General features: G+C 73.8%; 409 protein-coding genes, 9 tRNA genes and 3 pseudogenes (2 of these 421 only partly in view). 220 read left to right on the top strand and 201 right to left on the bottom strand.

Annotation, left to right across the window (positions count from 1 at the left end; translation table 11 throughout):
- Positions 1–561, bottom strand: partial view of an aldo/keto reductase gene (locus ACGFZL_RS02920; RefSeq protein ID WP_393688607.1) — the 5' portion only. The gene continues 321 nt to the left of window position 1, outside the view; 561 of the gene's 882 nt are visible here — the first part of the coding sequence; the start codon lies at positions 559–561; the stop codon falls past the left edge of the window.
- A gap of 12 nt (positions 562–573) precedes the next feature.
- Positions 574–1,527 carry an NAD-dependent epimerase/dehydratase family protein gene (locus ACGFZL_RS02915; RefSeq protein WP_393688605.1) on the bottom strand — a complete coding sequence of 318 codons (954 nt, stop codon included), beginning with the start codon at positions 1,525–1,527 and terminating at the stop codon, positions 574–576.
- A 90-nt stretch (positions 1,528–1,617) separates the two neighbouring features.
- On the opposite strand from ACGFZL_RS02915, the gene ACGFZL_RS02910 reads away from it, so the two are divergent.
- Positions 1,618–2,559 carry a LysR family transcriptional regulator gene (locus tag ACGFZL_RS02910; protein WP_393688603.1) on the top strand — a complete coding sequence of 314 codons (942 nt, stop codon included), beginning with the start codon at positions 1,618–1,620 and terminating at the stop codon, positions 2,557–2,559.
- Here ACGFZL_RS02910 and ACGFZL_RS02905 read toward each other — a convergent pair.
- Positions 2,516–2,707: a MerR family transcriptional regulator gene (locus ACGFZL_RS02905; protein WP_355165774.1), complete on the bottom strand. Its 192-nt coding sequence runs from the start codon at positions 2,705–2,707 to the stop codon at positions 2,516–2,518. The genes ACGFZL_RS02910 and ACGFZL_RS02905 overlap by 44 nt on opposite strands.
- Before the next feature lie 643 nt (positions 2,708–3,350).
- On the opposite strand from ACGFZL_RS02905, the gene mmsA (ACGFZL_RS02900) reads away from it, so the two are divergent.
- From mmsA (ACGFZL_RS02900) to ACGFZL_RS02880, 5 genes are all read left to right on the top strand, one after another.
- Positions 3,351–4,853: a CoA-acylating methylmalonate-semialdehyde dehydrogenase gene (gene mmsA / locus ACGFZL_RS02900; protein WP_393688600.1), complete on the top strand. Its 1,503-nt coding sequence runs from the start codon at positions 3,351–3,353 to the stop codon at positions 4,851–4,853.
- A gap of 311 nt (positions 4,854–5,164) precedes the next feature.
- A complete protein-coding gene (locus tag ACGFZL_RS02895; protein ID WP_355165778.1) occupies positions 5,165–6,577 on the top strand; it encodes an APC family permease in 1,413 nt (470 codons plus the stop codon).
- A gap of 78 nt (positions 6,578–6,655) precedes the next feature.
- Positions 6,656–9,316 (top strand): alpha/beta fold hydrolase, encoded by a 2,661-nt coding sequence (locus tag ACGFZL_RS02890; RefSeq protein ID WP_393688598.1) that lies wholly within the window; start codon positions 6,656–6,658, stop codon positions 9,314–9,316.
- Entirely contained in the window at positions 9,316–10,188 is an 873-nt protein-coding gene (locus tag ACGFZL_RS02885) for an ABC transporter permease (RefSeq protein ID WP_355165782.1), read from the top strand. Before ACGFZL_RS02890 ends, ACGFZL_RS02885 begins: the two co-directional genes overlap by 1 nt.
- A 110-nt stretch (positions 10,189–10,298) precedes the next feature.
- A complete protein-coding gene (locus ACGFZL_RS02880; RefSeq protein ID WP_393688595.1) occupies positions 10,299–12,227 on the top strand; it encodes an AMP-dependent synthetase/ligase in 1,929 nt (642 codons plus the stop codon).
- Positions 12,228–12,296: 69 nt separating this feature from the next.
- Here ACGFZL_RS02880 and rdlB read toward each other — a convergent pair whose 3' ends face one another.
- Positions 12,297–12,689, bottom strand: a complete 393-nt coding sequence (gene rdlB, locus ACGFZL_RS02875; RefSeq protein WP_393688593.1) for a rodlin RdlB — start codon at positions 12,687–12,689, stop codon at positions 12,297–12,299.
- Positions 12,690–12,950: 261 nt separating this feature from the next.
- On the opposite strand from rdlB, the gene rdlA reads away from it, so the two are divergent.
- From rdlA to ACGFZL_RS02860, 3 genes are all read left to right on the top strand, one after another.
- Positions 12,951–13,346: a rodlin RdlA gene (rdlA, locus tag ACGFZL_RS02870; protein ID WP_393688591.1), complete on the top strand. Its 396-nt coding sequence runs from the start codon at positions 12,951–12,953 to the stop codon at positions 13,344–13,346.
- A gap of 197 nt (positions 13,347–13,543) precedes the next feature.
- Positions 13,544–13,771 (top strand): chaplin ChpD, encoded by a 228-nt coding sequence (gene chpD / locus ACGFZL_RS02865; protein ID WP_393688589.1) that lies wholly within the window; start codon positions 13,544–13,546, stop codon positions 13,769–13,771.
- A gap of 118 nt (positions 13,772–13,889) precedes the next feature.
- Positions 13,890–14,573 (top strand): chaplin, encoded by a 684-nt coding sequence (locus ACGFZL_RS02860; protein WP_393688587.1) that lies wholly within the window; start codon positions 13,890–13,892, stop codon positions 14,571–14,573.
- Positions 14,574–14,640: 67 nt separating this feature from the next.
- Here ACGFZL_RS02860 and ACGFZL_RS02855 read toward each other — a convergent pair whose 3' ends face one another.
- Positions 14,641–15,906: an ATP-grasp domain-containing protein gene (locus ACGFZL_RS02855; RefSeq protein WP_393688585.1), complete on the bottom strand. Its 1,266-nt coding sequence runs from the start codon at positions 15,904–15,906 to the stop codon at positions 14,641–14,643.
- Positions 15,907–16,049: 143 nt separating this feature from the next.
- Between ACGFZL_RS02855 and ACGFZL_RS02850 the strand changes: the two genes are divergently transcribed.
- Entirely contained in the window at positions 16,050–17,357 is a 1,308-nt protein-coding gene (locus ACGFZL_RS02850) for a glycoside hydrolase family 26 protein (RefSeq protein WP_393688583.1), read from the top strand.
- Positions 17,358–17,382: 25 nt separating this feature from the next.
- Here the strand turns inward: ACGFZL_RS02850 and ACGFZL_RS02845 are convergent, their stop codons facing one another.
- From ACGFZL_RS02845 to ACGFZL_RS02810, 8 genes are read right to left on the bottom strand one after another with little or no spacing between them, the layout of a single operon-like run.
- Complete coding sequence (locus tag ACGFZL_RS02845; protein ID WP_355165796.1) at positions 17,383–18,492, bottom strand: GNAT family N-acetyltransferase; 1,110 nt, start codon at positions 18,490–18,492, stop codon at positions 17,383–17,385.
- Positions 18,489–19,196 (bottom strand): lipopolysaccharide biosynthesis protein, encoded by a 708-nt coding sequence (locus ACGFZL_RS02840; protein WP_393688580.1) that lies wholly within the window; start codon positions 19,194–19,196, stop codon positions 18,489–18,491. The genes ACGFZL_RS02845 and ACGFZL_RS02840 overlap by 4 nt, the downstream gene beginning before the upstream one ends.
- The gene (locus ACGFZL_RS02835; protein WP_393688578.1) at positions 19,193–20,347 is read right to left on the bottom strand and encodes a glycosyltransferase; all 1,155 of its coding nucleotides are present in this window, start codon (positions 20,345–20,347) and stop codon (positions 19,193–19,195) included. Before ACGFZL_RS02835 ends, ACGFZL_RS02840 begins: the two co-directional genes overlap by 4 nt.
- Position 20,348: 1 nt before the next feature.
- Positions 20,349–21,038, bottom strand: coding sequence for a polysaccharide deacetylase family protein (locus ACGFZL_RS02830; protein WP_393688677.1), 690 nt, complete (start codon positions 21,036–21,038; stop codon positions 20,349–20,351).
- Positions 21,019–22,992 (bottom strand): murein biosynthesis integral membrane protein MurJ, encoded by a 1,974-nt coding sequence (gene murJ, locus ACGFZL_RS02825; RefSeq protein WP_393688576.1) that lies wholly within the window; start codon positions 22,990–22,992, stop codon positions 21,019–21,021. The genes ACGFZL_RS02830 and murJ overlap by 20 nt, the downstream gene beginning before the upstream one ends.
- A gap of 2 nt (positions 22,993–22,994) precedes the next feature.
- Positions 22,995–24,320 (bottom strand): O-antigen ligase family protein, encoded by a 1,326-nt coding sequence (locus ACGFZL_RS02820; protein ID WP_393688574.1) that lies wholly within the window; start codon positions 24,318–24,320, stop codon positions 22,995–22,997.
- 4 nt (positions 24,321–24,324) lie between these two features.
- The gene (locus ACGFZL_RS02815) at positions 24,325–25,758 is read right to left on the bottom strand and encodes an exopolysaccharide biosynthesis polyprenyl glycosylphosphotransferase (protein WP_393688572.1); all 1,434 of its coding nucleotides are present in this window, start codon (positions 25,756–25,758) and stop codon (positions 24,325–24,327) included.
- Positions 25,755–27,032 (bottom strand): glycosyltransferase, encoded by a 1,278-nt coding sequence (locus tag ACGFZL_RS02810; RefSeq protein ID WP_393688570.1) that lies wholly within the window; start codon positions 27,030–27,032, stop codon positions 25,755–25,757. The genes ACGFZL_RS02815 and ACGFZL_RS02810 overlap by 4 nt, the downstream gene beginning before the upstream one ends.
- Positions 27,033–27,411: 379 nt before the next feature.
- Here ACGFZL_RS02810 and chpG point away from each other — a divergent pair, with 379 nt between their 5' ends.
- The 6 genes from chpG to ACGFZL_RS02780 all read left to right on the top strand — a co-directional run bounded on the left by chpG (position 27,412) and on the right by ACGFZL_RS02780 (position 30,874).
- Entirely contained in the window at positions 27,412–27,651 is a 240-nt protein-coding gene (chpG, locus tag ACGFZL_RS02805; RefSeq protein ID WP_031046059.1) for a chaplin ChpG, read from the top strand.
- A gap of 160 nt (positions 27,652–27,811) precedes the next feature.
- A complete protein-coding gene (locus ACGFZL_RS02800) occupies positions 27,812–28,573 on the top strand; it encodes a hypothetical protein (protein WP_393688568.1) in 762 nt (253 codons plus the stop codon).
- A 181-nt stretch (positions 28,574–28,754) separates the two neighbouring features.
- Positions 28,755–29,045: a hypothetical protein gene (locus ACGFZL_RS02795; protein WP_355165810.1), complete on the top strand. Its 291-nt coding sequence runs from the start codon at positions 28,755–28,757 to the stop codon at positions 29,043–29,045.
- Positions 29,046–29,104: 59 nt separating this feature from the next.
- Positions 29,105–29,611: a hypothetical protein gene (locus ACGFZL_RS02790; RefSeq protein WP_393688675.1), complete on the top strand. Its 507-nt coding sequence runs from the start codon at positions 29,105–29,107 to the stop codon at positions 29,609–29,611.
- Between the two features lie 44 nt (positions 29,612–29,655).
- Complete coding sequence (locus tag ACGFZL_RS02785; protein WP_393688673.1) at positions 29,656–30,024, top strand: tyrosinase cofactor; 369 nt, start codon at positions 29,656–29,658, stop codon at positions 30,022–30,024.
- On the top strand, positions 30,008–30,874 hold the full coding sequence (locus ACGFZL_RS02780) for a tyrosinase family protein (RefSeq protein ID WP_393688566.1): 867 nt from the start codon (positions 30,008–30,010) through the stop codon (positions 30,872–30,874). Before ACGFZL_RS02785 ends, ACGFZL_RS02780 begins: the two co-directional genes overlap by 17 nt.
- A gap of 99 nt (positions 30,875–30,973) precedes the next feature.
- On the opposite strand, the gene ACGFZL_RS02775 is transcribed toward ACGFZL_RS02780, so the two are convergent.
- Positions 30,974–31,249 carry a chaplin gene (locus ACGFZL_RS02775; RefSeq protein WP_355165814.1) on the bottom strand — a complete coding sequence of 92 codons (276 nt, stop codon included), beginning with the start codon at positions 31,247–31,249 and terminating at the stop codon, positions 30,974–30,976.
- A gap of 173 nt (positions 31,250–31,422) precedes the next feature.
- On the opposite strand from ACGFZL_RS02775, the gene ACGFZL_RS02770 reads away from it, so the two are divergent.
- Complete coding sequence (locus ACGFZL_RS02770; protein WP_393688563.1) at positions 31,423–32,016, top strand: DUF2087 domain-containing protein; 594 nt, start codon at positions 31,423–31,425, stop codon at positions 32,014–32,016.
- 18 nt (positions 32,017–32,034) lie between these two features.
- Here the strand turns inward: ACGFZL_RS02770 and ACGFZL_RS02765 are convergent, their stop codons facing one another.
- From ACGFZL_RS02765 to ACGFZL_RS02705, 13 genes are all read right to left on the bottom strand, one after another.
- The gene (locus ACGFZL_RS02765) at positions 32,035–32,478 is read right to left on the bottom strand and encodes a MarR family transcriptional regulator (protein WP_393688561.1); all 444 of its coding nucleotides are present in this window, start codon (positions 32,476–32,478) and stop codon (positions 32,035–32,037) included.
- Entirely contained in the window at positions 32,475–32,975 is a 501-nt protein-coding gene (locus tag ACGFZL_RS02760) for a MarR family winged helix-turn-helix transcriptional regulator (RefSeq protein WP_393688559.1), read from the bottom strand. Before ACGFZL_RS02760 ends, ACGFZL_RS02765 begins: the two co-directional genes overlap by 4 nt.
- Before the next feature lie 154 nt (positions 32,976–33,129).
- Entirely contained in the window at positions 33,130–34,542 is a 1,413-nt protein-coding gene (locus ACGFZL_RS02755; protein WP_393688557.1) for a DUF6177 family protein, read from the bottom strand.
- Entirely contained in the window at positions 34,539–38,540 is a 4,002-nt protein-coding gene (eccCa, locus tag ACGFZL_RS02750) for a type VII secretion protein EccCa (RefSeq protein WP_393688555.1), read from the bottom strand. The genes ACGFZL_RS02755 and eccCa overlap by 4 nt, the downstream gene beginning before the upstream one ends.
- Positions 38,537–39,730, bottom strand: a complete 1,194-nt coding sequence (locus ACGFZL_RS02745; protein ID WP_393688553.1) for a type VII secretion protein — start codon at positions 39,728–39,730, stop codon at positions 38,537–38,539. The genes eccCa and ACGFZL_RS02745 overlap by 4 nt, the downstream gene beginning before the upstream one ends.
- A 10-nt stretch (positions 39,731–39,740) precedes the next feature.
- Positions 39,741–41,093, bottom strand: coding sequence for a type VII secretion integral membrane protein EccD (gene eccD, locus ACGFZL_RS02740; protein WP_393688551.1), 1,353 nt, complete (start codon positions 41,091–41,093; stop codon positions 39,741–39,743).
- 31 nt (positions 41,094–41,124) lie between these two features.
- Positions 41,125–41,406, bottom strand: a complete 282-nt coding sequence (locus ACGFZL_RS02735) for a hypothetical protein (RefSeq protein ID WP_393688549.1) — start codon at positions 41,404–41,406, stop codon at positions 41,125–41,127.
- A 157-nt stretch (positions 41,407–41,563) separates the two neighbouring features.
- Positions 41,564–42,355 (bottom strand): hypothetical protein, encoded by a 792-nt coding sequence (locus ACGFZL_RS02730; RefSeq protein WP_393688547.1) that lies wholly within the window; start codon positions 42,353–42,355, stop codon positions 41,564–41,566.
- Positions 42,352–45,339 (bottom strand): hypothetical protein, encoded by a 2,988-nt coding sequence (locus tag ACGFZL_RS02725; protein ID WP_393688545.1) that lies wholly within the window; start codon positions 45,337–45,339, stop codon positions 42,352–42,354. The genes ACGFZL_RS02730 and ACGFZL_RS02725 overlap by 4 nt, the downstream gene beginning before the upstream one ends.
- Before the next feature lie 2 nt (positions 45,340–45,341).
- Positions 45,342–45,740, bottom strand: a complete 399-nt coding sequence (locus tag ACGFZL_RS02720; RefSeq protein WP_355165836.1) for a DUF6507 family protein — start codon at positions 45,738–45,740, stop codon at positions 45,342–45,344.
- 33 nt (positions 45,741–45,773) lie between these two features.
- On the bottom strand, positions 45,774–46,082 hold the full coding sequence (locus tag ACGFZL_RS02715) for a pore-forming ESAT-6 family protein (RefSeq protein ID WP_355165838.1): 309 nt from the start codon (positions 46,080–46,082) through the stop codon (positions 45,774–45,776).
- Positions 46,083–46,106: 24 nt separating this feature from the next.
- Positions 46,107–46,436 (bottom strand): hypothetical protein, encoded by a 330-nt coding sequence (locus ACGFZL_RS02710; protein WP_393688542.1) that lies wholly within the window; start codon positions 46,434–46,436, stop codon positions 46,107–46,109.
- 340 nt (positions 46,437–46,776) lie between these two features.
- Positions 46,777–46,849, bottom strand: a tRNA-Arg gene (locus ACGFZL_RS02705).
- 247 nt (positions 46,850–47,096) lie between these two features.
- On the opposite strand from ACGFZL_RS02705, the gene ACGFZL_RS02700 reads away from it, so the two are divergent.
- The 7 genes from ACGFZL_RS02700 to ACGFZL_RS02670 all read left to right on the top strand — a co-directional run bounded on the left by ACGFZL_RS02700 (position 47,097) and on the right by ACGFZL_RS02670 (position 56,273).
- The gene (locus ACGFZL_RS02700) at positions 47,097–48,749 is read left to right on the top strand and encodes a dynamin family protein (RefSeq protein ID WP_393688540.1); all 1,653 of its coding nucleotides are present in this window, start codon (positions 47,097–47,099) and stop codon (positions 48,747–48,749) included.
- Between the two features lie 3 nt (positions 48,750–48,752).
- Positions 48,753–50,720: a GTPase gene (locus ACGFZL_RS02695; protein WP_393688537.1), complete on the top strand. Its 1,968-nt coding sequence runs from the start codon at positions 48,753–48,755 to the stop codon at positions 50,718–50,720.
- 180 nt (positions 50,721–50,900) lie between these two features.
- Positions 50,901–51,353, top strand: a complete 453-nt coding sequence (locus tag ACGFZL_RS02690; protein WP_393688535.1) for a single-stranded DNA-binding protein — start codon at positions 50,901–50,903, stop codon at positions 51,351–51,353.
- A gap of 186 nt (positions 51,354–51,539) precedes the next feature.
- Positions 51,540–52,985, top strand: a complete 1,446-nt coding sequence (locus tag ACGFZL_RS02685) for a TQXA domain-containing protein (protein WP_393688533.1) — start codon at positions 51,540–51,542, stop codon at positions 52,983–52,985.
- Positions 52,986–53,485: 500 nt separating this feature from the next.
- Positions 53,486–55,150 carry an energy-dependent translational throttle protein EttA gene (gene ettA, locus ACGFZL_RS02680; RefSeq protein ID WP_355165880.1) on the top strand — a complete coding sequence of 555 codons (1,665 nt, stop codon included), beginning with the start codon at positions 53,486–53,488 and terminating at the stop codon, positions 55,148–55,150.
- Between the two features lie 2 nt (positions 55,151–55,152).
- Positions 55,153–55,584, top strand: a complete 432-nt coding sequence (locus ACGFZL_RS02675) for an acyl-CoA thioesterase (RefSeq protein WP_393688531.1) — start codon at positions 55,153–55,155, stop codon at positions 55,582–55,584.
- Positions 55,581–56,273 (top strand): hypothetical protein, encoded by a 693-nt coding sequence (locus tag ACGFZL_RS02670; RefSeq protein ID WP_393688529.1) that lies wholly within the window; start codon positions 55,581–55,583, stop codon positions 56,271–56,273. The genes ACGFZL_RS02675 and ACGFZL_RS02670 overlap by 4 nt, the downstream gene beginning before the upstream one ends.
- Positions 56,274–56,320: 47 nt before the next feature.
- Here ACGFZL_RS02670 and ACGFZL_RS02665 read toward each other — a convergent pair whose 3' ends face one another.
- Together ACGFZL_RS02665 and ACGFZL_RS02660 are read right to left on the bottom strand one after the other, a co-directional pair.
- Positions 56,321–56,734 (bottom strand): globin, encoded by a 414-nt coding sequence (locus tag ACGFZL_RS02665; protein WP_393688527.1) that lies wholly within the window; start codon positions 56,732–56,734, stop codon positions 56,321–56,323.
- 22 nt (positions 56,735–56,756) lie between these two features.
- Positions 56,757–57,656: a LysR family transcriptional regulator gene (locus ACGFZL_RS02660; RefSeq protein WP_393688525.1), complete on the bottom strand. Its 900-nt coding sequence runs from the start codon at positions 57,654–57,656 to the stop codon at positions 56,757–56,759.
- A gap of 95 nt (positions 57,657–57,751) precedes the next feature.
- Between ACGFZL_RS02660 and ACGFZL_RS02655 the strand changes: the two genes are divergently transcribed.
- The 3 genes from ACGFZL_RS02655 to ACGFZL_RS02645 are packed head-to-tail and all read left to right on the top strand — an operon-like array spanning position 57,752 to position 60,024.
- Positions 57,752–58,165 carry a RidA family protein gene (locus ACGFZL_RS02655; protein ID WP_393688523.1) on the top strand — a complete coding sequence of 138 codons (414 nt, stop codon included), beginning with the start codon at positions 57,752–57,754 and terminating at the stop codon, positions 58,163–58,165.
- Positions 58,162–59,001: an NAD(P)-dependent oxidoreductase gene (locus tag ACGFZL_RS02650; protein ID WP_393688521.1), complete on the top strand. Its 840-nt coding sequence runs from the start codon at positions 58,162–58,164 to the stop codon at positions 58,999–59,001. Before ACGFZL_RS02655 ends, ACGFZL_RS02650 begins: the two co-directional genes overlap by 4 nt.
- 30 nt (positions 59,002–59,031) lie before the next feature.
- Positions 59,032–60,024 (top strand): methyltransferase domain-containing protein, encoded by a 993-nt coding sequence (locus ACGFZL_RS02645; RefSeq protein ID WP_393688519.1) that lies wholly within the window; start codon positions 59,032–59,034, stop codon positions 60,022–60,024.
- On the opposite strand, the gene ACGFZL_RS02640 is transcribed toward ACGFZL_RS02645, so the two are convergent.
- From ACGFZL_RS02640 to ACGFZL_RS02605, 8 genes are all read right to left on the bottom strand, one after another.
- On the bottom strand, positions 60,005–62,290 hold the full coding sequence (locus ACGFZL_RS02640; RefSeq protein ID WP_393688517.1) for an FHA domain-containing protein: 2,286 nt from the start codon (positions 62,288–62,290) through the stop codon (positions 60,005–60,007). The two genes, ACGFZL_RS02645 and ACGFZL_RS02640, sit on opposite strands and share 20 nt — an antisense overlap.
- 28 nt (positions 62,291–62,318) lie before the next feature.
- Complete coding sequence (locus ACGFZL_RS02635) at positions 62,319–63,665, bottom strand: VWA domain-containing protein (RefSeq protein ID WP_393688515.1); 1,347 nt, start codon at positions 63,663–63,665, stop codon at positions 62,319–62,321.
- A 98-nt stretch (positions 63,666–63,763) separates the two neighbouring features.
- Complete coding sequence (locus tag ACGFZL_RS02630; protein WP_393688513.1) at positions 63,764–65,053, bottom strand: PP2C family serine/threonine-protein phosphatase; 1,290 nt, start codon at positions 65,051–65,053, stop codon at positions 63,764–63,766.
- Positions 65,054–65,056: 3 nt separating this feature from the next.
- Positions 65,057–67,684, bottom strand: coding sequence for a tetratricopeptide repeat protein (locus ACGFZL_RS02625; protein ID WP_393688511.1), 2,628 nt, complete (start codon positions 67,682–67,684; stop codon positions 65,057–65,059).
- Positions 67,685–67,703: 19 nt separating this feature from the next.
- Positions 67,704–68,984 (bottom strand): hypothetical protein, encoded by a 1,281-nt coding sequence (locus ACGFZL_RS02620; protein WP_355165904.1) that lies wholly within the window; start codon positions 68,982–68,984, stop codon positions 67,704–67,706.
- Between the two features lie 68 nt (positions 68,985–69,052).
- On the bottom strand, positions 69,053–70,096 hold the full coding sequence (locus ACGFZL_RS02615) for a glutamate ABC transporter substrate-binding protein (RefSeq protein ID WP_393688671.1): 1,044 nt from the start codon (positions 70,094–70,096) through the stop codon (positions 69,053–69,055).
- Positions 70,097–70,167: 71 nt separating this feature from the next.
- Positions 70,168–71,586 carry a hypothetical protein gene (locus ACGFZL_RS02610; RefSeq protein WP_393688509.1) on the bottom strand — a complete coding sequence of 473 codons (1,419 nt, stop codon included), beginning with the start codon at positions 71,584–71,586 and terminating at the stop codon, positions 70,168–70,170.
- Between the two features lie 574 nt (positions 71,587–72,160).
- Positions 72,161–73,270: a mechanosensitive ion channel family protein gene (locus tag ACGFZL_RS02605; protein WP_393688507.1), complete on the bottom strand. Its 1,110-nt coding sequence runs from the start codon at positions 73,268–73,270 to the stop codon at positions 72,161–72,163.
- Between the two features lie 316 nt (positions 73,271–73,586).
- Between ACGFZL_RS02605 and ACGFZL_RS02600 the strand changes: the two genes are divergently transcribed.
- From ACGFZL_RS02600 to ACGFZL_RS02585, 4 genes are all read left to right on the top strand, one after another.
- Positions 73,587–74,123, top strand: coding sequence for an HNH endonuclease (locus tag ACGFZL_RS02600; RefSeq protein WP_393688505.1), 537 nt, complete (start codon positions 73,587–73,589; stop codon positions 74,121–74,123).
- A gap of 137 nt (positions 74,124–74,260) precedes the next feature.
- Positions 74,261–74,569 (top strand): hypothetical protein, encoded by a 309-nt coding sequence (locus ACGFZL_RS02595; RefSeq protein ID WP_393688503.1) that lies wholly within the window; start codon positions 74,261–74,263, stop codon positions 74,567–74,569.
- 7 nt (positions 74,570–74,576) lie between these two features.
- On the top strand, positions 74,577–76,685 hold the full coding sequence (malQ, locus tag ACGFZL_RS02590; RefSeq protein WP_355165912.1) for a 4-alpha-glucanotransferase: 2,109 nt from the start codon (positions 74,577–74,579) through the stop codon (positions 76,683–76,685).
- A gap of 72 nt (positions 76,686–76,757) precedes the next feature.
- The gene (locus ACGFZL_RS02585; protein ID WP_355165914.1) at positions 76,758–77,039 is read left to right on the top strand and encodes a hypothetical protein; all 282 of its coding nucleotides are present in this window, start codon (positions 76,758–76,760) and stop codon (positions 77,037–77,039) included.
- Positions 77,040–77,122: 83 nt separating this feature from the next.
- Here ACGFZL_RS02585 and ACGFZL_RS02580 read toward each other — a convergent pair whose 3' ends face one another.
- Positions 77,123–77,698: a TetR family transcriptional regulator gene (locus ACGFZL_RS02580; RefSeq protein ID WP_393688500.1), complete on the bottom strand. Its 576-nt coding sequence runs from the start codon at positions 77,696–77,698 to the stop codon at positions 77,123–77,125.
- 102 nt (positions 77,699–77,800) lie between these two features.
- On the opposite strand from ACGFZL_RS02580, the gene ACGFZL_RS02575 reads away from it, so the two are divergent.
- Positions 77,801–79,348, top strand: a complete 1,548-nt coding sequence (locus ACGFZL_RS02575) for an FAD-dependent monooxygenase (protein ID WP_393688498.1) — start codon at positions 77,801–77,803, stop codon at positions 79,346–79,348.
- A 13-nt stretch (positions 79,349–79,361) separates the two neighbouring features.
- On the opposite strand, the gene ACGFZL_RS02570 is transcribed toward ACGFZL_RS02575, so the two are convergent.
- Positions 79,362–79,910, bottom strand: coding sequence for a MarR family winged helix-turn-helix transcriptional regulator (locus tag ACGFZL_RS02570; protein ID WP_393688496.1), 549 nt, complete (start codon positions 79,908–79,910; stop codon positions 79,362–79,364).
- A gap of 128 nt (positions 79,911–80,038) precedes the next feature.
- Between ACGFZL_RS02570 and ACGFZL_RS02565 the strand changes: the two genes are divergently transcribed.
- From ACGFZL_RS02565 to ACGFZL_RS02555, 3 genes are read left to right on the top strand one after another with little or no spacing between them, the layout of a single operon-like run.
- Positions 80,039–81,001 carry an EamA family transporter gene (locus ACGFZL_RS02565; protein ID WP_393688669.1) on the top strand — a complete coding sequence of 321 codons (963 nt, stop codon included), beginning with the start codon at positions 80,039–80,041 and terminating at the stop codon, positions 80,999–81,001.
- Between the two features lie 44 nt (positions 81,002–81,045).
- A complete protein-coding gene (locus tag ACGFZL_RS02560) occupies positions 81,046–82,002 on the top strand; it encodes a DMT family transporter (RefSeq protein ID WP_393688494.1) in 957 nt (318 codons plus the stop codon).
- Positions 82,003–82,012: 10 nt separating this feature from the next.
- Complete coding sequence (locus ACGFZL_RS02555; RefSeq protein WP_393688492.1) at positions 82,013–82,975, top strand: LysR family transcriptional regulator; 963 nt, start codon at positions 82,013–82,015, stop codon at positions 82,973–82,975.
- Here the strand turns inward: ACGFZL_RS02555 and ACGFZL_RS02550 are convergent.
- Positions 82,929–83,657 (bottom strand): SDR family oxidoreductase, encoded by a 729-nt coding sequence (locus ACGFZL_RS02550; protein WP_393688490.1) that lies wholly within the window; start codon positions 83,655–83,657, stop codon positions 82,929–82,931. The genes ACGFZL_RS02555 and ACGFZL_RS02550 overlap by 47 nt on opposite strands.
- 75 nt (positions 83,658–83,732) lie before the next feature.
- On the opposite strand from ACGFZL_RS02550, the gene ACGFZL_RS02545 reads away from it, so the two are divergent.
- Positions 83,733–84,110 carry a MerR family transcriptional regulator gene (locus ACGFZL_RS02545; protein WP_355165924.1) on the top strand — a complete coding sequence of 126 codons (378 nt, stop codon included), beginning with the start codon at positions 83,733–83,735 and terminating at the stop codon, positions 84,108–84,110.
- A gap of 13 nt (positions 84,111–84,123) precedes the next feature.
- On the opposite strand, the gene ACGFZL_RS02540 is transcribed toward ACGFZL_RS02545, so the two are convergent.
- From ACGFZL_RS02540 to pepN (ACGFZL_RS02530), 3 genes are all read right to left on the bottom strand, one after another.
- Positions 84,124–84,966: a phosphotransferase gene (locus tag ACGFZL_RS02540; RefSeq protein ID WP_393688487.1), complete on the bottom strand. Its 843-nt coding sequence runs from the start codon at positions 84,964–84,966 to the stop codon at positions 84,124–84,126.
- 193 nt (positions 84,967–85,159) lie between these two features.
- Positions 85,160–85,441 (bottom strand): SHOCT domain-containing protein, encoded by a 282-nt coding sequence (locus ACGFZL_RS02535; RefSeq protein ID WP_393688485.1) that lies wholly within the window; start codon positions 85,439–85,441, stop codon positions 85,160–85,162.
- A gap of 83 nt (positions 85,442–85,524) precedes the next feature.
- The gene (gene pepN / locus ACGFZL_RS02530) at positions 85,525–88,104 is read right to left on the bottom strand and encodes an aminopeptidase N (RefSeq protein ID WP_393688483.1); all 2,580 of its coding nucleotides are present in this window, start codon (positions 88,102–88,104) and stop codon (positions 85,525–85,527) included.
- A 113-nt stretch (positions 88,105–88,217) separates the two neighbouring features.
- Here pepN (ACGFZL_RS02530) and ACGFZL_RS02525 point away from each other — a divergent pair, with 113 nt between their 5' ends.
- Complete coding sequence (locus ACGFZL_RS02525; RefSeq protein ID WP_393688481.1) at positions 88,218–88,700, top strand: DUF1203 domain-containing protein; 483 nt, start codon at positions 88,218–88,220, stop codon at positions 88,698–88,700.
- Here the strand turns inward: ACGFZL_RS02525 and ACGFZL_RS02520 are convergent.
- A complete protein-coding gene (locus tag ACGFZL_RS02520; RefSeq protein ID WP_393688479.1) occupies positions 88,682–89,095 on the bottom strand; it encodes a winged helix-turn-helix transcriptional regulator in 414 nt (137 codons plus the stop codon). The genes ACGFZL_RS02525 and ACGFZL_RS02520 overlap by 19 nt on opposite strands.
- A 49-nt stretch (positions 89,096–89,144) precedes the next feature.
- Here ACGFZL_RS02520 and ACGFZL_RS02515 point away from each other — a divergent pair, with 49 nt between their 5' ends.
- A complete protein-coding gene (locus tag ACGFZL_RS02515; RefSeq protein WP_393688477.1) occupies positions 89,145–89,378 on the top strand; it encodes a DoxX family protein in 234 nt (77 codons plus the stop codon).
- Between the two features lie 28 nt (positions 89,379–89,406).
- Here the strand turns inward: ACGFZL_RS02515 and ACGFZL_RS02510 are convergent, their stop codons facing one another.
- The 5 genes from ACGFZL_RS02510 to pepN (ACGFZL_RS02490) form a co-directional block, all read right to left on the bottom strand.
- Positions 89,407–90,429 (bottom strand): aspartate-semialdehyde dehydrogenase, encoded by a 1,023-nt coding sequence (locus ACGFZL_RS02510; protein WP_393688475.1) that lies wholly within the window; start codon positions 90,427–90,429, stop codon positions 89,407–89,409.
- A 339-nt stretch (positions 90,430–90,768) separates the two neighbouring features.
- Positions 90,769–92,874, bottom strand: coding sequence for a TerD family protein (locus ACGFZL_RS02505; RefSeq protein WP_393688473.1), 2,106 nt, complete (start codon positions 92,872–92,874; stop codon positions 90,769–90,771).
- Positions 92,875–93,228: 354 nt separating this feature from the next.
- Positions 93,229–96,522 (bottom strand): S8 family serine peptidase, encoded by a 3,294-nt coding sequence (locus tag ACGFZL_RS02500; RefSeq protein WP_393688471.1) that lies wholly within the window; start codon positions 96,520–96,522, stop codon positions 93,229–93,231.
- Between the two features lie 300 nt (positions 96,523–96,822).
- Entirely contained in the window at positions 96,823–97,809 is a 987-nt protein-coding gene (locus tag ACGFZL_RS02495) for a hypothetical protein (protein ID WP_393688469.1), read from the bottom strand.
- Positions 97,810–98,074: 265 nt separating this feature from the next.
- Entirely contained in the window at positions 98,075–100,681 is a 2,607-nt protein-coding gene (gene pepN, locus ACGFZL_RS02490) for an aminopeptidase N (RefSeq protein WP_393688467.1), read from the bottom strand.
- Positions 100,682–100,845: 164 nt separating this feature from the next.
- Between pepN (ACGFZL_RS02490) and ACGFZL_RS02485 the strand changes: the two genes are divergently transcribed.
- Both ACGFZL_RS02485 and ACGFZL_RS02480 read left to right on the top strand, forming a co-directional pair.
- On the top strand, positions 100,846–101,484 hold the full coding sequence (locus ACGFZL_RS02485) for a DsbA family protein (RefSeq protein WP_393688465.1): 639 nt from the start codon (positions 100,846–100,848) through the stop codon (positions 101,482–101,484).
- Positions 101,485–101,667: 183 nt separating this feature from the next.
- Positions 101,668–102,456: an SAM-dependent methyltransferase gene (locus tag ACGFZL_RS02480; RefSeq protein ID WP_393688463.1), complete on the top strand. Its 789-nt coding sequence runs from the start codon at positions 101,668–101,670 to the stop codon at positions 102,454–102,456.
- Between the two features lie 124 nt (positions 102,457–102,580).
- Here the strand turns inward: ACGFZL_RS02480 and ACGFZL_RS02475 are convergent, their stop codons facing one another.
- From ACGFZL_RS02475 to ACGFZL_RS02460, 4 genes and pseudogenes are all read right to left on the bottom strand, one after another.
- Positions 102,581–103,222, bottom strand: a complete 642-nt coding sequence (locus ACGFZL_RS02475; protein ID WP_355165949.1) for a superoxide dismutase — start codon at positions 103,220–103,222, stop codon at positions 102,581–102,583.
- 97 nt (positions 103,223–103,319) lie between these two features.
- Entirely contained in the window at positions 103,320–103,736 is a 417-nt protein-coding gene (locus ACGFZL_RS02470) for a VOC family protein (RefSeq protein ID WP_393688460.1), read from the bottom strand.
- A gap of 115 nt (positions 103,737–103,851) precedes the next feature.
- Positions 103,852–105,282, bottom strand: a complete 1,431-nt coding sequence (locus ACGFZL_RS02465) for an amino acid permease (protein WP_393688458.1) — start codon at positions 105,280–105,282, stop codon at positions 103,852–103,854.
- A 233-nt stretch (positions 105,283–105,515) separates the two neighbouring features.
- Positions 105,516–105,641: pseudogene (locus tag ACGFZL_RS02460) on the bottom strand (sugar kinase); the annotation flags it as partial.
- 397 nt (positions 105,642–106,038) lie between these two features.
- Between ACGFZL_RS02460 and ACGFZL_RS02455 the strand changes: the two are divergent.
- Positions 106,039–106,620, top strand: a complete 582-nt coding sequence (locus ACGFZL_RS02455) for a biotin transporter BioY (protein WP_393688456.1) — start codon at positions 106,039–106,041, stop codon at positions 106,618–106,620.
- Positions 106,621–106,688: 68 nt separating this feature from the next.
- Here the strand turns inward: ACGFZL_RS02455 and ACGFZL_RS02450 are convergent, their stop codons facing one another.
- A complete protein-coding gene (locus ACGFZL_RS02450; RefSeq protein WP_355165957.1) occupies positions 106,689–108,119 on the bottom strand; it encodes an amino acid permease in 1,431 nt (476 codons plus the stop codon).
- A gap of 207 nt (positions 108,120–108,326) precedes the next feature.
- On the opposite strand from ACGFZL_RS02450, the gene ACGFZL_RS02445 reads away from it, so the two are divergent.
- The 4 genes from ACGFZL_RS02445 to ACGFZL_RS02430 all read left to right on the top strand — a co-directional run bounded on the left by ACGFZL_RS02445 (position 108,327) and on the right by ACGFZL_RS02430 (position 111,504).
- Entirely contained in the window at positions 108,327–108,818 is a 492-nt protein-coding gene (locus ACGFZL_RS02445) for a ribose-5-phosphate isomerase (RefSeq protein WP_355165959.1), read from the top strand.
- Between the two features lie 66 nt (positions 108,819–108,884).
- A complete protein-coding gene (locus ACGFZL_RS02440; protein WP_393688453.1) occupies positions 108,885–109,694 on the top strand; it encodes an Fpg/Nei family DNA glycosylase in 810 nt (269 codons plus the stop codon).
- 161 nt (positions 109,695–109,855) lie between these two features.
- Positions 109,856–111,049 (top strand): PP2C family protein-serine/threonine phosphatase, encoded by a 1,194-nt coding sequence (locus ACGFZL_RS02435; RefSeq protein WP_355167145.1) that lies wholly within the window; start codon positions 109,856–109,858, stop codon positions 111,047–111,049.
- Positions 111,050–111,051: 2 nt separating this feature from the next.
- Positions 111,052–111,504, top strand: a complete 453-nt coding sequence (locus ACGFZL_RS02430) for an HD domain-containing protein (protein WP_393688666.1) — start codon at positions 111,052–111,054, stop codon at positions 111,502–111,504.
- Here the strand turns inward: ACGFZL_RS02430 and ACGFZL_RS02425 are convergent.
- Positions 111,501–112,607, bottom strand: a complete 1,107-nt coding sequence (locus ACGFZL_RS02425; protein WP_393688451.1) for an acyltransferase family protein — start codon at positions 112,605–112,607, stop codon at positions 111,501–111,503. The two genes, ACGFZL_RS02430 and ACGFZL_RS02425, sit on opposite strands and share 4 nt — an antisense overlap.
- A gap of 282 nt (positions 112,608–112,889) precedes the next feature.
- On the opposite strand from ACGFZL_RS02425, the gene ACGFZL_RS02420 reads away from it, so the two are divergent.
- Positions 112,890–113,084 (top strand): hypothetical protein, encoded by a 195-nt coding sequence (locus ACGFZL_RS02420; RefSeq protein ID WP_393688449.1) that lies wholly within the window; start codon positions 112,890–112,892, stop codon positions 113,082–113,084.
- A 14-nt stretch (positions 113,085–113,098) separates the two neighbouring features.
- Positions 113,099–113,743 carry a LysE family translocator gene (locus ACGFZL_RS02415; RefSeq protein WP_393688447.1) on the top strand — a complete coding sequence of 215 codons (645 nt, stop codon included), beginning with the start codon at positions 113,099–113,101 and terminating at the stop codon, positions 113,741–113,743.
- A 70-nt stretch (positions 113,744–113,813) separates the two neighbouring features.
- Here the strand turns inward: ACGFZL_RS02415 and ACGFZL_RS02410 are convergent.
- A tRNA-Gly gene (locus tag ACGFZL_RS02410) sits at positions 113,814–113,887 on the bottom strand.
- 117 nt (positions 113,888–114,004) lie between these two features.
- On the opposite strand from ACGFZL_RS02410, the gene ACGFZL_RS02405 reads away from it, so the two are divergent.
- From ACGFZL_RS02405 to clpX, 5 genes are all read left to right on the top strand, one after another.
- Positions 114,005–114,081 (top strand) — tRNA-Pro (locus ACGFZL_RS02405).
- Positions 114,082–114,265: 184 nt separating this feature from the next.
- Positions 114,266–115,645, top strand: coding sequence for a trigger factor (tig, locus tag ACGFZL_RS02400; protein WP_393688445.1), 1,380 nt, complete (start codon positions 114,266–114,268; stop codon positions 115,643–115,645).
- Between the two features lie 301 nt (positions 115,646–115,946).
- On the top strand, positions 115,947–116,552 hold the full coding sequence (locus ACGFZL_RS02395) for an ATP-dependent Clp protease proteolytic subunit (protein WP_393688664.1): 606 nt from the start codon (positions 115,947–115,949) through the stop codon (positions 116,550–116,552).
- Between the two features lie 60 nt (positions 116,553–116,612).
- Positions 116,613–117,281 (top strand): ATP-dependent Clp protease proteolytic subunit, encoded by a 669-nt coding sequence (locus ACGFZL_RS02390; protein WP_393688443.1) that lies wholly within the window; start codon positions 116,613–116,615, stop codon positions 117,279–117,281.
- A 179-nt stretch (positions 117,282–117,460) separates the two neighbouring features.
- The gene (gene clpX / locus ACGFZL_RS02385; RefSeq protein ID WP_355165973.1) at positions 117,461–118,747 is read left to right on the top strand and encodes an ATP-dependent Clp protease ATP-binding subunit ClpX; all 1,287 of its coding nucleotides are present in this window, start codon (positions 117,461–117,463) and stop codon (positions 118,745–118,747) included.
- A gap of 70 nt (positions 118,748–118,817) precedes the next feature.
- Here the strand turns inward: clpX and ACGFZL_RS02380 are convergent, their stop codons facing one another.
- On the bottom strand, positions 118,818–119,741 hold the full coding sequence (locus ACGFZL_RS02380; RefSeq protein ID WP_393688441.1) for a hypothetical protein: 924 nt from the start codon (positions 119,739–119,741) through the stop codon (positions 118,818–118,820).
- Positions 119,742–119,877: 136 nt separating this feature from the next.
- On the opposite strand from ACGFZL_RS02380, the gene ACGFZL_RS02375 reads away from it, so the two are divergent.
- Complete coding sequence (locus ACGFZL_RS02375) at positions 119,878–122,502, top strand: valine--tRNA ligase (protein WP_393688439.1); 2,625 nt, start codon at positions 119,878–119,880, stop codon at positions 122,500–122,502.
- A 60-nt stretch (positions 122,503–122,562) separates the two neighbouring features.
- Here ACGFZL_RS02375 and ACGFZL_RS02370 read toward each other — a convergent pair whose 3' ends face one another.
- The 7 genes from ACGFZL_RS02370 to ACGFZL_RS02340 are packed head-to-tail and all read right to left on the bottom strand — an operon-like array spanning position 122,563 to position 129,030.
- Positions 122,563–123,144: an AAA family ATPase gene (locus tag ACGFZL_RS02370; protein ID WP_393688437.1), complete on the bottom strand. Its 582-nt coding sequence runs from the start codon at positions 123,142–123,144 to the stop codon at positions 122,563–122,565.
- 41 nt (positions 123,145–123,185) lie between these two features.
- Positions 123,186–123,890 carry a class I SAM-dependent methyltransferase gene (locus ACGFZL_RS02365; protein WP_393688435.1) on the bottom strand — a complete coding sequence of 235 codons (705 nt, stop codon included), beginning with the start codon at positions 123,888–123,890 and terminating at the stop codon, positions 123,186–123,188.
- Complete coding sequence (locus tag ACGFZL_RS02360; RefSeq protein ID WP_393688433.1) at positions 123,877–124,836, bottom strand: glycosyltransferase family 2 protein; 960 nt, start codon at positions 124,834–124,836, stop codon at positions 123,877–123,879. The genes ACGFZL_RS02365 and ACGFZL_RS02360 overlap by 14 nt, the downstream gene beginning before the upstream one ends.
- Positions 124,833–126,029, bottom strand: a complete 1,197-nt coding sequence (locus ACGFZL_RS02355) for an arylsulfotransferase family protein (RefSeq protein ID WP_393688431.1) — start codon at positions 126,027–126,029, stop codon at positions 124,833–124,835. The genes ACGFZL_RS02360 and ACGFZL_RS02355 overlap by 4 nt, the downstream gene beginning before the upstream one ends.
- Positions 126,030–126,085: 56 nt before the next feature.
- Positions 126,086–126,847 (bottom strand): creatininase family protein, encoded by a 762-nt coding sequence (locus ACGFZL_RS02350; protein ID WP_393688429.1) that lies wholly within the window; start codon positions 126,845–126,847, stop codon positions 126,086–126,088.
- A gap of 37 nt (positions 126,848–126,884) precedes the next feature.
- Positions 126,885–127,838: a hypothetical protein gene (locus ACGFZL_RS02345; protein ID WP_393688427.1), complete on the bottom strand. Its 954-nt coding sequence runs from the start codon at positions 127,836–127,838 to the stop codon at positions 126,885–126,887.
- 13 nt (positions 127,839–127,851) lie between these two features.
- Complete coding sequence (locus ACGFZL_RS02340) at positions 127,852–129,030, bottom strand: radical SAM/SPASM domain-containing protein (protein ID WP_393688425.1); 1,179 nt, start codon at positions 129,028–129,030, stop codon at positions 127,852–127,854.
- A 282-nt stretch (positions 129,031–129,312) separates the two neighbouring features.
- On the opposite strand from ACGFZL_RS02340, the gene ACGFZL_RS02335 reads away from it, so the two are divergent.
- The 9 genes from ACGFZL_RS02335 (at position 129,313) to rodA (ending at position 139,642) form a co-directional block, all read left to right on the top strand.
- Positions 129,313–130,635 carry an XRE family transcriptional regulator gene (locus tag ACGFZL_RS02335; RefSeq protein ID WP_393688423.1) on the top strand — a complete coding sequence of 441 codons (1,323 nt, stop codon included), beginning with the start codon at positions 129,313–129,315 and terminating at the stop codon, positions 130,633–130,635.
- An 89-nt stretch (positions 130,636–130,724) separates the two neighbouring features.
- Entirely contained in the window at positions 130,725–132,245 is a 1,521-nt protein-coding gene (locus tag ACGFZL_RS02330) for a folylpolyglutamate synthase/dihydrofolate synthase family protein (RefSeq protein WP_355165979.1), read from the top strand.
- Positions 132,246–132,251: 6 nt separating this feature from the next.
- A complete protein-coding gene (locus ACGFZL_RS02325) occupies positions 132,252–132,617 on the top strand; it encodes a DUF4233 domain-containing protein (RefSeq protein ID WP_355165981.1) in 366 nt (121 codons plus the stop codon).
- Positions 132,618–132,686: 69 nt separating this feature from the next.
- On the top strand, positions 132,687–133,100 hold the full coding sequence (ndk, locus tag ACGFZL_RS02320; RefSeq protein ID WP_355165983.1) for a nucleoside-diphosphate kinase: 414 nt from the start codon (positions 132,687–132,689) through the stop codon (positions 133,098–133,100).
- 225 nt (positions 133,101–133,325) lie between these two features.
- A complete protein-coding gene (locus ACGFZL_RS02315; RefSeq protein WP_355165985.1) occupies positions 133,326–134,345 on the top strand; it encodes a rod shape-determining protein in 1,020 nt (339 codons plus the stop codon).
- A 143-nt stretch (positions 134,346–134,488) separates the two neighbouring features.
- The gene (gene mreC / locus ACGFZL_RS02310) at positions 134,489–135,445 is read left to right on the top strand and encodes a rod shape-determining protein MreC (RefSeq protein WP_393688419.1); all 957 of its coding nucleotides are present in this window, start codon (positions 134,489–134,491) and stop codon (positions 135,443–135,445) included.
- 15 nt (positions 135,446–135,460) lie between these two features.
- Entirely contained in the window at positions 135,461–136,132 is a 672-nt protein-coding gene (gene mreD / locus ACGFZL_RS02305) for a rod shape-determining protein MreD (RefSeq protein ID WP_355165989.1), read from the top strand.
- 52 nt (positions 136,133–136,184) lie between these two features.
- A complete protein-coding gene (mrdA, locus tag ACGFZL_RS02300; RefSeq protein WP_393688417.1) occupies positions 136,185–138,446 on the top strand; it encodes a penicillin-binding protein 2 in 2,262 nt (753 codons plus the stop codon).
- On the top strand, positions 138,443–139,642 hold the full coding sequence (gene rodA / locus ACGFZL_RS02295; RefSeq protein WP_393688415.1) for a rod shape-determining protein RodA: 1,200 nt from the start codon (positions 138,443–138,445) through the stop codon (positions 139,640–139,642). The genes mrdA and rodA overlap by 4 nt, the downstream gene beginning before the upstream one ends.
- Before the next feature lie 193 nt (positions 139,643–139,835).
- On the opposite strand, the gene ACGFZL_RS02290 is transcribed toward rodA, so the two are convergent.
- Positions 139,836–140,324: a DUF3592 domain-containing protein gene (locus tag ACGFZL_RS02290; RefSeq protein WP_393688413.1), complete on the bottom strand. Its 489-nt coding sequence runs from the start codon at positions 140,322–140,324 to the stop codon at positions 139,836–139,838.
- Positions 140,325–140,355: 31 nt separating this feature from the next.
- Here ACGFZL_RS02290 and ACGFZL_RS02285 point away from each other — a divergent pair, with 31 nt between their 5' ends.
- From ACGFZL_RS02285 to ACGFZL_RS02270, 4 genes are read left to right on the top strand one after another with little or no spacing between them, the layout of a single operon-like run.
- Positions 140,356–141,180 carry an alpha/beta fold hydrolase gene (locus tag ACGFZL_RS02285; RefSeq protein ID WP_393688411.1) on the top strand — a complete coding sequence of 275 codons (825 nt, stop codon included), beginning with the start codon at positions 140,356–140,358 and terminating at the stop codon, positions 141,178–141,180.
- 18 nt (positions 141,181–141,198) lie between these two features.
- The gene (locus ACGFZL_RS02280; protein ID WP_393688409.1) at positions 141,199–142,353 is read left to right on the top strand and encodes an epoxide hydrolase family protein; all 1,155 of its coding nucleotides are present in this window, start codon (positions 141,199–141,201) and stop codon (positions 142,351–142,353) included.
- 41 nt (positions 142,354–142,394) lie between these two features.
- Entirely contained in the window at positions 142,395–144,347 is a 1,953-nt protein-coding gene (locus ACGFZL_RS02275) for a TIGR03960 family B12-binding radical SAM protein (protein ID WP_393688407.1), read from the top strand.
- Between the two features lie 56 nt (positions 144,348–144,403).
- Positions 144,404–144,556 (top strand): hypothetical protein, encoded by a 153-nt coding sequence (locus ACGFZL_RS02270; RefSeq protein ID WP_393688405.1) that lies wholly within the window; start codon positions 144,404–144,406, stop codon positions 144,554–144,556.
- Between the two features lie 165 nt (positions 144,557–144,721).
- Here ACGFZL_RS02270 and ACGFZL_RS02265 read toward each other — a convergent pair whose 3' ends face one another.
- Positions 144,722–146,575, bottom strand: a complete 1,854-nt coding sequence (locus ACGFZL_RS02265) for a recombinase family protein (RefSeq protein ID WP_393688403.1) — start codon at positions 146,573–146,575, stop codon at positions 144,722–144,724.
- A gap of 283 nt (positions 146,576–146,858) precedes the next feature.
- On the opposite strand from ACGFZL_RS02265, the gene ACGFZL_RS02260 reads away from it, so the two are divergent.
- Positions 146,859–147,647: a class I SAM-dependent methyltransferase gene (locus ACGFZL_RS02260; RefSeq protein ID WP_393688401.1), complete on the top strand. Its 789-nt coding sequence runs from the start codon at positions 146,859–146,861 to the stop codon at positions 147,645–147,647.
- A 101-nt stretch (positions 147,648–147,748) separates the two neighbouring features.
- Here ACGFZL_RS02260 and ACGFZL_RS02255 read toward each other — a convergent pair whose 3' ends face one another.
- On the bottom strand, positions 147,749–148,855 hold the full coding sequence (locus tag ACGFZL_RS02255) for a hypothetical protein (protein ID WP_393688399.1): 1,107 nt from the start codon (positions 148,853–148,855) through the stop codon (positions 147,749–147,751).
- Positions 148,856–149,007: 152 nt separating this feature from the next.
- Between ACGFZL_RS02255 and ACGFZL_RS02250 the strand changes: the two genes are divergently transcribed.
- Positions 149,008–149,523 (top strand): hypothetical protein, encoded by a 516-nt coding sequence (locus tag ACGFZL_RS02250; protein WP_393688397.1) that lies wholly within the window; start codon positions 149,008–149,010, stop codon positions 149,521–149,523.
- Between the two features lie 123 nt (positions 149,524–149,646).
- Here the strand turns inward: ACGFZL_RS02250 and ACGFZL_RS02245 are convergent, their stop codons facing one another.
- Entirely contained in the window at positions 149,647–150,195 is a 549-nt protein-coding gene (locus ACGFZL_RS02245; RefSeq protein ID WP_393688395.1) for a hypothetical protein, read from the bottom strand.
- An 87-nt stretch (positions 150,196–150,282) separates the two neighbouring features.
- Between ACGFZL_RS02245 and ACGFZL_RS02240 the strand changes: the two genes are divergently transcribed.
- The 6 genes from ACGFZL_RS02240 (at position 150,283) to obgE (ending at position 158,907) form a co-directional block, all read left to right on the top strand.
- Positions 150,283–151,332: a hypothetical protein gene (locus tag ACGFZL_RS02240; protein WP_393688393.1), complete on the top strand. Its 1,050-nt coding sequence runs from the start codon at positions 150,283–150,285 to the stop codon at positions 151,330–151,332.
- Between the two features lie 48 nt (positions 151,333–151,380).
- Entirely contained in the window at positions 151,381–152,157 is a 777-nt protein-coding gene (locus ACGFZL_RS02235; protein WP_393688391.1) for a TIGR03936 family radical SAM-associated protein, read from the top strand.
- 269 nt (positions 152,158–152,426) lie between these two features.
- The gene (locus ACGFZL_RS02230; RefSeq protein WP_393688389.1) at positions 152,427–156,506 is read left to right on the top strand and encodes a ribonuclease E/G; all 4,080 of its coding nucleotides are present in this window, start codon (positions 152,427–152,429) and stop codon (positions 156,504–156,506) included.
- Between the two features lie 229 nt (positions 156,507–156,735).
- Positions 156,736–157,056, top strand: coding sequence for a 50S ribosomal protein L21 (rplU, locus tag ACGFZL_RS02225; RefSeq protein WP_161163858.1), 321 nt, complete (start codon positions 156,736–156,738; stop codon positions 157,054–157,056).
- A gap of 14 nt (positions 157,057–157,070) precedes the next feature.
- Entirely contained in the window at positions 157,071–157,325 is a 255-nt protein-coding gene (gene rpmA, locus ACGFZL_RS02220) for a 50S ribosomal protein L27 (protein ID WP_355166017.1), read from the top strand.
- 136 nt (positions 157,326–157,461) lie between these two features.
- Positions 157,462–158,907: a GTPase ObgE gene (gene obgE, locus ACGFZL_RS02215; protein ID WP_355166019.1), complete on the top strand. Its 1,446-nt coding sequence runs from the start codon at positions 157,462–157,464 to the stop codon at positions 158,905–158,907.
- Between the two features lie 25 nt (positions 158,908–158,932).
- Here the strand turns inward: obgE and ACGFZL_RS02210 are convergent, their stop codons facing one another.
- The 9 genes from ACGFZL_RS02210 to rfbB form a co-directional block, all read right to left on the bottom strand.
- Entirely contained in the window at positions 158,933–160,480 is a 1,548-nt protein-coding gene (locus ACGFZL_RS02210; protein ID WP_393688385.1) for a hypothetical protein, read from the bottom strand.
- Complete coding sequence (locus ACGFZL_RS02205; protein ID WP_393688383.1) at positions 160,477–164,052, bottom strand: CDP-glycerol glycerophosphotransferase family protein; 3,576 nt, start codon at positions 164,050–164,052, stop codon at positions 160,477–160,479. The genes ACGFZL_RS02210 and ACGFZL_RS02205 overlap by 4 nt, the downstream gene beginning before the upstream one ends.
- A 64-nt stretch (positions 164,053–164,116) precedes the next feature.
- Positions 164,117–166,357: a CDP-glycerol glycerophosphotransferase family protein gene (locus ACGFZL_RS02200; protein ID WP_393688381.1), complete on the bottom strand. Its 2,241-nt coding sequence runs from the start codon at positions 166,355–166,357 to the stop codon at positions 164,117–164,119.
- Between the two features lie 85 nt (positions 166,358–166,442).
- Positions 166,443–167,339 (bottom strand): glycosyltransferase family 2 protein, encoded by an 897-nt coding sequence (locus tag ACGFZL_RS02195; RefSeq protein ID WP_393688379.1) that lies wholly within the window; start codon positions 167,337–167,339, stop codon positions 166,443–166,445.
- 6 nt (positions 167,340–167,345) lie between these two features.
- Positions 167,346–168,080, bottom strand: coding sequence for a glycosyltransferase family 2 protein (locus ACGFZL_RS02190; protein WP_393688377.1), 735 nt, complete (start codon positions 168,078–168,080; stop codon positions 167,346–167,348).
- A complete protein-coding gene (locus ACGFZL_RS02185) occupies positions 168,077–168,472 on the bottom strand; it encodes a DUF2304 domain-containing protein (RefSeq protein ID WP_393688375.1) in 396 nt (131 codons plus the stop codon). The genes ACGFZL_RS02190 and ACGFZL_RS02185 overlap by 4 nt, the downstream gene beginning before the upstream one ends.
- Positions 168,473–168,520: 48 nt before the next feature.
- Entirely contained in the window at positions 168,521–169,789 is a 1,269-nt protein-coding gene (locus tag ACGFZL_RS02180; RefSeq protein ID WP_393688373.1) for a lipopolysaccharide biosynthesis protein, read from the bottom strand.
- Positions 169,786–170,661, bottom strand: coding sequence for a dTDP-4-dehydrorhamnose reductase (gene rfbD / locus ACGFZL_RS02175; RefSeq protein ID WP_393688371.1), 876 nt, complete (start codon positions 170,659–170,661; stop codon positions 169,786–169,788). The genes ACGFZL_RS02180 and rfbD overlap by 4 nt, the downstream gene beginning before the upstream one ends.
- Positions 170,658–171,647, bottom strand: coding sequence for a dTDP-glucose 4,6-dehydratase (gene rfbB, locus ACGFZL_RS02170; RefSeq protein ID WP_393688369.1), 990 nt, complete (start codon positions 171,645–171,647; stop codon positions 170,658–170,660). Before rfbB ends, rfbD begins: the two co-directional genes overlap by 4 nt.
- Positions 171,648–171,694: 47 nt before the next feature.
- Between rfbB and rfbA the strand changes: the two genes are divergently transcribed.
- Both rfbA and rfbC read left to right on the top strand, forming a co-directional pair.
- Positions 171,695–172,564, top strand: coding sequence for a glucose-1-phosphate thymidylyltransferase RfbA (gene rfbA, locus ACGFZL_RS02165; protein WP_393688367.1), 870 nt, complete (start codon positions 171,695–171,697; stop codon positions 172,562–172,564).
- A 31-nt stretch (positions 172,565–172,595) separates the two neighbouring features.
- Positions 172,596–173,201 carry a dTDP-4-dehydrorhamnose 3,5-epimerase gene (gene rfbC, locus ACGFZL_RS02160; protein WP_355166041.1) on the top strand — a complete coding sequence of 202 codons (606 nt, stop codon included), beginning with the start codon at positions 172,596–172,598 and terminating at the stop codon, positions 173,199–173,201.
- Here the strand turns inward: rfbC and ACGFZL_RS02155 are convergent.
- Positions 173,153–175,225 carry a hypothetical protein gene (locus ACGFZL_RS02155; protein ID WP_393688662.1) on the bottom strand — a complete coding sequence of 691 codons (2,073 nt, stop codon included), beginning with the start codon at positions 175,223–175,225 and terminating at the stop codon, positions 173,153–173,155. The genes rfbC and ACGFZL_RS02155 overlap by 49 nt on opposite strands.
- Before the next feature lie 279 nt (positions 175,226–175,504).
- Between ACGFZL_RS02155 and proB the strand changes: the two genes are divergently transcribed.
- From proB to ACGFZL_RS02130, 5 genes are all read left to right on the top strand, one after another.
- Positions 175,505–176,608 carry a glutamate 5-kinase gene (gene proB / locus ACGFZL_RS02150; RefSeq protein ID WP_355167154.1) on the top strand — a complete coding sequence of 368 codons (1,104 nt, stop codon included), beginning with the start codon at positions 175,505–175,507 and terminating at the stop codon, positions 176,606–176,608.
- 157 nt (positions 176,609–176,765) lie between these two features.
- Positions 176,766–177,281: a hypothetical protein gene (locus ACGFZL_RS02145; RefSeq protein WP_393688365.1), complete on the top strand. Its 516-nt coding sequence runs from the start codon at positions 176,766–176,768 to the stop codon at positions 177,279–177,281.
- A gap of 84 nt (positions 177,282–177,365) precedes the next feature.
- Entirely contained in the window at positions 177,366–178,652 is a 1,287-nt protein-coding gene (locus ACGFZL_RS02140; RefSeq protein ID WP_355166045.1) for a glutamate-5-semialdehyde dehydrogenase, read from the top strand.
- Between the two features lie 93 nt (positions 178,653–178,745).
- On the top strand, positions 178,746–179,315 hold the full coding sequence (locus ACGFZL_RS02135) for a hypothetical protein (protein WP_355166047.1): 570 nt from the start codon (positions 178,746–178,748) through the stop codon (positions 179,313–179,315).
- Between the two features lie 96 nt (positions 179,316–179,411).
- Entirely contained in the window at positions 179,412–180,479 is a 1,068-nt protein-coding gene (locus tag ACGFZL_RS02130; RefSeq protein ID WP_393688362.1) for a hypothetical protein, read from the top strand.
- Here ACGFZL_RS02130 and ACGFZL_RS02125 read toward each other — a convergent pair.
- Positions 180,476–181,546 (bottom strand): M48 family metallopeptidase, encoded by a 1,071-nt coding sequence (locus ACGFZL_RS02125; RefSeq protein WP_393688659.1) that lies wholly within the window; start codon positions 181,544–181,546, stop codon positions 180,476–180,478. The genes ACGFZL_RS02130 and ACGFZL_RS02125 overlap by 4 nt on opposite strands.
- A gap of 137 nt (positions 181,547–181,683) precedes the next feature.
- Between ACGFZL_RS02125 and ACGFZL_RS02120 the strand changes: the two genes are divergently transcribed.
- The 10 genes from ACGFZL_RS02120 (at position 181,684) to ACGFZL_RS02075 (ending at position 186,597) form a co-directional block, all read left to right on the top strand.
- On the top strand, positions 181,684–181,845 hold the full coding sequence (locus tag ACGFZL_RS02120; protein ID WP_393688360.1) for a hypothetical protein: 162 nt from the start codon (positions 181,684–181,686) through the stop codon (positions 181,843–181,845).
- A 110-nt stretch (positions 181,846–181,955) separates the two neighbouring features.
- Entirely contained in the window at positions 181,956–182,123 is a 168-nt protein-coding gene (locus ACGFZL_RS02115; RefSeq protein WP_355166055.1) for a hypothetical protein, read from the top strand.
- A gap of 61 nt (positions 182,124–182,184) precedes the next feature.
- Positions 182,185–182,832, top strand: coding sequence for a nicotinate-nucleotide adenylyltransferase (gene nadD / locus ACGFZL_RS02110; RefSeq protein WP_355166057.1), 648 nt, complete (start codon positions 182,185–182,187; stop codon positions 182,830–182,832).
- 16 nt (positions 182,833–182,848) lie between these two features.
- Positions 182,849–184,561, top strand: a complete 1,713-nt coding sequence (locus ACGFZL_RS02105) for an LCP family protein (protein WP_393688357.1) — start codon at positions 182,849–182,851, stop codon at positions 184,559–184,561.
- Between the two features lie 81 nt (positions 184,562–184,642).
- A complete protein-coding gene (gene rsfS, locus ACGFZL_RS02100) occupies positions 184,643–185,086 on the top strand; it encodes a ribosome silencing factor (RefSeq protein WP_355166061.1) in 444 nt (147 codons plus the stop codon).
- A complete protein-coding gene (locus ACGFZL_RS02095; RefSeq protein ID WP_393688355.1) occupies positions 185,083–185,754 on the top strand; it encodes a histidine phosphatase family protein in 672 nt (223 codons plus the stop codon). Before rsfS ends, ACGFZL_RS02095 begins: the two co-directional genes overlap by 4 nt.
- Before the next feature lie 100 nt (positions 185,755–185,854).
- A tRNA-Ala gene (locus ACGFZL_RS02090) sits at positions 185,855–185,927 on the top strand.
- A gap of 105 nt (positions 185,928–186,032) precedes the next feature.
- Positions 186,033–186,218, top strand: a complete 186-nt coding sequence (locus ACGFZL_RS02085) for a hypothetical protein (protein ID WP_355166065.1) — start codon at positions 186,033–186,035, stop codon at positions 186,216–186,218.
- A gap of 3 nt (positions 186,219–186,221) precedes the next feature.
- Positions 186,222–186,455, top strand: coding sequence for a hypothetical protein (locus ACGFZL_RS02080; RefSeq protein ID WP_355166067.1), 234 nt, complete (start codon positions 186,222–186,224; stop codon positions 186,453–186,455).
- Positions 186,456–186,524: 69 nt separating this feature from the next.
- Positions 186,525–186,597, top strand: a tRNA-Ala gene (locus tag ACGFZL_RS02075).
- A gap of 44 nt (positions 186,598–186,641) precedes the next feature.
- On the opposite strand, the gene ACGFZL_RS02070 is transcribed toward ACGFZL_RS02075, so the two are convergent.
- Complete coding sequence (locus ACGFZL_RS02070; protein ID WP_355166069.1) at positions 186,642–188,243, bottom strand: NADH-ubiquinone oxidoreductase-F iron-sulfur binding region domain-containing protein; 1,602 nt, start codon at positions 188,241–188,243, stop codon at positions 186,642–186,644.
- The gene (locus ACGFZL_RS02065) at positions 188,240–189,367 is read right to left on the bottom strand and encodes a cytochrome b/b6 domain-containing protein (RefSeq protein ID WP_393688352.1); all 1,128 of its coding nucleotides are present in this window, start codon (positions 189,365–189,367) and stop codon (positions 188,240–188,242) included. The genes ACGFZL_RS02070 and ACGFZL_RS02065 overlap by 4 nt, the downstream gene beginning before the upstream one ends.
- Positions 189,368–189,748: 381 nt before the next feature.
- On the opposite strand from ACGFZL_RS02065, the gene leuS reads away from it, so the two are divergent.
- The 6 genes from leuS to ACGFZL_RS02035 all read left to right on the top strand — a co-directional run bounded on the left by leuS (position 189,749) and on the right by ACGFZL_RS02035 (position 198,471).
- Positions 189,749–192,637 carry a leucine--tRNA ligase gene (leuS, locus tag ACGFZL_RS02060; protein WP_393688351.1) on the top strand — a complete coding sequence of 963 codons (2,889 nt, stop codon included), beginning with the start codon at positions 189,749–189,751 and terminating at the stop codon, positions 192,635–192,637.
- A 144-nt stretch (positions 192,638–192,781) separates the two neighbouring features.
- On the top strand, positions 192,782–193,597 hold the full coding sequence (locus ACGFZL_RS02055) for a hypothetical protein (RefSeq protein ID WP_355166075.1): 816 nt from the start codon (positions 192,782–192,784) through the stop codon (positions 193,595–193,597).
- A 57-nt stretch (positions 193,598–193,654) separates the two neighbouring features.
- The gene (locus tag ACGFZL_RS02050) at positions 193,655–194,500 is read left to right on the top strand and encodes a DegV family protein (protein WP_355166077.1); all 846 of its coding nucleotides are present in this window, start codon (positions 193,655–193,657) and stop codon (positions 194,498–194,500) included.
- A complete protein-coding gene (locus ACGFZL_RS02045) occupies positions 194,497–194,949 on the top strand; it encodes a WYL domain-containing protein (protein WP_393688348.1) in 453 nt (150 codons plus the stop codon). Before ACGFZL_RS02050 ends, ACGFZL_RS02045 begins: the two co-directional genes overlap by 4 nt.
- A 43-nt stretch (positions 194,950–194,992) precedes the next feature.
- The gene (locus ACGFZL_RS02040; protein WP_393688346.1) at positions 194,993–195,937 is read left to right on the top strand and encodes a helix-hairpin-helix domain-containing protein; all 945 of its coding nucleotides are present in this window, start codon (positions 194,993–194,995) and stop codon (positions 195,935–195,937) included.
- On the top strand, positions 195,934–198,471 hold the full coding sequence (locus ACGFZL_RS02035) for a ComEC/Rec2 family competence protein (protein ID WP_393688344.1): 2,538 nt from the start codon (positions 195,934–195,936) through the stop codon (positions 198,469–198,471). The genes ACGFZL_RS02040 and ACGFZL_RS02035 overlap by 4 nt, the downstream gene beginning before the upstream one ends.
- Positions 198,472–198,528: 57 nt before the next feature.
- Here ACGFZL_RS02035 and ACGFZL_RS02030 read toward each other — a convergent pair whose 3' ends face one another.
- Both ACGFZL_RS02030 and ACGFZL_RS02025 read right to left on the bottom strand, forming a co-directional pair.
- A complete protein-coding gene (locus ACGFZL_RS02030) occupies positions 198,529–199,089 on the bottom strand; it encodes a hypothetical protein (RefSeq protein WP_393688342.1) in 561 nt (186 codons plus the stop codon).
- Positions 199,090–199,294: 205 nt separating this feature from the next.
- Positions 199,295–200,848, bottom strand: coding sequence for a sulfatase (locus tag ACGFZL_RS02025; protein WP_393688340.1), 1,554 nt, complete (start codon positions 200,846–200,848; stop codon positions 199,295–199,297).
- 159 nt (positions 200,849–201,007) lie between these two features.
- Here ACGFZL_RS02025 and ACGFZL_RS02020 point away from each other — a divergent pair, with 159 nt between their 5' ends.
- Positions 201,008–201,829, top strand: a complete 822-nt coding sequence (locus ACGFZL_RS02020; RefSeq protein ID WP_393688338.1) for an arylamine N-acetyltransferase — start codon at positions 201,008–201,010, stop codon at positions 201,827–201,829.
- A complete protein-coding gene (locus ACGFZL_RS02015) occupies positions 201,822–202,067 on the top strand; it encodes a hypothetical protein (protein ID WP_355166091.1) in 246 nt (81 codons plus the stop codon). The genes ACGFZL_RS02020 and ACGFZL_RS02015 overlap by 8 nt, the downstream gene beginning before the upstream one ends.
- 21 nt (positions 202,068–202,088) lie before the next feature.
- On the opposite strand, the gene ACGFZL_RS02010 is transcribed toward ACGFZL_RS02015, so the two are convergent.
- Positions 202,089–203,483, bottom strand: a complete 1,395-nt coding sequence (locus tag ACGFZL_RS02010; protein WP_393688336.1) for a DHA2 family efflux MFS transporter permease subunit — start codon at positions 203,481–203,483, stop codon at positions 202,089–202,091.
- Positions 203,484–203,593: 110 nt separating this feature from the next.
- Here ACGFZL_RS02010 and ACGFZL_RS02005 point away from each other — a divergent pair, with 110 nt between their 5' ends.
- The 3 genes from ACGFZL_RS02005 (at position 203,594) to ACGFZL_RS01995 (ending at position 205,790) form a co-directional block, all read left to right on the top strand.
- The gene (locus ACGFZL_RS02005) at positions 203,594–204,163 is read left to right on the top strand and encodes a TetR/AcrR family transcriptional regulator (RefSeq protein ID WP_393688334.1); all 570 of its coding nucleotides are present in this window, start codon (positions 203,594–203,596) and stop codon (positions 204,161–204,163) included.
- Positions 204,164–204,240: 77 nt separating this feature from the next.
- Positions 204,241–205,233 carry a DNA polymerase III subunit delta gene (gene holA, locus ACGFZL_RS02000; RefSeq protein WP_355166097.1) on the top strand — a complete coding sequence of 331 codons (993 nt, stop codon included), beginning with the start codon at positions 204,241–204,243 and terminating at the stop codon, positions 205,231–205,233.
- Between the two features lie 44 nt (positions 205,234–205,277).
- On the top strand, positions 205,278–205,790 hold the full coding sequence (locus tag ACGFZL_RS01995; RefSeq protein ID WP_393688331.1) for a hypothetical protein: 513 nt from the start codon (positions 205,278–205,280) through the stop codon (positions 205,788–205,790).
- 242 nt (positions 205,791–206,032) lie between these two features.
- Here ACGFZL_RS01995 and rpsT read toward each other — a convergent pair whose 3' ends face one another.
- On the bottom strand, positions 206,033–206,299 hold the full coding sequence (rpsT, locus tag ACGFZL_RS01990; protein WP_355166101.1) for a 30S ribosomal protein S20: 267 nt from the start codon (positions 206,297–206,299) through the stop codon (positions 206,033–206,035).
- A 275-nt stretch (positions 206,300–206,574) separates the two neighbouring features.
- On the opposite strand from rpsT, the gene lepA reads away from it, so the two are divergent.
- From lepA to ACGFZL_RS01960, 5 genes are all read left to right on the top strand, one after another.
- Positions 206,575–208,449, top strand: a complete 1,875-nt coding sequence (lepA, locus tag ACGFZL_RS01985) for a translation elongation factor 4 (RefSeq protein WP_355166103.1) — start codon at positions 206,575–206,577, stop codon at positions 208,447–208,449.
- A 246-nt stretch (positions 208,450–208,695) separates the two neighbouring features.
- Positions 208,696–210,573, top strand: a complete 1,878-nt coding sequence (locus ACGFZL_RS01980) for an AMP-dependent synthetase/ligase (protein WP_393688328.1) — start codon at positions 208,696–208,698, stop codon at positions 210,571–210,573.
- A 176-nt stretch (positions 210,574–210,749) separates the two neighbouring features.
- A complete protein-coding gene (locus ACGFZL_RS01970) occupies positions 210,750–213,470 on the top strand; it encodes a SpoIIE family protein phosphatase (protein WP_407078444.1) in 2,721 nt (906 codons plus the stop codon).
- 44 nt (positions 213,471–213,514) lie between these two features.
- Positions 213,515–214,747, top strand: a complete 1,233-nt coding sequence (hemW, locus tag ACGFZL_RS01965) for a radical SAM family heme chaperone HemW (protein ID WP_393688326.1) — start codon at positions 213,515–213,517, stop codon at positions 214,745–214,747.
- A 100-nt stretch (positions 214,748–214,847) separates the two neighbouring features.
- Positions 214,848–215,426 (top strand): Uma2 family endonuclease, encoded by a 579-nt coding sequence (locus ACGFZL_RS01960; RefSeq protein WP_393688324.1) that lies wholly within the window; start codon positions 214,848–214,850, stop codon positions 215,424–215,426.
- Here ACGFZL_RS01960 and ACGFZL_RS01955 read toward each other — a convergent pair.
- Positions 215,404–216,213, bottom strand: a complete 810-nt coding sequence (locus ACGFZL_RS01955; protein WP_393688322.1) for a DUF3097 domain-containing protein — start codon at positions 216,211–216,213, stop codon at positions 215,404–215,406. The two genes, ACGFZL_RS01960 and ACGFZL_RS01955, sit on opposite strands and share 23 nt — an antisense overlap.
- A gap of 34 nt (positions 216,214–216,247) precedes the next feature.
- On the bottom strand, positions 216,248–216,973 hold the full coding sequence (locus tag ACGFZL_RS01950) for an MBL fold metallo-hydrolase (protein WP_393688319.1): 726 nt from the start codon (positions 216,971–216,973) through the stop codon (positions 216,248–216,250).
- A 134-nt stretch (positions 216,974–217,107) separates the two neighbouring features.
- On the opposite strand from ACGFZL_RS01950, the gene hrcA reads away from it, so the two are divergent.
- The 9 genes from hrcA to ACGFZL_RS01905 all read left to right on the top strand — a co-directional run bounded on the left by hrcA (position 217,108) and on the right by ACGFZL_RS01905 (position 227,458).
- The gene (hrcA, locus tag ACGFZL_RS01945) at positions 217,108–218,124 is read left to right on the top strand and encodes a heat-inducible transcriptional repressor HrcA (RefSeq protein WP_393688317.1); all 1,017 of its coding nucleotides are present in this window, start codon (positions 217,108–217,110) and stop codon (positions 218,122–218,124) included.
- The gene (gene dnaJ / locus ACGFZL_RS01940) at positions 218,125–219,261 is read left to right on the top strand and encodes a molecular chaperone DnaJ (protein ID WP_355166117.1); all 1,137 of its coding nucleotides are present in this window, start codon (positions 218,125–218,127) and stop codon (positions 219,259–219,261) included.
- A gap of 125 nt (positions 219,262–219,386) precedes the next feature.
- Positions 219,387–220,469: a nitronate monooxygenase gene (locus ACGFZL_RS01935; protein WP_393688315.1), complete on the top strand. Its 1,083-nt coding sequence runs from the start codon at positions 219,387–219,389 to the stop codon at positions 220,467–220,469.
- The gene (locus ACGFZL_RS01930; protein ID WP_393688313.1) at positions 220,466–221,215 is read left to right on the top strand and encodes a 16S rRNA (uracil(1498)-N(3))-methyltransferase; all 750 of its coding nucleotides are present in this window, start codon (positions 220,466–220,468) and stop codon (positions 221,213–221,215) included. Before ACGFZL_RS01935 ends, ACGFZL_RS01930 begins: the two co-directional genes overlap by 4 nt.
- Positions 221,216–221,288: 73 nt before the next feature.
- Positions 221,289–221,822 carry a hypothetical protein gene (locus tag ACGFZL_RS01925; RefSeq protein WP_393688311.1) on the top strand — a complete coding sequence of 178 codons (534 nt, stop codon included), beginning with the start codon at positions 221,289–221,291 and terminating at the stop codon, positions 221,820–221,822.
- Between the two features lie 74 nt (positions 221,823–221,896).
- Positions 221,897–225,112: a S41 family peptidase gene (locus ACGFZL_RS01920; protein ID WP_393688309.1), complete on the top strand. Its 3,216-nt coding sequence runs from the start codon at positions 221,897–221,899 to the stop codon at positions 225,110–225,112.
- Between the two features lie 54 nt (positions 225,113–225,166).
- Positions 225,167–225,532, top strand: a complete 366-nt coding sequence (locus ACGFZL_RS01915) for a histidine triad nucleotide-binding protein (RefSeq protein WP_393688307.1) — start codon at positions 225,167–225,169, stop codon at positions 225,530–225,532.
- 10 nt (positions 225,533–225,542) lie between these two features.
- On the top strand, positions 225,543–226,448 hold the full coding sequence (locus tag ACGFZL_RS01910) for a ribonuclease Z (protein ID WP_393688305.1): 906 nt from the start codon (positions 225,543–225,545) through the stop codon (positions 226,446–226,448).
- Between the two features lie 20 nt (positions 226,449–226,468).
- Positions 226,469–227,458 (top strand): adenosine deaminase, encoded by a 990-nt coding sequence (locus ACGFZL_RS01905; RefSeq protein ID WP_393688303.1) that lies wholly within the window; start codon positions 226,469–226,471, stop codon positions 227,456–227,458.
- Positions 227,459–227,684: 226 nt separating this feature from the next.
- Here the strand turns inward: ACGFZL_RS01905 and ACGFZL_RS01900 are convergent, their stop codons facing one another.
- On the bottom strand, positions 227,685–229,022 hold the full coding sequence (locus tag ACGFZL_RS01900) for an MFS transporter (protein WP_393688301.1): 1,338 nt from the start codon (positions 229,020–229,022) through the stop codon (positions 227,685–227,687).
- Between the two features lie 233 nt (positions 229,023–229,255).
- Between ACGFZL_RS01900 and ACGFZL_RS01895 the strand changes: the two genes are divergently transcribed.
- Together ACGFZL_RS01895 and ACGFZL_RS01890 are read left to right on the top strand one after the other, a co-directional pair.
- Positions 229,256–230,560, top strand: coding sequence for a glucarate dehydratase family protein (locus ACGFZL_RS01895; protein ID WP_393688299.1), 1,305 nt, complete (start codon positions 229,256–229,258; stop codon positions 230,558–230,560).
- An 82-nt stretch (positions 230,561–230,642) separates the two neighbouring features.
- Positions 230,643–231,821 carry a carbohydrate kinase family protein gene (locus ACGFZL_RS01890; RefSeq protein WP_393688297.1) on the top strand — a complete coding sequence of 393 codons (1,179 nt, stop codon included), beginning with the start codon at positions 230,643–230,645 and terminating at the stop codon, positions 231,819–231,821.
- A gap of 21 nt (positions 231,822–231,842) precedes the next feature.
- Here ACGFZL_RS01890 and era read toward each other — a convergent pair whose 3' ends face one another.
- From era to ACGFZL_RS01870, 4 genes are all read right to left on the bottom strand, one after another.
- The gene (gene era / locus ACGFZL_RS01885) at positions 231,843–232,796 is read right to left on the bottom strand and encodes a GTPase Era (protein WP_355166139.1); all 954 of its coding nucleotides are present in this window, start codon (positions 232,794–232,796) and stop codon (positions 231,843–231,845) included.
- A gap of 79 nt (positions 232,797–232,875) precedes the next feature.
- Positions 232,876–233,349 (bottom strand): hypothetical protein, encoded by a 474-nt coding sequence (locus ACGFZL_RS01880; protein ID WP_393688295.1) that lies wholly within the window; start codon positions 233,347–233,349, stop codon positions 232,876–232,878.
- A 38-nt stretch (positions 233,350–233,387) separates the two neighbouring features.
- On the bottom strand, positions 233,388–233,741 hold the full coding sequence (locus ACGFZL_RS01875) for a cytidine deaminase (protein WP_393688293.1): 354 nt from the start codon (positions 233,739–233,741) through the stop codon (positions 233,388–233,390).
- 31 nt (positions 233,742–233,772) lie between these two features.
- Positions 233,773–234,660, bottom strand: coding sequence for a helix-turn-helix transcriptional regulator (locus tag ACGFZL_RS01870; RefSeq protein ID WP_393688291.1), 888 nt, complete (start codon positions 234,658–234,660; stop codon positions 233,773–233,775).
- A 153-nt stretch (positions 234,661–234,813) separates the two neighbouring features.
- Here ACGFZL_RS01870 and ACGFZL_RS01865 point away from each other — a divergent pair, with 153 nt between their 5' ends.
- Complete coding sequence (locus ACGFZL_RS01865; protein WP_393688289.1) at positions 234,814–236,247, top strand: MFS transporter; 1,434 nt, start codon at positions 234,814–234,816, stop codon at positions 236,245–236,247.
- A gap of 65 nt (positions 236,248–236,312) precedes the next feature.
- On the opposite strand, the gene ACGFZL_RS01860 is transcribed toward ACGFZL_RS01865, so the two are convergent.
- The 10 genes from ACGFZL_RS01860 to ACGFZL_RS01815 all read right to left on the bottom strand — a co-directional run bounded on the left by ACGFZL_RS01860 (position 236,313) and on the right by ACGFZL_RS01815 (position 246,320).
- Positions 236,313–237,008, bottom strand: coding sequence for a hypothetical protein (locus ACGFZL_RS01860; protein ID WP_393688287.1), 696 nt, complete (start codon positions 237,006–237,008; stop codon positions 236,313–236,315).
- Positions 237,005–239,878, bottom strand: a complete 2,874-nt coding sequence (locus ACGFZL_RS01855) for a TIR domain-containing protein (RefSeq protein ID WP_393688285.1) — start codon at positions 239,876–239,878, stop codon at positions 237,005–237,007. The genes ACGFZL_RS01860 and ACGFZL_RS01855 overlap by 4 nt, the downstream gene beginning before the upstream one ends.
- Positions 239,879–239,963: 85 nt before the next feature.
- A complete protein-coding gene (locus ACGFZL_RS01850; protein WP_393688283.1) occupies positions 239,964–240,323 on the bottom strand; it encodes an MmcQ/YjbR family DNA-binding protein in 360 nt (119 codons plus the stop codon).
- The gene (locus ACGFZL_RS01845) at positions 240,320–240,604 is read right to left on the bottom strand and encodes a hypothetical protein (RefSeq protein WP_355166155.1); all 285 of its coding nucleotides are present in this window, start codon (positions 240,602–240,604) and stop codon (positions 240,320–240,322) included. Before ACGFZL_RS01845 ends, ACGFZL_RS01850 begins: the two co-directional genes overlap by 4 nt.
- Positions 240,601–241,911, bottom strand: coding sequence for a hemolysin family protein (locus tag ACGFZL_RS01840; protein WP_393688280.1), 1,311 nt, complete (start codon positions 241,909–241,911; stop codon positions 240,601–240,603). Before ACGFZL_RS01840 ends, ACGFZL_RS01845 begins: the two co-directional genes overlap by 4 nt.
- Positions 241,908–242,405: an rRNA maturation RNase YbeY gene (gene ybeY, locus ACGFZL_RS01835; protein WP_393688278.1), complete on the bottom strand. Its 498-nt coding sequence runs from the start codon at positions 242,403–242,405 to the stop codon at positions 241,908–241,910. The genes ACGFZL_RS01840 and ybeY overlap by 4 nt, the downstream gene beginning before the upstream one ends.
- Positions 242,406–242,417: 12 nt before the next feature.
- Positions 242,418–243,440 carry a PhoH family protein gene (locus ACGFZL_RS01830; protein WP_393688276.1) on the bottom strand — a complete coding sequence of 341 codons (1,023 nt, stop codon included), beginning with the start codon at positions 243,438–243,440 and terminating at the stop codon, positions 242,418–242,420.
- A 116-nt stretch (positions 243,441–243,556) separates the two neighbouring features.
- A complete protein-coding gene (locus tag ACGFZL_RS01825) occupies positions 243,557–244,897 on the bottom strand; it encodes a GH1 family beta-glucosidase (protein ID WP_393688274.1) in 1,341 nt (446 codons plus the stop codon).
- 58 nt (positions 244,898–244,955) lie between these two features.
- Positions 244,956–245,228, bottom strand: a complete 273-nt coding sequence (locus tag ACGFZL_RS01820) for a protealysin inhibitor emfourin (protein ID WP_393688271.1) — start codon at positions 245,226–245,228, stop codon at positions 244,956–244,958.
- Positions 245,229–245,249: 21 nt separating this feature from the next.
- Positions 245,250–246,320, bottom strand: coding sequence for a M4 family metallopeptidase (locus ACGFZL_RS01815; protein WP_393688269.1), 1,071 nt, complete (start codon positions 246,318–246,320; stop codon positions 245,250–245,252).
- Between the two features lie 346 nt (positions 246,321–246,666).
- Here ACGFZL_RS01815 and leuA point away from each other — a divergent pair, with 346 nt between their 5' ends.
- Positions 246,667–248,388, top strand: coding sequence for a 2-isopropylmalate synthase (leuA, locus tag ACGFZL_RS01810; protein WP_355166170.1), 1,722 nt, complete (start codon positions 246,667–246,669; stop codon positions 248,386–248,388).
- Positions 248,389–248,573: 185 nt separating this feature from the next.
- Positions 248,574–249,269, top strand: coding sequence for a TerB family tellurite resistance protein (locus ACGFZL_RS01805; protein WP_393688267.1), 696 nt, complete (start codon positions 248,574–248,576; stop codon positions 249,267–249,269).
- Positions 249,270–249,452: 183 nt separating this feature from the next.
- On the opposite strand, the gene ACGFZL_RS01800 is transcribed toward ACGFZL_RS01805, so the two are convergent.
- Positions 249,453–250,007: a GNAT family N-acetyltransferase gene (locus tag ACGFZL_RS01800; protein WP_393688265.1), complete on the bottom strand. Its 555-nt coding sequence runs from the start codon at positions 250,005–250,007 to the stop codon at positions 249,453–249,455.
- Positions 250,008–250,336: 329 nt separating this feature from the next.
- On the opposite strand from ACGFZL_RS01800, the gene ACGFZL_RS01795 reads away from it, so the two are divergent.
- The 10 genes from ACGFZL_RS01795 to ACGFZL_RS01750 all read left to right on the top strand — a co-directional run bounded on the left by ACGFZL_RS01795 (position 250,337) and on the right by ACGFZL_RS01750 (position 260,475).
- Positions 250,337–251,098 carry an SCO2525 family SAM-dependent methyltransferase gene (locus tag ACGFZL_RS01795; RefSeq protein ID WP_393688263.1) on the top strand — a complete coding sequence of 254 codons (762 nt, stop codon included), beginning with the start codon at positions 250,337–250,339 and terminating at the stop codon, positions 251,096–251,098.
- Positions 251,099–251,153: 55 nt separating this feature from the next.
- Positions 251,154–252,995 (top strand): SCO2524 family protein, encoded by a 1,842-nt coding sequence (locus ACGFZL_RS01790; protein ID WP_393688261.1) that lies wholly within the window; start codon positions 251,154–251,156, stop codon positions 252,993–252,995.
- A gap of 2 nt (positions 252,996–252,997) precedes the next feature.
- Positions 252,998–253,915: an SCO2523 family variant P-loop protein gene (locus tag ACGFZL_RS01785; RefSeq protein ID WP_355167156.1), complete on the top strand. Its 918-nt coding sequence runs from the start codon at positions 252,998–253,000 to the stop codon at positions 253,913–253,915.
- A complete protein-coding gene (locus ACGFZL_RS01780; RefSeq protein ID WP_393688259.1) occupies positions 253,912–254,877 on the top strand; it encodes an SCO2522 family protein in 966 nt (321 codons plus the stop codon). The genes ACGFZL_RS01785 and ACGFZL_RS01780 overlap by 4 nt, the downstream gene beginning before the upstream one ends.
- Position 254,878: 1 nt before the next feature.
- Positions 254,879–255,865, top strand: a complete 987-nt coding sequence (locus ACGFZL_RS01775; RefSeq protein ID WP_393688257.1) for an SCO2521 family protein — start codon at positions 254,879–254,881, stop codon at positions 255,863–255,865.
- A 75-nt stretch (positions 255,866–255,940) separates the two neighbouring features.
- Positions 255,941–257,065, top strand: a complete 1,125-nt coding sequence (locus tag ACGFZL_RS01770; protein ID WP_393688255.1) for a hypothetical protein — start codon at positions 255,941–255,943, stop codon at positions 257,063–257,065.
- A 90-nt stretch (positions 257,066–257,155) separates the two neighbouring features.
- The gene (locus ACGFZL_RS01765) at positions 257,156–258,340 is read left to right on the top strand and encodes an abortive phage infection protein (protein ID WP_393688253.1); all 1,185 of its coding nucleotides are present in this window, start codon (positions 257,156–257,158) and stop codon (positions 258,338–258,340) included.
- Positions 258,288–259,037 carry a DNA repair protein RecO gene (gene recO / locus ACGFZL_RS01760; protein ID WP_393688251.1) on the top strand — a complete coding sequence of 250 codons (750 nt, stop codon included), beginning with the start codon at positions 258,288–258,290 and terminating at the stop codon, positions 259,035–259,037. Before ACGFZL_RS01765 ends, recO begins: the two co-directional genes overlap by 53 nt.
- A gap of 25 nt (positions 259,038–259,062) precedes the next feature.
- Positions 259,063–259,896 (top strand): isoprenyl transferase, encoded by an 834-nt coding sequence (locus ACGFZL_RS01755; RefSeq protein ID WP_355166190.1) that lies wholly within the window; start codon positions 259,063–259,065, stop codon positions 259,894–259,896.
- Positions 259,897–259,941: 45 nt separating this feature from the next.
- Positions 259,942–260,475, top strand: coding sequence for a YcxB family protein (locus tag ACGFZL_RS01750; protein WP_393688248.1), 534 nt, complete (start codon positions 259,942–259,944; stop codon positions 260,473–260,475).
- A 31-nt stretch (positions 260,476–260,506) separates the two neighbouring features.
- Here the strand turns inward: ACGFZL_RS01750 and ACGFZL_RS01745 are convergent, their stop codons facing one another.
- From ACGFZL_RS01745 to ACGFZL_RS01730, 4 genes are all read right to left on the bottom strand, one after another.
- Positions 260,507–260,923 (bottom strand): Fur family transcriptional regulator, encoded by a 417-nt coding sequence (locus ACGFZL_RS01745; RefSeq protein ID WP_393688246.1) that lies wholly within the window; start codon positions 260,921–260,923, stop codon positions 260,507–260,509.
- A gap of 64 nt (positions 260,924–260,987) precedes the next feature.
- Positions 260,988–261,890 (bottom strand): metal ABC transporter permease, encoded by a 903-nt coding sequence (locus tag ACGFZL_RS01740; RefSeq protein WP_393688244.1) that lies wholly within the window; start codon positions 261,888–261,890, stop codon positions 260,988–260,990.
- An 11-nt stretch (positions 261,891–261,901) separates the two neighbouring features.
- Positions 261,902–262,669, bottom strand: a complete 768-nt coding sequence (locus ACGFZL_RS01735; RefSeq protein WP_355166198.1) for a metal ABC transporter ATP-binding protein — start codon at positions 262,667–262,669, stop codon at positions 261,902–261,904.
- Between the two features lie 29 nt (positions 262,670–262,698).
- Positions 262,699–263,652 (bottom strand): zinc ABC transporter substrate-binding protein, encoded by a 954-nt coding sequence (locus ACGFZL_RS01730; protein WP_393688243.1) that lies wholly within the window; start codon positions 263,650–263,652, stop codon positions 262,699–262,701.
- Positions 263,653–263,824: 172 nt separating this feature from the next.
- Between ACGFZL_RS01730 and ACGFZL_RS01725 the strand changes: the two genes are divergently transcribed.
- Positions 263,825–265,207 carry a glycine--tRNA ligase gene (locus tag ACGFZL_RS01725; protein WP_393688241.1) on the top strand — a complete coding sequence of 461 codons (1,383 nt, stop codon included), beginning with the start codon at positions 263,825–263,827 and terminating at the stop codon, positions 265,205–265,207.
- Between the two features lie 88 nt (positions 265,208–265,295).
- Positions 265,296–265,481: a hypothetical protein gene (locus ACGFZL_RS01720; RefSeq protein ID WP_393688239.1), complete on the top strand. Its 186-nt coding sequence runs from the start codon at positions 265,296–265,298 to the stop codon at positions 265,479–265,481.
- On the opposite strand, the gene ACGFZL_RS01715 is transcribed toward ACGFZL_RS01720, so the two are convergent.
- The gene (locus ACGFZL_RS01715) at positions 265,459–266,502 is read right to left on the bottom strand and encodes a chitinase (RefSeq protein ID WP_393688237.1); all 1,044 of its coding nucleotides are present in this window, start codon (positions 266,500–266,502) and stop codon (positions 265,459–265,461) included. The two genes, ACGFZL_RS01720 and ACGFZL_RS01715, sit on opposite strands and share 23 nt — an antisense overlap.
- Before the next feature lie 152 nt (positions 266,503–266,654).
- Here ACGFZL_RS01715 and ACGFZL_RS01710 point away from each other — a divergent pair, with 152 nt between their 5' ends.
- From ACGFZL_RS01710 to ACGFZL_RS01700, 3 genes are all read left to right on the top strand, one after another.
- On the top strand, positions 266,655–267,653 hold the full coding sequence (locus ACGFZL_RS01710; RefSeq protein WP_355167158.1) for an aldo/keto reductase: 999 nt from the start codon (positions 266,655–266,657) through the stop codon (positions 267,651–267,653).
- Positions 267,654–267,677: 24 nt separating this feature from the next.
- The gene (locus tag ACGFZL_RS01705; RefSeq protein ID WP_393688235.1) at positions 267,678–268,274 is read left to right on the top strand and encodes a TetR family transcriptional regulator; all 597 of its coding nucleotides are present in this window, start codon (positions 267,678–267,680) and stop codon (positions 268,272–268,274) included.
- A 142-nt stretch (positions 268,275–268,416) separates the two neighbouring features.
- Positions 268,417–268,983, top strand: a complete 567-nt coding sequence (locus ACGFZL_RS01700; RefSeq protein ID WP_393688233.1) for a hypothetical protein — start codon at positions 268,417–268,419, stop codon at positions 268,981–268,983.
- Here the strand turns inward: ACGFZL_RS01700 and ACGFZL_RS01695 are convergent.
- Together ACGFZL_RS01695 and ACGFZL_RS01690 are read right to left on the bottom strand one after the other, a co-directional pair.
- Positions 268,892–270,067: a serine hydrolase domain-containing protein gene (locus ACGFZL_RS01695; protein ID WP_393688231.1), complete on the bottom strand. Its 1,176-nt coding sequence runs from the start codon at positions 270,065–270,067 to the stop codon at positions 268,892–268,894. The genes ACGFZL_RS01700 and ACGFZL_RS01695 overlap by 92 nt on opposite strands.
- Before the next feature lie 140 nt (positions 270,068–270,207).
- Entirely contained in the window at positions 270,208–271,644 is a 1,437-nt protein-coding gene (locus ACGFZL_RS01690; protein ID WP_393688229.1) for an MFS transporter, read from the bottom strand.
- A 101-nt stretch (positions 271,645–271,745) separates the two neighbouring features.
- Here ACGFZL_RS01690 and ACGFZL_RS01685 point away from each other — a divergent pair, with 101 nt between their 5' ends.
- The 4 genes from ACGFZL_RS01685 to ACGFZL_RS01670 all read left to right on the top strand — a co-directional run bounded on the left by ACGFZL_RS01685 (position 271,746) and on the right by ACGFZL_RS01670 (position 279,231).
- Positions 271,746–272,636 (top strand): helix-turn-helix transcriptional regulator, encoded by an 891-nt coding sequence (locus tag ACGFZL_RS01685; protein ID WP_393688227.1) that lies wholly within the window; start codon positions 271,746–271,748, stop codon positions 272,634–272,636.
- A gap of 107 nt (positions 272,637–272,743) precedes the next feature.
- Positions 272,744–273,523 carry a hypothetical protein gene (locus ACGFZL_RS01680; protein ID WP_393688225.1) on the top strand — a complete coding sequence of 260 codons (780 nt, stop codon included), beginning with the start codon at positions 272,744–272,746 and terminating at the stop codon, positions 273,521–273,523.
- 10 nt (positions 273,524–273,533) lie between these two features.
- Positions 273,534–278,402, top strand: coding sequence for an HAD-IC family P-type ATPase (locus ACGFZL_RS01675; RefSeq protein ID WP_393688223.1), 4,869 nt, complete (start codon positions 273,534–273,536; stop codon positions 278,400–278,402).
- A gap of 115 nt (positions 278,403–278,517) precedes the next feature.
- Positions 278,518–279,231, top strand: coding sequence for a Type 1 glutamine amidotransferase-like domain-containing protein (locus tag ACGFZL_RS01670; RefSeq protein ID WP_393688221.1), 714 nt, complete (start codon positions 278,518–278,520; stop codon positions 279,229–279,231).
- Positions 279,232–279,419: 188 nt separating this feature from the next.
- Here ACGFZL_RS01670 and ACGFZL_RS01665 read toward each other — a convergent pair whose 3' ends face one another.
- On the bottom strand, positions 279,420–279,785 hold the full coding sequence (locus ACGFZL_RS01665) for a hypothetical protein (RefSeq protein WP_393688219.1): 366 nt from the start codon (positions 279,783–279,785) through the stop codon (positions 279,420–279,422).
- Positions 279,786–279,928: 143 nt separating this feature from the next.
- Between ACGFZL_RS01665 and ACGFZL_RS01660 the strand changes: the two genes are divergently transcribed.
- Positions 279,929–280,204 carry a hypothetical protein gene (locus ACGFZL_RS01660; RefSeq protein WP_393688217.1) on the top strand — a complete coding sequence of 92 codons (276 nt, stop codon included), beginning with the start codon at positions 279,929–279,931 and terminating at the stop codon, positions 280,202–280,204.
- 57 nt (positions 280,205–280,261) lie between these two features.
- Here ACGFZL_RS01660 and ACGFZL_RS01655 read toward each other — a convergent pair whose 3' ends face one another.
- Positions 280,262–281,272 (bottom strand): hypothetical protein, encoded by a 1,011-nt coding sequence (locus ACGFZL_RS01655; protein WP_393688655.1) that lies wholly within the window; start codon positions 281,270–281,272, stop codon positions 280,262–280,264.
- A 145-nt stretch (positions 281,273–281,417) separates the two neighbouring features.
- Between ACGFZL_RS01655 and ACGFZL_RS01650 the strand changes: the two genes are divergently transcribed.
- Entirely contained in the window at positions 281,418–282,074 is a 657-nt protein-coding gene (locus tag ACGFZL_RS01650) for a TetR/AcrR family transcriptional regulator (RefSeq protein WP_393688215.1), read from the top strand.
- Positions 282,075–282,242: 168 nt separating this feature from the next.
- Here ACGFZL_RS01650 and ACGFZL_RS01645 read toward each other — a convergent pair whose 3' ends face one another.
- Positions 282,243–283,688 carry an MFS transporter gene (locus tag ACGFZL_RS01645; RefSeq protein ID WP_393688213.1) on the bottom strand — a complete coding sequence of 482 codons (1,446 nt, stop codon included), beginning with the start codon at positions 283,686–283,688 and terminating at the stop codon, positions 282,243–282,245.
- A 129-nt stretch (positions 283,689–283,817) separates the two neighbouring features.
- Between ACGFZL_RS01645 and dusB the strand changes: the two genes are divergently transcribed.
- Positions 283,818–284,960, top strand: a complete 1,143-nt coding sequence (dusB, locus tag ACGFZL_RS01640; RefSeq protein ID WP_393688211.1) for a tRNA dihydrouridine synthase DusB — start codon at positions 283,818–283,820, stop codon at positions 284,958–284,960.
- A gap of 1 nt (position 284,961) precedes the next feature.
- On the opposite strand, the gene ACGFZL_RS01635 is transcribed toward dusB, so the two are convergent.
- Entirely contained in the window at positions 284,962–286,641 is a 1,680-nt protein-coding gene (locus ACGFZL_RS01635) for a CDP-alcohol phosphatidyltransferase (protein ID WP_393688209.1), read from the bottom strand.
- 494 nt (positions 286,642–287,135) lie between these two features.
- Here ACGFZL_RS01635 and ppdK point away from each other — a divergent pair, with 494 nt between their 5' ends.
- Together ppdK and ACGFZL_RS01625 are read left to right on the top strand one after the other, a co-directional pair.
- On the top strand, positions 287,136–289,856 hold the full coding sequence (ppdK, locus tag ACGFZL_RS01630) for a pyruvate, phosphate dikinase (RefSeq protein WP_355166231.1): 2,721 nt from the start codon (positions 287,136–287,138) through the stop codon (positions 289,854–289,856).
- 193 nt (positions 289,857–290,049) lie between these two features.
- Positions 290,050–291,279 carry an acyltransferase family protein gene (locus tag ACGFZL_RS01625; RefSeq protein ID WP_393688207.1) on the top strand — a complete coding sequence of 410 codons (1,230 nt, stop codon included), beginning with the start codon at positions 290,050–290,052 and terminating at the stop codon, positions 291,277–291,279.
- A gap of 22 nt (positions 291,280–291,301) precedes the next feature.
- Here the strand turns inward: ACGFZL_RS01625 and ACGFZL_RS01620 are convergent, their stop codons facing one another.
- The 5 genes from ACGFZL_RS01620 to ACGFZL_RS01600 form a co-directional block, all read right to left on the bottom strand.
- On the bottom strand, positions 291,302–292,066 hold the full coding sequence (locus ACGFZL_RS01620) for an SDR family NAD(P)-dependent oxidoreductase (RefSeq protein ID WP_393688205.1): 765 nt from the start codon (positions 292,064–292,066) through the stop codon (positions 291,302–291,304).
- A 93-nt stretch (positions 292,067–292,159) separates the two neighbouring features.
- Complete coding sequence (locus ACGFZL_RS01615) at positions 292,160–292,744, bottom strand: TetR/AcrR family transcriptional regulator (RefSeq protein ID WP_393688203.1); 585 nt, start codon at positions 292,742–292,744, stop codon at positions 292,160–292,162.
- A gap of 29 nt (positions 292,745–292,773) precedes the next feature.
- Entirely contained in the window at positions 292,774–293,139 is a 366-nt protein-coding gene (gene nirD, locus ACGFZL_RS01610) for a nitrite reductase small subunit NirD (RefSeq protein ID WP_393688201.1), read from the bottom strand.
- Entirely contained in the window at positions 293,136–295,730 is a 2,595-nt protein-coding gene (gene nirB / locus ACGFZL_RS01605; RefSeq protein WP_393688199.1) for a nitrite reductase large subunit NirB, read from the bottom strand. The genes nirD and nirB overlap by 4 nt, the downstream gene beginning before the upstream one ends.
- The gene (locus ACGFZL_RS01600) at positions 295,730–297,025 is read right to left on the bottom strand and encodes an NAD(P)/FAD-dependent oxidoreductase (protein ID WP_393688197.1); all 1,296 of its coding nucleotides are present in this window, start codon (positions 297,023–297,025) and stop codon (positions 295,730–295,732) included. Before ACGFZL_RS01600 ends, nirB begins: the two co-directional genes overlap by 1 nt.
- Positions 297,026–297,193: 168 nt before the next feature.
- Here ACGFZL_RS01600 and ACGFZL_RS01595 point away from each other — a divergent pair, with 168 nt between their 5' ends.
- The gene (locus ACGFZL_RS01595; protein WP_355166245.1) at positions 297,194–297,976 is read left to right on the top strand and encodes a TSUP family transporter; all 783 of its coding nucleotides are present in this window, start codon (positions 297,194–297,196) and stop codon (positions 297,974–297,976) included.
- A gap of 21 nt (positions 297,977–297,997) precedes the next feature.
- On the opposite strand, the gene ACGFZL_RS01590 is transcribed toward ACGFZL_RS01595, so the two are convergent.
- Both ACGFZL_RS01590 and ACGFZL_RS01585 read right to left on the bottom strand, forming a co-directional pair.
- A complete protein-coding gene (locus ACGFZL_RS01590; RefSeq protein ID WP_393688195.1) occupies positions 297,998–298,513 on the bottom strand; it encodes a hypothetical protein in 516 nt (171 codons plus the stop codon).
- Positions 298,514–298,613: 100 nt separating this feature from the next.
- Positions 298,614–299,189: a chloramphenicol phosphotransferase CPT family protein gene (locus ACGFZL_RS01585; protein ID WP_393688193.1), complete on the bottom strand. Its 576-nt coding sequence runs from the start codon at positions 299,187–299,189 to the stop codon at positions 298,614–298,616.
- A gap of 121 nt (positions 299,190–299,310) precedes the next feature.
- On the opposite strand from ACGFZL_RS01585, the gene hemC reads away from it, so the two are divergent.
- Positions 299,311–300,243, top strand: coding sequence for a hydroxymethylbilane synthase (gene hemC / locus ACGFZL_RS01580; protein WP_393688191.1), 933 nt, complete (start codon positions 299,311–299,313; stop codon positions 300,241–300,243).
- A gap of 4 nt (positions 300,244–300,247) precedes the next feature.
- Here hemC and ACGFZL_RS01575 read toward each other — a convergent pair whose 3' ends face one another.
- From ACGFZL_RS01575 to ACGFZL_RS01560, 4 genes are all read right to left on the bottom strand, one after another.
- Positions 300,248–300,469 carry a helix-turn-helix domain-containing protein gene (locus ACGFZL_RS01575; RefSeq protein ID WP_393688189.1) on the bottom strand — a complete coding sequence of 74 codons (222 nt, stop codon included), beginning with the start codon at positions 300,467–300,469 and terminating at the stop codon, positions 300,248–300,250.
- The gene (locus ACGFZL_RS01570) at positions 300,469–300,927 is read right to left on the bottom strand and encodes a DUF2975 domain-containing protein (protein ID WP_393688187.1); all 459 of its coding nucleotides are present in this window, start codon (positions 300,925–300,927) and stop codon (positions 300,469–300,471) included. Before ACGFZL_RS01570 ends, ACGFZL_RS01575 begins: the two co-directional genes overlap by 1 nt.
- 18 nt (positions 300,928–300,945) lie before the next feature.
- Complete coding sequence (locus ACGFZL_RS01565; protein ID WP_393688185.1) at positions 300,946–301,581, bottom strand: class F sortase; 636 nt, start codon at positions 301,579–301,581, stop codon at positions 300,946–300,948.
- Positions 301,582–301,703: 122 nt separating this feature from the next.
- On the bottom strand, positions 301,704–302,237 hold the full coding sequence (locus ACGFZL_RS01560; RefSeq protein ID WP_355166257.1) for a hypothetical protein: 534 nt from the start codon (positions 302,235–302,237) through the stop codon (positions 301,704–301,706).
- Positions 302,238–302,540: 303 nt separating this feature from the next.
- On the opposite strand from ACGFZL_RS01560, the gene ACGFZL_RS01555 reads away from it, so the two are divergent.
- Both ACGFZL_RS01555 and ACGFZL_RS01550 read left to right on the top strand, forming a co-directional pair.
- The gene (locus ACGFZL_RS01555) at positions 302,541–303,125 is read left to right on the top strand and encodes an NADPH-dependent FMN reductase (protein WP_393688183.1); all 585 of its coding nucleotides are present in this window, start codon (positions 302,541–302,543) and stop codon (positions 303,123–303,125) included.
- 162 nt (positions 303,126–303,287) lie between these two features.
- Positions 303,288–303,704: a gamma-glutamylcyclotransferase family protein gene (locus tag ACGFZL_RS01550; protein ID WP_393688181.1), complete on the top strand. Its 417-nt coding sequence runs from the start codon at positions 303,288–303,290 to the stop codon at positions 303,702–303,704.
- On the opposite strand, the gene ACGFZL_RS01545 is transcribed toward ACGFZL_RS01550, so the two are convergent.
- Both ACGFZL_RS01545 and ACGFZL_RS01540 read right to left on the bottom strand, forming a co-directional pair.
- Positions 303,701–305,800 carry a molybdopterin oxidoreductase family protein gene (locus tag ACGFZL_RS01545; protein WP_393688179.1) on the bottom strand — a complete coding sequence of 700 codons (2,100 nt, stop codon included), beginning with the start codon at positions 305,798–305,800 and terminating at the stop codon, positions 303,701–303,703. The genes ACGFZL_RS01550 and ACGFZL_RS01545 overlap by 4 nt on opposite strands.
- A 110-nt stretch (positions 305,801–305,910) precedes the next feature.
- The gene (locus tag ACGFZL_RS01540; RefSeq protein WP_393688177.1) at positions 305,911–306,576 is read right to left on the bottom strand and encodes a vancomycin high temperature exclusion protein; all 666 of its coding nucleotides are present in this window, start codon (positions 306,574–306,576) and stop codon (positions 305,911–305,913) included.
- 119 nt (positions 306,577–306,695) lie between these two features.
- Between ACGFZL_RS01540 and ACGFZL_RS01535 the strand changes: the two genes are divergently transcribed.
- The 5 genes from ACGFZL_RS01535 to ACGFZL_RS01515 all read left to right on the top strand — a co-directional run bounded on the left by ACGFZL_RS01535 (position 306,696) and on the right by ACGFZL_RS01515 (position 313,352).
- Positions 306,696–307,439, top strand: coding sequence for a sirohydrochlorin chelatase (locus ACGFZL_RS01535; RefSeq protein ID WP_393688175.1), 744 nt, complete (start codon positions 306,696–306,698; stop codon positions 307,437–307,439).
- A 35-nt stretch (positions 307,440–307,474) separates the two neighbouring features.
- Positions 307,475–308,767, top strand: a complete 1,293-nt coding sequence (locus ACGFZL_RS01530; RefSeq protein WP_393688173.1) for a deoxyguanosinetriphosphate triphosphohydrolase — start codon at positions 307,475–307,477, stop codon at positions 308,765–308,767.
- A 162-nt stretch (positions 308,768–308,929) separates the two neighbouring features.
- Entirely contained in the window at positions 308,930–310,195 is a 1,266-nt protein-coding gene (locus tag ACGFZL_RS01525; protein ID WP_393688171.1) for an NAD(P)/FAD-dependent oxidoreductase, read from the top strand.
- Positions 310,196–310,225: 30 nt separating this feature from the next.
- Positions 310,226–312,133 (top strand): DNA primase, encoded by a 1,908-nt coding sequence (dnaG, locus tag ACGFZL_RS01520; protein WP_393688169.1) that lies wholly within the window; start codon positions 310,226–310,228, stop codon positions 312,131–312,133.
- 85 nt (positions 312,134–312,218) lie between these two features.
- Positions 312,219–313,352 carry an RNA polymerase sigma factor gene (locus ACGFZL_RS01515; protein ID WP_393688167.1) on the top strand — a complete coding sequence of 378 codons (1,134 nt, stop codon included), beginning with the start codon at positions 312,219–312,221 and terminating at the stop codon, positions 313,350–313,352.
- Between the two features lie 69 nt (positions 313,353–313,421).
- Here the strand turns inward: ACGFZL_RS01515 and ACGFZL_RS01510 are convergent, their stop codons facing one another.
- The 4 genes from ACGFZL_RS01510 to ACGFZL_RS01495 all read right to left on the bottom strand — a co-directional run bounded on the left by ACGFZL_RS01510 (position 313,422) and on the right by ACGFZL_RS01495 (position 319,102).
- The gene (locus ACGFZL_RS01510; RefSeq protein WP_393688165.1) at positions 313,422–315,359 is read right to left on the bottom strand and encodes an ABC transporter ATP-binding protein; all 1,938 of its coding nucleotides are present in this window, start codon (positions 315,357–315,359) and stop codon (positions 313,422–313,424) included.
- Positions 315,359–317,092, bottom strand: a complete 1,734-nt coding sequence (locus ACGFZL_RS01505) for an ABC transporter ATP-binding protein (protein WP_393688163.1) — start codon at positions 317,090–317,092, stop codon at positions 315,359–315,361. Before ACGFZL_RS01505 ends, ACGFZL_RS01510 begins: the two co-directional genes overlap by 1 nt.
- Before the next feature lie 192 nt (positions 317,093–317,284).
- A complete protein-coding gene (locus ACGFZL_RS01500; RefSeq protein WP_393688161.1) occupies positions 317,285–318,739 on the bottom strand; it encodes an FGGY-family carbohydrate kinase in 1,455 nt (484 codons plus the stop codon).
- Between the two features lie 57 nt (positions 318,740–318,796).
- Positions 318,797–319,102: a YtxH domain-containing protein gene (locus ACGFZL_RS01495; RefSeq protein WP_355166283.1), complete on the bottom strand. Its 306-nt coding sequence runs from the start codon at positions 319,100–319,102 to the stop codon at positions 318,797–318,799.
- A 144-nt stretch (positions 319,103–319,246) separates the two neighbouring features.
- On the opposite strand from ACGFZL_RS01495, the gene ACGFZL_RS01490 reads away from it, so the two are divergent.
- From ACGFZL_RS01490 to ACGFZL_RS01480, 3 genes are all read left to right on the top strand, one after another.
- Positions 319,247–319,319, top strand: a tRNA-Asn gene (locus ACGFZL_RS01490).
- Positions 319,320–319,324: 5 nt separating this feature from the next.
- Positions 319,325–319,397: transfer RNA gene (locus ACGFZL_RS01485), tRNA-Asn, on the top strand.
- A 186-nt stretch (positions 319,398–319,583) separates the two neighbouring features.
- Positions 319,584–319,660: transfer RNA gene (locus ACGFZL_RS01480), tRNA-Ile, on the top strand.
- 93 nt (positions 319,661–319,753) lie between these two features.
- On the opposite strand, the gene ACGFZL_RS01475 is transcribed toward ACGFZL_RS01480, so the two are convergent.
- Together ACGFZL_RS01475 and ACGFZL_RS01470 are read right to left on the bottom strand one after the other, a co-directional pair.
- Positions 319,754–320,221, bottom strand: coding sequence for an NUDIX domain-containing protein (locus ACGFZL_RS01475; protein ID WP_393688158.1), 468 nt, complete (start codon positions 320,219–320,221; stop codon positions 319,754–319,756).
- On the bottom strand, positions 320,208–320,960 hold the full coding sequence (locus ACGFZL_RS01470; RefSeq protein WP_393688156.1) for an XRE family transcriptional regulator: 753 nt from the start codon (positions 320,958–320,960) through the stop codon (positions 320,208–320,210). The genes ACGFZL_RS01475 and ACGFZL_RS01470 overlap by 14 nt, the downstream gene beginning before the upstream one ends.
- Before the next feature lie 269 nt (positions 320,961–321,229).
- On the opposite strand from ACGFZL_RS01470, the gene ACGFZL_RS01465 reads away from it, so the two are divergent.
- The 3 genes from ACGFZL_RS01465 (at position 321,230) to ACGFZL_RS01455 (ending at position 323,721) form a co-directional block, all read left to right on the top strand.
- A complete protein-coding gene (locus tag ACGFZL_RS01465) occupies positions 321,230–321,883 on the top strand; it encodes a class I SAM-dependent methyltransferase (RefSeq protein ID WP_393688154.1) in 654 nt (217 codons plus the stop codon).
- A 406-nt stretch (positions 321,884–322,289) separates the two neighbouring features.
- The gene (locus ACGFZL_RS01460) at positions 322,290–322,877 is read left to right on the top strand and encodes a hypothetical protein (RefSeq protein ID WP_393688152.1); all 588 of its coding nucleotides are present in this window, start codon (positions 322,290–322,292) and stop codon (positions 322,875–322,877) included.
- A 73-nt stretch (positions 322,878–322,950) separates the two neighbouring features.
- Positions 322,951–323,721: a hypothetical protein gene (locus tag ACGFZL_RS01455; protein ID WP_393688150.1), complete on the top strand. Its 771-nt coding sequence runs from the start codon at positions 322,951–322,953 to the stop codon at positions 323,719–323,721.
- Between the two features lie 86 nt (positions 323,722–323,807).
- Here the strand turns inward: ACGFZL_RS01455 and ACGFZL_RS01450 are convergent, their stop codons facing one another.
- The gene (locus ACGFZL_RS01450; protein WP_393688148.1) at positions 323,808–324,611 is read right to left on the bottom strand and encodes an SAM-dependent methyltransferase; all 804 of its coding nucleotides are present in this window, start codon (positions 324,609–324,611) and stop codon (positions 323,808–323,810) included.
- A 186-nt stretch (positions 324,612–324,797) separates the two neighbouring features.
- Between ACGFZL_RS01450 and ACGFZL_RS01445 the strand changes: the two genes are divergently transcribed.
- Together ACGFZL_RS01445 and ACGFZL_RS01440 are read left to right on the top strand one after the other, a co-directional pair.
- Positions 324,798–325,502 carry a tRNA-dependent cyclodipeptide synthase gene (locus ACGFZL_RS01445; protein ID WP_393688146.1) on the top strand — a complete coding sequence of 235 codons (705 nt, stop codon included), beginning with the start codon at positions 324,798–324,800 and terminating at the stop codon, positions 325,500–325,502.
- Complete coding sequence (locus tag ACGFZL_RS01440; RefSeq protein WP_393688144.1) at positions 325,499–326,695, top strand: cytochrome P450; 1,197 nt, start codon at positions 325,499–325,501, stop codon at positions 326,693–326,695. The genes ACGFZL_RS01445 and ACGFZL_RS01440 overlap by 4 nt, the downstream gene beginning before the upstream one ends.
- Positions 326,696–326,765: 70 nt before the next feature.
- Here ACGFZL_RS01440 and ACGFZL_RS01435 read toward each other — a convergent pair whose 3' ends face one another.
- Genes ACGFZL_RS01435 through ACGFZL_RS01410 form a run of 6 tightly spaced genes read right to left on the bottom strand, consistent with a single transcriptional unit; the run spans position 326,766 to position 334,205 of the window.
- Positions 326,766–327,959: an amidohydrolase family protein gene (locus ACGFZL_RS01435; protein ID WP_393688142.1), complete on the bottom strand. Its 1,194-nt coding sequence runs from the start codon at positions 327,957–327,959 to the stop codon at positions 326,766–326,768.
- Between the two features lie 37 nt (positions 327,960–327,996).
- Positions 327,997–329,100: an amidohydrolase family protein gene (locus tag ACGFZL_RS01430; RefSeq protein ID WP_393688140.1), complete on the bottom strand. Its 1,104-nt coding sequence runs from the start codon at positions 329,098–329,100 to the stop codon at positions 327,997–327,999.
- A 12-nt stretch (positions 329,101–329,112) separates the two neighbouring features.
- The gene (locus ACGFZL_RS01425) at positions 329,113–330,726 is read right to left on the bottom strand and encodes an FAD-dependent monooxygenase (RefSeq protein ID WP_393688138.1); all 1,614 of its coding nucleotides are present in this window, start codon (positions 330,724–330,726) and stop codon (positions 329,113–329,115) included.
- On the bottom strand, positions 330,726–331,697 hold the full coding sequence (locus tag ACGFZL_RS01420; RefSeq protein ID WP_393688136.1) for an alpha/beta hydrolase: 972 nt from the start codon (positions 331,695–331,697) through the stop codon (positions 330,726–330,728). Before ACGFZL_RS01420 ends, ACGFZL_RS01425 begins: the two co-directional genes overlap by 1 nt.
- A gap of 52 nt (positions 331,698–331,749) precedes the next feature.
- Complete coding sequence (locus ACGFZL_RS01415; protein ID WP_393688134.1) at positions 331,750–333,210, bottom strand: aldehyde dehydrogenase family protein; 1,461 nt, start codon at positions 333,208–333,210, stop codon at positions 331,750–331,752.
- A 35-nt stretch (positions 333,211–333,245) separates the two neighbouring features.
- Entirely contained in the window at positions 333,246–334,205 is a 960-nt protein-coding gene (locus ACGFZL_RS01410) for an amidohydrolase family protein (protein ID WP_393688133.1), read from the bottom strand.
- A gap of 130 nt (positions 334,206–334,335) precedes the next feature.
- On the opposite strand from ACGFZL_RS01410, the gene ACGFZL_RS01405 reads away from it, so the two are divergent.
- Both ACGFZL_RS01405 and ACGFZL_RS01400 read left to right on the top strand, forming a co-directional pair.
- Positions 334,336–335,895, top strand: a complete 1,560-nt coding sequence (locus ACGFZL_RS01405) for a bifunctional 3-(3-hydroxy-phenyl)propionate/3-hydroxycinnamic acid hydroxylase (protein ID WP_393688132.1) — start codon at positions 334,336–334,338, stop codon at positions 335,893–335,895.
- Positions 335,896–335,922: 27 nt separating this feature from the next.
- Entirely contained in the window at positions 335,923–336,744 is an 822-nt protein-coding gene (locus tag ACGFZL_RS01400) for an IclR family transcriptional regulator (protein WP_393688130.1), read from the top strand.
- 13 nt (positions 336,745–336,757) lie between these two features.
- Here ACGFZL_RS01400 and ACGFZL_RS01395 read toward each other — a convergent pair whose 3' ends face one another.
- Positions 336,758–338,086 carry a helix-turn-helix domain-containing protein gene (locus tag ACGFZL_RS01395; protein ID WP_393688128.1) on the bottom strand — a complete coding sequence of 443 codons (1,329 nt, stop codon included), beginning with the start codon at positions 338,084–338,086 and terminating at the stop codon, positions 336,758–336,760.
- A gap of 206 nt (positions 338,087–338,292) precedes the next feature.
- Between ACGFZL_RS01395 and ACGFZL_RS01390 the strand changes: the two genes are divergently transcribed.
- The 4 genes from ACGFZL_RS01390 (at position 338,293) to ACGFZL_RS01375 (ending at position 341,032) form a co-directional block, all read left to right on the top strand.
- The gene (locus ACGFZL_RS01390; RefSeq protein WP_393688126.1) at positions 338,293–338,925 is read left to right on the top strand and encodes a hypothetical protein; all 633 of its coding nucleotides are present in this window, start codon (positions 338,293–338,295) and stop codon (positions 338,923–338,925) included.
- 84 nt (positions 338,926–339,009) lie between these two features.
- The gene (locus tag ACGFZL_RS01385) at positions 339,010–339,471 is read left to right on the top strand and encodes a hypothetical protein (RefSeq protein WP_393688124.1); all 462 of its coding nucleotides are present in this window, start codon (positions 339,010–339,012) and stop codon (positions 339,469–339,471) included.
- A 75-nt stretch (positions 339,472–339,546) separates the two neighbouring features.
- Positions 339,547–339,978, top strand: coding sequence for a DUF4397 domain-containing protein (locus ACGFZL_RS01380; protein WP_393688122.1), 432 nt, complete (start codon positions 339,547–339,549; stop codon positions 339,976–339,978).
- A 52-nt stretch (positions 339,979–340,030) separates the two neighbouring features.
- Complete coding sequence (locus ACGFZL_RS01375; RefSeq protein WP_393688120.1) at positions 340,031–341,032, top strand: NAD-dependent epimerase/dehydratase family protein; 1,002 nt, start codon at positions 340,031–340,033, stop codon at positions 341,030–341,032.
- A 64-nt stretch (positions 341,033–341,096) separates the two neighbouring features.
- On the opposite strand, the gene ACGFZL_RS01370 is transcribed toward ACGFZL_RS01375, so the two are convergent.
- Complete coding sequence (locus ACGFZL_RS01370) at positions 341,097–342,209, bottom strand: HAMP domain-containing sensor histidine kinase (RefSeq protein WP_355166409.1); 1,113 nt, start codon at positions 342,207–342,209, stop codon at positions 341,097–341,099.
- The gene (locus ACGFZL_RS01365; RefSeq protein WP_393688117.1) at positions 342,202–342,936 is read right to left on the bottom strand and encodes a response regulator; all 735 of its coding nucleotides are present in this window, start codon (positions 342,934–342,936) and stop codon (positions 342,202–342,204) included. The genes ACGFZL_RS01370 and ACGFZL_RS01365 overlap by 8 nt, the downstream gene beginning before the upstream one ends.
- A gap of 114 nt (positions 342,937–343,050) precedes the next feature.
- Between ACGFZL_RS01365 and ACGFZL_RS01360 the strand changes: the two genes are divergently transcribed.
- The 3 genes from ACGFZL_RS01360 to ACGFZL_RS01350 are packed head-to-tail and all read left to right on the top strand — an operon-like array spanning position 343,051 to position 345,199.
- Positions 343,051–343,779: a glycosyltransferase family 2 protein gene (locus tag ACGFZL_RS01360; RefSeq protein WP_393688115.1), complete on the top strand. Its 729-nt coding sequence runs from the start codon at positions 343,051–343,053 to the stop codon at positions 343,777–343,779.
- Complete coding sequence (locus ACGFZL_RS01355; RefSeq protein ID WP_393688113.1) at positions 343,776–344,414, top strand: DUF2064 domain-containing protein; 639 nt, start codon at positions 343,776–343,778, stop codon at positions 344,412–344,414. The genes ACGFZL_RS01360 and ACGFZL_RS01355 overlap by 4 nt, the downstream gene beginning before the upstream one ends.
- A complete protein-coding gene (locus tag ACGFZL_RS01350; protein WP_355166417.1) occupies positions 344,411–345,199 on the top strand; it encodes a methyltransferase domain-containing protein in 789 nt (262 codons plus the stop codon). The genes ACGFZL_RS01355 and ACGFZL_RS01350 overlap by 4 nt, the downstream gene beginning before the upstream one ends.
- 334 nt (positions 345,200–345,533) lie before the next feature.
- Here the strand turns inward: ACGFZL_RS01350 and ACGFZL_RS01345 are convergent, their stop codons facing one another.
- Positions 345,534–346,808 carry a molybdopterin-dependent oxidoreductase gene (locus tag ACGFZL_RS01345; RefSeq protein WP_393688110.1) on the bottom strand — a complete coding sequence of 425 codons (1,275 nt, stop codon included), beginning with the start codon at positions 346,806–346,808 and terminating at the stop codon, positions 345,534–345,536.
- 116 nt (positions 346,809–346,924) lie between these two features.
- On the opposite strand from ACGFZL_RS01345, the gene ACGFZL_RS01340 reads away from it, so the two are divergent.
- Together ACGFZL_RS01340 and ACGFZL_RS01335 are read left to right on the top strand one after the other, a co-directional pair.
- The gene (locus tag ACGFZL_RS01340; RefSeq protein ID WP_393688653.1) at positions 346,925–348,322 is read left to right on the top strand and encodes a hypothetical protein; all 1,398 of its coding nucleotides are present in this window, start codon (positions 346,925–346,927) and stop codon (positions 348,320–348,322) included.
- A gap of 529 nt (positions 348,323–348,851) precedes the next feature.
- A complete protein-coding gene (locus ACGFZL_RS01335) occupies positions 348,852–350,261 on the top strand; it encodes a sulfatase (RefSeq protein ID WP_393688108.1) in 1,410 nt (469 codons plus the stop codon).
- A gap of 9 nt (positions 350,262–350,270) precedes the next feature.
- On the opposite strand, the gene ACGFZL_RS01330 is transcribed toward ACGFZL_RS01335, so the two are convergent.
- The gene (locus ACGFZL_RS01330; protein ID WP_393688106.1) at positions 350,271–351,314 is read right to left on the bottom strand and encodes an NAD(P)-dependent alcohol dehydrogenase; all 1,044 of its coding nucleotides are present in this window, start codon (positions 351,312–351,314) and stop codon (positions 350,271–350,273) included.
- A 97-nt stretch (positions 351,315–351,411) separates the two neighbouring features.
- Between ACGFZL_RS01330 and ACGFZL_RS01325 the strand changes: the two genes are divergently transcribed.
- Together ACGFZL_RS01325 and ACGFZL_RS01320 are read left to right on the top strand one after the other, a co-directional pair.
- Positions 351,412–351,999 (top strand): TetR family transcriptional regulator, encoded by a 588-nt coding sequence (locus ACGFZL_RS01325; protein ID WP_393688104.1) that lies wholly within the window; start codon positions 351,412–351,414, stop codon positions 351,997–351,999.
- 155 nt (positions 352,000–352,154) lie between these two features.
- Positions 352,155–353,438, top strand: a complete 1,284-nt coding sequence (locus tag ACGFZL_RS01320; protein ID WP_393688102.1) for a hypothetical protein — start codon at positions 352,155–352,157, stop codon at positions 353,436–353,438.
- Positions 353,439–353,461: 23 nt separating this feature from the next.
- Here the strand turns inward: ACGFZL_RS01320 and ACGFZL_RS01315 are convergent, their stop codons facing one another.
- From ACGFZL_RS01315 to ACGFZL_RS01305, 3 genes are all read right to left on the bottom strand, one after another.
- Positions 353,462–354,784, bottom strand: a complete 1,323-nt coding sequence (locus tag ACGFZL_RS01315; RefSeq protein ID WP_393688100.1) for a cation:proton antiporter — start codon at positions 354,782–354,784, stop codon at positions 353,462–353,464.
- Between the two features lie 99 nt (positions 354,785–354,883).
- Positions 354,884–355,378, bottom strand: a complete 495-nt coding sequence (locus ACGFZL_RS01310) for an excalibur calcium-binding domain-containing protein (protein ID WP_393688098.1) — start codon at positions 355,376–355,378, stop codon at positions 354,884–354,886.
- An 84-nt stretch (positions 355,379–355,462) separates the two neighbouring features.
- On the bottom strand, positions 355,463–356,674 hold the full coding sequence (locus tag ACGFZL_RS01305; RefSeq protein WP_393688096.1) for an MFS transporter: 1,212 nt from the start codon (positions 356,672–356,674) through the stop codon (positions 355,463–355,465).
- 94 nt (positions 356,675–356,768) lie between these two features.
- On the opposite strand from ACGFZL_RS01305, the gene ACGFZL_RS01300 reads away from it, so the two are divergent.
- Positions 356,769–357,647, top strand: coding sequence for a PhzF family phenazine biosynthesis protein (locus tag ACGFZL_RS01300; protein ID WP_393688094.1), 879 nt, complete (start codon positions 356,769–356,771; stop codon positions 357,645–357,647).
- A 90-nt stretch (positions 357,648–357,737) separates the two neighbouring features.
- Here ACGFZL_RS01300 and ACGFZL_RS01295 read toward each other — a convergent pair whose 3' ends face one another.
- Positions 357,738–358,688, bottom strand: coding sequence for a TauD/TfdA dioxygenase family protein (locus ACGFZL_RS01295; RefSeq protein WP_393688092.1), 951 nt, complete (start codon positions 358,686–358,688; stop codon positions 357,738–357,740).
- A gap of 335 nt (positions 358,689–359,023) precedes the next feature.
- On the opposite strand from ACGFZL_RS01295, the gene ACGFZL_RS01290 reads away from it, so the two are divergent.
- The 8 genes from ACGFZL_RS01290 (at position 359,024) to ACGFZL_RS01255 (ending at position 369,212) form a co-directional block, all read left to right on the top strand.
- Positions 359,024–360,253, top strand: coding sequence for an ROK family protein (locus ACGFZL_RS01290; protein WP_393688090.1), 1,230 nt, complete (start codon positions 359,024–359,026; stop codon positions 360,251–360,253).
- Positions 360,254–360,316: 63 nt separating this feature from the next.
- Complete coding sequence (locus tag ACGFZL_RS01285) at positions 360,317–360,400, top strand: putative leader peptide (RefSeq protein WP_355167164.1); 84 nt, start codon at positions 360,317–360,319, stop codon at positions 360,398–360,400.
- 279 nt (positions 360,401–360,679) lie between these two features.
- Positions 360,680–362,287, top strand: a complete 1,608-nt coding sequence (locus tag ACGFZL_RS01280; RefSeq protein WP_393688088.1) for an ABC transporter substrate-binding protein — start codon at positions 360,680–360,682, stop codon at positions 362,285–362,287.
- 1 nt (position 362,288) lies between these two features.
- Positions 362,289–363,233, top strand: a complete 945-nt coding sequence (locus tag ACGFZL_RS01275) for an ABC transporter permease (protein WP_393688086.1) — start codon at positions 362,289–362,291, stop codon at positions 363,231–363,233.
- Between the two features lie 3 nt (positions 363,234–363,236).
- Positions 363,237–364,088, top strand: a complete 852-nt coding sequence (locus ACGFZL_RS01270; RefSeq protein ID WP_393688084.1) for an ABC transporter permease — start codon at positions 363,237–363,239, stop codon at positions 364,086–364,088.
- Positions 364,085–365,959, top strand: coding sequence for a dipeptide ABC transporter ATP-binding protein (locus ACGFZL_RS01265; RefSeq protein WP_393688082.1), 1,875 nt, complete (start codon positions 364,085–364,087; stop codon positions 365,957–365,959). Before ACGFZL_RS01270 ends, ACGFZL_RS01265 begins: the two co-directional genes overlap by 4 nt.
- On the top strand, positions 365,956–366,897 hold the full coding sequence (locus ACGFZL_RS01260) for a formylglycine-generating enzyme family protein (protein WP_393688080.1): 942 nt from the start codon (positions 365,956–365,958) through the stop codon (positions 366,895–366,897). Before ACGFZL_RS01265 ends, ACGFZL_RS01260 begins: the two co-directional genes overlap by 4 nt.
- Positions 366,894–369,212 carry an arylsulfatase gene (locus ACGFZL_RS01255; protein ID WP_393688078.1) on the top strand — a complete coding sequence of 773 codons (2,319 nt, stop codon included), beginning with the start codon at positions 366,894–366,896 and terminating at the stop codon, positions 369,210–369,212. Before ACGFZL_RS01260 ends, ACGFZL_RS01255 begins: the two co-directional genes overlap by 4 nt.
- A gap of 132 nt (positions 369,213–369,344) precedes the next feature.
- Here the strand turns inward: ACGFZL_RS01255 and ACGFZL_RS01250 are convergent, their stop codons facing one another.
- Entirely contained in the window at positions 369,345–369,998 is a 654-nt protein-coding gene (locus tag ACGFZL_RS01250; protein ID WP_393688076.1) for a class F sortase, read from the bottom strand.
- Between the two features lie 98 nt (positions 369,999–370,096).
- Entirely contained in the window at positions 370,097–370,537 is a 441-nt protein-coding gene (locus tag ACGFZL_RS01245; protein WP_393688074.1) for a hypothetical protein, read from the bottom strand.
- A 461-nt stretch (positions 370,538–370,998) separates the two neighbouring features.
- Between ACGFZL_RS01245 and ACGFZL_RS01240 the strand changes: the two genes are divergently transcribed.
- Together ACGFZL_RS01240 and ACGFZL_RS01235 are read left to right on the top strand one after the other, a co-directional pair.
- On the top strand, positions 370,999–372,279 hold the full coding sequence (locus ACGFZL_RS01240) for a M64 family metallopeptidase (RefSeq protein WP_393688072.1): 1,281 nt from the start codon (positions 370,999–371,001) through the stop codon (positions 372,277–372,279).
- A 19-nt stretch (positions 372,280–372,298) separates the two neighbouring features.
- A pseudogene (locus tag ACGFZL_RS01235) lies at positions 372,299–372,409 on the top strand (2-phosphosulfolactate phosphatase); the annotation flags it as partial.
- 42 nt (positions 372,410–372,451) lie between these two features.
- Here the strand turns inward: ACGFZL_RS01235 and crcB (ACGFZL_RS01230) are convergent.
- The 4 genes from crcB (ACGFZL_RS01230) to ACGFZL_RS01215 all read right to left on the bottom strand — a co-directional run bounded on the left by crcB (ACGFZL_RS01230) (position 372,452) and on the right by ACGFZL_RS01215 (position 374,357).
- A complete protein-coding gene (gene crcB / locus ACGFZL_RS01230) occupies positions 372,452–372,826 on the bottom strand; it encodes a fluoride efflux transporter CrcB (protein WP_393688070.1) in 375 nt (124 codons plus the stop codon).
- A complete protein-coding gene (locus ACGFZL_RS01225; protein ID WP_355166461.1) occupies positions 372,823–373,176 on the bottom strand; it encodes a DUF190 domain-containing protein in 354 nt (117 codons plus the stop codon). The genes crcB (ACGFZL_RS01230) and ACGFZL_RS01225 overlap by 4 nt, the downstream gene beginning before the upstream one ends.
- Positions 373,173–373,658, bottom strand: a complete 486-nt coding sequence (gene crcB / locus ACGFZL_RS01220; protein WP_393688650.1) for a fluoride efflux transporter CrcB — start codon at positions 373,656–373,658, stop codon at positions 373,173–373,175. Before crcB (ACGFZL_RS01220) ends, ACGFZL_RS01225 begins: the two co-directional genes overlap by 4 nt.
- Before the next feature lie 186 nt (positions 373,659–373,844).
- The gene (locus tag ACGFZL_RS01215) at positions 373,845–374,357 is read right to left on the bottom strand and encodes a GNAT family N-acetyltransferase (protein WP_393688067.1); all 513 of its coding nucleotides are present in this window, start codon (positions 374,355–374,357) and stop codon (positions 373,845–373,847) included.
- 72 nt (positions 374,358–374,429) lie between these two features.
- Between ACGFZL_RS01215 and ACGFZL_RS01210 the strand changes: the two genes are divergently transcribed.
- The gene (locus tag ACGFZL_RS01210) at positions 374,430–374,642 is read left to right on the top strand and encodes a hypothetical protein (RefSeq protein ID WP_393688065.1); all 213 of its coding nucleotides are present in this window, start codon (positions 374,430–374,432) and stop codon (positions 374,640–374,642) included.
- A 5-nt stretch (positions 374,643–374,647) separates the two neighbouring features.
- On the opposite strand, the gene ACGFZL_RS01205 is transcribed toward ACGFZL_RS01210, so the two are convergent.
- The 4 genes from ACGFZL_RS01205 to ACGFZL_RS01190 form a co-directional block, all read right to left on the bottom strand.
- Positions 374,648–374,782 (bottom strand): hypothetical protein, encoded by a 135-nt coding sequence (locus ACGFZL_RS01205; RefSeq protein ID WP_393688063.1) that lies wholly within the window; start codon positions 374,780–374,782, stop codon positions 374,648–374,650.
- Positions 374,783–374,838: 56 nt separating this feature from the next.
- Positions 374,839–374,991, bottom strand: a complete 153-nt coding sequence (locus tag ACGFZL_RS01200) for a hypothetical protein (RefSeq protein ID WP_355166471.1) — start codon at positions 374,989–374,991, stop codon at positions 374,839–374,841.
- Positions 374,992–375,083: 92 nt separating this feature from the next.
- A complete protein-coding gene (locus ACGFZL_RS01195; RefSeq protein WP_393688060.1) occupies positions 375,084–376,547 on the bottom strand; it encodes a GAF domain-containing protein in 1,464 nt (487 codons plus the stop codon).
- A 58-nt stretch (positions 376,548–376,605) separates the two neighbouring features.
- Positions 376,606–377,643 carry a rod shape-determining protein gene (locus ACGFZL_RS01190; protein WP_393688058.1) on the bottom strand — a complete coding sequence of 346 codons (1,038 nt, stop codon included), beginning with the start codon at positions 377,641–377,643 and terminating at the stop codon, positions 376,606–376,608.
- Positions 377,644–377,928: 285 nt separating this feature from the next.
- Between ACGFZL_RS01190 and ACGFZL_RS01185 the strand changes: the two genes are divergently transcribed.
- The gene (locus ACGFZL_RS01185) at positions 377,929–381,618 is read left to right on the top strand and encodes a S8 family serine peptidase (protein ID WP_393688055.1); all 3,690 of its coding nucleotides are present in this window, start codon (positions 377,929–377,931) and stop codon (positions 381,616–381,618) included.
- Positions 381,619–381,634: 16 nt separating this feature from the next.
- On the opposite strand, the gene ACGFZL_RS01180 is transcribed toward ACGFZL_RS01185, so the two are convergent.
- Both ACGFZL_RS01180 and ACGFZL_RS01175 read right to left on the bottom strand, forming a co-directional pair.
- Positions 381,635–383,092, bottom strand: coding sequence for an acyl-CoA synthetase (locus ACGFZL_RS01180; RefSeq protein WP_393688053.1), 1,458 nt, complete (start codon positions 383,090–383,092; stop codon positions 381,635–381,637).
- A gap of 48 nt (positions 383,093–383,140) precedes the next feature.
- The gene (locus ACGFZL_RS01175) at positions 383,141–383,722 is read right to left on the bottom strand and encodes a hypothetical protein (RefSeq protein WP_393688051.1); all 582 of its coding nucleotides are present in this window, start codon (positions 383,720–383,722) and stop codon (positions 383,141–383,143) included.
- 131 nt (positions 383,723–383,853) lie between these two features.
- Here ACGFZL_RS01175 and ACGFZL_RS01170 point away from each other — a divergent pair, with 131 nt between their 5' ends.
- Together ACGFZL_RS01170 and ACGFZL_RS01165 are read left to right on the top strand one after the other, a co-directional pair.
- The gene (locus tag ACGFZL_RS01170; RefSeq protein ID WP_393688049.1) at positions 383,854–384,627 is read left to right on the top strand and encodes an IclR family transcriptional regulator; all 774 of its coding nucleotides are present in this window, start codon (positions 383,854–383,856) and stop codon (positions 384,625–384,627) included.
- Positions 384,624–385,484 carry an SMP-30/gluconolactonase/LRE family protein gene (locus ACGFZL_RS01165; protein WP_393688047.1) on the top strand — a complete coding sequence of 287 codons (861 nt, stop codon included), beginning with the start codon at positions 384,624–384,626 and terminating at the stop codon, positions 385,482–385,484. Before ACGFZL_RS01170 ends, ACGFZL_RS01165 begins: the two co-directional genes overlap by 4 nt.
- Positions 385,485–385,503: 19 nt before the next feature.
- Here the strand turns inward: ACGFZL_RS01165 and ACGFZL_RS01160 are convergent, their stop codons facing one another.
- The 12 genes from ACGFZL_RS01160 to ACGFZL_RS01105 form a co-directional block, all read right to left on the bottom strand.
- On the bottom strand, positions 385,504–386,928 hold the full coding sequence (locus tag ACGFZL_RS01160; RefSeq protein WP_393688045.1) for an NAD(P)/FAD-dependent oxidoreductase: 1,425 nt from the start codon (positions 386,926–386,928) through the stop codon (positions 385,504–385,506).
- A gap of 147 nt (positions 386,929–387,075) precedes the next feature.
- Positions 387,076–388,212 (bottom strand): MAB_1171c family putative transporter, encoded by a 1,137-nt coding sequence (locus ACGFZL_RS01155; protein ID WP_355166489.1) that lies wholly within the window; start codon positions 388,210–388,212, stop codon positions 387,076–387,078.
- Between the two features lie 25 nt (positions 388,213–388,237).
- Positions 388,238–389,395 carry an MAB_1171c family putative transporter gene (locus ACGFZL_RS01150; RefSeq protein WP_393688042.1) on the bottom strand — a complete coding sequence of 386 codons (1,158 nt, stop codon included), beginning with the start codon at positions 389,393–389,395 and terminating at the stop codon, positions 388,238–388,240.
- A gap of 8 nt (positions 389,396–389,403) precedes the next feature.
- Positions 389,404–389,916 carry a toxin gene (locus ACGFZL_RS01145; RefSeq protein ID WP_393688040.1) on the bottom strand — a complete coding sequence of 171 codons (513 nt, stop codon included), beginning with the start codon at positions 389,914–389,916 and terminating at the stop codon, positions 389,404–389,406.
- A gap of 39 nt (positions 389,917–389,955) precedes the next feature.
- A complete protein-coding gene (locus ACGFZL_RS01140; protein ID WP_393688038.1) occupies positions 389,956–392,574 on the bottom strand; it encodes a beta-galactosidase in 2,619 nt (872 codons plus the stop codon).
- 275 nt (positions 392,575–392,849) lie between these two features.
- Positions 392,850–394,121, bottom strand: a complete 1,272-nt coding sequence (locus ACGFZL_RS01135) for a pyridoxal phosphate-dependent aminotransferase (RefSeq protein ID WP_393688036.1) — start codon at positions 394,119–394,121, stop codon at positions 392,850–392,852.
- A 104-nt stretch (positions 394,122–394,225) separates the two neighbouring features.
- Complete coding sequence (gene mmsB, locus ACGFZL_RS01130) at positions 394,226–395,479, bottom strand: multiple monosaccharide ABC transporter permease (protein WP_355166499.1); 1,254 nt, start codon at positions 395,477–395,479, stop codon at positions 394,226–394,228.
- Positions 395,476–397,026, bottom strand: a complete 1,551-nt coding sequence (gene mmsA / locus ACGFZL_RS01125; RefSeq protein WP_393688034.1) for a multiple monosaccharide ABC transporter ATP-binding protein — start codon at positions 397,024–397,026, stop codon at positions 395,476–395,478. The genes mmsB and mmsA (ACGFZL_RS01125) overlap by 4 nt, the downstream gene beginning before the upstream one ends.
- A gap of 32 nt (positions 397,027–397,058) precedes the next feature.
- Complete coding sequence (chvE, locus tag ACGFZL_RS01120) at positions 397,059–398,171, bottom strand: multiple monosaccharide ABC transporter substrate-binding protein (protein WP_355166503.1); 1,113 nt, start codon at positions 398,169–398,171, stop codon at positions 397,059–397,061.
- A 115-nt stretch (positions 398,172–398,286) separates the two neighbouring features.
- Complete coding sequence (locus ACGFZL_RS01115; protein WP_393688032.1) at positions 398,287–399,258, bottom strand: hypothetical protein; 972 nt, start codon at positions 399,256–399,258, stop codon at positions 398,287–398,289.
- Positions 399,259–399,331: 73 nt separating this feature from the next.
- Positions 399,332–400,339, bottom strand: a complete 1,008-nt coding sequence (locus tag ACGFZL_RS01110; RefSeq protein ID WP_393688030.1) for a zinc-binding dehydrogenase — start codon at positions 400,337–400,339, stop codon at positions 399,332–399,334.
- Positions 400,336–401,502: a mandelate racemase/muconate lactonizing enzyme family protein gene (locus ACGFZL_RS01105; RefSeq protein ID WP_393688028.1), complete on the bottom strand. Its 1,167-nt coding sequence runs from the start codon at positions 401,500–401,502 to the stop codon at positions 400,336–400,338. Before ACGFZL_RS01105 ends, ACGFZL_RS01110 begins: the two co-directional genes overlap by 4 nt.
- A gap of 204 nt (positions 401,503–401,706) precedes the next feature.
- On the opposite strand from ACGFZL_RS01105, the gene ACGFZL_RS01100 reads away from it, so the two are divergent.
- Positions 401,707–402,363: a hypothetical protein gene (locus tag ACGFZL_RS01100; RefSeq protein ID WP_393688026.1), complete on the top strand. Its 657-nt coding sequence runs from the start codon at positions 401,707–401,709 to the stop codon at positions 402,361–402,363.
- Positions 402,364–402,370: 7 nt separating this feature from the next.
- Here the strand turns inward: ACGFZL_RS01100 and ACGFZL_RS01095 are convergent, their stop codons facing one another.
- Entirely contained in the window at positions 402,371–403,069 is a 699-nt protein-coding gene (locus tag ACGFZL_RS01095; protein ID WP_393688024.1) for a TetR/AcrR family transcriptional regulator, read from the bottom strand.
- Between the two features lie 53 nt (positions 403,070–403,122).
- Here ACGFZL_RS01095 and ACGFZL_RS01090 point away from each other — a divergent pair, with 53 nt between their 5' ends.
- A complete protein-coding gene (locus ACGFZL_RS01090) occupies positions 403,123–404,244 on the top strand; it encodes an FAD-dependent oxidoreductase (protein WP_393688022.1) in 1,122 nt (373 codons plus the stop codon).
- A gap of 9 nt (positions 404,245–404,253) precedes the next feature.
- On the opposite strand, the gene ACGFZL_RS01085 is transcribed toward ACGFZL_RS01090, so the two are convergent.
- Positions 404,254–404,706: a MarR family winged helix-turn-helix transcriptional regulator gene (locus tag ACGFZL_RS01085; protein ID WP_393688020.1), complete on the bottom strand. Its 453-nt coding sequence runs from the start codon at positions 404,704–404,706 to the stop codon at positions 404,254–404,256.
- Positions 404,707–404,805: 99 nt separating this feature from the next.
- Here ACGFZL_RS01085 and ACGFZL_RS01080 point away from each other — a divergent pair, with 99 nt between their 5' ends.
- The 3 genes from ACGFZL_RS01080 (at position 404,806) to ACGFZL_RS01070 (ending at position 407,202) form a co-directional block, all read left to right on the top strand.
- Positions 404,806–405,810 carry an NADP-dependent oxidoreductase gene (locus ACGFZL_RS01080; protein ID WP_393688018.1) on the top strand — a complete coding sequence of 335 codons (1,005 nt, stop codon included), beginning with the start codon at positions 404,806–404,808 and terminating at the stop codon, positions 405,808–405,810.
- Positions 405,811–405,921: 111 nt separating this feature from the next.
- Complete coding sequence (locus ACGFZL_RS01075) at positions 405,922–406,341, top strand: organic hydroperoxide resistance protein (protein ID WP_393688016.1); 420 nt, start codon at positions 405,922–405,924, stop codon at positions 406,339–406,341.
- Positions 406,342–406,404: 63 nt separating this feature from the next.
- Positions 406,405–407,202, top strand: coding sequence for an EI24 domain-containing protein (locus ACGFZL_RS01070; protein ID WP_393688014.1), 798 nt, complete (start codon positions 406,405–406,407; stop codon positions 407,200–407,202).
- On the opposite strand, the pseudogene ACGFZL_RS01065 reads toward ACGFZL_RS01070, so the two are convergent.
- A pseudogene (locus ACGFZL_RS01065) lies at positions 407,199–407,790 on the bottom strand (TetR/AcrR family transcriptional regulator). The gene ACGFZL_RS01070 and the pseudogene ACGFZL_RS01065 sit on opposite strands and share 4 nt — an antisense overlap.
- Before the next feature lie 64 nt (positions 407,791–407,854).
- Between ACGFZL_RS01065 and ACGFZL_RS01060 the strand changes: the two are divergent.
- A complete protein-coding gene (locus tag ACGFZL_RS01060) occupies positions 407,855–410,347 on the top strand; it encodes a glycoside hydrolase family 3 protein (RefSeq protein ID WP_393688012.1) in 2,493 nt (830 codons plus the stop codon).
- Between the two features lie 298 nt (positions 410,348–410,645).
- Here the strand turns inward: ACGFZL_RS01060 and ACGFZL_RS01055 are convergent, their stop codons facing one another.
- A complete protein-coding gene (locus tag ACGFZL_RS01055) occupies positions 410,646–411,623 on the bottom strand; it encodes an aldose epimerase family protein (protein ID WP_393688010.1) in 978 nt (325 codons plus the stop codon).
- A gap of 40 nt (positions 411,624–411,663) precedes the next feature.
- Positions 411,664–412,554: an SGNH/GDSL hydrolase family protein gene (locus ACGFZL_RS01050; RefSeq protein ID WP_393688008.1), complete on the bottom strand. Its 891-nt coding sequence runs from the start codon at positions 412,552–412,554 to the stop codon at positions 411,664–411,666.
- 262 nt (positions 412,555–412,816) lie between these two features.
- Between ACGFZL_RS01050 and ACGFZL_RS01045 the strand changes: the two genes are divergently transcribed.
- Positions 412,817–413,311: a DUF3145 domain-containing protein gene (locus ACGFZL_RS01045; protein ID WP_393688006.1), complete on the top strand. Its 495-nt coding sequence runs from the start codon at positions 412,817–412,819 to the stop codon at positions 413,309–413,311.
- A gap of 68 nt (positions 413,312–413,379) precedes the next feature.
- Here ACGFZL_RS01045 and fabF read toward each other — a convergent pair whose 3' ends face one another.
- From fabF to fasR, 5 genes are all read right to left on the bottom strand, one after another.
- Positions 413,380–414,651, bottom strand: a complete 1,272-nt coding sequence (gene fabF / locus ACGFZL_RS01040; protein ID WP_355166535.1) for a beta-ketoacyl-ACP synthase II — start codon at positions 414,649–414,651, stop codon at positions 413,380–413,382.
- Positions 414,652–414,737: 86 nt separating this feature from the next.
- Entirely contained in the window at positions 414,738–414,989 is a 252-nt protein-coding gene (locus ACGFZL_RS01035; RefSeq protein ID WP_355166537.1) for an acyl carrier protein, read from the bottom strand.
- 83 nt (positions 414,990–415,072) lie between these two features.
- A complete protein-coding gene (locus ACGFZL_RS01030) occupies positions 415,073–416,104 on the bottom strand; it encodes a ketoacyl-ACP synthase III (RefSeq protein WP_393688003.1) in 1,032 nt (343 codons plus the stop codon).
- A 16-nt stretch (positions 416,105–416,120) separates the two neighbouring features.
- Positions 416,121–417,068: an ACP S-malonyltransferase gene (locus ACGFZL_RS01025; RefSeq protein ID WP_393688001.1), complete on the bottom strand. Its 948-nt coding sequence runs from the start codon at positions 417,066–417,068 to the stop codon at positions 416,121–416,123.
- A gap of 89 nt (positions 417,069–417,157) precedes the next feature.
- Complete coding sequence (gene fasR, locus ACGFZL_RS01020; RefSeq protein WP_355166541.1) at positions 417,158–418,363, bottom strand: fatty acid biosynthesis transcriptional regulator FasR; 1,206 nt, start codon at positions 418,361–418,363, stop codon at positions 417,158–417,160.
- Positions 418,364–418,425: 62 nt separating this feature from the next.
- Between fasR and ACGFZL_RS01015 the strand changes: the two genes are divergently transcribed.
- A complete protein-coding gene (locus ACGFZL_RS01015; protein ID WP_393688648.1) occupies positions 418,426–419,076 on the top strand; it encodes a pirin family protein in 651 nt (216 codons plus the stop codon).
- A gap of 208 nt (positions 419,077–419,284) precedes the next feature.
- Here ACGFZL_RS01015 and ACGFZL_RS01010 read toward each other — a convergent pair whose 3' ends face one another.
- Complete coding sequence (locus ACGFZL_RS01010; RefSeq protein ID WP_393687998.1) at positions 419,285–420,100, bottom strand: serine hydrolase domain-containing protein; 816 nt, start codon at positions 420,098–420,100, stop codon at positions 419,285–419,287.
- Positions 420,101–420,145: 45 nt separating this feature from the next.
- Here ACGFZL_RS01010 and ACGFZL_RS01005 point away from each other — a divergent pair, with 45 nt between their 5' ends.
- The gene (locus ACGFZL_RS01005; protein WP_393687996.1) at positions 420,146–420,688 is read left to right on the top strand and encodes an MOSC domain-containing protein; all 543 of its coding nucleotides are present in this window, start codon (positions 420,146–420,148) and stop codon (positions 420,686–420,688) included.
- Between the two features lie 5 nt (positions 420,689–420,693).
- Here the strand turns inward: ACGFZL_RS01005 and ACGFZL_RS01000 are convergent, their stop codons facing one another.
- Entirely contained in the window at positions 420,694–421,164 is a 471-nt protein-coding gene (locus tag ACGFZL_RS01000) for a GNAT family N-acetyltransferase (protein ID WP_355166546.1), read from the bottom strand.
- Between the two features lie 86 nt (positions 421,165–421,250).
- On the opposite strand from ACGFZL_RS01000, the gene ACGFZL_RS00995 reads away from it, so the two are divergent.
- Positions 421,251–421,736 carry a MerR family transcriptional regulator gene (locus ACGFZL_RS00995; protein WP_393687993.1) on the top strand — a complete coding sequence of 162 codons (486 nt, stop codon included), beginning with the start codon at positions 421,251–421,253 and terminating at the stop codon, positions 421,734–421,736.
- Complete coding sequence (locus tag ACGFZL_RS00990) at positions 421,733–422,749, top strand: aldo/keto reductase (RefSeq protein WP_393687991.1); 1,017 nt, start codon at positions 421,733–421,735, stop codon at positions 422,747–422,749. Before ACGFZL_RS00995 ends, ACGFZL_RS00990 begins: the two co-directional genes overlap by 4 nt.
- Before the next feature lie 3 nt (positions 422,750–422,752).
- Here the strand turns inward: ACGFZL_RS00990 and ACGFZL_RS00985 are convergent, their stop codons facing one another.
- Both ACGFZL_RS00985 and ACGFZL_RS00980 read right to left on the bottom strand, forming a co-directional pair.
- Positions 422,753–423,607 (bottom strand): DUF4429 domain-containing protein, encoded by an 855-nt coding sequence (locus tag ACGFZL_RS00985; RefSeq protein ID WP_355166552.1) that lies wholly within the window; start codon positions 423,605–423,607, stop codon positions 422,753–422,755.
- A 75-nt stretch (positions 423,608–423,682) separates the two neighbouring features.
- Complete coding sequence (locus tag ACGFZL_RS00980; protein ID WP_355166554.1) at positions 423,683–424,891, bottom strand: alpha/beta hydrolase; 1,209 nt, start codon at positions 424,889–424,891, stop codon at positions 423,683–423,685.
- Positions 424,892–425,071: 180 nt separating this feature from the next.
- Here ACGFZL_RS00980 and ACGFZL_RS00975 point away from each other — a divergent pair, with 180 nt between their 5' ends.
- Together ACGFZL_RS00975 and ACGFZL_RS00970 are read left to right on the top strand one after the other, a co-directional pair.
- Positions 425,072–426,688: an MFS transporter gene (locus ACGFZL_RS00975; protein WP_355166556.1), complete on the top strand. Its 1,617-nt coding sequence runs from the start codon at positions 425,072–425,074 to the stop codon at positions 426,686–426,688.
- Between the two features lie 82 nt (positions 426,689–426,770).
- A complete protein-coding gene (locus ACGFZL_RS00970) occupies positions 426,771–427,076 on the top strand; it encodes a small hydrophobic protein (protein ID WP_355166558.1) in 306 nt (101 codons plus the stop codon).
- On the opposite strand, the gene ACGFZL_RS00965 is transcribed toward ACGFZL_RS00970, so the two are convergent.
- Together ACGFZL_RS00965 and aceE are read right to left on the bottom strand one after the other, a co-directional pair.
- Positions 427,061–427,900: a potassium channel family protein gene (locus ACGFZL_RS00965; RefSeq protein WP_393687987.1), complete on the bottom strand. Its 840-nt coding sequence runs from the start codon at positions 427,898–427,900 to the stop codon at positions 427,061–427,063. The genes ACGFZL_RS00970 and ACGFZL_RS00965 overlap by 16 nt on opposite strands.
- A 35-nt stretch (positions 427,901–427,935) precedes the next feature.
- Positions 427,936–430,683 (bottom strand): pyruvate dehydrogenase (acetyl-transferring), homodimeric type, encoded by a 2,748-nt coding sequence (gene aceE / locus ACGFZL_RS00960; RefSeq protein ID WP_355166562.1) that lies wholly within the window; start codon positions 430,681–430,683, stop codon positions 427,936–427,938.
- A gap of 359 nt (positions 430,684–431,042) precedes the next feature.
- On the opposite strand from aceE, the gene ACGFZL_RS00955 reads away from it, so the two are divergent.
- The 6 genes from ACGFZL_RS00955 (at position 431,043) to ACGFZL_RS00930 (ending at position 435,495) form a co-directional block, all read left to right on the top strand.
- Positions 431,043–431,480 carry a DUF3052 domain-containing protein gene (locus ACGFZL_RS00955; protein WP_355166564.1) on the top strand — a complete coding sequence of 146 codons (438 nt, stop codon included), beginning with the start codon at positions 431,043–431,045 and terminating at the stop codon, positions 431,478–431,480.
- 115 nt (positions 431,481–431,595) lie between these two features.
- Positions 431,596–432,054 carry a peroxiredoxin gene (locus ACGFZL_RS00950; protein ID WP_355166566.1) on the top strand — a complete coding sequence of 153 codons (459 nt, stop codon included), beginning with the start codon at positions 431,596–431,598 and terminating at the stop codon, positions 432,052–432,054.
- Between the two features lie 125 nt (positions 432,055–432,179).
- Positions 432,180–432,755, top strand: coding sequence for a calcium homeostasis/redox stress adaptation protein (locus tag ACGFZL_RS00945; RefSeq protein WP_355166568.1), 576 nt, complete (start codon positions 432,180–432,182; stop codon positions 432,753–432,755).
- Positions 432,756–432,883: 128 nt separating this feature from the next.
- Positions 432,884–433,459, top strand: a complete 576-nt coding sequence (locus tag ACGFZL_RS00940; RefSeq protein ID WP_393687984.1) for a TerD family protein — start codon at positions 432,884–432,886, stop codon at positions 433,457–433,459.
- Positions 433,460–433,506: 47 nt separating this feature from the next.
- Positions 433,507–434,649, top strand: coding sequence for a DUF475 domain-containing protein (locus ACGFZL_RS00935; RefSeq protein WP_355166572.1), 1,143 nt, complete (start codon positions 433,507–433,509; stop codon positions 434,647–434,649).
- Between the two features lie 105 nt (positions 434,650–434,754).
- Positions 434,755–435,495 (top strand): Tellurium resistance, encoded by a 741-nt coding sequence (locus ACGFZL_RS00930; RefSeq protein WP_355166574.1) that lies wholly within the window; start codon positions 434,755–434,757, stop codon positions 435,493–435,495.
- 11 nt (positions 435,496–435,506) lie between these two features.
- On the opposite strand, the gene ACGFZL_RS00925 is transcribed toward ACGFZL_RS00930, so the two are convergent.
- Positions 435,507–436,325, bottom strand: coding sequence for a TerD family protein (locus ACGFZL_RS00925; RefSeq protein WP_393687981.1), 819 nt, complete (start codon positions 436,323–436,325; stop codon positions 435,507–435,509).
- Between the two features lie 185 nt (positions 436,326–436,510).
- On the opposite strand from ACGFZL_RS00925, the gene ACGFZL_RS00920 reads away from it, so the two are divergent.
- The 3 genes from ACGFZL_RS00920 to ACGFZL_RS00910 are packed head-to-tail and all read left to right on the top strand — an operon-like array spanning position 436,511 to position 441,047.
- A complete protein-coding gene (locus ACGFZL_RS00920; protein WP_393687979.1) occupies positions 436,511–437,677 on the top strand; it encodes an HpcH/HpaI aldolase/citrate lyase family protein in 1,167 nt (388 codons plus the stop codon).
- A gap of 41 nt (positions 437,678–437,718) precedes the next feature.
- Entirely contained in the window at positions 437,719–440,229 is a 2,511-nt protein-coding gene (locus ACGFZL_RS00915; RefSeq protein WP_393687977.1) for a phosphoribosyltransferase, read from the top strand.
- A 5-nt stretch (positions 440,230–440,234) separates the two neighbouring features.
- Entirely contained in the window at positions 440,235–441,047 is an 813-nt protein-coding gene (locus ACGFZL_RS00910; protein ID WP_393688646.1) for an HAD family hydrolase, read from the top strand.
- Here the strand turns inward: ACGFZL_RS00910 and ACGFZL_RS00905 are convergent.
- The 4 genes from ACGFZL_RS00905 to ACGFZL_RS00890 form a co-directional block, all read right to left on the bottom strand.
- Entirely contained in the window at positions 440,965–441,654 is a 690-nt protein-coding gene (locus tag ACGFZL_RS00905) for a DedA family protein (RefSeq protein ID WP_393687975.1), read from the bottom strand. The two genes, ACGFZL_RS00910 and ACGFZL_RS00905, sit on opposite strands and share 83 nt — an antisense overlap.
- Before the next feature lie 57 nt (positions 441,655–441,711).
- Positions 441,712–441,930 carry a zinc ribbon domain-containing protein gene (locus tag ACGFZL_RS00900; RefSeq protein ID WP_393687973.1) on the bottom strand — a complete coding sequence of 73 codons (219 nt, stop codon included), beginning with the start codon at positions 441,928–441,930 and terminating at the stop codon, positions 441,712–441,714.
- A gap of 38 nt (positions 441,931–441,968) precedes the next feature.
- Positions 441,969–443,363, bottom strand: coding sequence for a hypothetical protein (locus tag ACGFZL_RS00895; protein ID WP_393687971.1), 1,395 nt, complete (start codon positions 443,361–443,363; stop codon positions 441,969–441,971).
- A 71-nt stretch (positions 443,364–443,434) separates the two neighbouring features.
- Positions 443,435–444,211 (bottom strand): DUF4097 family beta strand repeat-containing protein, encoded by a 777-nt coding sequence (locus ACGFZL_RS00890; RefSeq protein WP_393687969.1) that lies wholly within the window; start codon positions 444,209–444,211, stop codon positions 443,435–443,437.
- Between the two features lie 149 nt (positions 444,212–444,360).
- Between ACGFZL_RS00890 and ACGFZL_RS00885 the strand changes: the two genes are divergently transcribed.
- Positions 444,361–444,432 (top strand) — tRNA-Val (locus ACGFZL_RS00885).
- 157 nt (positions 444,433–444,589) lie between these two features.
- Here the strand turns inward: ACGFZL_RS00885 and ACGFZL_RS00880 are convergent.
- On the bottom strand, positions 444,590–445,792 hold the full coding sequence (locus ACGFZL_RS00880; protein ID WP_393687967.1) for a helix-turn-helix domain-containing protein: 1,203 nt from the start codon (positions 445,790–445,792) through the stop codon (positions 444,590–444,592).
- Between the two features lie 81 nt (positions 445,793–445,873).
- On the opposite strand from ACGFZL_RS00880, the gene ACGFZL_RS00875 reads away from it, so the two are divergent.
- The 3 genes from ACGFZL_RS00875 (at position 445,874) to ACGFZL_RS00865 (ending at position 447,718) form a co-directional block, all read left to right on the top strand.
- Positions 445,874–446,542, top strand: a complete 669-nt coding sequence (locus ACGFZL_RS00875; protein ID WP_393688644.1) for an HAD family hydrolase — start codon at positions 445,874–445,876, stop codon at positions 446,540–446,542.
- 77 nt (positions 446,543–446,619) lie between these two features.
- Positions 446,620–447,033: a DUF6153 family protein gene (locus ACGFZL_RS00870; protein ID WP_393687965.1), complete on the top strand. Its 414-nt coding sequence runs from the start codon at positions 446,620–446,622 to the stop codon at positions 447,031–447,033.
- A 58-nt stretch (positions 447,034–447,091) separates the two neighbouring features.
- Positions 447,092–447,718 carry a DUF305 domain-containing protein gene (locus ACGFZL_RS00865; RefSeq protein ID WP_393687963.1) on the top strand — a complete coding sequence of 209 codons (627 nt, stop codon included), beginning with the start codon at positions 447,092–447,094 and terminating at the stop codon, positions 447,716–447,718.
- A 12-nt stretch (positions 447,719–447,730) separates the two neighbouring features.
- Here the strand turns inward: ACGFZL_RS00865 and ACGFZL_RS00860 are convergent, their stop codons facing one another.
- Complete coding sequence (locus ACGFZL_RS00860; protein WP_393687961.1) at positions 447,731–448,060, bottom strand: hypothetical protein; 330 nt, start codon at positions 448,058–448,060, stop codon at positions 447,731–447,733.
- 392 nt (positions 448,061–448,452) lie between these two features.
- On the opposite strand from ACGFZL_RS00860, the gene ACGFZL_RS00855 reads away from it, so the two are divergent.
- Both ACGFZL_RS00855 and ACGFZL_RS00850 read left to right on the top strand, forming a co-directional pair.
- The gene (locus ACGFZL_RS00855; protein WP_393687959.1) at positions 448,453–448,626 is read left to right on the top strand and encodes a hypothetical protein; all 174 of its coding nucleotides are present in this window, start codon (positions 448,453–448,455) and stop codon (positions 448,624–448,626) included.
- A 24-nt stretch (positions 448,627–448,650) separates the two neighbouring features.
- Complete coding sequence (locus ACGFZL_RS00850) at positions 448,651–448,860, top strand: hypothetical protein (RefSeq protein ID WP_393687957.1); 210 nt, start codon at positions 448,651–448,653, stop codon at positions 448,858–448,860.
- A 41-nt stretch (positions 448,861–448,901) separates the two neighbouring features.
- On the opposite strand, the gene ACGFZL_RS00845 is transcribed toward ACGFZL_RS00850, so the two are convergent.
- Positions 448,902–450,098 carry a PP2C family protein-serine/threonine phosphatase gene (locus tag ACGFZL_RS00845; protein ID WP_393687955.1) on the bottom strand — a complete coding sequence of 399 codons (1,197 nt, stop codon included), beginning with the start codon at positions 450,096–450,098 and terminating at the stop codon, positions 448,902–448,904.
- Positions 450,099–450,213: 115 nt separating this feature from the next.
- Between ACGFZL_RS00845 and ACGFZL_RS00840 the strand changes: the two genes are divergently transcribed.
- Entirely contained in the window at positions 450,214–450,741 is a 528-nt protein-coding gene (locus ACGFZL_RS00840) for a GNAT family N-acetyltransferase (RefSeq protein WP_393687953.1), read from the top strand.
- Positions 450,742–450,745: 4 nt separating this feature from the next.
- Complete coding sequence (locus ACGFZL_RS00835; RefSeq protein WP_355166603.1) at positions 450,746–450,976, top strand: DUF2277 domain-containing protein; 231 nt, start codon at positions 450,746–450,748, stop codon at positions 450,974–450,976.
- A gap of 15 nt (positions 450,977–450,991) precedes the next feature.
- On the opposite strand, the gene ACGFZL_RS00830 is transcribed toward ACGFZL_RS00835, so the two are convergent.
- From ACGFZL_RS00830 to ACGFZL_RS00815, 4 genes are all read right to left on the bottom strand, one after another.
- The gene (locus ACGFZL_RS00830) at positions 450,992–451,657 is read right to left on the bottom strand and encodes a DedA family protein (RefSeq protein ID WP_393687950.1); all 666 of its coding nucleotides are present in this window, start codon (positions 451,655–451,657) and stop codon (positions 450,992–450,994) included.
- A 57-nt stretch (positions 451,658–451,714) separates the two neighbouring features.
- On the bottom strand, positions 451,715–452,170 hold the full coding sequence (locus ACGFZL_RS00825) for a DoxX family protein (protein WP_393687948.1): 456 nt from the start codon (positions 452,168–452,170) through the stop codon (positions 451,715–451,717).
- A gap of 171 nt (positions 452,171–452,341) precedes the next feature.
- On the bottom strand, positions 452,342–454,030 hold the full coding sequence (locus tag ACGFZL_RS00820) for an alkaline phosphatase D family protein (RefSeq protein ID WP_393687946.1): 1,689 nt from the start codon (positions 454,028–454,030) through the stop codon (positions 452,342–452,344).
- Between the two features lie 57 nt (positions 454,031–454,087).
- Positions 454,088–454,428: the 3' portion of an HNH endonuclease family protein gene (locus ACGFZL_RS00815; RefSeq protein ID WP_355166611.1), read on the bottom strand. Its footprint extends 304 nt past the window's final position; only the last 341 of its 645 coding nucleotides appear in the window; its start codon lies beyond the right edge, outside the window; the stop codon is at positions 454,088–454,090.

Below are 454,428 nucleotides of genomic sequence, written 5' to 3'. Positions count from 1 at the left end.
GACCGCGGGGGAGTACCGGTTCTGCACGGAGACCAGGCCGGCCCCGAGGATCGCGCGGGCCTCGCGGATCTGGCCGGTGGTGACGTTGGAGAGGCCGGCGGCCCGGATCGTGCCCGCGTCGAGCAGCTCCCGCAGCGTCCCGACGGACTCCGCCCACGGCACCTCCGGGTCCGGTTTGTGCAGCTGGTAGAGGCCGAGCGCGCTCACACCCAGCCGCTTCACGGAGGCTTCGGCCGCCCGCTTGAGGTGCTCCGGGGTGCCGGTGACGGTCCAGCTGCCGTCGCCGGGCCGGCCGCGGCCGCCCTTGGTGGCGACCAGGACGTGCGAGGTGTCGCCGCTGTACCGGGCCAGGGCGCGGGCGACGAGCAGCTCGTTGTGGCCCCGCTCGTCCGCGTGCCAGTGGTAGCTGTCGGCGGTGTCGATGAGCGTGACCCCGGCGTCCAGTGCGGCGTGGACGGTGGCGAGCGCCCGCGCCTCGTCGGGGCGGTGCTCGATGGACAGCGGCATGGCGCCGAGACCGACGGCGCTCACGGGGCGGCCGGCGAGGGTGCGGTGACGCATGGGATCCCCTTCTCAGCTCGCGGCGGTGCGCGTCGCGGCCACGGCCTCCGCCACCGCGCCCGGCAGCCAGTCGGACGTACGGGAGAGGGCGAAGCCCAGCTGCCGCGCGCGGGCGTTGCTCATCGGGTAGGAGCGGTCGAAGGAGTACGGCGAGGCGGGCTCGCCCGGCGCGACCTCCCGGAAGCGGGGCGCGCGGCCCACCTCCGCCGCGACCGCCGCCACCAGCTCCCGCACGTCGAGCGGCCCGTCGGAGCAGGCGTTGAGCGGGCCTTCCACGTCGCTCTCGGCCGCCGCCCAGGACAGCAACCGGGCCAGCTCCTCGTGGTGGACGAAGACGGTGGGCCGCGGTGCCGCGTGCACGGCGATCTCCGCGCCGGCCCGCACCCGCTCGACGTAGTGGGCCAGCCGGCCGGTGAAGTCCCGGGCCCCGCCGCCGAGCACGTGCGCGCCGCGTACGGCGGCGAAGGCGAAGGCGCCGTGCCGCGCGAGGACCGCCTCGGCCTGGCGCTTGCCCTCGGCGTAGTGGGCCTCCAGGTACCCGGCGTCGTGCCAGGGCAGGCCGGCGCGCACCGGCCAGGCGGCCGGGTCCACCGCCTCCTCGGACACGAGGGCGCCGGGCGCTGCCTCGGACAGGGCGGCGGATGGCGGGGCGCTCCCCGGGTCGTAGACCTCGATGGTGGACGTCATGACGTAGCGCCGGGTGCGCCCGGTGAAGGCGCGGGCGGCGGTCGCGGCCTGCACCGGGGTGTAGCAGACCTGGTCGACGACCGTGTCGAAGGCGCGGGAGCCGAGCGCGGCGGTGAGGGCCGCCTCGTCGTCGCGATCGGCGACGAGGTGCCCGACCCCCGGGGGCGGCGCGGCCGAGCCGCGGTTGAGGACGGTGACCCGGTGCCCGGCGTCCCGCAGCCGCCGCACCAGGGACTCGCCGAAGTACCGGCTGCCGCCGATGACGCAGATCCTTTGCATGACCTCATCCTTGAGGCCCCGGGACTTCAGCAGAAGTGCCCGCCTCATGGATGCGTGTTAAGGAGAACTGTTGACCGTCAGGGAGAACCGATGATCGACGTGCAGCGGCTCCGGGTGCTGCGGGCGGTGGCGGACCACGGCAGCTTCAACCGGGCGGCCGCCGCCCTGCGCCTGACCCCCTCGGCCGTGTCCCAGCAGGTCGCCGCCCTCGAACGCAGCCTCGGCGCCCCGGTGGTGGCCCGCAGCACGCGCGGGGTCACCCTCACCCAGGCCGGGCTGATCATGGTCGGGGCCGCCGAGTCGGTGGCGGCGGAGCTGGCGCACGCCCGGCGGCAGGTCGACCGGCTCGGCACCGGCCGCGGCCGGCTCACCGTGGCCACCTTCACCAGCGGCGGCCGGCTCCTGCTGCCCGGCGCCCTGGCCCGCTTCACCGCCGCCCATCCCGGCACCGTCGTGCACGTCCGCGAGTGCGAGCCCGAGACCGCCCTGCCGCTGGTCCGCCGGGGCGACGCCGACCTCGCGCTCGCCTACCACTTCGACGGCCCGCTGCCCGGCCGGCCCGGCAGCCCGGACGCCGGCCTGGCCTGGACCCCGCTGCTGGCCGACCCGCTGCACGTCGTCCTGCCCCGCGCCCATCCGCTGGCCGGCCGGGAGGCGCTGGACATCGCCGAGCTGGCGGCCGAGCCGTGGGTGCTCGGCTGCACGAAGACCGAGTCCTACCTGCGCCGGCACGCCGAACGCGTCGGCTTCACGCCCGAGGTGCGGGGCACCACGACCGACTACTTCTTCGCGCGCTCGCTGGTCGCCGCCGGGCTCGGCGTCTCCCTGATCCCGTCCATCGCGCTGACGCCCGAGGAGCCGGCGGTGCGGGTCGTCCCGCTCGTCCCGCCGGCGCCGGCCCGGCACCTGGGCGTGGCCAGGATCGGGCGCCGCGCGGACGCCGACACGGAGACGCTGGTCGGTGCCCTGCGGGAGGAGGCGGCACGGGTCAGCGGTTCCGGTTGCGCGGGCGGGACGCCACCCACGCCCTGATCGTGTCGGCGTACCAGTACGGCTTGCCGTTCTCCACGTGGTCCGGCGGCGGCAGCAGGCCGTGCTTGCGGTAGGAGCGGACGGTGTCCGGCTGGACGCGGATGTGGGCCGCGATGTCCTTGTAGGACCAGAGCCGACGGTCGGTCACGAGTCGCACCTCCCCGCGCGCGCCGCGGTCGCGGCCGGGGACGGCCGCCGGGGGGTGCCGGGCGCTGCGCTGGCGATCACCAAGCCTGTGCCGGGTGAACGACGCGGCGCCGGGCCCGCAGGTGGTTCGTTCCCGCGTGTGACGGAAGACCCGCGTACGCGAGACATGTGTGACGGGAAGGGGGCCTTTGTGACACAGGTGCCGCAAAGGCGTACGCCGGTGCACCGGCGCGGCGCGTTGACGCCCGGCCGTTCTCGGGCCGGCGTCCGCCACCGGAGGGCATCTCATCCGAATGTCCGGACAAAGCATTGACACCTCGGTCCGGGCCCCGCTAGAAACCGGAGAGGAACCCCTCCGCGCGGGAGGCCGCTCCGCCCTGGCAGGAGCGGGGTCGCGGGCGTCGACTCCCCGCCCGTCCGGCCCCCCGCCGGAGGCCCCGCCCGGCCGGCCGGCGCCGACCCCCTCACCTGTCTACGCGGACGCCCAAACCGCAGACACAGTGTCGGGCGCGTGCGCGGCGCCCGGCTGGTGGGATGGGCATGAGGCCGTGAGCGCGACCGACCCGTCGCCGCCCCACGGTCCCTGAGCTGCACGAACGGCACGTCTCGACCCGTCGCCGCCACTTGTGAAGGAGTTCTCGGTCATGACGAAGATCGTCAACCACTGGATCGGCGGCAAGACCGCCGAAGGCGCCTCGGGCACGTACGGACCGGTGACCGACCCGGCGACCGGCGAGGTCACCACCAAGGTCGCCTTCGCCTCCGTCGAGGAGGTGGACGCCGCCGTCGCCGCCGCCCAGGAGGCGTTCGCGACCTGGGGCCAGTCCTCGCTGGCCCAGCGCACCACCATCCTGTTCCGCTTCCGCGCCCTGCTGGACGCGCACCGCGACGAGATCGCCGCGCTGATCACCGCCGAGCACGGCAAGGTGCACTCCGACGCGCTCGGCGAGGTCGCCCGCGGCCTGGAGATCGTCGACCTGGCCTGCGGCATCAACGTCCAGCTCAAGGGCGAGCTGTCCACCCAGGTCGCCAGCCGCGTCGACGTGGCCTCGATCCGCCAGCCGCTCGGCGTGGTCGCCGGCATCACGCCGTTCAACTTCCCGGCGATGGTCCCGATGTGGATGTTCCCGCTGGCCATCGCCACCGGCAACACCTTCGTGCTCAAGCCCAGCGAGAAGGACCCCTCGGCGTCCATGCGCATCGCCGAGCTGCTCACCGAGGCCGGGCTGCCCGACGGCGTCTTCAACGTCCTGCACGGCGACAAGGTGGCCGTGGACCGGCTCCTGGAGCACCCCGACGTCAAGGCGGTCTCCTTCGTCGGCTCCACCCCCATCGCCCGCCACATCCACACCACCGCCTCCGCCAACGGCAAGCGCGTGCAGGCCCTGGGCGGCGCCAAGAACCACATGCTGGTCCTCCCGGACGCCGACCTGGACGCGGCGGCCGACGCGGCCGTCTCCGCCGCCTACGGCTCCGCGGGCGAGCGCTGCATGGCCATCTCCGCGGTCGTCGCCGTCGGCTCCATCGGCGACGAGCTGGTGGACAAGATCCGCGAGCGCGCCGAGAAGATCAAGATCGGCCCCGGCAACGATCCGACCAGCGAGATGGGCCCGCTGATCACCAAGGTCCACCGCGACAAGGTCGCCTCCTACGTGGAGGGCGCCGCCGCCGAGGGCGCCGAGGTCGTGCTCGACGGCACCGGCTTCACCGTCGACGGCTTCGAGGACGGCCACTGGATCGGCCTTTCGCTGCTCGACCGCGTGCCGACCAGCGCGAAGGCGTACCAGGACGAGATCTTCGGCCCGGTCCTGTGCGTGCTGCGCGCCGAGACCTACGAGGAGGGCCTGGCCCTCATCAACGCCTCCCCCTTCGGCAACGGCACCGCCATCTTCACCCGGGACGGCGGCGCGGCCCGCCGCTTCCAGCTGGAGGTCGAGGCCGGCATGGTCGGCGTCAACGTGCCGATCCCGGTCCCCGTCGGCTACCACTCCTTCGGCGGCTGGAAGGACTCGCTCTTCGGCGACCACCACATCTACGGCAACGACGGCACGCACTTCTACACCCGCGGCAAGGTCGTCACCACCCGCTGGCCCGACCCGTCCGACGCCCCGGCCGGCGTCGACCTGGGCTTCCCGCGCAACCACTGAGCGTCACCGCTCGTCTTCCCTCCGAGGGCCGTCCGCAACGCGGACGGCCCTCTTTCTTCGTCTCCCGCCCTGCGGTTACCGCAGTCCGGAACGGTGCGTCAGTCATGGCCCAGTTGTGCCTTGATGGCCCCTAGAACCCTTTCGAGACGACGAATTCCGAAGGCGGCGACCCATTGACGCCACGGTTTCGGCGGTGTTCGATGCAGCGCAACCGGGAGCGGACAACGCGAGAACACGACATGGACCGCCGGAGGCGATAGCGCTCCCGATCGTCACCCTCAGTCGCACGAGTCGATCGGATCCCTTGCCGCATGACCGACACGCTCCGCCCCGCCGACCCGACCCTCGACCCGGCCTCGGCCGCGGGCACCGCCACCCCGAGGGCCCTCAAGCGCTCCATCGGCGTCGTCGGCGGCACCCTGCTCACCCTCTCGTGCGTCACTCCCGCCTCGACCCTCTTCGTGGTCGTCCCCGACCTGTTCGGCTCGCTCGGCACCGCCACCGCGCTCACCATCGCCATCGGCTCGCTGCTCTGCATCGCCGTGGCGTTCTGCTACTCGGAGCTGGGCACCCTCATCCCCAGCGCGGGCGGCGAGTACGCCATGGTCTCCACCCTCGCGGGACGCCTCGCCGGCTGGCTGGTCTTCGTCCTTTCGCTCCTTGTCGTCATGATCGTGCCGCCGGTCATCGCGATGGGCACCGCCGACTACCTCGCCCCGGTCATCCACCTCGACCCGTCGATCGCCGGCGCCGGCGTGATGCTGCTCGCCACCCTGGCAGGACTGCTCGACCTGCGCGCCAACGCCTGGATCACCGGCGTCTTCCTGGTCCTGGAGGTCATCGCGGCCGGCGTCGTCGCGGTGCTCGGCTTCTCCCACGGCGAGCGCGGCCTCGGCAGCCTCACCTCCATGCAGGTGGCCGGCGCCGACGGCCACGCCGACACGGTGACCGGCATGCTGGTCATCTCCGGCCTCGCGATCGCCCTCTTCATCACGCAGGGCTTCTCCACCGCCGTCTACCTCTCCGAGGAGCTGGAGAACCCGCGCCGCAACGTCGCCCGCACGGTGCTGGCCACCCTTGCCATCTCCTCGGTCGTCATCCTGGTCCCGGTCGCCGCCATCACCGTCGGCGCGCCCGACCTCGCCGCCCTCACCGGCGGCGACATCAGCACCATGGTCACCGCCTGGTCCAACTCCGCGGTCGGCACCTTCGTCAGCCTCTGCGTGGCCCTGGCGATCATCAACGCCGGCATCGTGATGGTCATCCAGAACTCGCGCGTCCTGTTCGCCTCCGCCCGCGACAAGGCGTGGCCCGAGCCGGTCAACGCCCTGTTCTCCAAGCTCGGCCGGTTCGGCTCACCGTGGGTGTCCACGCTCGCCGTCGGCGTCCCCGGCGCGCTGCTCTGCTTCGTCAACCTGGACACCCTGTACGGCGTCACCGGCGTCTCGGTCACCGGCATGTACCTGCTGGTCGCCGTCGCCGCGCTGCTCTGCCGCCGGGGTGACCACCGGCACGCGTCGGCGTGGCGGATGCCCCTGTGGCCGGTCGTCCCGGCCGTCCTGATCGCGGTCCTGGCCTACATCCTGACCCAGCAGGAGACCTCGTACCTGCTGTGGACCGGCGGCATCACGGCCGCCGCCACCCTCTACTGGGCGCTGTACCTGCGCCCGCACCGCGACACCCGCTGGCTGGTCTCCCTCCCGGAGGACACGCGGGAGCGGTAGGGGATACCGCCCTCGCAGTACGACGCCCTCGGCCCGGGGGCCGACCCGGATGTCCGACCCGGCCCGTACCGTTGACGCATGGATCTTCGACTGCCCCGAGTGCGCGGCCCGCTGCGGCGGCCGAGGCGGCTGCTCGCCGCCGCGGCCGCCGTCGCCGTGCTCGCGGGCGCCGGGACGTGGACGGTGGCCGCAGCCTCCGACGACCCGCCCACCGTGCACCGTGCCGACCGGGAGCTGGCGGTGGGCGGCGGAGTGCGCCTGGACACCTCGTACTTCACGGCCGGCCCCGGCGACGAACGGCGCCCCGCCGTCCTGCTCGCGCACGGCTTCGGCGGCAGCAAGGCCGACACCCGCGAGCAGGCCGAGAGTCTCGCCCGGGACGGATACGCGGTGCTGACCTGGTCGGCGCGCGGCTTCGGCCGCTCCACCGGCCGCATCGGGCTCAACGACACCAAGGGCGAGGTCGCCGACGTCTCCAAGCTGATCGACTGGCTGGCCCGGCAGCCCCAGGTCCGCCTCGACAAGGCCGGCGACCCGCGCGTCGGCATCGCCGGCGGCTCCTACGGCGGCGCGGTCGCCCTCCTCGCCGCCGGGCACGACACGCGCGTGGACGCCATCGCCCCGGCGATCACGTACTGGAACCTGGCGGACGCCCTCTTCCCGAACGGCGTCTTCAAGAAGCTCTGGGCCGGCGTCTTCGTCGAGACCGGCGGCGGCTGCGCCCGCTTCGAGCCGGCCCTGTGCCGGATGTACCAGCGGGTCGCCCAGGCCGGCGCGCCCGACGCGGACGCGATCAAGATCCTCAAGGAGCGCAGCCCCGAGGCCGTAGGCGACCGCATCCGGGTGCCCACCCTGCTCACCCAGGGCCAGACCGACTCGCTCTTCCCGCTCGGCCAGGCCGACGCCGCCGCGAGGGCTATCCGCGCCAACGGCGCCCCGGTGGACGTCGACTGGATCTCCGGCGGCCATGACGGCGGCGACCGGGAGACCGGGCGCGTCGAGTCCCGGGTGCGCGGCTGGTTCGATCGGTACCTGAAGGGCGACAAGGGCGCGGACACCGGCCCCGCCTTCCGCGTCACCCGCACCGGAGGCGTCGACTCCACCGACGGCCGGGCCCAGTTGCGCGGCGCGAGCGCCGACCGCTACCCGGGGCTGACCGGGGGCGTCCGCCCGGTGCCCCTGCGCGGACCCGAGCAGCGCTTCGAGAACCCGGCCGGCGGCAACCCGCCCGCCGTCTCGGCCATCCCCGGCATCGGCGGCGCGGGCGGCGGCCTCTCCCAGCTGTCCTCCCTCGGCGTCGGCGTCTCCCTGGACCTCCCGGGGCAGCACGCCACCTTCGACTCCGCCCCGCTCACCCAGGACCTGCGCGTCACCGGCTCCCCGCAGGCCACCGTCCACGTCCGCTCCAGCAGCGCGGACGCCGTCCTCTTCGGCAAGGTCTACGACGTCGGCCCCGGCGGCGCGAGGCCCGTGCTGCCCGGCCAACTGGTCGCGCCGGTGCGCGTCCAGGGCACCAAGGCCGGCAAGGACGTCACCCTCACCCTCCCGGCGATCGACCACGAGGTGCAGAAGGGCCACCGGCTGCGCCTGGTCCTGGCCTCCACCGACCTCGGCTACGCCTCCCCGGCCGCCCCGGCGACGTACACCGTCTCCCTCAAGGGCGACCTGAGCGTCCCCACCGCGCCCGGCGTGCACACCGCCGCCGCCCCGCTGCCGTCCTGGGTGTGGTGGCTGCCGCTGGCCGGCGCCGTCGCCGCCCTCGCCCTGCTCGCCACCGGCCGCCGCCGCACGAACGCCCCCGCGCCCGACCCGGCCGCCGCCGACGTGCCGCTGCGCATCACCGGCCTGAGCAAGCGCTACGCCCGCTCCGCCGACCGGTACGCGGTCCGCGAGCTGTCCTTCACCGTCGAGAAGGGCCAGGTCCTCGGCCTGCTCGGGCCGAACGGCGCCGGCAAGACGACGACCCTGCGCATGCTGATGGGCCTGATCACCCCGGACGAGGGCGAGATCCGCGTCTTCGGCCACGCCATCCGCCCCGGCGCCGCGGTGCTCTCCCGCGTCGGCGCCTTCGTGGAGGGCGCCGGCTTCCTGCCGCACCTGTCGGGGCGGGAGAACCTGGAGCTGTACTGGAAGGCCACCGGCCGCCCGCCCGAGGACGCCCACCTGGAGGAGGCGCTGGAGATCGCCGGCCTCGGCGACGCGCTCGCCCGCGCCGTGCGCACGTACTCCCAGGGCATGCGCCAGCGCCTGGCCATCGCCCAGGCCATGCTCGGCCTGCCCGACCTGCTGATCCTGGACGAGCCGACCAACGGCCTCGACCCGCCGCAGATCCGCGAGATGCGCGAGGTGATGATCCGCTACGCCGCCGCCGGGCGCACGGTGATCGTCTCCAGCCACCTGCTCGCCGAGGTCGAGCAGTCCTGCACCCACCTGGTCGTCATGGACCGGGGCAGGCTCGTCCAGGCCGGCCCGGTCGCCGAGATCGTCGGCTCCGGGGACACCCTCCTGGTCGGCACCGACGCGCCCGTGGAGGAGCCGGTGGTCGAGAAGGTGGCCGCGCTGCCCGACGTCGCCTCGGTGGTGCGCACCGACGACGGGCTCCTGGTCCGGCTCGGCGCCGGCGGCACCGCGCCCCGCCTCGTCGCCGACCTGGTCCGCCTGGACGTGCCGGTGGCCTCGGTCGGCCCGCACCGCCGCCTGGAGGACGCCTTCCTGACCCTGATCGGAGGTTCCGCGTGATGAGCACCCTCAGCGAGCCGGCCGCCGCCCCCGAGACCGCCGCCGGCTACCGGGCGGGCCGCACCCTGCCGCTGCGCGTGGAGCTGGTCCGCCAGCTCAAGCGCCGCCGCACCCTGGTCATGGGCGCGATCCTCGCCGTGCTGCCCTTCGTGCTGCTGATCGCCTTCGCCGTCGGCGGCGACCCGGACGCCGCCGACGGCCGGGTCACCCTGATGGACACGGCGACCTCCTCGGGCGCCAACTTCGCCGCCGTCAGCCTCTTCGTCTCGGCCGGCTTCCTGCTGGTCGTGCCGGTCGCCCTGTTCTGCGGGGACACCGTCGCCTCCGAGGCGAGCTGGTCCTCGCTGCGCTACCTCCTCGCCGCCCCGGTGCCGCGCGCCCGGCTGCTCGCCGCCAAGCTGGGCGTCGGCCTGCTGCTGAGCCTGGCCGCCATGGTGCTGCTGCCGCTGGTGGCGCTCGCGGTGGGCACGGTCGCCTACGGGTGGGGCCCGCTGGCGGTGCCGACCGGAGGTGCGCTGCCGGCGGGGACGGCGGCCGGGCGCCTGGTCGTGGTGGTGGCGTACGTCTTCGTCTCCCAGCTGGTCACCGCCGCCCTCGCGTTCTGGCTCTCCACCCGCACCGACGCCCCCCTGGGCGCGGTCGGCGGCGCGGTCGGGCTGACCATCGTCGGCAACGTCCTCGACGCGGTGACGGCCCTCGGCCACTGGCGGGACTTCCTGCCCGCGCACTGGCAGTTCGCCTGGGCGGACGCGGTCCAGCCGCACGTGGAGTGGTCCGGCATGCTCCAGGGCGCCGCCGTCTCGGTCTCCTACGCGCTGGTGCTGTTCGCGCTGGCCTTCCGCGGCTTCTCCCGCAAGGACATCGTGTCCTGAGGCCCACGGACGAAGGTCCGACCCATTGACTTCCTTACTCCACCGTAAGTTTACTCCCGGGTAAGTAGCGGGCGCGGCACACGAGTCCGCACCGCGACCCGGGAGCCGTCATGGGCGTACGCAAGGACCTGAAACGGGCGAGGCGGCGCGGCACCCTCGCCGACCGCACCCGCACCGAGACCGTCCGGGACGCCGACGGCACGGTCCGCGAGGCCCGCACCGCGCCCCTCGTCCCCCGCCCCGCCACCGGCAGCGCCGCCGACCTGCCCTTCACCAACGCCGCCGAGGCCCCGGACACCGTCGCCCTGCGCCGCGCGACGGCGGACGGCGGCTGGCGCCCGGTCACCTCGGCGGCCTTCGCCGCCGAGGTCACGGCCGCCGCCAAGGGGCTGATCGCCCTCGGGGTCGAGCCCGGCGGCCGGGTCGCCGTGATGTCCCGCACCCGCTACGAATGGACGGTCCTGGACTTCGCGATCTGGGCGGCCGGCGGCCAGACCGTCCCCGTCTACGCCACCTCCTCCGCCGAGCAGGTCGAGTGGATCGTCCGCGACTCCGGCGCCCGGCACGTCCTCACCGAGACCGCCGCCAACACCGCCACCGTCCGCGAGGCCACCGCCGCCCACCCCGAGCCCCCCGCCGTCCTGGAACTGGACGCCGGCGCCCTCGCCGACCTCACCGCGCTCGGCCGCGAGGTGCCCGACGAGGAGGTCACGAAGCGCCGCGCCGCCCTCACCCCGGACACGGTGGCGACCCTCTGCTACACCTCCGGCACCACCGGCCGCCCCAAGGGCTGCGTCCTCACCCACGCCAACCTGCACGCCGAGGCCGCCAACACCGTCGAGCTGCTGCACCCGATCTTCCGCGAGGTCACCGGCGAGACCGCCTCGACCCTGCTCTTCCTGCCCCTCGCCCACATCCTCGGCCGCACCCTCCAGCTCGCCTGCCTGCTGGCCCGCATCGAGATCGGCCACTGCCCGGGCATCAAGCCCGCCGAACTCCGCCCCGCGCTGAAGTCCTTCCGCCCGACCTTCCTGGTCGGCGTCCCCTACCTCTTCGAGAAGATCCACGACACCGGCCGCGCCACCGCCGAGAAGATCGGCCGCGGCGCCTCCTTCGAGCGCGCCCACCGCCTCGCCGTCCGCTTCGCCGCCGCCCACCTGGACCGCTTCCTCGGCCGCGGCAAGGGCCCGGGGCCCGCCCTGTGGGCCGGCTGGGCGCTGTACGACCTGCTGGTCTACCGCCGGGTCCGCGCCGAGCTGGGCGGCCGGCTGCGCTACGCCATCAGCGGCGGCTCCCCGCTCGACCGCGACCTGAACCTCTTCTTCTACGCGGCCGGCGTCGTCGTCTACGAGGGCTACGGCCTGACCGAGACCAGCGCCGCCGCCACCATCGTCCCCCCGCTCGGCCTGCGCCCCGGCACGGTCGGCCCGCCGGTCCCGGGCGCGGCGGTGCGCATCGCGGCCGACGGCGAGGTCCTGGTCAGCGGCGGCATCGTCTTCGGTTCGTACTGGAACAACCCCGAGGCCACCGCCGCCGCCCTCACCGACGGCTGGTTCGCCACCGGCGACCTCGGCTCCCTCGACGCCGACGGCTACCTCACCATCACCGGCCGCAAGAAGGACCTCCTGGTCACCTCCGGCGGCAAGAACGTCTCCCCGGCCGTCCTGGAGGACCGCCTGCGCAGCCGCCCGCCGGTCGGCCAGTGCCTCGTCGTCGGCGACAACCGCCCCTACGTCGCCGCCCTGATCACCCTCGACCCGGACGCCGTCGCCCACTGGCTGGCCGTGCGCGGGCTGCCCGCCGACACCCCGCTGCCCGAGCTGACCGGCGACGAACGGCTGCGCGCCGACGTCCAGCGGGCCGTGGACCACGCCAACGCGGCCGTCTCCCGCGCCGAGTCGATCCGCGCCTTCCGCCTCGTCGAGGGCGAGTTCACCGAGGAGAACGGGCTGCTGACGCCCTCCCTGAAGGTGCGGCGGCACGCGGCGGTGGCGGCGTACGCGGAGGAGATCGAGGCGCTGTACACGACGGGCCGCTGACGCCGGGGCCCCGGCATGCGGAAGGGGCGGGCCGCCGGTGTACCGGCGACCCGCCCCTCGGCGCGGGTGTCAGCTCTCGCCGTTGGCGGAGAGGATCGACACGTCCTCCAGCAGGTGCGCCAGCGCGCCGTCGCGCTTGGCCTGCGTGGAGTTCTCGGTGCACTGCTGGTTCAGGTCGTCCGAGAGGACGTTGAGGTCCTGGACCGGGACGAGACCGATGACGCTCACCGGAATGTCGCTCACCGCGATGCAGGGCTTGTTGAAGGAGCCCTGGATGAGCGCCATCTGCGGGCTCATGTTCCCGCTGGTCGCCGAGTTGCCGAAGTACTGCGCCGCCCCGTTGCCGTTGGCGGTGACGGGGCCGCTGTCGTCGCCGATCGCCATGGCCTGCGGGGCCGCGACGGCCGAGGCGCCGATGACGGAGGCGGTGATAGCCGCGTAGGCGACAACCTTCTTGATCACTGGCCAGTCCTTTCTGAGGAAACCCCGGCCATCCGGAGCGCTCTGGTCAACTCCGTGAGAGCGGTCGGGTTTCTCCCGTTCACTCCTCCGGCGTACACCGGTAAATATGCCTGGTTTGGCGCTCGGCCCGGAGTTCCGGGGATTCCGGCGTCCTCCCGTGATCCCGTGCGGGCCAACCGGGTGAACGCCCGCAACCAATCCCTCCGCACCGGGTTGATGAGGCCGTAGGACAGTGCGTCGCTACGAGGAAAGGAACGCGAAGTGCTCAAGAAGGCAATGGTCGCCGCGGCGGCCGCCGCATCTGTGATCGGCATGTCGGCGGCAGCGGCTCCCCAGGCTCTTGCCATCGGGGACGACAACGGGCCGGCCGTGGCCAACGGCAACGGTGCCTCCTCATCGTTCGGCAACTCGGCCACCAAGGGCGACATGAGCCCGCAGCTGTCCCTGGTCGAGGGCACGCTGAACAAGCCGTGCGTCGGCCTCGAGGACGTCAACGTCGCCGTCGTCAACCTGGTCCCGGTCCAGGACGTCAACGTCCTGGCGGACGACCTGAACCAGCAGTGCGACGACAACTCCACCCAGGCCAAGCGGGACGGCGCCGTGTCGCACGTCCTGGAGGACCTGTCGGTGCTGTCGGCGAACGGCGAGGGTCGCTGACCCATCCCGTCCGGCCGGGGTGGCTCGCTGACTTCCCCGCGGGCCGCCCGGCCGTACGCGCAGGTATGTCCGCCGGGTGAGAGCGGAAAGTGAGACATTCGAGTGAATTTCACCGTGCCCCACGTTCCGTAGTTTCTTCGGCCGTCAATTCCTCGTTTGCAGGCTGTAGGTCAGTGACCACAGAGAAGGGAAATCTTATGAAGAAGAGCGCTGCTGTCGTCGCGGGCGCGATCATGGCCCTGGGCATGGCTGCCCCGGCCTTCGCCGACGCGGGTGCCGAGGGTGCCGCTGTCGGTTCCCCGGGCGTCCTGTCCGGCAACGTCGTGCAGATCCCCGTCCACGTTCCCGTCAACGTGTGCGGCAACACCATCGACGTGATCGGTCTGCTGAACCCGGCGTTCGGCAACAAGTGCGAGAACGACTGACCTCGTTCCGCACCAGCCGTCCGGCTGTGTCAGGGCCGGCCTTGGCCAACTCGCTTGGTCCAGGGCCGGCTCTTCCCCTTTCGAGCAGCCGTCTCTCTCGAGCAGGAAGACCACCAGAGTGCGACAGACCCTGAGCAGGGGAATGTTCGCGGCCGCCGCCGCGACGAGTGTGCTGTCCCTGTGCGGCAGTCCGGCCCTCGCCGACTCCTTTGCGGACGGCGCCGCCACGAACGCGCCCAGCGCGGTGCCCGACGCCGCCCTCCACGACGCTCAAGGTCACGGCCACGGCCGCGGCGACCAGGGCGTCGAGGACGGGCTCGACGGCACCTCCGACCTGTCCACCGGCGCCGTCGCGGACGGCGCCGCCGTCGGCTCGCCCGGGGTCGGCTCCGGCAACACGGCGCAGGTCCCGGTCGAGGTGCCGCTGAACCTGTGCGGCAACACGGTCGACGTCGTCGCCGCGCTCAACCCCGCCTTCGGCAACTCCTGCGCCCGCCAGGACCCGCCCGGCGGCGGCTACGGCGAGGACGACACGCCGCCTCCCACGACGCCGCCCCCCGCCACGCCGCCGCCGACCACGCCCCCGGGCGAGGAGACCCCGCCCCCGCCCACGGACGACGAGACCCCACCGCCGCCCACCGGCGAGGAGACCCCGCCGCCCCCCGGCGTCGAGCACCCGCCCGTCATGGCCGAGACCGGCGCCGGCACCAACACCCTGGGTGCCGCGGCGGCCGGCCTGGCCCTGATCGCGGGCGGCTCGATCCTCTACCGCAGGGGAAAGGCCGCAGCCGTCCGTCCCTGACGGCCCGCACCCCCAGCACCGCCGACGCCCCCGGCCTTCCGGCCGGGGGCGTCGTGCTGTCCGGCCCTCAGTGGATGCCGGCCCGTTCGTCGTCCTGGGTGGGGGCGGTGGCCTGGCGGACCACGCGGGCGGGGCCGGCGGCGGCCGGGGCGGGGGAGCGGCGGGCGCGGTCGCGGAGGCGGCCGGCCGCGTGCCGGGACCACAGGCGCCACAGGGCGCGGCCCGGGGCCCGGTCGTCGCGGGCGTGCCAGGCCAGTTCCCGGCCGCCGGGGGCCGGGCCGAGGGCGCTGAAGGGGGCGTAGTTCTCCACGACGAAGGTCCGCCCGGGCCGCGCCGCCCCGTCCACGGGGAGCGGGCGGCCGGTCAGGTCCAGGTGCAGGGCGCGGACCACGTCGAGGCCGGCCGTGTCGGTGAACAGGCGGAACTGGGCGCCGGGGCGGGGGTTGAAGTCCAGCAGGTGGTAGTCGCCGGTCGTGCCGCAGCGCCGGAAGTCCAGGTCGAAGATGCCCCGGTAGCCCAGCTCCGCGGTGATCCGCTCGGCGAGCGTGCGCACCCGCGGGTTGGGGGTCCAGCGGCCCACCGCCGTCAGTCCGGCGCCGCGCGGCCGGGACCGGGTCTTGCGGCCGGGGCCGCCGGCCCGCACCGCGCCCGCCCGGTCGGCGTAGCCGTGGAAGAACCAGTCGCGGTCGGGGCCCGGCGGCAGGAACGCCTGGAGCAGCAGCCGGCTGCCCGCCTCCTCGGCCCGCAGGTACAGCTCCCGCGCCTCCTGCGCCGAACGCAGCACGACGGTGCTGCGCAGCCCGCTGCCCGCCGGCAACCGCCAGGGCCGGCTCCACTTGGCCACCACCGGCAGCCCGAGGCGCCACGCGGCCCGCGCGGCCTCACCGGGCCCGTCCGGGACCAGCGTCTCGGGGTGCGGCACCTCCAACGCCCGGCACAGCGCCGCCAGTTCCGCCTTGTCCGCGACCTGCTCGGCCAGCGCGTCCGGCATGTCGGGCAGCAGGTAGGCCGGCGCCAGTTCCGCCCGCAGCCGCGCCGCCGCGAGCGCGCAGGCGTCGTCCATCGGGATGAGTACGGCGGGGCGCCCCACCCGCGCGGCGACGCGGCGCAGCACGGCCGCGACCTCGTCGGCGGACGCGCCGGGCGGCGGCGGGCTGTGCGGGGCGCTCACGTAACGGGAGGCGCCCACCGGGCTGTCCGCGCACTCGGCGACCACGTGCACCTCCACCCCCGCCCGGCCGAGCGAGCGCACCGCGCCCAGCGTGCCGTGGTGAAAGGGGTTCCGGTCGGTCCGCAGCAGGACGGCGGGGACGCGGGTGTCGAACAGCGACACGGTTTCTTCCTTCTGTTTCGTCACAGGTCACCGGTGCGGGCGATCGACGCACTCGAAAGCCGTAACCGAGCTGGCGTGATGGCTACTCATATGACTGGCTGTCATTTACGGACAAGGCGTCAGGAAGCGGGAGAGGTGTCGGCATGACCCCACAGCAGCCACGGACCCGGGCCAGACGGCTGGCATGCGCCGCGGCGGCGGTCGCCGTGTCGGCCGCCTTGGCCGCGGCCGGCCCCGGCTTCGCCGCCGACGAGCCCCCGGCGCCCACCCCGACACCGACGCCCGCCGCGACAGCGACACCATCCGCGGCAGCGACACCGTCCGCGACCGCCACACCCGCCCCGACACCGACGCCCGCCGCGAAGCCCGCCCCCGCCTTCGGCGCGTACCTCGACTACGGCCCGCGCGGCGTGGCCCGCATGGCCGAGCTGAGCCACTGGCTCGGCGACGCCGAACTGCGGGTCGGCCACACCTATCTGCCCGGCGACCGCTGGAGCAACATCGAGGGCGCCCCCGGCTTCCTCGACGTCTGGGCGGACTGGCGGACCCGCCGGGCCGACCGGATGCTCGTCCTCAACGTGCCGATGATGGAGCGCAACGAGGCGGGCGTCGACGACGACGACGTGCGCGCGCTGCTGCGCCGGGGCGCGGCCGGCGAGTTCGACCGCCACTACCGGGCGCTGGCCGAGCGGCTCGTCTCGCTGAAGGTGCCGGACACGGTCCTGGTGCTCGGCTGGGAGATGAACGGCACCACCTACACCCACCGCTGCGGCCCCGACCCCGAGGCGTGGAAGGCGTACTGGAACCGGATCGTCACCACCATGCGCGCGGTCCCGGGGCAGAAGTTCCGCTTCGACTTCGCGCCCAGCCGCGGCCGGGACGCCGTGCCCTGGACGGCCTGCTACCCCGGTGACGACACCGTCGACATCATCGGCATGGACTCCTACGACCAGCCGCGCGGCATGGCCTTCGAGGAGCAGGTGAAGGAGCCGTACGGACTCCAGGCGCACGTCGACTTCGCCAAGGCGCACGGCAAGCCGATCTCGTACCCGGAGTGGGGCCTGTTCCGCAACGGCGACAACGCGGCCTACATGCGCTCCATGCTGGCCTGGATGGACCAGCACGCGCCGCTGTACAACACGCTCACGGACTACTGCCCGCACGGCGTGTGGCAGTGCGACGACAACCCGCGCTCCACGGCCGTCTACCGCTCGGTGCTCTTCGGCCGCACCGATCAGACCCCGGCGCCGACCCCGACCCCGACCCCGACTCCGACCCCGGAGCCGAGCGGGTCCGCCCAGCCGACCGCGCCGCCCACGCCGGCGCCCACCGAGCCGGCCGTTCCGAAGCTCCCCGAGGAGTGCACGCCGCTGGACCTCGGCACGTGGGTCGAGAACGTGCTCGGCGGCAAGCTCTGCATGCGCCTCGGCTGGCACACGCGCGGCCTGTAGCCGCCCCCGGTGGCGGCGGGCCGGCTCAGCTCCCGCCGCCACCGTCGCGCTCCCTCCGCTCCGCGCGGCGGCGCAGCAGCTCCTTGCCGCCCCGCCGCGCCCGCGCGTCGCACAGCGCCGCCGCGAGCAGCGGGGCGGTGTGCCGCCGGGCCAGCAGCAGCCGCTGGTTGGCCACCGGTTCGGGGCGCCAGTGCCGCTTGTACGGCTCGTTGCCGCGCAGTAGGCTCAGCGTGCCGCGCCCCTCGGCGTGCCCGGCGCAGGCGTCGAGGAGCATCACCGCCACGTCCGCCTTCAGCTCCCGCAGCCGGGGGTGGGCGCCGTACAGATAGCCGCCGGCCAGCCGCTCGGCAAGGAAGGTCACGTCCACGGCGACCACCTCGTCGGCCGCGCGGAACTCGGTGACCACCGCGTCCCCGGAGCCCACCAGTGCCCGCACCGACCGCGTCAGGTGCTCCCCGAACCGGGGCCGCAGGTGCTCGCCGGTCACCTTGCGGTCCTGCCACTGCCGCCGGTGCAGGTCGAGCAGGTGCCGAAGCGCCGCGTCGGTCTCCTCCGGCAGCACCGCCCGGCTCTTGACGCCCAGCGTGTCCAGGCGGCGCAGCTTGGCCCGCACCCGCTGCTGGGCCTTGGCCGACGGCAGCCGCGCGGTCAGCTCGGCCAGCGGCAGCGCGGGCAGCTCCAGGCAGAGCGAGTCCGCGAGGCGGCGCCGGGGGCCGGGCCAGCTCGCGTAGACCCGCTCGGCGGCGGCGCCGGGCCGCACCTCGCGCAGGTCGACCAGCGCGGTGCGGGCCGCCCGGGACAGGCCCGCGGTGAGCGCGGCCACCGCGTCAGCGCCGCGCGAGTCGTCCAGGAGGACGTCCCCGTAGTCGGAGATCGCGCCGCCCAGCGGGACCAGTGCCGGCACCGGGCGCCGCACGCGCATCAGCGGTGCGGCGCCGACGAGTTCGCCGCCGGCGCGGGCCAGCAGCACGCGGAGCGCGCCCCGGCCGCCGTAGGAGAGCCACCAGGAGTGCAGCCAGGCGTGGCTCTGGAACGGCGTCGCGGTGGCGCAGCTCCGGTACAGGCGCTGCCAGTCGGGGGCCAGCGCGGCGAACTCGGCCTCCTCGGTGACCAGTTCCGTGCTGAACGGCGTCACGGGCGGTGGCGTCCGTCGGCGGCGCGGCCGGGGCCCGGCACCGGGGCGCCCGGATGGCCTGGTTCCCGGTCGGACCGGCGCGGCCGGACCAGGAGCGCGAGGCCGCCGAGCAGCCCGCCCGCGCTCGCGCCGACCAGACCGGTCACCCCGGCCGACGGCGAGGACGCCTCGGTGGGCGGCACGGCCCGGGCGAACTGCCGCAGCTCGACGTGGGTGTCCTTCTCGGCCGTCGCCGCGTGCCGGGTCAGCGCCCGGGAGACCGCGTTGGCCATGTCGGCGGCCCGGTCGGGGCGGTCGGAGACGGCCGACACGGACACCATCGGGGCGTCCGGCGAGGTGGCCGCCGTGACGCTGTCCCGCAGCGTCGACACCGGCACGCCCGCCCACACCTGGGCGTCCCCGAGCACCGCGAGCTGCGTGGCGACCCGGCCGTACGCCTGCGCGAAGCCCAGCGCGGACGCCGGTTCCGCCTTGGTGCCGGGGACGGCGACGACGTAGCTGGTGGCGGTGTACTGCGGGGTGCTGAGCAGCCCGTACGCGCCGCCGAGCACGCCGCCGGCCAGGACGCCGGCCGCCAGCGGCGTCCAGGGCGGCAGGGCGCGCAGGCGGCGCAGCGCGCCGGGGCGCCGGCGGGGGCGTGGGGCGGTGCGCGGGGGGCGGGCGGCGGCCTCGGCGGGCGCGGGCTCGGTCAGGTGCTCGGTCATGCGGTGCGGACTCCCTCGGGGGCCGGGGACGACGACGGGTGCGCGAGGACGCGGGCGTACACGTCCATCAGGCGGGCGGCGCTGCGGGTGACGCAGTAGTGGCGGGCGGCCTCGGGGGCGGTGCGGGGCCCGGGGCCGGCTCGCCGGGTCTCGGCGAGGGCGTGCGCGAACTCCCGTGCGTCACAGCGGACTTTGCGGGCGTCGGGTGCGGCCTCAGGGGGCAGGTCCTCGACAGCCGGGCAGGAGGCGTAGCGCACCGGGAGCCCGGCGGCCAGCGCCTCCAGGGCCGCCAGGCCGAAGGCCTCCTCCGGGGAGGGCGAGGCCAGCACGTCCATCGCGGCGAGCAGGGAGGGCAGGTCGGGGCCTTCCGTGCCGTCCGGGGCCGCGGGGCGTTCGCCGGTGAGCAGCACGCGGCCCGCGACCCCGGCCGCCTCGGCGGCGCGGCGCAGGGCCGGTTCCTCGGGGCCGCCGCCGACCAGCAGCAGCCGGCAGTCGCCGGGCAGCAGGGCCAGGGCGTCCACCAGTACGTCGAAGCGCTTGCCCGGGGCCAGCCGGCCGACGCCGCCGACCACGTAGGCGTCCTCGGGCAGGCCGAGCAGGCGCCGGGTCGCCGCGCGGCGCTCCGGGTCGAAGCGGAGGCGGGCCAGGTCGATGCCGTTCGGGACGACCTCGACGCGGGGCGCGGGCACGCCCCAGCGGTGCAGCCGGCCGGCGACGGTGGGGGAGACGGCGACCGTGGCGCGGCCGAGGCGCTCGCCGGCCAGGTACAGGGCGCGCACCCCGCCGGTGAGGGGGCGGCCCTCCATCTGGCTGTCGCCCAGGGAGTGTTCGGTGGCGACCACGGCCCGGACGCCGGCGAGGCGGGCGGCGAGCCGGCCGTAGAGGCAGGCGCGGTACAGGTGGGTGTGGACCAGGTCGTAGCCCCCGGCCCGGACGAGCCGCACCAGCCTCGGCAGCGCGGCCAGGTCGCGGTTGCCGGCCATGCCGAGGTGCGTGACCCGCACCCCGTCCGCCCGCAGTCCGGCGGCCACCGGTCCCGGGTTGGTCAGCGTCACCACATCGCACTCGACCGGCAAGTGCCGCAGCAGCAGCCGCAGTTGCTGCTCCGCGCCGCCCACGCCGAGGCCGGTGATGATGTGCAGGGCCCGCACCTCAGACCCCCGCGACGGGCCGCCGGCGCAGCCGGTGCAGCCGCGTCTTCAGCAGCAGGCGGACGCCCGTGTCGCCCTGCCCGACGTGTACGCGGGGCAGCGCGTGCGGGCCGGTCAGCGGGCCGGGGTCGATGCCGCAGCCGTAGGCGTACCCGGCGGCCCGCACCGCGTCCACCGCGCGCCGGTCCAGGGTGCCGTACGGGTAGCAGAAGCCGGCCGGCGCGGTGCCGGTCAGCTCGGCGAGCAGGTCGCGGCTGGCGGCGGTCTCGGCGTGCAGGGTGGCGTCGTCGGCCCCGGTCAGATCGACGTGGGTCAGGCCGTGCGAGCCGATCTCCACGCCCTCGGCGGCGGCCTCTCGGATGCCCTCGGCGGTCAGCAGGGGCTTGCGGGGGCCCAGCGGGTCCCAGGCGTTGACGCCGCCCAGCCGGCCGGGCAGCACGAACAGCGTGGCGCCGCAGCCCCAGCGGCGCAGGGCGGGCAGCGCGTGCTCGGTGAAGTCGGCGTACCCGTCGTCGAAGGTCAGCCCGACCAGGCCGCGGCCCTCGCCGCGGGCCCTCGCCGCGAGCAGCTCGGCCACGGACACCCCGCGCAGCCCGCGCCGGCGCAGCCAGCGCAGCTGGGCCTCGAGGCGGGCCGGGGTGACGGTGACGCGGTACGGGTCGTCGGTGACGTCACCGACGGAGTGGTACATCGCCACCCACGGGACGGTCGTCGCCGGGCGGGCGGTGGTCCGGGCGGGTGCGGTGAGCGTCCCCTTCGGGCCCCTGGACCTCTCGGGCCCTTCGGGAACGGACGCGGACGGGGAGGCGGATGCCGATGCGGCCATGCGGGAGCCTTCGTGAGATGCGGGGGTGCCGGACGAGGGAGCGGGCCGCGCGCAGGGCGGGGGCGACGCCCGCGACCCCCAGGACGAGGCCGGTGAGCGTGAAGACGGCGGCGACCGTGGCGATGCCGGTGACCAGGCCGAGCAGGGGGGAGCCGGTGGCCGCGCCGGTGCGGTCGGCGGCGAGCGCGCCCAGTGCCGTCGCGCAGGCCGCGGCCGGTACCGCCCTGGCCAGCCCGGCCAGTACGCGCCGGACGCGGACGGGGACGCTGCGCGGGCCCATCCCGGCCAGGAGCAGGGCGGCGGTCAGGGTGATGCCGGCGGCATTGGCGGCGGCGATGCCGGTCACGCCCCACGGGCCGACGGCCGCGGCGCCGACGGCGGCCGTGGCGGCGATGCCGACGGCCATCGCGCCCAGCGGGTACCAACTGGGCCTGCTGGCCGAGAAGTAGCAGCGGGACAGGGCGCCCACCACGGTCTGGCCGAGCAGTCCGAGGGCGTACACGCGCATGACGCCGGCGGTGGCGGCCGTGTCGGCGGCGGTGAAGGCGCCGCGCTGGAAGAGGAGTTGGACGAGCTGGGGGGCGCAGGCGATGACGACGGCCGCGCCGAGCAGGACGACGCAGGCGGCCACCGTCACGTCCCGCTCGACCCGTTGCCGGGCCCGCTCGGTGTCCCCGTCGGCCATCGCGCGCGCGACCACCGGGAAGGTGACCGTGCACAGTATCAGCGACAGGGTCATCGGGAGCTGCGCCACCTTCTGCGCGTAGTTGAGGTGCGAGATGGCGCCGGCGGGCAGGCCCGAGGCGAGGAAGCGCTCGATGAGCACCTGGGACTGTCGGCACAGGGCGAAGAGGAGGACGGTGGCGAAGAGGGCGAGGGCGAGGGGTTGTGCGGTCGCCTCGGTGGGCGTGCTCGTCGGCTCGGTGTCCTTGCGCCGCAACTGCCGCAGCAGCGAGGGGGCTTGAGCCGCCACCATCAGGCAGCCGCCCGCCGCGACGCCCAGGGCCGCCGAACGGACCCCCCACCGGCCGCCCAGCAGGAGCATCGCGGTGATGATGGCGGTGTTGTAGGCGACGTAGATCGCGGCGGGCGCCAGGTAGCGGCGGTGGGCGCGCAGGGCGGCGCTGCAGTAGCCGGCCAGGCCGAAGCTGACCGCCGAGGTCGCGGTGAGGCGCGTGCAGTCCACCGCGAGGGCCTGGTCGGGCAGGCCGGGCGCCAGCAGCCGGACCAGCGCGGGCGCGGTGAGCACGACCAGGGCGCCGACGGCGGCGAAGGCGGGCAGCAGCCGGGGCAGGGTCGTGCCGACCAGGGCGCGGACCGGGTCGCCGGGGGCGCCCTGCGCGCGGCGGGCCAGCGCGAGACTGAACATCGGGACCAGCGCGAAGGCGAGGCCGTCCTCGATGAGCAGCGTCGCCGCGAACTCCGGCACCGTCCAGGCCACCAGGAAGGCGTCCGTCTCCCCGCCGGCCCCGAACAGCCGGGCCAGCGCCTGGTCCCGGGCCAGACCGAGCACCGACCCGGCGACGGAGAGGACGGCGGTGATCAGGGCGGCGCGGGCGAGGAAGCGGCGGGAGGAGGGGTCGGGGGTGGCGGGGGCGGCGGAGGTGCCGGGGGCAGCGGGGGTGGCGTCCGGCGGGGTGGTGCGGGCCGGGGGGACGGCGGGGGCTGAGGGGGCGGCGGGGGCCGCGTCGGCGTTCCGGGGGCCTGTCTCGGCGGTTCCCGTGCCGGGGCCCGCGTGGGCCGGCGCCGCGACGGGCGGCGCGTCCTGGCCCGCCGCCGGGCCCGCCGCCCGCGTCCCTTCGGCAGAAGTCGGGTTCACGCTCACGGACCCTGCACCTCCCGCGCGGCAGCGCCGAGCGCCCACCACGCCGCGATGCCCAGGCACACCGCCGTCAGCACCGTCGACGGGCCGCCGATGTCGGCGTAGGCGAAGTCGGTGAGCTGCCAGGTCAGCAGGCCCAGGGCGGCGAGGCCGCAGTCGAGGACGGCGGGGTCGGTGCGCCGGGCGGTGGCCAGGCGGCGCAGGCCCAGGGTCAGCAGCGCCAGCCAGCTCCCCGCCAGCGCCGTCAGGCCGATGAGGCCCTGCTCGGCCAGGACCAGGAGGTACATGTTGTGCGGGGAGAGCAGGGGTTGCCGGACGTAGCCCGCGCCGGCGCCGTCGGTCTCGCTGCCCGAGGACAGCGCCAGCGACGCGTGCGAGTCGCGGTGGTCCGGGAAGCCCTTGAGGCCGACGCCGGTCAGCGGGTGCTCGCGCCACATGCCCGACGCCGCCGCCCACATCGAGTACCGGTCGATGACCGACTGGTCGGGCGCGTCCGCGACCTGCGTGATGCTGCCCAGGCGCTCCTGGAGCATCGCCGAGCCGAGTCCGAGGCCGCCGACCAGCACCACGGCCGCCGCGAGCACCGCCGCCCCGACGGTGAGCGCCCGCCGCCACCCGGCGAGCACCAGCTGGGCCACGAGGGCCACCGCGGTGGCGATCCAGGCGCCCCGGCTGAAGGACACCGCGAGCGGCACCAGCAGGGCGACGGCGCAGCCGGCGGCGGCCACCCGCTGCCGGACCGGCGCCCGCCCGAGGGCCAGACCGGCCGCGCAGACCAGCCCCAGGGACACCACCGTCGCCATCCCCATCACGTCCTGCGCCCCGAAGGTGCCGACCGCCCGGATCCGCTCGCCCTGGTAGGAGGCGCCGGTCCCGGTGAGGAACTGGTGCGTGCCGAGCGCCCCCTGCCACAGCGCGAGCCCGACGAGGGACCAGGCCAGCAGCCGTACGTCGTCCCGCCCCCGGACGAGCAGCAGCACGGCGCACGGGACGAGCACGAACACCTGGAGGTAGCGGCCGAGTCCGGCGAGTCCCGCGCCCGGCGAGGCCGCCCCGGCCGCGGCGACGGCCAGCCCGACGACCGGCAGGCCGAGCACCACCGCCGTGGTCGCCGACAGCGGCCGGTGCCGGTCGCGGACCAGGCGCAGGGCGCAGTACAGCACGACGAGCGCGGACACCGCGTCGGCCGGGTGCGCGCCCTGCGCGCCGCCGTCGGCGGACGGCGCGACCGGCAGCGCGAGCAGCGCGACGACGGCGACGAAGCCGGCCACCGGCGGCAGCCGCCGTACCCGGGCCGCCGACCACAGCGGCAGTGCCTGGCTCACCCGGTCAGCTCCCCGTCGGACGCAGCAGCGCGGCGGCCGTGCGCAGCAGGATGCAGACGTCCTGCCACAGCGACCAGTCGTCGATGTACGCGTTGTCGAAGCGGGCCCGGTCCTCGATGGAGGTGTCCCCGCGCAGCCCGTTGATCTGGGCGAGCCCGGTGATCCCGGCGGGCACCCGGTGGCGGGCCGCGTAACCGGGGTAGGCGCTGCTGAACTGGGCCACGAAGTACGGGCGTTCGGGGCGTGGGCCGACCAGGCTCATGTCGCCGCGGAAGACGTTCCAGAGCTGGAGCAGCTCGTCCACGGAGGTGCGGCGCAGGAAGCGGCAGAACCACGGCATCCGGCGCTCGTCCGCCACGCTCCACCGGGTCGCCGACTCGCGCTCGTCCACCGGGCGGTACGTGCGGAACTTCAGCAGCGTGAAGGGCCGGCCGTCCTTGCCGATCCGCTCCTGCCGGAACACCACGCCCGGCCCCTCGCTGACCCGCAGCGCCAGCGCGCAGGCCGCGAGCACCGGGCTGAGCAGCAGCAGGAGTACGCCGGACACGGCCACGTCAAGGGCCCGCTTGCCCGCGCTGCCCGGCCGCCGCGCCCCCGGCTCCAGGCGCCGGCAGGCGAACCCGGCGAGCCGGTCACGGCCCGCGTGCGAGGGGGCGTCCGCGTCGACCTCCCAGACCGCGCACCCCGACTCGGCCAGCGCCCGCAGCAGGGGGCCCTGCTGGGTGCGTACCGACGGGTGGACGGCGAGGACCACCCGCACGCCGTTCTGCACGACCGCCCGCTGCACCTCCTCGCCGGTGGTCAGCACCGGCAGCCCGGCCGCGCCGTCCGGCTCGCCGGCCACGACACCCACCGGCCGCACCCCGCTGCGCGGATGCCGCAGCACCGCCGACGCCACCCGCTGCGCGGTCGCGGCCGGGCCGACGACGAGCGCCGGGTGCGGGTGGTCGAGCAGCGCCCTGCGCCGCTGGTGGTGAGCGAGGCCCCGGGCCGCGCAGCCCGTCGCCGCGTGCAGCAGGAAGCCGAGCAGCAGGGTGCGGGCGGACAGCGCGTGCGGCGGGGCGTACGCGGCCACCAGCGCCGCCAGCGCCAGCCAGATCACGGCGACCCGGGCGCACACGGCGGGCAGTTCGTCCAGGACGCCGGGCAGCCGCCGGGGCGGGCGGAACGGGCGCAGCAGCAGCGCGGCGCTGACCAGCAGGGCGGCTAGCAGCGGCTGGTGCGGGGTGCCGGCCAGGGCGAGGGTGCCCGGCAGGGCCGCCGTGCCGTCCGCGACGAGCAGGGGCAGTGCGGGCAGCGGCCCCGGGGCCGGGCGCCGGGCGGGGAACCGGTAGCCCGGGGTGGCGGTGCGCGGCGGCAGCACCGAGACGGCCGGGGACGACGACCCGGCGTCCCGGGGCTGTCCGGCGGGGACGGGGACGGTGCTTTCCGCGGTCACTGGTGGCTGCACTTCCTGTACTCGGCGGGCACGAAGGAGTGCGCGGCGGGCCGCGCGTCGGGGAGGGCGGCGGTGGTGTCGGGGGTCGCCTCGGAGGTCGCTGCGGGGATCGCTTCGGGGGTGCGCCCGTACGGCAGGTCGGGTTGGTGCGGGTCCTCGCGCAGCACCGCCCGGTACACCGCCGCGACCGCCGCCGCCGTGTGCCGTACGTCGTGCACGGCCCGCACGTGGGCCCGGCCCGCGCGGCCCAGCGACCCGCGCAGGGGGGTGTCGGCCAGCAGGGCGGTGAGGGCGGCGGCCAGGGCGGGCGGGTCCTCCGGCGGGACGAGGCAGTGCGGGGCGAGGGCGGCCGGGAGGCTCTCGCGGGCGCCGTCCACGTCGGTGACCAGCACCGGTCGCCCGCAGGCCATCGCCTCCAGCGGTGCCAGTGCCATGCCCTCCCAGCGCGAGGGCAGGACGACCACGTCGGCGGCCCGGTACCAGGGCACGGGGTCGGCGACCGCGCCGGTGAAGCGGACGGACGCGGGGGCGCGGACCGTGAGGCGGGGGCGGTCGGGGCCGTCGCCGACCAGGGCGAGGCGGGCTCCCGGGACGCGGGCGCGCACGGTGTCCCAGGCGTCGAGCAGCACGTCCTGGCCCTTCTGGCGGCAGAGCCGGCCGACGCAGACCACGAGGGGGCCGTCGGCTTCCTGGCCGGGGGCCTCTTCGGGGAGGTGCCGGTCCGGGTCGGGGGCGTACCGGTCCGGGTCGATGCCGTTCGGGACGACCGACCACCGCCCGCCGATTCCGGCCCGCTCCCCGCGCAGCCGCTCCGCCTCGCTCACGCACACCGTGCGCGCCGTCCAGCGCGCCGCCCACCGCTCCCAGCGCAGCGCGCCCGCCGCCGCGGCGCCGCCGACCGCCTCGAACGACCAGGCGTGCGGCTGGAACACGGTCGGGATCCGGCCCCGTACGGCGAGCCGCCCCGCCAGGCCGGCCTTCGCGCTGTGCGCGTGCACCAGGTCGGGGCGCACCTCGCCGACCACCCGCGCGAGCCGCCGCGCCTCCGCCGCCACCGCCGGCCCCGGCGCGCGGGTCGCCGGCCAGTGCCGCACGTCCGCGCCCAGCGAGCGCAGCCCGGCGGCCAGCGGGCCGTCCGGACAGGCGACCGAGACCCGCAGCCCGGCGGCGAGCTGAGCCCGCGCCAGATCCGCCACCACCCGGGCCACCCCGCCGTCCACCGGCTGGGTGACGTGCAGGACCCGCGGTGGGGGGCCGGTCGGTGACAGCTGCATGCGCGTTTCCTCGCTCACGGAAGATGCTCAGACGGGCGGGAACGCGTCTGATCCCCGGGGCGCCGGCCGCGACGCGGCGCCCGCCGGCGCACGCCGCGTCGTGCTGGGCAACGAGCCAGGGGGCCGGCTGGTCACCGCCGAGGCCGCACTCCCTTACGACTGGCTGCTCCACGTGGCTGCGTGGGACGGCGGGGACGGTGTGGGACTCTAGCCGTCATCGGGGCGAAAGGGGCAAAACATGGAATGTGTGTCGGGACGGTGAACACCCGTCCGGCGCGAGATCACCCCTTTGGCGGCACAACCCGCCTGCGCGCAGCGCGTTGACACTGCGCCGGGCAGCCGCCCGGATGTTTGTGTCAACCCCAAGGAGCACCTCTCCATGTCGCGTATTGCGAAGGGCCTGGCCCTGACCTCCGTCGCCGCCGCCGCGGTGGCGGGCACCGCCGGTGTCGCCGCTGCCGACAGCGGCGCGCAGGCCGCCGCCGCCCACTCCCCGGGCGTCCTGTCCGGCAACGTCCTCCAGGTCCCGGTCCACATCCCGGTGAACGTCTGCGGCAACACCATCGACGTCATCGGCCTGCTGAACCCGGCCTTCGGCAACGAGTGCGAGAACGACTGACCTCGGCTCGCATCCCCGCACCGGCCGTCCGCACCGCGGTTCCTCCGCGAACAGGGCGGCCGGTCCGCGTTCGCGCCCGGACGGCGGTGAGCGGTTGCGACGCGCCACGGGCCCTTCCACGGTGGGCAGAGGATCCGCGCACCACCGAAAGGAACCCCCCATGCGTCTGCCCGCCCGTCTGCCCGCACGGCGAATCGCCGCCACCGCGCTCTGCGCCGGACTGCTGACCGGCGTCACCGGTCCGGCGGCCATGGCGGCCGACGGCGCGGCGTCCCGGCACGGCACCCCGGCGGCCACCGCCCAGGCGCCCGCCTCCGACGAGGACGACCTGCTGGGTCAGCTCGGCGACCCGGCCGGCCTCGGCGACCTGCTCGCCCCGGTCACCGACATGCTCGACGCCGTCCTCCAGGCCGACGGTGGCGCCCTCACCGACGAGCAGGCGGACCAGCTCGCCGACGCCGTGCAGGAGGCTCTCGCGCAGGCCGGCGCCACGGGCGCGGACCAGGCCGCGGCCGAGACCCCGGCCCCGGCGACCGACCTCGCCCCCGCCGCCGACCCGGCCCCCGCCGCGGCGACCGACCCGGACGCGGACGCGGTGAACGCCCCCGCCGCCGACCCGGCCGCGACCCCCGCCGCGCCCTCCGCCCCCGCCTCGACCCCCGCCCCCGCCGACCAGCCCGCCGTGGCCGCGCCGGACGCCGACGGGCCTGTCACCCTGCCGGCGCCCGTGGAGACGGCCACCGCCGACCCGGCCGCCGACGCGCTCGCCGCCCTGCAGAAGCAGGTCGACGCCCTGGTCGCCGCCACCACCTCCGGCTCCGCCGACCAGGTGGGCCCGGCCGTCCAGGACGTCATGAACGGCGTCGTCGCCGTCGTCTCCGCCACCCTGGCCGGCAACGGCACGCCGGCGGACGCTTCCTGAGGCCCGTTTCCAGGCCGCCGCGCCGCCCCCCTGGGGGCGGACGCGGCGGCCTCTCGCGTTCCGTGAATCTCATATGCCTTCGGATCTCATATGTCTTCTGGTGGCGGGGTTTCCGCCACCGGCGCAGATCGTTAGGCACGGCGCACGAATCGCCGAAGAGTCGCCGACGAAGAGGAACACGATGAAGTCCCTGAAGGCCGCCGCTGTCGTTGCCGGATCCCTGGTCGCCGCCGGCGCCGCCGCGCCCGCGTTCGCCTACGACACCGCCGACCTCACGCCCACCAGCCTCAACGGCGCGTTCAACTCCCTCACCAGGGGCCCCATCGACGTGATGCCGATCAAGCACCAGGGGGACCAGTCGAACGTGCTGGACACCGAGAACAAGGACTCCGTCCTGCACTCGGTCAAGGGCGCGACGAGCGACCTGAACTCCGGCAACGGCCTCCTCGGCGGCCTCCCCCTCGGCGGCTGACCCGCACCCCCGACCCCCACCTCGAAGGGACCGTGTCCGCCATGAAGCCGCTGAAGCCGCTGAAGCCGATCACCAGAGGAACCCTCGCCGCCGTCGTCACCGGCATCGCCGCCGCCGTGGGCGCCACCGCGACCCCGGCCGCCGCCGTCCCCGTGCCCGTCCCGCTGGGCGGTGCCGAGACCGCGCTCGGCATGGAGCTGCCCGAGGTGGCCGGCGAGCTGCCCGTGCCGGTGCCGGGCGCCCCCGACGGCCCGCGGTACGTGGCGGGCCGGCTGCTGCCCGACCGCACGCTGCCCCAACTGCCGGTCGACGGCGGGCTGCCCGGCGCCGACGTGCGTCAGCCGCTGCCGCGCGTCCTCGGCGACCAGTTCGACCACGCCGCGCTCGACGCCCCCGCCACCGAGGTGCGGACCCTGGCGCCCGGCCTCTCCCTGGACGCCCCGCTCAGCGCCCCCGACCCCGACGGCTTCGGCCTGCCGACCACCCGGCTGCCCGAGGCGGCCGTCCTGACCCCGCTCGTGCAGACGGTGCCGACAGCCGACCTCGGGGTCGGACCGGGGCTGTAGCCGTGGCGGCAGACGTTTCCCCGGGCGGGACCCGGCGGCAGCTGATGCGGGGCCTGCTGGCCCCGGCCGCCGCCGTGGCCCTGGCCCCGCTGGTCGCCGCGTCCCGGTCCGCCGCGCACCCCGAGCCGGACGCCGGCGTCTTCGACGAGACGTACGGGGGCCGCCGCATCCAGGGCCTCAGGTCGGCCGCCGGCCCCTGGCAGGTCACCGTGGACGGCCGCCCGCTGCACCTGATGCGCCGCGCCGACGGCACCTGGCTGACGATGGTCGACCACTACCGGCCGTATCCCACCCCCCTGGCCGCGGCCCGGGGCGCCGTGGACGAGCTGGGTCCGGGCACGCACCTGCGCGACCTGCGGGCCGACGGCGGCCACGACCACACGGGGGGCGGCCGGCATGGCGTACACGCGTAAGGACGTCGCCACCCTCACCCGCGACGAGAAGCGGCGCTTCGTCGCGGCGCTGCTCGAGGTCAAGCGGCGCGGCGAGTACGACGAGTTCGTGCGCACGCACATCGAGTACTACGTCCCCGACGGCGAGGACGGCCTGCGCACCGCCCACATGGCGCCGTCCTTCCTGCCTTGGCACCGCCGCTTCCTCCTCGACCTGGAGGCGGCCCTGCGCCGCGTCGACGCGTCGGTGACCCTGCCGTACTGGGACTGGACGAAGCGCCGCTCCGCCACCGGCGGCCCCTGGACCGCCGACCTGCTCGGCGGCACCGGGCGGCGCGCCGACCACCGCGTGACGACCGGGCCGTTCGCCTACGCCGAGGGGAACTGGCGCCTCAAGGTGAACGTCACGGACACCAAGTTCCTCACCCGGGACCTCGGGCGGCCCGACGCCCCCATCGAACTGCCGGTCGCGAGCGACGTGGAGTGGGCGCTGCGGGACGCGTCGTACGACACCGCGCCCTACGACTCCACGGTCCGCACCGGCTTCCGCAACAAGCTGGAGGGCTGGGGCACCGGGCGCGGCAGCGTCTCGTGGCGCAACCACAACCGGGTGCACCGCTGGGTCGGCGGCGCGATGGTCGGCGCGGCCTCCGTCAACGACCCGGTGTTCTGGCTGCACCACGCCTTCGTCGACCTGCTCTGGACCCGCTGGCAGGCGAGGCACCGCGGCGCCCGCTACCTGCCCGCGCAGCCGCCGGGTCGGGGCGACGCCCAGCGCGGCCGGGTCGTGGCCCGGCACGAGCCGCTGCCGCCGTGGGACGTCACGCCGGACGAGCTGGAGGACGTCAGCCGGATCTACCGCTACGCCTGATCTCCTCTGACGCGTAGAGAGCCTGGCGCGTGAAGAGCCCGACGCGTGAAAAGCCCCGGCGGGCTGCCCGCCGGGGCTCTTCACGGTCGTACGGGGGGCTCAGCTGCCGTAGCCGTAGCCGCCGTCCTCGTCGTGGCCGTCGTTGGAGCAGGCGTTGCCGAAGGCCGGGTTGAGCAGGCCGATCACATTGATGGTGTTGCCGCACAGGTTGACCGGCACGTTGAGCGGGACCTGGACGACGTTGCCGGACGCGACACCGGGCGAGCCGACGGCCGCGCCCTCGGCGCCCGCGTCCGCCATGGCCAGACCGGTGCCGCTGAGGACCACGGCACCGGCGCCGAGCGCGACGCCGGCGACCTTCGCGATGCGAGACATCACGTTCTCCTTATGAACTCGGGGAGCGCGGCGGCAGGACACGCCGTCGCACTGCCGGTTCAACGGGCCGGGTGGAAGCGGGTAACGGGGGGAGGGGCGTGATCACCCATTCTGAACAGGCCACCGCGAAAACCGGTGCGCCGCGGGCGGGGGGTTCCACTAGCCTGCCCGGCATGTCTGACGCCGACCGACCCGTCCCGCCCTCCGCCGCCGACCTGCTGGGCCTCTTCGCCGAGGAGAGCCGGGCGCGCGCGTTCGCCGCCGTGGCCCTGGGCGCGTCCGACGCCGCCGAGGTCGCCGCGGCGGCCGGCCTCTCCGCGCGGGACGCGGCGAGCGCGCTGGAACGGCTGCGGCGGCACGGGGTGGTGGCGCCCGGCGACGACGGCGCGCTCACCGTGGCCTACGACCGCTTCCGCGAGCCCCTGCGCACGCCCCGCCCCGCTCCCGACACCCAGGACGACCCGGCGACCGGCGACGACGCCGCCGACCTGATCGTGCGGACCTTCGTCCGGGACGGCCGGCTGGTGCGGCTGCCGGCGCGGTGGACCCGCAAGAAGGTCGTCCTGCGCCACATCGCCGACCGGACCTTCGAGCCCGGCGTGGACTACCCGGAGCGCACGGTCGACGCCAAGCTGCGCGGCTGGTGCGAGGACGGCGACGTCGACCATGTGACGCTCCGGCGCCACCTGGTGGACCTGGGCCACCTGCGCCGGAGCGACGGGATCTACCGGCGTCCGGTCGAGTCGGGTCGGTCGGAGACGGCCTGAGACCGCCGAGGGCCGGCGTCAGGCCGCCAGCAGCCGCAGCTCCGCCTCGGCGCGCTCGGTGACCAGGGCGAGGACGCGGCCGGCCGCCGCCAGGTCCGCGGCGGGAATGCCGTCCCAGACGCGGGCGGCGTGGGGAGCGACCTCCGCGCCGACGGCGGCGAGCAGTTCGCGCCCGGCGTCCGTGGGACGCAGGTGCGGCCCGTCGGCGACGAGCAGCCGCTCGGCCACCAGCCGGTCGAGGTCGGCGCGGACGGCGTCCGGGCCGGACTTGAGGGCGCCCCGGGCCCGGGTGGCCAACTCGTCCGGCGTCAGTGGGGCTTCGGCGGTGACGGCGACGCGGAGGGCGACCTGCCGCTCGAAGGTGAGGCCGTGCGCGGCCAGGAAGTGCTCCAGGAGACCGCGGGCGGCGTAGTGGGCGAGACCGAGCGCGCGGGCGTCGGCGACGGGTGCGGTGGTGGTCATGGTGGTGTCCCCTTGCTGTTCTCGTGGTCCGACGGGGTGAGGGGTACATCGAGAGGTACGTCGAGCAGGGTCGTCAGCTCGTGGGTGAAGGCGCGGGTGCGTTCGGCGCCGAGGCCGCCGAGCGGTTCGAGGAGCCGCTCCAGCAGCTCCTGCACCACCCCGATGGCCCGACGCGTGACGGCCTGCCCCTCCTCGGTCAGCGCGAGTTGCACGGCACGCGGGTCGCGGGGGTCGCGGGCGCGCTCGACCAGCCCGGCGGCCTCCAGGGCACGCGCCAGCTTGGAGACGTACAGCGCCTCCAGGCCGGTGTGGTCGGCGAGCCGCCGCTGACTGGGCCGCTCCCCGGTGCGCTGCATGCCGTACAGGGACGCGACCAGCGAGTACTGCGCGTGGGTGAGACCCGAGGGGGCCAGCGCACGGTCGACCGCGACACGCCATCTGTTGGCGAGCCGCCACACCAGGAAGCCGGGGGTGGGGCCCGGGGAACCCTTGCTCATGGCAAAAACAGTACATGGCTATGGTAGCCATGGCTACTATAAATCTGGTTCAGTGTCGTCACCGGGGCCGGTCCTGTTCGGGGATGGGGAGTTCGGGGGCGTCGGGGAAGAACTTCCGGGACGAGGCGTACATGCCGTACCAGCCGGGTTCACGTCAGGCCCCGCCCACCCGGCTTCCCAGGTGTGCCGCGAGGTGGCTCAAGGTGGTCCATGCCGCGGTGTCGGTGCCGTCGCCGAGCGGGTAGTGGAGGGACGGGGCGTCGGGTGTGCCGAGCTGTGCCGGTCTGATCGCGAGCGGGGGGCGGCGGGCGTGGGTGAGACCTGCCTCGCGTACGTCCCGGGGTCCGAGTGTGAAGGCCACCGGTACGGGTGGGGGACCGAGGCGGGCGGGCAGGGTGAGGTCGGCGCGGGCCGCGCGGAGTGTGGTCAGCATGGTCGTCAGGCCGTGCGCGTCGACGAGTTCGGCGGCCAGCGGCTCGATCGCCTTCAGCGGGGCCTGCTCTCCCGCCGCGTAGCCGATCGCGAGCGTGACGTCCTCGGCCACGCCTGCCGCGGTGCGGGTGGTGCGGTGGGTGGCGATGGCCGGGCGGGCGGGGATGCCGATGGCGAGGGTGTGGGTGGGGGCCGGGGCGCGGTCGCGGGCCAGGGTGGTCAACTGGCGAGGCGACCAGGGGAGGTTGACGGGTTCGGCGGTGCCCCAGCCGGCGGGGTCGGTGCCGGTGAGGTGGCGCCAGGCGGTTTGCAGGGAGGTGCCGAGCAGCAGGTCCGCGTCGGGGGCGTGGAGCGTGCGGAACGCCACGGTCAGCTGGTGCTCGCCGGTGGGTGCGGCCGTTGCCGTGAAGGCGTCGGCGACCCTGCCGTCGCCGGCGGGGGCGAAGGTGCCGTTGCGCCAGACGAGTACGGCTCCGGACAGGCCGTCGTAGTAGCCGCCGGCCGGGTCCTGGACGACCCAGCGGTTGGGTGCCCCGCCCAGTGCCACGCGCAGGGGGAGGGTGAGGCGGACATGGGGCGGGGTGACGAGGTGCAGGGCCCGGTCGGCCGCCGTGGTGATGCGCAGGATGTCGGCCAGCCAGGTGGTGAGGCCCAGCACCGGGCGGTCGGCGAGGACGACCGCCGTGGAGTCGGTCAGGACGTCGACGACGGGCAGGGCCCCGGGCGAGGCGGCTATCGCCTCGTGGTCCTGCGCCGCGTCCACCACCGCCGTGCTGCCGGGCTCCCGGCGCGGCCACAGGGTGCCGCCGAGCAGCGTCGTCAGGCGCCCGCCGACCGACGCGGCCAGGGCCTCGGCCCCGGGGCCGGCGGTGGAGGCGCGTATCTCGGTCCACCAGTACGACGTCCCGGCCGGGCTGAGGTCGGGGCCGAGGAGCCGTTCGGCCTCGCCCGCCGTGTGGATGAGGAGCGGGGCCTCGATGGAGACCAGGGGACGGCCGTCCGCGGTGCACAGGTGGACGACCGCGTCGTCGTCGGTGGTGGTCAGGGTCAGGTCGGGGCCGCCCGCGTGCAGGGCCGCGAGGAGGGCCGCCGCGTCGGGTGCCTTCGGGGTGAGGGCGATGAAGTCCTGGGTCACCGCGGCGCCTCCTCGGCCGCGGGGTCGGCCGTGAGGGCGGTCTGCACGAGCTGGTGGCGGCGGCCTCGGCGGACCAGGGTGCCGCGCCCCGGCGGCTGGGCGGAGGCGTACAGGCCGGGCAGGAGCTGGCCCTCGCTGCGGTCGCCGGTCATCACGAGGGAGGCGGCGCCGGACTCGCGCAGGGCGGTGAGGAACGGCTCGTACAGCGCGCGGGAGGAGCCGGCGACGCGGCGGGCGACCACGAAGTGCAGGCCGATGTCCTGGGCCGAGGAGACATAGGGCAGGAACGGGTCCAAGGGCCGCTGGCCGGCGGTGGTGAGGATGTCGTGGTCGTCGACGAGGATCACGATGCGCGGGCCGGTGAAGGAGGGCTCCTCGCCGAGGGCGTCCGGGTCGGCCGTCTCGGGCAGGCGCTTGTCCAGCTCGGCCGCGATGCCGGTGGCCAGCGCGCCCGCGAGCTTGGCGTTGTGGGCGTAACCGCCGCGGTAGGGCTCGGGGATCACTCCGCGCAGACCGCGGCGCGGGTCGAAGATGCCGAAGACCAGCTCGTCCGCGCTGTGCCGGGCCACCAGGGAACGGGAGATGTGCGCCAGGAGGTTGGTCTTGCCGCACTCGTTGTCGCCCAGGACGAGCAGGTGCTGGTCGGCGCCGAACAGGTCGAGGAGGGCGGGGGCGAGGCCGTCCTGGTCGATGCCGATCGGCACCGTCCGGGGCTCCGCCTGGGGCGAGGGCAGCCGCTGCGCGGGGAGGCGGGTGGGCAACACCCGTACGGGCGGCGCCGGTTCACCGTGCCAGGTGGCGCGCAGGACGCGGGCGCCGTCGGCCAGGGCCGCTCCGAGATCCTCGGCGGTGGCCCGGGCGTCGACACGGGGCAGCGCCGCGTGGGCGAAGAGCTTGCCGGGCGTGAGGGCCCGGCCGGGGGTGTCGGCGGCGAGGGTCTCGGAGAGCCTGCGGTCGATGGTGGAGTCGGCCGGGTCGTTGAGGCGCAGCTCGACCCGGCTGCCGAACATGGACTGGGTGGCGATGCGGACGTCGTTCCAGCGGAGCATGCCGGCGACGAGGTGGATGCCGTAGCCGCCGCCGCGCTTGAGGAGGTCGGCCACGTCGTCGTCGAGGTGGGCGAACTCCTCGCGGAGAGCGCCGAATCCGTCGATGAGCAGGATCACGTCGGTGGCGCCGAGCCGCGGCAGCTCGCCCCGTGCGCGCAGGGCGCGGAGCTGGTCGACGGAGTCGATGCCCCGTTCGCGGAAGACCTCCTCGCGTGCGGTGAGCATCGCGCGGACCTCGGCGACGGTGCGGGCCGCGCGTTCGTGGTCGGCGCGGGTGGCGATGCCGCCGACGTGGGGGAGGTCGGCCAGGGCGGACAGGCCGCCGCCGGCCAGGTCGAGGCCGTAGAGGGCGACGTCGTGCGGGGTGTGGGTGAGGGCGAGGGACAGGGCGAGTGTGCGCAGCAGGGTGGTCTTGCCCGACTGGGGGCCGCCGATGACGGCGGTGTGCCCGCCGGCCGTGTCGAGATCGTGGATCCAGGGGCCCTGCCACTGCCGCGCCGGATCGTCCAGGACGCCGAGCGGCACCCGCAACGGGCCTTCCGCCACGCCGAGTCGCAGGCCGTCGGCCGTGGCGTGCACCGGGCCCGCGGCCTCGTCGAGCGAGAGCGCCCGCGGCAGGGGCGGCAGCCAGATGCGGCGCACCGGGTCGGCGGCCGTGGTGAGTTGGCCGACCGTGGTGGACAGCGCGGTCGGCCCGCTCTCGCGGACGGCCGGGGCCGCCTCGTCCGCGACGGCGGCCCCCGTGGTGGTGGGGGAGTTGTAGGCCGGGTAGGGCCAGGCGAGCGGCTCGTCGTCGGCCGGGCCGCCGTCCGGCGCGGGGCCGCGGTAAGCGCCGGAGACGTAACCCGCCTTGAACCGGGTGTAGGTGGAGGTGTCGACCTTGAGGTAGCCGAAGCCGGGCAGCGGCGGCAGGTGGAACGCGTCCGTGGTGTCCAGGACCGTACGGGACTCGTCGGCGGAGAAGGTGCGCAGCCCGAGCCGGTAGGACAGGTACGTCTCCAGGCCCTTGAGCCGGCCGCCCTCGATGCGCTGGCTGGACAGCAGCAGGTGCACGCCGATCGAGCGGCCGATCCGGCCGATGGACAGGAACAGGTCGATGAAGTCCGGCTTGGCGGTGATCAGTTCGCCGAACTCGTCGATGACGACGAAGAGGTGGGGGAGGGGTTCGAGGTCGGGGCGCTCGCCGTCGCGCAGGGCGCGGTAGTGGCCGATGTCGGCGATGTCGCCCGCGTCCTTGAGCACCTGCTGGCGGCGGGTGATCTCCCCGGCGAGCGAGGTGTGGACGCGTTCGACGAGTCCGGCCTGGTTCTCCAGGTTGGTGATGACCCCGGCGACGTGCGGCAGGGCGGTGAACGGCGCGAAGGTGGCGCCGCCCTTGTAGTCGACCAGCACCATCGCCAGGTCCTCCGGCGGGTGCGTGGTGACCAGGGCGAGGACGAGGGTGCGCAGCAGTTCGCTCTTGCCGGAGCCGGTCGCGCCGACGCACAGCCCGTGCGGGCCCATGCCGAACTCGGCGGACTCCTTCAGGTCGAGCAGCACCGGCCGGTGGCGGTCGTCCACACCGATCGGCACGCGCAGGAAGTCGCGCTCGCCGCGCGGCGCCCACAGGCGGGGCAGGTCGAGCGCGGCCAGGTCCTCGACGCCCAGGAGGTGGGGGAAGTCGACCGGGCCCGAGACGGGGCTGCCCTCGGTGGCGGACTCGGCGGACAGCCGCAGCGGCGCCAGTTCCCTGGCCAGCCCCTCGGCGCCGGCGAGCGGCACGTCGTCGGCGACGCCGTCGGTCCGTACGGCCTGCTCCCCGCGCAGGTCCTCCACGGTCACCCGGTCGCCGTCCACGGTGACGCGTACGGAGACGTGGTCGGGCTCCTGGATCCGCTCGGCCAGCAGGTGCAGCACGGTGACGCCCATGGCGTCCAGGGAGACGGCGGTGTCGGGGCGCGGCAGGTCGACGGCGTCGGCGCCGTACGCGTCGCTGACCACCAGGAGCCGGTCGGTGAGCCGCAGGGCCCGGTCGTCGGCGAGTCCGCGGCGGACCTCGGCGGCGTAGGAGGCGCGCCGCTTGAGGTCGGTGCCGATCACCTGGGCGAGCTGGGCGAGGTCGGGCGCGACGCGGCGCGCGGCCACCGGGCCGTCCTGCGCCTGCGGCTCCAGCACGTGGGGCAGCCACTTGGCCCACTCCCACGCCTCGATCCGGTCGCCGGGCACCGCGAGGGCGATCGCCACGTCGTCCGGGGCGTGCGTCACGGACGTCTGCACCAGCAGGGCGCGGGCGACGCGCAGCACCCCGTCGCGGTCGCCGACGACGCTGACGTTCCCGGCCCGGTCCAGCGGCACGGGCAGCGGATGGGCGGCGGCGGTCGCGAACCGGGCCTGGAGCGCACGGGCCTCGTTCAGCATGAACGGGTCGGGCGGGGTGAGCACGCCGGAAGTGGTGTTCTGCCCGACGGCCAGCTCCTGGACGGGAACGTCACCGACGCCTACGCGGACCTGGAGGAAGTCGGCGTCGGTGCGCCGCCGCTCCCACAGCCGGGCCGGATCGCGCAGGAGGTCGAACAGGGCGGCCGGGGCGGGGTGCAGGAGGCGGGCGGCTTGGCGGCGGGCGCGCTCCGTCTCGTTCAACTCCGCGCGTAGGGTCTCCAGATACTCCAGATAGCGCTCGCGCTGCACGCGCCGCTGGCGCTGGGCCTTGCCGCGCTGGGACAGGAACAGGGCGACCGCGCCGAGCAGCGCGATGACCAGGACCACGGCCCCGAGCCCGGCGAACTGGCTGGAGCGGATCACGGTCATCATCACCACCGAGCCGGCCACACCGGCCATCGGCAGCAGCGCGGTGGCGGGGCTGCCCGTCTTGCCCTCGGGCAGGTTCGGCGGCGGCTCGATGGTGCGGGCCTCGACCGGAGGCAGGGGGCGGGTGGTGCGGGCCGGGCGGTGGACGTGGCGTCGGGTCACCGGACGCGCACCGCCCGCGCCATGGCGGCGGCGGCCAGTTCGGTGGCCGCACGGCGGGTGCTCTCGCCGAGCCGGTCGGTGTGGATCGGGCCGCCGCCGGCCAGATGCCGGTCGTAGGGCAGCGGCACCACGGTGACGCCGGTCTCGCGCAGGTGCGCCATGGCCGCCTTCAGCTCCAGGATCGGGTCGTCGCTGGTCGTGGTGAGCGCCACGACCGTGGAGGCGAGCGCCGCGTGCGGGAGCCGGCCCAGCCAGTCGAGGACGGTGCGGGTCCCGCCGACGCCCTCGGCGGTCCGCGGGGCGACCACGACCCGGGCGTGGCAGGTGTCCATCGCCGTACGCGCCACCTCGCCGGGCAGCGACTCGCAGTCCACCACCGAGACCGCGAAGTAGCGGCGCAGGGCGAGCGTGACCTTGCGGTAGCCGGTGATGTCCAGCGGGGCGCTCAACCGCCCGTTGCCCGCGGGCAGCAGCCAGCCGCCGTCCGCGGTGGGCACCAGGTAGCCGGTGACGTCGGTCAGCCGCATCGACGGGGTGAGGATCCGCGCGAGGTCGGTGCACGACCAGCGCACCGACTGCGCGCCCAGGCGCACCGGCAGGGTCCCAAGCGCGGAGTCCGCCTCCAGCGCCAGCACCGGGTCGTGCCGGTAGTGGTTCAGGGTGCGGGCCAGCAGGGCCGCGGTGGTGGTCTTGCCGACCCCGCCGCGGATCGACGTCACCGCGATCACCCGGCCGGTGGTCACCGGCTGTTGCAGCGCCTGGGCGAGGCGGGTCTCCTCGGCGACGTCGTGCGCCGCGGAGGAGGCCAGCTTGCGGAGGGAGCGGGCGGTGCGGCGGGCCACCGAGTCGCCGTGCTGGGGGGCGCCGAGGGCCAGGGCGAGGCGGGGGTCGAGGGTGGGGGCGGATTCGGGGGTGGGCGCGGATTCGGGGGCTGGGGTAGGGGAGACGGCCGTACGGGAGACGTCCGTACGGGAAGGGGCCGTACTGGTGGAGCCCGTACGGGACGGGTCCGTACGCTGCTCAGCGGCCGAGGCGGCGGTGCGGGGCCTGCCCGGGTGCGGGCGCTCCTCGTCCGGCCGACGCACCGGCAGCGGTTGCCGAGGACCGGTCGGCGCCGCCTGCCTCTCCTCGTCCTCGGGCGCGTGCAGATCGCGCAGTACGTCGTCCTGCCAGCGGCCGGAACTCGTCATGACCCTCACCTCACGCGAAGGTGTCGAGCAGCCGCCCGTACACCCCGAACACCCCGAGCACCAGCGGGAACAGGGCGATCACCCCGACCGACTCCAGTACGTCACCGACCTTGCGCAGCCGGACCCGCACATGCTCGGCGGGCTCCACGGCCAGCACTCCCAGCGCGACCAGGGCCAGCAGCACCAGCACGCCCAGCGGCCCCGCCGCACCGCCGTGCTCCAGCCACAGCCAGGCCAGCCGCACCGTCACCGCGCCCGACGCGGCCAGCAGGGCCACGATCTCCACCGTCAGCGGGTAGGCGCGGGCCCGCAGCGCCAGTACGAGCGCGACGACCACGGCCGACCACACCGTCCACGTGGACACCGACCGCACCACCAGCACCCCGGCCACGGCGCCGGACAGGGCCATGACCGCGGTCGCGAGCGCCATGCCCCGGTGGGTCGCGGCCAGCGCGGTCGCCACCTGGAACCGGCTCACCGAGGCGCCCGCCGAACGCCGGTCGTCGAGACCGGACAGCCCCGAGCCCATCAGCGCGAGCCGCGGCAGCACTCCGAGCAGGACCACGGACACGACTGCGAGGAGCGCCCCCGTACGCGCGGAGTCCACCGGTGCGGTTCCGCCGGACTGCGTGGCGAGCGCGGCCTCCCAGCACACCCCGGCGCCGGTCAGCGCGACCGCCCCGACCAGCGCGCCGCGCCCCATCGGCGAGAGCCAGCCCAGCAGCGACAACGCCACCACCAGCACCCCGGCCACGGCCGCCAAGCGCACCGCGCCGGACCACTCCTGGGCGTCCGCGAGCGACCACGCCCCCTGCACGCCGACGACGGCACCCGAGACGATCAACGCCGCCGCGAGGCCCTTGTGCCCGCCCCGCCCCAGCAGCGCCCCCGCCACCGCGGCCAGCGCCCCGGCCACCAGCAGCGCGGCACCGGCCCCCTGCGCCTCGAACCCGGCCCGCGCCAGCACGGAGCAGGCCAGCGCCCACCCCACGCACGCGCCGGCCGCCACGACCCGCCGCGCCCGCGCGTCCCAGCGCCAGGCCCGTACGTTCGGGTCGTCGGCCGCCTCGTCGCTCACGTCGTGCACGACCGGAGCGGACGGCGCGTCCTCGACGCGCACCAGCCGCAGCACCGCGCCGTCGGGCACGCCGGCGGACTCGAGCGTCGCGTCCGGCTCCAGCACACTGCCGTCGGCGGTCACCAGGTGACGGCTCTGCGGTCGCTCACCCACCCGGTCCCCGAGCAGCCGCATCACCTCGGGAAGCAGCAGGCCCACCAGCTCCCGGGACGGCAACACCAGGTCCACCCGCCGCCGTTCACCGACCAGGGTCACCCGGGTCAGCGCCGTGGCGGCACGGCTCACAGTCTCCTGGGATATCACGCGCTCGAACTTATCATCGGGTCGAATCCGCGCTCGGTGACGATACGGAAGGCGTCGACGCGGGCACCGATGTCCCGTACCCGGTCTTCCCGATCACCCGATGCGAAATGAACGACCACCCCACGCACCCGGCACACAGGACGGCCGCGATCACCACCCCGGCGAATGCCTTCCCCAACCGCTCGTCCACCGTGCGCCGCTGACGCCGCGCCCCGAACAACACGGCATCCCGCAGCCGCCGCCGACGCACCGCCACCGACTCCAGAAGCTGACTGTCGTAATCCTGGGCCGCCATCAGGTCTTCTTTCGACGCGATCGGATTGGAGGAGAAGGCGAGGGAGACTTACTCGAAGACGTGACCCATAGCCTCGAACTCGCCCACCCACTCGCGGTCGAGGAGGCGCCTCGAACCCCCTCTGGCCTGTCGAGCCCTGGATCTCCCCAACTGGAGGTCATTGCGCGGATTTCGTGCCCTGAAGTCTGGCGAAAATCGTGTCGATGTGGTGCGCCGCCTCGATTTCGGAGATCTCGGTGTGGTCCACGTCGTTGTGTCCCAGCTCGTACAGGCGCAGATATTCGGTCGGCTCCCAGCGGAGGTTACGCGTAAAAGCTTCATCGTATGAAGTGTCGTCGCGACCGACGAGGCGACGGCGCAGAATACCCGACGGGCGCTCGCGTGGGTATCCTTCCCGAATCTTTGCGAAGTAGGTGATGCGGCCTTCGGCGCCAGAGTCCAATGCGTCCAAAGTGGCGCCTGAAGTAACGTTGAAGGGCTCGGCTCCAAGAGATGCCTCGGCATCCCACACAGGAAGGCTTACGCCATTGAGATCAATCAACTGCTCCACCGAGAAACCGCCCCCGCGCTCATACATACGCAGGAGTGGGGCGTAAGGATCCGGGAGCTCGGGCAGGTCGACGCACCCCAGGTCACGCAGGGCCGCGAGATGGACTGCGCCACGCAGAGTGCGCTTCACGGAGCCGGGATTCACCATTGAGTCAAGCAGCGACTCAATGGCCTCACGAATCTCGGCATCAAAAGGGGCGGCTGAATCGATGCTTTCGGTGATGTCGAAGAAAGGCCACCTGTCGGGTACGCCGTACAGGCGAGTCCACTGAGCGGCGCGGCGGAGATACTCGCGCATCAACAGCGCGCGTGACCGCGAGTGATCAAACGCTGCGCCCCAGTCGTCCCAGTCGATGGCGCGGATGCGGTCGAGCACTGTAAGCGCTGAGTCTTCGGTCACTTGAGTTCTATGCCCTTCGCGCGCAACTCCTGGAACGCAGCTTTCACCACGTCATGGATGTTTGACAAGTTATCAGCCAGCGGCACGGAGGGCGGAGTCAGCCCCCAACCTCTTGACCAGTGAAGGAACCCGCCTCGGGTGGCGTTCGGAGCGAGTTCGTGTGCGCCCGCATCACGTAGATCACGGGGGAAGTCGCGCTGGTACCCCGTGGGAACGCCGTTGTCGATGGTGGGTGAGTACAAGTGGTCATGGGCATGGGCATATGGAAGGCCAGCCTTCATGAACTGACTCTCCATGTACTCATGAGCCATGAGGTGGCTGAACTCCCGGAGCTCGGCTTCCGACAACGTGCCGTTGCGCGCACCGACCCACAAATCGGCAACGTCATCGCGAGGCTCGAAGAGACCGCGACCTACCTTGCCAGGGCCAAGGGGAACATCGTGCTGGGCGCGAAAGAGATGCGACTTGACCTCGCGCAGGACGGGCTCGCCGATGCCGGTGTTCCGACTGACTTCCGGGAGGTCGACCCTGTTAGGCGTGGCTCGGATTTGCTCATACATTCGGCCCGCATACTCTGAGGGTTCAGTAACCCATTGAGCACCGCCGGCGTGCGGCCCGGCACCACTGTTCGGTGGGCCGGCGTGGTCGGCTGCGTCATCGAGTAGGTCAGGAGCATGCGCGTGAGGGCTCAGGTGAACCTCGCTCGCGCCGTGCGGGACCGGAAACTTACCGAAGAGGTCGTGCTGTTCGGCTCTTATGGTCTTGAGGTTCTCTGCAGAAACGCCGGGAAGGCGCTCTTTTTCATAGAGAATGTGGCCGTCCATCTTGGCCGTGAAGCTTTCCGGTGTATGGAACTGCACTTCAAAGATTCGGCCGCTGGCCGGATCCCGCCAAGTGGAATTGATTCCCTTGTAGCCGTTGGACTCCCAGGTGTTCTTGAACGTGACGTTCTCGAACCCGCGTGCTTGGAGCGTGTCAACAGCCTGTTGAACCCCGCGCGTGTATCCGCTGCTCGGTATTTCCACTGTGTATCGTACAGAGTCTTTGACTCCGGTCAGTGCGTCCTCAGCTCGCAAATCAAAATCGTCGAGCAACTCCGTCGCCAATTTGCGCTTGAGCGATTCCTCGCCCTTGAGTCGGTACTCGAGGCCGATCAGGCGTCCGTCGTCGACGCGATGTGTGATCTGCTGCAGCGTGTCCGTGATGCGCGGCTCGGCCGCCGCTGACTCCCGGAGGAAACCCTCCGCGGCGTGGTTCGCCTCCGGAGACAGGTGCAGTCCGCCCTCGCCTGTCCAGGAGCCGTCCGGAAGATTACCCCGCGGTCTCTCTGGATAGCTGCCGGAGGGGGGCAGTTCATGGCTGCCGGTGGGAGGCATACCGCCGTCTTCGCCCGTGGATCCGGCGCCAGGGTGATCCGTGGGGTGCCCAGCCGCGGTGGCAGCATCGTGGCCTGCGGCGTCAGCGCCGGGGAGGCCTCCCTCCTGACCGGTCGCATGGCCCTGTGCAGGAGCCTCGTGGCCGGCGGGGGGCTCATGTGTGAGACCGCCCGGCGTGTCCCCCGGCAGGTGCGTTGCCACGCCTCTGGGTGTATGGCCAGCGCCACCCACCAATTGAGGCGCGTGCCCAGGATTCTGGGCCGCGTCGATCCGTGCCCGGTCCGCCGCCGAGACCTCGCCGGGTGCCTGGTCGGCGTGTTGGTGGAGGGTGCCGTCGGGGTTGAGGAGGTGGCCTTCGTCGGTGAGGTAGACGACCTTGCCGGTGGCGTTGTCGAGGTAGGGGATCGCCGTGTCCGGGATGGCCGGGGAGCGGGTGGCGTCGGCCTGGCGGAGGAGGTCCAGGGTGGCGCCCGTTCTGAGGTTCTTCAGGGTGGTGAAGGTGTCGCCGATCTTGAGGTAGGCGAGTTTGCCGGCCTTGCCGACATACGTCATCGGGTCGACGATCCTGCCGACCTTGCCCGCCACCGACAGGGTGCGCGCGACCGCGCCGGCCTTGCCCGCGCCGGAGGCGGCGCTGCCGGTACCGCCGGTGAAGATGGCGGTGACCGCGTTGAAGGTGACCTGGCCGGCCGCGCGGGAGGGGTTGGTCTTCCAGGTGTCCCAGGCGACCAGGGCCTTGCCGGTCTCCTTCATCGTGGTGCGCGACTCGCGCAGCCAGGAGGGCAGCTTGTCCTCGGGCATCTGCCAGTAGACGTCGCCGACGACGGGGATCGCGCTGATGGCCAGGCCGGTGCCGAGCTGGGCCAGGTGCTTCCACGCCTGCCCGGCCGCGTCCCAGCCGTCGGTGCCGACCAGGGTGCCCAGCCCTTTGACGGTGCCCCATACGCCGTCGACGATGAAGCCGTCCCAGACGTAGGACTTGATCTGGTGCCCCAGCCAGGCCAGGCCCTCGTACTCGCGCTCGGCCGACGAGCCCCACGGGGTCTCCTCGGCGTGGTCGAGGTCGTCGGCCTTGAAGCCGTACATGTTCGTGCCGTGGCTGCCGTCGTCGGTGGTCAGCGCGGTGCCGCCGATCAACGCCATGATCTTGTTGTAGGCGGTGCGCTCCGCGCTCTGGAACGCGGCGACGGTGTGGTTGACGTCGTGCCACAAGTCGTTGTTGTGATCGACCTTGTCCTGGTCGGTGCGCCAGTCGTCGTCACCGGCAACGGAGTCGACGAACGCGGTCGCGTCCGCCTTCAGGGTCTCCAGCCTCGTCACCAGCGGCTGCACCTCGGTGCTGTAGTCCGACAGCGCGGTGGAGACCTTCTCCAGGTCCCCGGCGAACGCGTCCGACTTGGTCTGCACCGGCAGCGTCGTGGCGAACAACTGCTCCGCCTCCGGAGCCTCGTAGCACGCGGACAGGCCCTGGAACTCGGTGTGCACGTCCGAGCCCGCCGTGCGGAACTCACCCGCGTGCGTGGTCAGGTTGGCGGCGTCGGTGTCCAGCGTGGCCAGATCGCCGATGAAGTGCGGAATGCCCGACGGATCGATCAGCTTCTCGCCCACCGCTACCGCCCCCGCGCGTCCTGGCCGGCCCCGTCCGCGCCCGGCATGTCGATCTTCGGCTCCTTCGACGCCTCCGCCTGCGCGTTGGCCGCCTGCTCACGCGAGCCCTGCACATACGCCGTCGTCGCGTCGGCCGCCCCGTTCAGCGACTTCTCCGTGCGCCGGGCGATGTAGACCAGGTCCTTCGACCAGTGCTGCGCGAACTGCGCCAGCGCCGAGCCGACCAGCCCCGCCGTACTGCTGTAAGGGCCGTACTGGCTGGTCAGCGTGCCCGCGGCCGAGGACGCGGACTCCAGGTCCTTCTGCATCGCCCCGCCGGCCTTCGACATGCCCTGCGCAGCTGTCCCCGACTTCGACAGCACCCCCGACACCCCGGCCGCATCGATGTCCCACCCCGTCACACCACACCCCACATCCCCGTACCGGCCGGTGTGTCAGCCGATGTTGTCGACGGCCGCCTTCGCCCGGGCCAGCGTGGCCTGCGCCGTGTGGTCGTTCTTCTCCAGCGTCGTGCGCACCAGCTGGATGATGTTGCGCACCTCGTTCGCGGCGTGGTTCCAGCGGACTTCCTTGCCGTGGTACTCGTCCGAGACCCCGTCGGCCTGATAGTCCGCCATCGCCGTCTTCACCGCCCGGTCGCGCTCGCCCAGCACACTCTCCAGCCGGCCGATGATCCCCTGCAGCCCGCCCTGCACCTCACCCGAGGCACCCGTGTCGTACGAACGCCGGTCCTGCGTCGCCATGATGATCAAACCCCCGGTCGATGGTCAGCCGCTGAAACGTGCCGCGTCGAAGTTCGCGACACCCATGTTCTGCCGCGCGTTGTCGGACTGCTCCTGGTCACCCGTCCCGAACGCCGTGTCCATACCCGACTGACCGCCCAGGATCGAGGTCAGCGAACCGTTCAACGCCGCGGTGATCTCATCCGCGTGCAACTTGAACGAGTCGAACATCGCTTTCCCCTCACCGTTGAACTTCCCCTCCAACGGCTCCGCGGCGGCGATCAACTGCTGGATCAGCGTCCCCAGATCCTCACTCGACCCGCCAGTGGCCTTGGTCAGCGACGCCAGCGTCGTCGACCCCATGTCGAACTTCATCGCTCCCCCATCACCACGCGCCCCACAATTCCTCGAACATCCTCTCCCATACCCCGTTGCACCGGCAACGCGCTGTGGAAACAGGGGCAAGGATCAGGCCAATCGAGGGGTTGAGGGAGGGGCTCGGGCGGCGTTGGAGTGCCGGATTCCCGGCTCCGCCGCGCGGTGCGCCGCAGCGGCAGGAGTGTTTGAAAATGCAACGGGTCGGTGCGGGATGCCTCGGTCGCAGGTGTGCGGGGGTGTCATGCGTACCGGACTCGGCGCGCGCCCGGCCCGGGCGAGGCCACAAGGGAGGCGGCCGGGGGCCGGGAGGGGGGCTCTGGCCGGCCATGTGCCGCGGCGCCCCCGGCAGGACTCGAACCTGCGGCCAAGCGCTTAGAAGGCGCCTGCTCTATCCACTGAGCTACGGGGGCCTGGGTGTGACGGTGCCGGGGACAAGGATAGGGCTCCCGCCCCCGTGCCCCTGTTGGCTCGCCGCTGCCTCGCCTCCGTGGCTCGATGTGGAGGTTCGGTGAAGCGGTCCTGATAATCGCAGGCAGGTACGAATCGTGCAGCGCTTTTGGCCTCTGGCGCACCGGGTGTTGTGCACTCGTTATGCCTGCGCCGCGCAGACATGCCCATATGCTTCAGAATGCCCCCGAAATTGGGCATTCTTCCCATGTGGTGACCTTGGACGTACGGCCTCAGCTGCTCGACGCACTCTCCGCGCTGCGCGACCGCGTCGCGGCCGCACGCTTCCCCCTGCCGCTGCCGGGAGCCCCGCGCGCGCGTGCCAACCGTGACGAGCTGCTCGCCCAGCTCGACGACTACCTGGTGCCCCGGCTGCGCGATCCCGAGGCGCCGCTGCTCACCGTCGTGGGCGGCTCCACCGGCGCCGGCAAGTCCACCTTGGTGAACTCCCTGGTGGGGCGGCGGATCAGCGAGGCGGGTGTGCTGCGGCCCACCACCCGGACGCCGGTGCTGGTGTGCCACCCGGAGGACCATCACTGGTTCAGCGGCATGCGGGTGCTGCCCGACCTCACGCGCGTGTGGGTGCCCCACCAGGAGCCCGGCGACGATCTGCTGCTGCCCGGCGAGGACCCCGCGCGTGTGCTGCGCCTGGAGACCGCCGACAGCCTCCCGCCCGGACTCGCCCTCCTGGACGCGCCCGACATCGACGCCCTCATCGCCGACAACCGCAAACTGGCCGCCGAGCTGATCTGCGCCGCCGACATCTGGATCATGGTCACCACCGCCGCCCGCTACGCCGACGCCGTCCCGTGGCACCTGCTGCGCACCGCCAAGGAGTACGACGCCACGCTGGTCACCGTCCTCGACCGGGTGCCCCACCAGGTGGTGTCCGAGGTGTCCCGGCAGTACGCGGCCCTGCTCACCAAGGCAGGCCTCGGCGAGGTCCCCCGGTTCACCGTGCCCGAGCTGCCCGAGTCCGCCTGGGGCGGCGGGCTGCTGCCGGCCAGCGCCGTGGCGCCGCTGCGCTCCTGGCTCGTGCACCGCGCCGAGGACCTCGGCGCCCGGCACGACGCCATGGCCCGCACGGCGTACGGGATCCTCGACTCCCTGAAGTCCCGCATGCCCGAGCTGGCCGGCGCCACCGCCGCTCAGTACGCCGCGGCGCTGCGCCTGACGGCCGCCGTCGAGGGCGCCTACGACGGGGAGCACGCACGCGTGAGCGGGCGCCTCGACGCGGGCGCGGTGCTCGCCGGCGACGCGCTCAAGCGGTGGCGGGCCTTCCCTCTCGACTGCACCCCGGACGAACTGCTCGACTCGCTGGTGGAGAGCCTGAGCGCGCTGCTGCTGTGCTCGGTCACCGCCGCCGACGAGCGCGTCCATGAGGCGTGGCGGCGCGAACCGGCGGCCGCGCTGCCGGAGCTGACGGCACGTGGCGGACACGCCGGAAACACCGAGAGTGCCGGAAACACCGAGAGCGCCGGGAGCACTGAAAGCGCCGAGCACCGCATCGGCATGGCCGTGCGGCGGTGGCGGCGCGAGCTGGAGGAGTACGCCGAGGAGGAGGTCCGCGAGCTGGACCGGAGCCTGGCGCCCGACCCCCAGGTGGTCGCGGCCCTCGTCGCCACGGTGCTGCTCGGTGGCCGGCGGGCGCGCAGCGCGGGGGAGGGGCTCGCCGAGCGGATCGGGGCCCGCGGCGCGCTGCGGCTGCGCGAACGGGGCGGGCGGCTGCTCACCGCGCACGTGGACCGGGTGCTCGACGCCGAACGCGAGCGCCGGCTCGCACCGCTGGACGGGCTGGACGTCCAGCCCGAACCGCAGGCGGAGCTGATCGCCGCGCTGTCCGTACTACAGAAGGAGAGGTGACCGGTGACCGCCGTCACGGACCAGGACCCCGCCGAAGGGGCGAGCCCCCAGCGGGCGGGTGTGGACGACGCCGGTGGCACGGAGGCGGCGGCCGTCGAGCGCGCCGGCTCCGGGCCGGAGGGGCCGCCGGAGGAGGCGGCGGGGATGCGCAAGGGCATCAAGAGCCTCAGGGACCTCAAGGGTGCCAAGGAGGTGTCCCGGGAGGGTCGGGTACGGGCCAGGGACGCCGACGAACCGCCCCCCGGCGTCCAGGAGGCGGAGGACCCCTGGGGCGACGGGCTGATCGCGCGGCGGGTGGACGAGACCGCCGGGTCCGAGCACCGTGCCGAGCGGTACGCCGTCGCGACGGGCCGGCCCGCCAACCCCGCGGCGGCCCTGATGCCGCTGGCCTACGACGGCCCGCTCCGGGCCCGACTGGACGCGCTGCGCGAGCTGGTCGGCCTCTCCCGCACCCGCTTGGACGGCGGGACGCTGGCCGAGGCAGGCCGGGTCCTGGACGAGGCCGCCGCCCGGCGCAGGCTCTCCGGGCAGCACACCGTCGTCGCGATCGCGGGGGCGACCGGCAGCGGTAAGTCGCAGCTGTTCAACACGCTGGCCGGGGTGACCATCTCCGAGACGGGCGTCCGCCGGCCGACCACCGCGGCGCCCATCGCGTGCAGCTGGAGCGACGGCGCGGCCAGCCTCCTGGACCGGCTCGGCATCCCGGGCCGGCTCCGGCGGCGCCCCGTCCAGCCCCCCGACTCCGACTCGGAGCTGCGCGGGCTCGTCCTGATCGACCTGCCCGACCACGACTCGGCGGCCGTGCAGCACCGCGAGCAGGTGGACCGCATCCTGGCGCTCGTGGACGCCGTCATCTGGGTGGTCGACCCGGAGAAGTACGCCGACGCCGTCCTGCACGAGCGCTACCTGCGGCCGATGGCCGGCCACGCGGAGGTCACCTTCGTCGTCCTCAACCAGGTCGACCGGCTGCCCGGCGAGGCCGCCGAGCAGGTCCTGGACGACCTGCGGCGGCTCCTGGACGAGGACGGCATCGCGCTCGGCGAGTACGGCGAGCCGGGCGCGACGGTCCTCGCGCTGTCCGCGCTGAGCGGGGACGGAGTCGGCGAACTGCGCGAGTGTCTCGGCCAGTTCGTCGCCGAACGGCAGGCGCCGGCCCGCCGGATCGCGGCCGACGTGGACGCCGCCGCCTGGCGGCTGCGGTCGGTGTACGTCACCGGGCGGCGCACCGGGCTCAGCGAGGAGGCGCGCGAGGAGTTCGCCGACCGGCTCGCCGACGCGGTGGGTGCGGTCGCGGCGGGCGAGGCGGCCGAACGCGCCTGGCTGCGCAACGCCAACCGGGCCTGCGGCACGCCCTGGCTGCGGCTGTGGCGCTGGTACCACGAGCGGCGTGAGCCGAGCACCGGCCGGCTGCCCGCGCGCGGCCAGGCCGACGAGGAGGCGACGGCACGCCAGCGGGTGGAGCAGGCGGTGCGCACGGTGTCCGACCGGGCCTCGGCCGGGTTGCCGGCGCCGTGGGCGCAGGCGATGCGGGAGGCCGCCCTGCGCGGCGCGGCGGGGCTGCCGGAGGCGCTGGACGAGCTGGCCGAGCGGACCGGGGTGGAGCCCGGGCGTCCGCCGCGCCCGGGGTGGTGGCCGGTGGCGGTCCTCGCGCAGGCGGCGATGACGCTGCTCCAGATCGTCGGCGGGCTGTGGCTGCTCGGCCAGATCATCGGTTTCCTGCCGCCCGACCTGGGCGTGCCGGTGCTGCTGATGCTGTCGGGCATCGTCGGCGGCCCGCTCATCGAGTGGGGCTGCCGGATGGCGGCGCGGGGGCCGGCCCGGCGGTACGGGCAGGAGGCGGAACGCGGACTGCGGGAGGCGGCGGCGGGGTGCGGACGGGCCCGGGTCCTTGATCCGCTGGCGGCGGAGCTGTTGCGGTACCGGGAGGTGCGGGAGCAGTACGGGCGGGTCACGGGGGTGGGGGTGCGGTAGGACCGGGCGGGCGCGCTCGTCACTCGTGTGGGTGGCGGGGATATCCACAGGCCGGGGGGCGGTCCACAGGGCCCAGCGGGCTCGGCCGGATCACGGCACTCTGGCTGTGCGGCGGGCGATCACGGTCGCCGCACAGCCGTACGGGACCGACCCGTACGCGGGAGGGACAGGGGACCCGTGATGAACGAGACGATGATCTGCGCCGTCGGCAACGTGGCCACGCAGCCGGTCTTCCGGGAGCTGGCGAACGGCGCGTCGGCGCGCTTCCGGCTGGCGGCCACCGCGCGCTACTGGGACCGCGAGAAGAACACCTGGACGGACGGGCACACCAGCTTCTTCACGGTGTGGGCCAACCGCCAGCTCGCCCGGAACGCGGCGGCCTCGCTCGCGGTCGGCGAACCGGTGATCGTGCAGGGCCGGTTGAAGGTGCGCACGGACGTGCGCGAGGGACAGAGCTGGACGTCGGCGGACATCGACGCGGTCGCCATCGGACACGATCTGTCCCGGGGCACTGCGGCGTTCCGCCGCGTCAACAGGGCGGATACGGCAGGGGAATCGGCGTCACCACCGCAGCCGGAGCCCGACTGGGAGACCCCGGCGTCCGAGGCCGCGGAGCCGGCGCCGGTGGCCTGAACGGGGGCCGGTTGAGGCCGATTTGTCGATAAGCCCAGCTCACAGCCGCGTCCGGCGATAACGATTCCGATTCGGATCACCGTTCGGACCACCCTCACCGGGAAGCCCGGCGGGACACATCCTTAGGATGCCGAACGAGCCTTGTGGGGCTGCTGATGGCTGTTGAGGGCCTTCCGATAGCTGCTGATGGGGAGTTTGGTCTTGTCGACGCTCGCTGTGCCGTCCCTTCCCGGCCGGAAGGCGGTACGTCTCGCCGCCGGGGCGCTGGCCTCCGCCCTGCTGGCCGCCGGTGTGCTGGCCGGCGCCGGGCCGGCCGCCGCCGAGGGATCGGCACCGGGCCACGGCGGCGCGACGGCGACGATAGGCGGCCTCAAGACGTACGGCGCCGCGGTCATACACGACAAGGCCGGTGACAGGTCCGGCGACAAGTCGGGCGACCAGAAGGTGTCGGCCGGCCTGTTCGAGATGTCCGTCGAGGGCGGCGGCACGCTCCAGACGTACTGCGTCGACATCCAGAACCCCACGCAGAAGGATGCCAAGTACCACGAGACGCCGTGGAGCGGGACCTCGCTCGGCGCCAACAAGGACGCCGGCCGCATCCGCTGGATCCTCCAGAACTCCTACCCCCAGGTCAACGATCTGGCCGCGCTCGCGAAGAAGGCGGGCGTACGGGGCGGACTCACCGAGCGGGAGGCCGCGGCCGGCACCCAGGTGGCCATCTGGCGCTACTCCGACGGCGCGGACGTCGAGGCCGTCGGCGCGCGCGCCGAGCGCCTCGCGGACTACCTGGAGAAGCACGCCCGCGACCTGCCCGAGCCGACCCCGTCCCTGACCCTCGACCCGCCCGCGGTCTCGGGCCGCGCAGGTGGCCGCCTCGGTCCGGTCACCGTCCGCACCAACGCCCGCGGCGCGACGGTGGCGCCGCCGGCGGACGCCGCGAGCGGGGTGCGGGTCGTCGACGCCAAGGGCAAGCCGGTCACGTCGGTCACCTCCGGCGCCCGGCTCTTCCTCGACGTACCGGCCGGGGCGACGGCCGGCGCCGCCGAGCTGTCCGTCCAGGCGTCGACCACCGTGCCCGTCGGCCGCGCCTTCGCCTCCGACAGCCGCAGCCAGACCCAGATCCTGGCCGGCTCCAGCGAGTCGACGGTCGCGGCGGCGACCCACGCGACGTGGGCGGCCGGCGGCCCGATACCGGCACTGTCGGCGACGGAGGACTGCGCGAAGTCCGGCCTGGACGTGAAGGCGACGAACAAGGGCGACCGCCCCTTCACCTTCGACCTCCTCTCCATTACCTACACCGTCGCCCCGGGTGCCACCCGCACCGTCACCGTCCCCCTCCCCGAGGACCAGCCCTACGACTTCACCCTGCACGGCCCCACCGGCCTGGAACAGCGCTTCACCGGCGTCCTGGACTGCCGCACCCAGGCGAACACCCCGCCCGACGAGCCCGTCCACACCCTCGGCGGCCCGCCGCAGAAGGCGGTCATCGACACCACCCCCGCCCCCGACCTCGCCGAGACCGGCACCCCCGACGTCACCCCGTGGATAGGCGGCTCGGCCATCGCCCTGGTGGCGATGGGCGGCACGATCCTGATCGTCCTCCGCCGGCGGACGGACCCGCACGGAAGCTGACCCCTACGCCGCTCCCTCCACGGCCCGGGCCACGGCTTCCGGCGTCTATGACCCGCGCGGCCAGCGCCCCGAAAAAGAGGAGGTGGGCGGTGGGGTGCAGCCCCGTGGTGTCGTACGGGCCTTTGCTCCGGAACTTGCCACCGACGGTGACCCTCATCCCCAGCATGATCCGCCCCCACGGAATCAGCTCACCTCCCGATCCGGGCGCGCACTGCGACAGCCCGTCCTTCCGGAACTCCACCCAGTGCCCGCCTTTACCGGCGTCCCCCACCACCCATCGACCGCCGGACAGCTCCAACGGCCTCCTGGAGGTCCTTGGTCGGGCCCGGGGTGGGCGGTGGCGACCCCGAGGTGGTCCATGGCGCCGATCTCGTCGTCGACCTAGACGAAGGGCCAGGTCAGGCGGTCCGGGGGCGACGCGTTTCCGCGCAGGGGTGGCGGTGCGGCAAGATGGGGTGTATCTGACCACTGCCTGATTTCAAGCTGCCGGACGGTTTCTCTTGGCTGAGTTCATTTACACCATGCGCAAGGCGCGCAAGGCGCACGGCGACAAGGTGATCCTCGATGACGTCACCCTGAACTTCCTGCCCGGCGCGAAGATCGGTGTGGTCGGCCCGAACGGGGCCGGCAAGTCCACCGTGCTGAAGATCATGGCGGGCCTGGAGCAGCCGTCGAACGGGGACGCGTACCTGTCGCCGGGCTACACCGTCGGGATCCTGCTGCAGGAGCCGCCGCTCAGCGAGGACAAGACGGTCCTGGAGAACGTCCAGGAGGGTGTCGCCGAGGTCAAGGGCAAGCTGGACCGGTTCAACGAGATCGCCGAGCTGATGGCGACCGACTACTCCGACGCGCTCCTCGAGGAGATGGGCAAGCTCCAGGAGGACCTGGACCACTCCAACGCGTGGGACCTCGACGCGCAGCTGGAGCAGGCCATGGACGCGCTCGGGTGCCCGCCCGGGGACTGGCCGGTCAGCAACCTCTCCGGTGGTGAGAAGCGCCGCGTCGCGCTCTGCAAGCTGCTGCTCGAGGCCCCCGACCTGCTGCTGCTCGACGAGCCCACCAACCACCTGGACGCCGAGTCGGTGAACTGGCTGGAGCAGCACCTCGCCAAGTACGAGGGCACCGTCGTCGCGGTCACCCACGACCGGTACTTCCTGGACAACGTGGCCGGCTGGATCTGCGAGGTCGACCGCGGCCGGCTGCACGGCTACGAGGGCAACTACTCCAAGTACCTGGAGACCAAGGCCGCCCGCCTCAAGGTCGAGGGCGCCAAGGACGCCAAGCGGCAGAAGCGCCTCAAGGACGAGCTGGAGTGGGTCCGCTCCAACGCCAAGGGCCGCCAGGCCAAGTCCAAGGCCCGCCTCGCCCGGTACGAGGAGATGGCCGCCGAGGCCGACAAGATGCGGAAGCTGGACTTCGAGGAGATCCAGATCCCGCCGGGCCCCCGCCTGGGCAACGTCGTCGTCGAGGTCAGCAAGCTCAGCAAGGCGTTCGGCGAGAAGGTGCTGATCGAGGATCTCTCGTTCACGCTGCCGCGGAACGGGATCGTCGGCATCATCGGGCCCAACGGCGCCGGCAAGACCACCCTCTTCAAGATGATCCAGGGACTCGAGAAGCCGGACTCCGGCGACATCAAGGTCGGCGACACCGTCAAGATCTCCTACGTCGACCAGACCCGCGCCAACATCGACCCCAAGAAGACGCTGTGGGCCGTCGTCTCGGACGAGCTGGACTACATCAACGTCGGCCAGGTCGAGATGCCGAGCCGGGCCTACGTGTCCGCGTTCGGCTTCAAGGGCCCGGACCAGCAGAAGCCGGCCGGCGTGCTCTCCGGCGGTGAGCGCAACCGGCTGAACCTCGCCCTCACCCTCAAGCAGGGCGGCAACCTGCTGCTCCTCGACGAGCCCACCAACGACCTCGACGTCGAGACCCTCAGCAGCCTGGAGAACGCCCTCCTCGAGTTCCCCGGCTGCGCCGTGGTCGTCTCCCACGACCGGTGGTTCCTCGACAGGGTCGCCACCCACATCCTCGCCTACGAGGGCGACTCCAAGTGGTTCTGGTTCGAGGGCAACTTCGAGTCGTACGAGAAGAACAAGATCGAGCGGCTCGGCCCGGACGCCGCGCGCCCGCACCGCGCCTCCCACAAGAAGCTGACCCGGGGCTGATCTTGCGGCACCTCTACCGCTGCCCGCTGCGCTGGGCGGACATGGACGCGTACGGCCACGTCAACAACGTGGTCTTCCTCCGCTACCTGGAGGAGGCCCGTATCGACTTCCTGTTCCGCCCGGACAAGGAGTTCCAGCAGGGGTCGGTGGTGGCGCGCCACGAGATCGACTACAAGCGGCAGCTCGTCCACCGGCACACGCCCGTGGACATCGAGCTGTGGGTCACCGAGATCCGCGCCGCCTCCTTCACCCTCACCTACGAGGTGAAGGACGGCGAGCAGGTCTACGTGCGCGCCTCGACGGTGATCGTGCCGTTCGACTTCGCGGCGCAGCGGCCCCGCCGGATCACCGCGGAGGAGCGGGAGTTCCTCCAGGAGTACACGGACGTCCCCGGTGAGCCCGCGGGCTCCGCGGAGAAGGCCGTCGCCGCATGACGGTGCTCCACCTGGCCGACGAGGGGGAGGCCGCCGACCTGGCGGCCTTCCTCTCCCGGCTGCTGCACTACGACCGTTCCGCGGCGGTGCGGCTCCAGGCGGCCGGCACCGCGCTCGCCGTCTTCGGCCGGCCGCCGTCCTTCGAGGTCCTCGCGGTCCGCGCGGTGCGGCTGGCCAAACCGTACGAGGACGGCCTCGACGCCACCCTGGACGCGACCGTGTCCGCGGGTGAGCTGCTCGAGTCGGTGGACGAACGGGCCGCCACCGCCGGCGTCCCCGGCGCGGTGACCGGGCCCCCGTGGGCCGGGGTGCTGCCCCCGCGCGGCGGCTGGCGGCCCGAGCCGGGTCTGCCCGCGCCGGACGCCCTGCACGCCCTTGTCGCGGCGGCCGTGGCCGAGTTCCGGGCCCGGACCGGGGAGCTGGCGCCCGAGGAGCGCACCCGTGCCGTGCTGGACCGGATCGGCCGGGACATCTGGTCCCGGACGGTCGGGGAGACCGGGCTGCCGGTGCGCGCCGTGCACGCCGCGCAGTCGCTCGGCTTCCTGCGGCCGGCCGCCGCCGGAAGCCCCGCCGAGGGCCGGCCCCGCCTGGTGTCCAGCGGCACCTGGCTGCGGCTGCGCACGCCGTACGGCTCCGTCGCGCTGCGGCGCGCGGGCGCCGCCGGCGGGCTCGGCCTCAGCGTCCGCTGAGCCCCGTCAAACGGAGCGCCCGCCCGCCCCCGGCCGGTCGCCGGGGCTCACCCCTGGGTGTTGATCATGGAGGCGGCGGCGTACGTCAGATACCGCCACAGCGTCTCCTCGTGCTCCGCGGACAGGCCCAGCTCGTCCACGGCGACCCGCATGTGCTTCAGCCACGCGTCGTGCGCGGCCCGGTCGACGGCGAAGGGCGCGTGGCGCATCCGCAGCCGGGGGTGGCCGCGGTTGTCGCTGTACGTCGTCGGGCCGCCCCAGTACTGCATGAGGAACAGCGCGAAGCGCTCCTCGGCCGGGCCGAGGTCCTCCTCGGGGTACATCGGCCGCAGGACCGGGTCCTCGGCCACCCCCTGGTAGAAGCGGTGGACGAGCCGGCGGAAGGTCTCCTCCCCGCCGACCTGCTCGTAGAAGGTCTGCTCCTGAAGCGTGCCGCGCCGGATCTCATTCACGCCCTCCATGCTCTCAGACCGCCGCGCGTGCTCATCGGGCCTCACCGCTCGGGGCCCCCGCGGCCAGGGCCGCGACGAAGTCCTCCACCGGGGTCGGCGGCCCGTCCCGGCGGTGCCGGGTCGCGGCGTACACCCGGCGGAGCGGCGGCTCGGTCAGCGGACGGACGGCCAGGTCGGGGCGGAGCGCCGGGACGAGCAGCCGGGGGGCCAGCGCCACGCCGTGGCCGGCCGCGACGAACGCCTGCTTGCCGAGCCAGCTCCCGCACTCGATGTCGATCCGCGGGGTGAAGCCCGCCCGGGCGCAGGCCAGGGCGAGCACGGAGGCGGCGCCCGCGTGGTCCTCCACCCAGCTCTCCCCGCTCAGCTCGGCCAGCGCCAGCCGGTCCCGGGCGGCCAGCGGGTGCGCCGCAGGCAGCACGCACACCAACGGGTCGTCCAGCAGGTGGGTGAGGGCGAGGTCGGCGCGGGCGGGGATGCCGGGCGGGTAGTCGGTGACGACGGCGGCGTCCAGCTCCCCGTCGAGGAGCTGGGGGAGCAGCGCGGCGGTGAGGCCCTCGGCGAAGGTGACGCGCGCGTGCGGTGCTCCGTCCCGGAAGAGGCCGAGGGCGCGGGGCACCAGGGTCGCGGCGGCGCTGGGGACCGCCCCGACCCGCAGCCGGAGCACCGGGCCGTCCGTCGCGGCGGCCACGTCCCGCTCGGCCTGCTCCGCGCGCCGCAGGATCACCGCGGCGTGCCCGAGCAGGGTCTCGCCGGCCGGGGTGAGCCGGACCCCGCGGGCGTGCCGCTCAAGCAGCGGCGCCCCGAACCGGGCCTCCAGCGCGGCGATCTGCCGGGAGACCGCGGACTGGGTGTAGCCGAGCACCTGGGCGGCGGCGCTGATCGAGCCCTGACGGTGCACCTCGCGGAAGGAGCGCAGGGCGGTGACGTCCATGGCGGTCAGCCTACGTCGCCGATATGCGCTGACCGCATGGCAGCTCTGCGATGTATGCGCTGGTGGTCTGGGTGCCGCGCGGTCAGCATGGCGGCATGAACGCCACCCACCTCACCCTCCACACCGCCCCGGACGGGGTCGCCCCCGGCACCGGCTACACGCACGTCGTCACCGGCGCCGGCCGGCTGGTCGCCGTCTCCGGCCAGGTCGCTCTGGACGCGGACGGCGACCTCGTCGGGGCCGGTGACCCCGCCGCGCAGGCCCGGCAGGTCTTCGAGAACCTGCGCCGCTGCCTGGCCGCCGCCGGAGCCGCCTTCACCGACGTCGTCAAGCTCACCTACTACGTCACCGACACCGCCCACCTCCCCGCGATCCGGGCCGCGCGCGACGCCCGCGTGGACGTCACCCGCCCGCCCGCCAGCACCGCCGTGCAGGTGGCCGCGCTCTTCCGGCCCGACCTGCTCCTGGAGGTCGAGGCGTGGGCGCTGGTCGGCGGGGAGGCGCGATGAGGGTGGCGGTGTGCGGCCTGGGCCGGATGGGCGCCGCCTTCGCGGCGGCGCTGGCGGCGCGGGGGCACGCGGTGACGGCGTGGAACCGGACACCCCGGGAGGCCCGGGGCGACCTGACCGGCGTCCGGCTGGCCGGCAACCCCGCCGAGGCCGCGCGGGACGCCGAGGCGGTCGTCGTCGCGGTCTTCGACGGCCCGGCCGCCGCGTCGGTGCTGCTCGGTCCGGACGGGATCGCCGCCGGGGCCGCCCCCGGCACGCTGGTCGTCAACGCGACCACCCTCGCCCCGGAGGAGTCGCGCGTCCTCGCGGCGGAGGCGGTCGCCGCCGGGCTGCGGTACCTGGAGGCGCCGGTACTCGGCTCGGTGCCGGCCGTCCGGGCGGGCACGCTGCGGGTGCTGACCGGCGGCGCCGAGCAGGACGCGCGGGAGGCCGAACCCGTCCTGCGGGCCTGGACGCACGCCGGCAGCCGCCGCCACACGGGGCCGGTCGGCAGCGCCACCGCCCTCAAGCTGGTCGCCAACCTCGGCCTCGGGCTCGCGGTGGCCGCGCTGCACGACTCGGTCCGCCTCGGTGAGGCACTCGGACTGGCCCGCGCGGACGTGCTGGACGCGCTGGAGGGCGGGGCGTTCGGGGGCCTGGTCGCCCGCAAGCGGTCGCGGCTGAGGGAGGACGCCTACGGCGAGGCGGACTTCACCGTCGCCGCCCTGGCGAAGGACCTGGCGCTGGCCACGGCCGCGTACTCCTCGGCCCTCGGGGACGCGGCCACCGGGCTCCTCACCCGGGCCGCCCGCACCGACGGCTCCCTGGACGTCGCCGCGCTGGGCCGCAGCGGTTGAGGCGGGGGACCGGGGCCGTACCGTGGAGGCATGGGCGGGTACGAGGACGTCGCGGACCTCGCCGCCGCCGCGCGGGCGGAGCTGGTCCGGGAGATCGAGCTGAGCGGCGCGTGGGCGGCCGACCCGGTGTGGCGGGAGTCCTTCCGGGCGGTGCCGCGCCACCTGTTCGTGCCGTACTACTACGTCGGCGTCGTCGGCGGCTACGAGCGCCGCTGGGGCGAGCAACCCGACCCCGCCGCCCGCGCCCGCTGGGTGCGCGGGGCGTACGCCGACGCCCCGCTGGCCACCCGGCTGCGCGACGGGGAGCTGCTCTCCTCCAGCAGCCAGCCCTCGCTGATGGCGATGATGCTGGTCGAGCTGGGTGTCGCGGACGGCGACCGGGTCCTGGAGATCGGCGCCGGCACCGGCTACAACGCCGCCCTGCTCGCGCACCGGCTCGGCGACGACGGCCTGGTCACCACGGTCGACCTGGACCCGGAGATCACCGAGTCCGCCGCCCGGCACCTGGCCGCCGCCGGGTACCGTCCGGTGGTCGTCACCGGTGACGGGGCGCGCGGGGTGCCCGAGCGCGCCCCCTTCGACCGGATCATCGCGACCTGCGCGCTGCCGGAGGTGCCGCGCGCCTGGCTCGCCCAGTGCCGGCCGGGCGGCCGGATCCTGACGCCGCTCGCCACCGGCCTGGCCGTCCTCACCGTCCGCGACGCCGGGCACGCGGAGGGGCGGTTCCTGCACACGCCGGCGTACTTCGTGCCGCTGCGGGGCGGGGGGCGCGGCACGCCGGAGCTGCCGGGCCTCGGCGGGGTGCCGCGCCGGGCCCGGGAGAACGACCTCTTCCGCTTCCTGCTGACCCTCTCCCAGGGCACCCTCGACCCCCAGGAGGCGTACGCCCTCTGGCAACGCGAGTCCGCCCCGCCCCGCGAGCGCTACGGCGTCACGGTGCGGGGCGAACGGGCCTGGGCGTGGCTGGACGACCCGGAGGGGCCGTACGCGTGGGCGTTTCCGGCTAACTCCGGCGGACCGTGATCGTCGTCCAGGCGCCGACGTGCACCCGGTCGCCGTCCTGGAGCGGGACCGGTACGAAGGGCTGGATCGGCTCCTCGCCTCCGTTGACCGTCGTGCCGTTGGTCGAGTTCTGGTCCACGACCGCCCAGCCGCCGTCCGGCTGCTCCACCAGCATGGCGTGCTGGTGCGAGACGCCCGGGTCCTCCGGCGGCACCGCCAGGTCGATGTCCGGGGTGTCGCCGGTGGAGTGCCGCCGCCGGCCGATGGTGATCTGGCCGCCGGTCAGCGTGCGCTGCTGCTCGGGCGAGTACGCCGGCAGGTTCAGACCCGCGGCCTCCGGGCCCGACCGGTGCATCATCGCCATGAAGTACTCGCGGTCGGGGCCGATCGTCGCCGTCCAGGTGGCGGGCTGCTGGGCCTGCGGCGGGAAGCCGTAGCCACCGCCGGGGGCCTGGGTGCCGCCGGGCTGGGGGTAGCCGTAGCCGCCGGCCGGGGGCGGCGGGGCCTGCGTACCGCCGGGCTGCGGGTAGCCGTAACCGCCCGCCGGACCGCCGGGGTCGGCGGACGACGGCGGGGAGATCACCCAGTCGTCGTCACCGCCCCCGAAGCCGCCCGGCTGCCGGCCGGTCTCCTGGGGGAACCCGGGCGGGGCCGACGCCCCGGCCGACTGCCGGTACCCCTGTGGACCGGGCGGCGGCGGCACGGGATCGCCCCCGAAGGAGGGCGGCGCCGGCGGACCGGAGGGCCCGCCGAACCCGCGCGGGTCACCGGGACCGGAGGGGCCGTTCGGACCGCCGGGGCCACCAGGGCCCCCGGGGCCGGCGAAGTTGTCCGGGCGGCCGGGGCCACCGGGTCCGCCGAAGCCGTCCGGTCCGCCGGGTCCGCCGGGTCCGCCGAAGCCTCCCGGGCCGCCGGGGCCCGAGGGACCGTTGGGGCCGCCGGCGCCGGACGGGCCACCAGGCCCACCTGGACCGTTCAGGCCACTCGGAGCGGCGGGCCCGCCGGGACCGCCGTAGCCACCCTGCCCGCCGGGGCCGGAGGGGCCGTTGGGGCTACCGGGCCCGGACGGGCCACCAGGCCCACCAGGGCCGCCGAAGCCGCCTGAGCCACCAGGGCGCCCGGAGTCGTCGAAGCCGCCAGGCCCACCGGTCCCGCCAGGTCGACCGGAACCGTCGAAGCCACCGGGGCCACCGGGGTCGGCAGGTCTGCCCGGACCACCGGGCCTACCGAAGTCGCCTTGCCCACCAGGTCCGGAGAAGGTGTCAGGGCCGCCCGTGCCCGACGGACCACCGGGGCCGCCGAAGCCGCCCGGGCCGCCAGGAGCGGAGGTGCCGCCAGGACCACCGGGGCCGGGGAAGCCACCCCGCCCGCCGGGTCCCGAGGGCCCGTTGGGACCGCCGGGCCCGTCGCCGCCGCCGAAGCCACCCGGGCCGCCGAAGTTGCCCGGCCCGCCGGGGCCGGGACCGCCGTGAGTGCCCGGTCCACCAGGGCCTGACGGGGCACCGGGACCGGAGCCACCGGGCCCGCCCGGACCACCGGGACCGCCGAAACCGCCCGGTCCCGAGGGCCCGTCGGGGCCACCCGGTCCGCCGGGTCCGCCGAAGGCGCCGGGTCCGCCAGGACCACCGCGCCCACCCGGCCCCGAGGGCCCGTTGGGACCGCCAGGGCCACCCGGTCCGCTGGATCCACCGAAGGCACCGGGGCCGCCGGGCGCACCAGGACCACCCGGGCCGCCGGGCCCACCGAAGGCACCCTGACCACCAGGCCCACCGGCCGCGCCAGGAGCCCCCGGACCGCCGGAGCCACCGGGACCGCCGGGACCCGCAGAACCCCTCGGCCCGCCGGGGCCACCCGGGCCCCCAGGTCCGCCGAAGCCCCCCGGCCCACCGCCGCCAGGCCCCGCGCCCTGCGGGTCGCCGAACGGCGGGATCGGTTCCGCGGGCCGGTTGACCTGGGACGGGCGGGAGCCCTGGTACTCGTACGTGTCACCCTGCGGGAACCGCGGCGCCGGCGGGCGCGGTGCGGCCGGGGTGTACGACGTCGCCGTGTTGGTCAGGAAGTTCCACCGGCACTCCTCGCAGAACGGCGCACCGCCCTCGCGGGGCGTGCGGCACTGCGGGCAGAGCTGGGGCTCGCCGGCGGGGCCGCCCGGCGGCGGGAAGCCGTAGCCGCCGCCCGGGGCCGGCGGGGGCGGCGGAGGAGGAGGCACGGCACCGGCCATGCGGTGACCGCAGACCTCGCACCAGTCGTCGGAACCCGACTGGTGTCCGTTCGGGCAGGTCGGCATGTCGGAGCTTCCCCCTCTTGCGGAAGTGTCACTTCTTCACACGAACGGTCTTGGTGGACCGGGTTTCGAGAGTCATCTCGTCCGCCTCCGCGACCTTCGCCTTCAGTCGCACAGTACCTTCCGCCGCGTCGACCACGTCCACCACCTTCGCAAGCAGTTTCGCAGTATCCGCGTTCCCCGAAGCGCCCGCGAGTTGCACCGCCCGGCCCAGTTTGGCCGTCGCTCCGTCGAAATCGCCCGCTTTGCGGAGGTCGAGCCCCTGCTGGATGACCTGCGCCAGTTCGGCCTGCCCGGTGTAGTGGGCGACCTGGGGGTTGATGGAGGTGGAGGCGACCATGTCGTCGGTCCAGACCGCCTTCACCAGGCCCGAGGGCCCCAGATTGCGCGTGCCGCCGTCGGGCTCGGGCACGACGAGCGTGACCCGGGCCGCCAGCATCTCCCGCCCCAGGTCAGCGGCCGGGACCTGCACGCACACGTGGTAGTCGCGGGACTCGTCGCCCCAGGACCCGGTCGGGTAGTCCCCGGCACGCGGGCCCGCCTCGGTGCGCCGGCCGGTCAGCTCCTCGACGGTCGGCGCGACCTGCTTGACGAACTTCACCGTGGTGCCCACCGGAGTCCACAGCCGCAGCGCGACGTCCGCGACCTCCTTGCCCATGGCCGTCTCCATCATCCGCGTGAAGTCCGCGGCCAGCCCCAAGGGGTCGGCGACGATGTCGGCGGTGCCGAGCAGAGCGGAGGCGATCCCTGTGACCTCTTTCACCTCCCAGTCGGTGCCCACGCCCCGGGCGTCGCAGGTGAACCGGCCGGCGCAGGAGTCGAGCGCCGCCGTCAGCTCCTCCGCCGACTCGTGCTCGTTGCGGCCGTCGGTGAGCAGGATGCCGTGCCGGATGGCGACGTCCGCGCTGGACAGCAGCCGGTCGGCGAGGCGCAGCCAGGTGCCGATCGCCGTGCCGCCGCCCGCGCTCAGCCGGCGCAGCGCCTGCTTGGCCTGCTCCCGGGTGGTGGCGTCGGCGACCGCGAGCCGCCCGTCGCCCGGGTAGACCTCCTTGGCCACATGGGTGCCGGCGATCACCGCGAAGCGCACGCCGTCGCGCAGGGTGTCGACGGCGGCGGCCGTCGCGTCCCGGGCGTTGCGCATCTTGGTGGGCGGGTAGTCCATCGAGCCCGAGCAGTCGACCATCAGCGCCACCGCCGCGGACGGCGCCCGCCCGGCGGTGTACAGGTGGGGCGCGGTGACCGCGCTCCCCAGGGTGCCGCCGCCGGTCGCGGTGACCGTCACGATGGCGTTCACCTCGCGCCCGCCCTCCGGCAGGTACTCGTTCTGGTAGACGTCCACCGAGAACTGCGGCACGTTCGGCTTCGAGAAATTGGCCATGCCGGATCGCATCCCCCTCCACGACCCCACCGCGGTGGGGGTACGGCTGCTGTGCCGGACCGCCCCCGCGGTCCGCGACGCCTCAGGACATCGACGCCTCAGGCCGATCCTGCCCCCTGCGGCGCCGCCGGGAACGGCAGGAGCGCCACTGTTACGTTGTCGTGGCCCCCGCCGTCCAGCGCGTGGCCGACCAGGACCTGGGCGCCGTGCAGCGGACGCGCGGCGGCGTCCTCGGGGACGACGGCGGCCATCTCGGCCGCGGACTCGGCGTAGTTCCAGAGGCCGTCGGTGCAGACCACGACCACGCCGGGGCGGTCCGGCTTGAACGAGGCGGTGTGCGGCTCCAGTTCGTACGCGTCGGCGCCGAGCCAGCCGGTGATCGCGTGGGCGCGCTCGTCGGCGTACGCCTCAGCCTCGCCCATCAGCCCGGCGGCGACCATCTGCGCGGCCCAGGAGTCGTCCTCGGTCAGCCGGGCCGGGGGAGCGGCGCGGTCCAGCGGCACCCAGTAGACCCGGCTGTCGCCGACCCAGCCGACGACCAGCAGGTCCCCGGTGACCACGGCGCTCACCAGCGTGCAGGCCGGGGCGTTCTGGTGGGCGGCGTGCTCGCGGGCGGTGGCCGGCTCCTCGGCCAGCGCGTTGACGGCCTGCGCGGCGGCGACGATCGCCTCGTGCATGGCCTGCTGCGGGTGCGTGCCGCGCGGCAGGGCCGCGAGCAGCGTGGCGCCGGCCGCGCGGGACGCGGCGAGCGAGGCGTCGTCGGGGCGGGTCGCGGAGGACACGCCGTCGCAGACGACGGCCAGCGTGACGGGGGCGCCGTCGGGCAGCGCGGTGCAGGCGACGGAGAAGGCGTCCTCGTTGCGGTGGTGGCGCAGCCCGCGGTCGCTGATCGCGGCGACCGGGCCCACCTCCCGCTCCATGTGGTCGCGTTCGCGGGGCTGGGCGTGCCCGCAGTTCTCGCAGTAGCCGTCGTCGTCGACCCGGCCGGCCCGGCAGGCCACGCACACCGGGCCGTCCGAGGCGGGCTCCTGCGACACCGGTGCCTGGCGCGGGTCGGGTGCCTGGAGGGCGTAGTCCCCGGCCTGCGGCGCCCGGTCGAAGCGCACACCCGAGTCCGCGGCCTCCCGCGGCGCGGCGGGCAGCGGCGAGCCGCCCGAGTCCGTGCCCGGCACCTCGGCCGGCGTGTGCGCCGGGACGGGACGGCCGGCGCCGTCGGAGTCACGGGCCGCCGGCCAGTCCACCCCCTCCTCCTGCCGCGGAGGAGCCGGCGCGGCGGTCACGGCCGACAGGTCGTACCCGCACGCGCCGCAGAAGCGGTCGCCCGACTCGAGGGGCTCCGCGCAGCTCGGGCACTGGGACACGGCTGCCTGCTGGGGCATCTGCGACATCAACTACACCCACGTTCGGGGGCGGTAACGATTGGCACGTTCCACCAGGTCGATCCTCTCCTCGCCGCCCCGCGCGAGGCGGGCCAGCGTGCGGTACGAACGCTCCAGGCCGAGGCGCAGGTCGCGTTCGTCCAGGCCGCTGCCGAGCAGCGTCCGTCCTCCGGCGGCGGGAGGGACGGAACCCCGGCCCCCGGAGAGTACCCAGTCCAGGGCGCACCCGAGGACCTCGGCCGACAACTGCTCCCGGCGCGCCGGATCAAGGCCGTACCCGTCGAGCGCCTCGACCTGCCGCGAGGCGGCCGTCAGGTCCTCCAGGAAGGCCAGGTCACCGGCGGCGGCGGTGCGCTGCCGCAGCCGCGCCCGTACGGCGGCCACCCGGGCGGCCGTGCAGTGCACCGACGCCTCCGGCACCGACTCGAGCGTGCGTACGGCACCCGCCCGGTCCCCACCCGCCAGCTGCACCCGGGCGAGCCCGAACGCGGCGCTGACATGGCTCGGGTCGGCCGACCACACCAGCCGGTAGTACTCGCCGGCGTTGTCGAGCTGGCCGAGCACCTCCGCGCACAGCCCGAGCGCCAGCTTGGGCGCGATCTCGCCCGGGAAGGCGTCGTAGACGGCGTCGAAGGCGAGGGCCGCGCCCTCGTGGTCGCCGGTCACCAGGGCGGCCAGGCCCCGGTACCAGACCACCCGCCAGTCCTCGGGCCGCTCGGCCTCCAGACGGCCGAGGGCCTCCAACGCGCCCGCCGCGTCGCCCAGTTCGAGCCGCGCCCGGAACTGCCGCAGCCGCGTCTCCGCCGACGGCACCGGCGCGGCGTCCAGGGCGGCGAGCAGCTCACCCGGCGCGGAGGCCACCAGGCCCGCGAGGAACCCGGCGTTGGGGTCGGCCGGGTCGACCCGGGGCACGGGCAGCGCGAGGGCGCCGGCCGGCGCGTCGGCGGCCTTGACCAGGCCCAGGCCCCCGCCCGCCAGGACACCCCCGGCGAAGGCGGCACCCGGCCCGGGCGCGACGCCCCCGGTCACCGCGCCGCCGGGCGGCAGGGCGACGGGAGCGGGACCGCCCGGCGCCACGGCCTGTGCCGGCACCGGAACCCCCCGCCGGCCCCGGCGCACCGCGCGCACCCCGAGCCGGGAGACCTCCCCGTCGAGCCGCGGGAACAGCTCCGTGTCCGTGACCCGCACCTCCGGGCCGAACAGCGTGGACAGCGCGGGCCTGGCCCGCCCTGTCTGCAGCGAGACCACCTCGCGCAGCACGCCGGTCAGCTGCTCCGCCATCTCCTGCGCGGAGCCGAACCGGCGGTCCGGGTCGGGGTCGGTGGCCCGGACGAGGAGCCGGTAGAAGGACTCGTACTGCCGGAACACCTCTATGGTGTCCGGGTCGGGCAGCGAGTCGGCGTAGACGGTGGTGTAGCCCTGGAAGTCGAAGGTGAGCACGGCAAGGGTGCGGCCGACCGTGTACAGGTCGGAGGCGACCGACGGGCCGGCCTCGGCGACCTCGGGCGCCTGGTAGCCCACCGTGCCGTAGATGGCCGACTCCTCGTCGTCCATCCGCCGCACCGCGCCCATGTCGATGAGCTTGAGCTGGTCCTCGGTCTGGATGGCGTTGTCGACCTTGAAGTCGCAGTACAGCAGCTTGCGGCTGTGCAGGTGCCCGAGCGCCTCCAGGGCCTCGATGCCGTAGGCGCACGCCTGCTCCACCGGCAGCGGGTCGCGCCGGCCCTCCCGGGTGCGGCGGGCGTTGGCGATCTCCTTCAGGGACTTGCCGCCGACGTACTCCATGACGATGTAGCCGTCCAGGGAGCCGGTGCGCCGGTCCAGGTGCTCCACGAAGTTGTAGATCCGCACGATGCCCGCGTGCTCGATCTCCGCCAGGAAGCGCCGCTCGGAGATGGCCGCCGCCATCGCGTCCTGGTCGCCGGTGTCGAGCAGCCCCTTGAGGACCACCCAGCGCCCGGAGACCGGCCGGTCTATGGCGAGGTAGATCCAGCCGAGCCCGCCGTGCGCCAGGCAGCCCACCACCTCGTACTGCCCGTACACCACGTCCCCGGCCTTCAGCTTCGGCACGAAGGAGTACGGGTGGCCGCACTTGGTGCAGAAGCCCTCCGTGCGGCCCGGCCGCTCCCCGCGCGCCCGGCCGACCGGCGCCCCGCAGTCCGAGCGGGAGCAGAACCGCTTGCGCTCGGGCACCTCGGGGTTGTCCAGGACCATCGCGCGCGGGTCGGGGCGCGGGATCGCCGGCACCTCGACCAGGCCGGCCCCGAGCCGCCCGCGCGCCGAGGCGCCGGCCGACGTGCCCGAGCTGCGCACCGACACCGAGCGGCTGGTGGCGCGCCCCGACACCGAGCGCGACAGCCGGCCCGACACCGAGCGCCGGGACTTCGACGACTGCGAGGACGTACGCGAACTGCGCCCCGAGCGGGCGCTGGTGCCGCTGCCGCCGGAGCCGTGCGAACCCCGTGATCCGCGCGAGCCCCGCCCGCCGCGGGTGACCCCGGTCGGCTCCGAGCCCACCGCGCCCGACTGCGACACGACCGGCGCCAGGCCGCAGGTGTCGCAGTACAGCTCCCCGCCGCCCATGTCCTCGTACGTGCCGTCGCAGCCGGGACGCTGGCACGTCCGCTCCGCCTCGCTCATGCCGCTTCCCCGTCCTCGTTCACGCCCCCGGCCCCCTCCGGTCCGCCGGACCGCCGGGTCCGGAGCCGAGCAGGTCGGCCGCCGCGTGCTGGTAGCGCAGCACCGCCTGCTCCGCGACGCGCAGGTCGCAGGGGGCGCTCCACAGCATGCGGCGGGCCTTCTCGTACTTCTCGGTCAGCTCCGGGTCCTCCGCGTACCCGAGCCGGGCCACCTTCGCCTTGTACGCGTCGAGCCGGCCGCGCAGCTCGGCGCGGACCGCGAGCGGCGCGGTGACCGCGCTCAGCGACTCGCGGGCCCGCAGCAGCTCGTCCTCGGCCTTCTCCTCCAGCGACTCCAGGAGCGGCGAGAGCCGGTGCCACTGGGCGTGCCTGCGGTACTCGGCGGCGGCCGCGAGCTGCTCCTGGAGCGCGGTCGGCGGGCCGCTGACCTTCGGCACCTCCGTCGCGGCGATCTTCGCGAGCACCTCGCCGCGCGCCGTGCGGGCCTCGGCCAGGGTGCGGTCGGCGCGCGAGAGCACGTCGCGGAGGCGCACGATGCGCTGCTCGGCGTCCTGGCGCACCGCGAGGACCGCGTCGATCTCGCGCCGCACCTCCTCCAGGGCCCGCGCCTCCCGGTCGTAGACGGCGGTGTCGGGCCGGCCTCCGCCCGGCGCCGAACTGCCCTCCGCGGGCAGCCAGAAGGCCAGCGGGTCGGAGACCACCCGCTCGCGCAGCTCGGTCAGGGACCGGGTGATGCCCTCCAGGTCGTCGCCGGAAGGGTGCTCGCCGGGGCGGACGCCCACGGAGTGCGCGAGGCGCCGGGTGCGGTGCAGTTCGGCGGCGAGCAGGTCTATCCGGGCGGGCAGCGCCGACCAGACCGCGTCGGCGGCGACCACCATGTCGAGCGAGCCGGCGTACAGCTCGTTCATCCGCTCCACCAGCGCCGCCAGCGAGTACGTCTCGCTGAGCCGGCCGCCCTCGCCGGGCAGGGTGACCGCCTCGCCGCGCAGCAGCTCGGTCAGCTCGGCCAGGTCCTCGCGGCTGGACCAGCGGCGCCGGGACCGGATCTCCCGGGCCGAGCGGAGCGCGTCCGCGTAGGCGTCGAAGCAGGTCCACAGCTGCGTGATCGACGCCTCGGTGACGCCCCAGCGTCCGGCGGTGACACCGGTCAGCTCGGCGCCTTCGAGGAGCCGGCGGCCCGCGTGGTCCTGGAGGGCGAGCAGCGAGGTCTCGATGGCCTCGTGCTCCGCGCCGAGCCGCGCCAGCGCACGGTCCACCTCGTCCCGGTCAAGGACCGGCCCGGCGGGTCCCGGGTCGCCCATCGATCACCTCTCGCGTCAGCGGACTTCGGTCAACTCGTGCGGTGTACTTGTGCGGTGTACTCGTGCGGTCAGCTCTTGCGCAGGTACTCCGGGGCCGGTGGGCGCGACGGCGCGGCGTCCGCGCCCAGGGTGGCGGACAGCCAGCGGTCGTACGACGCCTGCCAGCCGTCGGAGCGGTCGGCGCGGTACGCCACCAGGATCTTGTTGACCCGGCGGACCAGGTCGCCGGCGTCCTTCTTCATCGCGACGCCGTAGTACTCGGTGGTGAAGGGGTCGCCCTTCAGCTGCACCGTGGGGTCCTGCGCGGCCTGGCTGGCGGCCAGCGCGCCGTCGGTGACCACCGCGTCCACCTCCCCGAGCTGGAGCCGCACCAGGCAGTCCAGCTGGTTGGGCACGGTGGTGCGCAGGTCGGTGGTGGCGGGCAGCTTGCCGTCCGCGCGGTCCTGCTCCAGGGTGCTGAAGGCGGTGGAGCCGGTGGCCGTGCAGATCCGGCGTCCGGCGAGGGTGCCGTCGTACCCCGTGACCGGGGAGTCCTTCGGCGCCAGCACCTGCTGCCCGGTGCGGAAGTAGGGCGCGGAGAAGGCGACGTCGGCGAGCCGGTCGCAGTTGATGGTCATGGTGCGCACCACCATGTCGACCCGGCCGTCCTGGACGGCCGGGATGCGCTGGTCGGTGGGGATCGCCTTGAACTGCACGGCGTCCGGGTCGCCGAGGAGGTCGTCGGCGATCCGGTGCACCAGGTCGATGTCGAAGCCCTCCAGCTCGGCGGCGCCGGCGCTGTTGGGGTCGCGGTAGCCCCAGCGGTAGCTGTTCTGGTCGACGCCGACGACCAGCTTGCGCTTCTCGCCCTGGCGGGCGCGGATCGCCTCGATGGTGGGCCCGTTGCCGGCGGAGGGAGCCAGGGTCTGCTTCTCCGGGTCCCGGCACTCCTCGTCGGCGCGGACCTGGCTGCCGTGCGCGAGCGCGGTCCCCGCCGTGGCGGCGCCGTCCGCGCCGTGCGACCGGAGCGCCGGCAGGAGCAGGGCGAACAGCACCGCGAGCGCGCAGGCGACCGCCATCGCGCCGACCCCGCCCCAGCCGCGCAGGCCGGCCCGGGGCCCCCGGGCCCGCATCCGCACGCCTCGTCCCGCCACGGCGGTTCCTTCCCGTCCCGACTCCCGCGCTCTGGGCGCCTGTTGCCCGCTCACCGGTACTCCGACAGCCGGCGGCCGACGCCGAGCAGCGCGGCGGCGGCGCCGAGGACGGCGAGGACGGCGGCGCCCGCCGGCAGGCCGTCCATCGCGTCCTTGCCGTCGCCCGCCGCCTGCTCGAACTCGGCCTCTTCATGCTTCAGGGCGGTGGCCAGGGAGGCGTCGACGTTGTCGAAGCACTCCTCGGTGGCGCCCTTGCCGCCGATCACCATCTGCAGCGCCTGCTGGTAGTTGCCGTTCTCGTCCTGCGCACGGGCGGAGGTGTGGCGCCTCTTCCACTCCGCCATGCCGTCCCCGGCCTTCGCGACCGGCGCCCGCCCGGCGTCGTCGTCGGCGAGTTCCCGCGCCTGGGCGAGTCCGGCGTTGAGGGCCCCCATGTTCTTCCCGAAGTCGAAGTCGTAGGCGTCGTACGTCTCTTCGCCCACCTTCTTCGTCTCCGCGCCGCGGGCCACCAGGGTGAGGTTCTCGTTGCCGCGGGCCTTGAGGGAGGCGATACGGGCCTCGTGCAGCGCGTTCAGGGAGCGTACGCCGTGGTCGTAGGAGTCGCCCAGCCCGGAGCGCGCGAGGGTGTGGCCGACGACGAGCCAGAGCAGTACGACGAGGGTGGCGGCGCTCGCGCCGACCAGGCCGTGGTTGAGGACGCGGTGGGTGCGCCGGTAGGTGCGGACCTGCGCCCAGCCGAGGGCGGCGAGCGCGAGGAGGCCGAGGACGAGGGCGGCCCAGGGGTAGGGCTCGGCGTCGCCGTAGTCGTCGTCGAGGCGCCGGTTCTCCCGCTGGTACAGGTCCTCGGCGGCCGGGAGCATCTCCTGCTGCATCTTCTCGTTGGCGTAGCGCAGGTAGGCGCCGCCGACCGGGAAGCCCTGGCGGTTGTAGGTGCGGGCGCGCTCGATGAGGCCCTTGTACTCCGGGAGCAGCCGGGACAGTTCGGTCACGGTCGCCTGGGACGGCGAGTCCGGGTCGGAGTTGGCGGCGGCGGTCACCAGCCCCTCGGCGGCGGTGCGGATCCCCTTCTCGTACCGCGTCCGCGACGCCTCCGTCTCCTGCCCGCCGGCCAGGAACCCGCTGGAGGCGGCGGTGTTGGCGTCGGCGAGGGAGCGGTAGATGTCGGCGGCGTCGGAGCTGAGGGGCTGGCTGCGGGTCAGCACGTCGTCGGCCGCGGCGGCGCGTTCGCTCATCTGCCAGGCGGTGACGGCGCCGAACGCGACGACGAGGAGGGCGAGCAGGGCGCCGATGACGCGCAGTCGGCCGGGTTCGGTGGTGGCGGCGGCCCGCAGCCGGTCGACGCCCTCGGCGAAGGCGGTGCGGCGGTGTTGGGCGGGGGGTGGTGCCGGTTCGCGCTGCTCGCCCGTGCGCTGGGCGGGCAGCGTCGTCGGCGGCGCCGGCGCCGTGCCGCTCCTCGGCGGTTGAGCCACTGCCGACCTCCCCCTGGTCATCCGTCGCGCCCAGTATCCCTGCCGGAGCCCACGCCCGCACCGCCCTTGCCCGATCTTGATCCACCCCTGCCCATGAACACGTCCCGCGGGGCGGGCCGGTTCCCTTCCGGCGAGGGGGCGGGTGCACGCACCCAAGGGGTACGGGGCGGTGTCGATCACAACTGGCGTGACTGCACGCCCTCGGGGGCGCGGGGCGGTGTCGCTGACAACTGGCGTGACTGCACGCCCTCAGGGGCGCGGGGCGGTGTCGATGACAGTTGGCGTGACTGCACGCCCTTAGGGGCGCGGGGAACTGCGCGACCAGCCACGACGCGCCCGCACCCGGCATCATGGCGCAACCCGGCACTACGGGGGGCGTGGCGCAGCCCGGCGCTGCGGGGTGCCGCTGCGCCCACCCGTGCCGCCCCAGCGGCACGACTGCCCGCAGCTACGCGGGAGGGGTGGGCGGGTGCGGCGCGGCTGCCCGCAGCTAGGCGGGCGGGGCTGCAACACGCCTCAGGGGCGCGGGGAACTGCGCGGTCGGCCACGACGGGCCGTCGGTCGAGTGCGGGCCCTACTTCGTCGTGCTCGGCCCCGTGGCCGGCGGTAGCAGGGGCGAGGCCGCCACCGACTGGGGAGACGCGCTGTTCGCGTACGCGGACGGCGCCGCCACCCCCGCCGCCGGGTCGGGGGCCGGCGTCTCGTCGAGCGGGATCGTCGCACCCCCGACGATCGGGATGTCCGCCGCGACGAACGCCCGCTTGATCCGCCACCGCAGCTCCCGCTCCACGGTCAGCGACTTCCCCGGCATCGTCTTCGCCGAGACCCGCACCACCATCGAGTCGAGCAGCACCGAATCCAGCCCGAGCACCTCGATCGGACCCCACAGCATCTCGTTCCACGGCTCTTCCTTGCTGAGCCGCTCGGAGACCGCGTCCAGCGTCTCCTTCACCTTGTCCAGGTCCTCGTCCGCCCGCACGGTCACGTCCACCCCGGCCGTCGACCAGCCCTGCGAGAGGTTCCCGATCCGCTTGACCTCGCCGTTGCGGACGTACCAGATCTCCCCGCTGTCCCCGCGCAGCTTCGTCACCCGCAGCCCGACCTCGATGACCTCGCCCGAGGCCACCCCCGCGTCGATGCTGTCCCCGACCCCGTACTGGTCCTCCAGGATCATGAACACCCCGGACAGGAAGTCGGTGACCAGGTTCCGGGCCCCGAAGCCGATCGCCACGCCCGCCACCCCCGCGGACGCCAGCAGCGGGGCGAGGTTGATCTGGAAGGTGCCCAGCACCATCAGGGCCCCGGTCCCGAGGATCAGGAAGCTGGCCACCGACCGCAGCACGGACCCGATGGCCTGCGAACGCTGCCGCCGGCGCTCCGCGTTGACGAGCAGCCCGCCCAGCGCCGTGCCGTCCACGGCCCCGCCGGTACGGCTCATCCGGTCGATCAGCTTGGTGATCGCCCGCCGCACCAGCACCCGCAGCACCGCCGCTATGAGCAGGATCAGCACCACGCGCAGCCCGATGGCCAGCCACGTCGACCAGTTCTGCTCCACCCAGCTCGCCGCGTTGGTCGCGTGCTCCTGGGCGTCCTGGAGCGAGGGCACCGCGGGACCCGTCGGGGACGGCGACGGCGACGGCACGGGACCGGCGGACGCGGGTGCGGCGGCGGACGGGGACGACACGGCGGATACCTCCAGGTGCGGCGGCCCGTCCCCACGCGCGGCGCGACGGCCGGGGGGTCACGGGACGCGGGCGTCGCCGGACGGGCGGAACCACCACACTAACGGGGCACCCGCACCCGATCGGCGCGAACGCCGCGCCCGGGCCCCCGCCACCCGCGCCGCGACTGGTCAGCGTCGGGCACGGGCGGCCGATGTGGTCGAAAACACTCCCGGCCCGTTACGCGGACATGGTGGCGCTTCCTCGGGCCATGAGGGGAGACTGAGGACGGATCGTCCCGGCGCGAGCCACGCGCCGCCGGCGTACAAGGAGGCCTCCGTGCCGCATGTCCTGGTCCTCAACGCGTCGTACGAGCCGCTCGGCGTCGTACCGCTCCGCCGCGCGCTGGTCCTCGTCCTCGAGAACAAGGCCGTCTGCCTCGAGGAGACCGGTGCCCTACTGCACAGCGCGACCGTCACCGTGCCCGCACCCAGCGTGGTCCGGCTCAAGCGATTCGTGCGGGTGCCGTACCGCGGCCCCGTCCCCCTGACCCGGCGGGCGCTCTTCGCCCGCGACGGCGGCCGCTGCATGTACTGCGGCGGGGTCGCCACCAGCGTCGACCACGTCGTGCCGCGCAGCCGCGGCGGCCAGCACGTCTGGGACAACGTGGTCGCCTCCTGCCGCCGCTGCAACCACGTCAAGGCCGACCGCCACCTCGGCGAGATCGGCTGGCGCCTGCGCCACAAGCCGGCCCCGCCCACCGGCCTCGCCTGGCGGATCATCGGCACCGGCCACCGCGACCCGCGGTGGCTGCCCTACCTCCAGCCGTACGGCGCCCAGGACGCGCTGGAGCGGATCGACGGGGTGTCGGCCTGACCGCCGCGCCGGCCGGCGCCCGGTGTGAACAGGGCCACGTAATCCCGCCCGACGCGTCTGTCCGCGCGCCGACTGGGTAGGGCTGCCGTGACGCGTCGAGCGCGCGTCGCCCGCACGCCCTACCGAAGGAGGCACCCGTGGCCATGACGGCACCCCTGCTGCTGCCCGCCCAGTCCAAACGTCCGGCGGACCCGTCCGGACCCCGGGCGGCGGTGTCCGCCGTACCCGAGACCCCGCACTACATCGTCTTCAAGGCCGGCGGCGCGACCGCCGAGGCCCCGCTCACCAGCGAGCCGCCGCTGCCCGACACCGAGCCGCTGACCAGCGAGTCCCCGTTCGCCGACGCCGTGCCGCTGACCAGCGAGTCCTCGCCCGAGCTGACGGCCGACGTGCCCGAGCAGGGCGGCCCCTCCTTCGCCGTACCCGACCCGGAACCGACGAGGTAGGTCGTAGATGACCGCAGCCCGGCCGGCCGAGCCGCCCACCGAGGCACTGCCCGAGGACCTGACCCGGCTCGCCGCCCTGCACGGCGTCGCCACCGCCTACCGCCCCTCCCCGGACCGGCAGGTCCCCGCCTCGGCCACCGCCGTGGTCCGCGCCCTGGCCGCCCTCGGCGTCGACGCGGGCGACCCGGAGGCCGTACGGAGCGCCCTGGCCGCCCGCGAGGCCGAGCTGCGCGCCCGTCTGCTGCCGCCCACGGTCGTCCAGTGGAGCGGCGGCGACCCGCCGGCCGCCCTGGCCGCGCTGCCCGTCGGCACCCGGCTGACGATCGAGACCGAGCAGGGCGAGACCCGGTCCGCCCCCGAAGGCCTCCCGCCCGGCGTGCACCGGCTCACCGCCACCGCGCCCGACGGCCGCGCCGCCGAGGCCCACCTCGTGGTCGCCCCGCGCCGGCTGCCCACCCCCGCCGCCCGCTCCTACGGCCTCCTCGTCCAGCTCTACTCCCTGCTCTCCCGCCGCTCCTGGGGCATGGGCGACCTCGGCGACCTCGGTGAGCTGGCCGACTGGGCGGGCCGCACGCTCGGCGCCGGGTTCGTGCAGGTCAACCCGTTGCACGCGGCCGTGCCCGGCACCCCGACCGACCCCTCCCCGTACCGCCCCTCCTCGCGCCGCTTCCCCGACCCCGTGCACCTGCGGATCGAGGACGTGCCCGAGTACGCCTACACCCAGGACCGCGAGCGCCTCGCGCCCCTCCTGGAGCGGGGCGCGCGGCTGCGCGCCGACGTCCTGGAGCGGGACGCGCTGATCGACCGGGACGCCGTCTGGGAGGCCAAGCGCGCGGCCCTGGAGGTGCTGCACGAACTGCCCCTCCAGCCCGGCCGCGCCGCCGCCTACCGCGACTACCTCGCCGAGCAGGGCGCCCCCCTCACCGACCACGCCACCTGGTGCGCGCTCGCCGAGGTGCACGGCTCCGACTGGCGGCTGTGGCCCGAGGGCCTGCGCGACCCCCGCTCCGCCGAGACCGCCCGGGCCCGCGCCGAGCTGGCCGCGCGGATCGACTTCCACGCCCGGCTCGCCTGGCTCACCGACACCCAGCTCGCCGCCGCCCAGCGCGCCGCGCGCGCCGCCGGCATGCCGGTCGGCCTGGTGCACGACCTCGCGGTGGGCGTGCACCCGCAGGGCGCCGACGCCTGGGCGCAGCAGGAGTACTTCGCCGCCGGCATCTCGGTGGGCGCGCCCCCCGACGCCTTCAACGCCCTCGGCCAGGACTGGGGCCTGCCGCCCTGGCGCCCGGACCGCCTCGCCGAGTCGGGGTACGCGCCCTTCCGGCGGCTGCTGCGCGCCCTCTTCCACTACGCCGGGGCGCTGCGCATCGACCACGTCATGGGCCTGTTCCGGCTCTGGTGGGTCCCCGAGGGCCATCCGCCCACCGAGGGCACCTACGTCCACTACGACGCCGACGCGATGCTCGCGGTCCTCGTCCTGGAGGCGTCCCGGGCCGGCGCCCTGGTGATCGGCGAGGACCTCGGCACCGTCGAGCCCGGCGTGCGCGAGGCGCTGCGCGAGCGCGGGGTGCTCGGCACCTCGGTGCTGTGGTTCGAACGGGACTGGACCGGCGACGGCGCCCCGCTGCCGCCCGAGCGCTGGCGCGCCGACTGCCTGGCCACCGCCACCACCCACGACCTGCCCTCCACCGCGGCCCGCCTCACCGGCGAGCACGTCACCCTGCGGGACAGCCTCGGGCTGCTCACCCGCCCGCTGGACGTCGAGCGGGCGGAGGCGGCGGCGGACACGAAGGAGTGGCTGGCGTTCCTGGACCGCCTCGGCCTGCTCGCGGCACCGGACCACCCCGCCGGCACCGCCGAGCAGGCGGAGGAGGCCGAGATCCAGGCCGTCCACCGCTTCCTGCTGCGCACCCCCGCCCGGCTGACCGGCATCTGGCTCCCCGACACCGTCGGCGACCGCCGCCCGCAGAACCTCCCCGGCACCTGGGACCAGTACCCGAACTGGCGCCTGCCCATCGCCGACGCCCGGGGCCGGCCCGTCACCCTGGAGGAGCTGGCCGCCGCACCCCGGGTGCGGGCCCTGATCGACGCCGTGCGCACCGGCCCGCCGGCCTGACCGGCGCCCGCCCGGGGTCCCGTACGGCACCCCGGGCGCGCGCCCGCTCCGGGCGTTCGCTAACTTGGCACCGTGGACAAGAAGAACGCCCTGCGCGCCGGCGCCCTGGCAGCCGGTACGACGCTGATGATGCTGCTCATGACGTCCCCGGCGCTCGCGCTGACCCGCGACGACGGCGACGACCCCGGCACGGGCCTGAGCGTCGTCCAGACGCTGGGCCTCTACGTCCTCATCCCGCTCGCCGCCTTCGCGGCCATCGCGGGCCTGGTCCTGGTCCTGGACCGCTCCCAGGAGAAGCACCGGGTGACCTCCCGCAACGTGAACGTCAAGCCCGAGGCCGACGCCAAGGTCTGACGGCACCTCCGCCCAGCGCTCCACCCGAGGGCGCCGGCTCCCGCACCCGTACGGTGCGGGAGCCGGCGCCCTCGTCGTGTTTCTCAGGGGTGTGGCGCGGTGAGGTAGCGCTGGAGCGTGGGTGCGAGCCAGGCCACGATCTCCTCGCGGGGGAGCGACACGGCCGGTGGGAAGCCGATGACGTACCGGGTGAGCGCCAGCCCCAGGAGCTGGGTGGCGGCGAGCGCCGCCCGGGTGGCGGACTGCTCCGGATCGGGGCACACCTGCCGGGCGATCGGCAGCAGTTGGTCGCGGAAGACGCCCCGCATCCGCTCGGCCCCGGCCTGGCCGGTGACCCCGACCCGGAGCAGGGCCGTCAGCGCCTCGTTCCCCTCCCACAGGGAGAGGAAGTGCGTCACCACGGCCCGCCCGATGTCGTCGCGCGGCAGGGCGGAGAGGTCGGGCAGCGCCAGGTCCACGGCGACGGCCGCCGCGAAGAGGCCCTCCTTCGAGCCGAAGTACCGCATCACCATCGACGGGTCGATGGCGGCGTCCCGGGCGACGGCGCGGATGGTGGCGCGGTCGTACCCGTCGGCGGCGAACCGCTCGCGGGCGGCGCGGAGGATCGCGGCGCGGGTGGCGTCGGAGCGGCGGGGGCCGTCCTGGTGTCGTGCTGGCATGCCTACAAGTGTAGGCCAACACCCGTTGACTCCGTGCGCGGGCGCGCTCTACTCTGACAACGGACGTTGGCAAACAACCGTTGGCATCGCCAGGAGGCCATGATGAGCGCCACCAAGAACGCCACCCCCGCTCCCGTGATCGTCGTCGGCTCCGGCCCCACCGGCCTCCTCCTGGCCGGCGATCTCGCCGCCGCGGGCGTCCCGGTCACCGTGGTCGAGAAGCGCCCGCACCGCATCAGCAACCTCTCCCGCGCCTTCGTCCTGCACGCCCGCGCCCTGGAGCAGCTCGACGCGCGCGGCCTGGCCGACGGCCTGGAGGAGGTCGGCCGCCCCCTGGACCGCCTCCGCCTCTTCGGCCGGCTCACGCTGGACCTCGGCGGACTGCCCTCGCGCTTCCCGCACGTCCTCGTCATCCCGCAGTACGAGGTCGAGAAGGCGCTGGAGCGGCGCGCGGTCGACGCCGGGGTGGTCTTCCGCCACGAGACCGAGGTGACCGGCCTGACCCAGGACGCGGACGGGGTGACCGTCGACGTCCGCGGCGCCGACGGGGCCCCGGAGTCGCTGCGGGCCTCGTACGTCGTCGGCGCGGACGGGATGTGCAGCGTCGTCCGCGGGGCGATCGGCCTGCCGTTCCCCGGCCGCTCCGTCATCCGCTCGGTCGTCCTCGCCGACGTACGCCTCGCCGAGGAGCCGGAGACGCTGCTCACGGTCAACGCCGCGGGGGACGCGTTCGCCTTCCTGGCACCCTTCGGCGACGGCTACCACCGGGTGATCGGCTGGCACCAGGACCGGGACGTCCCCGACACCGCGCCCCTGGACCTGGAGGAGGTCAAGGAGATCACCCGCCGCGCCCTGGGCCGCGACTTCGGCATGCACGACGCCCGCTGGATGTCCCGCTTCCACAGCGACGAGCGCCAGGCGCCCGCCTACCGCGTGGGGCGGGTCTTCCTCGCCGGCGACGCCGCCCACGTGCACACCCCGGCCGGCGGCCAGGGCATGAACACCGGCCTCCAGGACGCGGCCAACCTCGGCTGGAAGCTGGCCGCCGTCCTGCACGGCACGGCCGACGCCGGCCTCCTCGACAGCTACCAGGCCGAGCGGCACCCGGTCGGCAGGTCGGTGCTGCGCAGCAGCGGCGGCATCGTGCGGCTCGCGATGGCGCGGCGCCCCTGGACGCTGGCGCTGCGGGCGGTGGCCACCACGCTCCTCAGCCACGTCGGCCCCGCCCGGCGGCGGGCGGTCGGCCAGGTCACCGGCGTCGGCTACCGCTACCCCGCGCCCCGGGGCAGCCACCGGCTGACCGGCACCCGCGTGCCCGACGTGGCCTTCGCGGACGGCGGCCGGCTCTACGAGGCGCTGCGCGGCGGCCGGTTCGTGCTGGTCACGCCGCGGCCCGCGGGCGAGGCGCCGGCCGGGACGCCGGCCGCGTCGGACGGTCCGGACCGCCTGGCCCGGCGGTACTGGGCGGACGGGCGGCGGACGACCGTGCTGGTCCGGCCCGACGGGTACGTCGCCTGGGCGGCGGACGGCGCGGAGGCGGGGACCGTCCGGGAGGCGATCGCGGCACACGTGGGCGGCACGGGGGCCGACCGGGCGGACCGGGCCGACGAGACCGACCGGACCGACGAGGCCGACCGGGCTGCCCTCTGAACCGAGGCCCGCGCTAGGGGGCGCCCTGCTCGCGCCCCGTCCCGGCGAGCAGCTCGCGCAGCAGCCCGGCCAGGGCCTCCGCGCGGTCGCGGTCGAGCGAGGACAGCGCCGCCGTCTGCTCGGCGAGCCCCGCGCCGACCGCCTCGTCGATCAGCTCGCGCCCCCGGTCGGTGAGGGTGACCTGGAGGCCCCGGCGGTCGTGCGGGTCGGGGGAGCGGCGCAGCAGTCCGGCCCGCTCCAGCTTGTCCAGGCGGCCGGTCATGCCGCCGGTGGTGAGCATCAGCGTGCCCGAGAGCTGCCGGGGGGAGAGGGTGTACGGCTCCCCGGCCCGGCGCAGGGTGGCCAGTACGTCGAACTCGCCGCGTGAGACGCCGTAGCGCGCGTACGCCCGCTCCATCCGGTCGCCCATGGCCCGCGAGAGCCGGAAGATCCGGCCGAAGACCTCCATGGCGGCGGTGTCGAGGTCGGGCCGGACCGCGGCCCACTGGCCGATGATCGCGTCGACCGGGTCGGCCGGGGCCGGGGCGGGGGCGGGCGGGCTCGCTGCGGGGCGCTCAGTCATGGCACGAGTATCGGCCGGGCATCGGTCGGCCGCAAGAAAGTAGCTTGACGGCATCTTGCTTAGCGCTAAGCTACTCACAAGCGAGCCACTCCGCTCGCGCCGACCCCGGAAGGGTGCCGACCATGGCCATGGCCACCAACCGCCCCGCCCTCATCGCCCTGACCGCCCTCGCCCCGGTCTCCTGGGGCACGACCTACGCGGTCACCACCGAGTTCCTCCCGCCCGACCGCCCGCTGTTCACCGGCCTGATGCGGGCACTGCCCGCCGGGCTGGTGCTGCTGGCGATGGCGCGGGTGCTGCCGCGCGGCGCGTGGTGGTGGAAGGCGACGGTGCTCGGCGCGCTGAACATCGGCGCCTTCTTCCCCCTCCTCTTCCTCGCCGCGTACCGCCTGCCCGGCGGCATGGCGGCGGTGTTCGGCTCGGTCGGCCCGCTCCTGGTCGTCGGCCTCTCGGCGCTGCTGCTGGGCCGGCGGCCTGCGGCCCGGTCGGTGCTCACCGGCGTCGTCGCCGCCTTCGGCGTCAGCCTGGTCGTGCTGAAGGCGGCCGGGGCGCTGGACGCGCTCGGCGTCGTCGCGGCCTTCGCCTCCACCGCGTCGATGTCCGCCGGGGTCGTGCTCACCAAGCACTGGGGACGTCCCGAGGGCGTCGGCCCGCTGGCCCTGACCGGCTGGCAGCTCACCGCCGGCGGCCTGCTCATCGCCCCGCTCGCCCTGCTGGTCGAGGGCGCGCCGCCCGCGCTCGACGCCCCGGCGATCGGCGGCTACCTCTACCTGGCACTGGCCAACACGGCGGTGGCGTACTGGCTCTGGTTCCGCGGCATCGGCCGCCTCTCCGCCACCCAGGTCACCTTCCTCGGCCCGCTCTCGCCGCTGACGGCGGCCGTGGTCGGCTGGGCGGCGCTCGGCGAGGCGCTGACGCCGGTGCAGGTGGCGGGGATGGCGCTGGCGTTCGGGGCGACGGTGGCGGGGCAGCTCGGGGTGGCGCCCCGGCGGCCCGCTCCGGCTGTTCTGCCGATCGCATCGTTCAGCTCTGCTGAACAAACTGATCGAAAGGTTTCGATGGACCTGACGGAAGCGGCGGTGCGACGGTAGGCGCGGGCCCGACCCACGGGCCCGCCTCCGCCGAAAGGACCTCAGTGCCCGCAGCCGCCGACGGCCACTCCACGACGCGCCCCACCACCCGCACGAGCCCGGTCCCAAGGGCGACGACGAGGCCGACGGCCCCCGTCGCCCTCGGCATCGGGCTCGCCATCCTCGCCACCCTCGTGTGGTCCGGCAGCTTCGTCACCTCCCGCGCCCTCGGCGACAGCGTCCCGCCGGTGCAGCACGCGTTCTGGCGCTGGGTGATCGCCCTCGCGGTGGTCACCCCCTTCGGCGCCCGCCCGGCCTGGCGGCAACGGGCGCTGGTCCGCCACCACCTCCCGTACGTCCTGCTGGCCTCCCTCCTCGGCGTCACCGTCTACAACACCCTGGTCAACCAGGCCGGGGTCACCACCCCCGCCGCCAACATGGGCATGATCATGGCGGCGTCGCCGGTCCTGATGGCGCTCTACGAGCGGGCGTCCGGCGTCCGGCTCGGCGCCCGCCGGGTCACCGGCCTGCTGACGGCCTGCGCGGGCGTGGTGCTGCTGGTGGGGCTGGTCGGCGGGGGAGCGTCCTTCTCCTCCGGCGACCTGTGGATGATCGCGGCGGCCTGCTCCTTCGGCTCGTACAGCGCGCTGCTGCGCCGCCGTCCCGAGGGCCTGGAGGGGGTGTCCTTCCTCTTCACGACCTTCCTCCTCGGCACGGTGCTGCTGCTCCCCGTCCAGCTGGTCAGTCTCGGCGCCCAGGGCGGCTTCACCCCGACCCCCGGCACGGTCCTGCCTCTCCTCTACGTCGGCATCGCGTCGTCCGCCGTGGCCTTCTTCGCCTGGAACAAGGCGATAGGGCTGATCGGCCCGAGCCGCGCGGGCGTCGTCTACTACCTCCAGCCGGTCTGCGTCGCCCTGCTCTCCTGGACCCTGCTCGGCGAGCCGACGGGCTGGGCGCAGGCCGGGTGCATGGCGCTGATCCTGGGCGGGGTCGTGCTGGGCGCGGGTGCAGGCCGCGGTTAGGTTGGCCGGCATGGCCGACTGGGACATCCGCAAGCTGCACATCCTGCGCACGCTGCGGGAGCGGGGCACGGTGACGGCGACGGCCGAGGCGCTGCGCATGACACCGTCGGCGGTCTCCCAGCAGCTGACGAACCTCTCCCGCCAACTGGGCGTGGAGCTGCTGGCCGCCCAGGGCAGAGGGGTCCGCCTCACCGACGCGGCCCGGCTGGTCCTGCGGCACGCGGAGGCGGTCTTCGAGCAGCTGGAACGGGCGGACGCGGAGCTGGCGGCCTACGCCCGGGGCGAGGCCGGCGAGGTCCGGGTCGCCGCCTTCTCCACCGCCGTACCCGCCCTGGTCGTCCCGGCCATACGCACCCTGCGGGCGTCCCACCCCCAGGTCACCGTGCGCGTCCGCGAGACGGAGGCGGCCGAGGCGTACGACCTCCTGGCGGCCGGCGAGGCCGACCTGGCCCTCTCCCTGGCCGCCGAGGCCCCCACGGCGACGGACCCCCGCTTCACCCGCGTCCCGCTGCTGGCCGACCCCCTGGACGTCGCCCTCCCCCCTGCCCACCCCCTGGCGTCCGCCCCGACCCTGCACCTCACCGACCTGGCCGCCGAACCCTGGATCTTCGGCGGCAGCGACCCCTGGTCCGACATCACCCGCCGCGCCTGCGAGGCGGCCGGCTTCACCCCCGACCAGGCCCACAGCGCGGCCGGCTGGACGGCGATCCTGTCGATGGTGGCGGCGGGCCTGGGCGTCGCCCTGATCCCCCGCATGGCGGCGCCCCACCACGAGGGCGTGACCCTGCGCGAACTCCCCGCCGCACAACGCCCGGTACGCCACGTCGTCGCGGCGCTGCGCAGGGGCTCGGAGGAGGCGCCCGCGCTGGGGCGGTTCCTGGGGGTGCTGCGGGGGGTGGTGCTCGGGGCGGGGGCGGGCGGGGCCCTCAGGCCGCCGTCAGCGACGCCAGGGCGCGGTCCATCGCGGCGTTGAACTCCTCCGGCGCCAGCGGCAGCCGGGACTTGACGTCCCGACTCCACTGGTCGGCGAGGACCTCGGCCGAGCCCGCCTCGACCCCGTCGAGCGCCGCGTCGGCCAGGTCCGACGGCGTGATCTTGTCCACGGGCCAGCCCGCGGCCATGTCGGTGTCGGCCAGGCCGAGATGCACCGCCGTCACGAGTGTGCCCTGCTCGGCGAGGTCCAGGCGGACGCCGTTGGTCATGGCCCAGGCGGCGGCCTTGGCCAGGTGGTAGGCGCCCGCGCCCCGGCCCGGGAACCAGGACATGGCGGAGAGGACGTTGACGATGGCACCCCCGCCGTTCCCGGCGAGGGCCGGCGCGAACGCCCTGACCATCCCCAGGTGGCCGAAGAGATTGGTCTCCAGTTCCTGCCGTACCGCGTCCAGCGAACCCGTCACCAGGTCGGTCCCCGTCTGGATCCCGGCGTTGTTGACCAGCAGCGAGACGTCCGGTGCGGCCTCGGCCGCGGCCCGCACGGACACGGGATCGGTGATGTCGAGGGGGAGCACCTCGACGCCGGGCAGGTCCACGGTCTCCGGCCGTCGGGCGGTCGCGTAGACCTTGCGGGCGCCCCGTTCGAGCAGGCGCTGGGCGAAGGCGCGGCCCAGGCCGCGGTTGGCTCCGGTGACGAGGGCGACCGAGTTGTCGATATCCATGCCCGGTACGCTAAAACCTGACGTCAACGTCAGGGGCAAGCGCCGGTCGTCCCGGCCGGAGTGAGAGGGATCACCATGGCCGTCGCAGAGGCCGGGGCCGAGCGGCTGATCCGCATCGGCGAGGTGGCACGGGGTGCCGGCGTCTCGGTGCGCGCCGTGCGCTACTACGAGCAGCAGGGGCTGCTCGTCGCGGAGCGCAGCCCGTCCGGCCAGCGCCTCTACCGGCAGGACGCCGTCGCCCTGGTCCGCTTCTTCCAGCAGATGTTCGCCGCCGGGCTGACCAGCCGGAGGATCGCGGAACTGCTCCCGTGCTGGGACTCCGGGCACACCGACGCCGAGCAGCGAGCCATGCTGCACGCCGAGCGCGACCGCATCCAGGCCAAGGCCGACGTCCTGCGCGCCGCCCTGGACCGCCTCGACGAGATCATCGCCGTCACGGACGCGCACCCGTAGGCGCGGCCCCTGTTCATGGCCGGCGCCCCCCGGCCCGCCCCGGCGCGGCGGCGAGCGCCGACCGGACCAGGCGGAGCCCCTCCACCCTCCAGCGCTCCCGGTCGGGCAGCCGGTCGTCGCGACGCCAGCGCCAGGCCGAGAACAGGGCCCAGTTGAGGGCGCGGCACCGTTGCAGCAGCGCGTGGTCGATGCCCGGGTAGTGCGCGGCCACCTCCTCCGGCGCATGAGCGAGGTCGAACTCGACCGGTCCGCGGCAGCAGGTGGGCAGGTCGGTGAGGAGCGGCCCGCCTGCCGTGTGGAGGAGGTTGCCCGGATGCGGCTCCCCGTGCAGCAGCTGCTCGGCGCCTCCCACCGGGCCGCGCATGCCGCCGAGCACGTCGAGGAGCAGCCGCCGGTCGGGCGCGGCCAGCTCCGGCGACCGCTTCACCTCCCTGGACGCCGCGGCGACCCGGTCGGTGAAGTGCGGGGCGTCGAGTGCGATGCGGCGCAGGGCGGTGTGGTGCCGCCGCAGTACGTCCGCGTAGTCGGCCGGCGCGACCTCCGCCGCCACCGACTCGTAGTGGACCCAGAGCGAGACGCCGAAGCCGTCCCGCCGGTACATACGTGCCTCGACTCGACCGTCCAGCACGGCCACCGGAGCGCCGACCTCGGCGAGACGCCGAGCGACCTCCACCTCGAACCCGGCGTCGGCGAGCTGCCCCGGCGGCGACACCCGGGCCACGACGTCGCAGGGGAGGAGCCGCAGCACGACCCGATCCGAGTCGTGGAGGACGACCACCTCATCGACCCGCAGCCCCAGCCCCGACACGGTGCTCCGCCCCGCGGCGACCGCACGACGAAGCTGCGACGACTCCATGTCCTGGTATCCCTCCGGGTCAGGGGCGCAAGGTGACGCCGAACCGGGTCCCCATCCGCCGCAGCTCCCACAGCGAGACGGCGGTCACCGGCGGCGGGCCTGACGGACCGCCGGGTGGTGGACCGTAGGGGCACCACCCCAACCCCCGTGCCCGCCCGCCCCGTTGCCGCCAGGCAGCGCCCGCCGAGCACCTCTACAGGCTGTCCAGGATCCTCGCCCGCCGGTCCCGGTGCTCCTCGTCCGTGATCGCGTCGGCCGCCCGCAACTCGTCCAGCGTCCGCAGCCGCGACGCGACGTCCCGCGCCGAGCCCGCGTCCGGGGCATCGGCCGGCGGCTCGCCCGTCCGCGCGACGCGCTGCCGCAACTGGTCGGCCAGGGCCTTGCCCTGGTCCTTCGGCACCTGCCGGATCTCGGCCCGGTTGCCCGAGGTGAACACCGTCAGCGTGCCCATCAGCATCCCGGCCGTCCACTGCACCGAGCTGATCCGGCCAGGCGGTCGGAACGAACTCCAGGGGGCGCCCCGCGCGAGGGCGCCCCCTGGTGGATCGTCGGACGGTGTTACGCCGTCGCGTCCGCCGACTGCGCCCGCAGCGCCCGTTCGATGCCCGCGCGGGACTCCGAGACCAGGCGGCGCAGGGCCGCGTTCGGGGAGGACGAGGTGAGCCAGGTGTCCGTCTGGGAGAGGGTCTGCTCCGAGACCTGGATCGCCGGGTAGAGGCCGACCGCGATCTGCTGGGCCATCTCGTGGGAGCGGGAGTTCCAGACCGACTGGAGAGCCTCGAAGTAGCGCTCCGTGTACGGCGCCAGCAGCTCGCGCTGGTCGGTCTGGACGAAGCCGGCGATGACCGCCTCCTGCACGGCGTTCGGCAGCTTGTCGGACTCCACGACCGACGCCCACGCCTCCGCCTTGGCGGACTCCGTCGGGCGGGCGGCGCGGGCCGTGGCGGCGTGGCGCTCGCCGGCGGCCGTGCGGTCGCGCTCGTACTCGGCGTCGATCTCCGCGCCCCCGAACCGGCCGACCGCCGCGAGGCGCTGCACGAAGGCCCAGCGCAGCTCCGTGTCGACGGCCAGGCCCTCGATGGTCTGCGCGCCGTCGAGCAGGGCCTCCAGGAGGTCCAGCTGCTCCGGCGTGCGGGCCGTCGCCGCGAAGGCGCGGGCCCAGGCCAGCTGGTGGTCGCTGCCGGCCGGGGAGGAGCGCAGGTGGGCCAGGGTGGCCTCGGTCCAGCGGGTGAGGAGGGTCTCGCGGGCGTTCGGGTCGGCGTACTGGTCGATGGCCAGCTTCACCTGCCGGTGCAGCGACTGCACCACGCCGATGTCGGACTCCTTGCCGATGCCCGAGAGGACCAGGGAGAGGTAGTCCCGGGTGGGCAGTTCGGCGTCGCGGGTCATGTCCCACGCCGACGCCCAGCACAGGGCGCGGGGGAGCGAGGCGGTGAAGTCGCCGAGGTGGTCGGTGACGACCGCCAGGGACTGCTCGTCCAGGCGGACCTTCGCGTAGGAGAGGTCGTCGTCGTTGAGGAGGACGACCGCCGGGCGGGCCTTGCCGACCAGCTGCGGGACCTCCGTGTACGGGCCGTCCACGTCCAGCTCCACGCGCTCGCCGCGCACCAGCTTGCCCGACTCGTCCAGGTCGTAGCCGCCGATCGCGATGCGGTGCGGGCGCAGCGTCGGCTCGCCCTTCGCGCCCGGCGGGAGGGCCGGGGCCTCCTGGCGGATGGCGAAGGAGGTGATCACGCCGTCGGGGGAGGTCTCGATCTCGGGGCGGAGGACGTTGATGCCCGCCGTCTCCAGCCACGCCTTCGACCAGGACTTCAGGTCCCGGCCCGAGGTCTCCTCCAGCGCGCCGAGCAGGTCGGACAGGCGGGTGTTGCCGAACGCGTGCCGCTTGAAGTACGCCTGCACGCCCCGGAAGAACTCGTCCTCACCGACGTACGCGACGAGCTGCTTCAGCACCGACGCGCCCTTGGCGTACGTGATGCCGTCGAAGTTGACCAGCACGTCGTCCAGGTCGCTGATGTCGGCCATGATCGGGTGCGTGGAGGGGAGCTGGTCCTGGCGGTAGGCCCAGGTCTTCATGGAGTTGGCGAAGGTCGTCCAGGAGTGCGGCCAGCGCGACTCCGGCGCGTCCGCCTGGCAGGCGGCCTCCGCGTACGTGGCGAACGACTCGTTCAGCCACAGGTCGTTCCACCACTCCATGGTGACCAGGTCGCCGAACCACATGTGCGCCAGCTCGTGCAGGATCGTCGCCGCCCGCACCTCGTACGCCGCGTCCGTCACCTTGGAGCGGAAGACGTACTGGTCGCGGATGGTCACCGCGCCCGCGTTCTCCATCGCGCCCGCGTTGAACTCCGGCACGAAGAGCTGGTCGTACTTGGCGAACGGGTAGGCGTAGTCGAACTTCTCCTGGAACCAGGAGAAGCCCTGCCGGGTGACCTCGAAGATCGCGTCGGAGTCGAGGTGCTCGGCGAGCGAGGGGCGGCAGTAGATGCCCAGCGGCACCGCCTGGCCGTCCTTCTCGTACACGCTGTGCACCGAGTGGTACGGGCCGACGATCAGCGCCGTGACGTACGTCGAGATGCGCGGGGTCGGCTCGAAGGTCCAGACGTCGTCCTGCGGTTCGGGCGTCGGCGAGTTGGAGATGACCGTCCAGCCCTCGGGGGCCCGCACGGTGAACTGGAACGTCGCCTTCAGGTCCGGCTGCTCGAAGCTCGCGAAGACCCGCCGGGCGTCCGGCACCTCGAACTGGGTGTACAGGTACGCCTGGTCGTCCACCGGGTCGACGAACCGGTGCAGGCCCTCGCCGGTGTTGGTGTAGGCGCAGTCGGCGGCGACCCGCAGGATGTTGCGGCCCGGGAGCAGCCCGGGCAGGGCGATGCGGGAGTCCTGGAAGACCTCGGCGGGGTCCAGGGCGTCGCCGTTCAGCGTCACCTCGTGGACGGCCGGGGCGACCAGGTCGATGAACGAGTCGCCGCCGGTGTCCGCGACGTCCTCCGCGACATCGAAGCGCACCGTGGTCACGGACCGGTAGGTGCCGCCCTCCTGCGCGCCGGTAAGGTCGAGATCGATCTCGTACGAGTCGACGCTCAGCAGCTGCGCCCGCTGCCGCGCCTCTTCGCGAGTCAGGTTTGTGCCAGGCACGCGGTCATCTCCTCGTGGTGTATCGGATCACGCCATCCTTCCACGGGACCCGCACGCAACGCGATGTCCGATTCCCGCCGGTGCGCACCCCTGCCGGGCGGGAGGCTCGACCCATGACAACCACGATCACGCACACCGCGCTCCCCATCGCGCCCGCCGTCCTCGACGAACTGCGCCGCACCGACGACGCCGGCCGCCCGATGGCGCCCTTCACCGACGCCGAGGGCGGCGACCCGCTGCGCTGCTGCCTGCGCCGCAGCCGCGCCGGAGAACGGGTCGCCCTGGTCTCGTACGCCCCGCTGCGCCGGTGGGCCGCCGAGACCGGGGCCGAGCCGGGCGCCTACGACGAGCAGGGCGCCGTCTTCATCCACGCCGAGCCGTGCGCGGGACCGGAGGACCACGAGCTGCCCTTCACCAACGCCCACCGCGTCCTGCGGCGCTACTCCGCGGCCGGCCGCATCCTCGGCGGCGCGCTGGTCGACGGCCCGGACGGCTTCGCGCCGGCCCTGGCGGACGCGTTCGCGGATCCGGCGGTGGCGCTGGTCCACGTCCGGGCCGTCGAGTACGGCTGCTTCCTCTACGAGGTGCGCCGCTGATCCACCACGGCAGCCGCGGCCCCGTCGTAGGCCGCCCTGCTCGACTGGATGTCGCCGTTGTGCTCGACGGCCCACCCCGCGAGGGCCAGGGCGGGGGCGATCAGGCTGCGGCCCAGGCCGGTGAGGGCGTACTCCACCCGCGGGGGGACCTCGGCGTAGGCGGTGCGGGAGGCCAGGCCGTCGCGTTCGAGGTGGCGCAGGGTGAGGGTCAGCATGCGCTGGGAGACGCCGGGGATGCGGCGCCGCAGCTCGGAGAAGCGCAGCGGCCCGTCCTCCAGCGTGGCCACCACGAGCAGCGTCCACTTGTCGCAGATCCGGTCGAGGACGGCGCGGACCGTCCGGCCGCCGTCGCCGCGGATCATGCAGGCGTGCTGGTACTTCGAGTGCTCCGACATGTCGGCTCCCGCTCCCCGGTCACATCCGTGTGCCTTCCCCCTGGCCCTGGTGAAGGCCGTCGGGCTCCTGGAGGTGCTCGGGGCGCTCGGTCTGGTGCTGCCGCCGCTGACCGGCGTCGCCGTCGGTCTGGCGGTGGCCGCGGCGGTCGGGCTCGTGCTGCTCCAGGTGGGCGCCATGGCGCTGCACCTGTCCCGGGGCGAGGTCGAGGAGACCGGCCTCAACGTCGTGCTGCTGGTGCTCGCGGCGGTGGCGGCATGGCTGGGGGCGGCGGCCACGCTCTGACCACCGCCCCCGTCCGTGCCCGGACGTGTCAGCCGCGGTCGCGCAGCTCCGCCGCCACCAGCTCCGCGATCTGCACCGCGTTCAGGGCCGCGCCCTTGCGCAGGTTGTCGTTGGAGACGAACAGGGCGAGGCCGTTCTCCACCGTCTCGTCGCGGCGGATGCGGCCGACGAAGGACGGGTCCTGGCCGGCGGCCTGGAGCGGGGTCGGCACCTCGGCGATGGCCACGCCGGGGGCGCCGGCCAGCAGCTCCTTGGCGCGCTCGACGGTGATCGGGCGGGTGAAACGGGCGTTGACCTGGAGGGAGTGGCCGGTGAAGACCGGCACGCGCACGCAGGTGCCGGAGACCTTCAGCTCCGGGATCTCCAGGATCTTGCGGGACTCGTGGCGGAGCTTCTGCTCCTCGTCCGTCTCGTGCAGGCCGTCGTCCACGATCGAGCCGGCCAGCGGCAGCACGTTGTACGCGATCGGCGCGACGTACTTCTCCGGCTCGGGGAAGTTCGCCGCCGAGCCGTCGTGGGTCAGCTTCGGCGCGTCCTCGCCGACCTTCCTGACCTGCTCGTACAGCTCGTCCACGCCGGCCAGGCCGGAGCCGGACACCGCCTGGTACGTGGCGACGACCAGCGCTTCCAGGCCCGCCTCGGCGTGCAGCGGGCGGAGCACCGGCATCGCGGCCATCGTGGTGCAGTTCGGGTTGGCGATGATGCCCTTGGGGCGGTCGGTGATGGCGTGCGGGTTCACTTCGGAGACCACCAGGGGCACCTCCGGGTCGCGGCGCCAGGCCGAGGAGTTGTCGATCACGACGGGGCCCTGGGCGGCGACCTTCTCGGCCAGCGCCTTGGAGGTGGCGCCGCCGGCGGAGAAGAGCACGATGTCCAGGCCGGAGTAGTCGGCGCTCTCCGCGTCCTCGACCGTCACCCCGTCCAGGTCCCGGCCCGCCGAACGGGCGGAGGCGAACAGGCGCAGCTCGGTGACGGGGAAGTTCCGCTCCGTGAGGATCCTGCGCATGACCGTGCCGACCTGACCGGTGGCTCCGACGATTCCGACCCTCACGGTGACTCCTTCGCGTGGCGTGCGTGTACCCGGCCGGGTGCGGCTGGGGGGCTTCCCTGCTCTTCAAGGCTCTTCCCTGCACGTCCATCATGCGCGGCACCCGGGCCGGTATGTCCAATCCATTGCCCGATGGACGGACGATCACTCCTGGTCAGGGCCGGTCCGGGGGCGCCGGGGGCCGGTCCGTCCGGCGCGCAGGATCGCGTGCGCGGGGCGGTGCGGACCGCAAGATGCGGTGATCCGGCGGCCGGGTGACGGGGGTTCGTGCCGTGCGCGGAGGCCGGCGGGCGGCTCGCCGGCTCCGCTCCCCGCCGGGCCCGGTGTGACACGAGACACCCCTCAGGGCCGCGGTTCCAGCGTCCAGCGGCCCGAGGTGCGGATCTGGACCCAGCCGGACGGGACGCGCTGGAGACCGGCGGCCGTGCTGATCCGGCGCACCGGCTCCAAACGCTCGTCCAGCTCCCACAGCACCGGCAGGCTGAGTTGGCCCAGCGCCTCGTGGCGGACCATCACCTCCGCCTCGGGACCCGCGTGGCGGACGACGCCGTAGCCCTGCCCCTCCACCGGTCCGGGGCCCAGCACCGGCGCGCCGGCCGGGTCGGCCGGCTCCAGGCGCCAGCCGGTGGTGTCCGAGGTCTGCACCAGGACGTGGCAGTACCCGGCGGGGGAGACCCAGACCGGGCCGGTGACCGGGCGCCGCCGGGTGGTCTCGCCGGAGATCCGCAGCTGGCCGTCGGCCTGGAGGGTGCGGACGGACAGGTTCTGGTCGTCGGAGGTGGTGCGGCCGAGGCGGAGCAGCGCGGGCGGGCCCGCGTAGCGGAAGACCGCGCTGCCCCGCCCCTCCACCGGGCCGGCCAGCGGCGGCGCCTGCTCGATCGGCAGCAGGCGCAGGCTCCACCCGCCCACGTCCTGCAGCTTCAGCCGCACCCGCGCCTCGCCCCTGCGGAACAGCACCGTGCGGCCGTGCCGCCCGTCGCTGGTGCCGCGCAGGAGATCCTCCTCGTCGTCGTACTCGTCGAGGAGGCTCACGCGGTGGCCCCAGAGGTCGTCCTGCGTCTCGAAGGCGTACTCCAGCAGGGCGGGCCGGCCCGGGGTGGGGTTGACCAGGGTGACGGTCTTCGGGCCGCGGCCGGTGTGGGCGCCGTCCGCCCGGACCGACGGCTCGTCGTGGACGGGCAGGGGGCGCGCGGTGAGCCGCCACGGGCCGTCGCCCTCGACGGCGAGGAGCAGCGGACCGTCGGAGAGGGGCACGGTGTTGCGCAGCCGGTCGACCTCGTTGACCAGCAGGTCGTAGTCGTCCAGGTCGTGCAGCCGCCCCGCCTCCAGGGCCTTGACGGCGAAGTAGCCCTCGCCGTTCTCGTCGCCCGCGAACTCCACGTCCAGGTCGGCCGCGGTCCCGGTGTAGGAGACCACTTCGGGGCCGTAGCCCTCCAGCGGGGCGGTGCCCAGGCGGCGGACCACGGACAGGGGCTGCACGAGGACCGTCCAGTCCTCGTCGGCCTCCACGCGCAGCCGCAGCGGTCGGCCCTGCGGGAGCTGCACCAGGGCGCGCCCGCGGAAGTCGCGCAGGGTGGTGTTGAAGACCAGCTCGTCGTTCTTGTTGCGCCTGTCGAGGGTGTGGACGCCGAAGTAGCCGTCGCCCTGGTGCCACGCCTCCACGACCACCGGGCCCGGGGGCAGCGGCGCGTCCACGCTGACGACTCCGGCACCGCGGCCGCTCTGGGTGTACGGCCGGAACTCGGAGCCGAAGGAGACGGGCGGGGCGTCCTGCGGCGGGGCGACCATGGCGGCCGGCGCCGGCGGGGCGGCGGAGGGCATCGCCGGAACAGTCGGCGCGTGCACCGGCGGGGCAACCGCCACGGGTGCCGCCGGAGCAGCCGCCACGGGTGCCGCCGGAGCAGCCGCCACGGGTGCCGCCGGCTGCTCCACGGCTATCCCGAAGTCCGTCGCAAGCCCGGCAAGCCCCGACGCGTACCCCTGCCCCACCGCCCGGAACTTCCACGCCCCGTCCCGCCGGTAGAACTCGCCCAGCACGAACGCCGTCTCGCTGGAGGCGTCGTCCACCGCGTAGTGCGCCACCACCGCGCCCTCCAGGGTGAGCACCTGGGCGTACAACTCGGCCACCTGCCCGAAGACCCCGCCGTCGCAGGAGGCGGCGATCAGCACCCGCTGCACGCCGGGCTCCACCCGGGGCAGGTCCACCTCCAGCCACTCCGCGAGCTGCCCGCCCCCGTCGGCGGTCCCGGCGTGCCGCACCGCGCCCGAGGGGTGCGCGGGCTGGTTGTAGAAGACGAGGTCCGCGTCGCCGCGCACCTTTCCCGCGGCGTCGAGCAGCAGCGCGGAGGCGTCCACGGCCGGCCCGCCGGGAACGTGCCGCCGACACACCACGACCCGCAGCGGAGCTGCCGGGACAGGAGTGTTGGCACCTTTGCCGATGTACGTCATGCGGCACATGGTGACAGCGGGGCGGCGGTGAAGTCGACGGGAGGCGGGCACTCCGGATGATCACCGGCGGTCGCCGAACGTTTCAAGCCCGCCCGCCCCGAGACGGCGGACCTCCGCTTCGTCCTGGCCGACACCACCGCACGCCTCGCGACGGGCGACCGCGCCCTGGTCGGCATCCCGCGCTCCTCCGACACCGCGGACACGGTCGTCACCGGCGCCGGGGACATCGCCGCCGAACGCGCGCGCGTCACCGCGGCCCTGGCCGACTCCCGCGACCTCGCCTGCGGGTGACGGACACGCGAAGGGGCGGGCACCCCGCAAGGCGCCCGCCCCCTGAGACCCGTACCGGAGGGACTACGGCACGACCTTCTCGATCCGCACGCTGCCGAGGCCCGCGACCGTGCCGCGGCTGTTCACCAGCGACACCTGGCCGAAGAACTCACGGCCGGCCGGCGCGGCGGCCAGCGCCGTCACGCTGCCCGAGACGGTCGCCGAGGCGCCCGTGGCGAGCTTGACGGCCGAGCCGTCCACCGAGACCGCACCGAGCGAGGGCGCGAAGAACACGTCCCGGTAGTCGTACGCGGTGGACCCGGAGGGCACCGCGTAGCCGGCCACCTCGATCGTGTACGTGCCCGCCGCCGGGGAGGGCACCGAGACGGCCTCCTCCGAGTCGCCGTCGGCGGACTGGCCGACCACGGCGCCGGCCGCGTTGTAGACGGTGAGGTCCAGGTCGGCCGCCGCGTCGGAGACGTTGCCGATGGCGATGTCCAGCGCGGTGGCCCCCGCCGGCACGTCGACGGTGGTCCGCTGGAGCGCACCCTCGGCGATGGTCGGCCGCGCGTTCAGCGCCGAGCCGAGCGGTCCGCCGACCAGCTTGCCGTCGATCGGCGCGAAGCGGTTGGTCACCTTCCAGGAGGCGGAGACCGGCGTGCCGACCTTCGCCTCGGGGACGGTCACGACCGCCGGGTCGAAGTCCGCGCCGAAGACGGAGACGTCCAGCTTGTACGGGTTGTCGAGCAGCGGCGAGGTGCGCCGCGACTCGACCTCGATCTCCCAGACGCCGGGCTGCGGGTCGGCGTACGAGCGCACGTCGGGCTTGCAGCCGTTGCCGTCGAGGTAGTTGTTGTAGCAGTACGGCGTGGAGGTGTCCTCCACCGGGACGCCGTAGGGGTGGATGGCGATGAAGCGGGTCTGGCTCTTCTCCGCCAGGCCGCCGATCGCCACCTCCAGGGACTTCGCGCCCTCGGGGACGGTCACGAAGTAGGACTTGGTGCTGTTGCGCTGCACCGTGTCCCGCTCGGAGACGCTGTACTTCAGCGGCGCGGAGACCACGACCGTGGCCATGACCAGCTGGTCGGTGCCGACCGTGGCCGGGTCGTCGACCTCGAGCACCGCGCTCTTCAGGCCCGCCGACGTCGGCGCGGCCTGCACCTTGACGGTCACCGGCTGGTTCAGCGGCAGCTTCACCACGTCGTCGCCGACGATCTTGAAGGTGTGGCCCGCGTTGTTCTCGAACCACAGGGTGTGCCGCACCGGCGTGGCCGGGCCGGTGGTCCGGGTGATCGTGACGTCGTACGTCTTCTTCTGCCCGGCCTTCAGGCCGCCCTCGCGGTCGTAGAGGCCGGTGCCGAAGCCCGGCGTCGCGAGGAACTGGTCGATCGCGGTGTCGACCGGCGCCTTGACCGTGTACTCGTGCGCGGTGGCGCCCTTGCGGATCGACTTCCAGGCGTCGGGGATGTTGATCAGGCCCGCGCCCTGCTCGTACGCCTGGGTGCCGGCGATGTGGTCGGCGGTGGAGGTCAGCGCGGTGCGCAGGACCGCCGGGGTCAGCGTGCGGCCCTCGCGCTTGGCGGCGGAGAGCAGCAGCGCCGAGGCGCCGGCCGCCTGCGGGGAGGCCATCGAGGTGCCCTGGAGCATCGAGTAGCCGGCCGGCAGCGAGTAGCCCGCCTCCGGGACCGGGGAGCCCGGCAGCCAGGTCTGGGTGGTGTTGATGGCCGCGCCCGGCGCGGTCAGCGTCGGCTGGAAGCCGCCGTCCTCACGCGGGCCGCGCGAGGAGAAGGGCATCATCTGGTACTTCTTCTCCACCGCGGAGCCGTAGTTGGCGGCCCAGGTCTGCTTGGAGATGGACGCGCCGACCGAGATCACCTTGTCGGCCAGGCCCGGGTCGCCGATGGTGTTGGCGCCGGGGCCGGAGTTGCCCGCGGAGATCACCAGCTGGACGCCGTAGGTGTCGATGAGGCGGGTGTAGAGCGCGGCGCGCGCGTTGTTGCCGTCGTTCAGCGCCGGCAGGCCGCCGATGGACATGTTGACGATGTCCACGCCGCGGTTGACCACGAGGTCGATCATGCCCTCGGTCAGCGCCACGTTGGTGCAGCCGCCTGACCAGGTGCAGGCCCGCGAGGAGACGATCTTCGCGCCCGGCGCCGCGCCGTTCATCTTCCCGCCGAACAGCCCGTTGGCGGAGGTGATGCCGGCCACGTGGGTGCCGTGCTCGGACTCGATGACGCCGATGTTGACGAAGTCGGCCTTGGCACCGGAGGAGTTGACGACGACGTCCTTGCGGATCTCGACCACGAACGGCTGGCGCTCGACCACGTCGGTCGCCGGGTTGTCCGTGCCGAAGTACCCGACCTGGAAGCCGTCCTTGTACGGCTTCATCGGGGTGTCGTCGCCGAAGTCGAAGTTGTTGTTCAGGTCGACCCGGACCGTGCCGGCCGCCTTGTCGTACAGCACGCCCCAGGAGTCGGTGGTGTCGCCGTCCCGGTTGGCGTCGCCGGCCGCGTCGCCGCCCTTGGTGTACGACTCCAGGAAGGCGCTCACCTGGTAGGAGCCGGCCGGCGCCTTCCAGGTCTTCCCGCCGTAGGTGAAGGTGGGGCCGCTGACCGAGGTGGTCATCGGGCGCCAGGTCTGGTCGCCGTCGACGATCGGGTCGGTGGCGGTGACCCAGTCGACGATCTTGCGCTCGCCGGTGGTGGTCTTCTGCAGCGCCGGGTGGCCGAGGTCCACGCCGGAGTCGAGGATGCCGATGGTGACGCCCCGGCCGTCCGCCGTCGGGTTCTTCTTCACGAAGTCCACGGCACCCGTCTCGAAGGACGGGTTGTACGGGTTCTCGGCGGGGGTGTTCCTGCCCGGCGCCGGGTAGGCCCTGGCGACCTTGCCCTTCGGGGCGCCCTTCGCCGCGTCCGCGCCCGGCGTCGGGTCGTCCAGCGGGATCTCGTCACGCAGGTCGATGCCCTGCACGGAGGAGAGCTTCACGGCGGCGGCGATGGCCGCGTCCGCCTTGCCGGTGGGGACGGTGGCGCGGACGTAGCCGAGCTTGTCGTACGTGCGGCCGACGGTGCCGCCGTCGACCGCGTCCAGCTTCTGCGCGACCTGCTCGGTCTGCCCGGGCGCGGTGGCGACCATCATCGTGACGTTCTTCGCGCCGTCCGCCTTGGCCTCGGCGAGCCGGTCGGCGTCGTCCGAACCGAGCTTGTCGGGCGCGGACTTGACGACCGGGCCCGCGGGGGCCGTCGCCGGTCCGTCGGCCGCGAGGGCCAGGGGTATCGGCGCGACCGCGCAGAGCGCGGTGACGAGGCCCGCGGCCACGGCGATGCGGGCCGCGCGTCTGGCGCCCGGTATCGGTTCGCGCTGGGGGGTGAGGGTCATCGGCATCCCTTGTTGGTAAAGGAACCTGCGTGAACGACCGGGGCCGATCGGCTCCGGCCGCGACGGTCCGGAATGCGATCCCGGACGACCGCTCAGCTTTGTGCACCGGATCGCTCTTTGAGGAGGGTTGTCCGGGACGCGGGGGTGCCATGGCGTACTTCCGCCATACGCCATCGGGAACGTAATGCGCGGTACATGACATACCGGTGCCGCCGTGCGCGTGAGGAGGGGCCGCGGGCTCCCGTGCCCCGCGGCCCCTCCTCTCCCCTCCTGATGGCGCCGGTCGCGCCCGGTCCGTCACTACCGGGGCAGCACCACCACGTACGCGGCGGGTTCCCGGTCCACCGCCGCCGCCAACGCGGTCCGCACCACCGTCGCCTGCTGCTCCGGGTGCTCCCGCAGGCTGCGCGGGGTCAGGTGGACGACCGTGATGCCGAGGCGCTCCAAGTGCTCGCGCTTGCGCGCCTGTTCCGCCCACAGCGCGTCGTCCGCGCGGCGCCGGTCGCGGGTGTCGAGGTCCACCGCGACCGCCTGCTCGGGCCAGTAGGCGTCCAGGCCGCCCAGGTGCGGGCCGCCCGGCAGGCGCAGGTCGACGTTCCAGACGGGCTCCGGCAGCCCGTGCTCGCGCACCATCCGGTACAGGTGCCCCTCGGCGAGCGAACGGCCCTCCGCCGCCAGGGAGTCCACCGCGTCGACCACGTGCGGCCGGCCGAGCAGCCGGGCCCGGCTCAGCTCCCGCACCACCGCCGCCGCCTCGCAGTGCCCGCCGCGCACCGCCTCGGTGAGCAGCCGCCGGACCGCGACCGCGTCGGTCAGCCGGCCCACCGCGTCGGCCAGCGCCCGCGCCACCGGCGCCACCGGCACCCCGCCCGCCTCCTCGGCGGTGGGCAGCGCGGCCGAGCGCACGATCCGCGCCCAGCCCGCCGAGCGCAGCCGGCGCGCCCCGCGCGGCACCAGCACATCCAGGGTCTCCAGGAAGGCCGGCGGGGGCGCGGCGGGGAAGCCGTGCAGCGCCAGCGCCGCCAGGCCGGTGACCATCGCACCGGGGCCCGCGTGGAGCAGCGCCGCGCGCAGCCGCTCCTCGCCGGTCGGCGGGCCGGGGTGCAGCAGGACGACGTCCGGCAGGAGCAGCTGCCAGGACCCGCCGGGCCGGCACCGCTCCCGCGCCTCGGCGGCGGTGACGCCGTGCGCCGCCAGCTGGGCGTGGGTCAGCAGTCGGCGACCGCCGGCGGCGAGGTCGGCGAGGTCGGCGAGGGGGCGGGGGGAAAGCGGGGTCTCGTGGGTCATGACCAGGAGCTTCCCGGGAGTGATCCACCCGCTAACCGCTGTGACAAGAACGGCATCGAATCCGGACAAGCCCGCCCTAAAGGACGGGTGTTCGGATGCCGAGAACCCCTGGTCCGAACGGGTGCGGCCAGGGGTTACGGCTGCGGTTATCGGAATTCCGTAACGATGACGGAGCGCCGAATCATTGGCCATAGATCAGGCGTCATTGGCCAGGGATCAGGAATCGTTGGCCAGGGGCCAGGAATCGTTGGCCAGAGATCGCGAATCATCGGCCGGAGATCGGGCCTCCGGGCCACTCGGCCGCCGCCGCGTCCCGGGCCTGCCCGCGCAGCGCCCGCGCCAGGTCGTCCCGCGCCTCCAGGACGAGGCGGCGCAGCGCGGGCGCCGCGTCCTCGTGGGCGGTCAGCCACGCGTCGGCCGCCGCGAGGGTCTCCTCGGAGTCCGCCAGGGCCGGGAAGAGGCCCCGCACCACGTCCATCCCGATCTGGATCGACCGCTCGGCCCACACCCGCTCGATCGCCGCGAAGTACTTCTCCGCGTACGGCGCGATCAGCTCGCGCTGCGCGGGCTGCGCGAAGCCGGCGATGGTCGCCTCCGCCAGGGCGTTGGACAGCGCGTCGGACTCCACGACCTGCGCCCACGCCTGCGCCTTGACGGCCGCCGAGGGGCGGGCGGCCAGGCAGCGCACCTGGTGCCGCTTGCCGGAGGCGGTGTCGTCGCGGGACAGCTCGGCGGCGAGGTCGCCCTCGCCGGCCCGGCCGTGCGCGGTCAGCGGCGCCAGGAACGCCCAGCGCAGCTCCTGGTCCACCGTCAGGCCCTCGACCTGCTCGGTGCCGTCGAGCAGCCCGCGCAGCAGCGCCAGCTCCGCCTCCCCGGCGGCGACCGAGGCGAGGAACCGGGCCCAGGCCAGCTGGTGCTCGCTGCCCGGCGCCGCCGCCCGCAGCTCGCGCAGCGCGCCCTCGGCGAGCAGCCGCCCGCCGGTCTCCCGCCAGTCGGCGGCGACGTAGTGCGTCAGCGCCGAGTCCGCCCAGGCGTGCAGCATCTGCAGGACGCCGATGTCGGACTCCCGACCGGCGAAGCGCAGCACCAGGCCGATGAACTCCCGGGCGGGCAGCAGCGCGTCCCGCGTCAGGTTCCACAGCGCCGACCAGCACAGGGCCCGGGCCAGCGGGTCGGTGAGGTCGCCGAGGGCGGCGCGCAGCGTGGCGAGGGAGGTCTCGTCGAAGCGGGTCTTGCAGTAGGTCAGGTCGTCGTCGTTGACCAGCACAAGGTCGGGCGCCTCGGCGCCGGCCAGCTTCCCGGCGACGGTGCGCGGCCCGGCCACGTCCAGCTCCTCGGCGGCGTACCGCTCCAGGGCCCCGCCCTGGTCACGCCGGTAGAGGCCGACCCGCACCCGGTGCGGGCGCAGCTCGGGGTGCGACTCGGCGGCCTCCTGCACCACGGCCAGCTCGTCGATCCGGCCCTCGGCGTCGAGGAGCACCTGCGGGGTGAGGGAGTTGACGCCGGCCGTCTGGAGCCAGGAGCGCGCCCAGCCGGCCATGTCCCGGCCGCTGGTCTCCGCCAGGACCGACAGCAGGTCGCCCAGGCGCGTGTTGCCGTAGGCGTGCCGCTTGAAGTAGCGGCGGGCGCCCTCCAGGAAGGCGTCCTCGCCGACGTAGGCGACGAGCTGCTTGAGCACCGAGGCGCCCTTGGCGTAGGTGATCCCGTCGAAGTTGAGCTTGGCGTCCTGGAGGTCGCGGATGTCGGCGGTGATCGGGTGGGTGGAGGGGAGCTGGTCGGCGCGGTAGGCCCACGCCTTGCGGCGGTTGGCGAAGGTGATCCAGGCGTCCTCGAAGCGGGTCGCGCCCACGCTGCCGTAGGTCCCCATGAAGTCCGCGAAGGACTCCTTCAGCCACAGGTCGTCCCACCACTCCATGGTGACCAGGTCGCCGAACCACATGTGCGCCATCTCGTGCAGGATCACGTTGGCGCGCGCCTCGTAGGACGCCCGGGTCACCTTGCCCCGGAAGATGAACTCCTCCCGGAAGGTCACCAGGCCCGGGTTCTCCATCGCGCCGAGGTTGTACTCGGGCACGAACGCCTGGTCGTACTTGCCGAAGGGGTACGGGTAGTCGAAGTGCTCGTGGAAGAAGTCCAGGCCCTGCTTGGTGATCAGGAAGACGTCGTCGGCGTCGAAGTGCGGGGCCAGGCCCTTGCGGCACATGGCGCCGAGCGGGATCTCCAGGCGGGTGCCGTCGGGCAGGACGCGCTCGTAGGAGTCGGTGACGTAGTGGTACGGGCCGGCGACGACGCAGGTGATGTACGTTGAGATCGGCCTGGTCTCCGCGAACCGCCACACCCCGTCGGCGTACTCCCCGGCGCCGTTGCTCCACACCCGCCACTCCTCCGGCGCCCGCACCTCGAAGCGGAACGGCGCCTTGAGGTCCGGCTGCTCGAAGTTGGCGAACACCCGGCGCGAGTCGGCCGGCTCGTACTGGGTGTACAGGTACACCTCGCCGTCCTCCGGGTCGACGAAGCGGTGCAGCCCCTCGCCGGTGCGGGAGTAGGCGCACTGGGCGTCCACCACCAGCTCGTTCTCGGTGGCCAGGTCCTCCAGGGCGATCCGGGAGCCGTCGAAGACCTCGCCCGGGTCGAGGTCGCGGCCGTTGAGGGACACCGCGGTCACGCTCGGCGCGATCAGGTCGGCGAAGCTGCTCGCGCCCGGCTCGCCGCACCGGAAGCGGATCGTGGTGACCGAGCGGAAGGTGCGCGGCCCCTCGCCCTCGGCCCCGCCGAGGGCCGAGCGCACGTCGAGGGACACCTCGTACCCGTCGACGGACAGCAGGGCGGCCCGCTCCCGGGCCTCGTCGCGGGACAGATTCTCACCGGGCACGTTCGGCACTCCCTCGCATGGCTGGTCACGCTGGCTGTCCGGCATCCGGACGCCACGATCCTGCCATGTGCCGCCGGGAGGCGTCGCGGGGGAATGGGCGGGGGCGACGGACGCGTTCTCCGCGTGAAGACTTGCTCGTGCCGTGCCACCTCCCGAGGAGAGACATGTCGGAGAAGACGCCCGTCGACTTCTGGTTCGACCCGCTGTGCCCGTGGGCCTGGATGACCTCCCGCTGGGTCCTGGAGGTCGAGAAGGTCCGGGACATCGAGGTCAGCTGGCACGTGATGAGCCTCGCCGTCCTCAACGAGGACCGGATCGACGAGCTGCCCGCGGAGTACCAGGAGATGCTGCGGACCAAGGCGTGGGGCCCGGTCCGCGTCGTCATCGCCGCCCAGCAGGAGCACGGCCCCGAGGTCCTCGGCGACCTCTACACCGCGCTCGGCACCCGCTTCCACAACCAGGGCGAGGGCCCGGAGAAGGAGGTCGTCGCCGCCGCCCTCAAGGACGTCGGCCTGCCCGAGTCCCTCCTGGAGCACTGGGACGGCACGCCCTACGAGCCGCAGCTGCGCGCCTCCCACCAGGAGGGCATCGACAAGGTCGGCCAGGAGGTCGGCACCCCGGTGATCGCCGTGCCCGGCGCCGACGGCGAGCAGATCGCCTTCTTCGGCCCGGTCGTCACCCCGGCCCCCAAGGGCGACGACGCGGCCCGCCTCTGGGACGGCACCCTGGCGGTCGCCTCGGTCCCCGGCTTCTACGAGCTGAAGCGCACCCGCACCAAGGGCCCGGACTTCAGCAACCTCTAGGCGTCCCGGGCACCTCGAACGGGGAGGGGGTCGTTCCGGGAACGATCCCCTCCCCGAAACCGGAACGATCCGCCGGCGGACCGGAGTCCGGCCGATGTGCCCGCGCGGAGGCGTCCCGCGTAGGAGCATGGGCCTGACAAGCCGGGTACGCCCGGCAACCACCGCTGGAGGCGAGCCCACCCCATGAGCACGCGCATCGACACCTCCGTGCCGCACTCGGCCCGGATCTGGAACTACTGGCTGGGCGGCAAGGACAACTACGCCGTGGACGAGGCGGCCGGCGACGCCTACACCGCCGTCTTCCCGGGCATCGTCACCATCGCCCGCGGCAGCCGGGCCTTCCTCGGCCGCAGCATCCGGTACCTGGTGCGGGAGGCGGGGGTGCGGCAGTTCCTGGACGTCGGTACGGGGCTGCCGACCGTGGACAACACCCACGAGGTCGCCCAGCGGCACGCCCCCGAGGCGCGGATCGTCTACGTCGACAACGACCCCCTGGTCCTCACCCACGCCCGCGCCCTGCTCACCTCCAGCCCACAGGGCGCCACCGCCTACGAGGACCTGAGCCTGGCGGAGCCGGAGCTGATCCTCCAGGCCGCCGCCCGCACCCTGGACCTGACCCGCCCCACCGCCCTCATCCTCAGCGGCATCCTCGGCCACGTCGCCGACCACGACCGGGCCGTCGACCTGGTCCGCCGCCTGCTGGCCGGCCTGCCCTCGGGCAGCTACCTGTGCGTCAACGACGGCTCCCGGGGCACCGACCCCGACTACGAGGCCGCCCAGGACGGCTACAACGAGACCGGCGCCGTGCCCTACTTCCTGCGGCCGGTGCCGGAGATCGAGGCGTACTTCGCGGGCCTGGAGCTGGTCGAGCCCGGCGTGGTCCCGGTCCCGCTCTGGCGCCCGGACCCCGCACCGGACGGCACGGAGCCCCGGCCCATCGGCCAGCACGGCGGTGTGGCCCGCAAGCCGTGAACGGGCGCCGGACACAGGAAGCCCCCGCGAGTCATGTCCTCGCGGGGGCTTCCCTCATTCCGCCCGCCGCCGTGAAGGGTGAGAAGACGATCACGAGGCGGGACGACCGGTGGGGCTCAGCGGGTCACGGAGCCAGCAGCAGGGTGTTGGTCCGCGACTTGGCGGCCTCGTAGCGCTTGGCCACGTCCTGCCAGTTGACGACGGCCCACATGGCCTCGATGAAGTCGACCTTCTGGTTCTTGTACTGCAGGTAGAAGGCGTGCTCCCAGGCGTCGAAGACCAGGATCGGGGTGGCGCCCTGGCCGACGTTGCCCTGGTGGTCGTAGACCTGCTCGACGATCAGCCGCCCGCTGAGCGGCTCGTAGGCGAGCACGCCCCAGCCGGAGCCCTGCGTGGTGGCGGCGGCCTTGGTGAGCTGCGCCTTGAACCCGGCGTACGAGCCGAACGACTCGGCGATCGCGTCGGCGAGATCCCCGACACCGTCCGCCGCCAGCGGCTCGCCGCCGCCGTCGCCGGTCATGTTGTGCCAGTAGATCGAGTGCAGGATGTGCCCGGAGAGGTGGAAGGCCAGGTTCTTCTCCAGGCCGTTGATCGAGCCCCAGGTCTCCTTGTCGCGAGCCTCGGCGAGCTGCTCCAGCGTGTCGTTGGCGCCCTTCACATAGGCCGCGTGGTGCTTGTCGTGGTGCAGCTCGATGATCTCGGGGCTGATCACGGGGGCCAGCGCCGAGTAGTCGTACGGCAGTTCCGGAAGCGTGTAGACGGACATGGCGGATCCCCTCCGACGTCTTATTGCACAAGCCTTGCAACTGCACGCTAGCAGCAGGAGGACGGGGCCGGGGCGCGGGGCACGCCGATCCGGCGTTTCACGACCCCGGGGACCAGGCGCGGGAGCACAGCACCAGGCGGTAGCCGTCCGGATCGGCGATGGTCACGCCGTGCTCGTCCCAGTACGGGTTGTGCGCCGGGACGCGGGTGCCGCCGGCCGCGAGCAGGCGCTCGATCAGGGACGGGTCCGCCGGTGCGCCGAGGTAGAGGACGAAGAGGTCGTCCACCGTCGGAGTCGGCTCCAGTGGCCGCTCCGGGTCGTGCGTCAGTTCGATGTGCCAGGCTGCGCCGGGCGGGCCGATCATCAGCAGGTCGTGCTCGCCGGGGACGCGCTCGGTCGTGCGCCACAGGACGGCCAGCCCGAGGCCGTCCACGTAGAAGCGCCCGGCGGCGGCGAGGTCGCGCGAGGGCCGGGCCATCCGGACCCGGAGCGCGGAATCGATCGCGTGGCTCATGTCGTGCCCTTTCCAGGCAGGCGGCAGGGGGATTGCACCGGTGGCACACCGGTGATCCTGCTGCGGCCCGGAGAGGCCATCAAGGCGCGACCGCGCAACGATCGTGAAGCCTCGCTCAACGACGCACGGGCTGCTCGGGGAGACCCTCCTGGGACGTGTCCTGTCGGCGCCGCCGCTGCCAGGCGTAGCCCAGCGCGGCCAGGACCACGGTCATCGCGCCCGTCGAATACAGCTGCACCCGCGTGCCCGGCTCCCGAGCCATCAGCACGAACACCGCCGCCATGCCCGCCAGGGCGACCCAGGTCAGCCACGGATGTCCCCACATCCGCACCGCCAGCCGCTCCGGCGCCTCCCGCTCGAGCCGCCCCCGCAGCCGCAACTGCGAGACGGCGATGAAGATCCAGACGACCAGGATCACCGCCCCGATCATGTTCAGCAGCCACGGGAAGACGTCGTCCGGCCGCCAGTAGCTCAGCAGCACGCACCCGAACCCGAACAGCGACGACACCAGCACCGCGACCCGCGGCACCCCGCCCGACACCCGCCCCAGCGCCCTCGGCCCCTGCCCCCGCTCGACCAGCGAGTACCCGATCCGCGAGGCCCCGTACACGTTGGCGTTCATCGCGCTGAGCAGTGCCACCAGCACGACCACGTTCATCAGCTGCCCGGCGCCCGGGATGCCCAGCGCGTCGAGCGTGGCGACGTACGGTCCCTTCGAGACCACCTCGGGGGAGTCCCAGGGCACCAGGGTCACGACGACCGCCATGGAGCCGACGTAGAACAGCGCGATCCGCCACATGGCCGTGCGCACCGCGCTCGCCACGCCCCGGACGGGGTCGTCGGACTCGGCCGCCGCGATGGTGACCGTCTCCAGGCCGCCGTAGGCGAAGACGGAGGCGAGCAGGCCGACCACCAGGCCCTCGCCGCCATTGGGCAGGAAGTCGGCCAGGTGGGAGCCGCCGGGGGAGTCGGTGCCCGGCAGCACGCCGGTGATCGCCAGCACGCCCAGCACCAGGAACAGCGAGATCGCGCCGACCTTGAGCGCCGCGAACCAGAACTCGAACTCGCCGAAGTTCTTCACGGCCGCGAGGTTGGCCCCGCAGAAGACCACCATGAACAGCGCCACCCACGCCCACGCGGGCGTGCCCGGCAGCCATCCCGTGACGATCTGCGCCGCGCCGATGCCCTCCAGGCCGACCGCCGTGCACAGCAGCACCCAGAACGCCCAGCCCGCCGTGAACCCGGCCCACGGCCCGATGGCCCGCTCGGCGTGCGCCGAGAAGGAGCCCGAGGACGGGTACGCCGCCGACATCTCGCCCAGCATCCGCATCACCAGCATCACCAGGAGGCCGGACAGGGCATAGGCGACGATGATCGACGGGCCGGCCGCGGCGATGCCGGCCCCGGAGCCGACGAACAGCCCGGCGCCGATCACCCCGCCCAGGGCGATCATCGACAGGTGGCGCTGCTTGAGGCCGTGGGTGAGGGCGGCGCCGTCCCGCTGCTGTTGCTGCGGCGTCGTCCCGGTCTGCGTACTGCTGGGCATGAAGCGGCTCGTCCGGTGCGATAGAGGGGTCAAATCGCCCCACAGTCTGGGCCGACCGTCCGCTCAGGCGACGCGCGTGCCCACTATCCGGACACCCGCCGCACGCAGCGTGGACCGCCGGTCACGCGAGCGCGGGGGCGTAGCGGCACGACGTGCTCGACGAAGGCTTCCAGGCCCGAGGGCAGCACGGCGGGCATGACCGGCAGCCCGACACCCAGCGGACGCCGCCCCGCCACGCCGGCGACCAGCAGCCGCGTCGCGTCCAGGCCGACCGGCACGTGCGGCCGGCCGACGCCGCCCGAGCGCAGCGGCGCGGGCGACTCCCGGAGCAGGCCGAGCCCGGCCAGCCGGGCGCAGTGGAAACGGCGTTGGGGGCATGGAGGACCGTCCTCGGAACCGGGGCCGACACGTCTCGGACTCGCGGTGGGGGAGGAGACTCGGCGCCACAAGGCCCGCCCCGCCTACCCCGGACGGCGACAGGTGGCCGTGCCCTGGCGCCGCAGGTCGACATAGCGACGCGACGTGAAGTTCCTGGCCTGGGTAACCATGCGCCCGAAGCCAGTGCACCGCCGCTCCCGCGCTGCCCGGACGGCGCCCGACGGGCGACCCGGCCGGCGGGGAACGGAGGACGTCGTTTGTCCGAAGGCCACGAACGCGTCGTTCCCCCCTTTGTCCAGGGCCGACGGTGTCCGCCGCGCGGGCGCTGGGATAGCGTCGCGCTGTCCCACCCCGTCCCGACCACCCCGCGGAGTCCCCATGAGCACCGCCACCGCCACCGCCCGCCCCGGTGCAGTCCTCGCCGACCTCCTGCCGGCCTCCCGCACCCGCGACGCCCTCCTCGTCCTCGGCGGCGCCGTGCTCACCGGCCTCGCGGCCCAGATCTCGGTGCCCGTGCCCGGCTCCCCGGTGCCGGTGACCGGCCAGACCTTCGCCGCGCTCCTGGTCGGCACCGCCCTCGGCGCGCGCCGAGGCGTCGCCTCCCTCGCGCTGTACGCGCTGGTCGGCATGGCGGGCGTGCCCTGGTTCGCGGAGGGCCGTTCCGGCGCCTCGATGCCCTCCCTCGGCTACGTCCTCGGCATGATCCTCGCCGCCGGCCTGGTCGGCGCCCTGGCCCGCCGCGGCGCCGACCGCTCGGTGTGGCGGACGGCCGGCACGATGCTGCTCGGCGAGGCCGTGATCTACGCCGTCGGCGTCCCCTACCTCGCGCTGTCCCTCGACCTCAGCGCCTCCGCCGCCATCGCCGCCGGCCTCACCCCGTTCCTGCTCGGCGACGCCCTGAAGGCTGCCCTGGCGATGGGCGCGCTGCCGTCCGCCTGGAAGCTGGTCGGCAAGAAGTAGCCACCGCACGCGAGAGGGGCCCGCCGGGTGGATCCGGCGGGCCCCTCTGTCATGTCGTACGCCGGGCGTCAGGCCCTGCGCCCCGCCGTGACCCGCTGCTTGACCACGGCCACGACCACCACGACCGCCGCCACGAGGAGCGACAGCAGCACCGTCGTCCGACCGTCGTGCTCGGTGTCGGTCAGCATGTAACCGAGCACGAAGACGATGACCGCGGCGGCGGCCCAGGTCAGGTACGGGTACAGCCACATCCGCACGACCAGCTTCTCCGGGGCCTCGGCCTGGATGATCTTCCGCATCCGCAGCTGCGAGAAGCAGATCACCAGCCACACGAACAGGGCGACCGCGCCCGAGGAGTTGACCAGGAAGAGGAAGACGGAGTCCGGGAACTCGTAATTGAAGAAGACGGCGACGAACCCGAACACCACCGAGACCAGGATCGCCGTGCGCGGCACGCCCCGCGCGGTGGTCCGGGCGAACGCCTTCGGCGCGTCCCCGCGCGCACCGAGCGAGAAGGCCATCCGGGAGGCCGTGTAGAGGCCGGAGTTGAGGCAGGACAGCACCGACGTCAGCACGATGACGTTCATGATCTGCCCGGCGTTGGCGATGCCGAGGGAGTCCAGGGCGGCGACGTAGGAGCCCTTGTCGACGATCGACTTGGAGTCCCAGGGCAGCAGGGCGACGACCACGAAGATCGAGCCCAGGTAGAAGACGGCGATGCGCCAGATGATGCTGTTGGTCGCCTTGGTGACCGCCTGCTGCGGGTCGGCGGACTCGCCGGCCGCGAGGGTGGGGATCTCGCTGCCCATGAAGGAGAAGACGACGAGCAGCACGCCGGTGAGGATGGCGCCCGGCCCGTTGGGCAGGAAGCCGCCGTGGTCGGTCAGGTTGGAGAGCCCGGCCTGGTCGGTGTCGGCGCCGGGCAGCACCCCGAACACCGCGAGGCCGCCGACCACGATGAAGGCGGCGATGGCGACGACCTTGATGCCGGCGAACCAGAACTCGAACTCGCCGTAGGAGCCCACCGAGACCAGGTTGGTGGCGGTCAGCACCAGCATCACGATCAGCGCCCAGCCCCACTGCGGCACGGCCGGTATCCAGCCCTCCAGGATCGTCGCGCCGGCGGTGGCCTCCACGGCCAGCACGACGACCCAGAAGAACCAGTAGAGCCAGCCGATGGAGAAGCCGGCCCAGGGGCCCAGCGCCCGGTCGGCGTGGGCGGAGAAGGAGCCGGAGGTCGGGTTGGCCGCGGACATCTCGCCGAGCATCCGCATCACCAGCACCACGAGGGCGCCGACGAGGGCGTAGGAGAGCAGGATGCCGGGTCCGGCGGTGGCGATGCCGGTGCTGGAGCCGACGAAGAGGCCGGCGCCGATCACACCGCCGATCGCGATCATCGACAGGTGCCGGTTCTTGAGTCCGGCCTGGAGTCCGGTCCCGGGATCGCCGGGGTTCTCGGGCTCCTTGCCGGGCTTCGCCAGGGTCGGCTGCGAAGTCATGGGGAGGTCTTCCTTTGCGCCGGTTGAGCACGGTCCCGTACGAGCGGTGTACGAGACGGACCAGTAAACGGAAGGCCAGGAGGTTGGGGAACCTTTGGTTTCCGTATCGTTACTTGAGGTTCACCTGAGCTTCTAGGATTTCGCCCACGAGTTTCGGGCCCGACACCCGAGGCTGCTGCCCCGTGCGGGGCGTGTCACACTCGACCTATGCGCGTGTATCTCGGCTCGGACCATGCGGGCTACGAACTCAAGAACCACCTCGTCGAGCAGCTCCGTGCGGCCGGCCACGACCCCGTCGACTGCGGCCCGCACGTCTACGACGCCCAGGACGACTACCCGCCCTTCTGCCTCCGGGCCGCCGAGCGCACCGTCGCCGACCCCGGCTCCCTCGGCATCGTGATCGGCGGCTCCGGCAACGGCGAGCAGATCGCCGCCAACAAGGTCAAGGGCGTACGCGCGGCCCTGGCCTGGAGCGAGGAGACGGCCGCGCTCGGCCGCCAGCACAACGACGCCAACGTCGTCGCGGTCGGCGCCCGCATGCACAGCCGGGAGGAGGCGGCGAAGTTCGTCGAGATCTTCCTCGGCACCCCGTTCTCCGGCGACGAGCGCCACATCCGCCGCATCGACATGCTGGCCGGCTACGAGACGACGGGCGACCTCCCGCCGATCCCGGCGCACCACCCGCAGCAGGAGCAGTGACCGCACCGCCCCGGGCCCTCCCCTTCGCCGGGAGGCCCGGGGCGGATGTGCGAGGAAGGAACTCCCGTGCCGGAAGGGCACACCATCCACCGGCTGGCCGGCGACTACGCCGCCGCCTTCGCCGGCGGCCCCGTGCGCGTCAGCAGCCCGCAGGGCAAGTTCAGCGACGCCGCCGCCCTGCTCGACGGCGCTGAGCTGACCGCCACCGACGCCCACGGCAAGCACCTCTTCCTCGGCTTCGGCGCCACCGGCTGGGTCCACATCCACCTCGGCCTGTTCGGCAAGGTCGCCCAGGGCCCGGAACCCGCGCCCCCGCCCACCGACACCGTCCGCCTGCGCCTGCGCGACGAGACGGCCTACGTGGACCTGCGCGGCCCCACCACCTGCGCCCTGATCACCGCGCCCGAGAAGGACGCGATACACGACCGCCTCGGCCCCGACCCGCTGCGCCCCGACGCCGACCCGGCCGCCGCGTACCGGCGTATCTCCCGCAGCCGCAGCTCCGTCGCCGCGCTGCTGATGGACCAAAAGGTCGTGGCCGGCGTCGGCAACGTCTACCGCGCCGAGGTCCTCTTCCGGCACGGCATCGACCCCTACCGCGCGGGCCGGGACCTCGCCCCCGCCGAGTGGGACGCGATCTGGCACGACCTGTGCGCGCTGATGCGCGAGGGCGTGCGCCTGGGCCGCATCGACACCGTCCGCCCCGAGCACACCCCCGAGGCGATGGGCCGCCCGCCCCGCGTCGACGACCACGGCGGCGAGGTCTACGTCTACCGCCGCACCGGCCTGCCCTGCCACCTATGCGGCGACCCCGTGCGCACCGCGGGCCTCGCCGCCCGCAACCTCTTCTGGTGCCCCACCTGCCAGCGGGCCTGAGGAGCCCGTCAACTCCCGTGCGCCGGACGGATCGTGGGCGGATTTCCGCCAGGCCCGGGCGCGTGGGCCGCCGGTGAAGTTCACTGTGGAGTCGAGCCTCGGACGGGGGACAAGCGGCACCTCCCGTACCCAGCGGCCGGTTCCACGGATAGGGTCCCGAACTGATGGCAGGACGACAGCGGCGCGCGGCGGCCGAGAGGTTCACGGCCCGGTGGAAGAAGCAGTGGCACCGGGCCCGCGTCGGCGTGCGCAGATCCGCCGTCGACTACTTCCGCGGCGGCGGCTCCGACTGGATCGCCCTGATCGGCCTGCTCCTTACCGTGCCCGTGATCACGGCGACCACGCTGATGAACTCCGTGTGGTGCTCGCCGGCCGCCCTGGTCCTGCCCATCGTCGCCGGCGGCCTGGTGCTGCGCCCGGCCAGCCTGCTCGGCCTGTACGCCGCGGCGGCCACCGCCCTGATCGTGGAGTCGGTCCGGCTCGGCCCGTACACCGAGGGCCCCTCCCGGGTCACCCCGGGCGTCGTCCTGGTCGTGGCGGCCTGCGGCTTCTTCGGGCTGCTGCTCGCCCAGTTCCGCAGCCGGGTCGGCGTGCCCTGGCGGCGCGGCGGCACCATGCTCTTCGACCTGCGCGAACGCATCCGCGTGCAGAGCAAGCTGCCCCAGCTGCCGCGCGGCTGGCACCGGGAGATGGCGCTGCGCCCGGCCGGCGGCCAGTCCTTCTCCGGTGACTTCGTGGTCGCCGCGCGCACCGGGGGCGGGCGCACACTGGAGGCCGTCCTCACCGACGTGTCCGGCAAGGGCATGGACGCCGGCTCGCGCGCGCTGCTGCTCTCCGGCGCCTTCGGGGGCCTGCTCGGCAGCCTGCCGCCGCACGCCTTCCTGCCGGCCGCCAATGGCTACCTGCTCCGCCAGGACTGGGACGAGGGCTTCGCGACCTCCATCCACCTCGTCCTCGACCTCGACTCCGGCGACTACGAGCTGTACTCCGCCGGCCACCCGCCCGGCCTCCAACTGCACGCCGGCACCGGCCGCTGGGAGGAGATGACCGCCGAGGGCCCGCTGCTCGGCGTCTACGACGGCGCCCAGTTCGACCCGGTGAAGGGCACGCTGCGCCCCGGCGACGTGCTGATGCTCTTCACCGACGGCCTGGTGGAGACCGCGGAGCGGGACATCGCCGAGGGCATCGACCGCCTCACCGGCGAGGCCGACCGCTATGTCGCCGGCGGCTTCCACGGCGCCGCCTGGCATCTCATCGAGGCGGTCGCCAAGGACGTCAACGACGACCGGGCCCTGCTGCTGATCTCCCGCGAGGGCCTCACCCCCGCCCGGCCCCGCACCCCGACGGAGGCGTGACGATGCTGTCCCTCACCGAGGTGGAGTCCCTCGCCCGCGCCGCGCACGCCGGGCAGACCGACAAGGCGGGCGAGCCGTACGCCGGCCACCTGCACGCCGTCGCCGAGGGCGTGCGCCGGCGCGGCGGGGACGCCGACCAGATCGCGGCGGCCTGGCTGCACGACGCCGTGGAGGACGACGCGCTGACCGAGCGGTGGCTGCGGGAGGCGGCGCTGAGCCGCCGTACGAAGGACATCGTCCTGGCTCTCACCAAGCGGCCCGGCGAGGCCCCCGAGGCGTACGCCGCCCGCATCCTGGCCACGCCGGGCGCCCGCCTGGTCAAGGAGGCCGACCTGGCGCACAACGCCGACCCGGCCCGCCTCGCCGTCCTCGACCCGGCGACGGGGGCCCGCCTGACCGCGAAGTACGCGCGCATGCGGGCCCTGCTCGGCCTCGACGGCCCCGACGCCGGCTAGGCGGAGACCCGCTCCTGCGCCGGCACCCGGGTGTCCGGCCCCTGCGCCGCGCTCGGCGGCCGGCGGTCGCGCGCGGCCTCGCCCGCGTCCTGCCGGAAGGCCCACTCCATCCGCGGCTCCACCACGAAGCGCAGGGCGCGCCGCACGGGCGGGGTGCACAGCAGCGTGACGGCGGTGGCGCCGGCCAGCGCGACCCCGATCTCGCCGAGCGGGGTGTCCAGGAAGGGCCGGTCGAAGAAGCCCGAGTAGATGCCCTCCTTCACCAGGAAGCCGTGCAGCAGGTAGCCGTAGATCGTGCCCGCGCCCAGCGCGGTGAACCACATGCGGCGGCCCGGCACCCAGGCGTAGAAGCAGGCGCTGAGCACCACCGAGCAGCCGAACAGCGCGAGCGTGAGGACCGGCCCGGTCCACCAGGGGGAGCCGGTCGACTGCGCGGGGACGTTGCGGTAGAACCAGTCGTTGGTCATCCGCGGCACCGACCACCAGGCCACCGCCACCGCGAGCGCCGCGACGGGCACGGAGGCGATCCGCACCGCGCGGCGCCGCACCAGGGCGAAGTGCTCCGGCCGCAGGCACAGGCCGAGGACGAAGCACGGCAGGAACTGCAGCACCCGCTGCATGTTCAGGTCGTCGGCGATGGTCGGCGTCATGGAGGCGAGCGCCGCGATGACCAGGGCGACCGGCAGCGGCCACCGGAGCGTGCGCCAGATCGGGGTGGTCAGCCGCCACACGAACAGCGCGCACAGGAACCACAGCAGATAGGTCGGGTCCAGCAGGCTGATGTCGTGACCGGGATCACCGCCGAGGAGCCGCCAGTGCATGGAATAGGCGAACTCGAAGACGACATACGGCACGACCACGCCGGTGATCAGCCGCTTGACGCGCTTCGGGCTCAGATCGAAACTGCGCGAGAAATAACCGGAGATGATGATGAACGCCGGCATGTGGAAGGTGTAGACAAACCGGTAGAGCGTCTCCACGGTCCGGTTGCCGTCCAGTATCTGACCCCAGGCGTGGCCCACTCCGACCAGCACGATGGCCAGGTACTTGGCATTGTCGAAGAAGGCGTCGCGCCGGGGGGCGGACGTGGCAGCGTTGGACATCTGAAGCACCCTAGCCTCGCCCTCGCTCATCCGTAAAACGCCCTGCGCACAACATGTGTGGGTAGTGAAACGAAGTGCTCGAATTACCCTGCGAGTGGTAACTCGAATTCCTGTGCGCCGCCTGTGCGCCCGCCCGCCGCGGGCATCCCGCCGACCGGCTCCGGCCAGACGATCGGTCACCACCCGCATGAGCGGCACCAGTTGGTGGCACGATGGTTCTGGCGGGGGTGTCGGCTGCACCTCCGGGCCGGGAGAGCGGACCGACCTAGGGTGTGATCAGTTGTGGCCATTTCACTGTCCGTGGTGCTGCTGTTGGGGATCATCCTGGTGGTGCTGCTCCGGGGCGGCTCGATCAAGCCGGGCCCGGCCCTCGTCGCGGTCCTCTTCGGCTTTTTCCTGGCCTCCACGGGCATGGCCGACGACATCCAGCGCTTCCTGGACTCGATAGCCGACATGATCAACTCGATCCGGTTCTAGGGGGCGTCCCACCAGTGATCACTCTGACCGCGGTCGGCGGCGTGGCCCTCGTCGAGCTGGGCATGGCCCTGACCCCGGGCCCGAACATGATCCACCTCGCCTCGCGGGCGATCACGCAGGGCCGCAGGGCCGGCCTGGTCAGCCTCGGCGGGACCGCCGTGGGATTCCTCTGCTACCTGCTGGCCGCCGCCGCGGGCCTGTCCGCCCTGTTCGCCGCCGTGCCGGTGGCGTATCTGGTGGTCAAGCTCGTGGGCGCCGCCTACCTGGCCTACCTCGCCTGGGGCATGCTCAGGCCCGGCGGCCGTTCGCCCTTCGCCCCGGCCGGCGACCTGCCCCCGCTCTCCGACGCCCGCCTCTTCGCGACGGGGCTGCTGACCAACCTGCTCAACCCCAAGATCGCGCTGCTCTACGCCGCCCTGCTGCCCCAGTTCCTGGACCCGCACGCGGGCCCGGCCTGGGCGCAACTGCTCCAGCTCGGCGGCGTGCAGATCGTCGTGGGCGTCGCCGTCAACGGCCTCGTCATGCTCTCCGCGGCCCGGGTGTCGGGCTTCCTGGCCGCCCGCCCGCGCGCCATGGCCACCCAGCGCTACGCCGCCGGCGGCCTGCTCGGCGTCTTCGCCGTGCGCACCGCCCTGTCCCGCGGACCCGCCGCCACCTGAGCCGACAGGCCCCCGGAAAGCACTCAGGGCCAGGCGGGAGGAACATCCTCCGACCTGGCCCCGCGTCGCGTGGAGCGGGCGACGGGAATCGAACCCGCGTAGCTAGTTTGGAAGACTAGGGCTCTACCATTGAGCTACGCCCGCACGGCGTGCCCCGCGCACGGACGGCGCGGCACTCAGGCATCCTAGCGGGTCCGACCCGCTCGCCGCACACCACGGGCCCGGGCCCCCGGCGGCATGTACCCTACGTCTCGCACCAGACGGGGTGTGGCGCAGCTTGGTAGCGCGTCCGCTTTGGGAGCGGAAGGCCGTGGGTTCAAATCCCGCCACCCCGACCACGCGCCGAGCCGCCGTGCCGACGACCTCGCGTGATCGCCTTTTGGGCGGCCGAGTCGCTGCCGTTACTATGCAAGCTGCGCGCCCGTGTGTCTCAGCTCAGCAGTCTCCGGGCGGCGAAATCCGCCGGACGCCCCACTGGCGTTCCGGCAGAACCCAAGCAGTCAGCCACAAGGAGACCGAACCGTGAAGAGCGCCGTGGAGACCCTGAACCCGACCCGGGTTCGGCTCACTGTCGAGGTGCCCTTCGAGGAGCTCAAGGACAGCCTCGACGCGGCGTACAAGAAGATCAACCAGCAGGTCACGGTGAAGGGCTTCCGCAAGGGCAAGATCCCGGCCCGCGTCATCGACCAGCGGTTCGGCCGCGGTGCGGTCCTGGAGGAGGCGGTCAACGACGCGCTTCCGAAGTTCTACACCGACGCGGTCAACGAGGCCGAGCTGAACCCGCTGGGCCAGCCCGAGGTCGACATCACGGAGCTGAAGGACGGCGAGACGCTGAACTTCACCGCCGAGGTCGACATCCGCCCGGCCATCGAGATCCCGGACTACTCCGGCATCGAGGTCGAGGTCGACGCCGTCGAGGTCAGCGACGAGGACGTGGAGAAGTCGGTCGAGCAGCTGCGCGAGCGCTTCGCCTCCACCTCCCCGGTCGAGCGCGCCGCCGCCGAGGGCGACGTCGTCACCCTCGACCTGAAGGCCAAGGTCGACGGCGAGGTCCTGGAGGACGGCGTCGCCGACGGCGTCTCCTACACCATCGGCTCGGGCGAGCTGCTCGACGGCATCGACGAGGCCGTCACCGGCCTGGAGGCCGGCGCCGAGGCCACCTTCGCCTCCGAGCTGAAGGGCGGCTCCGCGGCGGGCAAGGAGGCCGAGGTCACCGTCAAGGTCACCCAGGTCGCGGCCCGCGAGCTGCCCGAGCTGGACGACGACTTCGCCCAGCTGGCGTCGGAGTTCGACACGCTGGAGGAGCTGCGCGCCGACAGCCGCAAGCGCCTCGCCGACATGAAGCAGTACGACCAGGCCACCCAGGCCCAGGAGCGCGTCCTGGACAAGCTCCTGGAGCTGGTCGAGGTGCCCGTCCCCGAGAAGCTCCTCGAGGACGAGGTCAACACCCGCAAGCACAACCTGGAGCACCACCAGCTCGGCCAGATGGGCCTCGACCTCGACAAGTACCTGGAGATCCAGGGCAAGACCGCCGAGGAGTTCGACACCGAGACCCGCGAGGCCGCGGTCAAGGGCATCAAGACCCAGTTCGTCCTCGACGAGCTGGTCAAGCGGGAGAACCTCAACGTGAGCCAGGAGGAGCTGACCGAGCACCTCATGCGCCGCGCCGCCTCCTCCGGCATGTCCCCCGACCAGTTCGCCCAGGCCGTCGTCGAGCAGGGCCAGGTCCCGCTCCTCGTCGGCGAGGTCGCCCGCGGCAAGGCCCTGGCCGTCGTGGTCGAGTCCGCCACGGTGAAGGACACCAACGGCGAGGTCGTCGACCTGGACGACGAGGACGAGGAGACGGAGGAGGCCACGGAGGCCCCCGCCGCCGACGCCGCCGAGGAGAAGACCGAGGGCTGATCCCCTCTGTCGGTCATTGAACGGGCCCGTGGACTCTGTCCGGGGGCCCGTTCGCGTACCCAAGGGGCGCGGGGAACTGCGCGACCAGCCACACACAACCCGCACCTTCCCACCGGACCACTACGCCCCCGGCGAACACCAGGGGAACCGGGATGGCTCCGCAGGGCCACCGCGTTAGGGTCCATGAATACGAGGGCAAGGGAGCCCCGAACCCCGCTTCAAGCCCCGCAGGGAAACGCAGGGAAACGTGAGACGGCCCGGCGCCGTCGTAAGACGAGCAGGTGGATACGTGACGAATCTGATGCCCTCCGCCGCCGGCGAGCCCTCCATCGGTGGTGGCCTCGGCGACCAGGTCTACAACCGGCTGCTCGGCGAGCGGATCATCTTCCTCGGCCAGCCGGTCGACGACGACATCGCCAACAAGATCACCGCACAGCTGCTGCTCCTTGCCGCCGACCCGGACAAGGACATCTTCCTGTACATCAACAGCCCCGGCGGCTCGATCACGGCCGGCATGGCGATCTACGACACGATGCAGTTCATCAAGAACGACGTCGTGACGATCGTGATGGGCCTGGCCGCCTCGATGGGACAGTTCCTGCTCAGCGCGGGCACCCCCGGCAAGCGCTTCGCGCTGCCGAACGCCGAGATCCTGATCCACCAGCCCTCCGCCGGCCTCGCCGGCTCCGCGTCGGACATCAAGATCCACGCCGAGCGGCTGCTGCACACCAAGAAGCGCATGGCGGAGCTGACCAGCCAGCACACCGGCCAGTCGGTCGAGCAGATCACCCGCGACTCGGACCGCGACCGCTGGTTCGACGCCTTCGAGGCCAAGGAGTACGGCCTCATCGACGACGTGATCCCGACGGCCGCCGGCATGCCGGGCGGCGGCGGCACGGGCGCCTGAGCAGCCCCTTCAGCCCCGAGCCGACCGCCCCAGCCCCCTTCAGGCTTTCCAGGAGACACTGTGAACGACTTCCCCGGCAGCGGCCTCCAGGGCCGCTACACCGGCCCCTCCGCCGAGTCCCGCTACATCATCCCGCGCTTCGTGGAGCGCACCTCGCAGGGCGTGCGCGAGTACGACCCGTACGCGAAGCTCTTCGAGGAGCGGGTGATCTTCCTCGGCGTGCAGATCGACGACGCGTCCGCCAACGACGTCATGGCGCAGCTGCTGTGCCTGGAGTCGATCGACCCGGACCGGGACATCTCGATCTACATCAACAGCCCGGGCGGCTCCTTCACCGCGCTCACGGCGATCTACGACACGATGCAGTACGTGAAGCCGGACATCCAGACGGTCTGCATGGGCCAGGCCGCCTCCGCCGCGGCCGTGCTGCTCGCCGCCGGCACCCCGGGCAAGCGCATGGCGCTGCCCAACGCCCGTGTGCTGATCCACCAGCCCTACAGCGAGACCGGCCGCGGCCAGGTCTCCGACCTGGAGATCGCCGCCAACGAGATCCTGCGGATGCGCTCGCAGCTGGAGGAGATGCTGGCCAAGCACTCCACCACGCCGATGGAGAAGATCCGCGAGGACATCGAGCGCGACAAGATCCTCACGGCCGAGGACGCACTGGCGTACGGCCTGGTCGACCAGATCATCACCACCCGGAAGATGGACAACTCCTCCCTGCGCTGACTCGGAGGCTGTAACGTCTGCCGCCCTTGGCATGGTTTGGCGCGGTTCACGACAAAGCGAACCGTGCCAAGGGGGGCCCGGACGGGGTGCCCGGCAAGGTACCGTCGACATAAGGCAGCACCAGGAGCCGTTGGACCCGTAGGCGTCCAGTCGTCTCCCAGGCGAAGGGGAAGCACACCGTGGCACGCATCGGTGACGGCGGCGATCTGCTCAAGTGCTCGTTCTGCGGCAAGAGCCAGAAGCAGGTCAAGAAGCTCATCGCAGGGCCCGGTGTCTACATCTGCGACGAGTGCATCGACCTCTGCAACGAGATCATCGAGGAGGAGCTGGCCGAGACCAGCGAGGTGCGCTGGGAGGAGCTGCCCAAGCCCCGCGAGATCTACGAGTTCCTCGAGGGGTACGTGGTCGGCCAGGAGGCCGCCAAGAAGGCCCTCTCCGTCGCGGTGTACAACCACTACAAGCGCGTCCAGGCCGGCGAGAACGGCGGCGCTCAAGGGCGCGACGACGCCATCGAGTTGGCCAAGTCCAACATCCTGCTCCTCGGCCCCACCGGCTCCGGCAAGACTCTCCTCGCGCAGACCCTGGCCCGGATGCTCAACGTGCCGTTCGCCATCGCGGACGCCACCGCGCTCACCGAGGCCGGCTATGTCGGCGAGGACGTCGAGAACATCCTGCTCAAGCTGATCCAGGCCGCCGACTACGACGTCAAGAAGGCCGAGACCGGGATCATCTACATCGACGAGATCGACAAGGTCGCCCGCAAGAGCGAGAACCCGTCGATCACGCGCGACGTCAGCGGCGAGGGCGTGCAGCAGGCGCTGCTGAAGATCCTGGAGGGCACCACCGCCTCGGTGCCGCCGCAGGGCGGACGCAAGCACCCGCACCAGGAGTTCATCCAGATCGACACGACGAACGTGCTGTTCATCGTGGGCGGTGCCTTCGCCGGTCTGGAGAAGATCATCGAGGGCCGGGCGGGCGCCAAGGGCATCGGCTTCGGCGCGACGATCCGCTCCAAGCGGGAGCGCGAGTCGCAGGACCAGTTCCAGCAGGTCATGCCGGAGGACCTGGTCAAGTTCGGGATGATCCCGGAGTTCATCGGCCGGCTCCCCGTCATCACCTCCGTGCACAACCTCGACCGCGAGGCGCTCCTCCAGATCCTGGTCGAGCCGCGCAACGCGCTGGTGAAGCAGTACGAGCGCCTCTTCGAACTCGACGGCGTCGAGCTGGACTTCGAGCGCGAGGCCCTGGAGGCCATCGCCGACCAGGCCATCCTGCGCCAGACCGGCGCGCGAGGGCTGCGCGCCATCATGGAGGAAGTGCTCCAGGGCGTGATGTACGAGGTCCCGTCCCGCAAGGACGTGGCCCGCGTGGTCATCACGGCCGACGTGGTTCTCTCCAACGTCAACCCGACCCTGATCCCGAGGGATTCGCGGGGGCGGGGTCCGGGCGAGCAGAAGTCGGCGTAGCCGTACGGCAGTAGACGTGAGCGAAGGGCCCCGGTCCGAACGACCGGGGCCCTTCGGCTGTCCGCGGGCGTCAGAGCTTGACGCGGACTTCCTTGCGGAGCTTGGCCGTCAGCTCGGCGGCCGCCGCGGGGTCGGGCTTCTTGCCCGCAGCCACGTCGAGGTAGTTGATCGGCATGGCGAACCCGATCGTGCTGTGGTCGGCCCAGACGCAGTAGGTCATCTTCATCGACTTGGGCTCGTTCTCACCGCCGTCGGAGTTGTCGATCGTGGCCTCCTGGCACTTGAAGACGGCCCCGTCCCCGTCGGCGGGCTGGTACGTCTTCGCCTCGCCGTTGAGAGTGACGTCCTCGTCGCTGTCGCCGCTCTCCTTGTTCATCTTCGCGAGCAGACCGTCGATCGTCTTCTCGGGGTCGTCGATCGTGCCGTAGACGCCGCCGTAGGAGAGGATCTTCCCGGCCAGCGGGTTCTCCTTGTTCTGCACCTGGTAGGAGGCGTTGACGTCCTTGGGGTTCTTCACCCCCCACTTCTCGGCGTCCTTCAGGTCGTTCGCCGTCATGCCGTCGGACCCGTCGCCGGACTTCTTGTACTCCGTGAGTACCGTCTCCGGCGTCGTCAGCTTGTGCGGGCCGTCGTCGGCGAGGTCACCCGAGCCGCCGCCGCTGCCGCCCACCACGAAGTACACGCCCACGCCGATCGCGGCGACCACCGCGACCGCGCCGATGATGAGCCCCGTCTTCTTCTTGCCGCCACCCGACGAGGGCGGGGGAGGAGGTGTGCCGTAAGGCTGCTGGCCGTACGGGCCGGGCTGCTGCGGGGGGACGCCGGGCTGGCCCTGCTGCGGGTAGCCGTAGCCCGGCTGCTGGGGCTGCTGCTGGGGGTAGCCGTAGCCGGGCTGGGGGGCCTGCGGCGGCTGCTGGCCGTACGGGCCCGGCTGGCCGTACGGTCCGGGCTGCTGTGGCTGCCCGCCGTACGGGCCCGGCTGGTTGTAGCTCATTACTGGGTTCCCCTCCACCTGCTTATGTCGTGTTCACATCCTGACGCAGACATGGCGGGCCCTGGCCACCGGGTACCGCACCGTTACAAAGGAATCGCGTTTCGGGACTGGCCGGTGACACCCCTAAACTGGCCCGGTGACCGAGAACGCTCAGCAGCCGCCCACAGTGCCCACGACCGATCTGCCGACCCAGTACACGCCGGCCGACGTAGAGGGGCAGCTGTACGAGCGCTGGGTGGAACGGGGTTACTTCGCCGCCGACGCGGAGTCCGACAAACCGCCGTACACCATCGTCATCCCGCCGCCGAACGTCACCGGCTCCCTCCACCTGGGCCACGCCTTCCAGCACACTCTGATGGACGCCCTCACCCGCCGCCGGCGCATGCAGGGCTACGAGGCGCTGTGGCTGCCCGGCATGGACCACGCCGGCATCGCCACCCAGAACAAGGTCGAGCAGCAGCTCGCCGAGGAGGGCCGCTCGCGGCACGACCTCGGCCGCGAGGCGTTCGTCGACCGGGTCTGGCAGTGGAAGGAGGAGTACGGCGGGAAGATCCTCGGCCAGATGCGCCGCCTCGGCGACGGCGTCGACTGGTCCCGCGAGCGCTTCACCATGGACGAGGGCCTCTCCAGGGCCGTCGGCACCATCTTCAAGCGGCTCTACGAGGACGAGCTGATCTACCGCGCCGAGCGCATCATCAACTGGTGCCCGCGCTGCCTGACCGCCATCTCCGACATCGAGGTGGAGTACCAGGAGGACGACGGCGAGCTGGTCTCCATCGCGTACGGCGAGGACGACGCCAAGCTGGTCGTCGCCACCACCCGCGCCGAGACCATGCTGGGCGACACCGCCGTCGCCGTGCACCCCGAGGACGAGCGCTACCGCCACCTGGTCGGCACCCGCATCAAGCTGCCGCTGACCGACCGGACCATCCCGGTCGTCGCCGACGAGCACGTCGACCCCGAGTTCGGCACCGGCGCCGTCAAGGTGACCCCGGCCCACGACCCGAACGACTTCGCCATCGGCCAGCGCCACGGCCTGGAGTCGATCACCGTCATGGACGAGCGGGGCGTCATCACCACGCACGGCCCCTTCGAGGGCCTGGACCGCTTCGAGGCCCGCTCGGCCGTCGTCGCCGCGCTGCGCTCGCAGGGCCGGATCGTCGCCGAGAAGCGGCCCTACGCGCACAGCGTCGGCCACTGCTCGCGCTGCGGCACGACCGTCGAGCCGCGCCTCTCCATGCAGTGGTGGGTCAAGGTCGGCCCGCTGGCCCAGGCGGCCGGCGACGCGGTCCGCGACGGGCGGGTCAGGATCCACCCCGAGGACATGTCGAAGCGGTACTTCGACTGGGTCGACAACATGAACGACTGGTGCATCTCGCGCCAGCTGTGGTGGGGTCACCGGATCCCGATCTGGTACGGCCCCGAAGGCGAGGTCGTCTGCGTCGGCCCCGACGAGCAGCCGCCGACGGGCGAGGGCTGGCACCAGGACACGGACGTCCTGGACACCTGGTTCTCCTCCGGCCTGTGGCCGTTCTCGACGCTCGGCTGGCCCGAGCAGACCCCGGACCTGGCGAAGTTCTACCCGACCGACGTCCTCCTGACCGGCCACGACATCATCTTCTTCTGGGTCGCCCGGATGATGATGTTCGGCCTCTACGCCATGGACGGCGAGGCGCCGTTCAAGACCATCGCCCTCACCGGCCTGGTCCGCGACGAGCGCGGCAAGAAGATGTCGAAGTCCTTCGGCAACGTGGTCGACCCGCTGGACTGGATGGACAAGTACGGCTCCGACGCCGTCCGCTTCACCCTCGCCCGCGGCGCCAACCCGGGCACCGACGTGCCGATCGGCGAGGACTGGGTCCAGGCGTCCCGGAACTTCGCCAACAAGATCTGGAACGCGACGCGCTTCGCGATGATGAACGGCGCGACGGTCGAGGGGCCGCTGCCCGACCCCGCCGAGATGTCCTCCACCGACCGGTGGATCCTCTCCCGCCTCGGCGAGACCGTGGCCGACGTGGACGCGTTCTACGAGGACTTCCAGTTCGCCAAGTTGTCGGACGCGCTGTACCACTTCGCGTGGGACGAGGTGTTCGACTGGTACGTCGAGCTGTCGAAGACGACGTTCGCCGCCGGCGGCCCCGCGGCGGAGGTCAGCAAGCGGGTCCTCGGCGAGGTCCTGGACGTCACCCTGCGGCTGCTCCACCCGGTGGTCCCGTTCGTCACGGAGGTCCTGTGGACCACGCTGACGGGGGGTTCGTCGGTGGTCGTCGCCCCCTGGCCGTCGGACTCCGGGTTCCGGGACACCGCCGCCGAGCGGGAGATCGAGACCGTCCAGTCCGTGGTCACGGAGGTGCGGCGGTTCCGGCACGACCAGGGGCTCCAGCCGGGGCAGCGGGTGCCGGCCCGGCTGACGGTGTCCGGGACGGCGCTCGCCCCGCACGAGGCGGCCATCCGCCAGCTGCTGCGCCTCCAGCCGGAGGGTGACGCCTTCACGGCGACGGCGACGCTTCCCGTCGCCGGGGCGGAGGTCGCGCTCGACCTCTCGGGCGCGATCGACGTCGCCGCCGAGCGCAAGCGCCTGGCCAAGGACCTCGCCGCCGCGGAGAAGGAGAAGTCCGCGGCCGAGGCCAAGCTCGGCAACGAGGCGTTCCTGGGCAAGGCCCCGGACCACGTCGTCGACAAGATCCGCACCCGCCTGGCGAAGGCCGAGGAAGACATCACCCGCCTCACCTCCCAGCTGACCCGCCTCCCGCAGGCGTAACGTCTCCCGGGCCGCTTCTGGGGGTCCCCTGCTTGAAGAGCTTGGGGGCCTTGGGGCGTGTCAGGACTGGTCCACCGACGCCGGCCGGTCCTGCGCCTCCAGGAACTTCTGGATCTCTGCCATGCTGGGCGCGTAGCCGTCGGACGTGTCCACCAGCAGGCTCGGAACCGACAGGTTGATGGGTACGAACCGATCGGGGTCGTAGACGCCGGCCTTCATGTCGGCTAGCAGTGCCCTGTCGCCATGGGCGACCCGGTGGCTGTCGTCGCGGGCGCGGTCGGTGATGCGCTCGGCGATGGTCGGTGCCGGGGTGGTGCACCGGATGATCCTCAGGTCGGCGAAGTCCATGAGCGGCACCAGCCCGGGCCGCCAGAGCCGGTCCTGGAAGGCGGCTTCGGCGACGACAGTTGTTCCCGCCCGCAGAAGCACAGCAATCGTCGCGAAGAACGCCTCCAACGCCGGGATGTTGAGCGGGTCGTCACTCTCGGCATCGTGACCGGGGAAGTTCATGACCATGCCCTGCTTGATCTCGTCGCGCAGGATCGCGGGGCAGCCCAGGTACTGGGCGAGCGCCCGCGCGAGAGTGGTCTTTCCGGTAGCCGGAGGGCCGCTGACCACGGCCAGAGTCGGGCGCAGGTGCACGGTGGGCTCCGAGGACGGTCTTCGAGGCACAGATGAGAACCTCAGGATCGAGGTTGCCGTTTGTGGAGCCGGATGGCCATGAAGCCCGGCTCACGGGTCAGTTTCTCGTATTCGATCGGGTGAAGTACTGCCATCGAGGGAACGGGCCGGTGTTCGACGAGGCGGTCGACGCTCAGTCCGGCGGCACCGAATTCGTCGAACCACGACTGAAGTGGCTGATGCCAGTAACGGTGGGTCATGCCGCTCGACCACGTCTCTTCGACATACCCGCTGGCGAAGTAGCTGCCACCACTGGCGAGCCAGTCCGCCGTGGGGTGGCTGGTGGAGACGACGATCTGCCCGCTGGGACGCAGGACGCGCGCGAGTTCCCGCAGCGCACTGACCCGGTCGGAGAGGTGGTGCAGGACCAGGGTGAGCAGCACGATGTCGAAGCTCTCGGCGTCCGCCCAGGTGAGGGGCTCGGTCAGGTCCTGCTGGCGGACGTCCGCGAGGGAGCCGAGACGCTCACCGGCGAGGCGGACCATGTCGGCGCTCTGGTCGATGCCGACGGTCCGGGCCCCGCGGGCAGCGAGCTCGGACAGATACAGGCCGGGGCCGCAACCGGCGTCCAGGATGTCGAGGCCGTTCACGTCGTCCAGGAGTTCCAGGACGGCGGGCCGGTCGTAGTGGGCGTTGTAGGCGCTGACAGCGGCCTCGCGGGCGAAGGTCTCGGCGAAGCCGTCGTACGGGGCGTCACCAGGTTGCATGCGTCACCGCCGATCGGTGAGCGAGGACCCCGCCGGTGTGTCGGGCGGGTGCGGCCGGGGGGATGGGGAGGAGCCGGTCGAGGAGGGTGCGGTCGGGGGAGCGGCGGTCGGTGAAGGTGGCGTGGAGCTGACGGACCGCGTACTCGTACGCGTGGGGCGGGACGTCCATGCCGTGGGCGATGAAGTTGTCGAGGCGCTGGTCGAAACGGCGGAACCAGTTCCGGTACTCCTCGGCGCGGTCGGTGGCGGCCGGCCAGCGGGCGTAGAGGAGGGTGCGCGCCCTGGTGAACGGGGTGGGGCTGGACTGGTAGGCGCTGTGGACGGCACCGGGGCGGGGGACTTGGTGGTAGACGCTGGTGATGGTGTCGAGGCGGGTGAAGCGGTGGTCGGCCGCGCAGAGGGCGAGAAGGAAGTCCCAGTCCTCACAGTGATGCATCGTCTCGTCGAACCGGATCGTGCTGCCGGCGGGGTTGCCGGTTACGACGGAACCGGTGTGGATCATGTTGGCGACGGAGAGGAAGGCCGGGTCGAACGCATAGTCCTTGCATGGCAGGTGCGCGCGCTCGCGGGGCAGGTCCTCGATCCAGGTGGGGCTGACGAGAGCCTGGCCGTAGACGGTGTCGGCCCGGCGGGTGCGCAGAGCGTCGGCGGAGGTCTGAAGGTGGTGGGGCAGGAAGACGTCATCGTCGTCGAGGAAGGCCACATGGTCGCCCTGCGCGACGGCGATGGCGCGGTTGCGGGCGTGGGAGACGCCGTTCGGGGTGTCGGATTCGAGGAGCCTGACGGGTATCTCGTGCCGCCAGCGGTCGATGACCGGCTCGACGGTGTGGCCGCCGTCTCGGACGACGATGACCTCGAAGCGACGGTAGGTCTGGCGGGCGACGCTGCGTAGAGCGCGGTGGAGCGGTCCGGGGCGGTCGCGGGTGGGGATGATCACACTGATCACGGGGCGCTCCGTATCGTCTGGGCGAGTTGGCAGCGGACGCGGGACCGGGTGAGGGCACGGGCGGGCCGGTCTCCGGTGCCCAGGCGGTCGGCGGCGGCGGCCGGGACGACGGAGAGGCGGTAGAACTCCGCGCGGGAGCGCGCTCCCGTGGAGCGGGTGGAGATCCGGACCTGCCACCGCTCGCGGCCGTCGCGTTCGACGACCAGGGCGCGGCCCGCCTGGGCGTCGCTGATGAGGACCGTGCCGTCGGCCAGGCGCTCACAGCCCCCGGCCATCTCGCAGAACAGGCCGGGCTCGTACTGCCAGACGACCGTCCGGGTGACCGGTTCGATCTCCAGGATGCGGGAGCGGCCGGCGCGGCGGCCGTTGTCGAAGACGAGGATCGTGCCGCCGGGCTGGGCGGAGGGCTGGTGCTGACCGGACAGCTCTCCGGGCCCCCACCACCACCGCAGGGCACGCGCTCGCAGGTCGAGGACGGCGATGAGATCGAGATCGCGGAGCGAGACCAGGACGTCTCCGGCTGCCCACAGTCCGGCCGGATGGGCGTGGTTGAGGATCTCGAGGGTGTTGGTGTGCAGGATGTCGCTGGGTGAGCCGGGTCGGGAACGCAGCAGGCGGGAGATGTCGCGGCCGCGCCGCCAGCCGTTCGTGCCTTCCAGCCGCGGGGCGAGGACGGCGGGTTCTGCGGTCCGGCCGGCGTCGCGGTGCTGGTCGATCGCGCTCGTGATCAGCGTGGTCAGGTCCGGGTCGGTGGTCAGGATCTCGTACAGGGAGTGCGCGTCGCGCAGTCGGCCGTCGGGGTTCAGCACGGTGACGGAGTTGTCGAGCAGGACGTGGGAGCCGCTGGTGCAGGGGACGGGGCGGGGCTCTTCGGTGAGGACGTAGATCTCGCCGTGGAGGCCGAGGGCGAGATCGTGGTGGGCGGGGAGGTCGGCGCGCCAGGTGAGGGTGGAGTCCGGGGCGAGCTTGAGCAGGGTGTGCAGCGGCACGATGGCGAACAGGGAGCCGTCCGGTGCGACTTCCACGTGGTTCCAGCCGCGTAGGTAGGAGGGCGGGCTGGTCTCGATGGCGGGCTGGCCGACGGGGCTGGACCAGGCGTGGACGATCCGAGCGCGGTCGTCGATGACGGCCGCGAACGGCTGCGGGTAGGAGGCGGAGGGCGAGAACACGAACAGGCCGTGGCCGAGGGACATGGGTGTCGGTCTCCTTCGGAGGAGCCTCCGGGTCGGGCCCGGGCGGCGGCCGGGGTTCAGTACGGCAGGGGCGCGGTGAACTCGCGGCGGACGGCGTCGGCGAGTTGCTCGGCGACTCGGTCGGCGACCCGCTTGCCGAGCTCCGGGCCGGCGTGGGCGGCGGTGTAGACGATGCCGGTGCTCGTGGTGGTGTCGGCCGGCTGCGGGTACAGGTGGTAGCCGATCCTGCGTGGCTGCTCGGCGCCGCCGTCGGCGGGCAGCCGGTCGAAACGGACGGCGTGCGGACTGATGTACATGACGAGGCTGGACTCGACCATCCCGGCGTGGTGGTCGTCCGCGCGGGCGGTGCCGGTCTCGTCGGCGAGGGCGTCGCGGAGGTCCTCGCCCACCACGTCCCACCAGTTCACGATCATCACCCGTGCCGCGGGGACGTGTTCGATCAGATGGCGGGCGGCCTCGCACAGGAACGCGATGTTGTCGATCGCCGAGTTCAGCAGGATCAGTCGCCGGTAGCCGTCGCGGGTCAGGGCGGTGAGGATGTCGGTGGCCAGGGCGGTGAAGGTGGCGCCGCTGATGCTGATGACGCCGGGGAAGGCGCCGCCGAGGCGCTGGCCGGGGGTGGCCACGCCGTAGCCGAGGGCCGGGGCGACGTGCCCGTCGACCGAGGCCGCCAGGCGGTGGGCGAAGTGGTCGCTGATCATGGTGTCGGAGCCGAGCGGGAGGTGCGGGCCGTGAGGTTCCAGCGCGCCGACGGGGATGATGACGTGGGTGCCGGGGCCCGGGTTGAGATCGGGCCAGGTCATGTCGCCGATGAGCACGAGAGCTCTCCCTTTCCGGGGGCGGAAGCGGGTGGGGTCAAGCGTCGGTCCAGCCGAGGCTGGGGACCGTGGCCGGCCGCAGGGGGCCGGCGATCTGCAGGTTGAGGAAGTCCTCCTTGTTGCCGCACCCGCCCCGGGCCGCGCACGGCGCCCACGGCTGGGGGCGCAGCGGGAGGTCGAAGCCGGGCTCCAGAACACTGCCCAGCGGGGGCTGCTCCTGCGAGGAGTAGTTCGAGCAGCGGTAGGCCCGGCCGTGGATGTCGATGAACGCCGTGTCGTGGCCGGCGCGGCAGAGCATGCCCCGGCAGGAGGTGAGTCCGACCAGGGCTGCCTCGGCCAGCGCCCGGTTCCCGCCGAGAGCGGTCAGTGTGTCCAGGGCATCGGAGTTCGCGAGGACCGGGACGGCGGCGGACGGGTCCGCCGGGGTGCTGTTCGCAGTCGGGTCGTAGCCGAGGTCGACGTTGAAGCGCAGGTGGGCGGCGAGGGCGGCGTCCCGGGCGCGGGCGACGGCGTCGGCGTTGGTCTCGAACAGCAGGGTGTTGACGACGACGAAGCAGCCGTAGCGCTCCTGGGCGAAGACCGCGGCCTTGATGAACCGCTCCAGATCGACCTGTCCGTCGTGCCAGGTCAGCCACAGCGACAGCTTGCCGAGGTTCGCGTCCGCTTCGAGCCTGGGCAGCCGCCTCGGCAGCAGGAGCGCGTTGGAGAGCAACTCGACGTACTCGACGCTGCTCCGGAGGGTCAGCCAGGCCGCCTTCTTCAGGAAGAAGGTGCTCGCAAACGGCTCGCCGAGAGTGCCCAGGCGGACCCTCACCGGGTAGGGGCGGGTTCCGATCCAGGTCACGACCTGCTCGTACACCGCGCGGTCCTCGGGGTTCTTCCAGTCGTGGCGGTTGCTCCTGGCCCAGTCGCCGATGGACACGCAGTAGTCGCAGGACAGGTTGCACAGCCGCTGGCCGGCCACGTACCAGATGCGTACGGGCGTCTTCATGAGGATTCGCCTCCTATCCGAAGGTCGCGATCGGGCGGAAGTCCCGGCCTGGGAAGTCGGGCAGTTGGTTGTGGCAGCGCCGGCACAGGAAGTCGGCTGGGGCCCCGTCGACGCCGAAGACCCTCCGGCGCAGTGCGACCGCCCGCTCGCCGGCCATCAGCTCGTCGATCGAGCCGTCCCGGACGTGGGCGAAGATCTCGCGCTGGTAGTAGTCGTTGCAGCAGAGGAACAGATCACCGGCCACTGAGATGTTGACGTGCTGCACCGGCCAGCCGCAGCCGGTCAGCCGCCCCTGAACGTAGACGTCCTGGGCGTACTCGCCGCCCAGCTCACCGGCCCGGTCGCAGGTCAGGCTCGGATACACCTCGGCGCCCAGCGGCGTGAAGTGTCGCTTCACGCCCTCCAGATTCCGCTCCAAGCGCGCGCCGACCCCGTTGACGACGACCTGCATCGGCAGGCCGGCCGCCAGGGCCGCCTCCGTGTTGCCCATCGTGTGCCGGAAGTGCCGCGAGCCGGTGAGGAGGGCGAACTCGGTCTCGTCGGCGGAGGGGATGTTGATGATCAGGTGCTTGAGCACCCCGGTCCGCTGGAGCGCGGCGATCTTGTCTGCGGTCAGCGCGGAGGCATTCGAGTACAGGGCCAACGGCATCCCCAGCGCCGCCAAGACCTCCAGACGCCGCACGAAGTGCCGGTCGAGGGTGGGCTCGTTGAAGAACTGGAACGTCACGTACTGGGCGCCGGCCGCGGCGAGCTTGCCGATGATCTCCTCGAACAGGGGCATCGGCATCGTGCGGCGCGGCTTGGGGTCCGTAGCGACCGGGCAGAAGACGCAGCCCCAGTTGCAGTGTGCGGTCACCTCGATCTCACCGGAGACGATCCGGTGCTCCCGGCACAGGCGGGCGGGATCCTGCAGCCACCCCCGGCCAACCGCCGCGGAGACGCGGCCGGCTCCGAAGCGGGCCACGAGCTCGCTCGTGGCGCGCGGGGCGGGGGCGGCGTGGCGCAGGAGGCCGAGGACCTCGGCGTCGTCCTGCCACACGATCGTCCGGTCCAGTCCCACGATCCCGAACACCGCCGCCGGCGGGGGCAGCGGTCCGGCGGGTGCCTCGGGACCGGAGGTGTCGGTCAGGTACACCAAGCCCGGGTCGGCGCCGGGCCGGACTCCGGAGAGATACGGACAGGTCTGCAGCATCGACTCCGGATCACATCCGGCACGACAGCCGGCCTCGGCAATTGCCAGAGGCGTCGGTCGGGCGGCCGGGGAACGTGACATGACGGATTCTCCCTTCGCAGCATTCGGGAACGGAGCGGGGTGACGGGCCGCACGCGGCCTGGGCCGGCCGAGGCATGGCCGCTCGGAGGATCGAGCTTCGAGCATCCGCGCCTCGGGCGCGATGGTCTGGTGGGGGTCCTGCCGGGGGTCCCCCTCCCCGAATGCCTCCCCGGCGGCCACGGACGGTGCTTGACTGACTACGTGACCGAGTGCACTCACCCGCTGGCCCATCAGCGCGCTTCCCGGAGCCTGACCCGGGTCGACCTCGCGAAGCTCATCTGCGCGGCGGCCGAGCGGCGCGGCCTGCGCTCGGGCACCGACAAGCACCGGGTCCGCAAGTGGGAAGTCCTCGCGGTCACCCCGGAGGCCGAGACGCAGATCTACATCGCGGAGGCGCTGGAGGTTCCGCTCGACCTGGTCGACCCGGTTTCCTGGCCGCACTGGCTGCCCGCCGGAGACGGGGGCGTCGTGCCTCTCGGACCGTCCAGCACCGTCATCGCACTGCGAGAGGCCCTCAGCACCGCCATGGAACCCCTGGAACGACGCACCCTCCTCACCATCTCCGGGACCGCCCTCACCGCGCTCGCGACGGTTTGGGCGACCGGGCCCGAAGGCTCGCTCGCGGCGCGAGCGGGGAGAGAGAAGCTGGTCGGCGAGGACACGGTTTCCGTCCTGGAGGACATCAGCCGACAGCTCAACAGTCTGGCCACTGAGCAGCGTCAGCACGTCTCCGCCCTGCTGGACGCCCACCTGTGGACTGTCACCGACCTCATCGACGGCAGCCGCTACGACAAGGCCACCGGACTGCGCCTCCACACCCTGGCCGCCTCCCTCGCGCAGACCGTGGCGTGGCACCGCTTCGACCACGGGCGACACACCGCCGCCGGCAAACTCTGGATCGCCGGCCTGCACAGCGCGCACGCGACCGGCGACCCCGATCTCGGAGCCGCCATGCTCGGCGACCTTGCCTACCAGGCTGCCTGGCGCCAGGACCACGCCACCGCGGCCGGGATCCTCCGGCAGGCCCTCAAGCGCGCCCAGCACCCCGCGGCCCGTTCTCTCCTCCACCTCCGCCTGGCCCGGACCCTCGCTGCGCAACAGGACAAGCAGCCCGCCCTTCGGGCCCTTGAAGCGGCCGAGCACCACTTCGGCGCCTCGTCCGGCCGGCCACTGCCGGCCTGGTGCTCCTGGATGTCCGAAGCCGACCTCGCGGTCGACTCCGGGCAAGCCCTCCTCGACCTCGGGGACGCTCGCCGCGCCCACCAGCTCATCACCGAAGGCCAAGGCCTCCTGCCCGACTCCCGCGCCAAGACCCGCGGCGTCTTCCTGGCCTATGAGGCGGCCAGCCACCTCCAGCTCAAGGAGCCCGAGCTCGCCGCCCGCGCAGCGGAAGAAGCGCTCGCCCTCTCCCGTCGCATCGGTGCTCCGCGCTGCGAACGGCTCGTCCAGGAGCTCGTTCCGGGCTTCCACCCTTACCGTGCTGCTCGCGGCGTCTCCGACTTCCTGGCCCTCGCCGCGGCCTGAAGCCACGATGGCGCGGCCCGGCGGGGCGGTACGGCTGCCCACGGCTACGCGGGTGGGAGTGGGGCGGCTGGGCTCCGTAGACTGGCCTCGTGAGTGAGCAGCCCCCGTTTGATGAGAACGAGTCGGATGACGCGCTCGGCGCGTTCGAGGACATCGTCGCCGCTGAGACCGAGCGGGATCCCGATCTCGCCGTCATCGAGGCCGGCAGCCGGACGCTGAGGACCCAGGGCGGGCCGCCCGAGGCCGACATCCCGGCCCGCCCCGAGGACCCCGAGGTCGACAAGGCGCTGCGCGAGGTCGAGGCCGATCTCGCCGGCCGCTGGGGCGAGACCAAGCTGGAGCCCTCCGTCGCCCGCATCGCCGCCCTGATGGACGTGCTGGGGGAGCCCCAGCGCTCGTACCCCTCGATCCACATCACCGGCACCAACGGCAAGACCTCCACCGCCCGCATGATCGAGGCCCTCCTCGGCGCCTTCGAGCTGCGCACCGGCCGCTACACCTCCCCCCACGTGCAGTCGATCACCGAGCGCATCAGCCTCGACGGCGCGCCCATCTCGGCGGAGCGGTTCGTGGAGACGTACCAGGACGTCAAGCCGTACGTCGAGATGGTGGACGCCCAGCAGGAGTACCGCCTCAGCTTCTTCGAGGTGCTGACCGGCATGGCGTACGCCGCCTTCGCCGACGCACCCGTGGACGTGGCCGTGGTGGAGGTCGGGATGGGCGGGTCCTGGGACGCGACCAACGTCATCGACGGGGACGTCGCCGTCGTCACCCCCATCGACCTCGACCACACCGACCGCCTCGGCTCCACCACCGGCGAGATCGCCACGGAGAAGGCCGGCATCGTCAAGCAGGACGCCACCGTGATCCTGGCCCAGCAGCCGGTGGACGCGGCGCAGGTGCTGCTGAAGAAGGCCGTGGACGTGAACGCGACTGTGGCAAGGGAGGGGCTGGAGTTCGGCGTCGTCGCCCGGCAGGTGGCCGTCGGCGGGCAGCTGGTCACACTGCGCGGCCTCGGCGGCGAGTACCCCGAGGTCTACCTCCCCCTGCACGGCGCCCACCAGGCGCACAACGCGGCCGTCGCGCTGGCCGCCGTGGAGGCGTTCTTCGGCGTCGGCGCGCAGCGCCCCGACCCGCTGGACGTCGACACCGTGCGCAAGGCGTTCGCGGCCGTCGCCTCGCCGGGCCGCCTGGAGGTGGTCCGGCGCTCGCCGACCGTCGTGCTCGACGCCGCGCACAACCCGGCGGGCGCCCGCGCGGCGGCGGCGGCGGTCGGGGAGGCGTTCCAGTTCAGCCGGCTGATCGGCGTGGTGGGGGCGAGCGGCGACAAGAACGTGCGGGGGCTGCTCGAAGCCTTCGAGCCCGTCTTCGCCGAGGTCGTCGTCACCCAGAACTCCAGCCACCGCGCGATGGACGCCGACGAGCTGGCCGCCGTCGCCGTGGAGGTGTTCGGCGAGGACCGCGTCCAGGTCGAGCCGCGGCTGCCGGACGCCCTGGAGGCGGCGATCACGCTGGCCGAGGAGGAGGGCGAGTTCTCCGGCGGCGGCGTGCTCGTCACCGGTTCCGTCATCACCGTCGGCGAGGCCCGACTGCTACTGGGGAGGGGCTGACCGCCCGTGCGCGTGCTCTGTTCTTCGACGCTGATCGGCGAGCTGTTCGTGATCGGCTTCGCCGGTCTGGTCGCCATGAAGGACCCCGACCTGTCCATGGCGACGGTGTGGACCGTCAGCGGCGTCGCGATGTTCCTGTGCGTGGTGCTGTGCGGCACGCTGACCCGGCCGGGCGGCGTCGCCCTCGGCTGGGCGCTCCAGCTGGGGCTGATCGCGGCCGGCTTCGCGGTGCCGGCCATGTTCTTCCTCGGGGTGGCCTTCGCGGTCCTGTGGTGGGCGTCCGTGCACTACGGCCGGAAGGTGGACGAGGCGAAGGCCCGGTTCGCGGCGCAGGCGGAGGCGGCCTCCCCCTCCACACCTGACGCTGCGTGACAGCCGCCGCGACACGCCCGGTAACCTCAGCCACACCTCGTACGCGAACCGCACCCTAGGAGCCCCGCCGTGACCCAGCGCACCCTCGTCCTGCTCAAGCCCGACGCCGTCCGTCGCGGCCTGACCGGCGAGATCATCAGCCGCATCGAGCGCAAGGCCGGCTGGCAGATCACCGCGCTGGAGCTGCGCACCCTGGACGGCGACACGCTGGAGCAGCACTACGGCGAGCACAAGGGCAAGCCCTTCTACGAGCCCCTCGTCGCCTTCATGGCCTCAGGCCCCGTCGTCGCCCTGGTCGTCGAGGGCGAGCGGGTCATCGAGGGCGTGCGCGCCCTGGCCGGGCCGACCGACCCGATCGCCGCCGCGCCCGGCTCCATCCGTGGAGACTTCGGGGTGATCGTGCGGGAGAACCTCATCCACGCCTCCGACTCCGAGGAGTCCGCCGAGCGCGAGCTGAAGATCTTCTTCCCCGGCCGTCCCTGAACCGCTGGCATATGCGAACCTGTTCGGGGGAACGGATCCCACCGTTGGCCCGTCTCCGGAAGCGAGGCGGTGCGCCATCTGCTGACAATGGCGAAGACCCTCGCGCAGTGTTCGCGAAAGCGCGTCTACGATGGAAGCCTCCACGCGTCACTGCACCCACCTCGCCTACCTGAAAAGCCCTCAAAAGCTCCTGGGAAGGCCAGTCGAATCCTGATGGGGAACACAATGTCGTTCATCGGCCGTGACATGGCTGTCGACCTCGGGACCGCCAACACGCTGGTGTACGTCAGGGGTCGCGGGATCGTACTCAACGAGCCGTCCGTCGTCGCGATCAACACCAACACCGGTGGCATCCTCGCGGTCGGCGCCGAAGCGAAGAAGATGATCGGGCGCACGCCCGGCAACATCGTTGCCGTGCGTCCGCTGAAGGACGGCGTGATCGCCGACTTCGAGATCACCGAGCGGATGCTCCGCTACTTCATCCTGAAGATCCACAAGCGGCGGTATCTGGCTCGGCCGCGGGTCGTCGTCTGTGTGCCCTCGGGCATCACCGGCGTCGAGCGCCGCGCCGTCATCGAGGCGTCGTCCCAGGCCGGCGCCCGGCAGGTGCACATCATCGAGGAGCCCATGGCCGCGGCCATCGGCTCCGGCCTGCCGGTCCACGAGGCCACGGGCAACATGGTGGTCGACATCGGCGGCGGCACCACGGAGGTCGCGGTCATCTCGCTCGGCGGCATCGTCACCGCCCAGTCGATCCGCACCGCGGGTGACGAGCTGGACAACGCGATCATCCAGCACGTGAAGAAGGAGTACAGCCTTCTGCTGGGTGAGCGCACGGCCGAACAGATCAAGATCACGATCGGTTCGGCGTACGACCTCGACTCCGACGAGCACACCGAAATCCGCGGCCGGGACCTGGTGTCCGGGCTGCCCAAGACCGTCGTCATCTCGGCCGCCGAAGTGCGCAAGGCGATCGAGGAGCCCGTCAACGCCATCGTGGACGCCGTCAAGACGACCCTCGACAAGTGCCCGCCGGAGCTGTCCGGCGACATCATGGACCGGGGCATCGTGCTCACCGGCGGCGGCGCGCTGCTGCGCGGCCTGGACGAGCGGCTGCGCCGGGAGACCGGCATGCCGATCCACATCGCCGAGGACCCGCTGGACAGCGTGGCGCTCGGCTCCGGCAAGTGCGTGGAGGAGTTCGAGGCGCTCCAGCAGGTCCTGGACGCCCAGCCGCGCAGGTGACGGACACGCCGATTCCGCCGTACGAGACGCACTCCTCTCGTGCGGCGGATCGTTGATATTCATGAATACCGCAACGCCCGCTAGGCCCGTAACGCCCGTAACGTAATTCCCGAATTCCGACGAGGAAGGCACGGCCGCCGCACGTGAGGGACACGAAAGAGAGCCGGCTGCTCCTGGTGCTGCTGATCGCGGTCGCGTTCGCGCTGATCACGGTGGACATCCGCGGCGGGGAGGACTCACCGGTCGACGGTGCCCGGCAGGCCGCGGCGACGGTGTTCGGCCCGATCGAGAACGGGGTGTCCGCCGCGGTCGACCCCGTCGGCAACGCGGTGGCGGCGGTCCGCGACTCCGGTGACCGGCACGACCGGCTCGCCGAGCTGCAGACGCAGAACGCGGAGCTGAAGGCGAAGCTCGGCAGCGACGCGCGCGGGCGCAGCCGGCTGAAGCAGTTCGACAAGATGCTCGGCCTGGCCGGCGCCGGCCAGTACGGGATCAAGGGCGCCCAGGTCATCGCGATAGGAGCGGCCCAGGGCTTCTCCTGGACCATCACCATCGACGCCGGCGCCAAGGACGGCGTCCAGCGCGACATGACCGTCCTCAACGGCGACGGCCTGGTGGGCCGGGTGACCACCGTCGGCCCCGACACCGCCACCGTGCTGCTCGCCAGCGACCCCGACTTCACCGTCGGCGCCCGCATGGAGTCCGGCGACGAACTCGGCTTCGCCTCCGGGCAGGGCGACGGCCCGCTGCGCGTCGAACTGCTCAACGGCAAGGCCGACGTGAAGAACGGCGACCGCCTGGTCACCTTCGGCTCGCAGGCCGACAAGCCCTTCGTGCCCGGCGTCCCGGTCGGCACCGTCAGCCGCGTCGTCCCCTCCGGGGGCGACCTGACCCGCACCCTGTACGTCACGCCGTTCGTCGGCTTCACCAAGCTGGACGTCGTCGGCGTGGTCGTCCAGGCGCCCGCCAAGGACCCGCGGGACACGGTGCTGCCCGAGAAGCCGCAGCCCAAGCCCCGGCCGACCGTCACCGTGACCGTGACGCCGTCCGCCGGGGAGCCCGAGGCGCCCGAAGACGGCCAGCCGCAGCCCGAGCAGTAGGAGCGAGAAGTCCCCATGCGCGTCAACCGGATCCTGCTCTCCGTCGCCCTGGTGGTCGTCGCCCTGGTCGTCCAGGTCAGCGTCCTCGCCCGGCTCCACCTGCCCGGCGCCGTGCCCGACCTGACCCTGCTCGTCGTCCTCGGCCTCGCCCTGGCCTACGGCCACGTCGGCGGCGCCCTCGTCGGCTTCGGCGCCGGCCTGCTCGCCGACCTGGCCCCGCCCGCCGACCACGCCGCCGGGCGCTACGCCCTGGTGCTCTGCGTCGTCGGCTACCTCGCCGGCCTGGTCAAGCCGGACAACGGGCGGATCAGATCCGCGACCGGGCCGATGGTCGTGGTCGTCGCCGCCGCGCTCGGCACCACCCTGCTCTACGCCGGCGTCGGCGCCCTGGTCGGCGACACCGCCGCCCGCCATGTCGGCCTGCCCGGGCTGCTGTTCACGGCCGCCCTGTACGACCTGCTGCTCGCCCCGTTCGTCGTGCCCGGCGTCATGGCGCTGGCCCGCCGGGCGGAGAACGACCCGCTGGCCGACACCGGCTCCGGCGCGCAGAGCGCCGACATCGCCTCCGGCTACCTCTCCGGCGGCACCGGCCTGCGCATCGGCGGCCAGCGGAGCGGGCTCCGGGTGAAGGCGGCCAAGGCCCGGGTGGCCAGGGCCGGACGCATCAAGGGGGTCAAGCGGCTGTGACCGGCCGGCAGCACACACCCGACACGCACGCAGCCAGGGGGCGGCACCCGAAGTGACCAATATCCCCGAGACCGGCCGGAACACCCGCGTCCAGACCCGGCTCGTCGTCATCCAGATCCTCGTCCTCTCCCTGCTCGCCACCCTCGGCGGCCGCCTGTGGTATCTCCAGGTCCGCCAGGGCGACGAGTACGCCGCCGAGGCGTCCGGGAACCACGTCCAGCAGGTCGTCCAGCCCGCGCCGCGCGGCTCGATCCTGGACGCCCGCGGCGTGGCCCTCGCCGACAACGAGACCCGCCTGGTCGTCTCCGCCTCCCGCACCGACCTGCTGAAGATGCGCGACGACGGAGACGCCGTCCTCACCAAGCTGGCCGGCGTCCTCGGCATGGCGCCGCAGGAGGTGAAGGAGAAGGTCCGGCTCTGCGACGCCAAGACCCCCCAGCCCTGCTGGAACGGCTCGCCCTACCAGCCGATCCCGATCACCGACGAGGCCACCCCCAAGCAGGCCCTGCAGATCCGCGAGCGCGCCGAGGACTTCCCCGGCATCAGCGCCGAGCCGATGGCCGTGCGCCGCTACGCCTCGCCGGGCGGCTCCAACACCGCCCAGGTCCTCGGCTACCTCTCGCCGGTCACCGACGAGGAGATCACCAAGGCCGAGGACACCGACTCGCCGTTCCTCCGCTCCGACCAGGTCGGCCGCTCCGGCCTGGAGCGCCAGTACGACAAGGCGCTGCGCGGCAAGGCCGGCGTCACCCGCTACGAGGTCGACAACCTCGGCCGCGTCATCGGCCAAGCCGAGGCCGACCCCGGGGTGCCCGGCTCGCAGCTCGTCACCAGCATCGACGCCCGCGTCCAGCGGGTCGCCGAGTACGAGCTGAACGAGGCGATGAAGGCCGCCCGCAACGAGTTCGACCGCAACACCGGCACCAACTACAAGGCGGACGCCGGCGCGGTGGTGGTGATGGAGGCCAAGACCGGCCGCGTCGTCGCCATGGCCTCCAACCCGAACTACGACCCCAACGCCTGGGTCGGCGGCATCTCCGCAAAGGACTACAAGAAGCTCACCGGCAAGGACTCCGACTACCCGCTCCTGAACCGGGCCATCCAGGGGCAGGCCGCCCCCGGCTCGATCTTCAAGGTGGTCTCCTCGGCCGCCGCGGTGGAGGCCGGCTACGACTTCGACGGCAGCTACGACTGCTCCAGCTCCTACTCCGTCGGCAACCAGGTCTTCAAGAACTTCGAGTCCGCCAACAACGGCCCGATCAGCATCGGCCGGGCCCTGGAGCTGTCCTGCGACACCGTCTACTACCGGCTCGCGCACGACCAGTGGAAGAAGGACGGCGGCATCAACCCCAAGAAGCCGCACGACTACTTCTACAAGGCGGCCCACCAGTTCGGCCTCGGCAAGGAGACCGGCGTCGACCTCCCGAACGAGGTCACCGGCCGGGTCCCCGACCGCCAGTGGAAGAAGGACTTCTGGCAGGCCAACAAGGACGCCTGGTGCAAGACCGGCAAGAAGGACGGCTCGTACGTCGAGAAGCTCGCGTACGAGAACTGCCTCGAAGGCAACAAGATGCGCGCCGGTGACTCCATCAACTACTCCATCGGCCAGGGCGACACCCTCGTCACCCCCATCCAGATGGCCACCATCTACGCGGCCATCTCCAACGGCGGCACGCTCTACGACCCGTCCATCGGCAAGGCGATCGTCAGCCCCGACGGCAAGCAGGTCGAGCAGATCAAGCCGCACGCGCACGGCAAGCTGCCCATAAGCAAGGCCACGCTGGGCAAGTTCGACTCCGCCCTGGCCGGTGTCGCCACCCGCGGCACCGCCGCCTGGCGGTTCGGCGGCTGGCCGCAGGACAAGATCCCGATGCACGCCAAGACCGGCACCGCCGAGGTCTACGGCAAGCAGACCACCTCGTGGTTCGCGACGTACACCAAGGACTACTCGATCGTCATGACGATCTCCCAGGGCGGTACGGGATCCGGCGCCTCGGGTCCGGCCGTCCGCAACATCTACGACGCGCTGTACGGCGCGGCGGACGACGGGAAGATCGACAACAAGAAGGCCCTGCTGCCGCACCCGCAGGCGGGCCTGCCGAAGATCAAGGCGGACGGGACGATCCCGGCCCCGAAGATGTCCAAGGACATCGTGAAGGACCTCCAGCCGGACGAGAAGGCCGAGGACGAGGACGAGTACGCGCCCGTCGACGACCAGCAGCAGGGCGCGACGCCGCCGACGCAGAACACCGGACAGAACCGCGACACCCGGCGCCGGCAGCGCCGCACCGCACGGCGCAGGAGGGTCGCATGACCGGGGTCAACAGCTTCCAGGTCTCCGGGTACGGCCCCGAGCGGGCCGGCTGGACCCGGCTGTTCTCCCGGGACTCGATGGCCCGCCGCCTGGACTGGCCGATACTGCTGTCCGGCGTCGCCCTGTCCCTGCTCGGCTCGCTGCTCGTCTACTCCGCGACCCGCAACCGCACCGAGCTGAACCAGGGCGACCCGTACTACTTCCTCACCCGGCACCTGCTGAACACCGGCATCGGACTGGGCCTGATGGTCGGCGTGGTCTGGCTCGGCCACCGGGCGCTGCGCACCGCCGTGCCGCTGCTGTACGGGGCGTCGGTGTTCCTGATCCTGCTGGTGCTCACGCCGCTCGGCTCGACCATCAACGGCGCGCACTCCTGGATCCAGCTGCCCGGCGGCTTCTCGATCCAGCCCTCGGAGTTCGTGAAGATCACGATCATCCTGGGCATGGCGATGCTGCTCGCCGCCCGGGTGGACGCCGGCGACCGGCCCTACCCGGACAACCGGATCGTGCTCCAGGCCCTCGGCCTCGCCATGGTGCCGATGATGATCGTGATGCTCATGCCCGACCTCGGGTCGGTGATGGTCATGGTCATCATCGTGCTCGGGGTGCTGCTCGCCTCGGGCGCCACCAACCGGTGGGTGTTCGGGCTGCTCGGCGCCGGCACGCTGGGCGCGCTCGCCGTCTGGCAGCTCGGCATCCTGGACGACTACCAGATCAACCGGTTCGCCGCCTTCGCCAACCCGGAGCTGGACCCGGCGGGCGTCGGCTACAACACCAACCAGGCCCGCATCGCCATCGGCTCCGGCGGCCTCACCGGCTCCGGGCTCTTCCACGGCTCGCAGACCACCGGCCAGTTCGTGCCCGAGCAGCAGACCGACTTCGTCTTCACCGTCGCCGGCGAGGAACTGGGCTTCCTCGGCGCCGGCCTCATCGTCGTGCTGCTCGGCGTCGTCCTCTGGCGGGCCTGCAAGATCGCCCGCGAGACGACCGACCTGTACGGCACGATCGTCGCCGCGGGCGTGGTGGCCTGGTTCGCCTTCCAGGCGTTCGAGAACATCGGCATGACGCTCGGCATCATGCCGGTCACCGGCCTGCCCCTGCCGTTCGTGTCGTACGGCGGCTCGTCGATGTTCGCGGTGTGGATAGCGGTGGGGCTGCTCCAGTCCATCACCGTGCAGCGGCCGATGTCGGCCTAGGGCCTGTCGTTTGGATCAGGTCGGCTATCGGGTACTGCGCCTTCTCGCCGACCCGAGCGGGGTCTGGTGCGTGCAGCTGCAAGGCGGAGGAGGGAGTCGACGCGGAGCGTCGGCGAGTGACGACAACGCGGCAGATGTGCGTGCCAGGGCCCGCGACGCCGGCATGATCCAAACGACAGGCCCTAGCCGGACCTCAGGGCAACAGGCCCTCGGTCTCCGCGAACATCATGTGGGCGACCACCATGAAGCCGACGCACCCGGCGGCGAACACCGCGCAGAAGGCGAGTACACACCCCGAGCCCGCGGCGAGCTTCGCCCGGGCCGGCGGCTGCGCCGTCGCGCGTTCGGGGCGGTCGGGCAGGTAGTACACGGTGACGTGGTCGCCGGCGACCACCGTCGTGCGGCCGTGCGGCTCGTCGAAGCGCACCGTGCGGCCCTCGGCGGTGGTGAACTCGTAGACGTGGTGCTGCGTGCTGCTGTCCCCGCTCCGGCTCGTGTACGCCCGCAGACAGCGCCCCTCGGCCCGCCGCCCGTCCCGCCAGGCGCCGCTGATCTGCCGGGTGCGGACGACGGTCCGCCCGGCCAGCAGGCAGACGCCGACGATCATGACGAGCGGTACGACGTAGAACAACGCCTCCATGAGACCCCCCTGGTCGTTCGGCAGGCCACCTGCCTCAGGCATCGAGACGCGCCACGCGTGGAAGGCGTTCCACATGAGCCACTGGACACTTGGTGAGGAGTTCGAGACGCCCGACGGCGTCATGCGGTGGGGGTCGCTGGGCAGCGGGGACCCGGTCGTGCTGGTGCACGGCACGCCGTACTCCTCCCTGCTCTGGCGGGACATCGCCCCCGCGCTCGCCCGCACCCGCAAGGTCTACTTCTTCGACCACCTCGGCTTCGGGCAGTCCGAGCAGCGCGAGGGCCAGGATCTCGGGCTGGCGGCGCACGCGCGGCGCTTCGCCGGGCTCCTGGACCACTGGGGGCTGACCCGCCCCGGCGTCGTCGCCCACGACATCGGCGGGGCGGTGGCCCTGCGGACCCTGCTCCTGGAGGAGCGGAGCTTCCGGAACCTGACCCTCTTCGACGCGGTGAGCGGCGGGGAGTGGGAGCGGGGGCTGTTCCGGCTCTTCCTGGAGCACGAGGACGTCTTCCGGCAGCTCCCGGGCTACGCGCACGAGGCGCTGGTCGCCGCCCATCTGCGGCACGCCACCGCGACCGGCTTCCGGCCGGGCGTCCTGGAGGCGTTCCTCGCGCCCTGGCGGGGGGAGGCGGGGCAGGCCGCGTTCTACCGGCAGTACACGCAGGTCAGGCAGGCGGACACCGCCGTGTACGAGCACCTGCTGGGCGGGATCGAGATCCCGGTGCGGCTCGTCTGGGGCCGCGAGGACCGCATCCTGCCGCCGCGGTACGCCGAGTGGCTGCACGAGCGCGTCCCGCACGCCGAACTGCACTGGATCGAGGGCGCCGGACATCTGCTCCAGGAGGACGCGCCGAGTCAGCTCCTCGGGTTCCTGACGGCCGGGTTCCCCTCGGCCTGAGCACCCGAGGAGCACACCGTGCCGCGAACCGCCGCCCCCCTCCTACAGGTCAGCGACGCCGACCTGGCCGACCTCCGCGCCCGGCTGCGCGCCACCCGGTGGCCCGAGCCCTGGCCGGTCGGCGGCTGGGAGGCCGGCACCGACACCGCCGAACTCCGCCGCCTCGTCACCTACTGGGCCGGCGACTACGACTGGCGGACCCACGAGGCCGCCGTCAACGCCCTGCCCTCCCACTTCGCCGACCTCGACGGCACCCCCGTGCACTACCTCCGCTACGACGCCGAGCACCCGGACGCCCTGCCGATCGTGCTCACCCACGGCTGGCCCAGCACCGTCCTGGAACTCACCGCCCTCGCCGAACGACTGGCCGCCCCGTCCCGCCACGGCGGAGACCCCCGGGACGCCTGCACCGTGATCGTCCCCTCCCTGCCCGGCTTCCCCTTCTCCCCGCAGCGCCCCGCCCTCACCGCCGCCGAACAGACCCACGACCTCTGGCACCGCCTCATGCACGACCACCTCGGCTTCCGCCGCTACGCCGCCCACGGCGGCGACCTCGGCGCCGGGATCACCTCACGGCTCGCCGAGGCCCACCCCGAGGCCGTCCTCGGCATCCACCTGCTCGCCGCCGCGGCCCCGGCCGACCCCGACCCCGCCTCCCTGACGCCCGAGGAGGAGGCGTACCTCGCCGCCGCCGCGACCTGGCAGGCGGAGGAGGGCGGCTACCTGCACCAGCAGAGCACCCGCCCCCTCACCCTCGCCCCGGCCCTCGCCGACTCACCCGCCGGACTGCTCTCCTGGCTCCTGGAGAAGTACCGCGCCTGGAGCGACTGCGGCGGCGACCTGTCCACCCGTTTCAGCGACGACTTCCTCCTCACCCAGGTGTCGCTCTACTGGTTCACCGGCACGATCTCCACGTCCTTCCGGCCTTACTACGAGTACGCCCGCCATCTGACCCGGCGGGTGCGGAGGGTGGACGTCCCCACCGCGCTCGCCCTCTTCCCGGCGGACCTGGCGCAGCCGCCGCGCCGCTGGGCCGAGCGCACGTACCACCGCCTCACCCGCTGCACCCGCATGCCCCGAGGCGGCCACTTCGCCGCCCACGAGGAGCCCGCCCTGCTCGCCGACGACCTCACCGCCTTCCTCCGTGACCTGCGCCCCGCGCGGCGGGGTTAGGCTGGATGGTCAGCCCTGCCAGCACACGAAGGTTCGTCAAGATGCCTGCCGAAGCCGCCGCCGAGTCCGTCTCCTCCGTGTTTCCGCAGCTCGAAGCCCTGCTGCCGCATGTGCAGAAGCCGATCCAGTACGTCGGCGGAGAGCTGAATTCCACGGTCAAGGAGTGGGACTCCTGTGACGTCCGCTGGGCGCTCATGTACCCGGACGCCTACGAGGTCGGCCTGCCCAATCAGGGCGTCATGATCCTCTACGAGGTGCTCAACGAGCAGCAGGGCGTCCTCGCCGAGCGCACCTACAGCGTGTGGCCGGACCTGGAGGCCCTGATGCGCGAGCACCGGGTCCCGCAGTTCACCGTCGACAGCCACCGCCCGGTGCGCGCCTTCGACGTCTTCGGCCTGTCCTTCTCCACCGAGCTGGGCTACACCAACATGCTGGCCGCCCTGGAGCTGGCCGGCATCCCGCTGGAGGCCAAGGACCGCGGCATCGACGACCCGGTCGTGCTGGCCGGCGGCCACGCGGCCTTCAACCCCGAGCCGATCGCCGACTTCATCGACTGCGCGGTCATCGGCGACGGCGAGCAGGCCGTCCTGGAGATCACCGCGATCGTCCGGGCCTGGAAGGCCGAGGGCCGCCCCGGCGGACGCGAGGAGCTGCTGCTGCGTCTGGCGAAGACCGGCGGGGTGTACGTCCCCGGCTTCTACGACGTCGAGTACCTCCCCGACGGCCGCATCGGCCGCGTCGTCCCCAACCGCTCCGGCGTCCCCTGGCGCGTCTCCAAGCACACCGTCATGGACCTGGACGAGTGGCCCTACCCCAAGCAGCCCCTCGTCCCGCTCGCCGAGACCGTCCACGAGCGGATGTCGGTCGAGATCTTCCGCGGCTGCACCCGCGGCTGCCGCTTCTGCCAGGCCGGCATGATCACCCGCCCGGTGCGCGAGCGCTCCATCACCGGCATCGGCGACATGGTCGACAAGGGCCTGAAGGCCACCGGCTTCGAGGAGGTCGGCCTGCTCTCCCTCTCCTCCGCCGACCACAGCGAGATCGGCGAGGTCGCCAAGGGCCTCGCGGACCGCTACACCGAGGACAAGATCGGCCTCTCCCTGCCCTCCACCCGCGTGGACGCCTTCAACATCGACCTCGCCGACGAGCTGACCCGCAACGGCCGCCGCTCCGGCCTCACCTTCGCCCCCGAGGGCGGCAGCGAGCGCATCCGCAAGGTCATCAACAAGATGGTCTCCGAGGAGGACCTGATCCGCACCGTCGCCACTGCCTACGGCAACGGCTGGCGCCAGGTGAAGCTGTACTTCATGTGCGGCCTGCCCACCGAGACCGACGACGACGTCCTCCAGATCGCCGACATGGCCACGCACGTCATCGCCAAGGGCCGCGAGGTCTCCGGCTCAGGCGACATCCGCTGCACCGTCTCCATCGGCGGCTTCGTGCCCAAGCCGCACACCCCCTTCCAGTGGGCCCCGCAGCTGTCCGCCGAGGAGACCGACGCGCGCCTGCAGAAGCTGCGCGACAAGATCCGCGGCGACAAGAAGTACGGCCGCGCCATCGGCTTCCGCTACCACGACGGCAAGCCCGGCATCGTCGAGGGCCTGCTCTCCCGCGGCGACCGCCGCACCGGCGCCGTCATCCGCGCCGTCTACGAGGACGGCGGCCGCTTCGACGGCTGGCGCGAGCACTTCTCCTACGACCGCTGGATGACCGCGGCCGGCAAGGCGCTCGCCCCCTACGGCGTCGACGTCGACTGGTACACCACCCGCGAGCGCTCCTACGAGGAGGTCCTGCCCTGGGACCACCTCGACTCCGGCCTCGACAAGGACTGGCTCTGGGAGGACTGGCAGGACGCCTTGGACGAGACCGAGGTCGAGGACTGCCGCTGGACACCGTGCTTCGACTGCGGCGTCTGCCCCCAGTTCGACACATGGCCACAAACGGGCCCGACGGGCAAGAAGCTGCTGCCGCTGACGGTCAAGAAGTCCGACTGAACAGCGGAAACGTGGTGCCCGGGACGAGCGAGCCGCTTCACCCCATCGCTGACGCCATGTCTGACGGCACAGCGTCGGATGCGGTGACAGTGCTGACCGCGCTCGGCTTGCAGAAGGATCTGCGGCAACCGGCGAAGAAGGCACTGAGAACACCGCTTCCGCTGCCCGGAGACCCTTCGGACGTCTCGTCGGACGTGGAGTGGATCTGATGGCCGGAGTGCGGCCTGCGGCGACCCGTGGCTCGTTCACGTAACGCGGGAACACGCAGGGTCCGGCGTCCACCACCCGGGGCCGGGGCGTCGAGAAGACGATGTCGAACTCGTCGCACGCGAGGAGCTGGGACACCTCCGCTGCTGCCCCGTAGAGCGCGGTGCCTACCTTCTGGCTGTAGCTCGCGCTGAGCAGGTGGAGGCCTTCGTGCCGGAAGCAGTGGCGTAAGGCGCGGTGGACGGGGCCGCCTCTGTATGTGAAGTCGAGCTGCATGAGCATGTCCGCTGCGTCTCGGATCGCCCGGACGATGCGCATACCGATGCGCTGGTGGCCCGGCCTGGAGGCCGTCGGGCCTGCTGACCATCCACGATAGGACGGTGGAACTCGGGTCCGTGTCGGCGAGGTGCCCGGGTGTCTTCGAAGTCGTCCTCTCGGATCACGAGTCGCTCGCGTACGTCCTTCGGGATCAGTAGGCGGAGGTGCACCTTCGGGGCTCGGACCTTCGGTACCTTCGTGCGGGTCACCTCGCAGCGGATCCCAACCCGGTACAGGTCCGCGGACATGGCCTCCATGCCGCCTTCCTGCCAGTGCTCACGGAACGTCTTGCCGCCGTGGACGTTGACCCACCGGTCCTTTGCTGTCTCGGGGTCGATCGCTTCGAGCTCACCGATGAGCCTGTCCAGCGACGCTTCCGCCTGCTCCTTCGTGAACCGCGTCTTCGTGTACCGACCCCGGGGTTCGAGATCCTTCATGTACAGCGCGATGGTCTCTTGAAGGCGCTTGATCTCCTTGCGGGCCTCGGCGCCCTCTGCGTACTGGCGGACCTGCACGGGGAAGTCTCCGAGGACCTTGAGTACGTCCTGCACCAGGCGCTCGTAGACTCGCTCGGGGTTGGGCGCTCCGAGTCCGCCGCTCTTGCAGTTGCGGCACCGGAGGTACTGGTACGTCCCGTGCGTGTTGTTCGTGATCTGCACGGTCATGTTCGTCTTGCAGTCGGCGCACAGCAGGACGCCGAGAAACTGAGTCACACCGCCGACACGGCGCGGCGGCTGGTTCTTCTTGCGCTTGTCGAGGGCGGCGCCGAGGGTCTCGAACTCCTCCTCAGTAAAGAGGGGAGGGGCGACCTTGATCGGCCTGCCGTCCTTGCCGAGGAGCGGCTTCGATCGTCGCTGCCCGCCGTTCTTGTCCTCTTCTACTCGGTAGCCGAGGAGCGCGGGGTTGCGCAGGCGGCGGTGGAGCGTTGCCACGGTGAGCCCTTGCGTCATCAGGCCGGACCGCTTCAGGCAGCGCACCATGAACCCGGCAGAGCGTCCCCGAAGCGCCATGCGTCGGGCCCAGTGCAGGGCCTTGGCCGCCTCGGGATCGATGACGAGAACGACCTTCCCTGTGTCGTCCTCGTCCGTGACGTAGCCGTACGCAGGCTTCCCGATGATCCAGTCTTCCTGTGACTTCGCGTAGTCCCACAGACTCGCAACCCGAGTGGAGGTGTTGGCCGCCTCGATCTCGGCGATACCCCCGATAATCGTGACCATGATCTTTCCGGCGGTCGTCGTGAGGTCGAGGCTGTCGTTCTTCGAAACCAGGTTCTTCCCGCGCTTCAGGCTCCACTCGATCATCGTCGAGAGATCGGAGAGACGCCGTACGAAGCGGTCGAGCTTCCAGAACAGGAGCTCGTCGAACTCGGGGGAGCGGTTGTTCAGCCACTCCCCAAGTTCCTTCCGCTTCCACGGCGGAACCTTCGTCGCCGACACGTTCAGGTCGGAGGCGACGCCGACGACTCGGCTCCCTCGCTCCCTGGCCAGGATGCGGAGATCGAGCTCCTGCCGTACCGGCGACGTCGTGTCGTCGGTCAGTACGGACAGGCGAATCGATAAGAGTGCCCGGGGTGCGTCCTGGGGGAGTAGGGCCTCAACCCGTCTGAGCTCCGCCAACAGGGCAAGGTCGGCCTTGGTCCACTCGGCTTCTACGCTGTAGGCCGCTCGATCTGCCGCGAGTCGGCGCTGTCCTCGTTTCCTCACGTCAGACAGCGTGGCGCAGTTCGCGGACAGTTTTAAGCGTTTTTCCATATGCCCGGCCATGGACACGGAGATCCAGATCGGCCCGACGGGCAAGAAGCTGCTGCCGCTGACGGTCAAGCAGTCCGACTGACGGCGCCGGTGAAGTGGGGACCTGCGTCGGTGCGGCGCGTCGCGCTCTCCACGAAATCCGGTGGAGTCCCGGCGGCCGGAAGTGGTTGGGTCCTGCTCAATGCCTCGCAGGCGCGTTATGGCCCGTGTGTCGTCGAGTGATGGGGGTGTCGCGGTGGCTGGTTATGGGGCGCTTTCCGACGTATACGAGTGGCTGATCGGGGACGACAGGTTGACCCCCGCCAAGGCAGCCGCGGTGTACTACAGCGGTGTCGTGGGCTCTCTGCCGCCCGACGCGCGCGTTCTCGACTGCGCGTGTGGAACCGGCCAGCTCGGCGTCGGTCTCGCTAGTCTTGGCCTCGACGTGGTCGCCGCAGACGCCAGCGAGGGGATGGTTCGCCGGACCGAGAAGGCTGCCGACGAGCAGGGTGTGTCGCTTCGAGCCCTCCGTGCGAGCTGGGCCGAACTGCCTGACCACCTGGAGGACTCCACGTTCGATCTGGTGTTCTGCGTCGGTAACTCGCTCGGGCACGCCGAGGGCGCAGCCGGGCGGCTGACCGCACTGGAAGCGATGTCGCGGCTGCTGAATCCGGGCGGAAGCCTTGTGCTCCACTCACGCAACTGGGAGCTCGTGCGCTCCGCCGGCTCACGGGTGGACGTCCGCGATCGACTCATTCGCCGCTACGACCGCGATGCGGTCGTCAGCTACTACTGGCAGATCGAGCAGCGCTGGGAGCAGGAACACTTCCTCGAGATCGTGGTCGCCCGGATCGAGCCGGACGGGGCAGTGCGAGCCTGCTCGGAGCGGTTGTCCATCTGGCCCTACCGGTACGAGGACCTCGTGGCGCAGTTGCGCGGTGTCGGGCTCACGGTGCAGTCCACCACCTTCGACCCCGAGAGCGATGAGTACATGGTGGTCGCCGGCCGCGACCAGGCCCGAGGCACGTCTGAGCCGGCGCGCTGATCCGCCTCCGAATCTGCTTCCGCTGACACAGCCGGTCGTACGGGTCGCGATGAACCGTTCTGGAGCAGGGTCCGGCCCCGTCCACCGCGCCGGGGATGTGTTCAGTACTCGGGGTCGGGTAAAGCGGGTAAGGCGGGTGTGGAACCCAAGCGTGCGAGATAGGCACGGCAGCGGGTCTTCCAGTCTGCTTCGGACGTCTGGGAAAGGCATTTCTCCAGCAGCGACGCAACGGCCGTCTGGAGCCCTCCGCGAGCGATGGCGTCCTCGTGTGCCTCCAGAATCGCGGCCAGCCTGCGCTTGCTGCCCGTATCGTCCATGTCGAGCAGGGCCAGGGCCTCGATCCCTCTGGGCAGATCCATGGCCAGAAGGACGGGGATGAGGCGTCGGGGGATGCCCACGTCATCGGAGGCGTTGGCCATGGCCACGACGTGCTCCAGCAGCGCGGGGTCGGGCGGCCGGACGGGATGCAGGTCGGCCAGTAGCTCCACCGTCGTCCGCAGCACGCCTTGCTCGCCGCTGGCCAGCAGGGAGTGCAGCGTCTCCGCGTCCAGCGCCTGTCGAACCGCCAAGGCGCGCAGCGCCGCCTTGCGGACCTGCTTGTCCTCCCATTCGTCGACGGCGATGTCCTGGGCCGCCTTCAAGTCGGTCATGGTGAGCCGCGCAGGGGCGTTCAGCAAGGGCCGGATCGACTTTCTCCGGTTGCGCTCTTCCATCTGTCCCAGGGCGATGTCGAAGAGTTTGGAGAGTTCCCTCCGCAGGATCTCCTCGAATTGCCCGTAGCCGAAGGGAACGGCGGTCAGCTGCCTCTCCTGCTCGATCTCACGCAGGGTCCTGACCAATTCCCTACGGTCCTCGGGGAGGGAGTCGAGGCTCGCGGGAGGTGGGAACGCGGCGTCCAGGACGAGGTACCGCTCGTAGGTCGGGTGCAGACAGAGCACCAGGAACGGCTTGCCGGCCAGCAGTGCCGCGGTCACCTCGGTCTCCCAGGTGATGCGGCCGATCTCCTCCACGATGACGAACACGCAGACATCCGCCTCCTGAACCGTGGCCCGAGAGTTCTGCTCCCAGTCGGATGAGGCGGAGTTGATGTAGTTCACCGTGCCATTGAGGAAGTGCCAGGGAACACCGCCGAAGGCGGTGACGGTCTGGACGAACGCGTCCTGCACCTGACGCGTGTCCGCGGCACCGCACAGCATGACTCGGATCATGACGCATCCTGACACGCACGGGCCCGTCGGCAGAGAGGGCGGCAGACCACATGGTTCATATCCGTGCACGATCGTCCAGCGCACGATCCGCAGCTTGGCGTATTCCTTTTCCCCCGCCTCGCCGGGACCGGCCGCAGGACCACAATGGACCGGTGACGGGTGCCGGAGACGACCTGTGGAACGCCGCCATCACCCCTTCCGCGTACGACGCAGAGGGGCAGCACTACCGCGCGGCGGTGCTGGAGCAGTACAAGCTGTGCGTCGAGTTGTCGGACCGGGTCAGTGCCCGACGCAATACGGCGAACACGTTCTTCCTGACCGTGAACAGTGGCCTGGTAGCCGCCTTCGCCGCCTCCGGAGATGGCGGCGGCCTGTCGACAGCACCCCGTTGGGCGGTGGCGGCGGGGTTGCTCGTGGTGCTGGCCCAATGTGCCGCCTGGTGGATCACGGTGCGGTCGTACCGCCAGTTGAACAGCGCCAAGTACCGGGTCATCGCGTCGCTGGAGGAGCGGCTGCCGGCCATGGCCCTCTCCCGAGCGGAGTGGCGGGCGCTCGGCGAGGGCAGGGACTGGCAGCTCTACGTCCCGCTGAGTGTGGTCGAGATGTGGGTACCGCTGATCTTCGGCTCGGCCTACGTTCTCGGCTTCGGAGCGCTGATGTGGCCCTGAAACCCCGAGGCGGGAGTTCCGCTGGTCTGGCGGGCAAGGTGCGCGGGACCCGACCTGGGCGATGCGTGACGCCGCTGCCTGCCACAGGCTTGAGGCGGTCCGGGCAGGGCGCTGCATGCGGGTTCAGCCGGCGGCGCGGTCCCGGGGGCGCCACTCCCGGGGCCAGTTTCCCGCGGGTGGCGGGGGGCCGGTGACGCCCAGGTCGTGGCGGGCCGAGGTGTAGAAGGTGTCCCGTGTCCGGCTGACCCGCTGCCGGTCGCGGGCCCATTCCTCGGGCTCCCGGCGCTGCTCGCGGGCGTGTGCCTCCAGGGTCCAGACCGCCTCGTGCCAGGACCGTGCGGCGGCCACGGTCGCGGCGTCGCCGACGAGGAGCACCGACTCCCACCGCTGCGACCGGCGCGCCTCGGCCTCGGCGAGCAGGCGCAGCCCCTCCTCGGGGGTCAGCGGGTCCACCAGGTCGGCGTGGCCCAGGGCGGCGCCGATGCGCAGGGTGATGCCGATCTGCTCCTTGAGCGCGTTGCCGTACTGCGCGTAGACGTCGAACTTCTTCTCGTGCCAGCGCTCGGCCTGTGAGCGCCGCCAGCGGGCCCGTTCGGTCAGCGTCGTCGCGGCGTAGGAGCCGGCCGCGCCGACGGCCACGCTCAGGAGCGTGGCCAGTTGATCCGTGAACACCGCATCCCCCCGTGCCGTCGACGGCCTGCGCGCAGCATGGCCCATTGATCGCGCATCCGAAACGGGTCGTCAGGCGTCTCTGCGGACATGGAGCTTGAGAAGAGGCCGGAGCAGGGGCCGGCGGGCGCCGAGGGGTGTCTGGTCGTGGCGATCCGGATTCCGGTGCGGATCGTCGTCCTGGTGCTGGTCGTGCCGGTGCGGATGGTGTGGGACGTGCTGGTCGCCGGGGGGCGGCTGCTGAGGGACGCCGTGCTGCGGCCGGTCGGGCGGGGGCTCGCGTGGCTGGGGCGGGTGCTGGTCGTGGTGCCGCTGGTGGCGTTTGGCCGGTACGTGCTGGTGCCGGTGGGCAAGGCCGTGGCCTGGCTCGCGAAGGTCCTCGTGGTGGTGCCGCTGGTGTGGTTGTACCGGTGGGTGCTGGCGCCGTTCGGGCGTGGTGTCGTGTGGGTGGTGGAGCGGGCCGGGGTGGGGCTGGCCTGGGTCGGGCGGGGGATCTACGGGGGGCTCGCCTGGCTGGGGCGGTACCTGGTCGTCCTGCCCGGGGGCTGGCTGTACCGGTGGGTGCTGACGCCGGTCGGGCATGCCGTCGCCTGGCTGGGGCGCGGGGTCGGCTGGTGCGGGCGGATGGTGGTGACCGGGGTCGGGACGGTTCTGTACTGGACGCTGCGGGTGCTGGTGGTGCTGCCCGCCGTCGGGGTGTGGCGGTGGGTGCTGGTGCCCGTCGGGCGGGTGCTCGGCGTGGTCGGGCGGGAGGTCGGGGTCGCGCTCGGGCACGCCTGGCGGGTCGCCGGGTACGTGTCGCGGGCCGTGGGGCGGGCGCTGGCGGTGCTCGCGCGGTGGACGCTCGTCGAGCCGGCGCGGTGGGTGTACCGGACGGTGCTCACCCCCGTCGGACACCTGCTGCGCGACGGTGTGTGGCGGCCAGCCGCCGCCGTGTCCCGCGCCGCGGGGCGGGCGGCGCGCGAGGCCCTCGCCTCCGCGCGCCTCGCCGTGCGCCAGACCCTGCGCCGGGCGCTGTTCGGCGGGCCCCCGCCGGCGCCGGACGCGGTGCCGGACGCGGTGCCGGACGACCGGCGGGAACCTTCCGGCGCCGGGGCACGTACTCTTGGTAGCAGGACGACCGCACTCACGAAGGACTGAACGACACTGGGCAAGCGACAGCCCGAAGGCCCGCCGCCGGTTCCGGCGGTGCAGCGCATCCGACTGCGCTACACCAAGCGCGGACGCCTCCGGTTCACCAGCCACCGTGACTTCCAGCGCGCCTTCGAGCGTGCGCTGCGCCGCGCCGAGGTGCCCATGGCGTACTCGGCGGGGTTCACGCCGCACCCGAAGGTGTCGTACGCCAATGCCGCACCCACCGGCACGGGCAGTGAGGCGGAGTACCTGGAGATCGCCCTCACCGCGCGGCGCGACCCGGAGCCGCTGCGGCTGCTCCTCGACGCGTCGCTGCCCGCCGGGCTCGACGTCGTCGACGCGGTCGAGGCCCGCACCTCGGGCCTCGCCGACCGGCTGACCGCCTCCGTCTGGGAGCTGCGCCTGGACGGCGTGGCCCCCGAGGACGCCGAGCGCGCCGTCGCCGCGTTCGAGGCGGCGGAGAGCGTCGAGGTCCAGCGGGCCACGAAGAACGGCGTCCGCACCTTCGACGCCCGCTCCGCCGTCGTGAGCCTCGCCGCCGTGACGGCGCCGAGTTCCCCCGCTGATAGGCCGAGCGACCAGCCCTGTGCGATACTGCGGCTGGTTGTTCGGCACGTGACGCCTGCCGTTCGACCCGACGACGTCCTGTCCGGTCTCCGCGCCGTGGCCGACCTGGCGCCGCCGGTCCCCGCAGCGGTGACCAGGCTGGCGCAGGGGCTGTTCGATGAGGAGTCCGGAGCGGTGACCGACCCGCTCGCGCCCGACCGCGAGGCGGAAGAGCCCGAGGCCCACCCGGCCGCAGCTCCCGCCGCCGCGACGGCGCCGGCGTAGGGAAGGCCCGCGCGGGCACGCGCGTCGCAGCGCAGCCCTCGAACTCGGGAGCCACCTGGGTCGGGCGGCGCACCCACCACAAGACTTTCGCCAGGCCGTGCGAACAAGGAGTACGGAACCGGCGAGACACAACACGAGAGCTTCCGAGCGGCGCCCGCGCCCCGGACGGCGGCGACGCGCAGCGCGCGAGCCGCGGCGTCAACGGTGCCCGACTTCGTCGGTGCCGGACCGGGCGCGGCGCCCGGGAGCCTGACGGGAGACACCCCCGCATGCTCGAGCCGACCGAATCCGGCGAGTCCGCGACCCCTTCGACGGGCCCCGCCGCCGACACCCCCAGCGACACCCTGCCGCCGCGCCGCCGGCGCCGCGCCGCGTCCCGCCCCGCCGGTCCGCCGTCCGGCGGGTCCGAGGCGCCCGCGGAGACCGTCGCCCCGGCCGAGGCGCCCGCCCCGGCCGCCGAACTCGCCTCCGAGGCGTCCCCCGAGCCGGCGCCGGCCGCCCGGCCGCGCCGCCGCGCCGTGCGCCGCGCCTCCGCGCCCACCGGGACCCCGGAGGCGGCCGAGGTCGCCGAGACCGTCGTGCCGGCCGCCGCGCCCGAGACGCCGGCCGAGCCCGAGGCCGGTCAGCCGGTCGCCGAGGAGCCCGCGCCGCCGCGTGCCCGGCGCCGGGCCACCCGCAAGGTGACGTCCCCCGTGGAGCCCGCCGCGGAGACCCCCGCCGCGGAGGCGCCCGCCGCCGAGGAGGCCGCGCCCAAGCGGACGCGCCGCCGTGCCACCAGCAGCGTGACCTCGCCGGCCGAGCCCGCCGCGCCCGTGGCCGCCGTCGAGGACGAGGCGCCCGTCGCCCCGGCGGAGGAGGCCGCTCCGCCGCGTGCCCGCCGCCGCGCCACCCGCAAGGTGACCTCCCCCGTGGAGCCGGCCGCCGAGGCCGCCGCTCCGGAGGCGCCCGCGCAAGCCGAGCCGCAGCCCGAGGCCGCTGCCGCCGAGCCGGCCGCCGCCGAGGACGCCGCGCCCAAGCGGACCCGGCGCCGTGCCACCCGCAGCGTGGCCACCCCCGCCGCCGAGTCGCCCGCGCCCGCCGCCGAGGCAGCCGCGTCCGCCGCCGAGGCGCCCGCCCCGGCCGAGGAGCCCGCCCCGCGCCGGGCCCGGCAGCGCGCCCCTCGGGCCGCCGGCGGGTTCGCCGAGCCGGCCCGCGCCGCAGGCAAGGCGGCCGGCGAGGACGCCCCGAAGCGCCCGAAGCGCCCCGCCACCTCCCTCTTCCAGGCCCCCGTCTTCGCCGAGCCCCGCTTCCAGACGCCCGAGCGCGCCGCCGCCGAGGCCGCCGCCGAAGCGGCCGGGACCGGTGCCGGGACCGGTCCGGCGCGCGGCGCCGAGCAGGCCGAGGACACCGAGAAGGCCGCCGAGGAGCAGACCGCCGGCAACCGCCGCCGCCGTCGCCGCAAGGGCGCCGACGAGGCCGCCGAGGAGCGCACCCCCGCCGCCCCCGTGGTCGAGGAGCAGCCCGAGCCCGAGCCCGAGGCCGAGGACACCGACGCGGAGACGGACGAGGACGACGACGCCGAGGGCGCCGAGGACTCCGGTTCGCGCCGCCGCCGGCGCCGTGGCGGCCGTCGCCGCCGGCGCGGTGAGGGCGGTGACGGCGACGCGGGCGACTCCGCCGACGACACCGACCGCGCCGCCGCCGAGCAGGCCGCGCAGGACGCCGAGGACACCGCCGAGCAGGCCGAGGAGGACGCCGAGGAGTCCGACGAGGCCGCCGGCGACAACGGCGGCTCCAGCGGCAGCCGTCGCCGTCGCCGCCGTCGCCGCCGGGCCGGGGACTCCTCCGGTGACGGCGACGCGACCCCGGACGACCCCGAGCGCACCGTCGTCAAGGTCCGCGAGCCCCGCCCGAAGGCCGAGCCGTCCGACGAGGTCCAGTCCATCAAGGGCTCGACCCGCCTGGAGGCCAAGAAGCAGCGCCGCCGCGAGGGCCGAGAGCAGGGCCGCCGCCGGGTGCCGATCATCACCGAGGCCGAGTTCCTGGCCCGCCGCGAGGCCGTCGAGCGCGTGATGGTCGTCCGCCAGCACGGCGAGCGCACCCAGATCGGCGTCCTGGAGGACGGCGTGCTCGTCGAGCACTACGTCAACAAGGAGCAGGCCACCTCGTACGTCGGCAACGTCTACCTCGGCAAGGTGCAGAACGTGCTGCCGTCGATGGAGGCCGCCTTCATCGACATCGGCAAGGGCCGCAACGCCGTCCTGTACGCCGGCGAGGTCAACTTCGAGGCGCTCGGCGTCCACGGCGGCCCGCGCCGCATCGAGTCCGCGCTGAAGTCCGGGCAGTCCGTGCTCGTGCAGGTCACCAAGGACCCGATCGGCCACAAGGGCGCCCGCCTGACCAGCCAGGTCTCGCTGCCCGGCCGCTACCTGGTCTACGTGCCCGAGGGCTCGATGACCGGCATCAGCCGCAAGCTGCCCGACACCGAGCGCTCCCGGCTCAAGACCATCCTCAAGAAGATCGTCCCCGAGGACGCGGGCGTCATCGTGCGCACCGCCGCCGAGGGCGCCAGCGAGGACGAGCTGCGCCGCGACGTCGAGCGGCTCCAGGGGCAGTGGGAGGAGATCCAGAAGAAGTCGAAGAACGGCGGCAACGGCAGCGCGCCGACGCTGCTGTACGGCGAGCCGGACATGACCGTCCGGGTCGTGCGCGACATCTTCAACGAGGACTTCTCCAAGGTCGTCGTCAGCGGCGAGGACGCCTGGCAGACCGTGCACGGCTACGTCTCCCACGTGGCGCCCGACCTCGCCGACCGGCTGTCGAAGTGGACCTCCGAGGTCGACGTCTTCGCCACCTACCGGATCGACGAGCAGCTCGCCAAGGCGCTCGACCGCAAGGTCTGGCTGCCCAGCGGCGGCTCGCTGGTGATCGACCGGACCGAGGCGATGGTCGTGGTCGACGTCAACACCGGCAAGTTCACCGGCCAGGGCGGCAACCTGGAGGAGACGGTCACCAGGAACAACCTGGAGGCGGCCGAGGAGATCGTGCGCCAGCTGCGGCTGCGCGACCTCGGCGGCATCATCGTCATCGACTTCATCGACATGGTCCTGGAATCCAACCGGGACCTGGTGCTGCGCCGCCTCCTGGAGTGCCTGGGCCGGGACCGGACCAAGCACCAGGTCGCCGAGGTCACCTCGCTCGGCCTGGTGCAGATGACCCGCAAGCGGGTCGGCCAGGGCCTGCTCGAGTCGTTCTCCGAGACCTGCGTCCACTGCAACGGCCGGGGCGTCATCGTCCACCTCGACCAGCCGGTGGCCGCCGGGAACGGCGGCGGCGGTGGCGGCAAGCGCCGCAAGCGGGCGCGGGCCGGCGCGGAGCAGCCGCACGAGCACGACCACGAGGCCGTGGCCGGCGTCGAGACGGGGCTGACCGCCGAGCAGGAGGCCGAGAGCGAGTCGGTGGAGGAGGTCGCCGCCGAGGCCGCCGAGCCGGTCGCCCTGCCGGCGCCGGACTTCAGCGACGACGAGGAGCTGTTCAGCAGCGTCGCCGAGGCCGAGGCCGCCGCCACCCGCGGCCGTGGCCGGCGCCGGGCGAGCCGCAGGGCGTCCGCCCCGGCGGGTGCGCCCCGGGCCGAGAGCGTCAAGGCCGAGACCGTCCAGGCCAAGGCCCCGACCGCGCAGGACGTCACCGCCCAGGAGGCGGCCGAGCGTCCGGTCGTGCCGGAGCCGGCCGCCGACGTGCTGGCCGAGCCCGCCGCCGTCGAGGACGCGGTCTCCGGTGCCCCGGCGCCCGCCGCCGAGGCCCAGGCCGTGGACGAGGCGGCGCCCAAGGGCCGCACCCGGCGCCGGGCCACCCGGAAGGTGTCCGCACCGGCCGGTTCGCCCGCCGGCGCGGAGGCCGCCGCGGTGGTGACGGTGGCGGAGCCGGCGCCGGTCGCGGAGGCCCCCGTCGCCCCGCAGGCCCCGGAGCAGGCCGCCCCGGCCGCCGCCGAGGAGCCCGCCCCGGCCCGTCCGCGGCGCCGCGCGGTGCGCAAGGCCACCGCGCCCACCGCGTCCGAGGAGGCGGCCGTCACGGTCGTCGCGTCGGCCCCGGAGGCTCCGGCGGGGGAGGCCCCCTCGGTGGAGGAGACCGTCGCGGAGGAGGCCCCGGCCAAGAAGGCGGCGGCCCGCAAGACGGCCAAGAAGGCCACCGCGAAGAAGGCCGCCACCAAGAAGACCGCGGCCACGAAGACGGCCGCGAAGAAGACGGCCACGGCCAAGAAGGCGGCCAAGACCACGACCGCCAAGAAGACCGCGGCCAAGTCGACGGCTAAGACCACGGCCAAGAAGACGGCGGCCAAGAAGACCGCGGCCGCCGCCGACGAGGGCTGATCCGGCGTTCGGTGCGGCCCGCCCGGCGTGGCGGGCCGCACCGGGCCCGGTTTGACCCCGTAAGGGGCGGGCCCGTAATCTTGGCCGTCGGCGTGTCCATCGGCACGCCACATCCCCGTAAACCTTCTTCCTTCCGGGCACGGGCCGTGACCGGGAGAGGCCGTCCGCGTCTGTCGTCGGGCGGCTGGACTGCGGGGGTGCCGTTCCCGAGCGAGAGAGTGAGATCCGCGTGTACGCCATCGTGCGCAGCGGTGGCCGCCAGCACAAGGTTGCTGTCGGTGACATCGTCGAGGTTGACAAGATTTCCACCGCCAAGGTTGGCGACACGGTCGAGCTCTCGACCCTGCTCGTCGTCGACGGCGACGCTGTGACCAGCGACCCGTGGGTGCTGGCCGGCATCAAGGTCCAGGCGGAGATCGTGGACCACCACAAGGGCCAGAAGATCGACATTCTGCGCTACAAGAACAAGACCGGCTACCGCCGTCGTCAGGGCCACCGCCAGCAGTACACGGCGATCAAGGTCACTGAGATCCCCGCGGCCGCGAAGTAAGGGACTGAGAACAGATGGCACACAAGAAGGGCGCATCGTCCACCCGGAACGGGCGCGACTCCAATGCCCAGCGGCTCGGCGTGAAGCGCTTCGGCGGTCAGGTCGTCAACGCGGGTGAGATCCTGGTCCGCCAGCGCGGCACCCACTTCCACCCGGGCGCGGGCGTCGGCCGTGGCGGCGACGACACGCTGTTCGCGCTCGAGGCCGGTGCGGTGCAGTTCGGCACCCACCGTGGCCGCAAGGTCGTGAACATCGTTCCGGCTGCCTGAGTCCCGTAGGACTTCGGCTCCGTAGAGCGACTCGCAGGGGCGGACCTCACTTCCCGGTCGGGAAGCAGGTCCGCCCCTGGCGCGTTACAGCTAAGACATTCCCTGGTTTTCCCCTTGTTTCTGGAGGCACCACACCATGACCACCTTCGTGGACCGCGTCGAGCTGCACGTCGCCGCGGGTAACGGGGGCCACGGCTGTGCCTCCGTGCACCGGGAGAAGTTCAAGCCGCTCGGCGGCCCCGACGGCGGCAACGGCGGCCGGGGCGGCGACGTGATCCTCACCGTCGACCAGTCGGTGACCACGCTGCTCGACTACCACCACTCCCCGCACCGCAAGGCGACCAACGGCAAGCCCGGCGAGGGCGGCAACCGCTCCGGCAAGGACGGCCAGGACCTCGTGCTGCCCGTCCCCGACGGCACCGTGGTGCTCGACCGCGCGGGCAACGTCCTCGCCGACCTCGTCGGCCACGGCACCTCCTACGTCGCCGCGCAGGGCGGCCGGGGCGGGCTCGGCAACGCGGCGCTCGCCTCGGCGCGGCGCAAGGCGCCCGGGTTCGCGCTGCTCGGCGTGCCCGGCGACCTCCAGGACATCCAGCTGGAGCTGAAGACCGTCGCCGACGTGGCCCTGGTCGGCTACCCGAGCGCCGGCAAGTCCTCGCTGATCTCCGTGCTGAGCGCGGCCAAGCCGAAGATCGCCGACTACCCGTTCACCACCCTGGTGCCCAACCTCGGCGTGGTGACCGCCGGTTCGACCGTCTACACCATCGCGGACGTCCCCGGTCTCATCCCCGGCGCCAGCCAGGGCAAGGGCCTGGGCCTGGAGTTCCTGCGGCACGTGGAGCGGTGCAGCGTGCTGGTGCACGTCCTGGACACCGCCACCCTGGAGTCCGAGCGCGACCCGCTCTCCGACCTCGACATCATCGAGGCCGAGCTGCGCGAGTACGGCGGCCTGGACGACCGGCCCCGGATCGTCGTCCTCAACAAGATCGACGTGCCGGACGGCAAGGACCTCGCCGAGATGGTCCGCCCGGACCTGGAGGCCCGCGGCTACCGGGTGTTCGAGGTGTCGGCGGTGGCCCATCTGGGCCTGCGCGAGCTGTCGTTCGCGCTGGCCGAGCTGGTGGCCGGGGCGCGCGCGGCGAAGCCGAAGGAGGAGGCGACGCGGATCGTCATCCGGCCCCGGGCCGTGGACGACGCGGGCTTCACCGTCACCCGCGAGGACGCCGCGGGCGAGCCGGTGTTCCGGGTGCGCGGCGAGAAGCCGGAGCGCTGGGTGCGCCAGACCGACTTCAACAACGACGAGGCCGTCGGCTACCTCTCCGACCGGCTCAACCGCCTCGGCGTGGAGGACCAGTTGCTCAAGGCCGGCGCCCGGCACGGCGACGGCGTGGCCATCGGGCCCGAGGAGAACGCGGTCGTCTTCGACTGGGAGCCCTCGATGACGGCCGGCGCCGAGATGCTCGGCCGGCGCGGCGAGGACCACCGCTTCGAGGCCCCCCGCCCCGCCGCCCAGCGCCGCCGCGACCGCGACGCCCAGCGGGACGACGCGGACCAGGAGTTCGAGGGCTTCGAGCCGTTCTGACGGGCGGGGCCCCGCGGCGCCGGCGTCAGCCGGCCGGTTCGGGCTGTACGGACCGGCCGGCGGCGGACGACCGGTCCGCCGGCGCGGCGGAGGCCCCGGGCCGGGTGACGCGGCGCGTCTTCTCGGCGATCAGCGGCAGGGCCAGGATGCCCAGGAAGACCGAGCCGTACATGTACCGCGCCAGGGGCGCCGGGTTCGCCGCCACCACCGTCAACTGGAGCGCCAGCGGCAGGGCCATCATGCCCAGCGGCGCCCACGACCGGCGGCGGCGGGCGAAGGCCAGGAACACCGCGTACGCCGCGTAGCACCAGGTCGCCCCGCGCACCAGCAGCCACTGCAGCTGCGTCGTCCTGCCGGCCTTGAAGGCGAAGTACGCCACGTCGTGCAGCCCGTCGTCGAGCGGCCGGATCCGCAGCTCCGGACGGTAGGGGCTGTGCCGCATCTCCGGGTTCCAGTCCGCCCAGCCGAAGAGGTTCTCCGGCACCTCCGGGTAGCTGATCAGCGTGTTGCCCGCCTTGTCGGCCGGCCCGGGGAAGGGCGACCAGGCGATGTGCGAGCGGCACAGCCGCGCCCCGATGACCTGATCCGGCGTCCGCTTCAGGACGCGCGTCCAGAGGTCGACCAGCTCGCTGTTGTACTTCTCGGCCGCCTTGCGGTTCATCGGCGGTCGCATCGCCCAGTCCGCGTTGTAGCAGTTGGCCGCCCGGCCGCCCCAGTGGGACAGCGGCGCGACCTTCGCCAGCAGTGCCTTGTCGGCGGCGGTGAAGGAGCCGGGCGCGTTGCCGTAGGCCACCGCGATGTCCGCGTAGTTGAGCGCGAACACCTGGTCCTTGGTGGGCGTGACCACGCCGAGGGCCGGGTAGACCGCCAGGTTCAGCACGGCCGCCGTCAGCGTGGGGACCACCGTGGCGAACAGCACCGCCTTCCGCATCCGCGGCAGCGCGATCAGCATGACCGGCGCCGCGAGGACCGCGACGAGCAGGCCGTTGTTGCGGAACAGGCCCATGCACAGGAACCCGAGGAACAGGACGGCGATCTCGCGCCGGAACCCCGTGTCCCGCACCGACTCCGTGCCGCGCAGCCGGCGGGCCACGAGCCGGCCGGCCGCGCCGAAGGCGAGGACCGCGCCGATGACGTACGGGACGTCCTTCCACACGAAGGTGACGAAGGAGCCGGTCGACGGCAGGACCGCGCACGCGAGCGCGGCCGTCGCGCTCCATCTGCCCCGCACGCCGAACCGGCGCAGCGTCACCGCCACGTAGGCGAGCGCGGCGGCCATGGCGGCGGTCTGCGCGAACGTCAGGACCGCGAAGTCGCCGGTGAGCCGCAGCGAGAGCCACACCAGGCCGTCGTAGGCCACCGAGTGGTTGGACATCCAGTGGCCGGTGGTGACCTGCCAGGTGTACGCGACCGAGTCGTAGCTCATCCCGCCCGGGTAGAAGGCCGCCCACCAGAGCAGGAAGACCGCCTGCGTGGCGGCGTAGACCGCCAGCGGCAGCCGGCGCCGGACCGGCACCCGGCGCAGGAGTTCCTTCGAACGCTGGACGATCGGGGCTGTGCCAGGTGCTTTCAACGCTGCTCCGCGGGCTCGGGAGTCGGTCGGTCGGGGTGCGCGAGCTCCAGCATCCGGGCTATCACCCGCTGGGCCGCGCGCCCGTCGTCGAGGTCGCAGAAGAGCTCCTGGAAGCGGCGGTACGCCTCCGTGTACGAGGCGCTGGTCCGCTCGATGCCCGCGAGCGCGTCGACGAGCGCGTCCGAGGTCTCCAGGAGCGGACCGGGAGCCTCCTTCTCGAAGTCGAAGTAGAAGCCGCGCAGCCGGTCGCGGTAGTACTCCAGGTCGTAGGTGAAGAACAGCATCGGGCGACCGGTGTTCGCGAAGTCGAACATGAGCGACGAGTAGTCGGTGACCAGCACGTCCGTGATGAGGAAGAGGTCGGCGACGTCGGGGTAGCCGGAGACGTCGAAGACGAAGCCGTCGCCCGCCCCGGGCACCGCGTCGACGATGTTGGAGTGCTTGCGGACCAGCAGGACGTGGTCCTCGCCCAGGCGCTCGGCCGCCGCGCGCAGGTCGATCCGCAGGTCGAACTTGTAGTTGCCCGCCCGGTAGAACTGGTCGTCCCGCCAGGTCGGCGCGTACAGCACGACCTTCTTGCCCTCGGGCAGGCCGAGGCGCTCGCGCACGGCGCGCGCCAGGTCCTCCGTCTTGTCGGAGAGCAGCACGTCGTTGCGCGGGTAGCCGGACTCCAGGATCTCGCCGTCGTACTGGAACGCCCGGCGCATGATCGGCGTGGAGAAGCGGTTCGGCGAGACGAGGAAGCTCCAGTTCGGGGTCTCCTCCGCGACCTTCGCGAGGTACTTGCGGTCGGCGAACTGGACGCTGTCGATGTCGTGGCCGATGCGCTTGAGCGGGGTGCCGTGCCAGGTCTGCACGACGACCTGGCCCTCCCGGCGGCGCACCCAGTGCGGCAGGTGGGTGTTGGTGACGATGTACCGGCTCCGGCCGAGCGCCTCGTACCACTCGCGGCTCCAGCGCCGGACGGACCGGACGCCCGCGGGGACCTGGGCGCGGCGGTCCTCGACGACCCACACGTGCTCCAGCGGGGCCTTCTGGCGCACCAGCTCCTCGTACACGGCGCGCGGGGAGTCGGAGTACTGGCGGCCGGAGAAGGAGGCGTACAGGACGGTGTCGCGCAGCGGGGCGGTGCGGGCCGGGGCATACACCTGGTTGCGCATCTCGCGCTGGCGGTACCAGCCCAGCTCCTGGGGGCCCAGGTCGGACTCGGCCTGGACGAGGAGCCGGTCGGTGAAGCGGTGGGACAGCGCGTAGTCCCGGCCGCGCACGGTGAAGCGCGCGGGCAGCTCCTCGCGGGCCGAGGGCACGACGCGCACCGGCACCCGGTCGCCGGTCCCGGTGGCGCGGGCGAAGACGTACCAGCGGCCCTGGCGCAGCGGCACCTCGCCGATGCTCTGCGGCACGGGCAGGAACTCGGCCCGGAAGGCGCCGTCGGCGACGGTGGCCGGGTAGGCGTGCTCCTCGGCGTGGCGGCTGTGCCGCAGTACGACCTCGACCGGCCCGTCCACGGCGGCGGGCAGAGTGCCGGCGAGGGCGATCAGCCCCTCGGGGCTGACGGACAGCTCGGTGACGAGGGGCTGGACGGGCTGGGTGCACAGCGCCAGGCGGCCGGCGCCGTCGTCGGCGACGGCCACGACCCGCCCGCCCCACGCGGCGGCCGGCCGGCCGTCGGCCGGGTACTGGCGGCCGAGGTCACCGGTGTCGGACCGGACCGCTACCGGGAACCGGCGGCGGCCGGCGAGGACCAGCTCGGCCGCCCACTTGTCGGCCAGCTCCGGGTCGCGCAGGTCGCGTCCCTCGACGTCCAGGTCGGCCAGGGGCACCCGGACCGAGAACTCCCGGCCGGACCCGCGCTCGACCGGGTACTCGCGCGCCGCCTTGGAGGACTTGTGGGTGAGGCCCAGGGCGAGCGGCGCGGCACCGGCGGCCGCCTCGTGGCCGAGGACACCGGTCAGCTCCAGGGCGCCGTCCGCGGCGCGGTGGCCGGTCAGCCTGGCGCGGACCCGCTCGACCCGCAGATACAGGTGGCCGCCCTTGACGAACGGGACGACCCGCACGTCCTCCGCCACCCAGTGCGCGGCCGGGCTCTCGGCGCTGCCGCTCTCCCCGGCCCCGAGCCGGGTACGGCGCAGCAGGCCCGGCTCCGCGGTGGCCACGGTGACCCGCCACACGCCGTCGCGCCAGCCGCCCCGGGCCCGGAGCCTGGCCGGGTCGAGCCGCAGGGAGAAGCCGGACCAGTCGTAGTTGTGCAGCGACTGCCCGGACGTGCGGGTCGCGTGGTCGGTGCGGGTGCGGGTGGGCCGCACCAGCAGGGTGCGCCGGCTGCCGGTCTCGCGCAGCACCATGACCCGCAGCGCGGTCCGCCTGACCTGCCCGGCGGCCAGGTTGCGGATGTAGGCGTGGCCGTCGACGCGCAGGCACCCGTCGCGCCAGCGGACCTCCTCGGCCCGGGCGCTGGCGGTGAAGTCGGAGTCCACCCGCAGCACGGCGCGCGGCACCGCGTGCTCCGAGGTGTCGATGACCGGGTAGTCGGCGTAGTGGCGCAGGCCCTGGCGGACCACCGGCACGGCCCGGCCGGTCTCCCGCTCGAAGGCCAGCAGCTCCATCAGCTCGTCGAGGCGGCCCTCGCGGATCAGATGGCACTTCAGGCGGGTGGCGACCGGCAGCCCCGGCATGACCCGCGGGTCGACGCGGCTGAGGAAGTCGGCCGCGCCCGTCATGAACAGCTCGCGGAACTCCTCACCCGCCTCGTCGAGGACCGCCAGGAACAGCGGCAGCTCGTCGGTGATGAAGATCTCGTCGTACCAGCGCTTGTGCGCCGCGTACTCCGCGCCCGGCCGGCCGGCCAGGAAGCGGCTCACGGTGTCGCAGGACCGGATGCGGTCGCGGACGTTGACCGGTTCGGTGCGGCGCTGGGTGATGGAGGGGGCGCCGCCGGTGCGCTGGCGCCACAGGTAGATGGGCTCGCCGAGGACGTCGACCGCCTCGGCGAGGAAGTGCGCGGGCAGGGTGACCGGGGCGTCCTCGTAGAGGATGCCGGGGAAGGCGAAGGCGTGCCGCTCGTAGAACGACCGGCGGAAGACCTTGTTCCAGGCCGTGCGGTCGTAGACGAGGTGCTTGTCACGGGTGATGTGGGTGCGCTGCCGGTCGGTGCGCAGCCGCTTGTCGTGCAGCCCGGAGGGGAGGATCTCACCGGCCTTGAGCAGGCTGACGTTGCCGCTGACGAAGTCGGACCCGCTCGCCTCCAGGCTCGCTATGCACCGCGCGTAGGCGTCCGGCAGCACGATGTCGTCGCTGTCCACGAAGGCGAGGAACTCGCTGCCCTCGGTGAGGTGGGCGACACCGGTGTTGCGGGCCGGTCCCAGGCCCTGGTTCTCCTGCACCACGAGGCGGAACCGGTCGTCCTCGGCCGCCCAGCGCTCGGCGATCGCCAGGCTGCCGTCCGTGGAGCCGTCGTCCACGAGCACGGCCTCCCAGTCGGTGAAGGTCTGCGCCACGAGCGACCGCAGGCACTCGTCGAGGAACAGCTCCACGTTGTGGACGGGGACGACCAGGGACAGACGGGGTGGCATCTCGGGTACGGGACCTTTCTCCAGGTTTCGGTCGTGCTCGGCGATGACGGACTCGCCGGACACGCTAGTCCTGGCCGGACCGGCCGCGTCGGCCAGGGCGGTCTGCGGGGAGCGCCACCGGCGGTACGCCGTCCTGGTCCAGGAAGACCCGGCGCACCACCCGCTCCGCGGCCCGTCCGTCGTCGAACTCGCAGAACCGCCTGCGGAACTCCAGGCGGGCCTTGGCGGAGGTGTCGTCCCGCCAGCGCCCGGTGAGGAAGACGTCCAGAAGGTCCTCCTCGGTTGCCGCCACCGGGCCGGGAGGCTCGTCGTGGATGTCGAAGTAGGTGCCGCGGGTGGCCCGGTACAGCTCCCAGTCGTTGGCGAGGAGCACGATGGGGCGGTCGAGCAGGGCGTAGTCGAACATCGACGACGAGTAGTCCGTCAGCAGGCAGTCGGCCGCGAGGAACAGCTCCTCCACCGACGGGTACTCGCTCACGTCGACGATGCCGAAGCCGCTCGCCGCCCCGGGGCCCGCGCCCGGGTGGAAGTAGTGGGAGCGGGTCAGCACGGTGAAGTCCTCGCCGAGCCGCTGGGCGAACCGCTCCAGGTCCAGCATCGGCTGCGGCCTGGCGTGGTAGTCCCGGTGCGTGGGCGCGTACAGGACGACCTTGGCGTCCTCGGCGACGCCGAGCGCCTCGCGGATCCGCCTGCGGTCCTCGTCCGTGGCGTTCACCAGCACGTCGTTGCGCGGGTAGCCGTAGTCGAGGGAGGTGTACTCGGCCGGGTAGGCGCGTTCCCAGGCGGCGGTGGAGAAGCTGTTGGCGGAGAGGCTGTAGTCCCAGCGGTCGACCCGCCGCATCAGCCCGCGCATGTCCAACTGGCCGTGCGCCAGCGGGTAGTCGGCCTGGTCCACGCCCATCCGCTTCAGCGGTGTGCCGTGGTGGGTCTGCAGATGGACCTGTCCCGGCCGCTTCACCACCGCCGTCGGGAAGTTGACGTTGTTGACGAAGTACTTGGCGCGCGCCATGGCCCGCCAGAAGCCCCAGGTGCCCGGGCGTACGACGGTGGTGCCGGGCGGCGGCGTGTTGCGCGCGCCGCGCTCCAGCACCCAGACGGTCCTGATGTCCGGGGCGAGTTCGAGCACCTTGCGGTGCACGGCCGCCGGGTTGCAGGAGTAGTCGGCGTTCCAGTACGCGGCGAAGACGGCGGTGTCCTGCTCCACCGGCAGCAGCCGCTGGGCCCGGTAGTAGCCCGCGACGACCCGCGAACGCAGCCGCTTCTTCAGCCGCTTGGGGGCCAGCCGCACCTTGCGCAGCCCCCGGTAGCCGCTGCGGGCGACCGAGAAGAGCGGCCCGGGCAGCCGGTCGACGGACCGGCGCATGGCCGGCCGGTTGTCCTGCGGCTCCTGGTAGCCCTCCGGGCGGTGCCGGTCCTCGGCCGCCAGCCGGCGGTCGCGGAACTCGGCCCGGGCCTCCTCGGGCAGCCGGCCGGGGCTGTTCTCGATGACCCGCAGGTGGTTGGTCATCCGTTCGAACAGCGTGCCCCGCCACTGCTCCAGGCCGGGGTGGTCGGCCAGGAAGGCGAAGACCAGCTCGTACTGGTCGAAGACGTCGAAGTGCTTGCGGCTGGTGGAGTGCAGGATGCTGCCCTGGCGCCGCTGGCGGTAATGGACGCACACCCGGTCGAGTACGGCTATGGTCCGGGCGGCCACCAGGACCGGGTAGGTCCAGGGGGTGTCCTCGTAGAAGCCCTTGGGGAAGGTGAAGCCCCAGCTCTCCACGAAGTCGCGGCGGTACGCCTTGTTCCAGGCGACCTGGAGCAGGCCGAGCAGGTCGGGGTCGTCCGCCAGGGCGAAGACCCCGCGCGGGCTCTCGGTGAGGACGGAGCGCTTGGCGTTGGGCGTGATCCGGCCGTCCCAGTGGGTGCGCGAGTAGTCGAAGACCAGCAGCTCGGGGTCGTCGGTGTCCGCCAGGCGGTGCGAGATCGCGTACAGGGAGCCCGGCAGCATGGTGTCGTCGCTGTCGAGGAAGATCAGGTAGGTGCCCCGGGCGCGGGCCATCCCCTCGTTCCGCGCCCGTCCGAGGCCCACGTTCCGCGCCAGCTGCACGTCCACGACGCGCGGGTCCTTGGCCGCGTACTCGGCCATGATGTCGCCGCAGGCGTCGGGCGAGGCGTCGTTGACCGCGATGATCTCGAAGTCCGTGAACGACTGGCCCAGCACCGAGTCGAGGCAGTCGCGCAGATATGCCTCGACGCCGTACGCCGGCACCACGATGCTGAAGCGGGGCACGGCGGGCGTGTCGTGGTCTTGCGTGATCGTCATGTGAGGTCGTACTCCCGGGTGGGGTGGGGGTGCGTCCCGCGGTGGGATCTGTCACTCCGGCCCGGGCGGGCCTCGGGCCGGACGGTCATTCGGCTGTGGTCAGCGCGTAGCCGAGCAGGCGGCGTACGGCGTCCGACCGGCGGTGGCGCAGCGCCCCGGGCACCATCGTCAGTGCGTGCAGACGCATGGACAGATGCCGCCGGGCGGACCGGGCCGCCCTCGGCCAGCCATGCCGGTCGAGGTCGTCGGCCACCTCGCTGAAGTATCGTACGGCCTCGCCGAAGCGGGCACCGGTGACCGCCTCGGCCGAGGAGAGGCTGCCCGAGTGACGCCGGTAACAGAAGGCCGGCGCCGGGTCCACGACCAGCCGCTCGCCGCGCCGGATCAGCTCGATGATCAGCGCGAGGTCCTGGATGACCGAGAGGTCGGTGCGGAACCCGACCGCCTTGACCGCGTCCGCGCGCCAGCACAGGGACGGGAAGTACAGCCAGTTGCCGCCGAGGAGGTTCGCGGCGAGCGGCTCCCCGGAGAGCACCAGCCGCCGCCCGCGGGTCCTCGGCGCGTACAGCCGCCGCTTGACCTCGTCGCCCAGCGTCACGGACGGCCTGCCGTGCTCGTCGATGACCTGGACGCCCGGCTGGTACATCGCGGCGCCGGGCTCGGCCTCGACGGCCGCGCGCACGGTCGCCACGTAGCCGGGCAGCAGCAGGTCGTCGCTGCCGAGCATGGTGAAGTGCGTCGACTCCACCAGCTCCACGCACTTGCGGAAGTTCCCGGTGATCCCGAGGTTGCGCTCGTTGCGCCGGTAGCTCACGCGGCTGTCGCCGAGTGCGGCGAACCACTCCGGGACCCCCTCCTCGCGGCCGTCGTCGACGACCGAGAGCCGCCAGTCCCCGTCGGTCTGGGCGAGCACGCTGCGCACGGCGGCCTGCAGGAGAGCGGTGTCGCCGTAGTGCGGCAACATGATGTCGAGGGTCTGCACCTCGGGCTACTTGCCTTTCTGCTGGAGGCCGAGTGAGGAGCCGCGGCTGAACGCGAGCAGCAGGATCATGCCGATCCGGCCCAGGTACAGCGTGGCCTTCCACGGCGACTGGCTGGGCGTGCCGGTCAGCCGGGGCCGCATGGACACCGGGACCTGCTCCACCCGGTAGCCGGCCCGGATGGCGGCGATGGTGGACTCCACGGTGTCGCCCAGGTACTCGGCCGGGTACCAGCGGGCGAACACGCGGATCAGGTCGCCCCGGCAGGCGCGGAAGCCGGAGGTGACGTCGGTCAGCCGGGTGCGGGCCAGCCGGGAGAGCCAGAAGGCCAGCACCAGCATCGCCCAGCGGCGCGGGCCGCGGGTCCGGTACTCACCGGTGCCGGCGAAGCGGGCGCCCATGACGAGGTCGGCGCCGTCGTCGAGGCGGGCCAGCAGCCCGGGCACGTCGCGCGGGTCGTGCTGGCCGTCGGCGTCGACCTGGACGGCCACGTCGTAGCCCCGGTCGAGGGCGAACTTGTAGCCGGCCCGCATCGCCCCGCCGACGCCCAGGTTGTACGGCAGCCGCATCACGGTCGCCCCGGCGGTGCGGGCGACGGCCGAGGTGTCGTCGGTGGAGCCGTCGTCCACGACGAGGACGTCCGCCCCGGTGAGGGTGGAGTTGACCTCCTTGATGACCTCCGCCACACCCGCCGCCTCGTTCAGCGCGGGCATGATGATCAGCACCCGCTTGCCGTCGATCACTTCGCCACCCCCCGGTCGGCGGAGACGGCCGGGTCCTCGTGCTCCGCCAGCCGCCCGCGCAGCTCCTGCACGTCGATGCGGAGCAGCGCCACCTCCTCGGAGACCGTCCGGGCCTCCTCCTCCGCCTGGCCGATCTCCCAGCTCAGTTGGAGGCAGACCACGAAGAGGAACGCCACGCTCAGGAAGAGGAGAAGACTCACACCGGAGGCGACGCCCACGAGACGGGCCACCGAGTCCAGACCTCTCGGGAAGAAGCCGAGCGGAATGATCACCAGACCGGTGAACACCCACAGGAACGCGTACTTCTCCTTGAGCTTGCGACGGCGCAGCATCTCGACGATGCAGGTGACGAGGATGATCCCGGTCACCGAGGTCAGCATCCACAGCTTCACGCGACACTCCGGGGAACGCCGTTCGCGGAATGGGAAATAGTGGTCATCCTATGAGCAAACAGGGCGGTAGCTTACACGAGCGCGAAGAACGAGAGACATGCAGGTGGCGACCGCGAAAGACCCGGCCGCGTAGGCGAGTTCGACGCGGGTGCGCAGCTGGAGCGGGCCGAGTGTGACGGCCACCAGGACCGCCGTGCCGACGATCCACGCCGTCAGCTGCCCGCGCGCGCCACCGCTCGTCAGCAGGGCCTGCCCCAGCACCATGGCCAGCATGTACAGCACCGTGCCGAGCGAGAGCCAGGCGAAGTCGCCGGCCCCGAGCACGTCCGGCGCCCCGAACACGGTGGGCAGCAACGCGGGGCCGAGCGCCACCGCGCCGATGCCGCCGGCCACCCCGAGGCCGGCCGTGACGGACAGGGCCCGCAGCAGCAGCCGCCGGTAGCCCGGCGTGTCGCCCTCGGCCGCCGCGGAGGACAGGCCGGCGAGCAGCGAGACCTGGAAGGCGCCGAAGACGAAGAGTGGCACCCGGGCCAGGACGAGCGCCGACAGCAGCGCCGCGACCAGCGCGTCGTCGTCCGTCGCGATCAGCTTCGTACTGATCACCGCGATGTTGACGAGCAGCTGGGCCAGCAGCGTCGAGCCGACGAGCATGCCCAGGTGGTTGATCAGGTCCCGCCAGTCGGCCTGGGGTCCCGGCCGCGCCCCGCGCAGCACCGGCCCGAGGGTCGCGAGCACCGCGAGCAGCGGAGCCACCGTCAGCACCGCGGCGAAGGCGGCCGTCGAGCGCACCCCGGCCACCGCGAGCGCCCCCGACAGCACGATGCGCAGCGCGCCGTCCAGGCCCAGCTGCGTCCCGTACGCGCGGAAGCAGCCGAGCCCGGCGAGCACACCCCGGGTCACGTACGCCACGGCCAGCGCGGCGAACGCCCCGCCGAGCGCCAGGACGAGCCCCGTGTCGCCGTGGAAGAACACGTCGGCGAGGCGCCGGGCGAACAGGGCGAGCGGCACGAGGACCAGCGCGAGCAGCCCGAGCGAGAGCACGGCGCCGCGCCGCAGCACCGGCAGCACCCCCTCGCCGCGCACCACCCGGCCGGCCACGAGGCGGGTGACCTCCTGCTCGACCGGGAAGAACAGCCCGAGCCCGATGGAGAACACCACGGTCCACAGCACCGAGAAGCTCGCCATGTCGCCGACGGCCAGCGAGTGGCCCGCCGCGGCGAGGTGGACGTAGCTGGCGACGCCGAGCACCGCCGTCCCGGCGCCCACGAAGGCGGTGCCCCGGGGCAGCACCGTGGTGATGCGGTCGAGGAGGCTCACGCGCCGGTCCGCCCGACGACGTCCAGCGCGTCCGAGAGCTGCTCGCGCCAGTGCGGCTGCGCCGGCACGCCCGCCGCGGCCCACCGGTCGTGCGCGAGCACGCTGTAGGCGGGCCTGCGGGCCGGCCTCGGGAACCGCGCCGACGTCGTCGGGCGCACCCGCTCCGGGTCGAGGCCGCTCTGCTCGAACACCGCCCGTGCCAGGTCGTACCAGGTGCCCGCGCCGGACGCCGTGCCGTGGTACACGCCGGCCGGGGCCCGCCCGGCGACGGCCGCCTCGCCGAGGGCGACGAGCTGGCGGGCCAGCGCGACGGTCCAGGTCGGCTGGCCGCGCTGGTCGTCGACCACGTCCAGGGTCTCGTGCCGGGCGGCCAGGTCCAGCATGGTCGTGACGAAGTTGCGCCCGTGGGCGCCGTACAGCCACGCCGTGCGCACCACGTAGCCGCGTCCGGGCAGCAGCTCGGTCACCGCCCGCTCGCCGGCCAGCTTGCCGCGCCCGTAGGCGTTCAGCGGGGCGGTCGGCGCGTCGTGGGGGTAGGGCTCGGTGCCGTCGCCGGGGAAGACGTAGTCGGTGGAGAGCTGGATCAGCGCACCGCCCTCGGCGGCGCACGCCGCGGCGAGCAGCCGCGGGCCCTCGCCGTTGATCCGGGTGGCGGCGGCCTCGTCGGTCTCGGCGCCGTCCACGTCGGTCCACGCGGCGGTGTTCACCACCACGTCGTGGCCGGCCACCGCCGCGCGGACCGCCGCCGCGTCGGTGACGTCCAGGTCAGCCCGGGCCGCCGCGGTGACGGAGTGCCGCCCGTCCGCGCCGAGCACCTCGGTCAGGTCCCGGCCGAGCATGCCGCCCGCGCCGGTTATCAGCCAGCGGGTCATACCGGCAGCGCCGCCTTCGCCTTGAGCGGCTCCCACCAGGCGCGGTTCTCGCGGTACCACCGGACGGTGTCGGCCATGCCCTGCTCGAAGCCGACGAGCGGCGCGTAGCCGAGTTCCTCGCGGATCTTGGCGATCGACAGGGAGTAGCGCAGGTCGTGGCCCTTGCGGTCGGCGACGTGCTCGACCATGTCCCAGCCCGCCCCGCAGGCCCGCAGGAGCAGTTCGGTCAGCTCCCTGTTGGTCACCTCGGTGCCGCCGCCGATGTGGTAGACCTCCCCGGCCCGGCCGCCGCGCAGCACCAGGTCGATGCCCCGGCAGTGGTCGGAGACGTGCAGCCAGTCGCGCACGTTCAGGCCCTCGCCGTACAGCGGGACCTTCCGGCCGTCCAGCAGGTTGGTGGTGAACAGCGGGATCATCTTCTCGGGGAAGTGGTACGGCCCGTAGTTGTTGGAGCACCGGGTGACCACGACGTCCATGCCGTGCGTGCGGTGGTACGACAGGGCCAGCAGGTCGGAGCCGGCCTTCGAGGCGGAGTACGGGGAGTTGGGCGCCAGCGGCCACTCCTCGGTCCACGACCCCTCGGCGATCGAGCCGTACACCTCGTCCGTCGACACGTGCACGAACCGGCCGACCCCGTGCCGCCGCGCGGCGTCGAGGAGCACCTGCGTCCCGAGCACGTTCGTGGTCACGAAGGGCGAGGCGTCCGCGATCGAGCGGTCCACGTGCGACTCGGCGGCGAAGTGCACCACCGCGTCCTGGCCGCGCATCGCGTCGTCGACGGCCGCGTGGTCGCGGATGTCGCCGTGCACGAAGGCCAGTCCGGCGTGGCCCGCGACCGGCGCCAGATTGGCCTCGTTCCCGGAATAGGTCAGGTTGTCCAGGACCGTGACCCGGGCGCCCTCGCCCGCGGGCAGGTGCCCGAGCAGCAGGGCCCGCACGAACTGGGAGCCGATGAATCCGGCGCCGCCGGTGACGAGAATCCTCATAAGAGCCAGCATTCTAGGCGCCGCCCGCTGCCGTAGGGTGCCGTCCCATGCGTGGAATAGTGCTGGCCGGTGGTACCGGCTCCCGGCTGTGGCCGATCACCCGTGCCGTGTCGAAGCAGCTGATGCCGGTCTTCGACAAGCCGATGATCTATTACCCGCTGACCACCCTGGTGATGGCCGGAGTGCGGGACGTACTGGTCATCACGGGCCCCGACGAGCGGCCCCAGTTCGAGCGCCTGCTGGGCGACGGCTCCGCCCTCGGGCTCCGTATCGAGTTCGCCACGCAGGAGCGGCCGAACGGGATCGCCGAGGCGTTCGTCATCGGGGAGGAGTTCATCGGCGACGAGCCCGTGGCCCTCGTCCTCGGCGACAACATCTTCCACGGCGTCGGCCTCGACCGGCAGCTGACCCGGTACGGCGAGCCGGCGGGCGGCGTCGTCTTCGCGCACGCCGTCTCCGACCCCAGCGCGTACGGCGTCGTGGACTTCGACGAGCACGGCCGCGCCCGCTCCATCGAGGAGAAGCCGGCGAAGCCCAGGTCGCGGTATGCGGTACCGGGGCTGTACTTCTACGACAGCCGGGTCGTGGAGGTCGCCAAGGGACTCCGCCCCAGCGCCCGGGGCGAGCTGGAGATCACCGATGTCAATAAGTACTATCTCGACCGCGGTGAGCTGAAGGTCTCGGTGCTCGACCGCGGCACCGTCTGGCTCGACACCGGCACCTTCCAGTCGCTCGTCCAGGCGTCCGAGTACGTGCGCGTGGTCGAGGAGCGCCAGGGCCTGAAGATCGGCTGCGTCGAGGAGGCGGTCTGGCGGGCCGGGTACATCGACGACGCGCGGCTGCGGGAGCTGGCCGGCCCGCTGACCAGGAGCGGCTACGGCGACTACCTGCTCGGCCTGCTCGACCACGGTGCCTGAGCCCGCCGGCAGAGAAACGGAAAGCACTGCCATGAAGGTCAACCCCCTCGGTATCGAGGGCGCTTGGGAGTTCGTCCCGCAGCAGCACGGGGACGCCCGCGGCCGGTTCCTCGAGTGGTACAAGGCCGAGCGCATGGCCGAGGCCGTCGGCCACCCGCTCGACCTGCGGCAGGGCAACCTCTCGGTCTCGGCAGCCGGTGTCGTCCGGGGCATCCACTTCGCGGACGTGCCGCCAGGGCAGGCCAAGTACGTGACCTGTGTGCGGGGCGCCGTGCTCGACGTGATCGTGGACGTCCGGGTCGGCTCGCCCACCTTCGGCCGCTGGGAGGCGGTCCGCCTGGACGACGTCGAGCGCGCGGCCGTCTACCTCTCCGAGGGGCTCGGCCACGGCTTCTGCGCGCTGACCGACGACGCGACCGTCACCTACCTCTGCTCCACCGGGTACGCCCCCGAGCGGGAGCGGACCGTCCACCCGCTGGACCCGGCGATCGGCATCGAGTGGCCGGTCACCGGCCGCCCCGAGCTGTCCGCCAAGGACGCGAACGGCCCCACCCTCGCCGAGGCCCGCGCGGCCGGCGTCCTGCCCCGCTACGAGGAGTGCCTGGCGTTCCGGGAGTCGCTCGCCACCCGCGGCTGAGCCTCACCCGCCGGCCGTGGCGCCGGCAGCGGCAGGGGCGTCGCCGGCAGCCGCCTGATCCGGGCCCGGTGCGCCTCGGCCGCCTCGTGCAGGGCGTGCACCGCCGCGGCGAACCGGTCCTTGGCGGGCTGGTCGGCCGGGCCGAGCAGATGCCGGGCCAACGCGGCCCGGGCGTCGGCCAGTTCGTCGCGCTCCGGATGCCGGACCGCGGCCAGCAGCGCCGGCACCCCGCGCGCGTCCGGCGTCAGCACCGTCGCCGCCGCCACCGTCGGGAAGGCGGCGCGGAAGGCGTCCTCGGGGAGCCCGCTGGTGTTCGCCACCGCGTAGGGCCGGCCGCCGGCCAGGAAGTCGCTGACGACGCTCGACACATCGCTGATCAGCAGGTCGGCCCGGTTGAAGCAGGCGTACAGCGAGGGCCGGGCGCTGGTGAGCACCTGGTGCGAGCCGGCCGGCAGCGACGCCCACCAAGCCTCCTCCCAGGCGGCCTCCGCCCGCGCCACCGCCTCGGCGCGGCCCGGCTCGGGGGCCGGCCGGCGCAGCATCCGCTCGGCCTGGTCGGCCGCGGACCGGAAGCCCGCCGCGGTGAGCCGGTCGAGCTCCGCCGCCCGCCGGGCCGGCTCCGCTGCCGCCGCCGGGTCCGGCGCCGTACCCGGCCGGGCGCGGTCCGCCGCGCGGACCAGCTCCCGGATGCGCAGGTCCGCCGCCCGGGCCCGCGGATCCACCGACCCGGTCAGCGGGTGCGGCTTGTACAGCAGCCGCACGCCGGGGTCGGCGAGCAGCGCCCGCACCAGGTTCTCGCCGGCCGCGACCACGGAGGTGTTGCCGGGGTTGCCGTCCCAGCCCTCCCAGGTGGGCGCGTAGAGCACCGTCGTGTACGGCCCCGCGCCCGCCCCGGCGCGCGGGCGCACCGCGTCCAGTTGCGGGCGGCCGATCTCCACGACGTCCTTGTCCTCCACGCCGACCTCGGCCAGCGCGTAGCGCTCGCGGGCCGCCGGGCCGGCCACCCACACCTCGTCGTACGCCTTCGCGTACGGGTTGCAGGAGGACAGCTTGTCGCTCTCGCCGTGGTTGACGAAGGCGTGCTTGATGGTGGGGATGCGCAGCACCTGCGAGGTCTTGCCCGAGTTGGAGGGGTGCAGCAGCACCCGCAGCGTGGAGTGCTCCAGGCGCATCAGCGTGGACACCCGCGGCAGGCACACCACCGGCAGGTCGGTCGGCCCGATCCGCTGCACCATGGCCCGCTCGCGCAGCACGATCACCGGCCGCCCGGCGAGGCCGGCCAGCGGCTCCAGCCACATGTTCGCCTGGTAGGCCGAGGACGCCCCGCCGGAGAAGTACAGCCCGACCGTCGGCCGGTACTCCGCCAGCCACGCGTCGAACCAGTCGAGCACCTCCTGCTCGCCCGCCGGGCGCCGCCCCGGCAGCAGCCGCAGCAGCAGGGCGGCCAGGCCGACGGCGGTCACCGCGAGCGAGAGCCCGAGCCCGGCCGCGCCGCACACCGCCCGGTCGCTCGCCGCCGTGCCGAGCAGCCCCGCCGTGGCCGGCAGCCCGAACACCGCGAGGCGGGGCCCGGCCCGGCGCAGCAGCACGGGCGGCGCGGGGGAGAGCCGCAGCGCCGAGGCGTCGATGTTCCGGGTCAGCACCGGCAGCGTCCGGGTCCGCCGGACCAGCACCGAGGCCGCCTGGACCGCCCAGTGCAGCCCGTAGAAGACCAGCAGCCCGGCGACCAGCGGCGCGTACACCGTCTCCCGGTCCTGCTCGCCCAGGCGCAGCAGGCCCACCACGAGGAGCAGGTCCCGCAGCACATGGCGCACCGTGACGTCGGCGTGCGTCCGGGCGAACAGCGAGGCCATGCCGCTCTGCCACCGGTGGAGCACGCCCTCGGCGGCCAGCGAGGCGACGGTCGCCGCGAGCAGCAGCGGCAGGTCCGGCAGCAGCGCGCCCACCGCCTGCGCGATGAGGGCGGCGGCCAGGAAACCGAGGGTGAGCAGCTTCACCGCCGTCCGCCGCGCGGGCAGCGGCAGGCGGGGCAGGCGGCGGGACGTTGTGAGGTGCACGGCGGTCGCTCCAGGCTGGTCGCACGTCGGACACCGGGGTTAACGCGGGTCGGCCCGTGGACGACACGCAGGTGTCCCGGCGAGGCCCCGGAGCCCTGGGCCGCCCACGCGGGACGGCCACCGTCCGTAGCCTGGAACGGACGGGCGTCCCCGTACCGGGGTCCCGTAGATTGCCCGGCGGGCGTGCCGGTCGGGGTGTGCCGGAGCGAGAGGGCGGATCGGACAGTGGCAGGGGCAAGGCAGGCCGTGGGCGAGGCCCGCAGGATCGTCGTCAAGGTCGGCTCCTCGTCGCTGACCACCGCCTCCGGCGGACTGGACGCCGACCGGGTCGACGCCCTGGTCGACGTGCTCGCCAAGGTGCGCGGCGCGGACAAGGAGGTCGTCCTGGTCTCCTCCGGCGCCATCGCCGCCGGGCTCGCCCCGCTCGGCCTGGCCCGCCGCCCCCGCGACCTGGCCCGCCAGCAGGCCGCCGCCAGCGTCGGCCAGGGCCTCCTGGTCGCCCGCTACACCGCCTCCCTCGCCCGCTACGGCGTCCGCGTCGGCCAGGTCCTGCTGACCAGCGACGACATGAGCCGCCGCGCCCACCACCGCAACGCCTCCCGCACCCTGGACAAGCTGCTCGCGATGGGCGCCCTGCCGGTGGTCAACGAGAACGACACCGTCGCCACCGACGAGATCCGCTTCGGCGACAACGACCGGCTCGCCGCCCTCGTCGCCCACCTGGTCCGCGCCGACCTGCTGGTCCTGCTCTCCGACATCGACGGCCTCTACGACGGCGACCCGAGCCGCCCCGGCACCGCCCGGATCCCCGAGGTGCGCGGCCCCGCCGACCTGGCCGGCGTGGACATCGGCAGCGCCGGCAAGGCGGGGGTGGGCACCGGCGGCATGGTCACCAAGGTGGAGGCGGCCCGGATCGCCGCCGCCGCCGGCATCCCGGTGGTGCTGACCAGCGCCGTGCACGCCGCCGACGCGCTGGCCGGCGCGGACACCGGCACGTACTTCCACGCCACCGGCAAGCGCTCCGCCGACCGCCTGCTCTGGCTCCAGCACGCCTCCACCCCGCAGGGCGCTCTGGTCCTGGACGACGGCGCGGTGCGGGCGGTCGTGGAGGGCCGCAAGTCGCTGCTGCCGGCCGGGATCGCGGCCGTCGAGGGCGAGTTCGCGGCCGGCGACCCGGTGGAGCTGCGGGACGCGGCGGGGCGGGCGGTGGCCCGCGGCCTGGTCAGCTTCGACGCCCGGGAGATCCCCCGGCTCCTCGGCCGCTCCACCCGCGAACTGGCCCGCGACCTCGGCCCGGCCTACGAGCGCGAGGTCGTGCACCGGGACGACCTGGTGGTCCTGCACCCCTGACCTCCGCGTCGGCGCGGTGAAGGATCGAAACGTTCCCGAATCCGTGGTGTGCGTTCCGCAAAAACCGCCACACGACGCCGGTCGGGCCTGCTCAACTTGGCCCAGAGGCATCTCCGGCCGGCCCCGGGCGGAGCCGGACCCGCGCTAGGAGGCCGTCGTGAGCGGAGTACGCCGTGGACCGGCGGGTTCCCGCGGGAGCGTCGGCTCCCGCGCGGCCACCGCGCCCCGCACGGCCGGCGGCGTCCGCGGCGGCGGCACCGGCTCCACCGCCTCCCGCGCCCTGACCAGCGTCGCGGCCGGCGACCGCTTCCGGGGCGAGGAGCCCGCCGACACCCCGCGCCTGTGGCACGTCACCCTCAGCGTCTCCGGCGCCGGCGCGCCGCTGCCCGAGGTGCGCCGCGCCCTGGAGCAGCTCGCGCACGACCACCCCTTCCTGCTGACCAGCCGCTACGCCGACGACCACGCGGAGATCCGGTACTGGGAGGAGGCCCGGGACCTGCACGACGCCGCCGCGGTCGCGCTGCGCCTGTGGGGCGAGCACCGGCAGACGGCCGGCCTGCCGCCCTGGGAGATCGTCGGCCTGGAGGTCATCGACCGGGCCACCTACCACCAGCGCATCGCCGCCGGCTACGGCCCGGCACCGGCCACACCGGTGGGCGTCCACCCGTTCTGACCCTTCTCGCCCATTCTCTGAGACGTCGTCTCGGAGGCTGGGACGGCGCGGGAGGGCCCCCGAGGCGCCCACTACCCTTCCCCCATGACCACGCTCTCGCCGTACGACTCGATGTCCCCGGTCACCCGGGCCGCCTACCGGGCCAAGGCCGCCGCGGCCGACCTCGCGCCGCTGCCGAGGGCCGCCAAGGACGACGCGCTGCTCGCCGTCGCCGACGCCCTGGAGGTCCGCACCGCCGAGATCGTCGAGGCCAATGCCGAGGACGTGGCCGCCGCGCGCGCCGCCGGGACCGCCGAGGCCGTCGTGGACCGCCTCGCCCTGACCCCGGAGCGGGTCCGCGCCATCGCCTCCGACGTGCGCGACGTCGCCGCGCTGCCCGACCCGGTCGGGGAGGTGGTGCGCGGCTCGACGCTGCCCAACGGCATCGACCTGCGCCAGGTCCGCGTGCCGCTCGGCGTGGTCGGCATCGTCTACGAGGGCCGGCCCAACGTCACCGTGGACGCCGCCGCGCTCTGCCTCAAGTCCGGCAACGCGGCCCTGCTGCGCGGCTCCTCCTCGGCCTACCGCTCGAACACCGCCCTGGTGCGGGTCGTCCGGGACGCCGTCGGCGGCGCCGGGCTGCCCGCCGACGCCGTGCAGCTGGTGCCCGGCGAGGGCCGGGACAGCGTGCGCGAGCTGATGCGCGCCCGCGGCCTGGTCGACGTGCTCATCCCGCGCGGCGGCGCCTCCCTGATCAACACGGTCGTCCAGGAGTCCGTCGTCCCGGTCATCGAGACCGGCACCGGCAACTGCCACGTCTACGTCGACGCCGACGCCGACCTCGACATGGCCGTGGAGATCCTGCTCAACTCCAAGGCCCACCGGGTCAGCGTCTGCAACGCCGCCGAGACCCTCCTGGTCCACCAGGACATCGCCGCCGCCTTCCTGCCCCGGGCGCTGGACGCCCTCGCGGAGGCCGGCGTCACCGTGCACGCCGACGAGCGGGTGATGGCGTACGGCAAGGACTCCAAGGCGACCCTGGTGGAGGCGACGCCGGAGGACTGGGAGACGGAGTACCTGTCCTACGACATCGCCGCGGCGGTCGTGGACTCCCTCGACCGGGCCGTCGAGCACATCCGGCTGTGGACCTCCGGGCACACCGAGGCGATCGTGACGACCTCGCAGCAGGCCGCCCGCCGCTTCACCCAGCTGGTCGACTCCACCACGGTGGCCGTGAACGCCTCCACGCGCTTCACCGACGGCGGCCAGTTCGGCTTCGGCGCCGAGATCGGCATCTCCACCCAGAAGCTGCACGCCCGGGGCCCGATGGGGCTTCCGGAGCTGACCAGCACCAAGTACATCGTCACCGGCGACGGGCACGTGCGCCGCTGAGTGCGCCCGGTGCGCCGGTCTCCGCCGCCTGTCGGGGGGAGGAGATTTCCCCGTCGTCTGCCCAAATCGACCCCCCCGGTCTACTCTGGACCCGTGCCGGAGGACGTGGGGGGTACGCCGTTTCCCGACGGCTGGGACCCCGACGACGACCAGGACCACGGGGTGTCGGACGAGGAGTTCGCCGCCGTGGTGTTCGACGAGGACTTCGTCCGGGCCGCCGCGGTGCACGAGCCCAGCGCGGTCGAGCGGCTCCTCGCCGCCGCCGAGGCCCGCGCCGAGGCGTCCGAGGCCGAGGCCGCCCGCCGCGCCCCCGTCCGGGGCGAGCGCTTCGACGACGGGTACGGCGATTTCGGCCATGATCCCGACCTCGACGACCCGGACGACGACCGCGACCCCCTGGACCGCCCCTACGGCGCACCGGGCTCCTACGGCCGCCAGGTCAACTGGCACCGGCCGGTCGCCTGGCTGCTCGCGCTGGTGATGGGCATCGGCATGGTCGCGCTGGCCTTCGTGGCCGTCTACCGCGGCGGATCCTCGGCGGACGGCACCGAGCAGGCGCCGCCGCCCGCCACCACCCGTCCGGAGCAGGGGGCCGGGGTGACGCCGCCGGCCGCCGCCGAGTACTCCGCGCCCGCCGTCCCGGTGCTGCCCGGCGGCCCCTGATCCACCCGACGACCGGACACAGGGGCGCGCGGAACGGTCCGGAATCCGTCGCGACCGGCGCGTTTACGCGGCTCTCCGCAGACCTACCCTGAAGGTATGGCAGGGCTTGGCGATCCCCCCGGAGGGCCGCCCGAGGGCGCCTTCGGAGGCGGGGAGGACGAGTACCGATCCGTCGTCTTCGACGAGTCGTTCGTCCGCGCTGCCCGCCTCCAGGAGTACTCCGCCCGGGAGCGCATGGCCGACCACGCGCCCGCCGTGCGCCGCCGCCCGCCGCTCGGCGGGAGCCTGTCCCGGCAGGTGCTCATCCTCGTCGTGCTGATCGCCGTGGCCTTCGGCACCGCCGTCTACATGGGCGTGCGCCACCCCTACCAGGACGGCGGCGGCCGGCGCGCCGCCGAGCCGGTCCGCATGACGGTGGTGCCGCTCGCCCCCGAGGGCAAGGTGCCCGGCGCCGCCGACGCCGCGGCCCTCTTCGCGCGCAGCCCCGCCGCGGGCTTCCCGGACAGCTCCGAGGGCGTGCCGCTGCCCGGCGCGCGGCGCACCGCGCACTTCTCCGACGACCAGGTGCTCAGCGCCCTGGCCACCGCCAAGGACTACGTGGTGCGCTCCGCCCTCGACCCGCAGGTGCTCGGCGGCGGCCAGGCCCGCGCGGTGCGGCTGCTGCTCGACCCGGACCAGCTCGACCAGTTCGACGCGAGCTTCCGGCGCCCGGCGGCCGACGGGCACCACGCGCCCACCGGCTGGCTGGTGCGCTTCGACCCCGCCCGCGCCGAGCTGGTGGACGCCGGGATCCGCACCCGGGGCGCCCTCAAGGCGGTGGAGAGCGACGCGTCCACGCTGGAGGTCACCGCCGACCACACGATGGTCTACCCGCTGCGGCGGCCCGGCGCCGCCGGCTCCGAGGTGTCGCTGTTCACCGTCCGGCGCGAGCTGCTCTTCCGCTTCGACCGCGACGACCTGCGCCTGCACCAGACGCAGCTCGTCGCCTCGTACACCCAGGCGGGGCCGCTGTCCTGCGCCGACGGCTCGGCCGACCACCTGCGCCCGCTGCTGGCCGGCGCCTCGGCCCGCTCCGGCACCCCGGCCGGCACCGACCCGTACACCGCGGACAACGCCGCCGCCCTGTGCGGCACCCTGTCCCGCAGCGCGCTGCCGATCGGCTAGGAGGCGTCGTCGCCCGGCGGTGTGTCCTTCGGGGAGCCGCCGCCGAAGCCGCGCCGGACCCGGCCGCCCAGGTCGCCCGCGCCGCCCGCTATGTCGTTGACCAGCTTCATCAGCGGGTCCTTCGAGCTGCGCACGTGCGTGGCATAGCCGGCCGCCGACTCGCGGAAGGAGTCGCGGACCGAGGTGTCCTTGTCCTCCTCGCGGCGCGGGTAGTGCCCGTCCATGATCCGCTGGAAGTCCCGGGAGGCCGCCCACTTCTTCAGCTCGGCCGCCCGCACGGTGGTGAAGGGGTGGGAGCGGGGCAGCACATTGAGGATCTTCAGCACCGAGTCGCGCAGGTCGCCGCCCGCCTCGTACTCCTCGGCCTGCTCCAGGAAGGCGTCCACGTTCATCTCGTGCAGGTGGTTGCCGCCGGCGATCTTCATCAGGCCGCGCATCGAGGCCCGCGGGTCCTGGCCGACCAGCAGGCCCGCGCGGTCGGCGGACAGCTCCGACTTGCGGAACCACTCGCGCAGGGCGGTCACGATCGCCATGACCGCCACATTGCCCAGCGGGATCCAGGCGACCCGGACGGCGAGGCTGGTCAGGAAGAGCAGCACCGTGCGGTACACCGAGTGGCCGGACAGCGCGTGGCCCACCTCGTGCCCGACGACCGCGCGCATCTCCTCCTCGTCGAGCAGCTCGACCAGGCCGGTGGTGACGACGATGATCGGTTCGTCCAGGCCGACGCACATCGCGTTCGGGTTCGGGTCCTGGTTCACGTACATCGGGGGGACCTTCTCCAGGTCCAGGATGTAGCAGGCGTCGCGCAGCATGACGTCCAGGTGGGCGAACTGGCGGTCCGAGACGCGCACCGAGTCGGACAGGAACAGCAGGCGCAGGCTCCGCTCGGGCAGCAGCCCGCTCAGCACCTTGAAGACCGTGTCGAAACCGCTCAGCCTGCGCAGCGCGACCAGCGCGGAGCGGTCCGCCGGATGCTCGTACGCCCGCGAGGAGATCCCCGGGAAGCGGCTGCGCTGCCGGCCGGGCACGCTCTCGTGGCCCTCGTGAGGGTGGCCCTCGGACATCTCTTCCCCCATGCTTTGTCTGACCTGCGGCGTCTGACACTTTGCGAACCCTTGTGCGGTCCTTTGCGCCCCCGAAGCCGGTCCCAGCCTAGGCCGAAGTACGGTGGACCGGCAGTACAGCGAAGGAGTCACACGTCATGCAGCACAGCCCCCACATCGCCCGGCTCGCCGAGGCGGCGACCGCCGCCGAGCAGCAGGGGACGGGGAATCTGCTCCGGATCATCCTGATCGTCATGGTGCTGGGCTGTGTGCTGACGGCATGGGTCCTGCTGCGGGGCTACAGGCGGAAGGACGACTGAGCCACCGGCAAGGTTCCCCAACGGCGGAGTCGGCGTGATCGCCCGCCGGGCGCCCGCATACGATGGGCCGACGTCGTTGTCCCGCCCTCACCGGATAGGTCCTGCCGAAGATGAGCTTCCACAGCACCGCTGCCCAGTTGGTCACCCTTGCCGCCGAGGGCGGCGAGGAGCACGGCGGCAACCACGAGAGCCTCAGCCCCTACCTGACCGGCGGCGGCGCCCTGTTCGTGCTGCTGCTCCTGCTGTGGATCACCACCCGCTTCAACCGCGACCGCTGATCCGGCCCCCGCGGGGTCCGGCGGCCGGGGCAGCCCGGACGGGCCGGTAGGGTCTCCACGCATGGGAGAGCAGGACATGCCTACCGGTCCGGCGGCGCGCGACACCGGCCCGGCACGCACGGGCAGACGCCGCCTCGGCGTCATGGGCGGCACCTTCGACCCGATCCACCACGGGCACCTCGTGGCGGCCAGCGAGGTCGCCGCGCAGTTCCACCTGGACGAGGTCGTCTTCGTCCCCACCGGCGAGCCCTGGCAGAAGACCCACCGCGCGGTGTCCGCCGCCGAGGACCGGTACCTGATGACGGTGGTCGCCACCGTCGAGAACCCGCAGTTCTCGGTGAGCCGCATCGACATCGACCGCGGCGGCCCCACCTACACCGTGGACACCCTGCGCGACCTGCGCGCGCTCAACCCGGACGCCGACCTGTTCTTCATCACCGGCGCGGACGCCCTCGCCCAGATCCTCACCTGGCGCGACAGCGACGAGGCGTTCGGCCTCGCCCACTTCATCGGCGTCACCCGGCCGGGCCACCAGCTGACCGACCCGGGCCTGCCCAAGGGCGGTGTCTCGCTGGTCGAGGTGCCCGCGCTCGCCATCTCCTCCACGGACTGCCGGGCGAGGGTCGGCAAGGGCGACCCCGTCTGGTATCTGGTGCCGGACGGCGTCGTGCGCTATATCGACAAGCGCCAGCTGTACCGCGGCGAGTGAGCCGAGAGGGGCACCGGTGAACGACCGACACGACGCGGGCTACGGCGCCGAGGGGTACGGGGCCGACGGGTACGGCGCCGAGGGATACGGGGCCGAGGGCTACGAGCTCGTCGGCTACGACGAGTACGGCAACCCGGTGTACCGGCAGGCGCCGGCCGCCTACGACCCGTACGCCCAGCAGCAGGCGCCGCAGCAGCCGTCGCAGCAGCAGTACGACCCGCAGCAGTACGGCCAGTACTACGGCCAGCAGGGCCAGCAGAGCCAGCAGGGCTACGGGTACGACCCGTACGCCACCGGCGCGCAGCAGCCGTCGTACCCCTATGACCAGGCCGGCTACGACCCCCAGCAGAGCTACGCCCGCCCCACCGCCGAGCAGACCGCCCACATCCCGCAGCAGGCCGGTCCGCCCGCCGAGCCGGAGCCGGCGGCGGCACCCGGGCCGGAGGCCGCCGCCCCCGACTACCGCACCGAGCAGTTCGCCTTCGTCGAGGAGCCGACCGACGACTCCGAGGACGTCATCGACTGGCTGGCGTTCACCGAGAACCGCACCGAGCGCCGCGAGGAGGCCAGGCGCCGCGCCCGCAGCCGGGTGATCGCCCTGGTCGTCGTCCTCGCCCTGGTGGCCGTCGGCGGCGCCGGCTGGCTCTGGTACGCCGGGAAGCTGCCCGGGACGTCCTCCGGTGGCGACGACAAGGGCGCCGCGACGGCCGCGGGCGCGCAGCAGCGCGACGTCATCGCCGTCCACCTGCACGACACCAAGAAGGGCGGCACCTCCACCGCGCTGCTGGTGAACAACACCACCACCAAGCGCGGCACCGTCGTCCTGCTGCCCAACGCCCTCACCCTGACCGGCGACGACGGCACCCCCACCACGCTCGCCAAGTCCGTCGCCGCCGGCCCCGACCCGGCCCGCACCGCGCTCGACACCGCGCTCGGCACCGACATCGAGGGCTCCTGGCGCCTGGACACCCCCTACCTCCAGAACCTCGTCGACCTGATCGGCACCATCGAGGCCGACACCGACGCCGACGTGCCCGACCCGGCCGCCAAGAAGAAGGGCCAGGCGCCGCTGGTGCACAAGGGCGAGCGGCAGACCCTCAGCGGCAAGGCCGCCGTCGCCTACGCCACCTACCGGGGCCCCGGCGAGTCCGCCGACGCCCAGCTGAAGCGGTTCGGGCAGGTCATGCAGAGGGTGCTGCGCAAGCTCTCCTCGGACCCGCAGGGCGCCACGACCACCGTGCAGACCCTCGGCATGATCCTCGACCCGCCGCTGACCGACCGCGACCTCGGCACCTTCCTGGCCGGCCTGTCCGACCTCGCCAAGGGCGGCGACTTCACCACCACGACGCTCCCCGTCGGCAAGGACGGCCGGCTCGGCGCCGAGGCCGCCGACGGCGTCGTCAAGGAGGTGCTCGGCGGCACCGCCGAGAACCCCGACAAGGACGCCGCGGTCAGCGTCTGGGTGCGCGACGCCACCGGCGCGAAGGGCAGCGCGGGCAAGGCCCGGGTCACCCTGCTCAACGGCGGCTTCACCTTCCTGGAGGGCGGCACCGCCACCGGCACCGAGAGCACCTCCCGGGTCGTCTACGCCGACGCCGCCGACCGGGAGAACGCCGCCGAGGTCGCCAAGACCCTCGGCCTGCCCGCCGGCGCGGTCACCAAGGGCGAGGTCGCCGCGAACGCGCGCGTCGCGGTCACGCTGGGCCAGGACTACAAGCCGGCGTCGTAGTCCGCACCGCCTTCGTCGCGGGGCACGGTCGGTGGGCGTGAGACCCTTGAGGTCAAACGCCCGCCGACCGAAAGCCACGCAGTGACCGCGACCGACCGCTCCCTCGAACTCATCCAGACGGCCGCCCAGGCCGCCGCCGACAAGCTCGCGCACGACGTCATCGCCTACGACGTCAGCGACGTGCTGTCGATCACCGACGCCTTCCTGCTGGCGTCCGCTCCCAACGACCGCCAGGTCAAGTCGATCGTCGACGAGATCGAGGAGCGCCTGAACAAGCAGCTCGGCGCCAAGCCGGTGCGCCGCGAGGGCGACCGCGAGGCCCGCTGGGTCCTGCTCGACTACGTCGACATCGTCGTCCACGTCCAGCACAGCGACGAGCGCGTCTTCTACGCCCTGGAGCGGCTGTGGAAGGACTGCCCCGAGCTGGAGCTGCCCGCCGACGCCAAGGCCACCCGCGGCAAGGGCAAGGAGCACGCCGAGCTGAAGGCCGCCGAGGAGGCGGCCGGCGACGGGGACTGGCGGTGAGCGCCACCGGCGAGGTGAGCGCGGACCGCTCGACCCGCGGCCGGCGCGTCATCCTCTGGCGGCACGGCCAGACCTCGTGGAACGTGGAGCGCCGCTTCCAGGGCTCCACGGACGTCGAGCTGACCGCGACCGGCCGCACCCAGGCCCGCCGCGCCGCCGGCCTCCTGGTCCACCTGAAGCCGGACGCGATCATCGCCTCCGACCTGCGGCGGGCCGCGGACACCGCCGCGCAGCTCGCCGCGCTCACCGGCCTGGAGGTCACCCTGGAGGAGGGCCTCAGGGAGACCTACGCCGGCGTCTGGCAGGGCCTCACGCACGAGGAGATCATCGCCAGGCATGGCGAGGAGTACGCGGCGTGGCAGCGCGGCGAGCCGGTCCGCCGCGGCGGCGGCGAGCTGGAGACCGAGGTGGCCGACCGGGCCGCCCCGGTGGTGCTCCGGCACGCCGACAAGCTCCCCGAGGACGGCACCCTCGTGGTGGTCAGCCACGGCGGCACGATCCGCACCACCATCGGCCGGCTGCTCGGCCTGGAGCCGCACAGCTGGGAGAGCCTCGGCGGCCTGACCAACTGCTGCTGGTCCGTCCTCGGCGTGGGCGCGCGCGGCTGGCGCCTGCTGGAGCACAACGCCGGCACGCTGCCGGAGCCGGTGCTGGGCGACGACGTCTGAGTCCGGGGAGCGCCCCGGACCTCGGATTTCACTTTCCGGCAGGTCGCAGGCTAGAGTTCTTCTTGTTCGCCCCGCCGAGCAGGTCAGGGCAGGACAGCAAGGGGCTATAGCTCAGTTGGTAGAGCGCCTGCATGGCATGCAGGAGGTCAGGAGTTCAATTCTCCTTAGCTCCACAGCCCGGACGAATCCCGTCCCCCTCGGGGGGCGGGATTCGTCGTCTCCGCCCGTGTTCCGTCCTGGTTGAACGGTGCCCGCCCCTCCGGCGTACCTCCCGGTGCATGTCCGGCCGTGGCAGAATCAAACGGCCGGAAGCGGAAGCGGACGCGGTCCGACGGGAGGGAGAGGCGATGCCGGCCAGCATCCTCGTGTGCACGGCCTGCGGTTCCGCGCACGTCGCCCAGGTGCTCGGTGACAACGGCGGGATCTCTTACGTGTGTACGGCCTGCGGCCACAGCTGGAGCTGATCGATGGGTGCCCACAGGCGGAAGTGCGACTGGTGCGGCGGGGGCACCCCGATCGTGCGGGACATGGAGCCGGTCAACGCCGACTACCAGTACTGGTGCGAGGAGTGCGCGCGGGCGCTGATCATAAAGGGCGACCCGATCGAGACGTACCGGGAACTGGAGGGCGAGCCGATCTACGGCCGCCTCCTGGAGGAGCACTGCACCCTCAAGCGGTTCTACTCGTTCGTGACCGCCTGAGGATTTGGTGCTGGGCGGGCGGCCTTGTAAAGTTGGCGAAGCCGCCGGGGAGACCGGGCGGGACAGCAAGGGGCTATAGCTCAGTTGGTAGAGCGCCTGCATGGCATGCAGGAGGTCAGGAGTTCAATTCTCCTTAGCTCCACAGAAGATGAACCCCCCGGATCCGCGATCCGGGGGGTTCTCGCGTCAGCGGCCGAGCGCCCGGCGCCCGCGCCCGGGGGAGAGCACCGGCAGGTCGGCCCGGGCGGCCGGCACCTGCGGGCGGGTCTCCTCCTCGATGCGCAGGGCGAGCGCCGGGCAGCGGCGCACCGCCCGTACCGCCTTGGCCTCCGCGAAGCGCGGCACCTCCGCCCGCGCCACCGTGGGGAAGCCGTCGGCGCCCAGCTGGAAGACCTCCGGCAGGATGTCCGCGCACAGCCCGTGCCCCCGGCACAGCGTCCAGTCGACGTGGATCCGCTGCCGGGCGGCGGCGTCCCGCGTGCCGCCGCCCGCCGGGTTCCGGCCGCCCTCGAAGAGCGGCAGTACGCCCGCCACGGGCCGCCCGCAGCCGTCGCCCAGCACATGGGCGGCCAGGTCGTCGGTGAACGCCGTGACGGTCGACTCCAGGAACATCGCCGAGCCGTCCGGGTGCGAGCAGGCACCGCGCCCCTTGACGTTGTGCGCCACCTGCTTGACCGCCTCGAGGGCGGCCGGACCGCCGCCGTTCAGGATGTCCGCGAGGCCCCGCGCGGCGGCCGGCAGGCCCAGGTAGCAGGGCCCGCACTGGCCGGCGCTCTCCTGCGCCAGCCACTGGGCCACCCGCAGCGACTCGCCCAGCGGGCAGGTGTCCTGACCGATCGGCAGGATGGCGCCCGCGCCGAGCGAACCCCCGGCCTGCTGGAGCGAGTTGCGGGAGACGATCGCCCCGTCCACAGCCGCCGCGTCGATCCACTTGCCGTGGTAGCCGCCGGTCAGCACCCCCTGCACCACCGGCGGGGCGCCGGCCAGCTGGAGGACGTAGCGCAGCGGCACGCCCGTCGGCACCTCCAGGACCATCGGGCGGGCCACCGCGCCGGAGACGGTGAGCATGACGGTGCCCGGCTCGTCGGGCAGGCCGGTGTTGCCGTAGCGCTCGGGGCCGATGCGGGCGGCGACGGCCAGCTGGGCGAAGGTCTCGGCGTTGGAGAGCAGGGTCGGGGCGCCGCCCACGCCGCTCCTGGCGGCGCTCACCTTGCGCCCCGGCGGAATCGCCGGGCCGCCGTCGATGGAGCGGATCAGCGAGGCCGCGGCGCCGGTGACCATGCGCACCGGGTTGCGCTGCACCCGCGCGCGGAGCGGGGAGCGGCGGCCGTTGCTCAGGCCCCGCTCGGCCAGGGCGGCCTCCATGGAGCGCTGGGTGGACTCGCGGGTGACGCCGATGACGAGGGTGCGCGCGCCCATCGCCTCGGCGCACAGCAGGGCGCCGTCGAGGATGAGGTGCGGGGCGCGGTTGAGGAGGACGGTGTCCTTGCGGCAGGCCGGTTCGTCCTCGCTGCCGTTGACGACGACGACCGGGCGCACGCCGCGCTTGATCGCGGCCTCGGCCACCGAGCGCAGCTTGCGGTGGAAGGGGAAGCCCGCGCCGCCGCGGCCCCTGAGGTTGACGCGCTCGGCGAGCCGGGCGAGTTGCTCGCCGCCGAGCGGCTCCAGCGGGCCGTGCACCTTGAGGTGCATGGCCAGGTCCAGTCGTTCGACAAGGTCGAAGCCCGACGTGAGCTGGGGAAGCCCGACCACGCGGACCTCGGGGACGTCGGGCAGGGCCTCGTTCACTCATTGCCTCCGGAGGGCGTGTGCCATGGGTCGCCCGGGGCCGGCGCGCCGAAGTCGTGGGACGCGCCGGGGGTCGGATGGGTGGTCGGATGCGGCAGGTGGGTGGGGTAGGGGGTCGGGTAAGGGGACGGATCGGGGGTGGGACCGCCGATTCGGGTGTCGTACGGGTAGTACGGGTCCGGGCCGGTGTGCGACTCAGCGGTGTCGCGCAGGTCACGTGGAGCGGGGCGGAAGGTGTCCGGTACGCCCCGGACGGGGATGGTGTGCCCGGTGTCGGCGAGCGGGTCGTAGGCCGAGGGGGGTGCCTCGCCGACGGGGGGCGGGGAGGGGACGGGCCAGTTGCCGTAGGTGCCGGTGCCGGTGCCGGTGCCGGTGCCGGTGCCGGTGTGGGGCGTCGTGGGGGAGGAGACGGCGCGGTAGGCGGCCGCGAAGCTGGCGGTGCGCTCCCGGCGGGGTGTCCGCGGTGCCTCTCTGGTGACCCGCTCCCGGCCTCCGCCGACATCGCGGCCTCCGTCGAACAGCGCCGCGACCCGCTCGGCGATCCGCCGCTTGACCGGCCGGGGCGCCGCGCGCAGTGCGAGGGCCGCCATGACGCCGGCCAGGGAGAGCCCGTACAGGAAGGTGAACAGGGGCTTGGCCGAGCGGCCCGCGTAGAGGCCGTGCACCAGGGCGGCGCACCAGGCCGGGTAGGCCAGCATGTGCATCGCCCGCCAGCGGGCGGCGACGGGGGCCGGGGAGGCGAAGCGGTTGCGCAGCGCGCCGGTGACCGAGACGAAGACCATCAGCAGGCTCGCCAGGGTGCCGAGGCCGATGAGCACGGCCCGGCCGCCGAACTGCTCGTCGTCCGTGGCCAGCAGCCCGAAGGGGACCACCGCGGCGACCCAGGTGGTGTGCGCCAGGGCCAGCTTGACCCCGATGTGCACCAGCAGGAAGACGACCGAGGCGACGGCGGTGGCGCGGTGCACCGCCTGCGCCGTGATCCGCTGCCGGGGGCCGAGGACGACGCGGTCCTGGGCGACCAGGCCCCAGATCACCGAGCAGCTCAGGAAGACCAGGGAGAGGACGCCGGCGCCGAAGTCGAGGAATTGGGCGAGGGCGTCGTCCGCGGTGCTGTCCGTCGTCATGACGGCGTACCTCCGAGTGGTTCTGGAAGGCGGTCCCGCGGCGCACTCTAAGTGGCGCCATACCCGTGGGTACGAGGTTTGAGTTATTGCGTTGTTATCAAATGAGAATCGGGTCGTTGTGCCGCGCGCTGATGCCCCTTAGGGGTCGTTACGCGGGGTAATCCCGAACCGGAAGCCCCGTCGCGGCCCGCTGGGCGACTGCGGTACCCTGACGCCATGCGTGCCGTACGCCTTCTGCTTAGCGAGCCGCGCTGATCACTCCCGGCCCCCGGAACCGTCCGGCGGCGGCCGGAATCGGCGCGGCGTCCCCTCCTGTGCGAGGGGATTTTTCATTTCCGGATGGCGCCGCCGGCAGAGACGATCGATGGAGCTTTGAGGACCATGAGCGAGACGAACCCCGCCGCGACCCCCGCTGTGCCGGCGGACGCCGCGCCGCACCGCTACACGGCCGCCGTGGCCGCCGAGATCGAGGCGCGCTGGCAGGACGTCTGGGACGCCGAGGGGACGTACGCCGCGCCCAACCCCGCTGGTGACCTGGCCGGCGACCCGGAGCTGGTCGCCCGGCCCAAGAAGTTCATCATGGACATGTTCCCGTACCCCTCGGGCGCGGGCCTGCACGTCGGCCACCCGCTGGGCTACATCGCCACCGACGTCTACGCCCGCTTCCAGCGGATGACCGGGCACAACGTCCTGCACACCCTGGGCTTCGACGCCTTCGGCCTGCCCGCCGAGCAGTACGCGGTGCAGACCGGCACGCACCCGCGCGCCTCCACCGAGGCCAACATGAAGAACATGGTCGGCCAGCTGCGCCGGCTCGGCCTGGGCCACGACAAGCGCCGGTCGTTCGCCACGATCGACCCGGAGTACTACAAGTGGACCCAGTGGATCTTCCTGCAGATCTTCAACTCCTGGTACGACACCGACGCGCGCCGCGCCCGCCCCATCGCCGAGCTGGTCGAGCAGTTCGCCTCCGGTGAGCGCCCCGTGCCCGGCGGCCGGCCGTGGGCCGAGCTGAGCGAGGGCGAGCGCGCCGACCTGCTGGGCGAGTACCGGCTGGCCTACGCCTCCGACGCGCCGGTCAACTGGTGCCCGGGCCTCGGCACCGTGCTGGCCAACGAGGAGGTCACCGCCGACGGCCGCTCCGAGCGCGGCAACTTCCCCGTCTTCAAGTCCAAGCTGCGCCAGTGGAACATGCGCATCACCGCCTACGCCGACCGCCTGATCGACGACCTGGACGCGCTGGACTGGCCCGAGGCCATCAAGCTGCAGCAGCGCAACTGGATCGGCCGCTCCGAGGGCGCGCGCGTCGACTTCCCCATCGACGGCGAGCGCATCACCGTCTTCACCACCCGCCCCGACACCCTGTTCGGCGCCACCTACATGGTGCTGGCGCCCGAGCACCCGCTGGTGGAGAAGTTCACCCCGGCCGCCTGGCCGGAGAGCGCCCACCAGGTGTGGACCGGCGGCCACGCCACCCCGGCCGAGGCCGTCGCCGCGTACCGGGCGCAGGCCGCCTCCAAGTCCGACGTCGAGCGGCAGGCCGAGGCCAAGGACAAGACCGGCGTCTTCACCGGCGCGTACGCGACCAACCCGGTCAACGGCGAGCAGGTCCCGGTCTTCATCGCCGACTACGTGCTGATGGGCTACGGCACCGGCGCCATCATGGCCGTCCCGGCCCACGACAGCCGGGACTTCGCCTTCGCCCGCGCCTTCGAGCTGCCGATGCGCTGCGTCGTCCAGCCGACCGACGGCCGCGGCACGGACACGGACACCTGGGACGACGCCTTCGGCTCCCACGACGCCGCGATCGTCCAGTCCACCGGCGCGGACGTCTCCCTGGACGGCCTGGGCGTGACCGACGCCAAGGCCCGCATCACCGAGTGGCTGGAGCGCTCCGGCGCCGGCGAGGGCACCGTCAACTTCCGGCTGCGCGACTGGCTGTTCAGCCGCCAGCGCTACTGGGGCGAGCCCTTCCCCATCGTCTACGACGAGGACGGCGTCGCCCGCGCGCTGCCCGAGTCGATGCTGCCGCTGGAGCTGCCCGAGGTCGAGGACTACTCGCCCCGCACCTTCGACCCGGACGACGCCGACACCCGCCCCGAGACGCCGCTGTCGCGCAACGACGAGTGGGTGCACGTCACCCTGGACCTGGGCGACGGCCCGAAGAAGTACCGCCGCGAGACCAACACCATGCCCAACTGGGCCGGTTCCTGCTGGTACGAGCTGCGCTACCTGGACCCGCACAACGACCGGCAGCTGGTCGACCCCGAGATCGAGCGGTACTGGATGGGCCCGCGCGAGGGCATGCCGCACGGCGGCGTCGACCTGTACGTGGGCGGTGCCGAACACGCCGTGCTGCACCTGCTGTACGCGCGCTTCTGGTCCAAGGTCCTGTTCGACCTGGGCCACGTCTCCTCGGCCGAGCCGTTCCACAAGCTGTACAACCAGGGCATGATCCAGGCGTACGTCTACCGCGACAGCCGCGGCATCGCCGTCCCCGCCGCCGAGGTCACCGAGGACGACGGCGCCTACCTGTACCAGGGCGAGCGGGTCAGCCGCCTCCTGGGCAAGATGGGCAAGTCCCTGAAGAACGCGGTCACCCCGGACGAGATCTGCGCCGAGTACGGCGCCGACACGCTGCGCCTGTACGAGATGGCGATGGGCCCGCTGGACGTCTCCCGGCCGTGGGACACGCGCGCGGTGGTCGGCCAGTTCCGGCTGCTGCAGCGGCTGTGGCGCAACGTGGTGGACGAGGAGACCGGCGAGCTGTCGGTGGCCGAGGTCGCCGAGTCCGACGTCGACGCCGACACCCTGCGCGCGCTGCACAAGGCCGTGGACGGGGTGCGCCAGGACCTGGAGGGCATGCGGTTCAACACCGCCATCGCCAAGGTCACCGAGCTGAACAACCACCTGACCAAGGCGGGCGGCCCGGTGCCGCGCCCGGTCGCCGAGGCCCTGGTGCTGCTGGTCGCGCCGCTGGCCCCGCACGTCGCCGAGGAGCTGTGGCGCCGCCTCGGCCACACCGACTCCGTCGTCCACCGGGACTTCCCCGTCGCCGACCCGCAGTACGTGGCCGACGAGACGGTGACCTGCGTCGTGCAGGTCAAGGGCAAGGTCAAGGCCCGCCTGGAGGTCGACCCGGCCATCTCCGACGAGGAGCTGGAGAAGGCGGCGCTGGCCGACGACAAGGTGGTCGCGGCGCTGGGCGGCGCCGGGATCCGGAAGGTGATCGTGCGGGCGCCGAAGCTGGTGAACATCGTGCCGGCGTAGTCGCTTGCGCGGTGGGGGTAATGCCCTAGGGGCAGGTTCGGGGTTCGAGTGGAACCCTGGACCTGCCCGCTGCGTTTACGGTGGAGTGGTCGCAGTGCTGAGCGGTCGCGCGGTCGTGGTGGTCGCCGGAATCGGAGGAGCCTCGTGGAAGCGGTGTTCTCAATCGTCGCCCTGCTCTTCGTGTTCGCCCTGGTGCTGGGCGTCTACGCCACCGTGAAGGCGGTCGGCGCCGCCAAGCGGAGCGTGGACCGCGGCATCACCCAGGCCCGCCGCACGGTCGAGGACCACACCCTGCGCGCCAAGTCCTTCGCCCAGCCGGGACCGGTCGGCGAACTGGCCCGGCTGCGGCTGTCGCTGCGCACCTCCATGCGCGCCACCCAGGACGCGCTCCACGCGGGCGTGGCCGAGGACGCGTCCCTGCGGGAGTCCCTCGCCCTCTTCGAGCGGCTCAGCGCGCACGGCTTCGAGCTGGACGGCGAGCTGCGCCGCCTGGAGGCCGACCCCGACCGCGCCACCCTCGCCGAGCGGCTGCCCTCGCTGCGCGAGCGCACCGAGCGGATCACCCGCTCCGCGGAGTCCCTGCGCTGGGCGGCCCGCGACCGGGCCCGCCGCTTCGCGGACGACGACCTGGACACGCTGAGCGCGCAGATCGACGTGGAGGCGGGGGCGCTGCGGCACTGGACGACGACGGAGGAGCAGCCGGGTGTGGCCGCCCCCGGGGCCGCGGGGACGCGGGACGCCTCGGGGCCGACCCTCGCGGAGCCGCCCGGCGCCGCGACGCCGCCGTGGCCCGCCGCCCCGGAGGCCGACAGCGCGGCCGCCCGGCAGAGCTGGCCGGAGCCCTCGGCGACCCCGACGGTGCCGGATCCCGCCGCCCCGCAGGCCATCGCCCCGCCCACGCCGAGCCCCACGTACCCCTGGCTGAAGAAGCCGCGCCCGGAGCGCGCCCCGGGGTCGTAGCCGCAGCTCAGGGGGCCGGGCTGCCGGACCCGCGCTACGGCAGGTAACCTCCAGCTCATGTCCCGCCATGTCGCGATCGTCACCGATTCCACGGCCTACCTCCCGGCCGGGGCGATGGAGCGGCACGGCATCACCGCGGTCCCCCTGACCGTGGTCCTCGGCGACCGGGCGCTGGAGGAGGGCACCGAGATCTCCACCCGCTCGCTGGCCCAGGCCCTCCAGAAGCGCCGCTCCGTCACCACCTCCCGGCCCGGCCCCGCCCTCTTCGCCGAGACCTACCGCCGGATCGCCGAGACCGGCGTCGACGGCATCGTCTCCCTGCACCTGTCCGCGGAGCTGTCCGGCACCCACGACGCGGCCGTGGTCGCCGCCCGCGAGGCGCCGGTCCCGGTACGGGTGGTGGACACCGGCATGGTCGCGATGGCCCTCGGCTTCTGCGCGCTGGCGGCGGCGGAGGCGGTCGAGTCGGGCGGCACGGTGGACGAGGCGGTCACCGCGGCGGAGAAGCGGGCCGCCGCCACCACCGCCTACTTCTACGTGGACACCCTCGACTACCTGCGCCGCGGCGGCCGGATCGGCGCCGCGCAGGCCCTGTTCGGCTCGGCCCTCGCGGTCAAGCCCCTGCTGTGCCTGGCCGACGGCCGGATCGAGCCGCTGGAGAAGGTCCGCACCGCGTCGCGGGCCATCGCCCGCCTGGAGGAGATCGTCGCGGACCGCGCGGGCAGCGCGCCGGTCGACGTCGCGGTCCACCACCTCGCCGCCCCCGACCGCGCGTCGGCCCTCGCGGAGCGCCTGCGGGGCCGGCTGCCCGCACTGCACGACCTGCACGTGAGCGAGGTCGGCGCGGTGATCGGGGCGCATACGGGGCCGGGGCTGCTCGGGGTGGTCGTCTCCGGGCGGTGAGGGTTGCCGCGCGGGCACGGGTGGTACGTAAAGGCCACGGGTGGTTCGTAGGCGCCTTCGAGCTGGGCGCGCACTGGCGGTCCTACCTGGCCGATTTCGACGCCCGCCGGCATCGTGACGAGGCGGTGGTCCGTGTGACGCCGCGGCTCCTGGGGCAACTCCCGGACCTCCTCGAACCCGTGGTGGCCCGGGCCGCCCTGGACAGCGCCGGGCCACCGGGCGCCGACGGCCGGGTCGAGGTCGTCGTGCCGGTCGAGTCCGTCGAGCACGCGGTCGGCGTGCTGCTGCGGCTCGGCGCCGAGGCCGAGGTCATGGCGTCGGTCGGGCTGCGGGCGCGGATGGCGGAGGTGGTCGCCGCGCTGGCCGGGACCTGTGGGGTGCCGTGCGAGCCGCTCACCCGGGTGGGTGGGGGAGTTGTCCACAAGCCGGCGGTCGTCCCCAGGAATTGAGCATGATCATCGCCGAGAGGCCGGGATGGCCGATCCTCGGCGCATGGCTCTTCGATCAGACGCACGCGCAGCCGGCGCGACCAGTGGACCGGGTCGCGGTCCGGCCTCCGACGGGCGGTCCCGGCACCGCCGTTCCCTCCGCTCCCCGGGCCCTGGCAGGCACCGGCATGCCCCGCCGCAGGAGCTCCGCCGCCGCGCCGAGGCGCTCTTCGGCGACGTCCGGGGTGGAGCCGCGGAGGCAGAGGCGGAGGCGGAGGCGGGACGGCCCGAGGCCCCGGACCCGGCGGCGACCTGGCGGGAACGGGCCGGTCCTGCGCTGCGGGAGCGGCTGCCGGTGTGGTGGCAGACGCGGTGCGGGGTGGAGCGGCGGGGCGTGGCGGCGCTGGCGGTGCTGCTTGTGGCCGGGGTGCTGTTCGCCGCGCAGCACTTCTGGACCGGGCGCACGGAGGCCGTGCCGGAGCCCGAGGTGGTGCGCGAGGTGGCGGCGGCGCCGCGGGTGTCGGCGTCGGTCTCCCCGAGTGCGGGGGCCGGTGCCGGTGTTCGGATCGTGGTGGACGTCGGGGGCAGGGTGCGCAGGCCCGGCATCCACCGGCTGCCGTCCGGCTCGCGGGTGGAGGACGCGCTGCGCGCGGCCGGGGGAGTGCGGCCGGGCACGAAGACGGACGGGCTGAACCGGGCGCGCTTCCTGGTGGACGGGGAGCAGGTGATCGTCGGGGCGTCGGCTCCGCCGCCGGCGCCGGGTGCGGCGGTCGGGACCTCGGGTGGAGCGGGGGGACCCGGCGCGGGCCCGCCTGCGGCCTCCGTCCCCCTCAGCACGGCGACCGTCGACCAGCTCGAAACCCTGCCGGGCGTCGGTCCCGTGCTCGCCCAGCACATCGTGGACTACCGCACGCGGCACGGCGGTTTCCGCTCGGTGGACGAGCTGCGCGAGGTCAACGGCATCGGCGAGCGCCGCTTCGCCGACCTGCGGAGCCTGGTCCAGCCATGACCGCCCCCGACCAGGCCGTCCCCACCGGCGCGCATCCGGGGCGCGCGGATGTGCACGCCGCCTCGGGGCACCGCCTCGGTGCCGCGCACCCCCGGCAGGAGGCGCCGACGGACCTGCGACTGGTGCCGCCCGCCCTGGCGGCGTGGGCGACGGCGGCGCTGGTGCCGGGAGCGACCGTGGGGGCGGTCACGGGCGTGGTGGTCGGCTGCCTGGCCGCGGTCGCGGCGCTGCTGCTGACCCGGGGACGCCACCGCACCGGGCGCGAACGACTGCGGCTGTCGGCCACCGCCGTACTGCTCTGCGTCGCGGCGTCCGCCGCCTCGACCGCGCTGCACGGCGCGGACCTGCGCCGAGGTCCGCTGCCTGACCTGGCCCGGCGGTACGCCACCGTGACGGCCGAGGTGGAGATCACCGCGGACCCGCGCCTGAGCCGGCCCCGTGTGCGGGGGGACCACGCGGTGCCGCCCACGGTGCTCGTCGAGGGCGAGGCGCGCCGGGTGACGCGGGGAACGGCGGGCGGCGGGGCGGTGGCGACCCGGACACCCGTGCTGCTGATCGTGGACGTGGGCGGCCCCGCCCCCGGCCGCTGGCTGGGGCTGCTGCCCAGCACCCGGCTGCGCGTCACCGCCCGCGCGGCGCCCCCGCTGACCGGCGCCGACGAGTACGCCGCCGTGCTGCGGGTGCGGGGCGGCCGGGCGGGGCCCGAGGTGACGGCCGGGCCGTCGGCGGCGCAGCGGACGGCGGGCAGGCTGCGTGCCGGCCTGCGCGCGGCGAGCGCCGGCCTGCCGGCGGACGCGCGGGCCCTGCTGCCCGGCCTCGTGGTCGGCGACACCTCGCGGATCACCCCGGAACTGGAGGAGGCGTTCAAGGAGACCGACCTGGCCCACCTGACGGCCGTCTCCGGGGCCAACTTCACCATCCTCCTCGCGCTGCTCCTCGGCCCACCGGGGCTGGCCCGGCGCAGCGAACGCCGCGGACTCGCCCCCCGCCTGGGCCTCTCCCTCCGCGCGACGGCGCTGCTGGGCGGGCTGCTGGCCCTGTCCTTCGTCGTGGTCTGCCGCCCAGACCCGAGCGTGCTGCGGGCGGCGGCCTGCGGCTCCGTCGCCCTCCTCGCCCTCGCCACCGGCCGCCGCAGATCCCTGGTCCCGGCACTGGCGGCGGCGGTGCTCCTCCTCGTCCTGTGCCTGCCGTCCCTGGCCCGCAGCTACGGCTTCGTGCTCTCGGTGCTGGCCACCGGCGCGCTGCTCACACTGGCCCCGCGGTGGAGCGCGGCGCTGCGCGGGCGCGGGGTGCCGCCCCGGCTCGCGGAGGGGCTGGCCACCGCGGGGGCGGCGCAGGCGCTGTGCGCGCCGGTGGTGGTGATGCTCTCCGGGCGGGTCAGCCTGGTGGGGTTGCCGTGCAACCTGCTCGTGGAGTTCGCGGTGGCGCCGGCCACCGTGCTGGGGTTCGCCGCGCTCGGCGCCGCCCCGCTGTGGCTGCCGGCGGCCGAGGCGCTGGCCTGGTGCGCGGGGTGGCCGGCGGGGTGGATCGTCGGGATCGCCCGCACGGGGGCGGCGCTGCCCGGTGCGGGAGTGGACTGGCCGGCGGGCTGGACCGGAGCGGCGCTGCTGGCCCTGGCCACGGTGGCCGTCCTGCTCCTCGGGCGCCGGCTGCTGCGGCGCCCCTGGTGGTGCGGTGCCTGCGCCGTGCTCCTCGTCCTGGCCGTGCTCCGCCCGCAACCGCTGGGCCGGGTGCTCACCGGGTGGCCCCCGCCGGGCTGGCGGATGGCGATGTGCGACGTCGGTCAGGGCGACGCCCTGGTGCTGGCGGCGGGCGGGGACACGGGCGTGGTCGTCGACGCGGGCCCCGACCCGGCCCTGGTGGACGACTGCCTGCGCACGCTGGGCGTCGACCGCGTCCCGCTCGTCCTCCTCACCCACTTCCACGCCGACCACGTGGCCGGCCTGCCGGGGGTGCTGCGGGGCCGCGCGGTGGGCGCGATCGAGACGACCACGCTCGCGGAACCGGCGGACCAGGCGGCTGCCGTGCACCGCGAGGCGGCGGCCCGGGGCATCCCGGTGCGGGTCGCCGGGGCGGGGGAGGCGGGCAGGCTCGGCCCCCTGTCCTGGCAGGTCCTGTGGCCGCCCCCACCAGGTCCTCCGCAGCTCATGGCACCCCCGCCCCCCGACGGCCCCAACGACGCCAGCGTCACCCTCCTGGTCCGCACGGCGGGCCTGCGCCTGCTCCTCCTCGGTGACCTGGAACCGCCGGCCCAGCGAGAGTTGGCGAGATCTCCGGCGGCGGCGGAACTGGAAGGAGTGGACGTCCTGAAGGTCGCCCACCACGGCTCGGCGCACCAGGACCCCGACCTCATACGCCGCGCGTCGCCCCGCCTCGCCCTCATCAGCTGCGGCGAGGACAACACCTACGGCCACCCGTCCCCGACCACCCTCGCCGCCCTCCACGCCGGCGGCACGACGGTCCTGCGGACGGACCGGGACGGGGCGGTGGCGGTTGCGGGGGAGGGGAGGGCGCTGCGGGTGGCGCGGGGCTGACGCGACCGCGTGGCCTCGCCCACGGAAGGTCGGTAACCACAGTTGTTTGGCGGCGGGTCAGAGGACGGAGGCCGTGAACGGGCCCGAGCTGGTGGTCAGACCGGTGGGGGTCAGGCATGCCGTCAGGTCGGTGCTCAGCAGGACGACCGTGACGACCAGGTGCTTGCCGGTGAAGTCCCCGGAGGTGACCGTGCCGTTGAGGACGAGGACCGTCACGCCGTCGGGGCGCAGGGAGATGCCTCCCGTGAAGGTGAACTTGGAGGTGGCGGCGCCCGGGTCGGACCAGTTGAGCGAGCCGCTGCCGGAGGAGTTGCCGCCGAGGCAGTTCAACTTGCCGCCGCCGTCGGCTTTGTAGACGGCGCCGGTGTGGTGTCCGTCCAGGGAGACGCAGGGGCCGAGGGTGCCGTCGGTGTGCAGCGAGACCGTCGGAGCGGGGGTGGCGGGCAGCCTGAGGCCGGGTGAGTAGGTGGTGGTCTGCGTGCCGACCGGGCAGGTCACCAGGCCGGCGGAGGCGGTGGCGGAGGCGGCCGGTGCGCCGGCCAGGGCGGCGCCCGTCAGGAGGAGGAGCGTGGCCCAGAGGGCCGCCGCCGTGCGGGTGGTGAGTCGGGTGAGTGCCATGGAGGTGCCCTCCGGGAGGGTTCGCGCACCGCGCTGTGCGGCGGGCTCTTCGGTCCCTGGAACGTACGAGCCCGGCCCGCGGCGGCCCAGCGGGTGCGCGTCGCCGGTGCGGGCGCGGCGGCCACACGGGGCGCGTGCGGCTCGCCACCGCCGCACGGCACCGCGCCCCCTTTCGCACAAGCCCCCCCCCGCGGCACAAGCCCCCCTACTTCTTCGACGCCGCCCGGCACTCCTGCGCGCCCTTGCAGGACGTCAGCGCGGTGAGCCGGTCGTGCAGGGAGCGGCGGGTGTCGGCGGGCACCGAGGACCAGCGGTTGTGCAGCTGCTGGGGGTCGGAGTCCAGGGCGTAGTACTCGCGCTCGCCGTCCGCGTACTCGACGTAGAGGGCGTCGTCGGTGCGCAGGGCGTTGTAGGTGGGCGGGTCGCCGGCGTTCTTCGGGGCGGCGTCCGGGTCGTCCTTCTTCGAGGCCGCGTGGTGGTGTTCGACCAGCACCGCGTCGCGCCAGTCCGCGTCCGCGACCGTGTCCCCGTGCAGCAGGGGCCGCAGGCTCTCCCCGTCGGCGGTGGCCGGCGGATCCAGTCCGGCCAGGTCCTGGAAGGTGGGGGCGAGGTCGATGTTGGCCGCGAAGCGGTCGACCTCCTTGCCGGCGGGCACGTCCGGGCCGGTGACGATCAGCGGGACCCGTACGTCGGTGTCGTAGGCGGTCTGCTTGCCCGGACGCAGCCGGTGCTCGCCCATGTGGAAGCCGTTGTCGGAGCCGAAGACGAGGTAGGTGTCGTCGGCCAGGCCCTTCTTCTTCAGCTCGTCCTCGAGGTGCCCGATCATGTCGTCGACGGCCTGCACCGACCGCACGCGCTTGGCGAACTTCTGGTCGATGCTCCGCTGGTCCTTGTCCGACAGCGGCGTCAGGGCGTGCTGCCAGGCGGGGGCGTCGGTGGTCGCGGTGTCGTAGGCGTCGGTGCGCGGGGCCTTCAGGCCGGGGAACTCGTCCTTGTCCCGGGGCGCCGGGGTGGAGGGGCCGTGCGGGGCGAAGGTGGCCAGCTCGAGGGCGAACGGCTTGCCCGACTCGGCGGCGTCACCGACGAAGGACGTGGCCTTGTCCGACATCACGTCCGTCAGGTAGTCGTCGGGGTCGTGCCCGTAGCGGACGAGCTTGCCGTTCTCGTTGAGCTGGTAGTCGAACTCCGGGTAGCCGTTGCCGGCCACGTCCCACTCGTCCCAGCCCGGCGGCACGTCCGGCTTCGACTCGCCGGGGCGGCCGGAGGGCTCGTAGCCGTTGAGGTACTTGCCCATGAAGCCGGTCCGGTAGCCGGCGTGCTGGAGGGCGGGGCCGTAGGAGCGCGCCTCGTCGCCGTTCTTCAGGAAGGCGCCGTAGCCGCCGTCGTCGCCGTTGTTCGTGAACACGCCCGTGTTGTGCGGGAACTGGCCGGTCAGGATCGAGCTGCGGGAGGGGCAGCACAGCGAGTCGGTGGCGAAGAAGTTCGTGAACGTGGTGCCGTTGCGCTGCATCTCCTGGACGTGCGGCATGTACTGGACCAGGTTCCAGGACAGGTCGTCGGTCAGGACGTAGACGATGTTCGGCTTCCCGTCCGGCGCCGACGAAGCCGACGAAGCCGACGGCGCCGACGACGCGGAGGGCGGGGAGGACGAGGAGGCGGCGGCATCACCCCCGCCGCCCCCGCCCGAACACGACGACAGCGCCGCGATCAGGACGACGGGCAGGGCCGACAGCAGCCGTCGCCGCAGCACACCGGACATCACACCAACTCCTCAGCCATGGGAATCCCCGCGGGGCTCACTGCGCTGCGGCTCTCCCGAGCGGTGTCCGGTATGCCTCTTCCCACCCGACTCCCCGGCTCTTCCCACGCAACTCACAGACAGCCGTCCGACGGTGCGGCGACCGGGAAGACTGGGGGCATGGACCCCGCACAGACCGACGCCTACCTGGACCGGCTCGCCGTCGCGCGCCCCCTCCGCCCCACCCTCGGCGCGCTGCGTGAGCTGCACGTGGCGCATCTGCGGGCGGTGCCGTTCGAGAACCTCTCCGTGCACCTGGGGGAGGAGATCGTCCTGGAGGAGCGGCGGCTCGTGGACAAGCTCGTACGGGCCCGGCGAGGCGGCTTCTGCTACGAACTGAACGGCGCCTTCGGCGCGCTCCTCGGCGCCCTCGGCTACGGGGTGACGCTGCTCGCCGCGCGGGTGTACGGGGAGGAGGGGGCGGTGGGGATCCCGTACGACCACATGGCGCTGGCGGTGACGACGGCGGACGGGAGCGAGTGGCTGGCGGATGTGGGGTTCGGGTCGCACAGCCGACTGCCGTTGGAGCTGGGGGCGCGGGGCGAGCAGCAGGACCCGGCGGGAGTCTTCCGGGTCGCCGGGGCGGGAGGCCCCGAGGACGACCTCGACGTGCTGCGGGACGGGCAGCGGGTGTACCGGCTGGAGCGGCGGCCCCGGGTGCTCGCCGACTTCGTGACCGGCGCCTGGTGGCACAGCACCTCCCCGCGCTCGCACTTCGCGCAGTCGACGGTGTGCTCGCGGCTCACCGGGGACGGCGGCCGGATCACGCTCAGCGGCCGGGTGCTCAAGTCCACCGGCGCCGACGGGCGGCGCGAGGAGCGGGAGCTGGGCACGGACGAGGAGGTGCTGGCGGTGTACCGGGAGCGGTTCGGCATCGCCCTCGACCGGGTCCCGGAGGTGGGCGGGCACGGCGCCGTGGCCGACAATGGCCCGCGTGAGTGACGTGAGACATGTCCTGGTGCTGCCCGACCGTGACGCCGCCGAGGAGGCGGCGCAGGCGTTGGGCGAACGGTTCGGCGTCGACGAGGAGCCCCGCCTCGTCCGCGACGCCCTGGCCGGCGAGGACGACGCCGAGGACGCCCAGTGGCTGGTCGTCCTGCACGACGAGGCGCGCCGCCTGGACCCGGCGGAACTGGACGCGTTCGCCGGGGAGTGGGAGGGGTGGCGGGAGGAGCCGTAGGCGCGCCCCGCACGAAGCGGTTCACGGAGTTCGACGCCGGGCGAGGTCGGGGTGCTGCTGGGGGGCGGGCCCAGGGGCGGGGCGGGGGCCTGTCAGCCACAGGCCGGTGCAGACCGCGGTGGCCAGGGTGACGGCTCCGGCCGTGGTGAAGGCGCTGTCGAGGCCGGTCTCGAAGGAGGCGCCGGCGGACTCGCGGGCGCGGACCACGGCGCCCAGCACCGCCACGCCGAGCACCGCGCCGATCTGCCGGGTGGTGCTGCTGACGCCCGAGGCGAGGCCGCCCTCGCGTGGGTCGACCGCCTGGATGGCGGCGCCGGTCAGCGGGGACATGGTCAGGGCGAAGCCGACGCCGACCGTGGCGAGCCGCCACCACACGTTCGCGTAACCGGTGCCGGCGTGCACCCCGCCCAGCGCGAGGAGCCCGAGCCCGGCCAGGGCCAGGCCGCCGGTGACGACGGGCCGGAAGCCGTACCTGGCGGCGAGGCGGCCGGCGAAGGGGCTGACGACGACCATGGCGAGGGTGGCGGGCAGGGTCTGCAGTCCGGCCCGCAGGATCGAGCTGCCCTGGACGGACACGAAGAACTGCGAGAAGAAGAAGGTCGAGCCCATCAGGGCGAACCCGACTGCCGTCATGGCGGAGTTGGAGACGGTGAACAGGCGCTGACGGAACAGGTCAGGCGGCAGCATCGGTGCCCGGTGCCGCCGCTCGACGGCGACGAACGCGCCGAGGAGGACGGCCGCCGTGGCGAAGCCGCCGAGGATCACCGGTGAGGTCCAGCCGCGCGAGCCGCCCTCGATCAGCGCGTAGGCCAGCGTGCCGACCCCGAGGACGGACAGGACCGTGCCCGGGAGGTCGAGGGCGCGGGCGTCCGGGTTGCGGGACTCCGTCAGGACGCGCCGGCCGGCCACCAGCAGGACCACGCCGACGGGCACGTTGACCAGGAAGATCGCGGGCCAGCCGAACGCCTGCGTCAGCACGCCGCCGGCCACCGGCCCGGCGGCCAGGCCGATGCCGCTGAGCCCTGCCCACAGTCCGATCGCCCGGACCCGGTCGCGCGGGGCCGGATGCGCGGCGACCAGGAGGGCGAGCGAGGCGGGGCTCAGGGCCGCGGCCCCGACGCCCTGCAGCACCCGCCCGGCCACCAGCCAGCCGACCGACGGGGCGACGCTGCACACCACGGAGGCGGCGGTGAACAGCGCGACGCCGCTCAGATACACGCGCCTGCGGCCGAAGCGGTCGGCGAAGACCCCGCCGGACAGCAGCAGCATGGCGACGAGCAGCACGTAGGCGTCGACGATCCACTGCAGGCCGGACAGTCCCGCGCCCAGGCGGTGCTGCATGTCGGGCAGTGCCGCCCCGACGATCGTGTTGTCGAGCAGCACCATGAACTGCCCCAGGCAGGTCACCACGAGCATGACGTCCCCTCCCACTCCCTCGTCACTAAAGCAGCCGTGGGCTGCGTTAAGTGGGACCGTAGGGCAGTGCGGTGTCCTAACGCAAGTGCGGGCTGCTTTAAGGTGGGGGCATGGACGAGCAACAGCGCACCCGGCGGCCCGGCGGACGCAGCGCCCGCGTCGGCGCCGCGGTGCATCAGGCCGTCACCGACCTGGTCGGCGAACGCGGGTACGGCGGGTTCACAGTCGGCGAGGTCGCGGCCCGCGCGGGAGTCGCCGACACCACCGTCTACCGGCGCTGGGGCAGCCTCGAAGCGCTGCTCACCGACGTGACGCTGACCCGCCTCGACGCGCGCTCACCGATGCCCGACACCGGTGACCTGGCCGGCGACCTGCACACCTACGCGGCCCAGGTGGCCCGCGAGATCACCGGACCCGAGGGTCTCGCCGTGCTCCGCCTGGCCGTCGCCCTGTCCGGCTCCGGACCCGAGGGCCTGCGCCTGCGCGACGGCTTCCTCGCCGAGCGGGCCCGGCGGCTGCAGTCCATGCTCGACCGGGCGGGCGAGCGCGGGGAGCGGGCCCCCGACGCGCTGGCCGTCGTCGACCATGTCATGGCCCCGATGTACATCCGCGTCCTGTTCGGCGCGGGCCCGCTCACCCCGGAGTACGTGGCGGGTCTGGTCGACCGTCTGCTCCGGTGACGCCGGGCGGCCGGATGGTCGGGTGATCGAGGGCCGGGCGGGGCGGGGTGTCAGTGGGGCGTGGGATGCTTGCCGCGATGGCCAGGAAGACCGCGACTGACGACGACCTCCTCGCCCCGGTGACCCTCGCCGTGGGCCAGGAGGAGCTGCTGCTCGACCGCGCCGTGCAGGAGGTGGTGGCCGCCGCCAAGGCCGCCGACGCCGACACGGACGTGCGCGACCTCGCCCCCGAGCAGCTCCAGCCCGGCACCCTCGCCGAGCTGACCAGCCCCTCGCTCTTCGCCGAGCGCAAGGTCGTGGTCGTCCGCAACGCGCAGGACCTGTCCGCCGACACGGTCAAGGACGTGAAGGGCTACCTCGCCTCCCCGGCCGAGGAGATCACCCTCGTCCTGCTGCACGCGGGCGGCGCGAAGGGCAAGGGGCTGCTCGACGCGGCGCGCAAGGCGGGGGCGCGCGAGGTGGCGTGCCCGAAGATGACCAAGCCCGCCGACCGGCTGGCCTTCGTCCGCGCCGAGTTCCGCACCGCCGGGCGGTCCGCCGCGCCGGAGGCGTGCCAGGCCCTGGTCGACGCGATCGGCAGCGATCTGCGGGAGCTGGCGTCGGCGGTGTCCCAGCTCGTCGCGGACGTCGAGGGGACCATCGACGAGGCGGTGGTCGGCCGCTACTACACCGGGCGGGCGGAGGCGTCGAGCTTCACCGTCGCCGACCGCGCCGTCGAGGGCCGGGCGGCGGAGGCCCTGGAGGCGCTGCGCTGGTCGCTGTCGACGGGCGTGGCGCCGGTCCTCATCACCAGCGCGCTGGCCCAGGGCGTACGGGCCATCGGCAAGCTCTCCTCCGCCCGCGGCGGCCGTCCCGCCGACCTCGCCCGGGAGCTGGGCATGCCGCCCTGGAAGATCGACCGTGTCCGCCAGCAGATGCGCGGCTGGACCCCCGACGGCGTCGCCCTCGCCCTGCGCGCGGTGGCCGACGCGGACGCCGGGGTGAAGGGCGCGGGCGAGGACCCGGAGTACGTGCTGGAGAAGGCGGTCGTGACCATCGCGCGGGCGGCGCGGTCCCGGGGCCGGGCATGACCCGGGCCCGCTGCCGCCGGCCCGCCGGGCGTTAGGGTCGCCGCATGGGTGCCGCCACCGCCGCCATGGTCACCGCGATCGTCGGCGTGCTCGGCACGCTCGCGGCGCCGCTCGTCACCACCTGGTCGAGCAGACGCCAGCGGCGGGCGGAGAGCCAGGTCGAGGAGCGCAGGCGGCACTTCGAGGAGCGGCGCGCCGCCTACACCGCGATGAACCGGACCTCCCGCCACTTCCACACCATGCTCAAGGACGCCCTGCACCGCCTGCGCGACGGCGTCTACACCGACGAGGACCGTGCCCAGGTCGAGGAGGCGCGTCGGGAGTACCGCGACCGGTACGCCGAGGTCCAGATGATCGTCCCCGAGCGGGTCCTGGCGGCGTCCCGCGAGGTGAACCGCGTCCTGGCCGCCGTCGACGCGACGGCCAAGCGCCTCGACCGCGGCCTCGCCCGCGAGGGGGAGTCGGCGGAGCGGGCCCTCCTCGACCTGAAGACCGCGGAGCCCGCCCTCACCGCCATGCGCCGCATCATGCGCCAGGACCTGGGCATAGCCGACTGAGCACCGTCCCGAGTGAGCACCGTACCGACCCGCACCGCTTCCCACTGAGGGGCCCGGGGGCACGCCGAAGGCCCCGCCCGCCGCCCGGGGAAGGGCGGCCGGCGGGGCCTTCGGGTTCAGACTGGGCGGGGTCGTGCCCGCGTGGCGAACGCAGGCCGCGCACGACCCCTGGGAGCCGGTCGGGGGCGGATGAGAGAGGGCCCGCCCTGGGTCCTTCCGGCGATCAGACCAGATGGGGTGGTTCAGCCCTTGAGGGCGACGACCTTCTGCGCCAGGGCCGACTTCTTGTTGGCGGCCTGGTTCTTGTGGATGACGCCCTTGGAGACGGCCTTGTCGAGCTGACGCGCGGCGGCGCGCTGGTACTCGGTGGCCTTCTCGGCGTCGCCCGCGGCAGCGGCCTCACGGGCCTTGCGGATCGCGGTCTTCAGAGAGGACTTGACGGCCTTGTTGCGCAGCCGGGCCTTCTCGTTGGTCTTGTTCCGCTTGATCTGGGACTTGATGTTCGCCACGAATGAGCCTTTGCAGGTTCTGGCACGAGGCCGCACGGCAGCGCCGCCCGACCTTCATACCGGTGATTTCCAGGACGTGCCTCCGGCTGAGAGGGCAGGAGACACAGCCCCCCACACTAGCAGCGGCCCGGCGGGCGGCCCAAACCCGGCCGTCGTCCACACCCGTGGGACCTCGGTTCGCACCCGTGGGACGATGGAGGCTGCGTGACGATCCGACCCGAGACCGCAGACACGAGAAACCGACACTGCGGACGCCTCAAGAATCAGGACCCTGCGTGCCCGCGATCCCTAGCCATGTGCCCGAGCCGAGCCGTACCGACCCGGCTCTGATCCGCAATTTCTGCATCATCGCGCACATCGACCACGGCAAGTCCACGCTCGCCGACCGGATGCTCCAGCTGACCGGTGTGGTCGAGCAGCGGCAGATGCGCGCCCAGTACCTCGACCGCATGGACATCGAGCGCGAGCGCGGCATCACGATCAAGTCCCAGGCGGTGCGTCTGCCGTGGGCCCCGACCACGGGCCCCGAGCAGGGCAGCACGCACATCCTCAACATGATCGACACCCCCGGGCACGTCGACTTCACCTACGAGGTCTCCCGGTCGCTGGCCGCCTGCGAGGGCACCATCCTCCTCGTGGACGCCGCCCAGGGCATCGAGGCGCAGACCCTCGCCAACCTGTACCTGGCGATGGAGAACGACCTCACGATCATCCCGGTGCTGAACAAGATCGACCTCCCGGCCGCGCAGCCCGAGAAGTTCGCCGAGGAGCTGGCCAACCTGGTCGGCTGCGACCCCGACGACGTGCTGAAGGTCTCCGCGAAGACCGGCCTCGGCGTCGAGGCGCTGCTCGACAAGGCGGTCGCCGAGATCCCCGCCCCGGTCGGCGTCAAGGACGCCCCCGCCCGCGCGATGATCTTCGACTCGGTCTACGACTCCTACCGCGGCGTCGTGACGTACGTCCGGGTCATCGACGGCCAGCTCAACAAGCGCGAGCGCATCCGGATGATGTCCACCGGCGCCACCCACGAGCTGCTGGAGATCGGCACCAACTCGCCCGAGATGCTCCCGGCCGACGGCCTCGGCGTCGGCGAGGTGGGCTATCTCATCACCGGCGTGAAGGACGTCCGCCAGTCCAAGGTCGGCGACACCGTCACCACCCAGCACAAGGGCGCCGAGGACGCGCTCGGCGGCTACAAGGACCCCAAGCCCATGGTGTTCTCGGGGCTGTACCCGCTGGACGGCTCGGACTACCCGGAGCTGCGCGAGGCCCTGGACAAGCTCCAGCTCAACGACGCCGCCCTGGTCTACGAGCCGGAGACCTCCGCCGCCCTCGGCTTCGGCTTCCGCGTCGGCTTCCTCGGCCTGCTCCACCTGGACGTGGTCCGCGAGCGCCTGGAGCGCGAGTTCGGCCTCGACCTGATCGCCACCGCGCCCAACGTGGTCTACCGCGTGGACATGGAGGACGGCACCGAGCACACCGTCACCAACCCCAGCGAGTTCCCCGAGGGCAAGATCAGCGAGGTGTACGAGCCGGTCGTGCGCGCCACCGTGCTGGCGCCGACCGAGTTCATCGGCTCGATCATGGAGCTGTGCCAGACCCGGCGCGGCACCCTGCTCGGCATGGACTACCTCTCCGAGGACCGCGTCGAGATCCGCTACACGCTGCCCCTCGCGGAGATCGTCTTCGACTTCTTCGACCAGCTGAAGTCCAAGACCCGCGGCTACGCCTCCCTGGACTACGAGCCCACCGGCGAGCAGACCTCCAGCCTGGTCAAGGTGGACATCCTGCTGCACGGCGACAAGGTGGACGCGTTCTCCGCGATCACCCACAAGGACGCCGCCTACGCCTACGGGGTGCGGCTCGTCGCCAAGCTGCGCGAGCTGATCCCGCGGCAGGCGTTCGAGGTGCCCATCCAGGCGGCCATCGGCTCCCGGGTGATCGCCCGCGAGACCATCCGCGCCATCCGCAAGGACGTCCTCGCCAAGTGCTACGGCGGTGACATCTCCCGGAAGCGGAAGCTGCTCGAGAAGCAGAAGGAGGGCAAGAAGCGCATGAAGATGGTGGGTTCCGTGGAGGTTCCCCAGGAGGCCTTCATCGCCGTCCTGTCCAGCGATGACAGCGCGGGTTCGGGCAAGGGCAAGAAGTAGCGGCCGGTCCGGGGGCGACCCCGGCGAATCGGACGCCCGGGGGCCTGTCGTGCGCGAGCGCGGCGGGCCTCCGCCCATGTCAGCGGGGGTTTTCGGCGGAAGTGGCGGGCCGGGGAGTCTTACGCGCGGGCCGGTCGCCCTTTACGCTGATGCCTGCCTCATAGTTACTCGTGAGTTAAACAACCGCCCGAGAGTGAACCCAGCCGCACCTGAGCCAGCCGCACCGTCGCGGGCCCGGAGGACGTCGTGAGCGACACACAGACCCTGATCGAGAACCGTCCGCCCTCCGTGGCGGGCCTCTTCCTGGAGCGCGTGGCGGCCACGCCGGACGCCGAGGCCTACCGCTATCCGGTGCCGCCCGCCTCGGGCGAGGGGCCCGACGAGTGGAAGTCGCTGACCTGGGGCCAGGCCGCCGAGCGGGTGCTCGCCATCGCGGCCGGCCTGATCGAGCTGGACATCGAGGCCGAGCAGCGCGTCGCCCTGGCCTCCTCCACCCGCCTGGAGTGGATCCTCGCCGACCTCGGCATCATGTGCGCGGGCGCGGCGACGACCACGGTGTATCCGCAGACCAACGCCGAGGAGTCGGCGTACATCCTCTCCGACTCGCAGAGCCGGGTGCTGATCGCGGAGGACGCCGCGCAGCTGGCCAAGGCCCGGCAGAAGCGGGCCGAGCTGCCCGACCTGACCCACGTGGTGGTGATCGACCCGGCCGGCGCCGACACCGGCGAGGACTGGGTGCTCACCCTCGCGGAGCTGGAGGCCCGGGGCAAGGCCCGGCTGGAGAAGGACCCCGACCTGATCAAGCTGCGGGTCGGCGCGCTCACCAAGGACCAGCTGGCCACCCTCATCTACACCTCCGGCACCACCGGCAGGCCCAAGGGCGTGCGCCTGCCGCACGACAACTGGTCGTACATGGCCAAGGCCATCGCCGCGACCGGCCTGGTCACCGGCGAGGACGTGCAGTACCTGTGGCTGCCGCTGGCGCACGTCTTCGGCAAGGTGCTCACCTCCGGGCAGATCGAGGTCGGGCACGTCACCGCCGTCGACGGGCGGGTCGACAAGATCATCGAGAACCTGCCGGTCGTCCAGCCGACCTACATGGCGGCCGTGCCGCGCATCTTCGAGAAGGTCTACAACGGCGTCGCCGCCAAGGCCCGGGCGGGCGGCGGGGCCAAGTACAAGATCTTCCAGTGGGCGGCCGAGGTCGCCCGCGAGTACGCCAAGGTCACCCAGGACAACTTCCGCCGCACCGGCACCGCGAGCGCGCCCTTCGGCCTCGCCGCCAAGCACAAGGTGGCCGACGGCCTGGTCTACAGCAAGATCCGCGAGGCGTTCGGCGGGCGGCTGCGCGCCTGCATCTCCGGCAGCGCCGCCCTCGCACCCGAGATCGGCTACTTCTTCGCCGGCGCCGGCGTGCACATCCTGGAGGGCTACGGCCTCACCGAGTCCTCCGCCGCCTCCTTCGTCAACCCCGGCGAGGCCTACCGCACCGGCACGGTCGGCAAGCCGCTGCCCGGCACGGAGGTGCGGATCGCGGACGACGGGGAGATCCTGCTGCGTGGCCCCGGGATCATGGAGGGCTACCACGAGCTGCCCGACAAGACCGCCGAGGTGCTGGAGAGCGACGGCTGGTTCCACACCGGCGACATCGGCGAGCTGTCGCCCGACGGGTACCTGCGGATCACCGACCGCAAGAAGGACCTGATCAAGACGTCGGGCGGCAAGTACATCGCCCCGGCGGAGGTCGAGGGGCAGTTCAAGGCGGTCTGCCCGTACGTCTCCAACATCCTCGTGCACGGCGCCGACCGGAACTTCTGCACCGCGCTCATCGCCCTCGACGAGGCCGCGATCGCCGAGTGGGCGGCGGAGAACGGCCTGGAGGGCAAGCCGTACGCCGAGATCGTCGCCGCCCCGGCGACGGTGGAGATGGTCGACGGGTACGTGCAGCAGCTCAACGCGGGGCTCCAGCGGTGGCAGACCATCAAGAAGTTCCGGCTGCTGCCGCGCGACCTGGACGTGGAGCACGGGGAGATCACGCCGAGCCTGAAGCTGAAGCGGCCGGTGGTGGAGCGGGAGTACAAGCATCTGATCGAGGAGATGTACGAGGGGGCGCGCGAGTCGTAAGGGGACCGGCGATGCTCGGGAATGCCCGTTGTGCGGCGTTCTTCGAGCGTTGGCCGATCGAGGCGTCCCCTCCTGGCGGCGCACTCGGGCAAGTGCGCGCCTGAGCCGTCACGGTCTGCCACGCTGACGGCGTCAGACGCGGGGCCGCCCCGCACGTACTGCGCGGGGAGCCGTCCATGGGGGCCATTCCGACCCAGCGGGAGATCGTCCCCGACGCCGGCGGGCTCCCGTCGGCCGCCTTCGCCGCGCAGGCCCGGGCGCACGTGGACCTGGCCTGCGGCTCCCTCGCCCCCGGCACGGCCCGCGCGACGGTGCGGGCCGCGCTCGCCGACTGGGCGGCGCGCGGCCTGCCCGGCGCGGGGCGGCTCACCGACCACTCCGCCGCCGACGCGCTGCTGGTCGTCAGCGAGCTGGTCACCAACGCCGTCGTGCACGCGGGCACCGGCGTGGAGGCGGTGTGCGCCCTGGAGCCCGACGGCACGCTCGTCGTGGAGGTCCTGGACCACCACCCCGCCCGCGCCCCGCGCGGCGGCGCCCAGGAGACGCCGCACGAGTCCCCCGACTACGGCTGCGGCCTCCGCCTGGTCGCCGAGGTCTCGGAGGCGTGGGGCATCACGTACCGCCCCGGCACGAAGACGGTCTGGGCCCGCCTCCCGGCCGCCGCCGCGGAAGGGGAGGGCCGGGCCGGCGCGGCCCCGGCGGCCAGGCCCGCGGCGGTGACCGTGCCCGGCGTCCGCCCCCGCACCGGTGACGACCGGGACGGCACGCCGGACCACCCGGCCCCCGCGCGCCGCCGCCCGACCGGCGAGACCCCGGCGGACCCCGGCCGCCTCGGCAGCAAGGACTACCCGGCGCCGCGGCACACGCCGGACGGGGCCGGTGGGGGAGCCCCTGCCCCCGAGGGGCTGGGCATGGCGGCGGCCGGTTCGGGCGGGGCAGCCCCTGTCCCTGCGGGGCCGGGCCCGGTGGCGGCCGGCCTGGCGGGTTCGGGTGGGGTAGCCCCTGTCCCTGCGGGTCCGGGCCCGGTGGTGGCCGGCCTGGCGGGTTCGGGTGGGGTAGCCCCTTTCCCTGCGGGTCCGGGCCCGGTGGTGGCCGGCCTGGTGGGTTCGGGTGGGGCAGCCCCTGTCCCTGCGGGTCCGGGCCCGGTGGCGGCCGGCCCGGCGGGTCCGGGCAGGACAGCCCCTGCCCCCGCCGGCCCGGGCACGGCGGCCGGTGACCCCGCCGGCCCAGGCACTGCGTCCGCCGACCCCGCGGGTCCGGGCAGGGCAGCCGGTGACCCGGTGGGTCCGGGCGCGGCAGTCCCTGCCCCCGCAGGGCCGGGCGCGGCAGTCCCTGCCCCCGCAGGTCCGGGCGCGGCACCTCCCGGGCTCTCGCGGGGCCGGCAGGACGCGGACCGGCGGGACCCCCTGGCCGCGGACCCGGGGGAGCAGGCGCACGACGGGCGGGCGGGTCGGGACCCGCAGGCCCCGCACGTCCCGGGCCTCCGCCCCGAGCAGCGGTGGGCCGGTGAACGGGCCGGTTGGCTGGACGGGTACGACGAGAGGTGCGGGGCCGGGCCCGGGTACGCCGCGGAGGTCTCCTACCCCCGGCGTGTCCCCGACCGGGACTGGCTCGGCGTCGGCGCGTTGTCGTTCCTCGCCGAGGCGTCCGATCTGCTGGCCGGGCAGCTGGACGAGGAGCTGGTCGCCTCGCTCACCGGGCAGCTGGTCGTGCCGCGGCTCGCGGACTGGTGCGCGGTGTGGCTGGAGGACGAGACGCTCGGCCGGGGCGCCTGGAGCGACGACGCCGGAGTGGCGGTCGGTGCCCGGCTGGCCGGCGTCTGGCACGCCAGCGAGGCGCACGTCGAGGAGTTGCGCCGGGCGCTGGAGAAGGAGCCGCCCCGCCCCCGCGACCCCTGGCGCACCGGCCCCGTGGGCCACCCCTGGCCCGACCCGGCGCCCGGCGCCGCCCTCGCCTACCCCCTCGTCGCCGGCGGCCGCCCGCTCGGCACGCTGGTCATCGGCCGGGCCGGCACACCCCGGTTCCCCGACGAGGTCACCGGCCTGGTCGAGGACCTCGGACGCCGGGTCGCCCTCGCCCTCGGCACCGCCCGCCAGTACGCGAGGCAGGCCACCATCAGCGCCGTGCTCCAGCGCGGCCTGCTGCCCGGCGCGGTCGCCGAGATCCCCGGCCTGCGCAGCGCCCTCGTCTACGAGCCCTGCGACAAGGGCGGGCCCAGCGGCGACTTCTACGACCTCTTCCCGGCCGGCGACGGCCGCTGGTGCTTCGCCATCGGTGACGTGCAGGGCAAGGGACCCGAGGCCGCCGTCGTGACCGGCCTCGCCCGGCCCTGGCTGCGGCTGCTCGCCCGCGAGGGCTACGGCGTCGCCGGCGTCCTCGACCGCCTCAACCAGCTCCTCCTGGACGACGCCACCGAGGCCGCTGACGCAGCCGCCCGCGCCCTGCTGGCCGCCGGGGGCGTGCTCGCGCCGGGCGACGGACCGCAGACCCGGTTCCTCTCCCTGCTCTACGGCGAGCTGGTCCCGGTCGCCGGTGGCGTCCGCTGCACCCTGGCCTCCGCGGGCCACCCCCTGCCGCTGCTGCTCGACCTGGACGGCGCCGTCCGCCCCGTGGCTCAGCCGCAGACCCTGCTCGGCGTCTTCGAGGACACCGCGTACGCCAGCGACTCCTTCGTCCTGCGCCCCGGCGACACCCTGCTCTGCGTCACCGACGGCGTCACCGAGCGCCGCTCCGGCTCCCGCCAGTTCGACGACGGCGACGGCCTCGCCGCGGCCCTCGCGAGCTGCGCGGGCTACGGGGTGCAGCGGGTCGCGGAGCACATCCGCCACCTGGTGCACGCCTTCGGCGACCGCCCCCCGGAGGACGACCTGGCCCTCCTGGTCCTCCAGGCCGACTGACCGGCCGGACGCCCTTCCCCCCGGGGTGCGGGACAATGGAACGCATGCCCTCCGCACTCCCCGACGGCGAGCCCGTCCCCGCCGACGGCGCGCTGCCCGCGTCCGCGCTCGCCGGGGCCGAGGCCCGCCCCCTCGGCTTCTACCTGCACGTCCCGTACTGCGCGACCCGCTGCGGCTACTGCGACTTCAACACCTACACCGCCACCGAGCTGCGCGGCACCGGCGGCGTCCTCGCCTCCCGGGACAACTACGCCGCCACCCTCGCCGACGAGGTCCGCCTCGCCCGCAAGGTGCTCGGCGACGACCCGCGCGAGGTCCGCACGGTCTTCGTCGGCGGCGGTACGCCCACCCTGCTGGCCGCCGGGGACCTGGTCGCGATGCTGGCCGCGGTCCGCGAGGAGTTCGGCCTCGCCCCCGACGCCGAGATCACCACGGAGGCCAACCCCGAGTCCGTCGACCCGGCCTACCTGGCCGTGCTGCGCGAGGGCGGCTTCAACCGGATCTCCTTCGGCATGCAGAGCGCCCGCCCGCACGTCCTGCAGATCCTCGACCGCACCCACACCCCGGGCCGCCCCGAGGCGTGCGTCGCCGAGGCCCGCGCGGCCGGCTTCGACCACGTCAACCTCGACCTGATCTACGGCACCCCCGGCGAGTCCGACGCCGACTGGCGGGCCTCCCTGGAGGCGGCCCTCGGCGCGGGCCCCGACCATGTCTCGGCGTACGCGCTGATCGTGGAGGAGGGCACCCAGCTCGCCCGCCGCATCCGCCGCGGTGAGGTCCCGATGACCGACGACGACGTGCACGCCGACCGGTACCTGATCGCCGAGGAGATGCTGTCGGCGGCCGGCTTCGACTGGTACGAGGTCTCAAACTGGGCCACCTCCGACGCCGCCCGCTGCCTGCACAACGAGCTGTACTGGCGGGGCGCCGACTGGTGGGGCGCGGGCCCCGGCGCGCACAGCCACGTCGGCGGCGTGCGCTGGTGGAACGTCAAACACCCCGGCGCCTACGCGGCGGCGTTGGCGGAGGGCCGCTCCCCGGGCGCGGGCCGCGAGATCCTCACGGACGAGGACCGCAGGGTGGAACGCATCCTCCTGGAACTCCGCCTCCGCGAGGGCGCCCCGCTGTCCCTGCTCCACGAGGCCGGCCTGGAAGCCGCCCGCCGCGCCCTCTCGGACGGCCTGCTCCAACGCGCCCCGTACGAACAGGGCCGCGCGGTACTGACCCTGCGGGGCCGGCTGCTGGCGGACGCCGTGGTCAGAGACCTGGTGGACTGATCACTCGGGCGGGTGAATTCGTGCGGAATACCAGTTCGGCCCCTAACCTGATTCGTAGGCTGCTGCCGACAGTACGCGGCGGATGTGAGGGGCCACGGAGATGACAGCTGTGGACGAACGTGGAGTCGCGGAGTTCTTCGCGGGCTTCGAGCCGCCCGAGGGGCTCAAGGTGGAGCTACTTCGGGGAGAAATCGTGATGATGGCCAGCCCTGATCTGGTGCACAACCGGATCGTCACATCATTGATGGACCAGCTCCCGTACCAGCAGTGGGAGCGGCTTCAGACCCAGGATGTCGACATTGTCGATGAGGCCAGTGAGCCTGTTCCCGACCTGGTGGTCCTGGAAGTCGGCGTCGGCCCCGACTCGGGGCGTCTTCTGCCGTCCCAGATGATCACACTGGTTGTCGAAGTGGTCTCGAAGACCAGCGTGGACCGGGATTACGGCGTCAAACGCTTGATCTACGCCGCTGGTGAAGTGCCCGCTTACCTCATCGTCGACCCCATCATGGCTCAGTGCGTTCTGTACTCGGAGCCGGTCGGACAAGGTGAGGTTGCCGACTACCAGGTGCAGCGGGTCACCCGGTTCGGGGCGCCGCTGCCTCTAGAGCCTCTGGGCATTGAACTGGACACCACTAGGTTCGGTACGTACAAGGGTGTCAAGCCCCATCACCGCCCGTGACGAAGTCGATCAGCTCCTCCACGCGCCCCAGCAGCTCCGGCTCCAGGTCCCGGTACGACCGCACCCGGCCCAGGATGTGCTGCCAGGCGGCGCCGGTGTTGGGCGGCCAGCCGAGGGCCTCGCAGACGCCGGTCTTCCAGTCCTGGCCGCGCGGGACGCGGGGCCAGGACTCGATGCCCAGGGCCGAGGGCTTCACCGCCTCCCAGATGTCGATGTAGGGGTGGCCCACCACCAGCGCGTGCTCGCTGGTGACCGACTCGGCGATGCGCCACTCCTTCGAGCCCGGCACCAGGTGGTCGACGAGGACGCCGAGGCGGGCGTCGGGGGCGGGGGCGAAGTCGGTGACGATGGACGGGAGGTCGTCCACGCCCTCCAGATACTCCACCACCACGCCCTCCACCCGCAGGTCGTCGCCCCACACCTTCTCGACCAGTTCGGCGTCGTGCCGGCCCTCGACGTAGATGCGGCCGGCCCTGGCCACCCGGGCGCGGGCGCCGGGGACGGCGACCGAGCCGGAGGCGGTGCGGGTGGGGCGTACCGGGCCCGAAGCGGGGCGGATCAGGGTGACGACCCGGCCCTCCAGGAGGAAGGCGCGGGGCTCCATGGGGAAGACGCGGTGCTTGCCGAAGCGGTCCTCCAGCGTCACCGTGCCGGCCTCGCAGCCGACCACCGCGCCGCAGAAGCCGGTGCCGGGCTCCTCCACGACGAGCCCCGGGTCGGCCGGCACCTCGGGCACGGCCTGCGGCTTCTTCCACGGCGGGGTCAGGTCGGCGGAGTACTGGCGCATTCTGCCGACGATACGAGGATCACGCCGGGCCCGATCACTCCGACACGCCGAAGCGGGCGGCCAGGGCGTCCCGTTGGGCCCGGACGAAGGCCGCGTCCACCACCGCGCCGTGCCCCGGCACGTACCGCGCGTCCGTGCCGCCGAGGGCCAGGAGCCGGTCCAGGGCCGCCGGCCAGCGGGCCGGCACCGCGTCAGGACCCGCCTGCGGCTCGCCCGACTCCTCGACCAGGTCGCCGCAGAACACCACCTCCACCGCGCCCGGCACCAGCACCGCGAGGTCGTGCCCGGTGTGCCCGGGGCCGGCGTCGGCCAGCACGGCCCGCCGGCCGCCGCCCAGGTCGAGCGCCAGCTCGCCGCTCACCTGGTGCCGCACCGGCACCAGCGCGTCCACCGCCTCTTCGGCCGCCCCGGCGTCCAGGCCGTGCGCCACCGCGTCGGCGCGCAGCTCCTCGCGGGCGCCCGCGAGCACCCCGGCCACCCCGACCGCGCCGTACACCTCCGTGCCCGCGAAGGCCGCCGCCCCGAGGACGTGGTCGAAGTGCGGATGCGTCAGCGCGAGATGCGTCACACGGCGCCCCGCGATCCGCTCGGCGGCGGCCCGCAGCCGGGCGCCCTCGGCGAGGCTCGCCCCGGCGTCCACCAGCAGCGCCGCGTCCGCGCCCACCACCAGACCGGCCGTGCAGTCCCACTCCGGCAGCCGCACCCGGCCCACCCCGTCGGCCAGCGGCTCCCAGCCGGCCTCTTCCCACATGAGCGTCACGTGCACGACGCTAACGCCCCGGCCTTGCCCGGGCCCGACCCCCCGGCCGTACACTGACCGGGGAAGTCTGGCACTCGGATATCGCGAGTGCCAGGGAGGATGTCGAGGCCGAGGACGTCGGGAGGTGTGCGCCGGTGCTCAGTGAACGCAGGCTCAAGGTGCTGCGCGCCATCGTCCAGGACTACGTCGGCACCGAGGAGCCGGTCGGCTCCAAGGCCCTCACCGAGCGGCACAACCTCGGCGTCTCCCCGGCCACCGTGCGCAACGACATGGCGGCCCTCGAGGAGGAGGGCTTCATCGCCCAGCCCCACACCAGCGCCGGGCGGATCCCCACCGACAAGGGCTACCGGCTCTTCGTGGACAAGCTGGCCGGCGTGAAGCCGATGACCGGGCCCGAGCGGCGTGCCATCCAGAACTTCCTGGACGGCGCGGTCGACCTGGACGACGTCGTGGCCCGCACGGTGCGGCTGCTCGCGCAGCTCACCCGGCAGGTCGCCGTCGTGCAGTACCCCTCGCTGACCCGCTCGACCGTGCGCCACGTGGAGCTGCTGGCCCTCGCGCCGGCGCGGCTGATGCTCGTGCTGATCACGGACACCGGCCGGGTCGAGCAGCGCCTGGTGGACTGCCCGGCGCCGTTCGGCGAGGCGTCGCTGGCCGACCTCAGGGCCCGGCTGAACAGCCGGGTCGCCGGACGCCGGTTCACCGATGTGCCCGGCCTGGTCGAGGAGCTGCCGGACGCCTTCGAGGCGGAGGACCGCGGCACCGTCGCCATGGTGCTCTCCACCCTCCTCGAGACGCTGGTCGAGGAGAACGAGGAGCGGCTGATCGTCGGCGGCACCGCCAACCTCACCCGCTTCGGGCACGACTTCCCGCTGATGATCCGGCCCGTCCTGGAGGCCCTGGAGGAGCAGGTCGTGCTCCTCAAGCTCCTCGGCGAGGCGAAGGATCCGGGCGTGATCGTCCGGATCGGTCACGAGAACGCCCACGAGGGACTCAACTCCACGTCCGTCGTGTCGGTGGGCTACGGTTCGGGCGGCGAGGCGGTTGCCAAGCTCGGCGTGGTCGGACCGACCCGCATGGACTACCCGGGAACGATGGGAGCGGTACGCGCAGTGGCACGGTACGTCGGACAGATCCTGGCGGAGTCATAGGTGGCCACGGACTACTACGCCGTACTCGGCGTGCGCCGCGACGCCTCCCAGGACGAGATCAAGAAGGCGTTCCGGAGGCTCGCCCGCGAGCTGCACCCGGACGTCAACCCCGATCCGAAGACCCAGGAGCGGTTCAAGGAGATCAACGCCGCCTACGAGGTGCTGTCGGACCCGCAGAAGAAGCAGGTCTACGACCTCGGCGGCGACCCGCTCTCGCAGGCGGGCGGCGGCGGGGCCGGTGGCTTCGGCGCGGGCGGCTTCGGCAACTTCTCCGACATCATGGACGCCTTCTTCGGCACGGCCTCGCAGCGCGGCCCGCGCTCGCGCACCCGCCGGGGCCAGGACGCCATGATCCGCATCGAGGTGGAGCTGGACGAGGCGGCCTTCGGCACGACCAAGGACATCCAGGTCGACACGGCCGTCGTCTGCAACACCTGCAACGGCGAGGGCGCCGCCCCCGGCACCTCCGCGCAGACGTGTGACATGTGCCGCGGGCGCGGTGAGGTCTCCCAGGTCACCCGGTCCTTCCTGGGCCAGGTCATGACCTCCCGGCCCTGCCCGCAGTGCCAGGGCTTCGGCACCGTCGTGCCGACCCCGTGCCCGGAGTGCGCCGGCGACGGCCGCATCCGCTCCCGGCGCACGCTGACGGTGAAGATCCCGGCCGGTGTCGACAACGGCACCCGGATCCAGCTCGCGGGTGAGGGCGAGGTCGGCCCCGGTGGCGGCCCCGCCGGCGACCTGTACGTGGAGATCCACGAGCTGCCGCACTCCACCTTCCAGCGCCGCGGCGACGACCTGCACTGCACGGTCACCATCCCGATGACGGCGGCGGCCCTCGGCACGAAGGTGCCGCTGGAGACGCTGGACGGCATGGAGGAGGTCGACATCCGCCCGGGCACCCAGTCGGGGCAGTCGATCCCGCTGCACGGCAGGGGCGTCACGCACCTGCGCGGCGGCGGCCGCGGCGACCTCATCGTCCACGTCGAGGTCACCACCCCGACCAAGCTGGACCCGGAGCAGGAGCGCGTCCTGCGCGAACTGGCCAAGCTGCGCGGCGAGGAACGGCCCACGGGGCAGTTCCAGCCTGGGCAGCAGGGTCTGTTCTCGCGGCTGAAGGACGCGTTCAACGGGCGCTGAGGCACGCTCGGAACAAACCTCCGGAACACCCCGTCGATTAGTCCGGACCAACGCGGATGCTCCCGGCGTATGCCACCGGACGCCCGGATTCGGACTTGTGCGGAGGGCGTGACACCATGCGGGTCATGTCCTCCGCGCTGACGGATCTCTTCCCGTACCCGGTCGTGCAGGCCCCCATGGCCGGCGGCGTCTCCGTGCCGGCGCTGGCCGCCGCGGTCTCGGAGGCCGGGGGGCTCGGGTTCCTGGCCGCCGGGTACAAGACCGCGGACGGCATGTACCAGGAGATCAAGCAGCTCCGCAGCCTGACCTCCCGCCCCTTCGGCGTGGGCCTCTTCCTGCCGCAGCCGGAGACCGCCGACCGCGCCGCCGTGGATGTCTACGCCCACCAGCTGGCCGGCGAGGCCGCCTGGTACGAGACCGAGCCCGGCGACCCCGACAGCGGGCGCGACGACGGCTTCGAGCCCAAGCTCGCGGTGCTGCTCGACCACCCGGTGCCGGTGGTGTCGTTCCACTTCGGCGTCCCGGCCCGCGAGGTCGTCGACGCCCTGCACCGGGCCGGCACCTTCGTGCTGGTCACCGCGACCACCCCCGACGAGGCCCGCGCGGTGGAGGCGGCCGGCGCGGACGCCGTGGTCGTGCAGGGCGTGGAGGCCGGCGGCCACCAGGGCACCCACCGGGACAATCCGGAGACCGACCGCGCCGGGATCGGCCTGCTCGCGCTGGTCGGGCAGTGCCGGGAGGCCGTCGCCCTGCCCCTGGTCGCCGCCGGCGGACTGATGCGGGGCGCCCAGATCGCCGCCGTGCTCGCGGCCGGCGCCAGTGCCGCGCAGCTCGGCACCGCCTTCCTCGCCACCCCCGAGTCCGGCGCCCACGACCTGCACAAGCGGGCCCTGACCAACCCCCTGTTCGTCCGCACCGAGCTGACCCGCGCCTTCTCCGGCCGCCCCGCCCGCGGCCTGGTCAACCGCTTCCTGCGCGAGCACGGCCCGTACGCCCCCGCCGCCTACCCGGAGGTGCACCACCTCACCGCGCCGCTGCGCCAGGCCGCCGCGAAGGCGGGCGACGCGCAGGGCATGGCGCTGTGGGCGGGCCAGGGGCACCGGATGGTCAGGGAGCTGCCGGCCGGCCAGCTGGTGGAGGTCCTCGCGGCCGAACTCGCCGCCGCCGGGACAGCGTTGTCACGTTTCGCGGGAGGTACCGGCCGATGACGGCACCGGTGTTCGTGGTCGACTCGCTCGCCCCCGAGGACGTCAAGGGCGGGGAGTACGCCCTGGACGGCCCCGAGGGCCGGCACGCGGTCTCCGTGAAGCGGCTGCGGGCCGGCGAGGCGGTCGTCCTCACCGACGGGCGCGGCCACTGGGCCGAGGGCGCGGTGCGGGGCGCCGAGGGCAAGGACCGGCTCCTCGTCACCGGCCTGGACACCGTCCACGAGGAGCCCGTCGCCCGGCCCCGGCTCACCGTCGTCCAGGCGCTGCCCAAGGGCGACCGCGGGGAGCTGGCCGTCGAGACGATGACCGAGGTCGGGGTCGACGCGATCGTGCCCTGGCAGGCCGCCCGGTGCGTCACGCAGTGGCGGGGCGACCGGGGCCTGAAGGCGCTCGGCAAGTGGCGGGCCACGGCCCGCGAGGCCGGCAAGCAGTCCCGCCGGACGCGCTTCCCGGAGGTCGCGGACGCGGCGACGGGCAAGCAGGTCGCCGCACTTCTGGCCGGCGCCGACTTCGCCGCCGTACTCCACGAGAGCGGTGAGGAACCGCTGGCCACCGCCGAACTGCCCGTCGACGGCGACATCGTGCTGGTCGTCGGGCCCGAAGGGGGCGTCTCCCCTGAGGAGTTGGCCCTCTTCGCCGAGGCCGGCGCCAGGCCGTACCGGCTCGGCCCCAGCGTGCTGCGCACCTCCACCGCCGGCACCGCCGCCGCAGCGGCCCTGCTGACCCGCACCGGCCGCTGGTCCTGACTCCCTTACGCCCGGGGGCGCGTGGCCGTATGCGCCCTACCGCCCGGCGCCGCCCCGTGGGACTCTGCCCTTCATGCGGGTGTTCCGGGGGGTTCGTCAGGGCGGCCGGACGCGCCGGGCGGTGCTCGCCGCCGTCGGGGCGGCGGTGGCCGTCGTCGGTGTGGCCGCCTGCGATCCGGGTGGGCTCAACTCCGCGACGGTGGCGTACACCACGGACCAGACCATGACCCGCGAGCTGGACCGGCGCCAGATCGACGTGGAGCGGCTCACCTGCACCGCCTCGGTCGGCGACCGGGGCGGGAGTGCCTCGGCCACCCCGGCGGACGTCGCCTCCGTCGAGTGCCGGGGCGAGACCCGGGACGGCCGGGACATCGCGGTGGACGGCCAGGTGACCCGCGTGGTCGACCGCGCCTGCGTGCGCGGCCTGCTCGTCGCGAAGGTGGGCGGCAAGGAGCGGCTGCGGGTGTCGGGCCTCGGCGACTGCGACGCCACCAGCGCCCCGCCCGGCGGCAGCGGCGGCGGGCAGGGTCCCGGCCCCACGGTCACCGTCACCCGCACCATCTGGTGCCCCGAGGACCCGCACTGCCGCCCGGTCGAGGGAAAGTAGAGCGCCCCCGAGCCCCCCGGGGAAGTGATCCAAACCCCTGTCGGCGAGGCCCCGCTCCTGCTTAGGGTGAGGGGGTGACACACCCCGCGGCGCCTGCCTACCTCCGTTTTCCGCACCCGCACGGCGAGTTGGTCGCCTTCACCGCCGAGGACGATGTCTGGGTCGCCCCGCTCGACGGCGGCCGGGCCTGGCGGGTCAGCGCCGACAACGTGCCGGTGAACCACCCCCGCTTCTCGCCCGACGGCACCACCCTCGCCTGGACCTCCACCCGCGACGGCGCCCCCGAGGTGCACCTCGCCCCCGTCGACGGGGGCCCCGCCCGGCGCCTCACCCACTGGGGCAGCGCCAAGACCCAGGTGCGCGGCTGGACCCCGGACGGGCGGGTGCTCTCGCTGAGCACGTACGGGGAGGCCAGCCTGCGCCGCAGCCTCGCCCGCGCCGTCCCGCTGGACGGCGGCCCCGCCGACACCCTGCCGTACGGGCCCGTCGGCGACGTGGCGTTCGGCCCGCACACCGTGCTGCTCTCCGCGCCGATGGGCCGCGAGGCCGCCTGGTGGAAGCGGTACCGGGGCGGCACCGCCGGCAAGCTGTGGATCGACGCCGAGGACGACGGCGAGTTCGTCCGGCTGCACGAGGACCTCGACGGCAACATCGAGTACCCGTTCTGGGTCGGGGAGCGGATCGCCTTCCTCTCCGACCACGAGGGCACCGGCGCCCTGTACTCCTCCCTCGCCGACGGCACCGACCTGCGCCGGCACACCCCGCTCGGCGGCTTCTACGCCCGGCACGCCGCGACCGACGGCACGCGGGTCGTCTACTCCAGCGCCGGCGAGCTGTGGGTCCTGGACGACCTGGCCGGCGCCGAGCCGCGCCGCCTCGACATCCGGCTCGGCGGTGCGCGCGCCGACCTCCGGGTGTCCCCGCTCAACGCCGCCCGCTGGTTCGGCGCCGCCTCGCCCGACCACACCGGGCGCGGCAGCGCCGTCTCGGTGCGCGGCGGCGTGCACTGGGTGACCCACCGCTCCGGTCCTGCCCGCGCCCTTGCCGCCCGCCCCGGCGTACGGGCCCGGCTGCCGCGCGCCTTCCGCTCCGGCGGCGAGGAGTGGGTGGTGTGGGTGACGGACGCCGAGGGCGACGACGCCCTGGAGTTCGCGCCCGCCACCGGCCTCGCCCCGGGCGCCACCCCGCGCCGCCTGGGCGCCGGTCAGCTCGGCCGCGTCCTGTCCCTGGCCGTGGCCCCCGACGGCGGCCGGGCCGCCGTCGCCTCGCACGACGGGCGGGTGCTGCTGGTCGAGCGGGAGACCGGCGAGGTCCGCGAGGTGGACCGCAGCGCCGACGGCGACGCCTCAGGGCTGGTCTTCTCCCCGGACTCCGCCTGGCTCGCCTGGTCCCACCCCGGACCCGAGCCGCTGCGCCAGCTCAAGCTGGCCAACACCACCGACCTGTCGGTCACCGAGGCCACCCCGCTGCGCTTCAAGGACTACTCGCCGGCCTTCACCCTGGACGGCAAGCACCTGGCCTTCCTCTCCACCCGCTCCTTCGACCCGGTCTACGACGAGCACGTCTTCGACCTGGCCTTCGTGGAGGGCGCCCGCCCCTACCTGATCACGCTGGCCGCCACCACGCCCTCGCCGTTCGGCCCGCAGCGCCACGGCCGCCCCTTCGAGACGCCGGACCGCGAGGAGACCCCCGACGGCGAGGGCGTCCCCGGCACCCGCGTCGACCTGGAGGGACTGGCCGACCGGATCGTGCCCTTCCCGGTGGAGGCCGCCCGCTACTCCTCGCTGCGCGCCGCCAAGGACGGCGTGCTGTGGCTGCGCCATCCCGTCGTCGGCGTGCTCGGCGCCTCCCGCGCCAACCCCGAGGACCCCGACCCGCACACCGAGCTGGAGCGCTACGACCTCGCCCAGCACCGCACCGAGCACCTGGCCGGCGACGCCGACCACTTCGAGGTCAGCGGCGACGGCAAGCGGGTGCTGCTCTGGACCGACCACCGCCTGAAGGTCGTGCCCAGCGACCGGCGGGCCTCCGGCGACGAGGACAGCGACACCAACATCACCGTCGACCTGGGCCGGATCCGGCAGACCGTCGACCCGGCCGCCGAGTGGCGCCAGATGTTCGACGAGACCGGCCGCATCATGCGGGACAACTTCTGGCGCGCCGACATGAACGGCGTCGACTGGGACGCCGTACTCGACCGCTACCGCCCGGTCCTGGACCGCCTCGCCACCCACGACGACCTGGTCGACCTGCTCTGGGAGGTGCACGGCGAGCTGGGCACCTCGCACGCCTACGTCACCCCACGCGGCGGCCGGCACGCGGCCACCCGGCAGGGCCTGCTCGGCGCCGACCTCACCCGCGACGAGGACGGCACCTGGCGGGTCGCCCGGGTACTGCCCTCGGAGACCTCCGACCCCGACGCCCGCTCCCCGCTCGCCGCACCCGGCGTCGCGATCCGCGCGGGCGACGCCATAGTGGCCGTCGCCGGGCAGCCCGTCGACCCGGTCACCGGCCCGGGCCCGCTGCTCGTCGGCACCGCGGGCAAGCCCGTCGAGCTGACCGTCTCCCCGGCCGGCGGCGGCGACGTCCGGCACGCCGTCGTCGTCCCGCTCGCCGACGAGGAACCGCTGCGCTACCACGCCTGGGTCGCCGACCGCCGCGCCTACGTCCAGGAGAAGTCCGGCGGCCGGCTCGGCTACCTGCACGTGCCCGACATGGTCGGCTCCGGGTGGGCCCAGCTCCACCGGGACCTGCGCGTCGAGGTCACCCGGGAGGGCCTCGTCGTCGACGTCCGCGAGAACCGCGGCGGCCACACCTCCCAGCTGGTGGTGGAGAAGCTGGCCCGGCGGATCGTCGGCTGGGACCTGCCGCGCGGCATGCGCCCCACCAGCTACCCGCAGGACGCGCCGCGCGGCCCGGTGGTCGCCGTCGCCAACGAGTTCTCCGGCTCCGACGGCGACATCGTCAACGCCGCGATCAAGGCGCTCGGCATCGGCCCGGTCGTCGGCACCCGCACCTGGGGCGGGGTCATCGGCATCGACAGCCGCTACCGGCTGGTCGACGGCACGCTGATCACCCAGCCGAAGTACGCCTTCTGGCTGGAGGGGTACGGCTGGGGCGTGGAGAACCACGGCGTCGACCCGGACGTGGAGGTCCCGCAGCGCCCGCAGGACCACGCGGCAGGGCGCGACCCCCAGCTGGACGAGGCGATCCGCCTCGCGCTGGCCGCCCTGGAGGAGACCCCGGCCAAGACCCCGCCCGCCCTGCCCGACCCGCCGGCCGCGCCCTGACCGACCCGGTGGATACGATGCGGGTCAGAAGATCACCGGCGTGAGGAGGCCCCTATGAGCGGGGACACCACGGGACAGCCGCAGGACGACTGCCTGTTCTGCAAGATCGTCGCGGGCGAGATCCCGGCGACGCTCGTCCGCGAGACGGAGACCACCGTCGCCTTCCGGGACATCAACCCGCAGGCGCCCACCCACGTCCTGGTGATCCCGAAGGCCCACCACAAGGACGCCGCCGCGCTCGCCGCCGCCGACCCGGCGCTCACCGCCGACGTGCTGCGCGAGACGGCGGCCGTCGCCGAGCAGGAGCAGCTGGACAGCTACCGCACCGTCTTCAACACCGGCGCGGGGGCGGGCCAGACCGTCTGGCACGCCCACGCGCACGTCATCGGAGGCCGCGGCCTCCAGTGGCCCCCCGGCTGAGCGGCTCCGGATGTCCGCACGTGAACTGGTGGTCCTCGGCACCGCCAGCCAGGTCCCGACCCGGCACCGCAACCACAACGGCTATCTGCTGCGCTGGGACGGCGAGGGCATCCTGTTCGACCCCGGCGAGGGCACGCAGCGCCAGATGCTGCGCGCCGGGGTCGCCGCCCACGACCTGAACCGCCTCTGCGTCACCCACTTCCACGGCGACCACTCCCTCGGCCTGGCCGGCGTCATCCAGCGCATCAACCTCGACCGGGTCCCGCACCCGGTCACCGCGCACTACCCGCGCTCGGGCCAGCGCTTCTTCGACCGCCTGCGCTACGCCACCGCCTACCGCGAGACGGTCGCCCTCACCGAGGCGCCGGTCGACGCCGACGGCCCGCTGGCCACCACCCCCGCCTACACCCTGGACGCCCGCCGCCTCTCCCACCCGGTGGAGTCCTACGGCTACCGGCTCACCGAGCCCGACGGCCGCCGCATGCTGCCCGACCGCCTCGCCGCGCACGGCATCGCGGGCCCGGACGTGGGCCGCCTCCAGCGCGAGGGCGTCCTGGACGGCGTGACGCTGGACGAGGTCAGCGAGGTGCGCCGGGGCCAGCGGTTCGCGTTCGTCATGGACACCCGGCTCTGCGACGGCGTCCACGCGCTCGCCGAGGGCTGCGACCTGCTGGTCATCGAGTCGACCTTCCTGGACGAGGACGAGTCCCTCGCCACGGACCACGGCCACCTGACCGCCGGCCAGGCCGCGCGGGTGGCCCGCGACGCGGGCGTACGGCACCTGGTCCTCACCCACTTCAGCCAGCGCTACTCGGAGCCCGAGGAGTTCGAGCGCCAGGCCCGCGCGGCCGGTTACGCCGGCGAGCTGACCGTGGCCCGCGACCTCATGCGCGTCCCGGTTCCGAAACGTCGGTGACACGGCCGTACCATGCTCTGATGCCCCTCCCCAAAGCCGAGCTGCACCTGCACATCGAAGGCACCCTGGAACCGGAGCTGGCGTTCGCGCTGGCCGCCCGGAACGGGATCGGCCTGCCCTGGGCGGACACGGACGCCCTCCGCGAGGCGTACCGCTTCGCCGACCTCCAGTCCTTCCTCGACCTGTACTACGAGCTGATGGCCGTCCTGCGCACCGAGCAGGACTTCGCCGACCTCGCCGACGCCTACCTGGCCCGCGCCGCCGCGCAGGGCGTGCGGCACGCGGAGATCTTCTTCGACCCGCAGGCGCACCTCGCCCGGGGCGTGGGCATGGGCACGGTGGTCGAGGGCCTGTGGCGGGCGCTCGGCGCGAGCGAGACGCGGCACGGGGTGACGACCCGCCTGATCATGTGCTTCCTGCGCGACGAGTCGGCCGCCTCCGCGCTGGAGACCCTGGACGCCGCCCGCCCCTACCTGGACCGCATCACCGGGGTCGGCCTGGACTCCGCCGAGGTCGGGCACCCGCCGGCCAAGTTCCGCGAGGTCTACGAGGCCGCCGCCGCGCTCGGCCTGCGGCGCGTCGCGCACGCGGGGGAGGAGGGGCCGCCGGCGTACATCGCGGAGGCGCTGGACGTCCTCGGCGTCGAGCGGATCGACCACGGGCTGCGGTGCGTGGAGGACCCGGAGCTGGTGGCGCGGCTGGTCCGGGACCGGGTTCCGCTGACCCTATGCCCGCTGTCCAACGTCCGGTTGCGCACGGTCGAGTCCCTCGGCGACCATCCGCTGCCGGCCATGCTGGACGCGGGGCTGTTGTGCACGGTGAATTCCGACGACCCGGCGTACTTCGGGGGCTATGCGGGCGACAACTTCGACGCGGTGCGTGAGGCACTGGGCCTGGGCGACGACCGGCTGCGCGAGCTGGCCCGCAACTCGTTCCACGCGGCGTTCCTGGACGACGACGAGGCCCTCCGGGCGAGGTACCTGGCCGAGGTGGAGGCGTACACCTTCTGAACGGCTGCGGCCGGTTCGTCGGCTGCGGGAGCGTCGTGGCCGGTCGCGCAGTTCCCCGCGCCCCTGGGGCATGCACTCCCGCCCGCTCCCAGCTGCGGGCAGTCGCGCCGCACCCGCCCACCCCGCCCGCGTAGCTGCGGGCAGTCGTGCCGCTGGGGCGGCACGGGTGGGCGCAGCGGCACCTCGGCGCGCCGAGCTGCGCGACGCCCCCCCCCGCAACGCCCCTCTAGCCCGCGTTGGCCGTCGCCTGAGCCGGCCCGGCCGTACCGTACGCGCCCTGAACCTGCACCGCCGCGGCCTCCACCTCGATCTCCACCACCGGCTGCTCCGGCGCGCCGACCTCCGGCACTGCGCCGCTGGGCGCGCCCGTGGCCGCGGCAACCAGGGCCGCCGGCGTACCCCCGCGGCGCCGCACCGCACCCGGCAGCAGCGCCCGCCCACCCGCGTGCACCGCGACCGCGGTCATCGGCACCGCGACCACCAGCAGCCCGACCCCCAGCAGCACCCCCATCCCGGCGAAGCCGACTCGCGCCGCCAGCACACTCCCCGCCAGCGGCCCCGCCGCCGTGCCCAGTGCGGACGCCGAGCCGACCAGCACCGCCCACCGACCCCGCGGGTCGAGCGAGGCGGCGAGGCCGATCAGGTAGGACAGCACCACCGGGTACACCGTGTTCCAGGCGATCTCCCCGCCCGCGAACCCGGCCGGCGTCGTCGCCGACGCGCTGACCGCTATGCACCCGGCGATGAGCACCGTCCCGGCACCCACCGGCACCGCCCGCCCGAGCCGCGCCCCGAGCGCGCCGGCGCCGAGGACGCCCACCAGCCCCGCGCCCAGCGCGACGGCGAAGACCGCGCCGAGGGCCGCGTCGCCGAGGTGCGCCTGGGTCAGCCCGATCCGGCCGCTGACGCCCCACAGGGAGTTCTGCGCGAGGGACCAGCAGGCCACCGAGGCGGCCAGTACGACGCCCGAACGGCGATGGGGGAGCGGGGCGTTCACCTCCCCGTGCCGGGGCGCGGCGCCGGCGTCCGCGCCGGGCAGCCGGCCGGTCAGCGGCCACACCGCGAGCGCGGTGAGGGCGATGGCCGCCAACGGCAGGCCGTGCCCGGGACCGAGGTGCGGGACCGTCAGGTACACCGCGCCGGCCAGCGCCGACACGCTCAGCAGCCCCGCCGTGGAGGCCCGGTGCGGGTCGCGCTCGGCGGCGATCCGGGTGGCGGCGACCGTGCAGGCCGTGCCCGAGCCGAGGCCGCCGAGCACCGCGCCGGCGACGACGGCCCACACGGTGGAGGTCAGCGCGGCGGTGCCGTAGCCGAGCACGGCCAGGGTGAGGCCGAGCCGGGCCAGGGAGCGGGCGCCGGCCCGCTCCACCCGGGCGGCCAGCAGGAAGCCCGCGGTCGCCGAACTCAGCAGCAGCGCGCTGCCGACGGCGCCCGCCTGGGTGGCGGTGAGGGAGAGGCCGGTGCCGAGCCGGCCGACGGTGGTCGGCAGCAGGTACGGCGGCAGATACCCGGCCGTGAAAAGGGCGACGAGGGGCCAGGGAGTGGTGGGGCGGGGGGCGAGCACGGGCGGTCCCAGGGCATGCGAAAGGGACTCATGAGGAGTCAGGAAAGTGGGGGGAGGGGCGACGACCGTCGACGGACAGGATCGCGCGGGCAATTTGTATCAAGCGTGGGGAGGGTCACGCGCGGGTGGGGTGCGTGTTCCGCGTCACATATGCGTTTGGAGTATGCCTGGCCGGGTAGGCAGCTGCGTTTGTACTCATACGTGAACGACGGCTATGTACGGAGATGACAGCCATGAGCGGCGCGGCGCGCGACCTGACGATCACGGACGTACGGCTGACCCCGGTCCTGGTCGCCGACCCGCCGCTGCTCAACACCCAGGGCGTGCACCAGCCCTACACCCCGCGCCTGATCATCGAGGTCGTCACCGCCGACGGCACCACCGGCGTCGGCGAGACCTACGGGGACACCAGGTATCTGGAACCGGCCCGCCCCCTCGCCGCCCGTCTGGTGGGGCGTCAGGTCAGTGACGTGAACGGCCTGACCGCCGTCGCCGACGCGGTGGCCGTGGACGCCTCCCGGGTCAGCGGGCGCGTCGACGTCGGCGGGCTGCGCGGTGCGCTGAGCGCCGGCAAGCTGCGCGCGTCCGTCGTCTCCGGCTTCGAGGTCGCCTGCCTCGACGCCCTCGGCAAGGCGCTCGGCCTGCCCGTGCACGCGCTGCTCGGCGGCAAGGTGCGCGACGCGGTCGAGTACAGCGCGTACCTGTTCTACAAGTGGGCCGCCCACCCCGCCGGCGTCCCCGCCGAGCCGGACGACTGGGGTGCCGCGCTCGACCCGGCCGGGGTGGTCGCGCAGGCCCGGCGGTTCGCCGAGCGGTACGGTTTCACGTCGTTCAAGCTCAAGGGCGGCGTCTTCCCGCCCGAGCAGGAGGTCGCCGCCGTCCGCGCCCTCGCCGAGGCGTTCCCCGGCCGCCCGCTGCGCCTCGACCCCAACGGCGCCTGGTCGGTGCCGACCTCGCTGAAGGTCGCCGCCGAGCTGGCCGGCGTCCTGGAGTACCTGGAGGACCCCGCGCTCGGCACCCCGGCGATGGCCGAGGTCGCGGCGCGGGCCGGGGTGCCGCTGGCGACCAACATGTGCGTGACGACGTTCGAGGAGATCCCCGAGGCGTTCCGCACCGGCGCCGTGCAGATCGTCCTCTCCGACCACCACTACTGGGGCGGGCTGCACGCCACCCGGCAACTGGCCGCCGTCTGCCGGGCCTTCGGGGTCGGGGTGTCGATGCACTCCAACACCCACCTGGGCATCAGCCTCGCCGCGATGACCCACGTCGCCGCGACCGTCCCCGACCTGCGCCACGCCTGCGACACGCACTACCCCTGGCAGTCCGAGGACGTCCTCACCGAACGGCTCGCCTTCCAGGGCGGCGCGGTGGCCGTGTCCGACGCGCCCGGGCTCGGCGTCGAACTCGACCGGGAGCGGCTCGCGTTCCTGCACCGGCGGTGGCTGGCGGACGACGGCGCGCTGCGGGACCGCGACGACGCGGCGGCGATGCGGGTGGCGGACCCGGGGTGGGTGACGCCGGCCGTGCCGCGCTGGTGAGGGCCCCCGGGAGCATATGCCGCCGGATCACCGGCGCGATTTGGCACACTGGCGGGAACCGCACCACGCCAGGGAGCGCACCATGTCGTCCTTGCCCGCCGACGAGCGCACGCACCGCCACACCGAGGACGAGCGCACGCACCGCCACAGCCAGGGCGAGGGCGCGCACCGCGACGGCCGCCACCCGCACGTCGACCCCCTCGCCGCCCGGCGCGCCCCCGGCGACCCGCCCTGGGACGTGTACCTGACCGGCACGGTCTTCCTCGACGTCGTCTTCACCGGCCTCGACTCCGCCCCGGTGCGCGGCACCGAGTCCTGGGCCCGGGGCATGGGCTCCAGCCCCGGCGGCGTCGCCAACATGGCGACCGCCCTCGCCCGGCTCGGCCTGCGCACCTCGCTGGCCGCCGCCTTCGGCGACGACCACTACGGCGACTACTGCTGGGACGCGCTCGCCCACGGCGAGGGCATCGACCTCACCCCCTCGCGCACCGTCCCCGGCTGGCACTCGCCGGTCACCGTCTCCATGGCGTACGAGGGGGAGCGCACGATGGTCTCCCACGGCCACGAGCCGCCCCCCGAGGAACCGGCCCCCGACTGCCCGCCCCGCGCCCGCGCGGCCGTCGCCTCCCTCACGCCCGGCGCCCCCGCCCCCTGGATCGCCCAGGCCGCCGCCGAGGGCACCCGCGTCTTCGCCGACGTCGGCTGGGACGACACCGGCGCCTGGGACCTGGCCGGGCTGACCGACCTCGCGCACTGCGAGGCGTTCCTGCCCAACGCCGAGGAGGCGATGCGCTACACCGGCGCCGACTGCCCGCGCGCCGCCGCGCACGCCCTGACCGCGCACGTGCCGCTCGCCGTGGTCACCCTCGGCGCGGAGGGCGCGTACGCGGTGGACCGGCGCACGGGGGAGAGCGCCGAGGTGCCGGCCATCGCGGTGGAGGCCCTGGACCCGACCGGCGCCGGGGACGTGTTCGTGGCCGGCTTCGTCACCGGCACGCTGGCCGGCTGGCCGCTCGCCGACCGCCTCGCCTTCGCCGGGCTGACCGCCGCCCTCTCCGTGCAGGAGTTCGGCGGCTCGCTGTCGGCGCCGGGCTGGTCGGAGATCGCCACCTGGTGGCGCAAGGTCCGCTCCCTGACCGACCAGGACCCCCTCGCCCTGCGCCGCTACGCCTTCCTGGCCGCCCTGGTCCCCGACGAACCGGCCCGCCCCTGGCCCCTCAGACGCGCGGTCCCCACCATCGGCTTCCGCCGCCCGGCGTGAGGCCCGCGGCCCCTCGGAGGCTCAGAACCCCAGTCGCCGCAGCTGCTTGGGGTCGCGCTGCCAGTCCTTCGCGACCTTCACATGCAGGTCGAGGAAGACCGGGGTCCCCAGCAGCGCCTCGATCTGCTTGCGGGACTTGATGCCGACGTCCTTCAGGCGCTTGCCCTTGGGGCCGATGATGATCCCCTTCTGGCTGGGGCGCTCGATGAAGACGTTGGCGTGGATGTCGAGGAGCGGCTTGTCCGCCGGGCGGTCCTCGCGCGGGAGCATCTCCTCCACCACCACCGCGATGGAGTGCGGCAGCTCGTCCCGGACGCCCTCCAGGGCGGCCTCGCGGATCAGCTCCGCGATCATCACCTGCTCGGGCTCGTCGGTCAGGTCGCCCTCCGGGTAGAGGGCGGGGCCCTCCGGGAGCAGCGGGGCGAGCAGGTCGGCGAGCAGGTCGACCTGCTTGTTCGCGGTGGCCGACACCGGGACGATCTCCGCCCAGGTGATGCCCAGCTCCTCGCCGAGCCGGTCGATCGCGATCAGCTGCTCGGCGAGCGTCTTGCCGTCGACCAGGTCCGTCTTGGTGACGATGGCCACCTTCGGGGTCTTCTTGATCCCGGCCAGCTCCTTGGCGATGAAGCGGTCGCCGGGGCCCAGCTTCTCGTTGGCCGGCAGGCAGAAGCCGATCACGTCGACCTCGGCCCATGTGGTGCGCACCACGTCGTTCAGCCGCTCGCCGAGCAGCGTGCGCGGCTTGTGCAGCCCCGGGGTGTCCACCAGGATCAGCTGGGCCTCGGGGCGGTGCACGATGCCCCGCACGGTGTGCCGGGTGGTCTGCGGGCGGTTGGAGGTGATCGCCACCTTCTGCCCGACCAGAGCGTTCGTGAGGGTGGACTTGCCCGCGTTGGGACGGCCCACGAAGCAGGCGAAGCCGGCCCGGTGGACGGCCTCGGCCGGGTCTTCGGATGACTGGGTGCGCACGCTCATGGCGCCCATTGTCCCTGATCCCCGGAGGTCGCAGAGACGCCCCCTGCCGCGGAGGCGTTCGCCGCGAAGCGGACCCGTTCTACGCGAAGACGAACGGCCCCGGCGCCTGCCGGCCCGCCGCCCGGCAGGTCAGGGTGATCCCGAACAGCGTCATCCGCAGCGACCCGCCGTACGCCTCCAGGCGGTCGCCCCGGGCCACCCGGCCGGTCAGCGGCCCGATCGTCACCGCCGCGCCCCGCGCCGCGGCGGCGTTGCGCCGGCCGGTGAAGGCGACCGTGCCGCCGCCGGCCCGTGTCAGCGTGAGCGTGGAGGCGACCGAGTCCCGGGCCAGCCCGATCGGCGCCTTGATCCCGGGGGCGCGCAGCGTGAGCGTCGCCGAGGTGCCGGACTGCGTCGCGGTGAGCGTGCCCGCGACCCGGCCGAAGCGGTCGCAGTCGGCGGTGATCGTCGCCGACTGCGGGGCGACGGCCCGCGCGGGGGCGAGCCCGGTCAGCGCGAGGCAGGCGACGGTGGCGGCCGTCAGGGCCGTGCCGAAGCGGGGGAGGCGGGTCATCGGGGCGGCTCCTTCCACGACGGGCCGCCGGGGGGACGTCAGCCCGCGTCCACCGTGGCACGGACCGTGCCGTCCGGCGAGGCGAGCAGCACCGGCGTGCCCGCGCCGCCCAGGTCCGCGACCGCCGAGAGGTCCTCGGCCGGCGCCGACTCCGCCCCGCTCACCACCGCCGCCGCCTCCAGGGACGTCGCGCCGGACGCCACCGCCATCGCCACCGCCGTGCGCAGGGCGCTGAGCGCGAGCGAGGGCAGGGCCACCGTGCCGGCGACGTACGTGCGGCCCGTCTCGTCGCGGACGGCCGCGCCCTCCGGGACGCCGTTGCGGGCGCGGGCCGAGCGGGCCAGGGTGACGAGCTTGCGGTCCTCGGGGTCGAGGGCGGAGGTGTCGGTCATGGGCCGAGCATACGAAAGTCCGCCGGGACGCTCAGCCGGCCACCGGGTACATCGCCCCGCGCCGCCCCTCCGGGGACGCCAGCCACTCCAGTTTGGCCGCCGTGTTCGCCTCGTCGAGCGGCGTGTGCAGCACGATCGTCAGGTCGGGGCGGGCCGGCACCTTCAGCGCCGTCGACTCCACGCACAGCAGCCCGACCAGCGGGTGTTGCAGCTCCTTGCGGATCTGCCCCGCGTCCTCGATGTCCCGCTCGGCCCAGAGCCGTACGAACTCCTCGCTCGCCTCCCGCACCTGCGCGAGGACCGCCTGGTAACCCTCGTCACCGGGGTCGGCCGCGCAGGCCGCCCGGAACTGGGCCACCACCGTACGGGCGTTGCGCTCCCAGCTCTGCGAACGGGCCCGGTACAGCGGGTCGGTGAAGAAGTCGACCAGGCAGTTCCAGCTGTTGTCCCGGCTGATGCCGAGCACCGCCGCCGCCGCCTCGTTGAAGGCCACGCAGTTGTAGTAGCGGTCCATGATGTGCGCCGGATACGGCATCCAGGTGTCGATCAGCCGGTGCAGCCCCTCGCACATGTCCCGCGGCTCGGGCTCCGCCTCGGGCACCGGCGGGTTCAGCCCGGCCAGCACGTACAGATGGCGGCGCTCGGTGTGGCTGAGCCGCAGCACCCGCGCCACCGAGTCCAGGACCTGCGGCGAGACGGAGATGTCCCGCCCCTGCTCGAGCCACTGGTACCAGGAGGCGCCGACGCCCGCGAGCACCGCGACCTCCTCGCGCCGCAGCCCCGGCGTCCGGCGCCGCGCCCCGCCGTCCGGCAGGCCCGCCTCGCCGGGGGAGACCCGCGCCCGCCGGTTCATCAGGAACTCCCGCAGCTCGCTGCGGCGTTGCGCCTGCCTCCCGGTGCGTTCGACCACGTCCGGCACGGTGGGTCCCCCCTCGTCGTATCCCGGCAGCCGCCTCGTCACACGCCCCGGCCACCGCTCCCTGAACGGCCCCATGATGCCTGCCTGGTGGTGCCACCACCAGGACAACCTCCCGCTCCCCAGAGCTGTTCCCGGGGCCGCACGCTCTTGTCCATGGCGATCGACACCTCACACCCCGCCGCGCGGACCCCGGTCACGGGACCGGCCGCGGCCCCGCTCACCACCCGCGACCGGCTGGTCCTCTTCGTGCTGTGCGCGGCCCAGTTCATGGTCGCGCTGGACTTCTCCGTCCTCAACGTCGCCCTGCCCGTCCTCGGCACCGACCTCGGCATGAGCACCTCCGCCCTGCAATGGGCGGTCACCGCCTTCGCCCTGCCCTCGGGCGGCTTCCTGCTCCTCTTCGGCCGCGTCGGCGACCTCTACGGCCGCCGCAAGCTCTTCCTGGCCGGCCTCGCCCTCTTCGGCGCCGCCTCGCTGCTGGCCACCTTCGCCTGGGACCCGGCCTCCTTCCTGGCCGGCCGCGCCCTCCAGGGCCTCGGCGCCGCGGCCATCGTGCCGACCGGCATGTCCCTGCTGACGACGACCTTCCCCGAGGGCCCGGCCCGCGACCGCGCGCTCGGCGTCTCCGGCTCGGTGCTCTCCCTCGGCTTCACCGTCGGCATGATCGCCGGCGGCGTCCTCACCGACGCGCTCGGCTGGCGCTCGACCATGGGCCTGCTCACCGTCTTCGCCCTGATCGTGCTGCCGCTCGCCCCCGCCCTGCTCCCCGAGTCCCGCACCCCGGACCGCCCCCGGCTGGACGTCCGCGGCGCGGTCACCGTCACCGGCGGCCTGCTCTCCCTCATCTACGCCCTGTCCACCGCCGCCGCGCACGGCTTCGGCCGCGCCGACGTCCTTCTCACCCTGGCCGCGGGCGTGCTGCTCCTGACCGCCTTCGTCGCCGTGGAGTCCCGCACCGCCCAGCCGCTGGTCTCCCTGCCCATGCTGCGCCGCTCCACGGTGGCCTGGGGCAACCTGGGCGGCCTGGTCACCTTCTCGATGATGTCGACGGTGATCTTCGTGCTGACCCTCTACCTCCAGGAGACCCTGCACCTGTCCGCCTTCCGCACCGGCCTGGTCTTCGGCGTGCAGGGCGTGCTCTCGGTGGTCGGCGGCGCCCTCACCCCGCGGGTCGTCGGCCGCTTCGGCGCCCGCCGCGTCCTGGTCGCCTCGCTCGCCGGACAGGGCGTGTTCATCGCCGCCCTGCTGGGCATCGGCGAGAGCGGCTGGTCGGTCTGGCTCGCCACCGCCGCCGTCTCGCTGGCCAGCATGTGCCACCTGGGCGCCATCGTCTCCTACGGCCTGACCGTCACCTCCGGCGTCCCCGACGAGGAGCAGGGCCTGGCCACCGGCCTGGTCACCTCCACCCAGCAGGTCGGCATCACCGTCGGCATCCCCCTGCTCGGCGTCCTCGCCACCACCTCCACGGACCTGCTGACCGGCGTCCACACGGTCCTCGCCCTGGACGCGGCGATCGTCCTGGCGACGGCGGCCCTGGTCGCCACCGGCCTGCGGACGCGCCGGACGGCGGCCCGCGCCGTGGCCTAGGGAGCGTCACCCATGGCACCCCGGGACCGCGGTCCCGGGGTGTCCCCGCGTTCGGAACGCCCCGGTCAGGAGGTGACGCGCGGCGGGCCGGCGGTGAGCGTGCCGCCGGCCGAGAGGGACCAGACGGTGACGGCGACGCCGGTGGGGCAGCAGGTGGCATCGCTCGTCCGGTACCAGTCCTCCTCGGCCGTCACCTTCTCCCGGGCGAGCGTCAGGTCGCCGATCAGCGCCGCGTGCGTGCCGCTGTCCGGCTCGTACTGGGGCGTGACGGTGCCGAGGGCGCGCAGCCGCCCCCGGTCGGAGGTGAGGACCACGGCGCCGAAGGCGATGTCGCCGGCCGCGGTGCCGCCCCCGTTGTCGCAGCCCACCCGCAGCGCCGCCTCGTCACGCCCGTCACCGGTCACGTCGCCGTACACCACCTCCTGCGGGGTCCGGTTGACGTGCACGGTGCCCCAGAGGCTGGACTCGCCCGTGACGTCGTACGAGTCGGCGTCGAGCTCGACGGACCCGGCGATGTGGCAGAAGTCGCCGGGGACGCGGGCGTGGTCCCAGTCGGCATCGTGCAGATCGGCCGGCGCGGGCCCGAGGTCGGGGCGCTCGCCGCGGGTGGGGCGGGTGCTCGGCAGATCGGAGAACGACGGAGCGGGCGCCGGGGTGACGCGGGGCCCGGGACCGGGCGACGAGCACGCCGTGCCCAGGGCCGCGCACGCCAGGGCCAGCAGGCAGGCGGGCGCCACCCGGCGCCGGCCGGCCCGGGTCACGGCGTCCTCCCCGCGTCCGCCGGGCCGCCCGGTGGTGCGCACGGCGGATCGTAGGCGCGGTCGGGCAGGTACTGGGACCACTGGTCGCGGGTGATGGCCACCGAGTCACGGCACAGCCGCCCGAGGACGTCCTCGATCCGCACGTCCCAGAGCTGGGTCGTCGGCCCGGCGGTGACCGCGAGGCTGTTCCCGTCGGGGCTGAAGGCGAGACCGGAGGGAGCCCGGTCGAGGGGCGTCTCCAGCAGGACCGCCGTCTCCCGGGGGTCGGCCGGTTCGGACAGGTCCCACAGCCGTACCGAGCCCTTGTCGTCCGCGCTCGCCGCGAGATCCCCGTCGGCGTGGACCGCCAGGGCGGTGACGCTCCCGTTGTGCCGCTCGGCCCGGCCGAGCCGGCGCGGGTGGCGCGGGTCGTCGATGTCCCAGGTCGTGATCGTCCCGTACGAGTCGCCGACGAGCAGCACCCGGCCGTCGGGGCTCGTGGCCAGGGAGGTCACCCGACGAGAGTCCGTGCCCGGCCGCAGCGTCGCCCCGGCCGCGGGGGACGCCGGTTCGGACGTGTCCCACAGCTGCACGTCCCGCTCGCCCTCGCGGGCCGTGACCAGCAGGTCCCGGTCGCCGGCGAAGACCCGTGGCCCGTCCGGCGAAGCCTTCAGCCGGGCGACCGGCACCGGCGGACGGCGCCGCACGTCCCACAGCCCGGGGCCCTCGTCCGCGTCGCCCGCACCGACCGCGAGCGCGCCGTCCGCCCCGAACAGCACCGGCTGCGAGCCGTCGGTCAGGGCGGCGGAGCCCTGCACCTCACGCGGCGCGGACGGGTCGGCCATGTCCCACAGCCGGACGGGGACGCCGGTGGCGAGGAGCCGGCCGTCCGGGCTGAAGGACATGTACTGGCCGCCCTGGTTGAACGTGGGGAGCGTGGCGACGCGACGCGGCTCGGCTCCGTCCAGCCGCCACACGGACGCCGGGCTGCCGCCCGCCAGCAGCCTGCCCCGCGGATCGAACGGCTGGGGCGAGAGACGGCCCAGCGGCAACGACGTACCGGACGAGGTCCTGACCGCCCCCGAGACGCTCCACAGCCGCACCGAGCCGTTGCGGTCGTCGCTGCCGTCGGACGACCGGTTGGCGCCGTCGGCGGAGGCGGAGACGAGCGTGCGGCCGTCCGGCGTGAAGTCCAGGCCGTAGATGAACGAGGTGTGACCGGTCAGCCGAGAGCCCTGCGTGGGCCGGACCGGGTCGGAGACGTCCCACAGGTGGATGGTGCCGTCCCCCGCGCCGGTGGCCAGGGTCGTCCCTTCGTCGGTGAACGCCACCGCTTCGATGCCGAGCGACTGGCCGTTGAGGACCGACCGCAGTTCGGGCTCCCCCGGATCCGCCACGTCCCACAGCCGGGTGGTGTCGTCCCCGCCGCCGGCGGCCAGGAGCTGCCCGCCGGGGCTGAAGGCCAGCGCGGTCGAGGGACTGGCCAGCGTCTTCAGCGGGTCGAGACCTCCGGCGTCCGTCAGCCGCAGGAGGCGGACCTTCCCCGTCTCCGACGAGGCGGCGACGGTGCGGCCGTCCGGGCTCGCGGCCAGGCCCCGGTCGATCCCGGCCAGGTCGAACGGTGTGAGGACGGCCTGGGTGCGGGGGTGCCGGGCGTCACGGAAGTCGACGACGCTGAGCTGTGCTCCGCCACCGGTCGCCACCAGCAGCGGTCGGGTGCCCGCGAAGACGAGCCTGTCGACATGACCGGCGACCGGCGTCACCGTGCCGAGGCGTTCCGGCGCCGCCGCCGACCGGACCCGCCACAGCTCGATCCGGCCGTCGGCCTGCCCCACCGCCAGGAGCTCACCGTCCGCGCGGAACGCGACGGAGGTGACGCGGCTGCCGCTGCCTCGCAGGGTGGCCACGGTCCGCCCGGTGGCGGTGTCGTACAGGGTCGCCGCCTCGCCCGCGGCGCACGCGACGATCCTGCCGTCCGGACTGCCCGCCACCCCGCTCGGCGACCTGTCGGTGTGAATGACGCGGGGGACGGCGGGGCTGTCGATGAGCGCGCCGACCACCTGGGCGGTGGGCGCCAGCCGGTACGCCTCCACGAGGAGCTGCCGGGCCAGGTCGGGTTGGGTGTCCCGGATCGACGCCGCCTCCGCGACCAGTTGGCGCGAGGTCGCCGTCAGCTGCCGCTCGGTCGCGACGTCCCGCCGCTGTTCCGCGACGACGGCCAGCACCACCGCCACGACCAGCAGGACGGCCAGCACCGAGACCGCCGCCCCCACCGTCCTGTTGCGCAGGCGGCGCACCCGCTGGTGAGCGCCGATCAGCTGGACCTTCGACACTCCCCGCACGGGTGCCGCCACCTCGGCGACGTCGAGGAGCAGCCGGGGGTCGTTGTGCCGGACCTTCTCGCCCTCGGCCAGTCGCTGGGTGAGCCAGGTCAGATCCCCCCACCGGGGAGGACTCGGGCGCCCGGCCCCGGCGGCCGGCAGCAGGTCGATCGGGAGGGCGTCCGTCGCCCGGTCCCAGCACCCGCGCTCGCGGTCCCAGGCCAGCCGGCCGCGGGTGTGCACGATGAGCAGCGACTGGGCGCGGCCCCGCGCGATCCACCACTTGATCTCCTCGCGCACCCACCAGGAGTCGCGGGCCGCCGGCGAGGCCAGGACGACGAGCCAGTCCGACCGTTCGAGCTCCCGCTCGATGACCTGCCACAGGTCGTGGCCGGCCGGCAGGTTCGTCGTGTCCCGGAACACCCGTAACTCACGAGGCCGGTACCAGGGCCGCTGGATGTTCTCCAGACACCGCTGGAACACGGCTGCCAACTCGCTGTCGTCGCGCTGGCTGTAGGAGAGGAACACGTCGTGCCGTCGTGCCCCGTCGTCCCGGTCCTTCCTCACCATGTGCCTGCCCCCCGGCGTCAAGCTACCGCTGCCGCACCGGGTGCGGGGCCCTGATCGGACAACTTCCCCAGGGCGCGGGGCGGGGTCAGGGACGGTCGAGGCGCAGCCGCTCGGTGCGCGGCAGGCCCGCCACGACCAGGTCGTACGAGTCCTCCACCAGCTCCCGCACCAGCCGGTCCGGGAGTCCCGCGTCGGCGGTCACCGTGTTCCAGTGCCGCTTGCTCATGTGCCAGCCCGGCACGACCAGCCCCGGGTGGCCGGCGCGCAGCCGGATCGCGTCGTCCGGGTCGCACTTGAGGTTGACCGTGAGCGGCCGGGCGTCCAGCGCGGAGAGGGCGAACATCTTGCCCAGCACCTTGAAGACGGAGGTCTCCGGGTTGAAGGGGAAGTCCTCCACGACCGCGTTGAAGGACAGGCAGAGCGCGCGCAGCTCCTGGGGTGTCACGCCCAGCTCCCCTCCGCCGGGCGGCCGTGGCCGCACTCGATCTCCGTACCGGACAGGTCGGCCACATACCCGTGGCCGCCCACGTTCACCGTCACGGCGTCCTCCCGGTACTCCACCTCGAACGGCTCGTACGGGTCCGGGTACCCCCAGGTGTGGACGACGAAGACCTCGCCGGGCCGGAGCCAGTGGTCGCTGCCGTAGGGCTCCAGCCAGAGGGCCAGCGGCCACACGCCGCTGTTGTGCACCCGCAGCCGGGCCGTCGGCCCCTCGTACGGCGTCACGCCGACCGCTCCTCCTCCTCCTCCACCGCCGCCGCGGCCACCGGCTCCGCGAGCACCGTCACGATCTTGTTCCGGCGCCCCGCCGCGGCCTCCGCCGTCAGCCGCAGCTCGCGGCCGTCGGGCAGCTCCACCACCGAGGCCGCGCCCGCGATCGGCACCCGGCCCAGCGCCTTGGCCAGCAGACCGCCGACGGTCTCCACGTCCTCGTCGTCGAACTCCTCCAGGCCGTACAGCTCGCCCAGGTCGCCGATGCCGAGGCGGGCCGTGACCCGGAAGCGGTCCTCGCCCAGCTCCTCCACCGGCGGCAGCTCCCGGTCGTACTCGTCGGTGATCTCGCCGACGATCTCCTCCAGGATGTCCTCGATGGTGACGATGCCGGCCGTGCCGCCGTACTCGTCGATGACGACGGCGACGTGGTTGCGGTGCTTCTGCATCTCGCGCAGCAGGTCGCCGGCGTTCTTGGTGTCCGGCACGAAGAAGGCGGGCCGCATCGCGGTGGAGACCAGCTCGCTCTCCGCCTCCCGGCTGATGTGCGTGCGCCGCACCAGGTCCTTCAGGTACACGATGCCGACGATGTCGTCCTCGCCGTCCCCGGTCACCGGAATGCGGGAGAAGCCGGAGCGCAGCGCGAGGGTCAGGGCCTGGCGGATGGTCTTGAAGCGCTCGATGACCACCAGGTCGGTGCGCGGCACCATCACCTCGCGGACCAGCGTGTCGCCCAGCTCGAACACCGAGTGCACCATCCGGCGCTCCTCGGCCTCGATCAGCGACTCCTTCTCCGCCAGGTCGACCAGCGCGCGCAGCTCCGCCTCGGAGGCGAAGGGGCCACGCCGGAAGCCCTTGCCGGGGGTGAGCGCGTTGCCGATGAGGATCAGCAGCGGCGGGATCGGGCCCATGATCCTGGCCAGCGGCACGAGGACGTACGCCGCGGCGGTCGCGGTGTTCAGCGGGTGCTGGCGCCCGATGGTGCGCGGAGAGACCCCCACCGCCACGTACGACACCAGCACCATCACCGCGATGGCGACGATCAGCGCCTCGCCGGTGCGGCCCGCGAACTGCTTCAGGCAGGCGTACGTGACCAGCGCGGCGGCGGCCATCTCGCAGGCGACGCGGACCAGCAGCGCCACGTTCAGGTAGCGCGTCGGGTCGGCGGCCACCTTGGCCAGCTTGGCGCTGCCGCGCCGGCCGGTGCGGACCGCCTCCTCGGCGCGGAAGCTGGAGACCCGGGCGAGGCCCGCCTCCGCGCACGCCGCGAGCCAGGCGACGACGACCAGGGCGACGGCGCCGGCGACGAGGGGGAGGCTCATGACACGGTCGGCGCGGGCGACGGGCCGGTCAGGCCCTTCTCCCCGCGCCAGCCGTCCACGATGGCCGCCTGGAGGCCGAACATCTCGGCCTTCTCGTCCGGCTCCTCGTGGTCGTATCCGAGCAGGTGCAGCACACCGTGGACGGTGAGCAGCTGGAGCTCCTCGTCCATGGAGTGCTGCGTCTCCGCCTCGGCGCCCTGCTTGGCGGCGACCTCCGGGCACAGCACGATGTCGCCGAGCAGCCCCTGCGGGGGCTCCTCCTCGTCCTTCACCGGCGGACGCAGCTCGTCCATCGGGAAGGACATGACATCGGTCGGGCCCGGCAGGTCCATCCACTGGATGTGCAGCTGCTCCATGGCGTCGGCGTCCACCACGATCACCGACAGCTCGGAGAGCGGGTGGATGCGCATCCGGGTGAGCGCGTAGCGGGCGATGTCGAGGATCGCCTGCTCGTCGACCTCGGTTCCGGACTCGTTGTTGACGTCGATCGACATGGCGCTGCTGTTCTACTTCCCCTGGGAGCCCTGGTCGTACTTCTCGTACGCGTCGACGATACGGCCCACCAGCTTGTGCCGGACGACGTCCTGCGACGACAGCCGCGAGAAGTGCACGTCCTCGACCCCCTCCAGGATCTCCTGCACCTGCCGCAGCCCCGACTTCGTGCCCCCGGGCAGGTCGACCTGGGTCACGTCACCGGTGATGACGATCTTCGACTCGAAGCCGAGCCGGGTGAGGAACATCTTCATCTGCTCGGGACTCGTGTTCTGGGCCTCGTCCAGGATGATGAAAGCATCATTAAGCGTGCGACCACGCATGTATGCGAGCGGGGCGACCTCGATCGTGCCGGCCGCCATGAGGCGGGGGATGGAGTCGGGGTCGAGCATGTCGTGCAGGGCGTCGTACAGCGGGCGCAGGTAGGGGTCGATCTTCTCGTACAGGGTGCCGGGCAGGAAGCCCAGGCGTTCGCCGGCCTCGACCGCGGGGCGGGTCAGGATGATCCGGTTGACCTGCTTGGACTGCAGGGCCTGCACGGCCTTGGCCATCGCCAGGTAGGTCTTGCCGGTGCCGGCCGGGCCGATGCCGAAGACGATGGTGTGCTTGTCGATGGCGTCGACATAGCGCTTCTGGTTCAGCGTCTTGGGGCGGATGGTGCGGCCGCGCGAGGACAGGATGTTCTGCGTGAGCACCTCGGCGGGGGTCTCCCGGCCGTCGCTCTCCCCGTTCTCGCTCGCCTTCAGCATGGCGATCGAGCGTTCCACTGCGTCCTCCGTCATCGGCTGCCCGGTGCGGAGCACCAGCATCATCTCGTCGAACACGCGCTGAATGAGGGCGACCTCGTGGGCGTCGCCGGTAGCGCTGATCTCATTGCCCCGGACATGGATGTCGGCCGCCGGGAAGGCCGTCTCGATCACGCGCAGGAGGGAGTCGCCGGAGCCGAGCACCGAGACCATCGGGTGCTGGGCGGGGACGGTGAACCGGGCGCTGGCCCGGTCCTGCGTGGAGGTGCGAGCGTTGGGTGTCTGAGTCATGGGCCGGCGCCTAGGCCTGCGAGTCCTCCTCTGCGGCACATGCCGCACAACTGGCGTGTCTGACGCCTTCCAGCGTACGACTCCCCACCGACACCGCCGAGGCAATTACGCCGGGCTCAGGCCCGCTGGGCCCGCAGCGCCGCCCGGTACCAGGCGTACGACGCCTTCGGCGTGCGGGCCTGCGTCGCGTAGTCCACGTGGACCAGGCCGAAGCGGCGGGCGTAGCCCTCGGCCCACTCGAAGTTGTCCAGGAGGGACCAGACGAAGTAGCCGCGCACGTCCACGCCCGCCGCGAGCGCGTCGTGCAGGGCGCGGAGGTGGCCGTCCAGGTAGGCGATCCGGTCCTGGTCGGCGAGGCCCTCGTAGGAGCAGCCGTTCTCGGTGATCATGACCGGCGGGAGGCGGTCGCCGTAGCGGGCGGCGAAGGAGGTCAGCAGCTCGGTCAGGCCCTCGGGGACCACCGGCCAGCCGAAGTCCGTCTCCGGGCGGCCCTCGATCCGGCGCAGCGAGAAGGGCAGCTCGGCGGGGAGCGCGACCCCGCCGGACTCGGTCTCCGTGCCCTCGGGGGCGCCGACGAGGGTCGGCGCGTAGTAGTTCACGCCGTACCAGTCCAGGGGCTCCGCGATCACCGCCAGGTCCGCCGCCACGTCCCCGGGCATCAGCTCGGCGAAGCCCTCGGGGTAGCGGCCGAGCAGCAGGGGCTCGGCGAAGAGGCGGTTGAGGAGGGTGTCGTAGAGGTCGGCCGCCGCCCGGTCCGCCGGGTCGTCCGAGGCCGGCCAGGTGGGGCCGTGGGAGTTGGCGATGCCGACGGCGTCCGCGCCGGCCGCCCGTAGCGCGCGGACCGCGAGGCCGTGTGCGAGGAGCTGGTGGTGGGCGGCCGGCAGCGCGTCGAAGAGGAGGCGCCGGCCGGGAGCGTGCACGCCGAGGGCGTGGCCGAGGAGGGTGTGCTCGGCCGGTTCGTTGAGCGTGATCCAGGTGCCGACCCGGTCGCCGAGGCGGGCCGCGACCCGCTCGGCGTACGCCGCGAAGCGGGCCGCGGTGTCCCGGTCCAGCCAGTCGAGGCCGGCGGGCAGGTCCCAGTGGAAGAGGGTCGGCACCGGCCGGACGCCCGCCGCGCACAGGGCGTCCACGAGGCGGTCGTAGAAGTCCAGACCGCCGGGGGAGACGACGCGCGGCCAGGAGACGGAGAAGCGGTAGGCGTCCACCCCGAGGTCCGCCAGCAGGGCCACGTCCTCGGGGTAGCGGTGGTAGTGGTCGCAGGCCACGGCCGCCGTCGAGCCGTCCTTGATCCGGTCCGGCTCGTCCGCGAAGTCGTCCCACACCGAGCGCCCGCGCAGCTCGGCCGCGCCCTCGATCTGGTGCGCCGAGGTCGAGACGCCCCAGAGGAAGTCCGCGGGGAAGGCGGGCAAGGGGGGCAGGGAGGGCAAGGAGGGCAGCTGTGCGGGATCCGTCGCCATGCCCGGGATCATCCGCAGCCTGGGCGCGGCACGTCAACGCCCGTACCGGACAACGGCGTTACGCGCCCTCCTTCAGCACCCGCGACACCAGCTCCCGCTGCTCCTCCGTCAGCCGCGGGTCGGCCGCGTACACGGTCCGGCCGTCCACCGTGATCCGGTAGCCGAACCCGTCCGGCACTCCGGCGGGCGGCGCGGCCGAGCCGTCGGCGAGCACCCGCTCGGCCAGCGCCCGCCACGCCTCCGCGTCCGCGCCGGCGAGCCCGGCGGTGTCCACCTCCGCCGACCGCTCGATGCCCGCGAAGCCGCCCGTACGCCGCACCTGAATCCGCATGGGTCCGTGTCTAGTACGGATCTACGCCGTGCGCACCCCCACCTGGTCCCACGCCTTGCCCACCGCCTCCAGCTCCGCCGCGTCCCCGTACCGCGCCCGCGCCGCCTTCAGGGTCAGCGCGGCGAACTCCGTGAACGAGGCGTCCTCGCGCAGCTCCCCGCCGGTCAGCACGTCGTACCAGACCTGCCCGGCGCGCTCCCAGGAGTGCCCGCCGAGGGCCACCGCCGCGAGGTGGAAGGCGTGGTTGGGGATGCCGGAGTTGATGTGCACGCCGCCGTTGTCGCGCCCGGTGCGGACGTAGTCGTCCATCGTCGCGGGCTGCGGGTCCTTGCCCAGCACGTCGTCGTCGTACGCCGTGCCCGGCGCCTTCATCGAGCGCAGGGCGACCCCGGTGACGCGCGGCGCGAGCAGGCCGGCGCCGATCAGCCAGTCGGCCTCGGCGGCGGTCTGGCCCAGCGCGTACTGCTTGATGAGCGAGCCGAAGACGTCGGAGACGGACTCGTTGAGCGCGCCGGGCTGGCCGAAGTAGGTCAGGTTGGCGGTGTGCTGCGTGACGCCGTGGGTCAGTTCGTGGCCGATGACGTCGATGGGGATGGTGAAGTCCAGGAAGATCTCGCCGTCCCCGTCGCCGAAGACCATCCGCTCGCCGTCCCAGAAGGCGTTGTTGTACTCCCGGTCGTAGTGCACGGTGGCGTCCAGCGGCAGTCCGGCGCCGTCGATGGAGTCCCGGGCGAAGGCCGCGAGCAGCAGCTCGAAGGTGGCGCCCAGGCCCGCGTAGGCGCGGTTGACGGTGGCGTCCTGGCCGGGCTCGTCGCCCTCGCCGCGCACCTTCTCGCCGGGCAGTTCGGTGCCGTGTCCGGCGTCGGAGATCGTGCGGTGCGGTCTGCCGGGCTCGCCGCCGGCCGGCGCGGCCACGGCGGGGGCGCCGACGACCGTGGTCAGCCGGCGCCGGGTGCGTTCGAAGGCGTCCCGCTGGAGGGTGCGGCGGGCCGGCCCGGCCACTGCGGGGTCCGTGTGCCGGGCGAGCCGGTCGAGGACGTGGGGCGGCACGATGGTGCAGAAGACGGGCTGGGAGCCCCCGTTGGTCGTCATGCCCGACGACTCTCGCACTGCGTGACCTGTCTGTCACGAAGTGCAACCATGATCGGTGAATTCCGGCCGAGGAGGCCCCGCCCGGCGGGCCGGAGTGGTATGCGGCACCTTTTGCCCCGTTTGCCGCCCCGGTCCCGCATACTGATACGGATCCGCGTGCGGGGCGTGGCTCGGCTAGGCTGCCGGGCATCATGCGTTTCGGGCTGCTTCTCCTTAGCTGCCGCGGCGAGGGCCTGTAAGAGGCCGACTCCCTCCCCGCGGTGCTGAGTGGTGCGCGTCGGCCGTCCTTCCGGACACGCGGACGCCCCTGCGGACACCGCGGACATCACGAGGAGCCCACGCCATCATGGCCAACCGCCAGCAGCCCAGCCCCATGCCGACCGCCAAGTACCGCGGGTACGACCAGGTCGCGATCCCCGACCGCACCTGGCCCGAGCAGCGGATCACCAAGGCGCCGCGCTGGCTCTCCACCGACCTGCGCGACGGCAACCAGGCGCTGATCGACCCGATGTCGCCGGTGCGCAAGCGCGCGATGTTCGACCTGCTGGTCAGGATGGGCTACAAGGAGATCGAGGTCGGCTTCCCGGCCTCGGGCCAGACCGACTTCGATTTCGTCCGCTCGATCATCGAGGACCCGGACGCCATCCCGGACGACGTGACGATCTCCGTACTGACCCAGGCCCGCGAGGACCTGATCGAGCGCACGGTGGAGTCCCTGCAGGGCGCCAGGCGGGCCACCGTCCACCTGTACAACGCCACCGCCCCGGTCTTCCGCCGCGTCGTCTTCCGCGGCTCCAAGGACGACATCAAGCAGATCGCCGTGGACGGCACCCGGCTGGTCATGGAGTACGCGGAGAAGCTGCTGGGCCCGGAGACCGAGTTCGGCTACCAGTACAGCCCCGAGATCTTCACCGACACCGAGCTGGACTTCGCCCTGGAGGTCTGCGAGGCGGTGATGGACGTCTACCAGCCGGGCCCGGGCCGCGAGATCATCCTGAACCTGCCCGCCACCGTGGAGCGTTCGACGCCCTCCACCCACGCGGACCGCTTCGAGTGGATGGGCCGCAACCTCTCCCGCCGCGAGCACGTCTGCCTCTCCGTCCACCCGCACAACGACCGCGGCACGGCGGTCGCCGCCGCCGAACTGGCCGTGATGGCCGGGGCCGACCGCGTCGAGGGCTGCCTGTTCGGGCAGGGCGAGCGCACCGGCAACGTCGACCTGGTCACCCTGGGCATGAACCTGTTCTCCCAGGGCGTCGACCCGCAGATCGACTTCTCCGACATCGACGAGATCCGTCGCACGTGGGAGTACTGCAACCAGATGGAGGTCCACCCGCGCCATCCGTACGTGGGCGACCTGGTCTACACGTCCTTCTCCGGCTCCCACCAGGACGCCATCAAGAAGGGCTTCGACGCGATGGAGGCCGACGCGGCCGCCACGGGCGTCACCGTCGACGACATCGAGTGGGCGGTCCCGTACCTGCCCATCGACCCCAAGGACGTCGGCCGCTCCTACGAGGCGGTCATCCGGGTCAACTCCCAGTCCGGCAAGGGCGGCATCGCCTACGTGCTGAAGAACGACCACAGCCTGGACCTGCCCCGGCGGATGCAGATCGAGTTCTCCAAGCTGATCCAGGCCAAGACCGACGCCGAGGGCGGCGAGATCACCCCGGGCGCCATCTGGTCGGTCTTCCGGGACGAGTACCTGCCCAACCCCGACAACCCCTGGGGCCGGATCCAGGTCGCCAACGGCCAGACCACCACCGACCGGGACGGCGTCGACACCCTCACCGTGGAGGCCACGGTCGACGGCGCGGAGACCACCCTGGTCGGCACCGGGAACGGTCCGATCTCGGCCTTCTTCCACGCCCTCCAGGGCGTCGGCATCGACGTGCGGCTGCTGGACTACCAGGAGCACACGATGAGCGAGGGCGCCTCCGCGCAGGCCGCCTCCTACATCGAGTGCGCCATCGACGGCCAGGTGCTGTGGGGCATCGGAATCGACGCGAACACCACGCGTGCCTCGCTGAAGGCGGTCGTCTCCGCCGTCAACCGAGCGGCGCGCTGACCAGCCGAAAGTGTGGTGTGGGGCCCCGTTCGCCGGAGATCCGGCGGGCGGGGCCCCGTCGTATCCCGGCCATCTCCACACCCGGATCACGCAATGGGCTCCGACGGGGTACTGACTCGGAGTCGGCGATGTGGCTAACATCACGCCAGCGCGGCGATGTTGCCGCGCGGTTACGGAGGTGCGACGTGCTGCCTGGACGGGGACGAAACGGCCGAGCTGCCCGGCTGCCGCGCATCCTGGGCACCCGCACCACCTGGACGCCGGTCGGCGACGGCGAGTTCTTCTGCGCCGGCTGCGGCGGCGACCGCAACTACCAGCGGCTGACCGGCCGCCGCAGCCTCACCCTCCTCGGGGTGCCGGTGCTGTCGCGCGGCGAGTGCGCGCCGGCCGTCGAGTGCGCCGCCTGCGGGCGGCAGTACGGCATGGACGCCCTGGACCACCCGACCACCGCCCGCTTCTCCGCGATGCTGCGCGACGCCGTGCACACCGTCGCCCTCGCGGTGCTCGCGGCCGGCGGCACCGGGGCGCGCAGCTGCCTGCGCACGGCGGCCGTCGCGGTGCGCCGGGCCGGGTACGAGGACTGCACGGAGGAGCAGCTGCACGACCTGGTCGAGGCCCTGGAGGCGGACACCGGCCGGTTCCAGGGCGAGCCGTGCGTGCCCGGTCTGGCCATAGAGCTGCACGAGGCCCTCGACCCGCTGGCCCCGCACCTGGCCGCAGCGGGGCGCGAGTCGATCCTCCTCCAGGGCGCCCGCATCGCCCTGGCCGACGGCCCCTACACCCCCGCCGAGCGCGACACCCTGGCCACGGTCGGCGCCGCCCTGACCCTCACCTCCACGGACGTCACCCGCCTGCTGGAGTCGGCGGACAGCCTGTCCTAGGGCCTGTCCGGCGGATCAGGTCGCGGGAAAGGAACGGCGCCTGATCGGCGCCGGGGAGCGGGGTCTGGGGTGTCCAGCTGCAAGGCGGAGGAGGGCGGCGACGCGGAGCGTCGGCAACCGACGACAACGCCGCAGATGGGCGCCCCAGACCCCGCGTCCGCGACATGATCCGCCGGACAGGCCCTAGCCGGCGCTCCGGCCGGTCAGGTCCAGGCGGAGGATGCGGCGGTGCTTGCCGGGGCCGAAGTAGTGCGGGCGCAGGCCGGCGTCCGGGTGCTCCGCGGTGAAGCCCAGGGAGTCGTAGAGGGCGATGGCCACGCGGTTGGCCGGCTCCACGGTGAGGCGGACCGTGTCGACGCCGGCCAGCTCCAGGCTGGCGAGGACCTCCGTCATCAGCTCCCGGCCGAGGCCCAGCCGGCGCCGGTCCGGGGTGACGCACAGGCCGAGGATCCAGCTGTCCCGGCCGAGCGCCCGGGTGCCGGCCAGCACATAGCCGCGCAGCCGGCCGCCGCCCTCGTCCAGGACGAGGAAGTGCTCGGCGTACATGTCGAAGAGCTGGCGCAGCAGGAAGCCCGGGTAGGCGAACTCCTGGAAGACCTCCGCGTCCAGCCGGCGCAGCTCGGGCAGGTCGGCCTCGCGGGCCGCCCGCAGCACCGGCGGCAGGAGGTGCGGCAGGGCCGGCGGCGCCGGGCGGCGCCCGGGGCGGTCGAGGGAGCGTTCCAGCGGTTCGGCGGTCATGCCACCTCCGGTCGGACGGTCGAGACGGGCGATGTCAACTTCGCGGCTCCACCGTCACTCTTGCGGAAGAGCCGGTTCCCGTGGCGTCCCGGGAGCCCTTCTCGCTAGAGTGAGCGTCCAACTTCCGCCATGCAAGGGCGAGTTCGGGTGTGCGACCGTGCGCCCGACGTGCGCCCGGCAGTCCTGACTGGCCAGTTGTCGGGGTTCACGGATGCGGCTCGTCTCGTTACCGTGCGAAGTCAGGTGGGCGCTCTCCGTCAGAGACCGGCGCCCCGGGACCCGCGCACCGGGCACGGGTCGCCGTACGGAACCGAATGGGATGCGGCAGGATGACTATGGATCGCAACGCCGACGCACCGTGGTCGAAGTTCGATCCCGAGGCGTACGTCGACGACAACTACCGGACCCCGCTCGACGTCGACCTCCTGATCGTCCGGCACATGCGCGACTACTTCAGCCGCTGCTACGCGGCGGGCGTCCCGGACGCGGTGCGCGGAGTGGACGTCGGCGCCGGCGCGAACCTCTACCCCGGACTCTCCATGCTCCCCTGGTGCGAGAAGGTCCTGCTCCTGGAGTACGCGCCGCCGAACGTCGCCTACCTGGAGCGGCAGAAGTCCGGCACGGGATACGACACCGCCTGGGACGCCTTCTGGGACGTGCTCAGGGAGGCCCCGGCGTACGCGGGGATCGACGACCCGCGCGCCACCTTCGGCGACATCGTCCGCGTGGAGCGCGGCAACCTCTTCGACCTGGAGGACGGCCACCGCCGCTGGGACATCGGCACGATGTTCTTCGTCGCCGACTCCATGTCCGAGTGCTCCGAGGAGTTCGACCGGGGCGTGCGCTGCTTCATGAACGCGCTCAACGAGGGCGCGCCCTTCGCGGCGGCCTTCATGAAGGAGTCCGTCGGGTACCGCGTCGGCGAACACCGGTACCCGGCCTACCGGGTGAACGAGGACCGGGTCAGGGAGAGCCTGGAACCCTTCACCGGAGAGCTGGAGATCCACGATCTGCACCACATGGTGCGGCCGGGACACGAGGGAATGCTCCTCGCCCTGGGACGGCGCAATTCGGAGATTGCCCGCCCCTAGGAACGGGGACCATGCTGAAACACACGGCAAGCGGGTCTGTACGAGGGGTGCGGGGATGCAGATCAAGCCACGCCAGCATCTGCTGGACATCTGGCAGGCCATGGCCCGTCACTCGTTCGACGACGGCAAGCTCGTCCAGGAGAGCGCCGACGGGCCGAGCAGCGTCGCGGACGCCGAGCGCCTGCTCTGCCTGCTGTATCCGGCCACCGAGGTCCCGGCCTTCCGTCTGGACCAGCCCGACACCTCCGAGCGCGACGTGCTGCGCGCCCTCGGGCCGGTCGGCAGCCGGCTGGAGATCCCGCCCAACATCATCAGCGCCCTGAACCAGTTCATGCGCACCCACACCGGCGCCGACGACAGCCCCACCTTCGCCGGCGGCCACTACTTCCGGGCCCCCGGCCCCGAGGGCCTGAGCCACGAGCAGAGCCAGCTCGGCGTGGTCGACTCCTACTCCATGTCCGTCACGCTCTGCCTCGCCACCCTCGGCTTCCTGAAGGTCTACGAGACCACCACCACCCGCCCCGAGATCCGCGCGGCCATCGCCGAGCTGCGCGACGCCACCAACACCCGGCTGACCTCGGCCATGATCAGCCTGCTGCGCTCCTTCACGGTGAACGTCTTCGACGCCGAGTCCGAACAGGGCATGCGCCTGATCGAGGTCATCGGCCAGGGCAAGCAGTCCGACCGGGTCGTCCTCCAGCAGTTCTCCCGGCGGTTACGCCCGCTGCGCGCCACCATCATCGAGAGCCTGACCCGCGGCATCCAGGTGGACGAGGGCATCCGCGACGAGAGCCAGCTCTTCGAGTGCGGCTGGGCCTGGGGCGTCGTGCGCGACGCCCCGCAGGTCACCGACCTCGACGGCGACATCCCCGGCCAGCCCGACGGCATCGCCGACCGGCTGCCGTACGTGTACTTCACCGTCGTCGCGCTCGACGGCATCCAGGACCTCTTCTCCGAGCGCACCCTCACCCTCGGCCTGCTCGACGCCGACCAGCAGAAGCTCGCCGAGGCGCTGCGACTGCGCTGGGAGCTGAGCCAGCAGTACTGGTCGGCGGTGGCCCGCTTCGGCAACGAGCGCTGGCCGCTCGAAGACCTGCCCTGGCAGACCACCGGACTCCAGCTGGAGTCCGAGTACTTCTCCCTCACCGTCGCCGCCATCCTCATCCACGACCTGGTCCGCAGGAAGGCCACCGACGACGACCTCACCCGCACCGTCGCCATCGTCGAGCGCCTCGCCGACCGCGGGCGCGTCACCAGCCGGATGACCCGCAACGACCCCGCCATCCGGCTGCACCACCCCGGCGTCACCCTGCCGCTGGCCGGCTCCGAGGCCGTCGGCACCCAACTGCTGTGGCGGATGACCGACTACTCCGCGCAGCTCCTCAAGCGGATCATCCAGCTCGCCACCCTCTCGAGGAACATCAACGCCCAGGACCGGCTGCTCCGGCTGGCCGAGTCCACCTACGAGCACCTGTGGACGCGGCGCATCGAGGACGCCGACGGCGCCGGGCTCTGGGACGACGTGCGCGCCGTCTACGGGGAGTCCACCAACGCTCCGCCCCGGCTGTCCTGGAGCATCACCGAGCGCGTCACCGAGGTCCTGGTCGCCACCCGCAAGCTCTACGAGCAGCAGCCCATCCGCAGCCCCGAACTCGCCGACCTCGCCCGCGAACTGCTCAGCGAGGCCACCCACCTCTTCGGCCGGGAGCAGCTGGAGGCCCCGGTCGTCGCCGACGGAAGCAGAGCCCGCGCGATGCGCAGCATCGAGAGCCGCCTCGACCACGCCCGCAGCCTGGTCGACGACCGGCCCGCCACCGCCTTCGCCCTGGCCCTGCCCGTGCTCCAGGAACTCGACACCCTGACCCAGGCCCGCACCGCCGCCACCCAGGAGGTGTGAGCGTGCTCGTCTTCGCCGCCTCCGACAAGGGAGGCACCGGGCGCTCGGTGACCAGCGCCAACCTCGCCTACCAGCGCGCGCTCCTCGGCGACCACGTTGCCTACGTCGACTTCGACTTCGGCTCGCCCACCGCCGCCGCCGTCTTCGACGTGCCCAGCGCCATGCGCGGCACCACCGAACAGGGCCTGCACTCCTACCTGGAGGGCGAGACCGCCGAACCGGCCCGCATCGACGTCTGGCGGCAGACCGAGCACCCCCAGCTGCACTCCCGCCCCAACCAGTCGGGGCGGCTCGTGCTCTTCCCCGGCGACGCGGGCGGCGGCGAGTTCTCCACCGGCGAGGAGACGCTGGAGCGCGCCATCGACCTGCTGCTGCGGCTCAACGCCGAGTTCGACGTGACCATCGTCGACCTCAGCGCCGGCCGCAGCTACGCCGTCGACCTGGTCCTCGCGGCCACCGCGCACCCGCTGATGCGCAACGTCCCCTTCCGCTGGCTGGTCTTCCACCGCTGGACCCGGCAGCACGTCATCGCCGCCGCCGGGCTGGTCAACGAGGAGCACGGCATCATCGCCGGCGGCGTCGCGAACGGCCACGACGAGGACGCGCTGCGGGCCGCGATCCGCTTCGTGCGGGCCGCCGTGCCCGACCCGGAGTCGCCGCTGTGGGCGCTGGGCTCGCCCGCGCAGGCCGCCTGGATGCAGGCCTGCGACGAGGCGCTGCGCAAGCTCGCCGCCGAACACCGCATCGGGGACAGCCGGGTGCTCGGCACCGTGCCGCTCGAGCCGATACTCCAGTGGCGCGAGCAGCTGATCACCGAGGAGGACGTCCTCGCCACCCAGATCGCCAACAAGGAGACCCTGGAGGCACTGGAGGAGATCGCCCGGCGCGTCACCGAGGACGCACACTGGGGGCGGCAGTGACCGAGGACGCGTTCCGCGAGACGGCCGCCGAGCCGCGCACCCAGTCGGTCGCCCTCGGCCACCTCTCCCTGGAGCTGGGCCACCTCTACATGGAGGACTTCGAGGCCGGCCCCCAGCGGCTGCGGGCGCACTTCGCCGAGGTGGGTCCCTGGGTCGAGGCGGCCCGCGCCGCCGCCACCGCGCGGGCCGGCGGCAAGCGCCCCCGGATCAGCACCTGCTTCCTCATCGACGACTACTTCACGCGGTTCGCCACCCCGGCCGAGGTCGTCCCGATGCTCCTCGCCGAGGCCGAGGCGGCCGGGCTCACCGTGGACTACCTGGCCCGCGAGTCCGGCTGCGCGGTCACCGGCAAGGTGCAGGTCGCCGAGGCGGTGGCCGGGCGCATCGTGGAGTCCCCGCCGCCCGGCAGCTACGGCGCGCGCCCCCCGGCCGCGCAGACCGGCTGGCTGGCCAACGGCGAGCGCAGCCCCGTCGCCCGCGCCCCGCAGGCCATGAAGCGGGCCACCGCCTGGCAGCCGCCCAAGGAGACCGCGGGCCGCCAGCACTCCGTCTTCCTCGACGTGGAGCTGTGGAGCCAGGACGCCGAGGGCCACCGGCTGTGGTCCTGCCCCTTCCTCGCCGCCGTCTGGCAGCTCGCCCGGCTCGGCCTGCTGCGCCAGGAGGGCGAGGACGTGCTGGTGCCCCACCCGCACACCGCGGCCGGCTTCCCCGACGACTGGGACGAGCTGCCCACCCTGCTCCGCCTCACCGAGGACGCCGGCCCCTTCGCCGCCTACCGCACCTGGTCGGTGCTGCCGAACCGCTTCCTGCCCGTCGAGCACGCCGTCCGGGTGATCCTCGACCAGATCGAGGTCGACCCCGGCGCGCTCGGCCAGGCCGCGGCGCGCGCGAAGGGCGAGCGGATGCCCCTCCCGGACTCGGTCGCCGACCGCGTCTCCTACGTCTTCTACGCGGGGCCCTGACATGGCACCGCGGGAGAGCAGCCACAGGGCGGGGGAGAGTGGCGCGCCCACCGTCCTCGCCTGCGGCGAGGTCCGCACCTGCCTGCTGCCGGCCCGGCAGGCCCTCGACATCCGCTCCGCCGCCCAGCTCCTCGGCCTGCGCGCCGACGAGCGGGTCCTGCTCTCCGAGCGACCCAACCTCTACGCGCGTTCCCCCGACACCCTCACCGGCGTCGACTGCCCGCTGCCCAGCGGCACCGGCGCCCGGGTCCGCGCCATCGGCACCGTCGCCGCGCGGGCCGCGCTCACCGAGGGCCGGCTGCTCCAGACCTCCGCGCGCTGCACCCTGCCCGCCGCGGGACCCGACCAGCGCCGCCCCTGGGGCCACTACCTGGTCCGCCCCGGCCTGGTCGAGCCGCTGGGCAAGCTGCCGCACGAGGCCGTCGCGCAGGGCGTCCTCGCCGGTGGCCGCCCCGGCGACCTGGACGTCGGGTTGATCGCCGACGGTCTGCTCACCCGCCTGCTGCGCCACCCGCTGCTCGACCAGCGCCCGCCGCTGCGCTCCCGCCCCACCCGGCTGCGCTGGGTCGCGCTGCCCGCCGAAGGGGCGCCGCGCGTCGAGCGGTTCACCCTCACCGAGGACGAGCTGCGCACCGTGCGGCTGCGGGTGCCGGAGGGGACGCCGGCCGCCGACATCGCCGGGCTCTGCGACGACCTCGCGCTGCACGACTGGCTGCTGACCACGCTGGTCCGCCTCCTCGACGGCCTCCGCCTGGGCACCGAGGACGCCGGCGCCGTCGTACGGACCCTGCGCCCGGCCGTCGACCACCTGCTGCACCTGTGGATGCCCCGCGCCCGGGTGGCCACCGAACTCGCGGCCCTCTGGCTCCCGTTGGAGGAGAACCCCGGCTTCACCCGGCAGTGGGGGACCCTCGTCCAGCGCATCCGCGACCAGCTCGCCCTGCACGCGATCACCGGCCTCACCCGGGAGGCCGCGACGGTTCCCTGACCCCACGCGGACCGCCCGGCCTCCCACGCACATCCCCGCCCCGATCCGACGCGCATCCCAACGGGGGGAGCAGCGATGAGCACGGCACCGACATCCCGACCCGACGACACGGCGGGGCCACCCGCCGGCACCGTCCTGACCGGCGAGGCGCCCTGGCCCCGCCGGCTGCTGTCCGGCCTGGTGGCCGGCGCCCTCGCCTGGGGCGTCGCCGCGCTGCTCGGCCCGGAGCAGGAGACCTGGCGGCAGCTGACCGCCGCCGCGTTCACCGCGGTGGCCGTCGTCGCCGTCCCGTACATCCTGGGCCTCGGCCCGCGCCCGCCGACGCCCGGCATGGCGGAGCACACCCGGCAGGTGGAGAGCGCCCTCGCCGAGCACACCGCCGCCGTCCGCGAGGGCCTGATCCGCCACGACGACGCGCTGCGCAGCGGTCTGACCCGGCACACCGAGGACGTACGGCACCTGGTGGAGGACCGGCTGCCCGCGCCGGACGCCGAGCCGGCCCCCGAGCCCGGGCCGCGCCCCCAGCTGGACCGGATCCGCGTCGACAGCGTGCCCGACCTGGCCCGCAACTTCGCCGAGCTGCTCGCTCCCGGGCCCTCCATCCTGCACACCTTCGTGCACCTGGAGATGGCCCGCGTCGTCGGCCACATGGCTGACCTGTCCTCGCTCAGCGCGGAGTGCCCCGGCGAGAACCACGACTGGATGCTCACCCTCACCCGCGCCGCCGACCAGTCCATCTGCGCCACCAGCACCTCCGTGGACCGGGAGTTCTGGAGCAGCGAGCCCGCCGGGCGCTACCTCGACGGCCAGCAGGAGGCCATCGACGACCGGGGCGTCGCGGTGCGCCGGCTGTTCCTCCTGGAGAGCGCCCGCGAGCTGGACGACCGGCTGCTGCGCCTGTGCGAGGAGCAGGAGCTGCGGCGCATCGACGTCCGCGTGGCCGTCCTGCCGGAACTCCCCCCGCACCTCCAGCGCGGCACCACCAACGACTTCATCGTCTACGACGAGGAGGTCTCCTTCGAGGTCGAGCAGGACCTCCGCGCCGTCAACGTCAGCACCCGCCTCATCGCCCGGCACGACCACGTCCGGGACCGGATGAAGCGCTTCAAGGAGCTGTGGGACGCCGGGATGGGCCTGCGCGAGCTGGAGGTCCGGGTGGACGCGGAGGAGGACGGCAACTGGATGGTGGACCAGGCGTGACCGACCGGGCCCGAGGCCCGCGACCTTCGGCGCGCCGCCGTAGACCGACGGCCGACTGCGCGGGCCGGACGGCCCCGGCACGGTGGGCGCATGGAGAACACCGAGCAGAGCGGCAAGGGGATCAGCCGGGCGCGGTTCCTGGTGGGGGCGGCGGCGGTGGGCCTGGCGGGGGCGACGGGGCTGCCGGCCGCCGGCGCGTCGGCGGCGACCGCGCCGGGGCTGACCCGGCGGGGCGTCGTCTACACCGTCGGCGCGGGGGAGACGCCGGGGACCGCCTGGAGCGCGGCCCGGATGCGCGCCGACCTCCGCGCGATCCGGCACGGCCTGCACGCGAACACCGTCGACGTCACCGGTGACGGCGTGGAGCGCCTCACCGCGACGGCCGCCGAGGCCGCCGAGCAGGGCCTGCACGTCTGGCTCCAGCCGACCCTCGGGGACGTGCCGCAGCGCGACATCCTGGACCACCTCGCCGAGTGCGGCCGGTTCGCGCAGGGGCTGCGGCGGCAGGGCGCGGGCGTCGAGCTGAGCGTCGGCTGCGAGTTCTGGCTGTTCGTGCCGGGCATCGTGCCGGGCGCCACCGCCCAGGAGCGCATCGCCAACCTGCTGTCCGGCACGGTGGACATGGCGGCCGTCCAGCGCCGCCTGGCCCGCTTCACCGCCCGGGCCGCCGGCGTCGGCCGCTCCGTCTTCGCCGGCCGCCTCGGCTACGCCGCCGCGCAGGACGACGAGGTCGACTGGTCGCTGTTCGACGTGGTCGGCATCGACTACTACGGCTACCACCGGGACCGCGCCGGCTACGCCGCCGATCTCGCCCGCTACCGGCGCTTCGGCAAGCCCCTCGCCATCACCGAGTTCGGCACCTGCGCCTACGCGGGCGCCCCGCAGACGGCCGGCATGGGCTGGGACGTCGTCGACCACGCGAAGGACCCCCCGGAGATCAAGCCCGGCCTGGTCCGCAGCGAGCGCACCCAGGCCGGGTACGTGGCGGAACTCGTCGACGTCTTCGCCTCCCTCGGCCTGTACGCCGCGATGGCCTTCGAGTTCGTCACCCCGGACGCCCCGCACCGCCCCGGCGACCCCCGCCACGACCTGGACATGGCGAGCTACGCCCTGGTCAAGCCGATCGAGGACCGCCGGGGCTGGCACTGGGAGCCGAAGCAGGCTTTCCACGCGCTGGCCGGCCGCTACAGCCGGCTCCGGGCCATGGGTGAGAATGGGCGGCATGAGTCTGTTCCGCGACGACGGCATCGTGCTGCGCACCCAGAAGCTGGGTGAGGCGGACCGGATCATCACCCTGCTCACCCGCGGTCACGGGCGGGTACGGGCCGTGGCGCGGGGCGTGCGGCGCACCAAGTCGAAGTTCGGGGCTCGCCTGGAGCCGTTCTCCCACGTCGACGTGCAGTTCTTCGCCCGGGGCAGCGAGCTGGTCGGGCGCGGGCTGCCGCTGTGCACGCAGAGCGAGACCATCGCGCCGTACGGCGGCGGCATCGTCGCCGACTACGGCCGCTACACCGCCGGCACCGCGATGCTGGAGACGGCGGAGCGGTTCACCGACCACGAGGGCGAGCCGGCCGTGCAGCAGTACCTGCTGCTGGTCGGCGCCCTGCGCACCCTGGCCAGGGGCGAGCACGCGCCGAACCTCGTCCTCGACGCCTTCCTGCTGCGCTCCCTCGCCGTGAACGGCTACGCGCCCACCTTCGGCGACTGCGCGAAGTGCGGCCTGCCCGGGCCGAACCGGTTCTTCTCGGTCGGCTCGGGCGGCTCCGTCTGCGCCGACTGCCGGGTGCCCGGCAGCGTCGTACCCTCGCCGCAGGCCCTGGAGCTGCTCGGGGCGCTGCTCACGGGAGACTGGGGGACGGCGGACGCCTGCGAGCCGCGGTACGTCCGCGAGGGCAGCGGGCTGGTGTCGGCGTACCTGCACTGGCACCTGGAGCGCGGCCTGCGCTCCCTGCGGTACGTCGAGAAGACCTGAACCACCTGAAGGAGACGAGAGACACATGGCCGTACGCGGGATCCTGGGCCGCCAGCGCCGCGAGTACCGGACGCCCGAACCCCACCCCTCCGGCGCGCGGCCGCCGATCCTCGGCGAGCTGGTGCCCGAACATGTGGCGATCGTCATGGACGGCAACGGGCGCTGGGCCAAGGAGCGCGGGCTGCCGCGCACCGAGGGGCACAAGGTCGGCGCCGAGCAGGTCCTCGACGTGCTCCAGGGCGCGGTGGAGATCGGCGTGGAGAACATCTCGCTGTACGCCTTCTCCACCGAGAACTGGAAGCGCTCACCGGAGGAGGTGCGCTTCCTGATGAACTTCAACCGCGACTTCATCCGCAAGTCCCGCGACCAGCTGGACAGCCTGGGCATCCGGGTGCGCTGGGTGGGCCGGATGCCGAAGCTGTGGAAGTCGGTGGCCAAGGAGTTGCAGGTCGCCCAGGAGCAGACCAAGGACAACGACCGGCTCACGCTGTACTTCTGCATGAACTACGGCGGTCGCGCCGAGATCGCCGACGCGGCGAAGGCCCTCGCCGAGGACGTGCGGGCGGGCCGCCTCGACCCGTCGAAGGTGAACGAGAAGACGCTGGCGAAGTACCTGTACTACCCCGACATGCCGGACGTCGACCTGTTCCTGCGCCCCAGCGGCGAGCAGCGCACCTCCAACTACCTGCTGTGGCAGAGCGCCTACGCCGAGATGGTCTTCCAGGACGTGCTGTGGCCGGACTTCGACCGCCGCGACCTGTGGCGGGCCTGCCTGGAGTTCGCCTCCCGCGACCGCCGCTTCGGCGGCGCGATCCCGAACGAGCAGCTCCTGGCCATGGAGGGCCGGCAGGAGGTCTGATCCGCCCGCGGCGGCGCGGGACCGGCCCGGCTACCATCTCGCTTCATGGACACGGGGCGGGATGCGGTGCGGGACGTGGTGGAACTGAGATACCGGCCGGAGGCGGCCGACTTCAGCTCGGCGCTGCGGGCCCGGCTGCGGGCCGGCCGGGGCGCCTGGGTGTATCGGTGGCTGCTGCCCGTCATGGTCGGGGCCGTCATCGCCGCGGAAGTGGTGGGCGTCGCGGCCGGCACGGGCGGGCTCCCGCCGTTCGTGCTGATGGCGGCAGTCGGGCTGGCCGTCGCCCTTCCGCTCACTCCCTGGTTGCAGGCCCGCGCCTTCCAGCGGCTCGCGGAGTGGCAGGGCGAGTTCCGTGCGACGGTGACGGACCGCGGGACCACCGTGGCCACCGCCCACACCACCGTCGCCGCCGACTGGGTGGCGCAGCCCCGCTACCGGGAGACGGACCGGGTGTTCGTCCTGCTGAGCGCGGACAGGAACGCCACGGGCCTCACGGTGCTCCCCAAGCGCGGGCTCGCCGGCCCGGCGGACGCGGACCGGCTGCGGGCGCTCCTCGACCGGCACCTCACGCGGTGCTAGCTCACGCGGTGCCGGCTCACGAGGTGGTGGCTCACGAGGTGCCGGCCGCGCACTCCGCGCAGGTGCCGAAGATCTCCACGGTGTGCGCCACGTTGACGTAGCCGTGCTCGGCGGCGACGGCCTCCGCCCACTTCTCCACCGCCGGGCCCTCGACCTCGACGGCCTTGCCGCAGGAGCGGCAGACCAGGTGGTGGTGGTGGTCGTCGGTGGAGCAGCGCCGGTAGACCGACTCGCCCTCGGCGGTGCGCAGGACGTCGACCTCGCCGGCGTCGGCGAGGGACTGCAGGGTGCGGTAGACCGTGGTCAGGCCGACGGAGTCGCCCTTGTGCTTGAGCATGTCGTGCAGTTCCTGCGCGCTGCGGAACTCCTCGACCTCCTGCAGCGCCGCCGAGACGGCGGCCCGCTGCCGGGTGGCGCGGCCCTTCACGGGCGGTCCAGCGGTGGTCACGGGTCCCTCCTCACGCGTGTGCGGCTGTGCCGGGGGCCATTGTGCCAGCCCGGGCCCCCCGCGGTCAGGCGCCGACCTCCTCGCCCGGGTTCCGGGTGGCCGGAATGCGGCACTCGGCCGGGTCGCCTGCGGGGCCCGCGGCGGCGGCTGCCCGCGCGCGTCGCCGGGCCAGCGGGGCGGCCAGCGCGGTCAGCGCGATGAACGCGGCGATGGTCAGCAGCACGATCGTCGCGCCGGGCGGCACGTCCTGGTAGTACGAGGTGACCGTGCCGCCGATGGTCACGGCCACGCCGATGGCCACGGCGACCGCGAAGGTGGCGGCGAAGCTGCGGGTGAGCGCCTGCGCGGCGGCCACCGGCACCACCATCAGCGCCGACACCAGCAGCAGCCCGACCACGCGCATCGCGACGGTCACGGTGACGGCCGCGGTCACGGCGGTCAGCAGGTTCAGGGCGCGCACCGGAAGGCCGGTGACCCGCGCGAACTCCTCGTCCTGGCTGACCGCGAACAGCTGCCGGCGCAGCCCCACGGTGACCAGCACCACGAAGGCCGCCAGCAGGCAGATCGCGGTCACGTCCGACTCCGACACGGTGGAGAGGGAGCCGAAGAGGTACGAGGTGAGGTTGGCGTTGGAGCCGGTGGGCGCGAGGTTGATGAACATCACGCCGCCGGCCATGCCGCCGTAGAAGAGCATGGCGAGGGCGATGTCGCCGCGGGTGCGGCCGTACCAGCGGATCAGCTCCATCAGGACGGCGCCCAGGACCGAGATCACCGTCGCCATCCACACCGGGGACCAGGAGAGCAGGAAGCCGAGGCCGACGCCGGTCATCGCGACGTGGCCGATGCCGTCGCCCATCAGGGCCTGGCGGCGCTGGACGAGGTAGATGCCGATGGCGGGCGCGGTGATCCCGACCAGGACGGCGGCGAGCAGGGCCCGCTGCATGAAGGCGTAGTTCAGGAATTCCATCGTGGGCGCTCTCAGCTCAGCAGGCCGGTGCGCAGCGGCTCGGCGTCGTGGGCCGCGTGCGGGTGGACGTGGTCGTGGCCGGGCAGGGCGTGCTGGCCGACCGCCTTCGGGGGCGGGCCGTCGTGCAGGACGCAGCCGTCGCGCAGGACGACCGCCCGGTCGATCAGCGGCTCCAGGGGGCCCAGCTCGTGCAGGACGAGGAGGACGGTGACGCCGTCCGCGACCTGCTCGCGCAGGGTGCGGGCCAGCACCTCCTGGCTGGCGAGGTCGACGCCGGCCATCGGCTCGTCCATGATCAGCAGTTCCGGTTCGGCGGCCAGCGCGCGGGCGATCAGCACCCGCTGGTGCTGGCCCCCGGAGAGGGCGTTCACCGAGTCCTTGGCGCGGTCGGCCATGCCGACCAGGTCCAGGGCGCGGCGCACGGCGGCATGGTCGGCCCTGCGCAGCACCCCGAAGCGGGCCCGCGCGAGCCGCCCCGAGGAGACCACCTCGGTCACGGTGGCCGGGACCCCGCCGGCGGCGGTGGTGCGCTGCGGGACGTAGCCGAGACGGGCCCAGTCGCGGAACCGGCGGCGCGGGGTGCCGAACAGCTCGATCTCGCCAGCCGTCACCGGCACCTGCCCGATCACGCTGCGCACGGCGGTCGACTTGCCCGAGCCGTTGGCGCCGAGCAGCGCGACGACCTCGCCGCGGCGCACGGTGAGGTCGATGCCGCGCAGGACGGGGCGGGAGCCCAGCTCGGCGCGGACGCCGCGCAGGGAGATGACCGGCTCGCTCATGCTGTCCTCCATGGCTGCTCGTTCGTCGGTCATTTCGCGCCGAGGGCGGTGCGCAGCGCGGCGAGGTTGGACTGCATCACCTGGATGTAGTCGGTGCCCTTGGACTTCTCGGTGATGCCTTCGATGGGGTCGAGCACGTCGGTCTTCAGTCCCGCGTCCCTGGCCAGGGTCTTCGCGGTCTTGTCGGAGACCAGGGTCTCGTAGAAGACGGTGGTGACGCCGTCGGCCTTCGCCTCGGTCTGGAGCTGCTTGATCCGGGCCGGGCTGGGCTCGCTCTCCGGGTCGACGCCGAAGACGGCCTCCTGGGTCAGGCCGTAGCGCTCGGCGAGGTAGCCGAAGGCGGCGTGGTTGGTGAAGAAGACCTTGGTGCGGGTGTCCTTCAGCCCGCTCGCGTACCGGGTGTTCAGGTCGGCGAGCTTCTTCGCCAGCGCGTCGGCGTTCTTGCGGTAGTCGGCGGCGTGGTCCGGGTCGGCCTTCTCGAAGGCAGTGGCGACGCCGGAGGCGACCTGGGCGTACCGCACCGGGTCGAGCCAGATGTGGGGGTCGAGGCCGTGCTCCTCCTCTTCGGAGTGCTCGTCCCCGGCGTGCTCGTGCTCGACGTCCCCGTGGTCCTCAAGCTTCGTCAGCGAGGCGGCGTCGACGGTGGTGTCCACGCCGGCCTGGGCGACGGCCTTGTCCACGGCGGGCTGGAGGCCCTTGAGGTAGAGCAGGGCGTCGGCCTCGCCCAGCTCGGCGGTCTGCTTGGTGCTCAGCTCCAGGTCGTGCGGTTCCTGGCCGGGTTCGGTGAGGGAGGTGGCGTTGACGTGCTCGCCGCCGATCTGCTGGGCCAGGTACTGGAGTGGGTAGAAGGACGTGACGACGTCGAACTTGTCCGTGCCGACCGCCCCCGCGCTGTCGTCGGAGCAGGCGGATAGGGTGCCGAGGCCGAGCGCGGTGACCGCGGTGACCGCGATGCCGGATATCCGGTGTCGTCGTACGTTCATGACACTCATTTTCAACGATTCTGGAAACCGTTGTCAACAAGCTTCCGCGTGATCCCGGTCGCTCCCCGACCGGCCCCCCGATTTGGCCGGGGGCCCGTCCCCGCCGGTAACCTGAGGCATTCTCTGGAAGCATCTACGCTTCGTCGCCCGTCGTCGTAATGAAGAGAGCACCGTGGCCGCCGACAAGATCGACAGCATCGTCAGCCTGAGCAAGCGCCGTGGCTTCGTATTCCCCAGCAGTGAGATCTACGGCGGCACGAAGGCCGCCTGGGACTACGGACCGCTGGGTGTCGAGCTCAAGGAGAACCTGAAGCGCCAGTGGTGGCGCTACATGGTCACCTCGCGCGAGGACGTCGTCGGTCTCGACTCCTCCGTGATCCTCGCCCCCGAGGTCTGGGTGGCCTCCGGTCATGTCGCCACCTTCACGGACCCGCTGACCGAGTGCACCTCCTGTCACAAGCGGTTCCGCGCGGACCACCTGGAGGAGGCGTACGAGGAGAAGAAGGGCCGCGCCCCCGAGAACGGCCTGGCCGACCTCAGCTGCCCCAACTGCGGCAACAAGGGCACCTTCACCGAGCCCAAGCAGTTCTCCGGCCTGCTCTCCACCCACCTCGGCCCGACCCAGGACAGCGGCTCCGTCGCCTACCTGCGGCCCGAGACCGCCCAGGGCATCTTCACCAACTTCGCCCAGGTGCAGACCACGTCGCGCCGCAAGCCGCCGTTCGGCATCGCCCAGATGGGCAAGTCCTTCCGCAACGAGATCACGCCCGGCAACTTCATCTTCCGCACCCGCGAGTTCGAGCAGATGGAGATGGAGTTCTTCGTCAAGCCGGGCGAGGACGAGCAGTGGCAGGAGTACTGGATGGAGCAGCGCTGGAACTGGTACACCGGCCTGGGCCTGCGCGAGGAGAACATGCGGTGGTTCGAGCACCCGAAGGAGAAGCTCTCCCACTACTCCAAGCGCACCGCCGACATCGAGTACCGCTTCCAGTTCGGCGGCAGTGAGTGGGGCGAGCTGGAGGGTGTCGCCAACCGCACCGACTACGACCTCGGCGCCCACGCCAAGGCGTCGGGCCAGGACCTCTCCTACTTCGACCAGGAGGCCGGCGAGCGCTGGACGCCGTACGTCATCGAGCCGGCGGCCGGTGTCGGCCGGGCGATGCTCGCCTTCCTGCTCGACGCGTACGTGGAGGACGAGGCGCCCAACGCCAAGGGCAAGCTGGAGAAGCGCACCGTGCTGCGCCTCGACCCGCGCCTGGCCCCGGTGAAGGCCGCGGTGCTGCCGCTCTCCCGCAACCCGGAGCTGTCGCCCAAGGCCAAGGGCCTCGCCCAGGCGCTGCGGCAGCACTGGAACATCGAGTTCGACGACGCCGGCGCCATCGGCCGCCGCTACCGCCGCCAGGACGAGATCGGCACGCCCTTCTGCGTCACGGTCGACTTCGACACCCTCGAGGACAACGCGGTGACGGTGCGCGAGCGCGACACGATGAAGCAGGAGCGGGTGTCCCTGGACCAGATCGAGGGGTACCTGGCCTCGCGCCTCGTCGGCGCGTGACACTGCGCTCGCCGTAGCGAATCGGCCCCCGATACGGGACCCCTGGTGGTCCTGTGTCGGGGGCCTTCGCGTCGGCAGGGTGGGGCGCATGAACCTGGCCTACCTGCTGTACATGGCGTGGGCGACGCTGCGGGACAAGGACGCCATCGTGGTCGAGGGCGCCCCGGATGCTGCTGCTGAGCTTCGCGGGGTCGTTCGTGGCGCTGGGGGCGAAGCCGGCGGTCACGGCGCGCTGATCGCCGCCGGATGCGTCAACGCCCCTGAAGACGCTTGACGTTGTCGCCGAAGGTCCAGTTCTTCGAGCCGTCCCAGTTGAGGGACCAGGTCATCAGGCCCTTGAGCGAGGTGCCGTAGTGCTGCCACGCCTGGGAGACCAGGGACGGGGACATGTAGCCGCCGCCCGCGCCGGACTGGGCGGGCAGGCCGGGGACCTGCTTGTCGTAGGGCACGCGGATGGTGGTGCCCTGGACGACCAGGCCCTTGTTGAGGCAGTCGGTCTGGGCGGTGAAGCCCTGGACGGTGCCGGCGGAGTAGGAGTCGCCGGAGCAGCCGTACATGCTGCCGTTGTAGTACTGCATGTTGAGCCACCACAGCCGTCCGTTGTCGGCGTACTTCTTGACGACCGGCAGGTACGCGCCCCAGATGGAGCCGTAGGTGACGCTGCCACCGGTGACGTAGGCGGTCTCCGGTGCCATGGTGAGGCCGAAGTTCGACGGCATCTTGGCGAGGACGCCGTCGATGATGCGGATCAGGTTGGCCTGGGACGTGGAGAGTTGGGCGATGTTGCCGCTGCCGGTGAGGCCGGTCTCGATGTCGATGTCGATGCCGTCGAAGTTGTACTTCTTCAGGATCGGCACGATGGTCGCCACGAAGCGGTCGGCGACGGCGGTGGAGGAGAGGTCGATGCCGGCCGCGGCGCCGCCGATGGAGAGCAGCAGGGTCTGCCCGGCGGCCTTGGCCGCGCACATCTCGGCCGGCGTGGCGACCTTCACGCCGGTGTCCATGCCGTCCTCCCACAGGGCCGTGCCGTCGGAGCGGATGACCGGGAAGGCGGCGTTCAGGACGTTGTAGCCGTGGGCGGCGATGCGGGAGTCGGTGATCGGCGTCCAGCCGAAGGGCGGGTGCACGCCGTTGGCGGCGCCGTCCCAGTTCTCCCAGTAGCCCTGGAGGACCTTGCCGGCAGGGCGGGACTTCACGGCGCAGGTGTCGGCGGTGGGGGCGGCCGACGCGGTGGGGGTGAGTGCGGGGGCGGCGACGAGGGCCGCGGTGAGGGCGGCGGTGAGCAGGCGGAGCATGTGTCCTCCAGGTGGTGGGGTCGATCGGAGGTGTCGAAGACATGACAGTGCTGGTCCAGACCTGGCGTCAATAGGTCTGGACCAAAATGACAATTCAATGAATGACAGAAGTTGAAATCTGTCATCTGTCATGTCAAGCTGGATCCATGACCATGAACACCCGAACCCTCGGAACCACCGGCCCCCAGGTCTCCGCCCTCGGCCTCGGCTGCATGGGCATGTCCGCGCTGTACGGCGAGGCGGACCGGGCCGAGTCCATCGCCACCATCCACGCCGCCCTGGAGGCCGGCGTGACCCTGCTCGACACCGGCGACTTCTACGCCATGGGCCACAACGAGATGCTGATCGGCGAGGCCCTGCGCGCCGCCCCCGCCGCCCGGCGCGAACAGGCGCTGCTCAGCGTGAAGTTCGGCGCCCTGCGCGACGCCGACGGCGGCTGGTCGGGTTACGACGGCCGGCCGGCGGCGGTGAAGAACTTCGCCGCCTACTCGCTCCAGCGCCTCGGCGCCGACCACATCGATGTCTACCGCCTGGCCCGCCTCGACCCCGACGTCCCCATCGAGGAGACCGTCGGCGCCGTCGCCGAACTGGTCGAGAAGGGCCACGTCCGGCACATCGGCCTCAGCGAGGTCGGCGCGGAGACCATCCGCCGGGCCGCCGCGACCGCCCCGATCTCGGACCTGCAGATCGAGTACTCCCTGATCTCGCGCGGCATCGAGGCCGAGATCCTGCCCACCGCCCGCGAGCTGGGCATCGGGATCACGGCCTACGGGGTCCTCTCCCGCGGCCTGATCTCCGGCCACTTCACCCGGGACCGGCAGCTCGCCGCCACCGACTTCCGCGCCCACGCGCCCCGCTTCCAGGGCGAGAACCTCCAGCGCAACCTGGACCTGGTGGACGAGCTGCGCAAGATCGCCGAGCAGCAGGGCGTCAGCGTCGCGCAGACCGCCATCGCCTGGGTGCTGGCCCAGGGCGAGGACATCGTGCCGCTGATCGGCGCCCGCAGCCGGGAGCGCCTCGACGAGGCCCTCGGCGCCCTGGACGTCACGCTGGACGCGGGCGACCTGGCCGCCATCGAGCGCGCGGTACCGGCCGGCGCGGCGGCGGGCGAGCGCTACGGGGCGGCCCAGATGGCCCAGGTCGAGCGCTGACGGATGGCAGGTACGGTCTAGTCCATGGCCCCGAGCTCCGAGATCCTGACCGCCGAGCGCATCCTCGCCGCCACCGAGGAGGTGCTGCGCCGGCACGGCCCGGCCAAGGCCACCGTGGTCGACGTGGCGCGCGCGCTCGGCGTCAGTCACGGCAGCGTCTACCGTCACTTCCGCACCAAGGCGGCGCTGCGCGAGGCGGTGACCAAGCGGTGGCTGGACCGTACGTCCGAGTCGCTGGCCGGGATCGTCGCGGCGGAGGACCGGGAGCCCGCGGAGCGGCTGCGCGCGTGGCTGCGCACGCTCTTCGACGCCAAGCGCCGCAAGGCGGGTGACGACCCGGAGCTGTTCGCGACGTACCAGGTCCTCGTCGGCGAGAACGGCGACGCGGTGGGGCAGCACATCACCGACCTGGTCGACCAGTTGGAGCGGATCGTCCGGGCGGGCGCGGCCTCCGGCGCCTTCACCGCCGCCGACCCCCGCGCCGCCGCGTTCGCGGTCTTCCACGCCAGCGGCCGCTTCCACGACCCGTGTTACGCGCGGGAGTGGGAACGGCCGGAGATCGAGGCGGAGTTCGCGGGCGTGGTGGAGCTGGTGCTGCGGGGCCTCGGCGCGGTGGGCTGACCGTCCGTCCCGGCGTGCGACCGGAGGCGGAGGCGCGGATCCCCCCCCGGAGAGGAGGGGCTCCGCCCGCTGGGACGACGCCGCCGCGTGGTGCGCGGTGACACGGTGTGCGGGTCGGCCCCCTCCCGTATCGGAGTCCACGATGCCCGCTCGATCCCCTTCCTCCGCGGTCCCGCGCTGGGCGGTCCGCGCGGCATGGGCGACCATGCTCTGCACCGTCCCGTCCTGCGTGTGGCGGCTCGCCCTCGGCGTGGGGGTGGACGTCGGCTTCACCGGGCGGCTCGGCTCCCTGTACACGGGAACCCCGATCATGATCTACGTCCTCGTCCTCACGCTCCTCTCCCAGGCGCCGGCCTGCCTGACCTTCGCCCTGGTCTGCCCCTGGGGCGAGCGGGTCCCCGGCTGGGTCCCGCGGCTGGGCGGGCGCCGGGTGCCGCCGCTCGCGGTGGCGCTGCCCGCGGCGGTGGGGGCGGTCGCGGTGACGGCGCTGTGCGCGGTGGTGACCCTGCTGCCGGGCGGGCCGCTGGACAACCCCGACTTCCCGCGGGGCACCGCCGGCCTGATCATGGACGCCTGCTACGTGCCGCTGCTCGCCTGGGGGCCGCTGGTCGCCGTGCTCACCGTCGCGTACCTCCGGCGGCGGCGGTCCGCCAGAACTCCTCCAGGAGCGGGGGCATCGGGCTCGGTCCGGTCAGCATCACCTGCGTGAGCAGGACGGCGACGGTGCCGGTGGCGGGGACCAGGTGCGCGGTGGTGCCGGAGCCGCCGACCCAGCCGTAGCGGCCGGGCACGTTCCACGGCTCGGCGCGTTCGCGGTCGACCTGGCCGCCGTACCCCCAGCCCTGGCCCTGGAGGAAGAGCGCCCCGGCCGCGCGCTGCGCGGCGGTCGTGTGGTCGGTGGTCATCCGGCGCACCGACTCCGCCGTCAGCACTTGGCGGCCGTCGGCGGCGGTGCCGCCCGCGAGCAGCATCCGGAAGAAGGCCAGCAGGTCGTCGACGGTGGAGACCAGGCCGCCGGCCCCGGAGGCGAAGGCGGGCGGGGTGCTCCACTCGCCGTCGGCGGGGGAGTCGACGAGGGCGAGCCCGCCGTCGGTGGGGGCGTACATGCTGGTGAACCGGGACTGCCGGGCCCGCGGCACATGGAACGCGGTGTCGGTCATGCCCAGCGGCTCGAACAGCCGCTCCGCCATGACGTCGGCGGCCGGCCGGCCGGTGACCCGCTGGACGAGGGCGCCCTGGAGGTCGGAGCAGGTGTTGTACAGCCACCCCTCGCCCGGCTGGTGGAGCAGGGGGACCTCGGCGAGGGCGGCGAGCAGCGCGTCCAGCGGGGGCATCTGCCCGGGGTGCAGCCCGCCCGGCAGCACGCGGAACAGCTCGGCCACGCCGGGCAGCGAGAAGTCGGCGGGGAACCCCCATCCCGCGCGGCTGGTCAGCAGGTCCTCGACGGTGATCGCCCGCTCCGCCGGCACGACGTCCCCCAGCTCGGCGTCGGGCGCCCGCAGCACGCGGGGCTTCGCCAGCTCGGGCAACCAGGCGTCCACCGGCTCTTTCAGGCCGAGCCGCCCCTCGTCCACCAGCGTCATCACCAGCGCGGCGGTGACCGGCTTGGTCAGCGAGGCGACCCGGAACAACGTGTCCCGCCGCATCGGCGCGCTCCCCTCCACGTCCACGTCCCCGACGGCGACGACCTCGACGTCGTCGCCGTGGGCGAGCAGGCCGACGGCACCGGGGGCGGTGCCGGCGTCCACGGCGCGGCGGAGGGTGGCGTGAAGGGGGGTGGGCGTACCGCTCATGAGGGCTCCTCGGCGTGGTCGGCTCGATCCTGCAGGGAAGACTCCCACCCGGAGCCGTTCTCATCGCCGAGCGAACCGGGTCGTGCGGCAGCGGGCGCGTGCCGACGGTGGTCCGCGTCGGACGCCGGAAGGGCGCCGCGTCAGCCGATCGTCCGCGGCAGCCGCAGGCTCAGCAGCCCCGTCAGGGCGACCAGCCCCAGCTGCACCGCCAGCGTCGTCGTCAGGGCGTCGCGCATGCCCGTCGTCGGGGTGAGGGAGAGGAACAGGGTGCCCAGGGTGGCGACGCCCAGGGCGAGGGCGGACTGCTGGGTGGTCATCATGACGCCGCTGCCCACGCCCGCGCGCGTGGCGGGGACGTCGGAGAGGACGACGCGGTAGATCACCGGGAGCTGCATGGCCTGGCCGGCGCCGGCCAGGGCGCCGCCCGGAAGGAGGGTCCAGGCGGACAGGTCGGGCCAGGAGCGGTGGGCGGCCAGCAGGACGAGGGCCAGGCCCGCGGCCTGGAGCACCGAGCCCGCGGCGATGATCCGCGTGCCCCAGCGGGCGACCAGGCGGGGCCCGGCGAGCGACGTGAAGAAGAAGGCCACCGCCAGCGGGAGCAGGGCCGAGCCCGCCGCGACCGGGCCGAGGCCCGCGCCCTGCTGGAGGGCCACCGCGACCACGAACATGAAGCCGCTGAAGCCGATGGAGAAGGGGAGGATGAGGAGCAGGCCCCGGCGCAGGGTGAGGGAGGCGAAGAGGCTGGGTGGGACCAGCGGGGTGCGGCCGGCGCGGTCCGCCCGGCGCTCCACCGCGTAGAACGCCGCCGCCGCCAGCGGGAACGCCGCCAGGGACAGCCACGTCCACAGGGGCCAGCCCGCCGCCCGGCCCTCGGTGAGGGGCAGGAGGAGGGTGAGCAGGGCCGCGGCGAGCAGGGCGGTGCCGGGGCCGTCCAGGGGCTCCGGGCGGGGGGAGTGGGTCTCGGGGAGTGAGCGGCCGGCCAGGAGGAGGCCGGCGAGGACCACCGGGACGTTGACGAGGAACACCGCCCGCCAGCCGGTGCCGGCGATGTCCGCCGCGACCAGGACGCCGCCCAGGATCTGGCCCGCCACCATCGCCAGGCCCGCCGTCGCGCCGTACAGGCCCATCGCCCGCGCCCGGCGCGGTCCGGCCGTCGTGGCCTGGATGGTCGCGAGCACCTGCGGCAGCATCGCCGCCGCCGCCGCGCCCTGCGCCACCCGCGCCGCCACCAGCGACCAGGCGCCGGGCGCCAGACCGCACGCCAGCGAGGTCAGCCCGAAGGCCGCCATGCCGGCGAGGAAGAGCCGGCGCCGGCCGAAGAGGTCGCCCAGCCGGCCGCCGAGGACCAGCAGGACGGCGTACGCCACCCCGTAGCCGGCGACGACCAGCTCCAGGACCGCCTCGCTCGCGTGCAGGTCGGAGTCGATGCTGGGCAGGGCGACGTTGACGATGAAGAAGTCGACCAAAGGGAGCGCGGCGGCCAGCAGGACCGTGAACAGGCCCAGGGCGCCGAGGGCCGGAGAGGAGGGGGAGGTGGCAGGGGCCGTTGTGCTGCGTGGTGTCGTCGTGTCGGTCACGTCGTCGAGACTGCGCCGCCGCTGAGACTGGTACCAGAGTGTGCTGATCCTGGTAGTGGAAGTACCTGGCACCGGGCTGCGGGCGGCGGCATGCTGGGGGCATGGCGATCACCGCGGACCAGGCCGTACCCGACGCTCCCGCCGAGGAAGGCGTCTCCGAGGTGCGCCGGCACGAGCTGGCCGACTTCCTGCGCAGCCGCCGCGAGCGCATCTCCCCCGAGCTGGTCGGCCTGCCCCGCGGCCCCCGGCGCCGTACGCCCGGGCTGCGGCGCGAGGAGGTCGCCCACCTCTCGGCGGTCGGCGTCACCTGGTACACCTGGTTGGAGCAGGCCCGCGACATCCAGGTCTCCGTGCAGGTCCTCGACGCCCTCGCCCGCGCCCTGCTGCTCGACCCGACCGAGCGCGCCCACCTCTTCCAGCTCGCCGGCGCCGTCGACCCCGCGCCCGCGACCGTCTGCCCGGCCATCACCCCGGCCGTGCGCGGGCTCCTCGAGCAGATGGAGCCCTTCCCGGCCGCCGTGCAGAACAGCCGGTACGACATCCTCGCCCACAACCGCACGTACGGACTGCTCTTCTGCGACCTGGACGCCGTGCCGCCCGAGGACCGCAACTGCCTGATCCTCAGTTTCACGCACGCCGAGTGGCAGTCCTCCATCGTGCACCTGGACGAGGCGCAGCGGCTGATGGCCGCGCGGTTCCGGGCCACCATGGCCGGGCACCTCGCCGAGCCGGCCTGGAAGGTGCTGCTCCAGCGGCTGCGCGAGTCGCCCGGGTTCCGGCAGGTGTGGGACCGGCACGAGGTGGTCGCCCACCGCTCCAAGCGCAAGGAGTTCGACAACCGGTACGTGGGGCGGGTCAGCCTCGACCACGCCGACCTGTGGCTCGGGCCCGCACCCGGGCCGCGCATCGTGACGTACGCGCCTGCCGACGACGTCTCGCGGAAGCGCCTCGAGCGGCTGCACGCCCTCGCGCTGGAGCGCCGGGGCGGCTGAACGGCCCTCTCGGCATGCGCGCGGCCCGAGATGTGCGGAAGGTGAAGTTCTACGGGTTTCCCACTCCGGGTTCCCTCCCACTCCGCACAGGGCGAGGGCAGACAGCCATGGCTGAGCAGCAGAGGTCGGCGACGCAGGCGCTATCGGGGCCGTTGGGGGCGGTCGGCTCGGTGCTGCGGAGGGTGCCGGGCGCGGGCACGGTCGGGCGGGTGGCCGAGGGCGCGCTGGACCGTATCGAGGCGGTGTCGCCGCGGGCGCGGCGGGTCGTCGTGTACACCGGCGCCGGGGTGCTCGGCGTCGCCGGGCTGGTGGAGTGGCCGGTCGCCGCGGCGGGCGCGGCCGTCGCCTGGCTGACGCAGGCCCGGCCCGGGGGCGCGGGGGAGACGGGGCCTGCGGGGGCCGCCTCGCCGGCGGTGCGGGGGTCGCGGGCCAGGAAGGCGCCCGCTCCGCCACCGCCGGTCGCGCCGGGGAAGGGGGCGGCGGGTGCGGCGACCGGTACGGCTGCGGCGTCCGCCGCCCGCACGGGGGGAGCGGCGGCCAAGGCGGCGCCGGCCTCCGGCGGGAAGGCGGCGCCTGCCTCCGGCGGGAAGGCTGGTGCAGGCGCCGGTGGTGCCGCCGGCGCCGCCGGTGCCAAGGCGACCGGCAGCCCCGCCACCAAGCGTGCCGCCACCGCAGCGAAGGCTGCCGCCGCCGGTACCGGCTCCGCCAAGGAGGCCCGTACCAAGACGACCTCCACCACCCGGCACGCCTCCGCCTCCGCCGCCAAGGGCGTCTCCGCGGGCAAGCGGACCGCCGCGGGCAAGCGGGCGGCCGAGGAGGAGCACAGCGAGGCCGCACGGCGCTCGGCCACGGCCGCCGTGCGCGGCACCCGCAAGACCCGCGGGTGAGGAGAGGGCCATGGCCGCTGGGCTGCTGACGCGTTCGCAGGAGGCCGTCACCGGGGCCGTCCTCGCCGGGCCCCGGCTGCTGGCCCGGGGCACCGCGCCCGCCGCGGGCGCCGCCGCCGGCGCGGTGGCGGGCACGGCGCGCGCCGGGGTGCGGGGCGCGGACTTCGCCGCCCGCGCGGCCCGGGTCGCACGGGCGGCGCTGCCCGGGGGCGGGCGGGAGTGGCGGGCGGGGAGCCGGGTGCACTTGGCCCTTCGGCCGGCGGAGGGCGCCGGGGGCGCCGGGGGTGTGGAGGGTGCTGGGGGCGTCGGGAGTGTGGAGGGTGCTGGGGGCACGACGAGCACCGCGGGCGCCGAAGGCACCGTCGGCTCCAGCAACGCCGAGGGCGTCGGCGGCGCCTTGGGCCCTGCGAGCGCCGAGGGCGCCAAAAGCATCGCAGGCTCCCGCAGTGCCGAAGGCATCGGCGGTGCCTTGGAGCCTACGAGCGCCGAGGGCGCCGAAGGCGCGGGCAGTGTGATGAGCGCCGAGGGCGCCGAAGGCGCGGGCAGTGTGATGAGCGCCGAGGGTGTCGGCGCCGCCTTGGGCCCTGCGAGCGCCGAGGGCTCCGGAAGCGCGGGCGGCGGCGGCACCGAAAGCGCCGACGGTGTGATGAGCGCCGAGGGCACCGGCGGCGCCTCGGGCACGACGGGTGCCGAGGGCCTCCAAGGCGCGGGCGGTGCCGGCATCGGAAGTGCCGGCGGTGTGCCGGGTGCCGAGGGTCTTGAAGGTGCGGGCGGCACCGGCACCGAAGGTGCCACCCCCAGCCCCGCCGCCAAGCGCACCGCCCCCGCCGAACACGCCGCACGCCGTGTCGCCGCCGCCCTCGCCGCGCACCCCGACGTCGCGCTCGCCTACTGGGACACCGGCCTCGCCCGGCTGGTCGTCACCGCGACCGAGGACGCGCTCACCGACCGCGTCGTGGACCGCGCCGCCGCGCTCGCCGAGGAGCACGGGCTGATCCGTGTCCCCGACCCCGTGGAGGACCTGGCCCACCCCGGCGACCCGACCCCCGTGCGCGTCGCGGCCGTCGCTCTCGCCGCCGACGCCCTCGGCATCGCCGCCGCCTTCGCCGGCTCCGCGCTGCGCCTGCCGCCCTCGCCGCGCCTGGTCACCGCCGTGGCGACCCTGCTGCGCGAGAACCCCGCCTTCCGGGCCTGGCTGCGCGAGCGCCTCGGCGACCATCGGATGGACGTGGCACTCGCCGCCGCCAACGCCGCCGTGCACGGCGCGGGGCAGAGCCCGACCTCCCTCGTCCTCGACGGGGCGCTGCGCGCCTGCCAGTTGACGGAGGCGGTGGCCCGTACGGCCGCCTTCGAGGCCGTCCACGACCGGCTGTGCGACCCCGGCCGGGGCAGCCTGCCGGCCGCAACCGCGCTGCGCCCGCCGCCGAGGGTCTCGCCGGCGCAGGAGTACGCCACCCACGCCGCCACCGGCGCCGTCGCGGGCGCGGCGGCCACGCTGCTGGTCAAGCACGACATCGCGGAGGCCGCCGAGGCGGTGCTCGCCGGTTCGCCGAAGGCCGCGCGGTACGGGCCCGCCGCCTTCCAGGCCGTGCTGAGCGCGGCCCTCTCCCGCACCGGCGTGCTGGTCCGCGACCCCGGGCGGCTGCGGCAGCTGGAGATGGCCGGCACGGTCGTCCTGCACCCCAGCGCGCTGCGGGCCCCGGGCGCGGGCGCCGACGCCTGGACCGAGGACGTGCTGGACGCGGCGCGGCGGGCCGGGCTGCGCGTGGTCATGGTCCAGGACCCCGCCCTCGCCGACTTCACCGGCCTCGCCGACCAAGTCGTGCCGGCGGACCGGCCGTTGCCGGACGTGGTGGCCGAACTGCGCGGTGACGGCGGCGGCGTCGTCACCGTCGTACGCCCTTCCGCCGGCGACGATCCGACGGTCCTCGCCGGGCTCTACGCCGGTGAGGTCGCCGTCGCCCTGGCCGACGGGGGGTGCCCGGTGGCGTGGGGCGCCGACGTGCTCGCCCCCGGCGGCCTGGCCGACGTGTGGCGGCTGCTGCGCGCCGTGCCGGCCGCCCGCGGCGTGGGGCGGCGTTCGCAGGTGCTCGCCCGGTCCGGGGCCGCGCTGTCCGGGCTCCTCGTCGCGGTCGGCGAGGCGCGCGGCCGGGTGCCCGGCTCGCCGCTGCCGGGGCTGCGGCACGCGCCGGTCGACGCGAGCGCCGCCGCCGCGCTGCTGTCCGGCACCCGGGCCGCGCTCGGCGTCGCGACGGCCCGCGCGCCCCGGCCCCGACCCCGGGTGGCCTGGCACGCGCTGGCCCCCGACGACGTACGCGACCGCCTGGAGCGCGAGCGCGAGCCGGAGCCGACGGCCGTGGAGCAAGCCACGGCGTGGGTGCGGACCACTGCTGAACAGGCCCTGGAAAACAAGGCGTTGGCGCCGGCCCGCTGGACTTGGCAGCTGGCCCGGGCCGTACGCGGTGAGCTGGACGACCCGCTCACCCCGGTCCTGGCCGTCGGCTCGGCCGCGTCCGCGATCCTCGGCTCCGTGGTGGACGCGCTGCTCGTCGTCGGCGCCCTCGACCTCAACGCCCTGGTCGGCGGCTTCCAACGGCTGCGCGCCGAGCGGGCGTTGTCGGGGCTGCTGGCCGAGCAGAAGCAGAAGGCACGGGTGGCGGCCGAGTCCCGCGAGGAACCCCTCGTCGTCGACGCCGCCAAGCTGCATCCCGGCGACGTGATCGAGCTGAGGACCGACGACGTGGTGCCCGCCGACGCCCGGCTGCTGTGCGAGGACGGCCTGGAGGTGGACGAGTCCGCGCTGACCGGCGAGTCGCTGCCGGTGGACAAGTCCGTCGACCCCACCCCGCGCGCCCCCGTCGCCGAACGGCACTGCATGGTGTTCGAGGGCACCACCGTGGTCGCCGGGCGGGCCCGGGCCGTCGTCGTGGACACCGGCCGGCACACCGAGTCGGCGCGCGCGGTCGCGCTGGCCGCCCGGACGCCGTCCGCCGCCGGTGTGCAGGCCCGCCTCCAGGAGCTGACCCGCAAGGCGATGCCGCTCACCCTGGCCGGCGGGGCGCTGGTGACCGGCCTGTCGCTGCTGCGCGGGGCGCCGGTCCGGCAGGCCGTCAGCGGGGGCGTGTCGGTGGCGGTGGCCGCCGTGCCGGAGGGGCTGCCGCTGGTGGCGACGGTCGCGCAGCTCGCGGCGGCCCGCCGGCTCAGCCGCCGGGGCGTCCTGGTGCGCACCCCGCGCACGCTGGAGGCGCTGGGCCGCATGGACACGGTCTGCTTCGACAAGACCGGCACGCTCACCGAGAACCGGCTGCGCCTTACCCGCGTCGCCGGCGCCGACGGCACGGTCCGCGATGTCGGCGACCCCGAGGCGGCCGGCCCGGTCCGCACCGCCGCCCGGGCCTGCCCCCGCCTGAACGGCGACGGCGGCTCCCGCCCCACCCACGCCACCGACGAGGCCGTCCTCGACGCCGCCGGGGACGATCCGGGGTGGGTGCAGGAGGAGGGGCTGCCCTTCGAGACCTCGCGCGGGTACGCCGCCGCGGTCGGCCGGGAGGGCCGCGGCAATGCCCTGCTGGTGGTCAAGGGCGCGCCCGAGACCGTCCTCCCCGCCTGCGCCGCGCCGCCCGCCCACGTCACGGACACCGCGCACGAACTGGCCCGCCGCGGCCTGCGCATCATCGCGGTGGCGAGCCGTCCGCTGCGCGCCGGTGAGCAGGCCGCGAAGGTGCTCGAAGAACCCCTGTCCGGGCTGGAGTTCACCGGCCTGGTCGCCCTCGCCGACGTGGCCCGGGAGACCTCCCCGGCGCTGGTGAGCGGGCTGCGCGAGGCGGGCGTACGGCCGGTGGTGCTGACCGGTGACCATCCGCAGACCGCCCACGCCATCGCCGTGGACCTCGGCTGGCCCGAGGACGCGGTGGTGGTCACCGGCGACGAACTGGCCGCCGCCGACCGGCGGGTGCGCTCGCGGATGCTGCGGGACGCCGACGTGGTGGCCCGGGTGGCGCCCGAGCAGAAGCTCCAGGTCGTGGAGTCGCTGCGGGACGCCGGGCGGGTGGTCGGCATGGTCGGCGACGGCGCCAACGACGCCGCCGCGATCCGCGCCGCCGACATCGGCGTCGGCATCAGCGCCCGCGGCTCGGCCGCCGCCCGCAACGCGGCCGACCTGGTCGTCACCGGCGACGACCTGCTGGTCCTCATCGAGGCGGTGCGCGAGGGCCGGGCCCTGTGGCACAGCGTCGCGGACGCCATCGCCATCCTCATCGGCGGCAACGCGGGCGAGGTCGGCTTCGGCATCCTCGGCACGGTGCTCGGCGGCTCCGCCCCGCTCTCCACCCGGCAGATGCTGCTGGTCAACCTCTTCACCGACCTCTTCCCGGCAATGGCCGTCGCGGTGACCCCGCTGGAGGACGCCGAGCAGGAGGCCGAGGACGCGGGGGCGCCGCTGGGCACCGCCGTGCTGGGCGAGCCGCTGATGCGCCAGATCCGGCACCGCGCGCTGACCACCGCGCTGGGCGCGACGGCGGCCTGGCTCTTCGGCCGCTTCACGCCCGGCACGCGGCGCCGCTCCACCACCATGGCCCTGTGCGCGGTGGTCGGCACCCAGCTCGCCCAGACCCTCGCCGACCGCCGCGGCAGCCGCCTCGTCCAGGTCACCGCCCTCGGCTCGACGGCGGCCCTGGTCGCCCTGGTCCAGACCCCGGGCGCCAGCCAGCTCTTCGGCTGCACCCCCCTCGGCCCCCTCGCCTGGACCGGCGTGGCAATGGCCATCGCCCTGGCGCTGGCGGGCCAGCGGGCGCTGCCGAGGGTGGAGGAGACGGTCATGCGCCACTGGCCGACGGTCTCGGCCCACCTGCCGCGGACGCCGTTCACGCCCGCACACTGACCCTCCCCCCGGGCCCCGGGAGGGGCTGTTCGATTGCGGACGCGGCCGACGGCTTGGCACGGTGCGGGGCAACGCGCGCCTCGCAGGCGTGACCGAGATCCGAGGAGGCACCCCCGTGACCGTCGCACCGCAACGTCGGCTGGCCCTCCTCGGTGGCGGCTTCTCCACCGACGCCGACGGGCTGCTGGACGACTGGCTGCTCGAGCAGGTGCCCGTTCCGCGCCCCAAAGTGTGTTTCGTCCCGACCGCCAGTGGCGACGCGCCCGCCTACGTCGAGCAGTTCCTCGCGGCGTACGGTGCACGTTCCTGCGAGCCCGGCGTCCTGCGGCTCTTCCGGCGGGAGTTGGACGACGAGGCCCTGCGCACGTTCGTCCTCTCCCAGGACGTCGTCCACGTGGGCGGCGGGAACACCGCGAACCTGCTGGCGGTCTGGCGCGCGCACGGCGTGGACCGGCTGCTCCGCGAGGCGTTCGACCGCGGGACGCTGCTGTGCGGCATCAGCGCCGGCGCCAACTGCTGGGCGGAGGGCTCGCACACCGACTCCTTCGGGCCGCTCACCCACCTCCCGGACGGCCTCGGCCTGCTGCCCGGCTCGGTCTGCCCGCACTACGACAGCGAGCCGGGCCGGCGGTCGTCCTACCGGGCCGCCGTGGCGAGCCGCGCGCTGCCGGCCGGCTGGGCGGTCGAGGACGGCGTCGGCGCCCTCTTCACGGACGGTCGGCTGACGGCATCCGTGACGCGTACGCCCGGGGCGTCCCTGTACCGGGTGGAGCCCGGCGAGGACGGCGGAGCAACGGAAGAGGCCGTGCCGTGCCGCCTGCTGACCTGAGCGGACGCCGGCCGGCGGCCCAGTGTCCGCCGCGGCCTCAGCCGATCGGCGCGGCGCCGGTCGCCGCGAGGGGCAGGTCCCAGAGCCGGGCGGCCGAGGCCGGGTCGACGGCGTAGCCGCGGACCCAGCCGTCGTCCATCGGCCCGTCCTCGTCTCAATAGGGCGACCGACGACTGGTCCCGAGTCGCTCACCAGCCCGGGACCGGGACGAACCCCGGCCACCAGGGAGGCACGCCTCGCGGGCACAGCGGCCCGGGGGTGCCGTCCCAGAAGAGCGAGATGGCGCACCAAGTCACCGCCAGGAGCGTCACCGTCAGGGTCAGGGCGTGCAGGAGGGGGCGGTTTCCGAGGAGGGCGCCCGCCGCTACCCAGGTCAGGAGCAGGGCCGCCCCCAGGACCGGGATGAACAACCACAGCAGGAAGCCGCTGTTGGCCGCGTTGTTCACTCCCACGTCGCAGGCGTTCCACGACCTGCCCAGGAGCATGGCGGTGCACACGCTGAGCACCAGCGCCACCGCCGCCCCGAGATACCCGTGCAGCCGTCGAGTTTCCACGGACCCCCCGTTCGCCGTCGTCCTCCCCGCTCGGCACCCGCCGGCTCCCACTCCGTGACGCCGAGGGGAGCGGTGTGGATGATGATGGCTCGGTGACAGCCGAATCATCAAGCGAGGAGGGGCCGAGCCGGTGGGGGTCGGCCATGACGTGGAGTGAGGCGGAGTACCTCGACTACCTGGGGTCCGAGCGACGCGGCTACGCCTGGGTGATGCGGCACTACGGCGGGCTGACGCCGGCGCAGGCCGAGGAAGCGGCTCTGGAGCGCTATCCGTACGAGCCGGCGGACGCCCCCTTCCGCGGACTCGTCTTCCACGATGAGGCCTGGCACTGGGCGATGCTGGCGATCCATGGCGACTTCTACTGGCAGGGCCACCCCGAACGGGAGAGCGGCCCACCCGAGTACCAGGCTCTGAAGTGACGCCGACCCATCCGCGAGGACGGCACACATGAGGGCGCGAATGACGCAGGGCACGCGTCAACTCCGGTACCGCCGCGCCACCGCCGCGAAGGCGGCCTTGGGCTCCCAGGGCATGTCGGGGTAGGTCCGTCCGTTGTGCCCTTCGAGGAGTTTGACGATGCCCAGGCCGGCCCGGTCCAGGTCGTCCCTGGGGTCGCCGTCGGGGCGGTGCGGGTAGCCGGGCAGGGCGAAGAGGAAGACGAACGCGCTGTCCACGCCCTCGGTCTCGAAGATCTCCAGCAGTTCGCTCAGGTAGGCGGCCTGGCCGGCTTCGTCACGCTCGTAGACGTCGTTCAGCCGGGCCGGGGCTCCCGTCTCCGGGTCGTGCTCGACCACTTCCAGCACCCGCCCGCCGCGGTCGCCCGCGCCGCGGTAGGCCGCGGTGCCGAATCCGGTGACGGCGAGCGGCTTCGGGCCCCGGGCCAGGGTGCGCACCGCGTCCCGGAACCGGTCGGCGACCTCGGCCGAGCGGATCAGCTCGTACGTCACGATGTCGAAGGGGGCCCAGTCGACCTGCTCGAACTGGATGGCCGCGTAGGTGAGCGGGCCCCGGTAGCGCCGGCGGACCGCCGCCACGGCGTCGTGCAGGAACGCGTTGACCCGCACGCCGAGTTCGCGCATCGCCTCGGCGCGCCGCTCGGGCCGGCCCATCAGGTGCCCGACCCGCTCCTCGGGGCTGTCGCCGGGCAGGAAGCCGCGGTTCATCACGCTCAGTTCGACGCCGGCGACGAAGACGACCGCGGCGCCCTGCTGCCGGAGGCGTTCCGCCCGCTCGGCGCAGTCGCGGAAGAGGGAGAGGATCTGCTCCGGCTCCGATTCCAGCGGGTAGGGCGAGAACCAGACCTCCAGGCCGAGCCCGGCGGCCGCACGCGCGGCCTGCTCCAGCCGGTCGGGGTCGCCGCCGATGACCTGGACCGCGTCGCAGTGCAGGTCGTCCCGGATGATGGCGAGTTCGCGCCGGACCACCGCCGGATCGAAGTGCTCGCGGGACAGCCGGCCGTGCGTGACGAACCCGGTGTCGTAGGTCATTCCTCTTGCGCGCACGGCGGTTTCCTCTCAGCCGGTTCCCAGCGGTCGGTTCGGTCCGACCTGGTGACGACGGTGAGGCTGACAGGGGAAGTGCGTACGCGCAAGTTTGCGTGCACGCATTTTTCGGGTGTGGAATGCTGTCGGCGTGACGACACCACCAGGGCTGCGGGAGCGGAAGAAGCAGGCCACGCGGGACGCGTTGCGCGAGGCGGCCCTGCGCCTGGCGTTGGAGCGCGGCCCGGACGGGGTGCGCGTCGAGGACATCGCCGAGGCGGCCGGGGTCTCGCCGCGCACCTACAACAACTACTTCGCCAGCCGTGAGCAGGCGATCGTCTCGGCGGTCACCGCGGACCGGGAGGCGCGGGTCGCGGCGGCGGTCGCGGCCCGGGCGCCGGGGGACCGGCTCGCCGACGCCGTCACCGAGGCGGTCGTCGAGCAGTGCACGGAAACCGGCGAGCGCGAGCGGGAAGTGCTGCTGCTCCTGACCGCCCGGGCCCCGCTGCGGGACGTCTACCTCGCCAGCACCGCCGACATCGAGGCCCCCCTCGCGGCGGTGATCGCCGAACGCCTGGAGGACACCGGAGCGCGGACCTCCTCCCGCGTTCTCGCGGCGAGCGTAGCCGCGGCGGTTCGCATCGCCCTGGAGGGCTGGCTCCGGCCGGCCGGGCCCGCCGAGGACGCCGCGAGCCCCGGTACCCCGGGACTGGTCGTGCCCTCCGGCGCACTGCACGACCGGCTCCGCGCGGCGCTGGCCCCGCTCGCGCCCGCGTTCGACGCCGCACAGCGACGCGTCCAGCCGTAGCGACGAACCCAGTCGTGGTGACGCACCCAGTCGTAGCGACACACCCAGCCGTCAGGTCGGCGGGAAGGTGTCATCGTGTCCTGGCATCCCGAGCGGCAGCAGCCCTGCGCCACTCGAGGTGCACGAGTTCGACGTCGGCTACCGAGGCCGCCGAGGCTCGGGCAGGGCTCACCGCCCCGCCCCCACCGGCTGCCGCACCTCCGCCGTCTCCAGCTGCTGAGCCGTCCGCTCCGCCGTGCGGTGGGCCCAGTGGCCGCTGGTCACCGCGCCGAGCACCAGCACCGCCAGGCCGCAGCCGGCCAGGATCCACCAGCCGGGGCGGGACGCGGTGACGAAGCCGGTGGCGTAGGAGGAGCCGGACAGGCCGGAGGCGAGGACCGCGCCGAGTACCGCCACGCCGAGCGTCTGGCCCAGCTGGCGGCTGGTCGAGGCGACGGCCGCCGCGACGCCCGCCTGGGCGCGGGGCATGCCGGAGACGGCCGTGTTGGTGATGGGCGCGTTGACGAAGCCGAAGCCGACGCCGAAGAGGAGGTAGCCGAGGAACAGGGTGACGTTCGACGTCTCCGCCTCGAAGGCGGCGAAGAGCACGCCGCTCACCGTCATCGCGCCGCCCGCGATCAGCAGCGGCAGCCGCGGGCCCCGGTTGCCCACCAGGCGTCCGGACAGCGGGGCGCAGAAGAAGGTCGGCACCGCCATCGGCAGCATCCACAGCCCGGCGTGCAGGGCGCTCAGCCCCCGCACGTTCTGGAGGTACAGGGTGGACAGGAACAGGAACCCGCCCAGCGCGGCGAACGCGGCGACCGCCGTCACCGTGGCCCCGCTGAACGGGACCGAGCGGAAGAAGCGCAGGTCGATCAGGGGCTCCGGGCGCCGGGGCTCGTAGACGAGGAGGGCGAGCAGCGCGACCAGGGCCACGGCCGCGTACGGCAGGACGGAGGCGAGGCCGGCGGAGGGGGCCTCGATGATCGCGTACGTCAGCGCGCCGAACAGGGCGATGACCAGCACCTGGCCGACCGGGTCGGCGCGGCGGGCCTTCGGGGCGCGGGACTCGGGGACGAAGCGCAGGGTCAGCAGCAGCGCGGCCAGGCCGACCGGCAGGTTGACCCAGAAGACCGAGCGCCAGCCCACCGACTCCACCAGCACGCCGCCCACCAGCGGGCCCGCGGCCATCGAGAGGCCGACCACCGCGCCCCACGTCCCGATGGCGCGGGCCCGCTCGCGCGGGTCGGTGAAGGTGTTGGTGATGATCGACATGGCGACCGGGTTGAGCATCGAGCCGCCCACCGCCTGCACCATCCGGAAGACGATCAGCGAGGTCAGGTCCGGGGCAAGCGAGCAGAGCAGGGAGCCGATGGTGAACAGGACCAGGCCCGTCATGAAGACGCGTTTGCGGCCGATCCGGTCCGCCGTCGAGCCCGAGAGCATCAGCAGCGTGGCCAGGACCAGGGTGTACGCGTCGATGGCCCACTGGAGCCCGGACGTGCTCGCGTGCAGGTCGCGCTGGATCGAGGGCAGGGCGACATTGAGGATGGTGTTGTCGATGCTCACGATGAGCAGGCTCATGCAGCAGATCGCGAGCACGAGCATCCGGCGGCGGTGGGTCAGCTCGGGCATGGTCTCCATCGTACGCCCGCATCGATAGTGCGGTTAACTAATGACCGATACATGATCTCCGTCCACAGGGTCCCGCAGCTCCGTCCACAGGGACCGCGGGCACCGGCCCGCGTACGCGACAATGGAGCAATGCCCGAGAACCAGCCGCCCCTCGCCATCGGCCCCCACACCGTCGCCCCGCCCGTCGTCCTGGCGCCGATGGCCGGGATCACCAACGCGCCCTTCCGCACGCTGTGCAGGGAGTTCAGCGGCGGCAAGGGCCTGTTCGTGAGCGAGATGATCACGACCCGGGCGCTGGTCGAGCGCAACGAGAAGACCATGCAGCTGATCCACTTCGACGCGAGCGAGACGCCCCGCTCGATCCAGCTGTACGGCGTGGACCCGGTCACCGTCGGCAAGGCCGTCCGCATGATCGCGGAGGAGGACCTGGCCGACCACATCGACCTGAACTTCGGCTGCCCCGTGCCCAAGGTGACCCGCAAGGGCGGCGGCTCCGCCCTGCCCTTCAAGCGGAACCTGCTGCGCGCCATCCTCCGCGAGGCCGTGACCGGCGCCGGCGACCTGCCGGTCACCATGAAGATGCGCAAGGGCATCGACGACGACCACATCACCTACCTCGACGCCGGGCGCATCGCGGTCGAGGAGGGCGTCACCTCCATCGCCCTGCACGGCCGCACCGCCGCCCAGCACTACGGCGGCACCGCCGACTGGGAGGCCATCGCCCGGCTGAAGGAGCACGTCCCGGAGATCCCGGTGCTCGGCAACGGCGACATCTGGTCGGCCGAGGACGCCCTGCGCATGGTCCGCGAGACCGGCTGCGACGGCGTCGTGGTCGGGCGCGGCTGCCTGGGCCGCCCGTGGCTCTTCGCCGACCTGGTCGCCGCCTTCGAGGGCCGCACCGAGGATCTGGCGCGGCCCGTGCTGCGCGAGGTCGCCGACGTGATGGTCCGGCACGCCACGCTGCTCGGCGAGTGGATCGGGGACGAGGCCCGGGGCGTCATCGACTTCCGCAAGCACGTCGCCTGGTACCTCAAGGGCTTCGCGGTCGGCTCCGAGATGCGCAAGCGGCTGGCGATCACCTCCTCGCTCGCCGAACTGCGCGCCGGGCTGGACGAGCTGGACCTGGACCAGCCCTGGCCGACCGGCGCCGACGGGCCGCGCGGCCGTACCTCCGGCAACAACCGGGTCGTCCTGCCGGACGGCTGGCTGAAGGACCCGTACGACTGCGCCGGCGTCGGCGAGGACGCCGAGCTGGACACCTCCGGGGGCTGAGCTACCCCGCCGAGGGACGCGGTGTCGACCCGTACGCCGTCAGGAAGCGGTCCCGGAAGGCGCTCATCGGCCAGACGGGGGCGTCGTGCGCCGGCTTCAGGCCCTCGCTCCATCCCCAGCCGGCCACCGCGTCCAGCACCTTCGGGTCCTTGGCGACGATCGACACCGGCACGTCCCGGCTCGCCCCCGCCCCGCTCACCCGGGCGATCGGCTGGTGGTCGCCGAGGAAGACGAGGACCGTGTCGTCGGTGCCGTAGCGCCGCAGCCACTGGGTGAGGCAGGTGACGGAGTACTCGATGGAGCGGCCGTACGCCCGCCGCGAGGCGGCCTGGTCGGGGATGACGTCGGCCGGCCTCTCGCCCGCCGCCGCGATGGGGCCGAAGGGAGCGCCGTCGCCCATGGCGTCCCAGTCGACCAGGTGCGGGACGGGCGCCCAGGGCTGGTGGCTGGAGGTGAGGATGACCTGGGCCATCAGCGGCCGGTCCCGCTTCCGGCCGTGCTCCAGGCGCTGGAAAGCCTCCAGCGCGTACTGGTCCGGCATGGTCGACCAGCTGAACCTCGGGCCCGCGTAGCCGAGGTGCGCCGCGTCGCGGACCGTGTCCAGGCCGTGCCACGCGGCCTCCGGCCAGACCTTCCGCACGCCGGGCATGATCCCGACGGTGTCCCAGGCGCCGGTCTTCTGGAAGGCGCGGGTGAGGGAGAGGCGCTCGCCGGCGGTGACGGTGCGATAGCGCTGCTGGTTGTCGATCCACAGGCCGGACAGGAAGGTGGAGTGGCCCAGCCAGCTGCCGCCGCCGTATGTCGCCGACGTCAGCCAGCCGCTGCGCGCCCGGAAGCCCGCCTCGGCCAGCGCCCGCGTCTCGGTGTCCAGGGTGCGGCCGACGCCGGGGGCGGTCGCCGGGTCCTCGACGGCGCTGCGGCCGTAGCTCTCGATGAAGGTGAACAGCATGTCCTTGCCGCGCAGGGCGGGCACGAGCCGGTCCGGCGGGGTGGCGCCGAAGGGGTCGGTCCGTGCCTCCTTCGCGAACGCGGCCTCGTCGCGCAGGGTGTCGGCCACTTGGCGCGCCTCGGCCCCGACCGCGCCGGCCGCCTGTCCGGAGGCCAGGGGCACGCCGAACGCCTGCAGGCCGAGGACCGAGCAGGTGATCCACACCGCCCCGGCGAGCAGCGCGCCCTTCGCCGTCCGCGCCCGGTGCGCGGCCAGCAGCTCCCCGAGCCGCACGGTCGCCAGGGCCAGGCCGGCGAGGAGGACGACGACGAGGGCGACGGCCCCGACCACGGCCCAGGCGGCCGTCGTCCCGCCCATCGAGTCGGCGACGTAGGACCGGGCGTCGCCGAACAGCTCCCAGTCCAGGACGGGGTTGAAGCGCCGGCCCAGGTACTCGGTGAACCCCATGTCCAGCAGGTTCAGCACGGTCAGCGCCCCGAGCGCCAACCCGGCCGGCACGGCCACGGCACGCCGTGCCCAGGGCCGGGGCAGCCACGGCAGCACGACCGCCCCCACCACCGCCTCGGCCGGCAGCCGCACGAAGCGGCCCGGTGCCAGCGCGGTGAGGGTGTTGGGCAGCAGCAGTGCGCCGAGGACGAGGGCGGCGGCGAGGGCGGTGGTGAGATGCCGGGCCGCTCGGGCGACGGCGGCCCGGTCCGGCCGGGAGCGGCGGAGAAAGGTGAAGGCTGGCACCCCGGGAGACCTTCCGTGCGGAGCCGGTGAGGGGCGGGCCCGGCGAGGGGGTGCCGGGTCCGCCGGGCTCTCTTACGGGCGCCGCCTCCGAGGTGTTCAGCCGGGCCCCGATCCCGTCCGCATGGTGGAATCCGGCGAGCTGTGGCAGCGTGATTCTCGCCACCCTTGATAAGGGTAGCGCTCAGATGAGCGGATCATGGGCGACTGCACTTCCTCAAGGGGTGGCACCGAGTGCCACCCCTTGATCGTTCATCGATCGAACTCATACGTGGCGAGAGGCGCTCAAGTGAGCGGAATACCCCGCACCCAGCCCACGCCGCGTTCAAGAAGTGAAAACACCGGACGGCTTCGGCTTGCCAAGCCTTGACTTTCGATCCGCTGGCGGACGAGTGGTTACAGGCGCATGACGCGCAGTGGACGTACCCATGGACCTTCGATCTGGGTATGTTCCTGGCCGTCAGGGCAGCCACCGTGGCCTCAAGGAGTCGAGACCCGTGTCGGAAAACAAAGAACCCCACGTAACGAAGTTCGTCTACGACTTCACCGAGGGAAACAAGGACCTCAAGGACCTCCTCGGGGGCAAGGGCGCCAACCTCGCCGAGATGACCAACCTCGGCCTCCCGGTCCCGCCCGGCTTCACCATCACCACGGAGGCCTGCAAGGTCTGGCTGGACAGCGGCGAGGAGCCCGCGGCACTGCGTGACGAGGTGAGCGCGCACCTCGACGCCCTCGAATCGAGGATGGGCAAGCGGCTCGGCCAGGCCGACGACCCGCTGCTCGTCTCCGTACGCTCCGGCGCCAAGTTCTCCATGCCCGGCATGATGGACACCGTCCTGAACATCGGCCTCTCCGACAAGTCCGTGCAGGGCCTGGCCCAGCAGGCCGGCGACGACCGCTTCGCGTGGGACTCCTACCGCCGCCTGATCCAGATGTTCGGCAAGACCGTCCTCGGCGTCGACGGCGACCTCTTCGAGGACGCCCTGGAGGCGGCCAAGACCGCCAAGAAGGTCGCGGTCGACACCGAGCTGGAGGCGGCGGACCTCAAGAAACTGGTCGCCAAGTTCAAGAAGATCGTCAAGACCGAGGCAGGCCGGGACTTCCCGCAGGACCCGCGCGAGCAGATGGACCTCGCCGTCAAGGCCGTCTTCGACTCCTGGAACACCGACCGCGCCAAGCTCTACCGCCGCCAGGAGCGCATCCCGCACGACCTCGGCACCGCGGTCAACGTCTGCTCCATGGTCTTCGGCAACCTCGGCCCCGACTCCGGCACCGGCGTCGCCTTCACCCGCGACCCCGCCTCGGGCCACCAGGGCGTCTACGGCGACTACCTCCAGAACGCCCAGGGCGAGGACGTCGTCGCGGGCATCCGCAACACCGTCGCCCTGGCCGAGCTGGAGAACATCGACAAGAAGTCGTACGACCAGCTGATGCAGATCATGGAGACGCTGGAGAACCACTACCTGGACCTCTGCGACATCGAGTTCACCATCGAGCGCGGCCGGCTGTGGATGCTCCAGACCCGCGTCGGCAAGCGCACCGCAGGCGCCGCCTTCCGCATCGCCACCCAGCTGGTCGACCAGGGCCTGATCGACGAGGCCGAGGCGCTCCAACGGGTCAACGGCGCCCAGCTCGCCCAGCTGATGTTCCCGCGCTTCGACGACACCGCGAAGGTCGAGCAGGTCGGCCGGGGCATCGCCGCCTCGCCGGGCGCGGCCGTCGGCAAGGCCGTCTTCGACTCGTACACCGCGGTGAAGTGGTCCCGCTCGGGCGAGAAGGTCATCCTGATCCGCCGCGAGACCAACCCCGACGACCTGGACGGCATGATCGCCGCCGAGGGCATCCTGACCTCGCGCGGCGGCAAGACCTCGCACGCGGCCGTCGTCGCCCGCGGCATGGGCAAGACCTGTGTCTGCGGCGCCGAGGAGCTGGAGGTCGACACCAAGCGGCGCCGGATGACCGTCTCCGGCGGGCACGTGGTGGAGGAGGGCGACGTCGTCTCCATCGACGGCTCCTCCGGCAAGGTCTACCTCGGCGAGGTGCCGGTCGTGCCCTCCCCGGTCGTGGAGTACTTCGAGGGCCGCATGCACGCCGGCGCCGAGGACGCCGACGAGCTGGTCGAGGCCGTGCACCGCATCATGGCCTTCGCCGACCGCAAGCGCCGCCTGCGGGTGCGCGCCAACGCCGACAACGCCGAGGACGCGCTGCGCGCCCGCCGCTTCGGCGCCCAGGGCATCGGCCTGTGCCGCACCGAGCACATGTTCCTCGGCGACCGGCGCGAGCTGGTGGAGCGGCTGATCCTGGCCGACACCGAGGCCGAGCGCGAGGAGTCCCTGAAGGAGCTGCTGCCGCTGCAGAAGCAGGACTTCGTGGAGCTGTTCGAGGCGATGGACGGCCTGCCCGTCACCATCCGCCTGCTCGACCCGCCGCTGCACGAGTTCCTGCCCGACATCACCGAGCTGTCGGTCCGCGTCGCGCTCGCCGAGTCCCGCCAGGAACCGCACGAGAACGAGCTGCGGCTGCTCCAGGCCGTGCACCGGCTGCACGAGCAGAACCCGATGCTGGGCCTGCGCGGCGTGCGCCTCGGCCTGGTCATCCCCGGCCTGTTCACCATGCAGGTGCGCGCCATCGCGGAGGCCGCCGCCGAGCGCAAGGCCGCCAAGGGCGACCCGCGCGCCGAGGTGATGATCCCGCTGGTCGGCACCGTCCAGGAGCTGGAGATCGTCCGCGACGAGGCCGACCAGGTCGTCGCCGAGGTCGAGGCCGCCACCGGTACGAAGCTGAGGCTGGCCGTCGGCACCATGATCGAGCTGCCGCGGGCCGCGCTCACCGCCGGGCAGATCGCGGAGGCCGCGGAGTTCTTCTCCTTCGGCACCAACGACCTGACGCAGACGGTGTGGGGCTTCAGCCGCGACGACGTCGAGGCCAGCTTCTTCACCGCCTACCTGGAGAAGGGCATCTTCGGCGTCTCCCCGTTCGAGACGATCGACAGGGACGGCGTCGGCTCGCTGGTCGCCGCCGCCGCCGAGGCCGGCCGCGCCACCCGCCCCGACCTCAAGCTCGGCGTCTGCGGCGAGCACGGCGGCGACCCGGAGTCCGTGCACTTCTTCCACGAGGTGGGCCTGGACTACGTCTCCTGCTCCCCGTTCCGCATCCCGGTGGCCCGCCTGGAGGCCGGCCGCGCTGCGTCGCAGTCCACGGGCAGCGACCACCGGTAGCCCCTGGGGGGCGATGAGCCCCGGAGTCGCCGTCTGTCACCCGACCACCCTCACCGATCGGCGGCGGCTCCGGACCGCGAGAGAAGGGCGGCACCCTGTGCGGGGGTGCCGCCCTTCCGCCGTTCCGGTTTCCGTGGCCAGTAGAGTCGGGGGACTCCCGCCAGCACACACGACCACGCCGGAACGGTGACGCATGACCCAGACCCAGAGCGGAGACACGGCCGGTGCGGGGGCTCCGGGCCCGAGTCCGGACGCGCAGGCGGAGGCGGTCGCGCCGAGCGTGCCGGCGTCCCGGGCGTCCCCGTCGTCCGTCGAGGGGCGGGCGCCCGGGTCCACGTCCCGCGGTCACGGCCGGCTGCCCGCGCTGGACGGTCTGCGCTTCCTCGCGGCCCTCGCGGTGGTCTGCTTCCACTTCGTGGGCCAGGCCCCGCACACCATGGCGTGGATCTGGGGGCGTCCGTACCAGGAGGTCTTCCCCCAGGCGCACGGCTACTTCGCCTTCGGCCGGCTCGGCGTGGAGCTGTTCTTCCTGATCAGCGGGTTCGTGATCTGCATGAGCGCCTGGGGACGCTCGCCGCGCGACTTCTTCGTCTCCCGCGTCACCCGGCTGTACCCGATGTACTGGGCGGCGATCGCGGTCTCCACGGCGGTGCTGTACACCGTCGACACGCCCTTCGGGCGCCCCGACCCGCGGATCCTCTTCGCCAACCTCACGATGCTCCAGAAGCCGCTCGGCGTCGACGACCTGGACTCGGTGTACTGGACCCTCTGGCCCGAGCTGTGCTTCTACCTGACCTTCGCGGTCGTGGTGTGGAAGGGCCTCACCTACCAGCGGGTCGTCATCTTCTGCGGCCTGTGGACGGTCGCCGCCGCCCTGGCCCCCGGCGCCGACATCCCCCTGCTCACCCTGATGACCAACCCGACGTCCGCGCCGTACTTCATCGCGGGCATGGCCTTCTACCTCATGCACCGCTACCGGCCCACCCCGCTGCTGTGGGGCATCGTCGCCATGTCGTGGCTGCTCGCCCTGCACTTCCTGCTCACGCCCGACGGCGGCCGGGTCGACTGGAGCGAGTGGTCCCCGTGGCGCGGCTGGCTGGTCCTGGTGATCACGGTGTTCTTCGCCCTGATCGCCGCCATCGCGCTCGGCTGGACCCACCGGATCCGCTGGCGGGGGCTGACCGTCGCGGGGACGCTGACCTTCCCGCTGTACCTGCTGCACGACATCGTCGGGGTCAGCGTCGTACACCGCCTCAGCGGCCGGGCCGACCCCTGGGTCGTGGTCGGTGCGACGGCCGGCGCCCTGGTCCTCCTGGCCTACCTGGTGCAGCGGTTCGTGGAGCGCCCGGTCGCCCGGGCCGCCCGGCGCTGGCTCTCCAGCGCCGAGTTCAGCCTGCGGACGCCGCTGCCGAAGCGGCGCTGAAGGAGCGCCGGCAGCGTCCTGGTCAGGCGGTCTGGCCGCCGTCCACCACGAGGTCGGTGCCGACCACCGACGCCGCGTCGTCGGAGGCCAGGTACAGCACGGCGGCGGCCACCTCGGCCACCTCCGAGACCCGGCCGAGCGGGACCTCGCCCCGCATCCGCTCGGCCCGCCCGGCCTCCGTCTCGCCCCCGCGCAGGGACATCGACGTCGCCGTGGCGCCGGGGCTCACCGCGTTGATCCGGACGCCGTCGGCGATGTGGTCGAGCGCCGCGCCCCGGGTCAGCGCCGAGACGGCCGCCTTGGAGGCCGCGTACGCCGCCGCGCCCGGCGCCCGCTTGTGCGCGCCGAAGGTCGAGGCGATGTTGACGATCGCCCCGCCGCCCGGCTGGGTCCGCATCTGCCGCACCTCGGCCCGCAGGGCGTGGAAGACGCCGGTGACATTGGTGTCCAGCTGCGCGTGCCAGTCCTCCTCTGGCAGGTCGGCCAGTGGGACACCGCCGCGGAAGACGCCCGCGTTGTTGACCGCCACGTCGAGGGAGCCGAACCGGTCCACGGCGGCGGCGACCAGCTCCCGCAGCTCCTCGGCACGGGAGACGTCGGCGGTGACGGCGAGCGCCTTCGCGCCCTCCCGCTCGATCAGGGCCACGGTCTCCGCCAGCGCCTCGCGGCGCCTCCCGGCGACGACGACCTGGGCGCCCTCGCGGGCGAAGGCCAGCGCCACCTCGCGTCCGATGCCGGAACCGGCGCCGGTGACGAGAGCGGTACGACCGGAGAAACGGTGTGCCATGGGACTCCCCTTTGTGGAACGTACGGTCAAATATGAGGGTGTGCAGGAGAGCGGGCCTCCCCCGTGGGCCCGCTCTCGGTCCGGCTCAGCGGCTCAGTCGAGGAGTGCCAGGGCCTGCTCGGCCGCGTCCCGCGCCCGGGTCGGGTCCGCGCACGCCTTGCCGACCACCCGCAGCCCCTGGAGCAGGACCAGCAGCATGCGGGCGAGGGCCAGCGGATCGCGGCCCTCGGGCAGCTCGCCCTGGGCCCGGGCGCGGACCAGGGCGGAGTGCAGCAGGGTCTCCAGGGTGTCCCAGCTGCGCTCGACCCGGCGGGCGGCGTCCCGGTCGTGCGGGCCCAGCTCCACCGCCGTGTTGGTGACCAGGCAGCCCCGTGCGCGGGTGGCCTCGGCGGTGGACTCGTCGGCGAACCGCCGCACCAGCGCCCGCACGGCCGGCAGCACCGGACCCGGCGCCGACAGCTCCCGCGTCAGCCGCGGGTCCTCGTTCTGCCCGTACCGGTCGAGGGCGCGCAGATACAGCTCGTGCTTGCTGCCGAAGGTGGCGTACAGGCTGGCCCGGCCGATGCCCAGGTGGGTGACCAGGTCGGCCATCGACGTCGCCTCGTAGCCGCGCCGCCAGAACAGCTCCAGGGCGGCGCGCAGCGCGGTGTCGGGGTCGAACTCCTTGGTCCTGGCCATGCCCGGGAGCGTAGGCAATTCCAGAACGATCAGTCAAGTACGTTCGCGGGGGCGGCGGCCCGCACCCGGTACGCCGCCACCCGCACCGAGGCGTCGTCCAGGCACTCCCCGCTCAGCAGGTCGAAGCGCTGCTTCAGCAGCGGGGACGCCACGAACGGGCGGCCCCGGTGGGTGCCGGTCAGGCCCCGGGAGAGGACGGCGGCGCCGGTGAAGGGGTCCCGGTTGTCGACGGCGTACAGCCGGTCGGCGCGGTCCCGGAAGACGGCCGCCTGCCGGCCGTCGGGCAGCAGGGCCGCCACCCCGCGGCCCGGGATCAGCGCGTCGAGACCGCAGACGGTGAACCAGGATTCCGCGAAGCGGAGTTGGACCGCGGCGGAGGCCACCGGGTGGGTCATCGGGTGCTCCCTTCCAGGGGGCGGGTGCCGAGGGTCAGCAGCGGCAGGTCGGGCTTGATCTGGCCGCGTTCGGGGACGAAGGCGACCACCGGGTCCGGGGTGTCGGGGGCGTTGACGAAGGACACGAACCGGGCCAGCTTGCCGGAGTCGGCGAGGGTGGCCGCCCACTCGTCGCGGTAGTTGCCGACGTGGGCGGACATCAGCGCCTCCAGCTCGTCGCCGATGCCGAGCGAGTCGTGCACCACCACGTCCCGTACGTGGTCCAGGCCGCCGGGGATCCGGTCCAGCCAGGCCGAGGTGCGCTCCAGGCGGTCGGCGGTGCGGATGTAGAACATGAGGAACCGGTCGGTCAGCCGCACCAGTTCGGCGTCGGTCAGGTCCTGGGCCAGCAGGTCGGCGTGGCGCGGGGTGGCGCCGCCGTTGCCGCCGACGTAGAGGTTCCAGCCGCTGGCGGTGGCGATCACGCCGAAGTCCTTCGAGCGGGCCTCGGCGCACTCGCGGGCGCAGCCGGAGACCGCCGACTTCAGCTTGTGCGGGGAGCGCAGGCCCCGGTAGCGCAGCTCCAGGTCGATCGCCATGCGCACCGAGTCCTGCACGCCGTAGCGGCACCAGGTGCTGCCCACGCAGGACTTCACCGTGCGCAGCGACTTGCCGTACGCGTGCCCGGACTCGAACCCGGCGTCGACCAACCGGGTCCAGATCTGCGGCAGTTGCTCCACCCGGGCGCCGAAGAGGTCGATGCGCTGGCCGCCGGTGATCTTCGTGTAGAGGCCGAAGTCGCGGGCGATCTCGCCGATCACGATGAGCTTCTCCGGGGCGATCTCGCCGCCCGGGATGCGCGGGACGACCGAATAGGAGCCGTTGCGCTGGAGGTTGGCGAGGAAGTGGTCGTTGGTGTCCTGCAACGCCGCCTGCTCGCCGTCCAGGACATGGCCGCTCGCGCCGATCGACGGGGCGAGCGAGGCGAGGATGGAGCCGACGGCCGGCTTGCACACCTCGCAGCCGTCGCCGCCCCGGGCCTCCTCGCGGCCGTACCGGTCGAGCAGTTCGCGGTAGGAGGTCAGGCGCAGGGCGAGGACGATCTCGTACAGCTCCTCCCGGCCCTGCGCGAAGCAGCCGCACAGGCCGCCCGCCACCTCGACGCCGTTCGCGGCGAGTTCGGCCCCGACCAGGGTGCCCAGCACCTTCACGCAGGAGCCGCAGCCGGTGCCGGCCCGGGTGCACGCGCCGACCTCGGCCGCCGAGGCGCAGCCGTGCGCGGTGACCGCCTCGCGGACCGTGCCCTTGGTGACGTTGTGGCAGGAACAGATCACCGCGTCGTCCGGCAGCGCGGCCGGCCCGAGCGAGACGGGGCCGCCCCCGCCGGTGCCGGCCGGCAGCACCAGCGACTCGGGCGCGACGGGCGGCACCGAGCCGGTCAGCGCGCGCAGCGTGCCGTACGCCTCCGCGTCGCCGACCAGGACGCCGCCGAGCAGGGTGCCGTCCCGGGCGACGACCAGCTTCTTGTACAGGCCCGCGCGGGAGTCGGCGTAGACCACGTCGAGGCAGTCCTCGGCGGTGCCGTGCGCGTCGCCGAAGGAGGCGACGTCGACGCCGAGCAGCTTGAGCTTGGTGGAGAGGTCGGCGCCGGTGAAGGCGGCGCCCTCCTCGGTGCCGGCGATGGCGGCGGCGGCCGTCTCGGCCTGCTGGTAGCCGGGGGCCACCAGGCCGTACACCCGGCCGTCGGCGGCCTGCGCGCATTCCCCGATGGCGAACACGCGCGGGTCGGTGACCGTGCGGCACCGCTCGTCCACCCGTACGCCGCCCCGCTCGCCCACTTCCAGTCCGCACTCCCGGGCGAGCTGGTCGCGCGGGCGCACCCCGGCGCTGAACACCACCAGGTCCGTGGCGAGTTCGGTCCCGTCGGACAGCCGCATGCCGGTCACCCGGCCGTCGGCGCCGGCCAGGACCTCCTGCGTGCCGGTCCCGGTGTGGACGCTCAGGCCCATCCCCGCGACGGTGCGCAGCAGGGCCGCGCCGCCGCCCTCGTCGACCTGCACGGGCATCAGACGGGGCGCGAACTCCACGATGTGCGTGTCGAGTCCGAGCCCCTGCAGCGCGCCCGCCGCCTCCAGGCCGAGCAGTCCGCCGCCGACCACCGCGCCGGTGCGGGCGCCCTTCGCGTACGCCTCGATGGCGAGGACGTCCTCGATCGTGCGGTACACGAAGCAGCCCTCGGCGTCCCTGCCCGGCACCGGCGGCACGAACGGGGCGGAGCCGGTGGCCAGCACCAGCGTGTCGTAGCCGAGCACGAGCCCGGAGCGGGCGGTCACCGTGCGGGCCGCCCGGTCGACGGAGACGGCCGGGTCGCCGAGGCGCAGTTCGACGCCGTGCGCGTCGAGGAACGACCGGTCGGTGAGCGACAGTTGCTCGGGGCTCGACCCGGCGAAGTACGAGGTGAGCCGGACCCGGTCGTAGGCGGGGCGGGGCTCCTCGCAGAGCACGACGACGCGGTGGGTCCCGGTGAGTCCGCGCTCGGCGAGGGCCTCCAGGAAGCGCTGGCCGACCATGCCGTGGCCGACGAGCACGAGGGTGGGCGGTTGGTGGGGCATCAGTGGCCTCCGTCGTGGTCGGTGAGCAGGTGCAGCGGGGATCCGGCGTCCCGGGGCAGCGGTTCGGCCCGCTCCCAGGCACGGGCCAGCGCGCCGACCGAGCCGAGCGCGCCGATCAGGACGCCGCCGACGAGGTGGTCGTCGCGCACGACGACCTGCCGGTAGGTGCCGCGGGTGGCGTCGGAGAGGCGGAGCACGTCGTCGCCGGGGCGGGGGTCGGTCTCGCCGAACGCGGCGAGGTCGAGAGGGGCTCCGCGGCCGGTGGCGGGGAGGGTGAGGCGGGTGAGGGAGCGGGTGCCGGTGTAGGGGGCGGCGGGGGCCCCGGGGGCCTCGGGGGTCTCTGGGGCCTCGGGGGCGGCCAGGAGGGCGGCCAGGGCGGCGGCCTGCTCCAGGGCGGGCGCCGCCAGCCCGTACACCCGGCCGGCGTGCTCGGCGCAGTCCCCGACGGCGCGGACGCGGGGGTCGGAGGTGCGCAGCTCGTCGTCGACCACCACGCCCTCGCGCACGGTCAGGCCCGCCGCCCGGGCGAGCCCCGTGCGGGGCCGCACCCCGCAGGCGAGGACGACCAGGTCGGTGCCGAGGACGTACCCGTCGGCCAGCACCACCGAGCGCACGGCGCCGTCCACCGTGCGCAGCCCGCGCACCCGGCACTCGGTGTGCACCTCCACGCCCAGCCCCTCCAGGTGCCGGCGCACCAGCCGTGCGGCCTCCGGGCCGACCCGGCGCTCCATCAGGTGCTCGGCCTGCTGGGCGAGGACCACCTTCACACCCCGCACGGCCAGCGCGCGGGCGGCGGAGACGCCGAGCAGGCCGCCGCCGACGACCACCGCGCGGGCGCCCTCACGGGCGGCGGCGGACAGGGCGAGGCAGTCGTCCAGGGTGCGGAAGGTGTGGACGCCGGAGGGGAGTTCACCGGCGGGGGTGAGCAGGCCGCGCAGGGGCGGCAGGACGGCGTTGGAGCCGGTGGCCAGGACGAGGGTGCCGTACGGGATCTCCCGGCCGTCCGCGCAGTGGACCCGGCGGGCGGCGCGGTCGACGCGGGTGGCTGCCGCGCGGATCGGCGCGGCCGGTCCGGATCCCGGTCCCGGTCCCGGCCCCGGCCCCGGTCCCGGAAGGGCGATCACGTCGGGGGCGTAGCGGCCGGCCAGGACCTCGGTGAGCAGGACGCGGTTGTACGGGGCGTGCGCCTCGTCGCCGAGCAGGGTCGCCGGGACGCCCAGCTCTGCGAGGCGCCGGGCGAGGGCGGTGCCCGCGAGCCCGGCGCCGATCACCACCACGTGGGGGTTGCGGTCCATGGCGTCGAGGGTGGGGGACGGGTGTTGCCGTGCGGGATCGAGACCGTTTCCCGGGCGGTACGGGGGGCTCAGCGGGGGGTGGGGGCGGGGTGTGAGGGGCGGCGGCACGGACGGCCCGCGGCCAGGTGGGCGAGGGGGCGGGCCAGGGCGCGGGCTAGGGTCTGGATCATGCCCGACATAGCGTGGACCACGGTCGTTCTGCTCTGCCTAGCCGCTCTCGCCGCAGGATGGATCGACGCCGTCGTCGGTGGGGGAGGGCTGTTGCTGCTGCCGGCGATGCTGCTGGGGCTGCCCTCGGGGACGCCGGCCGCGCACGCGCTCGGGACCAACAAGGCGGTCGCCATCGTCGGCACGACGGGCGCGGCCGTGACGTACGCGCGCCGGGCGCCGGTGGACGTGGGCACGGCCGTGCGGATCGGCCTGGCGGCGCTGGCCGGCTCCTCCGGCGGGGCGTTCTTCGCGGCCGGGATGAGCACCGACGTCCTCAAGCCGGTCATCATGGTCGTCCTGCTCGGGGTCGCGGCCTTCGTGATCCTGCGCCCCTCCTTCGGCACCGCGCCGGCGCCGGGCCCGGTCACCCGGCGCCGCCGGCTCGCCGCGATCGGCCTGGCCGGCCTCGGCATCGGGTTCTACGACGGCCTGATCGGCCCCGGCACCGGGACGTTCCTCGTCCTGGCGCTGACCGCGCTGCTCCACCTGGACCTGGTGACCGCCTCGGCCACCGCGAAGATCGTCAACTGCTGCACCAACGCCGGCGCCCTCGCCACCTTCGCCTGGCAGGGCGCCGTGCTGTGGCAACTGGCCGCGCTGATGGCCGTGTTCAACCTGGCCGGCGGCATGCTCGGCGCCCACACCGCCCTCAAGCGGGGCACCGGCTTCGTCCGCGTGGTCCTGCTGACGGTCGTCTTCGCGCTGGTGGCGAACCTGGCGTACGAGCAGTGGCTGGCCTAGGCGCCCGCGTCGGTACGTTGCTCAGCGGTAGACGTCGACCACGACGCGGTCGGGCGCGGTCAGGGTGAAGACGCTGTACCGGGAGTGGCTTCCCAGGGACAGTCCGAAGCCGACCTGCCCCTCGGAGTCCGGTATCCGCTGCACCCCCTTGACGGCCGACAGATTCGTCGCCACCACGTCGGGGCTCGTGTACACCTTCTTGCCCGTCGTGTCCACGATGCCGGCCCCTTGCAGGCCGAGGAACAGATACGAAGAGCCGGGTGTCTGCAGGTCCTTCACGTCACCGCTCGGCAGGACGTACGACGGGCTGTCCGACTCGTCGGCCCGCGTCACGGGCCGCCCGCCGGCCAGATCGATGACCACCCGGTCGAAGTCCGCGTGCGCGCCCGACCGCACGTCCAGGACGCACACGTTGTCGCAGACGGGCGTGGCGGTCTGGGTGGCGGCCTGCGCCGGCGCCGACCCCAGGAGGGCGATGCCGGTCAGCGCGGCGGACGCCAGCGCGACGCGACGAGCAAACGAAGTCCTGGACAACATGGGTATCTCCCGTTCGTCGAATGAGAGCACTGTAGGCGTGTGGTCTGGACCGCGGACCGTCGATGGGCGCGACCGCGGCTCGATGGCGTAAAGACGACTCTCACCCGCCGCCCGCCGCGCCGACCGGCAGGTACCGGCGACGGAGACGGGTGAAGGCGCCGGGCCCGGTGCGGCGCGGCAGGAACTCCTTGATGCGCTGCGCGCACTCGCGCGGGCTCGCCGTGCCGGTGTCGCACTCCAGGTCGTAGTCGCCGTGGGCGTGGACCAGGCCGTACTGCTGCGCCGCGAGGCCCGGAGGCCGGTCCCCTCGGGCCGACTCGCGGCGGGTCAGCTCGTCCAGCGGGCAGTGGACGCCGACGAACACCACGTCCTCGGGCGGCAGCACCGCCAGGCAGTCGAGCAGGCGCCACGGCTCGCTCAGCACGTGATCGACCACCACGCCGTTGCCGACCTCGGCCATGGCGGCGATCGACCGGTGGAAGCCCATGCGGGTCCGCCGCAACGCGTCGTCGAGCTCCGCGGCCCCCAGCACCCGCTTGCTGCGCATCGCGTTGAAGCCGTCGACCGCCAGGTGGAAGAAGACGCCGTCGTCCAGGACGTCGAGCAGCTCCCGGGCGATGCTCGACTTCCCCGAACTGGAGGTGCCGTTGAGGAAGATGATCCGACCAGCTGCCATGCCGACATGATCACACGGCGCGCAGGGTCCGCTCTTGGTGACAATGCGTCGGAATCCGCAGGGATCGGGTGCGCCTAGGATGGGCCGTCAACATGCCTCCGTCGGGTGGGAGTTGGCCCGCATGAATGACGTCGTACGGATCGGTTCCCGGGCGAGCAGGCTGGCTCGGCGGCAGGTCGTGGAGTGGCTGTTGCCCCTCGCCGAGCAGCTTCCGGACGTGACGTTCCGGCGGGAGGTCGTCCTCGAGGGCGGTGACCGGGACCGTGTCACGCCCACCCTGGCCGAGGTCGCCAGGACGGCCGGCGGGTCGGCGTTCTCCACGAATCAGGAGGCGGCCCTCGTCGGCGGCCGGGTCGACGTGGTCGTGCACTCGCTGAAGGACCTGCCCACCACCGTGCGCGAGGGCACCCTGCTGCTGACCACCCCCGGGCCGCGCGAGGACGTACGGGACGTGCTGTGCGGCTCGACCCTCGCGGATCTCCCCGAGGGCGCCCGGGTCGGGACCGGCGCCCCGCGCCGGGTGGCCCAGCTGCTCGCGCTCCGCCCCGACCTCAGGGTCGAGCCGATCCGCGGCAACGTGCCGGGGCGCCTCGCGAAGGCCACGAAGGGCGGGCTGGACGCGGTGGTCCTGGCGGCGGCCGGGCTGAACCGCCTCGGCCTGATGCCGGACGTGTACGAGGTGCTCGACCCCCTGGTCCATCCCCCGTCGCCCGGGCAGGGAGCCCTCGGCATCCAGGTCCGGGCCGGCTCCCGGGCCGCCGAACTCCTCGCGGGGACCGGGGACCCGCAGGTCGACGCGTGTGTGCGGGCCGAGCGGGCACTCCTGGCCGAACTGCACGGGGGCTGCTCCGTGCCGGTCGGGGCGTGGGGCCGGATCGGCGGCGACGGGCTGCTGCAGCTCTCCGCCACCGTGACGTCCCTGGACGGCGCACGGCAGGTCACGGCGACGGGCGGCGGGCCCGTCGACGCCCCCGAGAAGGTCGGCGCCTGCGTCGCGGCCGACCTCCTCGACCAGGGCGCGGCCGGCATCCTCGAGGTCATCAGGAACACCTGAGCGCTCACACGCCGACGGTCTCCTCCGCCTCCCAGCGGAGCAGGTCGCCCGGCTGGCAATCGAGCACGTCGCAGAGCGCGGCGAGCGTCGCGAAGCGCACCGCCTTGGCGCGGCCGTTCTTCAACACGGCCAGGTTGGCGGGCGTGATCCCCACGCGGTCCGCGAGTTCGCCCACGGACATCTTCCGCCGGGCCAGCATCACGTCGATGTCGACGACGATCGGCATCAGATGACCTCGGCCAGCTCGGCCCGCATCCGCGCCGCCTCGACCTCGCGGGCGACGGCCTGGGCGAGCAGCATCCGCAGGACGAGCACGATGAGCGCGACGCCCAGCACGGCGACGCCGATCCCGCCCATGATGAGGCTGACGCCCGGATCGTCCCGCTGGCCGGGCGCGTTCACGGCCGTGACCGCGAACCACACGAGGGCGGCCGAGACGATCGCGCCGATGATGACGTCCACGTACCGGAAGGCGGCGTGCGAGAACACCGTTCCGCGCCGCACCATCGTCACCAGGCGCCAGACGCAGACCAGGCAGACCTGGACCGCCCCGATGCCCAGGATCGTGAGCACGCGCAGCGGGGTCAGCGGGTGCGAGCCGTCCTCCGGGTCGTTCCCGCCGGCCAGCGCCCACACCATCAGCGCCTGGACGAACAGGGTGCCGGTGAGCACCGCCGTGAGCACGGCGAGGGACGCAACCGTTCAGCGGCTGCCGGTCAGGTGCGCGAAGACCACCACGTTCCCCCGGTACCCGGTGCCCGGCGAGTAGCCTCCGCCGCAGGTGATGACGCGCAGCTCGGGGCGGGGCGCCGGGCCGTAGACCTTCGCGTCGGGGAAGTCCTTCGCGGCGTACACCTCCACCGCGTCCACCGTGAACACGGCCACGCCGCCGTCCAGCCGGTCCACCTCGATCGCGGCGCCCTTGCGCAGGGCGCCGAGCCGGTAGAACACCGCGGGCCCCCGCGCGTTGTCGACGTGCCCGGCGACGATCGCCGTGCCGCGTTCGCCGGGCGTGGTGCCGGCCTCGTACCAGCCGGCGAGGTTGTCGTCCGCGGCGGGCGGCACGTCCAGGCTGCCGGTCGCGGTCAGCCCGAGCCCCGTCATCGGGGCGTCCACGTCGATGGCCGGGATGCGGACCCGGTCCGGCGGGGAGGGCGGCAGCGCGGGGGCCCCGGTGCTCGCGGCGCCCGCGCCGGCCGGCCCGGTGTCGGCCTGGGCGGCCGACGGCTGCGGCGGGGCGTCCGCCGCGCGCCCGTCGAGCAGCAGCCACGCCCCGCAGCCCAGGGCGAGGGCGGTGACGGCGGCTATCGCGGAGTTGCCGACCTTGCGTACGGCCATGACGGCCCCCTTCCCTCGAAAGCCCTGCGAACGGCCCCGGCCCCCTCCGGGCCGCGAGGGGCGTCGGACCCGGAGGGGGCGGGGGAGTGCGGTACCGGCAGGCGGACAGCGGAGGGTGTCCGTCAGATCCCGTCGCCTCTCGCCCGGCGATGCAGGAGCCACGTACCGCCCGCGGCGGCGACGGCCAGGGCCGCCACACCGGCCGCGGTCTGCACGGGATCGGGGCCCAGAGCGCCGCCGACCCCCGTCTTCACGCTGCCCCGGGGCTCCACCTGGCCGCGCACGGCGGTCAGGGTGACCTCCAGGTCGCCGGTCACCCGCCGGCCGTCGCCGGCGCAGGTCACGACGATCTCGTACGTCCCCGGCTGCGCGCTCTCCGGCACCTCGAACCGGCCGGTCTCCGCGTCCTCGCGGCCACTGGGCGCCAGCGCGAAGGTGCCCGCGCCGACCGCGGTGGCGTCACCGGAGGTGGGGCCGTCCGCGCCGCACGCCGCCGTGTCCACCATGGCCTGCTCGCCCGGCACCACCGAGGCCGGGTACACCTCCAGCGAGCCGGACGCCGTGGCCCGCCCCGCGTACGCGGGCCCCGCGGCGGCGAGGCCGGCGGCCGCGGCGGCGAGCGCGGTGCCGGTCAGCAGGCGGGCGGTACGTCGCATCGGTGCTCCTCGGGCGTGTGAAGTCCTGCGCTGGCGGTGGCGTGCCCTACCGAGGAAACCGGCACCCGCGCGGACCTGCTTGCTGACCGACCGTCAGAAATGCGGTGAACGGGTGGCGCCGCGAGCCGTGGCCACCGCCACCCGCGTGATCGTTCCGGCAGGTCACGGGCGCGGACGGCGCCGCCGAACGGGCGGCGCGTGCAAGCGGCCCCGAAGGGCGCAAGGGTGGGTGGTGAACGGGTGACCGCCCCCTGCCCGACCGCGCTTGACCTCGATCAAGGTTGAGGTACCAAGGTGTGCCGCATGGACACAACGACCGCGCCCCTGCGCGTGACCCTGCTCGTCGGCAGCAACCGCGACGGCCGCTTCGGCCCCGTCGTCGCCGACTGGCTCCTGGACCGTCTCCGGGCCCGCGAGGACCTGGTCGTCGACGCCGTGGACGTGGCCGGCGCCGAGCTGCCCACCACCCTCGCCCGTACGCCCGAGGCGAGCGCCGTCCTCGCCGAGGTCACGCCGCGACTGGCGGACGCGGACGCCTTCGTCGTCCTCACCCCCGAGTACAACCACTCCTTCCCGGCGGGCCTGAAGAACCTCATCGACTGGCACTACACCGAGTGGCGGGCCAAGCCCGTCGCCCTGGTCTCCTACGGCGGCCTGGCCGGCGGCCTGCGCGCGGTGGAGCACCTGCGCCAGGTCTTCGCCGAACTGCACGCGGTGACGATCCGCGACACGGTCTCCTTCCACAACGCGGGCGCGGCCTTCGACGACACCGGCCGGCTCCGGGACGCGTCGGCGCCCGACGCGGCGGCGAAGGCCATGCTGGACCAGCTGGTGTGGTGGGGCCGGGCCCTGCGCGAGGCGAAGGAGCGCCGCCCGTACGCCGCCTGACGCGCCGGTGGCCGGCTTGGCGTGGCCCCCCCGCGGCCTGCCGCGCCGCCGGCATCGGCGCGGCGAGCAGCTCGGCCCGACGGCCGGTGCCCCCTCCCCGGGACCGGCCGTCGCCGCACGCCCGACCCGGGCTGCCCCGGCCCGCCCGGGAACAATGACCGGGTGACCCCGCTGCGACTCCCGTTCTTCGTCTACGGCACCCTGCGCCCCGGCGGCAGCAACCACCACCTGGTCCGCCCGGCCCTCACCGGCCCGCCGCGACCGGCCCGCCTCCCGGGCGCGGTGCTCTACGCCGGCCCCGGCTACCCCTTCGCCCTGGACGACCCGCACGGCACGGTCACCGGCGACCTCCTCACCCCGGACCCGGCGGCGTACGGCGACCTGCTCGCCGCCCTTGACCACCTGGAGGAGTACGTGCCGGGCGACCCGGCCAACCTCTACGACCGCGTCCCCCGCACCGTCACCCTCACCGCCGACGCCCGCCCGGCCCGCGCCTGGACCTACCTCGCCGCCCCGGCGACCGCGAGCCGCCTGCGCAGGCACGGTGAGCGCATCGCCGGCGAGGAGTGGCGGCCCTAGGGGGCGTCGCCCCGCGCCACCTCCACCCGCACCGCGCACACCTTGAACTCCGGCATCCGGGACGTCGGGTCCAGGGCCGGGTTGGTCAGGGTGTTGGCGCGGCCCTCGCCCGGCCAGTGGAAGGGCATGAAGACGGTGTCGGGGCGGATGCCGGTGGTGATGCGGGCCGGCGCCACCGCGCGGCCCCGCCGGGAGACGACGGCCAGCGGATCGCCCTCGGCCGCGCCGAGCCGCGCGGCGAGGCGCGGGTGCAGCTGGACGAAGGGTCCGGGCGCGGCGGCGTTCAGCTCGGCCACCCGCCGGGTCTGCGCGCCGGACTGGTACTGCGCCACCACCCGCCCCGTGGTGAGCAGCAGCGGATACTCGGCGTCCGGCTCCTCCGCGCTCGGCCGGTGCGCGACGGGCGCGAACCGGGCCCGCCCGTCCTCCGTGGCGAAGCGGTCCAGGAAGAGCCGGGGCGTCCCCGGACCGCCCTCGTCCCCGGTCCCCGGGCACGGCCAGAAGACACCGTCGCCCTCGGCGAGCCGCCGGTAGCTGATGCCGGAGTAGTCCGCGGGCCCGCCCGCACTGGCCCGGCGCAGCTCCTCGAAGACCTCCTCAGGATCGGCCGGGAAGCCCTTCTCCACGCCGAGCCGCGCGGCGAGCCCGTGCAGCACGTCCAGGTCGGAGCGGACCCCCGCCGGCGGGTCGAGCGCCCGGCGGCGCAGCAGCACCCTGCCCTCCAGGTTGGTCGTGGTGCCGGTCTCCTCCGCCCACTGCGTCACCGGCAGGACGACGTCCGCGAGGGCCGCCGTCTCGGACAGCACCACGTCGCACACGGCCAGGAAGTCCAGCGACCGCAGCCGCTCCTCCACATGGGCCGCGCGAGGCGCCGAGACGACCGGGTTGGAGCCCATCACCAAGAGCGACCGCACGTCCCGCCCCAGCGCGTCGAGCAGCTCGTACGCGCTGCGCCCCGGCCCCGGCAGCGCGTCCGGGTCCACACCCCACACCTCGGCGACGTGCCGCCGCGCCGCCGGGTCGGTCAGCTTGCGGTAGCCCGGCAACTGGTCGGCCTTCTGCCCGTGTTCGCGCCCGCCCTGCCCGTTGCCCTGCCCGGTCAGGCAGCCGTACCCCGACCTCGGCCGCCCGGCCCGTCCGGTCGCCAGGCACAGGTTGATCCAGGCGCCCACCGTGTCCGTGCCCTTCGCCTGCTGCTCGGGCCCCCGCGCGGTCAGCACCATCGCCGACTCCGGCGCGCAGAACAGCCGCACCGCCTCCCGCAGTTCGGGCACGGAGACGCCGGTGATCCGCTCCACGTACTCCGGCCAGTGCGCCATCGCCGAGGCGCGGGCCGCGGGCCAGCCGCTGGTGCGCCGCTCGACGTACTCCTCGTCGACCAGCCCCTCGGCCACCACCAGGTGCAGCATCCCGAGGGCCAGCGCGAGGTCGGTGCCCGGCCGGGGCGCCAGGTGCAGGTCGGCCAGCTCGGCGGTCCGGGTGCGCCGGGGGTCGATGACGACGAGGCTGCCGCCGTTCGCCTTCAGCTCGGCGAAGTACCGCAGCGCGGGCGGCATCGTCTCCGCCGGGTTCGAACCGACGAGGATCACGCAGCCGGTCAGCGGGACGTCCGCCAGCGGAAAGGGCAGCCCGCGGTCGAGCCCGAAGGCGGCGGTGCCGGCCGCGGCGGCCGACGACATGCAGAACCGCCCGTTGTAGTCGATCTGCGAGGTGCCGAGCACCACCCGCGCGAACTTGCCCAGCGCGTACGCCTTCTCGTTCGTCAGCCCGCCCCCGCCGAACACCCCGACCGCGTCGGCCCCGTGCTCGTCCCGCACCCGCGCGAGCCTCCCGGCGACGACGTCCAGCGCCTCGTCCCACCCGGCCGGCACCAGCGCCCCGCCGGACCGCACGAGGGGCGTGGCCAGCCGCGCCCCGGGGGCCAGCACGTCGGCAGCCGTACGCCCCTTGCCGCACAGGGCCCCCCGGTTCACCGGAAAGTCGGCCCGCTCGGCCACCTCCACACCCCCGCCACCACCGGCGGCCACCAGGTTCATCCCGCACTGGAGGGCGCAGTACGGGCAGTGCGTGGGCGTCGCGGAGACGGAGTCGGTCATGCCGCCCAGGGTGCGGGGGTGGTGTTACGCGCCCGGGGGCCACCGGGTTACGGCACCGGGGCGGGCCCCTCCCAGGCGCCGGGGGCGCCCCGTGAGGACCCCCAGGACCCTCACCGCCCGGACGCCGGCGCCCGCGTCACCCCGGGCTCCTTCGGCCCCAGGAAGCGCGGATCGGGCTCGAACACGACGTCCAGCGCGGCTTTCCCGGCCGCGAGGACCTCCCGCGCCCCGCCGTAGTACCAGGTCGCGTCGTGCCGGTCGTCCACCCCGACGCCGTACGACGCCACCCCGGCCGCCTCGCACAGGGCCACCGCCCGCCGGATGTGGAAGCCCTGGCTGATCAGCACCGCCCGGTCGACGCCGAAGACCTTCTTCGCCCGCACGCAGCTGTCCCAGGTGTCGAAGCCGGCGTAGTCGCTGACGATCCGCCCGTCCGGGACGCCGTGCCGCACCAGGTACGTCCGCATCGCGTCGGGTTCGTCGTACTCCTCGCGGCTGTTGTCCCCGGTGACGAGGACGACCTCGATCCGCCCCGCCCGGTACAGCCCCGCCGCCGCGTCGAGGCGCCGCGCGAGGTACGGGGACGGCTCGCCCTCCCACAGCCCGGCCCCGAAGACGACGGCCACCTCGGTGCGCGGCACGTCCTCCGCCGTGCGCAGCCGGTCGCCGGTGGCCAGGTACAGCCACGTCGACGGCAGCAGCGCCAGCACGCAGACGCCCATCACCCCCTGCACCAGCCGCCGCTGCCGCGCCCTGCCCGCCCACCACCGCCGCATCCGCCGCCCCCCTGTCGCCTACCAGGACGCCCCCCGCGCCCCGCCGGTTCACCGCACCGCCCCGCACCCCGTGAGCCGGCGGCAACGGAGGGGCAACGCCGACGCGCAACACTCGCCCCATGACCAGGACGCCCCGCCCGCCGGCCCTCGTGGCCGTCGCCCACGGCAGCCGCGACCCCCGCGCGCTGCACACCGTAAGCGCCCTGCTGGACCGCGTCCGTCCCCTGCGCCCGGGCCTCGACGTCCACCTCGGCCACATCGAGCTGAACGCCCCCCTCCTCCCCGACACCCTGACCGCCCTCGGAGACCGCCCGGCCGTCCTGGTCCCGCTCCTGCTGAGCCGGGGCCACCACGTCACCCACGACATCCCGGCAGCGGCAGGCGGCCGCTTCCCCGTAGCCGCCCCGCTGGGCCCCCACCCCCTCCTGGCGCACGCCCTGCACGACCGCCTTCGGGAAGCCGGCTGGGACGGCCGTACCCCCGTGGTCCTGGCAGCGGCAGGCTCCCGCGACCCGGACGCCCTGGTCGACACGACCCGAATGGCGAGCCTCCTGGCCACCCGCTTGCGCGTGCCGGTCCGTCCGGCGACCCCTGCGACCCTCCAGCAGACCCTCACCACCCTCCACTCCGAGGACGGCCCCCCAGCCATCGCCTCGTACTTCACCGCCCCGGGCCGCTTCGCGACCCAGACGGCAGCTCTGGCCCCCTCGATAGCGACAGCCCCCTTGGGGGCACACCCGGCGATGGCGACCCTGATCCTCCAGAGATACGACCAGGGAACGTCCCTCAGGGGCGCGGGGAACTGCGCGACCAGCCACAACGCACCCGCACCCGCCACACAACAGGTCAAGGCACACGCATAGGCACCCCCCACAACGCCCCGACTACTGTTCACCCCATGGAAGGCACCGCACCCCACACCCCGTACAACCCCGCGTCAGCGGCCCGCTACGCCCCGGAACCAGACAAACGCCCCGGCCGCACCGCCTTCCAACGCGACCGCGCCCGCGTCCTCCACTCCGCCGCCCTGCGCCGCCTCGCCGGCAAGACCCAGGTCGTCACCCCCGGCACCACCAGCCCCGCCAAGGGCCTGGGCCCGGCCTGGGACGCCAGCCCCCGCACCCGCCTGACCCACTCCCTGGAGTGCGCCCAGGTCGGCCGCGAACTCGGCGCCGCCCTCGGCTGCGACCCCGACCTGGTCGAAGCCGCCTGCCTCTCCCACGACCTCGGCCACCCCCCGTTCGGCCACAACGGCGAACAGGCGCTGAACGAGTTCGCCGAGGACTGCGGCGGCTTCGAGGGCAACGCCCAGTCCCTCAGACTCCTCACCCGCATCGAACCCAAGCGCTTCACCGAGGAAGGACCCGTCGGCCTCAACCTCACCCGCGCCACCCTGGACGCCGCCACCAAGTACCCCTGGCCCCGCGGCGCCCACCCCACCGACCCGGCGTCGCCCAAGTTCGGCGTGTACGACGACGACCGCCCCGTCTTCGCCTGGGTCCGCGAGGGCGCCCCCGCCACCCGCACCTGCTTCGAGGCCCAGGTCATGGACTGGTCCGACGACGTGGCGTACTCCGTGCACGACGTCGAGGACGGCCTGCACGCCGGCCACATCGACCCCAACTGCCTGCTCGCCGACGCCGAACGGCAGGCCGTCTTCGCGGTGGCGATCGGCCGCTACGTCCCCGCAGGGACCGACCCCGCCGAACTGGGCGCCGCCCTGGACCGGCTGCTGGCCGAGGAGTGGTGGCCGCACGGCTACGACGGCACGGCCGTCGCGCAGGCCCGCCTGAAGGACGCCACCAGCCAGCTCATCGGCCGCTTCTGCCTGGCCGCCGAGACCGCCACCCGCACCGCGTACGGCACCGGCCGGCTCACCCGTTACGCCGCCGAACTCGTCGTCCCGCGCGAGGCCCGCCTGGAGTGCGCCGTCCTCAAGGCCGTCGCCGACCGCTACGTCATGCAGCGCGACGAGCAGGAGCGGCTCCGCGCCGCCCAGCGCGTCATCGTCGCCGAACTGGCCGAGGCGCTCACCGCCCGGGCCCCCGACGGCCTCGACCCGCAGTTCCGCGCCCTGTTCGACGCGGCCGGCGACGACCGCGCCCGCAAACGGGTGATCGTCGACCAGATCGCCTCCCTCACCGACGCCTCGGCCCGCTCGCTTCACGCCCGTCTGACGGGCCGTCCGTGACACTGGCGGGGGAGGAGTGACCCGCACGAACCCCAGCGACACCAGTGACGACAGGAGCCCCGCCCATGTGACCCTCCGTGGCCTGATCGGGCCATCCCCCCTTCCCGCACCCGGTCGGGTGCGGGACGCTCATGTGGCGGCACCCTGACGAGGAGGCAACAAGTGGTCGACGCGGATCAGACATTCGTCATCGTCGGAGGAGGTCTGACCGGCGCGAAAGCGGCCGAGACGCTCCGTGAGGAGGGCTTCACCGGCCGGGTGATCCTCGTCTGCGACGAGCGCGACCACCCCTACGAGCGCCCCCCTCTCTCCAAGGGCTTCCTGCTCGGCAAGGCCGAGCGCGACAGCGTCTTCGTGCACGAACCCGGCTGGTACGCGGCGCACGACGTCGAGCTGCACCTCGGCCAGACCGTGGCCGCCATCGACCGCGCCGCCAAGACCGTGCACTACGGCGACGACGGCACCCGCCTGCGCTACGACAAGCTGCTCCTCGCCACCGGCGCCGAGCCCCGCCGCCTCGACGTCCCCGGCACCGACCTGGCGGGCGTCCACCACCTGCGCCGGCTCGCCCACGCCGAGCGACTCAAGGGCGTCCTCGCCTCCCTCGGCCGGGACAACGGCCACCTGGTCATCGCCGGCGCCGGCTGGATCGGCCTGGAGATCGCCGCGGCGGCCCGGGAGTACGGCGCCGAGGTCACCGTCGTCGAGCCCTCCCCGACCCCGCTGCACGGCGTGCTCGGCCCCGAGCTGGGCGCCGTCTTCGCCGAGCTGCACGCGGCGCACGGCGTCCGCTTCCAGTTCGGCGTCTCCCTCACCGAGATCATCGGCCAGGACGGCATGGTGCTTGCCGCCCGCACCGACGACGGCGAGGAGCACCCCGCGCACGACGTGCTGGCCGCCATCGGCGCCGCCCCGCGCACCTCGCTGGCCCAGGCGGCCGGGCTGGAGATCGCCCCCGCCGAGCACGGCGGCGGCATCGTCGTGGACGAGCGGCTGCGCACCTCCGACCCGGACGTCTTCGCCGCCGGTGACGTGGCGTCCTTCCCGCACGCCCTGCTCGGCACCCGGCTGCGCGTGGAGCACTGGGCCAACGCCCTGAACGGCGGCCCGGCCGCCGCCCGCGCCATGCTGGGCCGCGAGGAGCCGTACGACCGCGTGCCCTACTTCTTCTCCGACCAGTACGACCTGGGCATGGAGTACTCCGGCTGGGCGCCGCCGGGCGCCTACGACCAGGTGGTGATCCGGGGGGACGCCGCCAAGCGCGAGTTCATCGCCTTCTGGCTGAGCGAGGGCCGGGTGCTCGCCGGGATGAACGTCAATGTGTGGGACGTCACCGACCAGATCCAGCGCCTCATCCGCTCGGCCGTCCCGGTGGACGCCGACGCCCTCGCCGACCCGCACGTCCCGCTGGAGAACCTCGTCGGTTAGCACCCCCCGCCGCCCCCGTAGAATTCACGCGTGGCAGGACGGATCAACGACGAGGACGTGAAGGCGGTACGGGACGCGGTCCCGATCGACGCCGTGGTGTCCGAGTACCTCCAGCTGCGCAACGCGGGCGGCGGCAACCTCAAGGGGCTGTGCCCCTTCCACGACGAGAAGTCGCCGTCCTTCCAGGTCAGCCCCAGCAAGGGCCTCTTCCACTGCTTCGGCTGCCAGGAGGGCGGCGACACCATCACGTTCGTGATGAAGGTCGACCACCTCACCTTCTCCGAGGCCGTCGAGCGCCTCGCGGGCCAGGCCGGCATCACCCTGCGCTACGAGGAGGGCGGGTACAACCCGGCCCACCAGCGCGGCGAGCGCATCCGTCTGGTCGAGGCGCACAAGATCGCCGCCGAGTGGTACGCCGAGCAGCTCGCCACCGGCCCCGAGGCCGGGCCGGGCCGCACCTTCCTCGCCGAGCGCGGCTTCGACCAGGACGCCGCCCGGCACTTCGGCGTCGGCTACAGCCCCCAGGGCTGGGACCACCTCATCCGCTTCCTGCGCGGCAAGGGCTTCAGCGACAAGGAGCTGCTGCTCTCCGGGCTCGCCCAGGAGGGCCGGCGCGGGCCCATCGACCGCTTCCGGGGCCGCCTGATGTGGCCCATCCGCGACATCGGCGGCGACGTCGTCGGCTTCGGCGCCCGCAAGCTCTACGAGGCGGACAACGGGCCGAAGTACCTGAACACCCCCGACACCGCGATCTACAAGAAGTCCCAGGTCCTCTACGGCATCGACCTCGCCAAGAAGGACATCGCCAAGGCGTCCCGCGCGGTCGTCGTCGAGGGCTACACCGACGTCATGGCCTGTCACCTGGCCGGCGTCACCACCGCCATCGCCACCTGCGGCACCGCCTTCGGCGGCGACCACATCAAGATCCTTCGCCGCCTCCTCATGGACAACGGCTCGGCCCGCGTCATCTTCACCTTCGACGGCGACGCCGCCGGGCAGAAGGCCGCCCTGCGCGCCTTCGAGGACGACCAGAAGTTCGCCGCCGAGACCTACATCGCCGTCGCCCCCGACGGCATGGACCCCTGCGACCTGCGCCTGGCCAAGGGCGACGAGGCCGTCGCCGACCTGGTCCAGCCGCGCACCCCGCTCTTCGAGTTCGCGCTCCGCCAGATCGTCGCCCGCTACGACCTGGACACCCCGGCGGGCCGCGCCGCCGCCCTGGACGAGACCGCCCCGGTCGTCGCCCGGATCAAGAACACCGGCGCCCAGCACGAGGTGGCGGTGCAACTCGCCGGCATGCTCGGCATCCTGGACACCCAGTTCGTGGTCCGCCGCATCGCCCAGCTCGCCCGCTGGGCCCGCGACCGCGGCGGCCAGGGCCCGGCACCCGACCAGCGGGCCAACCGGGACGCCCCCCAGTACGGCGCCGCCCCGGCGGCCTCCGGCGGCCCCGCCCTCACCCTGCGCAACCCGGTCTTCGCCACCGAGCGCGAGCTGCTCAAGCTCGCCCTCCAGCGCCCCGACCTGGTCTCCCCGGCCTTCGACGCCTACGGCACGGACGAGTTCACCGCCCCGCCCTACGCCGCCGTCCGCGAGGCCATCCTGGAGGCCGGCGGCGCCGAGTACGGCGTCCAGGACCCGCCCGACTACCTGGTCCGGGTCCGCGACGCCGCCCCCGACGACACCGTCCGCGCCATGGTCACCGAGCTGGCCGTCGAGGCGATCATGCGCCGCGCGGTGGACGAGCTGTACGCCGGCGAGGTCCTGGTCCGGGTCCGCCGCCGCGCCGTCGAGCGCCGCGTCCGGGACGTCAACAGCCGCCTGGCCCGCCTCACCAACCATGGCGACCCCGCCGAACTCTCGGCCGTGCAGAACGAGTTGTGGATCCTCCAGCAGTACGACCAGACGCTGCGCACGCAGGGAGCCGCGGCCCTCTAGGATCACCGCGCCGTCACGGAACGAATGCAAAAAGTCACCGCACGCCCCTCGTGGCGGCGATGTGTCGTACCCCACACTGAGGGCGGTGCCTGAGTCCTCGGACGTTCCGTCCAACGCGCGCGGGAGGGACAGCGGCGGGGCCGCCGACTCCCCTCCCGGACCACCGCTGCCACCGCCCCCGCGGGCAGCGTCCCTCCTGGAGGTCGCCCCGGTGCAGACCCAGACCCTCACCTCCGCTCCCGCGGAGCCCGACGAGAGCCCCGTGCCACCCGCCCCGGACCGCGCCCCCGCCCGCACGGAGTCCGGCGGTCCCTCCTCCGACCTGTTCCGCCAGTACCTCCGCGAGATCGGCCGCATCCCGCTGCTCAGCGCCGCCGAGGAGGTCGACCTCGCCCGCCGCGTGGAGGCCGGCCTGTTCGCCGAGGAGCGGCTCCGGCTCGCCACCGACCTGGACAGCCGCCTCGCCGGCGACCTGGACCGCCTCGTCGTCCTCGGCCGGGTCGCCAAGCGCCGCCTGATCGAGGCCAACCTGCGCCTCGTCGTCTCCGTCGCCAAGCGCTACGTCGGCCGCGGCCTGACCATGCTCGACCTGGTCCAGGAGGGCAACCTGGGCCTGATCCGGGCGGTGGAGAAGTTCGACTACGCCCGCGGCTACAAGTTCTCCACCTACGCCACCTGGTGGATCCGCCAGGCCATGTCCCGGGCCCTGGCCGACCAGGCCCGCACCATCCGCGTCCCCGTGCACGTCGTCGAGCTGATCAACCGCGTCGTCCGCGTCCAGCGCCGCATGCTCCAGGAGCGCGGCTACGAGCCGACCCCGCAGGAGGTCGCCGCCCAGCTGGACCTGCCGCCCGAGCGGGTCGGCGAGGTGCTGCGGCTCGCCCAGGAGCCGGTGTCGCTGCACGCGCCGGTCGGCGAGGAGGACGACGTCGCGCTCGGCGACCTCATCGAGGACGGCGACGCCGCCAGCCCCGTGGAGTCCGCCGCCTTCCTGCTGCTGCGCCAGCACCTGGACGCCGTGCTCTCCACCCTCGGCGAGCGCGAGCGCAAGGTCGTCCAGCTGCGCTACGGCCTCATCGACGGCCGCCCGCGCACGCTGGAGGAGATAGGCCGGCTCTTCGGCGTCACCCGGGAGCGGATCCGGCAGATCGAGTCCAAGACCCTCAACAAGCTCCGCGACCACGCCTTCGCCGACCAGCTGCGCGGCTACCTCGACTGAGGGCGCAACGGCCGGCGCCGAAGGACCGGGGGCCGCTCCGCCCGTGCGGAGCGGCCCCCTCGGCCGTACTCACTCGACCTCGGCCACCGCCTGCGCGAACTGCGCCCGGTACAGCCGCGCGTACGCCCCGTCCGCGTCCAGCAGGTCCGCGTGCGCGCCCTGCTCCACGATCGAGCCGTTCTCCATGACGAGGATCACGTCCGCGTCCCGGATGGTGGAGAGCCGGTGCGCGATGACGAACGAGGTCCGCCCGTGCGCCAGCTTGGCCATCGCCTTCTGGATCAGCACCTCGGTGCGCGTGTCCACCGAACTGGTCGCCTCGTCCAGGACCAGGATCACCGGGTCGGACAGGAAGGCCCGCGCGATGGTGATGAGCTGCTTCTCACCGGCGCTCACCCCCGTGCCCTCGTCGTCGATCACCGTGTCGTAGCCGTCGGGCAGCGTCCGCACGAACCGGTCGGCGTGCGCGGCCCGCGCCGCCTCCTCGATCTCCCCGCGGGTGACCTCGCGGGAGGCCCCGTAGGCGATGTTCTCCGCGATGGTGCCGCCGAACAGCCAGGTGTCCTGGAGCACCATGCCGATGCCGGAGCGCAGCTCGTCCCGGGACATCCGGCTTATGTCGACGCCGTCCAGGGCGATCCGCCCGCCGGACACCTCGTAGAACCGCATCAGCAGGTTGACCAGCGTGGTCTTGCCCGCGCCCGTAGGGCCGACGATGGCGACCGTGTGGCCCGGCTCGACCGTCAGCGACAGGTCCTCGATCAGCGGCTTGTCCGGGTCGTAGCGGAAGGAGACGTGCTCGAGATCCACCCGCCCGCGCCCCTCGCCCTCGGCCGGCCGCACACCCGCCACCGGATCCGGGGACTGCTCCTCGGCGTCGAGCAGCTCGAACACCCGCTCCGCCGACGCCACCCCGGACTGCACCAGGTTCGCCATCGAGGCGACCTGCGTCAGCGGCATCGAGAACTGCCGGGAGTACTGGATGAACGCCTGCACGTCGCCGATGGACAGCGTGCCGGACGCCACCCTGAGGCCGCCGACGACCGCGACGAGCACGTAGTTCAGGTTGGAGACGAACATCATCAGCGGCTGCATGACCCCGCTGTTGAACTGCGCCCGGAACCCCGCCTCGTACAGCGCGTCGTTCTCCTCGGCGAACTGCCGCGCCGACTCCTCCTGCCGCCCGAAGACCTTCACCAGGGTGTGCCCGGTGTACATCTCCTCGATGTGGGCGTTCAGCTTGCCCGTGGTGCGCCACTGCTGCACGAAGTGCGGCTGGGAGCGCTTGCCGACCCGGGTGGCGACCACGAAGGACAGCGGCACCGTCACCAGCGCGACCAGGGCCAGGATCCAGGAGACGTAGAACATCATCGCCAGCACGCCGACGATGGTCAGCAGCGAGTTGATCAGCTGGCCCATCGACTGCTGGAGGGTCTGCCCGATGTTGTCGATGTCGTTGGTGGCGCGGCTGAGCACCTCGCCGCGCTGGCGCTGGTCGAAGTAGGACAGCGGCAGCCGGGACAGCTTGGTCTGCACGTCCTCGCGCATCCGGAACATGGTGCGGTTGACCGACCGGTTCACCAGCCGGGTCGCCACCGCCATGAGCACCCCGGCCACCGCGAACACGGCGAGCGCGAGCAGCAGGACGTGCGCGACGGCGGTGAAGTCGATGCCCTCGCCGGGCGTGAAGTCGGTGCTGCGCAGCATGTCGGCGACCCGGCCGTCGCCGCGCCGCCGCAGCGAGTCGAGCACCTGCTCCTTCGTCGCGCCCGCCGGCATCCCCCGGCCGACGATGCCGGCGAAGACCAGGTCGGTGGCGTTGCCGAGGATCTTCGGACCGACCACGCTGAGGCCGACGCTGAGGACCACGCAGGTCAGCAGCGCGACGATCGTCACCCGCTCCGGCCGGAACCGGGCGATCAGCCGCTTGCCCGACTTGGTGAACTCCATCGAACGCTGGTCGGGGTTGCCGCCCCCGGCCATCATGCGCCCCGCAGCCCCGGCCATCAGGCAGCCTCCGCTTCCGTGAGCTGGGAGAGCACGATCTCCCGGTAGGTCTCGTTCTCCGCCATCAGCTCCTCGTGCCGGCCCACGCCGACCACCCGGCCCTCGTCCAGGACGACGATCCGGTCCGCGTCGCGGATGGTCGCCACCCGCTGGGCGACGATCACCACGGTCGCCTCGGCCGTCTCCCGGCCGAGCGCGGCGCGCAGGGCCGCGTCGGTGGCGTAGTCGAGGGCGGAGAAGGAGTCGTCGAAGAGGTAGATCTCCGGGCGCTGCACGAGCGTACGGGCGATGGCGAGGCGCTGGCGCTGCCCGCCGGAGACGTTGGTGCCGCCCTGCGCGATCGGCGCGTCGAGCCCGCCGTCGAGGCGGTCCACGAACTCCCTGGCCTGCGCCACCTCAAGCGCGTGCCACAGCTCCTCGTCGGTGGCGTCCGGGTTGCCGTAGCGCAGGTTGGTGGCGACCGTGCCGGCGAACAGGTACGGCTTCTGCGGCACCAGGCTGACCGTGCGGGCCAGCAGCGCCGGCTCGACGGTGCGCACGTCCACCCCGTCGACCAGCACCTCGCCGTCGGTGGCGTCGAAGAGGCGGGGGACCAGGCCGAGCAGCGTCGACTTGCCGGCGCCGGTCGAGCCGATCACGGCCGTCGTCTCGCCCGGCCGGGCCAGCAGGTCGATGCCCCTGAGCACCGGCTCCTCGGCGCCCGGGTAGCGGAAGCCCGCGCCGCGCAGCTCAAGGGTGCCGTGCCGGCGCAGCTCGGTGACCGGCGCGAGCGGCGGCACCACGCTGGACTCGGTGCCCAGCACCTCCTGGACGCGCTCGGCGCACACCTCCGCGCGCGGCACCATCATGAACATGAAGGTGGCCATCATCACGGACATGACGATCTGCATCAGGTAGGCGAGGAACGCGGTCAGGTCGCCGATCTGCATCCCGCCGCTGTCGATGCGGTGCGCGCCGAACCACACCACCGCGATGGAGGAGAGGTTCACCACCGTCATGACCACCGGGAACATCAGCGCCAGCAGGTTGCCGGTGCCGAGCGCCACGTCGGTCAGCTCGGTGTTCGCCTTCCGGAAGCGCCGCTGCTCGTACTCGTCGCGCACGAAGGCCCGGATGACGCGGTTGCCGGTGATCTGCTCGCGCAGCACCCGGTTCACCGTGTCGAGGCGCTTCTGCATCGACCGGAACAGCGGCCGCAGCCGCCGCACGATCAGCGTCACGCAGATCGCCAGCACCGGCACCACGCCGACCAGCACCCCGGACAGCGGCACGTCCAGGCCGAGCGCCATCACGATGCCGCCGACGCACATGATGGGCGCCGACACCATCAGCGTGAACGTCATCAGGGCCAGCATCTGGACCTGCTGCACGTCGTTGGTGGTCCGGGTGATCAGCGTGGGCGCGCCGAAGTTGCCGACCTCCCGAGCCGAGAAGGACTGCACCCGCCCGAACACGGCGGCGCGCAGGTCCCGACCGAGCGCGGAGGCGGTGCGGGCGCCGTAGTAGACGGCCCCCATGTTGCACACCACCTGCGCGAGGGAGATGCCGACCATCAGCGCGCCGTAGCCGAGGATGTAGCCGGTGTCGCCCTTGACGACACCGTTGTCGATGATGTGCGCGTTGAGGGTGGGCAGGTAGAGGCTGGCGCAGGTCTGGAGGAACTGCAGCACCACCAGCAGGGTGATGGGTTTCCGGTAGGGCCGGAGGTAGGCCCTCAGTAGTCGTATGAGCACGCTGGTCTCTCGGTGTCGGCGCGGAGGGGGCGGGCGGTCGCCCTCGGCGGGTTGGTTGCCCTTGGCCCCCATCGTCCGACACTCCACCCGCGTTACCTCAACTCATTAACGCGGCGAGGCGGAAGCCGCGGAAGGCGCGACCCTTACGGACTACGGACTACGGACTACGGACTACGGACTACGGACTACGGACTACGGGCGCATCGCGTCGGGGTGGGTCTGCTCGCGGACGGCGACGAACTGCTGCCGAACCGCCTGCCCCACCGCCAGCTCCTCGCCCGGTTCCAGGACCTGCGCGACCGCGCCCTGCCAGCGCGGGGGAGTGTGCGGGTCGAGGGTGCCCCGGTGCACGCCGAGCGCCCAGGCGGCCTGCCGGGCGGCGCCGATCGCGGCGTAGTCGGCGGGCTGCGGCACCACGACCTGCGCCCCGAACAGCCCGGGCGCCGCCGCCTGCACGGCCGGCAGTTCGGCCGCCGCGCCGAGCAGGAAGACCCGCCGCACCTCCACGCCCCGGCCGCGCAGCACGTCGAGGGCGTCCGCGAGGCCGCACAGCATGCCCTCGAACGCCGCCCGGGCGAGGTGCTCGGGCTTCATCGACTCGCGCCGCAGCCCGGCCAGGGTGCCGGCGGTGTGGGGGAGGTGCGGGGTGCGCTCGCCCTCCAGATAGGGCAGCAGGACGAGGCCGTGCGCGCCGGGCGTCGACTTCATCGCCAGCTCGGAGAGGGCCTCCAGGTCGGACACGCCGAGCAACTCGGCGGTGCCGCGCAGGGTGCGTACGGCGTTCAGCGTGGTGACGACGGGGAGGTGCATGCCGGTGGCGTCGGCCAGGGCGGTGATCATCCCGGAGGGGTCCACCAGCGGCTCGGGGTGCACGGCCATCACGGAGCCGGAGGCACCCAGCGAGACGACGGCGTCCCCGAGGCCGATCCCGAGCCCGAAGGCGGCGGCCATGGTCTCGCCGGTGCCGGCGGAGATGAGCAGCCCCTCCGGCGTCGTACCGGCGGCGTCGGACGGGCCGAGCACCTCGGGGAGCATCGCGTGCCGCCCGAGGGCCAGCTCGACGAGGTCGGGCCGGTACCCGCCGGTGGCGGCGGACCAGTACCCCGTCCCGGACGCCCCGCCCCGATCCGTCGTGCGCCGCACGGGCCGCCCGAGCAGCTGCCACACGAGCCAGTCATGGGCCTGCAACAGCACGGCGGTCCGCCCGGCGGCCTCGGGCTCGTTGCGGGCGAGCCAGCGCAGCTTCGTCACGGCCTGCCCGGCCTGCGGCACGGAGCCGACGGCCTGGGCCCAGCCCTCGCGCCCGCCGAACCCGTCGATCAGATCGGCGGCGGCGACCTGGGCGCGCTTGTCCGCGCCGACCATGGCGGGGCGGACGGTGTTGCCCTGGGCGTCCAGTGGCACGACGGCGTTGGCCTGCGAGGAGACCCCGATGGCCTCGACGCCTTCGAGGAGCCCGCCGCCGGCGGCCTCCCCGAGCGACAGCAGCCAGACCTGCGGGTCGATGTCCGCGGGGCGGCCACCGCCCTCGGGGATCTCCACCGGGTGCGGCGCGTACCCCTGGCGGAGCACGGCACCCGTGTCCGCATCACAGACGACGATACGAGTGAAATCGGGCGAACTGTCCAACCCGGCGACTATCCCCATGCCCGGAATTCTGCCGCACCGGGCGCGCGGTCCGTACCCGGCGGGGGCACCCGGGCCTCAGGTGGTGCTGGTGCCCCAGTCGTCGGCCCCGTTCCCTTGGGCGTTCCGCTCCCGCAGCGACTTCACCCGCTGCGCGACCGAGTCGGGCAGCCGGTCCCCGACCTTGTCGCTCACCGCGTGGTACGCCTTGTCGGCGAGGCTGCGGCCCTGCTGCGCGGCGGACTCGGCAGTGTTGCGGACGGCCGGGTTCTGGCCGACCCGGCGGGCGGACTTGCGCAACTGCTCGTACCGCTCCCGCCCGGCCTTCGTGCCGAGCACGTACCCCACGGCGAGACCGCCGACGAACGTGAGCCGGTAACGCATGTGGCCACCCATCCCTTCCTAGCTCTCCCGTGCCGGGGAGTACCGATTGGCGGAGCACCCCCCTGCTTGCGCTAATGTATGTGTCGCAGCGAGCGCGTTCCCCTGGCGAATACCCAGGTAGATGCGTTCGATGCAACGAGACGATCCTCCGTAGCTCAATTGGCAGAGCAGCCGGCTGTTAACCGGCAGGTTACTGGTTCGAGTCCAGTCGGGGGAGCTCGGTCCTCCGTAGCTCAATTGGCAGAGCAGCCGGCTGTTAACCGGCAGGTTACTGGTTCGAGTCCAGTCGGGGGAGCAGTCGACGAGGGGCCCTACGGGGCCCTCAGTCATGTCCGCCCCTCCCCGCGGGAACCGCCCGCCGAGCTGCGGAGTCCTCATGATCAGGCAGGTGCCGCGGCAGCCGACCACCCGAGGCAGGAGATCGTATGAGCGGCTATGCTGCGGCAGACGACGCGCACACTTGTACGCGACACGCCGCTAAGGGGCGGTAGCTCAGCCGGTTAGAGCAGCGGACTCATAATCCGTCGGCCGTGGGTTCGAGTCCCACCCGCCCCACCATGCAGAAACGCTCTGAACCGGGGCGCAGCGAACATCTTGCCCGTCTCCGATTCACCGCGCCGCAGCCCACGGAGGGCGATCAGGTGTCCGGGGTCAGCGGAACGCCGGCGTTTTGCCGTACCTCCAGTCGGTCAGCCGCTTGCGGATGCCGGCCACCATGGGGAGGTCGTCGGTCTCGGCAGGTTCGAACCAGGCGACCTCCGTGGACTCGTCCGACACGGCCAGTTCGCCGCCGGTGGGCCGGGCCAGGAAGCAGATGGAGAACTCCTGCCTGACCTCGCCGTCGTCGTAGGCGAAGACGTGTCCGGGATCCGTGTACGTCCCGACCAGACCCAGCACCTCGACGTCGAGCCCGGTCTCCTCGCGGGTCTCCCGGACGGCGCAGCCGGGCAATGTCTCGCCGATCTCCATCCGCCCGCCGGGCAGGGCCCACTTCCCGTTGTCGACCCGCCGCTGAAGGAGCACGCGCCCGTCGGCGTCGACCACGATCACCGAGGCGGCGGGCACCAGGCTGTTCGCGGCGGGGGCCGCCGGGTCGTTCTCGTAGTCACGCCTGCCCATCGGGGTCCTCTCGTACCGGACGGCCGCGCGTCCACAGCTCCTCGACGTGGGTCGCGAACCGGTCGAACATGCCGTCGTTCTGGTGGCGTCGCAGGTAGAGCGTCGGGGCGTCGTGGCCCACGCTGTAGGGCAGTAGCGGCGTGACGATCATCGCGTCATCGAAGCGGAACACCGAGAGGTAGGCGTGTCCGTCCGAGAAACGGGCGGCGACCGCGCCGTCCAGCTTGGCCAGCTCGGCGAGCGTGACGCGGATCCGCGTAGAGAGGGTCAACGGCACATTCTCGTCCCGCTCGCGCGACCTCGTCAGCTCGCTGTCCGGGTCACCGACGACGAAGCGGACTCGGCAGCCGCGCTCCGCTTTCCGCCGCAGGGCCGTGCCGAAGCGCGCTTGTTCGAGCCAGAGGAAGTAGTTGGTGTACCCGGCGAACGTCAGCTCTCGCTCGGCGCGCGTGATGAGGGTCCGCCACAGGGAGGCCGGCACCGCCGAGCGGTACGGGAACACCTCGGCGATTTCGCGGTTCGGGCCCACCTTGATTGCCGTCTTCGCCGCGTCTGGCCACAGCACGCCTTCGTCCTCCTTCAGCGCTTCGGCCACCGCCCAGCGGTGCCTGGCGTGGGGGACGCGCCCCGGCTGCGTGATCCACCGGCCGACGGTCTTCGTGTCGACGTCGCAGCGTTCGGCTAACTCGCGGTCCGTCATCCGTGCATTCGCCATGGCCCTGCGCAGTGCTTCGTTCACCGCTACCCCCTGGGACGTTCGGCACGCTTCAAACCGTAGCGATGCTGCGTGCCCAACGGCCGTTGAACGAGGTAGGAACTGCCTGCGCACCGCCGACTTCCTCATCTCCCAGGGCTGGGACATCGATGAGGAGCTGTGGGCGATCGACGGCGTCGACTGCTCCCCGTGCGACAGCAAGGTCCCCGACAGCCACTGACCCCGCTACAGTCGCCCCCGCCCTTCGCAGTACGCCCGGGGGCGGGGGCTCCGCCGCGACCAGGAGAACCATCGTGCCCGTACCGCACGACATCACCGCCGAGACCGAACTGTGGGACGCCTACGCCGAGAGCGCCTTCGACCCGAGCGCCGAGCCGTCCTTCCGCTGGACCCAGTACGCCGGCCACGGACCGGGCCCCGAACTGCTGAACCGGCCCGAGTCCGTGCTGGAGATCGGCTGCGGCACCGGCAGGGCCCTGGCCCATCTCGCGCAGCAGGGTGTGAAGGCCACCGGCGTGGACCTGTCGCCGCGCATGGTCCAGCTCGCAGGCGAGCGGTGGGCACCCTTGGGTGCCCGGATCGAACGGGCGGAAGTCCTCGACTGGCTCGCCTCCGACACCGGCCGGTACGACGCGGTGTACTCCATCTTCGGCGCGGCGTGGTTCACCCACCCCTCCCGCCTGTTCCCCCTCGTCCGCGAGCGCCTCGCCCCCGGCGGGGTGTTCGTGTTCTCCCAGCCGCCGGCCATTCCGGGCGCCTACGGCCCGCAGGGTATGTACAAGGGCGGTTTCGCGGGCAAGGCGATGTTCACCTACCGCTACAGCTACAAGCCCTCGGTGTGGGAGCGGCACCTGCTGCGGGCCGGCTTCTCCACGGCGGACGCCCGTGTCGTGGACGCCCCGAGGGAGGGACACATCGGCACCCTCATCGTCAGCGCCCGAGCCTGACGCACTCCATCAGCGGCCCCGGCCGGCGACCCGAACGCCGTGCCGGGTCGCCGTCACGCCTACTCCGGTGCGTATTCCCGGCCCAGGTGGGGGTCGTCGAACACGAGAACCTCCCACCACTTCAGAGCGTCTGAAGTGAGTCAGAGCCATCCGGCGTGAAACCTCCGGACTCATAGCCCGCGCTGATCGACCGCGACGACCCGGTACAGGCGCTCAGCCGCGACGCCACCACCTCCCACTCATCCGCACGACCGGCGCTATGAATCATCTGCACGTTCGCGGCGACGGTGCCCTGCGACGGCAGCAGGGCGGAGCGACTGTCAGACCCAGGTGGCAGGATCGTCGATGTGAACGCCCTGAGGCGTCCTCAACTCCGTTTTGTAGCAGGTGAAGAGGAGCATTCCCCTTGCGACTGCATCGTGTAGCGCCCGGCATCGTGGTGGGCGTTCTCGCCCCGGCCCTCCTGCTCGCCACCCCGTCCTTCGCCGCTGCGGCGGCACCGAGCGGGGAGGCGGTGCCCGCGGTGTCCTCGTCCGCGGACGAGCCGGACATCGACGACCTGAGGGTGGCGATACTCCGGATCCTCGCCGACCCGGACAGCGGCCGGCGTGTGACAGAAGAGGGCAACGCCCTCTTGGACGCCAACGACCCCGAGGCGATGCGGGTCTGGTTGGAGAGCGGCTACCGGCTCGCCCAGGGTGAGGACGACCGTGTCGCCCTCATGCGCATTCTCGCCGACCCGGACAGCGGGCGGCGTGTCACGGCCGAGATCAACGCCCTGATGGACGGCAACGACTCCGACGCGTTACGTGCCTGGTTGGAGAGCGGCTACCGGCTCGCCCAGGCCGAGGACGACCGTGTCGCCATCGCTCGTGTCCTCGCCGACCCGTCCAACAGCCCGGCCCTGCGCGCGGCAGCCAATGCCGCCCTCGACGACAACTCCCCCGAAGCGCTGCGCCACTTCCTGGAAGTCGGCAGATACCAGGTCGCCTGACCGGCGCAGCGCCGCACCGCAGCGCCGTCGCCCGACCCGCTCGCGTCTCCGACAGCAGAAAGCACCTTCCTCGATGACCGCACGACCCCTCCGCCCCGAGCGCGGCGTGACCGACCTGCCGTTCAAGCCCCGGCTCGTCAAAGCGGTGTTCCGGGACGTGACCTCGTTCCCCGTCTCCCGGCCGGCCGCGTGGGTCGCCGCGTCGGTGACGCGGACCGTGCTGACGGAGATCATCGACGTCGCGAGAAGCGCGGCGGCCGAGGAGGGCAGGAAGAGGCTGACAACGCGGGACCTCATCTCGGCGATCGACCGGAACGTCGAGGTCGAGGTGGGAACGGCGTGGTACCTGTACAGCCCGACCTTCCACGGCCTGTTGGGCGAGGTGCGCGACGCCGACGGTGCGCTCGTGTCTCTCCGTGAGCGCCGCGGGGCGCGTACGCCAAAGGGCGTGGCCGGCGCCCACCGGTTCGAGCCCGGGGTGAGAAGGCTGCTGGGGAGCCGGGGGGTGAGGGCGGTCCCGGCGATGGTCCGCGACCTGGACGGAATCGCGAGCGTGTTCCTGACGGACCTGGCCCGGGGCGCTGCCCAGGTCGTCCGCGAGGGCGGAGTCAAGCTGTTCGGGACGGTCGCTCTGGTGGTACCGGGCGAGCCGGCCCCTGCCCCGCCGCTCAAGGACCCCTTCCCCGCGCTGTCCACCCGCAGCGGGGGCGGGCGGACTGTCGGCGGGGACGACGTCCTGGCCGCCGTCGCGATGCAGCTGTTCGGCGGTCTCCGAGAACGCGCCCTCACCGAGGCAGTCGCGATGACACGGAGCGCGACGCCGGTGGATCTGTGGCGATCGTGATCGCGGCGGCCGTGCCCCCTCGCCGGCGCTCGTCATCGGCCCTCCCACCGGCGTGACGGGACCGACCGCCGCGACGACGGAGTGCGTCAGTTCTTGATCGCCACCCCGCACACCGACACGTCGGCCGTGGGCTCCTCCGGCTGGTCGGGGTCCGGGTGCCAGGTGGCGGTGGGGACGACGCCGGGGTCCAAGAGGGTCAGGCCGTCGAAGTAGGCGGCGATGTCCTCCGGGGAGCGGAGGTGGTAGGTGTTGGCCGACTGGCCGTTGTAGACCTGCACCGCCTTGTTGAGCGCCGCGTTGGAGTCCGTGCCGTCGCTCAGGGCCAGGTAGCTGCCCCTGGGCAGGCCCGCGAGCAGGGTGCTCACCAGGTCCGCCGGGCGCTCCGCGTCGGAGATCTGGCCCAGGATGCCGAGCATCGTGAGGGCCACCGGGCGGGTGAGGTCCAGGGTCTCGGCGGCTGTCGCCAGGATGCGGTCCGGGTCCCTGACGTCGGCGTCGATGTACGAGCAGGCGCCCTCCGGGCTGCTGGTGAGCAGGGCCTTGGCGTGGGCCAGGACCAAGGGGTCGTTGTCGACGTAGACGATGCGGCTCTCCGGGGCGATGCGCTGCGCCAGTTCGTGGGTGTTGTCCGCGGTGGGCAGGCCGGTGCCGATGTCGAGGAACTGGCGGACGCCCGCCTCCCCGGCCAGGAAGCGCACGGCGCGGGCGAGGAAGCGGCGTTGCAGCCGGGCGACGGCGACGAACTCCGGGAAGGTCGACAGGATGACGTCGCCGGCCTCGCTGTCGACCGGGTAGTTGTCCTTGCCACCCAGAAGGTAGTTCCAGACACGGGCGGAGTGCGGGCGATCGGTCTGCAGCCTGGCCCGGATTTCTTCACGCGGATCAACCATGGGTAGAGCTTCACACATGAGTGCCGCGGCGTGTGTACGGGTGGTGAACTCTGTGGACCGTACCTGGAGTTACCGCCTGGTCGCTCTGTCGACGCGGTCGCGCGTTCGGATAGCGTCTTCACGTCGCCGCCACACCTTGGGCACAAGGCCCACATGGGACTCGCGGTGCGTAGGGATCACCGTCTCTTGACGACAGCCACCAGTACCTTCCACGTGCGGCCCTACACGCCGCACTGCCAGGTCATCCACGCCGAGGGCGCGCACACCGTCATCGGCATCTCGCCCGGGAACGGGTACTTCAGCCACCAGCGCGTCGCGGAGCTCGCCGCCTGGGGGTTAGCCAACTTCGAGCAGGTCGACCTGATCTACACGGACCTGCACGTGGCCGACATGTACGAGGCATTCGGCTATACGGCCGTGGACGCGCAGCGCAAGGCCGTCAAGAACCTGCGCGGTGTGCGGGCCAAGGTCACCGCCGCCGTCGCCGCGTTCGACCCCGACGGCGTGCGGCTGCGCGGCCGGCCGATGTCCGCGCTGCTCGATCTGCCCGCCTACCAGCGGCTGCGGGGGCGGATCGGGGGGCTCCTCGCCACGGACGCCGAATTCCGGTCCGTCTGCGACCAGTTGGTGGACGCCTTCCTCACCGCGAAGGTCCTCGACGGGCGGCGGCCCAGCGAGCGGCAGCGGCAGGTCTGCCTGGACTACGTCTGCGCCGAGGCCCCGCTCTTCCTCGACACCCCGGCCATCCTCGGCGTGCCCTCGTCCCTGAACGTGTACCACCAGGCGCTGCCGATGGCCGACCTGCTCTACGCCCGCGGCAGCGGCCTGCGCGCCTCCCGCAACCAGGGCCACGCCATCGTCACCCCCGCCGCCGAAGGAGCCCTGGCATGAGCACGAGCACCGCGACCGACACGCTGCCGCGGTTCCCCTTCGACGCCCGGGGCGACCGGCTGCCCGCGGAGATCGACGCGCTGCGCGCCCAGCCGGTGCGCAAGGTCCGCACCATCGCCGGGGACGAGGCGTGGCTGGTCTCCTCGTATCCGCTGTGCAAGCGGGTGCTCGAGGACGAGCGGTTCTCGCTGAAGGACACCTCAGCCCCGGGGGTGCCGCGCCAGTACGCGCTGACCATCCCGCCCGAGGTGGTCAACAACATGGGGAACATCACCGGCGCCGGCCTGCGCAAGGCCGTGATGAAGGCGCTCAACCCGAAAGCGCCCGGGCTGCGGGAGTGGCTGGGCGAGCTGGCCCACGCCCTCGTGGACGACCTCGTGGCCAAGGGCGCGCCCGCCGATCTGCGGGGCGACTTCACCGTCCCCTACTCCACGGGGCTGCACTGCCGCATCCTCGGCATCCCGCAGGCCGACGCCCCGCTGCTCTACCGCAGCCTCGACATCGCGTTCATGAACTCCGCCTGCCCCGTCACCGGGGCCCGGCTGAACTGGGACCGCGACATCGCCTACATGGTCGAGCGGCTCGACGACCCCGCCGTCACCGGGCTGATGGGCGAACTCGCCGCGCTGCGCGGCACGCCCGAGTACGCCCACGTACCCGACGAGATGCTGGCGACCGTCGGCGTCACCATGTTCGGCGCCGGCGTCATCTCGGTGATGGGCTTCCTGACCATGGCGCTCGTCTCGCTCATCCAGCACCCCGATCTGCAGCAGCAGTTGGCCGCCGAGCCGGCGCTGATCCCCGCCGCGCTGGACGAGTTGCTGCGGATCAACCTGTCGATCGCGGACGGGCTGCCGCGCATCGCGCGGGAGGACGTCACGCTCGGGGACGTCACGGTCCGCGCGGGCGAGCTGCTGCTGGTGCTGGTCGAGGGCGCCAACCACGACCCGGACGTCTTCCCGGACCCGCTCACCTTCCGGCTCGACCGGCCGAACGCGGGGACGCACCTCTCCTTCGGCGGCGGCGGGCACTACTGCCCCGCGACCGCGCTCGGCAAGGCCCACGCCCGTACGGCGATCGAGGTCCTCCTGGAGCGGATGCCGGAGTTCGGGCTCGCCGTGCCGATGGAGCAGCTGGTCTGGCGCACGGGGTTCATGAAGCGGATCCCTGAACGGCTGCCGGTGGCCTGGTAGTCGGTGGTGGCCGGCGGTCACCCGAGGTGGCCGCCGGCCGTCCGTTCACGCCGCCGGCCGTCCGTTCACGTCACGCCGGCGAATACTCCGCGCCGGCCAGCCACACCCGCCGGATGGCCCGGGTGGCCCTGATGTCCGCGAGCGGGTCGCCGTCGATCAGGACGAGGTCCGCTCGGGCGCCGGGGCGGACGGCGCCGCGGTCGCGCAGGCCGAAGGTCTCGGCCGGCAGGCTGGTCGCGGAGCGCAGGGCCTCGCGGGTGGTCAGGCCGGCGTGGACCAGCCGTTCCAGCTCCTCGTGCAGCGAGGTGCCGTAGGCCGGGTGGACCGGCACGCCGGGGGTCTGGTTGGCGTCCGTGCCCGCCAGGATCCGTACGCCCGCCCGGCGCAGCGCGGCGACGCTCGCCTCGGCGTTGGCGTAGTCGTAGCCCGGGATGCCGAGGTCGGCGAAGCCCCTCATCACGGTCAGCGTGGGCACGGCGACCCGGCCGCCGGACGCGTAGCGCGCGGCGGTGGCCGCGGGGAGGGGGCTGTCCAGGGGGACGTGGTGGATCACGTCGACCCCGGCCGCCAGGCTGACCTCGGCCGCCGCGGCCGAGATCGCGTGCGCCATGACCTGCTTGCCGCGGGCGTGCGCCTCCGCGGCCACCGCGGTCACCGTGGCCTGGGCGAGGCCCGGCACGTCCACGATGACCTTGATGTAGTCGGAGCCCTCGGCGATCCGCGCCCGCACGAAGGCACGCGCCTGCTCGGGACCGGTCAGCACCGCGTCCGCCGGGAAGCCGGGGATCTGGCTCTGCGGGCTGCCGGGCGCGACCGCCGGGGTGCCCGCGCTGCGGATGTCGGTCAGGCCGGGGCGGCGGCGCAGCGAGTCGACCAGCGCGGGCGGGAAGCACGCCATGTCCAGGCCGGTCGTGACGCCGTACCCGGCGAGCTGCTGGAGCGTGGAGACGTCCTTGAGGTGGAGGTGCGCGTCGATGAGGCCGGGGAGCAGCACGGCGCCCCCGCCGTCGATCCGGCGGGCGCCGAGAGGGTTGAGGCCGATCACGCCGCCCTCCACCACCACGGTGCGCGGCGCGGTCAGCGCCGTGCCGTCGAAGACCCGCACGTTGGTGAGGGCGAACCGGTCGAGGCCCGCGGTGGTCTCCAGAGGGGACGCGGAGGCGGGCGCGGCGAGCGCCTGCGCGCCCGCCACGGCGAGGCCGGCCGCGGCGGCCGTCTTCAAGAAACCACGCCGGTTCTGGTCGTGTTCGTCGTGCAGGCACATCGTTGTGGCCCTTCTGCCGGGGGAGGGGATGTGGTTGCTACAGCGCGAGCAGGCGTTCGGCGTTGCGGTGGGCGATCCGGGCGCGCTGCCCGGGGGAGAGGCGCGCGCCGCGCAGGAAGCCGACGGCCTGGGCGCTCTTCTCGAAGGGGTAGTCGATCGCGAAGAGGACGTTGTCGATGCCGACGGCCTGGATGGCGGCCCGCAGCATGGTGTCGTCCATGACGCCGGACGTCGTGATGGCGACGTTCCGGGTCAGATACTCGGAGGGCTTGCGCTTCAGCGCCACGCGGGTGGCGATGTTCTGGATCTGCACGTCGAGGCGCGGGATCTGGAAGGGCAGGAACTCGCCCATGTGGCCGAGGATGAGCCGGGCGCCGGGGAAGTCGTCGAAGACGCCGCCGAGGATGATGCGCAGCGCGTGGCCGCCGGTCTCCGCCGCCCAGGTGTAGAGGGGGCCGTTCAGTTCCGGCCGGTCCTTGGGGATGGCCCAGTCGCCGGCGGGGGCCGGGGTGGGGTGCAGGTAGAGGGCGGCGCCGAGTTCCTCCAGGACGGCCCACACCTCGCGGAACTGCGGCTCGTCCAAGTAGTGGCCGCAGGTGTGCCCGTTGACCAGGAAGCCCGCCATCCCGAGGTCCCGCATGGCCCGCCGGGCCTCCCGCACGGCCGCCTTCGGGTCCTGCAGGGGCAGCGTGGCCAGGCCGGCGAAGCGGGTGGGGTGCGCGGCGACGATGGCGGCCAGCGCGTCGTTGGCGACCTGCGCGTCCCGCACGGCGACGGCCGCGTCGGGCTGCATCTGCACGCCGGGCGGCGCGAGGGAGAGCACCTGCATGGTGACGCCGTTGGCGTCCATGTCGGCGAGCCGGTACCGGGTGATGTCCGGCAGCCGCCGCATCCACTCCGCGACGACCTCGGGCTTGAAGGGGATGGCGCCGTTCAGGGCGGTCCCCTGGGTGATGAGGCCCGGCAGCAGCACGGCCTCCTCGATGGCGATGATCTTCATACGGTCCTTCGGGCCGGGTCCGCCGCCGTGTGCCGACGCCGCGGTGGGGCCCGCCAGGCCGGCCGCCCCGCTCAGGGCCACTCCCGTCCCGGCCGCGGTGCCCAGCATCCGGCGTCTCGTCCAGTCGTCGTGCGTGCTCATGTCTGCCACTTCCTAGGAGGTGAGGCGGGCCGTCGCCGGCCGCGGGCTGCCGCGCAGGGTGTCGATCAGGGCGACGGGGTCGTCGGGAGGCTCGTCGCCCGACCAGGCGACGACCTGGTCCGGGCGGACGAGGAGGAGGCGGGCCCCGAGGGCGGCGGCGTAGCCGTCGCGCACGGACTCCGGCAGGCCGACCACGGTCAGGGGGACGCCCCGGGCCCGCGCCGCCCGCTCCAGCTCCGGGGCCGCGTCGGAGGCGCCGAGGGTGAGGAGCGTGAGGTCCGCGCCCAGCAGGTCGTAGAGGGAGCGGCCGTCCCCGAGGAACGCGTGGGGCAGGCGCGCGCCCACCCACGGGCCGTCGGGGACGTCGGGGAGGACCGGTGAGGAGGCGATGCGCAGCCCGAGGACCAGGTCGAGCGAGTGGAACTCCGCCTTCTTGGTCTCCTGGATCCGCGCCCCGGCCGCCCGGCGCACGGCGGCGCCCGCCGCGTCGTCGGCGTCGAGGCCGTCGGCGAGCAACTCCGTCGACAGCACGCGCATGTTGGCGGTCGCCTCGTCGATGACGCGTTCCTGGACGGGGCGCCGCTCGGCCTCGTAGCTGTCGAGCACCCCGGGACCGCCCCAGCCGGCCAGCACCGCCGCCAGCTTCCAGCCCAGGTCCACCGCGTCCCCGACGCCGGTGTTGAGCCCGTGGCCGCCGAACGGCGGGTTGAGGTGGGCGGCGTCGCCGGCCAGGAACACCCGGCCGCGGCGCATCCGGTCGGCGAGCTGCATGCGGGCGGTCCAGGGGTCGGTGGACAGCACCTCGGCCCGCACCGCCCGCCCCGCCACACCGTCGATGATCCGGTGGGCCTCCCGCTCCCCGGTCGCGCCGTCGACGCCGAAGGCGATCGCCCACCAGGTGCCGGCCCGGTCCAGCGGGCCGGCCAGCGCCGGGGCGGAGCCGTTGACGATCCAGTACTGCACGGCCGGGCCGTGGCGGACCTCCTCCAGGAGGCCCGGGCAGCTGAAGACCATGCCGAAGTTGGGGCGCAGGTCCGCGCCGCCGATGTAGCGGGAGCCGATCCGGTCCCGTACGACGCTGCGCGGGCCGTCGCAGCCGATGACGTACTCCGCCTCGACGACGCTCCGCCGCCCGGACGCGTCCTCGACCGTCACCGCGACCAGGTCGTCCTCCTCGGCCACCTCGACGACCCGGGAGCCGAGCACGAGCCGGCAGGCGTCCAGCTCCTCGACCGCCTCGCGCAGGACCTCCTCCAGGACGTACTGCGGTGCCTGCTGGCCGGTCTCCGGGAACCGGTCGCCCTCGGGGGCCAGGCCCAGGACGCCGGTGAAGCGCGACAGTTCGCGGCCGGTGAGCGAGGTGCAGAACACGACGTCGGTGGACCAGGTGGCGGGCAGCGGGGCGCGGGCCCGGAGCCGGTCGGCCAGGCCCCAGCGGCGCAGGTGCTCCATGGTGCGCACGTTGAGCGTCTTGCAACGGGGGCGGGCCCGGGAGACCCGCGGGCGCACCTCGACGACCAGGCACTCGACGCCGCGCCGGCCCAGCTCGACCGCCGCCGCGAGGCCGACGGGGCCGCCGCCGGCGATGAGGACCGGCACCCGGGGGTGCGCGGCGGGGGCGGGCATCAGCGCCCGGTCCCGGTGCCGGTGCCGGTCCCGGGCCGGGCCGCTGCCTCGGCCGCGTGATCGGCCGCCTCGGCCGCGTCCCCCGCTTCGCCGGCCGCCCACACCGCGCACTCCTCCGCGAACGCGAGCTGTCGCAGGTGCAGGGCGTGGCCCAGGAGGTGGTGGTCGATGCAGTGGCCCGTGCCCCGGGCCACGCTCGCGTCCACGAAGGGCGCCGCCGTGAACAGCCCGGCGAAGCGGGCGACGTCGGCCGGACCGCTGTCCCACAGCGCGTCGAACTCCGCCAGCGCGTTGTGCACGGGCACCCGCACCCGGGGGGCGATGCCGGCCAGCTGCTCCCTCGGCCACGCCGGGGCCTGGATCAACTCCCGTACCGGCACGGGGGCGTAGGACTCCCGTGCCTGGCGCAGCCCCTCGGCCCGGTAGGTGTGCGCCGGCCCGAACATCACCTGCTCCCGCCCCTCGTGCGGCAGGTCCACCGTCTCGTCCGGGGGCAGCGAGCCGAGGGCCTCCGCCGCTCCGCCGCTCGGTATGACGGCCCCCATCCCGGTCGCCGAGACGCCGATCAGGGGGAGGTCGGGGCGGGTGGCGGCGATCGTCAGGGCGATCATGCCGCCGATGGAGTGGCCGGCGAGGAACACACCCCGTGCTCCCAGGCGTTGGGCCGCCTGCTCCAGCGCGCCGGCCAGCAGTTCCGCGTGCCGGTCGAAGGTGTTGGCGTCCGGCGCCAGCGGCGTGCTGCCGCCGTAGCCCGGGCGGTCGAAGGCCACCACCGGGTGGCCGTGCGCGGTGGCCGTGTCGAGGAAGGACCCCTCGGGGGCGCCCGCGACGTCGAAGTAGCGCGCCGTGTACGTGCCGCCGTGCAGGGCGGCGATCAGGGGCTTGCGGGTCGGCCCGGCGGGGGTGGCGGTGAGCGCCGTGATCGTGTGCCCGTCGACCTCGTAGGTCGCGCGGTCGCGCTGGTCGGCCATCGGTGGCCTCCTCTCACTGAGCTACGACTGGGCTGCTTGCCGGAGCGACGGGTCAGTGGGCGACGGGCGCGTAGTCCTGCACGATCTGCTTGTGCTCCAGGAAGTCCTCCACCGAGGCCAGGCCCCCGAGCCGCCCCACGCCGCTGGACTTGAAGCCGCCCTCCTCGAACTCGACGGTCAGGTTCGCCCAGCTGTTGACCGAGACCAGGCCCGCGTCGAGCTGCCGCGCCACCCGCACCGGCCGGTCCGCGTCCCGGCTCCACACGCAGGCGCTCAGCCCGTACTCGGTGTCGTTGGCGAGCGCCACGGCCTCCGCCTCGGTGTCGAAGACCTGCACGGTCTGCACCGGCCCGAAGGTCTCCTCCTGGACGATGGGCAGCGCGGAGTCGGACACCGCGAGCAGGGTGGGGTGGTAGAAGGCGCCGCCCGCCAGCTCGGGGCGGGTGCTCGGGCCGCCCCGGACCAGCGGCTTGGCGCCGGCCGCGACGGCCGCCTCGACCGCCGCGTCCACCCGGGCGACCGACGCCTTGTCGATCAGGGGGCCGATCTGGCTGGCCGGGTCGGACGCCGGGCCCGGCCGCACGCTCTCCAGGCGCTCGGCGAGCGCGGCGGTGAACGCGTCGGCGATCTCCCGCTGGACCAGGACCCGGCTGCCCGTCATGCAGAACTGCCCGGCGAAGACGGTGCACGACTGGACGGCGGTGGCGAGCGCGGCCTCCACGTCGGCGTCGGCGAAGACCAAGTGGGGCGTCTTGCCGCCCAGTTCGAGGCCGACCCGCTTGAAGCGGGCCGCCGCGCCCTGGGCGACGAGGCGTCCGGTGGCGGTGGAGCCGGTGAAGCTGATGACCGGCACCCGCGGGGAGTCCACCAGCAGCCGGGCCACCTCGGAGCCGGACTCGACGACGACGTTCACCACGCCGCGCGGCAGTTCGGGGACCGAGGCGAGGAGCTCGCTCATCAGCGCCGCCGTCCGGGCCGCCTGCCCCGGCATCTTCACCACCGCCGTGCAGCCCGCCGCGAGGGCCGGGGCGAGCGCCCGGACGCACAGGTAGGCGGGCGAGTTCCAGGGCACCACGATCCCCGCGACCCCCACCGGCTGCCGGATCGACATGGCTTGGCGGCCGGGGTGGGTGTCGGTGACGCGGCCGTGCGGCTGGAGGGCGAGGCCCGCCGCGAACCGCAGGGCGCGGACGATGAAGTGCGCCTCGAAGCCGGCCTCGTGGCGGAGCTTGCCGTTCTCCCGGCACAGGGTGTCGACCACCTCGCCGAGCCGCGCGTCGTAGGCGTCGGCGAGGTGGCTGAGCGCGGTGGCCCGCACCATCGGGTCCAGGCGCCAGGTGCCCTCCGCGAAGGCGCGGGCCGCCGCGTCGACGGCTCGCCGCCCCTCCTCGGCGCCGCCGTCCGCGTACCCGCCGATCACCTCGCCCGTGGCCGGGTCGACGCTGTCGGAGGTGCGGGGCGAGCCGGCCCACTCGCCGTCGATCCAGTGCCGTGCGGTGTTCTCTGCGGCCATGCCGATGACTCCTTGCTGGGGGGGAGGGCGGGAGGTCAGAGGCGGAGCAGGCGCTCCGCGTTCAGGTGGGCGATCTTGGCCCGGTCGGCCTCGCTGACCGGGGCGTCGCGCAGGAACGCGGTGGCGGTCGCCATGTCCTCGAAGGGGTGGTCGGTGCCGAAGAGGATGTGCTCGGGGCCGAGGGCGAGCAGCGCGCACAGCAGGGGCGGGGCCGAGCAGACGCCGCTGGTGGTGATGTAGAGGTTGTGCCGCAGGTACTCCGAGGGGTTGCCCCGGGCCAGTTCCACGCCGTGGTGGTGGTGGAAGCCCCAGCGCGAGTCGAGCCGCCACAGGACGTACGGCAGGGACTCGCCCATGTGGCCGAGGAGCAGCTTGGCGTCGGGGAAGTCGTCGAAGACGCCGCCGAACACCAGCCGCAGGACGTGCGAGGCGGTCTCCGTGCCCCAGCTCCACATCGGGCCGATCAACTCGGGGTGGCCCTCCAGGACGTGCGGCGTGCCGACCCCGTTGGCGGGGTGCAGGTAGAGCGGCACGTCCAGGCCCTCGGCGTGCTCCCACACCACCCGCAGCGCGGGGTCGTCGAGGTAGCGGCCCTGGGTGTGCGCGTTGACCAGCGCGCCCCGCAGGCCCAGCTCCTTCACCGCGCGCTCCAGCTCCTTCGCCGCCGCCCGCGGGTCCTGCAGCGGCAGCGCGGCGAAGCCGGCGAAGCGGTCGGGATGGTCCGCGACCACCCCGGCGAGCAGGTCGTTCACCGCCGCGGCCCGGGTCACGGCGGTCGGGGCGTCGGGCTCGGCCTGGATGCCGGGGGCGTTCAGGGACAGCACCTGCGTGTCGAGGCCCGCGGCGTCCATCTCCGCCAGGCGCTCCCCGGTCAGGTCGAGCAGCCGGCGGGACGCCTCGCGCCAGCGCTCCGGCTGGGCGATCGAGGCGGATCCGGCGCCGTACTCCACCAGTTCGGGGGTGACGAAGTGCTCTTCGAGGCCGATGGTCCGCATCGCGGTGCTCCCTGATCGCCGTGCCTGCCGTATCGGGCTTCACTTATATGCATTGACTTCATCGATGGTGAAACCTAGGTTACGGCGGTGTCAACCCTTCGACGGGGGTGCGAGCGGACGGAGGAAGCCGATGGCGGTGGTGGACGTCGCGGTGGTCGGTTACGGCCCCGTGGGCATGGCGGCGGCGGCCCTGCTCGGGCAGCGGGGGCACCGGGTCGTGGTCCTGGAGCGGTATCCGGGGCTGTACAACCTGCCGCGGGCGGCGAGCTTCGACGACGAGACCATGCGCACCCTGGCGGGCCTCGGCGTGGCCGGGGAGCTGCTGCCCGGGCTGCGCGTGCAGGGGACGTACGAGTGGCGCAACGGGCGGGGCGACCTGCTCCTGGAGCAGTCCTTCGCCGAGCGCGGCCGGAGCGGCTGGGCGGAGTGGTACATGATGTACCAGCCGGAGCTGGAGGCGGCGCTGGACCGGCGCTGCCGATCGCTGCCGAACGTGGAGGTGCGGGCGGCGAGCCCGGTGGTGGCACTGGAGCAGGGCCCCGAGCACGTCGTGCTCACCACCGAAGGCCCCGGCGGACGGGAGGCCGTCCGCGCCCGGTACGTCGTCGCCTGCGACGGGGGCAACAGCTTCGTGCGGTCGGCGCTCGGGATCGCCTCGGAGGACCTCGGCTTCTCCGAGCCCTGGATGGTGTGCGACTTCCGCTTCCGCCGCCCCACGCCGGTACCGCCCGCCCTCCAGCTGGGCGACCCGTCGGGCCCGACCTCGGTCATCTCGCTCGGCCCCGCGCACCACCGGTTCAGCTTCATGCTGGACTCGGTGGACGACTTCGCGACGGAACGCGCCGCGGAACGGGTCTGGAAGCGGGTCGCCTCCCACCTCGCCCCGGAGGACGCCGACCTGATCCGCGTCGCCACCTACACCTTCCGCTCCCTCGCCGCCGAGCACTGGCGGCGCGGCCGGGTGCTGCTCGCCGGCGACGCGGCCCACCAGATGCCGCCGTTCCTCGGGCAGGGCATGTGCTCGGGCTTCCGGGACGCGCAGAACCTCGCCTTCAAGCTGGACCTCGTCCTGCGCGGGGCCGTGGGCGACGGGATCCTCGGCACCTACCAGAGCGAACGCGCCCCGCACGTCCGGGCGGTGACGGAGAAGGGCATCGAGCTGGGGCACCTCCAGACCCTCCGCGACCCGGCACGTGCCGCCGAGCGCGACCGCACGCTGCTGGCCCGCCGGGCCGCCGGCGGCACGACCCCGCAGCCCCTGCGCTTCCCGAGCCTGCGCGACGGCTTCTTCGCCGCCGTCTCGGCAGCGGGGCGCGGCGAGTTGTCGGTGCAGGGCGTCGTGGCCGACGGCGACCGCGCCGACCGGCTCGACCAGGTGGTGGGCGGCGGCTTCCACCTGCTCCTCCAGGAGCACCTGGTGGCGGCGCTGCGGGACGCCGGACTGCTCGGTCCGCTCGCCGGCGCGGGCGTCCGGGTCGTCGTGCCGGGCGAGCGGGCCGTCGAGGACTCACCCGTCACCCTGGTGCGCGACGTCGACGGCACCTACCGCGACTGGTTCGCGGCCCTGGACTGCGGGGCGGTGGCCGTGCGCCCCGACTTCTACGTGTACGGCACCGCCCGCACCCCCGCCGAAACGGCCGCGCTCGCCGCCGAGCTGCTGCGGGCGCTGGGCACGGACGCCCCCGGCTAGCCCGTACGAGTCACTATGATCGGCCGCGTGGCAGCTCAGCGACCCTCCCCGGCCGAGAACGGCCAGAACACCGAGTCGGCACCGGCCCGCCAGGGCATCCAGTCCGTCGAACTGGCGATGACGGTGCTGCAAGCCCTGGAGGAGGGGCGCGGGCCGATGAGCCTCACGCAGATCTCCGCGGCCAGCGGCATGCAGCCGAGCAAGGCCCACCGCTACCTCGTCAGCCTCACCCGCGTCGGCCTGGTCGCCCAGTCGCCCAGCTCGGGGCGGTACGACATGGGCCCGGCGATGCGCCGGCTCGGCGTGGAGTCGCTGCGCAGGATGGACGAGGTCGCGCTGGTCAGCGAGCACCTGCCCGGGCTGCGGGACCGCACCTCGCACGCGGTCAACCTGGCGGTGTGGGGCGACCACGGGCCGGTCGTCGTGCGCTGGGAGTACGGCGCCCACGCCCTGCCCATCACCGTGCGGGTGGGGGCCACCATGCCCCTGCTCAGCAGCGCCATCGGCGGCGCCTTCCTGGCCCACCTGCCCGCGCAGCTCACCGAGCCGGTGCTGCGCGCGCAACTGGAGGAGACGCCGCTGAGCCCCGCCACGCGGGAGCGGGTCGACGCGATCCGGGCCGAGGTGCTGGCCGGCGGGGTCGCCACCACGTACGGCGGCGTCATCCCGGGCGTCACCTCGGTGGCCGCCCCGGTCTTCACCGCCGGGGAGTCGCTGCCGCTCGTCGTCACCCTGGTGATGCCGACCCGCGGCGTCAGCGAGGAGGACCTCCCCGTCCTCTCGGCCGAGGTGCTGCGCTCGGCCCGGGCCATGTCGGAGGAGCTGGGCCGCTCGCGGCACGACGCCTAGGACGGCCCCGCCCTCAGCCGCCGTACGGGACCCAGGCGCGCTCGCCCGCCCCGTTCGTGCCGTACCAGTAGCGCGGCAGGCCCTTGATGCTCGTCGTGCGGAACGGGCGGCCGTGGTCGTCGATCCGCAGGGTGCCGGTGCGGCCCTGGGAGGACCAGTCGAGTTCGAGGTACCAGCGGGCGTCGTGGGCCAGCGTCGTCGCGTCGACCAGCAGGGCCTCCGGGTCCTCGGCGGAGACGCGGTACGGGAAGTGCACGGCCGGCACGGTGTGTTCGCTGTCGGCGCCGTCCGCGGGGCGGGTGACGGGGCGGTCGGCGTCGAGGTTCACGGTGAAGCGGCGGGGGGTGAGTTCGCCGCCGCAGCCCTGGTCCATGGCGTACGCGGTGCCGCCGGCCGGGGCGCCGCGGCTGACGATTCGGACGCGCAGCGCCTCCAGGACCACGGCGGTGGCGGACCGCCCCTGCACCGAGATCCGCACCATCGTCTGGTGCCCGTGCACCGCGCCCTGCGTCGCCGCCCACGCCGCCGCGTCCTGCTGCACGGGCGGCGGGGGCACCTGGGCGGGGGGCTTGCCGATGACGTAGTCGTGGCCGCAGCCCATGTTCCAGACCTGGGAGTCGGCGCTCCAGGTGAGGGGCGGGGTGCCGGTGGCGGGCTTCGGGTCGGCGGCCGAGGGGGGCCTGCCTGCGGTAGGGGTGGGGGTGGATGTGGTCGTGGCGGCGGGGGCCTTCTGCGAGCGGGGGGTGGGCGAAGACGTGGGGGCCTGCGAGGAGGAGGGGGACGGACTCGCCGTGGGGCTGGGGGTGTCGGAGGGCGCCGTCCGCCGGGGCGGGGCGGTGGGGGAGGCGGCCTCCGGTGCGGAAGGGTGGTCGTCGGCCAGGGCCGAGGCGAGGCCGAGCGTGGCGAGCAGGGCGCAGGCGACGGCGGCGGAGGCCAGGGCGCGCCGGCGGTGGTACCAGGGGCGGGGGGCGGGGGCGGGCTCGTCCGGGTCGGGGTCCGGGTCGGGCGCGGGTGCCGGTGCCGGTGCCTGTGCGGGTGCCGGGGTCGCCGCCCGCGCCGTGGCCGCCGGGACGGCCGCCGGACGGACCCGCCGGCGCGCCGCCAGCGCGGCCAGCCACAGCCGGTGCAGTTCGAGCCGCTCCTCGGGCGTCGCCGCGCAGAACGCCGCGAGCCGTTCCACCGGCGCGAAGTCCTGCGGCACCGCCTCGCCCGCGCAGTACCGGTGCAGCGTGGAGGTGTTCATGCTGACGCGGCGGGCCAGGGAGCCGTAACTCCGGTCCGTGCGGTCCTTCAGCAGGCGCAGCAGCGCCGCGAACTCCTCGACCTCGTCCCGAGTCGACACGCCCCGCCCCCGTCGTCCGCCCGCGTTCCCGTATCCCAGGTGCTCGTATACCTGCACGTCGGAGGGGCTGGGATGGTTCCACCGTGCCCGGCGGGGCGGGGATCGTTGCGGGCGGCTCCGGTGGTCGCCCATGCTCCTGGTGTCGCACCGACCAGGGCCGATCGGGCCCCAGCGATCACCGAACCACTCACTCACGGGGGACATCCATGCCCAAGCGCATCCGAGCAGGCACGCTCGTCGCAGGGGCCGTCGCGGCTTCCGCCGCGGCCGTCGCGGGTTCCGCCGTGGCGCTCGCCGGACCGGCCACCGCCGCTCCGAAGGCGCCCGGCTTCCTCACCGCCGCCGACCTGCCGCCGCCCGTCGGCACGGCCTGGACCGCGGGCCGGATCGCCGCCGGCGTCCCGGAGGAGACGACCGGGGACACCTGTCTGCGGGCGCTGCCCGGCCACCGCGCCGCCTGGCACCGCGACTTCCGCACCGACCTCGACACCCGCGCCCGCCAGACCACCGTGGTCCTGCCCGACGCCCGCGCGGCGCGACGGCTGGCCGCGCGGCTTGACGGGGACCTCGCGTCCTGCGCGGCCCGCATCGAACGGCTCGACCCGGACACGGAGGCCACCGGCCGGGACTACGGGACGCTGCCCGTCGAGGACGGCGCCCACGTCCACGGCGTCCACACCGAGACCTCCTGGGGCGCGAGCGACGTCCGGCTGCTGTCGGTCGGCCGCGACGGACGCACCGTCACCGTCGTCGACTGGGCGCGGCTCGGGGGCTTCGACGGCGTCCCGGTGCCCGCCTTCGAGAAGACCACCGTCAGCGCCGTGACCAAGCTGCGCTGACGGAGCGATCGGTGCCGCCCTCCCGTCTCGGGGGTCGGGAGGGCGGCCCGACCGATGAAACACTCATCACTGGGGGAGACAGACATGAACCGCACGATTCGCACCGCCCTCACCGCCGGCGTGCTCGCCGCCGCCCTCGGCCTCGGCGCCACCGTCCAGGCCACCGCCGGCACCCCGCGCACCGTCAGCGGCAAGCCGGCCGACGACATCACCCGCATCGCCGACTTCTACGGCGCCTACATCGACGCGGTCACCGACGAGGACAGCGGCGGCCTCGGTGACGCCCTGCGCGACCACTACCTCGGCGCCGGCTTCCAGAAGCAGCTCGACGCCTGGGAGGAGGCGAACCACGCCAACGGCGTCCTGCGCGCCCAGAACGTGCCGCTCGCCTGGAAGGTCACCGACAACGGCAGCACCGCCACCCGCACCGAGGCCCTGGTCACCCTCACCTGGAGCAGGAACAGCACGACCACGCTGGTCGTCGACCTGAACCGCGGCAGCCGCGAGATCGTCCGCATCGCGGAGAAGGGCGCCGCCACGAAGTGAAACCGCGGCGGCCGGTACGGCGGAAGGCGTCCCCGACAGATCCGAGGAGTTGTCGATCGGAAGGGGAAGACCGCCATGAACACTCGTGTCGCGGGTGCCGTCCTGGCCGCCGGTGCCGCCGTCGCGCTGTCCGCCACCGCCGGGGCCCCCGCGTGGGCCGCACCCGGTGCGCCGGGCGCGGCGGGCGACCAGGCCACCGTGTCGGTGCTGCACGGCGTGCCGGGCCTGACGGTGGACGTCTACGCCGGTGACACGGAGCTGATCCCGGACTTCGCGCCGGGCACGCTCACCGACCCGCTGAAGCTGGACGCCGGGTCCTACGGCCGTCGCCGGCACCGCGGTGAGCGCGGCGGCGGCCACGGCGGAAGCGGCGATGACGGTGGTGCGTGTGAGCATGGCCTCTCCTTGTGGGCTGAGCGTTCCGGAAGGCGTGCGGAGAGGGGTTCTTCCGGTACCGACGGGGCGGATTCAGCGAGTTGGGGGGCCGGCCGTCTTACGGAGCGGTGACATGCCGCGGCCGGCGCCCGGTCCAGGACCCCCGCGGATCTAGCGTGGCCTCATGCGCGTACTGGTCACCGGCAGCGCCGGGTTCATCGGGTCCCACGTCGTCGAGGCGCTGCGGGCGGGCGGGCACGAGGCCGTCCGCTTCGACGTGCGGGAGGACCCGGGGGCCGACGTCCGGGATGCCGGGGCCGTCGGCCGGGCGCTGGCCGGGGTGGACGCCGTCTGCCACCAGGCGGCCATGGTCGGGCTCGGCGACGGGGTCGTCGACGCGGCGGAGTACGTCTCGCGCAACGACCTCGGCACCGCCGTCCTGGTCGCCGCCATGGCGGAGGCGGGCGTGCGGCGCCTCGTGCTCGCCGGGTCGATGGTCGTGTACGGGGAGGGGCGGTACGAGTGCCCCCGGCACGGCGTGGTGCGGCCGGGGCCGCGGGCCGCCGCCGACCTGGACGCCGGCCGCTTCGAGCCGCCCTGCCCGGTGTGCGGCGCCGACCTGGCGCCCGGTCTGGTCGGCGAGGACGCCCCGGCCGACCCGCGCAACGTGTACGCCACCACCAAGCTGGCCCAGGAGCACCTGGCCGCCGCCTGGGCCCGCACGACCGGCGGGGCGGCGGTGTCCCTGCGCTACCACAACGTGTACGGGCCCCGGATGCCCCGGGACACCCCCTACGCCGGCGTCGCCTCCTTCTTCCGCTCCGCGCTCGCCCGCGGCGAGGCCCCGCGGGTCTTCGAGGACGGCCGCCAGCGCCGGGACTTCGTGCACGTGCGGGACGTGGCGGCGGCCAACGTCGCCGCCCTGGCGGCCGAGCGGCCGGCCGGGACGCTCACGGCGTACAACACCGGCAGCGGGGAGCCGCACACGGTGGGGGAGATGGCCCGCGCGCTCGCCCACGCCCACGGCGGCCCCGAGCCCGTCGTCACCGGCGGGTACCGCCTCGGCGACGTACGCCACATCACCGCCGACTCCGCCCGGCTGCGCGCCGAACTGCGCTGGCGGCCGGAGGTGGGGTTCGCGGCCGGCATGGCGGAGTTCGCGCGGGCCGACCTGCGCGAGGGATGAGGGCCGAGGGATGAGGTCTGCGGGCTGAGGGCCGAGGCCGGAGTGCTGGGGGCGGCAGTCCTCGTCAGCCCTCCACCACCGGCAGCGTGACCTCGAAGCGGCAGCCGCCGGGGATGTTGCGCACGGTGGCCCGGCCGCGGTGGGCCTCGACGATGCCCCGCACGATGGCGAGGCCCAACCCCGCGCCGGCCGGCGGCGTGCGCGCGTCCGTGCCGCGCCAGCCGGTGTCGAAGACGCGCGGCAGGTCCGCCTCGGGGATGCCGCCGCAGCCGTCGGTCACGGAGACCACGACGCCCTCGGGGGACCGCTCGGCGGCGACCGCCACCGTGCCGTCGGCCGGCGTGCGGCGGATCGCGTTGACCAGGAGGTTGCCCAGGACCCGGCTCATCTTCTGGCCGTCCACCTCGACGGGCAGGGCCGCCACCGCGTCGCCGACCAGCCGCACGCCGTGCTCGCGCGCCAGCGGGTCCGCGCCCGCGAGGGCGTCGCCGACGAGGTCGTAGAGGGAGATGCGGGCCGGCGTGAGGGGGAGCGCGCCCGCGTGGATGCGGGACAGCTCGAAGAGGTCGCCGACCATGGCGTCCAGGCGCTCCACCTCGGTGCGGATCTGCCGCAGATAGCGGCCGGGGTCGGTGGCGACACCGTCCTCCAGGGCCTCGGACATGGCGCGCAGGCCGGCCAGCGGCGTCCGCAGGTCGTGCGAGATCCAGGCGATCAGGTCGCGCCGCGAGCTCTCCAGGGCGCGCTCGCGTTCCCGGGCCTCGGCGAGCCGGGCGCTGGTCGCCGCCAGCTCGCGGCTGAGCGCGGCCAGTTCGGCGGTCGCGGGGGCCGTGGGTGCGGCGAATCCGCCGCCGTCGCCGAACGAGCGTGCCGCGGCCGTCAGTTCGCGGCTGCGGGCGACCACCCAGCGGCCGAGGAGCAGGGCGGTGGCCAGCGAGACGACGGCCGCCATCACCGCGACCGTGGTGACCACGGACAGGTCGTGCGGGGAGAGGAACATCGCCCAGGCGACGGCCAGGGTGCCGGCGAGCATCGCCAGGACGGCGACCGCCGTCACCACCGCGAGCGACGCGGTCAGCGAGCGCCGCCGGATCAGCCGCAGCACCCCCACCCCGAGCAGCCCGGTCGTGGCGGCGCCGGCGAAGGCGTAGAGCGCGATGAGCAGGGTGTCACGCACGTCGGTCCGCCTCCCGCCCCGCCGGGTCGAAGCGGTAGCCGACGCCCCAGACCGTCTGGATCAGCAGGGGCCGCGCCGGATCCTCCTCCACCTTGCCGCGCAGCCGCCGGACGTGGACGGTGACGGTGGACAGGTCGCCGAAGTCCCAGCCCCACACCCGGTGCATCAGGTCCTCCCGGGAGAACGCCCGCCCGGGATGCCGCAGGAAGAAGGCGAGCAGATCGAACTCACGCAGGGTGAGGGCGAGTTCGGTGCCGTCCTTCGTGGCCCGCCGGGCGACCGGATCGACGGAGAGGCCCGCCGCGGAGAGCGGTCGCTCCTCGGCGGCGGGCCGGGTGCGGCGCAGGACGGACTCCACCCGCAGCACCAGCTCGCGCGGGCTGAACGGCTTGGTCACGTAGTCGTCGGCGCCGACCTCCAGGCCGAGGACGCGGTCGTCCTCGTCGCCGCGGGCGGTCAGCATGATGACCGGCACGGGTCCGCCGCCCCGCAGCCGCCGGCACACCTCAAGGCCGTCCATGCCGGGCAGCATCAGGTCGAGGACCACCAGGTCGGGGCGGTGCTCCGCCGCCCGGGTCAGCGCGGACGGGCCGTCGCCGGCCCGGTCGACGGCGTACCCGGCGCGGTCCAGGTAGCCGGCGACGACCTCCGCCACCGTGGGATCGTCGTCGACGACCAGGACCCGGGCGGCGGCGGCCGGGGACGCGGGCTCGTGCTGCTGCTGCATGCGCCCAGCCTCGCACCGCGCCGGCGCGGACGGCCCCGGCGGGAGCGCCGGGAGTGGCGACGTCCGCGTTTCGTAAGCAGCGGGCGCCCGGTTCGTCCGATTCCGGTTCGTAGGGTGAGAGACGTGACCACCTCGTCCCCTCCGGACGTCGACGTCGTGCTGCCGTGCCTGGACGAGGCGGAGGCCCTGCCCTGGGTCCTCGCCCGCATCCCGGCCGGCTGGCGCGCCCTCGTCGTCGACAACGGCTCCACCGACGGCTCGGCCGACCTCGCCCGCGCGCTCGGCGCGACGGTCGTGTCCGAGCCGCGGCGCGGCTTCGGCGCCGCCTGCCACGCCGGGCTGAGCGCCGCGACGGCCGGCGTCGTCTGCTTCTGCGACTGCGACGCCTCCCTCGACCCCGGCCTCCTTGTGCCCTTCGTGGACGAGGTCCGGGCCGGCGCCGCCGACCTGGTCCTCGGGCGCCGGCGCCCCGAGGGCCGGGGCGCCTGGCCCGCGCACGCCCGGGCGGGCAACCTCGCCCTCGCCCGGATGCTGCGCCGCCGCACCGGCCTCGCCCTGCACGACCTCGGCCCGCTGCGCGCCGCCCGCCGCGAGGCGCTGCTCGCCCTCGGCCTCGACGACCGGCGCAGCGGCTACCCGCTGCAGATGGTGGTGCGCGCCGCCGACGCGGGCTGGCGGATCACGGAGCACGACGTGCCCTACCGGCCGCGCACCGGCGCCTCCAAGGTGACCGGTACCTGGCGCGGCACCTGGCACGCGGTGCGGGACATGCGCCGCGTGCTGGCCGAGGATCCCGTCCGTCCGCTCCCGTGTGAGGCGTCCGGGGACGGGAACTCACGATGAGCATGGCGCCCACCCTTCTCGTCATCGCCAAGGAGCCACGGGCGGGGCGGGTCAAGACCCGGCTCACCCCGCCCTTCACCCCCGCCGAGGCGGCGGCGCTGGCCGAGGCCGCCCTCGCCGACACCCTGCACGCCGTGGCCGCGGCGCCCGCCCGGCGCCGCGTCCTGGTGCTGGACGGCGCCCCCGGCCCGTGGCTGCCGCCCGGCTTCGAGGTCGTGCCGCAGTGCGCGGGCGGCCTCGACGAGCGGCTCGCGGACGCCTTCGCCGGCTGCGCGGGGCCCGCCCTGCTGATCGGCATGGACACCCCGCAGGTCACGCCTGAGCTGCTCACCGTGGATCTCGCCGGCTGCGACGCGTGCCTCGGCCCGGCCGAGGACGGCGGCTTCTGGGCGCTCGGCCTGGCCCGCCCCGACCCCGCCCTGCTGCGGGGCGTGCCGATGTCGACGCCGGTGACGGGGGCCGCGCAGCGGGCGCGGCTGCGCGCGGCGGGGCTCCGGGTGCGCGACCTGCCACCCCTGCGCGACGTGGACACCGCCGCCGACGCCCGGGCCGTCGCCGCGCTGGCCCCGGAGAGCCGGTTCGCCGCGCGGCTGGCCGCGTGCGAGGTGGCCGCCGGGCGCGGAGCGGGCCGTTGAGCGCCGGGCGCCTCGGGCCGCTCCCCGGCCTCGACCACCTGCCGGCCGCACCCCCCGCCTGGGCCGCCTCCGACCCGTACGCCGCCGCGCTGCGGGCCGGGTCCGGGCCGCTGTTCCTGCGGCGGGCCGACGGCTGGCTGCTGCCGCTGGACGTGGAGCGCTGGTGCGCGGTGGCCGACCCGGTCGACCTGGAGGTCCTCGACCGGTGCGAGGGCGCCGTGCTCGACGTGGGCTGCGGTCCGGGCCGGCTGGTGGCGGAACTCGCCGCCCGCGGCCGTACCGTCCTCGGCATCGACGTCAGCGAGGCCGCCGTCGCCCGCACGGTGGGGCTCGGCGGCCAGTCGCTGCGCCGCTCGGTCTTCGAGCCGCTGCCCGGCGAGGGCCGGTGGGGCACCGTCCTGCTCATGGACGGCAACGTGGGCATCGGCGGTGACCCCCGCGCCCTGCTGGCCCGCGCCGCCGCGCTGCTCCACCCCGGCGGGCTGCTGATCGCCGAGACCGCCCCGGTGGACGTCGACGAACGCGCCCAGGTGGAGGTCGTCGACGTCACCGACGCCCTCGCGGCCGGCAGCCCCTTCCCCTGGGCCCGGGTCGGCACGCCCGCCCTGCTCGGCCACGCCCGTGACGCCGGCTGGCGGACCGCCGGTCAGTGGGCCTCGGGCGGGCGCCGCTTCGTCGCGCTGCGCAACACCAGCAGCAGCGCCGAGGCCCCGAACAGCGCGGCCGTGATCAGCAGCCAGCGGGTCAGGAAGCCGTCCGCGGACAGCCCGGCGGCCGAGGCGTAGCCCCGGTCCACCCGCCCGCTGATCAGCGGGAACCACACGAGCAGCAGCAGGAGCGAGAAGGCGGCCGGGACGCGTACGTACATCGCGTACCCGCGCCGGCCGGCCGCGCCGAGGCCGCCGGTGACCACCCGGTCGGCCAGCGAGTACAGCGGCACCAGCACCAGGTCGTGCAGCAGGGCCGCCCCCACGAACCAGAGGGCCACCGCGAGCCAGTCGCCGGCCAGCAGCCGCACGCCCGCGTAGCCGGCGAGCGCGAAGGAGCACAGGAGCAGGAGGATCGTGAGGGGGCTGCCCGTCAGGGCGCGCAGCCCGCCGGTCGTCGGTCGCGGGGTCATCACAGGTCTCCGAAGGTCAGCCGGGCCACCCACTTGGTGTTCAGCACGCCCGGCGCGGCGGGCACGATGACCCGCGCCGGGAAGCCGTGGTCGGGGCTCAGCGGCTCGCCGTTGACGGACAGCGCGAGCAGCGACCGCCCGTCGGCCACCTGGTTGGCGCGCAGCGCCCCGCTGCGGAACGCGCCGTGCCGCTGGAGGGACTCCACGAACACGTCCGGCGGGTCGTCCGCGAAGCCGACCAGCGCCGCGAGGTCCCGCAGCCGTACCCCGCGCCACCACTGGGCGGACGTCGACCAGCCCTCGACGCAGGCGATGGGCAGCGCGGCGCTGGCCGGCGGCAGGGCGAGGAGGTCGGCGCGGCTCAGGCGGACGGTGCCCGAGCGCCCCCGGACGACGAGCCGCCAGGCGTCCTCGGCCGTCTCGGCCGGGGCGATGCCCGCGTAGGCGGCGGTCTTGTTGATCTGGAACCCGTTCGGGCCGCTCCCCGGGTCCGCCCAGCCGTGCGGGGCGAGCAGGGCCGTGCGGCGCAGGGCGTCGAAGCTGCGGCCGACGCTGGTCGCGAACAGCAGCAGCGAGCCCCCGCCGACCGCCCACAGCGCCCCGCGCCGCGAGACGGTCGGCTCGGCGGGCCGCGGGGAGACCAGCACGTCGGGTTCCGGGGCCGGCCCCTCCGGCTCCCCGGCCCGCATCCGCCGTACGGCGCTGACGGCGGCGGGAGTCTTCAGCACGGCGTGCGCGACGAACGCGGTGAAGAAGACCCAGGCGCCGTAGAAGTGCAGCGGGTAGAAGGAGCCGGGGAAGACGTAGTCCAGCTGGATGTTGAGCACCCCGGTGGCGAACTCGAACAGCGCGCCCCCGACCAGCAGGAGCAGCGAGATCCGCTCCAGGGCGTGGGCGAGCGAGCGGGCCGGCGGCAGGGCGAAGAGCCGCGGCACGACCGACCAGAGCTTGGCCAGCAGCACCGGGATCAGGGTCAGGCCCAGGGTGACGTGGACGCCCTGCGTCAGCCGGTACAGCCAGGTCGGGCCGGTCGGCCAGGCGAAGAGGTAGAAGCCCAGGATCCCCTTGTCCGGCGTCTTGTCGTTCACCGGGGACAGGTCCGGGTTGTACGCGGCGTAGGAGACCAGGCCGGTCACGAACATGACGGTGATCCCGGCGAGCAGGACGAGGCCGAGGACCGCGGTGAACCGGACACCGCGCAGCGGGCTGCGCCAGAAGCCGGGCGAGGTGGGCGAGGCGGGGGAGGAGAGCAGCCGTGGGGCGTGGTCGCGCATGTACCGACCGTAGGGCGGGACCCGCCCGGGACAGGCCCAACGACCCGTGACGAAACGCTGACGTCCGCCGTGTGCGCCGCCCGCCGCGCCCAGCCGCGTCCTACGGTTCCCGTGTGATCCGTCCCCCCGAGCCCCGTTCCCCCGCGCCCCGTCCCTCCGCCCCGACTCCCGCCGACCGCCCGCGCCGCCGCCCGCCTGGCGACGCGTACGCCGTCTCGGCCGCCGTGCTGCTGGTGCTGGCGGCGGTGTTCGTCGGGCGGCACATCCAGGCCACCGCCCACACCCTCTCGGTCGGCTGGCCGCCCCTGGTGGGCCGCTGGGACCCGCACGTGGGCCCGGGCACACCCGCCGCCGTCCTGGTGGCGGTGGCGACCGTGGCGTACGGTCCCGCCGTCGCCGCGCGCCTGCCGTGGCGGGCGCTGCTCCTCACGGCCTGGGGCGCGGCCATGGCCTGGATCTGGTCCCTCGCCCTCGTCGACGGATGGCGGGAGGGTGTCGTCGTCCGGCTCACCAGCCGCTTCGAGTACCTCCAGGTCATCGACCGCTGGCACGACATCCCCGCGACGCTGCGCGACTTCACCCGGCACATCCTGATCGACTCGCCCGACAACTGGCCCGCCCACACCGCCGGGCACCCCCCGGCGGCCACCCTCACCTTCGTGCTGCTCGACCGGATCGGCCTCGGCGGCGGCGGCTGGGCCGGCGCCTGGTGCATCACCACGGGCGCGACGGCCTGCGTGGCGGTCCTGGTGGCCGTGCGGGCGCTGGCCGGCGAACGGCTGGCCCGGCGCGCGGCGCCCTTCCTGGTCCTGGCGCCGGCCGCCGTGTGGATGGGGGCGTCGGCCGACGCCTGGTTCGCCGCGGTCGCGGCGTGGGCGGTGGCGGCACTCGCCCTCGCCGTCACCGGGCGCTCGGTGGGGTGGGCGGCGCTCTCCGGCCTCCTGTTCGGCCTGGTCTGCTACCTCTCCTACGGCCTCACGCTGTTCGCGGTGATCGGCGCGGCGGTGCTGCTGCTCGGCCGCCGCCGGGTGCGCGAGCGCCCCGTGCTGCTCGCGCTGCTGCTCGCCGGGTTCGTCGTGGTGCCGGCGGTGTTCACGGCGCTCGGCTTCGACTGGTGGGAGGCGTACCGCCTGCTGGTCACGCGCTACTACCAGGGCGCGGGCGGCAGCCGCCCCTACGGCTACTGGGTGTGGGCGAACCTGGCCTGCGCGGTGCTCATCACCGGCGTGGCCTCGGCGGCCGGGCTGCGGCGGGGCGGGGCGGTGCTGCTGCGCCGGCGGGGCGAGCGGGGTGTCGAGGAGCGGCGCCTGGCGTTCCTGGTGGCCTGCGTGCTGCTGGCGCTGCTGCTCGCCGACCTGTCCGGCATGAGCAAGGCGGAGACGGAGCGCATCTGGCTGCCCTTCGCCGTCTGGCTGCTGGCCGCCTGCGCGTTCCTGACCCGCCCCCGCGCCTGGCTGGCGGCCCAGGCACTCCTCGCCCTGCTGCTCAACCACCTGCTGGCGACGGGCTGGTGAGCCACGCCGAACGGCGGCGCGCCGGTCAGTCCCCGCAGCGCGCGCCGTCCGCGCCGCCGTGTTTGTTCGTGCCGACGGAGAGCGCGTAGACGACACCGCCGGGCGGTGCGGTCGGCGGGGGCGACCAGGGGGGGTGCGGAAGTCGAGCTGGAGGAGGAGGTGGCGGTCGCCTTCCGTCCTCGTCCAGCAGACGGTCACCGGGTCGGCCCCGCGCCTCCAGCCGGCCGCCGCGGCGGCGCGGGCGTAGTGCGCGACGACCCGCTCGGGCGGTCCGGCGAAGCCGTAGTAGCGGTCGGCGTGCAGCCAGGGCTCGACGCCGCTGTCGCCCGCCTTCCGTCCCCGTCAAGACGCTTCCTCCCACGACCAGTTCATTGCAGCCATATGAAACCTCCGCCCCCTCGTTGCGGGCGTATGAAACCTCCCGCCCCGGCCCCCTGACGCCGTTGCCGGGCGACTCCCCGTACTTCTACCGTCCGCGTGGGTCATGCCCATGACCAGCCCCGCCGGAACTCTCCGACAGGAGCACCACGTGCCCGAGCATCCGCACCCCCGTCCCCTCGGCAGACGCGGCTTCCTCGCCGCCGCCACCGCGACCGCCGCCGCCACCGCACCGGTCGGCGCCCTGCTCACCGCCGGCGCCGCCACCGCCGCGCCGGCCGCCGCGCGGCCCAACGTCCTGCTCATCGTCACCGACGACCAGCCCAAGGACACCGCGTGGGCCACCCCGCGCACCATCGGCTGGCTCGGCGAGAAGGGCGTGACCTTCCGCAACGGCCACGTCACCACGCCGCTGTGCGCGCCCTCCCGCTCCTCCGTCTTCAGCGGCCGGTACGCCCACGCGCACGGCGTCCGCAACAACGGCGCCTCCGCCGCCCTCGACCAGTCCCGCACCGTGCAGCGCAGGCTCGCCGACGCCGGCTACCGCACCGGCCTGTTCGGCAAGTACCTCAACTCCTGGCCGCTGGCCGACGCCCCGCCGCACTTCGAGGAGTTCACCCTCCTCCAGCCCGCCTACGACGACGCCCGCTACAACGTGAACGGCACCGTCAAGACCATCCCCGGCTACAGCACCGACATCGTCCGCGACCGCGCCCTCGCCTTCCTCGACAAGGCCGCCACCGACACCCGCCCCTGGTTCGCGTACGTCACCCCGTACGCCTCGCACAGCCCCAACGTGCCCGCGCCCCGGCACGCCGACGCCGCCGTGCCCGCCTGGAACGGCCGCCCCTCCGTGCCCGAGCCGGACGGCGCCGACAAGCCGCCCTTCATCCAGGACGCCGGCGCCACCCTCGCCGACGGCCGCGCCGTGCGGGCGAAGCAGCTGCGCAGCCTGCTCGCCGTGGACGAGGCGGTGCAGGCGTTCCACGACAAGCTCGCGCAGCTCGGCCAGTTGGAGAACACCCTGGTCCTCTACATCGCCGACAACGGCTTCACCTGGGCCGACCACGGCTGGACCAAGAAGTCGGTGCCCTACACCCCGGCGCACGCCGTCCCGCTGCGGCTGTCCTGGCCCGCCGCCGGCCTCGACCGCGGCACCACCGACGACCGCATCGCCGCCAACATCGACATCGCCCCCACCCTGCTGGCCGCCGCCGGGCTCGCCCCCGACACCGGCCACGACGGGCACTCCCTGCTCGGCACCGCCGACCGCGACCATCTGCTGGTGGAGTTCTGGAAGCAGGGCACCGCGGCCGGCGGCCCGCCCACCTGGGCGTCGTACGTCGCCAAGGATCGCCAGTACACCGAGTACTACGACCTGCACACCGACGCCGCCGGCACGGTGAGCGGCACCGGCCGGGTCACCTTCCGCGAGTACTACGACCTGGCGGCCGACCCGTACCAGCTCACCAACCTGCTGCACGGCGCCACCCCGGCGCGCGAGCGGGAACTGGGCATCCCCGCCCTGGCCGCGGCCCTGGCCGCCGACCGCACCGCCTGACCCAGGCCCTCAGTCCAGGTCGGACAGGTCGAGGACGAAGCGGTAGCGGACGTCGCCCCGGCCCAGGCGCTCCAGCGCCTCGTTCACCTGCGCCGAGGGCAGCACCTCGACGTCGGCCGCCACGCCGTGCGCGGCGCAGAACTCCAGCAGCGCGGCGGTCGCCGGCCGGCCGCCGCTCCCCGCCGAGCTGAGCTTCTTGCGGCCGATCAGCAGGTCCATCGTCTCGACGGTGACCGGCCCGAGGTGCCCCAGGTGGCTCAGCGTGCCGTCCATCGCGACGAGCCGCAGGTAGGGGCCGAGGTCGTGCGGCGCGGAGATGGTGTCGATGACGACGTCGAAGCTGTCCCGCGCCGCCGCCAGCTGCTCCTCGTCGGTGGAGACGAGCAGCGCGTGGGCGCCCAGGCGGCGGGCGTCGGCGGCCTTCTCGGGGGTGCGGCTGAGCACCGTGACGGTGGCCCCGAGCGCCACGGCCAGCTTGACCGCGAGGTGGCCGAGCCCGCCGAGGCCGGCCACCGCGACCCGGCTGCCGGGGCCGACGCCGAGGGTGTGCAGCGGCTCCCAGACGGTGATGCCGGCGCAGAGCAGGGGCGCGGCGGCGGCCGGGTCGAGGCCGGGCGGCAGCGGGTGGGCGAAGCCCTCGCGGACCACGTACTCCCGGGCGTACCCGCCCAGCGTGGTCGAGCCGTCCTCCCGGTCGGTGCCGCCGTAGGTGAGCGTCGGGAAGGCGTGGCAGAAGTTCTCCTGGCCGGCACGGCACATGGCGCAGGTGCCGCAGGAATCGACGATGTTGCCGACGGCCACCGCGTCCCCGGGCGCGAAGCGGGTCACCGCGGCCCCGGTCTCGGTCACCACGCCGGTGAACTCGTGGCCCGGCACGAGGGGATGATCGGCCGACGCGTCGTACCCGCCGAGCGCGTGCAGGTCGGTGTGGCAGACCCCGCAGTGGTCGACGCGCACCGCGAGGTCGTCGGGGCGCAGGTCGCGCCGGGTGAGGGAGGTGGGTCGCAGCGCCGCGGGCGAGCCGTCGGCCTGCCATCCGGTGGTGGTGCGCATGAGGATCTCCTCAGACAGACTGTTCGGTCTGCTTCGAGAGTAGGCACACCTCGGGCCGCCAGGCAAACCAACCGTTCTGTCTGGTAGCGTCGTGAACATGCCCGAGCAGCCCCTGACCGCGCGCGGCGCCGCGACCTACCAGCGCATCCTGGACGCGGCGACCGGCGAGTTCGCCCGGTACGGCATCGCCGGCGCCCGCGTCGAGCGGATCGTCACGGCCGCGCGCACCAACAAGGCGCAGCTGTACGCGTACTTCGGGAGCAAGGAGAAGCTGTTCGACGCGATCTTCTTCGAGTTCCTGGAGTCGATCACGAACGTCGTCGCGATCGACGCCGGCGACCTCGCCGACTGGGCCGTCCGCCTCTACGACGAGTACCTGCGACGCCCCGACCTCATCCGCCTCGCCACCTGGGCGCGCCTGGAGCGCCGGCCGGCCGGGCACCTGGTCGAGGAGCATCAGCGGCTCGACGACCCCAAGCTGCGCGCCATCGCCGAGGCGCAGGCGGCGGGGCGGGTGCGGGCGGGGGAGCCGTTCGACGTGATGGCGATGGTGATCGCCATGTCCATGGCCTGGTCGCCGGTGAGCAACGTCTACGCCGCCACCGCCGACGAGCCCGCCGAGACGCACGAACGGCGCCGGGCGCTGCTGCGCGAGTCCGTGCGGCGGGCCGTGGCGGCCGACTGAGGCGGGCCGGGTCGTCCGGCGTCCCCATGACGCCTGGTGTCCCAATGATGCCTAAAAAGATCAGATTGTCTGATTAACGGATCTCGGCTTCGGGGATCGGTGTTGGCAAGCAGGAGGCGACACGTTCGCCTCCGCCAACGCGGATCGGGGTGCTGATGCGGGAGATGAGTCGAAGAGACGTCGCACGTCTCGGGCTGGGCGCCGGCGTGGGCGCGGCCGTCACCTCACTCGGCGGCTGCGGCCGCGACGTACCGGGGCTGTCGCCGGGCGGGGCCGGCCGGCCCCCCGACCGGCCCGGTGCCCCGGCGCGGGCGGTTCGGCTGATCGGGGACGGCTCGACGTCGTTCACCGGCAGGCAGCCGCGTCAGCCGGCCGCGCCCGTCCCGCTCGAAGCGGGGCAGAGACCGCCGCAGTTCGTGGTCTTCTCCTGGGACGGCGCGGGCGAGGTCGGCAACGGCCTGTTCCCGAGGTTCCTCGACCTGGCCCGCGAGCACGACGTCCGCATGACCTTCTTCCTCTCCGGCCTCTATCTGCTGCCCGAGGCGAAGAAGCGCCTGTACTCCCCGCCGAACAACCCGGTCGGCGCCTCCGACATCGGCTACCTCAACGACAGCCACGTCAGAGCGACGCTCACCCACGTCCACCAGGCGTGGCTCGACGGGCACGAGATCGGCACGCACTTCAACGGCCACTTCTGCGCGGGCGCGGGATCGGTCGCCAACTGGAGCCCCGCGCAGTGGCGGAGCGAGATCGAGCAGGCCCGCGCCTTCGTCAAGACCTGGCGGACCCAGACCGGTTGGCACGACCACCCCTCGCTGCCCTTCGACTACGACCAGGAGCTGATCGGCGGACGCACCCCCTGCCTCCTCGGACAGGACAACCTGCTGCCGGTCGCACGGGAACTCGGCTGGCGCTACGACGCCTCCTCACCCGGCGGGACGCAACGCTGGCCCGACAAGAAGCAGGGTGTCTGGGACCTCCCCCTCCAGGCCATCCCCTTCCCGGGCCACAGCTTCGAGGTCCTGTCGATGGACTACAACATCCTGGCCAACCAGTCGCAGAACAGCACCCGCGCCCCCGCCTACAACTACCCCGCCTGGCGCACCCAGGCCACCCAGTCCTACCTGGCGGGCTTCCAGCGCGCCTACGAGACGAACCGGGCGCCCTTCTTCATCGGCAACCACTTCGAGGAGTGGAACGGCGGCATCTACATGGACGCCGTGGAAGCGGCCCTGCGCCAGATCGCCGGCAAGCCCGACGTGCGGGTCGTCTCCTTCCGGCAGTTCGTCGACTGGCTCGACGCGCAGCCGCCGGCGATCCTGGCCCGGCTGCGCACCCTGGACGTGGGAGAACGCCCGCCGGGCGGCTGGTCCGGATTCCTGCGCGAGCAGCGCGGCACCGCGAAGCCCGGCACGGCACCGCCGAAGGGCGAGGCGTAGGCGCCGGCGCCGTCAGGTGGGGCTCAGCCCTCGGGGACGGCCCGGGGCGCGGGGTCGTGCGGGCTTTCCGGCACGTCGCCCCCGGGCCCGGCCTCGCGGCCGTCCAGGCGGTCGAGGCGGGCGACGACCGGGGTCGCCAGGGTGCCGTGCAGGACCACCGACACCAGCACGGTGAAGGCCACCGCGGCCCACAGCCCGTCGGCGGGGGCGGCGAAGCGGCCGTGGCCGAGGGCGTAGGAGAGGTAGAAGAAGGAGCCGATGCCGCGGATGCCGAAGAAGGCGGTGACCAGGCGCTCGCGGCGCGCGCCGGCACCCCGGCGCTGCGAGGCGAAGCCGATGAGCGGGCGGATCACCAGCAGCAGCAGAAGCGCGACCACCGCGCCCCGCCAGGTCAGCGCCGCCAGTCCGCCCTGGGCGACGAACCCGCCCACCAGGAACAGGATGGCCGCCGTGAGCAGCCGTTCGACCTGGTCCATGAAGGAGTGCATCACGCGGTGGTAGCCGTGCGCCCGTTCGGCGGTGCGGATGGACACGGCGGTGGCGAAGACGGCGAGGAAGCCGTAGCCGTGGATGACCTCGGTCAGGCCGTAGGAGGCGAAGGTGGCGGCCAGCGCGACGAAGCCCTCGCTGTGCTCCGACAGCCGCAGGGCCGTGCTGCGCGCCCGGAAGAAGAGCCAGCCGAGGAGCCGGCCGAAGGCGACCCCGACGGCCGTGCCGATGGCGATGCGGGCCAGGACGTCGTACCAGACCCAGTGGCCGATCCAGCCGGCCGACCAGCCGGTGGCCGAGGCGGCGGACAGGGCGAGGGCGGCCAGCACGAAGGGGAAGGCGAGGCCGTCGTTGAGGCCGGCCTCGCTGGTGAGGGCGAAGCGCACCTCGTCCTCGTCGAACTCCGCGTCGGTGGGCTCCCCGACGCGTACCTCGCCGGCCAGGACCGGATCCGTGGGGGCGAGGACGGCGGCCACCAGCAGGGCGACGGCCGGGGCCCAGCCCAGGGCCCAGCCCACCGCGGCGGTGGCGAGGATCGTCAGGGGCATGGCGACGCCGAGGAGCTGCCAGGTGGTGGACCAGGACCGGCGCCCGAACGGGCGGTTGATGGCGAGGCCGGCGCCCATCAGGGCCACGACGATGCAGATCTCCGTGAGGTGCTCGACCGCGCTCGCGTCGGCCACGGGGTCCAGCTCCGGCAGCAGGCCGACGGGCAGCAGGAAGACGGCGAACCCCAGGGCGAGGAAGACCATCGGGGCCGACAGCGGGCGCCTCGCCACCAGGGCGGGCAGCGCCGCGGCGCCCAGCGCGCCCAGGCCGAGCAGGACGTACGTCAGGTCCGTACCCGACAGGTGCATCGTGATCCCCTCCCCGGGCCGCCGGTCCGGACGCGACGGCGACACGGGTCAGGAGAGTGCCCGAGCCGGTACGCGGCACACCTCGTGGTGCCCTGCGCGTCAGCCCCAGTCGCAGCCGGTGCCGTCGTTGTCGCGGTCGAGGTGGGGGCCGTAGCCGGGGTCGCCGCGGTGGACCGGGGCGGCGCCGGCGGCGCGGGCGGCGGCGCAGTTGGCGTAGTAGACGTCGTCGTCGGCGGAGTTGTCGGAGCTGTCGGAGTCCGCGGAGTCGTCTGAGTCGGCGCCGCTCAGGGCGGTGTCGGTGTCCGGGGCGGCGGTGACCGTCTTGGTGACCTTCACCCGCACCTTCACCGTCTCCGTCACGGTCGGGGCCGGCTCCGGGACCGCGGTGGCGGTGGTCGTCGTGGTGACGGTGACCGTCGGCCGGGGCGTGGCCACGACCGGCTTCGCGTCGACCCGGGTCCCGTCGTCGCCGTCGGCGGCGCCCATGCCGATGCCCAGGGAGACCGCGACGGCGAGTGCGGGCAGGACGTAGCGCTTGCGGGCCCACCTGGGGGCGGGCCGGGCCGGCGTCGGCGGGGTGTGGGGATAGGACATGTCGCCCCCTGGGTGCGTTGGTTGAAGCGTTGACAGTATCCCTTCGGTGAAGGAGATGTGGACGTTTCGCGAAGACGCGTCGGCTCAGGTCGCGGCGACCGGTTCCGCCCCGGCCGCGGGGCGGGCCGACGCCGCCCAGCGGGCCGCCGGCGTCATCGCGTACGACGCCGCGAGGGTGAGGGCGCCGAGCAGGAGCCAGCCGGGGGTGCCCCACTCCACGATCGACGTGGTCAGGACCAGCGGGCCCAGCGTGCGTGCCACGGTGACGCCGGTGCCGAAGAAGCCCTGGTACTCGCCGACCCGTCCGGCCGGCGCCAGCGCGAAGGAGAGCTGCCAGCCGCCCGCCGACTGCCACATCTCCGCGACCACCTGCAACCCCGCGCCCAGCACCAGGAACCCCGCCGCCACTTGGGGCGAGGCCCCGGCCGACAGCGCGAACACCCCGCACCCGGCGAGCATCACCCACCCCGCGCGCCGCACCGCCCGCGTCGCGCCGGCCGTCCCCGTCACCCCGCGCGCCGCCCGCACCTGGAAGGCCGTCACCGCCGCCGTGTTCAGCACGAACAGCGCCGACACCAGCCAGGCCGGGGCCTCGGTGCGCTCGGCGATCCACAGCGGCAGGACCAGGCTCAGCAGCGGCATCCGCAGCAGCAGCACGGTGTTGAGCAGGGCCAGCACCACGTACGGCCGGTCGCGCAGCACCCCGAGCCGGGCCCTCGGCCCCGCCGGCATCCGCGCCGGGCGCGGCAGGCCGGCCAGCAGCGCCGCGCAGACCAGGAAGCTGACCGCGTCCACCGCGAACACCGTGAGGTACGCCCGCTCGGTCCCCGCGTGCAGCGCGAGCCCGCCGAGCCCCGCGCCCACCGCGAGCCCGGCGTTGGACACCGCCTGCAACCCGGCCAGCAGCCCGGTCCGCCCCGCCGGCGGCACCAGCCCCGCCAGCAGCGCCTGCCGCGCCGCCGCGAACCCGGACTGCGCCGACGCGTACGCGCACGCGGCAAACAGGAACCCCGCGAAGCCCGTCACCACCGTGAAGGAGCCGACCGCCAGGGCCGCCGCCAGTGCCAGCGCCACCGAGGTGCCCCGCGCCCCCGCCCGGTCCGCCAGCCGGCCGAGCGGCACGCCCGCCACCGACCCGACCGCCCAGGCGACGGTCAGCCCGAGACCCACCCGGGCCGGCGCGAGACCGATGCTCTGCGTGAAGTAGAGGGCGGAGGCGGTGTAGTACGCGCCGTCCCCGATCGCGTTGGCCGACTGGGCCGACGAGAGGCGACGGGCGACAGCGGATCTTGTCATAATCGGGACGGTAGAAGGCGGTTGGGTCGCCGCACAGCACCAATTCCCCCGGGATCCACTGGCCCAATCGCCCCCGGGGACAACGAGGGAGACCATGGCCGACACCACCGCCGGCACGCCCGACGTGCTGCGCTACGCCGCCTTCACCGCCGACCCCGCCGGGGGCAACCCGGCCGGCGTCGTGCTGGACGCGACCGGCTGGGACGACGCCCGGATGCTGGCCACCGCGGCCGGACTCGGCTACAGCGAGACCGCGTTCGCCGTGCCGGCCGAGGAGGAGCGGACCTACCGGGTGCGGTACTTCAGCCCGCTCGCCGAGGTCCCCTTCTGCGGCCACGCCACCGTCGCGGCGGCCGTCGCCCTGGCCCGCCGGGACGGCGCGGGGGAGTACCTCTTCCACACCCCGGCCGGTGAGGTGCCGGTCGAGGTCGTGGAGCGGGACGGCGCCCCGTACGCCACCCTCACCAGCGTCGCCCCGCACAGCGAGCCGGTCGCCGACGCCGACCTGGACGAGGCGCTGGCCGCCCTCGACTGGTCCCGCGCCGACCTGGCCGAGGCCCCCGTCCCGCGCATCGCCTTCGCGGGCGCCCGCCACCTGGTCCTGGCCGCCGCGACCCGGGAGCGCCTCGCCGACCTGGCCTACGACTTCGAGCGCCTGAAGGCGTACATGCTGCGCCTCGACCTGACCACGGTGCATCTGCTCTGGCGGGACGCCGACGACGCGGACGGCGACCCGGTCTTCCACGCCCGCGACCCCTTCCCGGTCGGCGGCGTCGTGGAGGACCCGGCGACCGGCGCCGCCGCGGCGGCCTTCGGCGGCTGGGCCCGCGAGAGCGGCCTGGTCCCCGAGGAGTCCCGCCTCACCCTCCACCAGGGCGCGGACATGGGCCGCCCCGGCGTGCTCACGGTCACCCTGCACGCGGGCGACCCCCGGGTCCGGGTCAGCGGGACGGCGGTGCCGCTCGCGGAGTGAGGCCCGCGGTCGGCGGGCGCCGGCGGATCGCCGGGCGCCTCCGCGCCGGTGGCGGAAGGACACCCCCTCCGCCGGGGCGGCGGGCGGCGGTCATACGGCGGCGGGCTCCGCGGAGACGCCCGTGGTGGCGCCGGAGGCCGGGCCGAACTCCGGGTCCGGCACCGACTCCGGGGAGATCAGCACCGACGGGCGGCCGTCCACGCCGACCGGCACGTCGCCGTCGATGGTGACCCGGCGCAGCTTGCGCTCGTGGTCGTCGGAGTCGTCCACGCCGTAGTGCTGGGTGGCCCGGTTGTCCCAGATCGCCACGTCGCCGACCTGCCACTGCCAGCGGACGGTGTTCTCGGGACGCTCGACGTGCGACTGGAAGAGCTGGAACAGCGCCCGGGAGTCGGCGGCGGTCAGGCCCTTGACGCGCTGCACGAAGTTGCCGAGCAGCAGCACGCGTTCGCCCGTCTCGGGGTGGACGCGCACCACCGGGTGCTCGGTGAGGAACTTGATCGAGGCGAACACCTCGCGGAAGCGCACCAGTTGCTCGGGCAGCGCGTCGGGGCGCAGGGCGGCGTAGTCGTAGTCGTTGGAGTGCACGGCGCGCAGCTCGTCGGCGAGGTGCCGCAGCGGCTCGGGCAGGTTCGCGTACGCCGTCGCGGTGTTGGCCCACAGGGTGTTGCCGCCGTAGGGCGGGATGACCTGGGCGCGCAGGATCGAGAAGGCCGGGTACGCCGGGACGAAGGTGACGTCGCTGTGCCACTGGTTGGCGCGACCGCCGTAGTCGGAGTCGATGGGGAAGGAGTAGCGGCCGTCGGCGGACGGCACGGTGGGGTGGGCGACCGGGGTGCCGAGCAGCCGGCCGAAGGACTCGTGCTCGTCCGCGTCCAGGTGGTCCTGGCCGCGGAAGAAGACGACCTTGTGAGCGAGCAGGGCGGCGCGGATCCCGGCCACGGTGCCGGGGGCGAGATCGCCGCCGAGCCGGACCCCGGAGATCACGGCGCCGAGCCGGCCGCCGACCTTCTGGACGGAGAGGGGGGTGGGGGTGGGCATGGTGGTGGATCCCTTCGGAGGGTGGGTCGAGGGAGATGGGTCGAGGAGCGTGCCGGGCGGCATTGCTTCCGGAGCGGAAGCAATTCGCCTACGGTGGGAGACTCGTCGTGGGTCGAGCCGGGGAACGGCGTGCGCGACGGCCCGTTGCGGAGAACGGGCGTTGAGGTCGGCGGTCGGTCAGGCGACGGACGGACAGCGGCGCGCAGCGGACATGTCCAGGAGACTCGCAAAGCCCCGCGGCGCCCGTCAACAGCCCGTACGGGACTTCACGTTCCCGCAACGAACGCCGATCCGACCCGCCCGTCCGCCCGTCCGCCCGCCCGAGAGAGGCCCCGATGCCCCCCGCCCCCCAGACCCCCCGCATGGTCGGCGACGGCCGTCGCGAGGCCAACGCCGCGCTCGTGCTGCGCGCCGTGCTCGACCACGGCCCCGTCGCCCGCAGCGCCGTCGCCCGGCTCTCGGGCCTCAGCCCCGCCGCCGTCTCCCGGCAGGCCACCGACCTCACCCGGCTCGGCCTGCTGCGCGAACTGCCGGGGCCCGCCGGGGCCGGCGGCGTGGGTCGCCCGCGGATCCCGGTCGACCTGCACCTCGGCGCGAGCGGCGGCCCGGTGGCCGGCGGCGTCCACCTGGGCGTGCCCGCCTCCACCCTCGGCCTGGTCGACCTGCGCGGCCGGGTGCTCGCCCGGCGCCTCGTCCCGCACGACGGCCTGGCCCCCGACCGGCTGCCCGCCACCGTCGCCGCCGAGCTGCGCGCCTTCCTGGACGCGCACGTCGGCACCCGCCCCCTGCTCGGGGTCGGCGCGGCCCTCGGCGGCCGGGTCGACCCGGAAGCGGGGACGGTGGTCCGGCACGACGCGCTGCGCTGGCATCACCGGCCGCTGGCCGCCGAACTCTCCCGGGCGCTGCACGGGTTGCCGGTGCGCGTCGACAACCACGCCCGCGCCATCGCCCAGTCGGAGATCCTCTTCGGCCGGCCCGCCGCCCGGCGCAGCCTGGTCCACCTGTTCGTCGGCAACGTGGTGGACGCCGCCCTCGGCATCGCCGGCGTCGTGCACCACGGGCCCGGCTCGGCGGCGGGCGACGTGGCACACCTGCCGGTGCCCGACTCCACCGTGCCCTGCCCGTGCGGGCGTTCGGGCTGTCTGGAGGCCACCGCCTCCAACACGGCCGTCGCCCGCACCGCGCTGCGCCGCGGGATCGTGCCGGAGGCCGACTACTTCCTGGTGGTCGACGCGGCGGCGGCCGGCGACCGGCGGGCGGACCGGCTGCTGCGCGAACGTGCCCGCGTGGTGGGCCGGGCGGCCGCCCTGCTGCTCGACATCGCCAACCCGGACCTGCTCCTCGTCACCGAGTACGCCGCCCTCCTCGACCCCGAGTACCTGGAGGAGATCCGGGGCGCGGCGGTCGACCTGTCGTACGTCTGCGACGACCCCGAGCGCGTGGTCGGTCCACATGCCGGTCCGGCCACCCTTCCGGTGGCCGCCGGGACCGTACTGCTGAACCCCCTGTTCAGAGCACCTTTGCGGGCGATGCGAGAGGTCGCCGCGGCGGATCGGAACGGCTGATTCCGTCTCACTTCCCGGACGGCGGCGTTGACCGCCCGACACGGGCGCTGCCATATTGGCGCCGTGAATCCGGACAAGCGCCTCGTCACCCGCAGGCACGTCGACCTCTGTCGACAGGCCAGCGCGGTCTGTGCCGTCCGCCGCTGATCACCCGGGCCGGGTGCGGGCGGCGGCGCCGCTTGCCGTGGGCACGCCATAGGGGCCCTGCGCCAACGACGCCCTGAGCCGTAGCCGCCGCTGAGCCCCGGCCGACCCCTTCACCGACGCCCCGCCCCGCCCGTACCGGCAGTCCGTGCCCTCGTGCGGCCAGGTCCACCGGCATTCGTTCCGCAGCGGAAGCAATCCGCCGACCGCCCCTGCCCGACCGGGCACGGCGGCGCGCCCCCACGTCCACTCGCCCCTCCCTTCGTCACAGACAGGCATCCGATGACCGAGTCGTACCCGTCCCTCCCCTCCCCGGCCACCGCACCCGCGCCCACCCGCCGCACCGCCCTGCGCGCGGCCGGCGGCGGCGCCCTGCTGCTCGGCATGGGGCTGGCGGGCTGCCGCTCGGCCGTCTCCGGCACCGGCTCGGCGTCGAAGGGGGGCGCCGGGAAGCCGCGCCGCGGCGGCACGCTCGACTTCGCCGTGGACACCGACTTCACGCCCAGCCTGCTCTTCGCCCAGAGCCGGCAGTCCTTCCAGCAGCGGCTGCTCTACAACACCCTGACCCGCTACGACGACCGACTCACCCCGCACCCCGAGCTGGCGACCTCCTGGGAGTACCCGGCGGACGGCCGCAGCATCACCCTCGAGCTGCGCACCGGTGTGACGTTCCACGACGGGCGCCCCTTCACCGCCGACGACGTGATCTTCGCGGTGCAGAACCTCCAGAACCCGGCTCGCGCCGCCCAGTTGCGGGCCACGGCCGCCGCCGTCACCGGCTTCGAGAAGCGCGGCGACCACGAGCTGACGCTCAAGCTCGCGCACCGCGTCAACAACCTCTTCGACCTCTTCGAGTTCATGATCATCGCGGACCGGAACGCCGTCGAGGACGCGGTCAAGGGCACCAGGCTCAACGGCACCGGACCCTTCAAGCTGGCCAAGTGGAGCCCCGGTACCGGCCTCAGCCTCACCCGCAACGACGCCTACTGGCAGCCGGACCGCCCCTATCTGGACGCCGTCGAGTTCCGCGTCGTCTCCCAGGGCGACGCCATCGTCTCCTCGCTGCGCACCGGCCAGACCCACCTCACCTACCAGGTCCCCGGCCGCAACCTCGCCTCCATCGCCCACGACCCCGGCCTCACCGTCACCGAGTACGCCACCGGCGCCGGCGCGATCTACCTGGGCGTCAACACCACCGTCGCGCCGCTGGACGACAAGACCGTCCGCCAGGCCCTCGCCCACGCCGTGGACCGCGACCGCATCCTCAAGCAGAGCCTCGGCGGCTACGGCCTCGCCTCCGCCGCGCCCTGGCCCAAGTCCTCGCCCGCCTACACCGAGGCCCGCCGCACCCACTACCCGCACGACCCCGCCAAGGCCCGCGAGCTGCTGAAGTCCGCCGGACACAGCCGCCTGAAGCTGCCCCTGCTGCACATCAGCCTGCCCGGGGACACCGCCGTCGCCGAGTCCCTCCAGTACGACCTGAAGCAGGCCGGCGTCGACGTCACCCTCCAGCCCACCGACCCGGCGACCGCGCAGAAGAAGCTCATCTCCCAGACGATGCCCGCCCTGTGGACCATGAGCCACGGCTTCGCCCAGGTGCAGCCCGCCACGCTGGCGGTCAGCGCCTATCCCTTCAACGAGGCCAAGAACACCTCGAAGTTCCACTCGGCCGAGTACACCCGCGTGGTGCGCGAGGCGTGGACCAGCCCCGCCACCGGCGCCGCCGCGGGCCGGCTGCGCGGCGCGGTCTCCGACATCCTCCTCGACGAGGCGTTCATCATCGACCTCGTCATCGCCGGCAACGTCCAGACCGCGTCGAAGAAGCTGCACGGCGTCACCCTCAACAAGTTCTCCTACCTGAACCTCGACGACGCCTACCTGGACGCCTGACATGCGCGGCCACCTCCTGCGGCGGCTGCCGTCCGCCCTCCTCGTCCTGTTCGTCTCCTCCGTGCTGATCTTCGGCATCCTGCGCCTGGTGCCCGGCGACCCGGCCACCTCCCTGGCCGGCCCGGACGCGGGCCCCGAGACCGTCGCCGCCATCCGCGAGCAGCTCGGCCTGAACGAGTCGCTGCCCGCCCAGTACGCCCACTGGATCGGCGGCCTCGCCACCGGCGACCTCGGCCCGTCCTACGCCATCGGCGGCCGGACCGCCGACCTGATCGGCGACGGCCTCGGCGCCACCGTCGAACTGACCCTGGCCGCCATGCTGTTCGTCGCCGTGCTCGGCACCGCCTTCGGGGTGCTCGGCGCCACCGCCCGGCGCGGCTGGGTGCGGGCCCTGGTCCGGGTGCTGACCACCGGGGCGCTGTCGGTGCCGCCGTTCGTCACCGGCGTACTCCTGGTGCTGCTCTTCGCGGTGCTGCTCGGCGTGCTGCCCGCCGGCGGGCGGGTGCCGCTGCTGACCGCGCCCGACCTCGCCGTGCAGTACCTCGTGCTGCCCGCCCTGTGCCTCGCCCTGCCCAGCGCCGCCGTCGTCGGCCGCTACCTCCAGGACGGCATCGAACGCGCCCTCGCCGAGGACTACGTGCGCACCGCCACCGCGGCCGGCGTGCGCCCCCGGCGGCTGCTGTGGCGGCACGTGCTGCCGAACGCCGCGCCGCCCGTCGTCACCCTGCTCGGCATGCAGACCGGCCACCTCCTCGGCGGCGCGGTCCTGGTGGAGGCCATCTTCGCCTGGCCGGGCCTCGGCCGGCTCGCCGAACAGGCGCTCACCCGCCGGGACTACCCGGTCGTGCAGGACCTGCTGCTGCTCCTGGTGACCGTCTTCGTCCTCGTCCAACTGCTCACCGACCTCGTGCACGCCTGGCTCGACCCCCGGATCAGGTGGGAGTGACCCATGACCGCCATCACCCTCCCGGCGCCCGCGAAGCGCCCCCGCCACCCCTATGGCGCCGCCCTCGCCTCCGGACGGGGCCGGACCGGCCTCGCCCTGGTCGGCCTGGTCGTCCTGGCCGGGCTGCTCGCCCCGCTGCTCGCCGGGCACGGCCCCACCGACCAGTCCGGCCAGTCCCTCGCCGGGCTCGGCACGCCGGGCCACCCGCTCGGCACCGACGACCTCGGCCGCGACCTGCTCGCCCGGCTGCTCTACGGCATCCGCGCCGACCTCGGCATCATCGCCCTCGCGGTGCCGCTGGGCGCGCTGCTCGGCTGCCTGTTCGCGCTGCTCGCCGCCGTCCACCCGGTCGCCGACACCGCCGTGCAGCGGACCTTCGACCTGATCCTGGCCTTTCCCGGGCTGATCCTCGCCCTCGCGGTCACCGCCATCCTCGGCCCGGGCCGGCTCCCGGTCGTGCTGGTCATCGCGCTCGCCGAGATCCCCGCCTTCGGCCGGCTGCTGCGCACCGGCGTGCTGGTCGAGCGGGAGCGCGAGTACGTCACCGCCGCCCGGGTCGGCGGCGCCTCCCGCACCCGGCTGCTGACCCGGCACATCCTGCCCAACGCCGCCGACCCGCTGGTCGTGCAGCTCGCGGTGTCGCTGACGGTGGCCGTCTTCCTGGAGGGCGCGATGAGCTTCCTCGGCGTCGGCGTGCGCCCGCCCGAGCCCACCGTCGGCTCGGTGCTCAGCCAGTCGCTGCCCTACCTGTCCGACGCGCCGCACTTCGCGGCCGGGCCGCTGGTCACCGTGACCGTCCTCGTCCTCGGCCTGTCCCTGATCGCCGAGGCCCTGAACCGGGGGATACGCCGATGACCGACCCTCTGCTGGAAGTCCGCGGCCTGGACGTGGAGTTCACCGCCCCCGACGGCGCCGTGACCCGCGCCGTGCGGGACGTGTCCTTCACCCTGCGGCGCGGCGAGACCCTGGCCGTGGTCGGCGAGTCCGGCTCCGGCAAGTCCACCACCGCCCTCGCCCTGCTGCGCATGCTGCCCGGCACCGGACGCGTCACGGGCGGCTCGGTGCTGCTCGACGGCCGGGACCTGGCCGCCGCCGGGGAGGACGAGCTGTGGCAGGTGCGCGGCGCCCGGATCGGCATGATCTTCCAGGACCCGATGACCGCCCTCAACCCGGTCCTGACCGCCGGCGCCCACCTGGACGAGGCGCTCCGCGCGCACGGCACCGCCGACCGCGCCGCCCGCCGGGCCCGCGCCGCCGAACTCCTCGGCCTGGTCGGCATCCCCGACCCCGAGCGCCGCCTCGCCGACCACCCGCACCAGTTCTCCGGCGGGCAGCGCCAGCGCATCCTCATCGCCATGGCCCTGGCCGCCGAACCGGACGTCCTGGTCGCCGACGAGCCCACCACCGCCCTCGACGCCACCGTGCAGGACCAGATCCTCACCCTGCTCGGCGAGTTGAACCGCACCACCGGCACCGCGCTCCTCCTCATCACCCACAACATGGGCGTCGTCGCCCGCTCCTGCGAGCGCGTACTGGTGATGTACGGCGGCACGGTCGTCGAGGACGGCCCGACCGCCGAGGTCCTCACCCGCCCCCGGCACCCCTACACCGCGGGCCTGCTGGCCGCCGTACCCCGGCTGTCCTCCCCCTCGGGCACCCGCCTGACCGGCATCCCCGGCTCCCCGCCCGACCTGGCGCTCCTCACCGGGGGCTGCGCGTTCGCCGAGCGGTGCGCTCTGGTGGAGGAGCGGTGCCGTGTGAAGACGCCGCCGCTGGTCGCGTCGGCCGCGCGGGGCTCGTCGGAGGACCCCGCGGTCAGGGCCGCCTGCTGGCCCGCCGCCGAGCACCCCGCCCCGCTGCCCGCCGCCCCCGCCCCGGCCCGCGTGGACCGGCCCCGCCCCGGCGCCGTCGTCCTCGCCGCCGAGTCCCTCCGCAAGACCTACCGGGGCCGTGGCCCGCGCGGCCGTAGCGTCACCGCGCTGGACGACGTCTCCCTCACCCTGGCCGCGGGGGAGACCCTCGGCATCGTCGGGGAGTCCGGCTCGGGCAAGTCCACCCTGGCCCGGGTCCTCGCCCACGCCCACCCCAGCGACGGCGGCACGCTGCGCCTGGACGGCGCGGACGTCACCCGGCCCGCCCGGCGCGAACTGCACGCGGTGCGGCGGCGGGTGCAGCTGGTGTTCCAGGACCCGTACGCCTCCCTCAACCCCCGCATGACCGTCGGCGAGATCGTCGCCGAGCCGCTGCACGCCTTCGGCATCGGCGACCGCGCCGGACGCGAGCGCCGGGTCGGGGAACTGCTGCGCCTCGTCGGTCTCGACCCGGCCGCCGCCGACCGCCGCCCCCGCTCCTTCTCCGGCGGGCAGCGCCAACGGATCGGCATCGCACGGGCGTTGGCGCCCGAGCCGACCGTCCTCATCTGCGACGAGCCGGTCTCCGCACTCGACGTCTCCGTGCAAGCGCAGATCGTCGGCCTGCTCACCGACCTCCAGCGCGACCTCGGCCTCGCGCTGGTCTTCATCGCCCACGACCTCGCCGTGGTCCGCCAGGTCAGCCACCGCATCGCCGTCATGCACCGGGGCCGGATCGTGGAGACCGGCGACGCCGACGAGGTGTGCGAGCGCCCCGCCGACCCCTACACCCGCGCCCTGCTCGCCGCCGCGCCCGACCCGGTCCCGGCGGGGGCCCGTCCGCGTACGCCCCATTCCGCGGAGGTGCCGGCATGAGCGCGTGCTGCACGCCGGGCCGTCCCCGCGGCGCCGGTACCGGGTTCGCGCCGGTCGACCTGTTGCCCGTGCCCGCGATCCGGCCCCCCGCCGCCCACCCGCCGCTGGTGGAGCTGCCCGGCGGCACCTTCCGCATGGGCGACGCCTTCGACGAGGGCTACCGGGCCGACCGCGAGGGCCCGGTCCGCGAGGTCGAGGTGGCCCCGTTCGCCCTCTCCGCCACGGCCGTCACCAACGACGAGTACGCCGCCTTCGTGTCGGCCACCGGCCATCGCACCGACGCCGAACGCTTCGGCTCCTCCTTCGTCTTCCACCTCCGACTGCACCCCGACGCCCACCGCCACGTCCTCGGCACCGTCCAGCAGGCCCCGTGGTGGCTCGGCGTCGAGGGCGCCTCCTGGCGGGCGCCGGAGGGCCCCGGCTCGGACCTCGACGGCCGCGGCGACCACCCGGTCACCCACGTCTCCCACCACGACGCCCTCGCCTACTGCGCCTGGGCGGGCCTGCGCCTGCCCACGGAGGCCGAATGGGAGTACGCGGCCCGCGGCGGTCTGGCAGGGGCCCGCTACCCCTGGGGCGACGACCTCACCCCCGACGGCCGGGAGATGTGCAACACCTGGCAGGGCACCTTCCCGCACCGCTCCGACCGCCCCGGCGGCGCGACCGGCACCGTGCCGGTCACGGCGTACGAGCCCAACGGGTACGGCCTCCTCAACATGGCCGGCAACGTCTGGGAGTGGACGGCGGACGCCTGGGGCCCCGCCGAACGCGTCATCCGGGGCGGCTCGTACCTCTGCCACGCCTCGTACTGCAACCGCTACCGGGTCGCCGCCCGCTCCCACAACACCCCCGACTCCTCCACCGCCCACGGCGGCTTCCGCTGCGCCCGCGACGCGCGCCCCGCCGCCCCCACTCCCACCACCGAGGTCCCCGTATGAGCACCCGCCGCGACCCCTACGAGGGCTTCCCCGGCCGCATCGGCCGCACCTTCGCCGACTCGGAACCTGCCTGGCCGACGCCGACCCGGCCCGCTTCGGGGGACCGCCGCCCGCCGAACATCGTCGTCGTCCTCGTGGACGACATGGGCTACAGCGACATCGGCCCCTTCGGCTCGGAGATCCCGACCCCGGTCCTGGACGGCCTGGCCGAGGACGGCGTACGGCTGACCAACTACCACACCATGCCGCTGTGCTCCCCGGCCCGCGCCGCCCTGCTCACCGGCCTCAACCCGCACCGCGTCGGCTACGCCATGGTCGCCAACGCGGACCCCGGCTTCCCCGGCTACGGCATGGAGATCGCCGACGACATCCCCACCCTGGCGGAGCTGCTGCACGACGCCGGCTACGCCACGTACGCCGTCGGCAAGTGGCACCTGGTCCGCGACTCCGCCTCCAACGCGGCCGACGACCGCGCCAACTGGCCGCTCCAGAAGGGCTTCGACCAGTACTACGGCGTACTGGAGGGCCTGACCAGCCTCTTCCACCCGCACCAACTGGTGCGCGACAACACCCCGTTGCCGATCGACGACTTCGCGGACGACTACTACTACACCGACGACATCACCGACCAGGCCATCGCCATGGTGAAGTCGCTGCGCGCCCACGACGCCGACAAGCCGTTCTTCCTCTACCTCGCCCACAACGCCGTGCACGGCCCGCTCCAGGCCAAGGCCGAGGACATCGCCCGCCACCGGGGCCGCTACGACGCCGGCTGGGACACCCTGCGCGACACCCGCTTCGCCGCGCAGATCGCCGCCGGCCTCTTCCCGCCCGGCACGCGGCTCCCGGCCCGCAACAGCGAGGCGGGCGAGGAGGTCCCGCCGTGGGACAGCCTCACGCCCGCCCAACAGCGCCTGTACGCCCGCTACATGGAGGTCTACGCGGCCCTGGTCGACAACATCGACCAGAACCTGGGCCGCCTCACGGAGACCTTGGCGGCCCTGGGCGAACTGGACAACACCATCATCGTCTTCACCTCCGACAACGGCGGCACCGGCGAGGGCGGCGCGGAGGGCACCCGCTCCTACTTCAGCCGCTTCGTGCACCACCCCGGCCTGCCCGGCGACTGGGACCCCGACGTCGACCGCGACCCCGAGCTGATCGGCGGCCCGCGCAGCCTGGTCCACTACCCGCGCGGCTGGGGCATGGCCTCGAACACCCCGTTCCGCCTCTACAAGGGCCACACCTACGCGGGCGGCGTCCGCGTCCCCTTCGTCCTCTCCTGGCCGGAGGGCACCCGCACCGGCCGCCTCACCCCCGGGCAGCGCCCCCAGTACCAGTACGTCACCGACCTGACCCCCACCCTCCTCGACCTGGCCGGCCTGGACCGCCCGGCGACCCGCCGAGGCGTCCCCCTCCAGGAACCGGACGGCGCGACCTTCACCCCGGTCCTGGCGGACCCGGCCCACGCCTCCACCCACGGTGAGCAGTACTGCGAGATGACCGGCAACCGCAGCCACTACCGCGACGGCCACAAACTGGTCACCCTGCACGAGCCGGGCACGCCCTACGACGACGCCGAGTGGGCCCTCTACGACATCCGCACCGACCCCACCGAGATCCACGACCTGGCCGCCGAACGCCCCGACCTGGTGGCGGAGTTGTCCGCCGCGTGGGAGGCCGCCGCCTGGCGCAACGGCGTCTTCCCCCTCCCCGACGGCAGCGGCGCCCTCGCCCGCCGCAACCCCGCCGACCAGCGCCTGTCCCGCCCCCTCACCCTCCTCCCCGGCACCCCGGAACTGGAGCGCTACCGCTCCTCCCGCCTGATCACCCTCCGCTCCTTCACCATCGACCTCCGCATCGAGCAGACCGGCGAGGGCGTCCTCGTCTCCCACGGTGACCAGGGCGGCGGCTACAACCTCCACATCGAGAACGGCCGGCTCCGCCTCGCCTACAACGAGTACGGCGTCCTCCACGAGACCGACGCCGGCCCCGTGCCCCCGGGCCCGCACGACATCCGCCTGACCGCGACGGCCGAACCGGGCCTGCGCTGGCGCTTCACCCTCACGGTCGACGCCACGGACCGCGCGACATCCCCCTCCGTCCACCAACTGATCGGCATGGCCCCCTTCCAGGGCATCAGCATCGGCATAGACCGCAAGTCCCCGGTCTCCTGGCCCCTCCACGAACGCCACCGCACCTTCCCCTTCACCGGCCGCCTGAAGTCGGTCACCTACCACCCCGGCGCCCCGGGCCCGGACTCCCCGGAGGCGGTGGCGGAGGCGCTGAGGGAGGCGGCGGCGGCGTTCGAGTGAGGAGCCGGTTCCTCGCGGACCAGGCTCCAGACGGTGACGGCATCACTGACGTGCACGAAGACCGGCTCCTGCGCCGCGGGAACCGTCTACGCCTGGGAAACCTGGTCCCCGTGAGCCCGGTGCGCCGCCCGGCTACGGGGCGGTGAGGTGGGCGGAGACGACGACGTTGCCGTTGTAGTGCCCGTGCTGCTTGTCGTAGCCACCGCCGCAGGTGATGAGGCGCAGTTCGGGGTCGCCGGTGTCGGCGTAGACCTTGTCGTCGGGGAAGTCGTCGGCGGCGTAGACGTCGATGGCGTCGACGGTGAAGTGGGCGGTGGCCCGGTCGCTGCGGGCGACGTCGATGCTCATGCCGGGTTTGACGGCTCCGAGGTCGTAGAAGACGGCGGGACCGGTGGGAATGTCGACGTGACCGGCGATGATCGCGGTGCCGCGCTCGCCCGGTGCGGGGCCGTCCGCCCACCAGCCGGCGAGGTCGTCGTCGGTCTCGGACGGTGCGCCGAGCCGGCCGCTGCCGTCGAGTCGCAGATCGGTCAGCGGAGCGTCCACACGGATGGCGGGGACGCGGACCCGCAGCGGCCGGGAGGCCCGCATGGGCGCGGCGACGACGCGCGTGGGTCCGGAGACTCGCAGGTCCTGTCCCGAAGGCGCGGGAGGTCCCGACGGTCCACGGCCCAGGGCGATGAACGCCACCACGGCGACCGCCGCCAGCATCAGGCACAGTTCCCACGGAAACCGCCAGCGCACCCCGCCGCCGGCCCCGTACCGTCTCGTGCGCGACCCTCTCACCCCGTCGTCCCTTCCGAACCGCCCCGGCTTGCCACGCGCCCGCTCGCCCCCGCCCGCCGGCCTCGCGGAGCGCGGCGGGCGGGCGGCAGCGGCCGTCGTCAGTGCCGGCGGCTGTGGATCTTGCGGTGGCGTGCCGCGAAGCCGACGGCGCCGGCCCCGGCGAGAGCGCCTGCCGCAGCGAGGCCGGCGGTGGAGTTCGTGGCGGAGCTGGTGGAACCGCTGCCGGTGTGCATGGCCCCGGAGGGCTTACGACTCGGGTCCATCACCTGGTCGCCGCAGACGCGCTGGGCCTCGGACGCCGCGGAGTCGGCCTTCTGCTTGAGCTGGTCGACGTTGTCCTGCTGGGACTTGTCGGGGTGGCCACCGTCATTGATGATCTTCTGGTAGTCGGCGAGGGCGGCCTTGTAGTCGGACTCGGCCCGCTGCGCGGCGGCGGTGGCCGGGTCGCACTGCGTGTCGGACGCCGAGGCCAGCGGGGCGGTCATCAGCAGAGCGGCACCGGCGAAGACGGTGGCGGTGGCTATGCGCACAGAACGCATCGAAGCTTCCTCCTCGAGAGAGCGGCAACGGCACACGGCGTGCCGCGAACGAACCGCTGTCCTCTCCGACCAGACCCGCGCCCGCCCCGGACCGCAGCCACGCATATGCCCGGCCGCCACGGGCTTGTCGTTCCTTTGCCGGCATGCCCGCAGGCCACCGGGCGTGCGCCTGCGTCATCCGGGTGAAGCCGTGCCCGACAGGGCCGAATGAGGCCCCGGCCTGCCTCGCGAGCCCGGATCGCTCCCCGCGCAGGGCGGTGCCGGGCGTCCGGCGACGGAGATCGCCCTCCTCCTCGGGGCCATACCTAGGGGAACCGGATCGCGTGCAACTCCTTGTGCTCGAAGCGCAGTTGCGGCTAACTTGTGCCGCCAGTTAAGCGTTCATGTCAATCCAGTTAACTCCTTGCTTAACTCGCCGGCCGGTCCCTGTCGGCCACCCCCCACCACACGAGGAGTCCTCCATGCGCAGAGTCCTGCCCCCGGCGCTCGCCGCCGCCCTCACCGCGTGCTCCCTCGCCCTCGCTCTCGCGCCGGCCCAAGCCGTGCCCCGGCCCGCGGGACCGTCTGGTCCCGGCGTCCGGACCGAGCAGCGCGAGGTGTTCGCGCCCGACGGCTCCATACGCACCGTCCGGGTGCCCCGGCCGGCCCAGGCCGCTCCGGACGCCCGTGCACGTGAGGCCGCGGCGGCCGCCGCGGTGGAGCCGGTCGAGGTGAACGGGCCCAGCGGCAGCAAGGTGGACCTGGTGTTCGTCGGGGACGGCTACACCTCGGCGCAGTTGGACACCTACCGCTCCCACGTCCGCTCCAAGGTCGCCGAGTTGTTCGCGGTGGAGCCGTTCAAGAGCTACCGGACGATGTTCAACATCTGGCAGGTCAACGTCGTCTCGCGGGAGTCGGGCGTGGACGACGACCCCACCCCGGGCGTGCGGCGGGACACCGCCCTGGACATGAACTACTACTGCGGCGGCACAGCGCGGCTGCTGTGCGTGAACGAGGCCAAGGCCGCGCAGTACGCCGCCCAGGCGCCGCAGGCGGATCAGGTCGTCGCGCTCGCCAACAGCAGCACGTACGGCGGGGCGGGCGGCACGGCGGCGACCGCGGCGGGCGGCAACGCGCAGGCCGGGCAGATCGTCGTCCACGAACTGGGCCACTCGCTGGGCGGCCTGGCCGACGAGTACGACAGTCCGGGCCGCTACCAGGGGTCCGAGCCGCCCGAGCCGAATGTCTCCGTCTACCCGCAGGCCACCATGGCCGCCTACCGGCTCAAGTGGTACCGCTGGCTCGGGCAGCCCACGCCGGACGGCGGTACGGTCGGCACCTACGAGGGCGCCAAGTACGCCGCGCAGGGCATCTACCGCCCCAGTCAGAACTCGATCATGCGCACATTGGGCCGCGAGTACAACGCGCCCGGGCGCGAGGCGATGATCGCCGCCTTCTATCGCAAGGCCGGTGTCGCCGCCGCGTCCACCGAGGGGCGGGTCGGCGGGCGGGTACTGCAGGTGGTGCCGCAGCGACCGGACGGTTCGCGACTGTCGGTGACGTGGCAGGTGGACGGCCGACCGTACGCCCACGAGGGCGAGCGGCTGGACGTGTCCTCCATCCCGGCCGCCCTGCTCGCCGGTGCGGGCCCGCACCGCGTCACCGCGACGGTGAGCGACCCGACCCCCTGGGTGCGCGACCCCGCGCTGCGGGCCGCTCTGCGCCACACCTTCGCGTGGCAGGTCGCGGCCGGGGAGCGCTGAAGCGCGCGATCACCGCGGGATGGACGCTCGTACTCCCGGCATGGCCGAGTTGGACGGAGTTCCGGACGGGGCGGTCGTGGTGGATGTCCTGCGGGCCTTCACCGTGGCCGCCTGGGCGTTCGCCCACGGGGGCGTTCGACGCGGTGAACTCGCCGGGGCTGCTGCGGGCTGATCAGGTCCAGATCGCCTCGGCCAGCGACACCCCCACGAACACCGCGCCCAGCCCCGCCACGATGCTCGCGACCACGTTCGCCGCGGCGAAGAAGCGGGCGCCGGACTCGGCCAGGCGGAGGGTCTCGTAGGAGAAGGTGGAATATGTGGTCAGGGCGCCGCACAGGCCCGTGCCGAGGAGGAGCTGGACCGCGTGCGGGGCGGCGCCCGCCGAGGTCGCGCCGGTCAGGGTGCCTAGGATCAGACAGCCGGAGACGTTGACCGTGAAGGTGCCCCAGGGGAAGACGGTGTCGTGGCGGCGCTGGACCGCCAGGTCGGTCAGGTAGCGCAGGGGGGCGCCGACGGAGGCGCCCAGGACCACCCAGAGCCAGTTCACCGGCCGGCCTCCCGGTCGCGGCCGACGTAGCGGATCACGTCGCAGTCGTCGAGGATGACCAGGCCCTCGCCGACCAGCTCGTCCAGCTCCGGCAGGAAGGCGCGGACGCGTTCCTCGTCGTCCACGATGAAGACCACCACCGGCAGGTCCTCGCTGAGGGAGAGGAGGCGCTGGGTGTGGATCAGCGAGGACGCGCCGAAGCCCTCGATGCCCCGGAAGACCGAGGCGCCGGCCAGCCCGGCGCGGTGCGCCCGGTGGACGATCTCGCTGTACAGGGGCTTGTGGTGCCAGACGTCGTTCTCGCCGATGAAGATCGATACGCGCGTCGCGCGCCCGGTCAGTCGCGTCATGCCTGCCTCCGAGCCACCAGCCGGCGCGTCACCCACGCCGCGCTCCACACCGCCGCCAGGGCCGCCACCAGGGTCAGGGCCAGGTAGGCCAGGCCCGCCCCGGGACGCCCCGCGTCCACCAGCTTCCGGATGTCGACCGCGTAGGTCGAGAACGTCGTGAACCCGCCGAGCACCCCGGTGCCGAAGAACGGCCGCACCAGCCGGTGCGCCGCCCACGCCTCGCTGATGACGACCATGAAGACGCCGATGATCGCGCAGCCGAGCACGTTCACCCAGAGGGTCGTCCAGGGGAAGCCCGTGGGCGGTGTCGTCCAGAGGAGGGACGCGCCGTAGCGGGCCGAGGCGCCGATCATGCCGCCGAGGGAGACGACCGCCACCACCGGGGCCTGGGAGGGCCAGGAGCGGGGGCGCTGCGCGGGGACGTGCAGGTCGACGTCCGGGTCGGTGGGCTCGCCCACGGCCTGGGGCTGTGAGGGCTTCATCGGGGTCATCGGGGTGCGTCTCTCCTACTCGCCGGGCGTCGCCCGCCGGTGGCGGGGCGCGCGTGATCGCAAGTAGGGACCGTTGGCGGCATCCTCGCCGCGGTTCGGGTACGGCGGGCCCCACCGCCGCGCGACCGCCCGTCACCGGGCCGCCGCCGCTGCCAGCGTACGTCACGGTCCGAGCGGTCACCCCCGGGAGGTGAGCGCCCGCTGCATCAGCACCGTGTCCACCGCGCGGCCCAGCTTGTGCCCCACGCCGGTCAGCCGGCCGGCCTCGGCGAAGCCGTGGCGCCGGTGCAGCGCGGTGGAGGCGTCGCCGCCGGTGTCCGCGATCACCGCGATCACCTGGCGGACGCCCGCCGCCGCGCAGCCGTCGAGGACACCGGCGAGCAGGGCGCTGCCCAGGCCCCGGCCGGTCCGGGCGGGGGCGAGGTAGACCGAGTCCTCGACGGTGTGGCGGTAGGCCGGCTTGGGACGCCAGGGGCCCGCGTAGGCGTACCCGGCGACCTCGCCGTCCACCTCGGCGACCAGGAAGGGCAGGCCGCGCCCGGTCAGGTCGTCCAGGCGCCGGTGCCAGTCGGCGGCCGGGGGCGGGGCCTCGTCGAAGGTGGCGACCGTGTGCCGGACGTAGTGGGCGTAGATGTCGGCCACCGCTGCCAGGTCGGCGGGGGCGGCGGGCCGGACGGGCGGCACGGTCACGGCGGTTCCTCTGTTGGGGCCACGGGCGCCGGGCGGGCGTTTCTCCGGATGGCGCCGGTCGTTGGGACGGGCATGATCAAGCAGCTTGCCACCGTCACCGTCCTGGCCGCCAGCGTGCTGGCCGCCGCCCCCGTCGCCCAGGCCGCCGCCCCGGCCGCGCGGCCCGGACCGTCCGCCGGCGTGCCCGGCGCCCCGCTGCTCGACGGCCTCCTCGGGATCCTCGAGGTGGGTCACCCGGCCGCGTCGGCGCAGTCGCTCGTCCCCGGGGGCGTGCTGGGCCGCTGACCGGCTCAGCTCTCGTCGTCGGTCTCCTCGCGCTCTCCCTCGGCCTGCGAGGGCGTGGTCTGCGCCGGGTTCTGGCCGCTGGTGACCCGCGGGTCGTCGTCGCGCTCGCCCTCGGCCTGGGACGGGGTCTGGTCGCTCATGAGGGCCTCCTGCGGGGGAAGGGGCGGGTCCCGGCCGAGTACCCCGCCCCCGGCGGTCAGTCCGTGCCCCGCCAGATGTGCGGCTCCACCCCGTCGTCCTCGGCCTCACCGGCCAGCAGCGGGGTGGCGTACCCGGCGTACCCCCGGGGCCCGGAGCGTGCGGTCGCCTCCGGTACCGGTTCGTCCTCCTGGATCTCCGTGACGCCCATCCGACGCCTCCTCTCAGCGCTGGTGCGCCCAGCGTGCCGCAACCGTCCCGAGGCGCGGTCGAGGACGGCAGGAGGGCGGGCATGGCCGCAGGTCACAGCGGCGACAACCAGACCGTCCTGTTCCAGGTGCCAGTCTCCGGCCCCGGCCCGGTCCCTGTCCCCATAACGCCCCCCGCGACCTCCCCGTCGTCCGCGACAGCCAGCCGCACCCCCTCCCGCCCGTCCGGCAGCGCCACGCCCGCCTCCACGGTCACCGCCACCCGTGACACACCGGGACGCCCCGCCGCCGCGCCCAGCGCCGCGCGCAGCGCGTCCAGCAGGCTGTCGGCCACCGGGTCCGTGACCCGCGTGTCGACGGCCCCGGTGAACTGCGCGGACGGCGGGAAGCCGAGCCGCGCCGCCGCGACCGCCGTCTCCCGCAGCACCCGCCCCCGCAGCCCGGTGGGCGGGTCGGCGGGGGGCTGCTGGAGCGCGAAGATCGTCGTACGGACCTCCTGGACCGTGGAGCGCAGCTCCTCCACCGCCCGGCCGAGGGCCTCGCCGACGTCGTCGGCGCCCGGGCGGCGCCGGGTGGACTCCAGCATCATCCCCGTGGCGAACAGCCGCTGCACGACGAGGTCGTGCAGGTCGCGGGCGATGCGGTCGCGGTCCTCGTAGACCGCGAGCCGCTCCCGGCGGCGCCGGGCGTCGGCGAGGACGAGGGCGAGCGCGGCCTGCGAGGCGAACTGGGAGGCGAGGAGCCGCTCCAGGGCGGTGTACGGCCGGCCGCCTCGGCGGCGGGGGAGGGCCAGGGTGCCGATCAGCCGCCCGTTCGCCTGGAGCGGCAGCATCATGCTGGGTCCGAAGCGGTGCCGCACGTGGGTCGTCATCCGGGGGTCGGTCGCCGAGTCGGTGAGGAACACCGGCTCTCCGCCGAGGAGTTGGGTCAGCACCGGACTGCCCGGTTCGATGGTCGTGCCGACGATGCCGGCCGGGTCGTCCGGCGTGGAGGCGGTGACGATCTCCATGCCGCCCTCGGGGGTCGGCTGGAGGATCACGCCCGCGGACGCGCCGGCCAGCAGGCGGGCCCGCTCGGCCACCGTCATCAGGGCGTCCTCCGCGCTCTCCCCGGTGAGCAGGGCGGTCGTCACGGCCGCCGCGCCCTCGATCCACCGGGCGCGCTGCCGGGCCCGCTCGTAGAGCCGGGCGTTGCCGATGGCGATGCCGGCCTGCGCGGCCAGTACCTCGAGCAGCCGGCCGTCCTCGACGGTGAACGGGGCGGCGCCGGGCCGGCCGGTCAGGCACAGCTCGCCGAACTCCTCCGCGCCGACGTGGATCGGCGTCCGCAGCCCGGGTGCGCGCCCGGCGTCGGCACCGCGGGCCTCGACGGGCGTACGGATCGGGTCAAGACCGTCCCGCGCCGGGTCGGCCGGCACCAGCTCCGCCTCCGCCGCGCCGGTCAGCTCGGCGGCGCCGGCCACGATGTGCCGCAGCGTGCCCGGCAGGTCGAGGGCGGTGCCGGTCTCCAGGACCGCTTCGAGGAGGCGGGTGAGCCGGGAGGGGGAGGGGGCGCTCATCCGATCGTCCCGGCATCGGAATGGTCGGGCACCCGGGCGGACCGGCGCGGCACCCCGCTCAGTCCGCCAGCGGGTCGAGGACCAGCGGCTCCACCCGGCCCTCCAGCATCGTGCCGAGCCCCTGCACCGCGCACACGTCCGGCCGCTCCGCGATGTGCACCGGCATGCCGGTGGCCTGGCGCAGCATCTGGTCGAAGCCCGGCAGCAGCGCGCTGCCGCCGACCATCATGATCCCGCGGTCCGCGAGGTCGGCCACCAGGTCGGGCGGGCAGTCCCGCAGCACCTTGCCGATGCCGTCGAGGACGGCGGTCAGCGGCGTCTGGATGGCGTTGCGCACGGCGGCCGTGTCGACCTTCACCGAGCGGGCCAGGCCGGTCGCGACGTCCCGCCCGTGGATCTCGGTGGACGCCGGGCCCTGCGGGGTCAGCCCGTTGCCGGACAGGGCGAGTTGGAGCGGGCGCACCGACTGGCTGGGCAGCACCAGTTCGTGCTGGAGGCGCAGGTGCTGCACGATCGCGTGGTCGACGGCCTGCCCGCCCACCGGGATGCGCTCGGCGGTGACGATCGAGCCGAGGGAGAGCACCGCGACCTGCGTGGCGTGCGCCCCGCACACCATGATCATGGTCGCCTCGGGCTGCTCCACAGGCAGCCCGCAGCCCACCGCGGCGGCGATCAGCGTGTCGACCAGCTCCACCCGCCGGGCGCCGAGGCCGACCAGCGTCTCGATGGCGGCGCGCTGGGCCAGCGGGTCGGCGTCGTGCGGGGTGCAGGCGGCGGCCCGCAGCCGGGGCTTGCGGCGCAGCGCGCGGCGGATCTTGTCGCCGAGCAGGTGGCGCAGCATGCGCTGGGCCATCTCGATGTCGACGACCGTGCCGTTGGAGATGGGCCGCACCACCCTGATGTAGCCCGGCGTCCGGCCGGTCATCCGCTCCGCGAACTCGCCGACCGCGATCAGCGCGCCGGTGCGGGTGTTGACCGCGGCGGCCGACGGCTGGTCCACGACGAGCCCGGCGCCCTTGACGTAGACGCGGGTCCGCGCCGCGCCCAGGTCGACGGCGAAATGGCAGCGCCGCAGCTGCTCCAGAGTGGCGGTCATGGCGGATCCTCCCGAGAGCGCTGACCGTGCGGGGCCCGCCGGACGGCCGGCCTCCCTGGCATCGTGCGCGCGACGGTGCCGGGGCGCCGCCGGGAGGGGGCCGGGCGGGGGGCCGCCGAATGGGGGTTTGCTCTCCCCCACGCCCTGTCTGGCGGGAACATGCCAGGGCGCCATTCCGCCATGTCCCGTCAACAGCCTCGCAACACAGGCCCCCTGACACTCTTCGCAGCACTCGTCAGTGACGTGAAGCACCGACGTGAAGCACCGATGCGAAGTGAGGCGTGGATGAGCAGACGACCAGTCAGACGCGCGGCGGCCCTCCGGTCGGCGGGACTGTCGGCGGGATTGCCGGTGGGACTGTCGGCCGGCCTGGTGATCGCGCTGTCGCCGACCGGCATGGCCGCCGCCCAGTCACCACCCGGCGGGATCTCACGGGCCCCGGTATCCGCCGGCACGGCCCACGCCCCGGCGGCAGCCGCCCGCACCGTCACCCTCGTCACCGGCGACCGCGTCACCGTCACCGACGCCGACGCCGGCGGCGGCAAGCGCACGGTCGCCGTCGAGCGACCCCCGGGCGCCACCGGCGCCGTGCGCACCCAGGACGCGAACGGCAGGCTCACCGTCGTCCCCGACGAGGCCCTGCCCCACCTGCGGGCCAAGACCCTCGACCCCCGCCTGTTCGACGTGGACGAACTGCTGCGGCAGCACCTCGCGGACGCCGACAACGATGCCCTGCCGCTCATCGTCACGTACGACAAGAAGGCTGCCGTACGCACCCCGCGCGGCGCGGACACCGTCCGGGGCCTGCCCAGCGTGCACGGCGCCGCCCTCGCCGCCGACAAGGGCAACCGCACCCTGTGGCGGGAGTTCACCGCCCCGGGCAGCGCCATCGACAAGATCCGCCTCGACGGCAAGGTCAAGGCGGCCATGGCCGAGTCGAACGCGCAGATCGGCACCCCCGAGGCATGGCAGGCCGGCCTGACCGGCAAGGGCGTCACCGTGGCGGTCCTCGACTCCGGCGTCGACGCCGACCACCCCGACCTGGCCGGCCGGATCGCGCAGAGCCGCAGCTTCATACCCGGCGAGGAGGTCGCCGACCGGCACGGCCACGGCACCCACGTCACCTCCACCGTCGGCGGCAGCGGCGCCGCCTCCGACGGCAGGGAGAAGGGCGTCGCGCCGGGCGCCACGCTCGCGGTCGGCAAGGTCCTGGACGACTCCGGCTCGGGCAGCGAGTCCGAGATCATCGCCGGCATGGAGTGGGCGGCCCGGGACGTGCACGCCGACGTCGTCTCCATGAGCCTCGGCTCGCCCGAGGCCAGCGACGGCACCGACCCGATGGCGCAGGCCGTGAACACCCTCTCGCGCGAGACCGGCGCGCTCTTCGTCATCGCCGCCGGCAACACCGGCGCCCCCTCCTCCATCGGCTCGCCCGGCGCCGCCGACGCCGCGCTGACCGTGGGCGCGGTGGACTCGGCCGACGAGGCGGCGTACTTCACCAGCGCGGGCCCCCGCTACGGCGACCACGCCCTCAAGCCCGACCTGTCCGCGCCCGGCGTCGACATCCTCGCCGCCCGCTCCCACCTCACCGAGGGCAGCGGCGACTACACCACGATGAGCGGCACCTCCATGGCCACCCCGCACATCGCGGGCGTCGCCGCGCTGCTCGCCGAGAAGCACCCCGACTGGACCGGCGCGCGGCTCAAGGACGCGCTGATGTCCACCTCGAAGGTGCTGGACGACTCCGCCTACCGGCTCGGTGCGGGCCGGGTCAGCGTGCCCGCCGCGATCGGCGCCGACATCACCGCCACCGGCAGCGCCGACCTCGGCTTCCACGCCTGGCCGCACGACGACGACCAGCCGGTGCGCCGCACCCTCACCTACGCCAACTCCTCCGACGCGCCCGTGGAGCTGACCCTCGCCGTCGAGGGCGCCCCCGCCGGCGTCGCCGCACCGGCCGACAGCCGCCTCACCGTGCCGGCCCACGGTTCCGCCACCACCACCCTCACCGGGAACAGCGGCCCGGCGCCGGCCGGCGAGACCAGCGGCCGGGTCGTCGCCTCCGCCGGCGGCACCCCCGTCGCGCACACCGCTTTCGGGCTGGTGAAGGAGGAGGAGCGCTACACCCTCACCGTGCACGTCAAGGACCGGGCCGGCGCCGCCACCGCCGCCGACCTGGTGGTGCAGCAGCTCGCCGCGTATGTCGACCCCTTCCCCGCGTACGTCGGCGACTCCGGCACCCTCGCCCTGCGCCTCGCGCCCGGCACCTACCACCTGGCCTCCTACCTCGACGTGCGGGGCAGCCACGGCAAGGACTCGCTCGGCATCGGCCTGCTCGCGGCGCCCGAGATCACCCTCGACCGGGACCGCGAGGTCACCCTCGACGGGCGCGAGCTGCGCGAGATCCGCGCCGACGTCGACAGGCGCACCGAGATCCGGCAGCTCCTCATGGAGTACGACCGCAAGGCGAACGACGCCGACTTCTTCAGCGCCGTCCAGGTCCCGCTGAAGTACGACAGCGTCTTCGCCGCGCCCACCAAGAAGGTCACCCGGGGCTCCTTCGAGTACCGGACCGTGTGGCGCCTCGGCAAGCCGCTCCTCGACGTGGACGGCGTCCGGGAGGCCGTGGTCCAGTCCGGCGGCACCCTGCCCGAGGGCCGCCGCCGGCTGTCGCTGGTGGACGTCGGCACCGGCCCGTTCACCGGGGTGCGCGGCAAGGCCGTGCTCGCCCGGCTCACCGGGGGCACCGAGCCGGCCGCCCTCGCCCGGGCCGCCCAGGACGCGGGCGCCGCGGCGCTGTTCGTCACCGACGACGCGCCGGGCCGGCTGACGGCCTGGTGGGGCACCGACGACAACGCCGACCGGCCGCTGCTCATCGCCACCGTCAACGCCGCCGACGCGGCCCGGCTGCGCGCCGGCCACCGCGTCGACCTGACCGGCACCCCCGACACGCCGTACCTGTACGACCTGTCCGAGGGCCACCCGGGCGCCGTGCCCGACCGCGATCTGACCTACCGTCCTGGCCGCCGCGACCTGGCCACCCTGCACACCGAATACCACGCGGCCCAGCCGACGGACGGCGGCGAGTTCCGCTACTCCCTCACCGACACCTTCACCCTCGGCCTCGGCTTCGCCGAGCGCATCGCCTACCCGGCCGAGCGCACCGAGTACGTCTCCACCGGGCCAGGACAGCTCTGGCTCGAGTCCGTGCGCACCGCCGACGAGGCGCTGGAGGAGCGCGGCGGTCTCGTGCGCTACCGGGGCGGCAGCAGCCAGGACCTCGACTGGTTCAAGCCCGTCTGGCACCCCTGGCTCGGCACCGGCCTCGGCTGGGGCCAGCAGCGCGCCGGCGACCGGATGCAGTTCAACGCGCCCGGCTGGGGCGACTCCGGACCCGACCACACCGGCTTCGGCGACGTCTACAGCGACACCAGCGGCATGAGCCAGAAGACGGCCGTCTACCTGGACGGCGCCCTGGTCGACGACAGCGCGTCCTCCGTCGCCTACGTGGACGAGGCGCCCGCCGACACGCACACCTACCGGCTGGTCACCGACACCGCCCTCGCCCCCGACCGTTGGCCGCTCGGCACCCAGGGCCACGCCGAGTGGACCTTCCGCTCCGCGGCCACGCCCGAGGACCGGTGGACCTTCCTGCCGCTGATCAACCTCGGCCTCGACGTCGACACCGACCTCGCCGGCCAGGTGCGCGCCGGGCACAGGGTGAGCGTCGGCCTCGGCGCGGAGTACGTCGTCGGGGCCGCCGGCACCGGGCGGATCACCGGCGGCACCCTGGAGGTCTCCTACGACGCCGGCAAGACCTGGCGCGAGGTCCGGCTCAGCGGCCGGGCCGGCGACTGGCGGGGCACGATCGACGTGCCGCGCGGCGCCGCGCACGTCTCGCTGCGGGCCACCGCGCGGGACGACCGGGGCGGCTCGGTCCGGCAGGAGATCGTGCGGGCGGTGGCGGTGCGCTGACCCGTGGGGCGCTGGGTCACGACCGGTCCAGCGCCCGCTTCATGATCTTGCCCATGTCGTTGCGGGGCAGCGCGTCGAGCAGGCGCAGCACGCGGGGCCGCTTGTGCGGGGCGAGCCGGGCGGCCACGTGGTCGGCCAGCTCGCGCAGCTCGGGCGGCCCTTCGGGGTCCGCCGGCACCACCCAGGCCACGATCCGCTCGCCCAGGTCCGGGTCGGGCTCCCCGGTGACGGCGGCCTCCAGGACCGCCGGGTGCTCCAGGAGCGCGTTCTCGATCTCGCCGGCCCCGATCTTGTAGCCGCCGCTCTTGATCAGGTCGGTGGCCTTGCGGCCGACGATGCGGACGTACCCGTCGGGGTCGCGCACCGCCATGTCGCCGGTGCGGAAGAAGCCGTCGGCGGTGAACGCGGCGGCGGTCGCGTCGGGGCGGCCCAGGTAGCCGGTGAACAGGTTCGGGCCGCGCACCTGGATCTCTCCGACGCTCTCCCCGTCGTACGCCGCCACCGGGCTGCCGTCCTCCTCCACCAGCCGCAGCTCCACGCCGGGCAGCGGGACGCCCACCGTGCCGGCGCGGGGCTCGCCGTCCGCGCGGACGCTGGTGTTCATCAGCGTCTCCGTCATGCCGTACCGCTCGATCACCCGGCGCCCGGTCGCCGCGGCGATCCGCTCGTGGTCGTGCACCGGCAGCGCGGCCGAGCCGGACACCAGCAGCCGGGCCCCGGCCAGTGCCTTCGCCAGCTCCGGGTCGGCGGGCAGGGCCTCGGCGATCCGGTGGTACATCGTCGGCACCCCGAACAGCATCGTCGCGCCCGCCGACAGCTCCCGGGCCACGCCCCCGGTGTCGAAGCGCCCGAGGTGCCGGACCTCGCCGCCGCGCCGCAGCGGGCCGAGCACGCCGAGGACCAGGCCGTGCACATGGAACAGCGGCAGCGCGTGCACGAGGACGTCCGCCTCGGTCCAGTCCCAGGCGTCGGCCAGCGCGTCCAGGGTCGAGGCGAGGGCGCGGCGGGGGAGGACGGCGCCCTTGGGCGGGCCTGTGGTGCCGGAGGTGTAGACGACCAGGGCGGGGGCGTCCTCGTCGGCGGGCTCCTCGGGGAGCGGGCCGGTGGCGCGCACGTCGACGTCCGTGCGGGGGAGGCCGGACAGCGCGTCCGGGAGTACGTCACCGGGGGCGGCCAGCACCAGGGTGGGGGCACTGTCGGCCGCGATGTGCGCCAACTCGGCCGCGCCCGAGCGCGGGTTGAGCGGCACGGCGGCGACGTCGGCCAGCAGGGCGCCCAGCACGGCGACGGCGGTCTCCGGCGCCGGCGTGGCCCACACGGCGACCCGCCCGGTGCCGCGCACCCGCTCCCCGACGGCGCCGGCCGCGGCGGCCAGCTCGGCGTAGGTCAGGGTCCGGTCGCCGAAGCGGAGGGCGGTGCGGGAGGCCGCGCCGGGGCCGGGGGCGGCGGTGAGGGGCGGGAAGAGGGCGGGCATGCGGCGTCTCCTCGGGTCGGTCGGGGTGCGTGAGCGCGTCCCCCGTTCCTACCCTGCCGCCTCCTCGCCCACCGCCGTCCGCTGCAACAGGCCCCACGTGAACTCCGCGACCACCTCCCGCACCGCCCCCGCCCCGTCCGGCGCCCGGAAGGCGAGCCCCCAGCGGGTCGGGGCGGAGCCCTGGAGCGGGCGGGCCGGCGCGAAGGCGCGGGCGGCCTCGTCGACCGTGCAGGACCAGGGCGCGAGGTCGTCCAGGGTGCGCAGGTCGGGCCCGGCGGCGCCCGGGGCGCGTACCAGCCACTCGTTCCAGACCATCCCGTCCGCCGCCACCAGCACCTCGAAGCGCAGGTCGGGCCAGAGCGGCACCGGCCAGCGGCGCGCCTCGCACTCCAGATCGCCGATCCGGCGCGGCTCGGCCGACTCGGGCTCGCCGAGGACCTGGCGGTAGCGGGCGGCGGCCGAACGGGAGCGCGGCGAGCGGACCATGGCCTGCCAGCGCTTGTTGGCCTCGCGCATCCGCCCGGCGGAGGCGCCGAGTTCGTGGCGGGCGGCCTCCACCAGGCCGGGCTGGTGGTCGGCCATGCGGCGCAGCAGCACCAGTTGGAAGTCGAGCGGGGTGAACGGGGGCATGCGTCCATGGTGACCGGGCGGCGGCCGTGCGCGCGGGACCATTGCCGGGACGAACGGGCCCTGAGTACGCTGCGTTCGCGATTCCGATCACCTGTTGGTATGTCGAACGAACGACGGAGGGGGATGCGCACGTGGGACGCCTCGTGCCGGCCGTGAGCCGGGCGCTGGACATCCTGGAGCTGTTCCTGGAAGGCGACGGCACGCTCTCCGCGCCGGAGATCGTGCGCCACCTCGGCCTGCCGCGCACCACCGTGCACGAGCTGGTCGCCACCCTCACCGCCCGGCGCTACCTGGTGCCGGCCGCCGACCGGCCCGGCCGGTACCGGCTCGGTGTGCGGCCGTACCAGCTCGGCGCCCGCTACGCCGAGCAGCTGGACCTGGCGGCGGAGGGCGAGCAGGTCGCCCGGAGCGTCGCCGAGACCTGCGACGAGACGGTGCACGTGGCGATCCTGGAGGACACCGACGTCATCTACGTCGCCAAGGTCGACTCCACGCACGCCGTGCGCATGGTCTCCGCGGCGGGCCGCCGGCTGCCCGCGCACTGCACGTCGGTCGGGAAGATGCTCCTCGCCTCGCTGCCCGAGGCGGAGCTGGCCGCCCGGCTGCCGGACGGCGCCCCGCTCGCCGCGATGACCCCGAACAGCGTCACCGACCCGGCGGAGCTGCGCGCGGCCCTGGCCGGGGTGCGCGAGCGGGGGGTCGCGGTGGAGAACCGGGAGTCCAACCCGGACGTCTCCTGCGTGGCCGCGCCGGTCCGCGACCGCACCGGCACGGTGGTCGCCGCGCTCTCCGTGTCGGTACCGATGATCCGCTGGAGCGAGGAGCGCCGCGCCGAGCTGGAACACCTCGTCGTCAAGGGCGCCGCCGACCTGTCCGGGCGGCTCGGCCACCGGGGCGCGGCGTGAACCGGCCGCCCGCCCACGACGTCGCGATACGGGCTGCCGCGGCGCTCGGCGAGGGCCCGACCTGGGACCCGGCGGCCGAGCGGCTGATCTGGGTGGACGTGCTCGGCGCCCGCGTGCACACCTGGCACCCGGCCACCGGCCGGCGCACCGTGCGCACCACCGGGCAGCACGTCGGCGCCGCCAAGCCGCGCGCCGGCGGCGGCCTGGTCCTCAACCTCCGGGACGGCGTCGGCCTGCTCGACCCGGGCACCGACGTCTTCCGCTGGCTGCACCGCGAGCGCGTCCCCGGCCGCCGCGCCAACGACGCCGCCGTGGCGCCCGACGGCAGCCTCTGGGCCGGCACCATGCGCTACGACGAGGCGGCCGGGGGAGGCACCCTGGCCCGCCTCACCGGCGAGGGCCGGGTGAGCGCCGTCCTGGACGCGGTGGCCGTCAGCAACGGCATCGGGTGGAGCCCCGACGGGCGGCTGATGTACTACGTCGACTCCCCGACCCGCCGCGTCGACGTCTTCGACCACGACGCCGAGGGGCGGCTCACCGGCCGGCGCCCCCTCGCCGCCGTGGAGGAGGGCGCCGGCTTCCCCGACGGGCTCACCGTCGACGCGGACGGCTGCGTGTGGGTGGCGCTGTGGGAGGGCGGGGCGGTGCGCCGCTACACGCCGGCCGGCCGCCTGGACCGGACCGTCCCCCTGCCGGTCCGCCGGGTGACGGCCTGCGCCTTCGGCGGCCCGTCCCTCACCGACCTCTACGTCACCACGGCCCGCACCGGACCGGCCGCCCCGCACCCGCTCGCCGGCTCGGTCCTGGTCGTCCCGGACGCGGGCACGGGCCTGCCGCAACCGGCCTTCGCCGGCTGACCCCGCGAGAGGCGCGGGTTCAGACCCCCACCCGGTCCAGCCCGCGCAGGACCTCCCGCTCCTCCCGCGTCAACGGCGGCTCCGCGGCCGGCGGGAGGGCCGCCCCGGTGAGGGTGGGCAGCAGGACACCGGGGCGCAGCACGCGGCCCGGGCCGGCCAGGAGGCTGGTGACGTCCCACAGGGCCGCCGCCACCGGGTACGAGCCGGTCGCCGTCCGCGTCATGCGGCGGGTGTACGCGGCCACCAACTGGTCGGCGGCGCCCGGCTTCCCGCCCCGCGTGGCCGGGTACCGCACGTCCTGGCCGACCGCCACCGCCCAGGCCGCCTCCACCGACCGGGCGGCCCCGCGCCGCACCCGCCGGGCGAGACCGGGCGCGGCCGGCCCGTCGCGCCGCACCTCCCGCGCGAGCACCCCGGCGCCCAGCGCGGCCACCGACATGCCCTGCCCGTAGGCCGGGTTGAAGGTGGCCAGCGCGTCGCCCAGGACGACCAGGCCCTCCGGCCAGTCCCGCACCTTCTCCACGTACCGCCGCACATTGCTGGTGGAGCGGCTGACGTGCACGCCGGTCAGCGGCTCGGCCCCCGACACCAGGCGGCCGACCAGGGGGTCGGGCAGGTCGAGGAGGTAGCTCAGGAAGCCGTCCGGGTCGGCCGGCGGCTCACCGCCCCGGGTGCCGGCCAGGCTGACCATCCACTGCCCGTCCTCGATGGGCAGCACCATGCCGCTGCGGCCCGGCCGGGCGGCGTACGGGTCGGCCTGCACGACCGTCAGCGGGAACCGCTCGGCGCCCTCCGGCACCCGGTAGACGCGGGTGGCGTTGACCAGCCCGGCGTCCACCGTGCGCTCCCTGACGCCGGTCACGCCCAGCTCCGCCAGCCAGGCGAGCACCCGCGTACCCCGCCCGCTCGCGTCCACGACGAGGTCGGCGTCCAAGACGTCCGCGCCGTCACCGCCGTCCGCGCCGTCCGTCCCGTCCGCCGCCGTCACCCGCACACCGCGCACCCGCCCGGCGTCGCCCGTGAGGGCCACCGCGCCGCCCCGCCGTATCGTCACCCGGCCGTCCTCCAGGACCGCCGTGCGCACCACCCAGTCCAGCAGTGCCCGGCTGCACGTGACCATGCTCGGCCCCGGGTGCCGCCAGCGCCGGTGCCAGCCGTCGGGGGTGCGGGCCAGCATGCCCGAGCCGAGCGGGATGTCGTGGGCGCCGGCGGCCAGCAGCCGCTCGCCGAGGGCCTTGCCCGGCACCAGCTCCTCCATGGCCGCCAGGCCCCCGGCCATCAGCAGATGGGCGTGCCGGCCCTGCGGCAGCCCCTTGCGGTGCTCGGGCCCGTCGGGCAGGTCGTCGCGCTCCAGCAGGACCACCTCGTCCACGGCGGCGGTCAGCGCCGCCGCCGCCAGCAGTCCGGCCAGTCCGGCACCGATGACGACAGCTCTGCGGGTCATGGATCTCCTCGGGTCTCGGGGTCGTGGCCGGCCGGCCTGGGAATCACGGCTGTCCGGCTAGGGGGTCATGGCCGTCGGCCGCGGCACCCTGGCCGTCGGCCTCGGGAACGCGGCCTTCCGGCCTCGGGAACGCGCACCGCCGCCAGGTCAGCCGGCCGGCGACCGGTCCAGGTTCCGGGCCAGCTCCACCAGACCGCCGGGCCCGGTCACCTCGGTGGCGTGCAGCCGGTAGGTGCTGGGCCGGGGCGGCGGCTCCTCGCGCGCGGCGGCCCGCTGGGCCGCGTCGGCGAGCATCGCCGCCTCCGCCGCGAGCCGGGCCTCGTGCGCGGAGCGCCCGGCGCGCAGCGCGGCGGCCCGCTCGCGCTCGCGCACCCGGTCGTCGAAGTAGGGCGCGAGCGCCAGCAGGGCGTCGTGGATGGACACCTCGCGCCACTGGAGCCGCTCCCGGGGCAGCTGCCACCACGCGGCGGGCGGCTTCGGCGCGGTCGGCGCGAACCGCAGCAGCCGCCACAGCGGCCCCAGGCGCCGGTAGTCGTCGAGGCCCTGCCACTGGGCGACGGCCGCCGGCAGCAGCCGGGGCAGCACGAAGCCGGCCGAGAAGGTCAGGGCGCCGAGCGAGGCCATCGGCGGGGCGAGGTCGGTGGACAGGAAGTCGAGGTCGTGGCCGGACCAACGGGCCGCCACCGCCGTGTACTTGGCGAGCTGGAAACCCACCACGTCGAGCAGGCTGCCGATCAGGATCAGCCGCAGTCCGAGCCGCAGCAGCCCGGTGACCTCGCGCGCCCACCGCGCGCAGACCGCGCACATCACCAGCGTCGCGGCGCTGTGCCCGGCGAGATAGAGCAGGATCATCTCCCGCATGTAGCGGGTGTTGGCGTAGTACGTGTCGAGGTCGGTCAGCCGCTCGGTGTCCGGGTCGGCCAGCAGGAACAGCACCACGATCGCGACGATCAGCACCGCGTAGGCGGCCACGCAGCGCAGCACCCGGCGCCGCACCCGCGCCCGCGGCCCGCCCCGCCAGTTGACCAGCAGCACGAGCAGCGCGCAGCTGTACGCGGAGAGCATGCCGTACGTCAGCGGCGCGCCGAAGTTGGGTACGCCGGTGAGGTCGTTGACGACGGCCAGCGTCGCCGGGGCGGCGCAGACCAGGACCGAGGCGCCGAGCAGGACCGCCGCGCAGGTGGACAGGGCGAGCGGCGCGCGCACCGGGGTGCGGGGCCGGCGCAGCAGCACCAGGGAGGACAGCGCGAACGCCCCGGCCGCGAGGTACACCACCACACTCACCGCGCTCGGCCTCCCTCGCCCCGGGTCACTGGCTGCCCGCCGCGGTCGCCGTGCCGGGCTCCGGGACGGCGACGGGCCCGGCGGCCAGCGCGTCCGCGATCCGCACCAGCACGGCGGGATCGGGCAACCGCTCCGGCAGCCGCGCCGCGCCGGACACCGCGGGCGCCTCGGCCCGCCCCTCGTCCCGTACGGCCGCCGTGACCACCGCCGCCCACGCCGCGCCCTCGGCCCGCCCGGCGTCGCCCGTCGCGCGCAGCGCGGCCTCGCGGGTGCGGTCGTAGAGCGGGCCGTCGAAGCGGGGGGCGAGGTGGGACAGCGCGTTGTGGACGCTGGTCCGCCGCCACATCAGGAGGGCGGCCGGCGAGGCGAGCCGCGGCCGGGGCAGCCGCAGCGCGTGCGCGACGAGCACCCCGTCGAGCAGCCGCTCCAGCGGCGCGAGGCGCGCGTACGTCCGCCGCGCCCGCCGCTCCTCGGCCAGGCGCGGGGCGAGCAGCGGCACCAGCACCCCGGCCACGGTGAGCACGGCGCTGACCGCGGCAGCCGCCGGCGACACCCCGGTGACCAGCACCGACCAGTCCCGTCCTGCCCAACGGGCGCTCACCGCGGCGAGCTTGGACACGCTGTACCCGGCGTTGCACAGGGCCCCCGCGCCGAGCAGCCCGAGCCCCACCCGCAGCGCGCCCCGCACCTGCCAGGACCAGCGCAGCGCGGACACCGTGGTGACGGCGACCGCGGTCAGGTGCGCCACCAGGTACAGCACGATCATCTCGCGGATGAACGGCGTCGTCGCGTAGTAGGTGTCGAGATCGGTACGCCGCTCCACCCCCGCGTCCCCCAGCGCGAAGAGCACCGCGATCCCCAGCACGACGAGGACGTAGGCGAGCACCCACCGCCGCGCGGTCACCCCCACCCGCGGCCCGCCCCGCCAGTGCACGACGAGCACCTGCGCCGCGGCCCCGTACGCCGTGATGGAGGCGTAGGTCAGCGGCGCGGCCAGGTTCGGCACCCCGGTCAGCTGGTTGACGGCCCCGACGGTGGGCGGGGCCCCGAGGAAGAAGCACAGCCCGGCGAGGCCGAGCACGGCGCAGATGGCCCGCAGATAGGGATCCCCCCGGTGCCGCACCAGATCGGGCGCCTTGACCAGGAGCCCCAGCCACAGCACCCCGCAACTCACGTAGTTCACGGTCCCGTTCACCCGCGCGGCCCCCGGTAGTTGAGCGCGGCCCCGATCCGCCCCGCCAGCCCGTCGGCGTCCTCGCCCCCGGCCGCCGGTTCCCCGGGCTCCTCCAGCCACCCCCGCAGCCGCCGCCCCATCAGCATCCCGAACCGCTCGGCCTCCTGCTCCTCGGCCACGCTGAAGTCGGTCCGCGCCGCGACCGCCAGCGGCACCCCGTCCGCCTCGCGCACACCGTCCCCCTCCCGCCGGTGCATGTGCCACACCTCATGGCAGAGGATCACGATCTGATGCCACAGCGCGGCCCGCCCGTCGACCACGATCACGTCGTACTCGGCCGCCTCCAGCCACAACCCGCTCCCGAGCTGCGGCGGAAACGCCTCCCGGCGCACCACGATCTCCCGCCCCCGCCAGTCGGCCACCGCCGCGACCAGCCCGTCGAACACCGCCTCGGGCTCCGCGGGCACGGGCACCCGTATGGACTCGACGAGCACGTCGGCGAGCCGCCGCATCTGCCGGTTGGTACGCACGGTTCTCCTCCCGCCCCTCTCGTCCACCGGACGCCAAGACTAGGGCGCTCCCGGCGCCCCGGACAGGGCGGAGCCCAGGAGGGTGAGGTGGGGGGTGAGTGGGTGGGTGGGGGGTTCGCCGTCCGAGAGGACGGCCAGGGCGAGGGTGTTGGGGGTGGCCCGGGGGTGGAGGAGGCCGGTGGGGAGGACGAAGGTGTGGGGGGCGGGGGTGGTGTCGCCGGTGTGCTGGCCGAGGTTCCAGCCGTTGAGGAAGACCTGGACGCGGTCGGTGCCTTCCAGGGTCAGGCCGAGCGAGGCGTCGACCTCCGGGGGGACGTCCAGGCGGAAGGAGGTGCGGTACCAGGTGACGCCCTGGCGGCCGGGGGAGCGGGGTGCGTCCACCGGCTCCCAGTCCGCGTCGTCGTGGTCGGGGAGGTGCCAGCCCGAGCGTTCGCCGTGCAGGCCGCCGGTGTTCAGGGGGCCGCGCACCGGGTCGGCCGCCGCCGCGCCCTGTAGGCGCCAGCGGGCCCGCGGGGCGGCGCCGGTGAAGTCGGCCGAGGTGAGGCCGCGGGCGGCCCGGGGGGCGTCCTCGTCCTGCTGGGTGCGGCGGACCAGGACCGAGAGGACGGCCTCGTCGGTGAGCAGGGGGTTCCCCGGGGTGGGGAAGCGGGCCGTGGCCCGCCAGGTGCCCGGGGTGTCGGCGGAGGTGTCCTCGGCGGACACGCGGTGCGTGCCCAGGGGGGTGCCGTCCAGCCAGGCCATCAGCAGGCCCTGCGCGCCGGTGGCGTAGGACAGGGCGACGGAGCCGAGGCCGGCGGCGCCGGTGAGGCGGGCGCGGTACCAGACGTCGCCGTGGTGGAAGCCGTGGGCGCCGGCGTCCAGCACCCGGCCGGCGGTCGGCCAGGCCGAGTCGTCGTAGCCGGGCGCCGACTCCGGGTTCTCCGCGCGGCGCCGCCAGGGGCCCAGCGCGGGCGGCGCCAGGTCGGGGACGCCGGGCAGCCGGGCGGTCGTCACGAGTCCGCCCGCGCGGCTGGCCGTGGTGGCCACCCGGGCGCCGTTCCAGGTGACGTCCGTGATGCCGCGCGGCGCCCACACCTCCAGGTCGCACTCGCCCACCGTGTCGCCGGTCAGCCGGACCGTGTCGCCGTCCAGGTCGGCCGAGCGCAGCAGCCCCGGACCGCGCACGAGGACGCTGCCCGTGGGGGTCTGCCGGGGCCACAGCCGCAGCGAGTAGGCGTCGTCGGTGAAGAACAGCAGCAGCAGCCGGTCGGAGTCCGGGTTGCGGACCCGGACCCGGGTCAGCGTGCCCGCCGCCAGCTCCACCGTCACGTGCAGCTTGCCCTGGTCGTACGCCCAGGCGCCCTCCTCGTCCAGCCGGACCGTCCACGGCTCCTGCGGGCAGTCCAGGACGACGTGCGCCATCTCCCCGGGCCGGCCGGTGAAGACGGCCAGGTCCACGCGGCCGACCTTGAGCGTCATCATCGGCTGCACGGTGGCGTACGCCAGCTTCCGCCCCTGCCCGAGGTCGAGCCCGGTGGCCAGCAGCCGCGCGTCCCCGGCGGGGACGGTGACCTTCACGTCGGTGCCGGCCATCCGCACCCGGGAGGTGACGGGCGCGGCGGAGTCGTTGCGCAGCACGTACGCCTCGGCGCCGGTGTCCGGATCGGCCAGGTGCCGCACGTCCAGGCCCGGGGCGGCGACCTCGGCGGCGGGCTCCAGGCGGGCCAGGTCGGGGACGTGGCGCAGCAGGTGCCCGACCTGGTGCAGCGGCACGAGCCGCTCGGTGGGCCGGCGGGCCTCGTCGATCCCCGCCGTGGGGTCGTACTCCGTGCCGGGCGCGGACGACGCGGCCAGCCACCCCCAGGACGAGCCGCCGAACACGGTGTTCACGGAGTGCAGCGTGACGCCGTCGGCGACGTCGCCGAGCAGGGCCCGGCGCGCCGCGGCGACGTCCCGGGGCCGGCGCACCTCGCCCCAGGCGGGCGCGGAGCCCTCGTGCAGGACGGGGACGTCGACGCCGTCGGCGCGGACGCGGTCGCGCAGGGCGGCCTGCTCCGCGGGGTGCGGGGAGTCGAGGCGGTAGAGCAGCACCGTGCCGGTGCCCCGCGTGTACAGGTGCCGGGCGGCGACGGCGTTCACCCGGGACAGCCACTCGCCGGCCTGCCGCAGGTACTCCGGCTCCCCGGGGCGGGCCGTGAGCCAGCCCGGCAGCCCGCCCGAGTCGACGCCGGCGCCGATGCGCGGGCCGGGGCGCAGGACGACGTAGAGGCCCACCTCCGCGGCGGTGCGCAGGAACCCGCCGAGGTCGCGAACGCCGGTGAAGTCGTAGCGGCCCGGCGCGGGGGAGTGCGTGTTCCAGGCGAGCGGGACGGTGACGGCGTTGCAGCCGTGCGCCCGGATCTTCTCCAGCACGTCCCGCCACAGCGCCGGGCTGGGCAGCCGGAAGGGGTGCAGCTCCCCGGACCACAGCACCAGGCGCCGGCCGTCCACCACCAGCGCGTCCCGCTCCACGGCGACCCGGTGGCGCACCCCGTCGGCCGCGGGCGGCCCGGGCTGCCCGGTGGGTACGGGGCCGTAGGCGCCGGCCTCGGACGGCACCTCGCTCATGCTGCCGCCCAGCGCGAGGCCGAGGACGGAGCTGCCCGCGAGGGCGCTGAAGACGCGTCTGCTGAGCCCCAAGGGAGTTGCTCCTGTTGCCGCCGGTACGGGTGCCGCGGCGCGCGACGGACCGCGCGCACCCGGACATTGTCCCAGCGTTCCGGTCCCCGTCGGCACACGGGCACCTCGGGGCCCACCAGATGGCCTCCCGTCCGGTGCGCCCCGGGTCCGCTCGGGTCTCGGTCCGCGGGCCCGGCCCGTCCGGCCCGGGCCCGCGGACGGATCGTCGGCTGCGGGTCCGTCGTGGCTGGTCGCGCCCGCGCGGCGGAGCCGCAAATGGACACAGCCCCGCGCCCCTAAAGGGCGTCTCCTCGACCTCCGTGGACATGCCGCGACGTCGACTCCGGGCGGGCGGCCACGACCCGGGTGCGCAGGCCCGCCCCGTTGGTCTCACCGATCAGCCGGTCCACCGCCGCCGTACCCGAGCTGTAGCCTCCCGTCACCCTGCCCGGGCGGTAGCCCCCCGAAGCACCCGGCGCCTCCCGCGAAACCCCCGCCCCCGCCCCGTACAGCACCCCCTCCAGCCCCGACACCAGCCGCGCCGCGTCCGCCTCCGGGCGTACCGCGAGCCGTAGGAAGCGGCTGGAGGAGCCGAGCAGGTCGCCGCACTCGCGGACCAGCACCCCGTGCCCGGACAGGAGCCGGTCCCGCACCACCGTCCCCTCGGCGCCCACGGGCAGGCGGACGGAGAGGTAGTTGCCCTGCGACGGGTAGACCGTCAGGCCGGGCAGCGCCGCGAGCCGCCTGGCCAGCGACGCCCGGTCCCGCCGGACGCGCCGCAGGCTCTCCGCGTACGCCGCCCCGTGGTCGCGCAGCATGAACACCACCTGCTCGGCGACGGAGTTGAGGTTCCACCGCGGCAGCGCATCCCGCACCCGCCCGGCGAGGGCCGGGTTCGCCACCAGGTACCCGCAGCGCACGCCGGGCAGGCCGAGGCTCCTGCCGAGGCTGCGCAGCACGACGACGTTGGGGCGCAGCACCGCCTCCCGCACCGCGCTCGGCTCGGCCTCCGCGTCGGCGAACTCCAGGAACGTCTCGTCCACCACGACCAGGTCGAGATCGGCCAGGGCGTCCAGGAAGCGCACCACCGCCGCCCGGGGCAGGAAGCCGCCGTCGGGGTTGTTCGGGTTGCACAGCACCGCCACCCGCGTCCCGCGCGCCCGCACGAAACCGGCGTACCGCTCCGGGTCCAGGGCGAAGCCGCCGGACTCCTGGAGCGGGAACATGTCGACCCGCTTGCCGCTCTCCACCGCCTGCTCCGTCCAGCGGCCGGAGACCGGCACGGGGACGGCCAGGGAGTCGCGGACCAGCAGCCGGTCCAGCCAGGTGATCAGCTCGGTGGCCCCGTTGCCCGGCACCACGCACCGCGGCGGCAGCCGCAGCAGCCCGCCCAGCTCGGCGGCGACGGTGTCGGCGCCGGCGGGCCGGCGGGTGAGCAGCCCGGGCAGCAGCGCCGCCAGCTCCTCGAACAGCGCCGGCGTCGGGAAGTACGGATTGCCGGGGAGGCGGAAGTCGACCGGCCCGGCCGCGTCGCCGCCGCGGAAGAGCGAGGTGACGTTGCCGGACAAGGCGCCTCCGAACCGACGGGGTGACGTGCCGATGGGCGGCCCGCGCCGGGGGAGCGCGGGCCGCCCATCCATACGCGCCGGAGCGCGCTGGCGTTCAGCGGGGGCTACGAACCCACCCTCCGCTTGTTCCACACGTCGAACCCGACCGCCGCCAGCAGCACGAGCCCCTTGATGACCTGCTGCCAGTCCGTGCCGACGCCGACCAGGTTCATGCCGTTGTTCAGCACGCCGAGCACCAGACCACCGATGATCGCGCCGAGCACCGTGCCCACGCCGCCGCTCATCGAGGCGCCGCCGATGAACGAGGCGGCGATGGCCTCCAGTTCGAAGTTGAGGCCGGCCTTCGGCGAGGCCGCGTTGAAGCGGGCGGCGAAGACCAGGCCGGCCAGCGCCGCGAGCATGCCCATGTTGAGGAAGACCAGGAAGGTGACCTTCTTGTCCTTCACACCGGACAGCTTGGCCGCGGGCAGGTTGCCGCCGATGGCGTAGATGTGGCGGCCGACGATGGCGTTGCGCATGAGGTAGCCGAAGCCCACCAGCAGCACGCCCAGGATCAGCAGCACGATCGGCGCGCCCTTGTAGCTGGCCAGCAGCATGGTGACCGTCAGGACGGCCGCGACCAGGGCCACCAGCTTCAGCGCGAACAGCCCGGCCGGCGGCACCTCCAGGGAGAACTCCCGCTGCCGGCGCCGGTCCCGGACCTCCTGGTAGACCACGAAGGCGATCAGCGCGATGCCCAGCAGCAGCGTGAGGTTGTGGTAGTTGGTGTCCGGGCCGACCTCGGGCAGGAAGCCGTTGGAGACCTTCTGCAGGCCCTCGGGGAAGGGGCCGAGCGTCTGGCCCTCCAGGAAGATCTCGGTGAGCCCGCGGAAGATCAGCATGCCGGCCAGGGTCACGATGAACGACGGCATCCCGGCGTACGCGATGAAGAAGCCCTGCACCGCCCCCGCCACCGCGCCCATCACCAGGCACAGCACCACCGCCAGCGGCCACGGCAGATCGTGCCGGACCATGAACACCGCGGCCATCGAGCCGATGAAGGCGGTCAGTGACCCCACCGACAGGTCGATGTGCCCGGCGATGATGACCAGCATCATGCCGATCGCCAGGATCAGGATGTAGCTGTTCTGCAGCACCAGGTTGGAGACGTTGCGCGGCAGCAGCAGGTCGCCCTCGGTCCACACCGCGAACAGCACCACGATCAGGCCGAGCGCGAACAGCATGCCGTACTGCCGCATGTTGCGGCGCATGCCCTCCACGACCAGGCCGAGCAGTCCGTCACCGCCGGCCCGCCCGCCCGGCCCGTCCTTGCCGGCCGGCGTCGGCGCCGGCGACTTGGCGGTCACATCCGTGCTCATCTGCTTACCTCTTTGTCCTTCGTCATCTGGCGCATCAGCGACTCCTGCGTGGCCTCGGCCCGGCTGAACTCGCCCGTGAGCCGCCCCGCGGCCATCGTGTAGACGCGGTCGCACATGCCGAGCAGCTCCGGCAGCTCGGAGGAGATGAAGACGACCGCCTTGCCCTCGGCGGCCAGCCGGTCGATGACCGTGTAGATCTCGTACTTGGCGCCCACGTCGATCCCGCGGGTCGGCTCGTCCAGGATCAGCACGTCGGGACCGGCGAAGATCCACTTGCTGAGGACGACCTTCTGCTGGTTGCCGCCGGACAGCTTGCCCACCGGCTCCACGACCGTCGGCGCCTTGATGTTCATCGAGGTGCGGAACTCCTCGGCGACCCGCCGCTCGTCGTGCGCGTTCACCACGCCCCGCCTGGCCACCTTGCCCAGCGCGCTGAGCGAGATGTTGCGGTGCACGGTGTCGATGAGGTTGAGGCCGTAGTGCTTGCGGTCCTCGGTGACGTACGCGATCCCGTGCCGGACCGCCTCCGGGACGGTGCGGGTGCGGATCTCCCGGCCGTCCTTGAGCACCGTGCCCCGCGCGTGCCGGCCGTAGCTGCGGCCGAAGACGCTCATCGCCAGCTCCGTGCGCCCGGCGCCCATCAGGCCCGCGATGCCGACGATCTCCCCGCGCCGCACGGTCAGCGAGACACCGTCGACCACCTTGCGCTGCTGGTCGATGGGGTGGTGCACGGTCCAGTCGCGGATCTCCAGGGCCGGCGCCGTCCCCTCCTCCGGCTCGTGCGGGGTGCGCTCGGGGAAGCGGTGCTCCAGGTCGCGGCCGACCATCCCGCTGATGATCCGGTCCTCGGTGGTCTCCGGGGCCTTCACGTCGAGCGTCTCGATGGTCCGCCCGTCGCGCAGGATGGTCACCGAGTCGGCGACCTTGCGGATCTCGTTGAGCTTGTGCGAGATGATGATCGAGGTGACGCCCTGCTCCTTCAACTGGAGGATCAGGTCGAGGAGTTTGCCGCTGTCCTCGTCGTTGAGCGCCGCGGTGGGCTCGTCCAGGATGAGCAGCTTCACCTTCTTCGACAGCGCCTTGGCGATCTCCACCAGCTGCTGCTTGCCGACCCCGATGTCCGCCACCCGGGTCTCGGGGTGGTCGTCGAGGCCGACCCGGCGCAGCAGTTCGGCGGCGTGCCGCAGCGTCTCCCGCCAGTCGATGAGGCCGCGGGTGGCGTGCTCGTTGCCGAGGAAGATGTTCTCCGCGAGGGAGAGGTAGGGCACCAGGGCCAGCTCCTGGTGGATGATCACGATGCCCTGCTGCTCGCTGGCCCTGATGTCCTTGAACGCGCAGGGCTGCGACTCGAAGAGGATCTCCCCCTCGTACGTGCCGTGCGGGTGGACGCCCGACAGCACCTTCATCAGCGTCGACTTGCCGGCGCCGTTCTCCCCGCAGATGGCGTGGACCTCGCCAGGGCGGACGGTCAGCGTGACGTCCGACAGTGCCTTGACGCCGGGGAAGGTCTTGACGATCGAGCGCATCTCCAGGACGGGTCCCGCCATGGTGGTGCCTTCCAATCCCTCGTAGCCGGTCGTTACTTGAGGTCGCTCGCCTTGAGGTAGCCGGAGTCGACCACGACCTTCTGGTAGTTGGCCTTGTCGACGGCGACCGGGTCGAGCAGGTAGGAGGGCACGACCTTGGCGCCGTTGTCGTACGTCTTGGTGTCGTTGACCTCGGGCTTCTTGCCGGTCAGCAGCGCGTCGACCATGTCGACGGAGACCTTGGCGAGCTGCCGGGTGTCCTTGTAGACGGTCATCGACTGCTCGTCGGCGATGATCGACTTCACCGAGGCGACCTCGGCGTCCTGCCCGGTGACGACCGGCAGCGGCTTCTTCGCGGAGCCGTAGTCGTCCGACTTCAGGGCGGAGAGGATGCCGATGGAGATGCCGTCGTAGGGGGAGAGTACGGCGTCGACGCGCTGGCTCTTGTAGGACGAGGTGAGGACGTCGTCCATGCGCTTCTGGGCGGTGCCGCCGTCCCAGCGCAGGGTGGTGACCTGGTTGAGGGCGGTCTGCCCGGAGCGGACGACGAGCTGCTTCTTGTCGATGTACGGCTGGAGGACGCTCATCGCGCCCTGGAAGAAGTAGCGGGTGTTGTTGTCGTCGTTGGAGCCGGCGAACAGCTCGAGGTTGAACGGGCCCTTCTTGCTGCCGTCCTTCAGGCCGAGCTTGTCCAGGATGTAGGTGCCCTGCAGCTCGCCGACCTTCTCGTTGTCGAAGGAGGCGTAGTAGTCGACGTTCTTGGTGCCCAGGATCAGGCGGTCGTAGGAGATGACCGGGATGTCGGCGTCCTTGGCCTGCTGGAGCACGTTGTTGAGCGACTTGTTGTCGATCGCCGCGACGATCAGCGCCTTGACGCCCTGCGTGATCAGGTTCTCGATCTGCGAGACCTGCTGGTCCGGGTCGTCCTCGCCGTAGACCAGCTTGGTCTTGTAGCCCTTGGACTCCAGCGCCTTCACGACGTTGTTGCCGTCGGCTATCCAGCGCTCGGAGGACTTGGTCGGCATCGCGATGCCGACGGTGGCGCCCTTGGCGTCCCCCTTGCCCTCCTCGCTGCCGCCCTCGCTGTCCTGCCCGCAGGCGGACAGGGTGAGGGCGAGGGAGGCGGCGGTGGCGACGGCGGCGAGTGCGGCTCTGCGGTTGCGCATGATCATCATCCTTGATGTGAGTGCAGGGCTGAGAGTGCAGGGCTCAGGTGTGGTGGATTGTGCGCGGTCGTGTCGTCTTTTGTGAAGGCGGTTTCGGTAACGTTATGACGGCATCTCACGGCGACGGCGGGGGAAAGCGCTTGAGCCGGGGCGGGGTCCGGTCGCCCAGCGGCGCCATGCCGCCGTCCGCCCCGTGCCGGGCCAGCAGATCGAGGGCGAGCCTGCCCCTGCGCACCCGCTCCCGCGCCGAGGCCAGCGCCGCCTCGCGCAGGTGGTGGCCGTACGGGTAGATCCCGGGCGCCTTGGCGAGGCCGAACTTCAGGTACAGCGGCGCCCCGCGCCGGATCAGCTCGGCCACCTCGTACATCCGCACGAAGCCGCCGAGGTCGTCGGGCGCCTCGATGTACAGGTCCATCGGCGCCGCCGACACCCGCCGGATCTCGGTGAGATGGGCCGGCGTGAGGTCGCTCGGCACGTTGACGGAGTCGGCGCCGAGCCCCTCGTACACCGCGTACGACGCCGGGTTGACCGGCCCGACCAGCGCGGACAGCTTCAGCGTGGTGTCCGCCGGGAGCAGCCCGGCCTCCCGCGCCCGGTGCAGGGTCCACAGCACGCCCTCGTCGGCGACCAGCAGGCACCCCACACCCAGTCCGGTGGCGCGCACGGCGTCCTCGACGCACCCGGCGAGCGCGTCGTGCCCCCGGGCGCGGGGGCCCGCCCCGCCGGAGTCGGTGCGCACCGAGCCGCCGGTGTCCCAGGTGCCGCGCGGGCCGGTGAACAGGCACAGCTCGATGCCGCGCTCGGCGGTGGCGCCGGCCATCTCGGTGATCTCGGCGTCGGTCAGCATCCACACGCCGCTGCCCTGGCTGATGCGGTGCACCGGCACGTCGAGGCGGTCGGCCTCCGCGAGCACGACGGCCAGCGCCTCCGGGCCCTCGCAGGAGGGCACCTCGGTGCGCCAGCGTCCGCCGCCCGGGAAGGCGTGCGGGGAGGCGTCGGCGGGGTCGGGGGCGGGGGCGGCGAGGCCCAGGGCGGTGAGGGCGGGCTCGCCGGGTCTGCGGGGGGTGTCTTGAGTGCGGTCGGTCACGGGCGGGTCCTTCGCGTTCGGTTCTCGGAACGGGGTGCGGCGCCCGCTCCCGGGGCGGTCACCTGCGTACGGCTCAGGGGCGCAGCAGCACCTTGCCGACCCCCGGATCACCGGAGCCGACCAGGTCGATGGCGTGCGGGAACTCGGCGAGCGGCAGCTCGTGCGTCACCAGCGGCAGCGGGTCGAGCAGCCCGGCGGCGAACATCCGCACCGCGTGCGCCCAGGCGTGCGGCGGCGCCCCGAAGACGGTGCGCACCTCCAGCTGCCGCAGCACCAGGTCTGCCGGGTCGAGGCCGCCCCCGCCGGGCGCCGGCAGCCCGGTCAGCACCAGCCGCCCGCCCCGCCGCAGCAGCCCGGCCGCGACGCCGGCCGCGTCGGGGGAGCCGGCGGCCTCCACGACCACGTCGAAGTCGGCGGGCAGCGGCTGGTCCGTCGTACGGAAGCCGGTCGCGCCGAACCGCTCGGCCAGCGGGGCCCGCCGCCGGTCCACCCCGACCACCAGCAGCTCGGCGGGGGAGGCGGCGGCGAGGAACCGCACGGCCAGCATGCCGAGCGTGCCGGTCCCGACCACGGCGACCCGCTCCCCGGGCCGGGCGTCCGCCTTCAGCGCGGCGGCGGCCACGCAGGCGGCGGGCTCCAGGAGGGCGGCGGCCCCGAGGTCGGCGTCGTCGGGCAGGGGGTGCAGCAGCCGGGCCGGCAGGGTGAGGGTGGCGGCCATGGCGCCGGGCTCGGTGAACCCGGTCTCGGCGTACCCGGCGGTGCACAGCGTGGTCTCCCCGGCGTGGCAGCGCGCGCACACCTGGCAGTTGCGGAACCCCTCGCCGACCGCCTTGCGCCCGACGAGGCCCGCGGGCACGCCGTCCCCGACCCGGTCCACGGTGCCGGACCACTCGTGGCCCGGCGTGACGGGGTACCGCACGTACGCCGCCGGCCGGCTGCCCTGGTACACCTCCCGGTCACTGCCGCAGATCCCCACGGCGTGCACCCGCACCAGCGCCTCGCCGGGCCCGGGTTCGCGCGGCTCGTGCCGGACCAGCCGGTGCCGACCTGGCGCGTCCAGGACGACGGCGACCCCGCTCACGCCCGCCCCGCCGCCGGCCGGCGCCGCTCCCAGCCCTCGGCCCACAGGTCGAACCGGGCCTGCTGCTGCGGGAATTCGGCCGCCGCGTCGGCGTCCAGCTCGACGCCGAGCCCGGGGGCGTCGGAGAGGTGGAAGCAGCCGTCCTCCGGGTCGACCTGCGGGGCGCCCTTGACCACGTCCTTGATCTCCGCGTCGGCGAAGTCGTTGAAGTGCTCCAGGACCTTGAAGTTCGGCGTGGTGAAGCCGACTTGCAGGCTGGCGGCGGTGAGCACCGGGCCGCCCACGTTGTGCGGGGCGACCAGCGTGTAGTGGGCCTCGGCGGTGGCGGCGAGCTTGCGGGTCTCCCAGATGCCGCCGATGTGGCCGACGTCGGGCTGGATGATGTCCACCGACTGGTCCTCGAACAGCTCCCGGAACTCGATCCGGTCGTGGATGCGCTCGCCGGTGGCGATCGGCAGGTCCACCCGCTCGGCGACCTTCCTCAGCGCCTTCAGGTTCTCCGGCGGCACCGGCTCCTCCAGCCAGGCCGGCCGGTACGGCGCCAGCTCGCGGGCCAGCCGGATCGCGGTGGCGGGGGAGAAGCGGCCGTGCATCTCCAGCATCAGCTCGGCCTCGGGCCCGATGGCGTCCCGCACGGCCTCGATGAGCGAGACGGCGTACCGGGTCCGCTCGTGGTCGAGTTCGAAGTGCCCGGTGCCGAACGGGTCGATCTTCAGCGCCCGGTACCCCCGGGCCACCACCGCGCGAGCGGCCTCGTGGTACGCCTCGGGCGTCCGCTCGGTGGTGTACCAGCCGTTGGCGTACGCCTTGACCCGGTCGGTCACCTTCCCGCCGAGCAGCTGCCACACGGGCACGCCGAGCGCCTTGCCCTTGACGTCCCAGCACGCCATCTCGATGACGGCGATGCCGGACATCACGATCTCGCCGGCCCGCCCGTAGTCGCCGTACTTCATCCGGCGCACCAGGTCCTCGACGGCGAACGGGTCGGAGCCCGCGATGTGGTTGGCCTCGGCCTCCTTGAGGTAGCCGAGGAGGGCGTCGGTGTGCCCCAGCATCCGGGTCTCGCCGACCCCCGTGAGCCCCTCGTCGGTGTGCACCTGGACGTAGGTCAGGTTCCGCCACGGCGTCCCGACCACGTGTGTGCTGATCCCGGTGATGCGCACGGCGGCGTCCCCTCGCTCTGGCTCATGTTGTTCGATATCTCGTCACTCGTTCGAAATGCTGGCGTGACAGTAAGGAGAGCGCGGCGGGGGTGTCAATGCCCGGGACACGGCGACCTGTTCGGCCGGCGGGGACAACGTTTCCCACACAACCTTCACAGCCGTCTCTGGAGCCGCAACCGTCCCGGAACTTACTCTTCCCGCGTCATGGACTACTGCCACCCGTGCCGTCGGCACCTCAACGGCGCCCTGGCCTGCCCGGGTTGCGGCGCGCCGGCCCCCGCGCACATACGGGCGCCCCCGGCACCGGAGCCCGCTCCCGCCCCGCCCGAGGCCCCCGAACCGGGCCGCCGCGACCGCAAGGCCGCCGCCCACCGCAGGCGCCGCCGCCGCACGCTGCTCGTCACCGCGGGCTTCCTCCTCGCGGCCGGCGCGCTGAGCCTGGCCGAACTGGGCCTGGACGGACCGGGCTCGAAGCCGACGCGGCCGGCGGCCGAGGCCACCCCCGCCGCTCCCGCGCCCGAGGACGCCCAGGGCGCCACGGCGGTCCCGGCGGCCGACAGCACACGGGCGGCCACCGCCACGGCCGCCGCCTCGGCCACCCCGTCCGGGTCCGCGTCGTCATCGCTGTCGCCGTCCGCCCCGGCGAGCGCGTCCGCCGCCGCCTCCGCCACCGAGCCGCCCCGCGCGGACCCGCCGGCCGCCTCCCCGCACCGCCCCGCGCCGACGACCGCCGAGGCCCCGCCGCCGGCCGGCGCCACCACCCCGCCCCCCGCGGCGCCCGCCACCCCGCCGCCGACCTCTCAGGCCCCGGAGCCGTCCCCGACGAAGTCCTGCGACCGCTTCCTGTGGTGGTGCACCTGACGGGAGGTCAGCCGGGCTGCTCTCCGAGCCTGGCCGCGACGGCGTCGAGGACCCACTCCAGGCCGGTCGCGAACGTCGTCTCGGCGTCCACCTCCGCCGCCTCGTGCACGAACCTGGCCAGCGCCGGGAAGCGGCCCGTGGCCAGCAGCCTCGTCACATGGGACCCCGAGGCGCGCTGCCACTCCCGGTCGGTCAGGCCGGTGTCGCGTTCGGCCCGCAGGCCGGCGATCTCGCGCCGGATCGCGCCGGTGGTGTAGGCGCTGACGGTCTCCGTGGCGCGCAGCACGGTGTCCGCGTCGGCGAGGCCGTCGAGGGCGGCGAGCGTGGCCTCGGTGACGGCGAGGCCGTTGGGGCCCAGGGCGGGCCGGCCGCCGAGCAGGTCGGCCAGCCAGGGGTGGCGCAGGGCGGTCCGCCTGGTCCGGTGGGCGATGCCGCGCAGGGCCTCCCGCCAGTCGCCGGGCGGCTCCTCGGCCTCGGGGAGGATCTCGGCCTTGACCTCGTCCACCATGAGGTCGAACAGCTCCTCCTTGGTGGCGAGGAAGCCGTACAGCCGCATCGGCCCCGCGTTCAGCCGCGCGGCGACCTTGCGCAGCGACACCTCCGCGAGCCCGCCCTCGTCGGCGAGGGCAACGGCGGCGGCGACGATCCGCTCTCGGTCGAGCGGCACGGGGCGAGCCGGCGGCTCGGGCCGGTCCCAGACAGTCATGGCCCCACCGTACTGTTGCGCTTCACCGTCTCCCGCCAATACGGTGTATCGCCATGAGACACCGCATCGCCGTGGTCGGCAGCGGCCCGGCCGGCCTCACCTTCGCCCGCGTCATGCACCGCCACGGCCACCCCGTCACGATCCTGGAACGCGACCCGTCCCCCGACGCCCGCCCGCCGGGCGGCGCGCTCGACCTGCACGAGGGGATGGGACAACTGGCCCTGCGGAAGGCGGGCCTGCTGGCGGAGTTCGAGGCGCTGTCCCGCCCCGAGGGCCAGGCCATGCGCATCCTGGCCCCGGACGGCACGGTCCTGCGCGACTGGCGACCCCGCCCCGACGAGCGGGCCAACCCCGAGATCGACCGCGGCCACCTCCGCGACCTGCTGCTCGGCCCCCTGGAGGTCCGCTGGGGCCAGTCGGTGACCCGGGTCGTGCCGGGGACGGGGGAGGGCGTACGGGTCGACCTCGCCGACGGCCGCTCGGAGACCTACGACCTCGTGATCGGCGCCGACGGCGCCTGGTCCCGCACCCGCCCGGCCCTCTCCCCGGTGCGGCCGCACCACACCGGCGTCACCGCGGTCGAGACGTACCTGGACGACATCGACACCCGCCACCCCGCCCTCGCCCGCCTGGTCGGCGACGGCTCACTGGCGGTGTACGGCGTGAACCGCTCCCTGGTCGCCCAGCGCAACAGCGGCGGCCACGTGCGGGTGCACGCCCAGTTCCGCGCCCCCGCCGACTGGCACGGGCGCCTCGACGCGGCCGACCCCGAGGCGGTGCGCGCCGCCCTGCTGGCCCTCTTCGACGGCTGGACCACGGAGGCCCTCGACCTCCTCCGCCACGGCACCGCCTTCACCCCGCGCCCCCTCCACGTCCTGCCCGTCGGCCACACCTGGCCGCACACCCGGGGCGTCACCCTGCTCGGCGACGCCGCGCACCTGATGCCCCCCTTGGGCGCGGGCGCGAACCTCGCCATGCTGGAGGGCGCGGAACTGGCCGAGTTGCTCGCCGCAGCCGCCGACGACGACCTGGCCGAGGTGCTCCGCACCTTCGAGGAACGCATGTGGCCGAGGGCCGCCCGCTGGGCCGGCATCACCGCGGCGGGCCTGGACCGCCTGGTGAGCCCCGACCCTGCCGAGGCCCTCGCCGTCTTCGACGCGGTCCAGCCGTCCTGACCGGAGGGCTCACTCCCCGGACGCGTCCACCATCCTCCGCAGCGCGTCCCGCAGCGCGACCCGTTCCGGCTCCGACAGGCCCGCCAGCGGCTCCCGGGCGAAGCGCAGGGAGTCGCGGAGGGCGCGGGCGGTGCGGCGGCCCTCCTCCGTGACCGCCGCGACCTTCACGCGGCGGTCGGCCGGGTCGGGGCGGCGCTCGACCAGGCCGCGCGTCTCCAGGCGGTCCACGATGCCGGTCACGTTGGACGGCTCGCAGCGCAGTTTGCGGGCCAGGCGGCGCATCGGGAGGGGCTCCAGGGAGAGCAGGCTCAGGAGCCTCGCCTGCGCGCCGGTGAGGGACTGGGCCGCCGCCGCCTCCTCGTACTCCGCGTGGAAGCGGGCCACGGCCTCGCCGATCAGCTCGACGACCTCGAGGGTGAGGGCGTCGGGTCTGCGGGTACTTCCGTGCGGGGTGGCGGCCATGCGCTCAGGGTACCGAGGTGTTTGACAAGGTGAAATATGCAGGAGCATGGTTGTTTCAGGTACTGAAAGATATTTGAACCATGCGAGAGGCGGACCCCCATGCCCGACGTCAACCGTGAATGGCACCTGAAGAGCCGCCCCGTCGGCGTGCCCACGCCCGAGAACTTCGCCCTGGTCGAGGCCGACGTCCCCACCCCGGGCCCCGGCCAGGTGCTGGTGCGCAACGAGTACGTCTCCGTCGACCCCTACATGCGCGGCCGGATGAGCGCCGCCAAGTCCTACGTCGACCCCTTCGAGCTGGACAAGGTCATGCAGGGCGGCGCGGTCGGCGAGGTCGTCGCCTCCGACGCCGAGGGCATCGCCGTCGGCGACCACGTCCTGCACTTCTTCGGCTGGCGCGAGTACGCCGCCGTGGACGCCAAGAACGCCGTCAAGGTCGACCCGGACGCCGCCCCGCTCTCCACGTACCTCGGCGTGCTCGGCATGACCGGCCTCACCGCCTACGCGGGGCTGCTGCGTACCGCCTCCTTCAAGGAGGGCGACAGCGTCTTCGTCTCCGGCGCGGCGGGCGCGGTCGGCAGCCAGGTCGGGCAGATCGCCCGGCTCAAGGGCGCCTCCCGGGTCGTCGGCTCGGCCGGCTCGGACGAGAAGGTCAAGCTGCTCACCGAGGAGTACGGCTTCGACGCCGCCTTCAACTACAAGAACGGCCCGGTGAGCGAGCAGCTGCGCGCCGCCGCGCCCGACGGCGTCGACGTCTACTTCGACAACGTCGGCGGCGACCACCTGGAGGCGGCCATCGGCTCCCTGAACCGGGACGGCCGCGTCGCCATCTGCGGCGCGATCTCCGTCTACAACGCCACCGAGCCCGCCCCAGGACCGAAGAACCTGGCCCGCCTCATCCAGACCCGCGGCCGGATCGAGGGCTTCCTGGTCGGCGACCACTACGACCTCCAGCAGCAGTTCGTCCAGGAGGTCGGCCCCTGGGTCCGCTCCGGCGAGCTGAAGTACCGCGAGACCGTGGTCGAGGGCATCGGGAACAACCTGGAGGCGTTCCTCGGCGTCCTGCGCGGCGACAACACCGGCAAGATGATCGTCAAGCTCTGAGCCCTCCCTGAGCGCGCTTCCCGAGCGTTTCCGGCATGCGGTAGCGTCGTTCCGAAATCCGTCGTGGTCGTGGGCGCGAGTCACGGCGGACCGAGGAGGAAGAGCAACCACATGCCCATTTCGCAGTCCGAGGTCCTCTACACCGCAGTGGCCACCGCCGAGAACGGCCGCGACGGCCGGGTGGCCACCGACGACGGCAAGCTCGACGTCGTCGTGAACCCGCCGAAGGAGATGGGCGGCAGCGGCGCCGGCACCAACCCGGAGCAGCTCTTCGCCGCCGGCTACAGCGCCTGCTTCCAGGGCGCCCTGGCCGTCGTCGCCCGCCAGGAGAGCGCCGACGTCTCCGGCTCGACCGTCACCGCCAAGGTCGGCATCGGCAAGAACGACGAGGGCTTCGGCATCATCGTCGAGATCTCCGCGAGCATCCCCAACGTCTCCGCCGAGGCCGCCAAGGACCTGCTGGAGAAGGCCCACCAGGTCTGCCCGTACTCCAAGGCGACCTGCGGCAACATCACCGTCACCCTGGTCTGAGGACGCCCCTGTGGCCCGCACCCCCGCACCCCGCGGGGGCGCGGCGCCGGTAGAGTTCCGCCCATGCGCGATCTTGGGGCGGGATTCGGCCATCTCCTGAAGGGCCAGCGCTGGGTGGCCCGGCACGGCAGGAGCTACGGCTTCGGGCTGCTCCCGGGCCTGATCACCCTCGTTCTGTACGCCGCGGCCCTGGTCGCCCTCGCGCTCTGGGGCGCGGACTTCACCGCCTGGGCGACCCCCTTCGCCGACGACTGGGCGAGCCCCTGGGGCGGCCTGTTCCGCGGCTTCCTGACCGCCGTCCTCTTCGCCCTCGCCCTGCTCCTGGCGGTCCTCACCTTCACCGCCGTCACCCTCCTGGTCGGCCAGCCGTTCTACGAGAACCTCTCCGAGCGGGTCGACCGCGACGTCTCTCCGGACGGCACCGCCCCCGAGTCGCACCTGCCCCTCTGGCGCGAGCTGTGGATCTCCGCCCGGGACAGCCTGCGGGTGCTGGTCCGCGCCGCCGTGTGGGGCGTGCTGCTCTTCGCCCTCGGCTTCGTCCCGGTCGTCGGGCAGACCGTCGTCCCGGTGCTCGGCTTCTTCGTCACCGGCTTCTTCCTCACCGAGGAGCTGGCCTCCGTCGCCCTCCAGCGCCGCGGCGTCGAACTGCGCGAGCGCCTCGCGCTGCTCCGCTCCCGCCGCACCCTGGTCTGGGGCTTCGGCACCCCGCTGGCCGTCGCCTTCGTGGTGCCCTTCGTCGCGGTCTTCCTGATGCCGGGCGCGGTCGCCGGGGCCACGCTGCTTGCCCGCGACCTGCTGGGCGAGGAGATCCGCGAGGGCGACGACGAGGAGAACCCGCAGGTCACGCCCGAGACGGCCTAGGGAGCCTCCCCGGGCGCCTCCCCGAGCAGCGCCATGAAGTCCCGGAACGCCGCCGCCATGTCCACCGCCCCCGGGTCCAGCAGCCACTGGTACTGCAACCCGTCGAGCAGCGCCACCAGCAGCGGGGCCACCCGCTCGGGCGGCAGGCCGCCGGGGAGGCGGTCGCCGTACTCGGCGCGCAGCAGCTCCGCCATCGTCGCCCGCACCCGGCCGTAGCGCTCGGTGAAGAACGGCCGGGCCGGATGCCCGTCCGTGACGCTCTCCCCGAGCAGCGCCGAGAAGGTCTGGACGACGCCCGGGCGCATCGCGTTGTACTCCACCAGCGCGCCCAGCAGGTCCATCCGCAGCCGGTCCGCGGGCAGGGCGTCCCAGTGGTCGCGCTCGTCCAGCACCGCCACGAGCAGCGCGTCCTTGGTCGGGAAGTGGTGCATGAGCCCCTGCTGGGTCAGCCCCACCCGCTCCGCGACGGCGGCCAGACTGGCGCCCCGGTAACCGCGCTCGGCGATCACCTCCAGGGCGGCCCGCACGATCTCCGCGCGCCGCTCCCCACTTCTGGCCCTGGTGGTCATGGTGGTCACCGTACGGGATCGGGACAGGTCTCATATCACGGATCGATAACGAAACCTACCGGTCACCAGGGTACGGGTGCACCATGGTGCCGTCCCAAGGGCTTCGACGAGGAGGTGCCGCCGTGACGCAGACGGCGAACGCAGAGGAGAAGGACCGCGCCCGGGAGGCCGCCGTCGAGGCGGCGCTCGGCCTGCTCGACCTGGACGCGAAGGCCGGGCTGCTGTCCGGCCAGGACATGTGGACCCTGCCCGCCCTGCCGGAGATCGGCCTGGCCTCCCTGGTGATGTCCGACGGCCCCGTCGGCGTGCGCGGCGTGCGCTGGACCTCCGACGACCCCTCGGTGGCGCTGCCCTCCCCGACCGCGCTCGCCGCGTCCTGGGACCCGGACCTCGCCCGCCGGGCCGGCGCGCTGCTCGCCCAGGAGGCCCGCCGCAAGGGCGTGCACGTCCTGCTCGCCCCCACCGTCAACCTGCACCGCTCCCCGCTGGGCGGCCGGCACTTCGAGGCGTACAGCGAGGACCCGTACCTCACCGGCCGCATCGGCTCCGGCTATGTGGCCGGCGTCCAGTCCGGCGGGGTCGGCACCACGGTGAAGCACTTCGTGGCCAACGACGCCGAGACCGACCGCTTCACCGTGAACAACCTGGTCTCCGAACGCGCCCTGCGCGAGCTGTACCTCGCGCCCTTCGAAGCGATCGTGGCCGACGCCCGCCCGTGGGGCGTCATGACGGCCTACAACTCGGTCAACGGGCCGACGATGACCGAGCACACCCACCTCGTGCAGGACGTGCTGCGCGGCGAGTGGGGCTTCGACGGGGTCAACGTCTCCGACTGGGTGGCCGCCCGCTCCACCACCGGCGCCCTGCGCGGCGGCCTGGACATCGCGATGCCGGGCCCGCGCACGGTCTACGGTGCCGCCCTGGCCCGCGCCGTGCGGGACGGCGAGGTCACCGAGGCCGAGGTCGACGCCGCCGTGCGCAACGTGCTGCGCCTCGCCGCCCGCGTCGGCGCCCTGGCCGGCACCGAGCCCGCCGTCGCCGAGCCGCCCGCCGCCGTGGACGGCCCGGCCCTGGCCCGGGAGATCGCCCGCCGCTCCTTCGTCCTGGTGCGCAACGAGCCCCGCGCGGGGCGCCCCGCCCTCCCGCTGCGCCCCGGCACGGTCGCCCTCAGCGGCGCCGCCGCCCGCGACGCCCGGGTCCTCGGCGGCGGCTCCGCCACCGTCTTCCCCGACCACGTGGTCTCCCCGCTGGACGGCCTCACCGCCGCGCTGCCCGAGGGCACCCTGACCTACTCCGTCGGCGCCGACCCGAACACCGAACTGACCGCCGCAGGCGCCGGCTTCGACCTGCGCGCCGTCTGCCGCGACGCGTCGGGGGAGGTCATCGGCACCGGCTCCGTCCCCGGCGGGCACATCCAGTGGATGGGCTCCGACCTCCCCGAGGGCGTCACCCACGACCGCCTGGACAGCGTCGAGCTGACCGGCACCTTCACCCCGCGCGAGAGCGGCACCCACACCTTCGGCATCAAGGGCCTGGGCGCCTTCACCCTCACCATCGACGGGACCACGTACTTCGACGACGTGCAGCGCCCCGCCAAGGACGACCCCTTCGAGGCGATGTTCGGCGCCCCCGAGTCCCGCGCCGAGGCCGACCTCACCGCGGGCGTCCCGGTCGAGGTGTCCCTGCACCACCTCATCCGGCTCTCCGACGACCTGCCGGCCAAGGTGATCACCTTCTCCCTCGCGCACGCCGAGCCCCGCTTCGACCCGGACGCGGCGATCGCCGAGGCCGCCGAGGCCGCCCGCGCCGCCGACACGGCCGTCGTCGTGGTCGCCACCACCGAGCGCGTCGAGTCCGAGGGCTTCGACCGCACCGACCTGCGGCTGCCGGGGCGCCAGGACGACCTGGTCCGCGCGGTCGCCGCCGCCAACCCCAACACCGTGGTGGTCGTCAACTCCGGCTCCCCGGTGGAGCTGCCCTGGCGCGAGGAGGTCGCCGCCGTGCTGCTCGGCTGGTTCCCCGGCCAGGAGGGCGGGGCGGCGCTGGCGGACGTGCTGACCGGCGCGGAGGAGCCGGGCGGCCGGCTCCCCACCACCTGGGGCGACCTGGCCGACGCCCCGGTCACCCGGGTGACCCCGGAGAACGGTGAACTCCACTACGGCGAGGGCGTGTTCATCGGCTACCGCGCCTGGGACCAGGCCGGCCGCACCCCGGCCTACCCCTTCGGCCACGGCCTCGGCTACACCGACTGGGAGTACGAGTCGGCCGACCTCGACGGCACCGCCGCCACCGTCCGGCTGCGCAACACCGGTGAGCGGCCCGGCCGCGAGGTCGTCCAGGTCTACCTCGCCCCCGCCGAGCCCGACGCCTCCCGCCCCGCCCGCTGGCTGGCCGGCTTCGCCGTCGCCGAGGCCGGCCCCGGCGAACGGACCGAGGTCACCCTCGACCTGCCCCGCCGCGCCTTCGAGGTATGGGACGAGGCGGCCGGCTCGTGGGCGTTTGTGAAGGGTTCGTACGAAGTCCGAATCGGCCGCTCGATCACCGACCCCCGGATCACCACGCCGATTACCGTCTGAACCAGGGCGAGGCCCTCTCAGACAGCCCCGGCCCGGGCCCTGACACCCGGGCCGGGGCTCACCCCTTCGACGGGGTCGCCCCAGCGGCACGACTGCCCGCAGCTATGCAGGCAGGCGTGACTGCAACGCCCCAGGGGCGCGGGGAACTGCGCGACCAGCCACGACGCACCCGCACCCGGCATCGTGGCGCAACCCGGCACTACGGGGGGGCGTGGCGCAGCCCGGCGCGACGGGGTGCCGCTGCGCCCACCCGTGCCGCCCCAGCGGCACGACTGCCCGCAGCTGGGTGGGAGAGGGGCTACCGCACAGAGAAGCCGTACACCGTCTCCGACCTGAACACCGAGCCCGGCCTCAGCACCGTGCTGGGAAAGTCCGCCCGGTTCGGCGAGTCCGGGAAGTGCTGGGTCTCCAGGGCGATCCCGTCGCCCGGGGCGAACGGCTCGCCCAGCTGGTCGGCGGTGTAGAGCTGGAGCCCCGGCTCGGTGGTGGACACCGTCAGCACCCGCCCCGACGCCGGGTCGTACAGCTCGGCCACCTCCACGGCCGCCTCCGTCACCCCCTTGTCCAGGACGAAGTTGTGGTCGTACCCCGACCCGACCTTCCGGGACTGCCGGAAGTCGAACCGCGTGCCCGTCACGTCATCGGGCCCGCCCAAGGGGATCAGCGCGTCGTCCACCGGCGTGTACGCGGACGCCGCGAGCCGCAGCTCGTGCCCGCCCGCGTGCCCAGAACCCGGCCCGCCCAGGTGGAAGTAGCTGTGGTTGGTCGGGTTGCACACCGTGGGCGCGTCGGTGACCGCCTCGTAGGCGATGCGCAGCGCGCCCCGCTCGTCCAGCGTGTAGGTCACCGCCAGCTCCAGGCGCCCCGGGAAGCCCTCCTCGCCGTGCGGGCTGACCCGGCTCAGCCGTACCCCGTGCTCGACCGGCGCCACGTCCCACACGCGCTTGTCGAAGCCGCGCTCCCCGCCGTGCAGCGTGTTCGGCCCGTTGTTGTGCGCCAGCGCGTACGTCCGCCCGTCCAGCGGGAAGCGCCCGCCCGCGATGCGGTTGGCGTAGCGCCCCACCAGGGCGCCCAAGTAGGGCTCCGGGTGCGCCAGATAGCCCTCCAGGCCGGCGAACCCCAGCACCACGTCGGCGCTCACCCCGTGCCGGTCGGGCACCTCCACCGACTGCACGATCCCGCCGTACGACAGGATCCGCACCCGCACCCCGGCGCGCTCCAGAATCCAGCGATGGACAGGGGTGCCGTCGGAAAGTGTGCCGAAGAGTTCGTTCATGTGCGGAACTCTAGGACACGGCGGGTCCCCGCACAGCGGGTCAGGAACGCCTCGTCACGGCCCGGTAGGCGATCTCGGCCAGCCGGGCCTGTCCGTCGACGCTCGGATGGAACCAGTCCCAGTGACTCAACTGGTCGGTGCCGAACCGGTACGCGTTGACCGCGCCCCCGTCCGTGCGGCACCGGACGTCCTTCTCGCAGACCTCGCGCAGCACGTCGTTGTAGGCGTCCACCCGGTCCGCCACCGTGTTCCGCCGCTGGGTCGCCGCCGCGTCCAGCGCGTCCGCGTCGCCCAGCATCGACGGGCAGATGCCCAGCTTCCACACCTGCTTGCCCAGCGCGTTGGTGCGGCCCTCGGACCACAGCCGCTTCAGGTCCGGGATGCTCGCCACGTACACCTGCGCCTTCGGCAGCCGCGTCCGCAGGGTGCGCATCGCCTCGGTGAACTGGGCACGGAAGTCGGCCACCGGCGTCATCGCGGAGGCCGAGGCGCGGCACGCGTCGTTGGCCCCCGCCATCACCGCGACCAGCTCCGGGCGGTGCGCCGCCGCCCGGGAGACCTGCCCGGCCAGGTCCGCCATCCGGGCCCCGGTCACCGCGTAGTTCCAGCTGTGCGCCGTCGCCCCCGCCCCGCCGAGCAGCCGCACCGCGAGGCTGTCCACCCGCGCGCTGGAACCGGTCGCCCAGGAGACGTCCGGGCAGTCCGACAGGATCGTGCAGGCGTCGAAGCCGCGGGTGATGGAGTCGCCGACCGCGGCCACCGAGCCGGGCCGGGTGTCCCAGGCCGGGGTGGGCGACGCGGACGGCTTGCGCGCCCCGGAGCCGCCCGAGCCGGGGGAGTCGCCGCCGGCGGTGCAGCCGGCCGCTCCCAGCGCGACGGCGGCCACCATCCCGCACGCGGCCCGCGCCCGCCACCCTGTCCCGACACCCATACCGGTCCCATCTGTCGCCAAACGCCTCCACCACCTGAACCCATGACACAGCGTGAGGGTTCCCGGAGGCCGCAATCGGACCGGCATGGGGTGTCTCACACCCGTCTCACACCCGTACAGGCGTCCTGCCGGGTGAATGACGGCGCTTTCCCCGCCGCGGGACCGACGGTACGTCACCCTCCTCGCGCCGCCGCACGGTAGCCTCGCAGCACGTGACCCGCCCGGTCACGGCCGAGAAGTCCCGCTCAGCCCGGAGGTCCCGGTGACGACACGTGGAGTCCTGTACGTGCACTCCGCGCCGCGCGCGCTGTGCCCGCACGTCGAGTGGGCCGTCGCCGGGGTGCTCGGCACCCGCGTCAGCCTGGACTGGATCCGACAGCCCGCCGCGCCCGGCACCTGGCGCGCGGAGTTCTCCTGGCAGGGCCAGGCCGGCACCGCCTCCAAGCTCGCCTCCGCGCTGCGCGGCTGGCATCTGCTGCGCTTCGAGGTCACCGCGGAGCCCACCGCCGGCGCCGAGGGCGAGCGGTACAGCTGCACGCCCGACCTCGGCATCTACCACGCCGTCACCGGCGTCCACGGCGACATCCTGATCCCCGAGGACCGGCTGCGCGCCGCCCTGGTCCGCGCCCAGCGCGGCGAGACCGACCTGGAGGCCGAGGTCGCCCGCCTCCTCGGCAAGCCCTGGGACGACGAACTCGAACCCTTCCGCCACGCCGGCGAGGGCGCCCCGGTGCGCTGGCTCCACCAGGTCGTCTGAGCCCCGTCGCGGACATGGAAGAGGCCCCCGCCGGTCACCCGGTGGGGGCCTCACCCGCATGACGTCGGTCAGACCGAGCGGAACGCCAGCACCACGTTGTGCCCGCCGAAGCCGAAGCTGTCGTTGATGGCGGCGATGCGGCCCTCCACCGGCAGCTTGCGGGCCTCGTCGCGCACGATGTCCGCGTTGGCCTCGGCCTCCGGGTCGAGGTTCACGACGTTGATGGTCGGCGGCGCCACCCGGTGGTACAGGGCGAGCACCGAGGCCACCGACTCCACGCCGCCCGCGCCGCCGAGGAGGTGGCCGGTCATCGACTTGGTGCCGGAGACGGCCATGTGGTCCACGTCGTCGCCGAAGACCTTGCGCAGCGCCTTCAGCTCGGCGATGTCACCGGCCGGCGTCGAGGTGGCGTGCGCGTTGACGTGCACGATCTCGGCCGGGTCCAGGTCGGTGCGGTCGAGCAGGTTCTGCAGGGCGTGCGAGATGCCGCGGCCCTCCGGCTCCGGCTGCACGATGTCGTGGGCGTCGGCGGAGATGCCCTGGCCGACCGCCTCCGCGTAGACGCGGGCGCCGCGCGCGGCGGCGTGCTCGGCGGACTCCAGGACCAGGACGCCCGCGCCCTCGCCGAGCACGAAGCCGTCCCGGGCGGTGTCGAAGGGGCGGGAGGCGCCCTCGGGGTCGTCGTTGTTCTTGGACATCGCCATCATGTTGCCGAACGCGGCGATGGGCAGCGGGTGGATCGCCGCCTCGGTGCCGCCGGCCACGACCACGTCGGCGCGGCCGGTGCGGATCATCTCGATGGCGTAGCCGATGGCCTCGGCGCCCGACGCGCAGGCCGAGACCGGGGTGTGCACGCCCGCGCGGGCGCCCACGGCCAGGCCGACGTTGGCCGACGGGCCGTTCGGCATGAGCATGGGGACGGTGTGCGGGGAGACGCGGCGGACGCCCTTGTCCTTCAGCACGTCGTACTGGTCGAGGAGGGTCGTCACGCCGCCGATGCCGGAGGCGATGACCGCGCCGAGCCGGTCGGCGTCCACCTCGCCGCCCTCGTCGGCGCGCGCGGTGAAGCCGGCGTCCTTCCACGCCTCCTTGGCGGCGATCAGCGCGAACTGCGCCGAGCGGTCCAGGCGGCGGGCCTGCGGACGCGGGATGACCTCGGAAGGGTCGACGGCGGCCGTGGCCGCGATGCGGACCGCCTGGTCGGCGGCCCAGTCCTGGGTGAGGGGCTTGACACCGGAACGTCCGGCGACCAGGCCCTCCCAGGTGGAGGCCGCGTCGCCACCCAGCGGTGTGGTTGCGCCGATACCGGTGACGACCACGGTGCGATTGGTCGAGTTCACGGGAATTCTTTCTCCAACGAGATCGGGATTCGTACGGCGCCACCGCCGGGTGGCGGGGCCTGACGGCCTGCCGGCTGAGCGGAGGCTCAGGCGGCCTGGTGCTTGAGGATGTAGTCGGTCGCGTCGCCGACGGTCTTGAGGTTCTTGACGTCCTCGTCGGGGATCTTCACGTCGAAGCGCTCCTCGGCGGCGACGACGACCTCGACCATGGACAGCGAGTCGACGTCCAGGTCGTCGGTGAAGGACTTGTCCACCTGGACGTCCTCGACCGGGATGCCGGCGATCTCGTTCACGATCTCGGCGAGACCTTCGACGATCTCTGCCTGGGTGGCGGCCATGTTGGCGCTCCTTCTTCGGTGATCCATACGGTGGGTGACACGGGGGGCCGTGCCGGGTTCGCAGGGAATCCGGCACGGAGTGCCTAGGGGAGGGTAACGACCGTGGCGGCGTAGACGAGACCCGCCCCGAAGCCGATGACGAGCGCGGTGTCGCCGCTCTTCGCCTCGCCGGTCGCCAGGAGCCGCTCCATCGCGAGCGGGATCGAGGCGGCCGAGGTGTTGCCGGTGGTGCGGATGTCACGGGCGACCGTGACGTGCTCGGGCAGCTTCAGCGTCTTCACCATCGAGTCGATGATCCGCACGTTGGCCTGGTGCGGGATGAAGACGTCGAGGTCGTCCGCGCTGATCCCGGCCGCGTCGAGGGCCTGCTGCGCGACCTTCGCCATCTCGAAGACGGCCCAGCGGAAGACCGCCTGGCCCTCCTGCGTGATGGCGGGAAACTTCACGTTGCCGTCGGCGTCGAGCGGGAGCTGGGAGACGTCGCCGAGCCTGAAGCGGTCCCACGGCACCGTCTGCTTGATGGTCTCGGACTTGTCGCCCTCCGAGCCCCACACCGTGGGGCCGATGGCCGGCTCCTGCGACGGGCCGACCACGACCGCGCCGGCGCCGTCGCCGAACAGGAAGGCGGTGGCCCGGTCGGTCAGGTCGGTGAGGTCGCTCAGCCGCTCCACGCCGATGACGAGCACGTACTCCGCCGAGCCCTCGACGATCATCCCCTTGGCCAGCGTCAGCCCGTAGCCGAAGCCGGCGCAGCCCGCGGAGATGTCGAAGGCGGCGGCCTTGTCCGTGCCCAGCTTGTCCGCGATCTCGGTCGCGACGGCCGGGGTCTGGCTGAAGTGCGACACCGTCGAGACGACCACGGCGCCGATCTGCGTCGCGTCGATCCCGGCGTCCGCGATGGCCTTGCCGGACGCCTCGACGGACATCGCGGCGACGGTCTCCTCCGGGGAGGCCCAGTGCCGCGTCTCGATGCCGGAGCGGGAGCGGATCCACTCGTCGGAGGAGTCGATCGTCTCCAGGATCACCTCGTTGGGCACCACCCGCGTCGGGCGGTAGCCGCCGACGCCGATGATGCGCGCGTACGGGGCGCCCTTGCTGGGCTTGATCTTCGACATGATCTCGGGCTCCTAGTCAGGCGCCGACCGCGTCGGCGGCGGCGGTCGAGGCCTCTGCGATCAGCTCGCGAGCGGCATCGAGATCGGCGGGGGTCTTCAGCGCGAGCGTCTTCACGCCGGGCAGCGCGCGCTTGGCGAGCCCGGTCAGCGTGCCGCCCGGGCACACCTCGATGAGCGCGGTGACGCCCAGCTCCCGGAAGGTCTCCATGCACCGGTCCCAGCGGACCGGGTTGGCCACCTGGCCGACCAGCCGCTCGAGCACCTCGGCGCCGGAGGCGATCGCCTGCCCGTCCCGGTTGGAGACGTACGTCACCTTCGGGTCGGCCGGGGTCAGCTCCCGCGCCGCCTCGGCGAGCGCCTCCACCGCCGGCGCCATGTGCGGGGTGTGGAAGGCGCCGGCCACCTTCAGGGCCACGACCTTGCGCACGCCCTCGGGCTTGTCGTCGTTCAGCGCGGCGAGCTGCTCCAGGGTGCCGGCCGCGACGATCTGGCCGGCGCCGTTGACGTTCGCCGCGGTCAGGCCGAGCCGCTCCAGGTGGGCGACGCTGGTCTCCGGGTCGCCGCCGAGCAGCGCCGACATGCCGGTCTCGGTCACCGCGGCGGCCTCGGCCATCGCCAGGCCCCGGCGGCGCACCAGGCGCAGCGCGGCGGTGTCGTCCAGGACGCCCGCGAAGGCGGCGGCGGTGATCTCGCCGACGCTGTGTCCCGCGACGGCGCCGGGCGCGATGCCGGCGAGGTCGCCGAGGGCGGCGGCGGACAGCAGTCCGGCGGCCACGAGGAGCGGCTGGGCCACGGCCGTGTCGCGGATCTCCTCCGCGTCGGCCTCGGTCCCGTAGTGGGCGAGGTCGAGTCCGATGGCGTCGGACCACGCGGCGACGCGGTCCGCGGCACCGGGAAGGCCGAGCCAGTCAGTCAGGAAGCCGGGCGTCTGAGCGCCCTGGCCGGGAGCGACGAGTACGAGCACCTTCACACTCTCTCTTGAGGACGGCCATGACCGCCCGTGGGGACAGGGACGAAGAACGGGAGAGGGTTTTGTGGACCCCGTACAAAAAGCTAGAGCTGCGAGTCCCCGTCGGCCAGACGCCCCAGGATGAGCGCGATCCGCAGGGTGAAGGCAGACCGTACATCAGAGGGCGACCATCCGGTGACGTCAGTCACACGTCGGAGCCGGTAGCGCACGGTGTTCGGGTGAACGAACAGCATCCGGGCGGCGCCCTCCAGGCTGCTCGCCTGCTCCAGATAGACGCTCAGGGTCTCCAGGAGCGCCGCCCCCGCCTCCTCCAGCGGTCTGTAGATCTCCTCCACCAACTGCTCGCGCGCCGAGGGATCGGAGGCGATGGCGCGCTCCGGCAGCAGATCGTCCGCGAGGACCGGGCGGGGGGCGTCCTGCCAGGCGGTGCACGCCTTGAGCCCGGCGGCGGCGGCCTGCGCGGAGCGGGTGGCGGCGAGCAGGTCCGGCACCACGGGACCGGCCACCACCGGGCCCGGCGCGAACGGCCCGATCAGCGACCGCGCCACCGCCAGCGGGTTGTCGCTGCCGCCCGCGATCACCACCAGGCGGTCGCCGAGCACCCCGGTCAGCACCTGGAGCTTGGCGTGCCGGGAGGCGCGCCGGATCGCCTCCACGGTCAGCTCCGAGTCGCCGTCGGGCGCGGTGCCGAGGATCACGCACACGTGCTCGGGGGAGTTCCAGCCCAGCGCGGCGGCCCGGGAGACGGCGCCCTCGTCGGCCTCGCCGCTCAGTACGGCGTTCACCACCAGGGACTCCAGGCGGGCGTCCCAGGCGCCTCGGGCCTCGGCGGCCTGGGCGTAGACCTGGGCGGTGGCGAAGGCGATCTCCCGGGCGTAGACCAGGAGCGCCTCGCGCAGCACGCTCTCGTCGCCGGGCGCGGCCACCTCGTCGATGGCGCTCTCCATCACCTCGATGGTGGTGCGCACCATCTCCACGGTCTGGCGCAGCGTGATCGCCCTCGTCAGCTCGCGCGGCGCGGTGCCGAACACGTCCGTGGAGATGGCCTGGGGGGCGTCCGGACGCCGGAACCACTCGGTGAACGCGGCGATGCCCGCCTGGGCGACGAGGCCGATCCAGGAACGGTTCTCCGGCGGCATCGCCCGGTACCAGGACAGCGTCTCGTCCATCCGCGCGATGGCCTGCGCGGCGAGCGAACCGGACGACTGCTCCAGGCGCTTCAGGGTCGCGGCGTGCGGGTGGACGGGCCGCGCCGCGGCGTCGGGCCTGCTGGTCTCTGGTTCGGGCACGGGGACAAGAGTGCCTTATCGGGACGGCCGGGTGGGCGGCCGGGTCTACCGTGGGCGGCGTGATGGACCTACGCCGCGCCGGTGAGCGCTATCCGGGAGGGGAGCCGGGGGCCGGCATCGAGACGCGGCACGCCTTCTCCTTCGGGCCGCACTACGACCCCGACAACCTCCGCTTCGGCGCGTTGATCGCCTGCAACGAGGAGCTGCTGGCGCCCGGCGCCGGGTTCGACGAGCACCCGCACAGCCACACCGAGATCGTGACGTGGGTGATCGAGGGCGAGCTGACGCATCGCGACTCGGCGGGGCACGAGAGTGTCGTGCGCCCCGGTGACGTGCAGCGCCTTCGCGCGGCTGCCGGGGTGCGGCACGTCGAGCGCAACGCCGGGCCCTTGCCGCTGGCCTTCGTCCAGATGTGGCTGGCGCCGCGCGAGCCGGGCGGCGACCCCGCCTACGAGATCGTGCGCGGCATCGCCGACTCCACGCCGTACGCCGTCCCGGAGGCGGGGGCGATGCTGCACGTACGACGCCTGTCCGCGGGCGAGCGCACGGCGGTGCCGGATGCGGGGCACGCCTACGTCCACGTGGTGCGCGGCGGCGTCTCGCTGGCCGGCGCCGAACTGACCCCCGGCGACGCGGTCCGCCTCACCGGCGAGGTGGGGGTGGAGGCGCTCGCTTCAACACCGGCGGAGCTACTCATCTGGGAGATGTCCTAGCCCCCTGAGGCCGTCTCTCGGGTGCGGCCACGTCGTGGCTGGTCGCGCAGTTCCCCGCGCCCCTGGGGCGTTGCAGTCACGTCGGCCGCCCAGCCGCCGTAGCTGCGGGCAGTCGTGCCGCTGGGGCGGCACGGGTGGGCGCTGGGGGTACCCCCTGCTCGAAGAGCTTGGGGGAGGCACCCCGCTGCGCCGGGCTGCGAAACGCCCCCTACAGCTCCGCCAGCACCGCGTCCGTGAAGGGAGGCCATGCCTCCGCGGCCCACGGGCCGAAGGCCCGGTCGGTCAGGGCGACGCAGGCCGCCCCAGCCGCCGGGTCGATCCACAGGAAGGTGCCCGATTGGCCGAAGTGGCCGAAGGTGCGGGGCGAGGAGGCGGAGCCCGTCCAGTGCGGGGACTTGCTGTCGCGGATCTCGAAGCCGAGCCCCCAGTCGTTCGGGTTCTGGTGCCCGTACCCCGGCAGCACCCCCTTCGTGCCGGGGAACTGCACGCTCATCGCCTCAGCGACCGTGCGCGGGTCGAGGAGCCGCGGCGCCTGCACCTCCGCCGCGAACCGCAGCAGGTCCTCCAGGGTGGAGACGCCGTCCTTGGCGGGAGACCCGTCCAGCACCGTGGCCGTCATGCCGAGAGGCTCCAGCACCGCCTGCCGCGCATACTCCGCGAACGGCATGTCCGCCGCCTTCGCCACATGGTCCCCGAGCACCTCGAACCCGGCGTTGGAGTACAGCCGCCGCTCCCCGGGCGCCCCACTCGCACGGTGCTCGTCGAAGGCGAGACCCGACGTGTGCGCCAGCAGGTGCCGGACCGTCGCCCCGGGCGGCCCGGCCGGCTCGTCCAGCTCGATCGCGCCCTCCTCGTAGGCGACGAGCACCGCGTACGCGGCGAGCGGCTTGGTGACCGAGGCCAGCGGGAAGCGGTGCCCGGCGGGCCCGTGCACACCCAGCACGGTGCCGTCGGCCCGCACCACCCCCGCCGCGGCGGTCGGCACGGGCCAGCTCTCGATCGACGTCAGGCTCTTCAAGGACATGCCGCGAGCCTAACGGGGGCGCCGGAGCGGGGTTAGGGTCGGTGCATGAGCGGCATCGTCACGGCGGTCAGCAGCAACGGGAAGTACTCCTTCACCAAACCCAACCGGGACAGCATCACCCTGCTGACCGGCCTCGGCGTCGAGGGCGACGTGCACGCCGGCACCACCGTCAAGCACCGCTCCCGCATGGCGCAGGACCCCACCCGGCCCAACCTCCGCCAGGTCCACCTCATCCACGAGGAGCTGTTCACCGAGGTCGGCGAGGCCGGCTACGAGGTCGGCCCCGGCGAACTCGGCGAGAACGTCACCACCCGCGGCATCGACCTGCTCGGCCTGCCCACCGGCACCCTGCTGCACCTCGGCCCCGACGCGGTCCTGGAGGTCACCGGCCTGCGCAACCCCTGCCTCCAGATCAACGCCTTCCAGGACGGCCTGCTCAGGGAGGTCGTCGGCCGGGACGCGGACGGCGGCATCGTCCGCAAGGCCGGCATCATGACCGTCGTCCGCGAAGGCGGCGTGGTCCGCCCCGGCGACGAGATCAAGGCCGAGCTGCCCACCGGGCCGCACCGACCTCTGAAGCAGGTCTGACCAGGTCAGAGCAGCAGCCGCATCGACGGGTCGGCGTCCCGCGTGAAGCCCATCGACGCGTACAGCGGCTCCGCGTCCGCCGACGCGGTGAGCATGACGTAGCCGGCGCCCCGCGCGCGGAACCAGTCGAGCAGCCCCTCCATGCAGGCGCGCGCGTGGCCCCGGCGCCGCGCCTCCGGGTCGGTCGCGACGCTGAAGACGTAGCCGATCATCCCGTGCGGATTGCCGGCCCGCCCGATCCGGTACTCCAGCGAGCCCGCCGCAAGACCGGCCAGCGCGCCCGGCCGCGACGGGTGGTCCACGACGAACGCGGCGAACGTGCCCTCCGGCTCGGCGAGGCGCGCCCGCAGCGCGGGCAGGGACTCCGCGTGCCAGTCGGCGCCGGACGGGGCGGACGCCAGCGCGTCGATCATCACCTGGCGCAGCCGCAGCACTTCCGGCGCGTCCTCGGGCACAGCACGTCGTACGAGAGTCATGACCGGCACGGTAATGATCACTACCCCGGGATGTCCCGCCGTTTTCGCTTGCTTGGAGTGCACTCGAAGGTCATAGCGTGGAGGGCATGACGGTGATGCAGACCACGGCCGAACCCCGCACCGCGGACGCCGCCCCCGCGGACGTCTGCGCGGCCCCGCCCCGGCGCCACCCGCGCCCCGACGGGCGGGACCACTACACCATCAGCGAGGTCGTCGCCTTCACCGGACTGACGGCCCACACCCTGCGCTGGTACGAGCGGATCGGCCTGATGTCCTCCATCGACCGCTCCCACACCGGCCAGCGCCGCTACACCAACCGCGACCTCGACTGGCTCGACTTCGTCGGCAAGCTGCGCCTGACCGGCATGCCGGTGGCCGACATGGTCCGCTACGCCGAGCTGGTGCGCGAGGGCGAGGAGACGTATCTCGACCGGCGCGAGCTGCTCGAGTCGACGCGCCGCGACGTGCTGGCGCGCATCGAGGAGCTGCGGGACACGCTCGCCGTGCTCGACCGCAAGATCAGTTTCTACGGGGACGCCGGCGGCGTCCGCGAAGGAGAGAGGGCCCGATGACCGACACCACGATCCCGACGGTACGACTCGGCGACGGCGGCCCGGAGGTCGGCGTCCAGGGCCTCGGCTGCATGGGCATGAGCTTCGCCTACGGCCCGGTGGACACCGACGCCTCCCGGGCGACCCTGGAGCGCGCCCTGGAACTCGGCGTCACCCTCTTCGACACCGCGGACGCCTACGGCGACGGCGACAACGAGCGCTTCCTCGCCCCCTTCGTCAAGGCGCACCGCGACCGGGTCGTCCTCGCCACCAAGTTCGCCCTGTCGATCCCGCCGGAGGACTCGACGAAGCGGATCATCCGCAACGACGCGCCCTACATCCGCGCGGCGGTCGAGACCAGCCTGAGCCGCTTGGACGTCGACGTGATCGACCTCTACTACATGCACCGCCGCGACCCGGACGTGCCGATCGAGGAGACCGTCGGCGTCATGGCCGACCTGGTCCGCGAGGGCAAGGTCAAGCACCTCGGGCTGAGCGAGGTCACCGGCGACGAGCTGCGCGCCGCGCAGGGCGTCCACCCGATCGCCGCCGTGCAGTCGGAGTGGTCGCTGTTCAGCCGGGACATCGAGGCCGGCGTGGTGCCCGCCGCCCGCGAGCTGGGCGTCGCCCTGGTGCCGTACTCGCCGCTCGGCCGGGGCTTCCTCACCGGGTCCTTCGCCAACGCCGACAAGGACCTCACCGCCGACGACTTCCGCCGCCAACAGCCCCGCTTCACCGGCGACAACGCGGCGGCCAACGCCGCCCTCCTGGAGCCGGTCCGCGCGGTCGCCGAGGCGCACGGCGCGACCCCCGGCCAGATCGCGCTGGCCTGGGTCCAGCAGCGGGCGGCGGTGCACGGCCTGCCGGTGGTGCCGATCCCCGGCACCCGCAAGGTGTCCCGGGTCGAGGAGAACACCGGCGCCACCCGGATCGTCCTCACCGAGGACGAGCTGGCCGCCCTGGAGCCCATCGCGGGCAAGGTGGCCGGCGAGCGCTACGCCGACATGAGCTTCACCTCCGCCGGCCGGGAGTGAACCTCACAACTCCGCCAGCAGCTCGGCCTTCTTCGAGGAGAACTCCTCGTCCGTCACCAGCCCCGCCTGGTGCAGCTCGCCAAGGTGCCGGATCCGCTCGGCGATGTCCGCGGGGTCGCGGCGCGGCGCCGGGACCGGCACCGGGACGCCGGGCCCGCGCTCGCGCACCGCGGCCAGCACGGCGGCGGCGAACGGCAGCGACTCGTGCACCGGCCCGTAGCCGAGGCCGAACACCACGGCCGCCGGATCCTGGTCGGCCTGCGGGGCGGACGCCCGGTCGCCGTCGCGGGGCAGCAGCCGCAGATGGCCCTCGAAGACCTCGGGTGAGCGCCACTCCACCCCGCCCAGGCCGGCGACCGGGAAGCTCTGGTCGCCGGCCTTCCACTTCACCGACGAGGCGCCCGTCCACGACCACCGCAGGCGCACCGCCGTACCGTCGAAGGACGCCTTCCCGTCGTACGCCTTGAGCTGCCGCGGCGCCTTGGGCGCGGCCACCAGGAACCGCTCGGCCGGACCGGCGTCCCCGCCGAGCGCGGCGCGCAGCTCGTCGGCGTAGTACTCCGCGAGCGTCTCCCGCTCGGCGGGCAGCACCAGGCGGTACGGGTCGCAGCCCTCCTTCAGCTGGCCGTCCGCCGCCTCCAGGAGCGGATCGGCGCCCGGGCGCAGCTCGGCGCGCAGCACCACCGTGCCCCGCTTGCCGGGGGCCAGCGTCACTCCGGCGACCGCCGTCAGGGGCACCCGGCGTTCGCCCAGCGCCTGGAAGAGCCTGGGCGTGCGGATCCCCCGTTCGTAGCGGATGAGCACGGAGTCGGACTCGAACTCCCAGGCGGCATGAAATCCGGCCAGTACGTCACCCATGCGGCTCATCGTATGCGGCACCGGCTCCTCCGTCCCCTCCTCGTGCCGACCGCCGTTCTTGCGGCGAACCGGCCCTCAGGCCGCCGAGCTTGCGGGTAGCTGGGCTCGGCACGAGACACCGTCCCCCGCGCAGGCCACGTCGCGATAGGCCCCGACGCCGATCTCCGCGAAGTTCTCCAGGCTCTCCGTGCCCGGCACGAAGTAGCCGGCGTGCCCGTGCGCCCCGTGCGCGGACAGCAGCCGCGCCCCGAACGCCGGGGAGACCGGGTCCGCTCCGTGGCCGAGACCGCCGACCTCCAGGTTGGGCACGTCCGCGATCCAGTCGTCGGCGTCCCGCATCGCCCACACGCGGGCGGCGGTGTGCAGGTGCGCGGCGCTGTCGGTGCGCATGCCGGGGCTGCCGGCCACCGCGATGTCCGCCACCCGGGAGGGGGCGGTGGCCGCGGCCCGGCCGCACACCACCGAGCCGTAGCTGTGGCAGAACAGCGAGACGGGTGCCCGGCCGGGCAGCGCCGCGAGCAGCGCGTTCAGCCGGTGCGCCCCGGCCACGGCGCGGCCCGCGGTGGCCGCCTCCAGGCCGAGGCCGCTGGGCGCGGTGTAGTCGGCCCAGGCGATCACCGCGGTGCGGGCCCCCGGGCGCGCCGCGCGCTCGGCGTCGTACAGCGAACCGGCCATGCCGGCCGGCGCGCTGTAGCGGCGCCCGGTGCGCTGGTAGGTGAGCAGGTCGGTGTCGACGCCGGGCACGACGACCGACACGCGCCGGGCGCGGTCCAGGTCGCCGAAGACCTCCGCGACCCGTCCCGAACCCGCCGGGTCGAAGGCCAGGACGTGCCGGCCGGGGGCGAGCAGGTCCGTGTAGCGGTCCATGCGCAGCCCTGCCTCGCGCTGCCCGGCGGGGGAGAGGCGTGGATCGTGCAGGCGCTCGCGCTCGTCGGTGCGCGCGGTGGTGAGGGCGGCGCGGTTGGCTCGGTAGCGCAGCTCGACCGGGGCGCCGTTCATGTTGCCGACGGCGAGCGGGTAGCGGTCGGCGAGGCGGGCGCCTTCGCGGGCGTCGAGCGTGGCGAAGAAGAGGGCGAGGCGGCTGGGTTCCGTCCGGGCGTCCGGCAGCCGGCGGCCGTCGAGCCGGCCGTGGTCCCAGGCGGCGACCGAGGCTTCCAGCGCCGTCGGGCCGCGGTGGTTGCGCAGGGCGGTCCAGCCGGTGGTCGCCAGCATCACGAACACCACGGCCAGCGCGAGCAGCAGGCGCCAGACGTTCGGGTGCGGGGAGGTGTCGAAGGAAGTCACTGGGAGGACACACTAGGAGAACGAGCCGGTCTCACGGCAATCCAGTGACACGGATCACGTTTCGAAACCGTGGTACGGGGCTCCACCTGCGGTGATCGTCGATCAAGGGGCATGTCGTGTCAGCGACCGACTGCTGAATGTGTTTGTCAGTTGTCAGTGGCTGTCACTAGCCTTCCTTGTATGACTAGTCAGACCACCATCGACAAGGCGGGGCCGGGGGGCACTCCGTCCGGCCCGCCGGATCCGGCACCGGCCGCCGGGCTGCGCGGGCACCCGTGGTTCACCCTCATCACCGTCGCCGTGGGGGTCATGATGGTGGCCCTCGACGGCACCATCGTGGCCATCGCCAACCCGGCCATCGCCAAGGACCTGCACGCGAGCTTCGCCGACGTGCAGTGGATCACCAACGCCTACTTCCTCGCGCTCGCGGTCTCCCTCATCACCGCGGGCAAGCTCGGCGACCGCTTCGGGCACCGGCAGACCTTCCTCATCGGCGTGACCGGCTTCGCCGCCGCGTCCGGCGCCATCGGCCTGTCGCACAGCATCGCCGCGGTCGTCGTCTTCCGCGTCTTCCAGGGCCTGTTCGGCGCGCTCCTCATGCCGGCCGCGCTCGGCCTGCTGCGGGCCACCTTCCCGGCCGAGAAGCTGAACATGGCGATCGGCATCTGGGGCATGGTCATCGGCGCCTCCACCGCCGGCGGCCCGATCCTCGGCGGCGTGCTGGTGGAGAACGTCAGCTGGCAGTCGGTCTTCTTCATCAACGTGCCGGTCGGCCTGGTCGCCCTGCTGCTCGGCCTCCTCATCCTCCTGGACCACCGCGCCGAGAACGCGCCGCGCTCCTTCGACCTGCTCGGCATCGCGCTGCTGTCCGCCGCGATGTTCTGCCTGGTCTGGGCGCTCATCAAGGCCCCGGCCTGGGGCTGGGGCGACGGCACGACCTGGCTGTTCATCGGCGCCTCCCTGGTGGGCTTCGGCCTGTTCGCCTTCTGGGAGACGAAGGTCAAGGAGCCGCTCATCCCGCTCGGGCTGTTCCGCTCCGTGCCGCTGTCGGCCGGCGTGGTGCTGATGGTCCTGATGGCCATCGCCTTCCTCGGCGGCCTGTTCTTCGTCACCTTCTACCTGCAGAACGTGCACGGCATGAGCCCGATCGACGCCGGCCTGCACCTGCTGCCGCTCACCGGCATGATGATCGTCGCCTCGCCGCTGGCCGGCGCGGCCATCACCAAGGTCGGGCCGCGCATCCCGCTGGCCGGCGGCATGATCTGCACCACCGTCGCCATGTTCGGGATGTCCACGCTGGACACCGGCACCGGCAGCGCCGTCATGTCCATCTGGTTCGCGCTGCTCGGCATGGGCCTCGCGCCGGTCATGGTCGGCGCCACCGAGGTCATCGTGGGCAACGCCCCGATGGAGCTGTCCGGCGTGGCGGGCGGCCTCCAGCAGGCGGCCATGCAGATCGGCGGCAGCCTCGGCACGGCCGTGCTCGGCGCGGTGATGGCCTCCAAGGTCGACGGCGACCTGGCGGGCAACTGGGCGGACGCCGGTCTGCCCAAGCTGGCGCCCGGCCAGCTGGACCAGGCGTCCGAGGCGGTCCAGGTCGGCGTCGCTCCGGTCGCCCAGGGCACCCCTGAGCCGATCGCCGCGAAGATCACCGAGGTCGCGCACGACACCTTCATCTCCGGCATGAGCCTGGCGTCCCTGGTGGCCGCCGGGGTCGCGGCGGTGGCGGTGCTGGTGGCGCTGCTGACCAAGCGGGGCGTGAACGCGGACGCGGGGGCGGGCGTCGGCCACATCTGACGGCCTGCCCAACGCCCGGGCACGGTAAGGGACTTGCCCGCGCGATCCCGGGGTACCCGCTCGTCATCGGAAGGAGTTGACGATGACGAGCTTCGGACACGGGACGCGCGGGAACCCCCGCCCGGGCGGCCGGACGTGGTCGCACGGGGGGCCGGACCGGGCGACGCTCGCGATCATCGGAGTCGTGTGCGCGGTCGCCGGCTTCTTCGTGCTGGGGATCATCCTCGGCCCCGCGGCGGTCGTCTGCGGCTGGCTCGCGATGGGGCGCAGCTGGTCGGGCTCCCGTCCGGTGACGGCCGTGGTCGCCCTGGTCCTGGGTGCCATCGATACCCTGCTGGCGATCATCTGGCTGGCCGGCGCGGCCTCCCCCGGCTACGGCATGTTCTGACCCGCACACGGCACCACCGGGCCCCCGGCACCGTCCGGGGGCCCAGCCATGTCGTCGCCGTCCCCGGCCGGACGCCCCCGCAGCTCCGCCACCTCCGCCCGCAGCGCCCGGATCTCCTGCGCCAGGGCGTGGATCGCCTCCGTCTGGCGGCGCTCCTCCTCGTCGTCCTGGTCGAAGCGGGCGATGAACCAGGCCGCGATGTTGGCCGTGACCACACCGAGCAGGGCGATGCCGGACAGCATCAGGCCGACGGCGAGGACCCGGCCCAGGCCGGTCGTCGGCGCGTGGTCGCCGTAGCCGACGGTGGTCATCGTCGTGAACGACCACCAGACGGCGTCACCGAGCGTCCGGATGTTCCCGTGCGGCGCGTCCCGCTCCACCGAGAGCACCGCCAGCGAGCCGAACATCAGCAGCCCCACCACCGCCCCGGCGACATAGGTCGTCAGGCGTATCTGCGAGGCCATCCGGGCCCGCCGCCCCACCAGGAGCAGCGTCGAGACCAGGCGCAGCAGCCGCAGCGGCTGGAGCAGCGGCAGCGCCACCGCGCACAGGTCCAGCCAGTTGGAGCGCATGAACCGCCCGCGCCGCGGGGCGAGCGCGAGGCGCACCGCGTAGTCCACCGCGAAGGCGCCCCACACCACCCACTCGGTCACCGCGCACGCGACGGTCACCGAGGGCCCCGTCGACGCGTCCACGATCGGCACCGCGTAGGCGACGGCGAAGAGCACGGCGAGCGCCAGGAGCGGCCGCTGTGTCAGCCGCTCCCAGCGCCCCTGCGCCACCCCTGCCGGTACCTTCTCGACGCGCGCGTCCCCCGTGTCCATGCGCGCATCGTAAGGACCCGCGCTGGAAAGGGGGCCTATGCGTCGCCGCCCGCCGCGCCCGGGTCGGCCGCCGTCACGTCGAGCAGCCGGTAGTGGTCCACGGCCTGCTTCAGCACCGACCGGTCCACCTTGCCCTCGCGGGCCAGCTCGGTCAGCACCCCGACCACCACCGACTCGGCGTCGATGTGGAAGAAGCGCCGCGCCGCGCCCCGCGTGTCCGCGAAGCCGAAGCCGTCCGCGCCGAGCGACTGGTAGGTGCCCGGCACCCAGCGCGCGATCTGGTCCGGCACCGAGCGCATCCAGTCGGACACCGCCACGAACGGCCCCTGCGCCCCGGCCAGCTTCCGGGTCACGTACGGCACCCGCTGCTCCTCCTCGGGGTGCAGCAGGTTGTGCTCCTCACAGGCCACGGCGTCGCGCCGCAGCTCGTTCCAGGACGTCGCCGACCAGACGTCGGCCCGCACGTCCCACTCCTCGGCGAGGATCCGCTGGGCCTCCAGGGCCCACGGCACGGCCACCCCGGACGCCATGATCTGCGCCGGGATCGAGCCCGCCGAGGCGGGGCTCAGCCGGTGGATGCCCTTGAGGATGCCCTCGACGTCCACGCCCTCCGGCTCGGCCGGGTGCCGGATCGGCTCGTTGTAGACGGTGAGGTAGTAGAAGACGTCCTCGCCGTGCGGGTGCTCCTCGTCGGAGCCGTACATCCGGCGCAGGCCGTCCTGCACGATGTGCGCGATCTCGAAGCCGTACGCCGGGTCGTACGCCACGCACGCCGGGTTGGTCGAGGCCAGCAGCTGCGAGTGGCCGTCGGCGTGCTGGAGGCCCTCGCCGGTCAGGGTCGTGCGCCCGGCGGTCGCGCCGAGGACGAAACCGCGCGAGAGCTGGTCGGCCATCTGCCAGAACTGGTCGCCGGTGCGCTGGAAACCGAACATCGAGTAGAAGACGTAGACCGGGATCAGCGGCTCGCCGTGCGTCGCGTACGCCGAGCCGGCCGCGATCAGCGACGCGGTGCAGCCCGCCTCGGAGATGCCGTCGTGCAGCATCTGCCCGTTCGGGGCCTCCTTGTAGGCGAGCAGCAGCTCACGGTCGACCGACTCGTACTGCTGGCCGAGCGGGTTGTAGATCTTCGCACTCGGGAAGAACGAGTCCATGCCGAACGTGCGGTACTCGTCCGGCGCGATCAGCACGAACCGCCTGCCCAGCTCCTTGTCCCGCATGAGGTCCTTGAGGAGCCGCACGAAGGCCATGGTCGTCGCGATGGACTGCTGACCCGAGCCCTTCTTCACGGTCGCGTACGTCTTGTCCTCGGGCAGCGCCAGCGGCTTCGAGCGCACCACCCGGGTCGGCACGTACCCGCCGAGCTGCTGCCGGCGGTCGTGCATGTACTGGATCTCCTCGGTGTCCCGCCCGGGGTGGTAGTACGGCGGGGCGCCGGACTCCAGCTCCTTGTCGGAGATCGGCAGGTGCAGCCGGTCGCGGAAGCCCTTGAGGTCGTCGACGGTGAGCTTCTTCATCTGGTGCGTGGCGTTGCGGCCCTCGAAGTTCGGGCCCAGCGTCCAGCCCTTGACCGTCTTGGCCAGGATGACCGTCGGCTGGCCCTTGTGCTCCAGGGCCGCCTTGTAGGCCGCGTAGATCTTCTTGTGGTCGTGGCCGCCGCGCCCCAGGTGCAGGATCTGGTCGTCGGTCATGTTCTCGACCATGGCGCGCAGCCGGTGGTCGTCGCCGAAGAAGTGGTCGCGGATGTAGCTGCCGGGCTCGGTGGCGTAGGTCTGGAACTGGCCGTCCGGGGTGGTGTTCATCCGGTTGACCAGCACACCGTCCCGGTCCTGCGCGAGCAGCGGGTCCCAGGTGCGGTCCCAGACCAGCTTGATCACGTTCCAGCCGGCGCCGCGGAAGACCGACTCCAGTTCCTGGATGATCTTCCCGTTGCCGCGCACCGGGCCGTCCAGGCGCTGGAGGTTGCAGTTGACCACGAAGGTCAGGTTGTCCAGGCCCTCGCGGGCGGCGATGGACAGCTGGCCCAGCGACTCCGGCTCGTCCATCTCGCCGTCGCCGAGGAAGGCCCACACGTGCGACTTCGAGGTGTCGGCGATCTCCCGCGCGTGCATGTAGCGGTTCATCCGCGCCTGGTAGATCGCGCCGATCGGGCCGAGGCCCATGGAGACCGTCGGGAACTCCCAGAAGTCCGGCATCGAGCGGGGGTGCGGGTACGAGGACAGCGCGTGCGGCGCCGCGGACTTCTCCTGCCGGAAGCCGTCCAGGTGCTCCTCGCCGAGCCGGTCGAGCAGGAACGCGCGGGCGTAGATGCCCGGCGAGGCGTGCCCCTGGAAGAAGACCTGGTCGCCGCCGTCGCCCTCGTCCTTGCCGCGGAAGAAGTGGTTGAAGCCCACGTCGTACAGCGACGCCGAGGAGGCGAAGGTCGCGATGTGGCCGCCGACCCCGATGCCGGGGCGCTGCGCGCGCGAGACCATCACCGCCGCGTTCCAGCGGGTGGCGTTGAGGATGCGGCGCTCGATCTCCTCGTTGCCCGGGAAGAACGGCTCGCTGCGGGTCGGGATGGTGTTCACGTAGTCCGTGCTGCGCATCTCGGGCACGGCCACGCGCTGCTCGCGGGCCCGCTCGATCAGCCGCAGCATCAGGTAGCGGGCCCGCTCCCGGCCGCGCTCGTCCACGGCGGCGTCGAGCGAGTCGAGCCACTCCTGGGTCTCCTCCGGGTCGAAGTCAGGTACCTGACTCGGAAGGCCGCCAATGATGATCGGATTGCGATCGGATGCGGAAGCCACGCTGTTCCTTCGCTGTCGGAGGGCATCTTCGCCGTCCCCATGGTGTACCGCACGGCAGCGGACGTCATCCGTACCCCGGGGTAACCGATTGCCCGGGCGGATCGGGGGCAGGTCTATTCGAGTCTCGTACCCTCGCAGGGTTCCCAAATACGCAAACGGGGCAGATAGGTGTGGTGTACGTCACCTTCCGGTCCGACGGCGCGGTTGGGGTTGCGGGGACACGGCCCGGATCGTCACCGTTTCGGCGGTCCCGGACGCCGGGTACTTGCGCGATCCGTCCCGCACGTGTGGACTACGGCCAACGCTTCGCGCACGCGCGAGGCCGAGACAATCTCTGCAACATGATCAGGAGGCAACCCGTGAGCGCGACCGCGGACCACGCGGAGGAGCGGACGAACCCTGCCGCCAGGCTGGGGTTCCAGCCCGGGCAGGTGGTCCTGGAGATCGGCTACGACGACGACGTCGACGAGGAGCTCCGCGAGGCCATCGAGGGCGCCGTCGAGGGCGACCTGGTGGACGAGGACTACGAGGACGTGGCCGACGCCGCGGTGCTCTGGTTCCGTGACGACGACGGCGACCTGACGGATGCGCTGGTGGATGCCATCACGTACATCGAGGAGGGCGGGTCCGTCCTGCTCCTCACGCCGAAGACCGGCCGTGACGGGTACGTCGAGGCCAGCGACATCTCGGAGGCCGCGACGACCGCCGGCCTCACGGCGGCCAAGAGCGTCAGCGTCGGCCCCGACTGGAGCGGCAGCCGGCTGGTGACGCCGAAGGCCGCCAAGTCCAAGCGGTAGCGCCCGCGCTCCGCACCTCCGGGTGGACCGGCGCCCGCCGGTCCACCCGTGACGCGTGAAGATCCCTTTGTAGGGTGGATCGAAGCGAACCACCCCCCGAAGGGATGAACACGACATGGCCATCCAGGTCGGCGACAAGGCCCCCGACTTCGAGCTGAAGGACAACCACGGCGCGACCGTGAGGCTGTCCGAGTTCCGCGGCCGCAAGAACGTGGTGCTGATCTTCTACCCGTTCGCCTTCACCGGCGTGTGCACCGGCGAGCTGTGCGAGGTGCGCGACAACCTGCCGCAGTTCGCCGACCGCGACACCCAGGTGCTCGCCGTCTCCAACGACTCCATCCACACCCTGCGCGTCTTCGCCGAGCAGGAGGGCCTGGAGTACCCGCTGCTCAGCGACTTCTGGCCGCACGGCAACGTCAGCCGCGCCTACGGCGTCTTCGACGAGGACAAGGGCTGCGCGGTGCGCGGCACCTTCGTCATCGACCGGGAGGGCGTCGTGCGCTGGACCGTCGTGAACGGCCTGCCCGACGCCCGGGACCTGTCCGCGTACGTGAAGGCGCTCGACACCCTGTGATCCCCGGGCCCCTGGGCCTGCGCGTCACGGGAACCCGTCACTAGGATCGAACCGTTGATCCTGCACCACCGCATGACATCCGACGCACGTGGGGGCCACGCCCCCCGGACATCAATGGAGGACTCGTGGGAGTCAGCCTCAGCAAGGGCGGCAACGTTTCGCTGACCAAGGAGGCCCCCGGCCTGACCGCGGTCATCGTCGGTCTGGGGTGGGACGTCCGCACCACGACCGGCACCGACTTCGACCTGGACGCCAGCGCCCTGCTCCTGGACAGCTCGGGCAAGGTCGCGAACGACCAGCACTTCATCTTCTTCAACAACCTGAAGAGCCCCGACGGCTCCGTCGAGCACACCGGCGACAACATCACCGGTGAGGGCGAGGGCGACGACGAGCAGATCAAGATCAACCTCGCCGGCGTCCCCGCCGAGGTCGACAAGATCGTCTTCCCGGTCTCGATCTACGACGCCGAGAACCGCCAGCAGTCCTTCGGCCAGGTCCGCAACGCCTTCATCCGCGTGGTGAACCAGGCCGGCGAGGCCGAGATCGCCCGGTACGACCTGAGCGAGGACGCCTCCACGGAGACCGCCATGGTCTTCGGCGAGCTGTACCGCAACGGCGCCGAGTGGAAGTTCCGCGCCATCGGCCAGGGCTACGCCTCGGGCCTGCGCGGCATCGCCCAGGACTTCGGCGTGAACGTCTGACCGGTCCCGGACCGAGGACACCCCGGGGGCGGGGAGTCACCCGCCCCCACCGTCCGGCGCCGCACGGTTTACGTGCGGCGCCGGACGTGCAGGAAACCAGAACCATCACCCGGGGAGGGACATTCACCATGGGCGTCACGCTTGCCAAGGGCGGCAACGTCTCCCTGTCCAAGACCGCACCGAACCTCACGCAGGTCCTGGTCGGGCTCGGCTGGGACGCGCGCTCCACCACCGGAGCACCCTTCGACCTCGACGCCAGCGCGCTGGTGTGCAGCGGGGGCCGGGTGCTCGGCGACGAGTGGTTCGTCTTCTACAACCAGCTCACGAGCCCCGACGGCTCCATCGAGCACACCGGCGACAACCTCACCGGCGAGGGCGAGGGCGACGACGAGTCGCTCCTGGTCGACCTCCCCAAGGTGCCGGCGCACTGCGACAAGATCGTCTTCCCGGTCTCCATCCACGACGCCGACGCCCGCGGCCAGACCTTCGGCCAGGTCAGCAACGCCTTCATCCGGGTGGTCAACCAGGCCGACGGCCAGGAGCTGGCTCGCTACGACCTGAGCGAGGACGCCTCCACCGAGACCGCGATGATCTTCGGCGAGCTCTACCGCTACCAGGGCGAGTGGAAGTTCCGGGCGGTGGGACAGGGGTACGCGTCCGGGCTGCGCGGGATCGCTCTAGACTTCGGAGTCAACGTTTCGTAAAGCCGGGTACGGCGCGGGGGAGCCCCGTTCACACGATTGGGTAGCCAGTGCTTCTGAAAACCTTCGGCTGGTCGTTCGCGGTCACCGCGCTCGGCCTGGTCGCGGCGGTCCTCTACGGGGGATGGACCGCCTTCGGCATCGTCGCGATCCTCTCGATCCTGGAGATCTCGCTCTCCTTCGACAACGCGGTGGTCAACGCCGGGATCCTGAAGAAGATGAACGCCTTCTGGCAGAAGATCTTCCTCACCGTCGGCGTCCTCATCGCCGTCTTCGGCATGCGGCTGGTCTTCCCCGTCGTGATCGTGGCGGTCACCGCCAAGCTCAACCCGGTCGAGGCGGTGAACCTCGCGCTCACCGACAAGGACCAGTACCAGCAGCTGGTCACCGACGCGCACCCGGCGATCGCGGCCTTCGGCGGCATGTTCCTGCTGATGATCTTCCTCGACTTCATCTTCGAGGACCGGGACATCAAGTGGCTCCAGTGGCTGGAGCGCCCGCTGGCCAAGCTGGGCAAGGTCGACATGCTGTCGGTCTGCATCGCCCTGATCGTGCTGATCGTCTCCGCGCTCACCTTCGCCGCCCACGCCCACCAGCACGGGGGCGCACACGTCGACAAGACCGAGACGGTGCTCCTGGCGGGCATCGCCGGCCTGATCACGTACATGATCGTCGGCGGCCTCTCCGGCTACTTCGAGGACAAACTCGAAGAGGAGGAGGAACGGGAGCACGAGGAGGAAGAGGAGGCCGAGCGCACCGGCAAGCCCCGCTCGGCGGTCAAGCTGGCCGGCCAGGCCGCGTTCTTCATGTTCCTCTACCTGGAGGTCCTGGACGCCTCGTTCTCCTTCGACGGCGTGATCGGCGCCTTCGCCATCACCAACGACATCGTGCTGATGGCGCTGGGTCTGGGCATCGGCGCGATGTACGTCCGGTCGCTCACCGTCTACCTGGTCCGCCAGGGCACCCTGGACGACTACGTGTACCTGGAGCACGGGGCGCACTACGCCATCGGCGCGCTCGCCGTGATCCTCCTGGTCACCATCCAGTACGAGATCAACGAGGTCATCACCGGCCTGGTCGGCGTCATCCTCATCGCCGCCTCCTTCTGGTCCTCCGTGCGCCGCAACCGCGCCCTGGAGGCCCAGGGCGGGGCCGGCGACAGTGAGCAGGCGGAGGTCTCCTCCGGCGTGTGAGGACCCCTCTGAGGAGGAACGCTCTCAGCGGGGCGGCCGGCGAGGACGACTCCTCGGGGCCGCCCCGTCGGCGGTGACGGCAGTGGCACGGACATGGGGTGGGGCATGGGGATCCTGGACGGACTGTGGCGGGGCCGCACGGCCGACCACTTCGACTCGGGCAGCGCGGCGACCAACTCCATCGAGCTGACCAAGCGGCACAGCCAGGTCTCCCTGACCCGGCAGGGCGCGGCCACCGGCCACCTGCGCGTCAACCTGACCTGGCGGATGCGGACCTCCGACATCCTCGGTGCCCAGCGCGAGAGCCTGCTGCGCCACCCCTTCAAGGCGCTGCGGCCCCCGGAGGTCGTCGGGCACAGCCAGTCCATGGTCAACGTCGACCTCGACCTGGGCTGCCTCTACGAGCTGGCGGACGGTACCCGGGGCGTCGTCCAGCCGCTCGGCGGCCTGCTCGGCGACGTCAACGCCCCGCCGTACGTCAAGCTCAGCGGCGACGACCGGTTCGGCTCGGCGTCCGGTGAGACGATCTACGTCAACCTCGACCACCGCGACGCCATCAAACGGCTGCTGCTCTTCGCGTACATCTACGACCAGACGCCCGCCTTCGACCGTACGCACGCCGTCGTCACGCTCTACCCGAGCAACGGCCCGCGCATCGAGATCGGCCTCGACGAGCGCCACCCGCAGGCCCGCTCCTGCGCCGTGGTGATGATCGAGAACGTCAAGGGCGAGATCATGGTGCGCCGCGAGGTGAAGTTCGTCTACGGCTTCCAGGGCGAGCTGGACCGGCTGTACGGCTGGGGCCTGCAATGGGGGCGCGGCTACAAGACCAAGGTCGAGCGCTGAGCCGCTGGTCGCTACCGGCCCACGAACTGCGGGCCCTGCGGCGGCAGCCGGAAGTCCGGGTCGGGTCCCGCGGCGGGCTGCGGATAGCCGTAGGCCGGCTGGGCGGGCGGCGGCTGCTGCGGGTAGCCGTAGGCCGGCTGGGCCGGCGGGGGCTGCTGCGGATAGCCGTAGGTGGGCTGCACGGGCACGGTCATGGCCTGCGCCGAGGCCCCCGGGGGCTGCTCGGGCGGCAGCGGCCGGGACGGCTCGGGCACCGCTCCGGCGGGCGCCGGGTCCTCGGCCGCCTCCGCCTCGTCCACCGAGATGCCGAAGTCGGTCGCCAGGCCCTTCAGCCCGTTCGCGTACCCCTCGCCCAGCGCCCGGAACTTCCAGCCGTCCCCGCGCCGGTACAGCTCGCCGCAGATCAGCGCCGTCTCCTGGCCGGTCTCCGGCCGCACGTCGAAGTGCGCGAGCGGCTCCGCGTCGCCGGCCGCCGCGTCGTACACCGCGATCCTGAGGTCCCGGACCCGGTCGAAGGCCACCCCGTCCGCCGAGGCGACAAGCAGCACGCGGCGCACCTGCGCCTCGACGCCCGCGAGGTCTGTCTGGATCGTGTCGGTCAGCGCCTCGCCGACCCGCTTCTTGCCCAGCCGCCACACCTGGCCGGACGGGTGCCGCGGCTGGTTGTAGAAGACGAAGTCCTCGTCCGAGCGCACACGGTCGTCGGGCCCGAGCAGCAGCGCCGAGGCGTCCACGTCCGGCACCCCCTGCCCCGGCGTCCAGCGCAGCACGGCGCGTACCGTGGTGGCGCGCAGCGGGACGTTCGACCCCTTCAGCATCGCGTGCGTCATGCCGGTCATCCTGCCCTCTCGGTCCTGGTCACGACAACGCGGGTCGGGGTACTCGGTCCTCGCCCGACATGGCGGGGTTACCTGGAATTCACGGTCGGCGGGAACCTCCGACATGGACACCTACGTACTATTACCGGCCACCTTCGGCGCCACACCGGTCGCCCAGACACCACGGGGGAGTACTCATGCGTCACTTCGGGCACCTCGCTCCCGAAGCGCGGGACCGCCTCTTCCACCGGGCGCCGCGCGACTTCACCACCGCCTCCTCGCCCCGCGTGCTGGCCACCGCCCTCGGCGCCACCCTCTACAGCCCCGCCACCCGCCCCCGCCTCGCCGACGACGTGCTGAAGCAGGCGGCGCGCGGCGTGGTGTCGATGGTGCTGTGCCTGGAGGACTCCATCGACGACGCCGACGTGGCGGCCGGCGAGGAGAACCTGGTCCGCCAGCTCACCGACCTCGACGCCCGGGCCGGCGCGGACGTCCCGCTGCTCTTCGTCCGGGTCCGCACCCCCGGCCAGATCCCCGACCTGGTCCGCCGCCTCGGCCCCGCCGTGCGCACGCTGTCCGGATTCGTGCTGCCCAAGTTCACCGAGGAACGCGGGGTGCCCTTCCTGGAGGCCCTGGACGCCGCCGAGGGCGCCTGCGGCCGGCGGCTGTTCGCGATGCCCGTCCTGGAGTCCCCGGACCTGCTGTACCGCGAGTCCCGCGTGCAGACCCTGGAGGGCATCTTCCGCGCCGTCGACAAGTACCGCGACCGGGTCCTCGCCCTGCGCCTGGGCGTCACCGACTTCTGCTCCTCCTACGGCCTGCGCCGCGGCCCCGACATCACCGCCTACGACGTCCAGGTCGTCGCCTCCGTCATCGCCGACGTGGTGAACATGCTGGGCCGCGCCGACGGCACCGGCTTCACCGTGACCGGCCCGGTGTGGGAGTACTTCCACGTCCAGGAGCGCATGTTCAAGCCGCAGCTGCGCCAGAGCCCCTTCGCCGAGGTCCAGGCCGCCGACCTGCGCCGCAAGCTGATCGAGCACGCGATGGACGGCCTGCTGCGGGAGATCTCCCTGGACCAGGCCAACGGCCTGCTCGGCAAGACCTGCATCCACCCCTCGCACGTCCTGCCGGTGCACGCGCTGTCCGTGGTCAGCCACGAGGAGTACAGCGACGCGCAGGACATCCTGCGCCCCGAGCGCGAAGGCGGGGGCGTCCTGAGATCGGCGTACACGAACAAGATGAACGAGGTGAAGCCGCACCGGGCCTGGGCCGAGCGCACCCTGCTGCGCGCGGAGGTCTTCGGGGTGGCCCATGAGGACGTCGGCTTCGTCGACCTGCTCACCGCCGGGCTGGCCGGCTGACACCGATGCACAAGAGCACGAACCACGGGAGGCACCCGCACATGGCCGAAGGGCAGCAGCACGCCGAGGGGCGCGCCGGGATCTGGTCCGGCACCTGGGTCGCGGAGCGGCTCGGCGTCGGCCTGGCCGGGGACGAGTCCCTGCCGGGCCTCCTCGGGCTCGCCCTGCGCCGCAACCCCAAGCGGGCCCACCTGCTGGTCTCCAACGTGCTCGGCAAGCACGTCCCGCAGTCCCCGTCCGTCGTGCACGGCCACGGCACGGCGCTGGGCCGCCGGGTCCGCGAGCTGCTCGGCGACGAGGCGGCGGCCGGTGCCGTCGTCCTCGGCTACGCGGAGACCGCCACCGGCCTCGGCCACTCGGTCGCCGACGGCCTCGGCGGAGGCACCGGTATCGGCGGAGGCACCGGCATCAGCGGGGTCACGTACCTGCACTCCACCCGCCGTCCCGTCCCCGGCGTCGCGCAGGCCGGCGGCTTCGAGGAGTCCCACTCGCACGCCACCTCCCACCTGCTGCTCCCGGAGGACCCCGCGCTGCTCGCCGGCGACGGGCCGCTGGTCCTGGTGGACGACGAGTTCTCCACCGGCAACACCGTCCTGAACACGATCCGCGCCCTGCACGCCCGCTACCCGCGCGAGCGGTACGTGGTCGTCGCCCTGGTCGACATGCGCTCGCCCGCCGACGCCGGCCGCCTGGACGCCTTCGCGCGCGAGATCGGCGCCCGCGTGGACCTGGTGACGGCCGCCTCGGGCACGGTGCGGCTGCCCGACGGGGTGCTGGAGAAGGGGCAGGAGCTGGTCGCCCGGCACGAGACACCCGCCCCCGCCGAGCCGGGGCCCGGCACGGGCGAGGTCACCCGCGTCGCCCTGGACTGGCCGGCCGGCCTCCCCGACGGCGGCCGGCACGGCTTCACCGCCGCCCACCGCGCCCGCCTGGAGGCCGCCCTGCCCGCCCTGGCCGGGCAGCTCACCGCCGCGCTGCCGGCCGGCGCCCGCCGCGTCCTGGTCCTCGGCAACGAGGAGCTGATGTACGCCCCGCTGCGGCTGGCCACGGCGCTGGAGTCCTCCGAGGGCCCGGCCGAGGTGCGCTACTCCACCACCACCCGCTCACCCGTCCTCGCCGTCGACGACCCCGGCTACGCGATACGCACCCGCCTGGTCTTCCCGGCCCACGACGACCCGGCCGACGGACCCGGCGAGCGGTACGCCTACAACGTGGCCGGCGCCGGCTTCGACACCGTCGTCGCCGTGGTCGACTCGGCCGCCGACACCCCCGCGCTGCACGCGCCCGACGGGCTCCTCGCCCGGCTCGCGGCGCAGGTGCCGCACGTGGTCCTCGCCGTCGTCCCCTCGTACGTACCACCCGCCGCCGTCTCGCGCCCCACCGAAAGGCCCCCCATGCTGCCCGAGCCGCTGCGCGGCCCCGCCTTCGGCTCCTACCCGCCCGACGAGGTCGGCTGGCTGCTCCAGGACCTCTCGGACGTCACCCTGGAGGCGCCGACCGAGGAGCGCGAGGAGGCCATCCAGAGCGGCGGCGCGCACTACGCCGAGTCGCTGCCGGTGGAGTACCAGCCCAGCGAGCGCTACCAGGAGCTGTTCCGCACGGCCCTCGCGGAGTCCGCCGACCGGCTGGCCCGGGCCGTCGGGGCGGTCACGGAGGTCGTCCTCGCCGAGCGCTCGCCCCGCCCGGTCCTCGTCTCCCTCGCCCGCGCCGGCACCCCCGTCGGCATCCTGATGCGCCGCTGGGCCGCCCACCGCCACGGCCTGGACCTGCCGCACTACGCCGTCTCCATCGTCCGGGGCCGCGGCATCGACGCCAACGCGCTGCGCTGGCTGGCCGCGCACCACGACCCGGCCGACGTCGTCTTCGTGGACGGCTGGACCGGCAAGGGCGCCATCACCCGCGAACTGGCCGCCGCGCTGGCCGAGTTCGAGGCCAGCGACGGCGTCAGCGGCTTCGACCCGGAGATCGCCGTCCTCGCCGACCCGGGCTCCTGCGTGCGCACCTACGGCACCCGCGACGACTTCCTGATCCCCTCCGCCTGCCTCAACTCCACCGTCTCCGGCCTGGTCTCGCGCACCGTGCTCCGCGCCGACCTGGTCGGCCCGGACGACTTCCACGGCGCGAAGTTCTACCGCGACCTCGCCGGCGCCGACCTCTCCGGCGTCTTCCTGGACGCCGTCTCCGCCCGCTTCCCCGAGGTCGCCGACGCCGTCGACACCCAGGCCAAGGAACTGCTGGCCGGCGACCGCGCCCCCACCTGGGAGGGCTGGGCCGCCGTCGAGCGGATCAGCGAGGAGTACGGCATCCACGACGTCAACCTGGTCAAGCCCGGCGTCGGCGAGACCACCCGGGTCCTGCTCCGCCGGGTCCCCTGGAAGATCCTGGCCCGCACCGGCGCCGGACCCGACCTGGACCACGTCCGCCTCCTCGCAGAGCAGCGCGGGGTGCCCGTCGAGGAGGTCGACGGGCTGCCGTACACCTGCGTCGGCCTCATCCACCCCGCCTACACCCGCGGCGCGACCGGCGCCGACGGCCGGGCGGTGTCGCTCTGATGCCCGTGCCCGTGCTCGTCGCCAGCGACCTCGACCGCACCCTCATCTACTCCGCCGCCGCCCTCGCCCTGACCATGCCCGACCTGCGCGCCCCCCGGCTGCTGTGCGTCGAGGTCTACGAGGGCAAGCCGCTCTCCTACGTCACCGAGACGGCCGCCGGCCTGCTCACCGACCTCGGCGACGCGGCCCTCTTCGTGCCGACGACGACCCGCACCCGCAAGCAGTACCAGCGGATCAACCTGCCCGGGCCGCCCCCGAAGTACGCGATCTGCGCCAACGGCGGCCACCTCCTCGTGGACGGCGTCTCCGACCCCGACTGGCAGGCCCGGGTGACCGCCCGGCTGGCCGGCGAGTGCGCCCCGCTGGCCGAGGTGCAGGCCCACCTCGCCGCCACCGCCGACCCGCTGTGGCTGCGCAAGCACCGCGTCGCCGAGGACCTGTTCACCTACCTCGTGGTGGAGCGCCCGCTGCTGCCCGAGGAGTGGGTGAAGGAGCTGGCCGCTTGGGCGGAGAACCGCGGCTGGACGGTCTCCCTGCAGGGCCGCAAGATCTACGCCGTCCCCAAGCCGCTCACCAAGAGCGCCGCCCTGCACGAGGTCGCCCGCCGCACCGGCGCCGACCTCACCCTCGCCGCCGGCGACTCCCTCCTCGACGCCGACCTGCTGCTCGCCGCCGACCGGGGCTGGCGCCCGGGCCACGGGGAGCTGGCGGAGGCGGAGTTCTCGGCGCCGTCGGTCACCGCCGTGGCCGAGCGCGGCGTGCTGGCGGGGGAGCGGATCCTGCGGGAGTTCCTGAAGGCGGCGCGGCAGGGTCGCTGACCGGGCCTCTTGGCTTCCGGGTCCTTTTGACGGCGAAGACCAGCAGTGCGGCGGCGGCGAGGCCGAGGACCACCTTGGAGTACGTGGAGACGACGCCGGCGACCGCCGTCCAGTTGTCGCCGAGGAAGTAGCCGGCCAGCACGAAGGCGGTGTTCCACAGGGCGCTGCCCAGCGCGGTCAGACCCAGGAACACCGGCAGCGGCATCCGCTCGACGCCGGCCGGCACGGAGACGAGGCTGCGGAAGACGGGGATCATCCGCCCGAAGAACACCGCCTTCGTGCCGTGCCGCCGGAACCACGCCTCGGTGCGCTCCACGTCGGACGCCTTCACCAGCGGCAGCCGGCCGGCCAGGGCGAGGGCGCGGTCCCGGCCGAGCAGCGCGCCGACGCCGTAGAGCGCGAGGGCGCCGGCCACCGATCCGGCCGTGGTCCACAGCAGTACGGCGGCCAGGTCCATGTCCCCGGCGCCGGCCGCGAAGCCGGCCAGCGGGAGGATCACCTCGCTGGGGATCGGCGGGAACAGGTTCTCCAGCGCGATGGCGAGGCCCGCGCCGGGGGCGCCCAGCGCCTCCATCAGGTCGGTGATCCACTGCGGGGCTGCTGTCATGCGGCCACGGTAGGGAGCCCTTCCTGAAGGGACCCTGAGGTCGGCTGCGTATCCGGGTCAGCCGCAGCAGCCCCCGCCGCAGCAGCCGCCGCCACCGCCGCTCGGCGCCGGGCCCGGGGCGCCGGCCGAGGAGCCGCCCACGGCGACGGTCGACAGCAGCTTCACGGTGTCGTCGTGCCCGGCGGGGCAGGCGGCGGGCGCGGCGGACTCCGCCATCGGACGGCTCAGTTCGAAGGTGTCGCCGCAGCTGCGGCAGCGGTACTCGTAGCGAGGCATGGGCTCAGGGTAGCCGGGGGCCCCGGGTGACCGGGAGGTCAGTGCCCGGCGCCGCGCTCCTCGCGGATGCGGCCGACCACCCCGGCCACCGCCTGCCGCACACCCTCCGTCTCGGTGAGGAAGTGCCAGTAGTCCGGGTGCCGGCCCTCCAGCGTGGTGACCGCCCGGTCCAGACGGGCAACGGCCTCGTCCAGCGGGCCGGCGTGCGCCGGGTCGGGGGTGTTGCGCCCGGCCATGGCGAGGCGCTGGGCGTCGCGGATGGCGAACCGGGTCCGCTCGATCTCCTGCTGCGGATCCTTCTGCACCGCGTTCAGCCGGCGCAGCCGGTCGCCGGCGGCCGAGACCGCCTCGTCCGTGCCGCCCAGCAGCGCCCGCACCGTGGACAGCAGGGAGGTGGCGTCCGGCCAGCGCTGCTCGTCGCGGGCGGTCTGCGCCTCGGTGAGCTTGCGCTGGGCCTGCCGCACGGTCTCGGCGGCCTGCTCGGGCACGTGCTGGAGGTCCTGCCAGCAGGCGGCCGTGAACCGCCGCCGCAGCTCGCTGAGGACCGGCTCGACCTGGGCGGTGCGGGTGGTCAGCGCCTCGGCGCGGGTGCGCAGGGAGACCAGCCGGTGGCCGATCTCGGCGGCGCGCTCGGGCAGCCGCTCCGCCTCCGCGCGGACCGCCCCGGCCTCCCGGGCGACCCGCTCGGCGCGCTCCAGGGTCTCCGGCACGCCGTGCTGCCCGGCGCCCTGGTTGAGGCGGGTCAGCTCCGGGCCGAGGGCGGCGAGGCGGGCGGCGAGGTCGTCGGCCCGCAGCCCGGCGCCGCGCGCGGCGTCGAGGGCCTCGGAGGCGGCGAGGAGGGTCTGCCGGGCGCGTTCGACGGCGGGGGCGAGCCGGGCGAGCTGCGTCTCGGCCTTGCCGAGCAGCGGCCCGAGCCCCTCCCCGAACCGGTCCAGCTCCTCCTTGACCTTCTCCAGCTCCTCCTTGGCGGCGGCCAGTTCGCCCCGGGCCCGGGCGGCGGCCGACGCCTCCAGGTCGTCCCGCTCCAGGTCATGGGCGTCGACGGCGCCGATGTACTGCTGGCTCACCTCGTCGATGCGGCGGCCGAGCGCCGCGAAACCGTCGACCGCGCGGCGGGCGTCGGGGGAGGAGTCGACGGCGGCGATGGTCTCGATGGAGATCCGCAGGTCCCGCTGGGCGGTGTCCAGTTCGTAGAAGGCGGCCGCGGCGGCGTCCTTCGCGGCCTGCGCCTCCGCCCGCTGGCTCTCGGCCCGCCCGCCGAACCAGCGCCGGGTGCCGCCGCCGGCGAACGCGGCGGGCAGCGCGAGGGCGGCGAGCAGCGGCAGGGTGAGGAGGGTGAGTGTGTCCCGGACGCCTCCCGGGGGCCGTCGGCGCCCCGGACGCGGCGCGCGCGGCACCATCGGCGAGTACGGCTGCGATGGTGTCGCCGTCACATCCCTCTCCCGTGTCGTCCGGCCTGCCCGGGTTCATTGTCCCACCCGTACAGGACGAACACACGGGCCCGTCAGTTCGCCGTTCGGACGGTGATTCCGCCGTCCTTCGTCTCCACGTCGACCACATGGGCGCTGGTGTCGTCGCGCGGCACGGACACGTCGACGCCGCCGTCCTCGCTCTTCGTGGACACCTTGTACGTGGCCCGGGGCACCGTGACGGTCACCGAGCCGTCGTCGCTGCCGGCCTCGACCCGGTCGGGCACGGTGCCGAGCCCGAGCCGCACCGAGCCGTCGGCGGTGTGCGCGCTGACCCGCCGGGAGTCGACGTCGGCGTGCACCGAGCCGTCGTCGGAGCGCAGGTCGAGCGGCCCGGAGGAGTCGCTGACGTGGACCGAGCCGTCCTCGGTGCGGATGGACAGCGCGTCGCGGAAGCCGCGCGCGCTCACGCTGCCGTCGTCCTCCCGCACCGTCACGGCGGTGCCGCGCGGCACCTCGATGCGGTGCTTGGCGGAGCAGTCGGCGATGAGGCCGTTGCAGTGCACCCGCAGCTTCAGCCGGTCGCCGTCCATCGTCCAGCTCACCTTCGGGTCCCCGCCGAGGGTGACGCGCCCGTGGAACCACCGGGTGACCTCGATCCGCCCCGGCTTGCCGCCGTCCACGGAGACGATCTCCAGCGCCGAGTCGTCGGAGTCGACGGTGAGGTTCGCGCCGGGCAGGGTGAAGGCCCGGTGGTCGGGTTCCTTGTCGTCCTCGGCGTCGGCACAGGCGCCGAGCGCGGTGACGAGGAGGGCGGTTACGGCGGCGGCGCCGAGGACGCGGGCGGTGCGGGTGCGGGTGCGGGCGGTCATGGCGGTTCTCCCCCTGGGACGGACGGCACCGGGAGGCCGTCGCTACCCCTCGACCGTACGGAGCCGGACCCTCCCGGGGGATCCGGCCGCCTCCCGGATCGGAGGTGGGGTTAACCCCAGGGCGGCATGTAGTCTGTCCACTCGTTCTCGGGTGCGTAGCTCAGGGGTAGAGCGCCTGCCTTACAAGCAGGATGTCGGCGGTTCGAAACCGTCCGCGCCCACCGGAGAGAGCTGTTGGTCAGGGGCCTTCCGCGTGGTGCGGGGGGCCTCTCCGGCGTCTCAGCGGTGCGCGTGCGCGAGGTGGGCGCGCAGGCGTACGTTGCGGCACCCCCAGCTTCGTCCACCCGGACTGTCAGCTCGGGCGGACCAAGGGCTCGGCTACACCAGGCCGATCCGCTCCGCCGGCTGCTCCGCCTGCCGGGCGTGCATCGCCCGAGCCCGCCGGATCACTGTGAGCACCAGCTGCCGTGCGAGCGGAGTCCGGGCCAGATCCTCCGGTGCGATCGTCTCCAGACTGAGGAGGGACAGCAACGTCGCCGCGTCGTCCCGGCGCTGGCTGTGGCAGGACGCCACCTCCAGCCCGAAGGTGAACGCCCGCTCCACCGACGGCAGGGCGCCGGTGTCGATGGCATCCGCGGTGTGCAGCGCCTCGCCGGTCTCACCGGCCTCCATGTCGACGGACACGGCGTGCAGCGCGACGTCGGTCGGGCCGAACACGGTCCACCCGATGTTGCTGCCGTCCGGCACCGCGCGGGCAGCGGGCGCCGCGTGCCGGCGCAGCCGCTCGCGCGCTTCGAACCAGCGGCGGCGGCGGGCGGACGCCATCACGGCGACGAGCTGGAGCGCGCCGCTCATCGCCGCACGTTCGGTCTCCGGAAGTGGGGTCGCGCCGACCTGCTCGGCTGCGAGCAGCGCCGGCTCCTCCGCCTCGGCCGGTTGCCCTGCGGCGAGGAGGACGTGGCCGAGGTTCCACCGTGCGGCCGTGATGCGTAGCGGGTCGTCGGCGTCCTCGGCCGCGCGCATGGCTCGGTCGGCGGTGAGGGTGGCGAGGTCGACGCGGCCGATGCGCCGGAGATAGGAGCGCAGCAGGCAGTACAGGTCGGCAGCCGTGCACAGCACGGCCCGGCGCTCGGCGGGGTCGGTGCCGGTACGGGCTGCGCGCGCGGCATGCTCCATGTCCGCTACCAAGGCGGGCAGGGTCTCGGCGGCCGAGGTGAAGCGGGCCGGATTGGACTGCCAGTCCTGCCATGCGCTCTCGACCCTGCCGCGGAGGACGCCGGCGGGGACCGGCGCGCTGCCGCGGGCCGGACCGTAGCCGAGGAGGGCCCGGCCCACCGCGGTCTCCGGCAGTGCCGCAGCATCCTCATCGGTGGGCGCCCGCTCGGAGAGCAACGCCGCGATCGGCACCCCCAGCTCCTGCGCCAAGGCGTACAGGATCGGTAGCGACGGCACCTTCAGGCCGCGCTCGATCTGCGAGAGGTAGTCCGGGCTGATGCCCACCAGGCCGGCGACGGCGTCCTGCCGACGTCCGCCGCGGTAGTGCCTGATCCGGTCCCCGACGGGGAGGTCCGCTGCCACCATGTGCCCGCTCCTCGCTGTCTGTTCCGAGCGTAGGGTGCCGGATGCGTGGGGACCCTGCGGTTCTGGAGAGAGGAGGCGCCGGTGCTGGAACTGGTGCTCTGGGACATCGACCACACGCTGATGGCCACGGGCGGACTCGGGCGGGAGCTGTGGGGCCAGGCGTTCGAGGAGGTGACCGGGGTGGCGCTGCGGGAGCAGGCGCCGGTCACCGGGTCGACCGAGCGTGTGATCTTGCGGGAGACGGCGCGCCTGCACGATGTGCCCTACGACGACGAGCTGTTCGCGGCCTTCGCTGAGGCGCTGAGCGCGGTGCACGTCCGCCGGGCGGCCGAACTGCGCGAGCGCGGGCACGCTCTCCCGGGTGCGGCCACGCTGCTCGCCGAGCTGGCTGCGCGGGGTGTGCGGCAGTCGGTGGTGACGGGCAACGTGCGCGGCGCGGCGGAGGTGAAGCTCCAGACCTTCGGCCTGGACAGCTGCCTCGAACTCGGCGAGGGCGCCTACGGGGAAGACGGCGAGGACCGGCCGGGCCTGATCCGGACCGCGCTCGCCCGAGCGTTCGTCGCCCCGGGCAGTGCGGTGTTCCTCGGCGACACCCCGGCCGACATGGACGGAGGCCGGCAGGCCGAGGTGCGGGTGGTCGGTGTGGCCACGGGCAGGACGTCGGCCGACGCCCTGCGGGAGGCCGGCGCCGACGAGGTGCTGGAGGACCTCTCGGACACCGACCGGGCTCTCGCCGCCATCGGGGCATGACGAAGCGGCACCTTCCGCGCTCGGGTTCCAGCGAGCCTCGCGCGTGCGGGCGCCGGTGATCTCCCTAGGATGGGCCCGTGACCGCGTCCGAGCAGCAGCGCCCCCGACCGCCCGTGTGGTGGTGGCGGGCCGTGTGTGTGCTCGGGCTGCTGGCGGGGCTGCTCGGCATGCACGGGCTGGCGCCGGGCGGGGGCCTCCCGTCGGCGCACTCGGCGCACTCCGTCACCCGGCACGACACCCACGCGCTCTCCCTCTCCCCGGCCGCCCCGACGCACGCCGGGTGCGAAGGCGGGCACTGCGGGCACCTCGGGCACGCCGACGCCACCTGCGCGTCCGGCGCGGTGGGCGACGGGCCCGCGCTGCCCGCGCCGGTCGCCGACCCGGTGCCGGTGGTGCCGGCGCCGGGCGTCGCGCGGGCGCACCCGGCGGACGCGCCGGACGGGGCGCGAGCGCCGCCCACCCTGGCCGAACTCCAACTCCTGCGGATATAGGCACGCCGTCGCTCAGGCGTGCCCGTATCACCCCCTACCCAGCAGGAGTTCCACAACTATGCAGCACATCCGCACCCTGACCCGCCGTACCGCCCTCGCGGCGGCCACGGCCACCGCCGCCCTCGTCCTCGCCGCCTGCGGAGGCGACGGCGGACACGACGGGGCGCACGGCACCCCGTCCGCCTCGCCCGCGAGCCCCGAGGCCGGCGCCCAGGCGCACAACGCCCAGGACGTCGCCTTCGCGCAGGGCATGGTCCCGCACCACCGCCAGGCGCTGGAGATGGCCGGGATGGCTTCCGGCCGGGCCGCATCGGCGAAGGTGAAGGACCTCGCCGCGCGCATCGAGAAGGCGCAGGACCCGGAGATCACGACCATGACCGGCTGGCTGACGGCCTGGGGGGAGAAGGTGCCGGGGACAGCCCACTCCGAGCACTCCGACGGCATGTCCGGCATGACCGGCATGATGGACGACCAGGACATGACCGACCTGGAGAAGGCGTCCGGCGCCGAGTTCGACCGGATGTTCCTGTCCCTGATGGTCGAACACCACGAGGGCGCCGTCGAGATGGCGACGACGGAGCAGTCCGCCGGCCGCTACGGCCCCGCCAACAAGCTGGCCGGCGAGGTCGTCACCGCCCAGCAGGGCGAGATCGCCGAGATGAAGGCCCTCCTCGGCAAGGGCTGAGGCGCCTGATTCCTAGGCCGCCGGCCCCGACCGCTTGAGCCCCGCGCGGGCGTCCACCCGGTCGGGGCCGGTGACCTCCGCCCAGTACCGGTGCGTGCTGACGAACACCGCCAGTTCGCGCTCCCGCTGCCGCAGCTTCTCCACCTTGGCCTGCTCGTCCGCCGACCAGCCGGGCGACGCGGGCCGCTCGACCTTCCGCCAGCCGCCCTCGTCACTGAACCCGTCCAGCGGTTCCACCGACCACGGCAGCCGCTTGAGCAGGGCCGACAGCTCGGCCCTGACCTGATGCAGCTCCTCCTGACCGGCGAGGAGGTCATCGGGGAAGTCATAGGTCGTAGCCACAGGCTAATAGTACGCCTGTTCGATTTTGAGGCGCACGCTCCACGCGTGACTGATGGGCGCGTCTTCCGTTCGAGCACCGGCAGCGGGAGTGACGCGGTGTGCGATGCCGACCCCCCCCGCGCGGTGAGGAGGGGCGATGCGGTGCAGGTGGGGGGTCGTCGTCGTCCTGATGGCGACCGCGCTGCTGGTGTACCTCGTGATGCCGAACGACGTGGGTGTGCCCACGAAGACTTCTCCCGCTCCCGGGCACAGCTCCGGCCATCGGCGTTCCCTGACGTCCTGATCACCCCACGCGCGAAGGTCGATCATGAAGATCCCGGCCCAGCACACCCATGCCCGAAACGACAGCGCCTGCGTCCGGCCGCGGCCACCGGCCCCCAGGGGGCGCAGTCATGAACCTCGGCATCATCGGCCAGGCGGCAGCCCTGTTCGCCGTCACCAACATCGACGACATCCTCGTCCTGGCGCTCTTCTTCGCCCAGGGCGCCGGCCATCCCGTACCTCGGCCTGCTGCCGCTGGCCCTGGGCGTCAAGGCCGCCGTCCAGGCATGGCGGCACCGTCATGATCCCGAAGAGGAGAAGGAGGCGCCGTGGAGGTCGCCGCGGTCACCTTCGCCAACGGCAGCGACAACATCGGTGTCTACGTGCCCGTCTTCGCCACCGCCGGCATCGGCGGCATGAGCCTGTACGCGGTCGTCTTCCTGGTCCTGCTCGCCCGGTGGGGGCACATCCTGCTGCCGGTCGTCCTGATCGGCATCGGCCTGCTCATCCTCATCGAGGGCGGCGCCTTCGGCCTGTAGCCCGCCTCTTGCCGGGACAGGCGGGCAGGATCGTGCCCGGGTCACATGTCGGAGCCGCCACTCGACCGGCGTCCCCCCGCGCGCGGCCCGTGCCAGTCCAGGCACAGCACCGTGGCGTCGTCCTCGAGATGGCCGCCGCAGGCGTCTCCGACCGCGGCGGTCAGGGCGCGGACGACCTCGCGGGGGTGTTCGGCCGCGGTGTCGCGGACGACGGCCGGCAGGTCGACGGCCGCCGCCTCGCGTTCCTGCATGCCGTCGGTGTAGAGCACGAGGCGGTCGCCGGGGCGCAGGTCGAGGTCCTGGACACGGTACGGGTGGGCGGGGACCCCGAACGGAAGGTCCACCTCCAGCTTGACCTTGCTCACGGCACCGTCGCGCAGCAGCAGCGGCCAGGGGTGGCCGGCGTTCACGAGCTGGGCGCTGCCGCCGTCCAGGGCCAGCCGCAGCAGCTGGCCGGTGGCGAAGGTGCGGCGGCCGTGGTCGAGCATCGCCTGGTGGGTGCGCAGGGCCTGGTCCGCGAGGGACTCCCCGGCGCGGCGGGCCCCGCGTGACGCGTTGACCAGCAGGGTCGCCATCAGGGCGGCGTCGACGTCGTGGCCCATGGCGTCGGTGACCGACACGTGCAGGGTGTCCGGGTCGAGCGCGTAGTCGTAGGTGTCCCCGGCGATGTCGGCCGCGGGCACCAGGGCCGCCGCGAAGGCGAACTCGGCCGCCTCGCAGCTGGGCGCCGAGGGCAGCAGCTGGCGCTGGATCTCGGCCGCCAGGCTCACCGGGGTGGTGCGCTGGCCCCAGTGGTAGAGGTCGGTGAAGCGGCGGTCGGTGACGAGGATGTACGCCAGCGCGTGGGCGGCCTCCTCGACCTGCTCCAGGACGTCGTCGGTGACGTCGGTCAGGAACAGCTCGAGGACGCCGATCGTGTCCCCGCGGTTGGTGACCGGCGCCAGCATCCGATGTCCGATCCCCGCGTCGGCCTCCCGCACCAGCCGCTGACGGCGCAGGACCTTCTCGTAGACGCTGCCGGTCAGCGGCACCCGGTCGTCCTGGCCGCTCTGCTGTGTCTCCTGCTCCTCGGTGACGCGCACCATCTGCCGGCCGACGATGTCGATGAACAGGAACGACACGTACCGCGCCCCGAACCGGTGGCGCAGGTTGTGCGCCACGACGTCGAGCGAGGCCACCGGCGCGGCGTTCTCGGCCGCGGCCAGGACCTCGGCCAGTCCGATCCGGTCTTCCGCCACGTCTGCCTCCTTGCGGTGCGGCACGGTCACCGGTTCCCCTTCCCCCTGCCGCCCCATGCATCACACCCGGCCCGCGGGAGTGCCCGTTGTCAGACCCCCGCCCTACCGTGGGGACATGAGCGACGTGGGCGGTGGGCAGCGGGTGCGGCTGGTGCTCTGGTCGGACGGGGATCTGTGGTTGCTGCGCCGGACCAACAGCCCGGAGATGACAGAGCACCTGGGCGGCCCGGAGACCGAGGAGCAACTGGTCGCCCGCCAGCGCCGCTACGTGGAGCTGGGCCCGGGGCGGATGTACCGGGTGACGCTGGCGGACGGTGGGGAGACCGTCGGATCCGTGGGGTACTGGCCGCGGTCCTGGCAGGACGCGGAGGTGTGGGAGGCCGGCTGGGGTGTCCTGCCGGAGTTCCAGGGCCGGGGGCTGGCCGCGCGGGCCGTCCGCGCGCTGCTGCCCGAGGCCCGCGCCGCCGGGACGCGTCGCTATCTGCACGCCTACCCGAGCGTCGACCACCCGGCCTCCAACGGCGTCTGCCGCAGCGCCGGTTTCACCCTGCGCGGGCAGGCCGACTTCGAGTACCCGAAGGGCCACTGGATCCGGTCGAACGACTGGCGGGTGGATCTGGACCGACTTCCAGGAGGAGACTGAAACCATGTGCCGCAGCATCAAGACGCTCCGCCCGCCGGTACTGCCGGAGGAGGCGACGGAGGACGACATCCGCGCCGCCGCCCTCCAGTACGTCCGCAAGGTCTCCGGCTTCCGCGCCCCGGCCGCCCACAACCGCGAGGTCTTCGACCGCGCCGTGGACACCATCGCCCAGGCCACGGCCGACCTCCTGGACGGCTTGGAGATCAGAGGGGTGCCCGCCCGGCGGGCCGGCTGACCTCGGCGTCCGCGCTCAGGCGGCCCCCGACGCCTCCGCGGGCCGGCGCACCAGGTACGCCGCCCCCGCGCCCGCGCCCAGCAGGGCGAGGAGGGACACGCCCGTCGCCAGCCAGGTCGCGCCGAGCCACTGGGCGCCGAAGTAGCCGAGGGCGACGCTGTAGCCCGCCCAGGAGAGGCCGGCCAGGGCGGACCAGGGGAGGAACTCGCGGACCCGGCGGTGGGCCGCGCCGGCGACGAGGGAGACGACCGAGCGGCCGGCCGGGGCGAACCGGGCGAGGACGACGAGCGCGCCGCCGCCCCGGGCCAGGGCGCCGCCGAGGCGTTCCTGCGCCGCGCTGAGCCGGCGGGAGCGGGCGATCGCCCGGTCCAGGCGCGGCCCGCCCCGCCAGGCCAGGCGGTAGGCGGCCAGGTCGCCGAGGACGGAGGCCGTCGCGGCGCAGAGGAGCAGGAGCAGGATGTCGGGCACGTCGTGCGGGACCGCGTCCGCCGCCGCGCCCGAGCCCGCCGCGGCCGCCGTGGCGGCGGCGATCACCAGCACGCCGCTCGGCAGCACCGGCAGGAACACGTCGAGCAGCACCGACAGTGCGACCAGCGCGTAGATCCACGGGCTGCCGATCAGCGGCCCGACACTTCCCAGACTCTCCACCACCACAGCTCCCCGATGTCCCCCGTAAGCCATACAGCGTACGCCCGGGGTGTGACAGAAGGGGCGACCGGGGTGCGAGGGGAGGCTGTTTCAGGCCGCGACCGGCCTCTGCTCTGCCGCCGGCTCGGCGCCCTCCGCCGTGCGCCGGGTCAGCAGCCGGTCCAGGCCGAACGCGCCGGACCCGGTGAAGACCAGCAGCAGGAAGGCCCAGCAGAACATCGCGGACGCCTCGCCGCCGTTCTCCATCGGCCACAGGGCGCCCGGCTGGTGCACCTTGAAGTACGCGTACGCCATGGAGCCCGAGGCGACGACCGCGGCGACCCGGGTGCCCAGGCCCAGCATCACCAGCACCCCGCCCACCAGTTGGATCACGGCCGCGTACCAGCCGGGCCAGGTCCCCGCGTCCACGGTCCCGCCGTCGGTGCCGACGGCGCCGCCGAGCACGCCGAACAGGGCGGCGGCGCCGTGGCAGGCGAAGAGCAGGCCGACGACTATGCGGAACAGGCCGAGGGCGTAGGGCTGGGCGCTGTCTAGGCGTCCGGACATGGGGGTGCTCCTTCGGTCGGTCGGCCCGGGGGCGGGCCGGTGGGGGGACGGAACCGAGTGGGCAGCCACGTTAGGTGAACCTAACTAATGCTTGCAAGTTCAACATCGGCCACAGTTCCGCCCCACCGCCCCACCGCTGCACCCTCCACCGCCCGACCCCCGCACCGACCGCTACGCCAGCCCCCGCTCCTCGATCACCCGCAGCGCCGACTTCCCCGTGCGCTCCGCCCGCGCCTGCTCCAGCGTCAGCCGCGCGGAGCGCCCCCGCAGGGTCAGCGTCATCAACTGGTTGCCGAACCAGGGCCCCCCGGTGCGCCTCCAGTCCACCGCCGAGGGCGCGCAGCGCCCGTGCCGCGCGATGCGCCGCCCCAGCGCGCGGGCCGAGCCGCTCCAGCCGAACCGGAAGCCCACCCGCATGTACGGCGGCACCGAGTTGTGCACCGGCGAGCAGGTCAGCTGCGTCACCCGGGCCTCCGGGCCGCGCCCCTCGGGCCAGGTCGGCTCGGCGACGTAGGCGTGGTGGACGTCACCGGAGAGGACGTTGACGGTCGCCGGCGCGCCCGCCCCCGTGCCGGCCTCGGCGATCAGGTCGGCGAGGGAGTCGAAGGAGGACGGGAAGGCCGCCCAGTGCTCCAGGTCGGCCGCGCGCCGCAGCTTCTCCCCGAGCCGGGCCCAGCGCGCGCCCCGCTCGCCGCCGCAGATCGACGCGTTCCAGGTCTCCAGGTCGTGCACCAGGTGCGGCATCAGCCAGGGCAGCGAGGTGCCGATGAGGAGGTGGTCATAGGAGCCGTGCCCGTCCATGACCTGCTCGCGCAGCCAGGTGGCCTCGGTCGCGTCGAGCATCGAGCGGTGCTGCTCGTCCAGGACGCGGGCGGCGCGGGAGTCGACCATCAGCACGCGTACGGTGCCGAAGTCGCGCCGGTAGCTCCAGCGCACGGAGGCCGGGTCGGCGTCGGCCCGCTCGGCGAACTCGCGCAGCGCGGCCGTGCCGTCGGGCGCCTCGCGGACGGCCGCCCAGAGGGGGTCGTCGGCCAGTTCGGCGGGGGAGAGGTTGCCGAGGTGCTGGTAGACCCAGTACGACATCAGCCCGCTGAGCAGGCGCTTCTGCCACCAGTCGGTGGTCCGCATCTCGGCGAGCCAGGCGTCGGAGGTGTTCCAGTCGTCGATGACGTCGTGGTCGTCGAAGATCATGCAGCTGGGCACGGTGGACAGCAGCCAGCGCACCTCGGGGTCGCTCCACGACTCGTCGTAGAGATGGGTGTACTCCTCGTAGTCCGAGACCTGGGCGCCCGGCGCGCGGTCCAGGTCGCGGCGTTCGGCCAGCCACTCGCGCGTGGCGTCGGAGACCTCGTCGGCGTAGACCTGGTCGCCGAGGAGCAGCAGGACGTCGGGCCGCTCGCCGTCGGGGTCGGCGGCGACGCGGGTGGAGAGGGTGTCCAGGGCGTCCGGGCCGACCGGGTCCTTGCCGTCGGAGGGGGCGGCCCAGCGGCAGGAGCCGAAGGAGATGCGGGTCGCCGCGTCCTCGGCGGGGGTGGCGATCACGGAGGGCGGGAAGCGGGACTCCGCCTCGGGCCACACCCGTTCGCCGTCCAGGAACACCTCGTACGGCGTCGACGTGCCCCGAGTGAGGCCGGTCACCTCCACCAGCGCGTAGTCGTGCCCGGCGATGTGGAAGGTACGGGCCGAGCCGCCGGCGCCGTCGGCGCACCGCACCTCGGCGGTGCGGGGGCCGGTCGTCTCGACCCAGACGGTGGCCGAGGCGCCGTCGGTGTAGCGCAGCACCGGGCCCAGGCGCAGCGCGGAGGTGTCGGTCGGGCGGGACGGGCCGGACGTGCCGGTGCCGCCGGTCGTGTCGCTCATGCCCAGACCCCTTCCCGTGGAGCCGCCCGGTACGCAGCGGCTCCACGGGCCGCGGCGTCAGCAGCCGGCGAGCTGGCTGGTCAGCGCGGACTTCTCGGCGGAGTCGACGGACAGGCCGTAGTAGTACTTCACCTGCACCCAGGCGCGCACGTAGGTGCAGCGGTAGTCGGTGCGCGAGGGCAGCCAGGTGGCGGGGTCCTGGTCGCCCTTGGCCTGGTTGACGTTGTCGGTGACCGCGAGGAGCTGGGGGCGGGTCAGGTCGTTGGCGAAGGACTGGCGCCGGGCGGTGGTCCAGGAGCCGGCGCCGGAGTCCCACGCCTCGGCGAGCGGGACCAGGTGGTCGATGTCGAGGTCGGAGGCGGCGGTCCAGGTGGCGCCGTCGTAGGGGGAGTACCAGC

It is taken from the genome of Streptomyces sp. NPDC048182 (genome assembly GCF_043202555.1).
Classification (GTDB): domain Bacteria; phylum Actinomycetota; class Actinomycetes; order Streptomycetales; family Streptomycetaceae; genus Streptomyces.
This window is presented reverse-complemented; position numbering and strand designations above follow the sequence as displayed.

Bases quoted from the DNA above. Each gene is read 5' to 3' on its own strand.
- ACGFZL_RS02915 (WP_393688605.1), bottom strand. From the start codon at position 1,527: ATGCAAAGGATCTGCGTCATCGGCGGCAGCCGGTACTTCGGCGAGTCC.
- ACGFZL_RS02910 (WP_393688603.1), top strand. From the start codon at position 1,618: ATGATCGACGTGCAGCGGCTCCGGGTGCTGCGGGCGGTGGCGGACCAC.
- mmsA (WP_393688600.1), top strand. From the start codon at position 3,351: ATGACGAAGATCGTCAACCACTGGATCGGCGGCAAGACCGCCGAAGGC.
- ACGFZL_RS02895 (WP_355165778.1), top strand. From the start codon at position 5,165: ATGACCGACACGCTCCGCCCCGCCGACCCGACCCTCGACCCGGCCTCG.
- ACGFZL_RS02890 (WP_393688598.1), top strand. From the start codon at position 6,656: ATGGATCTTCGACTGCCCCGAGTGCGCGGCCCGCTGCGGCGGCCGAGG.
- ACGFZL_RS02885 (WP_355165782.1), top strand. From the start codon at position 9,316: ATGAGCACCCTCAGCGAGCCGGCCGCCGCCCCCGAGACCGCCGCCGGC.
- ACGFZL_RS02880 (WP_393688595.1), top strand. From the start codon at position 10,299: ATGGGCGTACGCAAGGACCTGAAACGGGCGAGGCGGCGCGGCACCCTC.
- chpD (WP_393688589.1), top strand. From the start codon at position 13,544: ATGAAGAAGAGCGCTGCTGTCGTCGCGGGCGCGATCATGGCCCTGGGC.
- ACGFZL_RS02850 (WP_393688583.1), top strand. From the start codon at position 16,050: ATGACCCCACAGCAGCCACGGACCCGGGCCAGACGGCTGGCATGCGCC.
- ACGFZL_RS02840 (WP_393688580.1), bottom strand. From the start codon at position 19,196: ATGACCGAGCACCTGACCGAGCCCGCGCCCGCCGAGGCCGCCGCCCGC.
- ACGFZL_RS02830 (WP_393688677.1), bottom strand. From the start codon at position 21,038: ATGTACCACTCCGTCGGTGACGTCACCGACGACCCGTACCGCGTCACC.
- ACGFZL_RS02810 (WP_393688570.1), bottom strand. From the start codon at position 27,032: ATGCAGCTGTCACCGACCGGCCCCCCACCGCGGGTCCTGCACGTCACC.
- chpG (WP_031046059.1), top strand. From the start codon at position 27,412: ATGTCGCGTATTGCGAAGGGCCTGGCCCTGACCTCCGTCGCCGCCGCC.
- ACGFZL_RS02800 (WP_393688568.1), top strand. From the start codon at position 27,812: ATGCGTCTGCCCGCCCGTCTGCCCGCACGGCGAATCGCCGCCACCGCG.
- ACGFZL_RS02795 (WP_355165810.1), top strand. From the start codon at position 28,755: ATGAAGTCCCTGAAGGCCGCCGCTGTCGTTGCCGGATCCCTGGTCGCC.
- ACGFZL_RS02785 (WP_393688673.1), top strand. From the start codon at position 29,656: ATGCGGGGCCTGCTGGCCCCGGCCGCCGCCGTGGCCCTGGCCCCGCTG.
- ACGFZL_RS02780 (WP_393688566.1), top strand. From the start codon at position 30,008: ATGGCGTACACGCGTAAGGACGTCGCCACCCTCACCCGCGACGAGAAG.
- ACGFZL_RS02775 (WP_355165814.1), bottom strand. From the start codon at position 31,249: ATGTCTCGCATCGCGAAGGTCGCCGGCGTCGCGCTCGGCGCCGGTGCC.
- ACGFZL_RS02770 (WP_393688563.1), top strand. From the start codon at position 31,423: ATGTCTGACGCCGACCGACCCGTCCCGCCCTCCGCCGCCGACCTGCTG.
- ACGFZL_RS02765 (WP_393688561.1), bottom strand. From the start codon at position 32,478: ATGACCACCACCGCACCCGTCGCCGACGCCCGCGCGCTCGGTCTCGCC.
- ACGFZL_RS02760 (WP_393688559.1), bottom strand. From the start codon at position 32,975: ATGAGCAAGGGTTCCCCGGGCCCCACCCCCGGCTTCCTGGTGTGGCGG.
- ACGFZL_RS02745 (WP_393688553.1), bottom strand. From the start codon at position 39,730: ATGACGAGTTCCGGCCGCTGGCAGGACGACGTACTGCGCGATCTGCAC.
- ACGFZL_RS02735 (WP_393688549.1), bottom strand. From the start codon at position 41,406: ATGGCGGCCCAGGATTACGACAGTCAGCTTCTGGAGTCGGTGGCGGTG.
- ACGFZL_RS02715 (WP_355165838.1), bottom strand. From the start codon at position 46,082: ATGGCGACGCAGGACCGGCGTTCGTACGACACGGGTGCCTCGGGTGAG.
- ACGFZL_RS02710 (WP_393688542.1), bottom strand. From the start codon at position 46,436: ATGAAGTTCGACATGGGGTCGACGACGCTGGCGTCGCTGACCAAGGCC.
- ACGFZL_RS02690 (WP_393688535.1), top strand. From the start codon at position 50,901: ATGAACGAGACGATGATCTGCGCCGTCGGCAACGTGGCCACGCAGCCG.
- ACGFZL_RS02685 (WP_393688533.1), top strand. From the start codon at position 51,540: ATGGGGAGTTTGGTCTTGTCGACGCTCGCTGTGCCGTCCCTTCCCGGC.
- ACGFZL_RS02670 (WP_393688529.1), top strand. From the start codon at position 55,581: ATGACGGTGCTCCACCTGGCCGACGAGGGGGAGGCCGCCGACCTGGCG.
- ACGFZL_RS02665 (WP_393688527.1), bottom strand. From the start codon at position 56,734: ATGGAGGGCGTGAATGAGATCCGGCGCGGCACGCTTCAGGAGCAGACC.
- ACGFZL_RS02660 (WP_393688525.1), bottom strand. From the start codon at position 57,656: ATGGACGTCACCGCCCTGCGCTCCTTCCGCGAGGTGCACCGTCAGGGC.
- ACGFZL_RS02655 (WP_393688523.1), top strand. From the start codon at position 57,752: ATGAACGCCACCCACCTCACCCTCCACACCGCCCCGGACGGGGTCGCC.
- ACGFZL_RS02650 (WP_393688521.1), top strand. From the start codon at position 58,162: ATGAGGGTGGCGGTGTGCGGCCTGGGCCGGATGGGCGCCGCCTTCGCG.
- ACGFZL_RS02645 (WP_393688519.1), top strand. From the start codon at position 59,032: ATGGGCGGGTACGAGGACGTCGCGGACCTCGCCGCCGCCGCGCGGGCG.
- ACGFZL_RS02640 (WP_393688517.1), bottom strand. From the start codon at position 62,290: ATGCCGACCTGCCCGAACGGACACCAGTCGGGTTCCGACGACTGGTGC.
- ACGFZL_RS02635 (WP_393688515.1), bottom strand. From the start codon at position 63,665: ATGGCCAATTTCTCGAAGCCGAACGTGCCGCAGTTCTCGGTGGACGTC.
- ACGFZL_RS02630 (WP_393688513.1), bottom strand. From the start codon at position 65,053: ATGTCGCAGATGCCCCAGCAGGCAGCCGTGTCCCAGTGCCCGAGCTGC.
- ACGFZL_RS02625 (WP_393688511.1), bottom strand. From the start codon at position 67,684: ATGAGCGAGGCGGAGCGGACGTGCCAGCGTCCCGGCTGCGACGGCACG.
- ACGFZL_RS02620 (WP_355165904.1), bottom strand. From the start codon at position 68,984: ATGGGCGACCCGGGACCCGCCGGGCCGGTCCTTGACCGGGACGAGGTG.
- ACGFZL_RS02615 (WP_393688671.1), bottom strand. From the start codon at position 70,096: ATGCGGGCCCGGGGGCCCCGGGCCGGCCTGCGCGGCTGGGGCGGGGTC.
- malQ (WP_355165912.1), top strand. From the start codon at position 74,577: ATGACCGCAGCCCGGCCGGCCGAGCCGCCCACCGAGGCACTGCCCGAG.
- ACGFZL_RS02580 (WP_393688500.1), bottom strand. From the start codon at position 77,698: ATGCCAGCACGACACCAGGACGGCCCCCGCCGCTCCGACGCCACCCGC.
- ACGFZL_RS02575 (WP_393688498.1), top strand. From the start codon at position 77,801: ATGAGCGCCACCAAGAACGCCACCCCCGCTCCCGTGATCGTCGTCGGC.
- ACGFZL_RS02570 (WP_393688496.1), bottom strand. From the start codon at position 79,910: ATGACTGAGCGCCCCGCAGCGAGCCCGCCCGCCCCCGCCCCGGCCCCG.
- ACGFZL_RS02565 (WP_393688669.1), top strand. From the start codon at position 80,039: ATGGCCACCAACCGCCCCGCCCTCATCGCCCTGACCGCCCTCGCCCCG.
- ACGFZL_RS02555 (WP_393688492.1), top strand. From the start codon at position 82,013: ATGGCCGACTGGGACATCCGCAAGCTGCACATCCTGCGCACGCTGCGG.
- ACGFZL_RS02550 (WP_393688490.1), bottom strand. From the start codon at position 83,657: ATGGATATCGACAACTCGGTCGCCCTCGTCACCGGAGCCAACCGCGGC.
- ACGFZL_RS02545 (WP_355165924.1), top strand. From the start codon at position 83,733: ATGGCCGTCGCAGAGGCCGGGGCCGAGCGGCTGATCCGCATCGGCGAG.
- ACGFZL_RS02540 (WP_393688487.1), bottom strand. From the start codon at position 84,966: ATGGAGTCGTCGCAGCTTCGTCGTGCGGTCGCCGCGGGGCGGAGCACC.
- ACGFZL_RS02525 (WP_393688481.1), top strand. From the start codon at position 88,218: ATGACAACCACGATCACGCACACCGCGCTCCCCATCGCGCCCGCCGTC.
- ACGFZL_RS02520 (WP_393688479.1), bottom strand. From the start codon at position 89,095: ATGTCGGAGCACTCGAAGTACCAGCACGCCTGCATGATCCGCGGCGAC.
- ACGFZL_RS02505 (WP_393688473.1), bottom strand. From the start codon at position 92,874: ATGACGTACATCGGCAAAGGTGCCAACACTCCTGTCCCGGCAGCTCCG.
- ACGFZL_RS02500 (WP_393688471.1), bottom strand. From the start codon at position 96,522: ATGACCCTCACCCCCCAGCGCGAACCGATACCGGGCGCCAGACGCGCG.
- ACGFZL_RS02495 (WP_393688469.1), bottom strand. From the start codon at position 97,809: ATGACCCACGAGACCCCGCTTTCCCCCCGCCCCCTCGCCGACCTCGCC.
- ACGFZL_RS02485 (WP_393688465.1), top strand. From the start codon at position 100,846: ATGTCGGAGAAGACGCCCGTCGACTTCTGGTTCGACCCGCTGTGCCCG.
- ACGFZL_RS02480 (WP_393688463.1), top strand. From the start codon at position 101,668: ATGAGCACGCGCATCGACACCTCCGTGCCGCACTCGGCCCGGATCTGG.
- ACGFZL_RS02475 (WP_355165949.1), bottom strand. From the start codon at position 103,222: ATGTCCGTCTACACGCTTCCGGAACTGCCGTACGACTACTCGGCGCTG.
- ACGFZL_RS02470 (WP_393688460.1), bottom strand. From the start codon at position 103,736: ATGAGCCACGCGATCGATTCCGCGCTCCGGGTCCGGATGGCCCGGCCC.
- ACGFZL_RS02465 (WP_393688458.1), bottom strand. From the start codon at position 105,282: ATGCCCAGCAGTACGCAGACCGGGACGACGCCGCAGCAACAGCAGCGG.
- ACGFZL_RS02455 (WP_393688456.1), top strand. From the start codon at position 106,039: ATGAGCACCGCCACCGCCACCGCCCGCCCCGGTGCAGTCCTCGCCGAC.
- ACGFZL_RS02450 (WP_355165957.1), bottom strand. From the start codon at position 108,119: ATGACTTCGCAGCCGACCCTGGCGAAGCCCGGCAAGGAGCCCGAGAAC.
- ACGFZL_RS02445 (WP_355165959.1), top strand. From the start codon at position 108,327: ATGCGCGTGTATCTCGGCTCGGACCATGCGGGCTACGAACTCAAGAAC.
- ACGFZL_RS02430 (WP_393688666.1), top strand. From the start codon at position 111,052: ATGCTGTCCCTCACCGAGGTGGAGTCCCTCGCCCGCGCCGCGCACGCC.
- ACGFZL_RS02425 (WP_393688451.1), bottom strand. From the start codon at position 112,607: ATGTCCAACGCTGCCACGTCCGCCCCCCGGCGCGACGCCTTCTTCGAC.
- ACGFZL_RS02395 (WP_393688664.1), top strand. From the start codon at position 115,947: ATGCCCTCCGCCGCCGGCGAGCCCTCCATCGGTGGTGGCCTCGGCGAC.
- ACGFZL_RS02380 (WP_393688441.1), bottom strand. From the start codon at position 119,741: ATGAGCTACAACCAGCCGGGCCCGTACGGCGGGCAGCCACAGCAGCCC.
- ACGFZL_RS02365 (WP_393688435.1), bottom strand. From the start codon at position 123,890: ATGCAACCTGGTGACGCCCCGTACGACGGCTTCGCCGAGACCTTCGCC.
- ACGFZL_RS02355 (WP_393688431.1), bottom strand. From the start codon at position 126,029: ATGTCCCTCGGCCACGGCCTGTTCGTGTTCTCGCCCTCCGCCTCCTAC.
- ACGFZL_RS02345 (WP_393688427.1), bottom strand. From the start codon at position 127,838: ATGAAGACGCCCGTACGCATCTGGTACGTGGCCGGCCAGCGGCTGTGC.
- ACGFZL_RS02340 (WP_393688425.1), bottom strand. From the start codon at position 129,030: ATGCTGCAGACCTGTCCGTATCTCTCCGGAGTCCGGCCCGGCGCCGAC.
- ACGFZL_RS02315 (WP_355165985.1), top strand. From the start codon at position 133,326: ATGTCGTTCATCGGCCGTGACATGGCTGTCGACCTCGGGACCGCCAAC.
- mreD (WP_355165989.1), top strand. From the start codon at position 135,461: ATGCGCGTCAACCGGATCCTGCTCTCCGTCGCCCTGGTGGTCGTCGCC.
- rodA (WP_393688415.1), top strand. From the start codon at position 138,443: ATGACCGGGGTCAACAGCTTCCAGGTCTCCGGGTACGGCCCCGAGCGG.
- ACGFZL_RS02290 (WP_393688413.1), bottom strand. From the start codon at position 140,324: ATGCCTGAGGCAGGTGGCCTGCCGAACGACCAGGGGGGTCTCATGGAG.
- ACGFZL_RS02285 (WP_393688411.1), top strand. From the start codon at position 140,356: ATGAGCCACTGGACACTTGGTGAGGAGTTCGAGACGCCCGACGGCGTC.
- ACGFZL_RS02275 (WP_393688407.1), top strand. From the start codon at position 142,395: ATGCCTGCCGAAGCCGCCGCCGAGTCCGTCTCCTCCGTGTTTCCGCAG.
- ACGFZL_RS02270 (WP_393688405.1), top strand. From the start codon at position 144,404: ATGTCTGACGGCACAGCGTCGGATGCGGTGACAGTGCTGACCGCGCTC.
- ACGFZL_RS02255 (WP_393688399.1), bottom strand. From the start codon at position 148,855: ATGATCCGAGTCATGCTGTGCGGTGCCGCGGACACGCGTCAGGTGCAG.
- ACGFZL_RS02240 (WP_393688393.1), top strand. From the start codon at position 150,283: ATGGAGCTTGAGAAGAGGCCGGAGCAGGGGCCGGCGGGCGCCGAGGGG.
- ACGFZL_RS02230 (WP_393688389.1), top strand. From the start codon at position 152,427: ATGCTCGAGCCGACCGAATCCGGCGAGTCCGCGACCCCTTCGACGGGC.
- rpmA (WP_355166017.1), top strand. From the start codon at position 157,071: ATGGCACACAAGAAGGGCGCATCGTCCACCCGGAACGGGCGCGACTCC.
- obgE (WP_355166019.1), top strand. From the start codon at position 157,462: ATGACCACCTTCGTGGACCGCGTCGAGCTGCACGTCGCCGCGGGTAAC.
- ACGFZL_RS02205 (WP_393688383.1), bottom strand. From the start codon at position 164,052: ATGCCACCCCGTCTGTCCCTGGTCGTCCCCGTCCACAACGTGGAGCTG.
- ACGFZL_RS02200 (WP_393688381.1), bottom strand. From the start codon at position 166,357: ATGACGATCACGCAAGACCACGACACGCCCGCCGTGCCCCGCTTCAGC.
- rfbD (WP_393688371.1), bottom strand. From the start codon at position 170,661: ATGACCCGCTGGCTGATAACCGGCGCGGGCGGCATGCTCGGCCGGGAC.
- rfbB (WP_393688369.1), bottom strand. From the start codon at position 171,647: ATGAGGATTCTCGTCACCGGCGGCGCCGGATTCATCGGCTCCCAGTTC.
- rfbA (WP_393688367.1), top strand. From the start codon at position 171,695: ATGCGTGGAATAGTGCTGGCCGGTGGTACCGGCTCCCGGCTGTGGCCG.
- rfbC (WP_355166041.1), top strand. From the start codon at position 172,596: ATGAAGGTCAACCCCCTCGGTATCGAGGGCGCTTGGGAGTTCGTCCCG.
- ACGFZL_RS02140 (WP_355166045.1), top strand. From the start codon at position 177,366: ATGACCACGCTCTCGCCGTACGACTCGATGTCCCCGGTCACCCGGGCC.
- ACGFZL_RS02130 (WP_393688362.1), top strand. From the start codon at position 179,412: ATGGCAGGGCTTGGCGATCCCCCCGGAGGGCCGCCCGAGGGCGCCTTC.
- ACGFZL_RS02125 (WP_393688659.1), bottom strand. From the start codon at position 181,546: ATGTCCGAGGGCCACCCTCACGAGGGCCACGAGAGCGTGCCCGGCCGG.
- ACGFZL_RS02120 (WP_393688360.1), top strand. From the start codon at position 181,684: ATGCAGCACAGCCCCCACATCGCCCGGCTCGCCGAGGCGGCGACCGCC.
- ACGFZL_RS02115 (WP_355166055.1), top strand. From the start codon at position 181,956: ATGAGCTTCCACAGCACCGCTGCCCAGTTGGTCACCCTTGCCGCCGAG.
- nadD (WP_355166057.1), top strand. From the start codon at position 182,185: ATGGGAGAGCAGGACATGCCTACCGGTCCGGCGGCGCGCGACACCGGC.
- ACGFZL_RS02085 (WP_355166065.1), top strand. From the start codon at position 186,033: ATGTCCGGCCGTGGCAGAATCAAACGGCCGGAAGCGGAAGCGGACGCG.
- ACGFZL_RS02080 (WP_355166067.1), top strand. From the start codon at position 186,222: ATGGGTGCCCACAGGCGGAAGTGCGACTGGTGCGGCGGGGGCACCCCG.
- ACGFZL_RS02065 (WP_393688352.1), bottom strand. From the start codon at position 189,367: ATGACGACGGACAGCACCGCGGACGACGCCCTCGCCCAATTCCTCGAC.
- leuS (WP_393688351.1), top strand. From the start codon at position 189,749: ATGAGCGAGACGAACCCCGCCGCGACCCCCGCTGTGCCGGCGGACGCC.
- ACGFZL_RS02050 (WP_355166077.1), top strand. From the start codon at position 193,655: ATGTCCCGCCATGTCGCGATCGTCACCGATTCCACGGCCTACCTCCCG.
- ACGFZL_RS02040 (WP_393688346.1), top strand. From the start codon at position 194,993: ATGGCTCTTCGATCAGACGCACGCGCAGCCGGCGCGACCAGTGGACCG.
- ACGFZL_RS02035 (WP_393688344.1), top strand. From the start codon at position 195,934: ATGACCGCCCCCGACCAGGCCGTCCCCACCGGCGCGCATCCGGGGCGC.
- ACGFZL_RS02030 (WP_393688342.1), bottom strand. From the start codon at position 199,089: ATGGCACTCACCCGACTCACCACCCGCACGGCGGCGGCCCTCTGGGCC.
- ACGFZL_RS02025 (WP_393688340.1), bottom strand. From the start codon at position 200,848: ATGTCCGGTGTGCTGCGGCGACGGCTGCTGTCGGCCCTGCCCGTCGTC.
- ACGFZL_RS02020 (WP_393688338.1), top strand. From the start codon at position 201,008: ATGGACCCCGCACAGACCGACGCCTACCTGGACCGGCTCGCCGTCGCG.
- ACGFZL_RS02010 (WP_393688336.1), bottom strand. From the start codon at position 203,483: ATGCTCGTGGTGACCTGCCTGGGGCAGTTCATGGTGCTGCTCGACAAC.
- ACGFZL_RS02005 (WP_393688334.1), top strand. From the start codon at position 203,594: ATGGACGAGCAACAGCGCACCCGGCGGCCCGGCGGACGCAGCGCCCGC.
- holA (WP_355166097.1), top strand. From the start codon at position 204,241: ATGGCCAGGAAGACCGCGACTGACGACGACCTCCTCGCCCCGGTGACC.
- ACGFZL_RS01995 (WP_393688331.1), top strand. From the start codon at position 205,278: ATGGGTGCCGCCACCGCCGCCATGGTCACCGCGATCGTCGGCGTGCTC.
- ACGFZL_RS01970 (WP_407078444.1), top strand. From the start codon at position 210,750: ATGGGGGCCATTCCGACCCAGCGGGAGATCGTCCCCGACGCCGGCGGG.
- hemW (WP_393688326.1), top strand. From the start codon at position 213,515: ATGCCCTCCGCACTCCCCGACGGCGAGCCCGTCCCCGCCGACGGCGCG.
- ACGFZL_RS01960 (WP_393688324.1), top strand. From the start codon at position 214,848: ATGACAGCTGTGGACGAACGTGGAGTCGCGGAGTTCTTCGCGGGCTTC.
- ACGFZL_RS01955 (WP_393688322.1), bottom strand. From the start codon at position 216,213: ATGCGCCAGTACTCCGCCGACCTGACCCCGCCGTGGAAGAAGCCGCAG.
- ACGFZL_RS01935 (WP_393688315.1), top strand. From the start codon at position 219,387: ATGTCCTCCGCGCTGACGGATCTCTTCCCGTACCCGGTCGTGCAGGCC.
- ACGFZL_RS01930 (WP_393688313.1), top strand. From the start codon at position 220,466: ATGACGGCACCGGTGTTCGTGGTCGACTCGCTCGCCCCCGAGGACGTC.
- ACGFZL_RS01925 (WP_393688311.1), top strand. From the start codon at position 221,289: ATGCGGGTGTTCCGGGGGGTTCGTCAGGGCGGCCGGACGCGCCGGGCG.
- ACGFZL_RS01915 (WP_393688307.1), top strand. From the start codon at position 225,167: ATGAGCGGGGACACCACGGGACAGCCGCAGGACGACTGCCTGTTCTGC.
- ACGFZL_RS01910 (WP_393688305.1), top strand. From the start codon at position 225,543: ATGTCCGCACGTGAACTGGTGGTCCTCGGCACCGCCAGCCAGGTCCCG.
- ACGFZL_RS01905 (WP_393688303.1), top strand. From the start codon at position 226,469: ATGCCCCTCCCCAAAGCCGAGCTGCACCTGCACATCGAAGGCACCCTG.
- ACGFZL_RS01895 (WP_393688299.1), top strand. From the start codon at position 229,256: ATGAGCGGCGCGGCGCGCGACCTGACGATCACGGACGTACGGCTGACC.
- ACGFZL_RS01890 (WP_393688297.1), top strand. From the start codon at position 230,643: ATGTCGTCCTTGCCCGCCGACGAGCGCACGCACCGCCACACCGAGGAC.
- era (WP_355166139.1), bottom strand. From the start codon at position 232,796: ATGAGCGTGCGCACCCAGTCATCCGAAGACCCGGCCGAGGCCGTCCAC.
- ACGFZL_RS01880 (WP_393688295.1), bottom strand. From the start codon at position 233,349: ATGACCCGCCTCCCCCGCTTCGGCACGGCCCTGACGGCCGCCACCGTC.
- ACGFZL_RS01875 (WP_393688293.1), bottom strand. From the start codon at position 233,741: ATGACCGACACCTCCGCCCTCGACCCCGAGGACCGCAAGCTCGTCACC.
- ACGFZL_RS01865 (WP_393688289.1), top strand. From the start codon at position 234,814: ATGGCGATCGACACCTCACACCCCGCCGCGCGGACCCCGGTCACGGGA.
- ACGFZL_RS01855 (WP_393688285.1), bottom strand. From the start codon at position 239,878: ATGGTGAGGAAGGACCGGGACGACGGGGCACGACGGCACGACGTGTTC.
- ACGFZL_RS01840 (WP_393688280.1), bottom strand. From the start codon at position 241,911: ATGAGCCTCCCCCTCGTCGCCGGCGCCGTCGCCCTGGTCGTCGTCGCC.
- ybeY (WP_393688278.1), bottom strand. From the start codon at position 242,405: ATGTCGATCGACGTCAACAACGAGTCCGGAACCGAGGTCGACGAGCAG.
- ACGFZL_RS01830 (WP_393688276.1), bottom strand. From the start codon at position 243,440: ATGACTCAGACACCCAACGCTCGCACCTCCACGCAGGACCGGGCCAGC.
- ACGFZL_RS01825 (WP_393688274.1), bottom strand. From the start codon at position 244,897: ATGGCGACGGATCCCGCACAGCTGCCCTCCTTGCCCTCCCTGCCCCCC.
- ACGFZL_RS01820 (WP_393688271.1), bottom strand. From the start codon at position 245,228: ATGCGGATTCAGGTGCGGCGTACGGGCGGCTTCGCGGGCATCGAGCGG.
- ACGFZL_RS01815 (WP_393688269.1), bottom strand. From the start codon at position 246,320: ATGACGACCAACGGGGGCTCCCAGCCCGTCTTCTGCACCATCGTGCCG.
- leuA (WP_355166170.1), top strand. From the start codon at position 246,667: ATGGCCAACCGCCAGCAGCCCAGCCCCATGCCGACCGCCAAGTACCGC.
- ACGFZL_RS01800 (WP_393688265.1), bottom strand. From the start codon at position 250,007: ATGACCGCCGAACCGCTGGAACGCTCCCTCGACCGCCCCGGGCGCCGC.
- ACGFZL_RS01795 (WP_393688263.1), top strand. From the start codon at position 250,337: ATGACTATGGATCGCAACGCCGACGCACCGTGGTCGAAGTTCGATCCC.
- ACGFZL_RS01790 (WP_393688261.1), top strand. From the start codon at position 251,154: ATGCAGATCAAGCCACGCCAGCATCTGCTGGACATCTGGCAGGCCATG.
- ACGFZL_RS01775 (WP_393688257.1), top strand. From the start codon at position 254,879: ATGGCACCGCGGGAGAGCAGCCACAGGGCGGGGGAGAGTGGCGCGCCC.
- ACGFZL_RS01770 (WP_393688255.1), top strand. From the start codon at position 255,941: ATGAGCACGGCACCGACATCCCGACCCGACGACACGGCGGGGCCACCC.
- ACGFZL_RS01765 (WP_393688253.1), top strand. From the start codon at position 257,156: ATGGAGAACACCGAGCAGAGCGGCAAGGGGATCAGCCGGGCGCGGTTC.
- recO (WP_393688251.1), top strand. From the start codon at position 258,288: ATGAGTCTGTTCCGCGACGACGGCATCGTGCTGCGCACCCAGAAGCTG.
- ACGFZL_RS01755 (WP_355166190.1), top strand. From the start codon at position 259,063: ATGGCCGTACGCGGGATCCTGGGCCGCCAGCGCCGCGAGTACCGGACG.
- ACGFZL_RS01750 (WP_393688248.1), top strand. From the start codon at position 259,942: ATGGACACGGGGCGGGATGCGGTGCGGGACGTGGTGGAACTGAGATAC.
- ACGFZL_RS01740 (WP_393688244.1), bottom strand. From the start codon at position 261,890: ATGGAATTCCTGAACTACGCCTTCATGCAGCGGGCCCTGCTCGCCGCC.
- ACGFZL_RS01735 (WP_355166198.1), bottom strand. From the start codon at position 262,669: ATGAGCGAGCCGGTCATCTCCCTGCGCGGCGTCCGCGCCGAGCTGGGC.
- ACGFZL_RS01730 (WP_393688243.1), bottom strand. From the start codon at position 263,652: ATGAACGTACGACGACACCGGATATCCGGCATCGCGGTCACCGCGGTC.
- ACGFZL_RS01720 (WP_393688239.1), top strand. From the start codon at position 265,296: ATGAACCTGGCCTACCTGCTGTACATGGCGTGGGCGACGCTGCGGGAC.
- ACGFZL_RS01715 (WP_393688237.1), bottom strand. From the start codon at position 266,502: ATGCTCCGCCTGCTCACCGCCGCCCTCACCGCGGCCCTCGTCGCCGCC.
- ACGFZL_RS01710 (WP_355167158.1), top strand. From the start codon at position 266,655: ATGAACACCCGAACCCTCGGAACCACCGGCCCCCAGGTCTCCGCCCTC.
- ACGFZL_RS01705 (WP_393688235.1), top strand. From the start codon at position 267,678: ATGGCCCCGAGCTCCGAGATCCTGACCGCCGAGCGCATCCTCGCCGCC.
- ACGFZL_RS01700 (WP_393688233.1), top strand. From the start codon at position 268,417: ATGCCCGCTCGATCCCCTTCCTCCGCGGTCCCGCGCTGGGCGGTCCGC.
- ACGFZL_RS01695 (WP_393688231.1), bottom strand. From the start codon at position 270,067: ATGAGCGGTACGCCCACCCCCCTTCACGCCACCCTCCGCCGCGCCGTG.
- ACGFZL_RS01685 (WP_393688227.1), top strand. From the start codon at position 271,746: ATGGCGATCACCGCGGACCAGGCCGTACCCGACGCTCCCGCCGAGGAA.
- ACGFZL_RS01680 (WP_393688225.1), top strand. From the start codon at position 272,744: ATGGCTGAGCAGCAGAGGTCGGCGACGCAGGCGCTATCGGGGCCGTTG.
- ACGFZL_RS01675 (WP_393688223.1), top strand. From the start codon at position 273,534: ATGGCCGCTGGGCTGCTGACGCGTTCGCAGGAGGCCGTCACCGGGGCC.
- ACGFZL_RS01660 (WP_393688217.1), top strand. From the start codon at position 279,929: ATGACGTGGAGTGAGGCGGAGTACCTCGACTACCTGGGGTCCGAGCGA.
- ACGFZL_RS01655 (WP_393688655.1), bottom strand. From the start codon at position 281,272: ATGACCTACGACACCGGGTTCGTCACGCACGGCCGGCTGTCCCGCGAG.
- ACGFZL_RS01645 (WP_393688213.1), bottom strand. From the start codon at position 283,688: ATGCCCGAGCTGACCCACCGCCGCCGGATGCTCGTGCTCGCGATCTGC.
- dusB (WP_393688211.1), top strand. From the start codon at position 283,818: ATGCCCGAGAACCAGCCGCCCCTCGCCATCGGCCCCCACACCGTCGCC.
- ACGFZL_RS01625 (WP_393688207.1), top strand. From the start codon at position 290,050: ATGACCCAGACCCAGAGCGGAGACACGGCCGGTGCGGGGGCTCCGGGC.
- ACGFZL_RS01620 (WP_393688205.1), bottom strand. From the start codon at position 292,066: ATGGCACACCGTTTCTCCGGTCGTACCGCTCTCGTCACCGGCGCCGGT.
- ACGFZL_RS01615 (WP_393688203.1), bottom strand. From the start codon at position 292,744: ATGGCCAGGACCAAGGAGTTCGACCCCGACACCGCGCTGCGCGCCGCC.
- nirD (WP_393688201.1), bottom strand. From the start codon at position 293,139: ATGACCCACCCGGTGGCCTCCGCCGCGGTCCAACTCCGCTTCGCGGAA.
- nirB (WP_393688199.1), bottom strand. From the start codon at position 295,730: ATGCCCCACCAACCGCCCACCCTCGTGCTCGTCGGCCACGGCATGGTC.
- ACGFZL_RS01600 (WP_393688197.1), bottom strand. From the start codon at position 297,025: ATGGACCGCAACCCCCACGTGGTGGTGATCGGCGCCGGGCTCGCGGGC.
- ACGFZL_RS01595 (WP_355166245.1), top strand. From the start codon at position 297,194: ATGCCCGACATAGCGTGGACCACGGTCGTTCTGCTCTGCCTAGCCGCT.
- ACGFZL_RS01590 (WP_393688195.1), bottom strand. From the start codon at position 298,513: ATGTTGTCCAGGACTTCGTTTGCTCGTCGCGTCGCGCTGGCGTCCGCC.
- ACGFZL_RS01585 (WP_393688193.1), bottom strand. From the start codon at position 299,189: ATGGCAGCTGGTCGGATCATCTTCCTCAACGGCACCTCCAGTTCGGGG.
- hemC (WP_393688191.1), top strand. From the start codon at position 299,311: ATGAATGACGTCGTACGGATCGGTTCCCGGGCGAGCAGGCTGGCTCGG.
- ACGFZL_RS01575 (WP_393688189.1), bottom strand. From the start codon at position 300,469: ATGCCGATCGTCGTCGACATCGACGTGATGCTGGCCCGGCGGAAGATG.
- ACGFZL_RS01565 (WP_393688185.1), bottom strand. From the start codon at position 301,581: ATGGCCGTACGCAAGGTCGGCAACTCCGCGATAGCCGCCGTCACCGCC.
- ACGFZL_RS01560 (WP_355166257.1), bottom strand. From the start codon at position 302,237: ATGCGACGTACCGCCCGCCTGCTGACCGGCACCGCGCTCGCCGCCGCG.
- ACGFZL_RS01555 (WP_393688183.1), top strand. From the start codon at position 302,541: ATGGACACAACGACCGCGCCCCTGCGCGTGACCCTGCTCGTCGGCAGC.
- ACGFZL_RS01545 (WP_393688179.1), bottom strand. From the start codon at position 305,800: ATGACCGACTCCGTCTCCGCGACGCCCACGCACTGCCCGTACTGCGCC.
- ACGFZL_RS01540 (WP_393688177.1), bottom strand. From the start codon at position 306,576: ATGCGGCGGTGGTGGGCGGGCAGGGCGCGGCAGCGGCGGCTGGTGCAG.
- ACGFZL_RS01535 (WP_393688175.1), top strand. From the start codon at position 306,696: ATGACCAGGACGCCCCGCCCGCCGGCCCTCGTGGCCGTCGCCCACGGC.
- ACGFZL_RS01530 (WP_393688173.1), top strand. From the start codon at position 307,475: ATGGAAGGCACCGCACCCCACACCCCGTACAACCCCGCGTCAGCGGCC.
- ACGFZL_RS01510 (WP_393688165.1), bottom strand. From the start codon at position 315,359: ATGGCCGGGGCTGCGGGGCGCATGATGGCCGGGGGCGGCAACCCCGAC.
- ACGFZL_RS01500 (WP_393688161.1), bottom strand. From the start codon at position 318,739: ATGGGGATAGTCGCCGGGTTGGACAGTTCGCCCGATTTCACTCGTATC.
- ACGFZL_RS01495 (WP_355166283.1), bottom strand. From the start codon at position 319,102: ATGCGTTACCGGCTCACGTTCGTCGGCGGTCTCGCCGTGGGGTACGTG.
- ACGFZL_RS01475 (WP_393688158.1), bottom strand. From the start codon at position 320,221: ATGGGCAGGCGTGACTACGAGAACGACCCGGCGGCCCCCGCCGCGAAC.
- ACGFZL_RS01455 (WP_393688150.1), top strand. From the start codon at position 322,951: ATGACCGCACGACCCCTCCGCCCCGAGCGCGGCGTGACCGACCTGCCG.
- ACGFZL_RS01450 (WP_393688148.1), bottom strand. From the start codon at position 324,611: ATGGTTGATCCGCGTGAAGAAATCCGGGCCAGGCTGCAGACCGATCGC.
- ACGFZL_RS01440 (WP_393688144.1), top strand. From the start codon at position 325,499: ATGAGCACGAGCACCGCGACCGACACGCTGCCGCGGTTCCCCTTCGAC.
- ACGFZL_RS01435 (WP_393688142.1), bottom strand. From the start codon at position 327,959: ATGTGCCTGCACGACGAACACGACCAGAACCGGCGTGGTTTCTTGAAG.
- ACGFZL_RS01430 (WP_393688140.1), bottom strand. From the start codon at position 329,100: ATGAGCACGCACGACGACTGGACGAGACGCCGGATGCTGGGCACCGCG.
- ACGFZL_RS01425 (WP_393688138.1), bottom strand. From the start codon at position 330,726: ATGCCCGCCCCCGCCGCGCACCCCCGGGTGCCGGTCCTCATCGCCGGC.
- ACGFZL_RS01420 (WP_393688136.1), bottom strand. From the start codon at position 331,697: ATGGCCGACCAGCGCGACCGCGCGACCTACGAGGTCGACGGGCACACG.
- ACGFZL_RS01415 (WP_393688134.1), bottom strand. From the start codon at position 333,210: ATGGCCGCAGAGAACACCGCACGGCACTGGATCGACGGCGAGTGGGCC.
- ACGFZL_RS01410 (WP_393688133.1), bottom strand. From the start codon at position 334,205: ATGCGGACCATCGGCCTCGAAGAGCACTTCGTCACCCCCGAACTGGTG.
- ACGFZL_RS01405 (WP_393688132.1), top strand. From the start codon at position 334,336: ATGGCGGTGGTGGACGTCGCGGTGGTCGGTTACGGCCCCGTGGGCATG.
- ACGFZL_RS01390 (WP_393688126.1), top strand. From the start codon at position 338,293: ATGCCCAAGCGCATCCGAGCAGGCACGCTCGTCGCAGGGGCCGTCGCG.
- ACGFZL_RS01385 (WP_393688124.1), top strand. From the start codon at position 339,010: ATGAACCGCACGATTCGCACCGCCCTCACCGCCGGCGTGCTCGCCGCC.
- ACGFZL_RS01380 (WP_393688122.1), top strand. From the start codon at position 339,547: ATGAACACTCGTGTCGCGGGTGCCGTCCTGGCCGCCGGTGCCGCCGTC.
- ACGFZL_RS01375 (WP_393688120.1), top strand. From the start codon at position 340,031: ATGCGCGTACTGGTCACCGGCAGCGCCGGGTTCATCGGGTCCCACGTC.
- ACGFZL_RS01365 (WP_393688117.1), bottom strand. From the start codon at position 342,936: ATGCAGCAGCAGCACGAGCCCGCGTCCCCGGCCGCCGCCGCCCGGGTC.
- ACGFZL_RS01355 (WP_393688113.1), top strand. From the start codon at position 343,776: ATGAGCATGGCGCCCACCCTTCTCGTCATCGCCAAGGAGCCACGGGCG.
- ACGFZL_RS01345 (WP_393688110.1), bottom strand. From the start codon at position 346,808: ATGCGCGACCACGCCCCACGGCTGCTCTCCTCCCCCGCCTCGCCCACC.
- ACGFZL_RS01330 (WP_393688106.1), bottom strand. From the start codon at position 351,314: ATGCGCACCACCACCGGATGGCAGGCCGACGGCTCGCCCGCGGCGCTG.
- ACGFZL_RS01325 (WP_393688104.1), top strand. From the start codon at position 351,412: ATGCCCGAGCAGCCCCTGACCGCGCGCGGCGCCGCGACCTACCAGCGC.
- ACGFZL_RS01320 (WP_393688102.1), top strand. From the start codon at position 352,155: ATGCGGGAGATGAGTCGAAGAGACGTCGCACGTCTCGGGCTGGGCGCC.
- ACGFZL_RS01315 (WP_393688100.1), bottom strand. From the start codon at position 354,784: ATGCACCTGTCGGGTACGGACCTGACGTACGTCCTGCTCGGCCTGGGC.
- ACGFZL_RS01310 (WP_393688098.1), bottom strand. From the start codon at position 355,378: ATGTCCTATCCCCACACCCCGCCGACGCCGGCCCGGCCCGCCCCCAGG.
- ACGFZL_RS01305 (WP_393688096.1), bottom strand. From the start codon at position 356,674: ATGACAAGATCCGCTGTCGCCCGTCGCCTCTCGTCGGCCCAGTCGGCC.
- ACGFZL_RS01300 (WP_393688094.1), top strand. From the start codon at position 356,769: ATGGCCGACACCACCGCCGGCACGCCCGACGTGCTGCGCTACGCCGCC.
- ACGFZL_RS01295 (WP_393688092.1), bottom strand. From the start codon at position 358,688: ATGCCCACCCCCACCCCCCTCTCCGTCCAGAAGGTCGGCGGCCGGCTC.
- ACGFZL_RS01290 (WP_393688090.1), top strand. From the start codon at position 359,024: ATGCCCCCCGCCCCCCAGACCCCCCGCATGGTCGGCGACGGCCGTCGC.
- ACGFZL_RS01280 (WP_393688088.1), top strand. From the start codon at position 360,680: ATGACCGAGTCGTACCCGTCCCTCCCCTCCCCGGCCACCGCACCCGCG.
- ACGFZL_RS01275 (WP_393688086.1), top strand. From the start codon at position 362,289: ATGCGCGGCCACCTCCTGCGGCGGCTGCCGTCCGCCCTCCTCGTCCTG.
- ACGFZL_RS01270 (WP_393688084.1), top strand. From the start codon at position 363,237: ATGACCGCCATCACCCTCCCGGCGCCCGCGAAGCGCCCCCGCCACCCC.
- ACGFZL_RS01265 (WP_393688082.1), top strand. From the start codon at position 364,085: ATGACCGACCCTCTGCTGGAAGTCCGCGGCCTGGACGTGGAGTTCACC.
- ACGFZL_RS01260 (WP_393688080.1), top strand. From the start codon at position 365,956: ATGAGCGCGTGCTGCACGCCGGGCCGTCCCCGCGGCGCCGGTACCGGG.
- ACGFZL_RS01255 (WP_393688078.1), top strand. From the start codon at position 366,894: ATGAGCACCCGCCGCGACCCCTACGAGGGCTTCCCCGGCCGCATCGGC.
- ACGFZL_RS01245 (WP_393688074.1), bottom strand. From the start codon at position 370,537: ATGCGTTCTGTGCGCATAGCCACCGCCACCGTCTTCGCCGGTGCCGCT.
- ACGFZL_RS01240 (WP_393688072.1), top strand. From the start codon at position 370,999: ATGCGCAGAGTCCTGCCCCCGGCGCTCGCCGCCGCCCTCACCGCGTGC.
- ACGFZL_RS01225 (WP_355166461.1), bottom strand. From the start codon at position 373,176: ATGACGCGACTGACCGGGCGCGCGACGCGCGTATCGATCTTCATCGGC.
- crcB (WP_393688650.1), bottom strand. From the start codon at position 373,658: ATGAAGCCCTCACAGCCCCAGGCCGTGGGCGAGCCCACCGACCCGGAC.
- ACGFZL_RS01210 (WP_393688065.1), top strand. From the start codon at position 374,430: ATGATCAAGCAGCTTGCCACCGTCACCGTCCTGGCCGCCAGCGTGCTG.
- ACGFZL_RS01205 (WP_393688063.1), bottom strand. From the start codon at position 374,782: ATGAGCGACCAGACCCCGTCCCAGGCCGAGGGCGAGCGCGACGACGAC.
- ACGFZL_RS01200 (WP_355166471.1), bottom strand. From the start codon at position 374,991: ATGGGCGTCACGGAGATCCAGGAGGACGAACCGGTACCGGAGGCGACC.
- ACGFZL_RS01195 (WP_393688060.1), bottom strand. From the start codon at position 376,547: ATGAGCGCCCCCTCCCCCTCCCGGCTCACCCGCCTCCTCGAAGCGGTC.
- ACGFZL_RS01190 (WP_393688058.1), bottom strand. From the start codon at position 377,643: ATGACCGCCACTCTGGAGCAGCTGCGGCGCTGCCATTTCGCCGTCGAC.
- ACGFZL_RS01185 (WP_393688055.1), top strand. From the start codon at position 377,929: ATGAGCAGACGACCAGTCAGACGCGCGGCGGCCCTCCGGTCGGCGGGA.
- ACGFZL_RS01180 (WP_393688053.1), bottom strand. From the start codon at position 383,092: ATGCCCGCCCTCTTCCCGCCCCTCACCGCCGCCCCCGGCCCCGGCGCG.
- ACGFZL_RS01175 (WP_393688051.1), bottom strand. From the start codon at position 383,722: ATGCCCCCGTTCACCCCGCTCGACTTCCAACTGGTGCTGCTGCGCCGC.
- ACGFZL_RS01160 (WP_393688045.1), bottom strand. From the start codon at position 386,928: ATGACCCGCAGAGCTGTCGTCATCGGTGCCGGACTGGCCGGACTGCTG.
- mmsB (WP_355166499.1), bottom strand. From the start codon at position 395,479: ATGAGCACGGATGTGACCGCCAAGTCGCCGGCGCCGACGCCGGCCGGC.
- mmsA (WP_393688034.1), bottom strand. From the start codon at position 397,026: ATGGCGGGACCCGTCCTGGAGATGCGCTCGATCGTCAAGACCTTCCCC.
- chvE (WP_355166503.1), bottom strand. From the start codon at position 398,171: ATGCGCAACCGCAGAGCCGCACTCGCCGCCGTCGCCACCGCCGCCTCC.
- ACGFZL_RS01100 (WP_393688026.1), top strand. From the start codon at position 401,707: ATGGACTACTGCCACCCGTGCCGTCGGCACCTCAACGGCGCCCTGGCC.
- ACGFZL_RS01095 (WP_393688024.1), bottom strand. From the start codon at position 403,069: ATGACTGTCTGGGACCGGCCCGAGCCGCCGGCTCGCCCCGTGCCGCTC.
- ACGFZL_RS01090 (WP_393688022.1), top strand. From the start codon at position 403,123: ATGAGACACCGCATCGCCGTGGTCGGCAGCGGCCCGGCCGGCCTCACC.
- ACGFZL_RS01085 (WP_393688020.1), bottom strand. From the start codon at position 404,706: ATGGCCGCCACCCCGCACGGAAGTACCCGCAGACCCGACGCCCTCACC.
- ACGFZL_RS01080 (WP_393688018.1), top strand. From the start codon at position 404,806: ATGCCCGACGTCAACCGTGAATGGCACCTGAAGAGCCGCCCCGTCGGC.
- ACGFZL_RS01075 (WP_393688016.1), top strand. From the start codon at position 405,922: ATGCCCATTTCGCAGTCCGAGGTCCTCTACACCGCAGTGGCCACCGCC.
- ACGFZL_RS01070 (WP_393688014.1), top strand. From the start codon at position 406,405: ATGCGCGATCTTGGGGCGGGATTCGGCCATCTCCTGAAGGGCCAGCGC.
- ACGFZL_RS01060 (WP_393688012.1), top strand. From the start codon at position 407,855: ATGGTGCCGTCCCAAGGGCTTCGACGAGGAGGTGCCGCCGTGACGCAG.
- ACGFZL_RS01055 (WP_393688010.1), bottom strand. From the start codon at position 411,623: ATGAACGAACTCTTCGGCACACTTTCCGACGGCACCCCTGTCCATCGC.
- ACGFZL_RS01050 (WP_393688008.1), bottom strand. From the start codon at position 412,554: ATGGGTGTCGGGACAGGGTGGCGGGCGCGGGCCGCGTGCGGGATGGTG.
- ACGFZL_RS01035 (WP_355166537.1), bottom strand. From the start codon at position 414,989: ATGGCCGCCACCCAGGCAGAGATCGTCGAAGGTCTCGCCGAGATCGTG.
- ACGFZL_RS01030 (WP_393688003.1), bottom strand. From the start codon at position 416,104: ATGTCGAAGATCAAGCCCAGCAAGGGCGCCCCGTACGCGCGCATCATC.
- ACGFZL_RS01015 (WP_393688648.1), top strand. From the start codon at position 418,426: ATGGACCTACGCCGCGCCGGTGAGCGCTATCCGGGAGGGGAGCCGGGG.
- ACGFZL_RS01010 (WP_393687998.1), bottom strand. From the start codon at position 420,100: ATGTCCTTGAAGAGCCTGACGTCGATCGAGAGCTGGCCCGTGCCGACC.
- ACGFZL_RS01005 (WP_393687996.1), top strand. From the start codon at position 420,146: ATGAGCGGCATCGTCACGGCGGTCAGCAGCAACGGGAAGTACTCCTTC.
- ACGFZL_RS01000 (WP_355166546.1), bottom strand. From the start codon at position 421,164: ATGACTCTCGTACGACGTGCTGTGCCCGAGGACGCGCCGGAAGTGCTG.
- ACGFZL_RS00995 (WP_393687993.1), top strand. From the start codon at position 421,251: ATGACGGTGATGCAGACCACGGCCGAACCCCGCACCGCGGACGCCGCC.
- ACGFZL_RS00990 (WP_393687991.1), top strand. From the start codon at position 421,733: ATGACCGACACCACGATCCCGACGGTACGACTCGGCGACGGCGGCCCG.
- ACGFZL_RS00985 (WP_355166552.1), bottom strand. From the start codon at position 423,607: ATGGGTGACGTACTGGCCGGATTTCATGCCGCCTGGGAGTTCGAGTCC.
- ACGFZL_RS00975 (WP_355166556.1), top strand. From the start codon at position 425,072: ATGACTAGTCAGACCACCATCGACAAGGCGGGGCCGGGGGGCACTCCG.
- ACGFZL_RS00970 (WP_355166558.1), top strand. From the start codon at position 426,771: ATGACGAGCTTCGGACACGGGACGCGCGGGAACCCCCGCCCGGGCGGC.
- ACGFZL_RS00965 (WP_393687987.1), bottom strand. From the start codon at position 427,900: ATGGACACGGGGGACGCGCGCGTCGAGAAGGTACCGGCAGGGGTGGCG.
- ACGFZL_RS00950 (WP_355166566.1), top strand. From the start codon at position 431,596: ATGGCCATCCAGGTCGGCGACAAGGCCCCCGACTTCGAGCTGAAGGAC.
- ACGFZL_RS00940 (WP_393687984.1), top strand. From the start codon at position 432,884: ATGGGCGTCACGCTTGCCAAGGGCGGCAACGTCTCCCTGTCCAAGACC.
- ACGFZL_RS00930 (WP_355166574.1), top strand. From the start codon at position 434,755: ATGGGGATCCTGGACGGACTGTGGCGGGGCCGCACGGCCGACCACTTC.
- ACGFZL_RS00925 (WP_393687981.1), bottom strand. From the start codon at position 436,325: ATGACGCACGCGATGCTGAAGGGGTCGAACGTCCCGCTGCGCGCCACC.
- ACGFZL_RS00920 (WP_393687979.1), top strand. From the start codon at position 436,511: ATGCGTCACTTCGGGCACCTCGCTCCCGAAGCGCGGGACCGCCTCTTC.
- ACGFZL_RS00915 (WP_393687977.1), top strand. From the start codon at position 437,719: ATGGCCGAAGGGCAGCAGCACGCCGAGGGGCGCGCCGGGATCTGGTCC.
- ACGFZL_RS00905 (WP_393687975.1), bottom strand. From the start codon at position 441,654: ATGACAGCAGCCCCGCAGTGGATCACCGACCTGATGGAGGCGCTGGGC.
- ACGFZL_RS00900 (WP_393687973.1), bottom strand. From the start codon at position 441,930: ATGCCTCGCTACGAGTACCGCTGCCGCAGCTGCGGCGACACCTTCGAA.
- ACGFZL_RS00890 (WP_393687969.1), bottom strand. From the start codon at position 444,211: ATGACCGCCCGCACCCGCACCCGCACCGCCCGCGTCCTCGGCGCCGCC.
- ACGFZL_RS00880 (WP_393687967.1), bottom strand. From the start codon at position 445,792: ATGGTGGCAGCGGACCTCCCCGTCGGGGACCGGATCAGGCACTACCGC.
- ACGFZL_RS00865 (WP_393687963.1), top strand. From the start codon at position 447,092: ATGCAGCACATCCGCACCCTGACCCGCCGTACCGCCCTCGCGGCGGCC.
- ACGFZL_RS00855 (WP_393687959.1), top strand. From the start codon at position 448,453: ATGAACCTCGGCATCATCGGCCAGGCGGCAGCCCTGTTCGCCGTCACC.
- ACGFZL_RS00840 (WP_393687953.1), top strand. From the start codon at position 450,214: ATGAGCGACGTGGGCGGTGGGCAGCGGGTGCGGCTGGTGCTCTGGTCG.
- ACGFZL_RS00835 (WP_355166603.1), top strand. From the start codon at position 450,746: ATGTGCCGCAGCATCAAGACGCTCCGCCCGCCGGTACTGCCGGAGGAG.
- ACGFZL_RS00830 (WP_393687950.1), bottom strand. From the start codon at position 451,657: ATGGCTTACGGGGGACATCGGGGAGCTGTGGTGGTGGAGAGTCTGGGA.
- ACGFZL_RS00825 (WP_393687948.1), bottom strand. From the start codon at position 452,170: ATGTCCGGACGCCTAGACAGCGCCCAGCCCTACGCCCTCGGCCTGTTC.
- ACGFZL_RS00820 (WP_393687946.1), bottom strand. From the start codon at position 454,030: ATGAGCGACACGACCGGCGGCACCGGCACGTCCGGCCCGTCCCGCCCG.